Genomic DNA, 461,373 nt, shown 5'->3' on the forward strand with positions numbered 1-461,373 from the left:
AAAACAGGTCAGTGCATTAGCGGGCGGTATTTTCAATGGGTTAGGAAACCTGGCCGGCGCTGCTGCACCGCTGGCAATGGGAGTTCTTATTACCGTCACTCACACTATGGATAGCGGGCTGTTATTTATCGTCGTCATAGGTTTATTCGGCAGCTTATTACTAGTGCCTTTACTGAAAAAATATTAATTCATTTTTTATTGGAGATAACACCATGTCACAACCGCAAATCAAACCACAAGATATTCCAATGGCACAATGGATTGAGTCACGCATTGCTCGCCTTGAAGGACGTAAATATGACTGGAATGCCCTGAAATTCCAAGCGGATTACGACCCTAAATATCGCCGCGCACAAATGCGCTATATCGGCACTGGTGCGACTGGCGTTGCTAATGATGTCAACACCGTTCCCGCAGAGAACTTTACCTTCTCTACCATGGTTCTTCCTGCCAAGTGCGAAGGCCCATTACACCTGCACCCCGATGTTGAAGAAGTGTTCTTTATGTTGAAAGGCACCATCACGTTGTTTGTAAAAGATGGCAATGAGGAATATGAAACGGTTCTCAAAGAGCGTGACCTGATCTCAGTTCCTGCGGGCATTTATCGTGGCTTATTTAACCACGGGGAAGAAGAAGCCTTAATGTGCGTCATGATCGGCACACCAAAACCGGCGATCCCGACATATCCCGAAGATCACCCTTTATCAAAAGTTAAACGTAACTAACAGGAGTCGTCAGTGATGAATTTGCTCAATAAAAAACTCCCAGAACCACAGGTGGCAGACTTTGGGCCATATCGCCTAAGTTGGCGGGAAGCCGGCCAAGGGCACCCTGTCGTATTACTGCATGGTATCAGCTCTGGTTCTGCTTCATGGGTAAGCCAACTGATGAGCCCATCACTGACAGACCATTACCATCTCTATAGCTGGGATGCTCCCGGCTATTTAGAAAGCCGTGATCTAGAGACGACAACACCTACCGCAATTGATTACGCAAATGCATTAAATGCTTTTATTGATAAATTAGTCTTATCACCCATCGTGTTAGTGGGGCACTCCCTTGGCGCCATAATGGCAAGCGCTTTTGCAGCGCAATATCCCAATAAAGTGAAAGGCTTAATATTAGCGAACCCCGCACAAGGTTATGCCACAAAAAGCCCTGACCAACAAAAGCAAGTTTACCAACAGCGGCAAGATATTGTTTTTAGTTCCGGTATTGAGGCATATGCGCAAAACCGTGCCGCTGCTTTGTTATCCGCCAACGCAACCACTGAAAAAGTCAATTGGGTTCAACAGAACATGAAGAAGCTCAACCCCACAGGTTTCTTAGCTGCTGCGTGGATGCTAGCTCATGATGACATCAGCCAATATTTAAATCGCTATGATGGCCCATTGGAAATACTGGTTGGCACAGAAGATACCATTACGCCACCAGCACAAGTAGAACGACTCGCACGACAAAAAAACTGCCCTTACTTTCTGATAAACCAAGCGGGACACGCCAGTTATTTAGATGCGCCAGACGCCTTTAACCACCACTTACAACAATTTTTAGAGACGCTCTATTGCCAAGCCGAATAAAGGAAGACTCATGAATTTACAGTTAAATAACCGTGTTGCTGTCGTGACAGGAGGAAGCTCCGGCATCGGCTTTGCAACCGTCAAACTCTTACTGGATGAAGGCTGTAAAGTGGCATTCTGCGGCCGTGATCAAGACAAACTTCAGCAAGCGCTCACAACATTACAAGAGCTCTACCCCCAAGGACATTTTATCGCACACTCTTGTGATGTTCTTGATAAAACACAAACCGAAGCCTTCGCAAAACAGGTTCATCAGCAATATGGCCAAGTCGATATATTGATTAACAACGCAGGGCAAGGCTATGTCGCAAGCTATGCAGATACCCCTGAAGAAGCGTGGTTACATGAAGCCCAACTCAAACTATTTGGAGTCATTAACCCGGTGAATGCGTTTTTATCATTCTTAGAGCAATCCAATATTGCATCAATTACCTGCGTTAACTCGCTATTAGCATTACAGCCTGAGCCGCATATGGTCGCCACCTCGGCAGCTCGAGCTGCACTATTAAACATGACACTAAACTTGTCGAAAACACTGTTACCTAAAGGGATCCGCGTGAACTCTATTTTACTTGGCATGGTGGAGTCCGACCAATGGCGACGTCGCTTCGAAAATCGCACTGACAAGAATCTCGATTGGGAACAATGGATTGGCGATATCGCTAAAAAAAGAGGCATACCAATGCAACGTTTAGGAAAACCCGAAGAGCCCGCGCGTGCCTTAGTCTTTCTAGCCTCTCCCATGGCGTCGTTTACCTCGGGTGCCGCTTTAGATGTTTCAGGTGGCTTTAGCCATCATATTTAAAGGACTTAATGATGAAAACACTCATGTTGATTGGTTATGGTGCAATGGCGCAAGAAGTGATTACTCGCTTACCTGATGAGATAACACTGCGCTACATTATTGCTCGGCCTCATCACCACCAAGCTATCTTGGAACGCTTTAAAGGGGCTGTCACACCTATCGATAGCCTTGATAATAATATCGTTCCCCCTGATTTAGTGTTGGAGTGCGCGGGGCACCAAGCCGTTAAGCAATATGCACCAACGGTACTAGAAAGAGGCTGGACACTGGCCATTATCTCTACAGGTGCACTTGCAGACACGGACTTTGAACAACACTTGGTCGCCTTAACCCAACGCCACCATAGCCAGTTGATCCCACTGACTGGCGCTGTTGCAGGGCTTGATGGCTTACGTGCGGCAAAAGAAGCCAATATCACTCAGGTGACCTACCAGTCACGTAAAAGCCCCGCAAGTTGGCGCAATGGCGCGGCTGAGCGTTATGTCGATTTGTCACAAGTGACACAGCCTACGGTGTTCTTTAGTGGCAGTGCTCGTGAAGCAGCTCTGAATTTTCCCGCAAATGCCAATGTCGCTGCCACTGTCGCGCTGTGTGGCATTGGGATGGATGCCACACAAGTTCAATTAGTTGTTGACCCAAACACCACACACAATTCACATCGCATTGATGTTACGGGTGATTTTGGCCATTTCTATATTGAACTCAATGGAAATCCTCTCCCTTCCAACCCAAAAACATCGATGTTAGCGGCCTTAAGTGCTGTTGAAATTTGTCGCCGTGTCGCTGGGCAGCAAGCTATTTAATAGGAGCCAAATAATGAACAACATGGATATTTTTGTTGGTGGCCAATGGCAGCAAGGTCGCGGGCCTGAAATGCAGTCGCGTTTTCCGGGAAATAACCAAGTGGTTGCCACCCTCAACAGTGCAAGTTTGGAAGATGTCGAAGACGCCGTGATTGCAGCCGATAAGGCCTGGCGAATGCCTTCTTGGCGCAACCTTCCCGCTCACCAACGGGCGGCTATCTTATACAAGGTTAGTCGCTTAATTGATGAAAACTGCGAAGCATTAACCCAATTACAAACCTTGGATAACGGTAAACCTTGGGCAGAAGCGCGTGGCTTAGTAATGAGCGCAGCAGCAACTGCTCGCTACTTTGCCGCGGTTTGTGAAGTCTCAGGTGGTGAGCTTCCGCCTCGCCGCCAGCCAGAACTGATGACCATAAGTACTTACCAACCCATTGGCGTGATCGCCGCAATCACGCCATGGAACTCCCCGATTGCCAGTGATATGCAAAAAATTGCCCCAGCGATTGCTGCCGGTAACGCAGTCATCTTAAAACCTGCGGAAGCCACACCTCTAATTTCATTAAAATTAGCTGAGCTATTTGAGCAAGCAGGTTTACCCTGCGGCCTATTGAGCGTGCTCCCGGGTAAGGGGTCGATTGTCGGTGATGCATTGGTTCGCCACCCTCTGGTGAAAAAAATCTCCTTTACGGGTGGCACCAATACGGGACGACAACTGGCTCACATTGCGGCAGATAAACTTATCACCACGTCACTCGAACTTGGGGGTAAATCCCCAACTATCGTGTTGTCAGACGCTGACCTTGATATTGCTGCACACGGTGTTTGCTACGGTATCTTTAGTTCGATGGGGCAAGCCTGCATCGCGGGTTCGCGCCTGTTTGTGGCTAAAGATATCTACTCATCTTTTATGGAAAAATTAACGCAACTGACCCGCAACCTGATTATTGGTGACCCAAGGCAAGAGCGCGTTCATTTGGGGCCATTAATCTCCCCTTCGCACCGAGACAGCGTCAGAAACTATGTCGAACAAGCCGTACAACAAGGCGGGAAGATCCGTATTGGTGGAACCGCACCGGCTGACCCTGTACTCCAAGATGGCAACTATTTTTTACCGACGATTATTGAAGGCTTAAATAACCAATCTACTGTTTGCCAAGAAGAAATTTTCGGTCCCGTACTCGTCGTTATGCCATTTGATGATGAAGACGATTTAATTCAACAAGCTAATGATTCTGTTTATGGGCTTGCAGCAGGTATTTGGACAAAAGATTACACTCGGGCGTTTAAGCTCGCCGATGCGCTTGATGTCGGTACCGTTTGGGTTAATACCTATAAAGTTTTTTCTATTTCAACGCCATTTGGCGGCTTTAAAGAAAGTGGCATTGGCCGTGAAAAAGGCCTTGAAAGCCTCAAAGCCTATATGCAACAAAAAAGCCTATTTCTGGCACTTAACCCACAACCAAACCGTTGGTGTGAATAGCAAATCCGTCACCGGATTATGGCAGCATTGAGGAGAATAAAATGTCTGAAATGATTACAGTTGGCGAAGCTATCGCCAGAACACTCGAACAATACCAAGTCACAACGGTTTATGGGGTTATTTCAATTCATAATTTACCCATAGCAGATGCTATCGGGCGCCGAAAAGTGATTGATTTTACGCCAAGTCGTGGGGAGGCAGGAGCCGTTACCATGGCGGATGCACATAGCCGTTTTAGTGGCTTAGGGGTGGCGTTAACCAGTACGGGCGCAGGGGCTGGAAATGCTGTTGGCTCAATGATTGAAGCTATGAATGCATGCTCCCCCATGATCCATATTACTGGGCAAGTTGAAAAAGCTTATCTGGATATGGACGCAGGGTTTATTCATGAAACCCATGACCAACTCGGCTTTTTACGTTCGAGTTCTAAGCAAGCTTTTCGTGTTCATACCCCCGAACAAGCCGTTGCCACTCTACATAAAGCCATTCAGGTTGCTCAAACGATACCTTGCGGCCCTGTCTCTATCGAAATTCCAATTGATATTCAAAGTGCGCAAGTGCCATTATCTGTGCTCAGTGTGCCACTTCCCCCTTCTACGCTGCCTGACTGTTGTACATCGCTAGTCAATGCAATTTGGGATAAACTTCAACACGCTACACAGCCTCTATTATGGGTTGGCGCAGGTGCTCTACAAGCAAAAGATGCTGTCAAACGCCTTGCTGATGCGGGGATTGCCGTCATCAGCAGCACCCATGGGCGAGGTATTTTATCGGATGACCACCCATTCAGCTTACGTGCTTTTCATAATGCAGATTCCATTGATGCATTACTGCGTTCATGTGATTTAACCATCGTCGCTGGCTCGCGTTTACGCAGTAATGAAACCAAAACATGGTCATTACCTTTGCCACATCCCATCATACAAATCGATATAAACCCACTCGCAGCCAATCGCAACTATTTAGCCGACTTAACCGTAACTGGGGATTGCAAAAGTTTACTTGAAGCACTTGCCGATAAAATTGAACAAGCCAAGCGCCCTATCTCTACTCAGTGGAAAAAACAAGTGCAAGAGGCCGTACAGCAGGCAGAAGAGCAACTCAGGCAACAATGTGGCCCTTATAGCCAACTCAGTGATGCCGTGGAGCAAGTCTTACCGAGTAACGGTATTTTTGTCCGAGACATTACGGTATCAGGGAGTTTATGGGGAAGCCGTTTACTCAAAGCGACCCAACCAATGCACAACATTCACTCATTAGCCGGTGCGATTGGTCTAGGACTCGCTATGGCAATTGGCAGTGCCAAAGCAAATCCGAATGTGCCTGTTATTGGCTTAGTGGGTGATGGCGGGTTAATGTTAGGCATAGGTGAATTGGCCACCATGGCACAAGAGCAGCTCCCCATTGTTCTGATTATTATGAATGACCAAGGTTATGGCGTAATGCGAGGTATTCAGGAAAAATATTTTTCAGACCGCCAATACTATAATGAGTTACTCACGCCTTCATTTAGCCAACTCGCTCAATCTATGGGGATTCAGGCATTTACGATAGATAAAGCTACAGATTTCGAATCAACACTACGCCAAGCCGTCGATTTGAAGCAACCTGTTGTCGTTGAAGTGTTAATGAATAGCATTGGCAAAATGAATTTCTCAGGCCCACCACAGAAAAAATTATTTTAACTTTCAAACTAATACGGGTGGCACAAGCCACCCTACTTCATTGATAGATAATGATGCAGTCAAGGCTATAAATTTGGCTTAAAATATTGCGTATAAATAGAAATAGCTTGCTCTTTTAAGACGCCTTTAACCACTTCAGGTTTAAAGGGGCTTTTGGCAAAAATCTCATCGCTACCTAACATAATATTAAAACCTGCAATCTCTGCGAGTTCATCATGAGAAAGGCTATAAACCATCCGACCTAATTGGCTCCATACCATTGCACCGGAACACATACAACATGGCTCACAGCTGGTATACAGCGTATAATCTGATAAATCCATGACTTTATGTTCAGAGCAATACTGGCGTATGAGACCTAACTCCGCATGATAGGTCGGGTCACTTTCAGTATGGATATGATTTTCACCAGTCATAACGACTTGGTTATTTTTAACCAATACCGCACCAAAGGGTTCATTACCATTTTTCGCCGCATCCGTAGCCAAAGCTAAAGCCTGAGTCATAAACTGAATATCCAATTCAAACTGTTGCGCATTGTTTTTCGATTTATTTTCCATATACACTACCTTCATGTGTGGATTTATATAATTTACAAATGGTTTAAATAGATATATCAAGTTTACTGGGCGAGTAAAACATAAAAAATGGCCATTCTCATTAATGCTAAAAAAACTGAGCTATTAGAGAGTCAACGCTAAAGAATGTACCTACTCTAATTTTCAAGTCAGATATTTAGTTTATCACTAACTGCAACTTTATATAAAACAGCTAATTATTGGTAAGAATATGTTAAGCCAATCATTGCATTTGCTGTTCCCGTTTTGAATTCTTCTTCTGGCTTACGTACATAGCCAAAACCCAAGCTAAAACTAATTGGGTTATTTTTTTCAGCGGTACCAGAACGCTGAATATAATATTTCTGTTGGCCTGGAATATTTGGAGCAGAGCCATCTGGGCCAAATTGTAATCGTTGTCCGCTTAAACCTATTACAGCATATCCAACACCTGATGCAGAAGAATCAGCTGTTAGCGTTGAAACCGTAGTTTTATTTGTTGTATCAGATAAATCAACAATTGATACATATACATTTATATTAGGGTCACATTGTAGTGAAAATGATTGTCTTTTTAGGCTTATATTTTCTGATGCGTCTGCCTTTTCAATAATACTTGCTGGAATTTTTTCCATTTCAACAGAGACAATTTTATTTGTTGGTGCACAGCTAGAAACAGTAGCATTAACAGTTATTGGGTTATATTGTACATTAACTATCTCTTGCAGATTTCCAACATCATCATAACACGCATATCGATACATTTTTTGACTTGGAATCACCACACTTCCAATAATTCTATCCGGTCCTTTGTAGATAAAAACACCTATAGTGACTTTAATAGGAGATGCTATTCGTGAATTATTACTTAAACTACCTTCCCAAACGACTGTATTTTTAACCGGTAATGGGACAAAACTTTCGTTAAATCCCCCAATAGGGGAAAATGAAAATCCAGAAATACCAGTTTCAAATAAATAAATCATCGGGTGAGAAGGTGATGCTTGATAAGATTGCCCATTCCAATGAGCTATTGGTTGGTACTCTATTCGACCAAGTGTATAGTTTATACTATTACTATTACATATGCTTATTCCTCTCCGAGAACCAGAGTTTTTAATAATCTCACCAAATGGTATTTGGTCGGCAGGCCCAGTGATCTCTATGTTAGTCATAGAATTAGTATTATACGTGTACTCAGGGATACCAAAAGCTTGACCCGATTGAAATAAAAAAGCAATAAAAAAAAACGTTGTACTACATTGTTTCATATTAATTCCTAATTTTTACTATATGATAAATCCAGTGATTTAATTACGTCATTACTCTCATCATAAAAATTAACCCATATATGGCATGTATTACCTTTACAAATATCGTTTAATTTCACCTTTTCCTCTGGAACTATATTTACTATCCGTTCATTATTATATTGCTTATCTTTTGAAACTGAAATTATAAAAATAAACTTTGATTTATTAATCAAATAAAACTCTTTATTAAAATTGATTAAACTTATTTTATCATAATCACTTTCTCGTATTTTACGATGTCGATAAATAACTTTAAAATGTGAGCGAATCGCTAGAGAAATAGAGTTTTCACCACTATTTAAATCTGACTTTGGAATTGATGTAACAGTTAAGTTAATTAATTCATCTGATATATTATCAATTACTGTTGTTGGTAATATTGTTATAATACTATTACTGTTTCTAGGAAGTAAAAAAAGTGGCGGTGATATGATAAATCTTTTATCACTTAATTCACTTTTTATTAAATAATCACTATTTTCATCATTCATTATTTTTATATTTAATGATTTATTTTCGTTATTAATTAAAAACCGTGTACCAACAAGTGTTGTACCAGAAAATGCATTGGTAATAAAGAAAACAAAAAATATAGCCATTAAAATTCTATTAATCATAAGACAACTCGAAATTTGCAATACAGAGCACTTTACCTGCAGAAGAAGTATTACTTGTTTTAATGTAAGAAGCGTAAAAATTAAAAATATTATTCACTAAGTTATGGTCAATTTTTAAAGTTGTTTTATTATTACTTATATCTATAATTTTTTTATTGTTATCATAAATTCCTATTGCAATATTACTTGCACCAGCATCTGTTTCATCTAAATTTTTTAATAAATTAGTCATTATAGTATCATTTACACCTGTAAATATAATATGAGCAGAATTAATATTTTTAGGGCAATTTTCTAGAACAATTGAAAATGGTGTTTCAGTGAAAGGAATACCGACCAGCTTTCCATTCAAATCGTTAGGATTAAGTCCGACTAGTAAACTAGCTGTATCATTAGAAACAGTGCAGCTACGCTCCATAACATTTGCATTAATGTTAATTTTTATTTGTTCGCTAAAAACAACTCTAGGAAGAAGTAGGAATATTATTAAAAACCCAATAATTTTATTCATAATAAATATCCAAAAAAAGTAAAGATGACGCATCACCTGATCCTATATTTATTTGAGTTGACTTATATCTTAAATAGAAATTCAAATCATAACTTGGGGTTGTGATAACTTCATTCAAAGCATACTTTGTATTTAATGAAATTTTTTTCCGGTATTTATCTAATATTTCAATAGCAAGTCCGGTAGCTATATCACCTTCAAGACTGTTTGCCTTTCCTAATATTTTCAATAAAGTTGGGTCGTTATCATCTTCCTCCCCAGAAAATTTATATGACATATTATTAACTTTACCAGAACAATTCTCGAGATGTATTGAAATAGGTTGCGTAGCACTAGTCGAGCCAATTTGATTAAAATCACTTGGATTTAAATCTAAAAAATTGATATTTTTAATTAAATCCTTACCCGTCACATTACAGCTTTGTGTTAATATTTCACCATTAACATTAACTGTGACATCGACTGCGTACGCAAAAAAACCGATGAAGTATATAACTAAAAAAATAATATTTATTTTCATTATATAGTTCCTATTATTGGCACGCCACATTAACTTTGTTAATATTTTTCATTTTATCATTTTCATCATATTTAATAGAAAACTTACAAAGTTTATCTTTATCTATATTTACTGTATAGCTTGAATTAGGTTTAACACCAGTTAGATAAACTGTACTATCATCATTTACAATAGATATATTTTTTCCAGAATCATTAACTACTACTGTTCCAAATTTAATTGGTTTTTCTTGATACTGAAGTGAAACTAAAAAATTATACCCTTTACGTACATCGAAAATAACTTTACTGATAGCTCCTCGTGTCGGAGCTACTTTTATAACATTACCATCAATATCATAACCTGCCCCTAATGATTCAGGTGATAGACCTATATCATTATAGTGATATGCCGTTGCATAAGGAATTAAAGCGTAACCACTATTATTGATAGTAATATTTTCACCTGTTTTATCCACTTTAGCTCCAGCAGCCCCTTTGGCTTCAACTAAAATTGCAGTATCATTTGCCTCTCTAGCAAAAAGTAAACCACCAGAATGAACAAGGACAGAACCAGTGACTCCATAATCAAGCTCTTTTGAATTATTTGAAAATGATGTTCCTGCACTAAGTTCTGTTACATCTGCTTTATAACGTAGATTTAAATTTGATTTATTATCATTATTATTATTTATAGTTTGATAAATATTATAATTTAATTTTTCATTTAATGCAGTACCATATAGACTTGTCATAGTGTTATACTTTGAGTCATTGAAAGTGGTACTATTTGTAATATACATTCTATTTTTGTCCATCGCATTTGACAATGGGATAGATAATGATAAGTAAAATATATTGTCTGTATTATGGCTATACGTATTTTTATTATAGCTAGCTGATAGTATAATATTATTATACTGAGACAATGTCTTATTCCAGCCTATTTGAATATTTTTAGATTTTAAGTCGCTCCCCCAGTATGAATTAACATTTCCCCATGCATATAATTGTCCATAGTCACCTAAACTTTGAGAAATATTTACTTGAAAGCTGTTCTTTTTCCTTTCATTACTTGAATAAAATAAGTAATCATTTATTTCACCTTTGTAACTATTTCTGTAATTAGCTTCACTAAAAGTATAATAGTCAGATGTTGAGTATCTATATCCTGTCAACTGAATATTTGTACCAATATCACTAAATGATTTCGCATACAATATTCTATATGACCCCCCACTATATTTTTTATCATGTATTTTAGCTTGTGCTTGTATTGTATCAATAGATAAAGCTCCAAATGCACCAATATCTTTACTTAAACCGATTCCAGTAGCTAGATAGCCACTCGCAATTTGATATCCCGTATAAAGAGTTGAATCTAGTGGTAAACCAATTCCAATTGTCCCTTGAGCAAACTTATCTTTTTTGGCTGATGTTATATCTAGCTGACCAAAAGTAAGTGAGTAATTATAACTACCTTTTCGTAGTAAATTCGGTAAAGAAGAATATGGAACGATATACTTTGTTACTACGCCTTCACCTGATGTTAGTTCAACTTCATAGTCACCACTTGTACCAACAGAGTTTAAATTATCAATATTATATGGACCTGGGTTAATATACTCTTGGTACAATATATTTCCATTTTGTTTAATTGTTATCTTTGATCTAGACTCTGCTATACCTTTAATTGTTGGGCTATATCCTTTTTCGCTATCTGGTAGCATTTCATTTGCAGTAGATAATGTGATACCTATATACGGATTTGAGTCAAAAATCATTGAACCTAAAACAGTTTGGCCTGCAATAAGTGTACTTTTAATTGAATTTATATTTCTTAAGATTGAAATATTATTTGACTTCCATTCATGATTTGATTTTGACCCCATTTTATTCTGATTATAGTATAAGTTTGAACTGATGCGCCAAGCACCTAGGTTCAACCTATTATTTAAATTCAAAAACAGAGAAGAATAGTTACTCATTCTATTATTTCTTGAATATGACCCATTTAAATTGTAATTTGTCATTAGTGCAGAAATACCATCATCCCAATCATTCTCGCTTGCCAAGGTTGATCTAATGGAATTAAGATATATTTGTGGTATTGAGAGTGTTAGTGTTAACTTTGACAAGTCAACATTATAGCTAAAATTATTTATGTATTTATCAATATCAATACACTCATTATCATTTATTTTTGATAGATTAATTTTTTCTTGAGTATCCTTATTAAAGGGAATCAAACTCACAATTTCTTTTGTAAAACAAGCTATAACTTTCTTATCATTACTTTGCTTGAACTCAATACTAACATTTCTAATAAATCCATCACCAACATTCAGGTTTAAAAAATATTTCCCAGGTGTAACATTATTGCCTGCCGAAAGATAAGACAAATCATCGATAGAAGAAACATCAGAACCTAAAAATAAAGGATTGAAGTAATCTTGCGAATGTAAGTCATTAGAATGTAAAAATAGACTAATCAAAAAAAATTTTCTTATTATTCGCATAGATATACTTCCAGAATTAAACAAAGTTACACTGTATATTTTTTATCTGAACACCATAGTCATTAATGAAATTGAAAAATAATTTTTTACTCTTATCATTATTATTAATATGGATGAATGTTTTTGGTGCTATCGTTTCTGCTTTTGATACTTCAACACCATTTATAGTCAAAGATACTAAATTCATATAAAATGGAGTTGGGTTATCAATTCTTAATTTATTATTTTCATAACTACATTTTAAATCTTTGTATGACTCAAATGAATTTCCTTTAATTTCACTAGGTCTAACAATAAGCTTTATTTTAGTTGTCGTTGATATTAATAATGCATTATCTATCTTCTGTTCTTGTTCTGTTAAAGATGGAATAACTTTTGAGTTTAGATAATATAACTTCTCTCTGTCTTTAGGTAACTGTTCTTTATCCCCAGTAAAAACAACATTCAATAAGCTATCTGAATTTGATTTAATTACAAATAAAGGCGGTGTTATTACAAAATCAGTACTTTTTTTTTCATGATCATCCGATACCCATGATTGAACAAGGTAATTTCCATCTTTATCACTATTATATATTTTTAATGTTATTTGATTTTTTTCAGTTGGATAAATTAATCGAGTTGCTCCTAGTGAGACTCCGCCAGCATAGACCGATTGGCAAAAGAAAAATAAAGATAATATAACGAATATTTTTTTTAGCATATAAACAAGCTCCATGATTAATGATTGGCCATCACTGGCCAATCATTAATAAAATTAATTGTAGGTAAGCATAAAGTTAGCTACAGATTGAACTTTACCAGCAGTTACTACGGCCCCTATTGATTTATAATCAACAGATAATGGAATAGTAGTTGTATCAGTTAAATCAACTTTTGAACTTAATCCGCCAATTTCTAATGGACTACCATCTGGATTAAACAATTGTAGACCTACGTTTTCCGCAGAGCCTGCACCAGCAGTATTTGCTAATAAACCAGGCTTACCATCAACAGTTTGCCCATTGAATGAAATTTGAACTGATTTACGAGTTGCAGTATCACACTCAACCAAATTAATATTGAATGGCTTAGCTCGCATTGCAAGTTGGTCTGCAGCAGTAAAAGTTGTTGTTTTAACTGTATCTAAAGTAACAATTTTGTCAGTATCTGATCCAGAAATTGCACAAGCTCCAGATGTAATCTCACCATTAAATGTTACTTTACCACCATTAACTGTTAATGCAGGGAGAGGATCATTTTCTGCAGCAAATGTTGAACTACAAATAATTGAAGAAACAACTACAGATAATACAGCAAGTTTATTTTTAATATTCATATATATTCCTAATTTATTTAGTTTGTTTTTATTACCGACAGATAATAATTAAAATATAATTATCGCCTATCTTATTTAATAGCATTAAATTTTAATAAAAAACAATTAAATGCCATTTAATCTTTTAGCATTTTTAATTACTTCATTAGTAAAGTAATTCCAGTCCAAGCCAAATATCTCAAGATATTGATTTACCCGTCCTATGGTCAATTGTGTTTTTCCATTTTCATACCTTGAGACTTGTTGTTGGCTTATTTTTAATAATATGGCTAATTCACCTTCTGTGATACCATTTTGTTTTCTTAATTTTTTTAAAAATGAAGACGCCGCACTATTTAATATGTCATTTTCAACTCTCATTTTTATCACCAGAAAATATAATATTAGAGTAGACAATTTAATATTAGAGATAAAATTTAATTATTTTCCTATATCAAGTATCAAGCTATGGACCTGAATTTAATTTATATTTTTCAAATACACAAATATGAATTATTTTCCATTTACTCTTTACACGTGTTGCACCCCGTTTTGTTCATATTTCTCCATTGAAAAACTTGTTTTTACCAACCTTTAATCATGTTACAAACACATAAAATGAAACAATTAATCACAGACTGAAACACAATACTCAGAGCTTAAGTTAACGTTAACAGTTAGCCGTCTATAGGTTAAATTTTCATCACTCATCCTTATACAGCAGATGATAACGTTAACATTATCATCTGAAAATAAAATAAACATAGTGACTATACCTATGTATATTACTTTATAACTCTAAAAAAGTTAGACAATTTGCTTACAAATTTTACTTTAAAAACACATTAAAACTTACAAAATGATACTGGTAAACATATCTTATCCTATTTGGATAATTTATATTCATACTGAATTGATAAAAAACAAATATAACATTTACACTAAATTACAATACTAATTCCTTATCGTGGAATTTACACATTTATTTTAATACCTAATTGTATGAACTCTACCTAACCCATTAACTGATTTGATATAAATAATATATGTATCTTATTTAATTGGTTATAATTAAATATACGTCCTTTAAAATCTAAAATATTATCCTACTACTCTTAGCACCAAAATTCGCAGAGAAGTACTAGATGCATTAGTATCAAAATGCAATCCTCAGGGAAAAATATTCTACTTACGCGACTATATAAAGAAAAACAAAAAAGATAAGTTTATTCAAATTTGACTACGGGACTACGGACTGAAATGAAAATACCAGCTCTACATGAAATGACTAAAATATATAATTTATGGTTAAACAAGGATAAAGATCCAACCAATGGACTAGATATTATTAAAAAAGAAGAGCAATAACTAACTCAACTTAATAATAACAGATTTTACTTGAGCAATTAATATATGGCTATGTGAATACTTCCAGTGCCTTTTTCCCATAAGAATATTATCTAAAATATTTTTTGTTAGACATTCAGGTAGTAAAGGACATGATAAAAAACCACTGCTAATTAAATTATTTAGCACCAAAAATAATTATATCTTTAGCGAATAAATGAGCCTAAGAATAATAAGCTAATTGAAATACTATACAACATCACGATACTACAACATGATGCAAGAGCAAACCTGATGAATACAGTTGAAAGACTCGAACTTCGAATTCCTTTAAAACAGCAAAAAATTAAATATATCAAAATAAGATCAATAATGACCGTTGTTATAAGCCCAATTATCGGTATCAACACATTTAATCCTAAGTCATTTAAAAGGATTGTTTAATTTTCTTGTTTTACCCATAAACCGCCAGATTTCTGGGGAGTACAACACTAAAGCGATAGAAAAGAACCCAATGACAAAATAGTCATTAAATCCGCTAATTAGCACAGCGACACCTGCAACAATCATTACTGCAGTGCGCCACTTGAACGAGGAGAGGAAATCAATAATTACATCCAGTAAATCCTGCATACAATTCCTTTTAACAGCCTTGAGTGAATAGTAACCATATCTACTTTAGGTAGATACTCATAGGGATAAACTAATTATTGATGGTTTTTAATGGATTCAATTCTTGCCATTTAAACGGTTAGTTTTATCTCACTAACGAGTAACCAAAGTAAAGCAGCAACACGTGACAATGATATGCGACCTATATGAGAAGTTAAAACACATTAACATTTAGCCTACAGCAACAAGCACACAGCCCCCAGAACATCCACAAGCGACTTTGTGACCTTCTAGCGCAACAGGGATACCATTAATTTTCATTAAGCTATCACCTTCAACGATAGTGCCGTTTTTTTTACATGAAGGACAATAAACCGAGTCGCCCACACAGGCGACACCTTGGGTTTGCTTGGCGAGAGAAGAAGCTGTCAGCACCGTACCACCGGTATTCGTCGTATCATTTTTTAAAATGAGTTTTCTGCCGTTCACAAGACTACGCATTGCGTTTTTTCTCCTGATCAAGCTTTGCTAAAAGCTGTTCGACCTGTTGCTCAAAATCAGCAGGAAGGGGGTTTTTACCAAAAAACAAAAAGGGTTTACGAGCTTGGTAATCGACAGACGAAACGGCATCTCGCCCCTCTTGCATATAAGCATTGAGAAACGTGATAAAACGATGGTTTTCACTGTCGGTGCTGGTCAGGAAACTGGAGTAATGTGAGACATTCGGGCGGTAGAGGATCGTTTTCAATTGCCCTGTTTTTTCATCAATGCCATACAGTTTAATCGCCAGCATTTTACCTGCATAGCCGAATTGTGCATCTTCATAGCGCGTTAAACGAACTTTCCCCATCCCATAGCTATACAGTATTCCTCTTTGCCTATCCGCAATAAGGTAAACCGGAGGAGTGAAGAAAGAGAGATAACCCAATAGCCACAAAAAGCCGGGGAAAAAAATTAACCAGCCAATTATCATCAATATCTTAATCTTATCATTTTTATAAATTTTATCAGTATAGTAATCGACCAAATATGTTCCAAGACTGATTTCCTTAGCTTTCATATATGGCAAATATCGCGATAACTCTTTTGGTAACTTATCTACCCCATATTTTTCATTGTAGTAGCTAGACCTATCTTGAAGGGTAAAATAATTTGACTTATGGTTTTCAATAAACCCGAACAGCGTATAAAATGCCATTACTAAGAGCACGATAAAAAAAGGTATCGTGTTGGTGAGCTGGCTATTTCGCTGTGGGGAGTTAATCACACAACGCTGTTCATTGACTGCATCTAAAAACACCAGCTTTTGAGGTTCCAACGGGTCATCGTAGTGATGACTTTGTGCAATTAATGGTGTGGTTTCTAATTGCTCTGGGTGCTTTGTTGCCGTATATAAACTCGTCATTCGGTGCTTTCCTCATCAATACAGCCATAAAGTTTATCATCAGGATCACCATTCCGGTAACGCAATGGCGCAATCTCGCCTTTTAGACGGTCTACCAAGTAATACCAATAAATGGATGGGATAGATTGCCCCAGAGGATCACCTGCAAAAATACCCGCTTCGACTTCAAAGCTCAGCACAAGCTCTCCATCACGCAGTACCGTACAAGCTAACGCATCTTGCAAAGCTGCCTCAAACGCCGCATTAAATTTTATCTGCTGTGAAGCCAAATAATCAATCCCACGATGTTTGACTACCGTATCCCTTTGTTTGGGTAAAGAGGCCACAGGTGTTCCAGCGGGATAAGCAAACAAGGATTTCTTTTCAACCAATTGATATTCAATATCCGAAATACCGCATTGAAAATTATCCTAGTAAAACTAATATTTATCAAAAATAAATTATAAAAGGATTTATTAATCCTCTGCCCAAACATTGATAAAACCTAACCAATTTTTACCGTTGAATTACCAATTAATACGCCACCGCAACTTACTGTATCACCTGTTCTGGCCGCAGGCTTACCATCAATAAATACACTACTTGAACCACCAACGATAGTTCTTGAATGCCCACCGTGGGGCGCTAACGCATCTCCTTGCCGAGCCACTGCCTTGCCATCGACTTTTACCGTTGGTGAACCTGTAATCACATGGGTAGGGCCATGTTTTCCATGGCCTGTATCAGAATCACCAATAAGGATAATGTTTGGCATAATGTTAGCTATATAACGGGAATGAATTTTCCATTTACTAAGGAAAATATAGGAGAATAAAATCCGACAAACGTTCTATTGGTAGTACTATTAATATGACTATATGATATAGGTGAGTAATCAAAATCTTCTTTATAAACTAACCTCACCATTTTTCCATCATTCATAATTAGGGGCTCAAAGTTATCCCAATTAAGCGGGATCATTGTAAATTCTTTTTGCTTAAATTTTTCTGCGAATTCACGGGATTCAAATTGCTTATCGATCGTCCCCCCGGTTGTTTCCACCCAAATTTTTAGTGAAGGAGCCAATATGTGTTTTATTTTTGATAAATCTTTTTGATTAAAAGCAGCCCAGAGTTCTAAATATGCGGCTTGTAACAGTTTGCGTTGTTCTGAGGTATCTTGGTACCTTTCAGCGTTTACCCATTCCCATTCTGGTAACCCCGCCATACTTATTTTTTTATTAAATTGGAATACAGTCATATCGCGTGGGTATTTATTGGGCCGAATATTCTGGCGTATTTTATTCTGATGCACTTTTTCTGTATTGGGGGCTTGAATCAATTTTTTCTCTACGTGTCTGTCCAGACCATCACCTTGATACGCTTCTGGCTCACCTTTTTCATTAATTTTAACCAGTAGCGTTGTTAATGGAATAATATCGCCATTATCCGTTATTTTATTGACCGTAATCTCACATTTTGCATTCGGATTAAATTGATTGAGTTTATCTTTTGGTACCTCTTTAGTTGAAAACCAATTTGGTGATGCCATCTCAATGGTAATAGTATTCTCACCATTACGCATCATTATCATCGAGTTTGTGCTTGTCGTACCAAAGCCTAATCCGCCACTCACAAGACCTGAGCGGTTATTAGTTCCACTTACCCCATTGGTTTTAACATCACAAAATGCGTATTTCATATCGACAGAAGTACGAATAAGAAAGTCATTATCATCGGCATAACTCATAGACATATTTCCTAATATTAAGATTGTCGTCATACACAGTAAGTTGCTTAGTTTCATAATTACCCTTTTTCAAAAGTATTATTTATAGCCGCGCCTGCAATGGATGTCGGTACGGCATTGACTGCTGAAGTAAGTGCGGTTAATTCCGGTCGTTGTCTTTCAGGCACTTTTCTAGCTTGCCCTGTTAAATTAAAACGAATATCCGACTCGGTAAGTGCTAGAGGATCTGCAAACTGATAAATAGTCCATTCAGCTTCAAGAGGTGCACCTTCATAAATGGCGTCATCATCTCCTCCTAAAATAGAAACATCCGCTGTAAATTGAAATTTCAGCACAATACCATCATGACAAAGTACTAAGTCTATTCCATCATCATGGGCATCTAAAGCAAGTGCACCTTTTGTTTCAAATCGTAGATGAAATTCAAAACACGCTTCTAAAAAAAGGACATTGGCTTTGATATAAGCACCCGCATCGGCTTTAAAGCCTACCTCAAACTTATTATCACCATCAAATGCAAACTCTTGTTGCTTGTCAGGAGTTTGAGCCATCCCCACAAAACAGTGAACAGCAAAAGAGAAAGTAATATCAATATTAATACCCGCACTAAATTTATCTTTACCTTTTTTCCTTTCTTCTAAAGCTTCACGTAACTTACTTATACCGCTGCTCAAGGCTTTGCCACCATAAAGCGCAAGTACTTGCAAAACATCAATTTTAAATGACCCGCCCCAAAAAGGCTTCCCTTCTAATGCACAAACTAATCGAGCTGAATCACGCTGAGTCACATTCTCCATAAAGAAGGTTAATCCAATCTCGATATCTGAGAAATCGAAAGAGAAAATAGGATATTTATCGGCGAAAGGGGTCAATTTACCTTTTTGCTGATATAACAATTTTGTTTCGATATCATTAATAATTTGACTGACTTTCAATATACCTGACAAGTCATCAAGAAACGTTTTTGTTTCGCTTATTTGCTTAATGGGCGTTAAATTATAGGGATGCCCTGCTAGCTCATAAAAAAAGCCGACATCAATACCTAGTGAGGTCGTTTTGACAAATGGGATCGGCGCTAATGTCCAGCCTTTATGGTACTTATTCAGCTTCTTCGGTAAAGTATTTTTTCCAGGCCCTCCCTTGAGTCGTTCTGATTTTAATTTACTAATTTGCTTATCTTTTCGCTCTTTATCATTCGCTTCTCGAGTTTGAAAGGAGTAACTAAAATTGACAGAGAACCCAAACTTCACCGAAGGAATAACATCAAAGAACCAATCTTGTTTCGTACCAAGACAATTAGTCGCTGTAATATTGTACCTTCTAGGCGACTTGAACGCGTCAATCGGTGCTAACATATTGACAAAGGTATTGAGTAAATTACTTGCGCTAAAAGTACCCGCATCACGACTTGCATTATAGAAAATCGAAACCGATTGAGAAGAGCCCAAATTCAGTGTTTGTTCATAGTTCTTAGAAGTGAGTATTGCTTCATGCTGAGCATTATTATGTTTCTTATCATTGAGCAGGATTTCTAATGGAACCCCCTTTCCCTCATCAATCACTGTTTCCAGTGATATAACATCCACACCTCGCCACTCTAAAATCACCTTATCCTTTGAGGTGTCTTTGACAAGTAAATCCAGATAACAAGGTTCCGGTATGTCACACGTTTGCGTTGCACACCCTACTTTAGGTGATATTAATTTATCACTCATTGTCCATTTTCCTTTGTTAAGTCTGGCAACATATTTAAGATACGACTAGCCAAACTATGTACCCGATAATTTCCGGAGCCCGTTTCATTAGCTAAAGACACACGCCATTCTTCAGGAACATCTTCAATTCGATAAATTTGGTATAATGCCAGCATATAGGCAATTAACTGATAGGAATGTTTATCATCAATTCTGTGGTGCTGACAAAATGACGACAAATCACTCGCTAATTGCCAATTTTGCCGCCAAGTGGTTTCACCATAACGCTCTTGTATTTTTTGTGCTCTCGGTGCTGGTCGTTCAAACGCACTGACAACCCAATCCTCTAATGAAAAATCCATTTGTGATTGATAACTCATACTTTTGGCGTGAATAAAAAAGTAAATTAACTGGTCTAAAAATTGGCGTTCAAAAACGAGATTTACTGCATCATATTGAATGGGGGTAAAACGCATCAGCTTGCCCCCAAGCTTCGCATTATCCGGAAATCCACGGCGCTCACGCTCAAAGCGGGAAGCCGTTTCCTCTCCCCATAGCAATGTCTTCAGTTTCGTGATAGGACCTAAAAACACATGCAATCGCCAATTATCAAAGGTTCCAAGCACATCCCACACATTGCGAGGGTCATAAAAACGCCAAAAGACCGGCTTTTCTTGTCCCGGTATCATCACCATCAAGTATTTGCGCAGATGCTGACGTAACTCACGCATGGTTGCGTGCGTATAAACATAAATTCCCCAAGGCGTCTCTCGCGTACTTAACCAGCGTTGCACCTCTTCGGTCACTTCCACTAAATAGGGCGCTAATGACACAATTTCAGGTTGAATCGGTTCGCTGTATAGGCAACTCGCCGGCGGTTCGTGCTCGGCGAACAAATTAAAGACATCGGGCTCGGAAGCTGCATCGATAACGGCATAGCACGTTTCAGGTTTAACCATTTTCCGCCTCCTCTTGCCCTTCCTTCATGGGACAATGCGCCACAAAGGCCGCGCCACTGCTCGCAGCGGCTTTAAGTACCGCAGGGTTAGTTGCTTGCAGGATATCCCCAGGGCTTCCCCCTGAATTTAAGTTTATCGCCGGTCCTTTAATATCCACGCCACCGCTGTGAACAACGACAAAGCTTCCGCCCACTTTTAACGTGATTTTACTGCTGCTTTGTAAGGTGATATCCCCTTGTGCATTCACGCTGACCACACCTTGTATTGCCTTAACCAAATCCCCCTCAACCGAAAGGTGGTGGTCTCCTTCCACTTTATCTTGGTAGTTACCGGTTGTTTTGTGCGCTTGATTACCTTCAACCGTCACGGTCCGATTACTGGCAACAACCAGTTCATCGTTATGACCAATACTGGTTGTCCGGTCGTAATTAATCCGTTCACCCCGTGAGTTCAGCACATTGATGGCCAAATTCTTTTGCGCATGCAGATAGATTTCTTCTTGGCCTGCTTCATCTTCAAAACGCAACTCATTAAAGCCATCCCCTTTGTGGGTTTTGGTGCGAAATGTCGTGCGTGTTTTGTGTTTCGGTAAATCAATGGGCGGTCGATTACGGCCATTATAGGTACAGCCTGTAATAATCGGTTTATCTATATCATTGTTAAGATAGGAAATAATCACTTCCTGCCCAATTCTGGGGATGGACATAAACCCAAAGCCATCGCCGTTCCAACCGTGGGCGACTCGCACCCAACAAGACGCGCTATGGTCAGGTTTGCCGCGCCTGTCCCAATGGAAATAGACCGTAACCGCCCCTTGTGAGTTGGTGTAAATTTCTTCACCCGGTGGCCCGACAACGGTAGCCAGCTCATCCCCATCCGCTGTGGGTTTATACCGATAGGGCGGTCGCCACTCTTGGGTGCTGGGGATAAAGGAAAGCTGGTTGCTCAGTTGGGTGCCTTCACCGCCACTGTTATCGGCAAGGGGCTGCACGCCGTGGTGGGATACGCTAATCACTTGCCACGTCGTATTCATTCGAGGGCTAGGATGGTTAGACAAGGTAAAAATACGCCCCGGTGCTAACTCAATGCAGTTCGTCGTAGCCGTTCCTACTTGCCGCTGGTTTTGTGATTGTTCGTAGCGAATTTGGTTAAAAGGTTGCCCCTGCGCATCTTCTTGAAAGCGACCATAGCTTTCAAAGATTTCATGTTGTTGATGCACTTCCCCAGTGACTTGATGACTCAGCGGGTAAGAGGGCCTGAGTTGATTGTAGTCTTTATCCACGCGAATATCGCTGCACAACTGCTCGGCATAGCGCCATGTGGTGGCGGTGCTGTCGGTGATATCCGTTTCAGATTGCGGATTATAGGTGAGCGATATCCCCGCTTTCATGCCTAAATGACGATCACTGTAAAACAGTTGTGGGCCTTCTTCGAACCAGTAATTAATCCCTTCTTCGGCAGCGAGGCGGCACCAGAACTCATACATCGTTTCACGCTTTTGGGTGATATACTCGCGTTTTAGATGCTCTTCAGGGTGGTAAAACTGCTTATCAAATTTGATGTGAGACTCGCTTAATAGCGTCTCAAGAATGTTCGGCACCGTCATATTTTGGAAAATGCGGCTGTCCTGCTTAAGCGTCATCACCCACATTTCGGGGCGTATCACAAAGTGATACCAGGTTTTAACCCCATCGGTATTGCCTTGCTCTGCCCCGGCTAAAATGCCTTGTACCGTGCGAAGAATTTTTCCATCTCGCTTTACAGTCAACGAAGAGGCCACACCCAGTACCGTTTGAAAATCAATCTCGGGTAGCGGGCTGACCGCCTGAATCGACAGTGAAAAGAGCTGGGAAAGCCCTTCTTGTAAATCAAACTGGGTCACTTGAAAGGTATTTTCAGGTAACCCACCAATTGTGCAAGTGAATACCAATCCTGTCCCCATTTCGCCACTCATAATACGCTCTAGCAGTTGCCCATGGGCTTCTTGCAAGGCTTGGTCTTGTGCATAGGTTCTGCCACCCGCATACCCACCACCGTGAATAAGTGGGTTATTTTCGGGGCTGCCAAGTCGTTTGTTTTTATTGGGGTCTGTCCAAGACATGGGAATTTCCTCTACGGAAGAAAAAGCTAAAAACGCAAACGAGCCTCGAAAGGCTCGCTAAATTTGAACTTACGCTTCGAGCGGCGCACGCCAGTCATCAGCACCGGATGTGCCTGCAACGGTGTGTTCCCAATCGATTTTACGGTAAGACAGAGAGACTTCGATTAACTGCGTGAAATCCGCTTTCGCGGGGTCTTGGCAGTGTGGCATTTGGCAATCGATATTCACGATAGTCGCATCCGTTAATGTGGTGGTGAAGAAATGCTCTTGCTTCCCTTCAACCGATGTGCGGTACCATTTCAGTTCCACTTTCGGCAGCATTTCGCCAGACGCTAAGGCGTTATACAGCAGTGGAACGGCTTTATTTAACGCCACGGTGAAACGGAACGGCTTGTGCGCACGTTGGCCTGAAGGCTGGCCGGATTGTGGGTCAGTCGGTACAGTCACAACATGAGAAAATTCTTGCACCAGCATCTGGTCTTCATGACCTTGTACATAGATGTTACCCACTGAATCGGCAGTAAATGCACCGGCAGTGATGTTGCCTTGGGTTTTTCCCTCAATGGAAATATAACATGGAGTTGGCATAGCGATATCCTTTATCCAGAATGACAAATTGGGTTAAGTCGACATAATTATCGATTAATTTCCGTCATCTCAGCCAGTGCGCACGGTAAGATTTACTTGAAGGATAATAAAATCTGATGAATGATATGTAAACCTGAGGGCTGGTTTGTATCTCTCTAGGATAAGTGACTTAGCGTAAACGGGTTGAAATATCGCTATATAATTTCAGAAAAACACCAAAAACGAATCATAACAAAACAATCATCGAGCAAAAAATAGACCAAACTGCGATAAGCCCAGTAAGTTCTAATGTACATAGAAATAAACTATGTAACCAAATATTTCACACAGAAAAAATGAAACAACTCATTGATTAATAAAAATAAAAACACACTATTAGATTAACATTTAATTCCACAGGGATTAACCACTTTGACGGTGCAGTTTAATATTCTTTAAATGCGCATTTAAAGAATATTTTACTCCAACGCTTAGTGATTTATCGAATCAACATATAAAAAACATTTTTTTATGTCCGTTTTCCATTTTTTCAGAATTTTTGTCGCCATTTACGTTATACACTCTTTATTCTTTCCTATTGCGGATAAAATAGGATGGATAAAGGCAGAACACGTTGAACGGCAAAAACAATTTCACTGTTTTCCTAACGATAAGTGTTGAAATTGATTTTTAAAATGTTAAAACCGAAGACTCACAGCCAGTTAGATTGTGAGTTAAACACTCACGATAATGAGGTAAAAACAAAAAGGAGTTAGATGATTAACACCTAACTCCTTGATAAATTTGGTGGCCCCTGCTGGACTTGAACCAGCGACCAATCGATTATGAGTACGTTCCCTACCCTTTATAAATCAATAAATTACATATTTATCAAAAGGATAGAAAACGGTAACTATTGGTTATTCAGGAGGGTTCTGGTTCTCTGCCGCCAGTTTGTCGCCAATTTAAATTAATAGAGATTACTTAAATCTTTTTGGATATCTTTAATTTTGTTTTTAATGTCATTCAAACTAGGTAAAAGAATATTAATATCTTCATCTGGATATAAAACAACCATAATCTCTGAAATTATATTTACAATATCCTCTACAAAGTAAAGTGAGTTACTATAAAGAGTGATATAACCATTTTTAACATCAGGATAATATTCAAAATCAAACTCATTATTTACAGTTTTCATTTTTTTATAAAGCGGCGAGCCTTCACTTAGCCACTTATCGTAATCATTAATTAATGAGCTTTTTTTCTCTATATAAAATATATTTTTTATATTATTCAAATATAAATCAACATCTAGAAACTTCATCTTATCTTTATGTATTAAATTTTGATTTTCATCGTAATCCTCAAGTAAACTAAAAATATCCAGTGTACTAAACCCAGCGGAGAATAGCGTTAGCTGATTAAATTTTATTATATTACTTTCAATTTCATCCGATAAACATTTTGCCATTTTATCTTCATAATTATATGTTTTAAATGCAGATATATGTAACGATGTGAACTTTGTGATTTTTTCATCATTAACAGTTATAATTGAAGATAATTGTTCATTAATAAATTTTCTTTTAGAAAAATAAATATCTATCCTATTTTTCTTTTGTGCTTCTTCTAATTGTTCTTTAGCTGTTTTTATTTGAAGTTCTGTTTGGTAGGAACGATGTGCATACACAACAAAAGCACCCAATATTGGTGATAATGCTAGAATCCCCAATGAAAATTTATTAATTTCTAAAAAATTATTATATCCATCAGCATCATGTTTAAATGGATAGTCAGAGCCTAAACACACCATAAAATATAAACTACTGATAATTGGGAAAATCACAGCTAGCCGAAAGAGCCATTGTTTATGCAAGCTCTCTTCATTTAAAGTGAACTTTCCCTTATGCCTTATCATCCAACGGATAAAAAATCCGACAGCTACAACATATACAATGAAACTCATATCTTTTGCCTTACCAAAGGATTATAAACCAGTGCATCATTAAGATGATCTGGGGCGAAATGGGCATACCGCATTGTCATTTTGATATCGGTATGCCCAAGGATTCTTTGTAATACTAAAATATTTCCACCTGACATCATAAAGTGAGATGCAAAAGTGTGGCGTAAAACATGTGATGATTGCCGTTCGGGTAACTCAATACCTGTGCGCTTTAACGCTGAACGAAACGCAGAATAACAGGATTTAAATAACCGCTTTGAGCCTTTCACTTTCGGTAACTCTGCAATTAATTCTTCGCTGATAGGAATAGAACGGTTGCGCTTCCCTTTTGTCTTGGTAAAAGTCACCGTATTATTTCGAATCTGTATGGCAGTTAAATTCTCAGCTTCCGACCATCTTGCCCCTGTTGCTAAGCAAATTTTAACGACATGAATTAAATCAGCCGATGAGCTATTTTCACACTCAGTCAATAACAGCTTAATTTCATCATCAGTTAAAAATGCCATTTCCTGTTCGTCGGTTTTATAAGAACGAACTTTAGCTAATGGATGTTCTAAGCCCCACTCATCAAGGCGAATCAACTCATTAAACATGGCTCTAAAATACGCCAACTCTAAATTGACAGTACGAGGTGTGACTGTTTTTAAACGTTCAGTACGGGTTATTTCACCGCTTAAGCGCTTTTCACGGTATACCGAAAACATCTTGGCATTAAATTCAGTCGCTAGCGGGTCACCCATTGCATCACAAGCAAAAATCATAAGTGATTGGCGTTTCTCACCATCCCCTAACGTCACACCATGTGCACGATACCAGGTATCCACTAATTCAGTCAGCTTGCGTCTATCCTGCTTCTCGCCCAGCCACGGCTTATCTTCCGTCTGCTCAACGATATGGCGCTCATAGGCGATGGCTTCACCTTTTGTGGTGAATAACTTTCTTATTCGTCTACCTGTTCGCCCGTTAGGATAAAGCTCAACTTGCCAACGTCCGTCAGGTTGTTTTTTTATTGTCATTAATTATTTTGAGGTTAATGTATTAGATACTGATGAGGAAAAAATAATACCAAAAACCAATAAATAATAATCAAGACCATTATTAAATTCAGAGATTGGTATTATAAATAATGAAAATACGGAAAGTAATATCAACATCATTAATAGTTGCGTAACACTTTTCTTTCTTTTAAGTTTAATTATGATACATCTTAAAAATTTATTTTTAACTTTAAAGAATTTATTTGAAACTTCTTTAATTATATAGAACAAGGATGATATAAGAACCCCATACAAAGAACCAGATATCACAGCATAAAAAGAAACTAATTCTTTAAGCTCTAAAGATAATATTTGAGCCAATTCAAAATGTATAAATGTTAAAAAAACAATATAAGAAACACCAAGAAAAACACTTATCAGTCTCATCTCGATACGATCGTCAATCTTCTTTTTTTTATTATCAATAATATATAGCTTCAAAAAAAACACAGTTAATAATAATGAGAAAAATATAAACAATGAAATCTGTTCAATGTATGTAATTCCAATATTCATAGGCTTTTTAATGAAAATAACAAAGTCACTATAATAAAAAATCATAATAGAAACTTCAGAAATAGCCACCATGATAAAAAATAGTATATAGTAGTTTTTTTTACTTTGATAAATCTCATCTAGTTTATTAGTCATATTTAGCCACTTCAATTAACCAATCATGAAAATAATATTTTTTATGGCCTTCACTTGCCATCATCGTTTGAATTTTTCCAACTGCAAAAGTCCTATTTTCATTCCTTACATGGCAATAACCTGCAACATACTCATCGCCATATCCATTCTTTTTATATTGAGTAATATCAACAGTTCTTTTTGTTTTTCCTGAACTTGAAAGATAAGTGAATGTTGTCGGGATAGGAGAAAACTCCGCGATTACATGGATTTCTTTTGCTGCGTATCTGATTTCTTTTGCATACTCAAAAAGCTCATGAAGGTCTAATTTAAATACCTTTCTACAAAGCTCTTTGAAATCATAACGAGATGAGCCAATGGTAACAGCGGTAATAATTTCTTTTTCTTCTATGGTCGATACTTCACCAGTATCTATGTTAGTTAGCTCTAGATTAAACTCGCCATTTTCATAAAGATATAGTCTAGTAAATATGCCATATAACTTACTATCCTCACCTCTAAGACGTAGTGACAACGGCTTGGTTGTTCCTTGCCATATAAGTGATTGCCCATTTTTCATAACATAGGTTGTTACTTCTGGCTCTATGTCATTATTGGTAACCTGTTCTTTTTTGATAATCTCAGGTTCTGCCACTATATCCTGTGATTGCTGAGTAAGTTTTCTATTTGAAAATTCTTTTGCGGCTAATTGCTCTACTTCCATATTTCTTTTAGGTTGCTTGTTGCCCTGATCTTTTTTTATTTTCTTAGGGATAAACCACCACTTGGATAGCCCTATAATCAAAGAGACAACAACGAGTAACATAACGGTAGAAACCGTACGGTTAATTTCTTCGGACGAAAATGTCTGAACTAAGCCAGCTATGAAAAAAAGAACTAAGAAAGAAACTATCAATATTTTTATTATTAATAAAATAGCTCTCATATTAGTAATCCTTGATTTCCTTTATTACCTTTCCAATAATTATTAAATCTTTCAACTCACAATCAAACGCCATACCTACACCAGAAACACGGACACGCTGCATAGGCATTCGGGTTAATTCTCTGATGCTAACCTTGCCATCAATTTGAACTAACCATTTACCATCGTAGACCTCACCGAATTGGCGATCTACGATGTAATAATCTTGGCCATCTTGAACCATAATTGGCTCTTTCGGGAATGGAACACCCTGCTTGAATAAAACTTTATCAAACATGGCCATGCCAGCATTGAATTGCTCGCCATCGATAATTTTAAATTTTGGCAGGCGTAAAACGTCTAATTCTTCTTCATCAAACATTTTGCCTTGGCCTGTTGCCAACCATTCTAGGTTAGCGCCTGTTTCAGCGACACAGCGCACAACTAGATCAGCTGGAAAGTTATCTCTCTTGTATCTACCTGCAAGACTACTTGAAGCCATTTCAAAGTGCTGTGCGAGCATCAGCTTAGAACTAAATCCATAAGCTTCAATGATACGATCAAGAACTGGCGCGCTTTCGCCAAACATCTCTAAATGAAATTTTCCCATAGCCATTCTGTCAAATTCGCTAAAAGCTACAATATATTTGACTTGTAGTTAAATACGAAATAGACTCACCTTAGTTTGTAGTTAAAGACGAATAAAACCGGATGCGACCGGATAAAACACGAATAGGAGATTTTGCCTTATGAGACCTACAATTTCAATTAACATTCCATCCCCTTACCTCACAATTGAGGCATTTAGCCAGCACTCAGGGCTTTCAAAATCAACCATCCGCGACATGATTGCCGATGGTCGTTTGCCTGTCCGTGGCAAATCTGCCGATATGAAACGAGGAAAAGTACTAATTAACCTACTTGCACTTTATACGGATGCATCGAAAGGCTGTGATGTTTCGCTTAATGCGTAACTGATTATTCGCTTTTGGAGAATTTAAACCATGTTTGATTATCAGGTTTCCAAACAAGCGCACTTTGATAATGCCTGTCGGGCATTTGCCACATCCCACAAAGGTGAGCTTGCTCAGATTGCGAATGATATCGGCATGAACCCACAAATGTTACGCAATAAGCTAAACCCTGAACAGCCGCACTTAGTCACCTGTGCAGACCTGTTTAAACTAACCAATGCCACCAAAGACCCATCACTATTAGATGGTGTGTTGGAACAACTGAATTGCCAGCCATCCGTCCCGATGACAGATATTGGTGATAACAATGTGCAAGGTTATCTATTAGGGGCAACTGCAGAGGTCGGTAAGTTAGCCAGCCATATGGTTAATGGAGTACATGTTAACAGCACAAGGTCAGCGGAAATTAAGCAAAGCGTGAACAATGCGATCCGTTGTTTAGCCTTAGTTGGCGTGACTATCTCAGAACGTTTTCATTCAAACCCTGCATTAGTATCGGCAATTGATACGGTGGTAGGTTTTGGCCAATCAATGGTGTGAGGACAATATGACTCAAGCACACAAGCAACAATATAAATACAAAGTTACGGGCGATTCATTTAAAGCAAAATCTAACAATGAGTTAAAAGTGATTATCCCTGTAATTGTTTTTGCCACTATCTATTTACTTGCAAGAATATAGGTGGAAATTATGTATCAGAACCCAATAGAGCTAGAACAACGCGCCCAATATATGCAATTAGACCAGCGTATTAATGGGCTTAATAAAACATCAGAAATTAAATCAAAACACTTTGGTTTAAAAAATGATGAGCTGAAATATTTTATAAAAGAAATGCGCGACCGTTTTAATGAGCATCACGAAGAAAATAAAAAGTTTTTAGGCGTTATTTTCTATATGGCGAATATTGATAAGAGCCGCCATGATTGCCAATTTGAAGATCTCACCACGAAAGAGATTTTTAATATCGTCAAAGCCATTAATCACATAAAAGCGATTAGCGCATTTTTACCGAAAAACTTAGCTTTACCCCTTAATTAAATAACCGACAAAAATTAATGACATTGATTTGTCAGGGTTTTTTACACGCTAAATTTAGGAAAACAGATAAATGAATATACCAGAACCGATGTTTACACCTGTATATGATTTAGGTAATGGCGAAGATACCACGATGCTTGCTGTCATAAAGCAGAACCGTGAAGATGAAAAGAATACACGTTCGATTATTTTCGCTTCTCGCTTACGTCGCCTTTCCAATCAAGTCATGAAAGACAAGCTGGATTATGCGCAAATAGCACAACTGTTAGAAAGTGAAGCCAATCATATCGAACACCAGGCGCAAGAACTGAATTATGTTTGAAGCGCAGGAACACAATAGCGACGTATATATTTCAATACGTCGCCATCAAGAAGCCAATAAGCCAGAGTTGCCGAAATCAGCGACTCTGGCTGAACGCATTATGTGGGATGCTAATAGAGATGATGCAGAGTGGCGTCATGAAATTATTGCGCATGTCCCCGATTTCCTTGCCATCTATTTTGCGACCAAATACGCCAAAATCTTTAAAAAATCAGGTCGTCGTCGTGCCAATGAATTTTTACGCAAAACCGCTAAGAATGTATTGCCACGATTTGAACGTGTGATGAAACAGTATGAATTTAAACACTATGCATCGGGTAACGTGCCATTTCCTTTTATCGAACAACTGGAAAATATCGCTCAGTTAGATAGAACGGTTATCAAATCACTAGCCAGTGATATTGCTGGCTTTATGAGTGAAAACTACCAATCAGCAACAGAGCAATACGCGAACAACGACCAAAAAAATGAATATGAAGCCCGTGAGCGCTTAGACAAAACCTATTCATTTATCGCTAAATTAACGCTTCAATCAGGCACACAACCCCCTTATTGGCAACAATTCACCCATGGCCGCAAGAAACCAACCGACGATCAGCTATGTGCAGCACTGCTACGCATGTTTGATGCTGCGTGGTGGTACCGTCGTTTAAAACGTTTGTGCGATGTAAAACGTGAACACCTCGCGATTGCGATTGGCCAGGTACAAAAATCAGCGTCCCCTTATGTTTCTAAAACGACATTACATCGGTGGGTAGAACAAAAGCGCGCTAACTGGCAATACCTAAAAGATTTTGAGTTAGAAGATGAGGACGGCAACCGTTCTGATTTATCAAAAATGGTATTGGGTAGCGTGGCTAATCCTGCCGTTCGTCGTTGCGAATTGATGGCGCGAATGCGTGGCTTTGAGGATTTAGCTGATGAAATGGGTTGTGTGGGCGAGTTCTATACCATCACTGCACCTTCAAAATATCATTCAGCTTACCAAGCAGGCGGCTTTGTCACTAATTGGATGGGTAATGATCCACGTGCAACACAAAAGTACCTTTGTGGCGTTTGGCAAAAAATTAGAGCGGCCTATGCAAGAGCTGGCATTCGAGTGTTTGGCTTTCGTGTTGTCGAACCTCATCACGATGGCACACCTCATTGGCACATGTTGTTATTTGTTCGCCCTGAACAAGTCGACGAGCTGCGCGATATCTTTTGTTATTACGCTCGGTTGGAAGATTCAGAAGAACTGCAATCTTATAAAGCGCTAAAAGCCCGTTTTCATGTAGAACCAATCGACAAAGAGAAAGGTAGTGCAACAGGCTATATCGCTAAGTACATCAGTAAGAATATTGATGGTTATGCGATGGATGATGAAATTGATGAAGAAACAGGACAAAAAGCCAAAGAAATGGCGCGTTCGGTTTCGGCTTGGGCATCACATCATAAAATTAGACAGTTTCAGCAAATAGGCGGTGCGCCTGTGTCTGTATGGCGCGAATTACGTCGTATGGGTGATGATATCGAAGCATCAACAGGTTTAGATGTTGAGTTTGCCGAAGTCCACAAAGCGGCAGATACAAGCAATTGGAGCGAGTACACGAAATTACAAGGTGGTGCCTTTGTACGTCGTGCTGACCTTATTGCGCGCCTTTGGTATGAGCGTGAGGAAAAGACCAACGCCTACGGTGAGCCCGTCGATTGCATCAAGGGGGTTTACTGTACTTTAGTGGGTAACGACTCCCCAATTATCACACGTATTAAGAACTGGCAGATTGTGCCGAAGTTAGCCGAAGCGACAGCGGAGGCTGGTTTTGATGGCGCGATTAGCGCCCCTTGGAGTTCTGTCAATAACTGTACGGAGGTTCTCGGTACGGTTAAAGATAGAAGTGTGGCCATCAATAATATTGTGGATGCAGCCAAGTCGATTGGGATAATTTTTGACCCAGATAAGGATAAACCAATGTTGTTTTCGTTATGGAAAGGAGCTGTTTATACAGAGAATGGCCAAAGCGTGAGGTTTCACGGGAATGGCCATATTCAAAGGGTTGTGACTATGGAGCAGAAACGGAAATCGCATCAAGGGAGGTATAATCAAGTGCTAAGTAGATCCACTATTATGTGATATTAGATTCATAGTGTTGTTTAATAGGCTCAAATAGTTTTATTACCTCTTCACTTAGTTCATTAGTAATTGAGTAATATTTTTCTGTAACTAATTTTTTTATTTCATTGATGCCATCTGGATCATTTAAATTTATAATGTCTAGTATTTTATCAAGCGTGTTTATGACTACCCAGATGTAAAAAACAATATTTTCAATCATATAAAGCATAGTGTCACTTCTTTGATATGATTTTAGTTCATCAATGAGGTTATTGTTTTTTTTATTAAATTCATCTCTCATTTTCTTTGAGGCGATTAGTTTACCGCTCAATTTTTTAATTAAATATTTTTCGGGTTTATCCTCACCGCATTGTATATGGAAATATTTTAGGAATTCATCGATTAACTCTGATAGATGTTGTACCATTTGAATGAAATTACTGTTTTTGGTAGATTCACTTATACTTATCTTATGTAAGATACTCCCTAATTCAAAATAAATTAAGTCTAAATAACCATTTAAGGAGTTTATGAATTCATTGCTGATATTTTCATTGACACCATTAGAAATATTAGATTTCTTATATATTTTTTTATATAGTGCATTAGGAGATGAAATTGTTAAGACTAAACCTTTATCTATATCTCCATATCTTTCCGAAATGGATTTGAACTCATCAATAATAAATTTATGGTGAGCATAAAAACTATCTGAAATATTTTTCTTCTCAGAAACGGAAATTTGTTTTTCAGTCTGTATTGTTCTATGAATATTAGAAACTATAACTCCAAAGATAGGAGATAGGGCTAGTACACCTAATGGGAGCTTACTTTCATCAAAAAAAGCTTTAAATCCAGCAGAATTGAAACCTATCTCATTAGACAAAAAAACAAAATACTCTAGGTAAAAGAAGATGCCGATAGGTACTATAATTCCTAGCCAGAACAAGTATTGCTTATCTAGACTATCTGATTTTATCTCAAAAGAAACCTCTCTAGTTCCTTTTAAGGATGCATCAGTTACTAAATAAGATATAGCAAAAAGTACTGCTATGGTGATTAACAGCATAATTACTGGCATTTGTTCAATTGGTGATATTCCTATCATATTAATATCCTTTACTTAATGTTATCTGTAACTAAAAAACATTAGTCATTAAAAGTTTTAGATAAATAATAGTTATCTGAAAACTGACTGAAATTTGAATTAAGCCATTCAAACTCATCACTTGATAATATTGAATCTAACTCACTATCTAAACTTGGGTCATAAACACTATCTGTAGTTATTATTTTGTAAATTTCCTCAATTAAATAATTAGTAATTTCAATTAGTTCTGATAACTCAAGATGAATTTTCATAAGTAAAATAGAACTTTCTGCATAGTATTCGTAATCTTTAGAATAATACTCCTGACATTTGTATTTCGTTTCATCTAAGTCTAATGATATAAATGCTTTATTAGTATAAATGAAATTTTTTAATTTTGGAAAATCATAATTAACATCTACCTTCAATAAATAAAATAAATCTTCTAGCTTTGAAACAATAGATTCCAAGTGATTGTAAATACTAAAATCATCATCATTAGAATATAATATAATTAATGGACTTCCACTATTTATATATTTAACTTTTAAATTAAAGTCATTTAAAAGTACAGACATTTTTTTTACTTCAGAATCTAATCTCTTCACAAAAATGTGTTCTAGCTTTATGTCGAAATCTTCATTATTTTTATCTTTGTAGAATATCTCACCATATAGACTTATTTTATTGTCTATTTTAAAACTTATTTTTAAATCACTGTCTAAATATCCAACATATTTTGACCCAACGAGTTCTTTAAAAAATTCCTTTATTTCTTTGTAACTAATGGTCTTTTTTATATTAATCTCACTAATTTTTTCAATTACATATTTATAATGTGAATAGAATAAATCCAGATTATTTTTTTTTCTGGCTATTATAAACTGATCTTTTGCTATTGTTATTTGCTTTTCGGTTTTTTTTATTTGCTCTTCTGTTTGAATAGTTCTATGTATATTGGCAATAATTACCCCTAAAGTTGGTATTAGCGCTGATATATAAATAGCTGCCGAACTGGCTTTAAAAAAATCTTCTATTTTTTCAAATGACAGCAAATCAGGATTTAATATAATAATTTGATATTCAACCCATCCAGCAATTATTAGGGGGGCAGTTATTCCAATCCAAAATATAGGTTGCTTAGCTAAATTGTTATCATTCAAGTTTACAAGCATCTTTAGTGGCTTTAATGCTTTAACCTGATAAAAGAAAAATGAGCCTATTTTAAATTTATAAAAATTATCACTGTTTAGCTTTTCACCATATTCGTGCATAAACCAATCAGAAATGATGCAATATAAAACAAAAAGTATTAGTAACGAATAAATAGTATCCATACCACCCCCTATCAAAATTTGCACAGAATTCTAATCGATCAAAAAATTTTAAACTACCTCTTTCATACCAGGCAAATTTACTGTATAAATAACCAGTAAAGTGATTTTATGTAAGAGGATCATGTAGATGCTAGAGGCGTCAGTGGCGTTGGAACGGATAGAAATCATCGCCAGGTTTGGGAGTTTGGATTTATGTAATGATAAAGAGCGCCAAGTTGTATTAGCGCTGATTATGGAAATCGCAGAGGACACACGCAGAATTGAGAAACATAAAATAAAAAAGTCACTCGAAAGTGACCAACGAAAAATAGCTTTAAACGGGGCTGGACTTTAACAAGTCTAGCGCCATTTGGCGCTGTTCTGGATTTAAATTCTGTATCATAGAGCCAATCATTTTATTACTTTTCGCGCTTGGGCTAATCGTATGGTCAAACGTCAGGCTTAACACATAAGTATGGCCGCATTCGACGTCACTGCATGCACAATAGAGATCTGAAATTTCACGATGCTTTCTATTTGATTTACGAATAATCGCCTTTTCCCCGCATTCAGGGCAGAATATTTTTAATACTCGCATGTTCCAAATCTCCGCTTGATAATGACCCCGTAATTTTACCTTATTTTTGCGCATTTTTCATTTCCCTATGACCGTTAAATTCCGTAAATATCATTAATTCTGCGTTATTCTTAATTCAATTGGTGGCTATCTTCTTGAAAAGTGATCTTTAAATGATCGGGTACCTCATCATCATTATTTATCGCGTTGGCAAACATGCGCTGAACAGGAATAATTTCATCTTGTCGATAGGCTTCACGGGCATTGCGAGGGTCACCTAAGCCGCCAACATTGCCAGGAATAATCCCCGCTAACCCCGCAGGGAAACGGTGTGCGGTTAAAATATCCTGTGCGCTGATGTTTTTCACATTACTAAATTCATCATTGGCCGAAATATCCCCCACAGGAATAAACTTGATGCCGTCCGCATCCCCATTGGGAATATGCACAAACATGGTTTCAAAGTTACCAATCCCTTTGCTTTGCTCTAACTTTTTGGTGATCATCACTTCCACTTCATCGGTGAGCATTGGGTCATTACAAAAAATCATCCCCCCAGTATGTGCCCCGTTATGGTAGTAACGACGGCGAAAGATGGTCGCCTCACTGTTTAACATGGCCGCATGAATGCCCCCGATATAATCAGGGATGCCGTAAACTTGCTGTTGGGGGTCATATTGCTTGATGTAAATCACATCGTCAGGGGTATAAACCATCGGCTCACCTTCTTGCAAAATCACAAAATCATCATTTTTACGACGACGCATAAACAGTGCAGGCAGCACATACAGCCCAACCACTTCTCCGTAATAATTGCGCAGCTTTAAGATGGGCGTATCACCAAACACAATATAATCCAATACACTGGCACGCAGCTCCTGATGCGTGAGGCCACCGCCTTGGTAATCCGATAGCACCATATTGGAACGCGCATGAATAACGCCCCCGTGTTGGCCATTTAAATTCACCAATTGCGCCAAGGCAGTGCGGTCTATGGGCAAGCTGTAATGGTCATAATCATTGTCATACCAAATGTTTTGGTATTCCGTATGGGTGGTTAAAATCGGTTCTGGCTTGCCTAATGTGATGATGTTCATCGATTTTTGGCTCGTAGTTTGTTTCTGTGCAGTTTTCCGTAACTTTTTCTTACTCATCATGCAGCCTTTTGAAATTTATATTTAGATTTACGCTGTCTTTCATTGTTTAGCGGTTCGTTGGCCACGGCGTGTGACGTGGCAAAAAACACGTCTGCGTGACCCGTTTCCTTACTGCGATCCGCGATAAAGGTCATCGAACCCCCTTTACCCGTGGTGGTGTGCCGAATGGCTAAGAAGCTGGCCATAATTTCTTTTTGCTCAACGTCCCAGGCAATGCGCAGCTCATCCACCAAATCAATCATTTTGAGCACCAATTGAGTTTTGGTGTTTTGGCTGTAGTGAATGGCCGTCGTAACACGCGGCGCAAAATCAGCTACCATCTCATACACCCCGTGACCAATCCCCGTGGTATCGATGCCGATATGGGTAAAACGGTATTGGCTGTACAGGTCTTGAATTTGTTTGGCTTGGTGTTTCCAGCTCATGCCCTGCCAATAAAAGGTGGCGAGGATGCGAAAATATTCCCCTGCCACCAAAGGCGGTGCGACTATCACAAAGGTGGACGTATCCCCCGAACGCGCGGGGTCATAACCGCCCCAAACCTCTCTATCACCAAATGGCCGCGGCGCATTAATATCGTGATCATCCCAAACACCAATATCAATGGCACACTTTTCAAGGTCGTTATATTTGAAAACGGATGCGCCACTGTCCACAAATACGCACATATACAGCATGTTAAAGGTGTCTTTGTTATAGCGGTTGCGCAGTTTTTCAATGGATGCCAGGTTAAATCCGTTGCGGACGGCATCTTCAATGGTAATGACATAGCGCCACTGGCCATCGGGGCAATCACGGCCACCGTCTTGCATCTCTTCAAAGCTTGGGAATTCCACATTTTTACGTTTAGCATCACTACCGCGCCACTCGTCACCTGTCCAAAACGGGTAAGCAGGATGGGTTTTGGCGCTGGGCGTCGAAAAATAGGTGGTGCGCCATTTATCGTGGGTTGCCATCGCAGAGGCGACTTCATTCAGGCGTTTAAAATCAGGCACCCAAAAATATTCATCGCAATACAAATGGCCACTGTAGGATTGTGCGGTGTTCTTATTGGTGGATAAAAAGCGCAGCTCTGCACCATTGCTTAAACGGATAGGGTTACCCGTGAGCGTGACCCCGAAGAATTTATCCGCGATATTGACGATATAGGAGCGAAATACCTCGGCTTGTGGTCGTGAAGCGGATAAAAAGATTTGCGGGTCGCCAGTGAGTACTGCATCTTCAAACGCTTCAAAGGCAAAATACCACGTTGCCCCGATTTGGCGTGATTTGAGGATATTGCGAATGGCTTTTTTAATATTAATGCGCAGGTGTTTTTGGTAGCCAAATAGCATTTCATCCGCGAATTTCTGAAAGTCTTCAGGGGTCAGTTCAGAGATATCATTTTTCTTATAACGACGTTTTTTCTTACTTTCGCCATCGTCGCTTGCACTGTATTCCCCGCCAGACTCCGCTTGCGCTTTGATTTCAGCCAGCTTTTCTTTGTGCTTATTGGCCTGCGCCATCAATTTGACGTGATGGGCAATCAGCCTGTCGAGCTCCTCCAGTTCAAGTTCCGTTTTTTTATTGCGCTCCGATAACAGCGCAATGCGCCGGTTAATTGCCTCCAACACGCTCTCATGGTTGAGCATATCCGCCCAGCACCATTTTTGCGCCCAATAGTAGACAATCCGCCTGTTAGGCAGGTTAAGTTCCTCCGCGATTTCAGCAGGGGTATAGCGTCGCAAGTAAAGTGACTTGGCGACCTGTATTTTTGCATCTGAGTGTTTAGCCATAGTGGTGCCATTGTGCAATGTTCAGAAATTGCAGGCATCTACCTGTTTTCGGTAATGGCGGGATAACCGAACTCAACCATTCGCACCGTGAATAAGAATTGGCAATACTGATGGCTCAAAAGGAACGGAATGCAGCTAAGGATTTTGAATGTCGCAATTACGCACAACATGGCTCTGCATTGCCACGGAAGGTGAAACCGTTGATGGTCGGGAAATTCTGCCAGAGGAAATTATCGAAATGGCAGAAACCTATGATACCGATTTGTACACCGCCATGATTTGGCCTCGGCACAATAAGCCAGGCGAAGACCGCGGTGACCCACTGGGAGAGGTCATTGAGTTACAAGCGGATACTGATGAAAGCGATACGTTACGTTTATATGCCGTATTGCGGCCATTTGCTCGTTTGTTGGAAATGAACAGCCAAAACCGTGGGGTGTTTACCTCGGTTGAAATGAATCCCGATTTTCGCAATTCAGGCGTGACATATTTAGAGGGCTTGGCGGTAACGGACACCCCAGCCAGTGTAGGTACGACAAGGCTCGACTTTGGTCGTCAAAAACAAAGGAAACGAAAAATGGCAAAACCCGCAAAGAAAACATGGCGTCAGCACTTTGGCATTGAAGAAGTCAAAGAAGAAAAGCCAACCGAAACCACCGTTGATGATGAGGTGTTATCGGGCATGGCAGCAGATTTGGCGGCAGCACTGACTAAAATCGCTGAATTAGAAACCATGTTGGAACAAGCGCAAAGTGATGTGGAAGTGGTGAAAGAGGTCGTGGACACCGAAGATTTCGCCAAACTGCGCGATAACTTACCTGAAATCACCAAATCATTCAGCAAAGTAGCGACCCCACTCCCAGGGAAAAACCCCGCAGGCCGTAAAGAGTTTGTACACCTCTAATCCGTTGTGATTAGAGCCCATTACTGAATTTTGGAGAGGGATTTCCATGTTTTTAAACAATACGGCTAGAACGTATTTGAAAGGCCATAAATCAGGCCTTGAACGCTCATACAACATTGATGATGCGTCGAAATATTTTGCCATCACCGAACCGAAAGAAATTGCGTTACGTAAAGCGATTATGGAATCCGTTGAGTTTCTTAACTTGATTTACTGCGCTGACGTTGACCAATTGGCTGGCCAAGTGATTTCGGTGGGTAACCCTGGGTTATTCACGGGGCGTAAAAAAGGTGGCCGTTTCATGCGTGAAACGGGGATTGATGGCAATGAGTATAAATTAGCCGAAACTGACTCCGGGGCGTTTTTACCGTGGGATGTGCTGTCCGTTTGGGCAAACTCAGGCGGTGAAAATGAGTTTTACCAACGGATGCAAAATTTCGTTAATGAAAGCTTTGCCCTCGACATGTTGCGCATTGGTTTTAACGGTACCCACGTGGCCGATAGCACAGACGCGAAAAAGTACCCGAACGGGGAAGATGTGAACAAAGGGTGGCACCAAATCGCTAAAGAATGGGACGGGGGTAAACAAGTGATCTCCGAAGCCATCACTTTGGATGAAAAAGGCGATTTCCGTTCGCTCGATGCGATGGCACAAGAAGTGGTAAATACCTGTATTCCTGTGCAATACCGCACCGACCCACGCCTTGTGGTGTTAGTGGGCGCTGACTTGGTAGCCGCTGAACAGCATCGCTTATATCAAGCCGCTGACCGCCCAACGGAGAAAATTGCCGCGCAGTTGCTGGGAACTACCATTGCAGGCCGTGCCGCGTATATCCCACCATTTATGCCAGGGAAACGCTTAGTGGTTACGACGTTATCCAACTTGCACCTGTACACGCAGCGCAATACCCGCCAACGCAAAGCGGAATTTGTGGATGACCGTAAACAGTATGAAAACAATTACCTGCGTAACGAGGGCTATGCGTTGGAATACCCTGAGCTGTACGGGGCAATTGATGAGTCAGCGGTCACTATCGGTGAACTCGTTGAGCCGAAAGACACGGTAGAGACAGAGTAATGCTATCACCTGGTCAACGACACCGTTTAAAGGTGGAAATGCGCCAAAAGCTGGAGCAGCAACAAGCGATTGCCATTGCCGATGGCGAAAGTATGCACTTACAAGCGCGTGCTGTTGACAAGGATGCTGCACGGCTCAAAGGGATGACCAACGCAGAACGCACCGAGATAAAACGGCAGGAATTTTTGCCCAATTATCTGCCGACTGCCCAGCGTTATCTGGACGACGGGAAAATCTATAAAAACCCGATTTTTGCCTACTGTGTCGTGTGGCTGTTTGATGTGGGGGAATTCCAGCAAGGATTGGATTGGGCGGACATCGCCATTGAGCAAGGACAGCTCACCCCGACAGGTTTTAAAAGTGGTTTTCCTGCCTTTGTGGCTGACACCATCTTGCAATGGGCGCAGCTTGAAACGGAAGCAGGTCATGCCATTGAGCCCTATTTTTCACGCACGTTTCACAACGTCACTGAAAAATGGCGCATCCACGAAAAGATTAAGGCCAAGTGGTACAAGTTCGCGGCCTTGGAAATCCTCAAAGGGGATAACAGTGAAGCGAAAGCCAGTGCCATTGATAACGTGGATGATTTAGAAAAAGCCGATGCTTACCTTGCGAGGGCGCATCAGCTTAACCCGAAAAGTGGCGTAAGAACCCATCGCACACGCATTGCTATGCGGCTGCGGGCACTTACTGCCGAATGACTACCGCAAGCCAAGTGGGCGCAGCTGAGGCAATGCAATTGATTGCAATTGGCCGTGGAAGCTGGCCTTGCCCACTTTTTAATTAAGGACAGCCCATGTTTGATGGTAATAGCGGTAATTATCGCCAAGAAATCATTACCAATGACGGTTTTTGGCCAGATGTGGATTTACTGGAGTTTCAAAAAAGCCGTTCGCTACCGACCAGTATCGATACGGATTTTTTGGCCGATGCACTCCTGAACACCATCACGGAAATCAATGGTGAGCTGATAAGTGTGAAAAATCAGCACCACGCCAAAGGGTACCAGCAAGCGGCAAAAGTACCTGGTGTGCAACGTAATGGCCGCAATGCGTTATGTGCGCAGTATTTAAAAGCGGTGTTTGCGCGAGCCAAAGCAGATTTACTGGGGGAATACAGCTCCATTGTGAACCGCGCCCCAAACTCGCAGCAAGAAAGCCCTGAACTGCGTAACCGCCTGTTAGCGGAATCTTCATTAGTGATCCGCAATATGAAAGGCTTAAAACGTGCCACGGTAACCATGATATGAGCAAATTGCAGCAATTAACCGCTTTTTTAAAGGCTAACTTGCCCGATGGTGTGTGCAATGTGGAATTTTCCAGTGTGATGGACAGCATTCAGTTTATCCCTGCGCAGCGCGATTTGGGCAATGACCAATACCGAATGCACATTAAACAATATGACGCGACGATTGCGTGGGGGCGTTTCCCCTATCGCCAAGTAAACCCTGATTATATCGGTATCTTGATTGATGCATGGCTCAATGAAAATGACGATATCGATGATATTCAACTGGATTTAGAACGCCCATCCATGGATGTGGATTTAAACGAAAGCCACCAAGCGGTGGTGATAGTTACGCTGCAATTGGCAGAGAACGTCAACATGCGAGAGGACGAAAACGGCATTGTCCCGATGGATGGTAAGCGCTGGACGCTGTGCGACCCCGATGTGTGGATTGCGCAAGAGGCTGATATTGCAGGTGTTCACGCATGATAAGCGGCCAGTTAAACCAAACCCAATTTAACACGCTACAAGAGGCACTTAAGCGGTTTGATTTAACGCCGAAAAAACGCCAACGCTTGTTATGGCGTATAGCCAAATATGGTGTGATTGCTGCGGCAAAACGCAACGTTCGCAACCAACAAACACCCGAGGGCGAACCGTGGCAACAACGCCAGGGAAACTGGCGCAAAAAGATGCTGCGCAATATGCCTAAAGTGCTGCACATCAAGGAATTGCCCGAAACCGAAAGTGTGCGAATTTACCTCAAAGGGGGCAAATACCGCAACGGGAAAAAACAGATCCCTGCGGGGGTTGTGGGTTACTCACAACAACATGGGATGAATGTGACCGTGAATAAATCCAGCTTTAAATCTGAGCGCGATAAAACACGGCCTGCCACCAAGAAGCAAGCCAAAAAGTTACGGGCGCTGGGGTACAAAGAACGTAAAGGCTGGCGAAAACCACCTGTTAAAGCCATTGAAAGCGGGATGAGCTTTGCTAAAGCAGGTTTATTAATTCGTACCTTAAGCGATGAAACGCCGCAAAATTCATGGGTGATTGATGTGCCAGCCCGTGAGTTTTTGGGCATCAATCAAGATGAATTTGAAAAAGCCCTCGCACGGCAACTGCAAGGGATTGGATTTGGTTAAACAACCATAAAAGAGGGATTTTTTATGACATGGCCATCTGTACAGGTGAACCAAGTAAATCAGTTACAAGGGGAAACCAAAGAGGTTGAACGCACGGTATTGTTTGTGGGTACGGGCAATGCCAACGTGGGCAAAACGGTTTCCGTCAATACGCAAACGGATTTTGATGATGTGTTAGGCCGTGAAGATAGCGACCTGAAACGTAATGTGATGGCCGCCATGAATAATGCGGGGCAAAACTGGTCGGCTTATCTTCATGTGCTAGCTATCGATTCTGAGCCGCTGGGGTTTGTGAATGCAGTGATTGCAGCACAAGACGTGGCCAGTGTAGAGGGTTACGTTTTACTGACCACTGCGAGCAAAGAAGTCATTGATGCGGCTAATACCTTGCGTGAAACCTTAATCGCCAAATATGGCCGCTGGGTATGGTCAATCATTACCGTGGATGCCCCCACCAAAGACGAAAGCTGGCCAGATTATGTCGCACAAGTCATTGCACTACAAAAAGGCATTGCCGCCCCGTCAGTGCAACTGGTACCGCAACTGTGGGGTAAAGAAGCGGGTGTATTAGCAGGCCGTTTATGTACCCGTTCGGTGACCATCGCGGACACGCCAGCACGAGTAAAAACAGGTGCATTAAAAGACATGGGCGCAACGCTCCCCCTTGATGGCACAGGAAAAGAGATTGATTTAGCGACTTTGCAGGCGTTAGAGAAAAATCGCCTCAGTGTGCCGATGTGGTACCCCGACTACGACGGTTTGTACTGGGCAGATGGCCGCACGTTAGATGTAGAAGGCGGTGATTTTCAAAACATCGAAAACCTGCGCATTGTCGATAAAGTGGCGCGAAACGTGCGTATTCGTGCAATTGCCAAAATTGGTGACCGTAGCTTAAACAGTACGCCCAATTCCATTGAAACTCACAAAAGTTATTTTGCTCGTGTGATGCGTGAAATGGCACGCTCTAGCCAAATCAACGGCATTACGTTCCCTGGGGAATGCAAACCGCCACAAGATAGCGATGTAGTGATCACTTGGATGAGTAAAACCAAAGTCGCGGTCTATTTTGTGGTTCGCACCTATGAATGCCCGAAAGGCATTGAAGCGAGTGTGATCTTAGATACCAGCTTGGAGGGTGCAGCATGAGTAAACGGATTTCGGGTCAGTCGTTTGATTTCAACTTAGACGGCTCACTCATTCATGTTGAGAAATCAACGTTAAACCTTACGGATAACACAGGCGTCGCCCAAACTAATGGCGTGCCCGACGGTTGGGTTTCGGGGGATGTGTCTGCCGAGGGTGAGCTGGAATTTAGCACCAAAGCGTTAGCCATTTTAAAAGCCAAAGCCCGTGCAGCAGGCTCATGGCGCAGCATCCCCGAAGTGGATTTGATGTGGTACGCCAAAGCAGGCGGAGAGGAAATGAAAGTGGAAGCCTTTGGCTGCAAATTGCTGTTATCGGACATTTTAGACCATGACCCAAAAGGTGGCACCACGGTCAATTTAAAAGTGAAATTCCTTGTCACCAGCCCTGATTTTGTGCGCTTGGATGGCATTCCTTACCTTGAGTCAGAATTGACAGACAAATTAATCGGTTAAAAGGAAAAGTGTTCATGGAAGAACATGAAAAAACATTTATCACTTTGTTTTTTATGGGGGTGCTTATTGCCGTTGGCAAAATCCTCACCAGTGACGAACAAATTACCGCCCGCTTATTTTTCGGGCGTGTCTTTCTGGGAGCAGCAATTTCAGTCATGGCAGGTGCCGCGCTGATTTGGTTTCCCAATATCTCACCTTTAGCGGTCACGGGGATTGGTACCGCTTTTGGGATTGCAGGTTACCAGTTAGTTGAAATGTGGCTTAAAAAGCGTGGAAAAGCGTTATTACAAGGAAAGTTAAAAGATGACATTAAGTGAGAAACAAGCCTTATTCACCGTAATGATTGGCAGGCTGATTTTATGGGCAGATGAGCACGGTTACCGCCTGACCTTTGGTGAAGCCTTTCGCACCACCGAACAAGCCAGCAATAATGCCAAAACAGGCAAAGGCATCAAAAACAGCTTGCACACCTCACGTTTAGCTGTGGACTTTAATTTATTTATCAACGGCCAATACCGTGAAGATACCCCAAGTTATTTGCCTCTAGGCGAATATTGGGAGTCTATTGGGGGCACTTGGGGCGGCCGTTTTAACGATGGCAACCATTTCAGCTTAGCCCATAACGGGGTGAAGTAATGGCCAAACAACTTGCGCTGGTGTTCGCGCTAGGGATAGCGGCCTTTGGCGCAGGTTGGTGGGTGAACGGGCTTTATCACGACAGCTTACAACTCAATATTGAACGCGCTGCCAAACAAGCAGGCGATAAAGCCCGAGCCGAAGCACAAGCCATTTCCCGTGAATCGGCGCGTCAGCTTGAAAACCAATTGGAGAATATCGCCAATGCGACGCCCAAGGAAATCAGAACCGAAGTTATTAAACCTGTGTTCACTAATGTGTGTGTTAGCCCTGAGTTTGTCAGCTTGTACAACCGCGCCACCGATCGTATCGAGCGAGAGTTATCAGGAAAATCTGTTAACCAAGTGCCCAATCTTGTTGCCGAGACTGAACGGGCAAACGGGCAAGCACATCAGTGAGCCATTAGAGCTGTTTTTAACCTTGTACGGCAATTGTGCCGCACGTCATAACCAGTTAGTGGATGACATTAACCGCAAAAGGAATTGAACCATGAACCAACCAATCACATTAGACATCGCAGGAAAAGATTACCGTTTCGAACCCAACATGACCGCCTATAACGGGTTTATCAATGAAATGGCGATGGACAATAAAATTGCCCCTGCCCACACCTATTTACGCCGCATTGTGGTGAAAGACGACAAAGACGCGCTCGATGAACTGTTAAAACAGCCAGGTGCCGCACTGCAAATCGCTTCATCCATCAATGAGCAATACGCCCCGAAATTGGACATTAGCGTAAAAAACTGAGGGCACGGGTTGAATCTATTGAGCGTAATGAGTTGGAGCAATTTATTGCGCTGCGTCGTCATTACTATCCTCATGATAGTGACGAAATTGATAGTTTGGCTCGTGCTGCATGGCTGAATAACCAACACTGGGAAAATATGCGCATTGCCGTGGCCAACGGCATTGCACTGGCGTTAAAGGGTGATAAATGAACTCATTAGATTTTACCTTAAGCTTAATTGATAACGTGACACAGCCGTTAAAACAGGCACAGTCTGCGTTATCCAATTTTGCCAATGAGAGTCAAAAAGCCTTTACCCAAAGTGCCATTGGCGTGGCAGGGTTAGCCGGTGCGTTATTTTCCTTAAAAGGCCTACTAGACCCCGCGCTGCAAATGAATGAAGCACTACAAACCGCCAGTTTACAAGGTGTGGATGCTAGTGCGATGAAAAACGTCACCCAAGCGGCCATGAAGTTCAGTGCGCAATATGGCAAGTCCTCGGTGGAGTTTACCCAATCTGCGCTCACCATCCGCAAAGCCATTCAAGGCGTAGCTGATAACGAACTGCCTTATTTAACCACGGTGACCAACACCACGGCCACCGCCTTAAAAAGTACCGCAGATGAAACTACTGCCTATATGGGGCAAATGTTTTCGCAGTTTTCCACCTATGCCAACCAAGTCGGCAAAAGCCAATTTGCCGAAGAACTGGCGGGCAAAGCCCTGTATATGTCGCAAACCTTTGGTACCTCAATGGCGGACATTACAGGGTTAATGGAGGGCGCAAGGTCGGCAGGGACTCACTTTGGTGTGGGTATCGATGAACAGTTGGCCGTGTTGGGGGAATTACAGCGCACATTGGGCAGCGAAGCCAGCAGCGCCTATGAGGGCTTTATGACGGGAGCTGCGGATGGCGCTAAAAAACTGGGGCTAAGCTTTGTCGATGCGTCGGGAAAAATGAATTCCTTGCCTGAAATGTTAGGCAAGTTACAGCAAAAATATGGCGCGAATATTGATGGCAGCCTCAAGGCGCAAAAAGAGATTGAGGCCGCGTTTGGGGATTCGGCCATTGTGGTGAAGCAACTCTATGGCGATGTGGATGTGTTACGCAAAAATATCACCGCCCTGGGCGCGAACGATGGCATGAAACGTACCCGTGAAATGGCTGAGCAATTGGCCGACCCGTGGGAACGCTTAATGGCCATTTGGACTAACGTGCGCGTGGCCGTGGGGATGACGCTGTTGCCTGTCATTACCCCATTGGTGAATAAAATCGCGGAGATGGGGCAAACCGTTCAACGTTGGCTCACCTTGTTTCCCAATATCGCTAAGTACGTGGGCTATATCGCTACCAGTATCACTGGCGTGGCCGCTGCGGGAGCGATGGCCAATATCGTGATGGGGATCAGTAAATTTATTTGGGCGGGACTCGTGGTGGTCTGGAAACTGAGCCTTGCGACGTTGAAATTAATCCCTGGTGCCGTTTGGCTGGCCAATAAAGCGATGGTGATTTGGCAGGCCACTTTAAAACTTTTACGCGGTACCTTGTTGGCGCTACGGATAGCGGCCATCACCGCAGACATAGGCTTTAACTTGATGAGTTTGCCCATCATTTTGATTATTGGGGCGATTGCTTTACTTGGTGTGGGTATTTATTACCTGATTAAACACTGGGATGCAGTAAAGGCAGCCATCCAAGACACCACCACATTTAAAGTGTTGGCTGCGGCTGTGATGGCAGTTGGCCAAGTGTTTAGCAATGTTTGGGAATGGATTGGTCAAGGTTGGGAAACTCTGTGCAATTGGTTTGGTGAGTTTTCATTAACGGAAACCTTTGAGCCCGTCGCCAACAGCATCCGCGATATTTTCGGCAATGTGTGGGCATGGGTGAAACAGACCTTTGCCGATATCTATAACTCGTTTGTCGATACCTTAAATTATTTGCCAGGTGTTGAAATTGAACGCATGGAAATCAACACCCCAGCCGCCCAAGCCACCAATAGCGTGCCTGATGTTGAGGGCATGGCTGCGGTCGATATTATTCGCCAGCAACAATTGTTTATGCAGGCACAAGTTGAGCAAGCGGAGCCCATCACCAATACACAAATATTAACGGGCAAACAGCTCAAAGGCATTGATAAAAATGGCATTGGGAAAAATGCCGTGGGTTCAACAACCAGTCATGTCGATAACAGTCGAAATTATGAAAATGTGGTCATTAAAGTTGAAACAATGCCATCACCACAACAATTAACGGAATATGAGATGTTAGCGCATGGATAGCCAATACATTGATTTATTAATCACTCAGCGTGATTTTACGTTGAACTCAGGCAGTGAACCGATTTTGTGCAACAACCGTGTGTCTATTGCTCAAGATTGTGTTCACGCCATTATGGAAAGTGGCTTGGCCACACAATTGGTGGGCGAACGTAGCCCCACCTTACGGGCTGATATCCGTAACCAAATTGAGATGCTTGTGGAAAATGACGAGCGCATTGTCCCAGGGACAATTTCCATTTACGAAGAGTCGCCCGTGAAATTATGGATCACCGCTGACACTTACGATTTTGGCCGCATGGATGTGGGAGTGGATTATGGCGACTAAACCCGACATTGATTATGAAAAAGTCCTGCAAGATAGCGGGATGCCAACCACTGAGGCAGAAATTCACGCGCAATTTAACCAAGTGGTGGCCGATGAGGGGCTAGTGACCAATACCTCACGGATGTCCCCGTTTTGGCGACTGATTACTACTATCGTGACCAAACCCGTGATGTGGTTAAAAGATGCCTTGGTCAATGTGGTGATGCGCAATATGTATTTGGCCACCGCATCAGGGGCATGGCTTGATTTGTTTGCTTGGGGCGTCAACTTAACCCGCAAACCTGCCACCCAAGCCCACGGTGTCATTCGCTTTTATAAAGTGGTAGGCGCTAGCGCGGTCACCGTCCCCAAAGGCACCATCATCCAAACGGAGCGCATCGCGGGGGTGATTTACAGTGTGAGTACCACCCAAGCCGTGGAGATTGCCGCAGGCCAGCAAAGCCAGTTAATCCCTGTGATAGCAGATATGGCAGGCGGTGCGCATAACCTCGCCCCAGGCTATTTTCGTATTTTGCCCGTGGCTGTGGCAGGGATTGAGCAGGTGCAAAGTGAAAATGATTGGTTAACAACGCCTGGTGCAGATGCAGAAAGCGATGATGATTTGCGTGACCGCTGCCGCAACCAATTCAATTTAGTGGGAAACTACCACACGGATGCGGTTTATCGCGGCATGATAGCCAGCCTTGTTGGGCTTAGCATTGACCGTATTTTCTTTTTGCATGATGCGCCCCGTGGTGCGGGTACCGCCAACGCGTATTTGTTATTAGACAGTGGCGTGGCAAGCCAGCCTTTTATCGACCAAGTGAATGATTACGTGATGAAACAAGGCCATCACGGCCACGGCGATAATATGCAGTGCTTTGCCATGCCAGAAACACATCATGCGTTAGTTTTAACCTTATTCGTCGATAACCTCGGCAACTTTAGCGCGGAACAACTGAGCAGCTTAAAAAATGAGGTAAACGATTTGGTGCGCTGCGCCTTTCGTGAAAACAGTTTGTACCAGGTCAAACAGACATGGCCGTATTCACGGTTTTCATTTTCGAACTTGGGGCGCGAGCTGCACCGCCAGTTTAGTGATATTCAGTCACTGCATTTTTCTTTGGGGGATATTACCAGCGAGCTCAATGTCCCCCGCTTAACATCGTTAGTGGTTGAGGTGAAAAATGTCTGACTTTCACGAAAAGCTTAAACGCCTTGCACTGCCAAGTTGGATGGACAAAGGCGAACCCGCCAAGCTACTGGCGGCATTACGTCGCTTCTGGTCATTGATTTACGGCTGGCTAACGTGGCCATTGGCGCAATTAGACGCTGAAACCTGCACAGAGTCATTATTGAACTTGCTGGCCTATCAGCGAGATATTCAGCGCTTTAATGGTGAACCGCTGGACTTATACCGCAAGCGGGTGAAATACGCCTTTATCAATGCCAAAGACAGTGGCAGCGTGGCGGGGTTTATCGCCATTTTTGAACGGTTAGGCATTGGTAACGTACTGATTAAAGAGCGCCAGCCGCACATTGATTGGGACGTGATTATTCTCGTGCTCAATGATGAGCAGCTGTCACGCGCCCCTGATTTGCTGATCAACATCATTTACCAGTATGGGCGTACCTGCCGACGCTATCAGTTTGAAGTGATTAACGATTATCAACTGAATATGCGAGTGGGCAGCCTTGAGGGCGACTACATCAGCTATCACGCGAAATTACCCGTGCCTATTTTGACGCTGCGAGTCGGTGAAATCGCCAGTGATATTCAGATCAGTTATGCGACGCTGCAAGGAAGCAGCGCACCCAATATGACCTATGGGGCATCATTAAAAGGATAGATTATGTCATCAGTCATTACCCTTGAATTTGAGCACTACAAAGCGCAGGAAGCCGCAACGGGTAAGCCCATCATTTTAGATGAGTTTGTGTTTGCCTTAGTGCCAAATCTAGACCCGAAGAAACCCATTGAACGCACTGAACAACTGCCCGATGCCAAACACATCGTGCACCGTCAAGCAATTAATAAAGCGGGGTTAGTCAGTGAAAATGCCGTGGCTTACAGTGTGACATTAGGCACTGAAATCGGTGATTTCGAATTTAACTGGATTGGGTTGTTAAACAAAGCCAGCAATTCCGTGGCGATGATCACCCATGCCCCAACACAAAAGAAACTGCGCACACAAGGTGGCCAACAAGGCAACGTTTTAACCCGCTCATTTTTGCTGGAGTTTGACGGGGCGGCCAAAGATACCGCCATTAATACCACCGCAGAAACGTGGCAAATTGATTTCACCGCACGCTTAACGGGGATCGATGAAGTGCAGCGGCTGATTAATACTGACAGTTACGGTGAGGCGGCTTTCTTTGGCTCTGCCTTTGACGTCACCCGCGATGGTGAACAATTTACCGTGAATAGCGGTTTAGCCTATGTGGGCGGTTTGCGTGGCGAGCTAGCTAAAAGCCAAGTGTTTAATAAACTGCGCGATACCTATATTTATGCGGATTTTAGCTATCAAGGTAACTTACTCAGCCAATGGCAAACGGTGGTTAAACTCACCACGGGCAATCAACTCAAACACTATGTGGACAGCAGCGGTTATGCCCATTTTGTATTTGCCATCGCGGCGATTGATAAAACAGGCGCAATCACCGATTTACGCCCTCAAGGGGCGAAATGGGAACAAAGCATCGCGCAAATCAAGCAGCAATACGCGCTAAAAAGTGAAATGAAATCATGGCGCTATGTCGCCAAAGGAAATGAAACGACCCTCACTCCAAACGAGGTGTTTCATCACTGTTTGCTGTTTATTAATGGCCTTGAGCAATACGCCAATTATTCTTTTGCCGTTGAAAACAACACGATTTATTTAGCCGAGCCGTTGCTAAAAGACGACCACATTGAGGTAGTGATTAATGTGCCGGTAATTAGCCAACGTGCTTTACATACAGGCTCTGACACTGACGTGTTACGCAATGAAGTGGAGGCGCTCAGAACAACGGTGCATAACTTAAAGGGAAAGGATTTTATTAGTGCGGATAGCCGGAATTTAGTCGCTATTGGCACAGATGAAAATATTTTCATTTCAGAAAATGAATTGCAAAAAATTGCATCTATCGATGTTGAAGTTAAAACAAATCAGTGAGGGAACACATGCCAAAACCAAAAACAATTATATTGAATTTTAAAACCAGTGATGGAAAAACATTAAGTGCGGAGTTTGAACTATCAGACGGTGAATCCGCTTTTGAACTTTGGAAAAAGCTCCCAGGGAATGAAGCAAAAAATGAAACGCAATATTTTGCGGAACAAAAAGGTGCGCAGGGGGTAAAGGGAGATAAAGGTGACAAAGGTGACCGAGGGGCTCAAGGGGAAAAAGGCATTACTGGCACCACAGGCGCACAAGGTGCCAGTATCGTCAGCGTTTCAGTTCAAGTTAAAGAAAACCCGTGAGGTGATGCATGGCGAAAGGTCGCACGGTCACATTGACGTTTAAAAACAGTGCTGGCACTAACTTGCCACCTGTTTCTTTCGTCGTCAATGACGGTGAAAAAGGCGATAACGCCCATATTCAAGTGACGTCTATTATTCCGGCGGTCAAGGGTGGCGAGGTTTCCTTTAACATCGGCAACGTGGCGGTGTTATCGGTGCAAATTAATGGCATCACTCAGCCCCAAGGCTATGCGTACACGGTGGAGGGAACCACATTGTATTTGGCCGAAGCCTTGAAAAATGGCGATTTTATTTCTATTGAGGTAACAAAATGAGTAAACCAACAGGGAAGTTGATCCGATTAACCGCAGGGAATGTCGGTGCAGTGCCCGTCGAACGAAAAGTGAATAACAAACCGCTTAGCGCAGATATTTCGTTAAGTGCGGGGGATGTGGGGGCGTATAGCAAAACTGAATCCGATAATAAATATCAGCCTAAAGGTAATTATGCCCCAACAGGCAACTATGCCGTTAGAGGGGAAAGCTACACAAAAACGGAAAGTGACGGGCGTTATCAGCCAAAAGGAAGCTATCAACCGACAGGGAATTATGCGCTTAAAGGCGATAGCTATACAAAAGCAGAGAGTTATAACAGAACTGACATTGATAAAAAAATTGGCGCGGGTAGTGGCTTAGGTTATGGGCAGGATTGGGAAGATGTAAAAAGCCAACGGAAACATGGAGTTGTTTATACAAATACAACGAATAAGCCAATAATGATCAGTGTATTCACAAATGCGGACTCAACATTAACCGTTGATGTCCGTAAAAACTCAACTGCACCATGGGTAATTGTAGGCGCAGACTCAGCTAGAGGCGCAGTTCCAAATAATTTAATTATTCCTTCAAATTACCAATATCGGGTTAACTCTTATTTTGGGTATTGGGCGGAGCTAAAATAAACATGAAATACTTTAAAAATAACCTGCATGAAGTTTTTGCTTATGAATCTGATGGCTCACAAGATGCATTTATTGAAGATAACTTGATTGAAATTACAGAGAAAGAAGCACTAAAAATCACAAACCCACAGTTATCGAAAACACAATTAATAGGGATCGCGGATAGCCAAAAAGCCCATTTTTTAATAGAAGCATCAGATAAAATGGCACCTTATCAAGACGCCGTTGATTTAGGCATCGCAACGGATAAAGAGCTTGCACAATTAAACGCTTGGAAACAGTACCGTGTGGATTTAAATCGTATCGATATTGCAACCGCCCCCGATATCGCATGGCCAGAGAAACCCGAATGACTGAGCAACATTATCAGTGGCGTCAACAAAACATGAAAATGGCGGCAAGTTTGCCGCCGATCATCTGTTCTATTCTGCCCGTGCATCCGTTTATTTATGGTGTTGGGCAAACAAATAGCTCAGGCAGCTACCTCAGTCCCACCAATGCGATTAACCATTTAGCGGACAAGCTTACTGGCGCAGGCCATGTTTCGGTATTAGTACTGATGGTGACAGGGAAGTCATTTGCCGAATTTATGGAACACTTATCCGCTTTTTCGGCTGTCTTTCCGCTGCCTGTTTTTTCCCAAGTTGAGCGAATGGCCAGAACGGCACACACGTTGGCCACCACAAAAATGCAATTGCCAGGGAAAATGGCAGGCGGCTTGCCGTTACCACAATCCTTATCAACGGCAACCAGCCGCATGGCGTTAAACGCACAGTTAATTGAAACGGCAAAAGCAGCGGCAAGCCAGCCTAGCGGGTTGGATAGCATGAAATCAGCACTATCGGATTTCAGTAAACAAAAAGACAATGCCTTAAAACAGATGAGCGATGCCTTAAAGGGACTTTTAGGCCAATCAGCCACTGTTTGGGCGTTTTCAGGTACGGATAATGCCTCCGTTTTGGCCGATAAAATGCGAAAAAACATCCCTGAACCCGATGCAATATTTACCCTCGCCACCTTATTTGTCGGCAATGAAATTCACGCTTTAACAAGGATGTTAAATGACACAGACCATCACCCTTGCCCTGAACGGTGAAGCCATCCCACTAAAAAACTTGGCTGTAACGCCCAGTATGATGTTTCAGGACAAAGATCAATCAGGGCAATCTTCCAGTACAGCCGTGGCAGAGCAAGGCATCAAACCCAAAGAGCTTCGCATCACGGGTATTTTACCTTTTACAGAGCATAAGGCATTTTCGCGCCTTTTTGCTTTAGCGGAAGCCAAAGAAAACGGTAACTTAAAGCGCTATCGTGTGGCGAACTTGACGGCTCAAGCCATAAATTTTCGCATCGGTACATTCACCAATTCTATTGATGCCAGCAAAATTGAAGGGAAACAGGCGTGGCAAATTACCTTTACCTTACGTGAACATTTATCGGTATCAGAAAAACGCGAAGCCCGCGCTAACAGTAAAGTGGCCAGCAAAACACAAGGGGGCAGTGCAATAAAAGGCGGTCAATCAGGGGCACCGGATGAAACCGAGCAATTAACCTGGTTTGAAGAAAAAGTGTTAAAACCCATTAACGATTCGTTGGAGTAAAGGGAATGAAACCCATCAATCGACTGTATTTATCAGGGGATGAAATTCAGGTCACCGATATCAATATTATGTTAGAGCTCTCTGCCGCTGGGCGCGGCTTTGTGACCGTGAAAACCGATGAGGACTACACAGGGAAATTAGTGCGTCTTGATGTCGGTTATCCCGAATTATTATTGCGTTATTTCACTGGTTACGTTGAGCGGTCACAGCCCTCATCCAATGGGTTTCAACGGTTATTCATTCGTGAACTGGTTGGCGTGTTTGAACGTGAGTGGCCATGTTCCTTTCAGCATCCCACTTTGCGCACCATTACCGAACACCTGCAAAAAGAAAGCGGCTTAACTTTTCAATTACCCGATGCGCCTTATGCGGATGAGCCTATTCCTCACTTTACCCACAGTGGTACAGGTTACCAGTTGTTGGCCAACTTAGGGCATGTGTTCAATATTGGTGATTATGTGTGGCAGCAGCTCCCGAATGGTCATGTGTATGTGGGGAATTGGTCACATTCATTATTTGCTAATAACCCCGTAGAAATCCCGAATGAATTTGCCACCTCGCAGGCAGGCGGGAACAGCATGACCATCCCGATGGTGCAATCATTAAGACCAGGCGTGAATGCCAACGGAAAACGCCTGCACAAAGTGAACCTTATTAATGAAGATATGGCGCTTACGTGGGCAATCACCAATAAAATCACAGGGAAACCCGCTAATAAGAGCCCCGTTCAAAATCAAATTGATAATGCTTACCCTGAACTGTCCGCAGGTTTACACCTGCCAAAAACCGCCCGTATTGAAGCCCATAGTGAACCCGTTCGTGCCGGTGATATTTCCGACCCGTATCGCCCACGCTATGCGGTCGATGTACAATTATTGGATGCCAACGGTAAGCCATCCAGCGCACCAATTTACCGTGCCGTACCTTTGCCACTGCCGATGGCAGGGGGTGAAAGTGGCTTATTCCAATATCCCCCTGTGGGTACCGTTGTGGAAATTGCCTTTGAAGGTGGCCGACCTGATAAGCCATTTATTCGCCAAACTCTTAGCCAGGGAAACACGCTGCCCGATATCCAGCCAGGCGAACAATTGCAACAGCAACGCCAAGAGGTTTCCCAGCGCATCACCCAAGATGGCAGCTGGCAACGGCAAACCGACCAGACTATCAGTGAGTCATCCATGCATCGGCAAGTCACCGCAGACACCGAACAGAGCACTTTGGTCACCCGAGACACCACCATTCAAGCCACCGACAAAACGATGGTGCTTGGCACTGCAACATTACTTGCAGGTGCTATCCAACAGATAGCCGATGGAGATTACAGCATTGCATCTAAGGGCAGCTTAGTGGCGAGTATTAATCAGAATGCTAATATTGATATTGCAGAGGATGCCACACTCACCGTTGGCCAAAAGCTGATTGAAAAGGTTGGCGCACTTAAGCAAAGCATCGCGGGTACCAAACAAGAAATCATTGCACCGGTTGTTTGGATTGGCAGCCAAGAAATTAACGTGGCACAGCTAATGATTGATACATTGGATATCGTGAAAGAGTTGGCCGAACTCACCGCCAACCACAGCCACAGCAATACGGGAGCGCCATTGAATACCGATGTCATCAAGGGCACGGCAAATAAATCAGATGGCTTGAAAGAAAAGTATCAGCCAGTTATTGGTTGAGATACTGAACTGAAACCACTACACTTATTTTGTTAGTTGAAGAGTGTTCGATTTAGTTAAAAGGCCTAACCTCACCAGTTAGGTTTTTTAATGCCTCAAATCTACCTACCACAACACTATCCTAAGCGTACCAACAACCAAACCACATCAAGCAACCTTTCATTTGGATCACATCAACAGCATGGCGCAGGCGCAGCGCTACCCCACGAAATAAAGTCTCCCACCACGTAAAATGCACTACACCGCACCCGCCTGCACAATTTGGATCTAAACTTTATTTCAGTTTTGAAATTCTACAAAACATATCGCCAAGCCGCGCCAGCACTAGGGCGTTGACGAAAATCTCAAACTGAAATGTGTGCAAAGAATTTCAGGGGATTTCAGTTTTTGGATCACGGGATGGATCGCAATAAAAACATAACATAATGAAATATATAATTAAACTCTATTTTACGTAGGGTTTAATTGGTTCGAGAAGTTAACAATATAATATTAAAAAACTAATAATTTCACAGAGTTGAGTGGATTGTAAATTTGAAATAAGATAAAGCCATAAATCATAATTTAGGACTATATTGTGAGCAAAATATCAGAAAGGATAAAAGAGCTACAAACTTCCAAGCCGGAAGGATATTGCGTAGTATGCGATAGTTACACTAAGTTAACCTATGATCATGTTCCTCCACAGGGAGCTATTACAGTCACAAAAATAGAACAAAAACATGTAACTGAAATGATAGGTCTAAAAAAAGAATCCTTGAGAGGAGCCCATTCAACAAATGGGAGTAAATTTAGAACTGTATGCAAAGATTGTAATAGCCAAAAAATTGGGCTTTGTGACATGGAAGTAGCTAGAGTTAATAAAATACTTACACAAAAAATATCTGATTTTTTCTATTATAAAAATAATCCAAGTAATATAGTATCCACAAAATTTAATTCTATTGAGTATGCTCGAGCAATGATAGGCCATATTCTAACAGCTACAACGCCAAAAGAATGTGAATCACAAGATGGTACCACTACATACTTTACACCTTTAAAAAACTTTGTTTTAGGTGATAACACAGCAATAAATGAGACTCATGATATTTATTATTGGTTTTACCCAAGAGAGAGGCATGTTAGTGCAAAAATCGTGAACTTCTATAATGAAGGTCATTTTGCATTAATTAGTCTTTTGGCATTTTACCCTATCGCATTTTTAATCACTGAAAAAGGTAAGGGCATATATCCTGCTAATGCACTTAAATATACTTTAGGTATGGATTATTTATCCTTAGACCTATCAACAAATAACCTTGATTTCGTTGATTTTCCTTTCATTAAATTAGAAGATAATAATATGTATTTGCTAAATAGTGCTCAAGCAATTATGAGCTATCCAATAAAAAATAAATAAATAGAGCTTAACTTATAAAATTAAAATTTTAGATAGCCATGTTAATTATAAGTAATTAACTAATATAAAAAACAGCCTCATATAGTGCTTTCAATGGCTGTTTTTATACAAATCAAGAGAGGTCTTACACTTATCTATCCTCAGGCTCATCTCGTTTAGCAACACGAATACTCTCACTCGCCTCGATCAAGCGGATTGCCTCTTCCTCTGAATAACCGCTTAAATCGACAATTTTTTTATCTGCATAAACTTCAATTCTGACATTACGTTTCTGACCAAACATTTTTAATATCCCTATAAATTTTTTCGCCATCTCGCTTTTAGCTACGGTTTCAAATAATACACTTACAACACTTGGCGTATTTTTTGAAAAACACATCACTTCACCAGCATCCACGCCAGCTTGTTTACATTCTAGCAAAAATTCATCTTTGAGGTCAGAAGGTACAGACATGCGAATCGAACTGTATTTAGGGGTTACTTCGGAGTTACTCATATGCATAAGTCCTTAGAATCAATAACAGCAGTGAATCTCTGTCGCCATTTTGTCGCCATTGGCTTTTAGATACAAAAAAGCCACTTCTTTCAAAGTGGCTTAATGTGCTGATTTAACAGCTAAAATTTGGTGGCCCCTACTGGACTTGAACCAGTGACCAATCGATTATGAGTCGACTGCTCTAACCAACTGAGCTAAGGGGCCAAAGTGGAGAGGATTATACGTGTAGTTTTCGCTTAGGTCTAGTGTTTCGAAACCGTATGCTGAAATTGTGTTCAACCCAATAGCTCTTCTTATAATTCAATGCGATAGCATAAGCAATTACTATCATTTGAACGTCGTTTTCTACAATTTTAATCAGTTCTTCGATTTTTTATTTGAATGACTTTTTTGTACTTTATTTATATTTAATGCTTGCCAATATCGAATTAATAATAAAAACAACATCATAATGGCAACTAAATTTATTAAAAATTACTCATTCAAGCACTTGATGTAAAACAATATTTTTACATTACTGTTTTACTGCATAGTTTATAGATAATTCTCATATAGAACAAAAATGATGAAAAAAGTACATGCAGTTCAATATGGTTTTGGAAAAATAAGTAATTTTTGATCCGTTACTTGCAAGAACATGGTGCTGAAGTTGTGGCGGCTTTTGAAATCAATAAAGCGGTTATTGGCAAAAATATAGGCGAAATCACAAGAACGAGGCCAACAGAAGTAAAAGTACAAGCGCTACATAAAGCAGATAAAACCCTCGAAACGTTAAAGCTTGATGTTGGCATCATCGCCCACCTTTCGGTGGGCGACTTACCTACAACTAACCTTAGCGCGGTTTCACCATCTGCCATTCTAAGTGGTGTTTTACTGACGGCCACTCTGACTCGATAATGCTATATACACAGCTATCACGCAGTTCACCCGTTTTAGTTTTCATATGATTACGCAAGATACCATCGAGCTTAGCCCCTAACCGTTCAATGGCTCGACGACTTTGGCTATTTAAAAAATGTGTACGAAACTCCACTGCAACGCAATTTAATTCCTCAAAAGCATGCTTTAAGAGCAAATATTTAGCTTCTGTATTTAATGCGGTGCGTTGTACTTCTATTCCATACCAAGTGGCTCCGATTTCAACCCGCCTTACTGCATGGTCCACACGATTGTAAGAAGTAATACCAACTGGTTTACCGCTTCGTTTATCGATCACCACAAAAGGTAAGCATTCCTTTTTCTGGAAATTTTCCAGGCGCTTTTCCACATCTTGAGAGAAATGCTCAGGCTCAGGAACTAAGGCATACCACAAATTATTCAACCCATCTCGTCGAATGATATCTGCCAATTCGACATCATATTGGTGGGATAGAGGTTCAAGGCGAACGTATTCACCTTCTAAAGTAATAGCTTGGCAAATCTCTTTCATCATGGTTTCCCCTATATCGTTCTTTATGCTGTGTGTCTCTTTTTTTAATCTCTGTTTATGACATAAAAATAAAAAAACACCTATTTTTTTATGACACTCAGCTATTTAACCGAAAACATATGATAAAAATCACAAAATTTTAACATCTTTACCAAATTGCAGCTTCATTACGCTACAGTTAACTCATCTGACCTGTTAATGAAATCCCGAATGGGAGTATAATAATGAGCAATTTTCCACACCTTTTTACCCCACTTGATTTAGGCCATACCATCCTAAAAAACCGTATTTTGATGGGTTCAATGCATACTGGGCTTGAAGAGCACCCGCAAGGCAGCGAGCGGCTAGCGCATTTTTATCGCCTACGCGCTGAAAATGGTGTCAGTCTGATCATTACCGGTGGGATCGCCCCCAATCCAGAAGGGGCGCTTACCGCTCATGGCGCAGTATTAAACGATAAAAACCAGCTTTCATTTCATCAACAAATCACGGATGCCGTCCACCAAGCTGACGGTAAAATCGCCTTACAAATCTTACATGCAGGGCGTTATGGCCTGCATCCTAAATTAGTTGCACCAAGTCCTATTCAAGCAGAGATTATTCCATTCGCCCCCCGAGAACTCTCAACTGATGAAGTTGAAAAAACGATTGATGACTTCGTGACAACAGCCAAGCTAGCTCAACAAGCTGGCTATGATGGTGTCGAAATTATGGGATCCGAAGGTTATTTAATTAACCAATTTATCACCAAACGTACCAACCATAGAACCGATGAATGGGGTGGAAGTTACACAAACCGAATTCGTTTTCCCATTAAAATCGTACGGCGAATACGGGAAGCCGTTGGCGCTAACTTTATTATTATTTACCGGCTTTCCATGCTGGATTTAGTTGAAGATGGCTCAACGTGGGAAGAGGTTGAATTACTTGCCAAACAAATTGAAAACGCGGGTGCGAGTATGATCAACACCGGTATTGGTTGGCACGAAGCTCGAGTACCGACGATAGCAACGCAAGTTCCTCGCAGTGCATTTAGTTGGGTTACGCAAAAATTAATGGGGAAAGTGAATATTCCACTGATAACCACTAACCGCATCAATGACCCTTTTGTTGCAGAACATATTATTGCCAATCACCAAGCGGATATGGTTTCAATGGCTCGGCCGTTTCTGGCTGATGAAGCGTTTGTTCGTAAAGCCGCAGAAAATCGAGCAGATGAAATTAACACTTGCATTGGTTGCAACCAAGCCTGTCTCGACCTGATTTTTAGTGGAAAACTGGCCAGTTGTTTAGTTAACCCACAAGCTGTTAGGGAAATGGATTATCCCAACGAAAAAGCCGCACTGAGTAAATCCGTTGCGATTGTTGGTGCTGGGCCCGCTGGGTTATCTTGTGCAATTTACGCGGCAAAGCGTGGGCATCGTGTCACTTTGTTTGAAAAATCTAACCATATAGGTGGCCAATTTAACCTCGCTAAACAGATACCTGGCAAAGAAGAATTCCATGAAACCATCCGTTACTTTTGCCGCCAATTACAATTATTGAATGTTGATGTACGCCTTGAACAACAAGCCGATGTTGACTGTTTATCGGGGTTTGATGAAGTCATTATTGCAACGGGTGTCATCCCACGAAAAATCCAGCTCGAAGGGGTTGAGCACCATAAAGTCATTTCCTATATCGATGTCATCACCAAACAACGCTCTGTTGGAAAAAGTGTCGCTATTATTGGCGCTGGAGGGATTGGCTTTGATGTTGCTGAATTGCTAACCCAAGAAGGGAAAAGCAGCAGTTTAGATAATTCACTCTTTAATAAAGAGTGGAATATTGATACCACAATTCATTCTAAAGGTGGTGTATTACCCCCACAAAAAGTCCCTATGGCATCAGCTCGTCAATTGTATTTATTACAGCGGAAAAACAGTAAAGTGGGAGCAGGCCTCGGTAAAACAACCGGTTGGGTACATCGTTTATCACTAATGAAACGCGGTGTTCAAATGCTAAATGGCGTGGAATACATGCGAGTTGATGACGAAGGGCTCCATATTCGCTATCAAGATAAAACACAGTGCCTGCCTGTTGATAATGTCATTTTGTGTGCAGGGCAAGAGCCTTACCGCCCATTAAAAACACAACTAGCAGAACACGGGATCAACGCCCATGTGATTGGCGGTGCGGATGTTGCTGCAGAACTGGATGCCCGCCGAGCAATTGAGCAAGGGATGAAAACCGCATATCAGATTTAGCCTCTTCATATCCCCCTAAGATGAGCCTTTTATCTGAGGGGGAACTGCACTCCTTAACCTAACTGATATTTATACCTCTTTTTCTTCACCCTAAACAATTGTTATGTTATAACATAACCACTATTTGTAAGTTAAGAATGGCTGAGGGGTTATGACAGTATCAACTGAATTACGTTGTTCATCTTTACCGGATGCGCAAAAGGAAAATGATATTTATAGCAATATCAAGCTAGACTGGGTCGGTATGACAGGGATTGCTTTACCTATTGAGATAGCGGGTCGTCCAATCAACGCACTTGTTGATGTCGGTACTGATTTACAAGGACAGAAAGGAATACACATGTCCCGGCTGTATCAGACCTTAGATGGACTCACACAGCATGAACTAACCCCCAATTTGATTCAACAGGCTCTAGAGCAGATTTTAATATCCCATAGCCATGTATCATCGAAGTCATCTCTTCGACTTTATGGCGATATTTTATTATCTCGCCCTTCTTTAGTTTCTCACCAGCATGGATGGAAAGCATATCCATTTGAAATAAATGCAAATTTCAACAAATCATTTATTATCTGTTTAAAAGTTGGGGTTCCTTATTCATCGACATGTCCTAGTGCCACGGCACTCAGTACCCAAGTGATTCAACAACAATTTGCTATTGAATTTGAGGACGAGACACAACCATTATATCCCACTCAAGTTTTCAACTGGCTAGCTAAAAATGGGTTACCCGCTACACCACATAGCCAACGCAGCTGGGCATGGGTAACCATAGCGTTGAAAGCTAATCATAAAATATTTCCCATCATTGAATTAATTAATCAAATTGAAAACGTGCTTTCAACACCTGTACAAACTGTTGTTAAACGTAATGATGAACAAGCTTTCGCTATCGCAAATGCCCAAAACCTGATGTTTTGTGAAGATGCAGCGAGAAAACTAGTCATGGCTTTTCGTCATCAATGTCACTATGACGAAGTGAACATTAATATAGAGCATCAAGAAAGTTTACATGCACATAATGCAGTTGTTCACACGCACTGGAAACGGAGTACTCATGCTGCGTAAAAATCCATCAGGACACTCCCCTGTTATTTCAGAAAAAGCCTATATCGACCCTACCGCAATTATTTGTGGCAAAGTCATTGTTGAAGATTACGTGTATATCGGCCCATATGCAGTCATCCGAGCTGATGAACTCAATGAAGAGGGGGATATGTCACCGATAGTAATAGGCCCACATTCAAATATTCAAGATGGTGTTGTTATCCATTCTAAAAGTGGGGCTGGAGTACAAATTGGCTCACATACTTCAATAGCACATCGTGCCATTGTCCATGGCCCTTGTAATATTGCTACACGAGTATTTATTGGTTTTAATAGCGTTCTATTTAATTGCAAAATTGGGGAAAACTGTGTTGTTCGCTATAACGCTGTTGTTGATGGTTTAACGCTACCCCCTGCTTTATATATTCCATCCTGCGTACATGTAAATGCCCACAGTGATTTATCTCAGTTTAAGCAAGTTGACCGCGCCTCTTTGCAATTTTCAGAAGAAGTTGCCGCAACTAATGTGCAGTTAGTCGAAGGTTATCGCCGCTTACGTAATGAGTTTTAACTCAATAACCCACTAAAATAAGGGCAGAGTTCACTTTCGCTGTCTCTGCCCTTTCAAAATATATTTAATTAACAATTAATCACGATGAGATAGCCGCGCTTCAGCGTTAGCCAGTTTCTCATCTTCCGCTAAGCACACCGCTGCAGTAAATAACACGTCAGTTGAAGAGTTAAGCGCCGTTTCTGCTGAATCCTGTAATACGCCAATCATCACACCAACCGCGACCACTTGCATCGCAATTTCATTTGAAATACCGAACATGTTACAAGCTAATGGGATCAGTAATAGTGAACCGCCGGCAACGCCTGATGCGCCACATGCACACACCGCAGCAACCACACTTAATAACAGTGCCGTTGGGATATCAACTGGAATACCTAGAGTATGTACGGCGGCTAACGTCAGTACTGTAATCGTTACCGCTGCACCAGCCATATTAATGGTTGCACCTAATGGGATAGAAACAGAGTAAGTATCTTCATGTAGATTCATGCGGCGACACATCCCCATATTCACAGGGATATTTGCTGCTGAACTACGTGTAAAGAATGCTGTTACCCCGCTTTCACGTAAGCAAGCGAGAACTAATGGGTATGGGTTACGTTTCATTTTCCAGTAAACAATCAATGGGTTAACAATGAAAGCAACAATCAGCATACAGCCAATCAATACTGCGAGAACGTGAATATAGCCTTTTAAGGTTGCAAAGCCTGTCGTTGCGATAGTGGAAGCAACCAAGCCAAAAATCCCTAAAGGCGCTAAACGGATCACAACACGTACTAGTTGTGTTACTGCATTAGAAAAATCATGAACTAAAGTTTTTGTGGTTTCATTTGCATGGCGCAGTGCAATACCCAGCCCGATCGCCCACGCTAAAATACCAATATAATTGCCCTTAATCAGTGCGTCGATAGGGTTCGCAAATATATTGATTAGCAAGCCTTTTAACACTTCAGCAATATTACCCGGTGGATTTAGCTGTGTATCACCTACCGCTAAGACTAAATTTGACGGGAACAGGAAAGAACCAATAACGGCGACAACCGCGGCAAAAAATGTTCCTAAAATATACAACACCAGTATAGGTTTGATATTGGTTTTTTGCCCTTGGCGGTGGTTAGCAATGGATGACATTACTAACACCCAAACCAGTACAGGAGCAACAGCTTTTAACGCACTAACGAATAAATCCCCTAACAACCCGACATTTTTTGCAGCAGATGGCCATAACCATGCAAGCAAAATACCCGCTATCAAGCCAACCAGTATCTGTTTGACTAGACTACCTTGGCTAATAACTCGCCATAACCCTGTTTTATTTGTATCCATAATAGACCTATATTATTTATCTTTATTAGGAATTAAATGTGTTTGCACAGCAAGTATAAGGAATAATAGTCGCCTGAAAAGGCAATTATTCAAAATATACACAATGATTGACTTTGTTTAACAAACATTTTACATAACTGTGATCTCAATAGAGTTTTGTTTCTTATAGTAGAATGGGATAAACAAAATGGTTGAGCGTTTTCAGGGGGTTAAAAAAAATCCCCTGCTTTTTACAGCAGAGGATTTAAAAATAAAAAAGATAAATTAACTTTTTGCTTCGTTGCGTTTATTAACAATTGCATTAATGATTAACGTCACGACTAAAATTGACGCAATCACACCCAACGAAATCGGTGTTGGGATATGGAAAATATCAATCAATAGCATTTTTATACCGATAAAGCTTAAAATTACCGCTAAACCGTATTTTAGCATTGAGAATTTTTCAGCAACCCCTGACAACAAGAAATACATGGCACGTAGGCCTAAAATTGCAAATAAATTCGATGTTAAAACAATGAATGGGTCAGTCGTCACCGCAAAAATAGCGGGTATACTGTCCACCGCAAATATCACGTCACTAATTTCAACTAAAATCAGCACTAAAATAAGTGGGGTCGCAAATAGGACGCCATTACGTTTAATAAAGAATTTTTCACCATGTAATTCATCCGTCATACGTAAATGAGAACGAACCCATTTTACTAGCGGTTTATCCGTTATTGGCGAGTCATCTTCTTTGGCAAAAGCCATTTTCAAACCAGTAAATAGCAAGAACAAGCCGAATACATACAAAATCCAGCTAAATTGTGTGACTAACCAACTACCTGCAAAAATCATAATCGTACGAAGTACGATAGCGCCTAATACTCCATAAACCAACACACGACGCTGTAAAGTTGCAGGAATGGCAAAATAACTAAATAACATCAACCAAACGAATACGTTATCAACAGCTAATGCTTTTTCTAATAAATAACCCGTTAAGAACGCCATGGTTTGGCTATCAGCAAACTCACGCCCTACGTTCTCATTAAGATACCACCAAAAACCCGCTGCAAAGAGAAGCGAAAGCGTTACCCACACGATACTCCAAGCCGCAGCTTGTTTCATCGACATTGCTTGGCCTTTGTGTTTCCCTTGCCAGAACAAATCAATGAGTAACATAAGTAAAATAATAACGGCAAAACTACCCCATAAAATTGGGTTACCAACTGAGTGCATTTTCCTTTCCCTTAAAAAACAAAAAACGGCTGATATCCAGAAGACATCAGCCGCTTAAAATTCGTTAACCACAAGCTATTTCTTTTGGTTGTAAATTATGAGCAAACCCCGCCTTCTGGCAAGGTCTCACTTACAACACAAATAACCTAAAAATAGGGAACTGTGGTGCTCGGCTACCGGGTGTAATGTGTACACCGTAATGACGATAAACCGACAAGAAGAAGTTACTCCCCTTTGCTATGGCGATAAGATACGGTAAATAGTCTTAAAATGCAATAATTAGCCTTTATTGTTTTATCGTTATTTTTTTACATTAAAAGATAAATTAACAAGTATATTTCGCATACTCTCGGTAAAAAGCGGGTTAAACGCCATTTTTAAGCACTTTACATCGTTCCATGCCGCGCAATAAATCGTAAAAATCGGCCAAAACTTAAATGAATTCTAAAAATAAGCTTAAAATTTACTGTTTAGTTATTTTCTGTTTTGTTAAAGTGAGCGTGCTTTACACTAACAGCCTGAGGAAACACTACTTTCACTTTGGCATTCACTTAATCCATTTCTCCCTGCCCAACAACAAGTTTGTTGCTGTTATTGCCGTTTAGGAAACATTAATGGAATTAGTTAAAGAACTTTTTTTCGCCCTTTGGCACCAAGATTATGTCACCCTATCTAACCCATCGTTAGTGTGGTCGATTTACTTCATGCTGTTCGCTATCTTGTTTCTTGAAAACGGGGTGTTGCCTGCAGCGTTTTTACCTGGCGATAGCTTATTGATTTTAGTTGGTGTTCTCATCGCTAAAGGCACATTAAGTTATCCGCTCACTATTGTAATTTTAACCGCTGGCGCCAGTTTAGGCTGTTGGGTTGGTTATATACAAGGGCGATGGCTGGGGAACACACGAATAGTTAAAGGCTGGCTTGAGCACTTACCTGAACACTACCACCAACGCGCTTATGGCTTGTTCCACCGTCATGGCCTCGCAGCCTTGTTAATTGGTCGTTTTTTAGCTTTTGTCAGAACACTACTTCCAACAATAGCAGGGCTAGCTGGCTTGCAAAACGGTCGTTTCCAAGTATTCAATTGGTTAAGTGGCCTACTGTGGGTGTTAATTTTGACTGCAATTGGTTATGGCTTTGGTAAAAGCCCGATTTTCCTACAATATGAACATCATATTATGAACATTTTGATGTTGATCCCTGTAGGGCTACTGATCCTTGGCTTAATTGGTAGCATTGCTGTTGTCGTTAAGAAAAAATTCTCAAATAAAAAAGCGAATTAATTCTCCATGCGGGAACTCTCAGTTCTCGCATTTTCATTTTTACTTAATTTTACGTCTTAGTATCACCACTCCTCGCAATTAAATTAACTAACTGATATTTATAGAATTTTTATAAACACTGTTTTTTACATTTTTTCTTAACCCCTAATTTTTTATTGAATAACTCATTGCACTTAATGCAAAAACAGTTATTGTTAATACAGTGAAGTTTCTTTTCTATTGATAGGAGGTTCTATATGTCATCAAATCATTCATCAGAAGACCTACGCGCAGAACTAAAAGCGTTAGCAGATTCTCTTGAAGCCGTATTGAATGATACAGGCGAGAAGTCGAAAGAAGAGATTGAAAGCTTGAAATCCAAAGCGAAAGATGTACTTTACTCATCTCGCGCTAAACTCGGTCAAACCACCGAAAGGATCACTGAGCAAACTAAAGAAATTGCGGGCCGTGCAGACAACTATGTCAAAGAAAACCCATGGACTGGTATCGGTATCGGTGCTGCTGTTGGTGTGGTTCTTGGCGTACTTCTCGCGAAACGTTAATTGCTTATGGAACAAAATCAACAACGTCAGGGCCCCGGTAAAGGGGTCCTTGAAATACTGCAACGCATTGCCAGTATTACCGTTAATATTGTTGAAACTCGCCTTCAACTCATTGCCGTTGAGCTCGAAGAAGAGAAAGTTAATTTTATCCAGTTGTTGTTATTAGTTGGACTAGCGCTTCTTTTTACTGCTTTTGGCCTAATGTGTTTAATTGGTCTTATTTTTTGGTCTGTTGACCCTGTTTATCGTTATCAAGCACTTGCTATAACAACAGGGTGCTTAGTCCTACTCGCCATTACCTTTGCTATTTGGGCTCTTAAAAAAGCAAAGCAGTCTACCTTATTGAGCTCCACACGGGAGCAATTAAGCCAAGACGCGAATGCATTAGCAGGTAAAGATAATGACCAGAAATAAACGCCAATTACTTGCCGCAAAAAAACAACGGTTACTCAACAGAATTGAGCAGCAACGGAGCGACCTTGCTGCAAGTTCTGAAGATTGGCTACGAGTGACCGCTCCTTATGACCGTACATGGAAAACCTTCGTTACCTTCCGTCCTTTATTTATTGTGGCTACAGGCCTGCTTTCGATTTATTCACTGAAAAAACCCAAACGCATACTTCAATTAGGGAAAAAAGCCTTCACAATGTGGGGTATAGCAAGGACAATTCAAAGTACGATCAATGCAGGAAAGAAGTAATTCCAATTAAAATCAATATGCTAAATTAAGCTTCTTCACTTTAGCTAGCTCCCCTTCATCACCATTCAATTTTTTTGACTATCTTTGTTAATAAGCTTTGCTTTTTATTGAATAAGCAAATGACTATTATAAGCCCATCAAATGTTTTCTTACCTATTTGTGCTGAAAACAACATTACAAAGCGACACATATCGCAAATACTTTATATTTAATGGCTTATTAGTCTGGAGAATCTTAATGAAAAATTTAGAAAATGGTGCGGTATTGTTAGCTCGTATTATGATGCCAATTCTGTTCATTGTTGCTGGGTATGGAAAACTGGGAGATGCATACGCAGGAACACAACAATACATGCAAGCAATGGGTGTTCCAGGCTTTTTATTACCTTTAACCATTTTATTAGAACTTGGTGGCGGTTTAGCCATTCTATTTGGTTTCTTAACACGAACTGTAGCCCTATTTACTGCAGGCTTTACCGTATTAACGGCGCTACTGTTCCATATCGACTTTAGCGTTGCACCAAATAGTTTAATGTTTATGAAGAACTTTACTATCGCAGGCGGTTTCTTACTATTAGCAGTAACCGGCCCAGGGAAATTTAGTATTGACCATTTATTAAATAAAAAATGGTAACTCCGATTTCATTATCACCCTTATTACCTTATTGACTTTATTTGTTTGTCCAACTTATACCTCCCTTGGGAGGTATTTTTTTATTTAAATCTTTTGAATCGCTACCAGCAAACCCTACTCGTAAACTCTAAATAGTTTAAGTTGTAGGTAGGCGACAAATTAGTCGAGCGGTTTTATCTTTTCAGCCACGGTTAACTTCTAAATAATTCGTGCTACAACTGAGCTATGACTGAGATAGTTTTACTCTTTTGAATCGCTACCAGCAAACCTTACTCGTAAACTCTAAATAGTTTGAGTTGTAGGTAGGCGGCAAATTGAGTCATCCCGTGAGCATACATAAGTATGTGACTCGGGTGACTCAATGAAGCCAACACCCCTACGGCTCAAAATATAACGAGTTTACACTCTAAATAATTTGGGGATTTCTCGGAGACACCACGACTTAGCCTCCCCCATACTATCCCGCCGCCACGCCATAATAATATTCGTCTCATGGCTAAACTCTGCGCCAACCACCTTTAAACGCCCTTCGCGAATATCTTGTTCAACCATTGGGTACGGCATCGTTGCAACACCAAGGCCGGCCAACAAGGCTCTGTGTTTATCCTCAATCGTTGACACCGTCAATCGTTGTTGTTTATCCAACAACTGCACCGTGATCACAGGCCGCTCACGAGCGGTATCAGCCACTGCAATTCCACGGTATTTCACTCGAGTCGCATCAGATAACGGCTCAGGTTCTTGGTGAATGGGATGATCCGGGCTCGCTACATAAATATGATTAACGGTATATAACGATTTAGAGTTAATTTCTGAAGAGGATCGAAAATGCATATCAGGAGCAATGACTATATCCGCTTTACCGCTTTCAAGACGTTCCCATGCTCCCGCCAATACTTCAGTAATTAACGATAACTGTGTTTCTGATTTTTCCGCCAATCGTTCCACCAGCGGAAAAAGTGAATGAACAGGAACTAAAGCCTCACACACGATGGTTAAATGCGTTTCCCATCCTTTTGCAAGCGCTTCCGCATCAGATGTTAGCTTATCAGCGGCTTCAAGTAGGATCCTTCCTCTATCAAGTAGCATCCTACCGACATTGGTAAACTTAGTTCTATGCCCTGAACGGTCAAATAAAATGACATCGAGCTCTTCTTCTAATTTTTGCATGGTATAACTCAGCGCAGATGGGACTCGCCCCAACTCTTCAGCGGCTGCAGCAAAACTACCACGGCGGTCGATTGCATCCATAACCCTTAATGACTCAAGCGTTAATGCTCTCTCTTTACTCATGAAGTTTCTCTTTCAGGAAATTTGAACAAAGGAAACAGATTAACTGGCTAACAATTCAACGTCCAGCTATTTATTATAACAATAGATTATTAACTTATTTATTTTCAATGAGGGTTAACCATTATGATGACATTAAGACCCGCTAACCATTGCGGAAAAGCTGATTATGGTTGGCTACAAGCGCGTTATTCCTTTTCATTCGGCCATTATTTTGACCCAGACTTTATGGGTTTTAAAACTCTCAGAGTGCTGAACCAAGAAGTTATCGCGCCACAAAATGCACTACAGCCAAGAACCTATCCACATGTCGATATCTTAAATATCATCCTAAAAGGGCATGCAGAATATCGAGATAGCCTAGGTAACACCATCCAAGCGGATGAAGGTGAGTGTGTGCGTTTTTCACCGCGCCCAGACCTGAGCTACAGCGAACAAAATGTGTGCCCAAAAACACCGTTGACACGTTTACAGCTCTGGCTAAATGCTTGCCCACAGCAAGAATCTTTGCCTTTGCAAAAAATAGCCATTAGTGAAAATGAGAACAAACTTATCGCATCTCCTGACGGGGAAAGTCAAAGCATTCAGTTACGTCAACAAATTTGGATCACCCAAATTCATTTGGCAACTAATGAGTCAACAGCGATCACGCTAAAAGGAAAAAACTCATTCCTTCAGTCTATACATGGTGGAGCGACATTGTGTACACCAAAAGGCGAGCAGTTAGAAATGAATTGCAATGATGGGGCTTTTATCCAAGACGACAATCAAGTCATCATTAGTGTAAATAAACCGTTTAGAGGGCTATTAATCGATCTTGGAGAGCAAAGCTAGCCCTTTTCCTGCTATAGCAGAGTGAATTTTGCGAACGGATTCGCAAATTTTATGATTTACATATCCTACATATTGACATGCTTGTGTTAGAGTCCTGCCATTAGCGAGCAAAAAACAAGTCATTTTCTTGCTCAAATGCTTTTTCGTTTTGATTTTAAAGGTGTTTCCGTGGCTCTATTCACTCAACAGCGACATAATCAAATTTTTGCTCAAATTCTCAATGAGGTAGTGCCTCAAGACGAGTTAGCCAAAAATTTCTCCGTTTCTACTCGAACTATTCGTTCTGATATCAATGAAATCAATGAATTGATACAGCCATATAGTGCTCATATTGTATATGAGCGAGGTCGCGGTTACCGACTAAAAATTGAAGACGAAGCCCTATTTGCTACCTTTACTCAACAAAGTGATGAAGACAATCAGATTCCTCGCACTAGCAAAGAGCGCATTGATGCCCTACTATTAAAACTCTTGATGTTATCACTCCCCGTAAAACTTGATGATATCGCTGAAGAGTGGTTTATCAGCCGTGGCACTTTACAGCAAGATATGGGCGCGGTGAGAGAACAGCTTCATAAATACCAAATTGCATTAGAAAGTATCCCTCATCAAGGCATTCGTTTGAACGGTAGCGAGTGGGCAGTTCGAGCTTGTATGACCGAAACTTTATGGCGCCGCTATTCCGCACAGATAACCCCTGATTTAACCACTTTCCGCCCTGATTGCCTTGATAATTTAGACCTGACATATATCGATAAAGTTTTACATAACAGTATGAATCGCTTTGATATTCGGATTAGCAACGAAGGGCATTTATACCTGGTTTTTAATTGTGCGGTGACTATTTTGCGTATCACTCGTGGTCATGAACTCACCACCTCCGTCAAAAATGATGACAGTGAAGAAGTGATCCGCAAAGCCTGTGATGAAATATCCAAAGGTTTAATCTACTTTCTTGGCAATGACCTTTCAGGGGCAGAACTTAGCTATTTACATGACCAAATTGTTGCCCAACGCATTAGTAACCAAGACTCTAGCACGCAAAAAAGTGGTACTCATAATGAGCTGTGTGAATATATTTTAAATTATATTAATGAGTTATATAATTATGACTTACGGAGCGATGAAAAACTCAAAAAAGATCTCAATACTCATCTTGCATCGCTGATCACCCGTTTGCAGTATCATATTTCCACACCAAACCCGCTATTATCTGATATCAAACAATATTACCCGTTCGCCTATGATGTCACACTGAGCGCGTTAACCAGTGCAAGTAAGCAATTACTCCCCCACCCAATCAGTGAAGATGAACTAGGTTACCTTGCGGTTCATATTGGAGTCAGCCTCGAACGTAACTATGGCGCTGGCTCCATTCGCCAAACAGAAGTACTGGTAGTTACTGATGCAGGGAACTCCACGTTTCGCGTGGTTGAATCTAAAATCATGCGTGAATTTCCACAGCTCAAATTTAGCCGAGGGTTAACGTTACAAGAGTATGAATCCTTGGATGAAGTCTCTGAAGATTTCGTGATTACCACTGTACGAATTTCAGAGAAAAATAAGCCTGTTATTAAAATTGCGCCGTTCCCAACACCCTATCAGCTAGAGCAAGTTGGCCGCCTCGCCATGGTTGATCAAACTCGCCCTTATATTATCGAGCGCTTTTTTGATGAACGGTTCTTCATGGTAATTAATGAAAAAATTAGCCAAGAAGAGCTCTTTCAAATGGTTTGCAATAAATTGCAGCAAGAAGGCTACGTCACACCTGATTTCTACCCTTCACTACAAGAGCGTGAATCAATTGTTTCCACCTTGCTCGGGGAAGGTATCGCATTGCCTCACTCTTTAGGGCTACTTGCCAATAAAACAGTGGTTGCAACCGTTGTCGCCCCGAAAGGCATTGAGTGGAATAAAGAAACCAAAGAAAATGCTTATGTCATTTTCTTATTAGCTATCAGTAAAACAGACTATGAAGAAGCGATGGCTATTTATGACCTTTTCGTTACCTTTGTAAAAGAAAAGACAACACGTCGCTTAGTGAGTGTCAAAAATTTCAATGAGTTCCAAGTAATAGCTAAAGATAGCTTAGCGCGTATCCTCTAACTTGATAGCAATTTCCACTTTGTAGTGGAAAAGTGGAAGTTGCTGACTTTTACGTGATCCTAACCACAACTCTTATAAATACTTTCCTATCCTAAACTGTCTATTTTACGGCCAAAGTGACTAAATGGAAGCGAGTACAACCCACGCAACATCATTTCCATTTATAGCTTCCACTTCCCTTTCCAGTTCCTTTTTTTGTTTCCATTTTTTAATTAAAAAAATAATCAATTGATAAATAACACATTTTATTCAAAGTATTGTTATTTACATCTTATTTAGATAGTTGACTGATGTCAATTTTTCCACTTAATTTCCAAATAGAGCAAAAAACATACCAAAAATACATTTATTAATTTCCAAACAATTTCCACTTATAAGTGGAAATTTCCTGCCTGCAAAAATGAACAAGAACAGACTAAGGTATTAAGCATGAAGGAACAGAGTAGTCTAACTTGCAATATTACTTTGGATTTTAAATAGTTATGAGTGAATCAGTTGTCGTTTTTAAAATGTTAGAACATAACCTTGATATTGATGAGGTGACACAAAAACTGCTAGCAGTGATTACTGACTGGCTCAAGCAGGAGGACTGCTACACCACAGATGTACAACAACAGATGTTGGAGTCTCATTTACGTGCCATGGTCGGTAGAGCAAAAACGGGTGAAGCCTTACCAGAAGTCGATATCAGCTTATTCGATGAAATTTCTGAACATTCGATAGTGCTCGCACAGCGGGTTGTTGACACACTTCCTGGATTAGCACCTGAAGAGACTTATTTACTCTCTGTTCACTTTGAAGTCGCACGTTCAAATGATTAATTACTAATTTGGTAGGATTTGGAGAATATTTTATGAAACAGATAGTTGTTGTTATCGGTGACCGTTTAGGTAAAGGCCAAAAAGTAGCTGCGGGTGTTGAAGCTGCGGGTGGCAAAGCGGTTGTTGTTCCGGGGGTCGCTGCTGATATGAAACTCGGTGATGTCATGAACGCAGAACAAGCCGATTTAGGCATCTCATTTTGTGGTAGTGGTGGCGCTGGCGCAATTACCGCTCAAACTAAATATGGCTATAAAGCTCGCTATGGGATGCGCTCTATTGAAGAGGGAGAAACCGCGATTGCAGACGGTTGCAATGTATTAGGTTTCGGTTTTATGGACAAGGAAGAGTTAGGCGAGCGCTTGGTAAAAGCATTCAATAAAAAATACGGCAACGCTTAATGAAAAAATCTATCGAAACGGTTGTACGGGTTACAGGGCAAGGCGACACTAAGCAAAAAGCAATAGCTGACGCCTTAAATTCAATTCAAAAAACCGTACTGAAGAACAGCACAGATATCATCCTACGGATAGAACCAAAGGATGTTGAAGTGATTAGTGCTCACTCTCATTCGCGGACAGAAAAATTTCTTTTTCTCTTTTTGCCACGCAAACGTGAACATTTTCGTGTTGTACTCGACGTTTCGCTGGATGTCACTTTACTTTCTGTCAACGAAATACCATTTACAGAACAATAATAGCAATCAGGTCTGGAGTTAATTCCATGAGTGAAACTGCATCTTTTTTAGAAATATTGGGCATGTCCCTGATCATCGGTGGGCTCTGCGGCTTTGGCTTAGGCGCAGGGGCTGCGCGTATGTTCCACGCACCAACCGTACAAGGTATGGGGGCATTCCGTACATTGGGTGAGCTGAACGCTTGTGAAGGCGACCCAGCGTCTCATTTTTCTTTCGGCTTAGGGTTCTTCTTTAACGCATGGGCATCGTCAGTTGCTGCTGGGGCATTTACACAAGATGTTGACCACCGCATCATCCCAAACTGGGGCGCGGCCGCACTATTAACCAAAAACCGTAGTGTCGCTGACACACTACATAACCCGAAAAAAATGGCTATCGCTTGTGCCATCATTGGGGCATTAGTTGTCGCCTTCTTAAACACAACCGCTTCCGCAGTTCCGGCTGCACTACAAACGACAGCCATTAACGTACTAGTGCCTGCCGCAAACTTGTTAGTTAATACCGTGATGCCAGTCATCTTCTGGTTAGCCGCCATGGATGCCGGACGCCGTTCAGGTTTCTGGGCAACATTATTTGGTGGTTGTGCTCAGCTAATCATGGGGAATGCTATCCCTGGTTTAGTTTTAGGTATCTTGATTGGTAAAGGCGTTGATGACAACGGCTGGAACCGTATCACTCGTACAATGATGATAACAGTGGTTCTCCTGTTCGTTCTCAGCGGCTTCTTCCGTGAATTCGACCTAAAGATGATCACCTCTTTCAACCTAGATAAACCATTGTGGCTTGAATACGTCCACGGTCTGCTGAGCGGGAAATAATCATGACAACAGAAATTAACAAACAAGATTTTTGGTACGCAGAATGGTCCTTCCCGATTTTTGTTGGGTTGCTTTCCGCAGGGATCTTCGCAGGTACCCACATGTATGTCGTCTACGGTTTTGGGGCATTTAACGAAGTGGCGTTCGTCGCCATGTTACGTGCAGGGTTAGATACCGGGGTTTATGGCGCAGTCGCAGCATTTGGTGCAAGTTTCTTATTTGCTAGGATCATCGAAGGTTCATTGGTCGGTATTTTAGATATCGGTGGTGCACTGCAAACCGGTATTGGCCTCGGTGTTCCCGCCTTATTTTTAGCCGCTGGTTGGGATTTTTTAGTCACTAACTTCTGGATGTCGTTACTAACTGGCTTATTCCTTGGCGTATTAATTGGCTTACTGATTGTATTTGCGCGTAAATTCACGATTGCTCAGGCTAACTCAACCTTTGGTGCTGACGTCATGATGGGTGCGGGTAATACCTCTGGCCGTTTCTTAGGTCCATTAATTATTTTAGCTGCGATGGCCGCATCCATTCCAATCGGAATTGGCTCTTTAATTGGCGCATTGATTTTCTATGTATGGCAAAAACCCGTTGCCGGTGGCGCCATTTTAGGTGCAATGTTGTTCGGTTATTTCTTCCCAATCGTCGCTTAACCAACACTCTCCCGGGGCATATGCTCCGGGTTACTGAATAACATAAGTTAAAAACAGACTCGAAATAGTTCAAAGGGTAGCGAAAGTGCTGCAAGCATGCTCGAAATAATTCAAATTGCAGCTAAGCGGCAAACGACGATATCCCTAGGAGCATACAAAAGTATATGACTAGGGTAGCGGAAGTGCTGCCAACAACGCTGTGGTTGACATCATTTAGAATGCGCACTTAGGCATACTCTAAATAATTCAAATTGCAGCTAGGCGGCAAACGACGATATCCCTAGGAGCATACAAAAGTATGTGACTAGGGTAGCGGAAGTGCTGCCAACAACGCTGCAGTTTGAAGTATGACGAGTATCGAGTATAGAGAGGACAACTATGTACACTTTAATCATCAAACAAGGTAAGCGTATCGATGGCTCGATTATCGACATTCTTATTAAAGATGGAAAAATCGAAGCGGCAGGCCCTGAATTAGCGAATAATCAGCAAGCAGACAAAGTCATTGACCTACAAGGAAAAACTTATGTCAGTGCTGGGTGGATTGACTCTCATGCTCATTGCTTTGTTGAGTCACCTATTTACTTCGATGACCCTGATTTAGCAGGAGCCGCTGGCGGAGTTACCTCACTGGTTGATGCAGGTAGTGTCGGTGCTGATGATATTGATAAATTTTATCAGCTCACCCAGAAATCAAAAACGAATGTCTTTTCTCTGTTAAATATTTCACGTATTGGCATCATTGCGCAAAATGAATTGTCGGATATGAACAACATCAATGAAGCCTGCTTTCAAGACGCTATCGAGCGCCACTCCGGCTTTGTTGTTGGTATGAAAGCCCGTATGAGTAAAAGCGTGGTTGGTGAAAATGGCATTACCCCACTGATTAAAGCTAAAGAAATGCAGAAAAAACACCATCTTCCACTCATGGTGCATATTGGCAACAACCCGCCGGATATTGATGAAGTCGCTGATTTACTGACGCGCGGCGATATCATCACTCACTGCTTTAATGGCAAACCCAATAAGATTTTAGGCGAAGATGGCTACCTAAAACCATCAATTGCTCGCGCACTCGCACGGGGTGTCATATTAGATGTTGGACATGGCGGTGAAAGCTTTAGCTTTAAAGTTGCAGAGCAAGCGATGCGCATTGGCACTTACCCTGACATCATCAGTTCCGATATTTACCACCGCAACCGCGTTAATGGCCCTGTTTATAGCCTCGCTTTTGTGATGACCAAATTTCTGTGTATGGGCTTTAGTGCGGAACAAGTGCTTCGCTGCGTTACCGAAAAAGCCGCCAACTTCTTATCGTTACCCGCAAAAGGCTATTTAAGGCCGGGCTTTGACGCCGACATAACCCTTTTTGACCTTAAAGAAGAGCAAACAGAGCTCACGGATGCAGAAGGCGAACACCGTATAGGCACTCACCGCTTCGTACCATTGGCTGCTATCGTCGGTGGAAAACACATTATTCATGCACAAGGTGAATCAGAACATGCAATCGATTTATGATAAATATCAGTTAAAACACGTTATTAATGCCTCTGGCCGCATGACAATTCTGGGTGTTTCAACGCCAACTCCAGAAGTTGTTGAACGTGTTGCTTATGGATTAAATAATTATTTTGAAATTAAAGACTTAGTTAATAAAACTGGCGAATATATTGCTAATCTATTAAATGTTGAAGCTGCGGTAGTTGTATCTTGTGCCTCTGCTGGTATTGCACAAGCTGTTGCAGCGGTGATTGTACAAGATGATGATGATTTACTGCTCAATTTGCATTCATCCGACAAAGTTGTTCCTCGTGAAATTATTTTACCTAAAGGCCATAACGTTAATTTTGGTGCCCCTGTGGACACAATGGTAAGTTTAGGTGGCGGTAAAGTAGTCGAAGCGGGTTTTGCTAATGAGTGCAGTGCCGCCCAGTTAGCAGCAAAAATCACCCCCAATACAGCCGCTATTTTGTACATCAAATCACACCATACCGTGCAAAAAAGCATGTTAACCGTGGAACAAGCCGCCAAAGTGGCTCATGACCACCAGCTCCCCCTGATCGTTGATGCCGCAGCAGAAGAAGAACTTACCGCTTACTACCAAGCCGGTGGCGATATTGTGATTTACAGCGGAGCAAAAGCAATCGAAGGCCCAACAAGCGGTCTGGTTATCGGTAAAAAACAATATATTGAGTGGGTAAAACGCCAAAGCCAAGGTATTGGCCGTGCGATGAAAGTAGGTAAAGAAGGTATTTTGGGGCTCACACTCGCTATCGAACAGTACCTGACTGCGACCAAAGAAACAGGCGCAGAAATGGTTAATCGAATGAGTCAATTCATCAGTGATTTAAATGCCATTAAAGGTATCTCTGCTCGAATCGTCTGGGATGGTGCAGGACGTGATATTGCCCGTATCGAGATTAGCTTTGATGAAAAAATGATAGGCAAAACCACTTACCAAATCATGGCTGAGCTAAAGCAGGGCGATACCGCGATTTACTTCCGTGAGTACAAAGCCAACGAAGGAAAAGTAGAGGCTGACATTCGTAGTGTTAGCACTGAACAACTTGATGTTATTTCTAAGAATATTCGTTTGTTAGTAGAAGGAATTTAAGATGAAATTGTCACCGAATTTTTATCGTGACCGTGTCTGTTTAAACGTACTGGCAGGCAGCCACCAGAATGCAAAAGATATCTATGCCGCAGCAGAAACCTTTGTTGTTGTTGGTGTTTTATCTAAAAATTACCCTGACTTAGAAAGTGCAATTGCTGATATGCGCATTTATGCACAAGAAACCGATAATGCATTATCAGTTGGTCTCGGCGCTGGCGACCCAAATCAGTCAACCATGGTGTCGTTAATTGCAAAAGAAGTTCAACCACAACACGTTAACCAAGTATTCACTGGTGCACCAATTAGCCGTGCACTATTAGGCCAAAACGAAACCTTCGTGAATGCGCTCATATCACCAACAGGCACGGTAGGTATGGTGAAAATTTCTACAGGCCCACTAAGCTCTCAAGCGCCAGATGGCATTGTTCCGGTTGAAACTGCCATTATGATGCTTAAAGACATGGGTGCTGACTCAGTTAAATTCTTTAATATGAAAGGATTAACATATATTGAAGAATATAAAGCCATTGCCAAAGCTTGCGCTGACTTTGATTTTTCTTTAGAGCCTACAGGCGGCATTGATTTAGATAACTTTGCTGAAATTTTGCAAATTGCCCTTGATGCAGGCGTGAAAAAAATCATTCCTCATATTTATAGTTCCATCATTGATAAAGAAACGGGCAACACTCGCCCAGAAGATGTACGTCAATTATTGCAGATGGTTAAGCAAGCGGTTAATTGATGTGGTAGTAAGCAGTAAGTGAGAAAATAAATATAAGCGAGTAAATAAGTATAAATAAGCAGTACAAAGTCTGTCATCATGACAAAACAACAAGTTGCCCCGCTCATCATTGTATGCAGCGGGGCTTTTTATTGCACATCAATGACCTATCATTCTTGCATTTGGTATAATATGAAACCAATAATTATCAGGTACTGGGCTATCCCAAACGCCAAAATACATAGCAATACCAATAATAATAAATAAAACTGCTAAGGTTAGAATTGCCATCATCCAACCCGATAAGCGAAATTGATGTTTTTTTGTTGGCACTTGCAATGAAAAATCCAACGTTGATGCAACAGGGCAAGATTCAACGCAAGTCATACATCCCGTACATTCCACCGTTCTTACAGTAATTAACTTATCGACAGGTATCCGTGATGGGCAGTTCTTGGCACATTTTCCGCAATCAATACAACTTTCCACATTTCGCCGAATTTTAAATGGCGAAAATAACGAAAAAATGCCTAACAAAGCGCCATAAGGGCACAAATAACGGCACCAAGCATTACGAATAAACAAGCTTGCTATCACTAAAATGACCACAGTAATAAGCGCAAACAAGCTAATATAACGAAAAAAATCCAACATTTTTACGTCAATAATGATCCCATAAGGCGACATCATAAAATATTGGATCATCTGTGCAGACATGGAAAATGCAATATAAAGAAAGAAACCTAATAACAAATATTTTAGGCCCCTTAAAGGGATATCGAGCCATTTAGGTAAGCTAATTTGGTTTTGATAACGAAAGACTTTTTTCCCTAACTTACCAGTGTACTCTGATATTGTGCCAATCGGGCACATCCATGAACAAAATGCTTTTTTGAACAGTAAGCTAATCACAATAAAAGAGACTAATAAAAACATTGAGGCCGCATGAATTGGCGGAAAACTCCCCGTTTCCAAGGTATATTTTAAATTCATTAACCCCGCAATCGGCAGCCAACCTTCAATTCCACCAGGGCGAGGAAGGTGAATTGTCGCCCCTCCAGTTTCGTAATATCGTACCCAGTAATAGAAGGTAACTCCAATATAAATATTGATCGCCAATAGCGTGAACTGTACAAATTTACGCCATGTTGATGCATTTCGCCAATCATTCCAAGGGAGTTTTCCCCCAGTTGTACCTGGGCGACGTTGGTACCTTACACGTGATTTCTTTATCATCTACGCACATCTCTTTAACATGCATTATAAATACCACTATTGTAATTACATATTCACATAGCGTATTGATTTGCATCAGAGCGTGACGATATTGATGATTTCAGAAAAACGAGGTGACAAGATTAGCTTGCGGCAATAAACAGCTCTAAATAGTTCAGCTTGTAGGTAGGCGGCAAGGGAGGATATCTCTAGGAGCATACATAAGTATGTGACTAGAGTAGCTGAGAGCAGCCAACACCCCTACAAGTTGAAATATGACGAGTAATAAAAAAGGCTATAGCAATAAAAGTGCTATAGCCTTTTTTATTTGTCTGTGGAGTTGGCCGATAAGCCGGGTTCTGTCATGGACAACCATTCATCTAGGCCAGCACTTGCGCACTGGCTCCAGCAACCTACCCGAGTTCAATGCGGGCCGCACCATATGAACCCCTATTTGGTCTTGCTCCGGGTGGAGTTTACCGAGCCACGAACTGTTGCCAGTCGCGCGGTGCGCTCTTACCGCACCCTTTCACCCTTACCTGATCCTGTAAACAGGCCATCGGCGGTTTGCTCTCTGTTGCACTAGTCGTAGGCTCGCGCCTCCCAGACGTTATCTGGCACCCTGCCCTATGGAGCCCGGACTTTCCTCCCCTCTACCCGTCTCCCGAAGGGACTACGATAAAGCAGCGGTTGTCTGGCCAACTCCGCGGCGAATTATAGGCACTTTGTTGTTGCTTGTACAGACTCTAGCGTGGGCAATTTACCACTTATATCAATCAAATCGTGGTATTTGCCCAAAAATCATTCATCACTTTGATTATCAAGCATCAACTTATACAACATATTTTTCTTGAGACCATAAATTTCAGCCGTGATTGCAGCCGCCTTTTTAGGGGGTAATTCTTTTTGTAATAAATTTAATGTTCTCACCACTTCAGGGGAAACTGCGGAGTCATCAGCTGGCTTTTTATACCCTTCGACAATCAACACCATTTCGCCACGGTGACGGTTTTCATCTTCTTTTACCCAAGCGAGTAATTCCCCCACTGGGCGGCCTTCAATGGACTCCCACGTTTTCGTAATTTCACGTGCTAAAACAACATGGCGATCCGGTCCCCAGACTTCCACCATATCTGCTAAACTGTCTAACAAACGGTGGGTTGATTCATAGAAAATCAGCGTGCGAGTTTCTTGTTCGAGAGATTGTAAAACATCTTTACGCCCTTTTGTTTTAGCGGGTAAAAAACCTTCATAACAAAAACGGTCTGAGGGTAAACCCGCTGCTGATAACGCGGTAATAGCAGCACAGGCACCCGGTAAAGGTACGACACGAATACCCGCTTCGCGGCAACGATTAACTAGATGATAACCTGGATCATTAATTAAAGGTGTACCCGCATCGGAGACTAATGCGATACTATCACCTTGTTGAAGTCGACTAATTAATTGATCTGCCTTTTGCTGTTCATTATGATCATGCAGAGCAAACAACCGCGCATTTATCGCAAAATTCTGTAATAGAATGCCTGAATGCCGAGTGTCCTCTGCTGCAATAAGGTCAACATGTTTAAGAACATCCAACGCGCGTTGCGTTATATCCCCCATATTACCAATAGGGGTAGGGACAATATACAGCGTGGATGCCATAACCACAGCTTGATTAGGTTGGTTCATTGTTTCATCCGAATAGCCGGTTTAAAATTAAGCAATTGAAAAATACACCATTGGATACAGTATGCGTCCTTCAATTTTTTTGCATTTGAAAAAAGGGTTAATCTGCACAGCAATGCTGTCCACATTTGCACTGTCAGGGTGCCAAATTGTCTCGGAATACTTTCCGTCAACCCAAAAAACGCCTGAGCAAAGCACATCTGATGATGCTAGCCGTTACCAAGCAATCATTGATGCTGCACAAGGTAAGCCTTCAATGGAGGCGATAAGGGCCTACATTAGCCAAGAACCTTTATTAAAAACAGCCGCAGAACGCCAAGCTAATATTGATGGGTTATGGCAGATGTTAACACAGTTAACGCCAGAACAAATTCATGGAATTGGGGCAGATGAAAATATTCTCCAAGGCTGGGTCGATCTTTTAGATATTTATCAAAACAACCGAGACGACACAGATGCTTTACTTGCAGGCTATAACGATTGGAAAATGCGTTACTCGAATAACCCTGGAGTGATGACAACGCCGACTCTTTTGCAACAAGCCATGATACCTCAAGTGGGCAAAAACCCTAAGATTGCATTGTTTTTACCCATGAGTGGGCAAGGACAAGTATTCGGTCAAGCGATTATGCAAGGCTTTATGGATGCACAAAAAGGCCTGCCTCAAGGGCCCGCTACTCAAACAGCCATAACACCGCCACCAAGTAGTGGAAATGATGTGCTTGACCAAATTTATGAACAAGTTGCAGCAACAACAGGTAATGCTCCCACTTCTAGCGATAGCGACGTGGTGACATCAACTTTGCGTATTGATGCCGCCCCTGTGAATACCCAAAGCGTCAAAGTGTTTGATACAACAAACAAGCAAATGCCTGAGCTTATTGAACAAGCGAAAAATGAAGGTTTCAATCTTATTGTTGGGCCATTATTAAAAAGTGACGTTCAAGTTATAACCCAAATGGGAGCGCCTGTTAGTGTGCTCGCCCTCAATGAGCTTGATGCGAACCAATTACAGCCTCGACCTAATCTTTGCTATTTTTCATTATCGCCAGAAGATGAGGCACAAAATGCTGCCGCTTACATGAAAGCTGAAGGTAAGCAAATGCCATTGGTACTAGTTCCCGCTAATGCTTTCGGTGATAGGATAGCCAAAGCCTTTGCACAAGGGTGGCAAGAAAAAGGCGGCGGGACCGTTTTAATGCAAACCTTTGGGTCTGTCCCTTCTTTAAAAGAGTCGATTAATCGCGGCGCAGGTATCCGTATGACAGGAACGCCTGTGAATACCGGAATACAATCGATAGACTCACAATATGTCGATTCAACTGGTGCGATTGACGGCGTTTATATTGTTGCCACTCGTGATGAGCTGACCTTAATCAAGCCAATGATTGAAATGGCAATTAGTTCTCGTTCTCGTCCTTCGCTTTATGCAAGCTCTCGCAGTAACCAAGCTGGATCTGGCGCAGACTACCGCTTTGAAATGGATGGCGTTAAATTTAGCGAAATCCCTTTACTCGCAGGTGCAAACAATAACTTACGTAAACAAGCCCAACAAAAGCTGAACAATGATTACTCTTTATTCCGCTTATATGCCATGGGTATTGACGCATGGTCTTTAGCCAACAATTACGACAAGCTACAGCAATCTGGACAATTTCGTATCAATGGTGCATCAGGAACCTTGAGTACTACACCAAACTGTGTAGTGTTCCGAGAATTACCTTGGTTGCAATTTAAACAAGGCAAAGTGGTTTCCTCACAATAACATCACTGAATACTTCATTTTTTTTCAGACAAGGACGTCATGAAAATTATGCCAAAAGCCATACAATGGTTAACAGGCCGGTACTATGAAAATCAAGTGCTCGCATTCCTGAAACAGCAGGGATTAACATTTGTTGAACGTAATGCAAGGAACCGAGGCGGAGAAATCGACCTCATCATGCGAGATAATACAGGTTGGGTATTTGTTGAAGTTCGGTTTCGCAAGAATTGTGATTACGGAGATGCACTTTTATCAGTAAACTGGCACAAACGTCGAAAACTATTAGCTGCTGCCAAATATTGGCTCTCACAAAGGCAAGAAAGTTTTGAAACCAGTGCATGCCGTTTTGATATCTGCGCCATCACGGGAAACCAATTTGACTGGATACAAAATGCATTCAACGAAAATGATATTTATTAACAAATGATATAATCAGTTTTATACGCTGATCATGCAGTCAACAAAGCTATAATTCAAATATAATGGCAATATACAAAAATAATTTGAATTATATCGAGGCGACAAAGGAAAAACTCGTGCTAGACCGAATAAAAGTTTGCTTCACTGAAAGTATACAAACTCAAATAGCAGCTGCTGAAGCGCTGCCTGATGCCATTTCAAGAGCCGCGATGATGATGGTTCAATCTCTACTCAATGGCAACAAAATTTTATGTTGTGGTAATGGTGCTTCTGCCGCTACTGCACAACGTTTTGCTGCAAGTATGATCCATCGCTTTGAAACCGAACGCCCTAGCTTACCCGCTTTAGCACTTAATACAGATAATGCAGTGTTAACTGCGATTTCGGGTAGTAAGCAGCCTTCTGAAATTTATGCGAAACAAGTTAGAGCATTAGGGCAACATGGTGATGTTTTGATGGCAATTTCAACCCATGGTAATAGTAGCGATATCATTAAGGCAGTTGAAGCAGCCGTGACTAGAGACATGACAATTGTCGCCCTAACAGGTTATGACGGAGGGGAACTCGCAGGTTTACTTGGCCCCCAAGATGTTGAAATTCGTATTCCATCCCAACGAAGTGTTCGAATTCAAGAAGTCCACCTTCTTACTGTAAATTGTCTATGTGACCTCATAGATAATACTCTTTTCCCACATCAGGACGATTAAGGAGATAAAATGCGATTAATTCCGGTTTTTGCCATAGTCATTAGTACTATTCTATTACAAGGTTGTATTGGTGCTGCTGTAGTCGGTTCCGCTGCTGTTGCAACAAAAAGCGCAACTGACCCTCGTACAGTTGGTCAACAAGTTGACGATGGCACCTTAGAAGCTCGAGTTAGTGGGCAACTGAACAAAGATAAAGAAATTACGGGCAAGGCTCGTATCATTGCAACCGCTTATAAAGGAAATGTTCTGCTAACAGGCCAAAGCCCTGATATGGCTTGGGCTGAACGAGCAAAACAAATAGCCTCTAACGTTGATGGCACCATCGCAGTTTATAATGAAGTCCGTAGTGGTGAGCCTGTTGATTTAGGTACAGCCTCAAAAGATACTTGGTTAACAACCAAAGTTAAATCTAAAATCCTCGCGAGTGATAGCGTTAAATCTGGTAGTGTGAAAGTCATTACTGAAAACGGTGAGGTTTTCTTGCTAGGTGTATTAACAAGGCAAGAAGGAGATGCAGCGGCTAAAATCGCTAGTGAAACAGATGGTGTTCGTCGAGTAACGACTGCTTTCACTTATCTTAATTAATCATAAACAATAATATATTGTTATAAAAACAAAAGCCGTGGGTTAAAAACCATGGCTTTTTTCTTATTCATTCATCAACTGGTTTATTTTCAGATAATTCTTACCTCCCAATAAGTGCATTTGGTTCAAGATCCAAGCTTGCCTTTTGAGCACATAAGAAGATGGGTTTTTTACACTATATCTATGAGGATTAGGCAAAACCGCAGCTAATAGTGCAGCCTCGCTCATTGAAAGCTTGCTAGCAGGCTTATTAAAGAATTTATTTGCAGCCTCTTCGACCCCAAAAACACCATCACCAAACTCTACTATATTAAGATAAACGGTCAGTATTCTTTTCTTTGACCATAAAAGCTCCATAAAAGGGGTCATTACTGTCTCTAAGCCTTTTCTTAACCAACTTCTTCCATCCCATAACCACACATTTTTTACTGTCTGCTGTGAGATAGTTGAAGCCCCTCTAATTGTTTGTTTATTACTCAAATTATGTTTGTAAGCTCGCTCAATTGCATCAAGGTCGAACCCCCAATGATGAGGAAAATTTTGATCTTCCGCTGCAATTACTGCTAAATAGATATACGGAGAAATGTGATTTTCATCTACCCATTCAGAATGAGACACATAAGAAAAATTTAAGTTTATCCATGCGCTAACTTGCCGTTCAATCATCACTGCAGAAAAAGGCACTGGTATGTATTTAAATAAAATGACTGAATAAATCCACACCACAAGTAATGAAAATGTGATCTTCTTTAACCAGTGCCATAATCTAGAAACAATAGTTCGCATTCAAATAATCACGCCATTTCCAATACTTTCTTAACAAGCTTATTAATACCCGTATTTGCTTCAGAAATTGATTGAGCTAGCATATAAGCAGGTGTTGTAACAACTCGGTTAACTTCATCAATTACAATATCATCAACAGCACATTTAATATGTTTCCCCCCCATAATTTCTATTTGAGCAATCGTTTCACTATCATCTCCAATAGTTAGTTCTACTGATGTATTTAACATTTTAGGAAGCATCACTGGAGCAATACACATCAGCCCTAGCGGCTTTTTCTGTTGGTGCATTTGGCGTACTAAACTTAATAGTTCTTTATTAATTTCACACTCGCTTCCTTTAACTGCGAAATCACATAAATTTTTTGCCGCCCCAAAACCACCAGGAATAATGAGGGCATCTAGCTTTGAAGCATCAGCTGACGATAAAGGTGATATTTTACCACGTGTAATACGTGAAGACTCTTCCATTTGGTTACGTTTTTCTGTTTTTAATTCTCCATTTATATGATTCATAACAGTAGGTTGCAACTAATCAGGCGCAAAAAAATGAACTTCAGCATTATATTGACTCAAAGCTAGTATAGTTAGCACTGACTCATGAATCTCGCTTCCGTCAAAAACACCGCAGCCACTTAAAATAACCGCAATTGATTTCATATCTTCCTCCATTTGTAGTAAATTATCTCTCAGGCGCTAAGGTGCATAAACATCAATCTTCATCACAGATTTTAATGAATCTTGTAACAGATTCGCTAAATTTTGGTATCTTGATGTTGCCCTTTACAGTGATATACCTAATTTTATGATTTGCAAAAAACAAAAAGCATATGCAAATCAACGATTTCCCTGGTGTTGGCGCAGTATTCGCGCACCCCAACTTCGGTTGGGGTTATTTTTTTGTACGCTCATCAACCCAGTTTCTCAAAGTTTCTATATCTGCTTTCCAATCCTGTTTTAATTCATCGACCCATTCTTGCACATTGTCCCACCATGCAGGTAAATCAGGAGATTGAATCTGTTGTGCAATTTTCTGTAAGTTCTTTAAGCCAACAGAACCTGCTGCGCCTTTGATTTTATGAGCCTCCTCAACAATCCCTTTTTGGTCTTTAGCCACCATATTTGAATCAAGAATAGCTAAGTAACCCGGCAGCATTTTTTCAAAGACATCTAGGCCATCATAAATAAGCTTAGGGCCAACTAACTCAATATACTGTTCTAGCATATCGCAATCGAGCCTAGATTCATCAACACTCGAAGTCTCATGCTCACCCGATATTTCTTCAGGTTGAGTAGATTGTTCCCCCCAAAATTGCTCAATAATTTGGGTCAATGCTGGAACTGATAATGGTTTACTCAATACCCCATCCATACCTGCATCAAAGTATTCTTTTTTATCTTTAAGAACATTTGCCGTTAAAGCAATCAATGGTGGTAAGTCTTGCTTATCATACTGCTGTTTGAGTTGCCGAGAGATATCTAGGCCTGTCATATCAGGTAATTGGATATCCAATAAAACTAAATCATATTCTCCAGGGGCAAACATCTCGAGAGCATCTTTCCCATTCATTGCTACATCAACCGTATTTCCTAAATTTTCTAATACAGAACAAGCAACAACAACATTCAGTTCAATATCTTCTACGAGTAAAATATGTAATGCAGGCAATGGGTAATCGTCTTCACTATCTTGCTGTTCAATAACATGACTTTCAACAACAGGCGCTGTGATAGATAAAGTAAAAGTGGAGCCTTGTCCTATTTCACTTTCAACTTGTATATCGCCTCCCATATTTTGTGCTAAGCGACGAGATACAGAAAGCCCAATACCCGTTCCAGTTGCAGGTTTACCTCCAGCAGAATCTGTTACTTGGTAATACATTGCAAAGATTTTATCTAATTCGCCCTTAGGTATACCTATGCCACTATCCTGAACCCTGAAAAACAGTTTATTTTCAGCTTCTTGCCAAATACTAAGCTTCACTTCACCTTTTTGCGTGAACTTAACTGCGTTACCAATTAAATTCCACAATATTTGCCGCAAACGAGTCCCATCAGTTAACACCGTTTTCGGTAATGCAGGGGCAACATCCATGACAAATTTAAGCCCTTTTGGCTGTACCAATAATCCACTTAAATTCTCTAAATCATTCACAAATTCAGATAATGTGATGGGCTGGTTATCTAACTGAACTTTACGGCGTTCAATTTTATCCATCTCAATAATATCATTGAATATATTACCTAACGTAACGGCACTTACATGAATAGTTTTTAAATAGCTAGATTGTTCCGAAGTTAAATCTGTATCTAATAAAATTCGGCTCAAACCAACAATGCCGTTAAGGGGGGTACGAAGCTCGTGGCTGATTGTAGAAATAAAGGTGGTTTTCTCCCTACTCGCGCTCTCTAACGCCTCCTGATAGCGTTTACGCTCCGTTATATCGCGCCCAAAGCCCATCAGACCATGGCGTTTACCAACGCGATCATAAAAAGGCACTTTACGAAGTTCAAAACAGGCTTTACGACCATCTGGATATACCAACCATTGTTCATAAGTGAGAGAAACATTATGACGAAATACTTTTTCATCGGTTTCCATAACCTTAGAGGCAATTTCAACATCATAAATATCTAATGGAGTTAACCCAACTAAGTGTTTTTCACTTTTTCCAGTCAATAGTTCCATTGCCCGGTTACACCCCGAAAACTCATTATTTTCGTTGCGGTAATAAACTAAATCAGGTGAGGCATCGAGGAATGAACGAAGTAAAACAGATTGCTGCTCAAGTTCAATTTGCGTCTGCTCACGGTACTTCATTTCTTGTTTTAATTGTTCCAGAAGTTCTAAATGAGCACGCTCTGCTTTTTCTCGCTCTAGAATTTCAAGGTTAAGCTGTTCAATATTTCCCTGTAACTGAGTGTTTAAATCAGCATCACGTTTTCGCATAACTTCAAGTTTATCAACCATTCGCGATAAACGCTGCCGAGACTCTTCAAGCTGCTCAACCACCACCGACAAAAAGTAAACAGCTAATGGGGTAATAATTAACCCAAAGAAAATTGACCCCACCATATCGAGGCTATCAACATGCCCTCTTAAAACAATTGTCACTGCCATTTGCATTATCATGGCGAGAACAACAAGTGCAGATGCGAGTAACAGAGAAAATCGCACCAGCCCGAGCTTCATCATTAAATCGACATAGTATTGCGCAAGGCCGCGAAGTACTTTCATAACCACCCCTTAGTTAAATTCTCTTTGAATCATATATCAAACAAGGCAGTTTCGGATGATTATTCACTCGAAATGTCGATCCTGCTCATTCAATAGCCATTTTTTACTATTAATGATAAAAAACAATCAGGTATTTTCTTTGTGTTAGATAAAGTAAAAATTTATTTTGGGTGTTTTTTAATCAAAATCACATAAAAATCAAAACAATAACGCTACTGTTTCTTGTGGAAGGCCGCTAAAATCAAAGTAAAAGCCCAAGCTATCTCAAGTAAAATCAGACAAAATTCAGTAAGGAATGCCATGAGTTCAAATATTTTCGGTCCCCAACGTTGCGAGCCCCCTAAAAAAGCGCTGGAAATCCGTAAAATAGAGTTTACTGAAGCCTATGAATCCAATAATGCCGTCGATGCACAACAGCAAGCCAGCCGCTGTCTCTCTTGCGGTAGCCCTTTTTGTGAATGGAAGTGCCCACTACATAATCCAATATCGAAGTGGCTCAAGCTTGCTGCTGAAGATAAAATTATCGAAGCGGCTGAATTATCTCACCATACCAATAGTTTACCTGAAATCTGTGGGCGCGTTTGCCCACAAGAAAAACTCTGCGAATTAGCATGTGTACTTCATGATACAACAGGTTCTGTGACTATTGGTCATATTGAGCGGTATATTAATGATACTGCTTTTGCGATGGGGTGGCGGCCAAACCTTTCCCATATTAGCTCTGTAAACAAACGTGTCGCCATTATTGGTGCAGGCCCTGCGGGTCTTTCTTGCGCAGATGTGCTTATTCGAAATGGTGTAAATGTCGTCGTTTTTGATAAACACCCTGAAATAGGGGGCCTACTAACCTTTGGTATTCCGTCATTTAAGCTAGAAAAGAAGCTAATGGTCCAAAGACGGGAAATATTTACAGAAATGGGTATTCAGTTTCAATTGAATACTGAAGTAGGGACAGATGTCTCTCTAAACGAGCTTCTTTCCAATTATGACGCTATTTTTATTGGTACTGGTACTTACCAAGCAATTCGAGGTAACTTACCTAAAAAAGCGATTCAGGGCGTTTTTGAAGCACTTCCCTATCTAATCGCAAATACACGCCATTTAATGCAACTTTCCAACCCTAATGGCGAACCCTATATTAATTTACACGCAAAAAGAGTCATTGTATTAGGAGGTGGAGATACTGCAATGGATTGCGTACGTACCGCTATTCGTCAAGGAGCGAAGCAGGTTAGCTGTTTCTATCGTAGAGATGAACAAAGTATGCCAGCCTCACGAAAAGAAGTCGCTAATGCATTAGATGAAGGAGCCCAGTTCCATTTTAATATGCAAGTCACTGAATTTGTGATTAATGAACAGCAACAACTTATGGGAGTTTATACCGCTCGTACGCAAAATGGGGAATTAGAAAATGGCCGTTATCAAGTAGAACTAATTAAAGATTCAACTTTTTTTATCGAAGCCGATGCCATAATTGTGGCTTATGGATTTATTCCTCATAACCAAATTTGGTTAGATAAACCGTTAATCCAGCGCGATAAATATGGTCATATTATAGCAAACCGTAACAGTCCCTTTCCTTATCAAACCTCCCATGAAAAAGTGTTTGCCGGCGGGGATACAATAAGAGGCTCAGATCTTGTTGTGACTGCTATTGCTGATGGGCGCAATGCTGCTGAAGGGATTTTATTATTTTTAGGGGTTTAATGATTCATTTATATAAAAAACAGAGGGTTTATTCCCCTCTGTTCATTCATTAACTGCTAACCCGGCTAATGGATTATTTGACAACCCTTAACGAAGGCCGACCTTTTGGTGGTCGTGGTGGTTCATCCCCTGATGGCTCATGCGAATTTTCATCCACAGATTCAGTTTCATGAACTAAAGAAATGTTGTCTTCAAGCTCTTCGACCTGTTCAAAACCTGCTGATAACTCTGCATCATAAGCAGCTTCAGGCTCAAACATCATTCCAGCCCCATTTTCACGTGCATATACCGCCATAATTGCGGCCATTGGGACATAAACTTGGCGAGGTATCCCACCAAAGCGAGCATTAAAACGCACTTCTTCGTTGGTTATTTCAAAATTACCAACAGCTCTTGGCGCAACATTCAATACAATTTGCCCATCTCGAGCAAATTCCATCGGAACGTTAACCGCTGGAACGGTGACATCAACCACCAAATGCGGAGTCATATCGTTATCAAGCAACCACTCATAGTGGGCACGTAACAAATAAGGGCGACGTGGTGACATTGCTGTCATTTCCATCATTCTTTTAGCCTCTTGTAGACAAACGCATTTCGCGCTCAGATTCAGTCAACGATGCTAAGAATGCGTCACGTGCAAACACACGTTGCATATATAATTGCAGATATTTGCTGCTAGATGGGTTCAATTCAATACCGAGTACAGGTAAACGCCATAACAATGGAGCTAAATAGCAATCTACGAGACTAAACTCTTCACTCATGAAGAATTCCATTTCAGCAAAAACAGGAGAAACCGCAATCAGTTCTTCAGAGAGTTGGCGACGAGCATTTGCTGCCTCTTGCGCACTACCATTCTCTATTTTGCTCATTAATGAATACCAATCATTTTGAATGCGGTGCATCAATTGACGGCTAGTCCCACGTGCAACTGGATAAACAGGCATTAATGGCGGATGAGGAAAACGCTCATCAAGGTATTCCATGATAATGTGTGGGTCATACAGAGTCAGGTCACGATCAACTAATGTTGGAACGCTTTGGTATGGGTTGAGATCAATCAGATCTTGAGGCAGATGACCGGGTTCGACATGTTCAATTTCAACACTTACCCCTTTTTCAGCCAAAACAATCCGTACCTGATGGCTAAAAATGTCAGTAGGGCCAGAGAACAATGTCATTACCGAACGTTTATTAGGAGCGACAGCCATTAAAACCTCCAAAATACAAAATGGACGAAATGTAATTAATTTTTAATTACCCATTACCCATTTTAAAATCCCCTGTGTTTAACTCTCATTTATCCATACTGAAAGCCAACACAACCCTCCCGCACAGTAAAGGCGAGAAATGTGAAATAAAAAAACAGGGGCATATTCTAACAGATTTTGTACAACTTAGGGGGGGCACACCGAAAAAATCACAGATTTATTTCATTTTTAGGCTCAAAAAGATAAAAAATTAGAATTTTCAAACGAAAAAGCAAAGGCAATAAGAATAAAAAACCTAAAGTGAACTCTAGGGTTCGAGTTATATTTAGTAGAATTATCCCAATATTGTTCCACTAATAATTATTTTTGATTTTAGACTAAATTATTATTTTTCTCTTTTATTATATTCATTCTTTTATAAAGAATCATAATTAGACACAGCTATTCTAGCATCAATAATAAAAATGTAAGTAAAACAATAGGCAATAAAAAACCCGCCATTAAGACGGGTTTTTTCATCAATTTTATACCCAAAGGGTAATAAATTAACGTTTGGAGAACTGTGGACGACGACGTGCTTTGCGCAGACCCACTTTTTTACGTTCAACAGAACGCGCATCACGGGTAACGAAACCAGCTTTACGCAGATCAGAACGAAGAGTCTCATCATAAGCCATCAGTGCACGAGTAATACCGTGACGGATTGCGCCTGCCTGACCTGAAATACCACCACCTTTAACAGTGATGTACAGATCCAATTTTTCCAACATTTCAACCAACTCTAACGGCTGACGAACGACCATGCGCGCAGTTTCGCGACCAAAGTATTGTTCCAGTGTACGTTGATTGATTGTGATGTTACCGCTACCCGGCTTAATAAAGACACGAGCAGATGAGCTTTTGCGGCGACCAGTGCCGTAGTATTGATTTTCAGCCATTGCTATAATCCCGATTAAATGTCAAGAACTTGCGGTTGTTGAGCCGCGTGGTTGTGCTCATTACCTGCGTAAACTTTCAGTTTACGGTACATTGCACGACCCAGAGGTCCTTTTGGCAACATGCCTTTAACCGCGATTTCAAGCACACGCTCAGGACTGCGAGCAATCATTTCTTCGAAAGTTGCTTGCTTGATTCCACCTACATGGCCAGTGTGGCGATAGTAGATTTTGTCTTCGCGTTTATTGCCGGTAACAGCAATTTTTTCTGCATTCAGAACGATGATGTAATCACCAGTATCCACGTGCGGAGTATATTCCGCTTTATGCTTACCGCGCAGACGGCTAGCAATTTCAGTTGCAAGACGGCCTAAAGTTTTGCCATCTGCATCAACAACGTACCAGTCGCGTTTTACGGTCTCTGGTTTAGCTGTAAAAGTTTTCATTAAAACTTACCCAATATTGAAGTTACACGTTGGTGAACACTCATGTTCATAAGCTTTCTGAGGTTCACACGACTCTTTGTCCAGTAAACCTACCCCTTCGAGCAGCCTAACTGGCATTAATGCGTTATTTTTTGGGAAATAAAAAACAACGCTGTAACGTGGGGTCGCAAGATTATAGAGAAGTCAGAAACAAAAATCGACCCCAAATGCATTTTTTTTACGTTTGCTCAAATAAACATCGTATACTGTACTTAAATCATGCAATTCAGGTAACTTGTTCGCTAACAACCCTGCTTTGTCGTTTACCTTAAGTTAAATGAGGTATTTTCAGGTACTCTTCACTTTGCATTTCTTGCAATCGAGACAAGCAGCGTTGGTACTCAAAAACCAAAAGTTGCCCTTGATACAGCGACTCCATTGGCACTTCAGCATTAATGACTAATTTAACTTTTCGTTCGTAAAACTCATCAATTAACGCTAAAAAACGACGTGCTGGATTTTCATCTGTTATTCCCATCACGGGGACATTGTACAGCAACACAGTGTGGTAGCAATTTGATAGGTAAATGTAGTCATTTTGGCTACGAGGCTCTTCACACAGAACTTTAAACTCGATGGCTAGCACCCCTTCCGCAGCATGAATGGCTTGCATCTTACGATGATTAACCTCTAAAACGGGATTTTGCTCCCCTTGCTTACCCGCCAATTTAACGAAAACATCATCTAAATGCTGACGATTTTGAGAATTAATTGGGGATAAAAAAAGATGCGCTTGAGTTAAAGTTCTTAAGCGGTAATCAATGCCTGCATCGACATTCATTACATCACAGTATTTTTTAATTTGCTCAATAGCAGGTAAGAAACGAGCTCGCTGCAAACCGTTACGATAGAGATTATCAGGGATGATATTTGAGGTAGCAACCAGTGTGATACCTCGAGCAAATAGCCCTTCGAGTAAAGTGCCAAGGATCATAGCGTCGGTAATATCTGACACAAAAAATTCATCAAAACACAACACATCTGTTTGTTTTTTAAACTCATCCGCAATAATATCCAGCGGGTTCTCTTGCCCTTGTAATGCCATCAAATCTTCTTGTACTTTCTTCATAAAGCGATGAAAATGTAAGCGAATTTTACGGTTACCCGGTAAACTTTCGTAAAACATATCCATCAGCCATGTTTTTCCACGCCCTACTCCGCCCCACATATATAACCCTCTTACTGGGGTAATTGGTGCTGTCGATGCTTTACCAAGAAGGCGGCTAAAGCGTTGCTTTAAACCTGAGGGCTTATCTTGTAAAGTGGAAGAAGTTGTATTAACAAGCTGCTGATATATTTTATCTAAGCGTTCTACAGCGAGCTTTTGTACGTCATCTGGCTGGTAGTTTCCATCAGCCAGCGCTTGTTGATAACGCATTGTAGGGGTCATCGGCGACATTAACTGAATAATCCTTAAAAATTTTTCGGTTTTTTTACCGTTATTTGATATACACTGCCTTTATTATAACCAGATTCAGTTATCATTTAACTTTCGGTTAACGAGCCGCTATAGAGTAAGGAAATTCGATTTAAGATTCCACTCTTAATAAGTTGTTGACTAATTTAACCTACCTACTCAGGGCTTGTAGATTTTGTCATCACTTAACTAGCCAAATTACAATATGTTAAGACGCTTTACTTGACGCTTACATGCAACTTGAATTATTTAAGGTATAGTAACGGTAACAACATTTAATTTCTGCGAACATTGAATCTGTGAACATTGAAGTAATGAAGGAGTCAGCATGACCTGGGAGTATGCATTAATCGGATTGATTGTGGGTTTTATCATCGGTGCATTAGTTGTGCGCTATGGCAACCCAAAGCTTCGCCAACAAAAAACAGCGCAAGCTGAGCTAGACAAAAAAAGTACTGAACTCGAAGAGTACCGTAAAGAACTTGTTAGCCATTTTGCTCGTAGCGCAGAATTATTGGATAAAATGGCGCGCGATTACCGCCAGCTTTACCAACACATGGCACAAAGTTCATCTGAATTAATGCCTGATATGCCAGCACAAGACAACCCATTTAACTATCGTTTAACCGAATCTGAAGCAGATAACGACCAAGCGCCTGTTAAAATGCCACCAAGAGATTACTCAGATGGTGCTTCGGGTCTATTCCGTCCTATTGATGAGAAAGAAAAGTAAATTTTTATCTTTTATCACCAGTAAGCAGTGCTTACTGGTGATTTCCTATAAAACCTACTAAATTTTATCACTTTCCGTGTGTCTTCCATTATTAAATTTTTAGTTAATAATTCTGAACAAGATTTCCATCCAAATATAATTTAATAATTTATTTATCTACTGTATAGAAGTTAAAGTTTCACTTAAGGTACATGTAAATAGATGTAAAAGAGTGGATATTCGCTACCCGTCATGGGAACTTTTGCGCATAATCGGTGGTCATAGTCATCAGTAAAATTGAATCTGATACCAACCAATATTATCTCAACGCATTGTGTTTCTTCTAAAACTGCATTCACAGTGAGTTGATAACTTATTCTTGAGAGAATCGACTGAATTATGAAAAGAAAAAACTTTTTTCTTACCGCAGTAGCAATGAGTTTAGGCTTATCTTTAGCGGCTATTCCTGCGGTTAGTAGCGCAGCATTGCCTGCCACTTTACCTGCAACAGCACAAAGCCAGAACATGCCTAGCTTAGCTCCAATGCTTGAAAAAGTATTGCCAGCTGTAGTGAATATTCATGTGTCTGGTACTCGCGTACAGAACCAACAAATTCCAGAAGAGCTTAAATTCTTTTTTGGCCCGAATATACCACAACAGCAACAAAGCGTACGTCCATTTGAAGGCTTAGGTTCTGGTGTCATTATTGACGCTCAGCAAGGTTATATTTTAACCAACAACCATGTAATTGATGGCGCCGACAAAATACAAATTCAATTAAACGATGGCCGTGAAATTGCCGTTAACTTAATTGGGAAAGACCCACAAACCGATATCGCGTTATTGAAAATAAGCAATGCAAAAGATATCAAAAACTTAACTGCTGTTAGTATTGCAGACTCTGACAAATTGCGTGTAGGTGATTTTGCGGTTGCAGTCGGGAACCCATTTGGTTTAGGGCAAACAGCAACATCTGGCATTATCTCAGCATTAGGTCGTAGCGGCTTAAACCTTGAAGGCCTAGAAAACTTTATCCAAACCGATGCTTCCATTAACCGTGGTAACTCTGGTGGTGCTCTCGTTAACCTAAACGGTGAATTAATCGGTATTAACACGGCGATTTTGGCACCTGGCGGCGGTAATATCGGTATCGGTTTCGCGATCCCAAGTAATATGGCTAAAAACCTTAGCGAGCAGTTAATTAAGCATGGTGAAGTAAAACGCGGGATCTTAGGTATCAAAGGTACTGAAATGAACTCCGATATCGCTAAAGCATTCAATATTGATGCACAGCGTGGCGCTTTCGTGAGCGAAGTTTTACCTAAATCATCCGCAGCTAAAGCAGGCATTAAATCCGGTGACGTTTTAGTCTCTGTTGATGGTAAACGTATTAATAGCTTCGCAGAGTTAAGAGCTAAAATCGGTACTAGCCAAATTGGTAAAGAGATCACTATCGGTTTAATCCGTTCAGGCAAACCGATGGAAGTCAAAGTGGTTCTTGAGAACGATGAAGGCTCAACAACTAAAGCTGAAAAGTTGAGCGAATCCTTATTAGGTGCAACGATTTCTAATGCAACCGTTAGCAATACTAAAGGTGTACAAGTTGATAGCGTGGCACCAAAATCGCCAGCTGCCGCCATTGGCCTCGTAAAAGGCGATTTAATCTTTGGTGTTAATGACGCTCGAGTTGAGACTATTGAACAATTCCGTAAGATTATTGATGCTAAACCTCCTGTATTAGCAATGAAAGTATTACGTGACGGTGAAACCTTATATTTACTGATGAAAAATTAATTCATCAAAAACCATCTGAAAATCAACAAAACAGGTACAGTATCACTCTGCTGTACCTGTTTTTTTATGTTATGCTCTGAACATGTTTAAGCAATAACTAAATATTCTATATCCTATGGTGAAGAAGCTAACCTTATCTGTCATGCTTGGCCTGTTGACTGCATTGATTATTATCGTTGCGGTTCCTTCGTTGCGCCCTCAAGGTTTAGCCGACTTATTATATGGTAAAACAAATAGCGAGCCCGTCAGTTATAATAAAGCAGTACGCCGTGCTGCGCCTGCAGTAGTCTATGTTTACAGTAGCTCAAAAGGTAGTTTTTCCCAGTCAGGGCGTGAATTAAAATCCCTCGGTTCGGGTGTGATCATGAGCCCAAATGGCTACATTATCACGAATAAACACGTCGTTGATAACCCAGACCAAATCTTAGTCGCTTTACAAGATGGTGCTATTTTTGATGCCTTACTGGTTGGCTCGGACCCATTGACTGATCTCGCCGTATTGAAAATTGACGCTGATAACCTACCCGTTATTCCAATTAATACGCAACGGGTCACTCATGTTGGTGATGTCGTACTCGCTATTGGTAACCCTTATAACATAGGCCAAACCGTTACTCAGGGGATTATCAGTGCAACGGGTCGCGTAGGGTTAAGCTCTACCCGTCGGCAAAATTTCCTGCAAACCGATGCCTCAATCAACTCGGGTAACTCTGGCGGGGCATTAATTAATACCGAGGGGGAGTTAGTTGGCATTAACACACTTTCTTTCACAGCAGGCCAAGGCATTAGTTCTGAGGGGTTAAGCTTTGCCATTCCAACCGCCCTTGCCACTAAAATCATGGATAAGCTAATCCGTGATGGCCGAGTGATCCGTGGTTATATTGGTATTACGGCGCGTGAACTGCCTCAAATTAGGTCAAATAACAATAATATTAACCAAATACAAGGCTTGCGGGTTTTCCAAGTTGCCCCAAATGGGCCAGCAGCTAAAGCGGGCATACTACAAGGGGATATTATTTTATCGGTTGATGGCAAACCTGCCATTTCAGCCGCAGAAACTATGGATCTAGTCGCAGAAATTCGCCCTGGAAGCAAGACCGCAGTGCAAATCTTACGAGATGGCGAAATTAAAAATATTGATGTGATTATTGAAGAAATTCCTGATGAGCAGGCAGGATAATCATTGATAAATACTCTTTCGTAAAAAAAGGTTGCTCGATATCGAACAACCTTTTTTGATTCGCTGAATGGAGGAGCCCCATTCACCCTACCAATGCATTAATCATCTGAATGTACGCGTTGAATATCAGCACCTAAGCCACGTAGCTTATCTTCGATGTGCTCATAACCACGGTCAATATGATAAATACGGTCAACTGTCGTTGTCCCTTCAGCAATGCAGCCCGCAATAACTAAACTTGCAGATGCTCGTAAATCTGTTGCCATTACCTGCGCACTAGTTAATTTTTCAACACCGTGACATAACACAGTATTGCTTTCAATTTCAGCATGAGCTCCCATACGGATCAGCTCAGGGATATGCATAAAACGATTTTCAAAAATCGTTTCAGTGATCATCCCCGCCCCATCAGCAACAAGATTAAGTAAGCTAAACTGTGCTTGCATATCAGTTGGGAACCCTGGGTGTGGTGCTGTACGTAATGTCACCGCTTTTGGACGCTTGCCTTCCATATCTAGGCTAATCCAATCATCACCGATTTCAATTTTAGCCCCAGCTTCACGCAATTTAGCTAGCACCGCATCCAGTGTATCTGGGCGAGCATTACGGCAGATGACTTTACCGCGTGAAACCGCAGCAGCAATCAAGAATGTTCCCGTTTCAATACGGTCAGGCAGTACTTTATAAACTCCACCGCCTAAACGTTCAACACCTTCAATTACAATGCGGTCAGTCCCTGCCCCAGTGATTTTTGCACCTAGGGTATTTAGGAAGTTAGCGGTATCTTCAATTTCAGGTTCACGTGCCGCATTTTCAATTATTGTGGTTCCTTCAGCTAAGGTTGCCGCTGTCATAATAGAGACTGTCGCCCCCACACTGACTTTATCCATCACAATGCAAGCACCTTTTAAGCGACCATCAACCGTTGCTTTCACATAACCATCTTCTAAAGCAATCTTTGCGCCTAATTGCTCTAAACCAGAAATATGTAAATCAACAGGGCGAGCACCGATAGCACAACCACCTGGTAAAGAAACTTCACCATGACCAAAACGAGCGACCAATGGCGCTAAAGCCCAGATGGATGCACGCATGGTTTTAACGAGGTCATAAGGCGCGCAGTATGTCGTTACCGTGCTTGCATCGACATATACTGAGCCATTGCGTTTTACTTTAGTACCAAGTTGATTTAATAATTTAATCGTTGTGTCAATATCCCTCAAATGAGGGACATTCTGTATTTCTACTGGCTCTTCAGCCAACAGAGCAGCGAACAGAATTGGTAATGCCGCGTTTTTTGCGCCAGATATCGTGACCTCACCCTCTAAGCGGGTTGGTCCTTTAACTAAAAACTTATCCATTCAAGTATTCTCGTATGTCGAATTTTACAGTCTGTTCGCTTAGGCTTTGAAATCAAAGGCCACTAAGTTTACGATCGCGCTCCCATTGCGCAGGGGTGTACGCTTTAATAGACAAAGCATGAATGCGGTTATCCGCAATATACTCCATTAAAGGTGCATAAATTGCTTGCTGTTGCTTAACACGGCTCATGCCGTCAAACATGTCACCGACAGCAATAACCTGAAAGTGGCTACCATCACCAGTAACAATAGCCTCATTCAGAGACAATTTTTCCATCAATACTTGCTTAATTTCGTTGGTATCCATAATGACTCAATTTATTAATTATTTGTGATTTATAATTTTACTCTAAATAGTGCAAATTGCATGCGTTGCATACAGAAACATCGCAATAAGAACAGCCAGAGCTTAATCCTCTATCCTAAAGGATTAGGCTTAACACTTAAACCAAAGAAAACGCCTCTCATGCCGAAAAGCACATAGAGGCGCTCATTTTTACATAACTTGACCCAATTTAGGATATTTAACCTAATTGAGAATAACCTCTTGAACCCCGTATAGCTCAATCAATGTCTTCAAGTTATCACTGACACCAGTAATATTCAGTGAACGGTTTTTAGCTTGGAATTCACCTTTTAAGCGAACGAGCATCGCCAACCCTGTTGAGTCCACATGTTTAAGACCAGAAACATCTATACTTTCAGTATGTTCTAGCGATGACTCTTTTCTATTCCAAAACGACATAAGCGAATCACGGTCTAATGTCCCGTTGAAATATAGCGTTGTTTCAATGAGTTCCCATGCTAACAACTGACTCATATTACTTATTCTCTTCTAAAGTAATAGGTGCTTTTGCACTGATTTCTAACTGTTTTGTTAAGCCATCAACACCTTGCTTACGTAAAATATCACCCCATTCATTTTGCTTAGTTGTGATCATACTCACACCTTCTGCAATCATGTCGTAAGCTTGCCAGTAGCCAGTTTTACTATTTTTACGCCATTGGAAATCTAAACGTACGGGAGGGCGGCCGTTGGTATCAACAATAGTCACACGAATAGCAACAATGTTTTTATCTCCCAACGGTTGCTCTGGTGCTATTTGATACGTTTGACCATGGTACATGGCCAATGCTTGACCATAAACTTGCTCAAGGTAATCTTCAAACGCTTTGAAATAAGCCTCACGCTGTGCTGGAGTTGCCCCTTTATAATAGGTTCCTAACACCAAAGCCCCTGCATATTTAACTTGTACATAAGGTAATAATTCCTCACGAACAATTGTTCTAAGGTACTCAGGGTCTTGCTTAATTTTAGGTTGCTCTGATTTCAAGCGGTTAAACGTTTTCGCCGCCGCTTCATCCATTAATTTATAAGGGTTGGTTTGGTCTACTGCCATGGCAAATGGCGCAATTGCCAACATAGCAACCATCATTAAACGTTTAAACATAATTCATTCCTTTATTCTTCAAAGGGAGCATCAAATTACTGTGCAGTTGACTCTGGCTCTGCACCTTGGCTATCACCACTTTTATATAAAAACTGGCCAATTAAGTCTTCTAATACCATAGCTGGCTTAGTATCTTCAAGACGCCCGCCATTTTTTAAGATTGCTATACCTAATTCTTCATCATCTGGGCCGATATTCATTGCAATATACTGTTCACCCAACAAACCTGACGTGCGAATTGACAGCGAGCTTGAATCAGGAATATTGTCGTATTCGCTCAATAAATCAATTTTAACTTCAGGAACATAATTCTTTTTATCTAGTGTGATACTGGCAACGCGGCCAACCACCACACCACCAACTTTAATTGGTGAGCCTTCTTTTAAGCCACCAATATTTTCAAAAGAGGCTGAGATTTGATAGGTGGATTGGCTTCCTATCGATTTTAAATCAGCGACTTTTAAACATAAAAAGATAATTGCGGCAATCGCCAGCAACATAAAACAACCAACCCATATTTCACTTTTTTTACTTTGCATGACTTAGTTCCCAAACATCAGTGCGGTAAGTACGAAATCCAGTCCTAAAACAGACAATGACGCATGCACAACTGTTCTTGTTGTAGCTTGGCTTATCCCCTCCGAAGTTGGGATGGCATCATAGCCATTAAATAATGCGATCCAAGTCACTGTGATAGCAAAGACTAAGCTTTTAATCACACAGTTGACTAAATCTAGCCGCCAATCGACGGAAGATTGCATTGAAGCCCAGAAAAAGCCCTCATCAATCCCCTTCCAGTCAACCCCAACTAGTGCGCCACCTAAAATACCGACAGCAACAAAAATAAGAGATAACAACGGCATACTAATAAAACCAGCCCAAAACCGTGGGGCTATCACACGCCTAAGCGGGTCAACTGCCATCATTTCAAGGCTAGAAATTTGTTCAGTCGCTTTCATTAAGCCAATTTCAGCTGTTAATGCAGAACCCGCTCGTCCAGCAAACAACAAGGCGGTCACAACAGGGCCTAATTCACGTAATAGTGAAAGTGCCACCATCATACCTAAGCTAGCTTCAGCACTAAACGTAGTGAGAACCAAATAACCTTGTAACCCTAAAACCATCCCAATAAATAACCCTGAGACAGCGATGATCAGCAATGACTGCACACCAATAGCGTACAATTGCTTCATCAATAATGGCCATTGTTTACGAAACTCTGGTTTGCCGAGTAAGGCGCGAAACAGCATGTAACCTGCTCGACCAAACGCGGAAAATATATCAATCCATCGGCGTCCGAAGGCTGCTATCGCCTTTATTATCATCTTATTTTACCCTAATAAATCAGCTAGATAATCATTGGCGGGAAAACGGAATGGAACAGGCCCATCCGCAATACCATCAAGAAATTGTCGCACACGAGGGTCTTGGTTTTCACGTAATTCCTCGCCTGTTCCCTGAGCAATGACGTGCTGCTGTGCAACAATATAAGCATTATCTGCGATGCTCAATACTTCTGGAACATCATGGGAAACCACGACACAGGTCACACCCAGTGCTTGATTAAGCTCATCAATCAATTTAACCAAAACCCCCATAGTAATCGGGTCTTGACCGACAAAAGGTTCATCAAACATGATTAAATCTGGGTCAAGTGCGATAGCACGCGCTAATGCAGCACGCCGTGCCATACCACCTGACAATTCGGATGGCATTAATTTTGCGGCGCCACGTAAACCAACCGCCTCTAATTTCATCATTACCGTAGTGTGAATCAGCGATTCTGGCAGATTCGTGTGCTCACGTAGAGGGAAAGCCACATTATTGAATACGTTCATATCCGTAAATAGCGCCCCTGATTGAAACAGCATGCTCATCTTTTTACGGGACTGATACAGCTTTGAGCGTGACAGTGTTGGAATATTGTCACCATCAAACCAAATTTCACCTTCGTTTGGCCGTAATTGGCCCCCAATCAAGCGCAGTAATGTGGTTTTACCAATCCCTGACGGCCCCATAATTGCCGTAATTTTTCCACGGGGAACGGTCAGATTAATATTCTCAAATATTTTCCGATTTCCTCGAGTAAAGGACATGTTCCGTACTTCAATTAAGTTGTCTGTCTGTGCTTGCATGTTAAATAACTCGTTATACACCACGCGTAAATGTTTTTATCCGTTCAGATGTTACCGAAAGATAAACTGAAAATCGTCAAATATCACAACAAAATAGAATTTATAGTATTATAGCGTCGAAAATATGACTTTTAGAATTACAACTCTGTTTTTATCAAAAGGAAACAGAGAAAAGACAATATAATTTATTTATAGTCAGCAAAAACTATCACTATTAACAGCAGATAGCTCTTAGAATGTTGTGATTACCTAACTTGAGGATACGCGAATTTGCATATCTATTTTTGGTTCAAGATGCTAATAAAACCATCTTGTACGTATTAAATTCTACATCGAAGCACCCTAAAATACTCATTAAGTATAAAACTAACATTAAAAAGTGCTTAACTGACAAAATACTTACTGATACTAAGTATTCGTTATACAATTTGATTTCGCTAATCCGATTAACTTAAAAGCTACGCATGGAACTAGAAATGTCAAACTTCGATTTTCAGAAAGTAGGTAAAGAAGTTCTCCATATCGAACACGAAGGTTTAAAAAACCTAGAACAATATATCAATACTGACTTTGACAACGCTTGCCAGCTTATTTTTAACTGTGAAGGCAAAGTCGTCGTAATGGGAATGGGGAAATCGGGGCATATTGGCCGTAAAATTGCCGCTACACTAGCAAGTACAGGAACGCCATCATTTTTTGTTCACCCAGGGGAAGCTAGCCACGGTGACCTTGGGATGATTACTCATAAAGATGTTGTGTTAGCTATTTCAAATTCTGGCGAGTCTGGGGAAATTTTAGCCTTACTTCCTGTTTTAAAAAGAATTAAAGTGCCTTTAATCTGTATGACTAACAACCCTGAAAGTAATATGGGAAAATATGCAGATGTCCACTTGTGTATCAAAGTACCTCAAGAAGCCTGTCCTTTGGGGCTAGCACCGACCACGAGTACAACAGCGACACTTGTAATGGGAGATGCATTAGCTATTGCCTTATTAACTGCACGCGGGTTCACGGCGAATGATTTTGCGCTTTCGCATCCAGGTGGCGCACTTGGGCGCAAACTTTTACTCCTCGTTCGTGATTTAATGAATACGGGTGATGAAATCCCCCATATTCCTAAAAGCGCGTCTTTACGTGAGGCTTTAGTGGAAATCACCCGTAAAAAACTGGGGATGACAGTCATTTGTGATGATGACATGAATATTGAAGGTATTTTCACTGATGGGGATTTACGCCGTATCTTTGATATGGGAATCGACCTAAATAACGCTAAGATTGCTGATTTAATGACCCCCGGTGGAATTCGGGTATCACCAACAATGTTAGCGGTTGAAGCACTAAATTTAATGCAATCTCGGCACGTGACTTCGTTATTAGTCGCAAATGATAATAAATTAGTCGGTGTGCTACATATGCATGATCTGCTACAAGCCGGTGTTGTATAACATAAGGAAATACCATGACATCTACCTTTTTGGAAACCTGCTATGGCCCTGTTGCCAATACTGTTTTAAATAAAGCAGAAAAAATCAAATTACTGATCTGTGATGTTGATGGTGTCATGTCAGATGGCTTGGTCTATATGGGGAATAATGGCGAGGAACTCAAAGCTTTTAATGTCCGTGACGGCTATGGGATACGCTGCTTATTAACTTCCGGTATTGAAGTCGCCATCATAACAGGAAGAAAAGCGAAACTTCTTGAAGATAGGGCTCAAACATTAGGCATTACATATCTTTACCAAGGTCAAAGCGATAAGCTTTTGGCGTATTACGAACTGTTAGATACACTACAATTATCAGCTGAAGAAATAGCTTATATTGGAGACGATCTGATTGACTGGCCTGTTATGGCCAAAGTAGGCTTATCCGTCGCCGTCGCTGATGCCCATCCTTTGTTATTACCGAGAGCTGATTACGTGACTCGTATTGGTGGGGGAAAAGGTGCAGTCCGCGAACTTTGTGACCTTATTTTGCTTTCTCAAGACAAACTGGAAGAAGCAAAAGGTTTATCAATATAACGAATAGATTGAATTCATGAGCAATGCGAAGAAGTGGTTAATTGTTATTTTATCCTTAGTAGTATTAGGCCTTATCGGCTGGAATTTAGCGGGTAATGATTCCGACAGTGCAGAGGATAAAGTAATTAATGATGGGCAACCTAATTATCAAACTGATGATTCAGTGACTTTTGTCTATAATCCAACGGGTAATTTAGCGTATAAACTCGTTTCAGAGAAAATAGATAATTATACTGAAGGAAAAATCACGTGGTTTTCGAAACCAGTTCTAACCACTTATAACGAAGCTGGCGAGCCAACCTGGACGGTTAAGGCTTTCAAAGCACGGTTAACGAACGATAGAATTCTCTATTTATATAGCGATGTTCAGGTTGATAGCTTAACCAAAGAGTCGCAGATCCAACGAATTACAACTGAGAGTGCAGTTGTCAATTTGACAACACAAGACGTTTCATCTGATGATAAAGTGACCATTATTGGACATGGTCTCAATTCTACCGGTATGAAAATGAAGGGAAACCTTCGTACAAAAACGGCTGAATTAATCGAAGATGTAAAAACTCATTATGTGTTACAACCAGAAGAGCATTAAAATGAATCAAGTAACTAAGAAACGTTTTATTCAAGGAGCTGTTGCCAGTGCAATTTTGGCTCTTAGCCTACCTGCGATGGCATTAAAGAGTGATACGCAGCAGCCAATGACGATTAATTCGGTCAAACAATCTCTTGATTTAGAAAAAAACGTCACCACCTTTACTGATGATGTTGTTATTAAACAAGGTTCTATTGATATCAGAGCCAATAAAGTGGTTGTAACACGTCCAAGTAGTGACTCGGATAAAATTGTGATTGAGGCCTTTGGGACCCCGGTTACCTTTTACCAATTACAGGATGATGGTAAACCGATTAAAGGCCATGCCAGCAAAGCCCGTTATGAGGTTGATAAACAACTCGTCACATTAACAGGTAATGCCTATCTTGAGCAGTTAGACAGCAATATTCAGGGTGACAAAATTACCTATTTAGTTCCAACGCAACAAATGGAAGCGTTTAGTGATAAAGGTAAACGCGTCACCACCGTGATACTGCCGGCACAGTTGCAAGAAAAAGGCCCTGCGGCAAATAAAAATTCATCAGCAAGTAAGAGTAAATAACTGTTATGGCGACACTAACCGCTGAAAATCTAGCTAAAGCCTATAAAAAACGTAAAGTCGTTGAAGATGTCAGCTTGGAAGTTAAATCAGGTGAAATCGTTGGCTTATTGGGGCCAAATGGTGCCGGTAAAACAACGACCTTTTATATGGTGGTGGGTATTGTTCAGCGGGACGCTGGCAAAATTATGATTGATGGTGAAGATATCAGCCTTTTACCGCTGCATGAACGTGCGCGCCGCGGAATTGGCTATCTTCCTCAAGAAGCCTCAATTTTTCGCCGCCTCAGTGTTTATGATAACTTAATGGCTGTGTTAGAAATTCGCGAAGATTTGAGTTCCCAACAACGTAAAGAACGTGCTGAAGAACTGATGGAAGAATTTAGTATTACTCATCTTCGCGACAGCATGGGGCAGTCGCTATCCGGTGGGGAGCGCCGCCGTGTGGAAATTGCTCGTGCACTTGCTGCTAACCCAAAATTTATTTTATTAGACGAACCTTTTGCGGGTGTTGACCCTATTTCCGTCTTAGATATCAAAAAAATTATTCAGCACTTAAGGGATTACGGCCTCGGTGTGTTAATCACCGACCATAACGTGCGTGAAACCTTAGATGTGTGTGAAAGAGCCTATATTGTCAGCCAAGGGCACTTAATTGCTCATGGGTCACCAACCATGATCTTAGAGAACGAGCAAGTAAAACGTGTATACTTGGGTGAAGGTTTCCGGTTATAAATTATCGTGTTGTCATTTTTTTAGGGAGATTAAAGCAGATTCATGAAGCAAAGTTTGCAGCTTAGAGTCAGTCAACAACTTGCAATGACCCCTCAATTGCAGCAAGCTATCCGCTTGTTGCAGCTGTCTACACTTGAGCTTCAGCAAGAAATTCAACTCGCCTTGGAAACAAACCCACTGCTTGAGCAAGAAGAATTAAATCCCGAGACTGAATCTATTGACTCCCTGAATGAAAATGCGGATACCAGTGAGCTTGATACCAAAGATGCGCTCGAAAACCATGATATGCCGGATGAGCTCCCTTTAGATACTAATTGGGATGAAATATATACGGCAGGAACGCCGTCAGGCACCAGTAATGATTATAATTTTGATGAACTCCCTGTTTATCAAGGTGAAACTACGCAAACATTACAAGATTACCTGACGTGGCAAGCTGAACTGACCCCTTTTACTGACACGGACAGAGCAATAGCTACAGCTATTATTGATTCAATAGATGATTCCGGTTACCTGACAACAGCTATTTCTGATATACATGAAGGGATTGATAACCCAGAGATTAGTATTGAAGAAGTCATTGCTGTCCTAAAACGTATTCAGCATTTCGACCCATTGGGTGTCGCAGCACAAGACTTAAAAGAGTGTTTATTAATCCAATTGTCACTCTACCCTAAGGAAACTGATGGGCTACAAGATGCAAAGCTCATTATCAGTAATCATATTGATTTATTGGCTAACCGTGACTTTCGTCAGTTGGGGAAATTAACTCGTTTAAAAGAAGATGCCCTAAAAACTGCGATAGACTTAATTTTAACGCTGAATCCAAAACCAGGCCAATCCATCAATACTGGGGAGTCGGAATACGTTATTCCAGATGTTTTAGTGAAAAAAATCGCAGGGCACTGGCAAGTTGAATTAAATACAGATAGCATCCCTAAACTAAGTATTAATAACCATTATGCTTCGATGCTAAACAATTCAGCAAATGAAGATGATTCTCAATATATTCGTAGTCATCTACAAGATGCAAAATGGCTGATTAAAAGCCTTGAGAGCCGCCACGAGACACTATTAAAAGTCGCGACTTGTATTGTAGAACAGCAACAAGAATTCTTTGAGCTGGGTGAGGAACACATGAAACCGATGATACTGGCCGATATCGCCTATCAAGTGGACATGCATGAATCAACTATCTCACGAGTGACAACTCAAAAGTTTCTCCATAGCCCACGAGGCATTTTTGAGTTGAAATATTTTTTCTCCAGCCATGTCAATACGGACACAGGTGGCGAAGCCTCCTCAACCGCAATTCGAGCATTGGTGAAAAAACTGGTTGCTGCTGAAAACCCAGCAAAACCATTGAGTGACAGTAAATTGACGAGTATGCTTGCAGAACAAGGCATTCAAGTCGCTCGCAGAACTGTTGCTAAGTATCGAGAATCGTTATCCATTCCGCCCTCTAACCAGCGTAAACAACTGGTTTAATTGATAAAATAAGGAAGATTGTATGGAATTTCAGATTACTGGACACAATATTGAAGTTACTCCTGCATTGCGCGAGACTGTTGAGAAAAAACTCAAAAAATTGGAGCAATTATTTGATCGCATTAATGGTATCCAAGTTGTCTTGAAAGTTGAAAAAGTTCAGCAAATTGCTGAAGCAACCGTGCAAGTTAATGGAGCGGATCTCCACGCATCAGCGGAAGAAAATGATATGTACGCTGCTATAGATGTACTCGTAGACAAGCTGTCGCGCCAATTAACCAAACATAAAGAAAAACTGAGACAACATTAATGCATTGATGCGGCTTATTAATTAGCCGAATAATGTTTCAAACCAGATGGTGGGATACACTATCTGGTTTTGTAGTCCTAAGTGAACAATAAAATGAATAGTGATATAGAAATCCAGTTAAACGTTGTTTTATCATCAGCCTGTACACGTAATAATATTGTGTGCACGAGTAAAAAAAGAGCTTTAGAAATTATTAGTGAGCTGGCTGCCGTTGAATTGGAATTACCTGAAAATACGGTATTTGAAGCGTTATTAACCAGAGAAAAAGTTGGCACAACAGGTATTGGTGGTGGTATTGCCATTCCTCATGGAAAGCTGAATGAAGGTGAAAGTAGCCGTGCTGTCGGCGTCTTTTTACATCTAGAGGAACCCATTGCTTTTGATGCAATTGATAATCAACCTGTTGACTTGCTTTTCGCCTTACTTGTGCCATCTGACCAATGTAAAACGCACCTGCATACGTTGTCGCTTATCGCCAAAAAACTAGCCGATAAAACGCTCTGTAAACGCCTACGCAGTGCACAAAGTGATGAAGAGCTATACAGCATAATTACAGAGTAAGTGATAAATTATGTATCTTGCCATATGCAAATGATATTGTTATGGTTTCTAAATAATATTAATTGGCAAGTACTGCTTTTCAAGAAACTCATTATTAGGAAACAAAAGGGAGCAAGCTCATGGTGCTGATGATAGTCAGCGGCCGTTCCGGTTCGGGGAAATCCGTTGCCTTACGTGCGCTGGAAGATATGGGTTTCTATTGCGTAGATAACCTACCGGTTGTATTACTACCGGAGTTAGCGAATTCACTGGCTGATCGTAACATTTCAGCAGCGGTTAGTATCGACGTGCGTAATATGCCCGATAATCCAGAGATTTTCGAAGAAGCGATTGATAAATTGCCTTCAACCTTCTCTCCTCAATTGTTGTTTCTAGATGCTGACCGCAACACGCTTATTCGCCGTTACAGTGACACTCGTCGGTTGCACCCACTTTCAAGTAAAAATCTTTCACTTGAGAGCGCAATAGATGAAGAAAATGAGTTACTTGAGCCTTTACGCTCTCGTGCTGATTTAGTCATCGATACTTCTGAAATGTCCGTTCATGAATTAGCTGAAATGCTAAGAACACGTTTGATGGGCAAGCGTGAGCGTGAACTGACAATGGTGTTTGAATCCTTTGGTTTCAAACATGGTATTCCTATTGATGCCGATTATGTATTCGATGTACGGTTTTTACCCAACCCACACTGGGACCCGAAATTGCGCCCGATGACAGGCCTTGACCGGCCAGTCGCTGCATTCTTGGATAGGCATACTGAAGTCCATAACTTCATCTATCAAACTCGTAGCTATTTAGAATTATGGCTGCCGATGTTAGAAACCAATAACCGTAGCTACTTAACTGTTGCAATTGGCTGTACGGGAGGTAAACACCGTTCCGTGTATGTCGCAGAGCAACTTGCCGACTATTTCCGTTCCCGTGGTAAAAACGTGCAGTCACGCCACAGAACATTGGAAAAGCGCAAATAACAGCAATGACAGTAAAAGCCACAATAACGCTCAAAAATCGGCTTGGAATGCATGCAAGGCCTGCTATGTTACTCTATGATTTAGTTAAACAATTTAACTCAAGAGTTATTTTGCGTAATAATAATCAAATTGAGGCTGAGGCCGATAGCGTTATTGCGATGTTGATGTTAGACTCAGAACAAGGCAGTAAGATTGATATCGAAGTTAGCGGCCCAGATGAAAACCAGGCCTTGTCCGCAATTATCAACCTATTCGAAAACAGGTTTGATGAAGAATAGCTGATATCGCTGATGAAAAGCAGCTGAGTTTCAAGCTAGCTACTGATAATATCAATCAGTAGATTTTTATCTAGGCAGGCTTAGAGATCGTGATCATGATCTCTTCCCTTTAAAGCGTATAGCGCCTAATATTTTAAACAAACTTATTTCTAGCGACACCCCCTACCTTATGGGTGGGGGGTGTTTGCTTTGTATGTCTCTATTGGAGTGTGGTATGACAAAGCCAACAATTATTATCAATGATTTAGATGCTGAACGTTTAGATGCACTGATGGAACAGCCGGCTTATGCGGGCACACCAGTTGCCGAAGCGCTCAATGATGAACTTGACCGTGCAGATATCTTAAGCCCGCAAGAGATCCCTGCGGATGTGGTCACGATGAACAGTACCGTTCGCTTTTTGGATTTAATCAGCAACGAAGAACGCACACGCACCTTAGTTTACCCTGCGTCCCTGAAAGATAGTGCAGAGCAGCTGTCTGTTATGGCACCGATTGGGGCAGCTTTGTTGGGATTGCATGTAAACGATGAAATCAGCTGGGAACTGCCAAACGGTGTTCAAACGCGTGTTCGCGTACTGGAAATCGTTTATCAGCCAGAAGCGGCTGGTGAGTTCCACCGTTAATAACGATAACGGCTGAATTAAGGAAGGCTTAGCGAAAAAAGTTTTATTTAAAAAACTCAGGTAAGTCCTCTGACATATTCAGGCACTCAATTGAGTGCCTTTTTTGTTGCCTTTAAATGGGCAGAGTAGAAACCTACTCCCCGGCAATACTCATTTCTGGGATCAGTACCGAACCACACTGAATATTACTGCGAGTTTCAATATCATCAGCGATAGTAACCATATTCGCCCACATCTCTTTTAGGTTACCAGCAATGGTAATCTCACTCACAGGATACTGAATTTCACCGTTTTCGACCCAAAAACCTGAAGCCCCACGAGAGTAATCACCAGTGATACCACTAACCCCTTGTCCCATTAATTCAGTAACGACTAGCCCTGTTCCCATTTGTTTCAGCAATGCTTCGAATGAAAGCCCTTGCCCTGCAATACGCCAGTTATGGATGCCTCCAGCATGCCCAGTACTTTGTAAACCCAATTTTCTTGCAGAATAGCTGGTCATTAACCACGTTTGCAAAACGCCATTTTCGACAATATTGCGCTCACAAGTGCGTACGCCTTCGCTATCAAAAGGTGATGACGCCAACCCGCCCATTAAATGGGGTTGCTCATTGATAGTTAGCCAGCTTGGTAAAATTTGCTTTCCTAAGCTATCGAGTAAGAAAGAAGATTTACGGTAAATACTGCTGCCACTAATGGCACCAACTAAGTGACCAAATAGGCCTGTTGCCACTTCTGCAGCAAAAATAACAGGGGCTTTCATTGTCGGTAATTTACGTGGCGATAAACGAGATAAAGTACGACGAGCACACTCCTGCCCAACCCACTCAGGCGACTGTAATGCCCCTAAGCTACGGCCAATCGTATAAGCGTAATCACGCTCCATTTCACCATTTTGCTCAGCAATCACACAACTTGACATCGAATAGCGGCTTGAACAATAGCTTTGCAGCATGCCATGGGAGTTACCAAATACACGAACCCCGTAGTGCCCATTAAAGCTACCGCCTTCCGTATTCACAATGCGGGAGTCTGCATTTAATGCTGACATTTCCGCAATCGACGCTAAGCGGATCGCTTCTTCAGGAGAAAGTTCGCTCGCTTGAAACAAATTGAGGTCTGGTGCTTCAAAAGCCAGCAAAGATTTGTCTGCCGGCCCTGCACACGGGTCTTCTGAGGTATAGTTAGCAATATCAATTGCCGCCTGAACAGTCCGTTCAATAGCTTCAGGGCTTAAATCTGTTGAAGACGCACTGCCTTTACGTTGTTGATAATAAACAGTGATCCCTAGCGCTCCATCACTGTTAAACTCAACATTTTCGACTTCCCCTTGGCGGGTACTTACACTAATCCCAGTGCTTTTGTTTACTGCGACTTCCGCAGCATCACAACGTGTTTTAGCAAATTCTAATGCGTGCGCGACGGCTTCTTCGAGTTTTTTACGTTGTTCGGTGACTTGTTCAGTTACACTCATGCTTTAGTCCAATCAATAATGTGGGGGAAACGTGATTTTCTGCCCTAACAAGCAAATGCTAGGTAGTCATAGAGGGGTTTTCCCAGTTACAATATATAATAGATGAATGTTAACACTCACAACACAGTAAATCATATTAATTACGCGTAATTAAACCACTGTGTTCGGTAAAAAGGAAAATCGATATGGCCAAACAGCCTGATGACTGGCTGGATGATATCCCAGCGCCGCAAGACGAAGAAGACGAGGAAATCATTTGGGTCAGTAAAAGCGAAATTAAACGCGATGCTGAGATCCTCAAAAAGTTAGGGGCTGAGCTCGTTGATTTAAGTAAAAGTGAATTAGAACGCATCCCGTTAGATACTCAATTACTTGAAGCCATTGAACTTGCCCAAAAAATCAAACGTGAAGGCCGTCGCCGCCAATTGCAATTGATTGGTAAGTTATTACGTTCACGTGAGGTTGAGCCCATTACTGAGGCTCTGGACAAGCTTAAAAACCGCCACAACCAGCAAGTGGTAATTTTACATAAACTGGAAGACTTACGTACCCGTTTATTAGATGGCGGTGATGAAGTCATTGAAGACGTGGTTGCCCTGTTCCCACAAACAGACAGGCAACAACTGCGTGCATTAGTCCGTAATGCAAAAAAAGAGCGTGAAGGCAACAAACCGCCGAAAGCTTATCGCCAAATCTTTCAATATTTGAAAGATCTCTCTGAAATGGCTTAATGAATTATCCCCTATGCTACGGTTAGGGGATTTTTCTTTGTAAATTAAGCAATAATCTGAAAAAGCCAGAAGCGTGTTGATAGCGCTGCCGAAACAACCTATCATGCCATTGTTAGACATACTCTGACCCGTATTATCGCGGCTGCTGACCCCCGATAAATAATGAGGAAGATATGGATAATACCCGAAATAGAGCATGGCGCAGAGCCAAAGCTCGAATCAATAAATCCCGTGATCAACTAAATTCACGACTAGTTGACTGCTATACACCTGAAAAAAACTGGAAACAAATGTACGGCCGTAGCGAAAAAATGATCCGTGCAGCCCAATTAGGTATGGCATACCCGCAAGTAAGTAATATACAGCTTGCCCGTATTAGCCTTGAAGAGATACACAACAACTCGTGAATATTTTATTCATTTGCAGTAAAAACCAATGGCGTAGTCCAACCGCTGAACAGATCTGGCGCAACCATGAAAGTTGGGTCACCCGTTCAGCGGGAACGAGCCGCAATGCGAAGCGCCCTGTTAATGCGGATTTAATCCGCTGGGCAGATGTAATTTTTGTGATGGAGCAAAAACATAAAAACCGCTTAAAAGCAGATTTCCCCCGCCTTTTGGAATACAAACCGCTTCATGTTCTGGATATTCCTGATGATTACCCATATATGGACCCAGAGTTGATTGAAATACTCAAAACCAGTGTGCCTAGTATTCTTACCAACCATAACTAGCTAAAATGCGTTTTGATCGTATCAAGTAGTGTTTTGAACTCAGTATAGCCTTCTCTATCAAGGAAATGCCCAGCAGATTCCTCAATAATAACCTGTGTTTTTAAGGCCTCTGCCAATGCTTTCGAAGACCCCGGCGACACAATTTCATCATTGGTTGATATAATCGATATTCGATTATTTGCCACTTTTATGAGTTCGTCATAATTCAATGGTTCAACGGTGTGAGGCTGTAATTCAGGCAATGTAGGCTGTTCTTCGTCAAACCCTGATACCAATACATAACCTGCCACCGATTGCCCTGCATGTTGAAGAAAGCGCAATGCAGTAACGCAACCTAAGCTATGGCCAATCAAAATCGTATTTTCATCAATATCAAAAGGTAAATGCTGCAAGCGCTGCTGCCATCTTTCAGGGTTGGGGGTTAAAGAGTCAGGCATGGTGGGGACGTTAACAAAAGCGCCTAAGGCTTCAAGCTCTGATTTCAACCATGGAAACCAATTTTTTTCAGGGGATGCCGTGTAACCATGAACAATAAGAAATTTTTTTTCTTTTAGTGGAAATGCAGTGCAAGTAACGTTATTCATCCTAAAGACCCCTATCAGCTCAGTTATCTTATTTAGACTTTACCATGAGTGATAGGAATATTAGTTAGAGCTTTTTGTTATATCTAAAGCAAAAATAAACTCTTCTTCCCACATGTCTTGTGCGTCATTCATCACATCAATAACATCTGCGAATTTTATACGCTGTTCCGCGCTCATATGTGAAAACGTGATGGTTACAGGTAACTCAATGCCTGCGGAAACCATATCCCACAAAGCATCAAGATTATGACCAAACCAATCAGGAAGGGAAAATTGTTGAGCAAATTGGTCATAAAAATCATTCAATGAGTTTATTTGCCTAAAATCAAAGCTTACCTGTTTGCTCATCACGGTATTTCCTTTAATTGACTTGTGTAAAGCTCTTATAATGGTCATGAGTCACAAAAATCATCCCATCTGATGAGTATAGCAAACGGTCCGCCCCGCGATGACCACAGCGATAATTAATGTCTGCTTCAAACCATTGGCGTCCTTGTGCAATGGGTAAACTTTTCTCACGGTTAGAAAAACGGTCGCCGCCAATCGCTCTTCCAGGTAACACATCGCAAAGGTTACCTTTTTTCGCATCCCATCCGGCTTCACGGGCTTGTTTTTTCGTCATATAGAAAGCGGGAAGTTTTTGATATTTTTTCATAAAACTAACCACGTTATCTTGTGCAGTTAGCTTATCAATCGGTTGTGGTGTTTCTTTTGGCGTTATCGCTTCACGAGAAGGTGGATTGCTTTGATTAACGGATGGTTCAGATGGTGTTTTATCTCCACCATTAAAATAAAGGCTAATCACAATCAAAATAGCCATCAATACGACGGGTAAAAAACGTTTATTCATAACACCTCAGTTGTTTTGTGCTTTGCAGGCACACAATCGCCCCAGTCACAACATCGACAAGAAGTTGTTACAAGGGCGAGCAGAGCCTAGTTTATATCGCCATGAACGATTATGCGGTACCGCCAACGGTCAGTTTGTCCAGTTTTAATGTAGGTTGGCCTACACCAACAGGGACACTTTGGCCTTCTTTGCCACAAACACCAACGCCTTTATCTAGTGCTAAGTCATTACCGACCATTGAAATCTGCTGCATAGCTTCAACACCCGAGCCAATTAACGTCGCTCCCTTCACAGGAGAAGTAATCTTACCTTTTTCAATCAGGTAAGCTTCTGATGTTGAAAATACAAATTTACCTGAGGTGATATCTACCTGACCACCACCAAAGTTTGGTGCATAAATGCCTTTATCCACACTCGCAATAATTTCTTCTGGCGTTGATGTACCTGCTAACATGTAGGTATTGGTCATACGCGGCATAGGTAAGTGCGCATAAGATTCACGGCGTGCATTACCTGTTGGAGCAACTCCCATCAGGCGTGCATTCAGTTTATCTTGAATATAATTACGTAAAATACCATTTTCTATTAGGACGTTATACTGCCCAGGTACCCCTTCGTCATCAATGGCGAGAGAGCCTCGACGGCCCGCTATCGTGCCATCATCCACCACAGTGCACAGAGGTGATGCCACTTGTTCGCCTATTTGACCTGAAAAAACAGAGGTGCCGCGACGGTTAAAGTCACCTTCTAAACCATGGCCTACCGCTTCATGCAATAGAACCCCTGGCCAACCAGCACCCAGCACAACCGGCATCATTCCAGCAGGCGCTGCGATCGCTGACAAATTCACCAGCGCCATACGCACCGCTTCACGTGCATATTGCTCAGCAACCACTTGCCCTTGGTGAATTTCCAAGAAATATTCGTAACCATAACGGCCACCACCGCCACTTGCACCGCGTTCGCGCTTACCGTCATGTTCCACCAGCACGCTGACTGACAAACGCACTAACGGACGAACATCTGCCGCCAAAGTGCCATCTGTTGCGGCGACTAACACTTGCTCATAAACACCGGTTAAACTGGCATTGACCTCGATAACACGTGGGTCTTCTGCGCGTGCAACTTGGTCAACACGGTGCAGCAAATCAATTTTTTGTTCCCGCGATAAGCTTTGCAGTGGGTCTGCTGCCGAATACAGTTTTTTATATTCAACATTAGTTAAAATTTGTGATTTACCAGAGCCTTGCTCATTCACAATGCTGCGTGCTGCGGTCGCACTTTGTGTCAGCGCATGTAGCGAAATTTGGTCTGCGTAAGCAAAACCGGTTTTTTCACCACTGACTGCTCTCACACCAACACCTTGGTCGATATTGTAAGAGCCATCTTTGATGATCCTATCTTCAAGCACCCATGATTCATGGAAGCTCGATTGAAAGAACAGATCCGCATAATCCAGATGGCGCTCAGATAACAAACCTAAAATGTCATACAGATTTTCTTGCCCAAGGCGGTTGGCGGCCAGCAAATGTTCGCTGACAGAAACTAAACTCATATTCGTTACTCTTTGGTTTCTTTTTTAATCAAGGATGTCAATTGCGGTCTAAAGCGGTTATGTTTCACCACTTTGATTTGCTCTCGCATGACACTCAAGCTGTCCGTTTTAATATTCAGTACCGTAGACGCGACTGCATCCACGTTCTTTTTCATCACTTTACCCCACCCATCAACCGCAAGGCTGTGCCCCCATGTGCGACGTGTGCCGTGCACACCGACTTGAGCAGGCGCTAAAATATAGCATTGGTTTTCTATCGCACGGGCACGTAATAACGGCTCCCAATGTGCTTGCCCGGTGTAACGAGTAAATGCCGCTGGTACAGAGATAATTTCTGCGCCTTGTTCACGTAATGCTTGGAATAAACCAGGAAAACGTAAATCATAGCAAATTGTCATACCAAGACGACCAACGGGTGTATCAACGACAGTAATATGTTCACCGCGTTGATAAATCACAGACTCGTTATAAGTGCCTTGCTCGTCTTCGATATTGACATCAAACATATGAATTTTATCGTAGCGAGCTTTAATATTTCCTTCTGAATCAAATAATAAGCTACTACTTGTAATACGCTCAGGATCTTCACGGCTAATCATTGGCATTGAGCCAATTAAAATCCAAACATGATAACGTTTGGCCATTTCGCTGATCGCACTTTGCAAAGGGCCTTTTCCTTGCTCTTCCGCTTGTTTACGATAAGCCGCCGCATCCGCAAATAACAATGCATTTTCAGGGGTCAGTACTAATTCAACAGTCTCTGGTAACTGTTTGATCTGTTGTTCGATTTGCGCCAAATTGTGTTTAGTATTATTTCCGCTACATAACTGCAAAAGTGCAACGTTGCCATTTTTCATTACTCTTGAGTCTCCTTCAGTTGACGTAATACTTCATCAATTTTCGGCTCGTCCAAACTACCTGTTACTCGGTAACGAATAACGGAAACTTTACTCCATAGTGGACCGAGCACTTTCGTTGCCGCAAATACGGCAGCGCCTGCAAATGGGTTTACTACAAACGCGGTTGCTACTCCTACTGTAGCAGATATTTCCGGTGTAATGACGGCTTCAACATTAATTTGGCGTTTAACGAGGTCAATTTGACCATTAAAAGCGATATCGGCAACTAAACCATCAACATAGGTATTTTTCGAAACCAGTACACCATTTTTAATGGTCGCATCCCCTTTAATGGAGTCAAAATCAAAGTCATCACTAAATGTATCGCTAAAATCAAATCGTAGTTTACGCAACAGGGCATCAAAACTGACTAGACGCAATATTTGCCCTGCACGACCACCGCCCATTTGTGCAATCGCTCCTTTGCCCAATTTTGCAGACATTTTACCATTTAAAGAGGCGATATCTGGTGACCAAGGCAAATTAGCCCAATTTAAATCAAATTCAATAGTATAAGGTGATTGGATAATGGGAACCAATATACCAAAATACGCCGCCGTTTCGTCAAAAGCTTCACCGGTTAATGAACCTGCAATTTGTGTTTTATTGCCTTTTTCGCTGTTCCAAATAGCATCTAACTTTAATTTCGTGACGCTGTTATCTAGCGTGCCATCTGTCAGTTGCAATAAAGTGCCTTTAGGTTGGATATTAGCGCTAATTTCCCCCAATTTCTGCCCAGCGACCCAACACTCTTTACAGTGAAACTGGAACCGCGGCCATTGGCTAAAATCGATTTGTGTCGTAGCAAGGTCATTGATTTGAGTACTAGAGGATTCACTAGGGTTGTAATACAAATAATCAATGGCGACCTGCCAAGGCTGTGAAGCAAAGATTTGTAACGAACCTTTTAAGTTTTCACTATTGATACTGACTAATTGCTCAGCCCGTTGTAAGTCATAGGAAAAATTTACTGCATTCCATTGCTGCCCAGCGAGGTAGATTGATGGAATATTGACCTCAAGCATATCAGGTAAACCAATATTCATCCCCCCTTCGCGGCTATGGGATGACACTAGCAACCCGGCTAATTTCTCCCAGTTCATATCGGTAATAGGTGGCAAATCAACAACAAAAGTTGCATTTTTAGGTAATTCAGGAATACCATCACGCCATTGAGCAACATGGGCTTTTAATAAGCTTAAAGGCTTACTACTCAGCCCCCATTGAGTATTAAAACCAATGCGCTTACCGATATCACCACCAACCACCAACTGTTCTGTTGTTCCTTTAGCCTGAACATTAATTTGCCCAAGTTCGGCTAATAGAGCGTTATCAATAGCAGGTAGCTGGCTTTTCAGCTGTTTTAGCCCTGCGCTAACGTCTATTTGTAAGCCAACAGGTTCTTTTGCTGTATTCGGAATAGTGATCGCAACTTGGCTTTTCCAGTTAGTGGTTCCTGACACCTTTTGCTTAATCTCAGCAGGCAACATTGCCAACTTATTCACCGCCCAGTTTCCGCTAACATTCACATCCACTAAATAATTTTTTGCTTGATCTGTAGTGGTGAAATCAACAGTAATGGGCTGTTCAAACCAATGGCCACGCAGATTGTCACCGCGTAAATCTCCATTGTTAAACTCAAAGCTGCCCGTTAAAGCAGAAATAGTGCTATCAATTGGCTGAATATATAAATCATTTTTATTGAGATTGACCTTTCCTTTGGCAACAACATCCTTACCCGCCACCAATGGAATAGATAACCCTAATTGGCCATTAACAGCCCCCCCAATTTGTAACTCTTCAAGCGTATCGCCAATTGAGTGGTTCATCGGGGTATGCACAAAATATTGCTGGATTTGTTTTCCAGTTCCACTGATATCTGCATTGATATACAGCATTTCTTTAGTGTAATCAGGGATATTGGCATCAAGGTTGGTTGCCGTGGCATCCGCTAATTTCACGCTTGGCGCATGCATATATAACCCTGCACGCCTAAAGTCTAAGTCCATATCTAAGTTCAATAACGCAGGCCATTCACTGTCATATTCGAATGTTGCATCACGCAAAGGGACATAAACTTGGAATTGCCCATCATTGTTATCATAGGGGAAATGAGCAGGGTCGCCTTTATAGACTAAAGTCGCATTATCTACACTACCGGCAATAATCGCTTTCGTCAGGTAATCGGCCACATCTTGGCCCATTAATTTTTGTGGGAAATAACGCCATGCATCCCCTGCATCATCTAAACGGATTCCGGCAAGAATGGCGAGATCGGCATAATTTCCTTTTTTCGCTTTTGCGTAACGAAACTCACCATTTGCCCAAAGAGACTGAGCTTGTAGCTCTAATGATGGGCTCCACAACTTAAATTCACTGGCATTATTGACCCAATGGAACTGACCTGTTGCCGTTTTTATCGAGAAAGGCGCTTTAAATTCATCACGATAGTCAACTTCACTATCTTGTAAGCTAACGGTGGCGCTACCACTTTGCATCCCACCGATTAAAACACCTGAAAAGTGATTAACTGAAGGCAGCTCCTTCCATTTTTTCCAGCTAACATTTTGCCAGTCCATGTTGATTTGTACGTTTTCAGGCATATTTTGCGTGATATCAAGCGCAAATTCACTCACTACACCAGTTGGTTGGCGATGTTGCCAATCCTGTACCATTTCAGGCGTTAAAAAGGAAAAAGTGGGTAAAATTTCACTTAAACGTTCAAGTTCAATATCTTTTGCACGGATGCGCCAATGGTCATTATCTTGGTATTTTTTGCTGGCAGGCAAATACAATACAGAGGCGCTCCCTCGTGGCCAGATAAACTCATTGGTTTTCAAGGTATCAAGCTCAGGAATGTTAAATAACCACCCATTTCCCTGCCTTTTCATTCGCAAAAGCAAATCATTGACTTGCAAGTTTTGCGCTAATTCGCCAGTTCCCCAATTGGCTTCCCCTTGCCGTAATTGAATAAGGCCGCTATCAATCCGGTTATTTTTCAGTGTTACCCAAGAAGACAGGCTAAAATTTGCATCCCGTAATGACGTGTTATCCCGTAGCCAGCGGCTAAGCCATGGCTGCATATCAATATTATCCGCTTGCAAATAAAAAATACCGTCGCTTAACACGCCATTTTTATCTGACACATCAAGCTTTACTTGCAGATAACCATGCTGCTTATTGATGGTTTCAAGACTAACAAAACCTTGAGCGCGATGCCTGTCGTTATCGTTGAGCCAAGAAAGTTCAGGCAAAATCAGCGTCGTTTTTTGTTCTGAAGGTGTGAGGAAGGTTAATTGGCTTTCTTTTAGTACAAAATGGTCAAATTGCCTTAAAAATAGCTCTTCAATACCATCTAAAGACTGCCCTTCCGAGGAATCGCCAAGGCTGAAAGGGACTTTGTGATCAACATTTAACTGGTAAAAGGTTAAGTCACGAAAACGCCAGCGCAGAGAAAATAACGAGCTCCAAATATCTAATTCAACCGTAATAGTATTCGCTGTAATATCGGTAGTTTTATTCTGTAAAACGACATCGGACAACGTCAGTACAGGGCCAAAAGATTGCCAAGCCCCTTCAATTTTACCAATTTGTACCGCTACATCGGTCTTTTTTTCAACGTAATCAATCAGATCTTGCCGATAGTTGTCGATATTTGGCAGAAGAAAACGCAGCCCTGACAGCACTAACGCGCACAGCAATAATATAACCGCAGTCGTCACCAGTGCTACACGTGGCAGTCGTCTCACTCAAATCTCCTTTTACATCATTACGACATCAAAACGTTCCTGACTGTAAAGAGGCTCAGTCTGAACTTTAACTTGCTTTCCAACAAAAATTTCAACTTCTGCAAGGGCGTGTGACTCATCCCCTTTAAGGACATCAACCACCGCTTGGGATGCATAAACTAAGAACCTATCTGCATCGATAGTACGGTGAACACGAACTATTTCACGTAAAATTTCATAACATACCGTTTCTACCGACTTAACGGTTCCGCGCCCTTGGCAAGTCGGGCAATCATCACATAATACGTGTTCTAAGCTTTCTCTTGTACGCTTACGCGTCATTTCGACTAAGCCCAGTTGCGAAAAACCATTAATGGTTGTTTTAACTTTATCTTTACTCAATGCCTGCTCTAATGACGCTAATACACGGCGGCGATGTTCCGGGTCAGCCATATCAATAAAATCAATAATAATAATGCCGCCTAAGTTGCGTAAACGCAGTTGCCTTGCTATCGCTTGGGTTGCTTCGATATTGGTATTAAAGATGGTTTCTTCAAGATTACGGTGCCCAACAAATGCGCCCGTATTAATATCAATGGTCGTCATGGCTTCAGTTTGGTCGATAATCAAATAACCACCTGATTTTAGCTCCACTTTTCGGTCCATTGCTCGCTGAATTTCGTTTTCAACGTCAAACAAGTCAAATATCGGCTGATTCCCTTGATAGAGTTCGAGCTTGGCTGTCATTTCTGGCACATACTCTTCGATAAATTCTTGTAATTGAGTATAAGTCAAACGAGAGTCAACACGAATGCGATCAAGGTGAGCGCCGGCAAAATCACGAATAATGCGGTAAGCAAGTGCTAATTCACCATAAATTTTAGTGCGAGTCACATTGCGTTTTTTTCGTTCAATCACTTTTGCCCACAGGCGTTTTAAGAATGCAGCATCCTGTTTAACTTCCTCTTCCCCGACCCCTTCTGCTGCCGTACGAATGATAAAGCCCCCATTTTCATCACAATACTGTGAAACACACTCTTTTAGGCGTTCTCTTTCATCTTCACTTTCAATACGTTGTGAAACTCCCACATGGGAAGCTCCTGGCATAAAGACCAAATAGCGAGAAGGGAGTGTAATATCCGTAGTTAGGCGAGCACCTTTGGTACCAAGGGGGTCCTTGACGACTTGAACGATTAAATCTTGCCCTTGCTTAACGAGCTCAGCGATGTCCCTGACATGAAAGTTTTTTTGTTCGTCACCCGCAATGCATTCCGTATGGGGCATAATATCCGAAGCGTGCAAAAAGGCCGCTTTATCTAGACCAATATCAACAAAGGCCGCCTGCATCCCCGGTAAGACTCGGCTCACACGGCCTTTGTAAATATTCCCTACTAGCCCTCTTTTTGCTTCTCGTTCAACATGAATTTCTTGTAATATCCCACCATCAATATAAGCAACGCGCGTTTCAGATGGCGTAATGTTTACTAATAGTTCCGCAGTCATGACTTCCCCTTACCATCACTTAACGCTAAAAATCGCTGAATTAGCTCGTCTGTTTCAACCAGTGGTAAACCAACAACCCCATGGTAGCTGCCATTAATTTTACGTATAAAACGCCCACCAATTCCTTGTATTCCATAAGCGCCTGCCTTATCCATTGGCTCACCAGATTGTATATAGTCCCGTATTTCGATTAAAGATAACTCGCGGAATGTCACATCTGTCACAATTAGTGACTGCATTGTCTGTTGACGGTTGGATAAGGCAATAGCCGTCATGACCTGATGGGTTTTTCCTGATAATGCATTTAGCATCTCTTCTGCGTGCTGATTATCTCGCGGTTTTTCTAAAATTTGCCCTGCTAGAACAACGATTGTATCTGCGCCCAAAACCGGTTGATTATCGGGTGCAATCGCAACACCAGCTAAAGATTTATCTCGTGCAAGACGTTGAACATAGTCTTGAGGCAACTCCCCCTCCTGCCACTGTTCTTCTACCTCTGGACGTAAAACCTCAAAGGTATAATTAAGTTGCTGAACAAGTTCACGTCGACGGGGTGAGCCGGACGCAAGATAAATTAAACACATAAACTGTATTCCCAGTCAGACCGACAACTAACACCCTAACATACTGAAAATTGCCGACGTATTTTACGTAAAAGCAAAAATAGCCATGGCCATAGAATACCATTCACTAAGCTATTCCAAAATACTTGCGGGTGGAATAATACTTGTGATGATAGAAATTCAGCCCAAAAAACAGCAAGATCTTGAATGATAGTGAGTAACATAATCACCAGAGCTTGCTGCCACAACGCCATATTACGCAACAATTGGTGTTTATAAGAGACGAGATAGCAAATAATGCTAAAAGAAAGAGCATGCACTCCCAGTGCAGAGCCCTGAATGGAATCTACGATAATCCCTAAAATAAAACTCGTACCAACACTCACTCGGTGTGGTAATGCCATCACCCAATAAGTGAGAATCAACAGAAGCCATGATGGCCGGTAAAAACTGAGTTGTTCCGGCCAAGGCATGACTTGTAAAATCAACGCAATAAAAAACGATAACCAAATGATGGCACGGCCATTTCCGCGATACTCATCCATGCTAATTTACTCTCTTGCCCATAACCATACTGTGTTTCCTCTACTTATGGTTGTGACGTCGGAGCCATTGATGGTGGCAATGGAGGCCCCTGAATTTCATTCGGATTAGGTAACACTTGCGGCAATACTTTCATTAATCGTTCATTTGCTGCACGATAAACTTCCGAAGGCTGTAGTGGCGTTTTAGGGTCGCTATCATTTCCCCATAGTAGCAGAAGGTAGCGTAAACGCTGCAATTCGGCACTCGGCTTCGCGCTGATAATAGTATAAGCACGTTGTGTGTCGTGTTTTACGGCAGAGACCACCCCTACAGGATAACCTTCGGGGAAACGCCCTCCTAACCCTGACGTGACAAGGACATCACCAACACGAATATCGGTATTTTCAGGCAACGGTTCTAATTGGATATCATCAGCACATCCAGAGCCTGCAGCAATAACACGGACATCATTACGTAATACTTGTACTGGCAGTGCATGGGTAGTGTCGCAAATTAACAGGACACGACTATTAAAGTTACTAACCCCAACCACTTGACCAACTACGCCTTTATCACTAATAACGGGCTGCCCTTCATAAACGCCTTCATTGCTGCCCTTGTCTATAACCACTTGGTCACGATATGGCGTATTCGCGCCTGAAATAACTTGCGTGACCATCATGTGTTCATCTTGACGAAGTGGCGAACCAAGTAACTCCCTTAACCGCGCATTTTCCTGCTTAAGTTGTTCTAAAAGCAAGTTGTCCGCTTTTTTCAGTAATAGCTCTTGGCGTAAGGCTTTATTTTCGAATTGCAATTGTTCTCTTGAAGAGAAGCTTTCGGAGATATTATCTAGAAATTGACGTGGGCCATTGGCTAAAAAATAGAATGGGCTAACCGCCGTGTCTAAGTAGTTACGGACTTTATTGAAAGGCTCAAAGCGATGGTCAATCACCACCAGTACAAGTGCAATGATTACCGCAATAAAAATGCGTAGCTGTAGGGATGGACCTCGCCTAAAAATTGGCTTCATGTGTGGCTAAGTTTCACTAATGTCAGAGGAACAAAAAATAGTCAAAACAGTTGGGGACAGCCCCAACTGTTTCTAAAAGGCCATTTAGTCTTCGCTAAACAGGTCGCCACCGTGCATATCAATCATTTCTAACGCTTTACCGCCACCACGAGCGACACAAGTTAGAGGATCTTCAGCAACGATAACTGGGATACCAGTTTCTTCCATCAATAAGCGATCTAAATTACGAAGAAGCGCGCCACCACCGGTTAAGACCATACCGCGCTCTGAGATATCTGAGGCCAATTCAGGAGGACACTGTTCAAGTGCTAGCATGACTGCGCTGACAATTCCTGTAAGCGGTTCTTGCAATGCTTCTAAAATTTCATTGGAGTTCATCTTAAATCCGCGTGGCACACCTTCCGCAAGGTTACGACCGCGAACTTCAATCTCGTAAACTTCATCTGTTGGGAATGCAGAGCCAATTCCATGCTTGATGCGTTCTGCTGTCGCTTCACCTATCAGTGAGCCATAGTTACGACGTACATAGTTAATGATGGACTCATCGAAACGGTCACCACCAATGCGTACAGATGAAGAGTAAACAACGCCATTTAACGAAATAACAGCGACTTCTGTAGTACCACCACCAATATCAACAACCATTGAGCCTGTTGCTTCTGATACAGGTAACCCGGCACCAATTGCTGCGGCCATAGGTTCTTCAATTAAGAAGACTTCCCGTGCGCCCGCACTTAACGCTGACTCACGAATGGCTTTACGTTCAACTTGTGTTGCACCAACAGGGACACAAACAAGGACTCGCGGACTTGGGCGTAAAAAACTGTTGCTATGAACTTGTTTGATGAAGTGTTGCAACATTTTTTCAGTCAGGAAAAAGTCGGCGATAACACCGTCTTTCATTGGCCTGATTGCCGAAATATTACCTGGTGTACGTCCCAGCATCTGCTTCGCTTCACCACCGACAGCAGCAACGCTTTTTGGCGATCCAGAGCGGTCTTGACGAATAGCAACTACAGAGGGTTCATTTAATTTTACGCCTTGTCCTTTGACATAAATAAGGGTATTGGCCGTACCCAAGTCAATAGACAAGTCATTAGAAAACATGCCACGAAATTTTTTAAACATAACGAAAGAGTTATCCTGCAAGCTGGGGACGAATTTAAACCCGTCTACTCTACCAACCACTTGAAGCGGTCTCAAGGCGTTAATGAGCTGCTTCTAAAATATGGTTAATTCATCTATTTTTCACGTACCGTACTGTACATGCTTCTTATCTAAACGAAGCAGATAAAAACCCCAAAAACAGATATTAATTGTATTATTTACCTACAGGATAAAATCACACAAAAAAACACCTATTCTTTGGTTGTTATATACTCCATCTTTTTCTTCCCAGTGTGACAAGTTATTATGGCAACAAGTTCAAATATTATTTAGTTCTTTTTATTATTGCTACACACTGGCTATTTCCAATACAAATTGGGTGAATTCGCTGAGTGTTCGCTCTATTATCTACCAGAAACGCGGCAAATTTATGTCAATATGCAAAATGAATCCGTCAAGATGCGATATTTTGCATGATAAAAGCCTATTTATGCCAGAAAAAAATAAATTTTTACAAATTAATTACAATATTAATAGCTTAAATACTGTTACTACGTCAATGAAATACACTCAAATTTTAGTCATTTTCAAAATACATATTTAATCATTATATAGGAGTGAAAGATGAAAGCTCTCGTCCTACAACAAACTGACGAAAAAATCGTCTCTGGCATTCAACCATTAACTACAGAAATGCTTCCAGCCGGAGATATTATAGTCGATATTTATTGGTCTACACTTAATTATAAAGATGCATTAGCTATTTGTGGAAAAGCGGGCGTTGTTCGCCAATACCCGATGGTACCCGGTATCGATTTTTCAGGTGTGATCCACCACAGTGAAGACCCTCGTTTCCAAGTTGGCCAACATGTACTACTGACTGGATGGGGGGGGGGTGAAACGCATTGGGGCGGGTTAGCCTCTCAAGCAAGAGTCCCCGCAAAGTATTTAACCCCTCTTCCAGAAAATTTGTCCTTAAAACAAGCGATGGTTATTGGCACCGCCGGCTTTACAGCAATGCTTTGCGTAAATGCCCTAGAAGAAGCTGGTGTGACTCCTGATAAAGGCGAAGTCATCGTAAGTGGTGCAAGCGGTGGTGTAGGTAGTACTGCCGTGCAATTACTCTCTTTATTAGGTTATGAGGTTGTCGCGATTTCAGGTCGTGAAGAAAACAGCAGCTACCTGCAAAGTTTAGGTGCCAAGAGAGTATTACCTCGTAGTGATTTCACTCATCCTGCTAAACCATTAGATAAACAGTTGTGGGCGGGTGCGATTGATACAGTAGGTGGTGAATTACTCGCTAATCTTCTTGCGCAAACACACTATAATGGGACTGTTGCCGCCTGCGGCTTAGCGGGTGGCTTCGACTTACCAACCAGTGTCATGCCATTTATTTTACGCAATGTCCGCCTACAAGGTGTAGATTCGGTTTACTATCCTGCCGCAAATCGCCCTAAAGTATGGCAACGACTCGCGGAACTTCTACCTCCGTCTTTCTATGAGCAAGTCAGCAATGAGATTAAATTAGAAGATTCTGTCGAATATGCAAAAAAATTCTTAAAAAATGAAGTGACTGGGCGTACGCTAGTCAACCTGCGAGGTTAGTCACCAATTTATTGCGGTACTTTCGCCTAAATAGGGATTACCGCACATTTTCTAAAATAAATTCGGGTATTTTCTCTGATAAGACCAGTATTTTGCTGCTATATGTCACGAAATAATTATAATGACGAACCTTGTCAGTAGAAAATCCATTTATTTTTATGATAAAAGATGACAAACGCTTAGCATCGCGTTATGTTGTCGGGCTATTGATAATATCGTCGGAGTTAGCAGCATAATGGCAGAAGATATTCACATTTTACTCTTGAATGGGCCAAACCTAAACCTGCTAGGTACACGGGAACCCGATAAATACGGCAACCAAACTCTTGCCGATATCGTATCCAAGCTGGAGTCAGAGGCTAGTCAGTTAGGGGTAAAACTGAGTCATTTTCAGTCAAACGCAGAATTTGAACTAATCGATAAAATTCATGCTGCACGTCATGATGTTGATTTTATTCTCATCAATCCGGCTGCATTCACACATACCAGTGTTGCACTACGTGATGCATTACTCGCGGTGAGTATCCCGTTTATCGAGATCCACTTGTCTAATGTGCACGCTAGGGAATCATTTCGCCAACATTCTTATTTCTCCGATAAAGCAATCGGTGTAATTTGTGGTCTAGGTGCTGATGGTTATAGTTTTGCTTTACAGGCAGCGGTTAACCGTCTGCGCCTAATTAATTCAATCCAAATATAAGAGTACGGAATCATATCCATGGATATTCGTAAAATTAAAAAGCTGATCGAGCTGGTCGAAGAGTCTGGCATTTCTGAACTGGAAATTTCTGAAGGTGAAGAGTCAGTACGTATCAGCCGCGTTTCACCTGCTTCCCAGGTTATGGCTGCACCTCAACAATATTACTCAGCACCGGTTGCACAACAACCTGCTCTGGCTAATGCGGTTGCACCATCTGAAGCTATGGTAGCGCCAGCTGCACCTGCTGCAGTTGCAGGTCACCAGGTTCGCTCACCAATGGTCGGTACTTTCTACCGCGCGCCAAGCCCTGAAGCGAAACCATTCGTTGAGATTGGTCAAACGGTCAGCGTTGGTGACCCACTTTGCATCGTTGAAGCGATGAAAATGATGAACCAAATCGAAGCAGATAAAGCAGGCGTTGTTAAAGCCATTCTGTTGCAAAACGGTGATGCAGTAGAATTTGACGAGCCATTAGTTGTCATCGAATAACGAGGCGTTTCCATGCTGGAAAAAATTGTTATTGCTAACCGCGGAGAAATCGCATTACGTATTTTGCGTGCCTGTAAAGAACTCGGCATCAAAACAGTAGCGGTTCACTCTACGGCAGATAGCGATCTAAAACACGTGTTACTGGCTGATGAAACAATTTGTATCGGCCCAGCAGCATCAGCGAAAAGTTACTTAAATATCCCTGCGATTATTTCCGCAGCGGAAATTTCAGGTGCTCAAGCGATTCACCCAGGATATGGTTTCTTGGCTGAAAACGCAGATTTTGCAGAACAAGTTGAAAACTCTGGTTTTGTTTTTATCGGTCCAAAAGCTGAAACCATCCGCCTAATGGGTGATAAAGTTTCTGCAATTAACGCGATGAAAAAAGCCGGTGTACCTTGTGTTCCGGGTTCTGATGGCCCATTAGGGAACGACACTGAAAAAAATAAAGCCATCGCAAAACGTATCGGCTTCCCTGTCATCATCAAGGCATCTGGTGGTGGTGGTGGTCGTGGTATGCGTGTCGTACGCAATGAGAAAGATTTAGAATCTTCGATCAACCTGACACGTGCTGAAGCGAAATCCGCTTTTAATAATGATATGGTTTACATGGAAAAATTCCTTGAAAACCCACGTCATATTGAAATTCAAGTCATGGCTGATGGCCAAGGCCATGCGGTTTACTTGGCTGAGCGTGACTGTTCAATGCAACGTCGCCACCAAAAAGTGGTTGAAGAAGCACCAGCACCGGGTATTACGCCTGAAATTCGCCGTAATATCGGTGAGCGCTGTGCTAATGCATGTATTGAAATCGGTTATCGCGGTGCAGGTACCTTCGAATTTTTATTCGAAAACGGTGAGTTCTACTTCATTGAAATGAATACCCGTATTCAAGTTGAACACCCAGTAACTGAAATGATCACTGGTGTAGACTTAATTAAAGAGCAACTGCGTGTTGCCTCTGGGTTACCATTATCTGTGAAGCAAGAAGATATCGTGGTGCATGGCCATGCTGTTGAGTGCCGTATCAACGCAGAAGACCCGAATACTTTCATCCCAAGCCCGGGTAAAATCACCCGTTTCCACTCACCTGGTGGTTTTGGCGTACGTTGGGAATCTCATATTTACGCAGGCTACACTGTACCTCCGTATTATGACTCAATGATTGGTAAATTAATTACCTATGGTGAAACTCGTGAAATCGCTATTTCTCGTATGAAAAATGCGTTAAACGAATTAATCGTCGATGGTATTAAAACCAATATTGAATTGCACCAAATGATTATGAACGATGAAAACTTCCAAAAAGGTGGAACTAATATCCACTATTTAGAGAAAAAACTGGGTATTGCTGAATAAGTCAGCGATAACCTGTTTAACTTATCGTCAATCGATACCGTAACGCCCTGCGTTACGGTATTTTTTTGTGTTAAATACGCTTTAGTGCACTTTTCTTCTGGTATTTTTCACACTCAGTCCACAGATTATCGTACAATTGCTGATTATTTTTATGGGAATGAAGGGGAATAACGGGTGGATAAACGTTTTCTTCAATCAAATAAAGAAGCGCGCTGGTCATTTTATTTGACTATCGCCTATCTGGTCGGCTGGGTTATTAGTGCCTACCTACCGGACAACACGCTTGGAATTACAGGGCTACCACTGTGGTTTGAATGGTCTTGTCTCATCTTACCCATCATTTTTATTTTGCTCTGCATTATGATGGTTAAACTGATTTTTAAAGACATCTCTTTGGAGGAGAATGATGCAGATTGAAGTTCTCCTGCCTCTCGTCGGCTACCTAGCTCTCGTCTTTTTGCTATCCATTTATGCATATAAAAAACGAACAAAAGGCGAGTTTTTAAATGAATACTTTTTAGGTAATCGTTCAATGGGCGGCTTTGTCCTTGCGATGACCATCACAGCAACCTATATCAGTGCGAGTTCTTTTATTGGAGGACCAGGAGCTGCCTATAAATATGGCCTAGGTTGGGTGCTATTGGCGATGATCCAACTCCCCGCGATTTGGCTTTCCCTCGGCGTGCTAGGTAAAAAATTTGCTATTTTGGCGCGTCGCTATAATGCCGTTACACTCAACGATATGCTGTATGCACGCTACCAAAGTCGGTTTTTAGTGTGGTTTGCCAGTGTTAGCCTACTCATTGCCTTTTTTGGCGCGATGACAGTGCAATTTATTGGTGGTGCGCGCTTATTAGAAACAGCAGCAGGTATTCCATATACTTACGGGTTAATAATTTTTGGGGTATCTATCGCACTCTATACCGCAATTGGTGGGTTTAGAGCCAGCGTCCTGAATGACGCACTGCAAGGCCTAGTGATGCTTTTAGGTACGGTGATCCTGCTGGTTGCAATTATTTACCATGCAGGTGGTTTACCCGCAGCCATAGAAAAAATGCATACCATAGACCCAAAATTGGTTTCGCCTGAAGGTGCAGATGACATTTTAAGCGGGCCATTTTTAGCTTCGTTTTGGGTTTTAGTCTGTTTTGGGGTGATTGGTTTACCTCATACTGCGGTACGTTGTATTTCATATAAAGACAGTAAAGCAGTTCATCGAGGTATTATTTTGGGAACCATCGTCATGGCGATACTGATGTTTGGTATGCACTTTGCGGGAGCTCTCGGTCGTGCAATTTTACCTGACCTCACAATCCCAGACCAAGTGATCCCTACTTTGATGGTACAAGTTCTACCACCATTTGCAGCGGGAATTTTCTTAGCGGCACCGATGGCCGCAATTATGTCAACGATCAACGCACAACTACTACAGTCCTCGGCAACCATCGTAAAAGATATCTATCTGAATACCATGCCAACACAAATCAAAAATGAAAAGCGTCTTGCACGGATCTCTAGCCTTTCCACTTTGGTCTTAGGTGCATTGCTTTTAGTTGCAGCATGGAACCCGCCTCAGATGATTATCTGGCTGAATTTACTGGCTTTTGGTGGTTTAGAAGCTGTTTTCTTGTGGCCATTAGTCCTCGGGCTCTACTGGGAAAAAGCCAATGGAACAGGTGCTATCAGTGGTATGGTCATCGGAGGCGTCAGTTATGCCGTACTGGCTAGCTTTAAAATTGAGATCATGGGTTTCCATGCCATCGTTCCCTCACTGGTTTTTAGCCTTGTTGCCTTCCTTCTAGGTAATCTTTTTGGCAAAAATCCAGTACAATCACCAGCAAACGAACAGGTAACTAGCACTCACTGATTCCTATCTACTGATAGGTGAATTTGGCGTTACCTAATGTAAATGAACAAATGCAATGCTCTAGATAATTCGCGTCATAGATAGGCGGCAAACGAGCTAATCCCTAGGAGCATACACCAGTATGTGACTAGGGTTAGCAGCCAACAACGCTATGGCGTGAAGAATGACGAGCATTTTAGAAGAGAAAAACAATGCCTTGGATACAAATAAGACTAAACTCAACCGCAAAAGATGCCGAAGCCCTTGGCGATGAGTTAATCGAAAGCGGTGCTGTGTCTGTCACCTTTCAAGACAGCCACGATACTCCTGTTTTTGAGCCGCTTCCGGGGGAAACACGTCTTTGGGGTGACACCGATGTCATCGGTCTATATGACGCAGAAACCGACATGAAATTTATCATCGCTCAACTAGAAAATAGCCCGATATTGAGTCCAGGTTTTATTCATAAAATCGAACAATTAGAAGACAAAGATTGGGAAAGAGAATGGATGGATAACTTTCATCCGATGCGCTTTGGGGAGCGCTTGTGGATCTGCCCAAGTTGGCGCGATGTGCCCGATCCAACGGCAGTCAACGTAATGTTAGATCCTGGCCTCGCTTTTGGTACTGGCACGCATCCAACCACCTCATTGTGCCTCCAATGGTTAGATGGCCTTGATCTAGAAGGTAAAACTGTGATCGATTTTGGTTGCGGATCTGGGATTTTAGCGATCGCCGCATTAAAATTAGGTGCCGCTCATGCGATCGGGATCGACATCGACCCTCAAGCTATCACTGCAAGCCGCGATAATGCGCAACGTAACGGTGTTTCAGAGCGTTTATCCCTATACCTACCAAAAGACCAGCCTAATGACTTACAAGCTGATGTCGTGGTTGCTAACATCCTTGCTGGCCCATTGCGTGAGCTCGCCCCGATGATTAGCGTGCTACCCCGCCCAGGTGGGTTATTAGGTCTTTCTGGCGTGCTCGCCACTCAAGCAGAAGGAGTGGCTGACGCTTATCGTTCAACTTTTGAAATCGACCCTGTTGCTGAAAAAGAAGAATGGTGCAGGATTACGGGTGTCAAGCATTTTTAATGAGTTTTTTTATTAAAATTAGAGAATAATTTCTTTGAAAACAACGCCAGAATAGATTATCTTATAGCTCAAATATTGCTCAATAGCTGGCGATAATCTGTTCTGCACGAGATTTGAACAGCACAACAGTTATTTTAATAAATCGTTATAATACCTACTTAACTATTTGTTAAATATAACTAATTTTATAATTGCAAAGATGCAAGATAAAAAAATTAGTGATAAATAACCGTTTGCTCAAAGTTTGTCCTTTCATATCTCGTAAAAAATGCGTAATATACGCGCCCTTGCAGTCACAGTATGGCCCCCATTTAGTTATGCGAATCGGACAATATCAGTTGAGAAACTGTCTTATTGCTGCCCCCATGGCAGGCATTACAGATAAACCGTTTAGGTCGCTCTGTTATGACATGGGTGCTGGGATGACAGTATCAGAGATGCTTTCTTCTAATCCTCAAGTTTGGAAGACCGACAAATCTAGACTCAGAATGGTTCATCGCGATGAACTTGGGGTTCGTTCCGTGCAAATAGCTGGCAATGATCCCGATGAAATGGCTGCCGCGGCTCAAATCAACGTTGAGAGTGGCGCTCAAATCATCGATATCAACATGGGCTGTCCAGCTAAAAAAGTGAATCGTAAGCTTGCAGGCTCTGCACTACTACGCTATCCAGACATCGTTAAATCGATTCTTGAAGGTGTCGTCAAAGCAGTGGATGTGCCTGTCACCCTTAAGATCCGCACAGGCTGGTCACCTGAAGAGCGAAACTGCATAGAGATTGCCAAATTGGCCGAAGATTGCGGCATTCAAGCTCTCACTATTCATGGCAGAACTAGAGCCTGTCTGTTTAATGGGGAAGCTGAATATGACAATATTCGGGCAGTTAAGCAGACTGTTACCATTCCGGTTATTGCCAATGGCGACATTACTGACCCGCTAAAAGCCAGAGCTGTTTTAGACTACACAGGGGCGGATGCCTTGATGGTAGGCAGAGCGGCTCAGGGAAGACCCTGGATCTTCCGGGAAATCCAGCATTATCTGGACACAGGTGAAATATTGCCACCAATGCCAATGGCAGAGGTAAAGCGTATTATGCTAGCGCATGTACAGGAATTGCACGACTTTTACGGTCAAGGCAAAGGAGCCCGTATAGCGCGCAAACATGTTTCTTGGTACTTAAAAGAACATGCACCTGATGACCAGTTTCGGCGCTCATTCAACACCATTGAGGATGCCAGCGAACAGCTGGAGGTGTTGGAAGCATTTTTTGAAAATTTTTGCGTAAATAAAGATAAGAGCTGACAGAACTATGTTCGAACAACGCGTAAATTCTGACGTACTAACCGTTGCTACTGTAAATTCACAAGATCAAGTAACTCAAAAACCGTTACGTGACTCAGTTAAGCAAGCACTGAAGAACTATTTTGCTCAATTAAATAATCAAGATGTTAATGATTTATATGAGCTGGTATTGGCTGAAGTAGAACAGCCTTTGTTGGACATGGTTATGCAATATACCCGTGGAAACCAGACCCGTGCAGCCCTGATGATGGGTATCAACCGCGGCACTCTGCGTAAGAAACTGAAAAAATACGGCATGAACTAATCCTAGTCGGTTAATGCAGTGTTTTTGTGAGCCCTCACTGTGATGCAGTGAGGGCTTTTTATTTGCAAAAAATAATGTGCTAGACCGTTTGTGTGGATAAATTGAACTGCTGAACCGCTTGTTGTAATTCTTGCGTTTGCCCCGCTAATGAACTAGCTGCAGTTGCCACTTGTTCAACTAAAGAGGCATTTTGCTGTGTAACGCCGTCCATCTGTGTAATCGCGACTCCAACTTGGGCTATTCCTTTGCTCTGCTCTTCTGAAGCCACGGTGATTTGCTCCATAATTGCTGTTACCTCATTAATTCCCTGTAAGATATTCTCCATCGTTTTTCCCATTTCATTCACCAAACCCGTTCCTTTCTGAACGCAAGCTCCTGAATCGGCAATTAGTCGTTCAATTTCCATCGCGGCTTCCGCACTGTGGCTCGCTAACTTGCGCACTTCCGCAGCGACTACCATAAAACCGCGTCCATGCACACCAGCACGAGCCGCTTCGATAGACGCATTGAGCGCTAAGATATTCGTTTGAAAACTAATATCGTTAATCATGTTGATAATATCTGCTATTTTTTGTGAGCTTTGGGAGATTTCAGTCATGGTCACGACAACAGAATCAACAATGCTATTCCCTTTATTAGCGACCACGAACGCTTCGCCTACTAATTGATTAGCTTGGTGTGTGTTTTCCATATTCAGTTGAACTGCAGCGGTAATTTCCTCCATACTCGCAGCCGTCTCTTCTAAAGCGGCGGCCTGCTCTTCTGTTCGAGATGAAAGATCGCTATTACCGTTTGAAATCTCACTTGCCCCCAGATAAATATTTTCACTTCCTTGTCGGATTGTATTGACCGATTCACTTAAATCTTTTCTCATCCCTTCAAGTATTGGAAATAATTTTCCTACACAGCTGTTTCCGAATGGCTGTACAGGATGGCTTAAATCCCCTTTCGCAATTTGAGTAAAATGTTGCCTCAGTAGCCCTAATGGTTTTTGCATCATCTCTGCCATATAGCGATCCGTAAAAATGAGCATGAAGATCCCTAATATTGCAGTGACGATCATGACCACTTGTGTAATATCTATCACGCTATCAACATTCTGCCGAGTATGGCTGATCAATTCATCAGCCGCCTGATTAAATTGCTGAATTGAAGCGCCAAAAGCTCGGCTTAATGCAGGTGTTACATTATGGGCATGCGCTAAATATTTGTCCGAATCGTTGTCCATACTCAATGCGAGTTGAGGCGTGACGCCATCATCTAGCAGTGATTGCCAATTATTGATCACCAAATCTGATACTTCAGGATCCATCGGTCCAGGAGAAATCGACTTCATTTGCTCTAAATATTTCCCCATATTGGACATCGCTTCTTTTACAGGGGCATAATCCACATCTTTCCCTTGGCTTTTACTTTCCATGACTCTAGTTAGTCGTGTGACAAAACGAAAATACTGATCATTTCCTTGACTAAGGACGGTCATTTGTTGCACCAATTGCCTATCAATATCATTTCCATCAGCAATGCGTGATAATGACCAACCACTGTATACATTCGTTCCCCCCAAGATCAAACACAAAATACTTAATAATACGAAGACCACAGTGCGAATTGAGTAATTTCGAAGTTTCTGCATAGAATTTCTCTTTTGGTGGGATAATCTGACAATATTTAACTTTATCGGCGCTATAGAAAAATATTTTAATCCCTAGATTTGATTAACCAGCACTCGATATAGGTAAAAATACTTACATTTCAAGAGGGTTACTATTTGATTTTGGGAATCAGAGAAAATTAAAAATTTGAAATTAATTTGAGTAATTTGAAGTAGATCGCTAAATGAGAGCATCCAACCTGAGTAAATGTCCCCCTATCTCTATTTTCACACCTAACCTCGCGTAAAAGTTACTATCCACTCAGTAAGATATACCGCCTAAGTCAACAATTTATTTCCACTTAAATCAAATAATTAGCCATATTATAAATTGTTTTAAATTAATTGATCTTGAAATCAATAACAATATAATAAGATTGATTATCATTTGCATTATCATTACAAAAGGCAAGCCTACTCCAATGAAAAACATTTCCTCCGTTGGAAACAATATGGTTAAATTTAAGCCAAATTTTATTTGTTTCATTATTTTATCAACACTTTCTTTTACGACTCATGCAACCAATAAAGAGCTTGAATCATCACAGCTTCAAGAAGCTGCTGATGCAATTGAGCTACAAGATAGCTATGCACGACCTGACTATGTTGAAATTGAACGTTTACGAGATACCAAGCAAATTATTGTTATTTCAAAAGAAGATATTCAAGGCAAAGGAAACCGCACAATCTCTGATGTGCTTAAATCTGTTCCTGGTATTAGTGTCGATACCTCTGGGCAGGGCAACATAGACTTGCGGGGGCAAGGGGCTGAAACCTCACAACGTAACCTACAAGTGTTACTCGATGGGGCTCCAATTACCACATTAGCAAATCACCCTTATACCACTAACTACGATATTATTCCCGTTGAACAACTTGAGCGTATTGAAATCATTCCCGGTGGCGGAAGCGTTATTTACGGCTCAGGGACTGCAGGTGGAGTCATTAATATAACGTCAAACCTGAGAAGTATGGCTAATCCCAAAACAAGTGTTTTATCTGAATGGAACTCAGAAGGATATCGCTTAAATGCTAATTTGGGAGCTCGGGTGAGTGATACCTTTTCAATTTTAGGTACTGCCAGTAAACTAAACCGTGATCTTTACTATAAAGATACCTACCGTAATTCAGAATATTATTCACTAGGCGGTAGATGGGATCTGACTCCAGATCAAAGCCTCATGTTGAGAGGAAGTCATCTCACTGAAAGTTCTCAGTACGTAAAAACGCTCACATCACGTAATATCAAAAAGTATGGTAAAGACTACGTTCCACCAGACAAAACCGTCACTGTCGGTATTGATGAGAATGGTAAACTAATTAAAAAAACGATCAGTGGTTATTTGATCGGTGACCGCGAAGTCGATAGCTATAATTTAAGTTACCAAAATGCATTTACGGAAAAACTCAATTTTGCTACAGATGTTTTCTACACTGATGGTTTTTATACTAATAATGCCAACTGGGAACAAAAAGTTAATCAAAAAAGCCACGGAACAAAAATCAAATTAGATATCGGCTATCTCGATGATAGCAATCTACTTTTTGGCATAGATTATGCCAAACAAAAGGCTTCTATTCATTATATTGGGAGCTATAAAAAAGATAGTAAAGGCCGATATTATGGGGTTCCTCATAATTTTGATTATGATAAAACAACAAAGGCAATTTATGCCCTTAACAGTCTTAAATCAGATCAATTTGTATTTACCCAAGGGTTGAGACGTGAATTGTCGGAATGGTCATTTGATAAAAGTGGCACAGTAAATGGGTCTGGCACTTCAGACCGTTGGAATACGGCAGCTGAACTTTCTCTTGCTTACCTTTATCGTGATACTGGCCGAATTTATGGGCGATATGAACGAGGCTACACCCTTCCCGATGGCTTGCAAATCAGCGACCAATCTGTCGTTAATGGTGAGAAAATTTATACTCCGACTAAGGCAGAAGATGAGAAATATGACTTATTTGAGATCGGTTTAAGAGATAAATTAGCATTTAGTACTGTCAATATCACATTCTGGACATCTAATACGAATAACCAGCTAAATCGTATTTATCTCACTAGTGTCAATGATGCGAAGACAATGAATTTGTTGAAAACTCGCCGTTGGGGAGCCGATGTTGACTTCCAACAAACGCTCGGTAATTTCACCTTCCAAGAATCATATTCATGGCTCAGAGGACGTTCTGATTATAACAATCATGGCCGCCAGTTTTTGGAAGAAAACGGCAAAAATACCATTGATTACACGAAAAGTGGTTTAACTAAAGTGCCAGAGCACTCCGTTAAACTAAAAGTAAAATACGATTTTACCGATGATTTATCGGGAGACATTCAGTATACCTATTATGGTTCGTACAATAATTTCCTTTCTGATGCCAATAAAGAAGAAGATGGCGTAGTTAAATCACGTGAACTCATTGACCTCAGTGTTCGTTACGCGCCGATTGAACACATCGAATTATATGGCGGGGTCACTAACTTAATGGACAAAACTTACTACGACTATGTTACCGCAGGTTATGGCTCATTAATTCCTGGAAATGAGCGCTCATTTTTTGCAGGCATTAAAGCTACCTATTGATTAAAACAGGAAATGTTTCAGTGACTATAAACCCGTTTTTTCGTTATAAACTTGCTTTAGCACTGTCACTCGTTATCCATATTATTGCCATTATGTTTATCGCCCTACAAACAGGTAGGGCAGTACCTATAATCGAGGGTGTGGAAACGATAACTCTATCTCTAGGGGGACAAATGGGCTCCTCAGGGGGCACAGGAGAGCAGAGCAATAAAAAACAAGTGCAATCACATGAAGTTATATCAGAATCCCCTTCAAAGGCTGAAGCTGCTTCCCAACAGAAGCAGATGAGCAAGTCTCAACCTAATGAAAGTAAAATACCTTCAAAAACTCAACTTAAAAATTCATTGATTCCTGTGAATATTCCCGTTGATAACACGGTTGAATCGCCTTTACTCACACAAAAAACAAAAGAAAAAACAAAACCGAAAATCAGTCAGTCCGTACAAGGGAAAAAGCCAAAAGAACAAAGTAAGCTACTGAACAATAACACTAAAAATAACACAGAAAATCAACTTATTGCCAATAAGATAAGCCATGAAACGCAGCAAGGCTCACAAGAAGCAGCTAAAGAAATACCACTCCATTCAACTGCTGAAAATCAATCTTCCACAAGCCCATCAGCTTCAGAAAGTGGTCAAAGTGGTAAAGGGAATAATAGATTATCTGGTAATAGCCAATTTGCTGCTAATGGTGATGGCAGCTATACCGCACTCGGTTCGAGTGGTATTTCCTATACAATTTTACAGGATGCGGCTCCTAGGTATCCGAAAGAGGCTCGTTCCTTAGGCTATACAAAAGTTGTTAAAGTGCAAATTCGGTTATTAGTTGGATTAGATGGTCAAATTGAATCCGTTGAAATACTAAATAACAAAATTCCTGATTTAGGTTTTAGAGAAGAAGCGGTTAAAGCAATTAAAAAAATGGCCTTTAAACCCATTATTTATCAAGGTCAAAATATTAAAATGTACTTTAAAAAAACCGTTATATTTCAATATTAGCCTACAATCCGCCATATCGTTGGATAGAAAAAAGGTACAGCGAACCCTCACTGTACCTTTGCAGTTATTTTACAGCTTGTATTTTGAAAAATTAACGGTATATCGGTAACAAATTAAACTGCGCTAACAATTGGCAAATAATGCCGACTACTCCAAAGGCGATAACGGCATAGATTAACCCTTTTCCGCCCCACACTTTGAATCTCGAATCAGGAAAACGCTCTCTTACCTTTAATGCCATAACTGCAGGGCAAATAATCGCCCAGATACATGCAGCCATACCTGCATATGCTATTGCGATTAAAAAACCATTTGGAAATAACATGCAAAGAATAAGAGGAGGCAAGAAGCATAATAATGCAGATTTCATTCTACCTGATGGGTTGTCCTTAAAATTCAACGAAGCAAGAATGTAATCAAATAACCCAATTGCAACACCTAAGAATGAGCAAAATACAGCACTAATAGAGAACCACAGTAAGAATGTCGCAATATTTTTGCTATTCAGTACCGCATATAGTGATTCAATAAAAGCATCTAAATTACCACCTTTATTAATTATTGTTAAAAACTCTGCCCGCGGTAGATTTCCCATTGTCCCCATGATCCAGAGAAAATAGAGCACCAATGCCAATACACAACCGATAATACAACTTTTAACGACCTTTCTTTCATTCTCATGATACAGCTTGTACAAACTACAAACATTCCCATGATAACCAAAAGAAGTAATTGCATAAGGAATAATAATAAAAACAAAAGGTAATAACGCTGTTTGTCCTCCTTCAACGGGGGAAGTTAATAGTAAATCTGTTTTTACGATAAAAAATAAACCGGAGAAAGCTAAAATAAACAGAATTATTTTAATGAATAAAAATAATGATGTTAGACGACTTGCCCCTACACCACTCCACCAGATGCTCGCACCTAGAATTAATGTAAAAATAATAAATATTAATCTTAAATTAATATTGTATCCGTAAATGGCGGCAGCTTCTTTAATAACTGAACCTGCTGCTGATATATAGGCATAAATTAGTATGTAGAGTACAAATATTAATGCCATATTTGCAATATAGCATGCCCATCTGGGTAATAATTCTTTAGAGATAAAAAAGTAATTCGTTCCTGCTCCATATTTCGATATACATTCTAAAATATAAATCCCTGAATGAAACATAAAAAAGCAAACAACTAACAAGATAACTACAGAGTTAATAAACCAAGCTCCAGCCATAATAGTAGGCAAGCTAAACATCCCCGCCCCAATCATGGCACCGCCTAGCACAAAACCCCCTACCATTATGGAGGGTTCTTTTTTGGCTGCCGAATTATTCATGGTGTTTACCTTAAGAATAAGGATGAGGTTCCCGCATTGCACGGGAACCATACGAGCGACCTATTATTTAATTGGTTTTAATCTAGCAGTAAAGTGTCTTAATACTGGCGGTTCATATTCAAAATCCAGCCCTTTGAGGGTTGCAAATTTATCTTTTAAACCAATCAGAGCATCTGCAATGTAATCCATATGGTCATTGGTATAAACACGTCTTGCAATGGTTAACCGCATAAACTCCATATCTGCGTGTTTTTGCTTACCAGTTTCAGGATCACGCCCTAATAAAAATGAACCAATTTCAACCGCACGGACACCTGATTCTAAATAAAGTGCGTTAATCACCGCTTGGGCAGGGAACTGATCACCAGGAATATGAGGAACCAGCTTTTTACAATCGACAAATACGGCATGTCCCCCTGTAGGATATTGAATTGAAATTCCACCTTCACGTAAGCGGTCACCTAAATATTTAACTTGGCCAATACGATAATGTAGATATTCTTCTCCAGCCCCTTCTTCAAGACCTTGTACCATTGCAGCCATATCACGACCCGCTAAACCGCCATAGGTCACGAAGCCTTCCATTGGTACACAACGTTGTCTTGCCAGCGTAAAGATTTTCTCGTCATTTTTAATACAAACCAACCCACCAATATTTAATAATGGGTCTTTTTTCGCTGACATCGTTAATGCATCAGCATATTTATACATATCAAGAATAATTTCTTTAATAGTCGAGTTTTTATATTTAGGGTCGCGCTCTTTAATAAAATACGCATTTTCACAGAAACGTGCAGAATCCATGACAACAAAGATATTATGCTGTTTAGCTATTTCATAAACTTCTTTCAAATTCGCCATTGATACTGGCTGACCGCCTGCACTATTACAAGTTACAGTAGATACAATTGCGACTACGTTTTCTGCACCATGCTCAGCAATATTATCTTTTAATTTTTGGATATCAAAATTGCCTTTCCAGTCATCGTAAGTATCCGAGTCATAGGCTTTTTCGGTAACAATATTAATTGCTTTACAACCGTTTAATTCAACATGAGCTGCTGTTGTATCAAAGTGGAAATTAGAAATAAAGACCGGTTTTTTAGCTCCACCTTGTTCCTGTTTTACTTTTAATAAAACAGGGAATAACATATTTTCAGCACCACGACCTTGGTGAGCAGGAATGACATAATCATAGTCAAACATCTCTTTCACTTTATCTTTTAAATCATAATAGTTACGAGATCCTGCATATGCCTCATCACCGGTGATCATTGCTGCCCATTGGTGGTCACTCATCGCATTGGTGCCTGAGTCAGTTAATAAATCAATATAAACTGCACTACTTGGTAATAAGAATGGGTTATATCCCGCTTCTTTTAACGCCGCTTCACGTTCTTCTCTTGATGGAATACGGATATTTTCTACCATTTTAATACGGAATGGTTCTACAATTCTTTTAGCCATGATAATACCTTTAATTTTTCATTAAATAATAAATATTAGAGATCTAACCTATAGTTAAATAAGTTAAAAAAATTTTAAGAAAGGAAAAGAGAAAGGTTATTTGTTTGGAAAGAAGAAGGCTAAAGAAATATCAATATTGAACCATTTCTTCATATAGAAGAAATACCTTGATATAAGTGATTCGTTTAACAAGAACATACTATGACTCCTATCAACGAGAAATTAGTACAACCGACTATTATTATATATATAACAGTTGGGTTACCAAAGTAATCGCTATTGTCATAATATTGTACCTATATCACACTATTAGTGAGATAGACTAGAACAACTTGATTCAAGTCACAGTATTAACTCATATATTAAATAAGAGTTTAATATTATTATTTTTAGTTTAATCATCCCAATTAAAAAAACGTATAAACAATGTAAAACGATAATTAAATAAGTTAATTTCACTTAAATAATATTTAACTTAAATAAAATGGGCAAAATATTTTATTCTATTTCGCCCATTATTCAATAATTAATAATTACTGAGCATCTTTACCATATTTAGGCGATCTAGGCCCATATAAGATACCATTAGGCTTACCTGCAGATAATAACCTGACACTTGTTATACCTGCAATTGCATAGCTTTTATCTGTCATTGTATCTACGATTTGGTTAACAACAGCAGATACTAACGCCCCAATAATACCATTTGACGAGGAATTATTTTCAGCACTAGATGCAGTCGCTGAGCCACTCCATAATAACGTTCCTGTTCTAGCGTCAACCAATTTCGCATCCGCAGTGACACGAGTATCACTAGAAATAACCTGATAACTTGTACCGTATTCAGTGATATTCAAGTAAAGTACGGCATCATTACCAAAAATTTCGCGCAATTTTGCAGGTGGAACAGCTTGAATGTCACCTGCATTTGTCATCCCATTTTGCTTAAATGTTTCCTCAACAACAGCAACAGGGAAAACATAGTAGCCAGCCTCAGCTAAAGGAAGAGTCGCTTGTGATAATAAACCATGACTTGCTTGTACTTCTGGTGAACTGTTTTGTGGTAATAGCACCAGAATACTTTTAGGCTTACTTTGATTAAATGCCGTGTAATCAACTTTAGTTGGCTGAGCACATCCCGTTAATAACCATGTCATCACCAATCCGCAGACTATAAGTAAATGTTTCATTTTACTTTTCCTTTATTTTTCATGAGAAAATCCATGTAAGCCGCAGATTCTGGATACAATGCTTTTTCCGCAGTAAATTCTTGCATTGCAAGATCAACCGCTCCAGTTGTTGAATACAATAACCCTAAATGCGCATGCAACCCTGGCGGAGTTGCTAAACCTTTTGCTTTGCTCATTTCCAAATTCTTTTTCAAAGCTTGAATTTGTTCTTGAGGGCCAGTTTCTGTTTGTTGGTAATATTGGTAGACCGTTGTTTGATAACCATCCCAGTTATATAGTGGTTTGGGTTCATTAGCGCAGCCATTTAATAAAATTACGCCGGCTACCATAGCCAATAATTTAATTTTCATCGTATTTCCTTATTTAGCTGGCTGCCATGCACCACTTTCTATACCAGAAACTAAGTTATTTACCGCTTCCCTAATTGCTAAATCTAATACTTTACCATTCAATGTTGAGTCATAACTGGCAGTGCCACCAAAACCAATCACTTCTCTATTTGATAATTCATATTCACCAGCACCTTGTGAAGAAAAGACCACTTCAGATGTTTGAACATTAACAACGTTTAAATTGACTTTGGCATACGCTACTTGTGATTTACCACGACCTAAAATACCGAATAACTGGCGATCCCCAACTTCTTTTCGTCCAAATTCAGTAACATCACCAGTAATTAAATAAGTTGCACCTTTTAACTGTTGCGATTGACCTTTAATACCAGCTTCTTCTTTAAGTTCTTGCATATTTGCACGGTCTAATACATTAAAACGACCCGTTTGCTGTAAATGTGTCATCAAAATGGTTTTAGATTGATTACCTAAACGATCAACCCCATCAGAGAAAATACCATTCATATAACTAGAGCGATTATCAAATTTCCCTATTGATATTGGGCTTTTTGGGCCTGAATATTGAGTATTATATGTCGCAACTTTTTCTACGGCTAAAGAACGAGAAGATTCTTTAGCACAACCACTTAATAATGCACTTGCAATAAGAATAGATGCAATGCTGATTTTGGATATATTCATTTAGCTATCTCAATTAAAATAAAATTAGAATTAGAATTAATTTTGCATTGCTATTTTGCATTAAATGAAAAGTAGGGTCTAGTCAATCTTACTTATTTTTTATCTGACATTTAGTTTGTTTTTTAATGACTGCAATACTCATAAAGTAACCAAGGTTTACTAATATTTAATCAAATGGTTGATTAAATATTAATACATCTATAAAGAATAATTAGCTAGTAATCTTTAATGATGATATTGAATATCATCATCTATAGTTAATACTATATATTATTAACTACATTTCTTTTATTTTTATTATATATTTCTAATTATACAACTTACTTCCATATAATGAGTTAAAATCGTTTAATTTTTATCTATTTTTAGTCTATCATTAAAACGTACTCTTCCTCTCCTTAAACTGCAAACTATACCTATTTTAGTATTAGCTTAACCTTTAAATAACAATAACAAAAAAGATAGGGAAAACCCTATCCTTATTGAATGAGAACACACTAAATCATCTTTACGCATCAATGCAATGATTGATAAGAAACTTGTGCTCCTTTAGTCAGCGCACTTTCATTTGAATAAGTACTTTCTATTTCAATCAAGGATTGGTCCGCCATATTGTATATTTTGTTATACAAAGGAAACTGAGGACGATAACGGATCTCTTTCGTGGAAAAATCCATCATTAAATATTGTTGCGAACCTCTAACTATATTCGAAACAATTAAACCTTGATTGCCGACTTCTAAGCTGTTCATGTGGTTATAACCGCTTTCTGCCATCACCTCAAAATTACCATTAGTATGAAATTGCATCAAAGAAAATAAGCGACGTGAGGGCTCTTGAGCAACCACAAAAATATCACCATTACGATTTTGTGCAGCTTCATTAATTCTAACAGGCAACCATTTGCTACTAATAACCTGCTTAGTCGGGATATCCATGATAACTTCTAATGAGCCCATTTGATTACCATAGCTGTACCACATTACGATTTTATCTCGATATGTTGCATAAGAAAAATTTGAATTTCCTTCAATTTCTTCAGGATATAATGACTTGGCTAAATCTCGAACATTCATAAAATGTTCCCATGTCATTCCTTTATCAGCACTGATAAAAATATTTTCATTATCCGCAACAACATAGAAAGGAGAGCTTTTAGATAAGTAGATTTTTCCCATAATCAACGTTGAAAATAGCTTGCCAGTTTTTTTACTCCAAGGTGTAAATTCACTCACTGAAAAATCAGTTAAGTTAATTTTTTGATAGCCATCACTGAACATCATTAAACATTGTTTTCTTTCACAAACTGCATTATAGAAACTTTGATCGCTATAAGTGATAAAATGCACGCCATTATTATCTGCAAATAAAATCTGGTTATCATATTCGCTTGAAGGCATATAAGTATTATAAGAAGAGTAATAATAATTAGAACGGCCACTTTTTTTAGCTACAATTAACATCCCATTTTCAGCTGGAAATGTCGTTGTAAAATCATAGCTTCCAATTGGAGAGCTATTTTCATTATGGTTTTGCCATTGCCAATCTTCCGTGCTACCTCGAGTAAAAATAAAGAAAGTGAAAAATAAACAGAGCACAAAGATAAAAGTTACAATAAGAAACCGCTTACTGAGAAATGGGTTCATGAACGCACCTCCGTCACATAATCTGTTTTACCGTGCTGCCGACGAAGTTGTTTTAATAAATATTGAGATTGATAGTAAGCATTACCACGTTTTGATACTTTAAAATAAATCGCCACACATAAAGCAATAAGGAAACTTATTCCTAATAAAATGGTTCCAGAAAAACTGATATACATGACACCAGTATCAATAATGTTCATCCAGTCCCAATGATCCCAATAACCGCCTTTTTCAAAGGTTTCACTAATAGATAATCCACCTACAACTAGAATGAAAATAGCCAAAATGCAACAAATGAAACCCCATAAACCAGTATAAAACCCTCTTTCTTGTGGTGCTCCTTTGCCAATCAGGCTGTAGGCAAGCCCATCCTGATGGTTATAAATACCAAAAATCACCTGTTCTTTTGAATGCTCTTGAATATTTTTATGGAAAACTTCAAGTTCATCACCTTGAGCAATAAATAGATTATGGTTGTTGAATAAGGGTTCATTTGCTGACACTAGAACATCCATATGGCTTTTATTTATCTGTAAACCGATATGATTGAGTTTTTGCTCTGCATCCCCTCTCGCAACAGTTAAGCTAAGGGTTGATGTAATATTAACCTTCCCACGGGTGACGAGTAATGACGCTTTATCACGATAGTTATCTACTGATTTACGTAATTTATTGGCTTTATTTTTTGAGCTTTTAATTCCTAAAATTTCAATTTGTTGCCCTTGTTCACTCTTTTGATATTGCCCATCAATAACTAAATCCAACGCTTTTAAAATTGATTTTCGTTTTGGACTTAAAATATGTTTAGTTTCGGCCAGTGCAAGAGCAAACAAAACTATTCCACCAAAGGCAGCACAACCTAAAAGTGAGACTAAGATAATCATTAAGAAGCTATCATCTGCATTAATAAAACAGTAATACACTGCAGGTATCAGGGCCATTAAGACTAACGAAATTAAATACTGTTTTCCTAGTGAGCGATTAAAACCAATGGTTCTATCTGGCTCAAGTCGACCATGCTTTTCATGGTAAACCCACTCAGCCCAATAACTACCATCATTCATCTCTTCTGCACAAATAACCAAGGTATCGCCTTGTTGTAAACGTTCTAAAAAAATTTCGCTATTTGAAAAGTCACCTTGATTAAAGAAAAATACCTTTTGGGAGGCAATCAATCTTACCATTCCCATTGGGCTGACATTTTGATAGTCACATTGAGTAAGACTGACATGGAAATATTGAACTCGCATGAATAAATGCCTATTTCGCTAAGTAAATTTAACATTATGATAATAAATAAAGGTATATAGCCCTAGTAAAACTTACCTTATAATTAAATAATTCAGATAAGGACGAGCACCTTAAACAACTATTTAACTCAGGTTAATCATTAGAAATAGGTATCTCCTACTAGCAAAGCCAGTAATTACTGATAAACTTGCATTCAATACAAAGTTTGTGAGTGAAATGTGGCAATAAAACAATGTTACCACTCCTTCCTTTAACAATAATTTTGAATAACAGCGATGACATTACAACCTGCATATAAGCAAATTCAGTCTTACATTTTACGCAGTATTGATTTAGGTATTTTTAAGCCTGAAACACAAATACCGACAGAATTAGAGCTATGTGCTCAATTCAATGTAAGCCGTATGACCGTGAATAAAGCCATTTCAGAGTTAAGTCAAAAAGGGATCCTACATCGTATTGCGGGCAAAGGCACATTTGTCGCCACTCAAAAACATGAGCTCCCCGTAACAAAAGCGTTTGATATTTTTGATGAGATCTCAACAAGTGGTAATAAATATAGCGGCCACCAGATGCAACTAAAAATTATTCCCGCATCAGCAGAAATTGCACTACAGCTCGGGATTAGTGAAGGAAGTGATGTGGGCTATTGTAAAGTACTACATTTTGAAAACGATATTCCTTTAATGTTAGAAGAACGCTATGTTAACCACGCCATTGTGCCCGACTTTGTTAAGCAAAAATATGGTGACACTGAAACTCCTAGCGGTTATTTGCAACGCCATTTTCCTGTCAGTGAAATGGAACATACCATTGAAGCTGCATTGGCCACAAAATCTATTGCTCAATCATTATCAATTAAAGAAAACTCACCTTGCTTACAACTTAGCCGTCGCACTTGGACAGGTAACACTCTAATTAGCTATGTTAATATGATCACAGCTGGCTCGCGTTACAAATTAAAATTACATTCTCGAATTGAGAATTAATGCAAAAATAAAAAAATGGGGCAAAATTGCCCCAAAGCGACTGATAAAACAAAAATATCAAGCACAACTACATCACAATAAATTCGTTTTACATTCCTTGATAAATAGGCCCTTCCCCTCCTTGGGGAGCAGTCCAGGTGATATTTTGTAACGGATCTTTAATGTCACAAGCCTTACAATGCAGGCAGTTTTGCGCATTAATTTGCAGTTTTTCCTCGCTTTTATTCCCTACAATTTCATAAACTCCCGCGGGGCAATAACGCGTCTCGGGCGCAGCATATTTCATTAAATTAACTTGGATAGGGACATTAATATCAGCCAGTTTTAAATGGCAGGGTTGTTCTTCTTCATGGTTAGTATTCGATAAAAATACGGAAGAAGACTTATCAAACGTTAATTTACCATCGGGTTTTGGGTAATCTATCGGTGTAAAACCCTTGGCTTCCTTTATTCCTTCATGATCCGATTGTTTTAATTTCAACGTCCACGGGGTACACCCCTTAAATAACAGTTGTTCTGCACCAAATAGTATTGAACCAACCACTAGCCCTTTTTTCATATAGGGCTTAAAATTGCGTGTTTGATAAAGCTCTTGATATAACCAGCTCTCTTCAAATAGCTGGCGAAATTGCTTTTTAAACTGTAAATAATCAACCATTCCATTCTGGTTAGCACTGAACCAAGCTTCTGCTGCTAATAACCCACTTTTCACCGCACAATGGGTGCCTTTAATTCGGGCTGCATTAAGAAAACCTGCATCATCACCAATTAACACACCTCCGGGAAAGCTTAGTTCAGGTAACGCGGCTAACCCACCCGCCACCATCGTTCTAGCACCATAGCTGATCCGTTCTCCACCCGATAAGAAATCACTAAAAGCAGGATGGGTTTTTAAGCGTTGAAACTCATCAAACGGTGATAAATACGGATTTTCATAATTTAACCCGACCACCAAACCCACTGCGACTAAGTTATCCCCATAATGATAAGCAAAGCCACCACCATAGGTGTGGTTATCTAGCGGCCAGCCAACGGAATGGACAACTAACCCTGCTTGATGTTGCTCTTTTGGAATTTGCCAAATTTCCTTGATCCCCAAACCATAGGTTTGTTTACCGCTCTCTGTGGCTAAATTAAAATGATTTATCAATTGCTTACCTAGCTGACCACGGCACCCTTCCGCAAAAAAGGTCATTTTTGCCAGTAAATTCATACCCGGTTGGTACATCTGTGTTGGGTTGCCTAATTTATCAAGCCCCATATCTCCAGTTGTGACGCCTATCACTTGGTTTTTATCATCAAATAACACCTCTGTGGCAGCAAAACCGGCAAAAACATCAACACCTAATTCTTCTGCCTCCACGGCTAGTGCAGCACTTATCTCCCCTAAGCTACCAATGAAATTACCATTGTTTTTCAAACAGTTTGGCAATAAAGAGAGGGGTAAATGACTCGCTTTATTTTCTTTTAGCCATAAAAAACGGTCATGGCTTACAGGTGTTAAAGAAGCCGAAACCTTTTGCTGCCAATCTGGTAGCAATTCATCGAGAGCACGTGGGTCTATCACTGCACCAGATAAAATATGAGCTCCTATCTGTGCACCTTTATCAATTAAACAAACCGAAATTTCTGTTCCTTTCTTTGCCGCTAGCTGCTTTAAACGTATTGCTGCAGATAACCCCGCGGGCCCACCACCGACAATCAGGACATCGAACTCCATCGATTCCCGCTCGGGAGCCTCATTTATTTTCTCAATATTGTCGATAGCCATGAGCCCCTCCATTACGCCAATGCTTTGTCAAATTCAGGTAAGATCTCAAACAGATCGCCAACAATGCCATAATCCGCAACTTGGAAAATCGGTGCCTCAGGATCACTATTGATAGCAACGATCACTTTGCTTTCTTTCATTCCTGCAACATGCTGAATTGCCCCCGAAATTCCTACAGCTATGTACAAATCAGGTGCGACAATTTTCCCTGTTTGTCCTACTTGGTAGTCATTTGGCACAAAACCAGCGTCTACCGCAGCACGTGAAGCCCCAACCGCAGCCCCTAGCTTGTCAGCTATCGTTTCCAATAACGCAAAATTTTCACCTGAGCTCAAGCCTCTCCCGCCTGAAATAACCACTTTTGCAGAGCTCAATTCCGCACGGCTAACTTGAGTTAACGATTGGCTTTTTAATTGACTACGCAGCGGTATATCGGCAAGGGAAACCTTCTCTATTTCAGCACTATTTTGCGTTTCATATCCCCCTGAAAATGCCGAACTACGCACCGTAATGACCACTTTCTGACCATTGTTTTGTACCGTTGCTAACGCATTCCCTGCATAAATAGGTCTAACAAAAGTTTGTGAATCAATAACTTGAGTAATATCTGAAACTTGTGCGATCCCTAACTTTGCAGCAACCCGTGGGGCAATATTTTTACCAAATGTCGTCGCTGGAAACAGTAAATGAGTATATTCTTCTGCAATATTCACCACCGCATGAGCCATCGGTTCTGCAAGTTGGTTTTTAAGGTTATCTGATTGTATTTCTAGGACTTTACTCACGCCTTTTATACTCGCAGCTAGCTGAGCGACCAATTCTGTCTCACTTCCTGCAACTAATAAGTGCAAATGGCCACCTGTGGTGAGAAGTTGTTTTGCAGCGTTAATACTATGATAAGTAGAGGTTTTTATTGTTTGATTATCATGCTCGACAACCACTAATACAGATATTTGGCTCATAGGTATTTTCCTCGATTAAATCACTTCTTTCGCTTGTAATGCACTGACTAGCTCTGTCGCACTGCTTAGCAATGTACATTGCCCCGCTCGTTTTTTGGGTTCTGAGACACTAAGCGTTTTAATTTGCCCTAATGGAGTAAAATCCATATCAGTAATATCGATAATATCTAACGTTTTTTTCTTCGCTTTCATGATATTAGGTAAAGTTGCATAACGAGGTTCATTGAGCCGTAAGTCTGTTGTGATGACCGCTGGCAATGGCATTTCTAACGTTTCTAAACCACCGTCAATTTCCCTCGTAACTTGCAGTGATTGCCCTTCAAGCTTAACTTGAGAAGCAAATGTCGCTTGCGGGTAATCCAATAATGCGCTGAGCATTTGGCCTATTTGATTGCAATCATCATCAATAGCTTGTTTGCCTAATAAAATAAGATCTGGCTGTTCCCTTTCTACGATTTGTTGAAGTAAACGCGCTATATCCAGTGGCTCTAGTGTTAACTCCCCAGATCTTTGGACTAAAATCCCACGATCAGCGCCAATCGCCATCGCACTACGTAATGTTTCTTGATAACCAATGTCACCGATGGAAACCGCAATCACTTCTGTTGCTTTTCCCGCCTCTTTTAAACGCACAGCTTCTTCGACGGCAATTTCATCAAATGGGTTAATTGCCATTTTGACATTCGCCAATTCAACCCCTGAACCATCGGCTTTTACTCTTATTTTGACGTTATGGTCTATCACTCGCTTCACTGCGACTAAAATTTTCATAGCAACTCCTATCCCAATTCTTCAACGATTGGTGGGTATGGTAATGTTCTAAAACCGTTTTTTAGGTTGAGAGAAACCGTAACAGTGATAGTTTCACTGTTACTGGCTATCTCAATTTTTACGCTTTTTAATGCTAGTTTTTTATGAAATGGTTATTTTGTTGTCGGTAATATCAACCGATCTGCGACTGACATAGGCCATTTTTTAATCGCAACATAGTAAAGAATACTTGTTGCTACTAAGCCAACAATCCATGAAATATCGACACCACCGAGTTTTTCGACTAAAGGCCCGGTATAAAAACCTGTTGATATAAATGGTAATTGTATTAATACACCGGCAATGTAAGTGAATATCCCGACTTTATTCCAACGCCCATAGCGGCCATTTGGGTTTGCAAGTTCGGGAACGTCGTAGCGACCTTTAGTGACCCAATAGTAGTCAACTAAGTTAATTGCACTCCAAGGGGTAAAGAATGCAAGTAAAAACAATAAGAAAGCAGAGAAGAGTTTTAAAAATGAGTGCTGGCCCGCTAACCCAAGTAGTGTTGAAAAACTGACCATTAGAATAATAAAGAACAACCTTTGGCCACGAGAAATTTGGCTTTTCCCACGGAAACCACACCAAATCGCAGCCATAGACATAAAGCTACCATAGGCATTCAATGCAGTTATTGTCACTTTCCCATAGAAAATACTGATGTATAGCAACGCCGCGATTAAACCTGTGCTGCCTAAGCCCACAATATACGAGACTTCATTACCGGCAAACTTATTGCCAGCAAGCGCTGCGGCAAAAACCCCTAAAATCATTGAGGCTTGCGTACCAATTACTGTGCCTGAACCCACAGCCAAGAAGGCTTTAATTGTCGGGGTTTTAGTCGGTAAATAACGAGAATAGTCCGCAACATAAGGCCCAAATGCAATTTGCCAAGAAGCAGACAATGACATCGCTAATAAAAAGTTCGTCCAGCTAAAATGGCGGTTTTCCAGTAATACCGAAACATCATTCATATAAAATAGACGGAAAAATAGATAAAAGAACGTAATCACGCCGATAACGCTCGCTACTTTCCCTAAAATATGGATGATGCGATAACCACAAATTGTAATGCCGATAATCACCACACCAAAAATAATAATTCCAACCCAATCAGTCACATGTAACAACTGACCAACCGCTTGCCCTGCCAGCACGGTACCACTAGCAGAAAACCCGACATACATCATGCAAACTAATAAAATAGGGATGACGGCACCGTATACGCCAAACTGTACACGACTCGAGATCATTTGTGGTAACCCCAATTTCGGCCCTTGCACCGCATGCAAGGCCATCACCGCGCCACCTAATAATTGGCCAATAAACAAGCCAATTAATGACCAGAATACATCTCCGCCAAGCACGACTGCCAAGGCCCCCGTTACAATTGCCGTTATTTGCAAATTAGAACCGAACCAAAGTGTGAATTGGCTCGATAAAGTGCCATGGCGCTCGGACTCTGGAATGTAATCGATGGAACGCGCTTCGATTAAGGGTACATTCTCCTGCCGGTTTTTTTGCCCTGTAGCGATGTCGTTTGAAACTGTCATGGTAACTCCTCTTTAAGCAAGGCTGGCTTAAAGAATGAACCAATTAATCGTAATGGAACCGCAATAACTACAATTGTAAGGTACAGTTATTAAGCATTACGCTGGGTGATGTTTTATCTGTTATTCACCCTGAATAACTAATTGAAATACATTCTTAAACCTGATTGTTGTTGTGTTTTTAATTCCATGATCCTGTTGTCAGGTAGTGCTTCCTATGGTGCTCCATAAACCAGTAAACGCCTGTCCCGCTTACTCGGCTCAATACTTAAAATAACTTAGTGGGCGTCTAAAACGGCACGTGAAATAATAATTTTTTGTATTTCTGATGTCCCTTCAAAAATCCGTAAAATCCGTGCGTCACGCACATAACGTTCAAGAGGGAGGTCACGAATATAGCCGTAGCCGCCATGAAGCTGTAAAGCCGCATCCGTTACAAAACCCGCACACTCAGCAGCAAACAATTTCGCCGTCGCGGATTGCAAACTAAAACGCTCCCCTGAATCACGTAATTCCGCAGCTTGCCAGGTCAACATACGAGCCGCCTCCAATTGCGTGTGCATATCCGCAATACGCCATTGAGTTCCTTGGTATGCAGCTAAGGGTTTTTTACCAATTTGGCGTTCTTTTACCCAGCCTAAAGCACTTTCCATCGCGGCTCGAGCAATACCTAGTGACGTTGCAGCCACTTCAACACGCCCTTTATCTAAAACTTCCATGGCGGTGTGGAACCCTTTATTTTCCTCTCCCAGTAATGCAGATTCAGGTAGCCAACAATTCAATGCTAATTCATAAATGGTGCTACCCCGTAACCCCATGGTTTTTTCAGGTTGAGAAAATGCCACACCTTCAGTGCCTTTAGGGATCATAAATGCACTGATGCCACGAGCTCCCGCTTCAACATCGGTTTTAGCATATAACACTATAAAATCAGCCTCTTTGGCGTTTGTGATATAGTGTTTATTTCCTCGAATACGCCATCCGCCATTTTCACGTACAGCCACAGTACGCATATCCGCAGGGTTAGAGCCCGCAGCCGGCTCAGTTAAGCCGAATGCACCTAATAATTCCCCAGCAGCGGCTTTTGGTAACCAATGATTTTTTTGCTCTTCTGTCCCACCAATTAAAATTGAATCTGTCGCCAAAAAATGTGCCGTTAGAGCCGATGACGTCGATGCACAAGCTGCTGCGACAGCTTCCACGACCTGGCTCATCGCCACACTACCAATACCAAAACCACCATACTGTTCAGGTAAATTAATTCCCCAACAGCCCATTTCCCCTAGCGCTTGTAAACTTTCAGCACAAAAGGTTTCGGTTTCATCGTATCTTTGTGCATTCGGCTGTAAAATGTCATGGCAAACTTTTTCTACCGCATCTACAACCGCTTGTTCCGTTTCATTAATATCAAAACTCATTGCATCGTCTCCGCATTTTTAATTGTTGTTTTCGCTGGTTTATAAACTAAGTTTGCCTCACCTAATTTCGGGGCACGGCGGGTCGAATGAGGTTTATTTCCATTAAAAAAAACCGGTTGAGAAACCAATGGTGTTCCTCCATCATTCAGGTACGTCAGTACTTTCCTCACTTCGGCATGTTCACTTTGTGTGGCTTGGTGCAAATTATGAATGGGTGAAGCAGGAACCCCCGCGTTTAATAATATGTCACATACCTCTTCAACCGTTTTTTGACGTGTCCAACTTTCGATCTCTTTTCTAAGAAAAGCTTGGTGCTGCGTTCGACTCGGGTCATCACGGTACCGCGGATCGTGGCATAACTGCGGTTTTTCCATACATTCGCAAAAGCGTTGAAATAGCTTTTCACTCGCAATCGCAATAACGACTAAACCGTCTTTTGCTTGATAGGTATCGAATGGCGTGGAGACTGGATGGCGGTTCCCCACTAAGCTCGGGGCCTTATCATTTGCAAATAAGTTTGAAAGCCCAGTTAACTGCATGCTGAGTAAGACATCTACCATCGCCACATCAATATACTGTGCCGCTTCACCATGACGCTCTCTCGCAAATAGCGCACTGCTTATCGCCCATGATGCAAACATCCCTGCACACACATCGCCAATTGACTCACCGCTGCGTGTTGGCCCTGTTTCTGGGAAACCAGTGACACTCATTAGGCCTGACATCGCTTGTGCCACAATGTCATAAGCCGGGTAACTGGCTAGTGGGCTGTTTTGTCCAAACCCTGAAATACTGGCGTAAATTAATTTAGGGTTGTGCTGCTTTAAGCTATCAAAATCGATGCCAAGTCGTTGAGTCACACCAGGGCGAAAGTTTTCAACCACCACATCACTTTCTTTGACTAATTGAAATAAAATTGCTCGATCTTCATCCGCTTTAAGGTCTAATTCAATACTGCGTTTACCTCGGTTAATCAAACCGTAATAAACACTTTCACCATCAATAAATGGCCCTAAATGGCGGCTGTCATCACCGTGGTTGGGCACTTCAATTTTGATCACTTCAGCACCAAGATCGGCCATCATACCGGTGCAATAAGGACCTGCTAACACACGGCTTAAATCGATCACTTTGATCCCCGCCAGTGGCCCTTGTCTTTTCTGAGTTAACACAGCATTCATACTGAATTCCTTCTATTCCAGAAAGATGCCGACCGATTAAGCAGCCGGCAAAGGACATTACTTCACCATCGGCAAGTTCAAGCCTTGCTCTTTCGCACAGTTAATGGCGATGTCATAACCTGCATCTGCATGGCGCATAACGCCCGTTGCAGGGTCATTATGTAAAACGCGCGCTAAACGTTTATCAGCAGCGTCCGTTCCATCACATACAATGACGACTCCTGAATGCTGTGAGAAGCCCATGCCAACACCACCACCATGATGTAAACTGACCCATGTTGCACCACCTGCGGTATTTAACAGTGCGTTCAATAAAGGCCAGTCTGATACGGCATCAGAGCCATCTTTCATGGATTCCGTTTCACGGTGTGGACTCGCAACAGAGCCTGAATCTAAGTGATCACGACCAATGACAACAGGGCCTTTTAATTCACCACTTTTCACCATTTCGTTGAAAGCACGGCCTAATCTTTCTCTGTCTTTTAAACCGACCCAGCAAATACGAGCAGGAAGCCCTTGGAATGCGATACGTTCACGTGCCATATCGAGCCAATTATGTAAGTGTTTGTCATCTGGTAATAATTCTTTTACTTTTTGGTCTGTTTTATAGATATCTTCTGGGTCACCTGATAACGCGACCCAACGGAATGGTCCAACACCTTCACAAAATAGCGGGCGAATATAAGCAGGAACAAAACCTGGGAAATCAAAGGCATTGCTAATCCCTTCATCTTTTGCCATTTGGCGAATATTGTTGCCGTAGTCAAAAGCTGCTGAGCCACGTTTTTGCATCGTTAGCATCGCATCTACTTGTACTGCCATGCTTTTTTTCGCAGCTTTGGTCACTTCAGCAGGGGCAGTTTGTTGTTTTTCACGCCATTGGGCGAGTGTCCAGCCCTGTGGTAAGTAGCCATGTACTGGGTCATGAGCACTCGTTTGGTCGGTCACTGAATCAGGGGTGATATTGCGTTTCACCAATTCACTGTAAACATCAGCCGCATTACCTAATAGCCCAACAGAAACGGGTTGGCCATTGGCTTTGGCATCGTCGATATATTGCAATGCTTCATCAAGAGAAGTCGCTTTTTTGTCTACATAACGGGTTCTTAGACGAAAATCGATACGGCTTTCATCGCACTCGACCGCTATCATGCTAAAACCTGCCATAGTTGCTGCTAATGGCTGTGCTCCTCCCATCCCTCCAAGGCCACCGGTTAAGATCCAGCGCCCTGCGGCGTTGCCATTAAAGTGCTGTTTAGCAAGTGAAACAAAGGTTTCATAGGTGCCTTGAACGATCCCTTGAGAACCAATATAGATCCAAGAACCTGCCGTCATTTGGCCATACATCATTAAGCCTTTGCGATCTAACTCATTAAAGTGATCCCAATTCGCCCAGTGAGGAACAATATTTGAGTTCGCGATCAACACACGCGGAGCATCTGGATGGGTAGGGAACACACCAACAGGCTTACCTGATTGCACGAGTAATGTTTGGTCATCTTCCAATGTGGTCAGCACATCTAAAATTTTGTCATAACATTCCCAGTCACGTGCCGCACGGCCGATGCCGCCATAGACCACTAAGCTTTGAGGGTGCTCAGCAACATCTGGGTCTAAATTATTTTGGATCATGCGGTATACCGCTTCTGTCAGCCAGCTTTTACAGGTTTTCTCACTGCCACGTGGTGCGCGGATCACTCGAGTTGAGTCAGTACGATTTAACATGGTTGTATCCCCTATCATCCATTTTTAATTAACTTTAAATTAACAATTTTGTTTGTAATAATCTGCGAGATACCCAGTTAGTGGCGATGCACGTGCGTCTTCAAACTAATTAATTGATTATAAATCAACAGATTATTTTTATATCAACTTGCTCGAGATTATCTATTCATTGAGAGTATTTATCGATGATTTAAATATATATACATTTACTTCACAAAGTATATACATTTAAATTTGAAATTTTGTAGGAAGTGTGAAGGTTGGAATACGAGGGAAGTTATACAACAACAAGTAGCTGTATGTTTCTAGAGGGAAAGTTGTATATACATTTGTTTTTGTGTATAGAAACAAGCAAATAACAAAATTGAGAGTCGCTTCACAGAACGTTGTAACGATGTATAGAAGTAGATGCGCTATTCATTAGCTATTCACGCTTCTTGCAATTATTTCTTCTAAAAACAGGTTATTTTTCCTCCTGTTTAAAATTGGAGAATTTTATGAGCATCGACATTGCTAATTTTTTTAATCGGGTAAGAAATTATTTTATCCCTAACAGCAAGAGAAACCTTGATATCACAAAAATAAATAAAACTCAGTTATCACTTCCTGCTTCAAAATTTAATTCTATACCTAAAGTTATTAATACCGAAGAAGAGGCTATTCAGTTTGCTGAAACTCATTATTTCTTACCTGAAAATTTCATACATAGAAAAGGGTGTGATACCTCACTAAATAATTTAACAACAGATAATCAACGAGTTGAATTAAAAATCAAAAAAGATATAAATTCTTTTTTTAATTCAAAAATTAAAGATCACAGTGAGACATTAACAAAAGTAAACAATAATTTAATTCCCTCTAGTCAACCAACAAAAAAACATTCATCCTTAAATCAAATTGGCCTTGATATACCAAGAATGAATATTTTTGTTAAAAATAAAGATAATAATCCAACTAAACTACAATCCATAATTGATATTAATAAATACCTAGGAAAATTACCGCCTTCACATATATGCCATATTTGTAATATTGCAAATCAAGCCCATTTGGCAGAAGGCACTATTAAAGCCTCGGAAATGATAAGTAAAACCCAATCCGAATTTTTATTTCAAGATCATGGCAAATCATCAATCATGATTAATATTTTAGATAATAATAGCTATCAGGTAAAATCTGAAGGTTACTTTAATTTAATCAATACAAAAACTGGAAAAAAAGTTAATAATTCAGAGGTTATAGCAGAAACGACGACTCATTTTACATTTGATGAACAGGATAAGTTAATTGCTGAAAAACAGGACAAGTTAACACTAAAAATAAAAATTGAAACGAACCCACCACAGCTATAACTCGATAGCATAGCCAATAGCAATTTAATGATTTAATAAATAATTCACGTTGTGGCTAGGCGGCAAAATGAGGATATCTCGGGGAGCATACACAAGTATGCGCCCCAAATAGCTGAATGAAGCCAACAACACCACAGCATGAAGTATGACGAAAATTGGGGAACATACATAAGTATCTGCCCCAACTAACCTAATGAAACCAACAACGCCATAACACGAAGTATGACGAAAATTTTAGCCGCCGAGATACGCGCTTCTAACCGCCTCATTGGCTAAAAGTGCTTTACCGCTGTCTTCTAACACAATATGCCCATTTTCCAACACATAACCACGGTCTGCGAGCTTCAACGCTTGGTTGGCGTTTTGTTCGACAAGGAAAATCGTCATTCCTTCTTCACGTAGTTGTTGGATTGTATCGAAAATTTGCATAATGATAATGGGAGCAAGCCCGAGGGATGGCTCATCAAGCAACAACAACTCTGGCTGGCTCATTAAAGCACGGCCTATCGCTAGCATTTGTTGCTCACCACCTGACATCGTTCCTGAACGTTGGCTTCGGCGCTCATATAGCCTTGGAAACAACTTATAAACCCGCTCAATACGTTCTTGGTACTGTTGGCGATCAGCAAAAAAGCCCCCCATTGCGAGGTTTTCTTCCACAGTCATACGAGAAAATACACGCCGCCCTTCTGGTACTAGAGCAATGTCTTCACGCATAATTTTCGAAGTGGGCAATTGAGTGATATCCACGCCTCGGTAAATGACTTGGCCTTCCGATGCTCGTGGATCGCCACAAAGGGTACTGAGCAACGTTGTTTTCCCAGCGCCATTTGCTCCGATTAAGGTCACAATTTCACCTTTTTGGATATTCAAGCTAATCTCATGTAACGCTTGAATTTTTCCATAATGGGTAGAAACTTTTTTAAACTCTAGCATCAGTAAGCTTCCCCCAAATAGGCTTTTATCACATCTGGATGTTGGCGAATCTCACTCGGTGTGCCATTCGCCAATGGCGTTCCTTGATTCACGACATAAATACGATCTGAAATTCCCATGACTAATTTCATATCATGTTCAATTAATAGAATTGAAACATTATGATGAGTACGCAACTCAGCAATTAAGTCATCCAAGTCATTGGTTTCTTTAGGGTTAAGACCTGCCGCAGGTTCATCCAGCATTAAAATTTCAGGGCGAGTGACCATACAGCGAGCAATTTCTAACCGACGCTGCTGACCATAGGCTAAATTACCCGCTTGGCGATTTGCAAAGGGGAGTAAATCAACACGCTCAAGCCATTTTACCGCATTATCAAGCGCTTCAGACTCTGCTCGACGAAATGCAGGGGTTTTCAATAACCCAGAAAAAATGCCACTTTTTAAATGTTGATGCTGCGCCACAAGTAAATTTTCAATTACCGTCATTTCTTTAAACAACCGCACATGCTGAAATGTTCGGATGACACCAAGGCGTGCAATCGCCTGCCCGGTCAGTCCCTCAAGATGTTTTTCTCGATATAAAATCGTGCCACTGGTCGGCTTATAAAAACCGGTTAAACAGTTAAAAATGGTGGTTTTACCCGCCCCATTTGGGCCAATCAGTGAGACGATTTCCCCTTGATTAATAGTTAACTCAACATTATTGACGGCAAGTAACCCACCAAAACGCATTGTTAAGCCATTCACTTGTAACAAAGGCGTGGTTATATGGCTCATACGCCCTCCCCTTCAGGGGCTTTTTTCACCTGCATTTGACGGCGTTTCATCGGTAATAGGCCTTGTGGTCGCCAGATCATCATCAGCACCATTAGCGCCCCTAATAGCAGCATGCTGTATTGGTTAAGGTCACGCATCATTTCCCGTGATACAACTAAAATAATTGCGGCTAAAATAACGGAGGTTTGTGAACCCATTCCTCCTAAAACGACGATGGCTAACACAAATGCCGATTCCACAAAGGTAAAAGACTCTGGACTGATAAAACCTTGCCGTGCGGCAAATAACGTCCCTGCAAACCCTGCAAAGGCTGCACTGATAGTAAATGCGGTTAATTTTATTCGAGTTGGACTTAACCCTAATGACCGGCAGGCAATTTCATCTTCGCGTAATGCTTCCCACGCACGACCTAATGGCATACGCAGTAACCGATTGATAACAAATAAGGTTAAAACCACTAATAGTAAAGCGACAAAATACAGGAAGATAATTCGGTCACCCGGGCTGTAATCTAAGCCGAAAAAGTTATGGAAGGTGTCCCAACCCTCTTTCGCGGTACGGCTGAATTCCAAGCCAAAAAAAGTCGGTTTCGGTAATTGGCTGATCCCATTTGGCCCACCCGTGATTTCGGTATTATTCAGTAATAAAATACGAACAATCTCCCCAAAGCCAAGCGTCACTATGGCAAGATAGTCACCACGTAACCTTAGCACAGGGAACCCTAGTAAAAAGCCCGCTAACGCAGCGGTTAAACCTGCAATCGGTAAACTTTCCCAGAACCCAAAACCATAATAATGATTTAATAAACCAAAAGTATAAGCACCTATGGCATAAAAACCGGCATACCCAAGAACCAGTAATCCTGATAACCCGACAACTACGTTTAGGCCGAGCCCTAACATCACATAAATCAATGTTAAGGTCGCAATATCCACACTTCCGCGAGAAACAATAAACGGCCAAATAATTGCAGCAATAATAATTATAACCGCAAGAATTTTTTGCTTGGTTGTCGAACCATCAAAATCAGGAATAGCCCATGCCTTCTTAGGAACCCCTTGCCAAACTTTACTCAACGTTGGGCGAACCAATTGATAAACAAAGATCACCACAATGCCAGCAATGATCCAGTTCCAACGCACAGAATCCCCAACTGTCACGATCAGTTTTGTGCCATCGAGCGCAAGTTGCAAGCCCATCATAAACAGCGCCAGCACGAAGAAAGTCGAGGAAGCAACAACGGCATTAATCCAATTTTCTTTTCTCATACTTTTTCGACCTCCGGGCGTCCCAGAATGCCGGTTGGCATGATCAATAACACACCTATCAATAAACCAAATGATACAACATCTTTATATTCTGTACTTAAATATGCAGAGGTCATTGCTTCTGCAACGCCTAAGATTAACCCGCCTAACATAGCACCCGGAATACTCCCAATTCCCCCTAGCACTGCCGCGGTAAATGCTTTCATCCCAGCCATAAAGCCAATATATGGGTTAATCACACCATAAAATTGCCCCAGCAGTACACCAGCTACAGCAGCCATTGCCGCACCAATCACGAAGGTCAATGAAATAACTCGATCGGTATTAATACCTAATAAGCTGGCCATTTTAAGATCTTCCGCACAGGCTCGGCAGGCTCTTCCCATCTTTGAATAGCGAATAAATAGCGTCAAAGCTAACATCGCAAGCACGGTAACCACCCAGATGGTCAATTGCATCTTAGTCACCGTGGCTTCAAAACCATCGCTTTCACCTAGAACCCATTGCCCTGTGATCAAACTGGGTAGAGCTAAATCACGCGAACCTTGTGACAGGCTGACGTAGTTTTGTAGGAAAATAGACATCCCGATCGCAGAGATCAACGCAATCAAACGCTTAGAATGGCGAACTGGCCGATAAGCAACGCGTTCAATACTCCAACCATAGGCGCTAGAGACCACGATTGCCGCAATGAAGGCCGCAGCAACCAAGATCCAGCCGATATCGATCCCAAGCATCATTAGGCCTGCGATCACAATAAAAGAGACATAGCTACCTATCATGTACACTTCGCCGTGGGCAAAGTTAATCATCCCAATGATGCCATATACCATCGTATATCCGATGGCTATCAATGCATAGGTACTACCAAGGGTTAAACCATTCAGAAGTTGCTGAATAAAATAGAGAATTTGATCTGACATAAGACTATCCTTTCGAACTACTTGTCCTATATAGAGAACAGAAGCCGGAAGCAAGTTACTCACTTCCGGTTCTTATTCACTATGCTGGAACACTGCTGAGTACTATTTTACAGAGGTGGATGTCCCATCTTTGTGCCACTCAAATACACCGAACTCAAACCCTTTCAGGTCACCGTTTGGCTGCCAGCTTAACGTTCCCATGACCGTTTCGACCGGGTTTGCTTTCAAGTCTTTCACTAAATCTTCAGGCTCGATGCTGCCAGTACGCTCCATTGCCGTCGTTAAACCTTGGATAGCAGCATAAGTTGTCCAAACAAATGGCCCTGTTGGGTCTTCTTTCTTCGCTTTGATGGCATCAACAATCGGTTGGTTAGTCGCGACCTGGTCATAGCGTTTTGGTAAAGTTACCAGCATGCCTTCCGAAGCATCACCTGCAATATTCGATAATGAAGAGTTACCGACGCCTTCAGGCCCCATAAAGCGAATATTCAAGCCAGCTTGTTTAGCTTGGCGTAAGATTTGCCCCATTTCTGGGTAATATCCCCCAAAGTAAACAAAATCCACATTCTCTTTTTTCAATTTTGCGACTAAAGCAGAGAAGTCTTTGTCACCCGCTGTTACCCCTTCAAACATCACTTCTTTAACGCCGGCGTTATTGAGGCTTTCGCGTACAGAACGTGCTAAACCTTCCCCATATTGTTGTTTGTCATGAACAACAGCAATACGGGTTGGTTTGATCTCTTCCATAATAAATTTAGCGGCTGTTGGTCCTTGGTCTGAATCCAAACCTGTTGTACGCAACACCATCTGGTAACCACGCGTGGTTAAATCCGCATTGGTTGCTGCCGGGGTGATCATAATGACGCCTTCATCTTCATAAATATCGGATGCAGGCTGTGTTGAAGAGGAACATAAATGCCCAATAACATGGCGGATACCATCGTTAATGACTTTGTTTGCTACCGCAACCGCTTGTTTTGGGTCGCAAGCATCATCATATTCGACTGCCACTAATGTGTTTCCATTAATGCCACCTTTAGCATTAATATCTGCAATCGCTTGGCGCGCACCTGTAAATTCCATATCACCATATTGAGCCACAGGCCCTGACATCGCGCCAACAACCGCTATTTTAATTTCCTTTGCCCATCCTGCTGAACTGAATGCCATCGCAATACAGCCCGCTAATAATGCTTTATTCATATTCTTCATTTTATCGTCCCCGTCTTCATGGTTCTGAGTGTTTGTGTTTGATTTGTAGTAGATTATTATGGTTGACAGGTACAATGCCTGATATTTCAAAATACAGCGAATAAGGCTATATATTTCATAACATTAAACAAGATAATTATGCTAAATAGCAAATGGATATGGCAGGTTTTTACATTAGAAGCAGAATAAAAAACTGATGTGTTAAAGTAGGTTTTTTGTAAATACTAGTGTTATATTCGGGTTAAATTTAAATTAATCCGAGTGAAATTCGGAAAATTCAGTATCACCAAATTTTTCTCTCTAAAATCAAAAAATCGGTTGTAGATCACTCTGGCAGGATGAGTGACTGCAACTCTTACAGGGAAACAAACAAAATATCATGAGACTCACTATTATCCCGCTGGTCAATCCTACTGAGCAACAATATCTGGACTTACATAAAATCTGGCCTGACCAGAGCCCTTTTGAGCTAGCCAAAATGTGTAAAGCAGGTGAGCAATTTTATGCAGCTCGCTTTAATGACCGCCTTCTTGGCGCAGCAAAAATTACTGTGGATCATAGCACTGCCACTTTGTGGGATTTTTGTGTGCGAGAGGTCACTCGCCGACGAGGTGTAGGATCATATTTATTAGAAGAAATTTGCCAAACAATCCCTGATATTACACTATGGAAATTTGACATTAGTGAGGTTGCCCTGCAAGAAAAAGAAGCAATGCAGCTCTTCTTGTCGGCAAATGGCTTCAATGCCACCGCACAACCTGATATATGGGAAAAACAGCATGAAGTTAAATAAAATTCATCATGTTGCTATTATCGCATCCAATTTTGACGTCAGTAAGGATTTTTATTGCCGTATTTTGGGCTTAAATTTACTTGAAGAACATTACCGTCCAGCAAATAATTCGTGGAAAGCAGACTTAGCTTTTGGTGAGCATTACCAAATTGAGTTATTCAGTTTTGTTAATCCACCAGCGAGACTAAGTTACCCCGAAGCCACAGGGCTACGTCATTTAGCCTTCGGTGTCGATGATTTAGATAAATGGGTCGCTTATTTAACTGAACAAGGTGTGGCTTGTGAAGCAATACGGGTTGACCCCTACACGCAAAAGCGTTTTACATTTTTCACAGATCCAGATGGCTTACCACTAGAGTTATACAGTGATTAATTGAACAATCAAAAATGTAAAAATAGAAATGATTATCTGCATTTATCCACCTCTTAACAGGCAATAAATGCAGATAATTTTAGTGAGCAACGAATTGGCCAGTAATAAATTACATTTCGCTATCTTCGTCTTCTTCCATCGCCAAACGTAACTTCTTCATGGCGTTCTTTTCAAGCTGACGAACGCGTTCTGCAGAAACGCCGTATTTATCAGCAAGTTCTTGCAACGTTGTTTTGTTGTCATCGTCTAACCAACGAGCTCGGATGATATCCTGACTACGCTCGTCCAAAGAGTCTAGTGCATCTGCTAAGCGATCAGTTGCATGGCTTTCCCAATTATCATCTTCAATTGAGCCAGCAAAGTCTGATGCTTTGTCTTGTAAGTATAAGACTGGGGCTACCGGACCACCAAAATCACTGCTGTCATCGTCATCTGACATATCAAATGCCATATCTTGTGCAGCCATACGTGATTCCATCTCACGCACATCTTTAGTACTTACCCCTAACTCTTGGGCAACCATATCGACTTCGTCCTGGTTAAACCAACCAAGACGTTTTTTATTCTTTCTTAAATTAAAGAATAACTTACGCTGCGATTTTGTCGTCGCGACTTTCACAATACGCCAGTTACGTAAAACGTATTCATGAATTTCAGCTTTGATCCAGTGAACCGCAAAGGAAACAAGGCGAACGCCAACTTCAGGATTGAAACGACGCACCGCTTTCATCAGGCCGATATTACCTTCCTGAATTAAATCAGCTTGCGGTAAACCATACCCTGCATAACTACGAGCAACATGAATAACAAAGCGCAAATGCGATAAGATCAGTTGCTTTGCAGCATCCAGATCACCATGGTAATGCAGCCGTTCAGCAAGTTCCTTTTCTTCCTCAGCGGTAAGCATCGGGTAAGAGTTAGCCGCCCGAACGTAGGCTTCAATACTCCCCTGTGGAACAAGAGCTAATGATTGCATGTCTTTGGTCATTCAGATCCTCAATAAAATAATAGAAAACAGATTAGTTTGTATTGATAACCGCATTGGTTAACCATGAGGCAAACACTTTTAGTCTACCAGTTTAACCGCGTTAAATAAATTATATACAAAATTTGTTAACAGTAGGTCAATGTAGGACAAAACAATTCAGACTAAGTTCATTTTTAACGCAAATTTGCAATGGAATCAAAGAGTCATGATATAATTAAATCATGACTCTTTAATAAAAATGACGAGAAAACAACTCGTTACTCAGGTGTAAAGTGTCGTAAATGTTGAAGTGTTGCCAACCATGCTGCTATCCAACCAACCATAGCGGATAACAATAGAATCAATAAAGACTCTTCCCATAACAACCCTTCAATCTGAAATTGTGTACCAAACACACTGGCTACTTTTGCAACACCGTCTGCTAACTGCCAAACAAGTAAAAAGGTCATAATCAAGGAAATAATGGCACCTAATGCGCCCAAGACAAGGCCACCATTTAAAAATGGCCTCATGATAAACCCATCGGTAGCACCAATTAACTTCATCACATTAATTGTATCACGGCGAGCAAAAATATTGAGCCGTACGCTATTTCCTATCACAAGGAACAGTGACACAATCATTAAAATCCCAATGACAGAAGCAACTTTCCCCACCAAACCTGTTAGTGCGGCTAACCGTGCAAACCAGCTATCATCCATGCGAACTTCTTCAATGCCATCGACTTGGCTAACCCTATCACGCAGTGTTGTTAATACATCAGAACCTTCAAAATCAATTTTAGGCGTAATTATAGCTACCGCAGGCAGTGGGTTCTCCTCTAGCATGTCGAGCGCAGTACTAAAACCAGACCAACTGCGAAACTCACTCATAGCTTGGTCACGTGAAAGATAATTCACATGGTCAACCCCATCAAGCGCTTGCAACTGCGTTACCACATTTTGCCCACCTTGTTCATCAAGAGACTTATCCAAATAAACAGTGAGTTGTGGTGTTGGGTACCATTGCTCCGCGGCTTGCGAAACATTTTTCCACACAATATAGCAAAGGCTCGGTAACGTGAGTGAAATGGCAATAACCATGATAGTCAAAAAGGTGGCTAAAGGCTGTCTAAGCATATCAGCGAGCGCATTCAACCACGAATAACGCCACTGCTCTTTCCAACCGCCTTTTAATGCTTTACTTTTCGATTGCTTGGCTCGTTCCGGCTTACTTTTTCGGACATTCTTAGCCATGTTGACCTCCAAGCATACGGCCTTCACTTAATGTAAGAACACGGTAGTTACGGCGCTCAATCAATGCAATATCATGGGTTGCCATTAAAACAGTCACCCCTACACGGTTGAACTCTTCGAATAAACGCATTATCCCTTCTGACAATTCACCATCAAGGTTACCTGTTGGTTCATCCGCTAATAACATCGTTGGCTTATTCACTACCGCTCGGGCAATACCGACACGCTGTTGCTCCCCACCAGATAACTGAATAGGAAAGTTTTTAGCTTTGTCCAATAACCCGACTTTATCTAATGCCGCAGAAACTCGGCGACGAATATCTTCGGTACTGGCACCAGAAATGATTAGCGGCATTGCGACATTATCATATACCGTTCGATCAAAAAGCAGGTGGTGATCCTGAAAAATCATCCCGATCTGCCGACGCAGAAACGGGATCTCTCGATTTTTCAAGCGGCTGATATCATGACCATTGAATAAAATATGACCCGCACTTGGGCGTTCAATACCACAAATCAGTTTAAGTAATGTACTTTTACCTGCGCCTGAATGGCCTGTTAGAAATGCCATTTCTCCAGGTTGAAGATGAAAATCAACCCCTTGGAGTGCTTGGCGGCCACCGCGATAAGCTTTACTAACGTGTTCAAAGCGAATCATCGAAAATTATTCCTCTCGGGCAAATAGAGCCTCGATAAAGTCATCTGCTTTAAATGGACGTAAATCTTCAATACCCTCACCAATACCAATATAACGAATTGGAATACCAAATTGGTCGGCAATAGAGAAAATTACGCCACCTTTTGCTGTGCCATCGAGTTTAGTCAATGTGATACCTGTTAGACCGACCGCATCATCAAAAAGTTTTGCCTGACTTACCGCATTTTGTCCAGTACTTGCATCTAGCGTTAACATAATTTCATGGGGAGCATTTTCATCGAGTTTTTTCATTACCCGAACAATTTTTTTCAACTCTTCCATCAAGTGCGATTTATTTTGTAAACGTCCAGCGGTATCTGCAATTAAAACATCAACCCCTTTCGCTTGTGCTGATTGAATTGCATCAAAAATAACAGATGCAGGGTCTGCACCAGTATGTTGGGCTACCACAGGGATCTTATTACGCTCACCCCATACTTGAAGTTGCTCAACGGCTGCTGCACGGAAAGTGTCCCCCGCGGCTAACATGACGCTTTTTCCTTCCGACTGATATTGACGTGCTAATTTACCAATTGTAGTCGTTTTCCCGACCCCATTAACACCAACCATAAGAATAACATAGGGTTTTTTATCTTCAATCACGAGTGGTTTATCCACTTTCGCTAAAATATCAGACATTTCCTCACGCAATTTGCCATATAACGCTTCTGCATCCTTGAGTTCTTTACGGCTTGCATGTGCTGTTAAGTTATCAATGATTTTACGAGTGGTATCAACCCCGACATCGGCAATCAATAGCTGTTCTTCTAGCTCTTCAAATAAGTCATCATCAATTTTTTTACCTGAAAACAGCCCAAAAAAACCTGAACCTAAATTCTGGCGAGTTTTTAATAACCCTTTCTTTAGCCTAGCAAAGAAACCTTCTTTTTTAGGTTTTTCTTGCTCTGTTGGTGAATTATTTTTTTCTTCTTCTAAACGTAAGCGCTCAGCTTCAGCTTCTTCCTCTGCAATTCTCGCTTCTTCGGCTGCTTGGCGCTCGCGTTCGGCTTGTTCTTCCGCTAAACGTGCCGCTTCTGCTGCTTGGCGCTCGCGTTCAGCCTGTTCTTCGGCTAAGCGTGCCGCTTCTGCTGCTTGGCGTTCGCGTTCTGCTTGTTCTTCGGCTAAACGTGCCGCTTCTGCTGCTTGGCGTTCACGTTCCGCTTGTTCTTCGGCTAAACGTGCGACTTCTGCTGCTTGGCGCTCACGTTCCGCGTGTTCTTCGGCTGCTTGAATGACAGCTAACTCCGCCTGACGGCGTTGCTCTTCGGCCTCCTCTGCCGCTTGAATCGCAGCTAGCTCAAGTTGACGCTGACGTTCCATTTCTTCTTCAGCAATACGCATTGCTTCAGCTTCTTGACGCTCACGCTCAGCTTTTTCTTCCGCTAGTTTTTTCTCTTGGGCTTCCTGACGCGCTTGTTCTGCTTGCTCTTGGGCGGCTTGGAGTTCTGCTAGTTTCGCTTCTCGCTCACGTTCTGCTTGCTCTGTTGCTGCCTCAATCTCAGCTTGCTGTGCTTCATACTGACGTTCAGCTTCGTCTTCAGCGGCTTTAATCGCGGCTTGCTCTGCTTGATGTTGGCGTTCTACTTCGGCTGTTGCGGCATCTACCGCAGCTTCATGGGTTGATTGTTTTTCAACGTCCTTGACTATATCATTATCATTCTGTTGAGCTTCTTGTTGCTGGGTTTCTTCTTCATTTTTACGCCCAAACCCCAACCATGAGAAAAAACCTTTTTTCTTGTCTTTAGCCATTTGCCACTACACTCCTCGCGGTAAAAATATGGCACTCGATAATCAAATCGCAATAAAATTATATGCAGTCTACCATTTCATCGCTCAGCAACACATATCTGAAAGAAAAATCCTGCCAATTTAATCTGAATTTTCGTGTTAAAACTGTGAAAATGAAGCACTATAATTGAAATACAGCCAATCAGAGATAACAACACTGCAACTTATCGCCTGACAGGTATACAATAGTAACAATCAAATTTAAGTACATAAACCCGTTAAGCAACAATAAACATTATGGCAAAAAAACCACAATCTCCCTCTTTAGGGCAAATTCGTATTATCGGTGGGAAATGGCGCGGAAGAAAGCTGCCAGTTCGTGATAGTGAGGGCTTACGCCCAACCACAGACAGAATTAAAGAAACATTATTTAACTGGTTGATGCCAATTATTCGGGATGCGCGTTGCTTAGATTGCTTCGCAGGCAGTGGTTCTCTGGGCTTTGAAGCACTTTCTCGTTTTGCAGAAACGGTCACCTTTATTGAGCTCGATAAACAAAACGCACAATTACTGGCTGAAAATAAAGCTCGCTTACAAGCCGATAACGCAACCGTAGTGAATCACAATAGCCTAAATTTTTTAAGCCAAGCAGGTATACCTTTTGACGTCGTTTTCATTGACCCACCATTTCGCAAAGGGCTGCTCAATGAAACCATTCAATTGTTAGAAAAAAACCAATGGTTAGCTGAAGAAAGCTGGATATACGTTGAGTCAGAAGCGGAGTCACCACTTACTGACATCCCAGCTAATTGGCAACTTCATCGCGAAAAAATAGCAGGGCAAGTCGCATATCGCCTTTTTATTCGAACTTCACTTTAGGGACAAAAACATGTTTATCAATATTGGACGCCTGCTCATGATTTGCGTTTGGGGCTTTATGGTCTTTAATCTCGTCCACCCATTCCCTAAACCATTGAAATATTTTATGGATATTGCAATGGTTTTTATGATTTTCATGCACGCACTACAAACTATTTTCCTAAAAGCAACGCTGCCAAAAGGAGAGAAAATCTCTGGTTTAGTTCAATTACGCATTTTCTTTTTTGGCGTATTCGAAATGCTAGCCATGCAGAAAAAAAATAAAGCCGATTTAGAAGAAGCAAAGAAAAAACAATCAGGTGAATAACTTATTCTACGCTGGCTCAAAACGAATAAACCGAGTACCTTGCATAATGAGCTTGCCTTCATGGCCAAGCTCAACGCCTTGATACTGTTCTTCCGTTACAATAGTTTTAATAATTTCGCCGCTTGATAGCGTTTTAAAGTGAATCTCATAGCGAAAAGTTTCAGGTGAAACAACATCCCGCTCTCGAGAACGCATGTTAGGATAAGGGTAGTCTTTTTTGCTATCAACCTTTACTAAGTAGCTTACAGGCAAAGCGTTATCATTAAGTTCATTTTGCTTGCGTTGGTCAAAAAAACGCTTAGTGGCGAGCACCGCAATAATCGCTAAAACGATAATCAGTAATATTGGCTTATTCATAATGTGTGCATTTTGCTTAAAAAGTCCGTCATGATAGTTTATCTTATTTAACTAAACAGGACACGTTTCTAAGTTACCGGATCCCTGCCGTGTCATTCATTGAACATATAAGGATGTGTATATGATTAGTTGGCCATTCCTCGCTGTACTCTTTTCCGGTTGGTTATATGTCGATGCCGCCTATCGAGGACCCGGGTGGCAACGTTGGTTATTTCGCCCAATCACACTGCTACTTTTATTACTTTGGGGTTGGAGCTCCGACGACCTTAACCTGCAAAATTATCTTATTCTTGCGGGGCTGCTAGTTTCTCTCGTTGCAGATCTTTCTCGCATGCTTTCAAGTGAGCACTTACTAGCTTCCGTCGCGTTGATGTTCTTGAGTTATTTGATTTATACCATCAGCTTCGGAATGCAATTTAATTTCGGGCTCTATCTACCTTGGCTTGCCGCACCTCTGATTGTCGCTGCCGTTACTTTAGTTTTCATTTGGGGCAAGCTTGAAGGCCTACAAGCTATTGTTTTTGCATCATTAATAATGTGCATGATTATGGCATGGGTTGCTGGTGACCAATATTTTGGTCTCGGTCGTGAATACAACTTCTCAATCATGATTGGCGCATCACTGCTATTTCTTTCTAACTGTATTTGGCTAATTGCTCGATTCCGTATTCCCTTTAAAGCCTCAAAAGCCGTTGTTGCAGCACTATACTTCCTTGGACAGTTTTTCATTGTGCGAGCGATTTACTTATAATCACACCTTTTAGTCATACCATGCCAATTGATAAAAAGTGCTATTTGAGAATTTTATCAATTGGCCGCCCTATTTTTGTTTGACTCTGGAGTAGACTCCAGAGTGTAAACTTATCCACAATGATAGAACACATTGTTTGATAAGGGGGCGCTTATGCACTCACATTCCCATAAAGAAACACATAATCACACAAGTAATTGCTGCTCTAGCAACAGTTGCTGCTCATCTACTGTAGCAGGCAATAGCCAGAAAGTTAGTGATGACTCACATACTCATGAACATAGCAGTTTGAAGAAACATCCTGACGACGATGAAGGTTCTCACCGGCACAGTGGTGAGTGTCATTCAACTCATGATCACACCGCCAATGACCATGACCATTCTGGTCATGATCACAAACATGGCAATAGCTGTGGGTTAACTGCGGATATCAGCAATGAAGTGGAACCAACTCAAGCAGCTAGCCAACGCTTTAGTTGGATAATCCGCGGAATGGATTGCCCCAGCTGCGCAAACAAAATTGAAACTGCAGTTAGGCAAATAAGTGAAGTAAAACAAGCCAAAGTGTTATTTTCTACGGAAAAACTGGTGGTTGATGCTAACACCGATATTAGTGTAGCGGTTCGTTCTACCGTTGAAACTGCGGGTTATGAATTACTTGAAGTCGGTGGCAACAGTGCAGCAGGTATCGCACCACCACAAAGTTTACTCAATGAAGCTAAGCCCGTTATTATATTAGCGATTTTAATGGCGATTAGTTGGGGAATTGAATCACTCAGCCCACAAGTCGGTAAAATTGCCTTTATTTTAACTACCCTATTTGGGTTATACCCGATCGCACGTAAATCATTGCGCTTAATGCGAACGGGTTCGCCTTTTGCTATCGAAACTTTGATGTCAGTTGCCGCAATAGGCGCAATCTTTATTCAAGCAACAGAAGAAGCCGCGATGGTTATCTTACTGTTTATGTTAGGCGAAATGTTGGAATCCTATTCTGCTGGAAGGGCCCGACGAGGGGTTAGCGCCTTAATGGCACTGGTACCAGAAGACGCCGTTTTAATCAAAAATGGGCAAAAAACAACGATTCCTGTTGCGCAATTACGACCAGGAGACATTATTGAGATTGCACCGGGTGGGCGTTTACCTACCGATGCGGTGTTAGTGTCAGGTTTTGCCAGCTTTGATGAAAGTGCACTAACAGGTGAGTCCGTTCCTGTAGAGCGTAATGTCGGTGAAAAGGTGGCAGCAGGCTGCTTATCTGTTGATAGAGCCGTTCAAATGCAGGTGGTATCAGAGCAAGGTCAAAATGCGATTGACCGCATTTTACAGCTAATTGAGGAAGCGGAAGAACGCCGTGCGCCGATAGAACGCTTTATTGACAGCTTTAGCCGAGTTTATACCCCAATCATTATGCTTATTTCGGCACTAGTGATTATTATTCCACCGATATTCTTCAGTGCACCATGGGAGACTTGGATTTACCGAGGTTTAACACTTTTATTAATCGGTTGTCCTTGTGCATTAGTGATTTCAACCCCTGCGGCGATAACGTCTGCGCTGGCAACAGCAACACGCCGAGGCGCATTAATTAAAGGTGGCGCAGCACTTGAACAACTGGGCACTGTCACGACAATTGCTTTAGATAAAACAGGCACACTCACGGAAGGGAAACCTCATGTCACTAATCTTATTCCTGTAGAAGGCATGACCGAAAGTGAATTAGTCCAAATTACCGCCTCCGTTGAAGTGGGTTCACATCATCCTCTGGCAAAAGCAGTGGTGAATAAAGCAGAGGCGTTATCGTTGAGCATTGCTGAAGCACAAGATCGTAAAGCATTAGCAGGAAAAGGGGTTGAGGGTGTACTTGATGGTAAGCGTATACTGGTGAGTGCACCAAACCGCCTTGATATTCCACTCGATAGTGAATGGCAAAATAAGGTCGAGATATTAGAAGCTGAAGGAAAAACGGTTGTTGTCACACTCGAAAATGACCGCGTAATTGGTTTAACCGCACTGCAAGATACATTACGCAGCGATGCAGTAGATACAATGAGCATGCTGAAAGCGCTCAATGTGAATGCTGTGATGCTGACAGGCGATAACCCTCGTGCTGCAAGTGCTATCGCGGGCCAATTAGGCATGGAGTACCGCGCAGGGTTATTACCGGAAGATAAAGTAACAGCAGTTATGGAGCTTAATCGTAACCACAGCACAATGATGGTCGGTGATGGTATTAACGATGCTCCTGCAATGAAAGCGTCTAGTATCGGTGTTGCCATGGGTAGTGGTACTGATGTGGCATTAGAGACCGCCGATGCTGCATTAACCCATAACCGTTTGACTGGACTTGCAGAGATTGTTGCATTATCTCGTGCGACTAGGAAAATTATTCGTGAAAATATAGCGATTGCCTTGGGACTAAAAGGAATATTTCTGGTGACCAGTTTATTGGGAATTACCGGGCTTTGGGTCGCCGTACTTGCTGATTCAGGTGCAACAGCACTCGTCACCGCGAACGCTGTACGTTTACTGCGAGTTAAGTTACCTCAAGTGAAAAAATAATTTATACCAATTGATTTAAACGCCACACTAAGTGGCGTCAGATTGATGACGAACCCCATGTTTTTAGCATGGGGTTTATTGTGTTAGCGACCGAAGGTCGCGATCGCGATATTTTTCTAAAATCCCATCATCAATAACTTTCTCAAGCTATATTCCGTTCTATATGCCTTTAATTGGCTTTGTATTAACTTAAAAAAGTAAAAAAGAAGCGCCAGTAGCGCCATCTTCTTCATATTTTGTGCAACAGCTGCTAATAAGCACTGCATTTGCACTTTATTTAACCCACGGAACCGCGCATAACGGTGACCATGATGTTGTTTGGCATCGGCAAAACTTCTTTCTACCGTCTCTTTTCGTCTTGCGTAGATTTTTTTACCCCACTTGCTTAGCCGTAACGTATTTGACCACTCTTTCGCTTCTTCCCATACATGTCGAGTGATTGTTTTTTGTCCTTTTTGTTTTGAGTACACGATTGTCGATGTTCGCATAATTGGCATTGAGCCATATTGGATTTGTAATGTTTTATAACCATTACGGTCAGTTGTACTGTAGGTTAAAAGCGCTTCGGTTGGACACACATACACATCGCGCTGTGCATCATAGTAAAAATGTTTTTTTTGATACGCATTTTGCCCTTTATTGGGACGTCGATAACCAGGAACAAGAGCGATACTCATTTCTTTCGCGAGATGACAAACGGGGGCGGTGAAGTAACCGGCATCCACGCCTGCGGCAATGGGGTTAAGATTAAAACGTTCAATTTGACGCTGTAATCGGCCAATGTAAGGCTGGCTATCGTGCACATTTCCTGCGGTGACATGGGTGTCCATAATGACCGTGCTTTCCATCAACCGTACGATGGTCAAGATAAAAGAAGCCTTTGGGTTTATTGTCCCGATGCATAAAACCACTTTCAGGGTCAGTGGTACTTACTTTAGTGTTTTTGACGGCGCTGTTTTCGTTGGATTTTTTTGCGTCGGGTAACGGCTTTTTTGCGTGATTTTTCCGGTCTCTTTCGACAGCGACATTGAGTTGTTCAATATATTCACTTGGGGCGATGGGACGCTCTTCATTAATGGCTTTGTGCGGGTTCGCGTTGGCTTTCAAGTGGGTACTGTCAGTATAAAGAACGCGTCCATTCGCCATGCCTCCACTGATGGCTTGTTCAACGACATGGTCAAATATCTGCTGGAAAATATCACTGTCATTAAATCGGCGAATACGATTTTGGCTCAATGTTGAAGCATCGGGCACTTTCTCCGTTAACCCCATGCGTAAAAACCAACGATAAGCCATATTGACTTGGATTTCTTTAACCAGTTTTCGCTCTGATGGGATACCAAACAGATAGCCTAACAGCATCATTTTAATAAGACGAACAGGGTCAATCGCAGGTCGCCCGTTATTGGGACAATAAAGGTGAGCAACGGCATCACGAATAAATTCAAAGTCCATAATCGCATCGACTTTACGAACAAGATGGTCTTCAGGCACCAACTCATCGAGTGTGATAGTTTCGAATTGATATTGCTGAGGAGAAGGTTCTTTTAACATATCGGTTAGCTCATTATTTGTACTAACCTTATTAGATCAAAGTCCTCACTAAAAAGCGAGGACTTTGTCAGCAGTCTGACGCCACACTAAGTGGCGTTTTTATTTACAACTATTCCAATATTTTGTTGTATTACAATATGTTAAATACAACCTTAATTAGAGAATTAGGACTAACTTTTTCTCCATCAGTCTCAATCTTCGCTAAAATACGTTTTGTAAATAGATTATTTCGGCATGACGTTTAGCAGGTACTTGGCATGGTAAAAAATCACAGTTCAACACCACATGATGCTGCATTTAAAGGGTTTATGTCTAAAATTGATAATGCACGTGATTTTTTTGATATCCATTTACCCGGCCATATTAAGCAATTATGTGATTTCAAAACATTAGCGATAACAAACTCTTCTTTCATTGATAACCAGCTACGCACTCGTCTTTCAGATGTTCTCTACACTGTCGAGACACAGCAAGGTGAAGGGTATATTTATATGTTAGTTGAGCACCAATCAACACCAGATAAACTAATGGGTTGGAGAATGATGCATTATGCATTCCTTGCCATGAACCAACATTTACAACAAGGTCATCGTGATCTACCGCTGGTTGTGCCTGTTTTATTTTATCATGGGAAGATAACGCCTTATCCATATGCTAAACCATGGACACACTGTTTCCCATGGCCAGAAATTGCATCAAACTTATATAGTCAGCCATTTCCGCTCGTTGATATTACTGTTATTGATGATAACGAACTCGTAAATCATCGCAAAGTTGCCGTCATGGAACTCGCAATGAAGCACAGAGACTTAAGAGATAACATAGAAAAAGTCACGCAGTTACTAGCTGAAGCGATGAATCAAAATTATCATCATAGTGATGACATCATCACTATTTTCAACTATTTATTTATTACTATGGATTCACCTCATTTTGAGACAGTGGTTAATCAACTTATATACCAATTAGAAAATAACCAAGAGGCTATTATGAACATCGCGCAACGATTAAAAAATCAAGGGTTACAAGAGGGAATTGATATTGGTGTAAATAGAGGCATTGATATTGGCGTAAATAGAGGCATTGATATTGGAGCAAACAAAAAACAACATGAAGTTGCACTTAAAGGTTTGCAACTTGGTACAAGTATTGAACTTATCTGCCAACTTACTGGGTTAAGCTATCAGGAAGTATTAAGCCTACAATAATATCCCTACCTCTTGGCAGGGATTAACATACAAAAAGAAATTAGCTAGTAACAACTAGCTCGATTTTTTACGCAACAAATAACGATATGGTGCGTTGTCAGCCTCTACTGCTAATAAATCATGCTCCATAAAGCGGCAAAAACCTGGGATATCACGTGTGGTTGCTGGGTCATCAGCAATAATTAACAACGTTTCACCATCGGCCATGTTACGAACCGTTTTACGCACTAACATCACAGGCTCAGGGCAACGCAGCCCTAGTGTATCAAGGGTTTTCGTTGGGTTAGCAAATAAATCAGACATTAAAAAACACTTCTAAAAGGGATCAATAGACTGATTATATAATAAAATATCCATTGATAAATGAACAGTTTTGCATTTGTTGCGCAACAAGAGTATGATGCGCTGCTCCCAAGTGTTGGGATGTATTTCATGGGTTCCCTCACCCCATTGTGACTAAAAAGGTACAATATGTTTGATTTTACTGCGCAGCAAAAAGCCACTGCGTTAATTTGGCTTTCGTTATTTCATATTTTAATCATTACTTCTAGTAACTACCTCGTGCAGTTGCCAATTAATATTTTTGGCTTCCATACCACTTGGGGTGCATTTACTTTTCCATTTATTTTCTTAGCTACTGATTTAACCGTTCGTATTTATGGCGCGCCGCTTGCACGCAGAATTATCACTGCAGTTATGCTGCCCGCATTACTGATTTCATACGTTATTTCAGCTTTATATTTCCAAGGTGAATGGCAAGGTTTTACCGCATTATCTGAATTTAACTTATTTGTAGCACGTATTGCCGCAGCGAGTTTTATGGCTTATGTACTGGGTCAAATATTAGATGTCAGTGTTTTCAATCGATTACGCCAAAATGCACGTTGGTATGTAGCACCTGCCTGTGCAATGTTCTTTGGTAACTTGATTGACACTATCGCCTTTTTCTTTATTGCTTTTTTCCGTAGTAGCGATCCATTCATGGCTGCAAATTGGGTAGAGATTGCTTTAGTTGACTATGTCTTTAAGCTACTTATTTGCATGCTATTTTTCTTGCCTGCTTATGGTGTGCTTTTGAACTTTATCTTGAAGTCTTTCTTTGCAAACTCAGATAAAAAACAGTTAGCCAATCAACACTAAAAACAAAAAAAGGAGATAGCTAAATGCTATCTCCAAATAGGTTTAACTGAGCTAAAACAAAAAATAACAACCCTACAATTCGATAAGTAACAGATCACAAAGCTTTTGCTAGAAGTGAAATTGGGTGCTCACACTTCTTACTCGTCGACATCTCAATCTGCCACTTACAAGTTTCGCAGTCTGTAATCACCATGTCCGCACCACTTTCTTCAATTTGACGGAACAGCCCTGCCCCTATTCCTTGAGAAACCTCATAGTTTTCTTTTTTGAAACCATAGGTTCCTGCGATACCACAACATTGTGAATCCAACACAATTAGCTCAACCCCTGGCACACGTTTAATTAACTCTAACGTATAGGAAGTCCACCCCATTTTTTCCATATGGCATGGTGTGTGATAAGCCACTTTTAAAGGCGTATGTTTCAGTTTGAGTTCACGCCCTTCTTCAAGTAAACGATAAATATAACGCGTTGCGAGCTCGATGTTATCCCTCATTGCAGAAGTATCAACATCAAGTACATGCGTATATTCATCACGGATGGTAAACGTACAGGTTGATGAAGTTGCAACAACAGGTACATGTTTTTCAAGGATAGTTTCTTGCAATGACTCTAAATTAACATTGGCTTGGCGCTTAGCCTGTTTCATAAAGCCATTGGCTATTAATGCCACACCACAACATTTTTCACGTTTAAGTAGCTGAACACCAATATTCATGCCGTTAAAGACTTTAATTAAGTCTTTACCTAATTGAGGGTGGTTATAATTCACATAACAACCATGGAAGAACGCAACTTGCTCTTCAAATTTAGCTTGTTCAGCGGCTTGTTTTGCATACCAACGGCGGAAAGTCCCAAACGAATATTTAGGTAATTCACGGCGGTGGTCTATTTTCAATGCTTTATCAAGGATTTGACGTACAGGTTTTAACCCTGTAATAGTATTGACAACTGGTGCAAATGGCGTCGATAACGACCCCATTAAATCCGTATGGCTGAGAATAGCATCACGAATTTTAGGTTTCTGTTGGCTGTAAGTATTACGCGCACGAGCAATAATATCGCCAATCTTCACATCCGATGGACAAGCGACTTCGCAACGCTTGCAGTTAGTACAATATTTCAACGCTTCGTCATACAGCATCGGATCTTTTAAGCGTAAACGCTCACCGTCTGGCCCTGCTTGCTTAGGACCAGGATACAGAGGATTAACCTTTGCAACAGGGCAATAAGTGGTACACACAGTGCATTTAATACAGCTTTCAAAGCTTGCATCTTGAATACTCATTGTGCCACCTCCACCTGCATAGTTTTATTCTTACTCAGTTCATTAATAATTTCATTAGCGGCATATAATGCGCTAATTATCGATACGCCCGCACCACAACCTTGAGTGAGAGGGTCAAAACCGCCTAAAACGGCGCCGGCCACATAAAGATTAGAAATGGCTTTCCCCTCTTTTTGTGCGCGTAGCTTTTCATCGGTTTTCACACCAAAAGCCATATAGGGCTGGGAAGCGAAAAACTCTTTGTTAGTCCATTTTGCACGTTCTGAAATTTCACACAGATCCAATTGCATCAAAGGCTCATAGACACGGTCAAACTCAGCCACCAATCCATTATTAAAAAAGCTCCCCGTCGCCAGAACAAAATGCTTAGCTTTTAAAGAGATATCGCCATGATTACGAGTCTGGACAGATTCAATTCGGCCATCAACACAATTTACCACAGTAACTTTATCACCAGGCATCACAATTCCACCTTGGCGACGGAACTGACGCAGTAACATTTCATGCAAACGAATCCCCAATAGCGAAGGAGGAAGAGTCGGTAGTAAAAATAATGGCTTACCTAAGCTCATTTGTAATTCATGTAAAGGTTCATCACTATCGAGTCCGATACAGGCTGGCATAAAAATCGCCTCTGCATCTGTGACCAACGGAGAAATTTCAGCGACCATTTGTGCCATATTTTCTGGTCTATCAAGCCAACGAGCAACATTAACCGCTCTAAACTCACTCGGGTTTTCTCTTAATCGGTCTAATAATGGTAAATGCACATAATGCGATGTTGCTTGTAACCCCTCACGTTGTAGCTCATCAGCCACCATCTGAGGTTGAAAATCCAAGAAACCTTCGATACCAACCACAGCAATCTTGCTAACATCCATTTTATGGTGCAAACCGACAGTCGGAACAGACTCAGGACTAAGCCAAGTCATCCGTTTATGGCCCAGAGGTGTAATACGATAATGGTTTTCTTCACAAGAGCCTTTTAAATGAACTCCTGCTTGCTGCAATATTGACTGAGACATATGCGCTAGCTCAGTAACTTGTGTTTTTCCGATTAAACTATAAGGGTGTGCTGGCGCCTGTTCCTTTAGCGCATCAAGCATTTCTAATGGTTTTTCAGCCACTTGTCCATTCGGTAAATGGGTTAATAAATCCAAGGAGCCTGATGAAAAATGTAATGCATTTTGCCCTGCACTAACAATTGCACAAGATAGACCAGACTGGGTCAAACGGATACCGCTCATTAATCCAGCTAAACCGCCGCCCATAACCACTACATCATATTTCATTGTCCGCCTCCTTCTGTGCATCCTTGCCAAGTGTCGCTTCATTCATGCCACATAACCCGTGATATACCCAGCTGGTAAATTCACTTTCACGCAATGCGTCACCCCAAGCAATTGGACGTACACCTTTCCAACGTTCATTAAGGAAGTGACTCAGTTGTTGCTCTGTTTCATGAGGCGTTGTGACATTAAAACGATTGAGTAACCCCGCAGCACGGCAAGCACATAATTCACCTTGGCAAGTTCCCATCCCCACACGAGTGCGACGCCTTAAATCAAGTAAATTATTCACCGTTAATGAATTAACGGCATAGCGTACTTCACCAGCAGTAACGGCTTCACACTCACAAACTAAACTTTTATCGAGCCTATCCGTACTGAGAATTGCAGAAGCCCTGTCACCATGACGGTAAACCGCTGAGCCACGAATAGGGGCTGGGATAGAAACAACATTGCGTAAGGCTTCTTCTGCACTATGTTGCGAGCCCGGTAGTGGCGCTTCTGCTGTTGTACACTTGGCACTGTGGCCTAATTTTTCACAAACTTTATCAGTAGCCCACTCAGCCATCAGACGATATGTCATTAACTTACCACCAGTGATAGTGATAAACCCTTCTAAGCCATCGCGTTTAGCATGGTCTAACAGCACAATACCGCGGCTGACATTACGCCCTGATGGGTCATCATCACTGGCAACTAATGGCCGAACACCTGCATATGCACGTAAAATACGTGTTGTTGCAAGTGCTGGCGATAGCATTGAACCTTCACGAATAAGAATATCCACCTCTTCAGGGGTGACATACATATTATCAATTTGGTCATATTCAATATGAGTCGATGTGGTCCCAATCAGGGAAATCGTATCGCCGGGAACTAAAATATCGGCATCTGCAGGTTTGCGGCAACGGTTTATCACCATGTTGTTCAAGCGATGGCCTAAAATTAATAGCGCCCCTTTCGCAGGGAACATTTTAATTTTTAATTCGCCATACTCTGCGATTTTTTGCCCCCAGATCCCGCCTGCATTGACGACAATTTCCGCGTAAATATCATATTGCTTCTTGGCGTGGTGATCATAAACCGTAACGCCACGTACGGTGTCGCCATCACGAATCAAACCAATAACTTCATGATAAGTTAACACTTTCGCGCCATGCTCTCTGGCATCTAACATATTTGCCGCAGTCAAACGGAATGGGTCAACCGTGCCATCAGGAACACGAACCGCACCTATTAGATGTGGGTTAACAGAAGGTTCAAGGCGAATAGCCTCTTTGGGGTCAATTGCAGTCGCATCAATACCCGCAGCTTGGCAAGCCGTAATGAATTGTTGCTGATACTCTAAGCTGTCTTCAGGTAAAGTAATAAACAAACCATCAGTTCGCTCTATACAGTGATGCGCGATACGTTTTAAAATCTTGTTCTCTTCTATACATTCTCTGGCGGATTCACCATCTGTGACTGCATAACGCGCGCCACTATGAAGTAACCCATGGTTACGCCCTGTCGCGCCAGTCGCAATATCATGCCTTTCGAGTAAAACAGTTCTTAGACCTCGGCGAGCGCAGTCACGAGCGACTCCTGCACCTGTTGCGCCACCACCAATAATGATGACATCCGTCTCAGTCACAGATGAGCCATTCATGTCGCATTCCTCACATTAATAAACATTTCTATAATCGATAAGTATAGATTCTATTTTTATAATCTATTATTAAATATAGCCCAGAAACGCGATCAATGTTTGATAAGGAACAAAAACGAAAGAAATTGATGCATATTCAGTGTTCAAAAGAACAAAATCGTGATGAGAATCACAAAATAATTAACATTTCTAGTTCCATTCTATTCACAAATGTCATTTACTATGCAACTTCATAAACAAAATCAATAATTGTGCGTTGGATTACAGATAAATTGTTTTTTAACGACTACAATTTAGAGCAATTAAGAAAATAAAGACTCTTAAATTACTCGATTACTTTCGTTTTTGTTACTTCACCAATAATAAACACTCAATATTTCTCTGAAATAGAGAAATGGAAGTGTAAATAAAAATTAGCATGCCATCGGAGGCGTATATGTTAAGCATTTTTAAACCAGCACCTCATATAGAGAGGCTGCCAGCGGATAAGATAGATCCTGTCTATCGTAAGCTTCGCTGGCAGATCTTCATGGGTATTTTCTTTGGTTACGCAGCGTATTATCTAGTCCGAAAGAACTTTGCGTTAGCGATGCCATATCTTGTTGAACAAGGTTTCTCTAAAGGTGACCTTGGTTTTGCATTATCAGGGATCTCAATTGCTTACGGATTTTCTAAATTTATCATGGGGTCGTTTTCCGACCGTGCAAACCCGCGTTATTTCTTACCAGCAGGTTTGATTCTCGCCTCCGCAGTGATGTTAGTCATGGGCTTCGTACCATGGGCAACATCAAGCATCATGGTAATGTTCGTATTACTGTTCCTTTGTGGTTGGTTCCAAGGTATGGGTTGGCCTCCTTGTGGGCGTACCATGGTTCACTGGTGGTCACAAAAAGAACGTGGCGGTATCGTTTCGGTTTGGAACTGTGCACACAACGTCGGTGGTGGTATCCCTCCATTACTGTTCATGTTAGTTAGGTATGGCATGGTTTAACGACTGGAAAGCTGCGCTGTATATGCCTGCATTGGCTGCTATCCTTGTTGCAATCATTGCATTTGCGTTAATGCGCGACACCCCGCAATCTTGTGGTCTTCCTCCAATTGAAGAGTACAAAAACGACTATCCAACTGACTATAAAGCATCAGATGAGCAAGAGTTAACTGCAAAAGAAATCTTCATGAAGTATGTTTTCCCTAACAAACTATTATGGATGATTGCGATTGCGAACGTGTTCGTTTACTTACTGCGTTATGGTGTTTTGGACTGGTCTCCAACTTACCTGCGTGAAGTTAAACACTTCGCAATGGACAAATCTTCATGGGCTTACTTCTTATATGAATACGCAGGTATCCCAGGTACGTTACTGTGTGGTTGGATGTCGGATAAAGTCTTCCGTGGTAACCGTGGAGCTACTGGTGTGTTCTTCATGGTTCTGGTAACCATTGCAACTATCGTGTTCTGGATGAACCCAGCTGGTAACCCAAATGTTGATATGGCATGTATGTTGATCATCGGTTTCCTAATCTATGGTCCTGTTATGTTGATTGGTTTGCACGCCCTTGAACTTGCACCGAAAAAAGCAGCAGGTACAGCCGCAGGATTCACAGGCTTGTTCGGCTACCTCGGTGGTTCTGTAGCAGCAAGTGCTATCGTTGGTTATACCGTAGACTACTTCGGTTGGGACGGTGGCTTCGCAGTCATGATCGGTGGTTCAGCACTGGCCGTTGTTCTACTGTTTATCGTGATGTTGAGCGAAAGCAAACATAAACGCGAATTAGCAAACTCACAATAAACATTCATCAAATGTTCATTGTTAATCGCTAGACTCGTGGGCTATATCAAAAAATGATGTAGCCCATTTTTTTACCCAAATAAAGTGCCAAGGAGATATAATCATGAGCTTTCCATTAAAAACATTGGTGGCTAGTATGGTTTTAGTGATGTCAGTGTCTGCTGTAGCTCAAGCTTCAAGTAAAGTTGTCATTGCACATCGTGGTGCAAGTGGTTACTTACCGGAACATACCCTACCTGCAAAAGCAATGGCTTACGCACAAGGTGCTGATTTTCTTGAGCAAGATTTAGTTATGACGAAAGATAACGAGCTCGTGGTCTTACATGACCATTATCTCGATCGCGTGACAGATGTTGCTGAACGTTTCCCTGACCGCGCTCGTAAAGATGGCCGTTACTATGCGATTGACTTTACCCTTGATGAAATCAAATCACTCAATTTTACAGAAGGATTTGATATTGTTGATGGTAAAAAAGTGCAAAGCTATCCGAACCGCTTCCCAATGGGCAAATCAGACTTCCGCGTTCATACTTTCCAAGAAGAGATTGAATTTGTTCAGGGATTAAACAAGTCAACGGGTAAGAATATTGGTATCTACCCAGAAATTAAAGCCCCTTGGTTCCACTTACAAGAAGGCAAAGATATCACCAAAAAAACACTCGAAGTCCTTAAAGAGTATGGCTATACCACCAAGGATTCCAACGTTTATCTACAGTCATTTGACCCTAATGACCTAAAACGTATCAAAAATACCTTGATGCCAGAAATGGGAATGGATCTTAAATTAATTCAATTGATTGCTTACACCGATTGGAATGAAACTCAAGAGCAAAAACCTGACGGAACTTGGGTTAATTACAATTATGATTGGATGATGAAACCCGGCGCCATGAAAGAAATTGCGACCTATGCAGATGGTATTGGCCCTGATTATCATATGCTAATTAGTGAAGAATCCACGCCAACTAATATCAAAGTGAATGGCATGGTTAAAGAAGCTCATGATAACAAAATGGCAGTGCATCCGTTCACTATCCGTGTTGATAAGCTGCCAAAATACGCCAAAGATGGGCAACAGCTTTATGACATTATTTATAACCAAGCCGATGTCGATGGCGCCTTCACAGACTTCCCTGACTTAGGGGTTAAGTTCTTAGAACAGCAGAAACAAAAATAGTTTTCTGGGACAAAATAAGAATGCAGCCATTTGGCTGCATTCAGACTGCTGACAAACATATTATGTTTGGCAGCAAGTCTAATCGGTTTTGAAAATAAATTACGCGATAGTGACAGGGAATGCGATCACATCACTGATTTTATCTGCATTTAAAGCAATCATAATCAGCCTATCAACCCCAACAGCGACACCAGAACAATCAGGTAAACCATGCTCTAAAGCCGCGAGCAAGTGCTCATCAATAGGTGCAGTAGGGAGCCCCATTGCCGCACGCTTACGGTTGTCTTGTTCAAATCGCTGGCGTTGTTCGCTTGCATCGGTGAGTTCATGGAAACCATTCGCCAGTTCCATCCCTTTATAATACACCTCAAAACGCTCAGCTACGCGGTGGTCTTCCGTGCTAATCACCGCAAGAGAAGCTTGAGTCGCAGGGAAATGATACACGACTGCAGGCTTTTCTTTACCAATATGAGGCTCAACGCCCATGGTAAATAGCAGTTGAAGTAAGGTATCTTTATCTTCTTCCTGATCCGCGATATTGCTCAAATCTAAACGGGCTGCAACCTCACGTAATTCACTTTTTTCAGCAGATAACGGGTCAATATCCAAATAGCGTAAAAATGCTTGTTGGTATGAAAGTAGCTCTGCACTCTCACATTCTAAAACTTGTTGCAGTAGGTCATCCACTTCATTGATCAAGCGATACATATCAAAATGCGGGCGGTACCACTCTAACATGGTAAATTCAGGGTTATGATGTCGCCCTGCTTCTTCATTTCTAAAGCTACGACCTAACTGATAGATAGGACCACTACCGGCCGCTAATAAACGTTTCATGTGGTATTCAGGGCTAGTCATTAAATATAAATTAATACCTTGCGCTGCACCAGGGCCCACAAAACGCGTTTCAAATGGAACAAGATGAATGTCAGTGACTGTTGCCTGACTCATTGCGGGGGTTTCGACTTCAAGTACACAACGATCAGTAAAAAAACGTCTGATTTCCGCAATTATTTTTGCGCGCTGTAACAGGTTAGCGATGGGGGCGGTTGGCTGCCAATTCGCTATATCACTCATTAAGATGACTCCAAAATAAACTTAGTCGTGCAGTGTACCCACCTCACAGGCAACACACAATGCATTTACACTGATAATGCATATTTATCTGAACGTAAATACTTGCAACTGTCGGCATGATGATGAGTAAGTAGAGATAGCCTGATTATCTCTTGCTTTATACGATTAGGCAAAGCCTTTACTTTTAGCTTTATCCTACAGAGGTGGGAAGAGTAATGAAAGTAGCCAGAAACATGATTAATTCTTATATTATGTGACATATCTGTTACTAAAAAAGCGAAATGATTCGCTTTCTCAATCTATTTTAAAATTTTCTGTTCAAAATTAAATTTATTCTAAATAATAAATAGTGAGACTCCTCGCAAATTAGCATTCAATATGAATTAAACTCTTCAGCTATAATAATAGTATTAATCACTTATTATTGATAAAACCTGAGTAATTCACTTGGTTTTATACACTAAAAGTCTATGTAAATTTAATGATAATCATTTGAAATTCCTTTTTATTCGGTGTTAACAGCCTAGAAAATCCAGTAATGTAAAAACAATTTATAAAAAGAAGATCTATCTCACACTTTATCGCTAAATTTGGCCAAAACACCCCTCTATATCAAATTTATCTTGAGGACTATTCGCTATAATTCACAGCATGATAAGTCATTATTAGCTATTATATTATTTACTATTAAAAAACAGATATTTCGTAGTTTAGCTTTAAGTTGAACTGAAAATGACGTAGCTAATTATCAAAAGTATTTAAAAGAATTTATCAATTTTACACTTGAACAATGGAGAAGCGCAGTGCAAACCTTCAATGCCGATTTAGCGATTATCGGGGCCGGGGGCGCAGGCTTACGTGCAGCAATTGCTGCCGCTGAAGCAAATCCCAATATCAAGATTGCTCTGGTCTCAAAAGTATACCCAATGCGTAGTCACACTGTGGCCGCAGAGGGGGGATCAGCAGCAGTTACTCAGGCTCATGACTCCTATGACTATCATTTTAATGATACTGTAGCTGGTGGGGACTGGCTGTGTGAGCAAGATGTTGTCGACTATTTTGTCGAACACTGCCCAACAGAAATGACCCAGCTAGAGCTATGGGGCTGCCCGTGGAGCCGTAAACCAGATGGTTCAGTTAACGTTCGCCGTTTCGGTGGAATGAAAATTGAGCGTACGTGGTTTGCTGCTGATAAAACTGGCTTCCACATGCTCCATACCCTGTTCCAAACTTCATTAAAATATCCACAAATTCAACGTTTTGACGAACATTTTGTTCTCGATATCATTGTTGATGAAGGCCAAGTCCGTGGTCTTGTCGCGTTAAATATGATGGAAGGAACAAAAGTCCAGATCCGTGCTAATGCCATCGTGATGGCAACTGGCGGTGCTGGACGCGTTTATCGCTACAATACCAATGGCGGTATTGTAACCGGTGATGGTATGGGTATCGCATTCCGCCATGGCGTGCCGCTGCGTGATATGGAATTTGTTCAATATCACCCAACTGGGTTACCGGGTTCTGGTATCTTAATGACCGAAGGTTGTCGTGGTGAGGGCGGGATCCTTGTCAATAAAGACGGCTATCGCTATCTGCAAGACTACGGAATGGGGCCTGAAACTCCACTGGGTAAACCTGAAAATAAATATATGGAACTGGGTCCACGTGACAAAGTTTCCCAAGCGTTCTGGCACGAATGGCGTGCAGGTCGCACCATCAGTACCCACCGCGGTGATGTTGTTTACTTAGATCTTCGCCACCTTGGCGCAGAAAAACTGCATGAGCGTTTACCATTTATTTGTGAATTGGCGAAAGCCTACGTGGGTGTTGACCCAGTAACAGACCCAATTCCTGTTCGCCCAACCGCTCACTACACCATGGGTGGTATCGAAACGGATCAACGCACAGAAACACGCATCAAAGGCCTATTTGCTGTCGGTGAGTGTTCTTCTGTTGGCTTGCACGGTGCAAACCGTTTAGGTTCTAACTCATTAGCTGAATTAGTTGTATTTGGTCGTCTGGCAGGTGAAGAAGCCGCTCGCCATGCTGCTGAAGCAACACCAGCCAATGCAAATGCTATCGAAGCCCGTACTCGTGATATCGAAGCTGACCTCAGCAAGCTCATGAACCAAAAAGGGAAAGAGAGCTGGTCGAAAATACGCGATGAAATGGGTATTTCAATGGAAGAAGGCTGCGGTATCTACCGTACCCCTGAATTAATGCAAAAAACCGTTGATAAAATTGCTGAGCTGAAAGAACGCTTCAAACATGTCGAAATTACCGACCATAGCAGCGTATTTAATACTGACCTACTGTACACCATTGAATTAGGCTTTGGCCTTGATGTGGCGGAATGTATGGCTCACTCTGCAATCAACCGTAAAGAATCACGTGGTGCACACCAACGTCTCGATGAAGGCTGTACTGAGCGTGATGATGTTAATTTCCTTAAACATACTTTGGCATTCTATAACCCAGAGGGCTCCCCTCGTTTAGAATACAGTGACGTGAAAATCACGAAATCTCAGCCAGCTAAACGTGTTTACGGTGCCGAAGCTGAAGCTCAAGATAAGGCGAAGAAGGAGCAAGCTAATGGATGATATGAAACACCTAAAAATGGAGATCATGCGTTACAATCCGGAAACGGATAGTGAGCCCCATTTGGTGACGTATGATGTCCCTTACGACGAGCAAACTTCTTTGTTAGATGCGTTAGGCTATATCAAAGATAATCTCGCTCCAGACCTGTCTTACCGCTGGTCCTGTCGTATGGCGATTTGTGGTTCTTGTGGCATGATGGTGGATAAAGTGCCTAAACTGGCTTGTAAAACATTCCTGCGTGAATACCCGCAAGGCATGAAAGTTGAGCCATTAGGTAACTTCCCAATCGAGCGCGACCTTGTTGTTGATATGACTCACTTTATTGAGCGTTTAGAGGCGATCAAACCGTACATTATCGGTAATGACCGTAAACCTTCTGAAGGCCCAAATAAGCAAACGCCTGCCCAGATGGCGAAATACCATCAATTCTCAGGCTGTATCAACTGTGGTCTGTGCTATGCAGCTTGCCCACAATTTGGACTGAACCCAGAGTTCATCGGTCCAGCCGCGATTACATTGGCAGAGCGCTACAATTTAGATAACCGAGACCATGGTGCGAAAGAACGCATGACCTTGTTAAACGGTGACAATGGTGTCTGGAGTTGTACGTTTGTAGGCTACTGCTCTGAAGTCTGTCCTAAGCATGTCGACCCTGCGGGTGCGATCCAACAAGGTAAAGTTGCCAGTGCGCAAGACTTTGTTATCGCCATGCTGAAGCCACGATAAGGAGAATTGAAGTCATGACAACAAAACGTAAACCCTATGTAAGGGAAATGAAGGGCGATTGGTGGCAAAAGCTAGGTTTTTACCGCTTTTATATCATGCGTGAAAGTACTTCAGTCCTTCAAGTCTGGTTTAGTATCTTAGTCCTATATGGGGTATTTGCACTCAAGAGTGGCCCTGAATCATGGGCTGGCTTTGTTGGGTTCTTAAGTAACCCAATCATTCTTATCATTAACATTATTACTTTGGCAGCAACATTATTGCACACCACCACATGGTTTAATCTTGCACCAAAAGCCGTCAGTATTATTGTGAAAGATAAGAAAATGTCTGATGAGCCTATCGTTAAAGGCTTCTGGGCTCTCACGATTGTTGTTACGGCAGCAATCTTAGCTATCGCATTATTATTTTAATCTAAGGAGAATCTGATGAATCTAACGCCTAAACGTTCCGATGAGCCGATTTTCTGGGGATTATTTGGTGCTGGTGGTATGTGGAGCGCCGTAATTGGCCCTGCAATCATCATTCTGTTAGGGATTTTAATTCCTCTCGGCGTTGCACCAGAAATGCTTAGCTATGAGCGCATTATGGCATTTAGCCAAAGCTTTATCGGCCGCGTATTCTTATTACTGATGATTATTTTGCCAGTTTGGTGTGGTATGCACCGTATCCACCATACGCTGCACGACTTTAAAATCCATGTCCCTGCGACAAAATGGGTTTTCTACGGCGGCTCAGCAATCATTAGCGTTATTGCAATTATTGGTGTATTCACACTGTAATTGCAAAATAAAATAAATCTAAATACCCCATTGTCATTGGCACTGGGGTATTTTTTTATCGAGCAAAACCATTTTATATGACGAATAAATATATCTAATCATTAAATAAAAACAAAAATAACTGTTTTTATTACTCTATTTGGCACATTTAAAACAGTTTAAAGGTGAATATTCGACATACAAAACATATTCAGATTAACCTGAGACTTCACTGATATTGCTCTTGTTATGATTACCTTCGATTAAGAATAAATTATTTCATAAATATCAACATATTAAATTAATTTTTATTGATATTTTTCATGGTAAGAGAAAATTAAAATGAAACTTAAAACCTTTATTTTTTCACTCGTTATGTCTAGCGCTTTTATATTACCCTCTCAAGTAGATTCATTTACGGTTAAGGAAGAACAAGCTAACCAAATACCAACAGAGATGGATTTATATAATGATTGCATAAAATCAAGCAAATATACCTATTTACCAAACCCAGGGGAACCTCAGTCTTCTGTTAACAAAAAGCGGGCGAAAATTAAAGCTGCTACGGAGAAAAAGTGTAAATGTACTGCCCCGCGTGAATATAAACTTCTAAAAGATGTGATAGGCAATGACCTTGAAGCCTTTTCAGCAAGAATGCAATCTGATGAAAAAGCAGCTAGAGCAACGGTCAAAAAATTGACGGAACAGAAACGCCAAATTGAAAAACTGTGTTCTAAATAAAGTGTGTCACTCGCACAACCTATTTTCAGTTGTGCGAATGACCTTCTCTCAAGCCATCAATTGCCGTTCAAAACCTTGAATCAATGACTCCAAGCCAAATAAAAAAGCACCAAAGCCATTATCATGATCCATAATTTGTATCGCCTCTTTAAGTAATGGCGGCATCCCTTCATCCAATGTGGTATCTCGCTCATTTTGAGCGGCTAAATGCTCTTGCTGCTCAAGTACTGAACCCAATGTAAAGTGCCCCACTGCACTCACTGCATAAAGGCCACTTTTTAATGAAAAACCGCTATCAATCATAAATTGTAATTGCTTTTCTACGGTGGCGTATTGTTCTGTACTAGGGCGTGTTCCTAAATGTACCTTTGCTCCATCACGATAACTGAGCAAGGCTCGGCGAAAACTTAATGCGTTATGGCGCAAAAACTCCTGCCACGATTCCCCCTCAACGGGTAATGAATGGTCATGGTGCCGTTTTAGCATTTCAACAGATAATGCATCCAATAATGTCCGCTTGTTCTTCACATGCCAATACAGTGTGGGTTGCTCAACCCCCAATTTTTGGGCCAATTTTCGTGTTGTCAGCCCTTCCATTCCCACTTCATTCAATAAATCTAATGCCGCCGTAATAATGGTTTCTTTATCCAATCGTGCCATCGTTTTCCCCTTAATTTCTATTGACACTCTATCACTGATAGGGATATATTCCAACTCTATCATCGATAGAGAAATGGATAATGAATAAATTTGCGATCACGGCATTAATGATCACAGCCCTTGATGCGATGGGGATCGGTTTGATCATGCCTGTTTTGCCTGCTTTACTGCGTGAATATGTTTCCATAGAACATTTGGCTAATCATTACGGCATACTGCTCGCACTCTATGCCATCATGCAGGTATTTTTTGCTCCAATATTGGGTAAATGGTCCGATAAATTCGGCCGCCGGCCCATTTTGCTTCTTTCCCTTGCCGGAGCAGCGCTGGACTACACTTTGTTGGCTTTATCGAGCTCACTTTGGATGCTGTATTTAGGCCGTTTAATTTCAGGGATCACTGGTGCAACAGGCGCAGTAGCCGCTTCTGTTATTGCAGACAATACACTGCCACAAGAACGAACCAAGTGGTTTGGTCGCTTAGGTGCAGCTTTTGGTATTGGCTTAATCGCAGGGCCTGCAATTGGGGGTTTTGCAGGGCAACTCTATCCTCATCTTCCTTTTGTTATTGCGGCTATTTTGAATGCGTGCTCTTTTGTCGTGATCTGGTTTATTTTTAAAGATCAACGCAAAGTCGCTGAACAGGGTGAGCAGAATGGGGAGCTACCGTCACCCGTTCCCTTCATGCAAGTGGTAAAACCCGTAATTCTGCTACTTTTCGTCTTTTTTATAGCGCAGTTAATTGGTCAAATCCCTGCAACAACTTGGGTGTTGTTTACCGAAAACCGCTTCCAATGGAATAGCATGCAAGTTGGGTTATCCTTAGCAGGCTTAGGCGTTATGCATGCCTTGTTTCAAGCCTTTGTCGCAGGCGCAATAGCCAAAAGATTCAATGAAAAAGTGACAATCATTGTCGGCTTTGTCGTGGATGGAGTCGCATTCATTATGTTGTCATTACTGACAGAAGGCTGGATGATTTACCCAACATTAATCTTACTCGCTGGTGGCAGTATTGCATTGCCAGCGCTACAAGGGTTGATGTCAGCTCAAGTTAATCAAGCTAACCAAGGTAAATTACAAGGGGTTTTAGTCAGTTTAACCAATGCCACTGGGGTTATTGGTCCATTATTATTTAGTTTTATTTTTGGTCAAACACTCGCAACATGGGATGGCTGGGTATGGCTGATTGGTGCGATGATGTATGTTTTATTGATCGCATTTATTTTATCTTTTCATAGAAGTAGCAGCCAGATAGTTAAAATAACGAAACTGCCGGAGAGCTAAGTTTTAGCATGTCAATATCAAGTGCTATGATGGCCTTATCAGATTTGCTTTTGGAACATGACGTTAAGAGATATTTCGATGACAATACAACCTAAAAAGCCGAGAACGAAACCTGCAGAAGAAAGGCTAGATAACCTGATAAACGCATCATCTGAACTTAAATCATGGTATGAAAATAGCGTCAAATACTTTGTCGAAAGGCAAAATATTTATATAGTTAATAAGGTAACTATCTGATTTTTCGTTACTGTAACCCTATGATGTATTGATATTTAATCCCCCTTAAGGGGGATTAAATCATGACTAACACTAAACAGGATTTGGTTTTGGCAACCAAGTAGATATAAAGTAGGAAAGCCCACAAACCGCAACAAATAGCCCAACATAACCTAAGTTAAAGTGACCTAAATAACCGACGACTAAAGGCGTTATCCCCCCGATAGAGGCAGAGGCACCATTGTACCCTACTCCTAGTATTGTTGCTTGCCCATTAGATTTATCCATCAGTACGGCCGATAAATTACACAATATCATCGCTGAATATGTGGACATAACGACTTGAGCGAAAAAGACGAGAAGTAAATTATCTAGCTGCAATGAAAAATAGAGTGGTACTGAAAGCAATACCATCCCAATGACTCCCATATTAAAAACAGATTTAACTGAGCTATATTTATCGGTTAACCAACCACATATCAGCATAAAAATTAACAATAGACTGGACGAAAATATTTCATAAAAACTCTTTATCTCGTCTATCATTAATTTTTCAATAATTAATGAAGTTGATAAATTTTGAGAGTAGAAAGTGACAGTACCAGGAATGGTAAATAAGAAAACCCAAAATACATGGAGCCAAATGAATATTGGTTTTTCATCTAATTCACTTTTATAATCCGGTAATTTTGATCTAAACCAAAAACTAATTAAAATATTAATTAAACCAATTAATAGTGGGAGCCTCCAGCCAATTGACTGCATCGCTTCTTCAGAAAATGTGTTCTTTAACATGAAAACGACAGCTAATGATGCGATTACTCCACATAAAGAACTACCAACAATAATTGATGAAACTCTAGATTGAATATTCCCATCTAAATCCTTAAATAAATAAGTGATTAAAGAAGGAAACTCCCCTGCAAAACTAAAAGAAAGTGCTAATTGTAAAATTAATATTGCTAATGGCGTATAGTTCCCTAATAATTCAATAGGTAACAGTGCCATCATTAATGTTGCCGTACCGGTTATCATACTTGTTAATACTAGAGCTGATTTTTCCCCTACCGTATCAGCATATCGGCCTATAACATACCCACCTAGTGGGCGGATTAAAAAACGTAATGCAAAAATCCCCCATACCATTTCCGTTGCTTGTGTATAACCTAAATTAGTTAATTCCGTACTTAAATAAGTGGATATAGCCGCAAACACAGCAATATCATAATACTTTAAAGCATTACCTGCGACGGCGCCAAACATGAATCTCCATTTCATTATTTATCCCTTTTCTATTAATCAATTTCCTTGTAGAAAAATATTCTCATATTTAAGGGTAACTCACCAAAGATTCCAAACACGCAAGAGTAATGCCATTTTCTTTTAAAGCCTGAAATAAACCACTAGGTGAAGTATAAGAGCAACCTAGTTTTTCTTTAATGCGTAGAATACGTTTATTTTCTGTCGCTTCCGAACAACCTTGAATATAACTAATTTCCTTTACTCGGCAATGTGATAATAATAAACGAATAGTTATCATTTCTTTACGGGTAAAACGAATGTTACCAAAACGCATATAATGATGAAAATCTAAAATATCTCGGTTATTATCTTCAATTTGTTGAGATAAGCTTATATCCGCCCTAAGTGGTAAAATAATATTTTCATTATCTTTCCAGACATGCTGGGAGTAATCAGAAATAACAGCTCTTAATTTATAGAGCTCTAATAACTCATTAGATGAGAATTTCTTTCTTGAATTTATTGATGTAATTTCATATACACCACCATATTGAGTACAAAAATCCACTTTCATTTCTTTCTTATCTGTTTTAGATAATGTTTTTTGAAATGCGGCAGAGTAATTATTCCAATATTGAATACCAGGGATTAATCGCTCCTTTACTTTCTTATCTAGATCATCATCCCAAAACATAAGAACCCAATTGTAATTACTAGAAATGGTCCTTACAGAATGATTAATTACATCTACTCTACTATAATTAACATCTATATCATTCCAATCGAAATACTTTAAAAACTTATCACCAAAACCAGAACAAGAAAGTTCTAGGTGTTTATTTTCTATATTCATATGTCACCCTTACATTTAAATAGTTAATAACCTTTGTTTTTTACTCAATAACAATGAAACAAATAGAGTTAACGAACTCAACGAAACAAAAACACCAACCAAGGAAACATCAATGATGACTAAATAATTGATAATTAAAGGCGTTAACCCGCCTATAATCGTCGATGCAAGATTGTATCCCATACTTAAAGTCGTAACTTGTCCATTGGCTGGTTTTGCCATGGCATAATTCCAATTACATAAAACCATTGCTGAAATAATAATAATTGACGATTGGGAGATAAGTACTAATGATAAAACCTTAGTCGACATTAGGTAATAAATAGGAATTGATAGTATGGCAGCAAGCTTTACCCCTAAGTTAAAAACCCGTTCAGCGTAACTGTATTTATCTGTTAACCAGCCAACTATTGCCATTAAAATCAATAATAAAGTTGATGATATCATTGAATATATACTTTTAAATTCTTCTAGCTCTAACTCCTTAAGCAAAAAAGAAGATGAAAAATTTAAGGTATAAAAAATAACCGAACCAGGAATAACAACCAGTAAAATATTAAATGCCTTAAGCCAATCTATTTTTTGGCACCCATCATACTCAATGGGTTGGTCTGGTAAGCGATAGCGAAACCAAAAACAAATCAGTATATTACCTAGACCTAATAGTAGTGGTATCCTCCACCCCACCCTTTGCATGGTTTCAGGGTCTAATATATTTTCGAGAATTAACACGATTCCTAACGAGCCAATAACACCAACAACCGCACTTCCAGTTAACAACGCCGAAATTCTACCTCGTTCTTGGGGCTTAGAGTCTTTATATAAATAGGTAGACAGTGATGGGCTTTCACCCGCAAAACTAAAAGATAGCAACATTTGAAGAAATAATATGGCTAAAGGCGTATATACCCCTAAGAGTTCAATTGGCAGAAATGCCATACATAATGTTGCACTACCGGTGAGAATACTTACCAAAATCATTGCCGGTTTTTTACCAACTTTATCTGCATAACGGCCAATCACATACCCACCTAGTGGCCGTATAAGAAAGCGTAAAGCAAAAATCCCCCACACAAGTTCCGTTGCTTGCTGATAACCTAGCCGAGTTAATTCTGCACTTAAATATGATGAAATCGCTGCAAAAATTGCAACATCATAAAATTCTAAGGTATGCCCTGCTACAGCGCCAAAACGTAATTTCCATTTCATAAAATGATCCCATATCCCTATATAAAACAAATAGTTAAATTAATTAATAGGTATTAATTTTTCTAAGCTTGCTAATGTAATCCCGTGATCTTTCATTACCGAAAAACATTCCTTTTGAGATACCATTTCACAGTTTAATTTTTTCTTGATATTGTTAACCCTTATATATTCGTCCTCCTCCGAACAGCCTTGAATACGGCTAATTTCATTTATATTTCGGTGGGAAAGCAACAAACGGATGGTTAATACTTCTTTATTTGAAAATGACAACTGCCCAAAACGTATATAATTAGAGATTTCATTACCCCTGCAAATAATAGGTGCGGTTTCGTCTAATTCAATTTTTTGGCGTAATGGTAATGCAACCGTTTTATTTTCAGACCATTTTTCATATGCATATTCAGAAACTATTGAACGCCATCGATACAATGAAAGTAAATGATCATATGGGACTTTATGATTCGCATTGAGTGAAAATATCTCAAATAAATTATTGTATCTATTGCAAAAATCAATTTTTTTATTTCCTTTATCTAATTTGGTTAAAATTTTCTGGTATGCATCTGAATAATTACTCCAATATTGAACACCCGCAAATAACCGTTCTTTTAATGATAAATCCATATCATGGTGCCAATAAATTAATTGCCATTCATAATCACTAGATAATGTGTATATATTTCTTTCATCAACATTAATAACCGTATAATGGATACCAATATCATTCCAATCAAAATAATTATATAGATCTAATTTCATTCTAGCACTTATTTTTTCCATCCTATTGTTTTCTATATCCATAAAAATCACCTTTTAGTTATTTAAATAAAAATAAAGATAATAAAAACGTTGAATCTATATCTTTAACACATAAAAATAAATATTCAAAGGCCAAAATTTAAAGGTATTCAAAATTAAGAATTATTTTTTTATCTTTATATCTCAATTGAATTACAGTTCATTAAAATAATTTAAATTATATTTATATATTAACTATTGGAGATCATATGAAACAAGACTGGCACTCGGCTGATATTATTGCAGCAATAAAGAAAAAAGGTTCTTCTCTTTCACAAATATCACGTTCAGCAGGGTTAAACTCATCAACATTAAATAACGCCCTATCAAGACGCTGGCCAAAAGGAGAGCGCATTATTGCCGAGTTTTTGGGTGTTGCACCATCTGAAATTTGGCCATCGCGTTATAACGAAAAATAACATAAGAATTGTTTTCTCTATGTCCCCAAAAATATCAAAAAAAGCGGGTAACTTTCTCTGTCACCCGCTTATTATTCATTTTTAATTAAAAAATGCTTAATTTGAAAGCTAACTTGATACTTTTAAACCAATTAGCCCTGTAATAATCAAGGCAAGGCTTAATAAGCGAAACATATTCGCTGATTCCCCAAGAAAAATAATCCCAACAATTGCCGTACCTACTGCACCAATACCGGTCCAAATTGCATAAGCCGTGCCGACAGGTAAGTCACGCATTGCGTAAGCTAACAGACCCATACTCGCAATAATCGCAATAATGGTAATGATACTCGGTGTTAAACGTGTAAAACCGTGGGTATATTTTAAGCCAACAGCCCATACAACTTCTAATAAACCCGCAAATAAAAGGACGATCCAAGCCATAGCTGGTTGCTCCCGTTAAATACTCGGGGTCGTCCCCATATTTAAATGACGTTAATTCAGGTCGTCCTGAATACGTATAAAGTGAAAATTCATTATAAACATTCATGTAACAAGACTCAAGCAACGAAAAATAACAAATAAGCGCAAATCAGCAATAATATTTAACCTTTTTATACTGTTTTTTATGATTAAGCATCATAACCATCGCACTCAAAATTATACACAGGTAAAGTAGGTGTCTTATCTGGCAAGTTCATCGAGAAAACAGCATGAGTCTCAGAGACATCTTACTCGCCCTTTGTGTGGTGATTATTTGGGGAGTTAACTTCGTTATCATTAAGCTCGGGGTAACTGCACTTCCACCGTTATTATTAGGTGCCTTACGCTTCATGTTTGTGGCCTTTCCCGCTATTTTTATTTTTAAACGCCCTAAAATTCCATTCAAATTATTACTTCTCTATGGGCTAACGATTAGCTTTGGTCAATTCGCCTTCTTATTTTGTGCTATTCGAGTTGGTATGCCCGCGGGTATAACCTCTGTCATATTGCAATCCCAAGCTTTCTTTACCCTATTACTTGGCGCAATGATTTTAAAGGAATCATTACAGCCAACCCACTTTATTGGTATGTTTATCGCGATTGCAGGGCTGACGGTGTTAGCCAATGGTGCCACTGCCGGTGGGCTTGATGATATCCCATTACTCGGATTAGCATTCACTTTAATTGCTGGATTATCATGGGCTTGTGGTAATATCACTAATAGAATTATTATGAAACAGGAAGGCGCAGAGAAATGCAGCGCCCTATCTTTAGTCAGTTGGAGTGCTCTGATCCCAATTATTCCGTTTTTAATTAGTTCATGGATTTTAGAAGGTGAAGAAGCAATTATTGAAGGGCTATCTGGTTTTAATTGGTCGGTCTTTGGTGTCATTATCTATTTAGCTTATTTATCAACATTTGTTGGTTATGGGATCTGGGGTGTCTTACTTGGTCGCTATGAAGCGTGGCGTGTTGCTCCTTTTTCATTGTTAGTTCCCGTCTTCGGTTTAAGCAGTAGTGCATTATTTCTTGATGAGCACATTAATGGCGTACAAGTTGCTGGCCTTGTTTTAATCATGTTTGGCCTAATTACTACACTTTTTGGCAAAAAAATAATTCAAAAATTAAGACATACCTAGTTAACCAATTAATAATCGGAGGTTTTTTAACTTCCGATTATTTGCCCTACCTTTACCCATCCCCTCATCGGTAAAAACACATCAACAGTCATTAATTTCAAAATAAATAATAAATCAAGATAAAAAACCAATTCAATAGACAACCACTAGTCCAAAACCAAATAAAATCCAATAAATAATCCTAAATTAGTGATACTGGCTACAATTATGAAATTTATCTCAAATTTCAATTGGGTGTATCGGTTTAGCTACTTTTTCTTTGACTTAAGTATGGTTATACCTTTCTCAGTTTTACTTAAACAAATAACAAAAAGTAATCAACTGAACAGATGGGGATGGCTATGGGTAAACAATTAATATGGATTGTGCTCGCATTACTTGGTGCTTTTTCACTGGGTTACATCGCCTTAAATCGAGGTGAACAGATTAATGCCCTGTGGATCGTTGTTGCAGCCGTGTGTATTTATCTGATTGCATACCGATATTATGGGCTTTTTATTGCTAAAAAAGTACTCCAAGTTGATGCAACTCGTATGACACCAGCAATTCGTCATAACGATGGCTTAGACTACGTACCAACAGATAAAAAAGTATTATTTGGCCACCACTTTGCCGCTATCGCAGGTGCTGGCCCACTTGTCGGCCCTGTACTTGCGGCACAGATGGGGTATTTACCAGGCATGCTTTGGCTACTTGCTGGGGTTGTGCTAGCAGGGGCCGTACAAGACTTTATGGTGTTGTTTGTTTCAACACGTCGAGACGGCCGTTCACTGGGTGAATTAGTTAAAGAAGAAATGGGTAATACGGCTGGGGTTCTGGCTTTAATTGCTTGTTTTATGATTATGGTGATTATCTTAGCCGTACTCGCTATGATTGTCGTAAAAGCCCTCACTCATAGCCCATGGGGAACTTACACCGTTGCCTTTACTATTCCATTGGCGATTTTTATGGGTATTTATACCCGTTATATACGCCCAGGACGCATTGGTGAAGTCTCTATTATAGGGTTAGTTTTCCTCGTATTTGCAATTATCTCTGGGGGTTGGGTCGCTGAAAGCGAAACTTGGGCACCTTATTTTGACTATACTGGTGTTCAACTCACTTGGATGCTAGTGGGATATGGCTTTGTTGCCGCTGTACTTCCTGTTTGGCTGCTACTTGCCCCACGAGACTACCTATCAACCTTCTTAAAAATCGGTACTATTATTGGTTTGGCAATTGGTATTTTAATCCTCAATCCAAATCTACAAATGCCATCGCTGACCAAATATATTGATGGTACAGGCCCGGTTTGGGCAGGTGACTTGTTTCCATTCTTATTTATTACCATTGCTTGCGGTGCCGTTTCTGGCTTCCACGCACTGATATCATCGGGCACCACACCCAAAATGTTGGCGAATGAAAACCAAGCTTGCTTTATCGGCTATGGTGGCATGTTGATGGAATCTTTTGTAGCTATCATGGCGTTAGTCGCCGCTTGTGTGATTGACCCAGGTGTTTATTTCGCCATGAATAGCCCCATGGCAATGTTAGCTCCCGCAGGTACACAAGATGTAGTCGCTTCTGCTGCCCAAGTCGTCAGTAGCTGGGGCTTCCAGATCACCCCTGAACAGCTTAACAGCATTGCTAATGATGTGGGTGAAACCAGTATTATTTCACGTGCCGGAGGTGCTCCAACACTGGCTGTTGGGATGGCGTATATTCTCCACGGTGCCCTTGGCGGTCTAATGAATGTCGCCTTCTGGTATCACTTTGCCATCCTATTTGAAGCGTTGTTCATTTTAACCGCGGTGGATGCAGGAACTCGAGCGGCACGCTTTATGCTGCAAGATTTACTGGGTGTGGTTTCTCCATCCTTGAAACGTACCGATTCGTTACCCGCAAACTTGATAGCAACCGCGCTATGTGTGCTGGCTTGGGGTTATTTTCTTCACCAAGGTGTTGTCGACCCACTTGGCGGTATTAACACCTTATGGCCATTGTTTGGTATCGCGAACCAAATGTTAGCGGGTATGGCATTAATGCTGTGTGCTGTGGTACTGTTTAAAATGAAGCGCCAAAGATATGCATGGGTCGCTTTAGTCCCAACTGCATGGTTGTTAATCTGTACGATGACTGCAGGCTGGGAGAAAACGTTCAGTGAAGATGCCCGTGTTGGTTTCTTAGCTGTCGCAAATAAATTCCAAGCAATGATTGATAGCGGTAATATTCCAGTTCAATATACGGAATCTCAATTAACTCAGTTAATTTTCAATAACCGCTTAGATGCAGGATTAACTATTTTCTTTATGATTGTTGTGGTATTGCTGGCTCTATTCTCCATCCGCACTGCGTTGAAGGCATTAAAATCCGACCAACCAACAGCGAATGAAGTACCATACGAAGCCATGCCAGCCAACTATGAAGAAATCGTGGCAAATACACGCCATCATTGATTTTCGCGGAAAAGCTTGTCACTGTTTAGGGCATATACTCTTTCTCCAAAATAATTCACGTTGGAGCAAGGCGGCAAAGAAGATAATCCCTAGGAGCATACTCCAGTATGTGACTAGGGTTAGCGAATAAAGCCAACGCAGCAATAGCGTGAAGTATGAAGGAGAAACTAGGAGCATACATAACAGTATGTGACTTGGGTAGCCGAGAGCAGCCAACACCGCTACAACACAAAGTATGACGAGGATTTATGTTTGGAGAACTGGGAAAAGCAGCCCGCTACCTAGGCCAAGCGGCAAAAATGATGGTCGGCGTCCCCGATTACGACAACTACGTCGCTCATATGCAAAAAACGCACCCTGACCAAACTCCCATGACCTATGAAGAGTTTTTTAAAGAGCGCCAAGATGCACGTTACGGTGGTAAAGGTGGGTTTAAGTGCTGTTAGGCCTTAAAAAATAGACAAAAAAAGCCGTGGCATTCGACCACGGCTTTTTATTTTTAACGATTCAGTATAGGATCAACCGTTATTTTACGCGTGAAACATACTCGCCAGAACGAGTATCAACACGGATCACTTCACCGATCTGAACAAACAGAGGAACCTTAACCACTGCGCCAGTGCTCAGTGTTGCAGGTTTACCACCTGTACCTGCGGTATCACCTTTCAGGCCAGGGTCAGTATCAGTAATTTCTAACTCAACAAAGTTAGGTGGAGTAACCGCGATAGGACGGCCGTCCCACAGTGTTAAAATACATTCTGCTTGGTCAACTAACCATTTCGCGTTATCGCCAACGGTTTTTTCGTCCGCTGCTAACTGTTCGAAAGTTTCGTTGTTCATGAAATGCCAGAACTCACCGTCGTTATACAGGTAAGTTAAGTTCATATCCATGACATCTGCACCTTCAACAGAGTCAGTAGACTTAAATGTTTTTTCCAACAGTTTGTTAGAAATCAGTTTACGGATACGCACACGTGCGAACGCTTGACCTTTACCCGGTTTGACGAATTCACTTTCTAAAACGACACAAGGCTCGCCATCTAACATGATTTTAAGACCTGAGCGGAATTCATTGGTACTATAAGTAGCCATGGTGATCCTCTAATTTATAAACTAAAAATGGCATAGCCAAAAAATGGTCGATATTGTAACTCAAAATACCTCATCCAGAGAAGTCTGGATACAACAACTTGCAGAAGCAATCACTAATCCAGATGAATTGCTGCAAATACTTAACCTAGAAAATCACCTTTTATCAAAAGAAGGCAGTGAGGCACGTAAACTATTTCCTTTACGCGTTCCAATGCCCTTTATTTCCCGTATGAAGAAAGGCGATCCACTAGATCCTCTGTTATTGCAGGTACTAACCGCAAAAGCAGAGTTTGATATACATCCAGGTTTTTCTACTGACCCACTAGAAGAGCAGGATAATGAAATTCCAAGTTTACTGCATAAATACCACAACCGCGCATTACTGCTGGTAAAAGGTGGCTGTGCAGTCAACTGTCGCTACTGTTTTCGCCGGCATTTTCCTTATGAAGACAACAAAGGAAATAAAAATAACTGGTTGATGGCTGTGGATTATATAAAAAACCACACCGAACTCAATGAAATCATCTTCTCAGGTGGTGATCCATTGATGGCAAAAGACCATGAACTCGATTGGCTTATCAGCCAATTAGAGGCGATCCCACATATAAAACGCCTTAGAATTCATACTCGTTTGCCTGTAGTGATACCTGAACGTATCACTGAAACTCTCTGTAAACGCCTTGCTAGCTCAAGGTTACAAGTAATTATGGTGACACACGTTAACCACGCTAACGAAATCGACGAGTCATTCACCAATGCTATGCAAAAACTAAAGTTATCAGGTGTGACATTATTAAACCAAAGCGTATTACTGCGCCAAGTTAATGACAACGTGACAGCTCTGATGAATTTAAGTAATGCTCTGTTTGATACGGGTATTTTACCTTATTACTTACATGTATTAGATAAAGTCCAAGGTGCCGCTCACTTTTTAGTGAGTGATACTGAAGCTAGACAATTAATACAGCAATTATTGAGTAAAGTCTCAGGGTACCTTGTACCTAAGCTCGCTCGGGAAATTGGGGGAGAGCCAAGTAAAACACTGCTTGACCTTAATTTAAGGCAGAACTAGAAAGCAAAACGCCCAAATCATCATTTGGGCGCTATGAATTCATTTTAGGGGCACTTATAAACTTGGCCAACCATTTTGCTATCTAATGGAATGAAGCTAGATAACACAGTTTCACTTGGACTTGATGCACCAAAAATCACGTTACCGCCCATTGCCGCGGCTTTATTACGTAAATCATTTGCTGCGCTGCGCATTGAGCTAGATTCATTATTCACACCACTCAACCAGTTGCTTTGAGTCCCTGCAACCTGACCGAGAAGTTGGCAATCACTTCCTGGTTGATTCTCAACAAAACGAACTTGTGAGCCTGCCGCAGTCAAATTAGTTGTTGTTGAACAACCTGCTAAAAGCAATAATGCAGCAGCACCAAGCAAGACTTTAATTCGCATGTTTTCCCTCATTTTTTCATTGTGTTTTTGCAGCTGGTTTGAAAATCGCTTTAGTTTCAATAATCTATTAATTGAAATATCTAGGAGGTGATTAACATACAGCGCCATAATTGCCGCACATCACCAGCCGAATAGAGTTTACCACAAATTAACCAAGAACCTGCTCTATTCTTTACTAATTCAAACCATTTACCTTACGTTAAATATAACCTGTGAAGCAACATTGACGCAAAAATAAATCGTATAACGCATTAATTGTACATCGTTTCGAGGTATTACATTCATCAATAATTAATGGTTATATATTTATTAAAAACCAATAAAAAAACCGGCACCGCTAGGAACACTAACGATACCGGTTTTGTGGTGGGTAGCCCTAACTGAGTTAGTGACTACTTAAGCTTGATGTCGCCAGCTGGCTTACATCATACCGCCCATTCCACCCATGCCGCCCATACCAGCAGCACCTAAGTCAGGTGCGTCTGATTTTGGCAGTTCAGTGATCATCGCTTCAGTGGTGATCATCAGACCTGCGATAGACGCTGCGAATTGCAGAGCAGAACGCGTTACTTTAGTTGGGTCTAAGATACCCATGTCGATCATGTCGCCGTAAGTATCAGTCGCCGCGTTGTAACCTTCGTTACCTTTTGCTGCTTTCACGTTGTTAACAACAACAGAGGCTTCTTCACCTGCGTTAGTAACGATTTGACGCATTGGCGCTTCCATCGCACGCAGAGCAACACGAATACCTACGTTTTGTTCTTCGTTTTCACCAGTCAGTGCTTCCAGTTTCGCTGCAACGCGAACCAGTGCAGTACCACCACCAGCAACAACACCTTCTTCAACCGCTGCGCGAGTTGCATGCAGAGCATCGTCAACACGAGCACGTTTTTCTTTCATTTCAACTTCAGTTGCTGCGCCCACTTTAATAACAGCAACACCGCCTGCTAATTTAGCAACGCGCTCTTGCAGTTTTTCACGGTCGTAGTCAGAAGAAGATTCTTCGATTTGTTGACGAATTTGTGCAACACGGCCCGCAATCGCAGATTCTTCACCCACACCATCAATGATAGTGGTAGTGTCTTTGTTAATAACAATACGTTTTGCTTGACCTAAATCTTCTAATGTCGCTTTTTCTAACTCCATACCGATCTCTTCAGAGATAACAGTACCGTTAGTCAGAATTGCGATATCTTGCAGCATGGCTTTACGACGGTCACCGAAGCCCGGTGCTTTAACCGCTGCAACTTTAACAATACCACGCATGGTGTTAACAACCAGAGTTGCCAGTGCTTCACCTTCAACATCTTCAGCGATGATTAACAGTGGTTTGCTTGCTTTAGCAACGCCTTCTAATACTGGCAGTAATTCACGGATGTTAGAGACTTTTTTGTCAACTAACAGGATGAATGGGTTTTCTAATTCAACTGCACCTGTTTCTGGTTTGTTGATGAAATAAGGAGACAAGTAACCGCGGTCAAATTGCATACCTTCAACCACATCCAACTCATCTTCCAGACCAGTACCTTCTTCAACCGTGATAACGCCTTCTTTACCGACTTTATCCATAGCTTCTGCAATTAATTTACCCACGGTTTCGTCGGAGTTTGCAGAAATAGTACCAACCTGTGCGATTGATTTAGTGTCTGAACAAGGAACAGACAAGGCTTTCAGTTCTTCAACTGCAGCAACAACTGCTTTATCGATACCGCGTTTCAGGTCCATTGGGTTCATACCCGCAGCAACCGCTTTTAAGCCTTCAGTAATGATAGCTTGAGCCAGTACAGTTGCAGTTGTTGTACCGTCACCTGCAGCGTCGTTAGCTTTAGAAGCAACTTCTTTCACCATTTGAGCGCCCATGTTTTCGAATTTGTCTTCTAATTCGATTTCACGTGCAACTGAAACACCATCTTTGGTGATAACTGGTGAACCAAAAGATTTATCTAAAACTACGTTACGGCCTTTAGGACCTAAAGTAACTTTTACTGCGTCTGCCAGAACATTCACACCACGAAGCATTTTCGTACGTGCATCACTACCAAATTTAACGTCTTTAGCTGCCATTATCTCTTTCCTTCAAATTCTTTTCGTTCGTTGAGAAGTTTTAAGTGAAAATTACGCTTCAACAATTGCCAGAATGTCACTTTCGGACATAATCAGAACTTCTTCATTGTCGATTTTTTCAGCTTTCACGCCATAACCATCGTTAAAAATTACGATATCGCCAACTTTCACATCCAGTGCTTTGATTTCACCATTTTCGAGGATGCGGCCGTTGCCAACAGCAAGAACTTCACCACGAGTTGATTTGCTTGCAGCAGTACCCGTCAGAACGATCCCACCGGCAGATTTTGATTCAACTTCTTTACGCTTAACGATAACACGGTCATGCAATGGACGAATTTTCATTAATAGTTCTCCTATAAATAAAGTCCATACTAGGTAAAAGGACGATACCAGCATGTCTTAAATAAACTAGTACCATGTTTGAGCAGATTGGGGCGAAGAAGAGGGACTTCAAGGGGGGAGATAAAAAATTTTTCATTTTTATCTCCCCATAAATAGGGTGGTTTTATGGTTTAGGGCGTTCGTCTTTATCCGATGAATCTGTTTTATCTGAATTATCGATTGTAAAAGAAGGATCATCTTGCTTACGTTGGAATTCCCCCTCAAAAGTATCGCCACGTTGAAAGCCGCTATTTCCTGTTTGGTTAAAACCTGAACCCGGCTGGTAGAAACAAATATGAGGAATTAAGCGCATTACAATAAGCTTTTGAATTGGCGGAAGTAACAATAGTAAGCCAATAAAATCTGTAAAGAACCCCGGCACAATCAACAAGAAGCCCGCTAAAACCAATGCAACGCTCTTGATCATTTCAGCTGCTGGGCTTTCACCCGATGCTAACTTTTGTTGGATTTGTAGTACATTTTTCATACCTTGATTTTTAACGAGTGACACACCTAAACAGGATGTCAAAACGACCAAAATTAGCGTCATTAAAACACCAACTTCGGATGCAACCCGCACAAAAATCACGGATTCAATGTAAACGAGAATACATATCAGAATGAGTGGTAACCAGCGCACAAGTTCTCCTTTATTTCAATAAGCTATCGATTATTTTACGCCCCTAGGGAAACCTTTGTGAACTGCATCTAAGAGACAACTATCAATATTCGCTTTTTTCTTTAGTATAGCCATAATAATTGGGGCAGAGATAACGCTTTTCAACTCACAGATTTTTTTCATTAATGATACTTATCTGTGATGAATGTCACACAACGTGAAATCTGTTGCATAAATCAAACTATATAGTGATCTAGGTTCAAGGCAATAGATGATTAAAAGCATATCATCTACCCATAAATCAGTAGATCATAATGCTGACAACGTAGTAGACGGTGTTAATTGCTTGTAAAGTTTTACTTTGCAATATTAATCACCTGTGAATTTTGTTTTACGAAGTATAGATTTTTAAAGCGCATAAACGGACAGTAACTGTAATCTAATTAAGAAGGTTCTCATGTCAAACAATACTCGTATCGAAGAAGACCTGTTAGGTAAAAAAGAAGTTCCAGCTGATGCCTATTATGGTGTTCATACTCTGCGTGCGATTGAAAACTTTTATATCAGCGACCGCACTATTAACGATGTCCCAGAATTTATCCGCGGCATGGTTATGGTAAAAAAAGCGGCAGCTTTAGCCAACAAAGAACTGAAAACTATTCCTCGTAATATCGCAGAGACTATTATCAAAGCCTGTGACGTTGTGTTGAATGAAGGCAAATGCATGGATCAGTTCCCTGTTGACGTATTCCAAGGTGGTGCGGGCACATCACTGAACATGAATACCAATGAAGTACTGGCGAATATCGGTTTAGAGCTGATGGGTCACAAAAAAGGGGAATATGAATTCCTCAACCCAAATGATCACCTGAACAAAAGTCAATCCACTAACGATGCTTACCCTACTGGGTTCCGTATCGCAGTGTATAACTCAGTACTGAAGTTAATTGAATCTGTTGAATACCTGAGAAAAGGCTTTGAAGCTAAAGCTGAAGAATACAAAGACATTCTGAAAATGGGCCGTACCCAGTTGCAGGATGCTGTTCCAATGACCGTCGGCCAAGAATTCCATGCTTTCGCTACTCTCTTAAAAGAAGAAGAGAAAAACTTAAAACGCAGCATCGAATTACTGCTCGAAGTTAACTTAGGCGCTACTGCTATCGGTACAGGCTTGAATACTGCACCTGGTTACTCAGAGCTTGCCGTTAAAAAATTAGCTGAAGTGACTGGTTTACCATGCGTTCCTGCAGAAGACTTAATCGAAGCAACCTCTGACTGCGGCGCTTACATCACAGTTCACGCGGGCTTAAAACGTCTGGCAATGAAACTGTCTAAAATTTGTAACGACTTACGTCTGTTATCTTCCGGTCCTCGTGCAGGTCTGAAAGAAATCAATTTACCTGAGTTACAAGCTGGTTCTTCTATCATGCCAGCAAAAGTTAACCCTGTAATTCCTGAAGTTGTTAACCAAGCTTGTTTCAAAGTTATTGGTAACGATATCTGCGTAACAATGGCTGCTGAAGCGGGTCAATTGCAATTAAACGTAATGGAACCAGCGATTGGCCAAGCGATGTTCGAATCCATCTCTTTAATGAGCAACGCATGTCGTAATCTGCAAGAAAAATGCATTAGCGGCATTACAGTAAACAAAGAAATCTGTGAAGCATTTGTATTTAACTCCATCGGTATCGTCACTTACTTAAACCCATTTATTGGCCACCATAATGGTGACATCGTGGGTAAAATTTGTGCTGAAACCGGTAAGAGCGTCCGCGAAGTTGTTTTAGAACGCGGTTTACTGACTGAAGCTGAACTGGATGATATTTTCTCTATTGAGAACTTAAAACACCCAGCTTATAAAGCAAAACGCTTTGATGACTAAAAATTTATGTTTATCATAAATAACACTTAAAAATAAAGGCACGCCTCTCAATAGAAAGCGTGCCTTTTTTGATTGATACACACACAAATAATTAACATAACAGTTTCATAATTTTAATTTTCATTTTGTCGAGGAGTAAACACTATGTTAGCCGTAGAATTTATTATTGTTCTGCTGGCCATCTTTTTGGGGGCCCGTTTAGGTGGGATAGGTATCGGCTTCGCCGGTGGCCTTGGGGTACTGGTACTCGCTGCTATTGGCGTAAAACCAGGAACCATTCCATTTGACGTTATCTCAATCATCATGGCTGTTATTGCCGCTATCTCTGCAATGCAAATTGCTGGAGGTCTGGACTATTTAGTTGCCCAAACCGAAAAATTACTGCGCCGCAATCCTAAATACATCACCATTCTTGCACCCATTGTTACCTACTTCCTGACACTTTTCGCAGGGACAGGTAATATCTCTTTAGCAACACTGCCTGTTATTGCAGAAGTTGCAAAAGAGCAAGGCGTAAAACCGTGCCGTCCATTATCAACTGCGGTTGTTGCTGCTCAGATAGGTATTACAGCATCACCAATTTCTGCTGCAGTGGTTTACATGGCATCCGTCATGGAAAACCCTGCAATGGTTGGTGCAGGTAACACAGTCAGTTACATCTCTCTCTTAAGTGTTCTATTACCTGCGACATTCCTTGCTATCATTTTGATGTCGTTCATCATCTCTTGGACTTTTAACTCTAAATTATCCGATGACCCTATCTACCAAAAACGTTTAGCTGAAGGTTTAGTTGAACTGCGTGGTAGCCAAGTAAAAGAAATCAAAGCCGGTGCTAAGTCTTCTGTACTGCTGTTCTTACTTGGGGTTGTTGGCGTTGTCTGTTATGCCATCATTAACAGCCCAAGCTTAGGGATTGTCGAAACCCCATTAATGAACACCACAAATGCTATTTTGATTATCATGCTGACTGTAGCGACATTAATCACTATTTTCTGTCGTGTTAATACTGATGCAATCTTGAACTCAAGTACCTTTAAAGCAGGTATGAGCGCATGTATTTGTATTTTAGGTGTTGCTTGGTTAGGTGATACTTTCGTACAGCATAACATTGACTGGATCAAAGAAACTGCCGGTGATTTAATCCATGAGCACTCTTGGATGTTAGCGGTAATTTTCTTCTTCTGTTCTGCTTTACTATACTCACAAGCTGCAACAGCAAAAGCATTGATGCCTATGGCATTAGCGCTGAATGTAAGCCCATTAACGGCTATCGCATCATTCTCTGCGGTTTCTGGTCTATTTATTCTGCCTACTTACCCAACACTGGTTGCAGCAGTACAAATGGATGATACAGGGACAACACGTATTGGCCGATTTGTCTTTAACCATCCATTCTTTATTCCAGGTACCATCGCTGTCGCATTAGCTGTTTCATTCGGCTTCTTATTCGGCGGTATGATCCTATAGTTTATATTAGTATCAATTAATATTATAAAGACCCGTGCAAATCGCACGGGTTTTCTATGCCTACATATAACATATTATTTTTGTTATTCTATAAAAAGTCACGGAGGAAATTATAAAAATATAATAATCATTCAGATAAAAAACTAAGCCATTTATTAAAAATATATTTAAAATATATTGAACTCGGTTGTTAATAATTAAATTAAAATCAGAAATAAGTATTTTTCTAACAATATATCTATATTAATACTCTACATATAAGTGTAACAAACAATGACTATAATCATATAATGACAAGCTGCTTCATTCATTTCTTCAAAACCACAAATAGAAATATAAATTCAAAAATAAAGTAAAAATAAATAACTATCAAAATAAATCACTGATAAAACAAAAACAAACAAACAATAACACTAAAAAGCCTCTCATCACACACGAATTGAGAGTACCAAAGATAGAAATCATCTATCAAAAATTTAAAATCAATCCGCCATAAATATTGGTAATAATTAACTGACCCTTGTTTAATAATATCCGAAAAGTCTGATAATTATCTTTTAATCACTCTGAGTGACACAAATTAAACATCACGAAACTTTAATAGAAAAATAACTTATTTGTTCAATATTTATATATTTGGAGGAGTAATGCTAAATACTCAAAGAAATGAAAATACAAATGTAACCGTTTATATTGGAAGCTTTTTAAAACACCGTAGAAAAGTGGTGGGCTTAACTGGCTCACAATTAGCTTCTCGCTTAAAAATTAGCCAACAACAAGTTTCTCGTTATGAAAGAGGTAAAAATGCGATTACGATCCAAGGTCTTTTAGATATTTTACAAGCTCTCGAATTACGAACACATGATATTGATGATTTTATGAAAAAAGTCTTTCAGTTTTATTATATCGATGCTGCATTAGAAGCTAAGTTGATCAACTAAGACCGATATAAATCCATGAAGTTCGTTTCAGGGGGGTTCTTCCCCCTCCTGTTTGCTTTAAACTCCCCCTCTTAATTTCCTATTTGATTTCGTTCTCCTTCGAAAACGACGACTCATAATAGCACTGCAAACCGCTATAATTCACAATTGAACATTGTTATGATGGATAAAAATCAGACATTATTGTGATGGAGTTAACAATGCCTATCCAACGCGAAATTATTTTGAGCCATGCGTTAAATCAATTGGAAATTCAAGGCTTATCCGCATCTACAGAGAATTTACTCAGTGAAATTGAATCTGATTTCTCTACTATTCGCCAGTTCTGGCCAGACGATGAGGCGCTTATTTATGATTGCTTACGCTATCATAGCCAGCAAATCGAAGTATGGCAGCGACAGACTTTGCTAGATGAGTCCCTAAGCCCACAGCAAAAATTAATGGCTCGCTACCAACAATTATCAGAAAAAGTCAGCCAAGGGCGTTTCCCTGGCTGTTTATTTATTTCTGCATGTAATTATTACCCAGATGCAGAGCACCCTATCCACCAATTAAGTCGCTTGCAAAAAGACAATTCGTTTCACTTCACTAAAAACCTATTAGAAGAGCTAGATATTGAAGACTCTGTATTGGTTGCTAACCAAATGGAACTAGTACTTGAAGGCTGTTTAAACCGTTTATTAGTACAAAGAGACATTCAAGATGTCGAGATTGCACAACACCTTTCTGAGGATATCCTAACAATCGCACTATGCCGTAAAAAAGGAGCGTTAAGTTAAAAAAACAACTAACGCATACTAAACACACACATTTTGCTGAAAAAGAAAACACTCAGTAAAAAAAAGTGGTTTTTTATTAAAAATGCATTGACGCAAACGGCTGAATACGGTTTAATGCGCCCCGTTGCCCGGATAGCTCAGTCGGTAGAGCAGGGGATTGAAAATCCCCGTGTCCTTGGTTCGATTCCGAGTCCGGGCACCATCTTTCCTTTCGGAAATGGTGTAACCGTTTCCCTAGCACGGTCGCTGGAAGTGAGATCTCCAACGCTCGGTTAAAACTTGAATTTCAGTTGTAATCACGTTCATGACTTCTCACGTGGTTGACAATGATTTATCAAGTAAGGGTGTTTTCCTAGAACACCCTTCTCAATCAAATCCAGCTTATACACAAAGTTGATAAAATAGTCAACTTTGTGTAAATGTTTTTTATTTATATCACATCCTCTGTCTTTTTGATGCTAGCCTTGTAAGTTCACCACCTAATCCCATTGTTAAAAACTCACCTAACTCATTCTCCAAGATCCTGACTGTACTGTATGCATCCAGAGCAATATATTCCATAGTTGAAGAGAGACTACGGTGTCCTAACATCTGTTTCGTCAATTGCATATTACGTTCAGGATGTTTCATTAATGTCGTCGCCAGTGTATGTCTGAAACGATGGGGACTGACATGAAATCCACATTCCTTTGATAAACGACGGAAAAAAGAACGTATCGTCTGACTGAGTGGAGTTTCAGAGCGGGATAGTCGTTTATGATAAAGACGATGAACATCAAACAAAATATCGTTTTTATCCGCCCCGTGACAACGCATTTCCTCAACCAAGGGCGCCAGTAAACAACGTAGTGGCTGAACAAAAGCAATCTGATATTCCCGGTGATTTTTACTGCTTTCACTGCGCAATGTGATCGTACACTCCTCAAAATCCAGATCGCCAATATGCAGGTTAATCAGCTGGTTAAAACGAATAGCCGTCAGCCTCAGCGTTTCCAGCACAGCAAACCAGAATCGAGTGGGATAAACCGCACATGCCTGAAAGTGAGCCTGATCAGGTGGCAGCATATTTTCCTGTTGCTGAAATTGTTCCAGAATACGATAAATCGTTCTCAGTTGTGATTGTGTATAGACTTTTTTCTGTTTTTCACCCGGTTCAATTTGTGTTTCTGAGAACGGGTTTTCTTTAAGTGAAACAATCCCTTTTTTGATCCAATAATTATACAGAGACTGCATATGCCTGGTTTTTGTGTTCCATGTCCGTTCCCGGACTTTCTGAATATTCAGCTCATTTCTTCGCCATCTCAGCACATGCTCATGTGTCACTTCATCCGGTAGCGGTAACGCATTTTCACAAACTCCGCAATAACGCAGAAAAAGACGTACCATCTTACGGTATGTTTTCTCCGTATCCGGCCGTAATACTTTATTGTAAAAGTAATTACTCAGCATTTGCTCCCATACATCCACTTTCTGCTGATGTTCATCAGAACTGTGATTATCTTTCATAAACACCTCCTGCTTTTAACTTCCGACAATACGAATAAACAATGATTCCTCCGGCATATTCATGCCAAAAATCTGACGTCCTTTAATCATGTAACCATTGATTTTTTTATGGGATAACGTAATTAATGTTTTGTTATCACTCAGCGGATTCAGTTTTTCACCATAAATTCGAGCCCTGAAATGCCCTGTTTGTCGGGTATCATGACGAATAATCCGGTGCAATTTAAGGGATTCAAAAGAAGAAATAATATGGCCGATATCATCCGGATTTTTACCCGCCTCCTGTATGTACTGATAAAAAACAGCCGGACTCTGGCAAAACAAATACTCCATGACACAGTGAACCTTCGCATCCGGCGTATTTATTGCCAGTTTTCCGCCCAATAATCCGGACTTAAACCACGCCCAGAAAGCCTCTCCTTCATTTTTTATACTCAGACAGTTTTCGCGCTGTTCATCCTTCTCATCACGATTGCCCGTCTGAGTATCAGATAAGATTTCCGGCATTAAACCTGATAATTCAAGTGCATATTTCATATCCTCAGATAACGGAGGAGACATATCTGAGACAGTTTTTTCATCAGCAGAATCAAGTGCCCCATGGACAACCGCACCTTCTGCTTCTGCAACTACCATTAGCGGTATATCGCAGTGAATTCCGTTCTCTGTTTTTTCTGAAGTAACAGACTCCGGAGGCAATACAGATGTTACAGACGGAGTTTCAGGTTGTGGCTTTTGCGCCAATTCAGCAGGCGCCAATGACGCGATATCATTCTCCGGCTGCCCTGATAGCACTGAAGACGAAGCATCAGGCGCTGACATAGAAACAACGGAAGAAAATGCCGGCAATGCACCGGCGGGGAACGCAGCCAGAGCCTCATTCAGCACACGCTGTAAATCATTATCACCGTTTACCGGCTCGGTCACCACGTCAGACAACGCCTGAAGCGCCTTTGGTGTACCCGACAACCAGTGGATTACCTTCTCCGGTAATAGCCGGAAAGCCATCATGGCCCCCGTCGTCCGGCGAAAATGCGTCATATCCGGCACCGGCTCATGAAAGCGAAAACGATACGGTACGGTGGGCGCACTCATCCCCGGCTGCCACGCCGACAGGCTGTTCAGTTGTCCCTCAAACTGTGCCGTTAACGGTAACCAGTAAAACAGTCCGGTATAAAAAACACACACATTCCAGGCGCTGAACTGACGGCTCTGCTCTTCCGACGGAAGCCCGCGGGGCAGCATCTCTTTCTGGGACATCCGCATACACCAGGCTGTCGTATTCAGCGTTAAATCCAGCAATCCCCCTTCGCCGGCATATTTCCCGGTTTTTGATGCCGGCACACACTGAAGTCGTTCTGCCAGCGTCTGCAAAGGAGACAGGCAAAGTGCCCGGTACTGGTTATCCGGTAACGCTACCACCCGGCTGATTTGCTGTAACCAGTTTTGCCGCTGCGGTGTGGTCAGCAATACGTCAGCTGCCTGCGGTAAATAAAAGCCGTCACTGTCACGGATAAATAATGGCCTTTCCTGCGTGTTTCCCGGGGAAACACGCAATGTTTTCTCTTCCGCTTTCCGGGAAAGCGATTTACGAAACCACGGTAACATCGGTGTTACTGCCTCTTTAATTCGGTAAAAACAACAACGCAACATTAAATAAAACATAAATTATTTTAATATCAGGATAAGAATAAATAATAAATGCACCTTATTTTCATTACGTTAACTCATCCACAAAAATAATTCCGGCAACAAAACAGAAGATTACATGAATAATGTTTTATTATTCTGTCTCTGTCTGTTTCTGCTGCCAGGCACGGATGGCCTTTTCATACGCGTCCGCATTCACATGCTCCCGGGTCATTCCGCATTGCAGAATATTTTCCCGACCTGACCAGAAGCCCGCATTTCTGTTTCTTTCCACCAACTGACATTCCGTCAGGTAATAACGCCCCCACTCAGCCTGGCGCTGTTCATCCCAGACCAGGAAAACGCCCACAACCAGAATCAGTGGCAACAAAAGTCCGGCTGTGACAAAAAAAGGAAACAGAATTTCATTCCAAAAATCCTGAGCCCACTCCCTCACACCCTGCCCAAATTCACATCTCATCACACTCTCCCCCATCTCATTCAATGACGGCATCACGATAACAATGCGGGAATAAAACAAAAGCCGAAATTAGTTTTCCGAAAAAAATAAAAAAACCCGGTATCACTACCGGGTTTTCAGTCAGTTAAATCAGTACGGAAACCTCACCCTCCGTAATGTGGCAATGAATCAAGAATATAGTCCGGTCCCGTCACATCCTGGAAACCGTCCTCATTCTCTTCATCACTGAACTCAATCTCATCAGATTCATGGTCGGTTAACCGGCCATGGTCATACTCGCTGTATCCGCAGAAACCACAGCCTTCTTCGGCATAGACATGACGGACCTGACAGCGGAAACGCGCAGACAGAGCACACAAAACCGCTGCTGACGGCGGCCCCCACGGAGTATCAAACTCTGCGGATAACTCCGTCGCATACCCGCCATCAATACAGTGAAAACCACTGCCGTTCGGCCATTTCACACCATAACGGCACTGATAAAGGTGATATGTACTGTTACCGGGGGCAAACGCCTGCCAGCGCGCCTGCCGCCAGATGACCTCCGGTGTTTTCCATAAACAGCCGTTAAAACCGTGTAATTCAGCCGCAAGGCTGGTCGGTAACAGAGTCCGCATATCCATCGGTATGGCTTCTCCGGTACTGCGAAGGTACTGAATATCCTCCCAGGCTGTCGCCACCCGGCTCTCATCCTCTCCGGTAAACCGGTTAAGCCAGTCAAAACTGCTTCCCGATAACAACGGGGACAGTCTCGCTTTCTGCGTCGCCGTCAGCGAGTCCCAGGAATGGTACGCCCCGCCTTCAGATAACCACATCTGATACCACTGATGGATTTGCTGACAACATGACGGTGTCAAATCCGGTGCAGTCATCAGCAGGTCAACCCAGTGCGTGAAAGCCGTGTTTCCCGGGGAAACAGGCCCGGTTGCACCGTATGAAGTCAGTTCCGGTAACGGCGGAAAAGACAGCGGTCTGACCGGTTTCAGTATCCCCGCGCAGCCGGCCAGCAACAAATGCAGACTTTGTGCTATCGCCGTCTGCCAGGCGGGTATCCCATCATCCGCATATATCCAGTGTTTAAGAGCCGGCATATCCGCCGCGTTGTGTAAGGTGATGTCAAGTCGGTTCGAGCACCAGTTTGGCATGATGATGTCCTCTTTTCAGAATAAAAAAGAGGGCTTATCCCGTGAGGAACAAGCCCTCACGGGAAAGATGTCAGTCGTTAATCGTTAAGGATTATCCGGCATGACATCCGGGTTAATGGCACCGCTCAGCTGAGCCTGTGCAAGTAAGGCATCGCTGTCACTGACATACGGGGATGCCGGCAGATAACAGGATGCATTCAGTTTATCCAGGTGGTACTTATCCACCAGACGGTTGACCACCGATACCGGCGATATCCCGAGTTCAATCATCCGGGACACCTCAGCATCATCGGACAATCCGGTATCACTCAGCGTAATGCCGTAATGCACTTGCAGTAACTGATGTACCAGTAACTGAAAGCGGATAATGGTCATTTTGTTCATCGCAGTCTCCTACGCGGCCTGTCGGGATGCGGCCACATTCAGTAAAAACTCACAGGCCTGGCGGGCCTGCCCGGCGGCCCGGAACAACGCTTTTTTGTCCGATTTCAGTACCCGCAGCCAGCTGTCAAGATAGCTTTCATGGTTCACTTCTCCCTCGACGCTTAACTGCGCACAAAGAAAAGCGCTGCCCATTTCCGCAACCAGCTCCTCAAAACTGTACAGCGGGTCACCAAACTTCAGGGACGATGAGGTGATGCCTTCACGGGCCAGCCTGGACGGATGACCGGTACTGTGCACCAACTCATGCAGTAAGGTGGCCTGGTAATCGGCATTCCGGTCAAACTGTGACGACAGCGGCATCACAATCCGGTCCTGTGACGGACTGTAATACGCCCGGTTCTGCGCCGCACTGGTCACCTTCACGCCGCTGGCATTCAGGATATCCAGCACCCGGTGCGTGGCCGGCAGGGTTATCCCTGCTGTCTCCTCTCCGGGTAGTCGCCGGTTTTCGTAAAAATGCGCCGGCAGGTCATCACACTGGGCTATGTTAAATAACGGATTCGCCTTTATCATCGGCACCTCCGTCATCACCACCTCACCGTGTTCATCCCGCAGCAGCTCACCGTGACGGTCTTTTGCCGGCACCTTCACCGGTTTGAATATCACAGTATTCGTCGCCATTTCGCCTTTACGGACATGGCCACCCAGTTGCTGTGCCTGACGGTAAGTCAGCCAGATATCGTAACCAAAGCCCTGCTCCGCCGCCGACAACCATAACAGCAGCACATTTATCCCCTGGTAGGAATGACCGGTCAGGGCGTTCACCGGAAAACCGGTGCCTGTCCCTTCCGACGGCCGCCATGGTCGTTTCCACGGACGGGTGCCTTTTTCCAGCGCGGCCACAATACGGTCAGTCACTTCCTGATAAATATCGCGAACCGGCTTATCCGCTGCCGGACGGCGTTTACGGTCAGATTTTTTCATCGGAATACCCTCAATAAAAAAGGTGTATCCCGTCCTGACGGTGAGATACACCATCAGGTGAAAAAACAATATGGTTAATTTTCAACCGGCGTTTCCAGTGGAAACACTGATTAAAATGTGTTCAGTGCTTCCCGGGGAAACACCTTACCTGATTACCACCAGGCCACAAAAAACAGTGACTCTGCGTCAAAGTCAAACGTCTCCGTTATCTCTGACAGCCAGCGTCTGACGCCTTCCACATCAGCCCAGTACGCCTCATCATAAGCCGTTGAACCAAAGAAAAAGCCCTCAGTGGTCGGGAACCGTGTCTGACAGTTTTCCGGTGTCAGTGCCTGCAAGTCCTGCTGTAAAGCCCGCAGATGGGCCTCTGTCACCAGCACCTTTTCACAGTTCTCAAAAGCCCCGATATGGTCATGCACCCACTTAAACAGCGCATTAACCTTACGGAAATACCCGACTTCAATATCGCCGTCGCTGTCCGCTTCTGCGTAACGTGAGGCGGGTATCCGGCTTTTGTCTGTACCACGCTTTTCACTGGCATAAAAGTAAATATCGAGTCCCTTCTGCTCAGCATCTCTGACACACGATAACGCACACGCCAGCGTGTCCCAGTTGATCCCCAGCTCCGCATCAAAATGATGTGCAACATGCGTTAATGTTGCCCGTGTCTCTGCCGGACAAGCCGTTTCATCAACATAGGTAACATCATCGGGGAACCACATCTCACACAAGACGAATGCCTCCGGATTGCAGCGGGATAAATCCGCTATCAGTTCCCGTATCGTACAGGCTCTGGCCATTATCCTGCCTCCGGTAAACCTATCCCTTCCGGTAACGTCAGGATAAGATAAGGAAATACCTGACTGACATAGTCCAGCACCGGCTGCCAGTCCCGGATATCCCCGTCAGAAGAGACCGAAAAATATCCCGGGCACAGGTTGTACAACAACAGTAATGCCGCGACTACAAACACGTCATAGGGTTTGTATGCTGTCTTGCAGAAATCCCAGTAGTCCTCTACGGGGATTTCGCGCTGAACAATAAACGTCTCATGATTCATGTCATCAGCCGCATTACCGTTAAAACAAAGCGCCTCACCGTCGTCGGTGAATAATGAGCCATCATTCAGCCGTTTTTCCTCCAGGCCATCACACAACACAATAGGTTTATCTGGGTATCCGCCGCAAATCTGCTCTGCGGATATGGGATTGGCCAGATAGTGGTGATAGAGCTTGTCCAGATGTTCACGGAAGTTCTGCCACATCAGGGGGTCAACGCTTTGTTTTTGTGTAAAATAATGTGTATATCCCATGTGATAAATCCTCATTCTGATTAAAAAAATGGCGGATTCATCTCCTGACGGAAATCAATCCGCCGGGCGGGGTCATAACAAAAAGTCAATGGTGCTATCAGTACAACAAATCAGCGACACCAGGCATAACGCACCTGTGCCAGCTGGTATGTCAGTGCAAATCCGGCACGGGAGGCCGCTTTTATGGAACAAAATGTCCTGCTGTCCAGCGAGGTTATCAACGAATGAAAGCGGTATTCTTTCGAATGCGCGCCCAGACGTACAGTAATGCGGATCCTGAACTGCCGGGGATTCACTTTCACCACCGTCGCACGGTAAGCGCGCCGGCCGGTTCGGTTACTTATCCACGGTAATTCACCGGGTATCCCTGACGAAACAAACGGTATACGGTCATAAAAACGGTACAGCCGTTGCATGATCAGACTCAGAAATGAAAACGGTTTGTTTTCTGGCAGTAAAACAGACATGTGTGTTTCTCCGGTAAAAAAAGACGGAGAAACGTCCACCTGACGGGGAGTTTCCCCGTCGGGTAGGTAAGTAAAAAAAGAATGAATGCCGGCAAATCAGTCGCTCAGTTCGATACCGACAAGGTATTCATCAGCCATCTCCATTGCCATCCATTCACTGACGGTCTCATCCAAGCCGGCTTCACAGCCTTTCTGCCAGATCACTGCATCAATCCGCTGACCGATATCCGGTAAACGGCGAAGCAGACATGCCGGCCAGGGTCTCATCAGACCATCCGCACGCCACAGTAATAATCTGCCGTAAGCAAATCCGGCATCATAAAGCGTACACTTCATCAGCGAAATGGAATGAGGGCGGTTTTGCTCACCGGCATACCTTTCAGCCAGTTTCAAATCAGCCTCAACATTTCGCAGTGTCCGGGCTTCCTCAACCAGCCACATCAGCCATTCCCAACTCCGGGAATAGCGACAGACGTGATCGGCCACAAAGAACAGTCCGCGGGTAATGCCATAAATCATGGTTATCAAACCTGATCAGTAAATGGAAGCAGCCCCATTTCAGGGTAGCTGACTGACACCTGTGAGTCCGTTAAATCAGTCGGTTACATGCTTTTCATTTTCGTGTTGCAGGCAGCAGCGGTAACCCCAGCGCCAGGCTTCATTCCAGATTTCCGGATCGAGCCGCTCAGCGATGACTGTCAGCCGGTGAAGCAAAAATGCGGGGGCACCGGTTTGCGAGTCCATAGTAAATCAGGGCGCCAAAACGAAATGCCGTTGTATACAAATCAAGCTCAATAAACGGCAGTTCTCTGTAATCTCCGCTCTGATACATCCGTTTTTCGTCCAAACGTATCACCTCCAGTTCTTCTGCGGTGATTTTCAGCATCCGGGCATCATTAGCAACGGCCTTCAGTTGCTGAGAAACACGGGAATGCGGAAATAAATAACTGGCAATACCAGACATTACGTGGGCAACACCATAATTCAATGTAAAAAGAGTCATAAGGGCTATCCTCAGATAAGGGAATACAGCCCTCACGGGATGTTTTCCCGTATGGGTCATAAAATCAGTGAATGTCCGCCGTTAAGCACCAAACATCAGCGCTTCAACCGGATCTTCAAACTGTGCATTTTTGATCGCATCGTTGTAGATACGGCGAAAGTCAGACGCATAAGGCGTTTGCTCAGCCGCTTTCCAGACAGCGCGGACCATTTTCTCAAGATGTGGACGGGTAAAATCAGCCTCCACAGATAACGCGCCCAGTTGCTCTGCAACGGCACTGATTATCCAGAAGTTTGGCGGAAAATTATCTTCGTCCGGGTGCTCGCCAATATCCAGACGGACAAAAGCAAGAACCATGTCGAGCTCACCTGAGAGGTGATGCAGTTGCGTGAGAGAGTGCAGATCGTCAAAAAAAGACGATTCCGGAAATGTAGATACCTTCATTGAATTTCTCCTGAAAAAACGGAGAAATTCCCTGATGACGGGTGATTTCCCCGTCAGCGGGCAGGTTATATGAAGCGTTGCGTAAAAATAATCCTGATGATAACGCTATTCTGTTATCACCCTCCGTCGATTTCAAGGACGAACGGAGTTCTGTCATCGCCCGTAGGCTCCCGTCTCAGATGACCCGAGGATTGGCAGTGGCAATCACCCGTAGGCGTTCCTCTCAGATTGCCGGAACATTGGCATTGTTGTCACCCGTAGGCGCTTCTCTCAGACAACCGAAGCATTGGCAAGTTGCATTACGCAACGAGATAAGCAGATTCATTTTTAGCCGTTTTTTTATCTTTGTCAATCCTGCCCATTCAGGATTTTTACCACTTCTCTGATCACCCGTACTCCCCCTTTACGGGTAATATGTATTCCATCATCAGTTCGTACAGTTTCATTATGAATAACAGATTGCCATTGCGTTCCTAATATATGAGGCTGATTAATATCCAGATAATGAATATTTAATAACATCGCACTGTGTTTAATTATATGCCGGGTATGTATTAAATAACGTTCATGTTCCGGATTTTTTAAATGTGGTGGAGATATCCAGACAATTGTCGCTAACGGATTTTCACTTTGAATTTCAGCAATGAATTGAAATACCAGACTGTAATATTTCAGCCATTCATCCGAACCATATTGAACAAAATCATTTGTTCCGAGACTAATAATCACATTATCAAACTCCCGCAAATCGAAATTATTCACGAAAGCGATCCAATCTTTTTTACTTTTATTTATTAACCCCGAACCGGAAACATATTCTGTTTTTATTTTTTCATCCAAAACATATTTTGCTGACATTTCATAAACAGCCGTTAATGAATCACCTAAAAATAACGTCTTCGCCATTAACGGAAAACAAAAAGCAAAATTAATAAACAAAATAATTAAACAGACTTTCATTTTTATCTTATTCCTCAATATCTCCTTTCTGACTATAAACCCGTTTAATATAATCGCCACGACCGTCACCATGCCCTAAATCCATGGAGGTTAATGCATAGGCTTCCTTTTGACTGAATCCCTGACTGAGATAATATTTTTCAACATCCTGAGCATAGGCATACCGTAAACCATGATTTGATTCTTCGTGAATAAATCCGCCTATCCGTCGCATCACATTAATATAACGATCTTTGGCAGAATGTAATGACGGACGATTAATTAAATAACCGTTATGTTTATCCGCATATTCAATGGCTTTATTAATTAATGTTAATACACGGGCTTTATCCGGCACTAATGCTTCACGGGGTCTGCCTCCTTTTGTCCCAAAAACCACATGAACGCGATCTTTACCGTTTTTAAGCGCCTGTTGCCAGGTCCGTAATGATTTTACTGACTGCACGGCTTCTTCATTTCTCAATCCCAGACTACGGGATAACTGCATAGTTAATGCCACCCCCTGATCATAAGGCTCAATCCGAGCGAGCGCTTCGTGAAAGCGCTCGTCCGATATCGCGGTACGGGTGCCAGCCCTGCTGGCACCTGAAAGCCCCAGCGCCTCATTACTGAGGCGCTCATGTTTAGGGTCAGCCAGTTTATGACGTCCGGCAACACGAAATATCGCCCGGATAGCCGACATTTCGTTTTGACAGCTGCGTAAACTGATATTCTGTTCTCTGCGGGCATGGATATACATTTCAATATAGCGGGATTTCAGTTGCTCAACAGATCGTATCTGAATATTCAACCCGGCCAGCTCTGCCGCAACCCGTTCTGCAATTTTGACCCGGTCTGCAATGGTTTTAAAGCTCCCTCCGGCCTGACGTGCAAGGATATGCATTTCACGGGACAGGGCTTTTGCTCTTCTGGACATTCTCTGATTCTCCGCCTCTTTCGCTCTCAACTGGTTACCTTTTCCCGGCGCGACGGTTTTATATTGCGCATCCTGCGACCTGACAGATACCTGAGCACCGGGGCGATAAAAGGTTGAGTTGTTGAGAGGTATCAAATCAGTTCTCTGAACTGTTTGCGGTCATCAGACCGGCCCCCGTTATCAGGGCACCTCCGTCCGTCAGTTTCCTGACGTCGCCTTGGTATCGTGTCGTTTTTTCTCCTTTTTTCATAATGTTATACGTTTTTATCATCATATAAACGTTGAGCGTTGAAAGACTTTCAGCCGTTCTGAGCAATGCATTACATGTCTGTCAGATTGTCAGTTTTGCTGTAAGACCAGTATTGAAGCGTTCTGAGCGTATGCACTTGCGTGCGTCACTTTGTCTTCGTTTCACTTGACGAAAGTGACGCACGCCCATCATTCTGCTGCTCAATGTATTGCTCCGAAGATGCCGCTTTCCAAAGCTGCGCAATGGAAACGCGTCATACCGGGCATACAAAGGTTGCAGAAAGCAGGACGTATTCGTCAGAACACATCAGAAGAGGCAGATACACGTTATCGCATACTCTGCTTTTTTGTGGATATCCGGGTGACCGGATAGCTGTGACATGGTCACTGAAGTGCAGTTAATCCTGATGATAACGCTATTCTGTTATCACCCTCCGTCGATTTCAAGGACGAACGGAGTTCTGTCATCGCCCGTAGGCCCTCGTCTCAGATGACCCGAGGATTGGCAGTGGCAATCACCCGTAGGCGTTCCTCTCAGATTGCCGGATTGGCATTGTTGTCACCCGTAGGCGCTTCTCTCAGACAACCGAAGCATTGGCAATGTTGCATTAAGCAACGGTGTAACGTGGTAAATTTAATCAAACTTTCTTTTTTCGTCAATACCCGATAAAGAAAAAGGAGAATATTTTACATCCTCCTTTTTCTCTTTATTAAATATCCCCTTGTTGGTTCTTCATCGTATTAATAATCAATGCCATCTTTAATCACGAAAACTCAACAATCAGATATGTTTTTATTTGGATTTATCATAAACATCCCAAACAGGCGGTTTATTTTTCATAGAGTCAACAGAAACACGTAAGAAGGGCATATTAGTTTTAAATGTTAAAATAAAATCCAAGGACATTCTATTACAAACAGAAAAAAAACGTTTTTGTTCTTCATCAGTAAAATTTTTTTGTTTTGGGAATATAAATAAACTCCCTAAACTAACCTGACAATGTATATAACATTTCTCACCAAACCAGCTCACTAACTTATCATGATATTTTTTTCAGTAATCGTAGTCAAATATTCTTTTCTGTAAAATTTAATACCTCTCTCGATCATTAACCAAAAGAAACTTTCTTTATTCTCAGAATAAAAATTATTACAATCCCCATTACCTTCCAAAGCATCATTGTCATTTTTTTTATTATATAAACATCCTTTGTTACCATTTAATGTTGTTTTTCTCCTTGAGTATTGCTTCCTTATTTTACTGAACCAACCCCTCCTCCTCCACAAATATCCCGCCCCTATTAAGACCACAAACCAAAAAATAAAATTCATATTATCATCTCCTATATACAAGGACTCGGATACATATTAAAAACTTACTTAAACTGACATAAAAAATCAAATTCAATAAATCCATCCAGATGAAAGAATAAGATTTTTATATGAAGGCAACAAAAAAGTTATACACATACCCACCGCCACCATCAGGGCCGATGCCCTGTACGCTCCCGTTTACCCGATTGCTTGTTGGCATCGGGTTGCACTGGCTTGGTGACCGTGGATATGTGCATAACTCACAAGATGTAGACAATGATTAAAAATCGACCTAAAATTGTATTAACGATAGACGACAAGCATGAGATAAATCAGACTCACTGATTACCGGAGGGGGAAATGAGTGATAAAACAGCCGCTTCCAGAGGAGAACGCTGGGGCATAAAAGCAGCTTATAAAGCAAAATGGCTAATCAAAAAATTGAAGGCTTTCGATAAGAACTGTGTGGCAAGCGCCAAAAGCAAAAATATGCCGGGTTGGCTGGGGCATATTCCACTGGTATCTATAACTCTCGCAGTCATCGCGTTACTGGCTTATTTCAGTTTGTACATCCTATTTACCTTTGGAGCGTTGGTGATTTTATTTTCTGTAATAGAACACATTGATATTTCTTCAGGAAATAACATTCAATCCACTGATAACAATAATGAATGGCAATCCAATCTCGTTGGCAATAGTGACGACTTTAGAAATGGCAACCAAGGTTTTGGATATTATATGAACGGAATAAATATTGACGAAGATTAGCCAGCCACAAAACTAAATTTTGCAGCTGGCTTCAAAATATTATTAGTTAACTTTTTTAGAAATAGCTTGTTCTGCTAACTGTCCTCCTTTCCCCCCCGCACTATGCGCAGGTGAAGTCGCGTTAGATGTCATATTACCTAGCTCGGACCCAACTTTAGCTCCAGCCCAACCAAATGCTGTCAACCACAACGCCGGCAACACCAAAAACATCGTTCCCATTACCAGGTTCATAATGACATCATCAGACGTGTTCTGAAGCCCGTTCATATTCCACTGACTGTGCGTATCGGAATTATACAGTGCCTCCATCATCCAGCTGTCTATCCAGCGTGCCAGCTCCCACCAGAATGTCAGAAAGTTCAGCGCAAATATCACAAACGTCACCGTTATCGCCGTCTTAAATTCATACGCCGAAAACATCAGCACCATCGGGATCATGATATACACCGCCATTAACATCAGCCCCTGCACCATCGGTAAGGACTGTCGCATCGTATCAAAGGCAGGGAATGCCCCCAGTGACGCCAGCGAAGTCCCGGCTACCCCTCCCATTCTGGCCAGCTCATTCATCACCGTCATATCCGCATTACCCCCGTATCCCCGGTATACCCGGCCGCCGGAGACATCCAGATTCGCCGGACTCACCAGCCGGCGGACGATGGCCTCCTCAAACTCTTTCGAGTTTTTATTAATCAGCTTCATCGCCGCCCGGGCACGCAGCCACATCCCTTCATCGGTCTGCTCTTTGACAAGTTTCAGTAACCCTGCATTCGCATCATTCCACCACTGATAACAGGTCGGGTAACCGTTGCCGTTGACATTCGCATACCCGTCATCCCGGTCGGCATCCCAGGGAAAGCCCGCCCGCGGTGTCCGTGACTGGATCTGATGATATTCCCCTTTCATAAAGGTGGCCGAGCCTATCCAGGTGATATCCTGTAACGTTTTTTCATCCTGTGTTTTTCCCTGATCTTTCGCTTTCCAGTCATACAGGGCACGTGAGTAACAGTCATCCGTAAAATCCTGAAGTGCGGCAGCCAGCGCCGGATTTTTAATGTTGCTGTGCTGCACCTCAAAACGCACCTGACGCAAATCCGGCCGGCACGGAATGCTGGCCACCGCCGCCTGAGTCACCCCTTTCGACAGCTTATGTACCAGCATCCACCACAGCGGGATTTTGGCTGTCTGATTATCCAGTGACGACACCACGCCGCTGTAACCGGATTCCGCCGGCTTCACCGGGGTCCAGGTGCCGCAGGTTTTGGTCCGGCTGGTATCAAATTGCAGGGTACTGACACTCACCTCCATCAACGGCACACAACAAAACAGGATCACCACAAAGGCGCCGTAAAGCGCGTTCTCGATACGCACAATTGCCAGTGAACCTTTGTTACCCTCATCCTCCCCCTCTTCCCGCACTTTCAGCCAGATCCCCAGCACTTTAAAGACCAGCGGCAGCGCAAACAGCCCGGTGCTGGTCAGTACCGACCACAATCCGTTATTCACCACCCAGGCCAGCAGCGTGAGAAAATACTCGAGATAACTGTTTGTCATCATAAGCCGTCACCTCCCGCCCAGACTGACCATTCACTCACCGCCACAAAGGCGGCCATCGCCAGCCCGCTGCGCTTCAGACTGCGCCGGGCCGTCTCACTGACTTTCGGGTGGTGATACAGTTTCCATAATCCAACCGCCACGGCTCCGTACAACACACACCGCCAGACCAGCCAGAACCAGCGGGCACGGTAAAACGCCCGGCGCAGACTGTCCGCCTCACCGTAATAACTCAGCCCCAGCTGAGCCACCGCCAGCAACACCACCATACTGAGCAGGGTCAGCCCGGTTACTTTCAGCACCGGCCATAACCGGCGCCCGGTTTTTCCTTTCGTCATTTAACGTCCTCCGGTGTCACTGTTTTGCTCCAGTCCCTGTACACGCACATCCGTATTATCTGGGGTCTGGGTGGCAGGGTTCACCTGTGTCCGTTGCTGATCACGCTCAATCACCGTCAGCATCGCGTTATTGGCAATGGATTTACGCACTTCCATTTCCGTTTGCAGCATCCCGATTTCGCGATCCAGCTGGTCAACCGACTGGTTACCGATCTCCTGGGCTTTCGGAAAATTACCGGCATTCGGCTCCCCCTGGCCGGTGATCAGCATCCGGCGCATCGTCAGCGCCAGCTCCATCGTGTCCGCCATCGCCAGCTCACCGGCCAGACGCTGTGTTAATGCCGTTTTATCCGGATCCCGGCGCAGCGCTTCAATCACCCCCCGGGAGACCGTCAGGCTGCCGGTTTTCAGTTTCGCCAACTCTGCCGCCCCGACCGCGCCCCGGCTGTTCACCAGTTTATGCAGCTGTTCCAAATTTTCCCGGGTGGTGGTCTCCAGCACCGGTGCCAGCCCGGTTCCTGGCTGGGAACTGCCCGGTTGCTCCGCCTCACCGCCGCTCTGACAATCCGCCGGATTGGTGCAGGTGCGGACCGATTTGCTGCCCAGCACCTGTGTGACCACCTGAGCGGCTTCCTCACTGTTGGCAAAGCGCCTGCAAGCGGCTCCGTTACACTGGCCGGCCGGCACCGGGGCCGTACTGGTTGCCGGCAGACCGTTCATGATATTAAAGCCGGCCTGTGCAAAATCCTGCGCCGGCTGAATCGCAGGCTGACCAACCCCACCGCGCTGTTTCCCGCCTATCCATACAACCCCTTTATCGCCACTGCTTTGCTGAATTTGCTGGTCAGTTTTTACCGCATCCCCGTCACTGTTATTGATGATATTCTTTGCTTCTTCGAGGATCGCCGCCTGCGTCCACTGATTATTTTCTGAAAAGTCCATCATCCGTTTAGCCATGTTCTGACAGTTCAGCTGCGCCTTATCAAACGCCACATTAGCCTGCAACACCCCGTTGGTCAGCATTTCATACAGGCCGGGATTCGCCCGCTGGATAGCCATCGCCGGCAGACTGGCCACCGCCCCGGTGGCATTCTGGATCACCTCACTCATCAGATTCTTAAAGCCGGCCGTCACCCCGTTCAGCTGGTTGCCCACCGTGGTTTTGATATCAAAATTGCCGCACATCAGATCACTGTTCCAGCCCATGCTCATCCCCAGACGTTGCAGATTACTGCGCCCCGGCGGCTGGGATAACACCGTGCCGCCGCCCAGGTTGTAGTACAGTTTGTCGGAGACCGCGCCGGAAACATTTGCGCCGTAGCCGATATCATTCGCACCGGCAGAAAAATCCAGCCCGGCCCGGACAGAAAATGCCGGTACACTGCATAACACCATCAGTGTCAGCGCCGGCGGAAAAAACGTGTGTCGTTTTGCTTTCATCATCTTAAAATCCCTGCTTAAAACGTTGTGCTGTACAGAAATTTTTGCCCCATGCGCTTGCAGCAGCTGTACGGCTGCCACAATGCCCAGGCATAATTACCGTCCTGTGCCTGTGCTCCGCCCTCATCCGGAAACACCGCACAGCTGTTTTTCAGCCCCGGCGACAGGCGCTGCCATTTATGGTTTTTTGTCCCGGTATTCTCCGTCACCGCGTCCGGCGGCCAATAGCCATCCCGGCGGTTGCCTTTCAGGGGCACATAGGTATGCGCCTGCCCGGTGCGGGTCATAATATCTGCCACGCGCTGCGCCACCACAGCCGCCGCTTTATCCCCGTCCTGCTGGTTGACAAAACCGCTGCGCGGATAGAGATTTCCCCACATGTTGCCCCGGCTCTGCCCCCCGATTTCCCGTTTCCCGGGAATTATCGCTTCCGGATACGCCATTTCCGGCACACCGAGCCGCCACGGCACACTGTCGAGCGTGCTCAGGTAATAAGGAAACAGCGGTGTGGCTGCGCTGTCACAGGAATACCCCGGAATACTGCCGCCGATAAGGGTGGTTGCCGGATGACCGATAGCATCCGCATAAAAAAAGTGCAGGGCGGTTTTACGTTTTGCCTCAAACTTCTGTTCACTGTTTCCGCCCCCGGCAGATACCCCGCTCAGCACGCCGGTCACGGCATTTTCAATCCCGCCGGCCGCCCCGCTGACCAGTGACATTTCCCGCCACGGGTTTTCACCCGGGGCATGGTAGGCCGAGACCACCGCCTGCGGAATAAAATGTGACACCCGGACAGATGTCCGGATACGGCAGCCGCCCCAGCCACACTTCAGCCAGTAGCAAATCCCGCTGATACGCCAGCTGATACACGACGGTGAGGCCGCAGAAGCGACCAGAGTGGCGGTACTCAGACTGGCTTCCGCCACCGGCACCAGTGAACAACCGAGTAACAAAGCCCCCGCCAGACGCCGGCGATGTGATTGTCGGGTCATGGTTGACCTCCTCCTTCCTGTTGTTCCCGGTACTGCTGTATCTGCGTCACCGCCTGTGCAATATCGGTGGTGCCGTAAACCACCCACTGCGCATCAACGACGACCGCCGGCAGAGATGACACCCCCAGCTGCCAGGCCTGAACCACGCCCTGATAAGCCTGCCGTAATGCCGTTTCTCTGGCCTGCCAGGCCGGACTTTGTAACAGGGCGGTGATGTGCGGGGCATCCGCTTCACTCAGTTCCGTCCCCGGCTGAAGCAGGGCCTCATCCAGCAGGCGTTCAGGCGCATCCAGATACACCACCTCAAACGGGATGTCCGTCTGCGGCAGAGCGTCATCCTGCGTGGTATACAGCACCACTGCCGCCCCGGCGGTCAACGGCAGGCATGACAGCGACAGCATCAGCAATCCGGAAAGAGATAAAAATCGTTTTTTCATTCGGTCAGTCCTCACAAACGAACGGTGAGAGAAGAAAAGCGCATCAAAACCCGCCGGTGACCGGCGGGTTTTCACCGGTTACCAGCCCACCGCAAACCCGGCGCCGATACTGGTATCGCCGCCGTTATTCCATGACGCATTCAGGCGCACATTGGTATTGGCCGTCGGCTTATACTGCACCCCGGTGGCTATCGCCTGTGCATCACGGTAATGCCCCATCGCCATCCCGAACGAAAAACGCTCACTGTTCACATACGGAATGGAAGATATTGCGGTCACCCCGGCAATCCCCGCATTGGCCCGTTTCTCCACCTGACTGATTTTATTGTCCAGCTGACTGAAACGCTGGTCGGTATACTGCCGGGCATTGTCCAGCACCGTGTGGGTCACCTGCCCGAACGTCTCATCGGTATAGCGGTTTGCGGCCGCCAGGGTCTGTTCCTCCCCCTCAATACGGGCCTGCTGCTCTTCCGTAATCCGCTTGTTTATCTTCGCCTCACTGTACTGAATGCTCACATCGGTGTAGTCCATGGCCTGTTTCAGCGTCTGCTTATCGCCGGCAATACGCGCATCCCGCTCCTCATCCAGTTGCCCTTTGTTGACCGCATCCGTTTTTGCAATGCCGGCCGCCACATGCGTCAGAAAACGTTCCTGACCTTCACGGCCGACGGACACGCTGTTATCCCGGTCAGCCAGGCTGCCGTCCCCCAGTGCCACACTGTTTTTCGCCAGCGCCCGGGCATCCACACTCAGTGCCACGGATTTTTCGCCCAGCGCCAGACTCTTATCCCCGACCGCAACAGCCTGTTTACCCTGACTCAGCGTACTCTGCGCCTCATTCAGGGCTTTATCCGCCGCCTGATATTCCGCCTGTTTCTGCGCCAGTTCGGCTTTCACCTTCTCCAGATCCCGGATGTTTTCCAGCTCGGATTGCGTCGGACGCAAATCAGACAACTTTGTATCCAGCGCGGAGAGATCCTTTTCCAGCCGGGAGAGTTGCGTTTCTGCCTGCTTCAGTGCCTGATCGGTGACGGCTTTTTCCGCCGATAACTGCTGTTTCAGCTGTGTGGCCTGTGACGACATGGCCTGTGTGTGACTGAGCGCATTGTCCTGAAGGTACTGATCCACTTTTTGTTTCAGCGCCTCCGGGTTGGTATTCAGCCCGACGGTGTTATCCCGTGGACGGCTTTCCAGTACCAGCAGTTGCTGTAACTCTTTGGCATAATCCGGGCTGTCCGGCGATAAACTGTTGACCTTATCCAGCTGGATCAGGTAGTTCAGCTGATTCTCATAGCGGGTGAAAATACCGCTGACCATCTGATTAAAGGTGCCTTCATCGATGTTATCCAGATACAGCTCTGACAGGATCTGCTTCCCGGCCTCTGTCACCCCGGTGAGCCCCTGCTCAATTTGCTGCCGGGCATTTTTCTGATAAGCCTGATACAGATTCTTTTTCCCGTCCGCAGAGGTGATCAGGGCGATTTTGGCCAGCTCTTCCTGATAACCGGCAACGCCCTTCAGGGCCGCGGTATTCAGGTGTAAACGGGATAATTGTTTCTTCTGCTCGCTGTCCGTGACCGCATCCGACCACAGCATCGCTTTATCACTGTGGCCGGCACTCAGTACCGGGGACAGGGCCACACCCTGATAGTTGGTCGTAATCTGAGAACCGGTTTTCTCTTTGATGGTTTCATTAACCAGAGCACTTCTGGTTTTCGCTTCAATATAGGCATTAACATAACTGACATAAAACTGCGTGTCATTACTGACCGACGTATCCTGCTCAACCCGTTTTTTCACTTCCTGAGCCAGACGGTCAGCCTGCCCCTGCTGCCACAACGCCACAAAATTCTCATCCACAATCTGTGAAACCGCCCCCAGATTGCGTTCATAAATCTGTGCCATCCGGTCAGCGACCTGCTGTGCCTGTGTCACCTGCTGCTGTTGCGCGGTACGCTGACCCGCCAGGGTCTCCTGTTGCTGCAACAACGGTTTCATCGCTTCCTGACGCTCCAGAATATTGCTGTTCGCCAGCGATTTACTGTCAAACAGGGCCTGCGTCTGCATGTACTGCTCATGCGCCTGCGCCCTGTTCTGCAACAGGGCATTCTGGGCTTTCATCGCCGCCTGCGCCTGTTCCGCCGTCATATTGTTCCCCAGCGCCATACTGCCCTCACCGACAGCCGTACTGTGCTGCCCCGTGGCCACGGCCGTGTCCCCCAGTGACACGTTTTTGGCCTGTAAAGCGCAGGAATAACTGACAACCAGCGACAAAAGCGTTACTTTAACTCCCGTCGTTTTCATGACGTCATGTTTCCTCTTTTTAACATACCCAATGAAGCGGCCGGGTAAGCCGTGCTGCAACACGGTTTACCCACTCCCTGCTCCACCCGTTTCATCATCCCGGCACCCGGGGCGGTAACCCCCGTTTCCGGTCAAGTTCATCTGCCACCCTGAACGCCGCTTCCAGCTCACTGCATCCGTATTGCTCCATCAGCACCCGCCGTTGCTGCTTCTCCTCTTTTTCCGTCATCCCCAGCGCCAGATATAAGCTCGGCTGTACCACCCGGAACAGCGCCTCCACTTTCCGCGCCAGCACCACCCCTTCCGTGTAACAGCCGGAGAGTTTGGCTGCGGACAGCAGCACCTGTTTCTGCTCCTCACTGAGCGTCTTAAAGCGGGCGATTGCCTCCACCTCTTTCTGCGGCATCGTCAGACACACCCACCACTCCGCCATATTGAGCATTTTCTCGGCACAGTCCGGATAGTCATCGAGGTTCTGGGTCGCCAGCCACAGCCAGGCCCCCAGTTTCCGCCACATTTTCACCACTTTGGTCACATAGGGGGATAACAGCGGGTTGACCGTCACGATATGCGCCTCATCCACCACAAAATTAATGTCCCGGGCCCGGTACTGATCCCGCTCGGCAATATTGTTGATGGAGTTGATAAGACTCACCATCGTCAGCGCCATCTGGGCCTCATACCCTTCCCGCGCCAGGTGCCCCAAATCAATCAGGGTCACATCCGCCTCCGGCCACAGCTCCCCCGGCAGATTAAACAGCTCATGCTCAAAACTGCCCGGTTCGGTAAACATCCCCAGGGATTCCGCCATTTCGGCCGCTTTCGCCCGGCGCTGCGGATTTAATGCCCGCCCTTCCTCTTCACCTTCCCCCCGGGAGAGGGCATACAGCGCCTCCTGCAAATCCGCCGGCAGCATCTGCCGGTCGGCGGCATAAGACGCCCGGGCCCCCGCCATCAGCGCCCGGCGGATCATCGCCCGGTCAGCCCGCTTCAGCTCCGCTTCTTCCCGCACATCCCCGCCGGTGATCATCATGCGGGCGGAGATTTCCATTTCCCCCAGAATGTCACGCTGCCCGTCATCATCCTCAGATTCACTGTCCGTCTCTGGCAGTTCATCCGCATTCAGTGCCAGACGCTGTTCATCCATCATCAGCAGCTGATGCGCATCCGCAAACAGCGGCAGACGCACCCCGCTGCCGGGCTTGACACTGACCTTATTGACACTCAGCCCCAGACTGGCGTAATAGTCCGCCAGTAAACCAAAGGAGTTACCGGCCTCCGCAATAAACAGACGCGGACGGCGGACCGCCATCAGCTGCGATAACTGTGCGCATAAGGTGGCGGATTTACCGGCCCCGGTGGGACCGAATAACAGCAGATGCGCATTCTGGGTACGATCCTGTTTATTCTGCGGATCAAAGGTCAGCACCCCGCCGCCCCGGTTAAAGAAACTCCAGCCGGGATGCCCGGTGCCGCTGGTGCGCCCGGTCACCGGCAGTAATCCGGCCAGGTGCTGTACCCAGGTCAGCCGGGTATACCAGTGTTTTTTATCCGTCTGCGGGTCAAAACACATCGGCAGGGCACGCAGATACCCGTTCAGCGGCGCCACATCATATTCCGGCTTCACCGGCTCCAGACCGGCATTCAGCAGCGTGGCCGTCAGATCCACGCGCTTTTTGTTCAGTTCCTCCACCGAGCCGGCACGCAGCAGCAATGACAGGGAGGCCCGGTAAAGCTTATGGCGGTGCCCCAGTAAACCTCTGGCGGTTTCCACGTCCCGGCGGGTACGTTGCGAGTCGGTGTTTTCCCCCACCGAGTTTTTCCCCAGCCGGGTAAATTCCTGCTCCAGCGTATCCTGAGGCTGTGTGACGATGGTCATCGACAGCATCGTCCCTTCCGGAAACAGGTCCATCAGCGCATTGATATTTTTGTCACCGCGCTTCTGCTCCCCGGTCAGGTGCCCCGGCCCCGGGGCTTTACGCAGTTTTTCGATATTCACCACACCGTGCGCCAGGTTATCAAACCACCACACGCCGTTTTCCACATCCGACCGGGGCGGGGTAAACCACAGCGTTTCCGCAAAATCCTTCAGCACCGGCAGGGTGCCCGGGGCTTCCTCCGCCGCCGGCCAGTACGCCCCTTCCCGGTACAGCGTCTCCCGGTCCACCCAGTCAGGGGCCGGATTGAAATGACGCAGCAGCCACTGATGCACCTGCCTCCCGTCCTGGCGGACACACTGCACGCCGGCACTGCCCAGACTGCTGACCAGCCGGTCACACATCTGATTGAGCATCGCCACCGGCGGCATCGGATCGGTATAGCTGTTCCCCAGCCGGCGGTAAACCACCATCCGGGTCCGGCGCTGCTGTCCGCGCCAGGGTTGTCCGGTCACCTCCGTGTCCTTAAACAGCCCTTCCGGACGGGCAATCCCCCGTAAATGACGCGCCATTTCGGTCAGCCAGGCTTCGGTAAACGCGGTGCCCCGGGCCGCCGGCAGGATATAGTCCCGCAATGTGGCCAGTGTGACGCTCACGTCGTCCTCATCCTGACAAAAAAACTGCACCACCCACGGGTTATCATCATGCTCATCCAGACTGTCCTGAAGCGCATCCTCCACCGCATCCCGGATTTCGAGCAGACGGCCGGCAGAGCGCCCTTCCGTCGGCGCCGGCTCAACGGCATACACCGCCCCGACCGACACCCCGTCATCAAGCAGCAGGCATTGCTCCTCATCCAGAAATTCCACCCAGGGCAGGTAATCAATAAAGGACGGATTCGCATGGTAAATCTTCTGCTCATCCGCCCGGGTCATTTTTCCCGGCCGGGAAAGCGGCTGACGGCCTAAACCGGCATTCTCTGCCGGTGTACTGCGGTGTACGGTTTTGTCAGCCTTGTTTTCATCCGTTTTTTCAGCAGAAACCGCCTGCGCTTTCCGGCGTGAGCGGAATAATGAAAATCCCATCACAAGCCCTCCACACGCTCACCCGGCAGGGCATACTGCACTTGATGGTAAAACGGAAACACCGTACTGTATCCCGGCACCGGCAGATTGCCGGCCGAGAGATGCGGGAACACATACATCACCATGTCCGGGTTCGGCAGACGCGGAAACTGCTGATGGATCTCACTGCTTTGTGTCCGGGTATACGCGGTGTCCGCCTGCTGAAGGCGCGCGGCTTCATCATTCGTCAGGGCGCGTCGCAGGGCGCTGCGGGCGGTCTCCGTCACCGTCCGGCTGTCCGCCGCACCGTTCGGATCAGCCTGTCTGCCGGACCAGATGGCCATCATGTCGCTGTTTCCCGCCGGCAGCAGCTCCTCTTTGGAGGTGGCACAGCCGGCCAGCAACAACACCAGTGCGCACAGCACTCTGCTTTTCATCACACATTTCATCATTCTCATGATATGACGCCTCCCGCGCCCTTCAGGATCGCCCCCCGGCAGGTCAGCCGGGCAAACTCACCGTGACAGCTCAGTTCAGATAGTGAAAAAGGCACACATTGCCAGCCGGCTTTATCCGGCGCCTCCCCTTTAAAAACGGTGTACAGCAGGCGATCCCAGTCACTGTCCTGCGGCCACGCCTCATCCCGCGGGGCAAACCGGTAAACGGTAATGTCGTTGTCACTCAGCCCCACCCGGTGACGGCCCACAGACAGAACCGCCCCGGGCGTCTCACCGGCGGTACTCTGCCACGCCAGCTGTATCGTCGCCGGTGACATGCCGGCAATCAGCTGCTGTTGCTCCTCATCAAACACCTGATGACCGGCCACCGTCAGGCAAAAATGACTTCCAGTACAACCGGCCTGTCCGGCACTGAACACAAACACCAGCGGAAACGTCACCGGCGTCACAGCCAGCACCCCCGGCTTCGCAAAATACGTCACTCCAGACCTCCTTCCTCACCCTCTGTCAGTGAAAAACCGTAATTCACCCGGCGTCCCTGCGATTCATAATCCACCGGGATCTGACGGCTGATATGCACCGCGACTTTCTGCCCCGGCGGCACATACACCGCATCAAAGGTCTGCCCGTAGCGGGATTTCACCCAGTCCGCCACATCCTTAAACCCGCCGCCGATGGCACTGCCCAGCGCCGCTTTCCCCGCATCCCCAGAGAGCGAGGAGGTGATACCGTACCCGTTGTTCTGCGCGGTATACTGACTCTGCGACATCGCATCCCCGGCCGAGGCCGCTGCCGTCAGGGCAAACAGGGTCGGCAGATAGGTGCCGGCATTGGTTTTACGTTCACCGCTGATACACGGGATCCCGCTCTCATCTGAAATCCAGCCGAGCGACCCGCCGTTATTACGGGCATTCTGTCCGCTGTTGGCCTGACTGCCGCCGTCCGTCCGGTCAGCCGGCTTCGGCACCGTGCGGATCGTGCCGTCCGTAAAAACAAAGGTGATCGAGGTGATATCCCCGCGCACACAGGACAATGTCCAGTCACCGGTGGCCGAGCCGCTGATCACCGCCCCTTCCACATCCGGTAACTCAATGCCGTTCGCCGTGAGGTTGTCTTTTCCCACCACCACCTTGAACGGATACGGATCGGTCACTTTACCGTCAATGGGCACCCGCCCCAGCAACGCCGTCATCGCCTGGCTGCCCACCAGGGTGGCATTCTCCGGTATCGTGTACGCCGGTTCGGTATGGGCCTCACCGTCCACTGTACCGGAGAGCGTGCGCTGATTTTTGGCCACCCGGTCCAGTTCCGCTTTCTGACGGGTAATGGCGTTATCCTCCAGAAAAGAGGTCGGAAACGCCGGTTTAGCCGGTTGTCCGTTCACCATCCGCCCCGGTTCAGCCGGTTGTGCATCCTGCGGCTCAGCCCACAGCAACCCGTCTTTCACCGTCAGTCCGCTGCCCCCGGTATCCAGCCCCAGTCCCAGCGGAATATCGCCTTGTCCGCTGCCCTGAGCCGGCTGACCACCTGATGCTGTCAGCGTTTCCCCCAGGCTATCCAGACGCCGCATCAGTGTCTGCTGCTCCTGTTGCAGGGCACGCTGCTGACTCTCCGCTTCCTGACGGACGGAAGCCACCGCAGACTGGATCTGCCCCGACACATTCTGCTGCCGGTTACGCAGCTGCGCATTCTCTTCCAGCAATTTCTCATTCTGGGCGATCAATTCCGCCTGACGGTCACGTACCGTTTTCATAGTGCCAATCAGCGTCCTCAGTGTATCGGCCGGGGTATCCCCCTCAATCCCGAGTGACTTCAGCTCCCCTGGGTCAAGGTCATTGATTGACTGAGACAGGTTGTCCTGTCCGCTGCCGGTGACCGGCGTGTCGGGCTGGCAGCTTTTGATACCAATCAGCACCGCCAACGCCAGTGCGGACGGCACCAGAATTTTGACCAGCGTATTGGATTTCACTTTCATCGGGCTTTCCCTCCCGTCCTCCGGACAGGCGGCTCCGCAGGAAACGCCTTATCCGGTTTGCCTTTCATCACCAGATACACTGTGGTGGTATCCTCCGGTGTGCCCTTCGCGTCCAGCCACTGATGCTGGAACGTGGCGCTGACAAACTGCCCCTGCAACTGACGGGGATCCAGCACGACTTTCTGAGCGGACTGATTGGTCAGTTTCACCGCCACCACCCGGTACTCCGCCGCCTGCCAGCCGGCCAGCGGCCGCGCGATCAGTGGTTCAGACGGGTAGAGTGCTGTCAGTGTTTTTGGTAAGGTCAGTGGCAAAGGTTGTACGCCGGACACCGGCTCCACTGTTCTTAACGGTGCATACAGACTCTGGGCGGCATAACGGGTCAGTAAGACCGGTAACGGCGCCGGATAACGGGTTTTCGCTTTGCGGTCCACGCTTTCCGGTACGGCATCGGCTGCTGCCCCCGCAGCCTGCCCGCTGCGTCTGACGCTCTGACTGTCACGCTGCGTACTGACTTCACCGCTGTACACCACCCGCACCGGCTCCAGCTTCCCTTTACCGGCAGTGGCCGTCACATCCAGCAACAGGATTTCCCCGCTTTCCACATCCTGTAACTGAAGGCGGGTCTGCGGGAAGGCGCTTTCCGCCCGCAGGTACACCGCCCCTCCGGTACTCTGGATCCGCAGTTTCTCATTCAGAGACGGTGGAAAACCGACACGCACATTTTTTTCCACAAACACAATGCGCTCTTCCCCCACATGCAGAGAAACCGGTAACGGAATACGCTCCCAGCGGACCAGCTCTACCGCCTGCACCGGCAGCGGCAGAGCGGCCACAGAAAACACCGCCGAAATCCCCAGAGCACAGGCCGTCAGATGACGTTTTATGCTCATTGACTGACCTCCTTATTCTGCTCCGCCGCTTCCAGACGCTGAGGCAGCCCGTCATAGCAGTCCAGGGCCAGACCAAACGGATTACTTTCCGGATCGCCCTCCCAGCGCACCACTTTCACCGGATAACGTACCGTCGCTCGCTTGACCGGCTCCGCGCTAAAATATTCATCCGCTACCAAATCCAGGCGCACGATCCAGTTATCCCGGTCAATCACCCGGACTTTATCCTCACTGAACCCGCGTCCCGGGATCTCATACACCACCCGGGAACGCCCTTTCAGCTCCCCGAGCGTAGTACGGTAAGCGGCCTCTTTCTCAAAATACGCCCGGCAGGACGGCGTCAGATAGGCACTGAGCTGTGCAATCTTTCGCGGATAATCCACCTCGCCGTCTTTCGGCCAGGCATTCAGTTGCTGAAAAATATAAAAGCTGAAAGCGTACACCGTCGGCAGCGGCACTTCCCACCATGCCCGGGTACTGCCGGAGCGCAAATCCGGCGGATTATGGATCGTCAGTTTAGCCGGCGCCCGCATCCAGCCGGCAAAGGCCACAAACAGGCAGAGCACCAGCACCCCGCAGATCATCCGCAGTGTCAGAATGTGCTGGTCCCGGTTTTGCAGGGCATGACGAAATTTACTCATGGCGGCCTCCGGCGATATACCGGCACAGTGACAGCGCCTGCGTCCGGCGTAAAAACCAGCCCTGAGATACGGTGATGAGGGATTTTTCAGTCAGCCGTCCGGTCAGCGGCAATGTGCGGGCAAACCCGGTTTGCAGTTTCCAGGACAATCGGCGGTAGAGATAATTTTCCGGTTTTCCGCGTTTGATACGGGTCAGAAAAGTGCCGCCAAAAAACACCACCAACAGCGGCATTATCAACGCGCCGGTCGGCAGGATCACCCACCCGGCCAGCGGTAACAGCGGGATACTGATAACGCTCCCGCCCACACAACCGACACCGGCGGCGGCAAACATTTCATGGGTGGTAAATCCGCGAAAGACGGTGGGCTCTGCATTTAAGCGATCCGGCATAAAATCGATGGTCTGCATCGTTGCCTCCGCTTAAAAAATAATAGTGGCGGATTTTCCGGCCAGCCAGACGACCGCCACAATCAGGACGACACCGACTACAATAATTGTACCGAATTTACCCCAGCCAGCCTTTTGGTCGCGCACTTCATTGAACGTGGTGACCGCGGCAATGGCCACCACGATAAAAGCCGTCGCAGCCACAACCAGCCCGCCAATCACAATGCCGTCATTAAGATAGCCTTTAATGGTGTCCATCAGTCCGCCGCCGCCACCGGAAGAAGGGGGTTCCACCGAAGGCAGTGCGGCATACGCCGGCATCAGACTGAATAAAGTGAATAACGTCACCACTGACGCACCAATACGACGGACACCACGTCCCCAAAATGATTTCATATCCATAAAATGACCTTTCATTCTGTAAAATAAATTAAACAGCACACTCAACTGGCAAACATCCAGATGCAGACCACCAGTAATATCACTGCCCGGACAGCAAACTGCCCCACCCTTGCAGTACGAACATTTTCATTTGCCCAGCCCCGGTAAACATCAACCAGTCCCCAGGCTGCCCATAAAAACAGCACCGCCAGTAATGCCCCGATACACAACAGATTCAGAACAGCCGGAGACATCCCCGAGCCGGCAGCAGCCTCAAATGCCGCCTGCTGTGACGGATTCATCGCTGCTCCCGGCGGTAATCCCCGCGCAGCGGCTCCGCCACATTAACCGGCATCGTGGGCTGGGCCCGGGAAGGCTCCAGATAGCGGACAATCCCCTGCCGGATAATCTCCACCTCTCTGGAGGCGCGGGAATAATCAAAATAAAAACGGGCGTGATTGTCCTGATTTGCCTGAATACGGGCGCGCTCCAGGCTGGCCTGGATGTGATCGAGCTGCTTTAACGTCAGCGCCAGTTCATCTTTTTCAGCGGCCTGAGCAGGCAATACCCCAAATGCACTGACAACCAACGCAAACAGGGAAATAAGCGGAGAAAATAATCGCATAACGACTCCTTAAAGACGGTTAACGTGGAGTCAGGGTAAAAAAGGCGGACAGAAAAAACAGCAAACAATTAGTTTTCCAAATTTTTTAATTTTATATTGCTTGCTTTTTGCGAAAATAGCTGAAATGAATAAATAAAAGTGAGCCTATGAGTCAGACCATCACCCGAAAAACTGGGCATTTTGCCTGGTGTGCACTGGTTGCCCTGCATCTGGCCCGCAGGGAGGGGCTGGTGCAGTCCGACATGCAGAAAAACCTGTTTTTAATACGCTGGCTGGCAACCGCCAAAAAGCAACGCCGTTTTGACCGTGACGTTACGCCGGATATTGACTGGCTGCTTCAACAGGGACGTACACTGGGGAGCCGGGCCAAACTGCCACAAAAACTGGATTATCTGTACCGCTCCTGTACAGGCGCATTACACGAGCAGAGCGATCTGTTCCGGCTCACTTATGCGCTTGAATCGGCCAAGGAGGCAGGCTTTGCCTATCAGTTATTGAGTGATAAATCGTGGCACAGACGACATGCGGTGAGCCCGGATACGCTCAGCAACACCATCTGTTTATCCAAAAATGCACTGGAGCAGGCTTTTGATACTGACGGTCATCAGACCGCACACCTACCTGTAAAAATCGGAGGTGATATCGCCGCACTAGCTGAACTGCTGACACAATGTGGCTGGCAACTCATCACGACAGACAACCCGCCACTTTATTTACTGCTCACACTCATCAATCCATCAATCAGCGCAGGATAACCCCATCACACCACTGACGCGCGGCCTAGCCGCTTGTCTGCTGACAGAGACACACAAAAACAAGTGTTGTGTGTCTCTGCCCAGCGCCTATAAATATTTTTTAAATGACGCGGTAGCCACTGCCACCGCAAGCCCGAACAACAGAGCCGCCGGTAACAACACCAGATTAGGGTAAATGGCAGACGGCCAGGACAGATAAATCATGCACGGAACAAAAAAGGCCGGCTTAACAAAACGCTTGGCGTGGTGATACACAAAACTGGATTCATACCCGGCACCATAACGCCGCAAATCACGCCGGTTAAAGCCTTCCACCATGCCCACCAACAGCACCATAACAAACAGGGGCATCGACAGCACCAGAATAGTCACCCGGATAAAAAAGGTCAGCGTCACATAAACCGTCGCCAGCAGATAGTCTCTCAGCTCGGACACAAACCAAATCCGCCAGTCATCCAGTTCACGGGCAACTGCATTCCCGCTGACAGGATACACGTTCTGCCAGCTCTCCATCAGCCCGGACTCCACAAACAGCCACCGGTATGCCTGTTCAACGGTATGAGCCAGCCACTGCGCCGGACTGGACATCAGCAGACTACGGGTAAACCCTTCTGACAGATACCCGCTCTCGGTTAACATCACCTGCCGGCTGTGCTCCGCCCCTTCGTCCGCCCAGAAAAACGCAATCCCGACCCACTCAATCAACAGACTGCATACCCAGGAGGCCAGTAATACCCCGATGATGGCCCACGGCCAGTGCCACAACAATTTAGCCGGCAAACCGGGGTCTTTTGCCGGGTGACGCGGGGTTTCCTGACGTACCTCAGCAGTTGCCATCGTTGCCCCCTTCGGTATCCGGTGCCATCTCAGCCACATTCATACCGCCGCTGTCATGCCGCGCATCCGAAAATGATGACGCAGTCCACCAAGTTTCGCCGGTACGGTAATTTTTCTCCATATACTGTGCGATTTTTTGTAAATCCGGTGGCATCAGGGCATCAGCCTCTGCCGCCGGCAGGGGCATCCTGATTTTCCATAACTTCCCGCCTTCCAGCAGCGCAAACGCCTGTCCTTTCGGTAACTGAATAATATCTGCCGGTAACAGCAGCGGTTTAGCCACCATACTGACCCTGTCCTGGGTATTGGAGGTAAAATCACTCCCCTGCCTCGGATTGGAAATATCGGTGATCCCGGATACCAGGGTTTTGGTGTAAATATCCACTTCCGGTAACTGTTCCGTCAGTAATTTCGCGGTCATCAGTTCACGGACACGCAACATCACCAGCGTATTAAAGTTACCGGTGACCTGCGCCGATTTCGCCGCATTCCCCAGCCGGGCTTCAATATCAGACCAGGTCTGTGTGTAGGCCGTCACTTCAATCCCCGCGCCGCCGCTCTTGTTCAGTAACGGAATAAATTCATCCCCCATCAGTTCATTAAATTCATCGCAATGCAGGCTGATCGGTAATTTTCCGGCGTGCTCATCCTCCGGCAGTCCATCCTGAGTCCCGAATTTATAAATATGCCCGGCTACCGAGACCAAATCCGCAAACATGGAATTCCCCACCGCTGCCGCCACTTCCGCATCCGATAACGCATCCAGCCCGACATATACAATCCCTTTTTTCCGAATCACCTGCTGCCAGTCAAAAATCGGACGGGGATCCTGCATATTGGTGTAATCCGGCGACAACAGGGCGGCAGTTTTTCCGGTAGTCAGTTTTTCCAGTAACGGCAGCAGAGAAGCCACTATTTTATCAAAATAGGTCCGGTCATAACGGATCGCACTGCGCAGCCCGTCCAAAATCGGATCATAGATTTTTTTCCCTTTCTCACTACTTAACGCCAGCTCCGTTGCCCAGATAGCCACAGCTTTCGGATCACTTTGCAGATGACGGGGCACATCCTCGACCGTCAGCGCGTTCTGCGCATTCTCGATTTGGGCAAACAAATCAGGTAGTTGTGCTTTAATCACCTGCATCGAATATGTCTGATAGAGTTCCCCGATATTGGTGACATAACGTAAAATTTTGGCATAATCCGGACGCTCCCCCAGAGCAACCAGTGCCCGGGCAATGATATTAACAAACCGCCAGGCAAACTCCCGGAACGCCGCGCTGTTCCCTTCCCCGGATAACTGGCCGGCAACCCGCCCCGCGACTTCCGATACTCGGCCAAAACGCCCGATGGCGTTATAACGGGCACTGATATCAGGCCAGCCCAAGTGAAAAACATAAAACTCCTCACTGCGCCCCGCACGATGCGCTTCCGCCCACATCCGGCGCAATAAATCCGCATCCCCTTTCGGATCAAAAACAATCGTGATATTCCCCCGGCGGATATCCTGAGTGATCAGCACTTCCGCCAGACGGGTTTTGCCGACACGGGTGGTCCCCAGTACCAGCATATGACCAACCCGTTCACGCAAATCCATGGTCACATTCACCTCATCCGGCTCCACACCGTGTAACACCGGATTCCCCCCCACCGGCGTCAGCGGGCGGACCGGATTCAGCCAACTGTCTTTTTGCAAAAGCCGGCAAACCGCCGGAAAACGGGATTCAAAACGGAGTTCAAACTGCCGGGCCAGCCGGTAATGTGCCGGCGGCTGAACATACCGCTCCACTTCCGGACGCTGGGTTTCCAGCAGGCGTTGCGTGTGTTTTTGCTGCCACTGAAACCCTTTTCCCAGAAACAGACGCTGCCGGCTGACCGGCACCTGTGCCGACGTCACCTGATAGCGGGGCAGACGCCGGAGATTCCGGCGGTAACGTAATACCCGGAATCCCTGATGTGCCCGCAATGCGGAAAAACCGGCAAACGCACCGGCGGTGACATAACTCACGGACGGAGACAATGCCACTGCCCAGGGCGCTACCGCACACACAAACGCCGCCCCGCCGGACACCAGAGCACTGTTCAATTCCACGGCCGGTCGCAGCCAGGCCTCTATCACATAACGATCACTCATTCTCTCAAACTCTTTTTTGGTGTTACCCCGGAAAACAGTGTTTAAAAATTCACCGGTGTTTCCAGTGGAAACAGTGTTCAAAAATCATCCAGCGTTTCCACTGGAAACACTGTTTGAAAATTCACCGACACGTCCGGAAAACAATGTGCTCACTGCACTCAACCCCAGGGAGGATCTGACGGATTTTCTTTTTCCGGTACACGCGATTCTTTCCCGTGACAGTGACGATGACGGCGGGCAGGACGGTTTTTTTTCCCCAGGAGTCTCATCACAACAAAGAACACGCACCACATCAGCACGGCCAACCAGAATGCCGGGGAGTCAACCCCATCTGAAGGCCATATCGGCGGTAACATTACTTCACCTGCTGGGTCAACCCGGTTTCCGTGATCAGAACTGGGTAATGTGATAACTGAAGACGGTGAGCTAAATCGGTGCCAGAAGCTGGGGAGAGCAGTCCTCCCTGAGCCAGCGCCTGAAGCGCCTGTAACCCGGTTTCCGATTTCACATTCACCACCATCCCGGCCGCATTCATTGCATTCAGCTGGGCTGCGTGCTGTGTGAGCCATGCCCGGGATAACGGATCATCCCCCACCAGATACAGTGCCCCAATCCCCGGTAAATGCAGGACGCGGTCATCCACCTCCCCCGGCGTCATTTCCGGTGTCTCAACCGGCAACACCATTGACGGGGCCATCACGGACGGCAGAGGGCGGGACGCCGGCTTTGCTGTCCATTCATTCGGGGCATTATTTATCGCGTCATAAAAAGGTGCTGCCGGTTGCCCGCCATAATCCGCCACCACCGTTAATGCCGCCTGACTGCCGCCGGCTGCGCAAAACAGCAGCATCCCCAAGACGGGCAGGGGATAAAAGGCTCGCGTTGTCTTTTCTTCAGGATTATTTCGCATCGGTTTTGTTCTCCGGTTCTATCCACACAAACGATACAGCCCGATCTGTACTGACTGCCGGTAAATGAGCGGGAACGGGTTGTGTACCGCCCGTCAGTGTCGCCAGCTGACGCCGGACACTATTTTTATAGCGTACTGCGGGCTGACCGCCCGCCGGATGGTGATAACAGCCGGCGGCACGGATCCAACTACCCGGTGACGCCTCATAACAGCGGCGCAGGATGCGGGCGGCCACATGCAAATTGGTATAAGGATCAAAGGCCTCCCAGGCGGAACGGAAGTGATGCCCGTTCCAGCCCCAGTTCACCTGTGCAATCCCCACATCAATACGTCTGGGGGATGTCGTCTGTAAAAACGACTGTAAAGCCTGCCAGGCGGCCTGCCGTGTCGGATAACGGTATCCTTTACCAGCCACATTCAGCGTCCACGGCCAGGGATGGATTTCACCGGCCTGCGGGTGATGTGCCGGTAATGTCCAGGATGACTCCGTCAGTGCCAGGGAATACAGGGCTTCTGCTGGTACATTCTCCTGCCGGGCCACCTCACGGTAGCCCGGCGGCACCTCCCGAGCCGGTAACGGCACGGAAAACAGCAGCAGGACAAGAGTGAGCAGGGAATTTTTACGCATCACGCCTCCGGATTAAGGTGTGAGCGGACGCCACCGCCCATCCGGTAACTGTTGCATCACCACCGGTGTGGTGGTCAGTCCGTACTGAAGCGAGAGACCGCCATCATGATTTAACGTAATTTCCCGCTTTCTGACGCGCTCTGCCGGGATATTTTTTTGTCTGGCCCAAGCCCTCAGGCGGTTATCATCCCCCTTTGTCCCCAGCACATAAATATCAAACGGCTGTTTGCCGGCCAGCAGAGTAGCCAGACGGGCATCACACGCGCTACAATTTTCCGCCTGCACAAACAGTGCCTGCCGGCGCTGCGCTGTTCCCTGTTCCATCCTGCCGAATGTTCCCAGACTGACCGGTAATACCTGACCATAGAGCCGCTTCCAGGCAGCATCTACTTCCCGCTGAAACGCCAGCTCTTTTTCTGCCCTGGCAAATTCCTGCTGTACCCACTTTTCAGCCAGCCGGCGGCGCTCTTCGTCTGACCGGGCCTCAATACCCAATGTCGTCAGGGGATCCAGTCCGGGAGACTGAATACCGCGCCGCCCTTTCATCAGCGCCTCAAAACGGGCATACTCCTCCGCACTCAGTCCCCATTCCTGCGCCTCATACTGCAATGACTGTGTCTGACTCTCAGCCGATTTCCCCGCCTCAATCTGAACCGGTCGGGTTGCCCCGGAAACAGACTGTGCAGCTGTCAGCGGTGCGGACATCAGACACCCACCCAGTAAAACCACGCATCTTATGTTTTTCATCACGGCATTCCTTTTATGGCAGGCGCAACGTCACTGTGCGCCCCTGATAACGTAATGTCACACGATCAGTCTGAATGTCGGTCATTTCCCAGCCCTGATAACGTCCGCCTACCGGCAGTAACTGTACCTGCCCCAGCTGACGAATATCCGCAGGAGCCAGTGCGGCAAGAAGACGACCGCCCCGCTGTTCAATCGCGGTTAACTGAAACGGCACGGTCCGGGATGGACGGACAGAAGCCCCGAGACGGGAAGTTTCCGGCGTGGCGGGTTTTGCCCTGACAACCGGGGGATTGACCGTTTTTTGTTCCGGCTGACGCTGTTCCTGCAACTGATGTAACGCCAGTGCCCACTGTGCCTGGCGGGTTTCCAGTTGTGCCAGCCGTTTTTCCAGCCCGTCAGACAGTACGGCGATCTGTTCATCCGGTTTGCCGGCCACCGCCAGCTGTGCTGTCACCGTTCTGAGGGTGTCGCGCTGTGATGCCACATCCTGTTTTAGCGTCGTCAGCCCCTGACGGAGCACGTCCAGTTGCGCATTCATCCGGTCATCCGTGACAGAGTCAGCCATCTTCATCTCAATCGCCTGTAATCGTTGTCCGAGTTGTGACAGAGCCTCTGAGTGTGAACTGATAACATTACTGTGGATAAACAGCGGGATACCGGCCACCAGAGCACAGGCGACCACGCCCGTCACAATCACCCCCCGGTAAATTTTTTTATGTAATGGGGTTACGGACAATTCTTCAGAATGAGTCATTTCAGCCACCCTCCGCGATGAACCTTATTCACATCGGTATGACCAGTGGAAGTGTTAAGCACCGGTGGCACCGGTAATGGCGTACTGCCCGCAGAAAGTGGGGTGACCACAGAGACGGATGAAGCGCCGCTCATTCCTGCATCCGGCGCAGATGGCGTGTATTCCGGACGAAGTCGGTAACACACTTCCCGTTGCACATCATCCACCCACAACTGCCAGGCCGGACCGACAAGGATCTGTAACGCCACATTCAGGCGGATCGATCCCATCTGATAATGAACAGCGGGTAACGGCAAACGATAAAGGTGGTTCGCCTGTCCATCGGACGTGCACAGACGATATCCGGAATCACGCAGGGCATAATGTAGCGCATCCCCGACTGTCGGGGAGACGGAAGCAGGAATACGCAGATGAACAATTTGTTCCAGCGGGTAACGCTGTGCCTGTGAAGGCGAAATATCAACCAGCCGGTAACGGTCATAACGCACCACTTCCGGGGCTGACGGATAAATATCTGGGAGCAGCGGCTGAGCATAACCGACGTTGAGCGGAATCGCGATGTCTGCCGCCGCTTCCGTAGGCTGGGCTGGCTTGTCTGCACAGCCCCCCAACAACAGTGAGGTCAGGGCAAGACATATCGGGAGAGTTTTCATACGCATTTTCTGTCCTGAGTTAACAAAATAAAGTCACAGGCACACTGTGCGCAGAAAAGCAAGCGCTCTCAATAGGAAATTAGTTTTCCGAAAAAAAAGAAAACGGCGGGTGTAAAATACCGCCTCTAAAAGAGGTGGTTTTAAATTGGGCCCCCTATAAGGGGGCTATATTCTTTATTAATCCCCCAACAATTCCATTTGTTGGTCGAGCTCTTGATCAACTTTATCCTGATGCCTTACATAACGCCTAATGATGACTTCATTAACCCCCACCGTATCAGCAAAATATCCCCTAGCCCAAAAATGATTACCCCAAAGTTTCTTACGTATATGTGGAAATCGATTATATAACCTTATCGTACTACGTCCTTTCAGGACTCCCATTAGTGTTGATATTGATAGTTTAGGTGGGATCATTACAACTAAATAAGCATGGTCTGGCTGAACATTTAGCACCAATACTTCACAGTCTTTCATAATGCAGAGAATATAAATTATTCTATAAAGCTCTTTTCCTACTTTATCTTTCAATATATTATAACGATATTTAGGAGTCCAAACTAGATGATATTTGCAACGTCAATACACATGTGATGAACTTCTGTATAAACCCATGTTATTTCCTCTTTACTTGTGGTGAGTAAGAGGTAGTTTTTTAACATGGGTTTCCTTCAGGCTATAGCCTCACAGGGTCAATCATCACCTGCTTAGGTGGTGGTTTAAGGCTGACAATAAAAACCCGCTTTTTGGCGCAGGCGGATTTTACTATACCCTAAAAGTTAATACTTCCCTGAACCCCGATCTCTCTCGGATTACCTAGCTGTGCTTTATTACCAAATGCATACGTTCGATATAAAGCATCACCAATATTTTTCGCATAGATACTAAGTTCATATTGCTTTGTAGGGTGCCATGATATTGATGCATCAACAACAGTATAATGCCCTTGTTCTAAATTATTTTGCTCATTAAAGTAAAATGGTCCATTAAATCTGACTGCAATCCGAGAAGACCACTTTTGCTCCTTGCCATATAAGCCCTCCCATGAAATTAATGAACTATAACTAGGAGTATAAGCAGGTCTTTTATTTTTATGTTCTCCACTGGTAAACTCTGATTGATTGAACATGCCACCCAGTGAAATACTATGATTAGGGGTAAGCTTTGATTTCCAAAGATATTCTATCCCTCGACTTCTTGAATCTCCCATATTAGATAATGCCTGATAACCAATAACACCTACATATCCTTGAACATCTTTACTATCTATTTGATATAAAGTAATTTCGGCCATATGGTTATCATTAACACTGTGCCATTTCCAACCTAATTCCATTTCCGTGGCAATTTCCGATTTATAAGAAGTCAGAGCTAGTTTATCAACCCCATCTTTGTTAAAACCACCAGGTTTAAAACCGCGGCCAACTCCAAACCATATACGATTCTGCTCATTTGGAAGCCAGGCGATACTTGCTCGTGGAATAAAGGCATTAAAAACTGCATTATTATTATAATTAGACTCACCTTTTCCTTTTTCTAAAATAATCATTCGAGTTTTTGCTTTTTCGTGAGAAAAACGAGCCCCTGCACCTAACTCCCAATTGTCATTTATCCTGTATGCACCATCAAAATATCCAGAGTAATTATAAATATCATTATCAGATTTTTTTCCTCCCATTCCGACTTTCCCTACAGATAAATTATCATGTATATAACCCATCTTTTGAAATGATACCCCTATAATTCCACTTAGATCCCCCCCCTCATAATTAGCTCTTGCTTCTGAATACAAAATATCCTGAGAATCATCTTGTAACGTTCCGTCCATAAACAATCTATCTATATCCATATTTTGATAAGAAAGTATCGTTTTAAACTTCCATTCATCATTAAAATCATAACCTGTATTCCAGGAAATATTTTTTAATTTACGTTTAAGATTAGGTGTTTCATATAACCATTCAGTATCAATTTTTGAACGTGAAAGAGGTGAAAAAGGAACAAAATATTCCTCATGAGAATGGTAATTTTCTCCACCTACTTTTAAATTAGACTCAAATAATGTATCAGGGGAAATATAATTAGCAGACAACCATCCAGCTTTTATATCTCTGCTATCAACATTTTTTTTATCCCATGCTGGATTGTTCAAAGAACCATTATTTCTATCGAGACTAACATTCCCCTGAAAAGCCCAGCCGTTTTCCATGTAGCCAGTGCTTCCTCCTGTATTGATTCTTTCCCCTTGACCAAAATATTGCCCCCCTAACCATGCTTCAGCGTGACTACTGGGTTTTTTGGTAATAACACTGATAATCCCTCCCAATGTGCCACGCCCATAAATAACTCCTTGTGGGCCTTTAAGTAGCTCAACTTGCTCAACCCCTTGAAGAGATTGAGCATACGATTGAGAAAGCTGGGGAGCACCATCAACAAACAGTCCCAAACTTGGAGAAAAGAAATCGGCCGAAGATTGGCCCCGAAGAGTCATATTGTTATAAATACGCGAACTTCGGTTTGCAGATAACAACTCAGGAAAAACTGCGCTCAAATCATCAGTTTGATTAACTAAAGATTTTTTTAACTGTTCATCAGTTTGAACATTCACATTACCAATTACATCAAAACTACTTTGAATGCGCTTAGTTGCAGTAACAGTTATTGTATTATCATGCTGTTCTGTGGCAGCTACAGAGCTTACTGTTACCATTGTAGCCACTACAAAAGATATAGATTTAAATAAAGTTCCTTTATTTTCCATATAAACCCCAAAATGTGCAATGGCACTTTACGCCGAAATGTTAATGCGAATTAATATCATTTGCATTGTTATTATTATTTGAGGTTGATCACATTTTGAGCATGAAAATTATATATACTTATGAAAGTGTGCTGAGTAACAGAAAACATGAATATTAAGGTGGGTTAATAGAGTGCAAACCAATGACAAAAAACAAAAGGATCATTGCTGCTATAAATCAATCTGTTATGAGTTATCAGCCAACAGAAGGATCATTATGGCTATAGGTGGGGTTTATATCACCCAAACCCTTATATCAATGATTATCATGCAATCTGTACCAACCTTACTAAGAAGTGAAGGATTTTCTCTCTCTTTAATTGGATTGACTTCACTTTTTATGCTTCCTTGGACACTTAAATTTTTATGGTCTCCATTTATTGAACGCCTGAGATTACCTTTTGGAAAAAAATTTCGCCGTTCACGTAACTTGATTCTTATTGGTCAATCATTGGTTGCTCTTTTAGTTTTTTTACTTATTCTAATAAACCCTAACGATAATATAAGCAAACTGAATAATCTTTGGATTTTTGGAATATTTATCCTATGTGCATTCTTAACATCGACTATTGACATTGCATGTGATGGCATGGCGGTAGAACAGATTAAGGCAAGTAATAGAGGGTGGGGAAATATTGCCCAAGTTGGCGGAGGAGAAATAGGAGCATTATTAGGCACTAGTGGTTTTTTATTAATTTCCAGTTATTTTAGCTTAAATACTGCATTTGCTATATCAGCTCTAACCATCATATTACTTACAATTCCAACACTCTACTTTAAAGAATCAGATAGACTAACCACATCTGAAACTTACCATATACCCAAATTATCATATGCATTTAATCGAAAAGAGGTAAGAATTGGTATTTTATTAGTAGTTTTATTAGAAGGAGGTAACAGAATCACAGATATGATTACCGGACCTCTATTAATAGATATAAATATTACATTAAATAATATTGCACTATTAATAGGAAGCTTCAATTTTTGTGCAAGCCTATTTGGAACACTTTTAGGTGGTATATTAATAAAAGTATTTGGCATATGGAAATCAATTTTCATTACCTATGGTTTACAAGGTTTAATTTTTACTTTCATATCCATGGCTATAGGAATAAAATATATCCCACATGAAATACTTTTTTTACTTATAGGGTTCAAATATATTCTTTTTTCTGCAGGACTAGTTTCTTTTTACACTGGTTTAATGAGCTTATCTTCATTGAAACAAGCTGGTATTGATTTCACTATTTTCCAATGTACAAATGCTTTTACAGCAATCATTGCTACTCTATTAGGCACTTGGACAGCGGAGAACTGGTCTTATCATTTTGTTTTTGCAATATCATCTATTTATACTTTTATCGCAGTACTAATTTCCATTAAATTAATAAAAAAACGCCTTAAACTAAATATTTCATCAAACAATTTTGAGCAATATGTATAATTAGTAGGAAATTGAATAAGGTAATTACAGAATGGATAACTATGAAGATTATTATACTCAGTCTGCTGAAATGTATGATATTTTAAGCGAACCTCATTGGGAAACTCGTAAAGATACATTTATAAAATCCTTGAAGTTTATGGGAGTAAAAACAGGCAACTGGTTAAATATAGGTTCCGGCACTGGCCAAGAATTAAGTATAATTGCGCAAATGTTTCCAGACATACATATTTTTGCAATTGAACCGTCTGCATCTATGCGTATTGGCCTAATGACAAGAATTATGATGTTACCTGAAATACAACACCAAGTAACTGTGATTGCTGATACATTTCAAAATACCATTCTACCAAAATCATTTTCTGCCGCTATTATATGTGGCTGTATAGGATATTTTAATCAGAATGATAGAAAAATATTATGGAATAAGCTTGCAAATGGGCTAGAAAAAAAAGGTGCTATTTTGGTAGATACAATGCCGTTTAATACGCCTTGTAACATTTCTAAGATACTATTAAATAGTAAAAAAATAGGGAACCATATCTATGAAATTTATTTAAGTGGCAAACCTATAGATCAAGAGGCTATTCGTTGGAATATGAATTTTAAAATCATAGAAGACGATAAAGTCATACGAAATTTTAATATAGAAAGAGATTGGTATACTTTTGGAATTGAACAAGTAATTAAGGAGGCATCAAGAGAAGGATTGGTCCATGAAAACATTAGCTCAAGTACTGTACCAATGGCAATCCTCCGCCATAAATAACTCATAATTAAGGTATAGAAATGAAAATATTAAGTGATATTAATAACATAAAAGAATTATGTTCCAAGCAAATAAACATTGACAAAAATAAATTTTCAGATAAGGACAATCTGATAAAATTAGGTCTTGATTCAATTGGATTTATGCAATGTTTATATATTTTCCAAAAAAATGGTTATGCTATAACATTAAAAGATTTGTATTTAAATCCAACAATAAAAGGATGGTATAAAATATTAAAAAAATCAGATATAAATAAAAAAGAAAGAAAAGATAATATATATACACATAAAACAATAAAAAATGCTGGTGAGTTTTCACTTACACCTATACAACATGCCTATTTTGTCGGCCGTTTGAATAAACAAACTCTTGGTGGTGTTGCTTGCCAAATTTATCAAGAATTTGATGGCACCCCTAAATTTACTCCGGAAAGTTTAGAGAAAGCATTAGTATTATTATCAAAACGTCATCCCATGTTGAATATAGTATTTCACCAACAGGGTACACAATTTTGGTCTCCTAACCCAAATAGAAAATATGTTACATATCATGATTTTAGTAAATTACCAAAAGATGAGTATGAGAAAAAACTTTTACAATTACGGGAAAAATTAAGCCATCAGGTACTAAATGTTGAAAGCGGTCAGTTAATTGATTTTCACATGATATCGCTACCTAACAACAGATATCGTTTATGTACTAATATTGATATGTTGATTGCAGATGGTACAAGTTATTCATTACTCTTTACTGAACTTTGTTTATTATTGAGCGGAGAAATACTGCCTCAGTTAGATGAGCACTATGACTTTTACCATTATTTACAAGATAAAAAACAGTATGAAAACAAAGAATCAGCATATCAATATTGGAAAAATAAAATCCCAAACCTACCAGACTCTCCTCTTCTGCCATTATATATGGATCCAGAAAAAATAAATAAAATAAAAATTAAACGCCTTAGCTGGACATTTAGCTCAAAAGAATGGAAAAACTTTAGTAATTTGGCTAAAGAAAATAATATTACACCTTCCATTGCATTAGCAACCTGTTTCTCATCTGTACTTGCAAGATGGACTGGCCAAAATAGCTTATTACTCAACTTTACATTATTTGATAGAAAGCCATTAGCCCCTGCAGTTAATAATATTATAGCTGATTTTACTAATGTCATTCTTTTAGAAATGAAAACAGACAATCGACCATTAATTTCATTATCTAAAGACAATCAAAATACATTTATTGAAGCTTGGCAACATTCTGATTATTCTGGTATTGATATCATTAGAGACCTTCGTAAAAATGGCACCCATCCTTATGGGTGTCCTGTTGTCTTTACTAGCCATATTAATCAACCACTTATTGATAAAAATATAGAATCTGTATTAGGTTCTATAGGATGGGGAATATCACAAACCCCACAAGTTTGGCTTGATCACATGGCAATTAACAAAAGTGGAAATATTGTTTTACAGTGGGATTATAACAATGACTTGTTCCGGAATGATGTTATAACAACAATATTTGATGTTTATATTTCTCGTATACGCCAACTTGCCAACGATCCTAATGCCTGGATTGAAACCCAACCTGATTTAATTCCTAAAAAACAATTAAAAAATAGAATATCAGTTATCAAAAAAGATAATTCACTATTACCACATACACTGCATAAGTCTATTTTCCATAATTATTCAAATTCATCAAAAATTGCTGTCATTGATATCGACTCTCAGGAATGGAGCTACAAAAAATTATTATCTAAAGCAACAATACTCAGTGATCAAATAATACAACAAGGTTATAAACCAGAAGACAGAATTGGTGTATGTATGCCAAAAGGAGTAGGGCAAATCATTAGCGTTCTGGCTATTTTATTAATGGGGGGAACTTATGTTCCGATTGATGTACTACAACCAGAAGAACGTATAAACCGCATTGCTAAAAATGCTCAGCTTTCATTACTCATCGTATCTGATAGCGATCCATCCTATTCAATCTATGCTACATTTTGTAACAGGATTGTTTGGCAAAAAGTTCAACCCTCCGAGAATAAACCACTACACAATATAGATATATCTCCTCATCAAGCAGCTTATGTTATTTATACTTCAGGTTCTACTGGAGAGCCTAAAGGTGTTGTTGTATCCCATGCCAGCGCAATGAATACCTGCCTTGATCTCAATCGGCGATATAACATTTCAGACAAAGATCGGGTACTTGCCATATCAGCACTACATTTTGATCTGTCTGTTTATGATATTTTCGGTGTTTTAAATGCCGGAGGGACTCTTGTATTAGTTAAAGAAGATGAGCGCCGTAATCCTGATGCATGGTTACGACTTATTAACCAACATAAAATAACACTTTGGAACAGCGTACCTGCACTGTTTGATATGTTACTAACCTATGCAGAAGGAATAGGGTCATCCATTCCACAATCGCTGCTATTAATCTATCTCTCTGGAGATTGGATTGGGCTTGATCTCCCGACACGTTACTATAATTTCTGCCCTGATGGACAAATAGTCGCCATGGGAGGTGCCACAGAAGCCGCTATTTGGTCTAACTATTTTAATGTCACAACATTAGACCCATCCTGGAGCTCGATACCTTATGGATATCCTTTATCCAACCAACGTTATCGTATTGTTAATGCTAGAGGAGAAGATTGCCCTGATTGGGTATCAGGAGAACTTTGGATTGGTGGTGCAGGCGTTGCGTTAGGCTACCTAAACGATCCCGAAAAAACAGCACAACAGTTTGTAAAACAAAATGGTGAAAATTGGTATAAAACAGGTGATATGGGAAGATATCTCCCTGGCGGTATACTTGAATTTTTAGGAAGACGTGACCGCCAAGTTAAGATTGGCGGATACCGTATAGAACCAGGGGAAATTGATGCTGCATTCAATAAGCTTCAGGGTGTGCAAAATGCGATTACACTATGCCTTGGTAATGGTAATAAAGAAAAAGCATTACACTCTTTTGTGATACTAAATTCGGGTAATTACCAGGATATTATCAGTTCAAATAGCACCTTTTCTCCCCTCTACTATCTGCGCTCAACCCCAATAAATGTACAACAACAATCCCAAGAAACGGCAATCATAGCTGGATTTTTATATGATTATCTTACTGAACAAAATATTGATTTCGACAACCTCTTGTCAGAAAAAAAATCAGCAGATGACCATAGCATTATCGCTAGCTATCAGTCATTAATGGCTAATTGGCTAAATTTAATAGCACAATATCCACAAACTACACTCAATTCCCCCCCAACTAATAGTACCCAGCGAACGCTAATAGAAAATTTGCAGCGCCACAAAAACAATTTAACAGACATACTCAAAGGTAAAAAATCAGCTCTAACACTATTTGATGATCCCTATTGGTCACCAGAACAAGTCACTATGCGTATTGATGGAATGCACTACTCCTTAGAAAATTTACTACAACAAATAAGAGAACTTCATCATTCACTAAAAAGGCCAATAAAAATCATTCAATTAGGTGCTAGAAGCGGTATTTCAGCAAATTATATTCTGCAACGATTACCCACTAATATGGTTACCCTACTGCTAACTGATGAGTCTCTTTCAATGGTAACGCAAGCTAACCAAAATTTATCAGATTATCAAAATAGTTATGCTGAGCCTCTTACAGAAGTATTTCTTCATAAAAATCGATATAGTGCAGATATCATTTGGATGAACAATTATCTTCATCGATTAGACAGCCCACAAAAAGAGATACAAAAATTCGTTTCACTCTGTGCTCCGAGTGGAATGATTTTTATACAAGAAGTGTTACATGCCCCTGCACAATCACTGATAAGCATCTCTTTATTACAACAAAATGGTAGTGATCCTGCTGATGAATTATTAACAGCAAAAAAATGCAAAGATATCTTTAGCGCTTCTACTGCGACTTATAAAAGTGAAGGAGTTAACGGCGAAATATTGACACAGTTATACCAAGCACCAGAAAAAATTTATTTACCAGATAAAAATAAGCTAGAGCATGATTTGCGCCAATTTTTACCAGACTATATGATCCCAAAACATATTTATTTTCTAACTGAGTTCCCCTTAACCGCAAATGGCAAAATAGATAACCAATCATTAAAATTGTATTGTCAGGAATACCAAGAAGAATACCTAAATCAACAACCTATCAATGGTAAAGAACAGATCATCATAACAATATGGCAAAAGCTCCTTGGCACCAACAAGATACACCGTCACAGTCATTTCTTTCGTGAAGGGGGAGATAGCCTAGTTGCTATTCGATTGATCTCTGATTTAAACCATATTGGCTACCAAGTTGAACTGGAGCATATCTTTGCTTATCCGATCCTTTCTGATTTTGCACAAAATATAAAGCAGAGCGAAGTTTTCGAAAAACAGCCAGCAATTTCACATAACGAGGCGTATAGATACAATCCATTTCCACTCACTGATATTCAGCAAGCTTACTTAGTTGGACGGCAAAATAATTTTACACTTGGGGGTGTTGGTACACATTTTTTTGTCCATTTTATAGCGGAAAATTTAGATGTACCTAAATTAGAACGTACAATTAATCAGTTGATTTCTCGTCATGATATGTTACGTGGTGTCATTATTAATGGACAACAACAAGTACTTAAAAAAGTTCCTTATTATTCCGTTAAAACGCATTATATCCCTACAGAAAAAAGTGACGCTTTTCTAGTATTACGAGCTCAACTTGCTAACATTGTTTATGATCCAGAAATTTGGCCTTTATTTACTATTCAAGTTATCAAGACCAAAGAACAACCAGATCATATTTTTATTAGCCTTGATAACTTATTCCTTGATGGAATGAGTATGCAGATATTTTTCAGTGAGCTAAAAACACTGTATATGGAGCCAAATCACCAATTTATCCCTCTAGATATTACTTTTCGAGATTATATTGATTGTGATGCCTATCCGATTAACACACAAAATGATTGGGAATATTGGTTAACGCGTTTACCACAATTACCACCAGCCCCACAATTGCCACTAATAAAAGATCCAGCACAGATTGTGCAACCTCGCTTCTCGCGTTTACAAACATCATTATCTACTTCTGTTTGGCAAGCACTACAACAAGTTGCTCAGCAAAATAATGTTACGCCAGCAGCACTTTTGATTGCTGCTTATTGCGCCACATTATCCGCATGGAGTAAAAGCCCTGAGTTAACAATTAATTTGACATTATTTAATCGGCATCCTGTACATCCTCAAATAAATGAAGTACTTGGTGATTTTACCTCATTACAATTACTCGATTGGTATACCTGTGATCTTTGGTCAAACAGTATCTCAATGATGCAAAAACGTTTACATAAAGATATGCAACATCGTAGTGTTTCAGCCATCAAAGTAATGCGTGAAATGGCAATTCAACGACAGATGTCTCATATAGAGATACCTGTCGTTTTTACCTGTGCATTGGGCTATAAACATGATGAAGGTTTTCTTTCTCATCATTCATGGCTAAAACCTGTTTGGGGAATATCACAAACACCACAAACATGGCTAGATCATCAAGTATATGAGTCAGACGGTGAATTATATTTAAACTGGGATTTTGTCGAACAATTATTTGACTACACAACCATTTTTTCCATGTTCCAGCAATATGAACATATACTCACTAAACTGGCTACTGAACCACAATCTTGGCAATTGCCACTAAATAAACTTATACCAAGATGCAATAATCTCGTCATCACCCCAGTTTTCAATGCCAAAAATAATCAAAACACACATTATAAACAATCTACTGATACACAAAAAACAGGTCAGACAATACAAAAACTACAACAACTTGTTAAGCAAGTTATTGGAATAACGTTAGCACCTGAAACAAATTTTTTCGAAGCAGGTGCCAGCTCTTTACAATTGGTTCAACTTCATGCAGCACTACAAAAAAATGGCTATAGCCATATTACAATTACTGATCTGTTCGCTAGTCCAAATCTAAGTACATTAGCGCAATTGCTTTGGCAAAACACTTCACCAACATGTGAGCAATATTCCGACCGAGACAAACACAAAAACAAGAGAAAGAAACGGTTACAACTACGAACTCATAGTAGATAAAGGATATTAATCATGCTGAATTTTGAAACTTTCTATGGTAATAGTGAACCTATAGCTGTTATTGGTCTTTCTGGTCGCTTCCCTGATGCACAAAATATTGATCAATTTTGGCATAACATAATTAATAAACACGATAGCTCTCGTCTTTTTTCTGAAGAAGAACTAAAAGCCGCAGGTGTCGCTGAACAAACTTATCATTCACCTGATTTTGTTAATCGTGGCGCGCCGTTAGATGAAGCGGAATATTTTGACGCTACTCTATTTAATTATTCACGCTCAGAAGCTGAACTTATCGATCCCCAGCAAAGAATTTTTTTACAAGGTGCTTGGCATGCTTTAGAGCATGCTGGATATGCCCCTTGCAATATAACCATCAAAACAGGCGTTTTTGCTTCAGCAAGAATGAGCAGCTATCCTGCCCAGCAAGATTTAGCATTGCACAATATTGGCCATGTCCGTGGCATGCAAAAATTATTAGGGAATGATAAAGACTATCTCGCAACACGTATTGCATATAAATTAAATTTAACTGGTCCAGCATTAACTATACAAACCGCTTGTTCTAGCTCCTTAGTTGCCGTACATATGGCTTGTGAAAGTTTACGCTCTGGTGAATGCAGTATGGCTATTGCTGGTGGAATTGGTATCACATTTCCACAAACCGGTGGTTATCTATATCAGAAAGGCATGATCTTCTCACCAGATGGTATTTGTCGTCCTTTTGATGCAGAGGCAAACGGTACTTTTGCTGGTAATGGATTTGGTATTGTAGTGTTACGTCGTCTTGAAGATGCCTTAGTGGATGGAAACACAATTATTGCTGTATTACGTGGTAGTGCCATTAATAATGATGGTCATCAAAAAGCGGGATTCACAGCTCCCTCCGTAGCAGGCCAAGTTTCAGTTATTAGAGAAGCAATACAACTGGCCGATATTAAAAATGAAGATATTGAACTTATTGAAGCACACGCAACAGCTACACCATTAGGTGATCCAATTGAGTTTAGTGCATTATGTCAGGTTTTCGCTGATCGCTCTCTTACTGCTTCTAAATGCGCTATTGGCTCAGTTAAAGGCAATATCGGACATCTGGATACAGCAGCAGGTATCACTGGCCTAATTAAAACGATATTAGCGGTAAATAAAGCACTTATTCCTCCATCTATGCATTTTAATCACCCAAATCCTCAATTACAAATAGAAAAAAGCCCGTTCTACATTCCTAAAAACCCTAAAGCTTGGTCTAGCAGAATACGAACTGCTGGTGTTTCTTCATTTGGTATTGGTGGAACAAACTGTCATATCATTGTGCAATCATTGCCTGACTCATTAGTATCAATCAAACCTGAACAAGAGGTAGACAATAATTTTGAATACTCATTATTGCTTAGTGCCGCCACAAAAGAGAGTCTAAAAAAACTTGCTGGTGATTATGCACCATTAATAAAAATTACCCCAGCAAACATTCTGGCTCATAATGCATTACAGCAAAGACAACTCAACTTACCATGGCGCTTATCTATCCCCTTAACAAGTGAGAGTGATATTTCACTGTTAGCTTTCTCTCAAGGAAGTGCTGATTCTTTAATACAATATGGTCATACATCAACAAATAAGAAAATAGCGTGGCTATTTTCTGGTATGGGATCACAATATCCTGCTATGGGTAAAGTGATGTACCAACATTCAACAACATTTGCCGAAACAATCGATCGTTGTGAGCAAGCATGCCTGCAACACTTAACATTTCCGTTAAAAGAAGTCATGTTTGGCCTACATAGCGATAAACTTGTTAATGCCAGTTATATTCAAGCGGCTATTGTCGCCTATGAAATCGCAATGGCAGCACATTGGCGAGCAATCGGTATTTTACCTGAAATAATTGTAGGTCATTCTTGCGGAGAATATGCCGCAGCCGTTATCGCTGGTTTCTATACAATCGAACAAATGATGCCACTTGCTGTATATAGTGGACAATTAATGGAAAGTCATGTTAATGGTGAAATGATTGCTGTATTTGCAGAATATCAAGATATTCAAATCATTGCTAAACAATGTCATGTTGAATTAGCTGCAATTAATGGCCATAACAACTTATCATTCGCGGGGCAACCCGATGATATGCAAAAGTTTACTCAAATATTGAAAGCAAAGAATATTCGATTTAGAGAAATGAATAACGTGTGTGCTGCTCATACCTCTTATATTGATAATATTCTTGATCAATTGATGGAATTTACTGAGTCATTATCAGCCTCACAAGGAAAAATAGCCTTAGTCTCAGGCTATACAGGGCAATTAATTTCTCAAAAAGAACTTCAACATCCATCATATTGGGCTCAGCAACTACGCAATACAGTTATGTATCAAGATGCAATACAAACGTTAGTCAATCATGGTGTCACCCATGCTATAGAATTAGGACCAACTTCTGTATTAAGTGATCTTGGTGAACGTGAAGGCATTACTGAGATTAGTTGGATACCAACTGCCAGAATGGGAGTTGATGAAATTCAGATGAAACAACAGGCTGCAACAACCCTATTTATTGCAGGCTATGATTTACCATGGCAGTCACTGTTTAAAACTCAAGGAAGTTATATACCATTACCTCTCTATCCCTTTGAAAAACAATATTATTGGTATGAAAAAAAGGATAGTGAAAAATATCAACCACAAAAAAGCGCATTTGATTTACCTATTAGCCAAGGTCGTGAAACGGCATTAAAAGCGCTTACAACACTCGATCTTCCTCGTTTAAACTCATTTAATTCAACACTTACCACTTTACATAATTATTACGTCGATAAAATGATATGCTCGTGTTTAGGCCATGAGTTGAATACCCCCATGTCTGTAATCGATATTATGCGAGCAGGACGCATTTTACCCCGCTATTATCAATTATTAGTACGTTTATTAGAGGCCTGTGTTGAGGATGGATATTATATTTACCAACAGATAAATCAGCACAACTACTATAAAAAAATAAAATCTATTTCTAGTGATAAATTACCATTATTATTCCATCAATTACAATTAGATAGCGAAGGTCTTCAATCTATTCCTGACACCGTCAAGCGAGCAGGAGAGCAACTCTACGATATGATGACAGGCGTGATTGAACCTGTTTCAGTGATCTTTCCTGAAGGTGCATCTCAAGGTGTTGAAGTTCTCTATCAAGATTTTAGTTTTGGTCGTTATTTTAACCAAATTGCTGCCGCGGTACTTAAAGGATTACTTTCTCACTACCAGCCCACTGTGGCTAAGCCTTTGCGAATTATTGAAGTCGGTGGTGGCACGGGAGGAACCACCTCTTGGCTGCTACCTATTTTATCAACCATACAACATGTTGAATACGAATTTACCGATATTTCACCTATCTTCACCCGACGTGCCGCACAAAAATTTAGTCAATATTCATTTGTTAACTATCGAGAGTTCAATTTACAACAATCCCCTGAAATACAAGGTTTTCAATCTGATTATTATGACATTATTATTGCTGCTAATGTTATTCATGCCACTCAACATATTGGAGATACATTAACTGCTCTTCGTACTTTACTGCGTTCCAATGGTCATTTGCTTATGCGCGAAATAACCAAACAAGCTCGCTTATTTGATTTTGTTTTTGGCCCACTGGTGTTACCCCTCCATGATGAAAAGATCCGTAAAGGAAAACTATTTTTATCACCAGAATTATGGCATCAACAGTGTCGCTTAGCAGGATTTCAACATATTCGCTGGTTACCTGATGCATTACCAGAAACCAAAGATATGTGTGAACATATTATTCTCGCCAGTGTTTCGACAGAAAACGATCACTTTGATCAAGAGTTACCTAGTGACACCAAGATACAACAAAGTTCACACTACCAATGGCAATTAACACCTTGTGTGGAACAAGATCTTATCAAGCCAACATTAATATTTAACCATCAACAAACATTGCCTTCTGAAATCACAGCTATTTTATCCGCTATTGGATGTCTTTCTGAACAGGGCGAAAATCAATTAATCGTTGCCAACCTTGCAGATCCTTTAATTATCGCCGAGCAGATCCGCCAAATATTACTGTCATCGTCTGATGGGTTTGTTGTTATCACGCAACAAGCCTGGGCATTAACTGCCATAGAAACGGTTAATCCAGCACAACGTAGTATTCGAAGTTTATTAAAAACTATTCAAAAAGAATATAGCTCAAGGTTAATTGCCATTGTTGATTTAGGTATAAATGCCTCATGGTCTGAATTAGTTCCTGCTTTTATACAAATAGAACAAGGTAATAATGAAATTATTGTTCGTAACCATTGCTGCTACTTACCACAATTAACCCCACTGCCCTCATCTTCTACGATCATAGCGCAGAACATCATGGTATCCCCGCGCTGGCATATTATTACTGGTGGTTTTGGAGGCTTAGGTCGAATTACAGCAAGTTGGTTAGTAAGGCAAGGTGCTAAACGTATCGCTATTTTGGCACCACGAGCTGATAGCAGCGCATTAGATTGGATGAATAACTTACAGAAATCTAACCAGCTAGAAATAAAATGGCTAACATGTGATTGTCGTGATAACGCTCAATGTCATGCAGCACTCACTCAGCTTGAAAATGAAGGTGGCATTGAGGGGCTTATACACAGTGCAGGTATTTTGGATGATGCACTTATGACACAACTCACCCCTAAGCGTATGTCTGACGTATTTTCTGTTAAAGCGATATCTGCCAAGCAATTTTGTGATGCTTTAGAAAAAACAGATGCCAGTTACCTTATTTTATACTCCTCTGCCGCTGCAACTATAGGCTCTGAAGGACAAGCAGCTCATTCCCTCGCTTGTGGATATTTAGATGGATTAGCTGAATATGCACGTCGCAATATCAAGGGATTAACCGTCATTTCTATCGCTTGGGGGGCATGGCAAAGTGTTGGCTTTGTGGCAGAAAAACAACTCCATGATAAATTACAACACAAAGGTATGAGTACGCTTACTACTGAGGAAGGACTGGCACATTTAGATGCTTGTCTGCTAGATAATACCTCTTGTCGCCTTGCAATGCGCTTAGCGACTCCACCTTTAATGACACAAAAAACGCCTTTATTTCATCAGACTAATCATAATGATCATTATGATAACCATGAAATTAATCACACTCGCCAGCTTTGTGAAACCCCAACTCAAACGGATCAAACAGAGCCGGTAAGCCCTAACAGGGTTGATTATCGCGTTGGTGATAACTTAGAACAGTGGCTAACAGCATGCATCAAACAACTGTTGCGTCTTGGTGATGAACATATTGATACTCACATTGAACTATTCCAATTAGGACTAGATTCTCTCTCTTTCCTCGATCTCAGTGCGGAAATTAAGAAACAGTTTGCGGTCAATATTGACGCTGAACAATCTTATGATGATATGACTATTGCTGGTTTAGCCTCAGTTATTCGAACCGCAGCACCTGAGAAATTTACTGTGACAGAAGCACTCCATAATCAAGACAACATTTCCCACACAATGGAGTCAGAACGATATGCCCCATTTCCATTAACACCAATTCAACACGCCTATTGGATCGGACGTAAAAACCTCTTTAACTACGGAGGCGTTGCTTGCCATGCAATTTTTGAATGGGATTGTCAACGCCATATATGGGAGCCGGCCTCACTTGAAAAAGCTTGGAATAAAGTTATTCAGCGTCATGATATGTTGAGAATGATCATAGATGATGATGGACAACAACGTATCTTAAAAGAAGTTCCTTATTTTCATTTTATTCAACATGACCTAACAAATTTAACCCAACAAGAGCAACAAGAGAGCCTAACACAGATAAGGGAAGCCCTTTCTTATCGGGTATTACCGACTGAGTCATGGCCATTATTTGAAGTTGAAATTTCTTGGCTAAATAACGATTGTTACAGATTACATATCAATCTAGATTTACTGCAGTTTGATACCATGAGCTTTAAAATTCTGTTTGATGATCTATTTAACGCCTATTCAGGACAAGAATTAATACCACAAACATTTACCTTCCGCGACTACTGCTTAAAAAATCAAACAAATCGTAACAGTGATGAGTGGAAAATGGCATGGTGTTACTGGCAGGATCTATTATCTGATTTACCTTCTGCCCCATATTTACCGATAAAGAATTCATCCATTACTGAACAACCTCGTTTTACGACTTTCCAACATCATGTTTCTATAGCGCAATGGGACAAATTAAAACAGAGGTGGAAAAAGCATGGTATTACACCATCAGCAGGGCTTTTAACACTTTTTGCTTTAGTTTTAGGTCGCTGGACAAAATACCCAGCCTTTACACTAAACTTAACTTTCTTTAATCGTCAACCATGGCACCCAGATGTTACACAACTTATTGGTGATTTTACCTCTGTACTCCCTATAGATATTTATCTAGATAACGACTGTACATTAAATGAGTCAATGGCAAAAATACAGCGCAGACTTTGGCAACATTTAAGTAAGTCCCAAGTAAATGGTGTAGAGATTTTACGTGAATGGGGACGCTATAAAGGGGATAGTAGCCAATCTCTGTTACCTATTGTATTTACTAGCATGTTAGGTATGACACTAGATGGTGACAATATTGATGAAGCATTAAATCAGCTTTTCGGCCAACCCGTATATAGCTTCGCGCAAACACCTCAAGTTTGGTTAGATCACCAAGTAATGGAAGGAAAAGAGGGGCTAACATTAAATTGGTTCTGCATGGATGACATCTTTGCTGACGGTTTATTAACAATGATGTTCTCTGATTATCAAAGCTTGATCACTCAATTATGCCAAGATGAAGATAATAATCAATCAGTTGATAAGATTATTGCGCAACTTCCTTCATATCAACATTTAGCAATAGATAATCACCTCCAATCACGCTATCAACAACTCGAGCAAACATTGGAAAATCATCCGCAAATCAAACGTGCTCATGCTATGGTAATGGTAAAAGACGATACGAAAGTAGAGCCTCCTCTACAATTACTGTTTGAAGCCTCTTCTGATATTCCACTATCCGTTATTAAACAGCCCAATTGGTTACCTAATTTACTTTCGCCATCAGCTTCACTCAGTGACATTATTGAAAAGAGTTGGCAACGATTTGAGGAACGAGCACGGTATGGCATATGTCACACACTGTATCGAAATGCTCTTTTTACCGAGCTAAACACACCAATCACCCTAGCTGAAATAGTGGCTCGTTTAAAAGCAAAGCCTCAGTATGAGAGGCTACTTAGTCAGTGGCTAGATTTATTATGCCTGCATCACTTATTAACCAAAGAGGGTGATCAGTTTTATGCCACAACACAGTTTATTAACTTATGTTTATCTGCCCCAGTATTTCAACAACCTGTTAATGATTGGGAATATGTACTTTGGGATTACCTTGAACAATCACTAACCCAACATGAATTACTCTTTAGTGGTAAGGTTTCTCCTCTTTCACTACTTTTTAATTCAGATGAAATTACCACAGCACTATACGCCAAACACCCTGCACTAAATTATTTAAATCAATGTGCAAAAGATATTGTTAGTGCAATGGTTGGTGCAACATCTTCACTCAATATTTTAGAAATAGGGGCAGGTACAGGAGCTACCACTCAAGGTATAGTCGCAGTACTTAAGAATACGCATTACTCATACACCTTTACTGATATATCACATTACTTCCTTGATAAAGCGCGAAAAAAATTCACTGCTGTAGGAGAAATGCGCTATCAACTCTTTGATATTAATGCACCAATACAATTTTCTCATCATCCAGATAATGGCTATGATCTGATCATTGCATCTAATGTATTACATGATGCATCACATATCGGCCACGCACTAAAACGGATTAGAAGCCTGTTAAAACCTCAAGGCTATTTATTATTTATCGAAGCAACCGAGTGTCAAAGTGCTATGCAAATGGCGACTGTTGGCTTTATTGAGGGATTAAGTGCATATCAAGATAAGCGTATATTGACGAATAAAGCGATGCTTGATAGTGAAAGTTGGCATGATATTTTAATCAATACTGGTTTTGAAACTATTGGTCAATGGCCCCAAACAGATTCCTCATCTTTGCGACAAACACTCTTTTTAGCCTCTCCCACTCGTGGAGGAAAACCTTATTTAGGTAAATTACGTGATTATTTATCTCATTCTCTTGATCAGAATATCGACTCTTTTGAGTTGTTCCAATGTGAAAATATTGAAGCAACCCTTAATGGCATAGCAACATCATCCGCTCAAGAGCTAAATGAACAGATACAACCTGTTGCAATACCTGATGTACCAACCAATATGATTAATGAAATCATTGCATTATGGTCTGAGTTATTAGGTCGTGAGGTCAATAGTACAAATGATTTCTTCCGTTCTGGAGGAGATAGTTTGATTGCAACCAAAATGATCAGCCAATTACATCAACGGGGATATCCAGCAACATTACAACAGATTTTTACCTATCCATGCTTAGCCGATTTTTGTGCTCATTTAGAGCAGGAAAAGCAATCTCAACGAGAGTACTCCTCTTTGATACCTCTAAGCGCTGTATCTGCTCCAAAACCTTACCACTACTTTATGGTACATGCTTCTGATGGTGATCCCGGTGTTTACCTACCTCTTGCTGAGTCGTTAAATAATACAGTGTGGGGATTAACAGTTACAGATGCTTCAAAACTAACTGATTTGGATACATTGTTATCATTACATTTATCTAGCATAAAAACAGCACAACAGACTGGCCCTTATATTCTTATTGGTTGGTCATATGGTGCTTTTATTGCCAGTTACCTTGCAGAACAACTCTCGCAACAAAATCATTCCGTATTATTAGTATTAATAGATCCCGTCTATCGACATGATTTTATTAAATTTTGTCATGATGACTCAGATAGTTCATCAGATGAAAATAAGCAGCTTGCATGCACTAAAAGACTTATGTCATTCCTACCTGAAAGTGACCTACCATTATCTGATGATATCGCCTGTTTATGGCTGGAAGCCACCAACCACCCAACAGAATGGACATCACCTGAAAAAGAGTGGTACCAACGATTACCGCCACATACCCAACATCACTATTTTTCAGGGGAGCACTGGTCAATACTGCAAGATCGCGCTACCAGCACACATCTGGCCGAAATCATTGATCAGTGGGTGCAACAAAAACTTTCTAATAACGGATATCCATCCGAAGGAGGTAATTAATGAAACCGGCAAAAAAAGTGGTGATTGTAGGCAGTAAATTTGGAGAGGTTTATCTCAATGCATTTATACAACCTCAAGACAAATGGCATCTTATTGGCCTTTTTTCCAAAGGTAGCACTCGTTCTCGAGAATTATCTAAAGCATTCGGTATTCCACTTTTTACTCGATTTGATCAACTACCTGAAAAAATAGATCTAGCTTGTATTGTTGTGCGATCAGCCATTGTTGGTGGCGAAGGTAGCCAACTTGCGCAAGCATTTTTACAACGGGGGATCTCGGTTGTACAGGAACATCCTGTACATCCTGATGAAATTACCAGACTACAATCATTAGCAGAAAAAATGCATTGCCACTATATCGTTAACAGCCTCTATCCACATAATAAAGCAGGACGTTTATGGATAGAAAACACACAGAAGATATATCAGCAAATACAACAACGACCAGTGTGGGGACAAATTATCACAAGCAGGCAATTAATTTATTCCGCCTTAGATATATATTGCCAAGCAATGAAATTACACCCTAATGATATTACAGTCACATTAGAAAAAGATAATACCCCGCTACAATTTCTACGACTATCCAACCCTACTGGTGATTTGCTTTTATGCCTACAAAAACATTTGTCATCTAACGATCCTGATCAGCATAGCCTCGTGATGCATCATATGATATTAGGCTGGCCAGCTGGTTATTTAACTCTCGCTGGAAGTTATGGGCCAGTAGAATGGAATAATGCGCTTTATATTCATCATCACCAAGATAGTAAAAAAGCCATGTATCAATCTCCTGCCACGATGGAGCTTGATGAACCACTGTTTCATTCATTTCATACTCCACCAAATAGTTGGCAGGATGTGATGGAATGTGAAGCACCAGAAGCTATTAATTACTTACTGGCAGAGATAGATAAATGCTGGCAATTACCTAATGATAAAAAACCAATGATTTTACAACCCCATTACCAATTAGCTTTATCTCAATTATGGATAAAAACATTGCAAACAGCAGGTAAAGCCATTGATGGCACAATTGCGCCATTTAAGCGAATGAACTTCACCAAAAGTAGTGGACGGAGAAAATAATGATAAAACAATCTCCCAAATATATTACTCCTTTAAATGAGCAAAATGTAAATAAAGACAATGCTAACCTATTGGTTTGCCCATTTGCTGGTGCCAGTAATAGTGCATTTAACTCGTGGAGATCTACCGATATTTCAGGGTTAAATTGTCAATTAGTTAATTACTCTGGCCATGGTTGCAGATTTAAAGAACCAGCCTTTAATGATATTGGGTTATTAGCCAATGAATTAATAACAATAATAAAGAAATTTTATCCACCACGGCATAATTCATTATTACTTTGCGGTCACAGTATGGGGGCCCAAGTTGCCTTTGAAACTGCTATTCAATTAGAAAAAAATGGCTGGGAATTATCTGGACTAATATTATCAGGCTGCCAAGCTCCTCATATTCAAGCAAGGAGATTACTGAGTGATTTAAATGATGATGACTTTATTCAACAATTAATTGCCATTGGTGGATGTGATGCTGAATTAATCAAGCAGCCACAGTTGTTAAAACAGTTTATGCCATTATTACGTGCTGATTTCCTTGCTACCGAGCGTTATTTTTTTCAAAAAAGCACTAAACGGCTTTTTCATACCCCTGTTTTATTAATGTATGGTAGTCATGATAGTGAAGCTGATAAAAACGAAGTTGAAGCATGGCAAGATTGGATAGATAAGCATTGCACTATTAATTGCATCGCTGGAGATCACTTTTATCCAATTACACGCCCAAATACTTTTTGTCGTTTTATTATTGATTTTTATCACCAATTTATCAATGATTAAATTGATTAGGTAATATATATGAATAAAACAATAGATACTTTGCCACTTAACTTTCGTATTTTAATAAAATTAGCCCCACTCCCTCTGATTAGTGGCATTATTATGGCAATAATCTCAACAATGCTAAGTTTAGCACCATTATGGATCATCTATAAAATCAGCCAGATTTGTTTTTCAACATCACCTAATATTCAACAAATAAATAATCTAGTTTATATCACTGTGATTATTTTAATTTTACGTTGGGGATTAATGGCAATAAGTCATATTGCCGCACATCGGGGTGCTTTTTATATTCAGCATCAATTACAACTCGCAATAGCTAAAAAAATCAGTAAAGTACCATTATCATTTTTTGCTCAATATGGCAGTGGAAATCTGCGACGTATTATCAATGATGATATAAAAAGCTTAGAAGGTTTTTTCGCACATATGCTACCTGATCTCGTCTCAGCCATAGTGACTCCCTTTATCGCTATTATATTACTTTTTTATGTAAATTGGCCTCTTGCCTTATTATCTCTAACCCCATTACCCATTGCTTTTATGGCTCAACTTCTCATGTTGCGTCGAGCCAATAAACAAACCAATGAGTGGATGAATATTCAGAAAAAAATTGCTAATGAAATAGGAGAATATATTAAAGGAATACGAGAAATAAAAGCGTTTAACTTAACCTCCCATACTTTTGGTAAATTATCTCAATCTATCAATTCCTCTGTTAAATGGATAAAAAATAATGTCAAAGCTAGTACAGGCTCTTGGATGGTATTTAGTGGGATATTAACAGCGAATCTCGTTATTATAGCACCAGTAGGTGGGTGGATGTATTTAAATCAAAATATTGATTTATCTACTTATATTTTATTTTTAATGACATCCCCCCTCGTACTTGCGCCGTTATTACGACTAACATTTGTGCTAGGAGAACAAGCTCAACGAAAACAAACCTTAAAACATATCAGTATGATCCTTGAACTTTCAGAGCATAAACAACATGATAAACATTTTACTCTCCCTAAAAATAGCGATATTACTTTTAAAGATGTCTGTTTGGATCATGGTGATAAACCGATATTAGAGAAAATTAGTTTTAATGCCCAAGCGGGTACAACAACTGCAATTGTAGGCCACAGTGGTGCAGGAAAATCCTCATTATTAAAACTAATTCCCCGTTTTTATGATTGTACTTCTGGCCAAATAAAAATAGGTCAATATGATATCAACTACTGGCCAGAAATTGATTTACTTTCTCAAATAAGTGTTGTTTTTCAAGATGTATATCTATTTCATGGAACTATTTTAGAAAATTTACTCATAGCAAATCCTAATGCCTTATTTGAGGATATTATCAAAGCAACTAAAGCAGCCAATATTCATCATGTTATTGAAAAACTCCCAGCAGGATATAATACATTAATTGGTGAACAAGGAAATAAACTTTCAGGTGGAGAGAAACAGCGATTATCAATTGCAAGAGCACTATTAAAAAACTCTCCAATCCTACTTCTCGATGAAATTACTGCCAATGTTGATGCTGAAAATGAAATTTTGATCTATCGCGCATTAAAGAGTCTATGCCAGAATCGGACTGTTATTATGATCACTCATAACCTACATACTATTATTAACGCAGATAAAATTATTGTGCTTGATAATGGAAAGATTATTGATACAGGTACACACACCCATTTATTAAACCAATGCCCAACCTATCAAAAATTATGGAATGATTATAGTCACACTATTCATTGGCAATTAATCCAGGAGAATAATAATGATTAAAGAATTAATTAAATCAGGTTATTTGCTTTCTAATAAAAAAGATAAAGATTTAATGGTGGGTCTATGCCTTGCCGTAGTTGAAGGTCTTTTTGCTACTATTCCGTATATTCTACTCTATTTTTTATTAATTGATCTTTTTGCCAATAAAATCACACTAGCTCAGTTATTTTATTACTTTTTATCAATACTCTTATCTATTGTTCTGCGTATTGTCATTGGTACTTATAGTATGCCAATGATTTTTATTGGTGCTTATAAAATGATGGGACAAGCCCGTCTAAGAATAGCCGATCATTTACGAAAAATCCCGATTGGCTGGTTTTCTTCTCAACGCAGTGGTGATCTTGCATCACGGCTTACTGCTGATTTAGAGATCATTGAAAATATCTGGTCACATTTCTTAGGAATGTTTATCAGTACTTTAGCGATGCCTGTTTTTCTCTCACTATTCTTAGTATGGGTAGATTGGCAACTCACTTTAATTATATTATTTTCTATTCCAATCGCTCTGTTCGCATTATCCATAAGCCATAAAATAATGTTAAAAGCTGCACAACAGGCAGCTGATGCTAATGCCAATGTACAATCCGAATTACTCGATTATATCCAAGGAATTATGGTTATTCGTAGTTTTGGGCGACTTGGTCCTGCATGGAAAAAACTAAAAGCAGCCTTAGAAACACAAAATAAAACCCAAATAGTTCTAGATTCCAAGCCTGCCCCTTGGATTGCACTTTATGGTTTTATTCTTGAATCAGGTTTTATTTTATTAATGATAATAGGAACAAGCCGTTTAATTAGTGGCTCACTTTCTCCTTCTCAATTCGTTTTTTTCCTTGTATTAGCACTCCCCATTTATCGACAATTCTTTGATTTAGGATTATCCAGTATGTTGTTAAATTATGCACAAAAATCATTACAACGCATAGAAGAAGTAATGAAAGTGGTTCCACTTTCTGAGCCTAAATATACTCAATTACCAATAAGAACAGATATCTATTTTAACAATGTAAGCTTTATTTATCCTTATAATAGTCAATTAACATTAGATAATATATCTTGCTGTTTTCCTGAAAAAAGCTTTACTGCTATTGTTGGCCCTAGTGGCTCAGGGAAAAGCACTTTACTACAGCTTATTTCTCGTCTATGGGATGTTAACCAAGGTGAAATATTGCTAGATGATATTAATATTAACCAAATAAATTCCGATAAACTCTGTTCATATGTATCTTCTGTTTATCAAGATGTCGTTTTATTTTCAGGAACAATTAAAGATAATATTTTAATGGGAAAAACAGATGCTCACGATGATGAAATAATAACTGCAGCTAAATTAGCTAATGCACATGAGTTTATTATACAAAAACCACAAAATTATGATACTCCTATTGGTTACGGTGGTATGTTACTCTCAGGTGGAGAACGTCAACGTCTTTCTCTTGCTAGAACTTTATTAAAAAATGCACCAATTTTACTGATCGACGAAGCAACATCGAGTATCGATTGTTCATCAGAAGTATTAATTCAACAAGCTTTATCATTGTTATCAAAAGATAAGACAATCATTATGATTGCCCATCGATTAAATAGCATTAAAAATGCCGATAACATTATCGTAATGGAAAATGGAAAAATAGCAGAACAAGGAAAACATGCTGAGTTACTTGCAAAAAATGGCTTATATGCACATTTATGGTTACAACAGAAAGCGTTATGCTAATAGCCAAATGCAATGAGTAATAGCAACTTGTTTATAGATAATGAGGTGCATATCTGGATTGGTAATCTACAAACGATACCATGTTTAAGTAAAGCTAAATCCAGAATGCACATCTTAAATAACGATGAAATTTCATCGTTATTCGACTACCCTTTTATAAAACAACGAAATATTTTTTTGCTATCAAGAGTCATGTTACGCGATATTTTATCATTTTATTTAAAAATTTCACCAGAAGATGTAAGATTTTCAAAAAATGAGTACGGGAAACCATTTATTTTAAACGAATCAAAGGAAAGCATTTACTTCAATTTATCACATTCAAATAATTGTGTTGCTCTCGCTATTTCAAATACATCATCCGTTGGTATTGATATTGAATATTTCAACCGTGATATAGAAATAAATAGCATTATAGATTATTATTTCTCAAAAAAAGAAAAAAAATACCTATCTTATTTTGACGAGACTCAAAAAAAACATAATTTCTATAAGATGTGGACATTAAAAGAAGCCTATATTAAATCAAGAGGCATTGGATTATCAGAAGAAATCATTAAGAATTTAGATTTTTATATAAAGAGAGATCAATTTGATAAATTATATTTTATAGAACAGCATTACTCTGCTCATCTTTCATATATTACCAAATCAATATTAGATAGCTATAAAATATCCATAATCACATATCACCATCCATTTAACTATAAATTCTTAACATGGGGTGATATAAAAAGCAACCTGCCACATCATTTATTATAGTTATACGACCACAATGAAATTATATATTAACAGTTAGTTTTAAGTATTATTTGACTGACTATAGGTCATATAAAAGATATGACAATTCAATTCATATATTCACACCAAAACACGAATAAATTATAAAAAACCATCAATATATTAGCACTCATATAAATAAGGAAAAATTATGTTTAACAATAAAACAAAAAATACTATTATTAAAAATAAATCCGATTGGTTAACCATACCTGAAGCTGTATACCTAGCCAACCAGAAAAAAACAGAGAAACAATTAACCGACAGCGACGTTTATCGCCATGCGCTATCTTGAAACATTTATTTATCTATATACTTTCAATCTACAATTATATTAAGGAAAGTCACAAAAATTAAGAATAAAATTAAATTGAAAAAAATAGGAAACTCTCTCACAGATCGTTTATGCTATCTTGATACACATTGTTTCATTAAACATATAAATTATACCACACTCACTCAAGATAAATATATTCATTCTAAAAAAATGGGTCATTGATACCACTCTGATCGGGTATGAATTCGTAACAATTCAACACTTACTGGCGCACTCAATCAATATATCACCACCAATCACAGGCAATCAATGTATTAATTATGGCATTTCAGTTTTATTATCAAGAACTCTATTTCAAGCGTTTGAGAAAATAACATGAAAAGAACGAATTAGCCAACAACTAATGTAATTACCTGAAGAACTAAAATCTGAGATTTATAACAACATTAATCGAATGAAACTCATAAATCCAGTGACAAAGAATATTTCCCTATTTATAAATTACCACAAGATTCCTGTTTTGTAATTCGCCTGACTGAACTACAAAAGCTGATGAATGCCTATGTAAATATTAAACACACTCCAACATCGACACGCATATCCAGCCCTTTATCTCGTCTTTTCTGGCTTTCATGTAAACATAATGAAGTCATCAGTCCATTACTAGGAAAACCTTACAAGCTTTTATCCATTTTCGAACAATGGGCATCTACCGAAGGTATTACTGACAAATTCAGCGGCGATACACTGAAAACAGCACTTGAACGCGGTTCTCCCACTTCAGTGCCTTATTGATTTAACTCACCATTATACTGAAATACGTATTAAGAACTCAAAAACTCTTAATACGGGCTTACGTGCTTTCTTCTTCACCTTCGCTTATGCTTTTTTATCTTCTCCAACCCCACTCTACACTGGAGAAAATCATGACATCACATCAGTTATTACGCCTGAAACAGGTCGAAGAAAAAACCGGTCTGAAACGCTCGCAAATCTATCTGTATATGAAAGGGGGCTCTTTTCCTCGTTCAATAATAAAGGTTGGCCCTGCCAGCGTAGCCTGGCTCGAATCTGAAATTGATGAATGGATCAACCTCAAATTAGCCAACCGCTGAAGTGTTTAAGGAAGGTCCGAAATCATGATTCCGTCTCTGAATTACGCCGTATTAACAGATGCCCTGCGTGCGCTGAAAGAAGACAATATTCACCATCGTGAATCTCTGGGACTCACCTTCGACGAAATGAATACCCTCAGGACAACACTGGTGCTTTAATGAAAAAACGAAATTTCAGTGCAGAATTCAGACGTGAATCCGCTCAGTTAGTGGTGGATCAACACTATACGGTTGCAGATGCCGCAAATGCCATGGATGTCGGACTTTCCACTATGACCCGGTGGGTAAAGCAGCTACGAGATGAACGTGCCGGCAAAACACCTAAAGCCTCCCCTATCACGCCGGAGCAAATTGAGATACGTGAGCTGAAGAAAAAACTTCAACGTATTGAAATGGAAAATGAAATATTAAAAAAGGCTACTGCGCTCTTGATGTCAGATTCCCTGAACAACTCTCGATAATCGGGAAACTCAGAGCGCATTATCCTGTGGCCACGCTTTGCCACGTGTTTGGGGTTCACCGCAGCAGCTATAAATACCGGAAAAACCGTCCTGACAAGCCGGATAGCAGGCTAGCTGTATTACGCAGTCAGGTTCAGGAACTACACGGCCTCAGTCATGGCTCCGAGGATGCAAGAAGTATCGCCACAATGGCCACACACAGGGGCTTCCGGATGGAACGATGGCTTGCCGGCCATCTTATGAGGAAGCTGGGGCTGGTGAGTTGTCAGCAGCCTGTTCACCGATATAGACGTGGGGGACACGAACATATTGCTATCCCGAATCACCTCGGACGTCAGTTTGCAGTGACAGTGCCTGACCAGGTATGGTGCGGCGATGTGACGTATATCTGGACAGGTAAACGCCGGACTTACCTTGCTGTGGTACTCGATCTATTTGCACGGAAACCCGTGGGGTGGGCAATGTCGTTCTCTCCGGACAGCAGGCTGACCACCAAAGCACTGAAAATGGCATGGGAAAGACGCGGTAAGCCATCCGGGGTTATGTTCCACAGTGATTAGGGTAGTCACTATACAAGCAGGTAGTTCAGGCAGTTACTGTGGCGATACCGGATCAGGCAAAGTATGAGCAGGCGCGGAAACTGCTGGGATACTCATTCTAATATACTTTCAAATACCGGATCGGACTGACCCGTGCTGGGATTGGCTCAAATGCCTTTGTGTTGACCTGTCGTCCGATTCTGGTATTTCCCGGGCATAACCGGGCCCAGAGTTTGTGACCTGATAGGAGCTTTGTGCTGCATCCCGAGTGTCCTGTCCTGCGATGGGGATGATTGTGCTACCAATATCTGGAGGCAAACCATGCAAAACGACCGCCAATCTTCTGAAACCGTGATTCTGGGTGTCGATACCCATCTTGATATTCATGTCGGCGCTGTTATCAGTCAGGCAGGTAAACTGCTTGGAACTCACATTATTCAAACAAATCAAGCGGGCTATCTGGAACTACTTGATTGGGCACGTTCTTTCGGTAGCCTCGAACGAGCAGGCATCGAAGGAACAGGAACATATGGTGCCGCATTAACACGCTATCTCATCAAGAATAGCATTTATGTTGTTGAAGTTAACCGGCCAGATCGCTCAAAACGCCGCCTTGAAGGGAAGTCAGATCCACTAGATGCAGAAAATGCAGCCCGGACAGTGCTTTCAGGGAGCAGCAAGGCCATACCAAAAATGCAGTCAGGTGCATGTGAGGCTCTCCGGATTATTAGTGTTGCCCGACGTAGTGCAGTAAAAGCCTGTACGCAGGCGATTAATCAGCTTCGTGCACTGCTGGTTAGTGCCCCGCAAGATGTTCGCGACAAACTCTGGAAATCGAAACCACACGAATGCGTAACTGCCTGCATTAACAGCGAAGTGTCAGAGCACTCACCGTTACGTATAGCCTTGTGCAGTACGCTTCGAAGCCTTGCGAAACGATGGATGGCCCTGACTGAAGAGTTGAATGAACTAGACGAATCACTAGATAAACTGACCCGCAAGTATGCCAGTAACCTTCGTAGCCAGTTTGGCGTTGGGCCACAGACGGCTGCAACACTGCTGGCAGTTGCGGGTGATAACCCCGAACGTTTAAAAAATGAAGCGGCCCTGGCATCGCTCTGTGGCGTAAATCCACTGCCAGCATCATCAGGGAAAACAGTAAGGCACAGATTAAACCGTGGTGGCTCACGTGAAGCAAACAATGCCCTGTGGACAATAGCCCTTGTACGTATGCGTAGCGATCCGCGCACGAGAATCTATGTCGACAGACGAACTGGTGAAGGGCTATCGACTAAAGAGATCCTGAGATGCCTAAAACGCTACATCGTCCGTGAGCTCTATCCATTGATTTTATCGGACCTCGCATATGCCAATCGCCGCTCTTGACATAGGAGCGTCAACAGTCCGATGGAGCGCTTTTTCAGGAGTCTGAAAAATGAGTGGATGCCGGTGACAGGCTACACCAGCTTCAGTGAAGCTGCTCAAGCGATAACGGGTTATATCGTCGGGTATTACAGCGAACTCAGGCCGCACGAATATAACGGTGGATTACCACCAAATGAATCGGAAAACCGATACCGAAAAAACTCTAAAACCGTGGCCAGTTTTAGTTGACCACTACAAAAGCTTATTGATGAACGAACTGATGATGTTTTGTATGGTGAACCATGATACAAAAAATGGACGATGGGCCGAATGATCTCATTTAATACATCTTCGCCTTATACCAACGCGAATGGAAGATTAAAAAAGTGGGCAAAAAATAATAACAATTTAAAGTAAGCATCAGCGTCAAATTAATGGCCGAAAAATCGCTCTATGCCCACATCCTTAATCTGACCACGCCGTGGCAGGTTAAATCCCTTGCTCTCAATAAAAATGCAGATTCTGTAACCGGAACAAAGAATTCTTCAAGGTGGCGATAATATTCCATTATGGAAAGCTAAATATGGCTTTCTGAGCCTTATTACCATGACTAAGGAATACCCTATTATCAACAGTATAAAAATGTAGTTTGCAGGATGAGCGGGCTCTTTACCGTCCGCATTCGCAGGGAAATTGAAATCTATGTCACTCTGCCAGATCCAAAAATAAGGTTAAGGCCGCATTCCTTTGCGGCGTCTTATTCCTCTGTTCAGACCTTATCCATCATATAACGATGCGCTTTCGATGCTGCCTGGCGGCTTTAAAAATATAGCGCTTATCGTTTTTCAGTGCTTTCAGCCAAGAAGCAATATAACTTTCGTGCTGAACCTATCCGACAATCCCCAGATCCGCCATCAGGAACACGCTTCCCAGCTCGGCGATCAACTCTTCAAATGCATAATTTTCACTGCTAAATCTTCCTTTCATTTCGCGGTTCAGGCGACTTTTGCCATCGCTCCAGTGAACAATCTCATGCAGATCCGTGGCATAAAAGCTAGCGGCATCGGAAAAAAACGACGTTCAGGTAACAAAACCTCATCTGTTGATGGCATGAAAAAGGCGTTTTGTCCTTTCTCAATGATGTTAGCACCGCTGTTACAGAACAGATTTTCAGCCTGTGGCAACGCGTCAAACGTCGCTTGTGGGGCAACGGTATCTGCCGTCAGTGAGAGGCCATCAATTTGTTCGACATTAAACACGACAAAGGTTTTCAGCATCGGGATATGGTCAATTTCTCCGGTGTCGTTTTCCTTCTCCAGGATGGTATAAAAAATGGCGGTCATGCCGTGCTAGTCCTTACGAACTTGCGCACCTTCTGCCCTAGCCTGTTTGTATGTCATCCAGCAGGAATCACTGAATCCTCATTCTGATTCACTGCACCCGCTGTAGGCTGTGCCAGTAGCGTAGTTGGAAGGCATGCCGGACATACCCGGTACGCGCTGCCACGGACACACTCAGGGTTTAACGCCTACTTCCAGTGTGGTAATGATGAGGTCGGTAACGATCTGATAAATATCGGTTCTGGTTTTGGAAAATTTCGTTTTTGAGGAGCCTGACGGGTCCAGCGGGGATACGCTGGTCGCCGTTGCGGTGTTAGAGGCACTTGTCTGAGTATGCAAGGAAGTGATCATAGTTTTTTCTCCATCAGTAATGTGATTTTCATCTTCGTATCGCCTGACAGTTCGCTTTCTCGGCATCGTTCTGGCCCACAAGGGTGCAGCATGCGTGCACTTCACCCTTACGGGACCGGTTGTGCCGTGAAATGATTAACCGGAAGCTGATACGGGAACAAAAAGCACACAGGAGGAAAAATCGGTCCCTGCATAGCCGAACTTAGCGCCCTTTACTCCGTATTGGTGAAAAGTAGATTTGTGGTAATGAATTGGGGATTGGTACTGATAGAAACATCTTGTTGGCACCGAGATCTCAAAAAATGTCTAGAATTAAAACAGGTGTGCTTACCTTAATGTGATAGAGCCCTAAAACATGCATCTTCAAGTTAATTGTGCATGATTATAAAAAAAAGAGGCACCCATAGAGTACCTCACTTACTTTATATCTTATTAAATCAGAATATATTAAAAATCAATTTTGACATTTATCCCATAATTTCGACCCGGTAATGGGACTAAATATTTCAATTGAGAAGATGCAGGTCTTGCTTCAGTATCGGTGAGATTATTAATAATAAAATCAACCGAAACATCTACCTTATCAAGGTGGTATTTTTTGCCAATCCCCGCATCAACTAACGTATAGGAAGGAAAGGCCATATCTCCACCATACATTAACCCACCGCTTTCTTTTTGTTTTTTATAGTAAGTTGCACTACTAAATGCAGTTAATTCATCATGTTGGTAATAAATACTGATACCATGCTTTTCATTAGGTAAATTTGGCAAATAGTGACCTGCAATAAACAGTTTTCTTTTGCTTTTATTTTCGACAAAATCACCAAATAGTGTAAATGTTAGATTGTGATCATGAGGCATTTCATATAAATATTTAAATTCATATTCTAATCCTTTTGTTTCAAGATCGGTGTCATCCCATTCCATAACAGGACCAGCACCACGACTGATACCCGTTAATCGTCTAAATTTAAAACCACTGTAGTCTGTTTTATACAAATTAAGTTTATTAGAGAAATTGCCAATCTCAATAACAGATGATAATTCAATACTTTTGCTTTTTTCGGTATTAAATTCACTGTTTCCTTGTTCTTCAATTAAATAAGCATAATGAGGGCCATGTGTATAAAGTTCATTAATTTCTGGTGCTCGATAAGAAATATTTTGTTGTAGTTTTAATGTCCATTCATCAATTGGTGTAAAAGATAGAGCGAGTGTATTTGCACTTGTATCAAAATGACGGTTTTGTAAATTAGAACCTTGCCCTCTACCACGATTATAATTCGCTGGAATATTGAGATTATGTTGAGTGTAACCTTTACGATATCCAGCAGTGAGCTCAAAAGGAGATAAATTTAGCGATTCAACCCAATATATTCCGTACTCTTTGGTTAATACACTGGGTAAATAAGCATCATAACCAGACGTTTTCAGATCACGATAATTACCGTTGATCCCAAACGCACCATTAAGTCGATTAAATAGCGGAGTATGTGCAGTTTCTAAAGCTAACTGATGGCTTTTTGTATTAAATACCGATGAAGCAATTTGGCCGACTAACTCTTCATCTTTAGATTCAGAATAAGAATAATAAAAAGCACTGTCTCTTAAAAATGGTGCTAAATGATCATGTTTTCCTTGTATATCTATTCTTCGATTACTATTTGAAACCGAAACAGGTTTATACCTTTCTCGAGTTGTTTTAGTTGTGAGATAAGCATAGCCTGGCACTCCATACGATGTTTGAAAATCAGTGACAGAAAAACCTAAGTAACCGTCATCTCCGATATAAGAGAGTGATGCGTTACCACTTTGGCTTTTTAAAAAGCTATTGGGAATTTCGTTATTATTATTTTCAACATAATGCTTTGGAGGTGTGACATGTTCAATAGATGTGGGGCTACCAGGTTTATATCGTAAGTTAGGTTCATTATCTACATAACCAATACCTGAAAAATAGTCCTTATCTTTAAAGGTATATTTATCATCCTCGCTTAACTCATATTCAACCTGATATTTTTTCCAAAACTCACTAATGTAAGGATACGCTTCAGGGTTACGGCTAGTAAACACTTTCATATCCACTTGGCATTGATCACGTAATGCAGAGTGGTCTTTTAGCTGTTGATAGCTATAGCAAGCACCAACTTTAGAGCGTGTTGGAATTTTATATTTTGAGACTCGTTTAGTAGCACCGGAAAGATTAAAAATCCAGTTTTCTTTATTACTGAATTTAATATTTACTGATCCACCGTTACCATTATTAGTGCTACCATTAAATGTCACGGCACCTGAAATTGCTTTTTCAGGAAACTGTGTCATTATTCGATCATCCCACAAATGAATTGCACCACCACTGCTGCTACCACCATAAAGTAGTGCTTCGGAGCTTTTACTAATTGATATTTCGTTAATTCTATTCATATCAACAGGAATAGGCATATTCCCACTAATAAATGAAACATCATTAATCGGAAGATTATTAACTAAAATCCCGACTCTATTGCCAGAGAGACTTCGAATAACAGGCCTTGCCGCATTTGGGCCAAAACCTTCCGCTTGTACACCAGCAACTTTTGAAACGGTATTACCAATCGTATTTGTTTTTATTTGTTCAAGTTGTTTTCCTTTTATCTCTTCTCGATTATTGAGTAATAAAGAGGAGAATGTCTCTTTGTTTTTTATTGATGTTGCTTTAACAGTAATAACATCGTTTGATGTTTCTTTTTCTTGGCTTTTATCTTGATTATTCTCTTTTCCATATAAAGGAGACGACAAAAGTATAAGTAAAATAATAGAGAGTTTACTTTTTTTCATGATATTCATATTAGAATGTAAGAGTAGCGCCTAAGATAATATTACGACCAGGTAAATACATTTCATCTTTAATATAAGAGGTGCTGTCTTTCCCTTTTACATCAAAGATATTATTAATCTTGGCGTATAAGGTATAATCTGTGTTATCTAAATAACCAATATATTCACTACCTAAACTAACTGTGTTATAAGCCTCTGTGGATGTTTCATAGTCTGCTGTTTTATTCTGTTTTCCAAAATGATCAATGCGAATTTGTCCAATTACGTTTTCTGTAAAACTATGTTTAATATAAGTACTTAAACGATAAGCCGGTATTCTTGGTATATTTCCCTTATTGTGTAGTAAATTTGCTCTAACATAATCACCAGAAATACCAATTAAGCTATCTTGGTTATAGTAATAATCAATATTTCCTTCTATACCTTTAAACTGTGCATCATTTTGAACATATTGTAATGAACGATAGCCATTATTTAATTCAGTCCCCGTAAATTGACCGTAAATATAATTATTAATACGGTTATAATAGGCACTCATATTGAATTGAATATCACCTGTTACTTTAGTTATTCCAATATCAATATTATTTGCAGCCTCTGCGGTTAAATTAGGATCGCCTTTTTCAATAGTTCGACTTGCAGCATGAACACCATTCGCGTAAAGCTCTTCTGCAACAGGTAATCTTTTCGTGTGTGAAAGTGATAAATTTAAAAAATAGTCTTGTGTAAAATTCCATGCTAATCCAGCAGAAATAGAAGATGCACTCTGCTTATTATTTTTTTGAGTTTCTCTATTTAACAGTGATTGCCACTCTTGGCGAAATCCTAATTCATAGCGAAAATCACCTAATTGGTATTCTTCTAATAAAAAGAGTGAGTGATTTTTTGTTTTTGTTGACGGTACATAAGCTTCTTCTCCTTGAGCACTAAAATCACGCTGGTTAAATTGCCCGCCAATAACACCATGCCAACCCCAAATAGGTTGATGTGTAAATGTCAGTCTTAATTCATCGCCTTTGTTTTTAAATGAGGTACTGACTTCATTTCCTTCTTTTTCATCATGATGATAATCGGTTCTGACCGCACTGAAACGTATTGATTCAATACCAGTAAATGGATTGTTTTTTTCACCACGAAGATCCCATCGTTTGCTATCCATAACAATATAAGGAATACCATGTTGATGTTGTTCATCAGGGTATTCATGATTGTGATTATGATGATGATGGCCGATTAAAGGAGGGCGAATTGGGGCGTGATGATGGTGATCATCTTCATGATCATGAAAATGCGTATGACCAGGCAGCCCATATCGACGATGTTGTTCACCATAACCAATCCCTATATAACCGTCATCAAAAAGCCAGGATACACCAATATTTGCCGATTGGTTATCTTGATAAGATCCTGCTAAACGGCTAGTTTCTCCTTGATGTAAAGGTTCTGGTTGTTTGTAATCACTTTGATAACGTTTAGTACCCTCAAGGCGAAGCGCCAAATTATTTTCTCCTAACGTTAATCCTACTGATCCTGTATTTCCTTTAGAAACAGAATCGTATTGATAATGCAATTCACCCTCATAGCCTTTTTCAGGCACTGACATAGGAATCTTGCTATCAATAACATTAATTGCACCGCCTATTGTGCCTCCTCCATAAAGTAATGTTGAAGGGCCTTTTAATACTTCAATGCGTTGACTTAAAAAGGGTTCACTGGTGATTGTATGATCTGCACCAATAGAGGATACGTCCATAAGATCACTACCACTGTGTAATACCTTGACTCGATTGCCTGACATTCCTCGAATAACTGGATGAACTGAGCCTCCACCAAAAAAGCTGGCATGAAAACCTGGTAAGGATGTTAAGGTTTCAGCAATCGAGGCACTACGATTAGCGCGTAGATCTTCTTGTGTCAGAACAGAAACGGGGATCGCCATTTTCTCTTGCGGAGTATGCAAAGGTGTTGAATAGACCTCTAATACCTCATTGTTCCGATTTTCAGTTGATTTTATTGCAGGGCTTGCATTTGCAAATAAGGAATAACTCATTGAAATAAAAAATGTTGTATAATTAAAAATAGATTTTTTCATACTATCCGCCATTTTTTGTTATGTTATAACATATCACATTGTATGTATATATAATTATCATTAGCAAGTGATTATTTAAAAAATAATAAAAATTTGGGCTGTCCTAGATAAGGTTTAAGTTTTAACTATCTGTTTTAGAATACTTAATTGCTTCTTTGCAGCTTGGCGTATTAAACGGGTTATTGTTAAATCTGGTGTATGGCACCATCAGACAATGCTCCGATCTGATGCTTCATCCTCTGCATACTGGGGTTGACGGTGTAAGTATCCCGCATAATTAATTTGCCAACGAAGGAGATCGCTATGCGTAAAGCCTGTTTTACTGAGCATCAGATCATCGCCGTAATTAAGTCGGTTGAAACCGGGCGGACTGTTAAAGTTGATGACTTTAACCGTGAGACATTGTCGATTAAAATCATTCTGAATCTGCCAGATCTGCGAATGATCCGTGTACTCGACAGGATCGCGGCAAACTGCGGCTACCCGATCATGCTGCACATGAATAATGGTCCAGAATTTATCTCACTGATACTGGCTGAATGGGCAGAAAAACATGCAGTAAAACGGGATCTTATCCAGCCAGGTAAGCCGACGCAGGACACTTTCATTGAATACTTTAACCGGACATACCGTACATACGCGATTTTTATATATTCATGATCAGACGTGAGATAAATAACGAATTGGAGTGGGTTTAAACAGGTTATAACGAATAGGTTACTGTAATTAATTTTCAGTATATGTAAGAGAATTTCGAGTCCGTTTACCATGCTGTGTAAACGCCTTTTTCAAAAGTGACCATCCTAGCGGTCGCGGTCACCGAACTCGACAATAAAGCGACTCTATTACTATACGCCAGTTCCTCAGCGGCATTGTCCATTTTTGCGAGGCAATCCGTCAGACAGTGCGGGGTTAGGATTGAAGCCACAGAGCACCGTTATCACTGGATACAATGGTACGTTGGCTCAATCTCAGGCTACGTGGGTATTGTACTATGGACGCTTTTGTCAATCAGTAATGGATTATATAGCCAGACATATCGATCTGTACCTTGCTAAATGGGTTACCCGTAAATACAAGAGGGGACACGGTAGTCTGGTTCAAGCGTATGAATGATTAGACAGGATCCGGAATGTTAAACTCAGTTTGTTTGCACACTGGACTATTTGTACGCGATGTTACCAGTCAACTACAAGAGCCAGATGACGGGATACTGCCACGTCCGGCTCCGTGGGAGTGGAGGGGGAAAGTTCCCCTCCACGACGCGATAACCTCATATAATACTAGAAAATAAAAATCAGATAAATGATAGTGTTCACTACTTTTTAGTGATACACCTTGCAGAATGTACCATTGCAACAAATCCTGCTGCTATCATCATAGTATCTTTCAGAACTAACCTTCCCGCACCGGAAAGATAAGGAAACTCAGTATGAGCATCTGCTCCATGTACCCAGGTTTCAGGTGTAAACACCAAAAATGTTAATGTGACAAATGGCGTAAGAAACACTAAGGCAGAGCCCTTTCCATTTATTATTAAGATAAACATCAGCATAGTACTTTCCTGCTGGAGTTGGATTTCCTTGATTGAAACGATGAATATCTAACGTCGTCTTCCCTTGAGTATGCTGTAAAAAACTGGGATCAAATTCAGCATATTCCATAGCCACTGTGTCCATGGAAAAAACTCCCAGTGAAATAAATATGGCAGGCAGGAATGAATGATGTTCAGTTTAAGTGCAATATTTCATAAATATTATCCTTATTTCAGAGCTGACTCACTTAATTCATGCCCACCATAATCGTTAACAACTGTCCACTTCACTTTTCCATATCCCGACATATTTCCATGTATAGGAAGGCGTATTGAAGAATAAGGAGCAACCATATCTACTGGATTAATTGATTGTGAGTAGTTGCTCTGAATCAAAGTAATATGATTATAAGTAATAAAATAAGGACTTTGATTATCTGCACAAAGAAAGGCCTTTGCTCCTTGTTTTTCAATATGCCATATAACAGAATTATAGGCCTCACTGAGAGAACGTGTGAGTTTTTCTGGACGATAGAATAGCTTTATGCGACTATGGATCGGGAGTTGAAGATAATTTGAGTTTACATTTAAATTATTTTTATTTTCAAATTTAGGTTTAGCTGAAATATCCAGTATATTTAGCCAAAAAATTGATTCACGATCATTAGGCAGTGCTTCACCCGTATACATAATTCGTAATGTTTGCCCTGTGTGAGGTTCTATACGAAATATAAGCGGAGTAATAATAAAGGGAACATTGACTGAGTCTGGAGCAACACTGGCATCACCAGTATCAATCCAGGACTGAATTAAAGATGGAGTAGATTCATCATTATTAATTTTAATATTAATACCTTCCTAGTTTTCAGGATAAATAACTCAGGTACCCAACATTAGCATAACTTGACACAGAAAATAAGCCGGCCATCATGAAAAAGAAAAGTTTTTTCATGGAAACTCCGAACAAAGCAGTGCAGATGAGCTGCCTTGTAAATAATGATAATAAAAACGCACGATTATTATTTATTACTCATAGGCAATAGTGTAATTAACACTAGAAATGACATCCCCTACAATTGCTTTTCCTGTAGCATAATATTGGGCCATATAGCGTAGTGTCGCTTCATCGTCACTATTAATAGCTTCTGAATGGACATCCTGTCCGACAAAGTCTTTCCCTAATTGAATAGCAGTAGTACCATCGTTATTTAATAACTGAATTTGAACATTTTGTGCTCCGTCAGAGCTTGCATTTTTTAGTTTGTTCGTATTAAAGTCAGTATTAGCTCCGGGTTCAAAAAAAGCTTTCACATTACTAGATCCATTTTGTCCAGTAGTGCATCCAGTAAGACTAATTGTACCGTCATATGCCATTGCTGAGTTAAAAATAGCAACAGACAGTACCGTACTTAAAGCAATATTATTTTTAAATTTCATTATTTGGTTACTAACATAAAAATCAATCTATAAACTTCATTGAGGGTATTTATATCCTTAATTTATATATTAAAACTATAAAAAACAGGTGCTACTCTATTAAAATTATTAAATATAAACGCCATTATTTAATAAAAAATTAATAACATTCACCAACATGAAAAATACGGAAGCTTTATTTGAAATTACAAACTTATTATTTATTAAAATGTAACCTCATGTAATTAAAATATAATTAATGGATATAATTTTCTTTCTAAAAATAAATTATGTTAATATGTTATTATTGATCGATAATGTATTTTTTTGATAGATTAAAACCATCAATATAAACATAACAATCGTTTTTAACGATCATTTTTAACAATTTATACTGATTGTAAAACTCATTTATATTGATATAGAAGGGAATAGGTAATACAGAATATATTTCAAAGTATATTTTATTAATCTTAATGACTATATAAGCAAATTTAAAAAACTTTAAAATAATTATTTAGAAAATAAATATATATTAATGCAACCATTAATGATAATAATTTATAATCTTTAATTATAGGAAAGGCACCATAAATACATTGTATTAATATTTATAACATAGACTTGGCGACTATATTAATCACCTATTCTTTTGTTAAAAAGAAAACAACAAATAACAAAAAATAAATATATGAATTAAAGAAAAATCATTCTTTAAATGATATACCTTGATCTGCATCACAGTATAATTCGGATATTTAATTACATATAACTTATAGTTGTTATATATACCTTAACAATTAATGAATGCAAAAATAGAAAATAATAACCGATTTTGACCACATATAAAACTTATTACACATATAATGATGCTTTCACATTTCTCATGTTTTAGTTTTAATCTTTTCAGCGCTCAAAGATAATCTCTCTATTGGCTTCTATCACGTGGTTTGCATATTTTCATCAAATGGATAGTCAATCTCTTTATCATTATATATCACATTTAATGTGGTTATAACGAGCTCTTATTGAACATTCATATCCTTGGTTTTTATGCACAGTAATGTGCAGCTAAACAGCTTTTATTCCTAGTCATTTTGCTAAAAAAAAGATTACTAAAATTATAAAAGCCACCAACCTATAACATTATTTTATATCCGTGATGACATAAATATAAATAAATGAAATATTTTCACTTAATATTTCAGCAAGATTTTTTACCAAAAAGGAATTAAAAATGAAAAATTATAAAGTCGCAGTCAGCTATGATATGTCTGACTCTATTTCAACTCATCGTAAATATGTTAATATTCTACATACTGACTTCTCTTATATTGCCGCAATTATTATTTCACTTGATAATATTCAAGATGGAAGGCTCGATTTTATTGAACAAAATAGCTTTGGACAGCCTGTATTCGCTATTATTAATAAAGATAAAGTTATTCCGACTAATATTATTAATCGATTAACAGGTGTAATTGATTTAAATAAAAAGAATACAGACCGGATTCAGCCGGCTGTTCCCAGACTGACCGATAATATCTGACCATAAAGCCGTTTCTAGGCTGCATCCACTTCCCGCTGAAACGCCAGCTCTTTTTCTGCCCAGGCAAATTCCTGCTGTACCCACTTTTCAGCCAGCCGACAGCGCTCCTCATCTGACCGGGCCTCAATGCCCAGTGTCGTCAGAGGATCCAGGCCGAGAGACTGAATACCGCGCCACCCTTTCATCAGCGCTTCAAAACGGGCATACTCCTCCGCACTCAGTCCCCATTCCTGCGCCTCATACTGCAATGACTGAGTCTGACTCTTAGCCGATTTCCCCGCCTCAATCTGCCAATCTGCCCCCCGGAAACAGACTGTGTGGCTGTCAGCGGCGCTGTCATCAGACACCCGCTCAGTAAAACCACAAATCTTATGTTTTTCATCACGGCATCTCTTTTATGGTAGGCGCAACGTCACCGTACGCCCCTGATAACGTCCGCCCACCGGCAGTAACTGTACCAGCCCCAGCTGATGGATAAAGGTCCGGAAGTACCGGCTGGGCATGACCGGTGTTGACCAGAATCGCGGTATCTATCAGCCACCGGTTCAGCAGGCCGGGAGGGTTTATCTGCACAGCCCCCCAACAGCAGTGAGGTCAGGGCAAGACATATCGGGAGAATTTTCATACGCATTTTCTGTCCTGTGTTAATAAAATAAAGTCACAGGCACACTGTGCGCAGAAAAGCAAGTGCTCTCAATGAGAAATTAGTTTTCCGAAAAAAAAAGAAAACGGCGGGCATAAAAAATGCCGGCAGTCATGCCGGCATTTGAGAGTAAAAACAGAAAAGATTAATGTTTTAATGACTCAATCTTTTCCCGGGTCAGTCCGGTACATTGCATAATAATGTTCAGATCAACCCCCTGTTGTAATAATGAGCGGGCGACTTTTTCAACACCCAGGCCAATACCTTTTTCGATACCTTTTTCGATACCTTTTTCGATACCTTTTTCGATACCTTTTTCGATACCTTTTTGCTCAAGTTGTTCTGCAATCGTTGTCAGCATCGTTTTATACTCCGGTGACAGTGCAATCAATTGGCTGAAAAAGCGGGATTCATCCAGAATATACCCCTGATAGGCAATATATTCTATCACACTCCTCACCTGGTCAACCGTATTGTGTTGCGAGTTAATTATCTGCGCGATTATCGGCAATACCGCCATTAAACCGTCGCGGGTCCGAATATGTTTCTGAACCAGCTCCAGCAGGGCAATACCCTTGTGTGTCAGGATTTCCTCATCACTGAGCACACTCAAATCCACTAACGGAAACGACCGGGTATACAGCTGCTGAGCCAGCGCCGGATCGGCGAACCCGTCCAGCCAGTTCATGCTGTACGGATAAGGACAAACACTGCCCTGATAAAACAGAAACGGCACCACCAACGGCAGGGTCTTATCCGCCGGCGATTTTTTCAGATGATGCGCTATCGCTGACATCGCATAATGCATCAGACGAAAACCCATTAACCGATCCGGTTTTGACTGGTGCTCGATCAGGCAGTAGATATACCCTTCCCCTTCCGTCATCTGCACGGAATACAGCACATCCGAATGCAGCTGACGTAAACGGCGCTCCACAAAACTGGCCGGCTCCAGGCGCAGTGTACTTAAATCGCACAAAGGCAGGATGTTGGCCGGCAAATGCACCGAGAAAAAATCCCGGGCATTCTCAGGATGCGTTAAAAACTGCTTGAATAACGCATCATGTACCGGTTGTTGTGTATTTTTAGTCACAGCAAACTCCTTATTAATGACTAAAAAGAATCAGCCACATACTCTCTGGATACCGGCTGTTCAGTCTCTGGTGGTGTTGACTGGTGTTTCTCGGCTTTATATACCACTTCTTTACCGATTTTAATCCAGTCAATATTCAGCAGCCTGGCTTTCAGGCTGACCCGCTGTTCTCCGGCATGCTCACCTTTTGTCAGGGTGAAAATATCGGAAGCCAGGTTACTTAATGTAAACCCGGTTAGGACTTTTTTGTCCTCATCCACCGCTTTGATACACCGTCTGACCAGTGAGACCGTATTCTCCCCGACAACGGTCGTATCAAAACGAACATACACAGGGTTATCAGCCGGTCCACTGAGTGCATTAATCACTGCGGTTAAAAACTGCCCTTTAGGGCCGTTAACCTGACGGATATTCGATAAATACCCAATCCCGTTCACATGCAGATTAAAGTATTTATTTTCAGATGTTGTATTATTTTTGCTGGTCATGATGTTTCTCCATCGGATAAAAAAGGTAAAAAAATGAGAAACATCGTCTCGGCAGGAACGTGTTTCCCACCGGGGTCAGTAACAGGAACGCTCCCGAACTGACGACTTGCGTTGTATAAGATGATCCTGATGATAACGCTATTCTGTTATCACCCTCCGTCAATTTCAAGGACGAACGGAGTTCTGTCATCGCCCGTAGGCTCCCGTCTCAGATGACCCGAGGATTGGCAGTGGCAATCACCCGTAGGCGTTCCTCTCAGATTGCCGGAACATTGGCATCGTTGTCACCCGTAGGCGCTTCTCTCAGACAACTGAAGCATTGGCAATGTTGCATTAAGCAACGGTATAAGCAGAATAAGGATTAATCTGCTTTTTTTATTTGTCAAGTAAAAAAGCAGTTCAGAGAGAAAAGGATAAACACAGAAGAATAAAATGGATAACAGAAACAAACTGAAAGTCTGGTTACAGCAACATCATCTGACACAAAAAGACCTGGCTCAACTCATTCAGCAGACAACAGGCAGGCCCTGTTCTGTCAGGGCGGTAAAATCCTGGTTATGCCCACCGGAAAAAAACAGCGCCCGGCCCTGCCCGGACTGGGTGATTCAGGTACTCAGTCACATGGATGAATAACTTTTTTGTCAAATAAAAAAGGCGTTACGGTTAATAACGCCTGACAGTGCCGCCCACTCTGTGATGTTAAAAAGAACCTCAGGAGTTCAACCAGCTCCGGCGCGGTTTTCATGAGGTTGATGCGCCTTAAAGTCTGTCCTGCTGACAGACAGACTTTCTCATTGTCGCCACCGCAGTTGTTCCGCTACGGCTTTGCCGCAATGACGGGGGGCTTTTCCCTAGCGTCAGCTATGCTAACGGTAATTATCACTCAGGTAAAGAGTCCTGTTATGCTCTTCTTCACGGCCTTCTTTCTTTTATTCATCCCCCGGGTAACCCCCTGCATTTTTTCCGGTAATGGTACACTCCCTTTACAATCCGGATAACGCTGACAACTCCAGAAACGGCCTTTACTGCTCTCCCGTAAGACCATCTTTCCATGACACGACGGGCAGGATGGCATCGGTGGCAGATCCAGCGCCAGCGGCATTTCCCCGCCTTTTTTAATGAGATGTGCCAACCAGCTGATTTGCTTTTGCATAAACACATCCAGAGACAGATTTCCCTGTGCAACCTGCTCGAGTGATTGTTCCCATAACGCCGTCATTCCCGGATCTGTACAGGCTGCCGGCAGGGCATCAATCAGCTGACAACCGGTGTCTGTCGCCCGGAGTGTTTTTTTCTGCCTGACAATCAATTTCCTGTTTTCCAGCGTGGTGATGATCCCTGCCCGGGTTGCCTCTGTCCCCAGCCCCGCATTCTCTTTCAGGACTTTTTTTAATGTCGGATCGGTAATAAAGGAGGACGCATTCTTCATGGCCGCAATCAATGTACCATCCGTATACGGTTTCGGTGGTGAGGTCGCCAGTTGTACAACCTTTGCCTCCTGTACCACACAGAATTCACCTTCGTGAAGGGACGGCAATGTTTCTGTTCCGGCTTCCAGCCCGGTTTCTGCCTCTTCTTTTACTGGCGGATCGTCTTCATGTTTCACAAATAATACAGACCAGCCCTTCACTCTTTCGACTTTCCCTTTGGCAACAAATTGTTGTCCGCCTATATCTAAAAACACCTCTGTTGCATCCCATTCCTGATCCGGCAAAAACTGCGCCAGATAATGGGCACGGATAAGTTTATAGACATTCAGTTCAGCCTCATTCATGGCGTTCAAATCAGGTGTCTGCCGGGTCGGTATAATCGCATGGTGAGCCGTAATTTTTGCATCATTCCAGACCCGGGAAATTCGCGCCGGCTGCAATTGTGCCAGCACATTCTGTAAGGCCGGATCGCTTTGTGATAATGCATCTAAAACAACCGGTATGTCGGCACGCATGGACACCGGCAGATACCCGCAGTCCGTCCGGGGATACGTGGTGGCCTTATGTTTTTCATACAGACTTTGTGCGATTTCAAGCACTTTATCCGCAGAATACCCCCAACGCCTTGAGGCCGCCTGCTGAAGTGTCCCGAGATCAAACGGCAACGGCGGCAAGGCTTTTCCTTTCGTTTCATTCACTGTACACACCGTCGCTTTCCCTGCCTGCCGGCACAGTTGCTCTACGGCCTGAGCGGCCTGAACGTGAATACAACGATGTTCATCATCACAATACTGCGAGGCAGGTCGCCAGTGAGCCTGAAAAATGATCCCCTGATGCTGCAACGAGGCGGTCACCCGCCAGAAGGGTTTGGAAACAAAGTGCGTAATTTCTCTTTCCCGCCGGACAATCAGGGCCAGTGTCGGCGTCTGGACACGTCCGACCGACAATATCCCACCAAACCCCAGTTCCCGGGCTTTGAGGGTAAACAGACGCGTCATGTTCATACCGATAAGCCAGTCTGCTCTGGCCCGCCCTAATCCCGCTGAATATAAAGAGGCCGTTTTCTCGCCGGGTAACAGGTTATTTAATGCCTGCCTGATACTCGCCTCATCCAGTGCAGACAACCATAAACGTTGTACCTTTTTCCGGTAATGACAGGCCTCCAGTAATTCACGGGCAATCACTTCCCCTTCCCTGTCCGCATCCGTGGCAATCACCACTTCCGTCGCCTGACTGAGCAACTGTTTTATGGTCTGAAACAACGAAACCGCGTCTTTTTTAACCACCATTTTCCACTGTTCAGGAATAACGGGTAAGGCACTCTGCCGCCAGGGGGCCGCAAACTGTGCGCCATAAGCCTCCGGTTCAGCCTGCTCCAGCAGATGACCTCTTGCCCAGGCGACCTGAACGCCATTTCCCTGAAAAAAATTATCCCGCCGCTGATGAGCGCCGATCACCCGGGCAATATCTTTGGCCTGAGACGGCTTTTCGCACAGAAATAATTTCATTACCCTGTTCTACCTCCTTTTTCCGGCTGCAACGTCATTCGCGGTTTTAAATATTTCCTGAACAAACTCCGGAGTCAGGGTATCACTGTACGAAGCGCTGTAAGTGATATACATGTGTGTTCCCGAACCATTTTTTTCCAGTTCGATGACGATATGTGCCGGCGGGTTACGTTTTCCCATATCCGCCCCCATTTTATAATAACTTCCCGGCGTCACTTCCCATTCCCAGCCCCGGCTTTCTTCTGCAATAGCCGTGGCGGCCCATTGATCACTTTCTTTACCTGACTGACACAGAGCACGGATTTTGGCATTCACATCCTCAAAACCATAATAACGGCGCAGACGGGCTGCGGCTGTATCAATATCAACAGGGATAACCACGTCATACTCCCGTTGTTCCCGTTTCTGCATACCACCATTCATGGTATGACTGACCTGATGCCCCAGGTCACTGATTTTCTGATTCCATTCTGCGATTTCCTGTGCAGAGCATCCGGTCAAAAGCCATAAAGAAAAGCATAAGGTAAGCAATCCGCTTTTTTTCATTGCAGCTCCTTATTATTAAATAATTAACCCAATATAAATAACATTCGTTATTTTTTTAAAGACGGTAAAAATGACGCACGTTTTCTTCCTGAAATGATATCCGGATCAATTTCACCTAAATAACGGGAAGCCTGTTGATAAGTTTCACTGTTTAAATCAAGGTTATGACGGGTGAGCTCATATTTCCGGTAGTTTACGGCCATCCCTGTCACATGACGAACCTGATAGCCCGCTAATTTAAGGACCTTGTCACGTTGCTGACGGGAAATAAAACCATAATGCTCTCCCTGCAATACACGCAAAGCAAGTTGATCAACCCCGACGAGTAACCAGACACATTTATAACCAACAGGAGATTTACTGAATATCGCCAGGTCAACAGGAGATGTTGATGAGATATCCGAAATAACCGCAACCGCAGGTAACTGAACTAATTGTTGTTCAACCTCTGAAAGTAATTTCTGAATAGTCCGAGTCCCTTGCTCCAGTGCCTGCTCAAGCTGATACAGCCACATTTCTGCATATAAGTATCCCTTCTTTGCATCATCAGTAATATGACCCGCCCGGGAAATAAACATCGGAAGACTGGGGATCATCCATTTACGCTTTTTTTCGTCACCGTCATTCTGAGAGTTGGGTACAACCCGCCCTTCCCATAGCCGGATTGCATAACTGGTATGGAGTTTCAGTGTTAATGTTGACTTTAAAGGGCCAGCCTGAAGTAACTGTTGAGAATGTTTATTTTGTTCCATAACAATACCCTTGCTTTGAGAAATTGACATACCGTACAAATGTCAACCCCCTATGCCAACGATAAATTCAAATTGAAAAAAATAATTTATTATAAAAACGTAGCGTTACTCGTCATCCTACTGAAATGCAGGTTAACCTTTGAGCATTGTTTCCACCGGAAACATCAGTAAATAGTTAAGGGTCTTCCTCTGTTGTAAGGGGAGTAGTACAGTACCTAATTGATTTATAAACACCATACAATGCATTTATGGTGTCTTATTTTAAATAAGAGGAAATTCTTCATGAGTGTGCCACAAACAAAAGCTGAGCTGCTTTTAGCTATTGATAAAAGTTTTAGTAAATTAATTAGTTACCTCAACGCAATCCCGCCAGAAATGACTTCAGATAACTCAATGGATGGACACGCCAAAGGAACGAAGATAAGTGTTCATGACCTTGTTTCATATCTGCTTGGATGGAATGCTCTTGTTGTAAAGTGGATCACTTTTGATGCTAAAGGTCTGCCTGTCGATTTTCCGGAAACTGGCTATAAATGGAATCAACTTAGTCTTCTTGCTCAAAAATTTTACTCAGATTACAGTGAGTTAAGTTATGAATTGTTAGTAGCTGAACTTCAGGCTGTAAAAAATGAAGTTGTGAAACTTATTGATGAGCGTACCGATGATATTTTGTATGGAAGACTATGGTACACAAAATGGACGATGGGGAGAATGATCTCATTTAACACATCTTCGCCTTACGCCAACGCTAATGGAAGATTAAGAAAGTGGGCAAAAAACAATAAGATCAGTTTAAAGTAAATATCAGAGTGAAATTATATGTACGAAAATATCTCTATGCCCATATCGTTAACCAGACTGCTCCATAGCTTGTTAAATTCTTTACTCTCGATGATGCAGATTTCGTTACGGAAAGCGAAATATCGCGTTCCGGACCTTCCTACCCGGATAAGAAAAACCCAATTTTTAAACACTGTTTCCAGTGGAAACACCGGTTAAGTTTTGAGCACTGTTTCCAGTGGAAACACCGGTTAAGTTTTGAGCACTGTTTCCAGTGGAAACACGGGTGATTTATTGAATACGCCTTCATTGCTCATTGGATATCCCTATGAGCGTACGGCGAAAACGCTGAAGGTACTGACGTGCAATATCAGGGGCACCCATCCCCCCCTGAGACGCCTTACTTCTCTCCGTTCTCTCCGGTTTGGTTTGCGTGTGCTGTGATACATCCGGAGTACCTGACATTTTCTGTAAAGACGCACTTTTCATCCCCGTTTCTGCTGGGGAAACGGAGTGATATCGCCCTTCACGGGCTGCCTTTAATAGCTGCAAGGCATACCCCACCGGATTACGTACACTTCCTGTCCTCACCCCCTGTGTCAGTTGCTGCACAATCGATATTGCGGCTTCTTCCGGCAACGCCTGTAACTGTTTTTCCAGCATCTGCCGATCATTCTCATCAATCCACTGATGCAGCCCCTGCACCTGAGTACCCGATAAATATTGCTCTCCCTGATCTACGTACGTATTTTTTACACTCTGTGTAAAAGTATTACGTACGTAACAGTTCGATTTTCGTACCCCTGAATCAGACTGGGTTTGTGTACTCAGTTCGATTTTCGTACCCGGTTTTTTTTCATCATTTTTTTCCCTGAGTTCGATTTTCAAATCCGGTGTTTTACACTGGGCTCGATTTTTTTTATGTTTACCCGGATGAAGTTGTGCCGTCTGCCCATTGAGTATCCGGCGTTGCCTGTCTGCCAGCGCTTCCGGTGTCTGAAGACTTTCAAGCCGCTGCTCAATGAGTTGCATTCTGGTATGCTGATGTCGCATTGACGGCTCGGTTTTCAGGGCAGTCAGCGCAGCGCGGGCCACGCACCGCACACTCTTATTTTTGTGATAACAACTTTTTTCCAGTACATCCATCCAGCGTGGATCTAATGTCTCTGCATCAAATGCATTCACCGGCTCATCATGTAACATATAGATATTTCCTCTGATACGCCCCCGTTTATCCCTGACCCGATGGCATAAACTGAGCCAGCCCGTCAGCCTCAGCATTAACAGTGCCCTGCTGACCGTTTCCCGCGAGGCTTTATCGCTGTGGGGTGTGGCTAACTGGAGTTGTAAGTCATCATAGGTCGGAAATACGGCCCCCTCATTTTGCTGAGCATGAAGGCGGATCATCATCCAGGTCAGTTTATCAACCGGGAAAGTCGGGATTCCAGCAATAATTGCCGGGGGATTGCATCATGAACATTGCCGGCGTAAATCAATCCACTGCGCAGTGCCGTGCCGGGCTGGCTGTGTTGCCGGTGATGCAGTTGCTGCCGCATTTTTTCTAATGAAAACTGAATAATACTGTCCGGAGGAAATTGCATCTTATGCCCCACACAAAAATAATTTCATGCCTGAATACACTTATAGCTGCCTCCTCCGGTGAAAATACCGCACCGTAAAGAGGCAGTCTCAATATACTGAGGATCATGATGTTGAATATTCTGCCCTTACCGGCTAATCATCTTGTTATAACGTTCATGGCTCATCAGCTTCCAGCTTTGCCCCTGGTCCATACTGAGCAGACGCCAGAATGCACCAATATCAATTTTCAATACCGGGTAAACACCGCCCTTTTTTCCACCGCATTTCACTTTTTTACAAAGTCGTTCTCCCGAAAAATAACGTAGCAATAACCCGTTTGCCTTCCGCTGAATATGCTCCGGAACAGGCGTGACACATTCCGGAAATATCCGGGCGGATTGATGATGACTGATATTCCTGTTATCCGGCATGATATTTCCCCCTGTCAGCTGAATTCAGTATGCCGTCCCGGTGCCATTCCTGAACCGAATTCCATACCGTGGTCAGAGAGACATTCATTTTTTCGGCACAGGACACCATGATCTGAAGACAATCCGGATCATCCGGCTCCGGCATGCCCTCCTCTTTCCAGCGATACCATAATTCCGTTTGCTGCACATCTGACAGCCGCTGTGAACGGCCAGCATTTCCCCGGATCCCGGACAAACGCCGACGGGCTGACACCTCCAGTGACGTCATGCCAAAATACTGATTCAGCAAATCGATGGATGCCCCCAGTCTCAGACAGCGTTCAATCATCTGATTTTGACGGTGAACTTCTTTTGCCCGGGTCAGTAATAACCGTAAATTCTCCCGGTGGATCTGGCAGGTAATAATGGAGACCGGACTTTGAGAAAGATAATGCAGATCTTCAATGGTTAAACTGTTCAGTAACCGGATCTCATTGTCCGTCAGTCCCAGCGCCTCACAACGCCGCAGATTTCCGCTTTTTATTTCCATCACCAGTTCTGTCAGCAGATGATTCCCTGCCTGTGCTAATTGAGTCGCCATTACAGCCTCCTGTATTATTGAAAGCCTGCCAGAGTGTAAGTATCCACTGTAACACGTAATTCCGGTGCCATAACTCACGGGCTTTATTTGAAAGCAATACTTCTGCCCCTGCTTTTTGTCTCATGGTGCGCATATATTTTCGCCACGCCCGGCGCCGGCTCTGATAATACCGGGACCATATAAATCCCAGTAATTCCGCAGACAATTCAGCCTGCCGGCCTTTACCGGTAAAACACACCTCAATATAAGGTTCTCCGGCGGTCCCGGTTTTCCGCAGTGCATAACGGCAACGGCAAATTTCCGCACTGAACAACACCAACCGCCACCAGTCCGCATCCTGATTTTCCGGTGGACGGACAGAAAACCGGAAAACCTTATCATGCTCATATTTCCGGCTCCCGGCCCGGAATAACCGGCAGATATCCATCAGGCGCTGTATCACTTCCTGCTCATAACCGGTCTTTGCCCGCCCCCGGTTCAGGGGCAGATAACACGCCAGCGCCTCCGGCGATAAGGCGGTGCTTTTATTCCCATTCCTCTTCATCATTCACATCCGGATCAACATCTCTTTGTTTGGCATACAAACAACGCAACAAGTACATCAGTTTCATCCATGTCATAAACTGGGTATCATTCAATACCGGCGACATACCGGGCTGATATCCCCCCGTCAGCAGGGCTCTGAGGGCATCCGGAATATCATCATGGGACTCATCAGGTTCTGAGAAAACCGTCATCACACGCCCCAGCACCGAATGTGCTGACAACGTAATAAATCCCGGAGAATGCACCCCGGAAGCCGCCATAAAGGCGGAAGATAAATCCAGCTCATTCCCTAATTCAAACAAAGTACGGTAAATTTGCGTCTGAAGATGTTCAATATCATCCAGATGTGATGCCACCGGCCAGAGATCCTGACACGTCAGTGCCGTCACCGCATGACCGGAGACGGGCGCCTCCACCGGTGTGACATGCTCCGGGTTATTCGTGACAAACAGACTTCCGCCATCGACAGGCTCAATATCCGCCTCGTCGGTATCCCCGCTCAGCACAGGTGCCCCGCCGTATAAATCCGTCTGGATCTCCACAACCGGACGGGATTTTTTCTTTTCAACGACAGGAGATACTGAAGCCTCCTGACCTGAACCAGAAGATAGGGGCTCCGTTAACAAATCCTCTGCCGAAAAACCGGAGGTCATACCGGTAGGTACGGTTTCTGAATGCGCGGTTGTTGTATCACCCTCACTCTCCACCGGCGCAGGCAATTCCGGCTTTGTGCTGCGTCTGCCTTTATTGACCTTCAATTCAAATACCCAACGTTCATAATCCACACCGGCAACAGAACACTCCCTCAGTAGCCGGCCAATCAGTTCATCCAGAAACACGTCATAATCAAAAACATCATGGTTATCTATTTCTGTGCATGTCCTTTCAAAACATCCCAGAAAATCACAGGCTGGATCCGGCCCGTCATACTGAAAAAGAAACGAATCCGCTACCCGTTTTAATGTCGAACGCACGGACAATAATTGCTCAATTTGGGGTCTTCCCAGCCCGTTTTCCAGTAAACGGGGCATATAAGGTAATAAAACAGAAACAGTATCTTCCATCTTACTGATGTGTGAAATGCTGACAGGTAATCCGTCCGCCGTCATGCGCTGAGCGAATGCCCGGAGTGATAATTTTTTCCCCAGCGTTTCCTCATACAGAGAACGCGCCACACAAATCCCTTGTGCTTTTTCCAGAAACGTTAACTCCCCTCTGACTTCATTCTCCGCCAGATGGCCAATCAAACACTGCAAACGCCCCGGCCAGGGTTTAAATAACACATGAAGGCGGAAGAAACGCTCATCCTGTGTCTCCTGCCACAACTCAGAGAGGATCTGATAGCGCGTATTTCCGCCGTCACTGAAGATATAAAACTCACTCCCCGGTGCTTTGGTGACTTTAGGGACACTGTCCAGTCCGCGTGCCCGAATGGAACTCTTGATTTCCTCATAACGCGGGTTTCTGCCCTGACGTGGGTTATCCGGATTTGGCTGAAGTTGCTCAAGTGTTAATATCATCGGCATTTCAGACACCGGATTGACGTGGGCATTATCGGATAACGGGGAACTGACAGGATTTCCTCTGAGAAGCGCCTGACTGAGTTTATGCTGTAAATCTGTTTTCATTCTTCGCCTCTCCCTTAAAAATAATATCCCTGAGGAAAATCACTGAACCGGGTATACATCCCGTTAAACTGCACTTTCACCGTCCCCAGCGGTCCCTGTCGTTGCTTACCGATGATAATTTCTGCCACACCTTTGTCCGGTGAGTGTTCGTGATACACCTCATCGCGGTACAAAAATAAAATCAAATCCGCATCCTGTTCCAGCGAGCCGGAATCCCGTAAATCCCCGTTTGTCGGGCGCTTATCTGCACGTTGCTCCAGTTGCCGGTTTAGCTGGGAAAGGGCCACCACCGGACACCCGAGTTCTTTCGCCAGTGCTTTCAGACTACGGGAAATTTCACTGATTTCCTGCGTCCGGTTTTCCTGTTCAGGACTGCGCATCAGTTGAAGGTAATCCACAATAATCAGTCCCGGCGTACCCACTTTACGGCGGTAACGCCGTGCCCGGGCACGTAACAGGGAAGGTGTCATATTACTGGTATCATCAATCACCAGACGCTCCCCCCATTCGGCAATCTGTGACATGGCACCACCAAGACACTCCCAGTCATTTTCTTCCAGAGACGCACTGCGGATAGCCGTCAGTGAGACATTGCCCAAATCACTGAGTAAGCGCTGCATGATTTGTTCCGCCGGCATTTCCAGACTGAAAAAAAAGACCGGTTTTTCTGCCAGACGCAGGGCATTCTGTGCAACGGTCAGCGCCAGTGCCGTTTTCCCCATCGATGGCCGTGCGCCCAGTAACACCAAATCGCCTGCCTGCAAACCACAGGTTTTTTCATCCAGCTCACTGAACCCCGTTGGCGTACCGGTTATCCCTTTTGCACTTAATGCCTCCTCCAGATGCTGAACAACATTATTTAAAATATCGAGCAACGACGGGGAATAAGCGGGCAGCCCTTTTTCTGACAGCTGAAACAGCCGCTGTTCAGCCTGCTCACATAACGCCGGTATATTTGCCTGAGCCGCCACACTCTGGGTGGCCAGCAGATTCCCGAGCATCATCAGACCACGGGCACGGCTGCGATCCACGACAATCTCCGCATAGCGGACAATATTGGCCGCACTGGGGGTGTTTTTGGATAATTCCGCCAGATAAGCAAAGCCCCCCACCCGCTCAAGCACGCCGTCTTTTTCCAGTACATCACTGAGGGTGATTAAATCTATCGGGCTGTTTATCTGACACAGGGCGGCCATTTTCTTCCAGATTTCCTGATGCGCTCTGGAACAAAAATCCTCCGCCTGTAATAACGGCGCCACTTCATCCCAGCGGTCATTATCCAGCATCAGCCCGCCCAGCACGCTCTGCTCCGCCTCCGGTGAGTACAGATTATTTCAGGTAATACAGCTTTTTATGCATTGAAAAGCCCTCCGTTAATCCGAAATGCCCTGTTCCCACCGTGTAAATAAATTATTTTTTTTGGAATATGAATTGTTGGTGTCGGACGAACAGTCGTCAGAGATAAGCTCCCTGTGACTGCCCGACTATTTTCGGACCGGTAAGTTTGGCGACCCCGGTCTGAACGTACAGGCAGCCTATTTTTATCCATAACACACCTAAAGGAACATTTATGAATACAAACTATCAACTGCCGTCCGACATTGATTACATTGGCATTTTTGACAACAACACCGATACGGGCGAAGCCCGTTTTGACTTGTATGTCAAAACCTTCCGGAGTATGACCATGAAAATGACTGAAGAAAGCAATTCCCGCCAGAGTCTGTTCCGCCTGCAATGGCTGGGTGACTGGCTGGCTGAAATGTATGGCTGGAAAATGCTGAATCCCGATATCACTCCCCTGAATGCTATTCACAGCTATCTTATTCTTCGCGATAACCTGCCGGCAGCTCAGGTGGCAGGCATGACAACAGAACAGATACATCTGGCGCTGACTGAAGAGTGGGGCACATTCAAAGCTCGTAGAGGGGCAAAAGACTTTTTGCGCAGAGTCGAAAAACGCCCGGACTCTCTTGACGATCCTTTCCGGGAAATACATTAATTCTGATCGGGCTGGCAGTATCTGCTGCCAGTCCACGGTTAGACTGAACGGGAAAAAACAGGAGAATACCTTGATATTCATGGACGCACCTCCCGTTTCAGCACATCATCAAAACGGGTTTTCCATTCCGGAAACAGCTCTGAAACAAGATGATGCATAATGACTGCGGCTGCCGGTGTTTTACGCTGAGTCCGGTATTCCAGACGATGCACCGGTTGTCCCTGTGCATGACCATTTTTAAATATTTCCAGTTTGGGAACAGCGGTTTTCAGTAACGAAAGAGAAATCGACTCCGCAAAGGGGTACGCTTTTTGGTCAATAATCTGAGTTAATTCAGTCAGTGTTGCACGATCTAACACCGTATCTTCAACACAATTAGCAAGAATACGTATTGCCGGCAGGGGAATTCCGTAAGCCGTCAGCGGCACCAGCCCGCCGATTAATCCCAGTGTTCCCCGTAAAAATTCACGCGTATCCGGCAAAATAGGTTTGATTATCCCGACAGCATAATCGGTGGCAGCTAACAAAATGGTTTCCAGCATCACCGAAGCCGCGCCTTTTGAATCAATGATAATAACATCGTAAGAAGCGAATAACGGATGTTGCAGAATATTACGCAGACGCATTCTGCCGTCAGGTGCATGCAATATAGCCGCAGGGAGACGATCATGCGGATCGTTAGAAATGATGATATCCAGATTAGGGATAACGGAGCGTGATATGATGGTATCCGGCCGGGAAAGATCGGTCAGTTGCATTAACAACTCAAACAAGCCGTTTGGTGCTTCATATTCAAGTTTAAACAGACTGCTGGCTGTCGGCTGGGAATGATCGCCGTCGATCAACAGGGTTTTTAACCCTGCATCAGCACAAAAACCCGCAATATTGCTGGCTTTGGTTGACTTTCCGGCTCCGCCTTTTGTTGATATAATTGGAACAATTCTGGTCATTTTCTCACTCAGCATACTCTGGGTGAGAAGTCAAAAAAAATAATTACATTAGTGAATTACATCAAGCTTTTTAACTAGGGGATTGAAAATCCCCGTGTCCTTGGTTCGATTCCGAGTCCGGGCACCACTTATTTAAAGAACCCGCCCAAAAGGCGGTTTTTTGCTTTTCTAGCTACGGTAGATTTCAGGTCGTTGCAACACGTTATTTATTTACTGGATTTCATGCCATTTTTGCAGATGTTCTTTGCTGTAAAAGACACCTATACCCCCTCATAAACCTATCTCTTATTTTCTTGTGTAAGTATTCCATAAAAACAAATCATTAACTTTAACAGATATGTCAATTTCAGCTTTTCATTCACACTAGGCTATCAGATTGAATTGTGTTCTATCTACGAAACCTGTCAGCTTAAATCTGAGCTGATACAGTCATGCTACGCTTTAATGTGTCTGGCAGATATACATAAAATAATATGTGTAGCAATATGCTGCGCTATTTAATGAGTTTTATCCGAAATATGGAAAGAAACCCGGAGCGGCATATTCAACTATGTCGGGATGTTTTATAGCAGTAAGCGTTAGCATGGCTTGCGTGTTCTTATATCACCAACGTAATATAAATATCAATATTATCAATTAGTAACACATGTTTACATAGCTCGTATTAATTCAAAATTAAATTAAGACTAACCTTCAGGTAAGGAAAAAATATAGAGTTTAAAAAGATAACTTGACCATCTTCACATTTTATAAAACATTAATTTGAAGTTACACTTCATTTGATGTTTTATATTGGAGTTTAATTCTAAATAGAAATCTCACTTATAACCACTACAAGAGTGAACGCGTATGAAAATAATAAAGAAAATATCTTATCTCTTTTTCACCATAATACTGTCTTCACCAATATTCTCATCGACCAGTTTTGCTGAGAAACTCCCCGCCCTTCCTGTGACATTAAAAAATGGAACCGGAGTAATTAACCAAAATATTATTTACATAGGTTTAGGTAGTACAGGAAACTCATGGTATAAACTTGATCTTAATGAAAATAAAAAAAAATGGGAAAAAATAGCTGATTTTCCGGGTACGCCAAGAGACCAAGCTATAGCAATTAAGTTAAATAATAATATTTATATATTCGGCGGAGCGGGAAAAGAAAATATTGATAGTGAAACAATAAGCTCATTAACAGATGTTTATCGTTATTCACCAAGTGAAGACAAATGGGAAAAAATAGATACTAGTTCACCTTATGGCTTGGTTGGTCATGCAGGAGTTAGTATCAGCACCAATAAAGCTATCATTCTTGGAGGAGTAAACAAGCAAATATTTGATAAATATTTCATTAATTTAAATAATGCTAAAAACAATTCATCTATTAAAAATAAAGTTATTAATGATTACTTTAATAAACCCATAGAAGGCTATTTTTTTAATCGAATCATACTAACTTATAATGCAGATAATAATCAATGGGGTTCATTAGGCACTATTCCTTTTAATGGAACTGCGGGTTCTTCATTAGTAAATGATAACAATTCAATAACCTTGATTAACGGTGAATTAAAGCCTGGATTACGTACTAGTGAAATACAAACGGCTATATTAGAAAATAATCAACTACAGTGGAATACTACTGTACAGAAACTTCCTCCACCATCACCTGAGCAGCAGCAAGATGGCTTGGCTGGTGCATTTGCAGGTTATAGTGCTCATACCTTACTTGTTGCTGGGGGAGCTAACTTCCCTGGGTCTCAGGCTAAGTATTCACAGAAACATTATTTTGCACATCAGGATTTAGACAAAAAATGGCATAAAGAAATTTATGGGTTGATTGATAATCAATGGAAAGTAATTGGTGAATTACCGATCCCTCTTGGTTATGGAATCACTATTGAGCATGGTAATTCACTATATTTAATCGGAGGTGAAACTACAAAAGGTGAGGCAGTTAATTCTGTAATCACTTTAACATTAAAAGATAAAGAGCTAATTATTAACTAAACCAGTCAAACTTATAAATTATAATAACCAACCAAGAACTCCATATTAAATTTATGGAGTCTTATCCACTCAGGTAAAAACTATGTTTAATAATAAAACTTTATTGGCATTTTGTACTTTTTTTATATCATTTCAATTAAATGCGACTACACTAGACTTTCGTCATGAATATTCAGATTCATCCAGAATAAATAAAGATCGTATTGCCTTTATTCATTCATTTTCAAATGGCATCGGATTTTATATTGATGCCAGTATAAAATCAGGTGGTGTTGACGGAGAAAAAGATAAAGTATTTAGTGATGTTGTTAATAATGCTATCGAAATGGGGCTAAGTTACAACCATAAGATAAATAATAATATAACGTTACAACCGGGATTAATCTTTGAAACAGTTACAGACACATCAATTTATAAACCTTATTTAAAGGCGCAATATAATTTTGATAGCGGTTTATATATTGCAGGCCGTTATCGTTTTGATTATGCCAGAAAAACAAAAAAAGCTGTTGATGACGAAAAAACAAATCGCTTTGATGCGTTTATTGGCTATAAATATAATAAATACAAAGTTGAATATGACTACACACAAATGTATAGCGATGGCATAAAATATGATAATAAGAAACGTAATTATGAACATAATGTCTCTTTCTCTTACCAATTGAGTGACACATTCACTCCTTATATTGAAGTTGGAAATGTTGCGGTAAGCCCGACCAGTGACGCCCGTCAAACTAGGTATCGTTTAGGATTACAATTCCACTTTTAAATCTTATGTAAAAAGATGCCAAAAATTATAGTGAGTAATTACTCCATTACTCACTATATTATTTTTTCATATTTATCAATAAATTAAGAAAAATATTTTATTATTTGATCTTCTTCACAAATTACGACTTTCGTAATTGAGGAATTTAGCTTCATAAAATAACATTAATTGGAGTTATACTTCAAAATAAAATGGTGAGTTCAAAATGGCATTGATTGAAAAGATGACTACGGATATTCAACAAAAAGGAGGGCTGATCGTTTCTTGCCAGCCTGTCGATAATAGCCCTATGGATAAGCCAGAAATTGTTGCTGCAATGGCTCAAGCTGCAGTTAATGCAGGTGCAGTAGCAGTACGAATTGAGGGAATAGATAATTTAAAAGCAACTCGCCCTCTTATTGATGTGCCAATTATTGGTATTGTCAAACGCGATTTACTGGATAGTCCTGTCAGGATCACACCTTGGTTAAGTGATGTAGAAGCACTAGCAACAGAAGGTGCCGATATTATCGCTTTTGATGGTACGGATCGTGTACGCCCAGTTCCAGTCAATGAGTTATTGGCTTGCATACACCACTTCAATAGGTTGGCAATGGCAGATTGTTCCACATTTAATGAGGGAATGTATTGCCAGGAATTAGGAACAGAATTTATTGGTTCAACTATGTCTGGCTATACCGGTGGTGAAATACCAAAATTACCTGATTTACAATTAGTGGCAGCACTCGCTGAAAATGGATGCCGTGTAATAGCCGAAGGCCGCTATAACACACCTATGATTGCAGCAAGAGCTATACAAGCTGGAGCTTGGGCTGTCACAGTTGGTTCCGCATTAACCCGACTTGAACATGTCTGTGATTGGTTTACCCATGCCCTCAAGTTACAGCAGGAATTAGTTAAATGAATATATTAGCAATTGATATTGGAGGAACAAAGATTTCGGCTGCATTAATCAGTCGAGACAATCAACTTACGCACCATACTCAAATTAAAACCCCTGCAAGTGCATCACCAACTCAACTCTATGAAGCTTTGGTGGCGATAACTACACCACTAAAAGCGTATGCAGATGGTGTCGCCGTAGCCTCTACAGGGATTATCTGTGATGGTGTATTAACTGCATTAAATCCTAATAATTTGGGAGGATTAAAAAATTTCCCGTTAAAAAAAACACTTTCTACAATAACCGGTTTGCCTTGCTGGTTACTCAATGATGCTCAAGCTGCTGCATGGGCTGAATATGATTACCGCCATGAAAATATCTCTGATATGGCATTTATTACAGTATCGACAGGGGTTGGGGGCGGCCTAATTCAACAAGGACAATTACAGCTAGGAAAACGAGGTATTGCAGGCCATCTAGGCCACACTATAGCTGATCCTCATGGCCCTCTTTGCGGCTGTGGTCGTTACGGATGTGTCGAAGCTATCGCTTCCGGCCGTGCCATTGCTTCACAAGCTGTAAATGAACTTGCAGGTAAAGATGCTAAAGCTATTTTTACTGCCTATCACCAGGGAAGCCTTCAAGCGAAAACAATAATTGAAAACTCAGCAAGTACTATAGCTAATTTAGTTGCTGATATTAAAGCAATAATAGATGCCGACTGTGTTGTTCTTGGTGGAAGTGTTGGATTAGCAAATGGATATATCGAGCTTGTTCAAGCAGCTATCAGACAACAGCCCGAGGCGTTACAAGTCCCTATTTTAGCTGCTCACTATCATCATAATGCTGGACTTTGGGGAGCCGTTCTTTGGGCTAGGAAACACTAAAAAACTGTCGTACTTCTTACCTTTTACCTTACATATGGCAGGACTAAAAAAATGCAATTACATGATTTTGGTTTCGTTAATTATGCAGTGCTATTTGGATATTTAGCCGCAATGTTACTCGTTGGTGTTTATTTCTCTAAACGCCAAAAAACAGCGGATGATTATTTTCGTGCCGGGGGGCGGGTTCCCGGTTGGGCTGCCGGCGTTTCTGTCTTTGCAACAACATTAAGCTCAATTACCTTTATGTCAATTCCAGCGAAAGCTTATACTTCTGATTGGACTTTTATTATTGGCCAATATTTAGCGATCGCCATTTTGCCATTAGTATTTTATTTCTATATTCCTTTCTTTAGAAAATTAAAAATCACTTCAGCCTATGAGTATTTAGAAGCCCGTTTTGATATACGAAGTCGTTTATTTGCCAGCCTGTCATTTATGTTATTTCATATTGGTCGTATTGCAATTATCACTTATTTGACCGTACTCGCACTACGTCCTTTCATAGGGATAGACCCTATTATATTAGTTGTACTGATTAGTCTATTATGTATTATTTATACATGGATGGGAGGGATTGAAGGCGTTATTTGGACAGATGTTATTCAGGGATTGTTACTTTCAGGTGGTGCTGTTTTAATCTTTATCATGATTTGTTTTAAAGTTGATGGAGGTATTAGTGAGATTTTTACCACAACAGCACAGGCTGATAAATTTTTCCCGGATGCACAGTTACGCTGGAGTTGGACTGACAGTACTATTCCTGTATTAATGATTGGTTTTTTATTTGCCAATATTCAACAATTTACTGCAAGCCAAGATGTTGTCCAGCGCTACATTGTGACTGATTCTATCGAACAAACTAAACGTACTTTAATCACAAATGCTAAATTAGTTGCCATTATTCCTATTTTCTTTTTTGCCATTGGTTCAGCCCTATTTGTGTATTACAAACAAAATCCAAGTTTGTTACCTGAAGGTTTTAATACCGGAGGTATCTTACCCTTATTTATTGTTACAGAAATGCCAGTGGGTATTTCTGGGCTAATCATTGCAGCTATCTTTGCCGCTGCTCAATCGAGCATATCTAGTAGCTTAAATAGTATTTCTAGTTGCTTTAATTCTGATATCTATATTCGCTTAAGTAAAGTTGAACGGTGCTCAGAACAAAAAATGAAAGTCGCCAGATTAGTTATAATTATTGCTGGAGTATTCAGCAGTTTAGCAACAATTTGGCTAGTTTTATCTGACGAGTCTGAAATATGGGATGCTTTTAACAGTTTAATCGGTTTAATGGGTGGCCCTATGACCGGACTATTTATGTTAGGTATTTTTGTTAAACGTGCTAATGCAGGTAGTGCGGTCGCAGGCATTATAGTAAGTATCATTGCTGTATTAGCAGCCCGTTATGGCAGTGACCTTAACTTTTTCTTCTATGGTGTAATAGGTGCTATGTCAGTAGTCATTATTGGTACAATTACTGCGCCATTTTTCTCGGCAGCAAAACAAATTTCATTGGATGATAGTGAAATATCAAGGAACTCATAGGAGGTATCTATGTTATTTGGTCATATATCTGACGCGGCAGTAATGCCTGAAATGAATTTGGTATTACGTAATATAATTAAAAAGGCAATCGCACTCGACCCATTCTCTTTAGAACCGGGAAGCTACCCTATTGATGATAATGATGTATTCATGAATGTGATGTCATTTGAAACACAATCTCGAGAACAAAAATGTGCAGAATTACATCATCGCTATATTGATATACAAATTTTACTATCCGGTGAGGAAGTTATAGATTACGGCGTTCGAAATTCGGCTAAAAATGCCACTGTTTACAGTGAAGCGGATGACTACCAACTCACAGATGTCATTGAAAATTGTCAAACATTGTCATTAACACCCTCTATGTTTGCTATTTTTATGCCTTATGAACCCCATAAACCAGGTATAGCAGCAGAGAAAGGAAACAGTATATTAAAAAAAGCAGTAATTAAGGTAAACCTTAATTTGCTGACTAGTTAATTTTCATCAGTTCCAATTAAACGCTTTATTTCTAATGCATCAATAAATTGTATATTGATGCAAATGGAATAAAGCGTTTTGTTATTATCACATAATTATAAGAGCAAGGCTTTTTTTAACCCGCCAGAATTGATACTCTTGTTAGCAGAATTCCATTCCCTTTGAACTTCGGCAAACAAGGATAATTTTCATGACAAAACAGTCAGTTACCAGACTGAAGCCAGGTAAAATACTCGACACACTAGGGGCAATGAAAAATAGCCTGACGCGAGTATCACAGCGTATTGCTGAATATATCCTGTTTCATCCTGTTGAAGTCACTCAGCTTTCCATCGCACAACTTTCCCAAGCGACTAAGGCGGGTGAGGCAACTGTAGTGCGTTTTTGCCGCACTTTAGGCTATAAGGGCTTTCAAGACTTTAAAATGGATTTAGCCATTGAAATGGCGACATCGGATAGTGAAGAATCACCAATCCTTGATGCTGAAGTTAGCCATCAGGATGATATCCATACTATAGGTTTAAAATTACAAGCAACCATCAATAATGTGTTATCAGAAACATTAAATTTACTTGATATGACGCAAGTTCAAGATGCTGTAAATGCGTTGCTATCATCGAATTATGTTTTTATCTGCGGTGTGGGTTCCTCAGGGATCACAGCAGAGGATCTAAAAAATAAACTGATGCGTATTGGATATCGAGTGGATGCTGTTACCAATAACCATTTTATGTATATGCAGGCTTCCTTATTGAAACCGGGTGATATCGCGATTGGTATCAGCCATTCCGGAAACTCACCGGAAACAGTTCATGCACTGAAACTTGCAAAAGAAGCAGGGGCTACCACAATTGCGCTAACGCATAATTTAGGTTCACACATTATGGAATATGCCAATTATTATCTGATTAATGGTAATCGACAGGGGAAATTACAAGGTGATTCTATTGGTACAAAAACAGCACAACTGTTCGTTTTAGACTTACTATATACCCTACTTGTCCAAGCTCAACCTGAAATGGTCAAAGAGCAAAAACTGCGTACACTAAATGCATTAAAAAATACCAATTCAGCATGAGTTTATAATCAGTGTTATGTGGTCTTGAACAAAAACCAGCTAAAGATCACACTTTCATTTTTCTCTTTCTTTAACGCTAATTTCATTATTGCGTTCTGAACGATTGAGCCTTAATATAGAGTAAAACTCCATATTATAATAAATAAAGAAATCAACCTCCAAAAAGGAATGATAATGAAAAAACTCTCTGGATTAATCGCTGCACCTCATACACCTTTTGCTGCCGATGGAAGTATTAATTACCCTGTCATTGATAAAATTGCAGAACATCTTATTGCAAGTGGTGTCACTGGTGCTTACGTATTAGGAACAACAGGAGAAGGTATCCATTGTTCTGTCGAAGAACGCAAAAAAGTCGCTGAATGCTGGGCTGCTGCCAGTCAAGGACAACTAGATATCATTGTTCATACAGGTGCACTCAGTATTGCAGACACTATAGAGCTATCCCGTCATGCTGAAACGTTAGATATTCTAGCTACATCAGTAATTGGTCCTTGTTTCTTTAAACCAAGCAATGTAGATGACTTAGTTGAATATTGTCGTTTAGCAGCGATGAATTCGCCTTCTAAAGGCTTTTATTACTACCACTCTACTATGTCAGGTCTAAACATTGACATGGAAAAATTTTTACAAGCGGCAGGAAAAACAATTCCGAATTTATCCGGAATGAAATTTAATTCTCCTGATATGTATGAATTTCAACGTTGTTTACGTGTTGATGGCTGTAAATACGACATTCCATTTGGTGTAGATGAATTTATACCGGCAGGGTTAGCTTGTGGGGCGTTAAGCGCTGTAGGAAGCACCTATAACTATGCGGCTCCTTTATATCTTGAAATAATTGAGAAATTTAACACTGGTGATTACGATGGTATCGCTGCATGTATGGATAAAGTAATTGCAATTATTCGTGTGCTGGTAGAATACGGTGGTGTTGCTGCAGGTAAAGTTGCAATGCAATTACATGGTATTGATGTTGGTGACCCCCGCCGTCCACTACGCCCATTAACTGCAGCACAAAAAACGGATGCATTAGCAAAATTTAAAGCGGCCGGTTTTCTATAATTAACTTTACTCTTGTTGAGTATTAACAACACAAGCTTATTTTTTTACATCTCCCCCATTTGATGATGACAGTGGCCTTCGAAGTGAAAGCCACTCTTTATTTCTTAAAATATTCCCCCAATCAGTTATCCGATTAAGCTGAATAACATCATGTGTAAAATCAAAAAAAGAATATATTATCACCTATATAAGCAAATCATTTTTTATTACAGATAATTATATTTTACTACACTTGATTTTTTTATTTTTAGCAGTGAATAATGCAACCGCCCCCTGAATATTAACAGAAACATCTTCAAACAAAGAAGCAAGTGTCGTTTCAAGTGAATCCGCAGAGTCATAAACATTGCTAAAAATTCCTTTTTTATTATAGACTGACATTAGCTTACTTCCAAAACGATTATGCTTAACCCCCTTTCCAAGAATAGTCGCACCATATAAAGTGCCATCATCCTTAAGTGTTTCACTGATATTTATTATCGCTTGTTTCTTATCACTCATTTTCCCTGGCAAGCAATGTAATAAATAAAATATGGATACTGAATCAAATGCCCCTCTCAACTCACCAGTAAATCTGTTAAAAATATCATGACAGAAACAAGAGTTTAATTTCTCATCATAAATATATTTTTTAGCATATTCTAAACTGTGAATATTAAGATCGGAAAGTGATATTTTATTAATTTCATCTGCAGCTTTTTTTAAATAAAAACCAGTCCCAACACCAATATCCATATGGTTGTTACCAAGATGAGATTTAAAGTGAGGAATTAAAAATTCATCAGTATTACAACGCCATGCATAGTTATTAGATATATTTAGTACCCACCAATCATATAGAGCCAAAGAGAGAGGTGTATATACTTTAGAACCATCATTTGTGTTCAATGACATAAAATCTCCATAATGGAAAAAATATATATTATTTTTTTATTATTTATTTTAATAGTCGAAAATAATGAGTGATAAGTCAGGTTATCATATGCTATAAGTGTAGGATTATATACTTGGTATTATTCAGAGTTATTTATATCACATCTTTAATCGGAAAAAACTCTGACAATTTCACACATGCGCCATAAAATCATCTAAAGCTATATCTCCATCTATTCGCCCCATTCACACCATAGCCTAACAAAACAAATCAAAAAACCAATAAATATGCATATCATCTTTGGTATGCTTCATCTGTGATAACCATAAACCATATGTCTTTCTAAATAATTTATCAGAAACCATTTACACAGATACTGGATAAAACCCACAAGATCATGAAATACAAAATAACGAGATGTAATCATAACGATTAAAACGGACATAATTCACGCAAGTAAATTAACAAGTTATATTTTTATTGTCAGTTTACCTCTTTCGAAGTATTTTCATTGAGCTAACGCTGTGTGGAAAATTATCTGCATTTCCCTTTCCTGAAGAGCGGGTATAATAGTTACCCTGAAAGTTTTTTTGAAAAACCGCATTGCCCATCCATCCGGAATATCAAGCGACATGATCTTGTTATCAAAATTATATGTACTAAAATCATCAATACTTTCATTTACCAGCAAATACTGACCTGTTTGATCAAATCCATGAAATAATGCAATGGCAGAGAGCCTCTGGTGACAACTATCTCCATTACTCAGTGTCACAGTTGCTGTAATCTTTTGGTGTACAAAAATACTCTTACTGCCCTCTTTATTTTGACAAGATTGACTGGCATTGAATTGTGCTTGTATTTTTTACATCAACACTGGCATACATCTCGTTAAATGGGGTTAATACACGCCCGATTATCAGGGTAAGAGTACATAGAGGAATTCACCGTCACGTGAATATTATCAGCTATTGCAACCAAAGGTAGTCCTATCAATAAAAACAAACCTATAACTCGTTTTTTCATATTAAATTCCAAATCTATTTTCACCTCTGCGGATCAAGGGGACCTGTATCTGGGCTATACCGAATCAAATGTCTTCCCCATATGCTTTACAGCTTTCAATTGATCATCATTCTGAATTAATCTGCCCTTTTTCAGATAGTTAATTTTTCAGCCATCAATTGTGCTTCATCTTCGCTGTGAGTCACTAACAGTGCTGTTTGCCTGAGAGGGTAGATTTCATAGACCACCCCACCCGAGCTGAATTATTTACCGTGGTGGGGTGTCAGCTCAGAACATGGCAATCAATGTAGAAAAAAGGGGCATATTATGGGTCTTGACAAAAAGATAAAATAGATTTACTTTGAAAATCAATTCATTAAATAGTTTAATGTTCCCGAGTCTGGGCACCACATATTTAAAGAACCCGCCCCAAAAGGCGGTTTTTTGCTTTTATATTTCTAAGCTCAAGTTGAGTACTCGGCTAAAGAATCTGAAATCTATAATCTTTTTTTTATCTAACCTAAACACTTATTTCTATACCCTTTCGGTCTACTAGACATGGTTAGTCCGCCACTATACAGAATATTGATATACAATCAGCTATAATATAAAGTCAATTAACTTGACTTATACCAAATAACCAGGAATTACCTAAAAAAAACCAAACACTAAAGTTTATAATTAGATTATTATTCTCGCCCTTTTCTCATTTCATCCATTAGACAGCCAAGCTTAACTCATATTACGTGTTTTTATTAGCCTATTGTCTTATCTAAGAACCTAAAAATAAGTTTTTATATTAATAGTTATGAAAATAAATCATTAAAAAACCACAATATCATTTTTTATTCCTAGCTATTGAGCTAAAAAAATAATCAAATACAATATTAATCAATAAGTGCTAATAATAATTTGTAATAAAAAGGTAACTAAGCCTTAATGTAATAAAACCTACTCAACCTTACCGAACAACTCACAATTTCTGCTTAACATGTTGTTAAGTAATAAAAATAGCCCCATAAAACAAAGTGCAAATAACTATAATGTTTAGAATAAGACTCTGCATATGAACCTAAAATAAATGACTTAATCTTATTTAAAACTTTCAATTAAGGAATACCTTATATTCTAAAATTTTCTTTTCGTCATAATTTACTCTTAGCTATAAAAATAGTTTTATGAATCAATGATACTAGGGTCAAGTTTCCTCATGAAAAAGAAAAAAGATACAACTTATTATATCAGCCAACTAGTTGGTAAATGCTTACAAGAATACCGGCAAGAATTAGGAATTAGTGGTGAGAACATTGCGAAAGAGTTAGGCATTAGCCAACAGCAATTATCGCGCTATGAACGAGGAGAGAATGCGTTAACCGTAGATGTATTGTTTAAATTTATTCTTATACTCGGTATTAATTTCCCAGATTTTTACCATAGGCTATTCTATGTCGTGAGTCATCATCCTAAACTTTCACACTATATCACTAATTTAAATGGTTTTGGCTGGGAATTAGATGATTTGAAAGACTACTATAATTCAGCAATTGTATAACCTTTAGCGTAAAGAAATATTGTTTAATTTGTTTATTTTATATTATTATGAAAATCATGGAGTTTGCCTATAATCGATGAGAACAGCGCTATGCCTACCCCTTCTCCGACTGCATTTTCAAGGATAACTCGCACATCAGGACGCACGAATAGCATACTTACCATTGCTTTTCCTTTGTTATTTATTCTAATAACAACATTGATTTGGAGTGCAGAGCGAATTGTTCAACAAGAAACTAAACGCCTAGAAGTCGATTTTAGGTCACTAATAGGCTATATCAATGAACAAGAAAAGTTTTTACGATCTTTAAATAAGCAAAATCAAGATTTAATAGAGTTAGTTGAAAGCCGAACCTATGCAATACAAGAACAGTTCTTACCAACAAGGTCGCCATTATATCTACTCGAAGGTAAAGAATCTTTAGTTGCAATGCCATTTACCCTAGCTTGTGACAAGAGTTTAGAGTGTTCCAACGTTCCCAGTATATTATTTTCTTTAGGGGCCTATTTAGCTGATTACTATTCTACTTTTTGGGGAGGCTCATATTTTCCAGCTGCTGCAGTATTTTTTGTCAACGAACACGACCAAATTAGTATCAGCGTTCCTTCCGTTGGAACAGTTTTAGGAAATGAATCTATTTCTCCAAATTTGTATTACTCCGTCATTGATAGTATTAGAAAAAATTTACCTACTATTCATGCTCAATTTTTAGAATCACAAGAAAGCGATTCAAAAGACATTATCTGGTTACGTCCTGAGCCATTTGATCATATTCTCATTGGGATCATCCCTGCTGGTTTTGATGAACATTTATGGCAGAATGCTCACATTTCTCCTAAAAATATTTATGCAGTCAGTATGTTAAGCCAAGCAAGGCTTAGCGTGCTGGAGCGAATGTTAAACCCCACACTCACACATCAATTTTGGCTGATTCATGCAAAATATGGTCAGCTACTTGGAACAACCCAAGCACCTGAAGAAGAAGCATTAGAAGGTATTTTCTATACCAGAGATGGCCTAGTTCTTAAACTTTCATCTAAAACTGATGAATGGACTGGATATTATAGAATTAGTTATGCGGCTTTTTTTGAAGACAACCTGTGGCTTCCTATCAGTTTAGTTATTGCACTTTTCTTTAGTTTATTTTGTGGATGGGGATATCACCGCTGGTACCAACGAAAAATATTACAACCCGCAATAGACTCCCAGCAAGCTATCTTAGAAAATGAATCTTTTAACCAAACACTTATTGCGACAACCCCTATCGGCTTATGTGTAATAGATAAAGAAACCCAGCAGTTACGCTTTGCGAATGAGTTAGCTCGTTATTGGCTAAAAATAACCAATATATCTACTCCCCACGACTCAAATGAATATAATGAATTACTTATCAAGGTTCTTTCTGACACAGAACAGGTTAAAACTAATTTAAAGTCTGGGGAACATGTTCTTTATGTCGTAAGCACAGCAACTTATTACCAGCAGCGCCCTGTTATTTTATGCGCATTTACTGATATTACGATCCAAGCAGAAACTGAAAAACAACTTGATGATGCTAAGCGACTTGCAGAAGAAGCCAACCGAGCTAAATCCACATTTTTAGCAACAATGAGCCATGAAATACGAACCCCACTTTATGGTCTAATAGGTACATTAGAATTACTGGCAAATACCTCTCTTTCATCTCAACAAGCTCACTTTATTGATCGAATATCAACAACATCCCAATTACTTATGCAGTTAATTGGTGATATTTTAGATATTAGCAAAATAGAAGCTAATCAAATTCAAATTCATAATCAACCATTTGATTTATTAGAATTAGTGCAACAAACTGTTCAGTTATATCAAGGAATTGCTCAGCAAAAAGGGTTGCTCCTATTTGCTATTATTGACCCAAATGTACAAGCAAATAGAGTTGGTGACTCTGCCCGACTGCAACAAATTTTAGGTAATTTACTCAGTAATGCGATTAAATTTACCCACAGAGGTACTGTTACTATTGAACTTAAAAGAAGTAATAAAAATAATATATTACTACGTGTCAGTGATACAGGTGTTGGAATTAGCCCTGAACAACAAATAAAATTATTTGAGCCATTTTATCAAGCTCATTCAGAAATTCATGCTTATGGTGGTACTGGCTTAGGCCTATTTATTTGCTCTAAGCTTATCAAATTGATGGATGGGCAAATAAGCTTACAAAGCGAAACTGGAGTTGGTAGCTCGTTTCTCGTGACACTACCTTTAGCACTCGATATACAGCAAACACACTGGCTATCACTCAAAAACACCAATATTTGGTTGCAAACCCCAAACCCATTATTGACTGAAAATATAACGCAATGGCTAAAACGTTGGGGGGCCAATGTATATTTCACAGAAAATAGCCTCCCCATAGATACCTCATCCGTTATTGCCGTCGGCATCTTAATTCCATCGTTTCCTCTGCCAACTAATTGGGATGGGCAACTATGGGTAAGCACTGAAATGAATTTCAGACTATCCGAGTTAAATCAGCAGTTATTCTTACTACAAAATAATAAAGAACCGATACCCCTTATTTGTCCAACATCTCGTATACAAACTCATATGCATAAATACCCGCTTCGCGTTTTAATTGCTGAAGATAACCCCATTAACCAAGTTGTTCTACAAGAGCAACTTGAACTACTTGGTTGTAAGGTATTTATTGCCAATGATGGTGAAGAAGCGTTGGTGATCTGGGATAACGAAATTGTTGATATCATCCTTACAGACGTTAATATGCCTTATCGTAATGGTTATGAGCTTGCACAGCAGCTGCGCAGTGAAGGCGAAACATGCCCGATTGTTGGTGTTACTGCTAATGGATTAAAAGAAGAAGAAGAGCGATGCCTAGAATCTGGAATGGATTCATGGCTTGTAAAACCTATAGAGCTAGAAACCTTAGTTCAATTGTTCAACCGTTTATTCCCGATTTACTCCTCCTCAGCTTCAGAAATGGGGCCAATAAAAGTGATTAACCCGCTAAATGGGGAAGATAGAGAAAAAATTATTCGTCATTTTGTGAGCGATATTACTCGATTTTGCCAAGCGGTTGAAAATAACAACACAGAAGAATTAAAACAGTTATCCCATCGTATCCGTGGTGCATTAATTAGTGTTGAACAACGTGAGTTAGCTAATCAGCTTCGTGAGTTTGAAACAGCATTAGATTCACGGACATCAACATACATTGATACCCAGATTAGTCAGAATATCTGCAACCAATTAGCTAATTGGATAAAAAAAATTAGTCAAACAAATGATGTGTGAGGCAATAACTAATTAACGCTTGATTATTATCAACACCCAATTTACGCATTGCAGCATTTTTCTGTAGGCTGATAGTTTTATCACTGCGGTTTAATTGCTTAGCAATATCAACAATAGGCTTACCTTGAACAAAAAGGCGCAGTACCTCAAGTTCACGAGGTGATAATGTCTTTACCCTATCATTTAATGTTACTGCATTACGGCTTTTTAATGTCGTTGTCATATCTGCAACAGGAACACGATATTGGCGACCTTGCCCCGCTAATGTGATAGCTTTCATCAGGTCACCTAATGGTGCCTCTTTTGACACCACCGCACTCACCCCAGAATCATATAACATTTGTACAATCATTGGGTTAGAAACCATCGTTAATACAATCACTGCAATATTTGGATATTGGCGACGTAAAAATTGAATATAATTCTGTCCATCGCTAGATTGGGTATTATTAGGCATCATATAATCAGTTACGATCACATCAACCTCATTTTTTTTCAAAAAAGCAAATAGTTCAGCATCCTGAGTGTAAGCACCTAAAATGTCTAAATTCATTGATTGAGAAAGTGTATCTTTCAAACCTGAAAGCACAATGGGATGATCATCAACTAATACTAATTTGAGTTTTTTCATTTAATAATACTCAGCATCAGAATATGTATATTCAATATAACACCATAGAAAAAATGTCAATTAACACTCTTAATATGAAACAACAACTCGAACTGTTTTAGAAAACGGACCAGAAGCGATAGTGCTGCCCGCTATCTTGCTTAATGTCGCAGTAAAAGGGACATTAATCGGTGATTGTGGCATGATTTCACCAATACTGTAGCTTTCATTATAGTTAATATCAGTTGAATTACGGGTTAATAGTGTTTGTAACCCATTGCCCATATCAAGATATTTTCCACCTAGCACCGTATTATTATTGGGTTCAAAACGTACTGATATATTTAGCCCTGTTTCGCAGTCTTGTGGCACTGACATACCTAAATTAAAAGTTCGGCTAACCACTTCTCCCGCATTCATTTGTTTAGGTGAAATTGAGTCAAAGTTTACACTTCCCCCATTAGAAGCCGTGATATTCACCGCAGGTGCAGGGCAGAGCAAGGTTAAGTTACCTTTAATGCGCACATAAGTTGGCCCGCCTAAATCCTTACCTAAATAATCCACATGGGTTCCTAATAAAAATAGCCCTGTATCAAAAGGTTTAAGAGCGTTTGCCCCCTTATAAACATAAAAGTTATACATGAAAGCGATATTGCGTGTAATTCCTGTTTCTGGTTGACTCCAATACCCCAAATAAATATTTGGAACAGTTGGGTTGGTTATCGTTACTGGACTAGGAGATGAAATTGCATTTTGTTGCGTCACACTGACACCACTATTAATCAATAATGTTTTAATTGCAGTTGGCATTGTATTTTTAAAGTAAACGGCATTAGTTGTACTTGATGAGCCAGTAAACTCACATCTCACTGATATATATGAGCTCAATGCTGATGTCAATAAGGTACCATTTGGAATTGAAGTACTACTATTTGTAATATCAAAGGTTAATTCTTGTTCTATAGTTGTAGCTCCTGAACTCGGTATACAATTATTAACCGCAGCTACTGATTGAAAACTTAGCAAAAATAAAAATAATATAGCAAATGAATTTATTTTATTAAAAATTAACATAATTTATCTCTTATCCTTTTCATTTGATAAGGAGCAAGTTGTATTACATGTATATTTCAATAAGTTTGGTGTTCCATAATCATCAATATAAGTAATAACCATTTTCGGCGATTTCACTTGTTTATCTGATAGAAAATATGTTGAATTGCTATTTGGCTTTATGACAATTTCTTTAAAATCAGGAACTTTAGATTCATTATCATTAACATTAATCACAACAATGTGATAGGGTGTCTGGTTAGTTAATTTTAACGAGTTTCCCATTTTTTCCACTTTCAATTCTTTCTGCCAGTCATTGTTAGGGTATTTTTTCAATTCACTTGGACGATAAAATAATTTAAAGCGTGATTGAATAACAATTTCAACAGCATTTTCTAGTTTAGTTTTCGGTGGAATACCCAAGACATTAAAGTAAAATAAAGACTCTTGGTTGTTCGGTATTTTCACGTCATTTTTTGATAAACTAATTCTAACCTGTTTCTTTTGATTCGCTTCAACACGTTGCAGTAAAGGCAAAGCAATTAGTGGCTCTGAAATTTTTTCACCATTTTCATTCTCGACCCATGACTGAACTAAATAAGGGTCTTTTTTATCAATATTCTCAATCACAACGCTAACACCTTTACTTGCTTCATCATAAATAACGCGAGTACGGTCAACAGAAATTGATGCATGTGTGTATGTGCTAATCAAGATTAAAGCACTTATTATTAATTTAAATTTTTTCATGATTTTCTATTCTTTATTACAGGTTATATTCTTACTGGCTAAATGGCTTTGTTTTCCTAACATAATTCGACATGACTGGTCACCACTCCATTTAACCGTTAATTTTTGATCTGGTTGGAAGCCCGTTAAATAAACTTGCCCTTCCTCTGCAATCATTCCCAATACACTATTATTATCAGAGCCATAAACTAAAGCACCAAATGGGGGCGTATTTCCGTCAGGGAATTTAATTGTAACTAACGCTTTTTCCCCCACTAATGTATTGAGTTTTGAATAACCAACCGCACCATCAGTTAAATTTGATTCAATCACGCTGTCATCAATGCTGACATTGTCTGGTACATTATTAAGGTCTACATACTGGGTCGACCTATAATAGGTTGGAACATTACTAATTGCGGCTAAACCAAACCCATTCGTAACTGATTCATTTTTATTAATTGATACCCCTTTCGCTTTATCTGTATCAATAACCATACGAGCTTGGTTATCATAAACTCGTCGGTGTAAGACTGGGCCTTGGTTGGTAATCGTCAAGGAGCCATCTAGTGACCCACTTAATGTATGGTAATCTTCACCATACGATCCCGTTAGTTGTGCAGTACCATATTGCGTATCACGATAAACGGATGCATTCATTGCCGTATTTTCAAAAAGGTCTTTACTTGATAAACCTAAGCTAACATTATTGTCATTAATTTTAGAATTGTAATTAATATTACTATTATATTTTTTATCAATATCATTATAAGAACTAAAGTATTGAATCCGTGAGTTTCTTTCACCACCAAATGGTATACTTAACGAAAGATATGCTTGCTTAGAGCGTTTACCTTTTACGTAGCTACTTTCACCAATTGATAATGATAAAATCGCATTATTTATAAAACTTGTATTTATGGTTTTATTAAACGATAAATTGAGAGTATTGTTATTTTTTGATTCTTTCCAATAACTTTCCCGTGAGTAACTTAAACTTATATCTGCCTGTAAATCAGGGAGTTGTTGTGTAAAAGAAGTCGTAAATACATTTTTCTGCCGATAATGTGGCGTTAACGGAGTTTCTTTTAAGCTAATATAATCATTCACTGACATAAAGCCTTCATTAGAAAACTGGTACCCTGTTAAATCCAATCGACTTGAATTCGAAAAACGTTTTGCATAATTAATACGGTAACTTTCACCAGTACGTAAAGCGGTATCCTGTAGTTGATTCTTCGACTGTGTAATATCAAAAGATATTGCACCAAAGCGTTCCATATTTACCCCAACACCTGCATTATAGGCATGATATTCATCATTAGAGGTTGCAAAAATACCACCAAAAATAGATAAATTGTTGAGGATCCCCCAAGAAGCTTCAGTTGATATAAAGTCATCATTGATGTTTTTATACCCCATTGGGTCTAACCGGCCTGCATTCAGTTTATATTGCACCATGCCTGGGCGTGTTAAAAAAGGAATATTGGTCGAGGAAACTTGGTACTCACGTATAGAGCCATCTTCTTCTGTAATTTTAACATCAAGAGTCCCTGATAAAGAGGAACTCAAATTATCAATTGAAAAAGGCCCTGGTGCCACTTTCATTTGATTCAAGATACGTCCATTTTGTGAGATAGTGACTGTCGCATTACTTGTCGCGGTTCCTGTGACACTCGGTGCATACCCCCTTAGAGAAGCCGGTAGCATGTTCTCATCCGTAAAGACACTAACGCCGCTAAAGCGTACAGAATCAAATACATTACTTACTGTATAATACTTACCCGCAAAAAATTTTGCGGATAAACTAGGTAAATCTGTAAATAAATAAGTTTGCACCCATTTAAAATTATCATTTTTATTATCATTAAAATCTTTTTGATATTGATAATTACTGCGAACACGCCAACGCCCTACATTCGCACCAATAGAACCGAATGAGCTAAAATTATTAATATCTCGAGTATTCTTATACTTAATATAGTTTTCAACAAAGTTGTAATCCAATACGAGTGCATTAACTCCAACTTCCCGCTGCATGGGCGGAACCCAATTGTCATCAGAATACTGAAAATAAGCTTGGGGTATTGAAAGCATTAACTCTTGCTTTTCATCATCGAATCTTGCCTGAATATTTTTATCCTGTGATGCAAGATCATAACACTGACCATTTTCCCATGTTGGTACTTCTTTAATAAATTCTTCTTTTAACCCAATAACTTCTACTAAGTTTCTAGAAATACAAGGTTGTATATTTTCGTCTTTATTTAAAAAATTTATTTGATCAAAATAATTGATTCTTCGACCATTTACCGATACATTAGAAAAATAAGAACCTTCACTAATTTTATTTTTCTCAAATGCACTTAAATCTATATTAGTATTACCCAAAATAGATAATGCGTCTTCATTAAATTGAACAGAATCCGCATTAACATAGTAAGTGTAAAATAATAAACTAGATACTAAACTAGTCACTATGTTTTTATTAAAATTGTTCTTTTTCATTAGCCGCAATATTCTATAATGGATTTATTGAATGAACTCATATAACTGAAAATGCTGTGAAGCAATTGCTATACACAGCATAATCAGCAAATATAAGATTTATTATTTTTTTAATGTTTTTATATTAATACTTATTGGTAATCTAAAACGTAAGCGACTGTAGATTTAACAGAACCGGCTGTAGCTGCACCTAATGCCTGCATACGAGCAGATAAATTAATAACATTTGTCCCTGCGTTTAAGCTTTGCTCAACAGTATCATTTGTTTTTAAATTTGTTCCACTTGCATTTTGGAATAACACACCAACATTGGTAGCAGTACCAGTACTTGCCCATAAGGTGCCAGCTGCATCCATTTGGCCCGTAAATTTAACTGTTACTTTAGAATAATCAGTACCACTTGCGGTAGGGTCCAAAATACAATCCGTTAATTCTAATGTGAAATCAACATTTGGACCTTGTGAACCAGCTGTTTGTAATGATGCCGCTGGAACAGAACCTAATTGAACTTCTTTGTTAACAGAAGAAGGAGCAATGGTACAAGCACCAGTATTCACAGTACCATTGAATTCAATAGTACCGCTTCCTACATCCGCAGCAAATGAAGTTGATGCAGCAGTGAATGTTAATGCGATAATTGAAGATGCTAATAGCGTCTTTTTCATTTTAAACCCTTATTTCATGATATTATTAATATATACTAAGGCAATACCTTAGTTGGTACACAGCCATATCAATAGTTTTATTGATATAACTAGAATTTAGTTAACTTTATTCTTATCATTATTTTAATGACTTGAGATGTTCGATAACATGTGAAGTAATATAACCACTAATATGAACCGTAAATATAAGGAGATCCTTAAAACAAATACTAACCTTCATTTTTTTTATTGTTTGAATAAAAACCATGACTTAATAATGAGTTATATTCAGAGGTCCAGCTATTTGATTGTTCTAAATCTATATCTTCAAGGAAATAATGAACACTGACTTTAAGGAAGTCTGCAATCATAACTAAAGAATCAATATCTATTCTGTTAATACCTCGTTCATAGCGAGAAAACTGCTGTTGACTAACATTCAAAGCCATTGCCACTTCAGTTCCTGTTAATCCATACTCCCTTCTAAGCTTCTTTATTCTGCTCCCTACTATTTTGGCAATAGGATATCTAGCTGCCATTTTTATTTCCTTTCTGAAAAATACAAAGTAGATACTGAATAACGTAAGAATAACTAACTGCGAGCAATACTAATTAAATAAAATAAAAATAACAAACTCACATACGAGTAATAAATAAAACCAAACATTAATTTTATTTATTGAAAATGCTGATTATTAACTATTAATATCTGGTTACCCTTAATATAAGTAAGGTTTATGAAACAATGTCTAACGAACTCGTCATTTTTCGGGTAAACACCATCACTAAATATAGTTACTTATCTCATATATTTAAAAAAAACAGTTTTTTTATCCAACAAGTCTTAAACGTCACATGTCATTAATTAACAAAATGTTAACATTTTCTTTTTAATGGAATTTTATATCACCAAAACTTGGCTATACCCGTACCTAAAAAAATAATAAACTTTAAGACTATAAACCTTCTTGAGGCTTTATTAAGCCCTTAACTAAATGCCCTACCTATTGAAGTTATTAAGATTATTCATTCCTACATTCTTTAAATATTTCGTTATTATCCATATCATTTTTATTAGTTAACTATAATAGAATAAAAAAATGGAATAAAAACAATATTCTCAAGAATCGTAGAAATGTTTTAAATTCTTAAACATGGTGCGCCAAGTACACCTGAATTTAAGGCAGCACTAAAAGCAGAGTCTTTTGGTCGGCGCCTCCTAGTTAGTATGAATTTTTTACCTTCGTTTTTGGCATCTTCAACTAATTTTCTCACTAGCTCTAGATTACTCGGTTTTATCAGAAAGTACTCCATTTTCAATATTCCATTAATTCGTTCCGCTAAAGCATTTTGGCAACAATCGTAGCTATCTATTATAGAATATTGAATATTATGTTCTTTATGTATTTCCTGATACTCCGAAGAACAAGATTGTATCCCCCGACCTTAATGATGGATCAGCTTTCTTTCGCTCCTCAATCCTATCCAGTATTTTGTAATAGGCCTGTCGACTGATTTGCATAAAGTGACAAGCTATTGTTACGTTGAGGTTGTAATCCTTTTTTCTTTAATAATAGAAAACCCACATTTTCATCCCATATTCGCCCTAGAAATGCATGGGATAAATAAGACCATAATAGATTTAGAAGACATAACAAATACTAACCAATTGTTTTGTAATGAATTTTGTTTTATCTACTTTACCGGATAAAAATAAGTGAAAAATAACTGAATATCACCTTCATTTAATCCCATCAAAAATAACATTAAAAAACAAATGATTAGACTTGTTTTTTATGCGAATGAATTAATCTAACGCGATAAAGTCATTTCAAACTCATAAACGGATGTAAATAAATATCTCAATAACTCGGTTTTTGATTATTTAAGATATATTTCACTGCCCAAATACTCTTGTAATGCGTTTATTTGTTTTTATGGGTTATGTTGGCGTTTAATGCTTATGGTGAGTTGTTTTTTGGCTTAAAGATCTGCATTCAACGCCTTAACGCGATGCTAGTGATAATGTTAATAAATATTTCGTTTTTTATTTTCTTTTAATTTCAATGCGTTAATTTAATATATTTCGTTACATTCTACCGGCGAAATACATACTTTAGCGATATCTGATTACTCATTTTATGGATATTATTTGTTTCGTTCTTCACAACAGATAAAAATTTTTAATTAAATGACTTAATATAAGGTAGATAACATGAATAAAACTTTAATTGCATTATGCTTAGCGTTAACGACAACTTCTATTTCTGCAATGGCTGCGGATGCCGGTTCTGGTAAAATTACGTTTAAAGGCACAATTAATAGCGGTGCATGTACAATTGCACCGACTGATGTGAATAAAGAAGTTCAATTAGGTAATATTGCCGCGGTTAATTTAGATGCTGCTGGTAAAAAAGGCCCACTCAATTCATTTGAATTAAAATTACAAGATTGCCAATTAGACCCAAGTGCTTCAGGTACTCCTTATTCTAAAGTAAAAATTACGTTTAATGGCCAACCTGATGCCACAAACGCATCTTTATGGTCAAGCACGGGTAGCGCAAATAACGTTGCAGTTTCATTCTTAGACAATGCAGGTAAAGCCATTAAACCCGGTGATACTTTAGAGCAAACACTGAAAGCGTCTGACACCACAATTATTTTGTCTGCTCAAGCAGAAGCAACCGGTGCCGCCACTTCAGGTAGCATCAACTCTATCGCAAACTACGTATTAAGCTACGAATAAGATAGCCATCATGCCTAAGCAAAAGCTTTACGCTAATTAGCGTAAAGCTTTGTATTCCCACTATCGATTATCATAAGAGTGCCAACATGTATTTTAAGAAAAAAAATATAGGTTATATTATCTCACTCATTATGTGTGGTGGGTATACAAATGCGGAAACTTTTAATATCAATGCCCTTAATTTGTCTGCAGACGACAATATTGACCTAAGCTATTTTGAAAAAAATAGTTTAAGTGAAGGTTTATATGAATCGGATATTATTTTAAATGATAAAAAAATTATCCGCGGCGAAAAAATTAAGTTTATTAATCATGACGGAACGATTGAGCCGTGTATTACGGCACAATTAATAAAACGTTTTCCCTTAAATGAAGAAGCGAAAGAAATATTACTTTCGTCTCAAGAAAACGAATGTATTAATTTATTCTCTCTCGATAAAAACGTGGCTATCGATTTTAATGATAGCGAACAAGTCCTGAGTATTTCGATACCTCAGAAATATATGGCATCGACTTATTCTTCGTGGGTGAGCCCTGAAATGCGCGATTATGGGATTGCGGGGTTAATTTTAGATTATACGATTAGCGATAATCACTTAATCCGTAAAAACGAAGAAACACGTAACCAACTCTATGCCTTCGGGAATGTGGGCGCTAACTTCGCGCAATGGCGTTTACGGGCAAATTACCAATATGAGAATAAATTGGCGGGCGAAGATGGACGGGGTAGCAAGAAACGCAACTTAGATTGGGACCAAGTCTACGCTTTTAGGGACATTGCCAGCTTATCGGCGAAGTTGTTTGCCGGGGAAATTTTCATTAAATCAGACTTGTTTGATAGCGTGCGTTTCAAAGGCGTGAGCATGTTTACCGATGAAAGCATGATGCCACCGAACCTCAGAGGGTATGCCCCTCAAATTACTGGGGTTGCCGCCTCAAACGCAACGGTCACCTTATCACAAAATGGCCGTATCATCAGCCAAGTGAAAGTGCCGGCGGGCCCTTTTGTGATTAAGGATTTAAGTCAATCCATCATGGGCACCATTGATGTGACCGTGGCAGAGGATAACGGTAAAGAAACGAAATTCCAGTTTACGACAACCAATATTCCGTTTTTAACCCGTAAGGGGCAAGCGCGCTACACCTTGAATTTAGGTCAGCTATCCCCGAAAAATGGCACCCATACTAACGACAATTTTATGACTGTCGAAAGCTCTGTTGGGGTGTTTAACCATACCTCTGTTTTTGGCGGAATCGTGGCGACATCAGGGAATAAATATAAAGCCATTAACCTCGGCATTGGCCAAAATATCGGCTTTTTAGGGGCTTTTTCGGTGGATATCACCCAATCTTACGCCGACACCTTATTGGGGCGTGAGAAAGGCAAAAGCTACCGTATTAACTATGCCAAAGATTTACCGAGTATTGATGGGCAGTTGACATTAACCGGGTACCGTTTTGCCGACAGAACCTTTAACTCTTTATCCAATTTTGTTGAGCAAAACTTTGTCGACAGACAAGATATCGATACCAATAAAGACAAACATGTTTTTTCATTGTCTTACGCTCAGCAATTACGTGGAATGAATGCGAGTGCGAATATCACCGCATCACGTAAAACCTATTGGAATGGTAAGCAAAATAACTATTTCAGTGTGGGGCTCAATAAATTCTTCGATGAAGGCGTCATGAAAGGTGGGAATATCTCCCTGTCTTTAAACCAAGTTCGTGGGGCGAATAATAAAACGGATAACCAAGTGTATTTATCCGTCAGCAAACCATTAAGTACTGAAAACCAAAATGCATCAATATCGTATTTCGCCTCTTACAGTGACAGCAACAAGCGCTATGCAAATAACGTGAATTACAGTCGTCATGTTGATAGCAACACGAACTATAATTTAACCGCATCGACCCAAGATGGGTTATCGGAAGGGATGGTGAGCACCTATGTGTCACACAGCGCGGATGCCGGCCAAGTCCAAGTGACGGGGTCATTATCGGATTCCATGACGTCACTAAGTATGACCATGAGTGGCTCGGTGACTGCGACACAGCACGGTATTTCCGCGCACCGTTTAACCTATCGTGACCAATCTCGCTTAGTGGTTGATGTGCCAAATGCGCAAGGCGTGATGATTGAAAATGGCCATGCGACGACGAATAGCCGCGGGTTAGCCACCATCAGTAACGTTCCGACCTACTATAATATGGAATACAAGGTGGATGTGAACAACCTGCCAGACACGGTAAACATTGATGATAATGTTTTAGCGTCTACACTCACTGATGGGGCAATCGGTTATGCTAAAATGGATGCAGATATTGGTAAGTCACTGATAACACGAATTAAGCTGGCTAATGGTCAATACCCACCATTAGGCTCAGTGGTGAAAAATAACGTAACGGGTAAAGTTTCAGGCATTATTGCTGAATCCGGTATCGTCTACTTAACCGGGTTGAACATGGGCGACCAACTTAGCGTTAACTGGGGAGATGCACAAGCGTGTACGTTCTTAGCGGACAGTCTCCTGGCTAAAAGTAGCGATTCAATTGCTTGTCGTCACTAATGTGATTTCAATGGGTGAAAAAATGACATTATTTAAAAAAGTACTTTCCGTTGTTTTACTCTCAAGCGTCATGAGCCAAGCGTATGCCGTTCTTGGGTTAGATAGAACCCGTGTTATTTTTAATGAAGCCGATGGCGGAACCAGTATCGTTGTTGAAAACCAAGATACCGCCTCTTCGTTTTTAGCGCAGACATGGATAGAAAACCAAAAAGGTGAAAAGCTGACTAACTCACTAGTGGCGTTACCTTTTTTACAAAAAATTGGCCCTAAACAGAAAAAACAAATCAAAATTGCGTATATGGATGGGCAAAATACCTTACCCACGGACAGGGAGAGTCTGTTGTATTTCAATGTATTAGGTATTCCACCGCAAGGTAAAGAAGCGAATGCGGTTCAGTTTACTATCCAATCACGCTTAAAACTGTTTTATCGCCCAAAAGGTATTGACTACACAGTCTCTGCCGAGAAAGATTTTCAGCGCGATTTAAAAGTCACAAAACAAGGTGGACAGATTACGTTGTCGAATCCAACCCCGTTTAATATTGTGATCACCAATATCAATGTTGACCAAAGTAAAGATAAAAATTTCCCTGAAGTGCTTGTCGCCCCGTTCAGTGATTCGACCGTGACATTGAAAAACCCGGCATGGAACAGTTTTGAAGTCGCTTATATTGATGACTTCGGTGGTCTGAAATTTAATAAATACCAGTGTGCCGCAGCACAGCCTTGCCAATTATTGCCACAGGCGAAATAAAAAATACAAATGTGGGAGCTTACTGAAATGAAATTTAAAAAACGGTCATGGCAAAGTGGCGTGTTCTTTCTCCTTCTGATGTCAACTTCTGCCGCGTATGCCGGAGTGACATGCCGACCGGGTAATAGTGTACCCGGCTCGACGGGAAATGCGTGGAACCCACTCCCTGAAGTCTATATTGATATGAATACAACCCCCGGCACCGTTGCTCCCGGCACGCTATTGGGCTCTGCCAGTAGTGGTTTCTTTTCATGGGCTTGTGTGTTTTCAGGCTCAAAGGCGGAGCGGACAATTTGGTTTAACAACCAAACGCCAACAACCATAAAAAATACACTTAAAAACAGCGGTGTTAGGCTTTATCAGGACAGTATGTATAGTGGCTCTGTTGAAATAACTGCGGCCAACACCCCGCAGTTAGAAGTGGGCGTCTGGGAAGCGGGCCCTAAAAATGTGCTATTTGGTTACACGTATCGAGTGGTCAGAGGTACGGGAGAGTTAAAATCTTTTGATACCGGTGTTTTTAATGTTGGTTATCACAGTGATTACCAGAGAAAAAGTTTAGGGGATATCTATCAGGCGAGGATTATCGGGAAATTGGTGAACTATTGCCCAACACCGATTGTCCGCATGAGCGATAAAGTGGTTGATTTTAAAGAGCTCACGGCTGAAAATTTTGAAGGTGGTCAAACAGTTAGAGAAAACTTTTCATTAGATTTAGTGCCCGATTCAACGTGTGATGCGGCATTAGAAGTCAGTGTTGCGTTCCAAAGCAACAGTGGCGTGATAAATAAAAAGTACATCGTCTTTAACAATGGCCTACAAGCTGCAATTACAGACAGAACCAATAACCAACAGGTTGCGTTTGATCAGTATTATTATAAAGGGAGTATCAGTAAACAACAGCCCGGCTATTTCCCTTACAGTATCGAGTTATCCAAGAAAGATGCTGAAGCCATTAAATCAGGGCAGTTCAGTAATACCGTGAATGTTTTATTTACTTACCGTTAGTAAGTTTCAGGTTTGTATTAAGTCAATATCACTTCTATGCGGTGGTATTGGCTTAGCCTAAAATGGCGGAGAGATAATGAGGTTTTTCTGGTTTAAAATTACACAGGCATTTTGTGTTGTTTTTGATGGAATTATTTAATTTAGGGTAGTATTCAATAATTCCCTAATGACTATTTAGGGTCAGCAGTTTGAGATACTAAAGGCGTCTTTTTTTATGTTTTAAATCACAATGTTATAAGAAATCTTCTACTTTTCCGTTAATACATTTCAATCCAACTCATCCTACATCAAGTATCTGTTATTGGTATCTCTTGATTCAATTAAAGCCGTAGAGAATCTGTACCCTTTTATGTTGTGGCTCGCTTACAACAACGTGTGATCGTTATTATACGCTATGTGCTACAGAGACGGTGTTCTTAGATAGAGTGGCTTTTATGTATCCAGGGTCACATTTTGTACATTTACTTGGTGAACTCTTGAAAATATCGCCAATAACGCGTGATTACTTGGTCATAATTTCAAGGCGATTTTGGATGAGATCAATAGAATAGGGATATAAGGGTATTTACGATAATCCCACGAACGATAAATAAACCATGGTCAGTTTTACGGGCGAGAAGTGTTTATTAGGAGATCTTTCATGAAATTATATAGCGAAGATTTTTTTATCACACCGCAGCAGCACATTACAGTTGAGCCAAGGGTACCTCAGCCTATTTTTCCTGAACATACACATGATTTTAGTGAGATCTTTTTGGTAACTCAGGGTATTGGCCTACATGTACTTAATGGGAGGCCTTATACATTATGTCCTGGGATGGTGTGCTATATAAAATCCTGTGATTATCACTTATTTGATAATGTTTCCAACCTAAATTTAACCAATGTACTTTATCGCTCAGACTCCAGTTTTACCTATTTAAATAATATCAGTCATTTTTTTCCGACAGATGCTGAAAGAAACATTTCACATTGGCTCTTAAATAAAGAGCATTACAATAAAGCACAACAAATTATTGATAAACTTAACGAAAGCGATGGCTCTGATCTTGCTTATACTGAAAGCCTTTTTTTGCAGTTAATTGTTAATTTACAAGATGGCCGTTATAACCATATTGGTGAAGGGAATAATGAACAACGTATTATCCAGATGTTACGCTGGCTAAATATGAATTTTACCGAAGATGTCGATTGGGGGCATTTAACCACTCAATTTTCAGTGTCATTACGGACCTTTCATCGTTATATGAAAAATAATTTAGGCATATCACCACAAAATTACTTAATAAAGTTGAGGCTATCAGAAGCTTATTACCAAATTCGTTTTTCAGATAAAACCATTACGGATATTGCATTGGAAAGTGGCTTTAATGATAGTGCATATTTTTCGACGTGTTTTAAAAGTGAGTATAATTTCACACCCCGTGACCTGCGTCATTGCAGTAATTAAAAAAGATCGTAATGATCATCCCTACACTTTTTTGAGGTGATCATGATACAAAGCATTCTTTCGATCAACAGCAGTGATTATTTTATTAGGCCTGAAAATACCGTGACGATAGAAATGCGGGATTCTCAGGAAGATTTTATTGTTCATAGCCATAATTTTAATGAGTTTGTGATTGTTTTTTCAGGAAATGGTTTACACCATTGGAATGGTATTGATTATCCAATTACTTGTGGAGATCTGTTTTATATTAATGCGGAAGATTGTCATGGCTATCACTCAGTAAATAATTTAAAACTGGTTAATGTATTATATAAACCTAATGAGTTTCTCATTAAAAAATCTATTGAAAAGTATGTTCCATTAAGTTATCAGCCGATAACATCTAGGCACTGGAAATTGCCGCCTTCCAGCTTATCAACGTTGACGCCCATTATTGAGAAAATGGCATTAGAATGCCAAAAACCGGATATTCCATCTATTCATCTTTGCGAAGGCCTATTTTTACAGTTAGCTATTTATATTTATCGTTTACGTTATCAGCCAGATCAAGCTCCAATAAGTTTATTACACCAAATGGATCAGCTAATAAACTGTTTAAATTTAAGTATCAATACGCCATTTTCATTAGAAAAATTTGCTCAGGAGCATCAGATGTCTGCGCGTTCATTGCAGCGTTTATTTAAGTCGAAAACAGGAATGACGGTAATGGAATATCTGCAACAATTACGTTTGTGCCAAGCGGCGTTATTATTGCGTAGTACCTCGTTGTCGATTAGTGAAGTCGCTGGGCAATGTGGTTATGAAGACAGTAATTATTTTTCGAGTGTCTTCCATAAAAAAATGAAAATGACAGCAAGTGCATATCGCCGTTGTTTTTTACAAAAAGATAAATTGAGGTAAGTGCTAGCCAATAGACTAGCACTGCCTAGGGGGAGATTAGTCTAAATAAAATACCGACCTTAACTCATCACTGATTGGGCTATTGTCAGGGTTTGATGGCATAATATCCGACATATATTTCCACCATTTTTGGCACACTTCCGTTTGTGCAACGCTATCCCAGCGTTCCTGTGATTCAATTTCCACGTAGCCGAATAATAAATTTCGTTTGTTATCTAAGAAAATAGAATAGTGATGTGCGCCATGTTCTTTGAGTGTCAGCACTAATTCAGGCCAAATTTCATCATGTCGGCGCTGATATTCTTGGTGGGCGTCAGGAGCAATTTGCATCACAAATGCTTTTTTTATCATGATATCACCCTCTAATAAATCGCTTGATATAATTCAGTGATGTCTTCTAATGTGGTGTCACGTGGATTACCTCCAGTACACACATCATCAAAGGCGGCTTGAGCAAGGGATGGAATATCTTCCAGTTTCATGCCGATCTCACGCAGTTTTTCAGGAATACCAACGTCCTTGTTTAGCGCAAAAACAGCAGCAATGGCGGTATTTCTGGCTTCTTGAAGTGAAAAGGCATCGATATTTTTTACACCCATAGCACGAGCGATATCTCGATATTTTTCCCCAGTATAATCAGCGTTATACGACATAACATGAGGTAATAAAATGGCGTTAGCGACACCGTGTGGAGTATTGTAAAATGCTCCAAGGGGATGAGCCATACCATGAACTAACCCCAAGCCAACGTTAGAAAAGCCCATTCCTGCCATGTATTGTGCTAGTGCCATCGTTTCAACACCTTGCGGGTCGCCCTTAACGGATTGCCGTAACGAATTGCTGATCAACTCAATGGATTTAAGGTGTAGAGCATCGGTAAGTGCCCAAGCCCCTTTCGTGATATAGCCTTCAATAGCATGGGTGAGAGCATCAACGCCAGTTGCAGCCTTTAAGCTTGCAGGCATGGATGCCATCATTGATGGATCAATAATGGCAACAATCGGAATACTATGGGGGTCAACGCACACAAATTTACGGCACAGATTGTTATCTGTGATGACATAGTTAATCGTGACTTCAGCTGCAGTTCCTGCGGTAGTTGGGATTGCGATAATAGGAACTGCTGGGTTTTGGGTTGGAGCGACACCTTCTAAGCTCACCACATCTTCGTATTGTGGGTTATTGATAATAATCCCAATCGCTTTAGCGGTGTCTTGTGGAGAACCTCCTCCGATAGCGATAAGACAATCTGCATTAGATTGTTTGAAGTGTTTTAGCCCTTGTTGGACGGTATCAATGGTTGGGTTAGGAATAACACCATCATAAATGGCGTAGTCCAACTTAGCGTCATCTAATAATTGGGTGACTTTACTGACTACATTATATTTAACCAGATCCGCATCCGTGACAATCAGTGCTTTGTTAAATTGGCGTTTTTGAATTTCCTCGACAAGGTGGTTAATTGCCCCTTCGCCAAAGTATGAGGTTTCATTAAGTATCATTCTATGGGTCATCGCTGACCTCCCAATCAATTAAAATAAAAAACTGTTACATTAGGCGGCCATTCCTAAGCCAACAATATTTGCCGCTAAGATAATCACTAAACAGCCTAAACATAAAATTCGAACGGGTTTCCTGCCGGTGCCTTTCCATTCTTTTAGCGCTAACCCCACGATACCACCACACAGAACATAGAAGCTCATATGTAGCATCCAGCTCATAAAGCCGTATTGTGACGGGATATTTGCATGTCCCCATGCGTAGAAGAAAAATTGGAAGTACCACATAGCGCCACCCAAAATGGCAAATAAAATATTGCTGACCAGTAGGGCTTTGGGGACAGAGATATCTGATTTGAAAGAGATATCTTTACGATAAATAAGTCTAATAAAACAATAGCCTAAATTGATTAATGCACCGCCACCCATGATGATGACGTAACTTGGTAATGCCACATAAAGAGAAGAAACACCAAGGGCAGCGGAAGCTTCGTGCATAGGGACAGCTGCACTCATTGCGAATGACATACCGGCTGAGAAAATACCGCACATGACTGCTAGTAATAAGCCTTTTTTCAGGTTGAACTCTTCGGCTTGCACTCCGGTCGCTTTTTCTTTCAGTAACCCAGCATAGGAAACGATGGCAACCCCAAGAACAGCCACGAGAACGCCAAGAATTGTTAATTTTCCGCCCGTAGAGGCAATCAATTCGCCAAATGTGCCTTGAATAATTGGGGTCATTAAGGTACCAACAATGAGCGTAATACCAATGGCAATTCCGATGCCCATTGACATACCTAAATAGCGCATAGTCAGACCATAGCCAATATTACCCACCCCCCACATAGCACCAAATAAAAAAACGGGGATCAGAATATTTGCACTAAAAGAGCTGTAGTAGGCCCAAAAGTCAGGAAGTAAAATATAACTGATGGTCCAAGGTAAAATAATCCAAGAAAAAATCCCGGCAATGGACCACATAGTTTCCCATGACCAGTTTTTAACTTTTTTTAATGGTGCGTAGAAGCAAGCCGCCGAAGCTGCGCCGACAAAATGCCAAAAAATACCGAGTAAAATTCCACTGCCCATGAACTATTCCTCACTGTTTATTATCGTTTTAATTTCTCTGTGGAAGGGAAGGCCTATCCACAGAGAAACAGGCTTTATTTCAATGCATCAGACATTGGTGTGACATTGAATCGCTTGGCAAGCGCAATCAGATTCTCTGTTGAAATAGTTTGTTTTTTACCGCCCATCGAGAGAACTTTGACAAGTATCTCAGCGGATTTTTCTGCGGTATCAATTAAACCAAAAGCGTCATCTAAGGTTGGGCCGGAACCAAAAATTCCATGGAATGGCCAAAGTACTAAGCCATGTTGTTTCATTTGTTCCGCTGTTTCTAAGCCGATGCCATCTGTGCCAGGCACCATCCATGGCAACACACCGATACCATCAGGGAAAACAACCAAACATTCGGTACTCATTTCCCATAAATGACGCGTGATGGATGCACTATCGAGCGGTAAAACATAGCTTAGCGCAATGATATTGGTTGCATGGCAGTGCATGATGACGCGGTTAGCGCCATTAGTGGCTTGCATACGTGTGATATGTGATTGAAAGTGAGCAGCAAATTCCGAGGTTGGTATTGCACCATTCACAAAGCCCCAAACAATATGGTAACCCTGACCTTCATTATCGATACGAACTAGACCCAAGTTATCTGCAGGGTCTAAGGCAACATTACGGAAAAATTTACCAGAACCTGTGACAATAAAATATTGGTTTGCTAGCTCTTTAACCGGTTCAGTTGTTTCGATATAACGCGGGTCAGCGTGAAAAGTGTGTTTAAATGGAGCAACATCGTCTTCAGTTAGTCGTAAGCTCACATTACCGCCATTACGTTCATCCCAGCCTTTGAGCCACATATCGCTGGTGGCTTTTATCATCCCTTGGACAAACCAAGATGTCAGAATATCTTGCATACAATTCACCTTAACGTGTTAATAATGTTGATTTTTCGTATTGTTTAACTTCATCTAACCATTTTTCGCCTACAGGAACATTGTTGCGTTCGCAGTATTCATCCCAAACAGCTTGCCATGGCAGGCATTTTTGTTCTTCTAATAGCGCGAGGCGAGCTGTGAAGTCCCCTTCTGCTTCGAGTTGACGCAGTCTTGCGGTGGGTTCAAGTAAGGCGCGTAGTAACGCTTTTTTCATATTGCGAGTTCCAATGACCCACGCAGCAATGCGGTTAATCGATGCGTCAAAGAAATCGAGACCAATGTGCACACGGTTTTTTAAGTTATGGCGAATGATTTCATTGGCAATCGCTTGAGTTTCATCATCAAGTAAAATGACGTGGTCACTGTCCCAACGCACAGGACGGCTGACGTGCAATAATAGGCGTTCAACATAAGGAATGACGGCTGAAATTTTGTCTGAAATAACCTCGGTTGGATGGAAGTGGCCGGCATCTAAACATAATGCGGTTTTACGTGTGATGGCATAGCCCAAATAAAACTCACTGGAGCCTGCGGTGTAAGATTCAGCACCAATACCGAATAACTTACTTTCGACGGCATCGATATGATATTTGATATCAATTTTTTCCCGGATAATTTCATCCAATGACTCGACTAACCGTTGGCGTGGCGCATAGCGGTCGACGGGGAGATCTTTCATGCCGTCAGGGATCCAAATATTCATTACGGAAGCACTATTTAATGACTCGCCAAAATACGCAGAAATACGGCGACAAGCTTGTCCATGACCAATCCAATAGTCTCTAATTTCCTTATTACTGTGAGTTAGCGTCGCTTCGCTACTGAGTGGATGGGAAAAATAAGAAGGGTTAAAATCGAGTGCGATATGGTTTTTTTTCGCCCAATCAACCCAATTGGCAAAATGGCGAGGTTCAATTTCATTACGTTCGACGGCGGTATCAGCTTCGAGATAAAGAGCGTGCAGGTTAACGCGTTTAGGGCCAGGAATTAAGCTCATTGCTTTATCCATGTCTGCGCGTAATTCAATCGCATTGGTCGCTTTGCCGGGGTAATTACCTGTAGCTTGAATACCACCGCTTAAAGCGGTTGCAGATTTTTCAAAGCCAGCTACGTCATCTCCCTGCCAGCAATGCATCGATACAGGCAAGTCAGCCATGGCTTGCATCGCCAGTTCAGTATCGATACCAAGGTCAGCAAAACGTTGTTTGGCAATAAGATAACTTTCTTTGTAATTAGACATGAAATTTTCCTTATAACTTATCGATATACGGTTAATAACCTGAGTTAGGCCGTAATGGTTTTAAATCGTTTCCATGGTTCATCCAGCGCGATGCTTTGAGGTTGAAACCAACAAAGCTCAGTATTTTCTGCAATAATGGTGCGCAGGGTTGGTACATCTGGAATGGTGTTTAGGGCAATCAACTGATACCCAATGTTTCCTAAGGTGGACGCTTCAATCGGGCCTGTGCTTACAGGAACTCCGCAAGTGTTGGCGCAGAGTTGGTTAAGTAGGGCATTTTGGCTACCACCACCGACGATATGCAGCTGTTGTAATGGGGCATGGTTTATTTGCTGTAATTCAAGAAACACTTGACGATAAAGCAGTGCTAAGCTGTCGAAAACACAGCGAGCTAGCTCAGCGATAGTATTTGGGACGGGTTGTTGGTTTTCCTGACAAGCCTCTTTAATGGCCTGGCTCATCGACTCAGGGTTTAAGAAGCGGTTATCATTGGGGTTAATAAGATAAGTGAAGGCAGGGATAGCTTCTGCTGATGCAATTAGGCTGCAAATATCTTGCACGTCATGTTCAAGACAAATGCGTTGGAATAACCATAGCCCCATAATATTCTTTAGGACACGGTAGTGGCCATTTACTCCACCTTCATTGGTAATATTGGCAGCAAATGCGTATTCACAAGTACAAGGAGTAGTACGTTCGAGGCCCATTAATGACCAAGTTCCTGAGCTTAAATAGGCACTATGGCTATCGGCTATCGGCGCCGCAATAACAGCGCTAGCCGTATCATGGCTTGCTACGGCAATCACCGGAATTTTTTTACCTTTGGGCGTTTGCCAGTGGCCAATGATATTACCTGGTTGCTTGATTTCACCTAATAAACGGCGTGGTATTTGTAGATACTCGACTAACTCATCATCCCAATCACTTGTTTCCAGGTTAACCATTTGGCTGGTGGAAATATTGGTATATTCATGGTTGATTTGCCCAGTCAAACGGTATGCGAAATAATCAGGGATCAATAATAAATGGTGTGCTTGTTCCAGCCATTGAGGGTGTGATTGTTGCAAGGACTTCAATTGATATAAGGTATTGAAAGGGAGAAATTGGATCCCTGTTTTTTGGTAGATATTTTGAACACCAAGGTCGGTTTGGACTTGCTCCATGACACCTTGGGTGCGGTTATCACGGTAAGAGAAATTGCGACCGACGGTGGCACCATCACGGTCAAGTAGAACATAATCAACGCCCCAAGTGTCGATGCCAATGCTGTCAATATGGATGCCAGATTGCTCTACATGGTGTAAGCCAATCCGTATTTGAGCCTCAAGATCATCCAGATCCCAATAACAATGATCACCTTCAGTGATCAAATGGTTTGTAAAACGATGAATTTCATCTAATGATAATTTTTTAGTATGCACATCATAGCAAGCCAACATGACACGACCGCTAGATGCGCCTAAATCAATAGCAACAACATGGCGAATATTCATGACTTTTTAATCTCTATTACTTAACTTATAGTCATATACTAGAGATAGTGAATAGTGAGCGCGTTTAATAGAGCGTCACTAAAAAGGAAAAATGGCAATATATTTAAAGTCGTAGTGATCTTATTCACAGACTTGAAATCTCTCAGTGTTTTTACCAGAACCATTTAATCAGGAGCGAATAATGAAAGACCCTCACCATATAGCCGAATGGGCTAAAGTTAGAGAAACCTCAATTGAAATTGCTCAAGCTATTTTTGAATTAGCGAATAATGATGAAGTATTAGCGGAACAAATTTGGGAAGAAGGTTCTGATGAAGTTTTACCTCTGGCCTTCTCGAAGACCACCGCGGATAGGCTATATTGGGGGGAAGAAACCATCGAAAGGAAAAATGTATAATTCGTTTTGTGTTCTTCTGAAGAGATAAAAACCTCGCGTTGGCGAGGTTTTTATTGGCGATCATAAGGTGTTAATTTATCTTACTTGCCATTAAAAGATGAGATATTTTGAGAAGGGCGTAAAAACAAAAGTAAGATAGCCATCACAAAATGACCATTCGCTTTGTGACTATTTGTATAGCAGTAACAGTTGGTTGGATTATTAGTAATAAGTACGATAAGTCAGGCACTGAGAGAAATATTAGTGCCTAGATATGAAGGTCAGCTGGAAATATCGTATTTTTTTAATCGGCGATACAGTGTCGCAATACTTAAACCTAATATTTGTGCCGCTTCTTTCTTTCCTCCCATGGAGTAACCCGTTTTTTCAAGTACGTGTTGTATGGTTTCTTTCTCATAATGGTGTACAGGCAGCGCAGCGGTTTTTGTAATGGAATGTATTGATTCTGTTGATGAATTTGTTTCTGTAATATACTCAGGTAAATGGCTATGGTTCATTTCAGGCAGATCGCCTTGCATTACATAAATATACTCGATGACATTACGCAGTTCACGTATGTTACCCGGCCAATGATAGCCATATAAATAATTCATTACTGTATCAGGGATCTTTTGCTTTTCTCTATCATATTGCATTGAAAATTGGTCAGAAAAATATTTCGCTAAATCAGCAATATCCTCACGATGCTCCCGTAATGCAGGAACAGGGATCGGCACAACATTTAATCGGTAATATAGGTCTTCTCGAAACGTTTTGTGTTCGACCATCTCTAATAAATTTTTGTTTGTGGCTGCAATAATGCGGACATCGGTAGGTATTTGGTTATTTGAACCAACTCGGGTGATGGTTTTATCTTGTAAAACACGCAGTAGCTTAGCCTGTAATAACAAAGGCATATCACCAATTTCATCGAGAAATAGGCTACCTCCATGGGCTAATTCAAACTTACCTATACGCCCTTTAGGATCTGCTCCGGTGAATGCGCCTCTGATATAGCCAAAGAGCTCGCTTTCAAGGAGTTGCTCTGGTATTGCCGCACAGTTTATGGTGACAAAGGGCTGAGCATGTCGAGCACTTTGTGTATGTAGAGCATAAGCGACGACCTCTTTTCCTGAGCCACTTTCCCCCGTGATCAGTACATTTGCATGACTGACAGCGACCTTCTTGATGGTTTGTTTGAGGTTCATCATAGTCAATGAATTACCGATTAACTGTGAAGGGGCTTCGCTGATTTCAACGGATGATTGATTGACATGAGTAATATAATCACGGGCGTCCTGAAAAATGATCATGGTTAACGTATCATTTTCCAGTGAAGTAAAAGTAACATTACGGCAGAGTACATGATAGCGCTGGCCTTCTAATTCTAACCATGCTTCTTCATCGCCATATAAAATATCCCCTGTAAGTTCAAAGGACAGTGATAGGCCTATAATATCTTTATTAAAAAAGCGGGATGCAGAGCGGTTGGTATGCCAAATTTTTTGTTGGCTATCGATGGCTATTACGCCTCTATCCATAGCATCAATTAATCGCCGAAATGCATGTAAAGATTCTTGGGCTCTCAAGCGTTCAAGACACTCAAATACCTTACTCGATATCATTTCGGCTATTTGTTCGATGAATGTGATGAATTTATTGAGTTGCTGAAGTAATACGGCTCGCTGTTGTTTGGTCGAGCAAATAATGCCAATGACACCAATGACTTTACCATTTAAAAAAATCGGTGCGTTAAGGTCTAATTCTTCCGTACAGGTTTCTCTATTCTCACATAGATGGCAGAGGTTATTTTCCCCAGGATCTTTAATTAATACGGTTTCTTGTACTCGTAAAACATGACGATAAATATAGCCGTTACGTGAAACGTTTTGATTAAGCATGTGTTTGTAATAACCCGTTCCTGCAATACGGATCAGATATTCATCAATAATTTCGACATCTGTTCCGGTCACGCCAGAAATAGCTTCTGCGTAATGGCAAATTTCATTTTGGATAGTACTCAGAATGGATGTCATTTTTTCCCTTGTTATCAAAATTGATAAATATTAATAAATTTAATTAAGGTGATAATTATAATTTTATTTTTAAATCAATATATTAAATTATTTATATATCGCCATCACACTATTTATCATATTTGATAATTTATCAATGAGGTAAATCAATGATATCGAATTTAGTAAAAGCAATTCTATATGGTTTATTTTAAATTTTGTTTTATATCAACTGGCTACATTATTTTCTCATTATAATTATACGTAAATGCCGATCTTGGCATGTGTATTGCTACCTAAGCTGTAAACCTATTTTTTATTAAGACTTAATTGTCTTGTTTATTAATAATAAGTTCATGAGGTTTTCCATGCAGGAGCAATTAAAGTACTACATTAATCACAGCCGTTTTAAGCAGAAACCTACGGCGAACCTTGCCTCTTTTTCGCAAGCTGAATTACATAAAGCGTGGCAATTTCACCGCTCAATTCCTGAGTATGCACCAACACCGCTCTATCATTTACCTGCACTCGCCAAGTCATTAAATGTCGGACAGATTTACTTAAAAGATGAGTCTCAACGCTTTGGCCTCAAGGCATTTAAGGCATTAGGTGGCGCCTATGCAATGGCCTGCCATATCGCCGAAGAGTTGGGGAAAGATATCTCTGAGCTTCCTTATAACGTAATGGTCAGCAATGAGGTTAGAGAACAATTAAATGGCATTACTTTTGCCACCACGACGGATGGCAATCATGGGCGAGGAGTGGCGTGGATGGCACGTCAACTTAAACAAAAATCAGTAGTTTATATGCCTAAAGGTTCTTCCCATGAACGCTTAGATGCCATCTTGAATGAAGGTGCGACCGCAGAAATTGTAGATATGAATTATGACGATGCGGTACGTATGACAGCCGAAATGGCAAGAAAATATGGCTGGGTGGTGGTGCAAGATACCGCTTGGGCTGGCTATGAAAAGATCCCGCAGTGGATTATGCAAGGCTACAGCACGTTAATGTTTGAAGCTTTGTCACAGTTACATGAAGTGAAACCGACTCACGTTTTTGTTCAAGCTGGTGTTGGCTCATTTGCTGGCATGGTGCAGGGGATGTTAACGGCGCTTTATGGAGAGGATAGACCGAAAGTGATTATTGCTGAAGCTCAAATTGCGGATTGCCTTTACCGTTCAGCGGTTGCTGAAAATGAAGAAGCGACCTCTGTTGGAGGCGATCTACAAACAGTTATGGCTGGGCTGGCATGTGGTGAAGCCAATATTGCAGGTTGGCAATTATTACGAGACTACGCCGATGCTTTCTTTTCTTGCCCTGACTTTGTCGCAACGCGAGGGATGCGGATATTAGGTAACCCATTACCGACTGACCCTCCGATTGTTTCGGGTGAATCTGGTGCTGTCACTACAGGGTTACTTTCTATTTTAATGCAGTCCCAAAATTATGCTGATGTGCGCAACAGGCTGGAACTGAATGAAAATTCACGCATTTTGCTTATCAGTACTGAGGGCGACACGGATATTCAACGTTATCGGGATATTGTTTGGGATGGTGAGTTCCCAAGCTTTGGCCAATTTTAATCGGGGTGAAAAATATGTTTTCAGAAAATCGTCTTAACGAAGTCATCAAGAATTGTCAGGCTTTAGTTCGTGAAAAAAGTTACTCCGGTGAAGAGGGCAATGTTGTCCGTGTTATTAAATCCATGATGGAAGATTATGAATTTGATGATATTCATGTTGATAGATACGGCAATATCATTGGTGGAATTGTAGGGAAATACCCTGGAAAAACGCTGGTTTTTGATGGACACATCGATACGGTTCCAGTCGATGAAAGCCAATGGACGCAAGACCCATTTGGCGGAGAAATTAATGACGGCAAAATTTATGGCCGTGGTACGACCGATATGAAAGGTGCAGTTGCTGCCATGATTTCAGCCATTGGTTTTTTTGGTCAAGACAATCTGCGTGAGTTTGCTGGGAGAGTTTATGTTTCCTGCATCGTACATGAGGAATGTTTTGAAGGTGTAGCGGCACGCCTAGTCACTGAAAAGTATCATCCTGATTATGTGGTTATCGGCGAGGCTTCTGAGCTTAACCTGAAAATTGGCCAACGTGGTCGCGCAGAGGTGGTGGTAGAAACATTTGGTAAGCCAGCCCACTCCGCAAACCCGCAAGCGGGTATTAACGCGGTTTATAAAATGGCGGCATTGGTTGAAAAAATTAGAACATTAACTCCGCCTGTTCACCCCGTTCTTGGTTTAGGGATCCTTGAATTAACGGATATTAAATCTTCACCATATCCCGGCGCATCGGTTGTCCCTGAATATTGCCGAGCGACTTATGACCGTAGGTTATTGGTTGGTGAAAGCAAAGATAGCGTAATTGAACCTATCCAAAAAGTGTTGGAAGAAATGATTCAGTTGGACCCCGAATTTAAAGCGCGGGTGTCTTATGCCTATGGTACGGAATCTTGCTATACCGGTAGTACCATTGAAGGAGAGCGTTTCTTTCCCGGTTGGGTGTTAGATGAATCGGATGAATTTGTGCAGTGTGTTTTATCGGGACTCAAAAAAGTCGGTATTAACCCAACCATTACCCAATATTCATTTTGTACCAACGGTAGCCACTATGCGGGGGAAGCCAATATTCCTACGATTGGCTTTGGGCCTTCCAGAGAAAATCTGGCTCACACCATTGATGAATATATCGAAATTGGACAATTAACAGGCTCAGTCAAAGGCTACTACAGCATAATTTCTAGTATTTACAATAATAACAAATAGTTATCTTTTGATGCCTTAGTGACTACTAAGGCATTGATAAAGGAAGAGAACAATGAAAACACTATTTAAAAATGCCACCATCATTGACGGTACAGGAGAAAGTCAGTATCACAGCGACTTACTTGTTAATGAAGGTAAAATTATTCAAATCGGCGATATTAGCGCCAACACTCAGGACCAGGTTATTGATGCAACCGGTAAAATCATTTGTCCCGGTTTTATTGATACGCACACTCACTCTGATTTATCGGTGTTATTAAACCCCGCAGTTTCCGCAAAAATTCGCCAAGGGATCACGACTGAGTTGTTGGGGCAAGACGGCGTTGCATTGGCACCTTTGCCTGAACAATATATTTTCGCGTGGCGTAAAAATATTGCTGGCCTCGATGGTGACTCTGATGAGATTGACTGGCACTTCAAAAATACAGCGGGATATCTCAACATGTTAGAGGCGCGAGGAAGCGCTACGAACCTCGCTTATCTTGTTCCCCACGGTAATATCCGTATGGAAGCCATGGGATTAGATGGTAAGGCATCGACGCAGGAAGATGTCGCCAAAATGTGCCAGATTCTTGAGCGAGAGTTACAAGCAGGGGCCTATGGGCTATCTACAGGCCTTATCTATATGCCTTGTGCTTTTGGCGATACCGCTGAGATCACCGAACTTTGCAAAGTGACAGCCAAATATAATGGGATTTTTGTGGTTCATCAGCGCAGTGAAGCGGATGACATCATTCAGTCGACTCAAGAACTTATTGATATTGCTCATGCATCCGGAGTTTGGCTACATATTTCTCATATGAAGGTCTGTGGTAAGAAAAACTGGTCACTGATCGATGAAATGCTATCGATGCTTGAACAAGCACAGCAAGAAGGAATACGCATCTCTTTCGACCAATATCCTTATGTTGCTGGTAGCACCATGTTAGGGGTGATTTTACCGCCGTGGGTGCATGCAGGTGGTACGGAAAAGCTACTCGAACGCCTGAAATCTTCTGAATTACGCCAACGTATGATTGACGATATCGAAAAAGGGATCCCTGGGTGGGATAACTTCATTGATTTCGCTGGGTTAGATCAAATCTTCATTACCAGTGTGAAGCAACAGAAAAACCAAGATGCAGTAGGTTTAAACTTAGTTCAACTTGGAGAGTTACGTGGTAAAGACCCTTATAACGCCACTTTTGACCTGTTATATGAGGAAGATAATGCCGTTGGAATGGTGGATTTTTATGGGACAGAAGAGCACGTGATTAAATTTTTGTGCCGCCCAGAGCAGAATGTTTGTACGGATGGCTTAATGGGGGCAGGTAAGCCTCATCCCCGTGTTTTTGGAGCATTTCCTCGAGTACTTGGGAAGTATGTACGCGAAGAAGCTTGTTTAACTTGGGAAGCAGCGATTCGCAAAATGACCGGCAAACCAGCAGAGGTTTTGGGATTAACCAATAGGGGATTACTTAAAGAGGGTTACCAAGCCGATATCGTAATGTTAGACCCACATACCATTATAGACAAAGGTACTTTTGTTGAACCAAATCAATACCCTGAAGGTATCGAGCTTGTGATGGTTAATGGTCGAATTGCGCTGTTTAATCACATTGAAAGTTATGCCTGCAGTGGACAAGTTTTACGGAAAGGAACGCTGAGTTGATCAATCAATAATAGCTGCAACACAGTCTCTTTTTCGCTGTGTTGTGACATAAAAATCGTTGGAGATAGTTATGTTTGACACAATTATTAGAAATGGGCATTTAGTTCTTGAAGAGGGTACGGTTCGCGCCGATTTGGCAATTAAAAAAGGCAAAATTGCTGCTTTACTTGGCCCTGATGAGCCCGCTGAATGCCAAAAAGAAATTGATGCGCAAGGCCGATTAGTTCTACCGGGTTTAATTGATGCGCATATGCACACACAGGCTCCATTTCAAGGGATTTCCCCGCAACTTACCTTTTATCAGCAAAGTATTTGCGCCGCATTTGCGGGTGTCACAACCTATATGGATTTTACCAATACTTGGAAAGGCTCAAGTGTTCTTCAGGCGCTAGATGACCGTATTGAGGAAATGACTGAGTCTGCGATTGATTTTAGTGTACATGGCAAATTTGTTGAAGCTAACGAGCAGCTATTAGATGAAATTCCACTTCTTGCGGCAAAAGGGTGCCCAACATTTAAATTATTTATGACTTACCGTAAAGAAGGTGTGATGGCAGATGATATGACTCTGATGCAGGTCTTTAAACGTGCAAAAGAAAATAACTGTATGCCATTGATCCATGCGGAAAGTAATGCGATAGCAGAAACCGCGGTGGATGAGTGCATCAAAAATAACACCCTAACTTGGCGTGACTTTGCCAATAGTAAGCCCGTTATTTGTGAAACAGAAGCCTTTGGCCGCGTGGCTAAACTCGCTGAATCAGTTGGTGTTCCTCTTCTGATTGTTCATACCACAAATGGTTCTTGTCTAAACATTGCACAACAAGCACAAGAGCGAGGCCAAAAACTGTATATTGAAACGGGCCCTCACTATTTAACGCTGTTCGATGAACTCTATGATGATATTGAAAATGGGCATCTGGCCATTTGTTCGCCTCCACTGCGCACTCGTAAAGAGCGGGATGAACTTTGGGATGGCATTAAGAACGGTACGATCACCTTGATTGGTTCCGATGATTGCACTTTCACTCGTGAGGAAAAGGAAAAGGCTTTACAGCGCGATGCCAATGGCAAAATTATCCCCGATTTTACTAAGGTGGTGAATGGGTTATCTGGCCTCGAAATCCGTTTTAATTTGATGGTAACCGAAGGTGTAGAGAGCGGAAAAATCACTATGAACCAAGCGGTTGCACTATGTAGCACTAACATTGCGAAAACCATGGGATGTTATCCACAAAAAGGGACGCTATTACCTGGAGCTGATGCTGACATTGTCATTTTTGATCCGAATGAGGAATGGGTTATTTCAGCCAATAACTTACACAGTGGTGCTGGCTATAGCCTACATGAAGGATATAAAGCGAAAGGAAAAGTTAAAACAACCCTTTTACGTGGCGAAATCATTATGGATAACAACACCTTTATGGGAAGTAAAGGCCAAGGGAAATTTATTAAACGTACTTTGAAATTAAACTAAAACGACAATAAATATGAGGCTAGACTCATGAATAATGGACAAAATATTTCACAGGAATTGCTTGCTAAAGCCAATCAGGAATTGCTACCTACACAGGAAAAAGACAGAACGTTAAAGACGCGCGACTTGCTGGTGCTTTGTTCATCGATGGTGATCAACGTTGTGGGGTTGGTGATCCCCGCTCAAGTACTTTTAAGAGGAGGATATTCCCCTATTGAAGTGTTAATTGCTTGTTTTTTCGGTTTTTTATTAGTCACCGTGTTAATTACGTTAACTGGTGATATCGGTACACGTTACGGTGTTCCTTTCACCATTTTTATTCGCGACTGCTTAGGAAAACAAGGGGCGAAAATTGGTGCGATATGTCGAGCTATCGTCTGTTTAACATGGTGCGGTGTGATTTTATTTTTAGGGACACAGGCGATTAATGCGATTATCGAAATTGTCACTGGGGTTTCCATGTTTTGGGTGATATTCATCACTTATGCATCCTTACAGCTATTCAATGCAAGCCGTAACGTAGACAGTATGAGTAAGTTTGGCACATTGGCAGTCCCCATTCTGGCATGCGGATTGGTGTCATTGGTTGCTTGGTTATTACAAGAACACCAAATTTCTTTACCCGATATTGTGACGGCTTCTCCATTAGAAGGAACCGGGTTCAGCTTTATTACTGTTATTGCTATCTTTAGTGGAGGATGGTTATCTGAAGCTCTAAATGGCAGTGACTTAACCAGAAAGCTAAAATTACCTGAAAACAGTGCATCAAGTAGCTTCTTTGCTCGTAATAAACGCACTATCTTTTGTTTTGGGCTTGGGTTTGTTGGTACAGGCTTATTGCTCACTCTTGCAGGGTTGATTAGTGCTTATCTGACGAAAAGCGATAACCCTATTGGGATGCTACAAATTGCTTTCGCTGATAACGCAACCATATTAATTATTAGCTGTATTATCATTGTATTTGCACAATGGACCGTCAATACCTGTGCGAATATTTTTCCCGCAACATTAATTATGCTTAATTTCTTCCCTAAATTAACTTTCGCAAAAGCGACATGGCTAGTTGGGTTGATTAGTATTTTAATGATGCCATGGTTATTATTAAGCTACCTTGATTATGTGCAAATGATTTTCTCTGCAATACTCGCTCCCATATTGGCGATTATGCTAGTACATTATTACCTTATTCGTAAATGTCATCTTAATTTAGAAAACCTGTACAGCGATGATATTCCTAACTGGCGAAAACCGGGTATTACTGCGCTAGTGATTGGGTTGGTATCAGGTATGATAGGTTATAATTTTGCATTCTTTATTGCATTTCCGATTACAGCAATTATTTATTATCTACTAGCAAAGAAAGCCAATATTTAAAAATAGTAATAAAATAAAGCCAAATTTTAATTATTCAAATATTAGCCATTTAACTAAGTGGGGCACTAACGCTATCTGAATATTGATTATCTATATAATAAATTTAAACTTGTTTTTATAATTTATTTATTATCCTAGAAATAAGTATGATGAATGCTAAAAAGGCGTCTATATTTTAGACGCCTTTAACAATGAAGATATTTAATTAACGTTGGCTATCAAAGTAATTCGATATTTGTTTAAGATTGGCACCAGTTGCAAGGGCGAGTTGTAAGAGAATGCGAGACTTTTGTGGGTTTAAAAAGCCAGACCCGATAGCAAATGATTTACTACTCACATAGCCAGAGCCTGTTCGGGTTGCCATTACAACAGGAATACCTTTGTCACTGAGCTGCTTAATTGCCTCCTCCATGTTACTTGAGACATTTCCATTACCACTGCCCGCAACAATAATCCCTTTGGCTCCGTTATTGATAGCGGCATGAAGCATAGCTGGGGTCTGGTCTTGGTAGGCATAAATAATTTCAACATTAGGGAGTTTATCTACCTTACTAACATCGAAAAAAGTACGGTCAACAGGCTGTGCAGGGGTATAGTAGAATTTGGGTTTTCCACTGACAAAGACTCCAAGATAGCCAGGTTCATAAGATTTAAATGCATCAGGAGTGGTTGAGTTTGCTTTGGTGGTATAAAAAGCAGAACCAATGCGGTCGTTTAAAACTACCATGACTCCGCGATTTTCAGCTTTCTTATCCGCAGCAAGTACGACGCTTTCAAGCAGATTCATTGGGCCATCTGCACTGATAGCGGTTGCTGGTCTCATGGCTCCGACAATAACGATAGGCTGTTTATTTTGGGTGGTTAACTCTAAGAAGAACGCTGTTTCTTCAATTGTATCCGTCCCATGGGTGATAACGACGCCTTGTTGTTTTCCTTCATTCAGTAAATGATTAACACGTTTACTGAGATTTAATAGGATCTCGCTGCTAATATTGCCGCTGATGGTGTTAGAAATCTGTTCTCCTTTGACGATAGCAACATCGTTGATTTCTGGCACGGCATTGATTAACACATTAATACCCAGTGAGCCCGCTTTATATTCGGTGGTATCAAGGTTGGATTTGGAGCTTCCTGCGATGGTCCCCCCAGTGGCTAAAATAGTTACGTTGGGTTTAATGGCATCAGCTGCGAGTGAAACAGAGGTATATAAGATCAGGCTAGAAAGTAGTGTATTTAATAATGTCTTTTTCATCATATTTCCTTAAAAAAACCTTATAACATCATCAGCTATAAGGTTTCATAATTGGCTTATATTGATTTGCTGTTTTTATACGGATAAACGTTGTAGTAACCCTGTAAAGATTGAAAAACCAGTGAATAGCTGTTCTTCATCGATATCAAATTTGGCTTGATGGTGGCCAGCTTTGATATCAGATCCAATCACAAAATAAGCGGCCTTTCCGCCATGAGCTTGTACGCGTTTAATCAACAGTGTGGCATCATCACTGCCATTAAAATTCATGGTGCGCTGTACTTTTTTTACGGCTGGAATGGTTTGGGCTACTTCGGTGATATAGTCAGTCATTTCATCGTCAGGAATGAAATCAACGGCTTCCCCCATGACCTCAGTTTCGAGTTCAACATCAAAGCTGAGTGCTACACCACGTGCACGTCTTAAGGCTTCTTCGGTCATGTAATTGTTAATTTTTTCATTTTCGCCACGTACTTCAATTTGCATTTGTGCGTATGAAGGGATCACATTACGGCCTTCTCCTGCATTTAATACCCCGACATTAGCGCGGGTCATTCCTTCACCGTGGGTAGGTAGACTTAAAATCTGGATAGTCGCGTTACAAGCGGCGAGTAATGCATTTTTTCCGGCATGTGGCTCCATACCTGCGTGCGCGGCTTTACCTTTAAAACGTAGATCCATTTTTAATGTTGAAAGGTAACGTTCCGGTGCAGCTACAATCACTCCACTTGGGATATCACAGCCAAGATGCCCGCAAGCAAAGTAATCAACATCATCTAGAATGCCACTTTCGGCGATAGGCTTTGCTCCGCGTACACCTTCTTCAGCTGGCTGGAAAATGAGTTTAATAACACCTTTTAGTGAACTATTTTTATTTTCCATCAACCATTTTGCGACACCGAGGCCGATAGCCATGTGCCCATCATGGCCACAAGCATGCATATAGCCTTGATTAGTAGAGTTAAATCCTTCTTGATTTGGAATGTGCTCTGCCGTATCGGTTTCTTGTACATTGACACAATCAATATCAAAACGAAATGCGATAGTGGGCCCCGGCCGTCCGGTATCAAAGATTGCTGCACATCCTGTGTAGTCGCCGATCCTTTCGAGTAGCGCATCATCGACTCCACGTTCTTTGGCTGCGTGCTTGGCTTTTTCAACAATGGATGGATTGCGCCCACGAATAAAATCAGGGTTGATGATCTGCTCCCCTGTTAATACGTGGTGCCCCATTTCTTCAAGTATTTTAATTAAGGTCGCCGTGGTATAAAACTCCCCCCAACCCGTTTCTGGGTAACGGTGGAATTGACGTCGCCACGTAACTAATGAGGCATTATCTATTGTAGTCATTTTTATTTTCCTTTTAATAACCCATTCTACGCATACAGAAAATATGCATAAATTAACGTTGCTATCGTGCCTACCGCTAAAGGTACAGAGGTTCTTTTCACTACTTCAACAGGACTCACTTTGATTACCGATGCGACAATAATGACGACAGCTGAGACTGGAGAGATTGCTCGAACTAAGTTAGACGTAAATTGCATTGGAAGAGCAACCATAATTGGATCAACATGGGCTTGATTAGCTATAGATGGAATTAATTCAATGAAAGAATAAAATACCGCATTACCACTACCGCTAATAAAGGTGATTAATGCTGTTAAGCCGGAGAAAATAAACATTAATCCAACGCCTGCATTATTCACGTTTTTGACCACGCCCGAAATCATATCGATGATGCCAATAGCATTAAGGCCAGCAACAAGCGTACCTGCGGCAACAATCAGAACAACAACTTGAGAAAAGCCTTCACCCATGCCTTTAAAAAAGAGCCCAGCTTGAACCATTTGTTCTTTTGGATTGCCTTTACGGATAAGTTCAGTGGCAAATGCAAGAATAAAAGAGAAGAGTGTGATTTCAACAAGCCCCACTTTAATTTCTCGAAAACAGAGTCCTAAAACGATAATTAGAATAAGTGGAACGAGCGGAAATAAGGCGTAGTAGGCAGGGGGTAGTTCTTTATTACCTTCGAGTTTACTTTCATCAACTTCAGTAAATGCGGATGCACCTTGGCGCTTATCCATATACTTTTGCCAAAAATAGTGTGCAAATCCCATTAATAATAAAACAGGAAGTGAGACAACAGCATGGTGTAACGTGACGTAGTCGACAACATGTTCAAAACCCAGTAATCGAGCCGCAACAACATTATCACCCCCTAGTGGTGTTGGCATAATTGTCGCCGTAGTTGCAATAATCCCTGCCGCTGTCATTGATGACATTTTGGCAGCTCTTAATATTGGATATAAGGTCGCCATTAAAATAACGGCTAATGAAGCTGCGCTGGGGATCACTAATGATAGTAAGTTTCCTAACCAAAAAACGATTGGGACTAGGATATAAGGAGAACGAATTTTTGAAATAGGTTTTGCGACTAAATGAACGGCTGCATCGTTTGCACCAATGCGTGACATATAAGAAGAAAAACCAAATAGGACCATGATTATGATCCCTGCGCCACCAAACTGTTTTATAAACCCTAGCTGTATTTGTTTTAGTGGATCAAGCCAAATATTCCCTGTACTTTGTTTTATATCTAAAATGGGCATCCCTAACATTGCTGCGCTGAGCATCAGCGCAATACCAGCAGTGAACAATACAATCTTTGCTTCGTAGTTCTTCGCAATTGCATAACCCGCCAGTATCAACACTATTACACTGATAAATATAACAGTCATAGCTGCCTCTCATTATTATTTCTTTATTGGAAGTATCTTCACAAGAAGATATATCAATATTAGTAATTCGCTTTTTAATATCAATCAAAAAACGTACTATAATTGATTTTTATCATGAACAATTACTTTTCTTTCACCTTGAATCTAATCCAACTTGTATCTTCTTGTGAAGTATCTTAGTGTGAAGATATATTTTTATTGAAATGGTGGTAAAAGTTCAATGACGATGAGAAAAGTATCTTTAGTGGGTATCACACTAGCGCTAAGTGCCGCTTTTTTATGGGGTACTGCGGGGACGGCTCAAAGCTTTGTACAGGGTGCAACAGCACCTTACTGGATTGGTGCATTTAGATTACTTGTTGCGTGTTTATTCTTCCATTTGTTGTTTTTTTATCGTGGTGCAAGCCGCCAATCACTAAAAATAAATGAGCGACAGCAAAGCGAAAATTCTTCGAATAGGTCAAGGATATATTGGCGATATATTACTATCGCAGGTATTTGTATGGGGTTATATAACTTAACGTTTTTTGCAGGTATAAAGGCGACAGGGATTGCCATTGGTACAGCAACAACTATTGGTAGCGCACCTATTTGGGCCGGCTTAATGCAGGCGATTCTTCTCAAGAAATCCCCATCTTTACTTTGGTGGCTTGGAACTTTTTGTGCGACAGCTGGAGGGACATGGATGGTTCTTTCTCAAAGTAGCAGTTGGCAAATCAATACGGGGGGCTTACTTATTTGTTTAAGTGCTGGCTTTTGCTATGCACTTTATACGTTGATGAGTAAGAAATTGGTTAGCATTGATTCTCCATTAACCATTACTAAGCATACATTCAGTATTGCTATATTTATCGCGGTTCCAATTGCTTGGATACTAGCGGGAACGCCAACTGTCAGTTGGGTGAGCATTGCAGTCATATTTTATCTTGGATTATTAACAACTGGAGTGGCTTATCTTTTATATACTCAAGCTTTGAAACATATTAGTGCTCCAACAGGAGTGGCATTGGGTTTAATTGAACCAATTGTGGCATTTTTCCTGGCGATCGTTGTTGCCCATGAAAATGTTAATATGTTTGCTATAGTAGGGCTATGTTTGATTTTGGCTGGGTTATGGTTAGTTTTAAAGTCTGAGGGACGGGTCAGTAAAAAACCTAACTAAAGTGATTAAGGCAAAATGAAGACAGCTCAATGTGAGCTGCACCCTGAGGTTTATTCCAACTTTGGGGTTTTTTATTAAGCCCCATTTTTTTCGTTGAGCTCAGATTTTTGTGATTGAATAAGTTTTTTCAGTAGCATTGCGAGTTGATCTTTATTTTCGTCATCTAATCCTTGAACTAATGATTTTTCAATCGCGACGTGAGTTTCCACAGCTTCAAGGGTTAGCTTTCGTCCCTCTGGTGTTATTTTTACAATCACACCACGTCTATCCGCAGGATCTGGAATTCTAACAATAAATTTCTTTTCTTCTAATCGATTAATTCGGTTAGATAACCCACCGGAGGAAATAAGGATTTTTTTTTGAAGTTCTTTTGGTGAAAGCTGACGATCAGGATTCCTAGCAAGTGCTGCTAGTACCTCAAACTCACCCACATTTAGATTATAACGAGCGAGATTGGCATCAATAAATTGAGAAATATAATGGCTCATGCGTACTATGCGGGCGATAATAGGCAAACCACTCAAGTCTAATGTAGGGACGGTTTCCAGCCACTCTTGTATTAGTGTATCAACAAAGTCTTTATCTGACATTTTTTTGATTTCTTTCATGACTAAAATCCAGTATTGAGCTTATTTGTATACTAAGTCTGAATCAACCTAACTCTTTATATTTTCAATATAAGTTTATCATGAAAAAGGAGCATTTCACACACTTACCCCTATTCAGAGTATTGAACTAATCGGAGTGTCAGTAGAAACTCAATTTTTACATTTGACTTAATATAAGATTTTTCGATTGCATGTTCTTTTTATAATTTAGCATTGGTAGCTATGTATTGTCACATTTGAATCGGTAATACATACCTATGATTGGCTTTTTATTACATTAGGGGGTACCGTCCGGTTCAGGCGAGTTTATATCGTTAGGACTTTTAATGCTAAACTCAAATTATATCATGTGGTTGCTGGTTTTTTCGCTAAATTTGCCAAATGGTTTAGCTTGCAGATATACCTTTGGTGAAGTGAGAGTGCCACATCGAGTACCAGCAATGCACTGGTTATTTACTTTGCGGTGCTAGTGGGTTTCAAGTTTTCTATCGGGTTAGAAATATTATTGAAATGAAAAGGTTACAGCTTATTAATATTCATAAAAGCAGCGTATTCTATTTAAAAATACGCTGCTAAACTACCAAGTTAGTGAATTGGGTTCGAAGGCTTTGATTAACTAATTAAATGCAATAATGACGACTGCATTTCCTGTGTAATATCCAGGCGTTACCGTTCCTGATGCATGCAATTCAGAAGTGAATGTAAATGAATTCGCCGCATTGTTTCCAGAAATATTCATGTTCGCGCCATTCCAGCCATTTTGATTATTAATTAATGGATTTGAATAAAAGTTAGAAGTCGAATTTAAATATACATAACGCTCACCCGTGGTTGAACGAGCAAATAAATTGATATTTGTCGCCTGTGTACAAGTGATATTGCCAGAAACTGAGTTTGTTTTACCATTTAAACTCGTGTTACTGAGCGCCCCGTGATTAACAAAAGAAGGCAAAGAAATACTACATGTTTGATTTGTAGGTGGAATTTTACCACAAACGCTACCTGGCCATTGGATTGCATTCCTAACTCCCGGGGTTGGTTTATGGTTGACATAAAATAACCCAATACAAGTTGCATTTGGGCTATCAATGACAAACGATGCACGATAAGGAATTCCTTTTGCATTACGAAACGCCGCAGCGACTTCTTCCGCTGTTCGATACTGGTTAATTCGAATGCAGTTACCATAATCTAAGCAAGAGCCACTCAACGACGGCGCACCAGATGCATACAGAACATCAGGGCCTACCCAGCATTCTGTTGACCCATAACAAGGGTTAGTGACACCACTTGCTTCACTCCAAGAAAGAATGTCCATCTCAACACGAGGCCAGGCTCCAGAGGTCATACTCACAGGCATTACATACGCAATCGCATTGGCTGGGCGAGAAGGAAATAGAGACGCTAATGCGATGATTAATAATAAAATACTCAAACGGCTTGTATTTAACATTCCGTATATTTTTGCTTTTTTCGCATACATAATGATTTACTCATAATCTAATTTGAACGTGGCACTCGCAGCCCATGAACCGAGCACAATTGATTTATTTTGCAATGCAACTGGCTCAGCTCTCACATACGCTTGAAATCTTAGGTCATTATTATTTCCGGTATATAACCCTTGGGTATAACTGCCACTATTAATTTTGATTGCCGCACCGGAAATACTTTCAATACCAACAGCCACGCCAGTTGCTTGGCTTCCTGCATCTAATGCCAATAAACCAGGTAAAGCTGAATTTTCTGCGCCAATAAATGTGACTTTTACTTCATGGCCTAATGCTAAATCGCAATTGATTAAGCGAATGGTAAAAGGTTGGCTATTTGTTTGAGTATTTAGATACAGGTATTTATCCACTATCGTACCGAAATCTAATTCAATCGATTCGTCGCCCGGATAAACGTCACAAGCATCTTCAATTAGCGTGCCATCAAACTCCACATTTGCAGAAAAAGCCGCAGTGGCACCCAAAAACCATAAGCTAAAGGCAAAGCTCATATTACGTTTAATATTCATAGTTATGACTGCCGCCTCCTATTCAAAAATAATGGTTAACGTGCCTGATGCAGTAAAATTATCCCCTACAAGTTCGCTTCCTGAACGCATGACAGGAACGGCTGAAAGGGATGGTAATGAAGCCGCATTAATCAAAAAGGCTTCATTCAATGGTTGAGGTTGGCCATTTTTTTGAATTTGAATTCCTAATTTGCCATTATTCAACGGTGTCACTGTTCTTAATGTCGCATTATCAAATCCACTTCCTGCAGGTGTTCCTCCGAATATCAAGCTGATATCCCACGGTTGTGTCATATCGCCAACACAATTTAATTGAAAAGGAATAGATTGCTTGAAGGCGGTACCGTTGATTTTTCGTACACCCACTTTACCGAATGATACTTTTATTGGGTCGTCATGGCTTAATTGGCAAACAGGAGGAATAATTAACGTGCCATCAAATGCCCAATTTGCTTGCGCTGAAGATATGGACATCACCATTATAAATCCTGCCATCCAATGCTTAATTTGATTGTTATTCCACATAATCATTCTCACTGATACTCAATTTTCAGTGTTGCCAGTGCTGTAAAAAATCCGCCATCGGTATTTGTAAAATTGGCATTACTGTTTTTTACTGGGGCAACCTCTAAGGCTGGCAGCGCTGTATATAACACATTGAAAGGCTGGTTAATAACTTGCTTAGCATTGTTCACATAAAAAGAAAGACCGAGTTTTGGGTTACTCGTTTTCAATGCGCCATTGCTATTAAATGATGTTCCATCGCCGACAAGCGTGAGCTTTATAGCGTTTTTCGCTAGATTTGTGCAACTGAGTCTCATCGGTACAGCACGCTTGTATTGAACTCCATCAATACGTGGAAGCAATATATCGCCAAAATGTATAGTTTCTTGTTGGTTGTTATTCAAAATGCACTCGGGCGGTGTCACCAATAATCGACCTTTTAGCTGGATACCAAGTGTTGCTGCTTGGCTTTGGCTAAACAGGCTAAGCATCATGCAGACCGAGAGAAGATAACGGAATAATTTCATTGATATCATCCTATTGGTAATCCAATACCATCGTGAGATTGCCCGTAAAATCCCCACCTGATGTTAAGTTTACCCCTGTAGGTTTAACGGGGACGGCATACAAAGCAGGCGAATTCCCATAATTAAAATTGAGTGTTGCGCCATTGCTGAGTCGGGTTCCATCACGGTAAATGGCAATACCTAAATTCGGGAGATTGGTCGTCACGGATGACTCACCATTAATTTGCCTATCAGTCCATCTCAGCGTCATCTTTAATGTATTCTTATATAAGCCATTACATATCAAGTTGTAATTGATAGGTGAGCGCCCATAAGCACCGTCAATCTTTGCCTGATGTATATCGCCAAAATCTACAGAAGTCGTTGTTGCACCGCCAAGGGTACATTCCGGCTCACCGTATACCGTCACACGAATTTGGATATTAGTGCTGAGATTCGCAGCGATAGCTTTGTAAGAAAAGCTGAGTGAAATCAGAGCACCAAAGAGAATTACCCCAACTAGGACAAGTGCTTTAAAGCATATCGTAAGAAAATAAGCTCCTCTCATCTCCATGCCCCTATTCATAACTTACCTGGAATCTAATTAACGCCTGATAAGCTCCAGCATTTAGTTGAGCGGAGGTACGTACCGGCGTTACATAGTAAGTTAATTGGTTTTGTCCAGGTGAAACCAACTGTGGTGTACTGTACTCACCTAAGTTAATTGGTGAACGCGCTGCATCACTTAATTGCAGGCCAATCCCCTGAACACCGATAACAGCTGCCAAGCGCGGGTCTTGAGTATCTATAGGAGCCAAAAAGCGGATCTTCATTGAAGGCATTTGTTGGCTCCACAAAAGATTCCCCTGTGCAGTACGGCTGCGGCTTTCACCACTTAGACAATCTTCTAAACGCAGTTCAATCGCAACAGGGTTACCTGTTTGCCCGACATGCTGAAGCTGTCCGGTTCCCACAGTACCTAAATTAATAGTTTGATATGCTGATGACATTGCTAAACGACAAGCACTTTCCGTCAAGGCCCCATGGACATATAGCGTGCCATGTGAACCATCTACATCCCAGCTATCAACTTTATTTAGAGCTGTTCCCATCGCCATGTTACTGAATAAATTCAGCGCTAAACTTCCTAAGCCCACATAACGGAGCATCCTGCTTGTGTTTGCCATGATATTCTCCTGCTATCTCATCGCGCATTTCAAATCAGTCTATTTTTTTTCAGGTACCACATGGCAGCTATTTCCCTGACATGTAAACGACAGTGTTGGACGACCACCGTAATCATTGATATAGGTCAGCACAGGTTTATTGCCTAATGCGTCTGCACTGACGTTCAGTGCTTTGCTGCTTTTGGGGGCAACCATTACGGGCTCAAACCCTGCGACTGTCTGTCCATTTTTGTTGGGGACTGCATCGACAAAAGAAACGTAATAGGCAGTTGGGTTATTAATCGTATACTGGTTACCCTGACGCGTAAGAGTCACTTTTTCCTGCCATGGGTTATCCATTTGTTCACGTGTTGGAATGATTGATTTTGGTCGATAAAACAATTTAATACGTGTCTGTAATGCCAGTTGCAGCGTATTGGGTTTATCACTTTTCGGTGGGATCTCACGCAAATTAAAGTAATACACGGATTCTCTGTCTTGCGGCAGAGAAGCGGCACTTGGCAGAGCTTGGATTTTGATTTGGCTTTTTGCCCCCGGCTCAACACGTTGCACCGGTGGCAATACCGTAAATGGGTCGCTTATTTTTTCACCTTTCTCATTTTCCACCCAACCTTGAGCGAGATAAGGTAATTGTTTGTTTTCGTTGCTGATGTTTAAACTGATCGATTTTTCGTCTCCCGTAATAATCGCTCGAGTTCTATCTAATGCAACTGCCGCTTGAGCAGAAGATAGCGTTGTTGAAGTCAACACAACGCCAGCCAATGCGAATACTGCTCTATGGGCATTTTTTTTGTTCATCAATTTGTTTTTCATCATGTTATTCATCATATTGTTATCTTCTATGGTTAAGGAGCACTCATCGCTCTTTGCGTACCACCATTTTTATTATTTTTGTAACCAGCGACTTGGTTCCTTTGGCACCGTTCTTTCAACTACAGGCACAACAAGTTCTGCTGCTTTCGGCATTGCTTCTAATGCACGACTCGCTGATTGTGTCTTTATGGTCGCTGGCGATGCGGCTTTTGCTCCCGGTTTGTGGCACGGTAGTAACCAGCTTGCCTGTAAATATTCATCTTCTGGCAAGGTATTAGGGAGTGTGATTTCACACTGCACTTGGTCATCCCAACGAACTTGCAAGGTATCTTTTGCATTTAAACCAGTGAGATAGGTATTTCCATCATCACCCACCATACCGACTTGCTGACCACGACCATTTAAGACAATTGCCCCGAAAGGTGGTGTGCTATTGTCCGACAGCCTTAACAACGCCATCGCACTGTTTCCTGCGACAACATCAAATTGACGGTAGCCAATTGCCCCTTCCGTTAAAGTGCCTTGCTTTATAGATTGAGACACTTGCGCTTCATCTGGTAATGCATTCAAATCAACGCTAATTTGGTTACGGTAATAGCTATTCACGTCACTAATAACGGCTTGTCCAAAGCGGTTAGTGCGCACAATCGAGCCGTAACCACGTAATGGGATATTAGGTACTCCATCGGTATCAACAAATATGCGAGTACCACCAATTTGGCTACCACGATGCAGTACGGCACCTTTCTCCGTTGCGGTGAAACCACCTTGTAAAGAGAACCCCGCAGATCGATAACGGTCTTGTTGGTAAGTTGCATTCGCGTTGAGCTGTGCTAAGTCTCCCTGATGAGTGTAATAGCCGCTCACAAGTGCACCTGAACGTGCCCATCCGGTACTTAACTGATAGTTATTTCTTTCATCGATGGTGCTGTAGTAACTCACGCGCTGTGAGTTATCATTTTTATCCCAGCTACTGTTATAACTAATGGAACTTTTTTCACCCCAAGGCACTGTGAGTGATGCGTATACGCCATCATCATTGTTTTCACGATAACGATTTCGATATGCCGTCAAGTTGAGGCTAAGATTCTTCCATTTACCAATATCAAAATAGCGAGCTAACGAAATACTATAGCGGTCGTTATCCGGTTGATCCCAATAGGTTTGATGGTAATAATTGATGAATGCACTTAGCCCTAACTCTGAAAATTGTTGGTTATAAGAGATGGTATACATTTCTTTGCTGTTGTATTGGCGTGCACCTGTTTCCTGCGCATCCAAATACTCAGACATACTCATAAAACCTTGCTCAGAGAATCGATATCCTGCAAATGTCACTTGGCTGTTATAGGTATCAAAACGTTTAGAGTAACTTAAACGATACGAGCTCCCGCGATACGTTTTATTGCCAATATCACCTAAGTTGGTTAAATGTGCCCGAGCATGAGTAATATCGAATGACAATGCGCCGAATACCATTAAGTCACGACCAATCCCTATAGCCGCGGATGCATAGTTTTCTGCACCAATTCCACCACCATACAGTGACCAGCCGTTGTTAACCCCCCAAGAGAATTCGCCACTTGCAAAGGTATCGCCACTAACATGATGGCGCCAATTTGTTGGGCGCCCTGCGGCTAATTTGTAACGCAGTTGCCCCGGGCGTGTTAAATACGGAACACTTGCAGTATTTACAGTGAAAGTCTGTGTTGAGCCGTCTTGTTCTTTAACTTCAACATCGATTTGCCCAGCCAATGCATCATTTAGGTCTTGGATACGGAATGGGCCCGCAGCGACTTGAGTTTGATAAATAATGCGTCCTTGTTGGCTCACGATGACGGTTGCATTACTTTTTGCTACCCCAGTAATTTCTGGTGCGTATCCACGTAGATTAGGTGGTAGCATATTGGTATCGGTAATCAGGCTAAGCCCTGTAAATCTGAAACTATCAAAAATATCAGAGGTTAAATAATCTTCACCTAAGGTGAGTTTTGCGCCTAAGGATTTGATTGCTCGGTAGACATAATAACGAGTCCAATCTAGTGATGTGGTCGTGCTTTGACCTTGCTGCTTATCAATACGCATTTGCCAGTCAGCACGAACTCGCCAAGCACCCAAGTTAACGCCAGCAACCCCATTACCGCTGGTACTGTAGTTGGTTTGTTGTCCTGAGCGGGTTTGTTGGCCCACTTGTGCATTTAAGTTGTAATCAAACAATGCGCCGGGTAACCCTTCTTCCCAGCGTGCAGGAGGATCCCAATTCTCAGCGGTATATTCGAGGTAGGCTTGCGGCAAACTAATATACATAGCCGAAGTTGCAAGGTCGGCTTTAACTTCAGTTCCGGGTAAACTTTCAAGCGATAAACATTGTCCTTCGTGCCACCACTTTAACGTCGACATCAATTCAGGTTTGATACCGAATTTTTCAACTAAAGCAGGGCTCAGGCAAGGGAGGCTTTCATTCGACTCACCTTCAGGTGCATAGTAAAAGACAGTTTCTTCCGGCATGCTTTGCTTGTTTAAGAAAACCGTAAAACTGTATTCACCAGGCATGAGATAGCCTGGACGCGCAAATTGGCTTAGATCAATGTTGTTACGATCATTGACGTCTAGCATATCCATATTAAATTTAATATCGGATGCGTGACCACCAAAGCTAATAGCCAACGCGACTAAAAGCCCTAATCTGCAAGGCCGAGTTATCTGTAACACAGGCGTGTGAATGAAATTCAGGGTCATCATCTCGACCTTCTTTTGCGTTCTTTTATCCGTAATGTCATTTCGCTCACGAAGCTCATCCTACAAAGGGGAGTTTCATTTATAAGAGGAACCGACTATTCATAATCCAGTTTGAAACGTAATTGACTGTAGTATTGGCCTGATGCCAATGGGCGGTTATTCGCCACCAACCGTAGCCGATAGGTGAGATCTTTTGTTCCAGCTGTTAGGGAGCTCACTGACATTCCTTGGCCAGGTATGGCAATTTCACCATCTCCCTCACGTTGAATTTGTAATCCAACACCTTGAGCTTGTCCGTTCACACCAAATAACCCCCTGTCATGGGAGCCATCGAATGTTACGCGAAAGTATTGCCAATTCGGTTTGTCAGGATTTTGGCGTTCAAGAACACAATTCACTAATCGGATAACAAAAGGGCGAGCAGGTCCTTGCCCATCACGGCGAATTTGAGTCAGCGCAATACTTCCCATATCAATAGTTTGATCACGGCTGCCGACATCAATTGCACATGCTGTTTCAATAATGCTTCCATTCATACTCACTGAGCCTTGAGCATATGCAGTTGATACCGCAGTCAACGTGCCTATACTTAAGATCAATGAAAACACTCCACTGGTTATCGAATTATTCATTGCTCCCTCTCTTACACCCAATTCAGTCGGAATGAGCCAACAAATTAATTTGTTGGCTCAAGATGAATTACTCGTAAGACAGAGTGAAATCCGCTACTGAGCTAAAGTCACCGGCAGTGATAGTGTCGATATCGCCACCATTACCTTTTAAGTAAGCAGCGAAATTCAGTGTGTTGTTACCATTTTGAATTTGTTGGAATGGTGCTGCTGTTCCTAAAGTCACCACATTGCCGCTACCATTAGTGATCTGAACACCAGCGCCTGCGCCAGTACCAACAATACCCAGTGTTTTATTGGTATTGTCGAAAGATGCAGCAGCACCACTAAAGGTTAATTGAACACCTTTAGTCAGTTTAGTGATATCACAGTTCTCTAAAGTGATTTCGAATGGACGTGGAGTTGATTTACCGCCATCAACTAATGCCATGTTAGAAATTTGACCTAATTCAACTGTTTGGTCGATTGAGCTAGGAGAGATTGAGCATGGAGCATCGATAATAGCGCCTTTGAACGTTACTTTACCGTGGCCTTGATCTGCTGCGTTTGCTGCAGAAGCTAATCCCAGAGCCATAAAAGTTGCCATTGCAATAGATTTCATTTTCATGAATATAAAGTCCTATGTTTATTGTTAAGTAAAGAATGAGTGTCAGTTTTCATTGCTCATTGCAGACACTCTATTTGCAATGAACTGGAAAAAAGCAAAGCACTAGTATTTGATTTAAAAATCAAATACTAAAAATGAAATTGAATTGTTAATAATTAAAAAATATATTTAGTCTTCTATTAAAAAAACTTGAATTGGTACTTTAAATAACTCAGATAATTGAGATAAAAAATCAATGTTAATATGGTTAACTCCTGATTCATAACGGGAAATTTGCTGTTGGCTTACGCCAATATATCTCCCTAGTTCCTCAGCAGTTAATTTCATTTCTTTTCTGTGTTTTTTTATTTTTTTTCCTACAATAATATTAAATGTTGGTTTTATTATATTTTCTGACATAAGGTTAAACCTATTTCATAAATTGACTAGATCCAGAAAACCATCCTTCAGCTTTAAAATAACATTCCATATTATGGATATAATTTACTGAGTTATTTTGAAATCCAACACCATCTAATAAACAATTAATATCAATATCAAGCGAGTTCGCAATTTGCTTAATCTGCTCTAGGTGTAGTCGAATAACTCCGCGCTCAATACGTGAAACATGTTGCTGAGAGCATAAAAGTAAATCAGCTAACTCAGAGCCACTTAATCCTTTTGCTCGGCGGGCTTTATATATATTACCCCCGACAATTTCTTTAGGAGATAAGTTAGATTGCATAAAATCTTCCTCACGAAACTGAATGATTTACTAATTTAGCTGTTGTCAAAATGCACCAAATTGACAATAGTTGTATATTGTTAGTTAAATATTTCATTAATGAATGAATAATTTTAATTTTGTATTTTATTTTTAAAATTATTAGTTAATTATTCCAAATAAAGCATTTCAGAATATTACAATGTGTAAGTTTGAAGTGGCATGGAGAGTTTGAATGTGTGAAAAAATTAATAAATTCAATGATCTTTTAATAATGGAATGTACTTATTTTTAGTAATGTATACATAGCGTTATTTACACGCTACGTATTTGACGTGTATTTTCATTTAACTTAAGATGCACCTAATTCATTACGTTTGTCAATTTGGTGCATTTTGACAACTCTTTTAGCGCCTTTATCCCACCATATAGCACCTTTCTTACCACACTCCCCGAAATCTTGCAGGGTTACTTGCTGTGTATCGTACGGTATGTTGTATATTCGTATGCCCCAAATAATCCTGAATTAAACGCGTATCGGCACCTCTATCCGCTAATGCATAACCACATGCATGTCGTAACATGTGGGGATGAATACCTAGGGTCAGCTCAGCTAGCTCGCCAAGTCGTGAAAAAAGTTGATAAAAGCGCTGGCGAGTCATGGCAGTCCCTCTTTCAGATAAGAATAACCACTGGCTTTCTTTCCCTTTCCATGTATTTCTAATTTTTAGCCAAGCTTTAATGAGTGGGATCTCTTCATCAATCAGTGGGTGATTAACTGAAAAACCATTCTTTAAACGGTGTACATAAAGTTCATTACTTTCTAAGTTAAGATCAGATAATTTTAGCGATAGGGCTTCGCTTGCCCTTAGACCATGTATAAAGCACATATAAATTAAGCAAGAATTACGTTCGGGATGTCGCGACAAATGACAAGCAGCTAAAAGTCGAGATATTTCCTGTTGAGTTAAATACTTACGAGTGGACATGAACGTTTCCCTATTTAGTCAAAAAAGGTCAATCATATCTAAATTAATCGACCTAACATATTAATTTTTTTAGATAAATATAATGCCTTTATTCTATGAGTGAAATAAAAAATTATTTATTATCCGCCAAGTCGGTAATTGAAGACTAATTAACTAAAGTTTTATATTTGGTTAATCAATTTTTATTCTGTGTTATAAATGCGAGGGAAAAGGGATTATTTGCCTACGAAACAATACTTACTCGTCGATGAAAGCAGCTAATTTCCATTTTTCGTGCCGGCCCACTCACCATTCTACGAGTTGCTTTTAATGGCCCCATGTTGTTTTTTCCCGCTGTCTTTCTCCGAGTATTTTATGGTTAAATTCCTACCCGTTTCTTTAAAGGGAAAATTTCTTTAAGATGAAATGGAGTTAAGTCAAATAAAGTCACTATTAGGTTCCCATGAGAATACTATTAATTGAAGATCACCTAAAAACCCAAGTGTGGGTCAAAAATGGGTTAGAAGAAGCGGGTTTTCTCGTTGATGTGACTAATGATGGTCGCGATGGTCTCTATTTTGCCTTAGAAAACAGTTATCAATTGGTGATCCTCGATATCATGCTGCCTGGTATGAATGGCTGGGAAATTTTAAAAATCTTACGCACAGCTAAAAACATACCGGTGATTTGCCTCACTGCGCGGGATGCCGTTGATGACAGAATTAAAGGTTTAGAGCTTGGTGCCAATGACTATCTCGTGAAGCCGTTTTCGTTTTCTGAATTATTAGCTAGGGTTAAAAACCAATTAAAAATTAACCAGCCAGCCTCAACCACCATAACTATTGCGGATTTAAAAATCGACTTAACTCGCCACGATGTTGAGCGGGCTGGAAAGAAAATCACCTTAACTCGGCAAGAGTTTTCCTTATTGCTGTTCTTCGTTCTACATTGCGATGAAATTTTACCTAGAACCTTAATTGCTAGCGAAGTTTGGGGCATCGATTTTGAAAGTGACACGAATATTATTGATGTGGCTATCCGTCGATTGAGAAAAAAAATCGATGATGAATTTGACGTTAAACTCATCGAAACCATTCGAGGGATGGGATACCGTTTAAATAGGCCAATAGAATGAAAAAGAAATCACTTCGATTCAAACTTATTTCTCTGTTTATCATTCTTATGGTTACTAATGCTGGAGTGGTGACATGGATTTTGTATCATTCACTCAAAAATGAACTATCTCAACAAGATAATAATTTACTGGTTAACCGTGCGGAGCAGCTTGCCAAACTCATCGCTGGTGGCATTGATATCAAAACACTTCCCATGTATTTCCAAAGCATGATGGACATGCGCCAAGACTTGATCCAAATCTCTGATGCAGCAGGGCAAATATTGGTCACAACCAATCGCGAGTTATTGGGCTCCCAACCTCTTCAGTTAGTCAATCTTGAGCAGCTAAATATCAATGCCATTAACCATTGGCAAACTGCTCAAGGCATCCCTATTTCTGCGGTCTATTTTTCGATGAATTCTCCAATAGGGCCGCTCCATGTGGTACTTGGTAAAGTTTCTGTCGACCGTAGTGGCGTGTTGGCTCAATATCTCACCCAAAGCGTGGTGATTTCTGTCCTCTCAATTTTGCTGATGGGGCTACTTAGCTTATGGCTGTTGAAAAAAGGGTTATCCGACATTCAAGCATTGAGCCAGATAACGGTCAAAACAGACGTTCATGCATTAAATGATCCAATCGATATTGATCAGCTACCACAAGAGCTAAAAGAGCTGGGCGAATCAATGAATACGATGCGCCAGCGGTTAAAGCATGATTTTGTCAAACTTACTCAATTTGCTGATGACTTGGCGCATGAGTTGAGAACCCCAATTAATGCGATTCGGGTACAAAATGAAATTACACTTCAGCGCTCGCGCAGTGTTAGCGAATATGAAGGGATGATAGTCAGTAATATTGAAGAGCTCGATAAACTGTCACAAATGATCCAAAGTACTTTGTTTATTGCCCGTGCGGAAAATAAAAATATTACCTTAAATCGAGAAAAACTTTCTTTATATACGTTAGTTAACGATGTTTACGAACTCTTTTCTGCCTATGCAGAAGAAAAACAGATTGAGCTGTATTGTGAGCCCTCATCCCTGACTCTGGATGCTGACCCAGTATTACTCAGCCGAGTTTTAGTGAATATTGTCTCCAACGCGATTAAATATTCTCACCCAGGCACTCGCGTCGTTACCCAAATTATTGCGCTGCCGCAACAGCGAGAAATTAAAATTACTAACCAAGGTGAACCTCTACAAAATAGTGATGAAATTTTCACCCGTTTTTGGCGCGGGGATAATGCTCGAACGACAGAGGGAACAGGACTCGGGTTAGCGATTGTGAAAGCGATAGTCGAATTACATGGCGGATCAGCGAGTTTTGAACACCATGCAGGAACTAGTACCATTACCCTGAAATTTCCTACAATTAAGTAAGATGACAAATTTGTCATCTTACTGTCAGCCACTTTTGTCGTACTTTCGGTATAACTAATTTCATATCCTTTTTGCTATGGAGCGCATGATGAAAAAGTTACCTAAAATTCCCGCATCTCAAATCACGGATGAAACCCTCTTTTTTATGAAACGCCGTCAGCTACTTAAGGCTTTAGGTATTGGAGCTGCAGGTTTAACCGTTGCGACGACGGCTAATGCAGGGCTGTTTTCTTGGTTCAATGACGATACGCCAACACCTCCGATGACGCCAAGAAAACCTCTGACATTTATTCAACCTGAAGAGTTTCAGCCATCTTTAACCCTCACCCCTGAAGATAAAGTGATTGGTTATAATAATTTTTATGAATTTGGGCTCGGTAAATCCGATCCTGCCGAGAATGCCCATACTTTAGTCACGGATGAGTGGACGGTGACAATAGATGGCGAAGTGAATCGTCCCCTGACGCTTAATTTAGATGACATAAACACTAAGTTTCCCTTAGAGGAGCGCATCTATCGCATGCGCTGTGTTGAGGCTTGGTCGATGGTCATTCCATGGGTTGGCTTTCCTTTAGCGAAATTATTGGCTTTAGTCGAACCTACTAGCAAAGCTAAATATGTGGCTTTTGAAACACGCTACGCACCAGAACAAATGCCAGGACAAAAAAGTCGTTATATTGGTGGTGGTTTATCGTACCCCTATGTTGAAGGGCTACGCTTAGACGAAGCTATGAATCCACTGACTTTGCTGGCGACCGGCGTTTATGGAAAAACATTACCCAACCAAAACGGAGCACCGATCCGGTTGGTCGTACCATGGAAATATGGCTTTAAAGGGATTAAATCTATCGTCAAAATTCGCCTTACTGAGCAAATGCCTGACACGACATGGAACTTATCAGCGCCGAGCGAATATGGCTTTTTTGCCAATGTGAATCCAGATGTAAGCCATCCTCGTTGGTCACAAGCCACCGAACGTTTTATTGGTGCTGGGGGCTTAGGCCAAGTGACCCGCCAGCCAACATTGTTGTTTAATGGATATGGCGAACAAGTGGCAAGTTTGTATCAAGGAATGGATTTGCGGAGATATTATTGATGCCCCAAGACAATAAGTTCATTGTTGGATTAACCAAAGGGAGCTTTCATCTTATTGCTTTGCTCCCTTTGGTATGGCTGATTTTTTTAGTCGATACCCAACGGCTTGGAGCCGACCCTGCCAAAGATATCCAACATTTTACAGGAATAGCGGCTTTACGTTTGCTCGTTATTATTGTACTGATCCCACTGGTTGCGAAATTATTGCGATTTACCGCATTGTTTCAGACGCGAAAATTACTGGGGTTATGGTGTTTTTTCTGGGCTGTGCTGCATTTAAGTAGCTATCTATTACTGGAAATTGGCGTAAATAATTTGGCGCTATTTTTCGAAGAGATTTTTTCGCGGCTCTATTTAGTGATTGGCGCGATAGCTTGGTTGTGTTTATTGTTGATGGCAGTCAGTTCATTCAACCGTATACGCCTTTATTTGGGCGTATGGTGGAAAAGAATTCATATGCTGCTTTACCCTACGCTCATATTGGCGCTTTGCCACTATACTTTGTCATTAAAAACCTTAACACCTGAACCATTTATCTATTTAGCCATCGTGGGAAGTGCGTTTGCTTATCGCATGCGGAGCCAGCAAACACAACGAATAAAATCTTAATAAAGGTTGACGTGCTTTAATTGTATTCCTACCTGATATTATCAAATGCCGGTACTGAAGTTTCTCAGTATTAGGCATTCACTTTATCAAAGCACAAAATTACATGTGTGAAATATAATCTCTTAATACTCATTATTAGTGTAATAAATCCCCTGATTTTTAGACTGTGTTGGAATTTATTGGGTGCTAGTGATGATTTCTGTGGTATATAATTTCGATTATAAATTTTACGGTAATTTATAATTAATTTGTTGGTGTTTGTAAATAACAAGGTTAAGATAAATCTTAAAAAAATCTCATATAATTTACAAACACAAAATCTGAGTAAATCTACTTTTTTAAGTTGTATTTCGTGGTTGAAATTTAACCATAAAATACATCTCATTAGTAAAAAATATGTTTTAATATTTTTAAGTGTATCAAAATGTAATTTTTGGGGTGGTAAGCTTTGGTTTTTAATCTATAACATACTGTTATTTATATTATTAATTTAAGTGTGATTTTTTTTTGTTACATTTCTCCTATATTAATAGAGCGATAAATGTTTTTAATAGTAATCAATTTGCTCTATCGATTATACAAAATAAATAATCAGACATATAATAATCAAAAATTTTAGGACGGTATCTATGGTTCAGATTGGTGCCTATAATTAATTTTTAATATAAAGGTTAAATTAAATGACTTATTTTTCTAATGAGATAAATAAAGAAATAGGGCAGTATCTGAGAGGAATTAGAAAAGAGCGAAACTTAACAGGGGAAGAGTTGGCAAAAAGATTGAATATTAGTCAACAGCAGATATCTCGATATGAAACGGGAAAAACAAAACTGACATTTGAAATGATGGACACAATCCTTTTGATATTCAATAAGTCATGGAGAGACCTTTTTAATCATGTAATAGATAGGTACGATAATGAAAGATTACAATGTATTATAAAAAATGAAAATAATTATTTTGCTATCTTAGATAAAGACACTAAAAAAATGTGGCGTTAATTCAGTTAATAAAAATCTAACCTATTTTACAAAGTGTAATCAATAAATATAACTTGTATATATGATAACTTTATTAAAAATAATCATTAATTTAATTAAAAATAATGATTATTTTTATCTAAAGTTGTTATTAACAACTATTTGGCGAAACATACATTATACGAGTATTATACAGGATTAAATAATCATGAAATTGAATAAATTTGTAATGGGTGCTGTATTTGCATCAGGCTTTGCTTCGTTCGCAGCAATGGCTGCTTATACTGGTACACCTACTAACGGTACTATCGAATTTTCAGGTGAATTAGTGAATTCTGCTTGTGGTTTAAGTGAAGAATCAAGTCCTGTAAAAGTAAACTTTTATCAGATCCCTGTTTCTAATTTAAAAAATGGTGAGCGTGCAGGTAATATCAAGAAAGATATCGTTCTGCAAGGGTGTGATACTACCGTTGCACAAACTGCAACTGTAACTTATACACCATCAACTATTAACCCTAATGATAATACATTAGCGGCGTTCACTTCAGGTACTGCAAGTGGTGCTGGTATCGGTTTAAGAGACAATGGAAATAAAGATGTTGTTTGGGGACAAGCTTCTACAGCAGTTAATTTAACTGATGGTAAAACTGCAATTCCATTCGTTGCTTATTTAAAATCTGATAATGCATCTAATGCAGTAACTCCAGGTAGCTTTGATTCAACCATCAATTTTAAAATTGATTACCAATAATTTGTAATTGATTTTATACCAAGATGCGGAGTGTTAAATACTCCGCATTAATAAAATCTACCAATAACTAAATGGTATTATCCATGACTATTCGGGTTGCAAAAATAGCACTAGGCTCTAGTTTGCTATGGCCTCTATTAAGTTGGGGAATGATCGCCAATAACACCCCTGGTGATATTGTAATGCAAGGTGAATTAATAGAAGCCTCATGTACGATTGATCCTGAAAGCCGAGAACTTTGGGTTAATTTTGGTGAAATCAGTGCCCGAGAGATCACTCCTGAAGTCAATATGCTGGTGAGTAAGAATTTTGCTATAAAGCTCGTTGGATGTACGTTGCCTTCTAATGATAAAGGTAGTGCATCACGCGCGCAAATAACCATGATGGGAACATCTGTTAATGATGATCAACTTTTACAAGTAAGCGGCGATTCAGAGGGGTTTGGAATTCAGTTTAGAGACTCTCACGGCGAAATACTTAAACTTAATAGAAAAATGCCGGATTACACATTATTAGAAGGGCGCAATAGATTAGATTTTACTGCAATTTTAGTTGCTTATCAAAAGCATATTAAGGCAGGTGATTTCGCTGGAGTTCTAAGGTTTAGAATGGATTATTTCTAAAGCTAATAATAATTACATATAAAAGAGAATTGAGCTAAATCTCTAGCCTAATGAGTGAATACTGAGTAACTAAAATGATTATTTTAAATGGAAATATAAATAATATAAAAAAACTATTTGCAATATATATTGCAGTACTTTGCTATTCACCAAATATGTCTGCAAATGATCTTGTTGAGTTTAATGTTGACGTATTAGATGTTGGTGACCGTAACAATATTGATTTAACTCGATTCTCTAAAGATAATTTCGTATTTCCTGGGACATATTTATTAGATCTCTATATTAATGGACAATCATTGTCTCAGCAGAAGGTCACTTATATTACCGATCCTCACGATAGTGAAAAATCATTAGTTTGTTTTACCCCTAAGCAAATTGAAATGTTAGCGCTCAAAGAAGATGCGTTAAAAAAAATCCAAGCCATATCCCCTGAATGTTCAAATATTTTACCTATTTCAGGCGTTAAAATTAATAATCATGAAGGCAAACTGGATATCACTATTCCACAGGCATGGATGAAATATTCCGATCCTAGTTGGGTGCCGCCTGAGCGTTGGGATTCTGGGGTTTCAGGCCTTATATTTGATTATAACCTGACCGGGTCAGTTTCTCGTTCTTTGACGACACATACAAATAAACACTCATTATCAGCATATGGCCAAACGGGATTTAACTTGGGAGCATGGCGTTTTAGAGCTGATTATCAAGCTAATTATAACGAGCGTGGCGATAGAAAATTCGATTGGAACCAGTTTTATGCATATCGTCCTCTGATCCACATGGCGGCTAAGCTGACACTGGGTGAAATTTATCTAAGTTCTCAGGTTTTTGACACGATTCGCTTCACTGGTTTTAACCTTGCCAGTGATGAACGTATGTTACCGCCGAATCTACGAGGATATGCACCACAGATTAATGGTATCGCGAAAAGCAATTCAAAAATTGTTGTGACTCAAGCTGGGCGTGTCGTTTATGAAACGACGGTACCTGCGGGGCCATTCAGTATTCAAGATTTGCAAAGCTCAATCCGTGGAACCTTGGATGTCAAAGTTGAAGGTGATGACGGCGAGGTATCGACTTTTCAAGTTGATACGGCAAATATCCCTTATTTAACTCGCCCGGGTTATGTGCGTTACAACGCTTCGGTCGGTAAGCCATCTCGATTTAATCACAAGCCTGAGGGGCCAATGTTTGCCACGGGAGATTTCTCTTGGGGGCTGAGCAATAACTGGTCACTCATTGGAGGCCTACTTTTTGCGGGTAGGGATTACACCGCAATATCTGCTGGGTTAGGGCGCGATTTATCTATATTTGGTGCACTTTCTGCAGATATCACACAATCCATTAGCCGAATGCCGGGTGATAACACACAAACGGGTTCTTCTTATCGTCTGAGTTATTCAAAGTCATTTGATGAACTTAACAGTACGATTACTTTTGCGGGTTACCGCTTCTCGCAGGATAAGTTTAGAACGCTGTCGCAATATTTAGATGAGCGTGAAAACAAATATCTGGGTATTGGCCGTCAAAAAGAGATGTATACCGTTACAGGGAATAAAACTTTTTGGGCGGATGATCCTGATTGGAGAACGACAGTATTCTTAACTTATACCCATCAGACCTTTTGGGACCAAACATCTCAAGATAGATATGGCTTATCCGTGGGGCGAACATTTCGTCTAATGGGCATCAATGGTGTCTCAACCAATATTGCGGCTTACCGTTCTGACTATCGAGGTCGACGTGACGATAGCATTTCACTTTCGGTTTCAGTGCCTGTTGGTGATAGCCGTTGGGCTGGATACGACTTGCAAAATAGTGGTAGTAAGACCAGCCATATGCTGTCTTACAGTGATAACAGGGATACGAATAATTTATGGCGAGTTAGAGCCGGCCGAAGCAGCGATGATCGCGTCCGGTTTGATGGATATTATCAAAAACGGACGCAACTTGCTGAAGTTAATACCAATGTGAGCTATCAAGAAAGACAAACGGCATCGATCAACGGGACATTGCGCGGTGGCTTCACTGCTACTAAGCATGGTGCTGCATTGCATAACAGCACCGGTACAACGGATACAGCAAGAATTATGGTCGATACCAACGGTGTTGGTGGCGTGCCGTTTAACCATGAAAAAACGCGAACTAACTGGGCTGGTATTTCTGTTGTGCCTGATATTGTCAGCTATTACAGCTTCGACACACGTATTGATGTCGATAAGTTAAAAAATAACGTTGATACCAATAAGGCGATCGCAACCTCGACATTAACAGAAGGGGCAATCGGTTATCAGCGATTTGATGTTGCACAAGGTGAAAAGCTCATTGCCACCATTCGTTATAACGATACGGTACCTCCGTTTGGTGCTGATGTGACAAACGCGGATGGAATTAACATTGCCATGTTAATGGAAAATGGGTTGGCGTACTTGATGGCAGTAAATCCTAAAGAAACGTTAACAGTATCTTGGGGTGGAAAAGCGCAATGTAAAATTCAACTGCCTGAAAAAATAAATTCGGGCATGTCAGTTTTGCTGCCTTGCCAATAATGTAATGACAGTTTGAAAAAGTATTCTATAAGGTAGAGAAAATGGCGATTCGTATAAATAAATGGGTAGGTGGTTTGCTAGTTATGATGGTTGGCGTAGGGCAATCATATGCAGGTATTTCACTGGATAGAACGCGACTGATTATTACAGGCGATGAAAATTCTGCGAGTGCTAATTTATCAAACACCAGCTCAAGTATTCCTTTTCTTGCTCAGTCATGGGTTGAAGATGCCAATGGAAAAAAAATTACATCGCCATTAGTTGTATTGCCCCCATTACAGCGCATTAATGGGGGGCAAAAAGGGGTTGCTCGTGTTTCAAAAACAGCCGAGATAGATAAGTTACCTCAAGATCGTGAAAGTCTATTTTATTTAAATGTGCGCGAAGTTCCGCCAAAACCCGATAAACCGAATGTTTTACAGTTAGCGATGCAATCGCGTATTAAATTATTTTATCGGCCGACAGCCATTATTCCTAAATCTAGAAGTGCGGTTTGGCAAGACCAAGTCATATTTTATAAACAGGGAAATAACTGGCGTGCTGAAAACCCAACACCTTATTTTGTAACCATTATTAGCCTTAATAATAAACCAGTGGCAGAAGGTGGAAAAAAACTAACCGATTTTCCAGGAGTGATGATTGCCCCTAAATCGCATCTCGATATTAAGGTCAATAGTTCAGGCGAGAGTTTCACCATGATGTATGTGAATGATTATGGTGGTCATCCAGAACTTAAATACAGTTGTAGCGGAAATACGTGTAAAGCGTTACCACCAGAGCAACAGATTCGCTAGGAGTATTGATATGAACATTAGGTGCTTAGGGATCGTGTTATTGGGATTAGGAAGTTTCTCCGCAGTTGCAGAAATTGCGGATGAAAAGCTGTCTCGCCAAACATTGCTAGACGTACATAGTACTGTGCATTTGACAGGAAGCGTTTATGCATCACCTTGTGTTCTTGAATTAGAAACACAAGAGCAGTATGTCGATTTAGGTGACATCAATGCCAGAGAATTTCACCGCATTGGCGATAGAAGTACTCCTGTTGCATTTAATATTCGGCTCAAAGATTGCCAACGCGGGGCATCCAAGTCATTTGTGAATGCTGCTGGAGAGGCAACTCAAAATGCTCAGCGTTATTACTTGACGGGAGAAAGCGCAGTTTCATTGAGTATTGCGGGAGATACGGATTTTTTTAACCCTGAACTTGTGCGAGTTACAGGCGATGTTCGAGGCGCAGGATTACGTATTTCCAGTAAAGATCATCAAAACTTAATGGTCAATCAGCCAACAAGTTCATGGGTGATCAAACCTGGTGATAACAACATTACACTTAATGCCTCATTGGAATCTACAGCACAGTCTGTTTCAGCGGGAACTTTTAGCGGATTAGTTAGGCTAAAACTGGAGTATTTATAACCATGTTTGTATCCAACAACAAAAAACTAAAAGATATGACTATTGTGGCCGGTCTACTCACAATAGGGTTAATGCCGTTATCTGCTTTAGGCTTTCCTCACGGCTCCGCTATACCTGATGGGGGGACTTACACATTCGAAGCGACAATGAATAATCAGCTACTGGTCAATGAGAAAGATGCTGAAACAGTATTCAATTTTGATGTGGGTAACTGGCCTTTTTTCGATATTTACTGCCAAAGTTATATGAAGCCAGGAGGTCCTGGAAATTCAGATCCTGATTCAGGAATGACATTTGATTTAATGTCAACCATTCCTACATCAATGCAAAACCCAGGGTACCTGAACCTTAATGAATATTTTGATGTAAAAGTTGAAATTCAAATAGGGGGAAGGGTTGGTCAGAAAGTTACTGTCCCAGTGAAGGATATGTGGAATGGGGGATCTGACCCAATAGAGTGTACACCACCGAGTGTTAATAGCCGTGACTATGGCGTCGAGCTACGGACAGGGTCGAGTGGGACAATCACGTTTAGGCTGAAAAAACCGATTATTAATGGCATTACCATCAACCAAGCTGAGCTGGTACAGGTTTTTGCCAAAAAAGGCAGCCCAGCGAATGGCAGTACAGCTTATGCGCCAATCCCTTCAACTCGGGTTGTTTTAGGAGCAGGGATCATCACGGTTGCTGATGAGTGTACGATTAATGAAGGTAACCCAATTAATATTGATTTTCTTGATGTAGCAAATACGAGTGAACAGTTAAATGGAATTAATTATGCTCAGCCCTTTAAGATCCCAGTCAAATGTACTGGTGGAAGTTTTACGACAGGTGATTTAAATATCAAGCTGTCACTCTTACCGGGGGCGTCAGGCAGTGCGGATTTTAACCCTGATTATTTCGGTACGTTAAAAAACGGCGTGAAACGCACAAATCTTGGCATTGTGGTGACTGATAATGTGGCGGGTACATTGGTAAAACCGAATCAAGCATACCAAGTGCCTGACTTTATTAATAACCAAGGTACCTGGAACTTAACGGCTGCGCCAATAGCTGCGCCTGGTAGTAGTGTGGAAGAAGGTGAATTTACAAGTACCGGGACAATCCTTGCTGAATTCCAATGAGGCCGATCATGCGAAATAATAATCAGATAAAGCGTACAAAATATTTATTGTCGATTGGCTTATATTTATTAGTCTCGGGGCCGATGAGTGCGAGTGTGATCCCAACTAATATGGGAAGCTATTCATTCAGAGGCATGGTTATTGCTACGCCATGTCAGATAGCGCCTGGAAGTGAGAAGGTCCCTGTTGATTTTCAACAAATCTCGGTCAAAGATCTTTATAAAGAAGGCAAATCGAAACCTTTAAATTTCTCAATTCATTTAACGAATTGTAATACGACTATATTTAAATCGGTGACAGTGACTTTTAATGGAATTGAAAATAAGAATCTTCCTGACCATCTTGCGATTAGTGACCAAAGTGAAGCTAGCGGAATCGGTATTGGGTTATTAAACTTAAATGAAACACCCATAGAATTGAATACGCCATCATTAGCACAAAATCTGGCAACAAATAATACGGAAATTCAATTTAAGGCTTATGTCGAGGCTGAGCCTGAAGCGAGAATTAACCAAACGATTACCTATGGGAATTTTTATAGTACTGCGTACTATACATTAAATTATCAATAACGAATGAAAACATGATGTTTGCAATCAAAATTAAAGGTAATAAAAAAGAACGTTATCCATGGGTTCTTTTAAGTTTTGTCGTTATATTTTTTGGCATTATATTGCATATTTATCTGCCGAATATGGGCGGAACAGGTTTGTCATTACCATTCAATATAATTAGTAGTTTTTTTATTGCTTTTTTTATTGTAGTGGTTAGTTTTACACAAATTAAAAATTCAAGCTTATATTACTCTAAGTCGAGTAATTATATTACGATTGGATTGGTCTTATTATTAGGCTTGTGTTTTTTTGCGCCTAAAGATTACCAGTTTAATGCATACTTGACAGCATATTGGTTATTGGGCGCGTTATTTTTTTATCAAGCTTTACTGCAAATAAATATTTCAGAAACTGTATTGAAAATAATTGTTTGCAGTATATTATTTTCTGCTATTGTTGAGAGCCTATTTTCAATAGCACAAATTTTTAATTTTTTTCCGATATCAGGGGATAGGCCATATGGCGTATTCCAACAAGTTAATGTTCTCTCTAGTTTTATTTGTGTTGGCATTGCCAGTGCAATAGGTATGTTTATTTTAATGAGAACTGTCACATGGTATACGTCAGCCATTATCATTGTGAGTCTCGTTTTAATGAGCGTGGTATTGCCATTGTCTCAATCATTAACTGGATATTTAAATTTATTATTAATTGTTATTGTTTTTTATTTTTTTGCAAAGTATCATCGTAAATATATTTTTTATTCTTTAATATCGATTGTTATCGGTCTTATTATTGGCTATGGAATAAAAATTGGTTTTAATATTTCTGACTTTTCTGAAAGTAAATTACAGACATCGCACATTAGATGGGTGTTATGGCAGCATAGTTTATATTTATTTAGTGAAAATATTTTATTTGGTACGGGTGTTGGTAGTTTTGAATCTGTATTTTTAGAGCGCTTTGGTGGTGGGTTACTTGGAACCAGTGAAAGGGTCATATCACATCCACATAATGAGATATTACGTTGGATGGTTGAAGGTGGGGTAGTTGGCATTGCTGCGATATTGTTAGTTATTATTGGTAGTGGGTATCTACTTTATTCTTCATTAAAAAATAAAAATAATAATTATGTTTTTTTAGTTATTGCGTTACCAATTGTTTTTCATATGATGACAGAGTTTCCATTGTGGCTATCAATACCTCATGGGGTGGTATTGATACTACTAATACGTTGTGCCGATATTCCAACTAAAAAATATCATTTAAATAAAATTGTAGGGTATTGTTCGAAAACAATTATTGCGTTAGGTGGTTTGTTATCCATGGGGTTGCTGTATTTTACTTTGCAAACGCAGCAATATTTAACGTATATCGAAAAAACAGGGCAACAGTTTCTTCTTTCTATGAATGAGCCCGATTATAGTGAGTGGAAATATTACTTAATCAATGATCGTTATAAATTGGATCTCAATATGGGGCATTTGTTACGCTATAACGAGACACAGAACCCCTATTACTTGAATTTATTTTCGTCTTGGGCAGAAAACTATTCTCGTTCTTGCCCAGATATTAATGTTTATTTTTCTTGGATCCTTGTTTTAAATGAATTAGGTGAGAAAGAGAAAGCAAAAAGCGTCAAAGGAAAAGCGATTTTTTTATTTGATAATAATGAGAAATTAGAAGGGTTGAATTTTTAATTATTCACGTGGTAATTCGTGTGTTAATTAAAAATCTAAAGGATTTATTGGTGTTAATTATCAATAAATAGGGCGTTTTATTAATTAAAATCTATATTAAAGGAAATAACATGAAAAAGTTAAATGCTATCGAAGCTGCTGCTGTAGTTGGTGGAACAAAACAAGTTTGTACTGATTCTTACGAGAGCATCACTGTTGGTGGTGTTAAATCTTGCCAATTAGTAACGACTTGTACTGATAAGCACGGTAACAAAACATACAAAGCGAAAGCTGTTGGTGCATCAAACTGTGATGTAACAGCTCCATAGTATTAAATTTAATTTTTATTAATTGATACATGGGGAGTTATCCCCATGTATTTTTCGTACCTGAATGGAATTAACTGTTATGAATACTCGTTTTAAACCAATAACTATCACACTTTATACTCTATTTGTTATTATCGCTTCTTCACTCATGACGGTTTTGTTCTATCATATTTTTGTTTTTAATACTTTCTCAAATGATGATGCACAAGGCTCTTCTTTTATTGAATTTAATAGTGGACAAGTTCTGTTGAGTCCAATAAAAGAAAATAATAGCATCATAGAAGTCCTTTCTTATGGTTGCCATTATTGTGCAGTAAATCATGACAATGTCAGCCAATTCGAAAAAGCACTCCCTGAGAATGTCAACTTTAAAGTCGTTCATTTAGCCATGGATAATAATATGGGGCTGGCTGCCTATGCGCCTATTTTTGCGACATTGGAAGAGATGGGGGTGGAATCTCAATTACGTCAGGATCTTTATACTGCCGTTATCAACGATAAGCTTGATTTAGCTAATAAAGATGTCTTAAACCAATGGTTAAAACGGCACAATATTGATTCAATCCAATACCTAAAAACCAGTGAAAGCCAAGCCGTTCAAGAACGTCTAAAAAATATGCTTGAAATTAGCAAATTTTATCAAATTACTGGAACACCTGCCTTTATTATCAATAAACGCTATGTTGTTTACCAAGACCGTGATTTTGCAGACTTTACTGCCTATATGCTTGAGTTATTAGATAAAAGTAATAAGGAGTTACGGTGATCCGGTTTTTCATTGTCTGGACGGTATTTACAGCGAAAAACTGTTTGATGCCGTTTAAAAAAGGATATCAAAAACTCAATCATAGTGGACTTGCCTTTTTACGGTTGTTATTGCGCCGAGGCTATATCACATCGGTATTATTTGTTTCTAATTTATTATGTCGTGTAGGTTTATTAGGTCGTCAATATCGTAATCGGAATAAAGTCGCCACGGAAAACTTTCGTAGTTTAATGGAAACGAAAGGGCATATTAATATGGGCTGGATAACCGTTCGACGCTTCATTTTGGAAGAGGCAGCCACATGGGGACAAAACCAAAAAATCATGGCGCAAGTTCGAGTTTGTACACTTGAACTTGATAGCGTCGTTGCGCCCTTACACCAACAAAATAAACCCGTTGTACTTGCTCCGTTGCATATGGTTTCTGATGTTTTAGCCACCATGGTTGGGGCGGGGGTGACTCCTGGGAATGCGACGGTGGTGGTTTCGTCGAGCGCAGAGCAGCAAAAGTATAACGCTTCGGCACGTGAGTTAGGCCAGGTGAATTTATCTTATTGTTCTATTCATCAGGGAAATAAAGTATTAGCTAGCCAATTAATGACTGCGATGACAGAAACGGCGGCAGGGCAAAAAAATATGATTGTTTTCCCTGATATTACCCCTGATTACACGGTTCAAACAGAGGAAGGGGCGTCGAGCAAATTATCGTGCCATTTATTTAACCGTGCAGCAAAGCTACACAATGGTGTCGTGCGTTTGTCTAGTGCGATTTCGGCACAGGTAGTTTTTTATCATCTGTACTACCAAAACGGTTTACAAATCAAAGTTTATCCGCCTGTTGCAGCAAAAGACGTTGCAACTCAAATGCCAGCCATCATTGAAAATGCGGTTCGTCATTATCCCAATGATTGGCTTTTATGGCATAGCCATTCACTTTATTTTATTAGCCATTAAATAATAATGAAAAATATTATTCCAAATTTTGTTTCTCAAGAAGAAACCAATGAATGTGGCTTAGCATGTATTGCGATGTTAGCACAAACCCAAGGTCTCAACGTTTCTCTTGAAACTCTGCGAGAGGTCTATCCAGCATCGGATCATGGAACTTCTTTGATTGACCTTTCGTCCATTTTAGCCAATTACGGTATTGCGACGACACCGGTGTTATTTGAGCACCAAGAGCTCAATAGTTTACCACTTCCCGCTATTTTACATTACGGAGCAAGCCATTTTGTGCTGCTTGCTTATCGCAAGGGAAATAACGTGTGTGTGATGAACCCTGCAATTGGGCAGCAGTGGCTACCTTTCTCTGCATTAAAAGCGGAAATCAGCGGTTATGCATTAATTTTAGAACCGGATACCGCGCTGGAAAAAATTGAATCATTAGCACCGGAAGACAAAAATGATGGGGCAGGGAAAAAAGCCCCTCATGCAATGAGCCTGAAAGAAACCTCAGAGATTCGCGGTGTTTATTGGTTGATGATATTCGCTTTTTTGGTTTCTTTAACGCTATTTTTAATGCCAGCCATGGTGAGCAATGCAATCAACCAAGCCTTTTCCGACGCCAAAAATGCCATTTTCCCTTATGGCTGGTTTATTGTTGCCTTTGTGGCTGCAACACTATTAGCCCTTGGTGTGAGAATGCTGAGTGAGAGATTCGTAAAACACTTTGTGTTGATTAAAAGTGGGGTTGGTTTCTCTCGTTTATTGAGTAATCCATTGCGATTTTTTGAAAAACGCGCACCCGGGGATGTTTTTAGCCGTTTTGTCGCTTGGCAGGGGGCATTAACCGAAAAAATTGAGCTGGATAACGGGCTAAGAACGGATTGGGTTATTTGTGCGATAGCATTAGGTACCATGTTTTGGATTGCACCCGTATTAGCGGCTATTTCAGCTGCGGGTGTTACCGTGATGGGCTTAATTAGCGTATGGGCGATTATTCGTGATCGGTGGTATACCCAGCAGTTACAGCTAAAATCGGCAGAATTAAATGACTTTTTTATGGAGACGCTGCAAGGCATTCTGACCATAAAAACAGCAGGGATAGAAAATCAGCGTAAGGCGCAATTTGCATGGCTAAGCCGTGAATTGTTTACCTGTATACAACGCAGAAATGTGTATCAACAAATTAAAGATGGCATCTATCAATTAACTGGTAGTTTGGAGATGGTCATTTTTATGTTGGTGGTTTTACCCATGGTGGCCAATGAGTTAATTTCGTTGGGGGATTTCTTTGCTTATAGTTTCTTGCGTCAAATTTTTACCAATTATGTGACGCGTATTTTTTATGCGATTATACATAAGTCGCAACTGCATATTATTGATACACGCGCCCATTCTTTATTCCCTAAGAAAAGCGAGCAGGACACCGCACCATTCCACGAAAAACAAACCTCAGTACAAGGAAAAGCACCACACTTATCTTTCAAGGGGATCCATTTCAGTTATGACCCTGCAAAACCGATTTTAAATAATGTGTCATTAGACTTACCTTCAGGCACGCAGGTTGCCATTGTTGGGGAGTCAGGGGCAGGAAAAAGCACGTTATTACGTACCATTGCGGGTTTATTCAGCCCACAGCAAGGAGTATGCGAATCCAATGGTGAAGCCGTCAGTGTGCAGCAGCTTACGCAATTGGTTTGCTTGCAAAGCCAAGAAGATATTTTATTTAATGCGACCGTCTTAGATAACATTACGCTATTTGACCCTAACTTCCGCGAAAAAGATAAAAAAAGAGTCGAAGTGCTGCTTGATAAATTGGCACTCGGCGCAGTGATTACTCAATTACCTGGTGGGGTTAATGCGTTAATAAGAGAAAGCCATGCGGCGCTGTCACTTGGGCAACGTCAACGTTTGTTATTGGCTCGTTCGTTGTACAGTGCCCGCCCTATTTTGTTATTGGATGAGCCCACCGCCAATTTGGATGAAGAAACGGCGAAAATAGTCATGGCAACCATTCAGTCACATTGCCAGAAAACAGGTAAAACATTGATTGTTGTCACTCACAGTGAAGAGTTGGCGGCTAATTTCGATGCACTTTACCGAATCGTGGATGGGGAATTAAGTCTTGAGAACAGCACCAATAAAGCCCCTTGTGTCACAGCAGGCACGCCTCAATCTGAACCTTCTTTGTTAGCGACAATGGAAGGAACTTCCTTATGACCTCCCGCCACGTAGCACCAAAATTGGGTTTAACGACCCAACGATTACGCACTTTAGGTGGGTTAGTGGCATTGCTTGTGCTGGTCGTGGTGATCGGCCGTTTTGTGTGGCAATCACCCGCCCCAGCATTGCATGAAAACGTAATTTTATCGGTGGAACGTGGCGATATTGAAAAAGTCGTCATGGTAACGGGGACATTAAAGCCCTCAATGCAAGTTAACGTAGGTGCTCAGGTTAACGGGCAAATCAGAAAATTATATGTAAAACAAGGCGACAAAGTGGTTAAAGGGGAGTTGTTAGCAGAAATCGACCCAACTATCCAGCAGTCTGAGCTCAAAAATGCAACCGCCCGGTTATCCAGTGCTCAGGCGCAAAAACGGGCTGCGGAAGCAACTTTAATACAGTACATCAAAGCCTATCGGCGTCAGGTAGTGATGCAGCGAGATGGTTCTGGTATTCGCAGTGAATATGAACAAGCGCAAGCACAATATGAGGCGCAATTACAGCAGGTTAATGTCAATGAGGCGTTAATCACACAATCAGAAATGGATGTACAAACTGCACAAGCTAACCTCAATTTTACACGAATCATCGCGCCGATTAGTGGCGAAGTACTGGGTATTGTGGCGAACGAAGGGCAAACCATCGTTTCTTCACAGACGGCACCGACCATTTTAGTGTTGGCGAACCTAGATAAAATGCAGGTTCAGACACGAATCTCGGAAGCAGATATTCAAAAAATCCACCCAGGCCAACCCCTCACATTCTATGTGATTGCGGACCCTGAAACGCACTACGAAAGTACGATGGGATATGTTCAACCCATTCCCCCCGAAGCACTTGATGAAAGTAATAATAATTCTGGGGGGCAACAGAACAGTGCAATTTATTACAACGGAACGTTCGAGGTTGATAACGCCGATCGTGCATTAAAGACATCAATGACAGCGCAAGTATTTATTCGTGTTGCACAAGCGAAAGATGCTTTACGACTCCCCGTTAGTGCTCTGGGGCGAGCTGTAGGTGCAAATCAATATGAAGTGACCGTGATCAACAATGAAAAACCGGAAACTCGCACCATCAAAGTGGGGATTAATGATCGCCATTTCGTCGAAGTACTTGAGGGCATTAGCGAGGGCGAACAAGTTGTTATTCAATCAGATAATGTGGCGAGTTAATGATGGCGACGACACGAAATGTATCTTTTACCCGTCCTCTGATTGAACTTCATCATGTTTACCGTGAGTTTTCAGCCGGTACGCAAACTATTCCTGTTTTGAATGATATTTCGCTATCAATTAACCAAGGGGAAATGGTCGCTATTATTGGCGCATCAGGTTCAGGTAAGTCGACTCTGATGAACATCATTGGTTGTTTAGATAAGCCTTCTCAAGGAGAAGTGTTGATCAATGGGATTGCGGTTCATGAGGTGAATAGCGATCAGTTGGCAGAATTACGTAGCCAATATCTTGGGTTTATTTTTCAGCGTTATCACCTAATGCCCTACCTGACTGCAGAAGAAAATATTGCGATCCCAGCTTTATATACGGCGATGCCAGAAGATGAGCGGAGCGCTCGAGTTGCTTTATTAGCAGAAAAGTTAGGGTTACAAACGCGCTTGGATCACAAACCTTATCAATTATCTGGTGGGCAACAGCAGCGTGTCAGTGTCTGTCGCGCCTTGGTTAATGGTGCGCAAATCATTCTTGCGGATGAACCTACAGGGGCATTAGATAGCGCTAGTGGCCACGCATTGATGGATATTTTACACCAACTTCATCTCGATGGTCACACTGTTGTGATTGTGACCCACGATAAAAATATCGCTCAGCAAACTCAGCGAATTATTGAAATTAGTGATGGAAAAATTGTTTCTGATAAGCAGAACCAAGCTCAGACAGACACAAAACAACGGAACCAGCTTCCTTCTGTTGAAGATAATGGCCGTGCATCGGTGTGGCGCAATATTATTGAGTCTATTCGTATGGCATGGCGGGCCTTACTCGGTCATCGCATGCGTGCATTTTTGTCGATGTTGGGAATTATCATCGGTATTTCTTCTGTGGTGTCATCAATGGCCGTGGGGGAAGGGGCAAGACGCTCCATCATGGATGAAATTGGGAAGCTTGGCAGCACGACTCTGGAAATTCGCCCTGGTACTGGGTGGGGGGCTAAGCGGCCTGATATGGAGCGTGCATTATCGTTAAATGATGTTAAAAGTCTAAAGCAGTTGCCATGGATTGAGTCTGTTTCCCCCGTCGCGAGCAGCATGACGATGGTCGTTAATAAAGGCTTGGATAACTCCATCATGCTTAATGGCGTTTCAGAAGAGTATTTTGCGGCACAAGGGTTTCAGCTTTTACATGGCAGTTTCTTCAGTACGCTCGATATGGCAGACAGCGAGCCCGTTATTGTGTTGGATGAAGGAAGTCGAGAGGTACTTTTTCAGCCAGAAGAAGAGCCGTTAGGGCAAATTGTGCAGATTGGTCATTCACCATGGCGAATTATTGGTATTGCCCGTAAACCGGGGCCCAAAATGTCGAGTGGCTTTGTTATGGGGTGGGTTCCTTACTCATCGTTACAGCAACGTGTGGTCGGGGACAAACCCATTGAATTTATTTCGTTGCGCTTCCCTGAAAACTTAACTTCTCAACAAGCTGAATTACAGGTTGAGCGTTTGTTATTACGCGAACATGGTAAAAAGGACTTTTTTATTGAGTCGGATGACCAGCTCGCAAATGCATTACAAAAAACATCCGACTCAATGTCATTACTGATCACTTCGATTGCCGCTATTTCCTTATTGGTTGGGGGCGTTGGGGTGATGAATATCATGTTGGTTTCTGTGACGGAACGAACTCATGAAATCGGGATCCGCCTTTCCGTCGGAGCGCGTCCTCAAGATATTATGAACCAATTTTTGATAGAAGCCGTGATGATTTGTTCGCTTGGCGGGTTAATTGGTATTGTCGGTGCATGGTTAGCGGGGTGGGTTTTCTCTTATTTTACCACTGAATTTACGATGGTATTTACCCTGTTCCCCGTTTTATTAGCGTGCGGTTTCTCCGCTCTAATTGGTTTGGTTTTTGGTTATTTTCCTGCTCGTCGGGCTGCCAAACTCAACCCAACGGAGGCATTGGCACGCGAATGAATATCAAATCACTTTATATTATTTCTGCTTTATTTTTGCTAAATGGTTGCGGCAGTTTTACGCGTACGGAATACCAACGCCCTGAGCTCACTTTGCCACAGCAGTGGGATGATAAAATACGCCAATCCGGTGCAAATGACGTGATGACATCAGTTCAGGCATTGAACCTAACTGAAAATTGGTGGGATAACTTTAAAGATCCTCTGTTATCCCAACTGATCAATCAGGTATTAGAAAATAATAATGATTTAGCCACAGCGGCAATTAAATTAAAGCTGGCGCGAAGTACGGCCGGGTTAGCAAATACCAATATAACCCCAGATTTCTCCCTTGGGGGCTCAGCAAGTAATACAAAATCTATACGTCATGGAACCTCCCCCCAAGAGAGTTATAGCTCAAATCTAACTTTAAATTATGAAATCGATTTATGGGGAAAACTGGCACGTATTCGTGAAAAGAATGAGTGGGAAGCAATAGCAACCGAACAGGATTACCATGCAACAGCATTAGTGGTTATTAATACGACTGCACAATTATATTGGAATATTGCACTGTTAAATCAACAGATTGATAACCTGATTGCGAGCCAAAAGATTGCAGAAAAAAGCCAGCAGCAAATTAAGTCATGGTATTTAGCAGGAAAAGTTAGCCAGCTGGATTTCTTACAATCACAGCAAACTGTGATTAGTCGAAAAAATGAATTACGACGGCTCATTAAAGAACGTGACAGCTCCCGTAATGCATTAGCGCTATTGTTAAACCGCCCTGCAGAACAACATGTGCGTGAGCTCACCGCACTTAATCGAAATCAACGGATTGAAATTCTTAACGCGACACCGTTGGCCGTATTAGCACAGCGGCCGGATATTCAAGCCGCCGAGTCACGTTTACGTTCCGCGCTTGCTGATTCTGACGCTGCTAAATTGAGCTTCTACCCGACACTGTCTTTGCAAGGTGCGCTTAATGCGGGTAGCCAGCTGTTTTCTCAATGGTTTAGTGACCCGACACGGGTTGTTGGGGGTTCGATTTCTTTGCCATTTATTCAGTGGAATACGGTGAAATTGACCATTGAACAATCCGACTTACAAGTGCAACAAGCGGCGGTGGCATTTCGTAGTGCGGCTTATACCGCCTTGTCAGAAGTCGATAATGCGATGGAAGCCCGTTTTGCTGCGGATGAAATTCGTCAGCAATTACAACAGTCATTATCACTTAGCCAGCAGCGGCTAAAGCTAACCAGCAGCCGTTACCGAGCAGGTGCCGTGGATTATCAAACACTGCTTAATGCGCAAGATGACCTTTTAACTATTGAAAATTCATTAGCTCAAAATCAATACGATTATCTTTATGCAACGCTACAGCTTTGGTTAGCACAAGGTGGCGGTAGCGCCCAACAGGAGGACAACCCATTATGAACCAAAAATCTCACTTTAAGCGCGTTGTTGTCACAGGTTATGGGGCTGTCACTCCTTTGGGGGATACGGCTTCAGCATGTTGGCAAGCGATTATGGATAAAAAGCTCGGTTATCGTTACGTTGATAAAACTGCACAAAATATCCACAGCCATTTTTTAGGGCTTATTGATAATGAACCCAGCTTAAAAGGGGTTCCTGCGGCTATTCGTCGTCGTTTACCACGCCATACGCGTTTAGCCTTGGGGGCAGCGCGAGAAGCCATGGATATGGCCTTCGCAGGCACGCTATTAACTGATTTTTATGACCCACTGATGTGCGGTGTCATTATGGGAACAGGATGGGCAGGGCTTGATGAAAGTTATATGTCAGTCAGTGAATTCGAAGCGACAGGGATGACCTCGCCTTTCAACTGTTTTTATGCAATGCCAAATGTGACAACGGCGGCTTGCAGCCAGTTTTGGAACTTGCGTGGATATCAAAACACGACCATCGCGGCTTGTGCGACAGGCACTATTGCGATTGGTGATGCTTTTGAAGCGATTCGTCATGGACGAGCCGATATGATGCTAGCTGGTGCAGGAGAGTCCTTGCGGACAGATTGTGCTGTATGGAATATCGATGTTCTTGGTGCTTTAACACGTGAAGCGGAAGACCCGACTCGTGCCAGTTGCCCATTTAGCGCAGACCGTAGTGGTTTTGTCCTTTCTGAAGGTGCGGCCGTGTTGTGTTTAGAAGAGCGTGAGAGCGCTATTTCTCGTGGGGCCACCATTTTGGGCGAGATTACGGGGTATGCAAATTTTTCTGATGCCTTTGATTTTACATCACCAGCAGAAGATTGTGTTGCTCGGGTGAAAACTATTGAAATGGCTTTACAACAAGCGGGAGCCGCTCCTGAATCTCTCGATTATATCAATGCCCATGGGACCTCAACAGCTCTTAATGACTTAAATGAAACAGAATCATTGAAAAAGGCATTAGGTGCGGCAGCTTATCAAATCCCAATATCTAGCACCAAATCCTATACCGGACATTTAATTGCCGCTGCTGGTAGCTTTGAAACCATTATTTGCTTGCAAGCGATGGCACATGGCGTGATGCCCGCAACCGCTAATTTACATCACTCGGACCCGCAATGTGACCTCGATTATATCCCTAACGAACACCGTATTGGTGAAGTTAAGCGTACACTAAACCTGAGTTTTGGCTTCGGTGGGGCAAACGCGGCACTGATTTTAGAGAAAGCGTTATGAGAACGTTACGTTATACCCTTGAGGATGCAAAACAGTGGGCATCATTTTCTGGTGATGATAACCCGATTCATTTCGACCTTGAATGGGTCAAAGCGAAGGGTGGAGATCAACTGAGTGTGCATGGCATGCGTGCACTACTCGATGTGAAACAATTCGCGAGTGAGTCATTAAATCACCCATTATTGGCTTCACAAGAGGTTGTCGACTCTGAGTTTATCAAATGTGTTGTACGGTTACGCAATCCGCTATGGAACGATAAAGATTATCAATTAGTTGCACGAAATAAAGCGGGATCGGTGGCTTTACTCTCTTCTGATGAGCAACAAAACTGTTTAACTTGCCAATTGTCGCTCACCCCTCCACCGGTATTACATGAAATCGCGAATGAAATAATGATTTCGACCGCAGAGATGGTGAAATTGCAGTCAATATTTTCTCAGTTTTCCAACGAAATGTATGAATGGCAGTTTATTGACGCAGTTTTGTTCTGGTACTTAATTCATGATAGCTCGTTATTTGAACAACAAGAGATCGCACAATGGCTGCCGGTCGGCTCAACATTGAAAGATATTTTTTGCCGTTATCCTATCGTACAAACCCACCAAGAGGTGGTGTTTGACCGTGAACTTCTAACGAAATGGGCTCCTATCACCTCTCCTGAGCCTATTTACCTACGTATTTTGCCGGCCTTAGTGATCGCGGATAGTGAGAGTGGTCGATTAGTGAGTATTAGTATCGCTGCCCGCTACAGAGAAAAAATAATAAATAATTCAATAACATTGAAAGTTAATTCAATAACTCAATAAGAATGCAAGGATAAAACAAATGAGCCAATATCAAGAAATTTATATCAAAATTAGTGACATGATCTGTGATGCAAAAGATTTAGAAGCAGAAGAGTTGAATGCGGAGATGACTTTAGTCCAGTTAGAGTTCGATAGCTTAGATTATGTTGAACTTATGGTGCTTGTTAAACGTGACTTTAATGTTGCTTTAGATGCGGAATTTTTCCTAGAACATCCAGAAATTTCGGTGAAAGCGCTGTGTGAACATATTGATAAGGAGTCGAAATCTTAAAATGGCAAATAATCAATGGATACTCGTGACGGGAGGAAGCCGGGGAATTGGGCTCGCACTAGTTAGTGAATTGCGACGCCACTGGAATGTGGTTTTTACTGGGCGTAGCGTTGATGGCGTTAATGAAACACAAGCGAATCTTGAAAACCCCAATTTAGATACATGGGTGAAAGGATCCCCGTGTGATGGTAAGAATGAAGTACAAGTTGACGCGCTTTCTAGCTCGTTATTGGAACAATTTGGGGCTCCTACGGCTATTATTCATAATGCAGGTATCACTAGGGACGCCTTACATATTCATCAAGATGCTGAAATCTGGCGAGATGTGCTAGAGAATAACGTCATTTCCGTGATGAATTGGCACCGTAAATTATTACCTGCAATGTTGATGGCGGGGAGCGGCTCAATCGTATTGATGTCATCAATTACTGGGTTAAAAGGCAATATTGGCCAAACAGCTTATGCGGCGAGTAAATCAGCGATGATGGGGTTGACGCGTTCATTGGCTCATGAAGTTGGGCGTTTTGGGTTACGTGTGAATTGTATTGCTCCGGGGCTTATTGATAGTGATATGACCCGTGCAATGCCTGAGGCTAAATTAAAAGCTATGTGCCAAAACATCCCGTTACGCCGCTTAGGGCAACCCCAAGAAGTGGCAGAGCTAGTTGAATTTTTGATTGGCAATAGCAGCCAGTACCTAACAGGTCAAACATTGGTCTTAGATGGTGGATTAACGGCGTAATTGCCCGTTTTAAGTGCTGTTAGCAGAACAAATATTCACTCGATAATTCATATTTTATATTTCCCCTTAAACGTTTTAGTCGATTTTCGTTTAAGGGGATTTTTATGAATTGAGACTCGGAAATAAATGAAAAACAGTAAACTCAAGTTAAAGAAGAATGGAATTATATTTATTTCAATTTAATTCATTATTAAACATTAAAAATAATTATATTAATTTTAATCTGGCTTGAATGACTCGATATAACGCATTAAAACCACACAATTTGTATTGGATTATTGATCGTGCACAATACCTCACGGTGCCTCGGTTATAGAATGGTAATTGGAAGTCGATAAATAAATTAAAGATAAAAATAAATTTCAAAAAAGCCATTTTAAAACTTTGAAGCAATGTTAAGTGAGGCAGATATGAGTAAAGCATTATCTGAGGGAGTACTCCAATCGGAGATCAGCCGCAGGAAGCTAATGCAAACCAGTACCGTCGGGGGACTCGCTCTTGCAAGTGGAGCGCTAAGTTTACCTTTTAATAGTATTGCTGATACCAGTGAAATCACACCCAAAACAGCCATACCTGAAGAAAAAATAGTTTGGAGCGCATGTACCGTTAACTGTGGGAGTCGCTGCCCACTGCGTATGCATATTGTTGATGGTGAAATAAAATATGTCGAAACCGACAACACCGGCGATGATGTTTACGGAAATAAGCATCAAGTTAAGGCCTGTCTACGTGGGCGCTCAATGCGCCGTCGTGTCTATAACCCTGACCGCTTGAAATACCCGATGTTGCGCGTTGGGGCACGTGGTGAAGGTAAATTCAAACAAATTAGTTGGGATGAAGCCTACGATTTAATCAGCGATAATCTAAAACGGATTATTGCCGATTATGGCAATGAAGCGGTGTATTTGAACTATGGAACTGGCACATTAGGTGGCACAGTCGCACGTTCATGGCCGCCAGCGAATTCACCTATCGCCCGTTTGATGAACTGCATGGGCGGCTATTTAAACCATTACGGTACCTATAGTACAGCACAAATCAGCTGTGCGATGCCTTATACCTATGGTAGTGGGGCAGGTAATAGCGTTTCCGATATCGAAAACTCCAAGTTGGTGGTTCTGTTCGGAAACAACCCTGCCGAAACCCGTATGAGCGGTGGTGGGATCACTTATCAATTAGAGCAAGCGCGCGAGCGTTCTAATGCAAGAATGATAGTGATCGACCCGCGTTATACCGATACTGCTGCTGGACGAGAAGATGAGTGGATCCCGATCCGCCCCGGAACAGATGCTGCATTAGTGGCAGGGATCGCCCATGTGTTGATCACTGAAAATATGGTTGATCAACCCTTCTTAGACCAATATTGCGTGGGTTATGATGAGAAAACGCTACCCGCAGATGCTCCGAAAAATAGCCACTACAAGGCATATATTTTAGGGCAAGGGGATGACGGTGTAGAAAAAACACCACAATGGGCTGCACAAATCACCGGTATTCCTGCTGATAAAATCATCAAATTAGCACGTGAAGTTGGTTCCGCAAAACCTGCTTATATTAGCCAAGGTTGGGGGCCACAACGCCATTCGAACGGCGAGCAAACCGCACGTGCGATTGCGATGTTACCGATTTTAACCGGTAATGTTGGTATAAATGGGGGAAATACGGGGGCTCGTGAAGGGAACTATGATATTCCATTTGAGCGGATGCCAACATTAGAAAATCCAGTCAAAGCAAGTATTTCCGTATTTTTATGGACTGATGCGATAGAGCGCGGCCCTGAAATGACTGCAACTCATGATGGGGTAAGAGGTAAAGATAAACTGGATGTTCCGATTAAGTTTATTTGGAACTACGCCAGCAACAGTTTAATCAATCAACACTCTGATATTAATAAAACGCATGACATTCTTCAGGATGATAAAAAATGCGAAATGATAGTAGTGATTGATAACCATATGACGGCTTCAGCGAAATATGCGGATTTAGTCCTGCCAGATTGTACCGCGTCTGAACAGATGGATTTTTGCTTGGATGGTGCCGCTAGTAATATGGGCTATGTGATTTTCGCTAGCCAAGCCATTGAACCACGTTTTGAGAGCAAAACGGTGTATGAAATGTGTACACAAATCGCACGCCGTATGGGGGTTGAAGAGAAATTTACCGAAGGGCGAACCCAAGAAGAGTGGCTACGCCATTTGTATGAAATTTCACGACAAAAGTTACCTGAGCTACCTGATTTTGAGACATTCCAGCAGCAAGGGATTTACAAAAAAATGAACCCACAAGGGCATGTCGTGGCACACAAAGCTTTCCGCGAAGACCCAATTGCGAACCCATTAAATACCCCGTCAGGAAAGATTGAGATCTATTCATCACAATTAGCGGATATCGCGAAAACATGGACGCTAGCGGAAGGTGATTTGATATCAGCACTCCCAATGTATTCCCCAGGCTTTGAAAGCCATGATGATAAGCTCACCGAAAAATATCCACTGCAATTGAGTGGCTTCCACTATAAATCGCGCGTTCACTCCACTTACGGCAACATTGATGTGCTTAAGGCTGCTTGTTTACAAGAGATGTGGATCAACCCTATTGATGCAAAACGTCGCAATATTAAAGATGGTGACATAGTGCGTATTTACAACGATAGAGGGGAAGTGCAGATCGCTGCCAAAGTGACTCCACGCATCATCCCAGGGGTTGTTGCAATGGGGGAAGGGGCTTGGTACGCGCCTGATGAAAACAAGGTGGACCATGGTGGTAGCCTAAACGTCCTGACGACTCAACGCCCGTCACCGTTAGCGAAAGGTAATCCGCAACACAGTAATTTGGTTGAAGTGGCAAGGGTATAGGGAGATAAATCATGACAACACAATATGGTTTTTATATTGATTCTGCACGGTGCACGGGATGTAAAACGTGTGAATTAGCGTGTAAGGACTACAAAAATTTATCTCCTGCGGTGAATTTTAGGCGCATTTATGAATATGCGGGGGGAGATTGGCAAGAAGATAACGGTGTGTGGCATCAAAACGTATTTAGTTATTATTTGTCGATTTCATGTAACCACTGTGAAGACCCTGCTTGTGTGAAAGTGTGTCCAAGTGGCGCGATGCACAAACGTGAAGATGGCTTTGTCGTTGTGGATGAAAGTATGTGTATTGGCTGCCGCTATTGCCATATGGCCTGCCCATACGGTGCGCCGCAATTTGATAGCGAAAAAGGGCATATGACCAAGTGCGATGGTTGCTATGAACGTGTTGCCGTCGGTAAAAAACCGATTTGTGCCGAGTCTTGTCCACTGCGTGCATTAGACTTTGGTCCTATTGATGAGTTACGTGAGAAACATGGCAATTTGGCAGAGATTGCGCCACTACCAGAAGCGCACTATACCAAGCCCAATATTGTCATTAAACCCAATGCCAATAGTCGCCCTGTCAATGATACGACAGGCCATTTAGCCAATCCTCGGGAGGTATAACATGGGCAATGGATTACACGAATGGCCGCTGATTTTATTTACGGTATTAGGCCAAAGTATTGCAGGTGGCGTGATTGTGACAGGGCTTGCTTGGTTATCGACAGATGATAAATCCCAAAAACAGCGCATTGTGAACGCAATGTTCGCGTTATGGGTATTGATGGGCTTAGGATTTTTGGCATCGATGATGCATATGGGCTCACCGATGCGTGCATTTAACTCGATGAACCGTGTGTTTGCGTCATCATTAAGTAACGAAGTGTTGTTTGGCTCCATTTTCTTTGCTTTGGGCGGCTTATGGTGGCTGTTATCTGCAATGAAAAAGATGCCAACAGGGTTAGATAAAGTGTGGTTAATCATCACCATGTTGATGGGGCTGTTATTTGTTTGGGCAATGACACGAGTTTATATGATAAGCACGGTGCCAACATGGAACACACCACATACCACTATCGGCTTCTTTATGACCCTGTTTGTTGTCGGACCAATTTTAGGCACTTTGCTATTACGAGTGGCTAAATTTCCGTTTAATAGTGGTAAATTAGCGGCGATTAGTATCGTGGCTTATATTGTGACTATCGCGTCGGTACTACTGCAAAGCGGAGAAATTGCGCTAATTGCCACTTCTGTACAAAAAGCAGTGGATTTAGTCCCTGATTTTGGTGTTTTACAAGTGATACGTTTAGTGGTGACCAGTCTCGGGTTGCTGCTATGGATTTTGCCTGTTGTGCGACAAAATCAGCCTTCGGTATTGAGTTTACTTCTTGGTACCGTGCTGGTACTGATTGGTGAATTTATCGGTCGTGGGCTATTCTATGGTTTACACATGACAGTCGGCATGGCTGTGGCTTAATTGGTAAACCTTTCAGCGCAGGAGATGGTTTCCCTGCGCTGATAACTTCAGAGACAATCAAATATGCAAGAAGCACGCTTTCTTGAACACGTCGCAGTGACAGGGCGAGTTCTGGGGTCTTTATTTTATTTCTCACCAGAAAATGAAAACAACGCAGAGATTATTTCGATTTTACAAGAGCCAACTTGGCATGAAGAATGGCCATTTTCCTTACCTTCTTTAGCGAAAATTAGCCAGCTTTTGCAATCCAGTGCTCAGGAGAATGAACCCCTCAGTGAAGCATGGCAGCGCTTGTTTATCGGGCTCTATGCTTTACCCGCTCCCCCTTGGGGGTCAGTCTGGCTAGACAAAGAAAGAATTGTTTTTGGTGATTCAACCGTTGAGCTGCGCCAATGGATGCGAGCCAAAGGTGTTGAACCCGTAACGACACAAAAAGAGCCAGAAGACCACTTTGGGCTGGTCTTGATGTTAGCGGCTTGGCTCGCTGAGCAAAATCGCAGAGCAGATTTAGAAGAGTTGCTTGCTTGGCATCTATTACCTTGGTCGGCATGTTTTCTCGAAGTATTGATAGATTCGGCTAACAGCGATTTTTACCGTGCATTAGCAATATTGGCAAAAGAAACATTGGATGGATATCAACAACAATTAACTTTACCTGTATCAGAGAAAGTGGTGTTTTACAAAGATACATTGTAAATAAAAATAGCACCCCCAAGTAGGGTGGTGCTATTAGTTTTTTATATCAATCAGCTATTGATATTTACTGTTGTGACTCACTTTGTTGCACATAGGGTGTATATACCCCTGTTAAACTCTTAAGGAAGGCAACAATATCATCGACATCTTTTTGTGGCAGTTCTTTACCCACTTGATAACGCAGCATCAGTTTCACTGCTTCATCTAAGGTTGCTACATCGCCGCGGTGGAAATACGGTGCGGTTAGCTCGACATTACGTAGTGTTGGGACTTTTTGGCGTAACTTATCGCGCTCATCAGAGGTGACATTCATACGACCAATATCTTGAGCAGTGATTTCACCGAACTCATAGTCTTTTTTCAGACCCAGAGGTTCGAAGGAACGACCACCTAAGATCACGCCACCATGGCAGGTTGCACATTTGTTCTCTTTAAATAACTGGTAACCATGGAGCTGCTGTGCGGTTAATGCAGTTTTGTCACCTCTTAACCAATTATCAAACGGAGAGTCTGGAGTGATTAAGGTTTTTTCGAACTCTGCAATCGCATCGGTGATGGTGTCACCCGTGAAACCTTCTGGGTAAACCGCATTAAAATCTTGTTTTAAGACAGGGTCTTTATCCAATTTTTCAATGATTTCATCCCATGACTTTGATGCCATTTCGATAGGATTTAATGGTGGGCCACCGGCTTGGGCTTGTAAATCAGGTGCTCTACCATCCCAAAATTGCTCGACATTAAATACAGAGTTAAACACCGTTGGCGCATTGATTGGGCCTACTGCGCCACCAACACCAATTGATGTTTTACGGCCATCAACACCACCTGCATTGAGTGCGTGGCAGTGTGCACAAGAAATTGTGCTATCCCCTGACAGGCGTGCATCATGATACAAGCGGAAACCTAATGCGACTTTTGCATCATCAACATCCAGTGATTTTGGAATTGGTTGAATTGGTTCGTTGCGATGTTCAGCGGCGGTATCTTGGCTGGCATAGTGCTCTTCCCGCTGTTTAGCTATCCAATTCAATAGGTTATTACGTTCTTCATCACTGACACTACTGGCCCAATGAAGTGCAACATAACGTGTTGGAGGCATGGTGTGGTTCTGCATAACCCACTCAATTTTATTTAATTCACTTTGTGGTACAGGTTCTCCTGCGATGAGTGCAGCGCGAGCAGCCTCAAGGTTGAATGACTTATAACCTAGCTGAATATCGTATTCCATCAGTTGCTTAGCAATGGGGAATGATGCGTAGGCAGGTAAATCAGTTGACGGTGTGTGACAGTAATCGCATCCCTTTTCGGCAAAGAATTGGAGGACTTGATTATTTTCTGCAATTTTAGATGTCTGAATGTCATTATTTTCTCTTCGTTGATTATCGTGATACCACACATATCCAGATAACCCAAAATAACCGAGTAAAAGCAAAAATATGACAGCGACCGTAATGCGAGTAAGTTTTTTCATTACACTATCCTTGAAAGATTGCGGTCAAATATATTTAAATATTTTTTAATTAATATAATTCTACAGCCGGACTATGATGGATAAATAAGTCCGAGAGGTTCTTGATTTTTATCAATGATGGCCATCGGTTTAAGCGATTGTTTAAATAAGATTTACCTATCAATGAAATGATAGTTAAAAAAATAAGCTGATGATTAAATTTTATTAGATTGAATTTAAAGGATATTGTTTCAAATTAATCTTGCTGTAATAGGTTTTTAGTTCAATTTAATAGGTGGGTATTTATAAATGAATAATTCTTGATTATTAAAATAAATTAAGTAAAACTAATCGAAAAGTTTAGTTTTTACCTTTTTAATTGTTGTGGACTAAATGCATATTACAAAATAAGTAAAATATAAATTATTTAAGAAAGCAACATTCCTGGAAATTATTGATTTTAGATAACCATAATATTGGCAAATCAAAAGTAATGATCTACATCATCATTTTTGTACTTTCACCATTTTGTCATAAAATAAACATATTGTTGTTATGAATCTGACTTAAGTTCGTCGTAACTCAGTTAGGAGATAGCATTATGTTTAGTGTCGATACCCTGCTGCACGATATTTTTCCTCATCAAACACCAGGCAAATGGAAACGTCGCTTATTAAAAAAGCTTTTGTTTGAACAGGAATTTCACCAATTTGCTCAAGATTATCCGCACTTAAAGGGCTTGGATCTTATTGAACAAATCATGGAGTTCTTTGATATTTCTAGTGAAATGGTTGAGGGTGACTTAGAAAATATTCCGACTCAAGGACCTGTTGTCTTAGTTGCTAACCATCCGATAGGTTCACTCGATGGCCTTGCATTATTACGTGTGGTTGCTGCCGTTCGTCCTGATGTAAAAATAGTGGCAAATCAGTTTCTCAATTATATAGAACCACTAAAAAGCTTATTTATTTCAGTGGATAATATGAATAACCGAACTAGTCGACAACAAGTTGAAGCCATGCAACAGCATTTGGATAAACAAGGGGCATTAATTGTGTTTCCTGCGGGGGAAGTCTCTCGATTTGGTCGCAAAGGGGTTTGTGATGGCCACTGGCGTACAGGTTTTTTGCGTTTAGCCGCAAAGGCTAGAGCGCCTATCGTCCCCATCCATATTCAAGGGCGTAATAGCCATTTATTCTATTTAACTTCGTTAGTTTGCAAGCCGTTATCTACTTTAATGTTAGTCAGGGAAATGTTTAAACAGCGAGGAAAAAGGCTAAAAATTCGTATTGGTGGCAGTATCCCATTTATTCATTGGCATGATGGTCATACGGCGGCTCATGAGCTAGCAGGGCGCTTTCGTCGCCATGTCTATTTGTTGGGTAAAGGTAAGGAAGGGCTATTTACCAGTGAATCGCCAATTGCTTTACCGGAAGACAGAATTGAATTAAAAAAAGCGTTACTGGCCTGTGAGCAGCTAGGAACTTCTCCTGATGGGAAAGCGATTTACCTTTATCACCGAAACCAAGAGGTAAGGTCGCCGATCTTACGAGAAATTGGCCGATTACGCGAAATTGCATTTCGTGCGGTAGGGGAAGGTTCAGGCAAGCGCCGTGATTTAGACAGCTATGATGACGATTATTATCATCTGGTATTATGGGATGAAAGTGAACTTGATATTGTCGGAGCTTATCGGTTTATACCGACTAAAAAGCAAATTGAGACCAAAGGCCTTGAGGGTATTTATAGCTCTAGCTTATTTCACTATGACCAAGCCATGATGCCAATATTAGCGCAAGGTATTGAGCTTGGTCGGAGTTTTATTCAGCCCAAATATTGGGGAAAACGGGGTTTAGATTACTTATGGTTAGGTATTGGCGCGTATTTGGCAAAATATCCACACTATCGTTATCTTTTTGGTCCTGTATCTATTTCTGGCTCAATGCCAATTGCGGCACGTGATTTACTGATTACTTTTTATCGGCTCTATTTTTCAGCGCCACACAGCATTGCACAGTCACATCAGCCGTACCCAGCTTCTTTGCCACAGGTATTAGCCCAATTTTCAGGGGGCAATTACCATGAAGATTTGGTTAAATTGAAAAGCTTACTCAATAACATTGGCTGCTCGATCCCAACGCTTTATAAGCAATATACCGAATTATGCGAACCTGGCGGCGTACAGTTTATGGATTTCGGTACAGACCCCGCGTTTAACGATTGCATCGACGGGTTGGTGCTGGTGGATTTAACCAAATTAAAGCCAGCACGTTATCAGCGATATATAAGGGTACATTTGGTTTCACAAGAAGAGTATAAAGGGCAAGTGTAAGAGGGGGGACTAGCCCTCTTACACTATTGGGGCATTACGGTATAGGAACTGCTCCGCTTTTATAGGTAACTATCAGTTAATAAAGTTATTATTAGCGATTCTTACTGTACTTTATTTATTTAACATTCATATTAGTAATGTGTTTGCTAATTGAAAGAAAACAAAATAACTGCATTAGCGTTAAACTTGCCTGCTGATGTGAACTTACCTGCTGTGGCTGCCTTAAAATTAAGTGACGCCATTTGCCCTCGAGCAACCAGTTTATTATTACTATCTAGAGTAGTTTGGTTTACTGAAATATCAACCGGAAGATTACTTAAATAGGGAGTAGCTAGTAAACTAGCCCTTACATCAACAATATCAGTGCAGGTAAAAGCGCCTGTAGCCTCTCCAGACCAAGAGCCATTTTGGCCACTGACAGAGGAACCCAGATCAATACTAGTAGGGAAGCTAAAATTACAAGAAGTGTTTGATGGAGGTACTACCCCACAGCCTGCATTAGGTAATAAAGTGCCATAAGATGTTCCCCAGGTTGATATTTGAAAAACTTGGAATCCATAACAAACTGAAGCGAAATCTGTATTTGGATAATTTCCCCACATTGTAGCAAGAGTTTGTGTATTAGCCGTTCCATATTGTAGCCTCCAAGCATTAAAAGCATCAATTGCTGTCCCATTATTGCGGATGATGACTTTTTGCTGCATGCCATAGGGTAGATTTATACCACCAAACGTTTTTGAGTCTGCACTAGAACCTCGATAATCATAGGGACCAACCGTTACAATACAACCGGAGGGATTATAACAAATGATACTATTGCTATCTTCATTCTGCCATCCCCACTGAATAGTGACATCATTACCATTTCTTTGGATAAATGACCCCCAACTTATAGAATATGCATTCATGTTGTAAATGAAGGTTAATATAGTAATAAAAAATACCTTTATTACTATGGCGTTATAATTGCTACTTAATACTAAAATTTTCATTTTCGAATACCTATAATTCAATGCAGATTTTATATATTCAGTTGTATTCTAGAAAGAATGTTAACGTTGATATAAAGGTTCCATATGAAATTGTTTTATTTGTCAATGCAGAAGGCTCTCCTTGAATAAAGGCTTTAAGTCTTATTTCGTTATTACCAGCTGACAATTTCTGTGTGTGATCTTTTGTGTTTATATCGATTTTTTCTCCGGTATCTGTTTCTAAACCAATTGCAATACCATTAGCGTGGCTTACTGGGTCTAATGCAAGATAACCAGATAAAAACGAGTTTTCATTTCCATTAAATGAAGCATTAATTTCGCGACCTAAAGATAAATCGCAATTAATTAATCGAATACTAAATGATTCACTTAAAGTACGGCTATTCAAATAAAGATATTTATCTGCAATTGTCCCAAAGTCTAATGTAATTAGTTCATCTCCGGGGTATAAATCGCAAGCATCTTCGACAAAGATACCATCAAAATTAATTGTTTCGGCTATCGATGGTAACGAATGACATATAAACACGGTTAAAAATAACAAGATATAAAATTTTATTATCGAGAACATTATTATTCCTATTGAAATGAAACGGTTAATGTCGCAATAGCATTGAATGTATCTCCAACCAGTTTAGTTCCTGCTTTTTTGACAATAACAGCGGATAAAGTGGGTAATGTCTCTTGATCAATTACAAATGCTTTATTTAAAGCGATAGGTTGCCCATCTTTTTGAATCTGGATGCCTACATTATTTCCATTTTGATCAGATTTAACTTGCAGTGTTGCATCATCAAAGCCTGTCCCTGCGGTTGCGCCAGATAATGTTAAAGATATATTCCAAGGTTGTGTTAGATCGCCATCGCAAATAAGTTCATAAGGAATTTTTTTCTTATAGTGTATTCCATCAACCTTATTAACACCGACTTTACCAAATGAAACTTTGATAGGATCGCTGTGACTTAATCGGCATTTTGGCGGTATAATTAACGAACCATCAAATCCCCAATTAGCATAAGCTATATTTGCTAAGAATATCAAAATAAAACAACATATCTGATACTGAACTTTATTATTGGTTGAGTTTTTTTTCATTATTGATAATCCACATTAAGTGTTGCAAGTGCAGTGAAATCTCCACCATCAGTATCATCAAAACTTGAGTTTGTATTTTTTACTGGAGAAACTTCTAATGATGGTAACTCTAAATAGTTAAAATTTATTTTTTTATTAATATCTTGTTTTATGCCATTAATATAGAAGCTTAATCCTAGCTTTGGATTACTGGTCTTAAGAATGCCATTATTAAAGTTACTAGGATCACCTTGAATACTTAACGCTAGGTTATTCATGGCTAAATTAGTACAAGTTAACTCAAAAGTTAATGTATGCTTATAATTTACTCCATCAATCCTGCTTAATAAAATATCGCCAAAATGAACCATTGACTTTTGACTGTTATTTAAAATACACTCAGGAGGTGTGGAAATTAGATTCCCATTAAACCCTACAGTTAGTGAGGCGGAATAAGAAAAAGTACTAAAAACTAGTAATGTATATAAAAATTTAATTTTCATATTGGCTCTTAATTTATTGATATTCAATTTTCATAATCATTTCGGCACTGAAATTCCCTGCATCGCTCAACATTGAACCATTAGGTTTTATGGGGACGGCATAAATAGATGGCATGGCACCATATATAAAATGAATATTTGAATTGTTGGATACTATATTATTATCTTGATAAATGGCGATACCAAGGTTATCTCTATTCGTTTTTATTGCATCAACACCATTAACTCTAAAGTTATTCCAACTCAATTTCATTTTTAATAAATTAGTAGATAAATTTGTGCATTGTAAATTGTAGTTAATATTCGTTTTTTTATATGATGACCCATCGATTAAATCTTGCTGGACATCACCAAAATCAATATTTAATGTACTTCCTTCTACAAAACTACAATTAGGGGGTTCTATGACCGTAATCGTTAGGCCAATAGAAGCCATTGAAGCACTGGCTGTATTAAAACATATTAATATGGAAATAATGCTAATAAAAACCTGCGATTTAAATAATAAGTATTGATATGATGGTTTCATATTTTAATCCTAGTCATAGACTAATTGGAATCTTATATTTGCTTGATAGCTACCCGCATTAAAATGACTATTGATTCTCACCGGAGTAATGTAATAGGTTAATTTATTACTGCCCATTGATAATAGTTTTGATCTCGTAAAAAAACCCGGTTTAATTTTTTTAAAATTTTCATCATTTAACTCAAGAGCAATGCCTTCAGCACCATTTACTTTTATTAATTTGCTATCCGTATTATCTGATACAGCAAGAAAACGAATTCTTACGGCAGGCATGTCAGAGCTCCAAGTTATGTTACCTTGTTGATCGTGATTGCGGCTTTCACTCCTTAAACAATCTTCTAATTGAATATTGAAAGGAATAGGAGTGCCTTTATGCCCTAGAAATTTAAATGCTGAAGAACTATTTGTGCCCAAATCTACTGTTTGGAATGCAGATTGCATGGCTAACCTACATGCACTTTCGGTAAGCATCCCCTTAACCTGTAAAACACCATTGGCACCATCAACATCCCAATTATCAACTTTGCCAATATCAGTAGCTAATGTCTGAAAGGCAAGTGTACTGAAAATAATCCCTATTAAAGGAGCTCTATAACTCACTTTTTTACTCATTCCTTCCTCTATTACTATTTAATAAATAGATTATTTATTACTTGGAGATACCTTGCATTCATTTGCTTGGCAGTTAAAACTAAGATTAGGGCGGCCACCATAGTCATTGATATATGTTAGTACTGGGGTATTGCCTAATGTAGCAACATCGACACCTAATGGCTGGCTATTTTTAGGAGTGATCATAATCGGCTCGAAGCCTTTTACCGTATCCCCTTTAATTTTTGTTGCCGCATCAATAATGGTTATATAATAAGGCGTTGGATTAAATGCAATATATTTACCCCCTTGCTGTTTTAAAACTAATTTTTCTTGCCATGGATTATCGATATCATTCTTAGTTGGAATGATAGATGTTGGTCTATAAAAAAGCTTTATTCGCGTTTGTAATGCAAGTTGTAAAGTATTTGCTTTATCACTTCTCGGTGGAATCTCACGTAAATTAAAATAATATACTGATTCAATATCTTGTGGTAATTTTGCTACGTTAGCTAATGGTTGAATTCTTATTTGGCTTTTATCACCAGGTTCAACACGTTGAACCGGAGGTAATACGGTGAATGGCTCATTAATTTTTTCACCCTGTACATTTTCAATCCAGCCTTGAGCAAGATAAGGTAATGTTTTATTTTCATTACTAATATTTAAGCTAATAGATTTATCATTGCCATTAATGATTGCTCGAGTACGATCTAATGAAATAGCTGCATTTGCTGTTGACATATTCATTAAAAAAACTGTTGCTAATATAATTTTAGAACTATTAACCAATTTTGGGGTAGGATAGGTATCCTTTTTACTTACATTTAACTTATTCATAAACGATATAATCTCTTTAAGTTTAACTTGATGATGTTCATCATTTTTTTTTGATTTAAATAATTAATATTAATAATTTTCTAAAAATATTAGTAAAGTGTTATTTCACACATGGTAGCAGTAATGTGTTTGCTAGATTTATTTCTGATGAAACGCTATCTGGCAATGTTATATTGCACTGTATTTCATCATCCCAAAAAACACTCAATTTTTCTTTAGGATTTAAGCCTGACAAATAAACACTGCCTTCATCACTAATTATTCCAACTTGCTGTTTACGTGTATTTAATACAATGGCACCAAATGGAGGTGCATTATTATCCGATAAGCGGATATTTGCCATTGCACTACTACCCGCTATAACATCAAATTGGCGATAACCAATAGCACCCTCTGTTAATGTTCCTTGCTTTACAGAATGGGTAACCTCTGCGTTACTAGGCAAAAGATTCAAATCCACATTGATATTACTACGGTAATAACTATTAACATCAGCAACAACAGCCTTACCAAAATAATTTGACCGTGTCACAATTCCATTACCACGCAAAGGAATATTCGCTACACCATTGGTATCAACAAAAACGCGCGAAGCGCCGAGTTGGTTACTTCTATGGAGTACAACCCCATGTTGCGTTGCCGTCAATCCACCTTGCAATGATAGTCCGGCAGAACGGTAACGATTCTGTTGGTATGTTGCATTTGCATTAAACTGAGCCATATCGCCTTGATGTGTATAGTACCCACCAAGAATTGCTCCCGACTGTGTGATCCCAGTATTAATTTGGTAGTTGCTACGCTCATTAATACGGTCATAATAATTTACATTCTGTGTTGTATTACTTTTATCCCAGTTACTGTTAAAGCTCACTGTAGAGGTTTCACCCCAAGGCATAGATAACGCAATATAAACCCCATCATCATTTATATTTCGATAGTTATTACGGAATGCGGTTAAGTTAACACTTAAGTTTTTAAATTTTCCGAGATCTAAATACTTTGCTAATGATAAACTATAGCGATTATTGTCAGGTTGATTCCAATATGTCTGATGGTAAAAATTTAAATATGTGCTTAGTCCACTGCCGCTAAACTGCTGGTTATAAGAAATGGTATACATTTCTTTGCTATTATATTGTCGAACGCCACTTATTTTGGCATCGAGATATTCAGACATACTCATAAAATCTTTTTCTGAAAAACGATAGCCAGCAAAGGTAATTTGGCTATTATAATCTTCAAAACGTTTTGAATAGCTCAATCTATAAGAATTACCTTTATAATTAGTTTCATTATTTGAAGTGATTTCTTTAATTTTTGCATGTGTTCTTGTCACATCAAATGAAAGAGCCCCAAACCGCATTAGATCGCGACCAATTCCCAAAGTCGTTGAGAGATATTTTTGTGAAGCAATCATACCGCCATATAGGGACCAACCATTATTAATCCCCCATGAATACTCACCACTAGCGAAACTATCACCATTAACACGATGATTGGAATCACTAGGCCGTCCTGCTGCAAATTTATAACGAACTTGCCCTGGGCGAGTAAGATAGGGAATACTTGAGGTGTTCACTGTAAAAGTTTGCGTTTTACCATTTTGTTCCTCTACCCTTACATCTAATTCACCCGATAAAGCATCATTAAGGTCTTGAATGCGAAAAGGGCCAGCAGCGACTTGAGTTTGGTAAATAGTACGACCTTGCTGACTAATAATGACGGTTGCATTACTATTTGCCACCCCAGTAACTTCAGGTGCATATCCCCTCAAATTGGGTGGTAACATATTAATATCAGTAATTAAACTGAGTCCTGTGAATCTAAAGCTATCGAAAATATCGGAGGCTAAGTAAGATTCACCGAATGTTAGTTTGGCACCTAATGATTTAATATCTCGAAAAATGTAAAAACGATTCCAATCAAAAGAATGGGTTGACTCAGAAGATGGGTGCTTCTCAAATCGTGATTGCCAATCAGCTCTGAATCTCCATGCACCTAAATTCATTCCTACCACACCGTTACCATTGGTGGTATAGCTCGTACTTTGGTGGCTACGTATTTGTTGATTTACTTGCGCGTTCAGATTGTAGTCAAATAGAGCACCCGATATACCATCTTCCCAACGAGTAGGCGGATCCCAATTATCTGCCGTATATTCTAAATAGGCTTGAGGAATATTAATATAGAGTGTTGATGTCGATAAATCGGCTTTTGTAGTTGCTCCAGATAAGCTGTTTAAATCTAAACAGGAGTCATTATGCCACCAGACCAGCGATGATATTATTTTGGGCTTTAGTCCAAATTTCTCAACTAAGCTTGGATCTAAACATACTTTACTGTCATCAATATCTTCATCTGAGTTATAATAAAAAACACTTTGTTCAGATAATATATTTTTGTTTACATGAATGCTAAAAGTGTATTCCCCTGGCATGAAATAACCAGTTTTAGAGAAACGGCTTAGATCAATATTAGCGCGATCATTTATATCTAAAATATCCGTATTAAATTCTATGTTAGCAGCGGCAAATCCGGTATTACAGATAATAGTTATCATGCTAGCTAATATATATAATCGACTAACTGATGATAATTTAATATGGATTTTATGATGCGCCATAATACTTGACCTTATTCAAACTCATTTATAATAAGAGAAAGTATCTCCTATTTAGAAAAATGTTCATGTGGATAGAGTTGTTTTTTATATCACTCATAATCTAATTTGTATTTTATTAGACCAAAATAATTGCCTGATTTTAAAGATTTATTATTTCTTTTTATTCGTAGTTTGTAATTTAAATTACGAGTGCCATCAGTTAATTCTTGTGATGACATTGCCTTTCCTGGATATACTACTTCACCACTAGTACTGCTAATTTCAATACCAATCCCTTCAGCTTGCCCATTGGTAGTAAACAAACTACCATTATGAACTCCATCAAATGTTATTGTAAAATATTGCCAGTTTGGTTTTTTTGATTCAGGTCTCTCAAGTACGCAGTTAATTAATTTAATTGAAAAAGTTCTTGCATTGCTTTGACCATCTCGAGTAATTTGAGATATAGATAAGCTTCCCATTTCAATGGTTTGATCTTTGCTGTTTATATCAATAGAACAGGCAGTTTCAATAATACTTCCATTCATTGTGATTAATGATTCAGCCGAACAATATGATGACAAACTAGTTTCTAATAATAGAATGAATGTCAACCATGAAAATTTATATAGCATATATTCGCTCTATTATTATATTTAATGAACCTAAAAACCTATCCGTGTGTTTTTAGGTTGAAATTAGAAGGTTGCTAATTTTACTCGTATGATAAAGTGAAATCTGCTACAGAACTGAATTCACCCGCAGTGATAGTTGAAACATCACCACCATTACCTTTTAAATATGCAGAGAATTGTAATGTATTGCTACCATCTTGAATTTGTTGGAATGGTGTAGCTGTGTTAATAGTAACAATTTCGCCATTACCACTAGTAATTTGAACTCCAGCACCACTACCTGTACCAACGATACCTAAGGTTTTACTATCTTCATCAAATGATGCGGATGCACCAGTAAAGGTTAATTGAACACCTTTAGTTAAGCTGCTAACGTTACAGTTTTGCAGTGCGATATCAAATGTTTTAGGTGATGATTTTCCGCCATCGGCTAAAGCCATATTAGAGATTTGGCCTAATTCAATCGTTTGGTCAATACTTTCTGGTGCAATTGAACATGGTGCTTCAATAATAGCACCTTTAAACGTGACTTTACCGTGGCCTTGGTCAGCGGCATTCGCAGCAGAAGCACCACCTAAAACTAATAAAGTTGCCATTGCAATACTTTTAATTTTCATCAATCTTTTCCTTTACGGTTAAATATATAAATATGATTATTGTTAATCTCATTATGTTAATTTCATAGTGAGATTAATTAATAACAATCAGAGTTAATTGTTATTAATTAATAACAGTGTTATCTGCCATTAAAGATTAAAATAATTCTCTTGAGTCATTGATATATAAACTTCTTTTTTTTCAATTTCTGATTTTAATTTAGATAAATCCAGATCAAGATAAATTGTTAATTCGATTAATTTTTCAAAACTTAGTTTTGTTGCTCCTCGTTCATATCTTGATACTTGTTGTTGACTTACATTTAGTTTTTTTGCTAATTCAGCTCCACTAATTCCTTTTTTCTTTCTTAATTTTTTTATTAAATAGCCTAATTTTATATTTACATTTTCTTCATCATTCATTCGCACTACCTTAATATGAGAGATAAAAATATAATGAGTTAATCTTTTTTAAAGAAATAACAAACATCTACTTTAAAATATACGGATATCAACATGATTTTAGATGTTGATATGTCACTAAGACCATTTTCGTAACGTGATAATTGTTGTTGAGATATACCTATAATTCTGGCTAAATCAGACCCACTTAAGCGATATTCTGATCTTAGCAGTTTAATTTTTTTACCAATGTTCTTGGCAACTATGTTTGTAATGTTTTTTTTGTTTTCTAAAACAGTTAAGCAAGTAAAAATAGAGTCCTTCATTTATTAGGATACCGATTTAAGTTTCAATTTTTGGATAGCTGTTTAATTTGTGAGTATAGGCTACACTTGATAGGGGTATTTTCTAAATATAAATAATCAGTATGTTAAATCGATAAAATCGATTAATTACAATATATGTATCTAATTACAAGCTAAATAAGTAGTACTCTAATAATGACTTGTTTAATGGCTTGAATCTTAAATAAAAATAAGAAACATTATTAATTGAATGGTTATTTTTATAACATATTGTTAATATAATTTTATTTGAAATAAAATATCAATATAAGATTATTCTCACTAAAGTAGTCGCGAAATTTGTATTTATTAAGATATTTTTGTCCATTTTGGAATGTTTATTTTGGTGGTGTACTAATAGAATTAGTGCTAATTGTATAAATAAGACGGTCTAAATATGATTTTTTACTTTTGTATTTAGATATTTTAATTTTAATGGGGATATTTTATTTAAGCAGTTGTGACCTTAACCAAGGATGTTTGATTTTAGGGGAATACTGAGACTTAAAACCGATCAATCTCAGTATTAATAAAGGTAATAAACTTATGACTTAACTTATATCACTCGAATCGTGGCGTTCGCGTACTTGCTGTGCGGGGTCACCTTGTAGGCGATTAACACGGCGGCCGCGCTGTACCGCTGGGCGTGCATAGATTTCATCAGCCCAACGAATAACATTTTTATATTCATGGACAGATAAAAATTCTGCAGCATCATAAAGCCAACCTTTCACTAAAGCGCCATACCATGGCCAGATAGCGATATCTGCAATACTATAGTTCTCGCCTGCGACATATTTGTGTTCTGCTAAACGCTTGTCTAATACATCTAATTGACGTTTAGTTTCCATCGCAAAGCGGTTAATAGGGTATTCAAATTTTTCAGGGGCGTAGGCATAAAAATGCCCAAAACCGCCACCTGCAAAAGGTGCTGAACCCATTTGCCAGAATAGCCATGATAAGGTTTCAGCACGTTCTGGTTGAGTTGTGGGTAAAAAAGCAGAAAATTTTTCAGCTAAATAGGTCAGAATGGAACCCGATTCAAATACTCGGATAGGCTCTTTACCGCTTCTGTCGACTAACGCCGGGATTTTTGAGTTAGGGTTAATTTCAACAAAACCCGAACTAAATTGGTCGCCTTCACCAATATTAATTAACCAAGCGTCGTATTCAGCCTCTTTAATGCCAAGGGCTAATAGCTCCTCTAACATGATAGTGACTTTTTGTCCGTTGGGAGTTCCTAATGAATATACCTGTAGTGGGTGCTTACCTATAGGTAAAGATTTTTCGTGAGTTGCACCAGAAATTGGGCGATTAATATTGGCGAACTTTCCGCCATTACCTTGCTCCCATTGCCAGACTCTCGGGGGAATATAGGGGGTGTTTGCCATGAGTTATCTCCTTAACCATTTTCAAAGGTGGCGATTATTTTCTCATCAATTCTTTAATTATAAAGGCCCCCCACTGTAGCAATCTGTCGTGAATTCTCCACTGTTTTTATCATATTTGCTTTGGTGGGTAGGATAAATAGCACAGAGTGCAAGAACACATAGGGGATAAACGAAAGAGTTAATTATTAGTTCTAAACTATTTTTGGGTTTATGAGTAATTGTATATACGCACAATGATGACCGAGCTATTCATAGGAATTTATATGTTTTTTGGGATGGCTTGATAATAACAAAAGGTAAATATGTTCATTTGCAATAAAAACCAGAGCTTAAAATGAGACTTAAGTTAAAAATTTGTTAACAAGCGAATTGTGCAGATCACTAATTCAAATAAAAAAAGGGTGTGAATAATTTGTGAAGATTGGCACTAATTTATCGGAGTGTATTTTATACATTGATAGCATATCAGTCATATTCAGGTGTATCGGAGTGTGTCCATGCTTGCGCCAAATTCAAACATCTACCAAAGCTTATTACAGAGAGCAAAAGTGCAGCCAGACGCTGTTGCGATTGTATTTGAAGAGCAAAGTTGGAGTTATCACCAATTACTTGAAAAAGTAAATAAAACAATGTATTGGTTAACTACTGCAGTGCAGTTGAAAAAAGGCGATCGAATTGTACTTGGCTGGGGAAATACGATTGAGTTTTGCCAATTATTTTATGCCGCGGTAGGTCTGGGTATTCAGGTAATTCCTTTGAGTACCAAAATGAAAGAGTTTGAAGGTAAAGAGCATTTGTCTTGTATTAATGCAGATGCTGTTTTTTGGGATGATACATATCAACCATGGTTAGCACAGCTCAGTGCAAAAGGGATGAGTCTTTCTCAGTGGCGTAATGTAATATTCACTGATGAAATTAATTTTATTAACCAAGTTAATGAAGAAGACCCTGCTGTTATAATATTTACCTCGGGTACAACAGGGGCGCCAAAAGGTGCGGTGATCACGCATAAAAATATATTGTCTGCAGTATATGCCTATCAGGAAACATTAAAGTTATCTGAACACGATAAAACAATTTTAGCAGTGCCGATTTATCATATTACTGGCCTCTCTGCTATTTTGGCGTTATTTATCCATATTGGTGGGACGATTTATCTTCATAAAAAATTCAATGCAAAAGATATTATTTCAACAATTGCAAAAGAAAAAATAACATTTTTACATGGTTCTCCAACAGTATTTATATTGTTAATTCAGAAAATAAAAGAAAATAAGAGCATTAACCTAGAAAGATTTAATTCATTAAAAATGATTGCTTGTGGTGCAGGGCATTTAAATGAAGGTACGATTAAAGAGCTTTCTTATATATTTGCTAAAACATCCATTCATTCTATTTATGGTTTGACTGAAACCTCTTCACCAGCAACTGTATTTCGTGAAGATATTCGTTATAGCGATAAGAAGTCTAGCTCTGGTACACCAGTCCCTGGGTTACAGGTGACCATACGTAATGATAAAGGTGAAAATCTTCCCGCGAACTGCACAGGTAATATTTGGGTTAAGGGGGATGTTGTTATCCAACGTTATTGGCCGGATAGTCCTGCGAATACCACATCATTTAATGATGGTTGGTTTTTCACAGGGGATATTGGCTATATGGATAATGATGGTTTTCTTTATATTCAAGATAGAATTAAAGATATGATTAACCGTGGTGGTGAAAAAATATATTCTATTGAAGTCGAGGATTTAATTTCTAATTATCCAGGAGTTAATGAGGTCGCTGTTATTCCAATTGAAAGCACAATTTATGGTGAAGAACCCATTGCATTTATTATTCCTGAGAATCAAGTGTGTTTAACCAGTAAAGAAATTATTGAGTGGTTAAAAGATAGGGTGCCAACGTATAAAGTTCCAGTAAGAATTATGTTTACGCGTAATTTCCCTAGAACTTGGAATGGAAAAATAAGCAAGAAAGATTTGAAATTACGATATTACTCTTTAAATAACTAAAATATAAATTAGTTTTTAATTAATCAAAAAGGGGCTATGAAATATTAGCCTTCAGGTAGGTTTTATCATGAATAATAAATTTATTTCTAAACAAGATGCCGCTAAATTAATTAATAATGGCGATACGATTTGTACTGTGGGAATGACATTAACCAGTGCTGCTGAATCTATTTTATCAGCAATTGAGCAACGCTTTTTATCCGAGGGTACACCAAATCAATTAACACTGGTTCACGCAGCTGGGCAATGTAACCGTATTCGAGGGAATCAACACTTTGCCCATGAAGGGATGGTGAAACGGATTATTGGTTCCCATTGGGGGCTAGCACCTCGATGGATGCAAATGATTAATGACAACCAAGTTGAAGCATATTGCCTCCCTCAAGGGCAAATGGTGCATTTATATGGTGCAATGGCCGCAGGCTTACCGGGGCGCTTATCCAAAGTAGGGTTAGGAACATTTATCGACCCTGACCTTGAAGGCGGTAGGATGAACGCTAAAACGTTGGTACTTTCCCCTTTGGTTGAAAAAGTGAATTTCAAAGGGGAAGAATGGTTATGGTATCCAGAAATTCCCTTAGATGTGGTGGTGATCAGAGGAACTCACGCTGATAGTAAAGGCAACCTCACCACCGATGAAGAGGCCATGGCCCTAGAGGTCTTGCATGCGGTACTGGCGGCTAAACGCTTTGGTGCCAAAGTGATTGCACAAGTGAAATATTGCGTTGAAGAAGGGACTTTACATCCCAAGCGTGTCACTGTTCCCGCGAGCTTTATTGACCATATTGTCGTGTGTGATAACCCTGAAGAAGACCATCGCCAGTCTTCGAGCTGGTTTTTTGACCCAACGCTATGCGGTGATATTCGCACGCCTATCCAACAAACTACGCCATTACCTTTAGACATTCGCAAATTGATTGGGCGAATTGCATGTCGTTATCTATACGAAAACTGCGTGATTAACTTAGGAACGGGTATTCCAAACGATGTTATTGGCTCAATTATTCAGGAAGAAAATGCAACCAAGCGCGTCGATATCACCGTGGAGTCAGGGATTTGGGGGGGCGTCCAAGCAGGCGGTATTGATTTTGGTATAGGTCGTAACTTGTCAGCGATGATTAGTCACCAAGACCAAATGTTGTACTACAACGGTGCAGGCGTTGATATCACGTATATGGGCGCAGGGGAAATGGATGCCAGTGGCCATGTCAATGCGACGTTGTTAGGCAATATTTGCCCTGGTGCAGGTGGGTTTATTGATATCACCCAAAATGCTCGACACGTGGTGTTTTGCTCAACGTTCACAGCAAAAGGGTTAGATATTCGTTGTGAAAATGGGCAATTAAATATTGTGCGGGAAGGGGATATTAGAAAGTTAGTTAACCAAGTACGGCAAATTTCATGGAATGCGGATGTCGCGCGAAATATTAACCAAACCATGCATTTTGTCACGGAACGTGCGGTGTTCACTTTAGGGGGAAAAACCCCGGTGCTGGTTGAAATTGCCCCCGGTATTGACCTAGAGCGTGACATTCTTGCCCATATGGACTTCGTACCTGAAATTTCTCCTGATTTGAAAGTGATGTCTTCCTCACTATTTGAAGAAGCACCTTTTGGACTGGTTTCGTATTTGTAGTTTCAATATTAAAGAGGAATTTATCCATGTTAGTAAAAGATAAAGTCGCTATTGTGACGGGTTCTGCAAGAGGTATTGGTTTTGCGATTGCTCAGGTACTTGCGGAAGAAGGGGCAAAAGTCGTTATTTCTGATTTAGCCATGTCATCAGGTGAAGAAAGTGCAAAACAGCTACAAGAGCAAGGTCATCAAGCCATTTTCATTCCTTGTGACATTGCCAAACGTGAAGAGGTAAATGCCTTATTTTCTAACGCATTAGCGCATTTTGGGGCGATTGATGTACTGGTGAATAATGCGGGGATCAACCGAGATGGCATGCTGCATAAGTTAACGGAAGATGATTGGGACAAAGTGATTGATATCAATCTGAAAGGGACATTTAACTGCATGCAAGAGGCGGCAAAGCTAATGCGTGAACAAGGAAATGGCCGAATTGTCAATATTTCCTCGGCAAGTTGGCTTGGGAATGTTGGGCAAGCCAACTATGCCGCATCCAAAGCTGGGGTTATTGGCCTGACTAAAACGGCTTGTCGTGAACTCGCCCGTAAAGGGGTCACAGTCAATGCGATTTGCCCAGGGTTTATTGATACGGATATGACCCGTGGTGTGCCTGAAAAAGTGTGGGACATCATGATCAGCAAGATACCTGCGGGTTTTGCAGGAGATCCGCGCGATGTTGGCCAATGTGTTGCATTTTTAGCCTCTGATAAAGCGCGTTATATCAATGGCGAAGTAATCAATGTTGGCGGCGGAATGGTGTTATAGGGGGAAATAATGAAACAAGCGAATGATATTGTCATTGTGAGTGGTGTGAGAACGGCAATTGGCACGATGGGGGGAAGTTTTGCAAATACGCATCAACATGACCTCGGGGCGGTGGTTATCCGTGAAGCCGTGAAAAGAGCTGGAATTGCTCCCGAAGATGTTGATGAAGTCATTGTGGGTAATGTTGGGCAAATCGCAGAAAGTGGTTTTATCGCTCGTATTTGCCAACTGCGAGCAGGGTTACCAAAAGAAACCACCGCTTATTCTGTTAACCGCCAATGTGGTTCAGGGCTACAAGCGTTAGCCGATGGCATGATGTTGTTGCAGACCGGCCAATCAGATGTTGTGGTGGCGTGTGGTACTGAAAATATGACAATGCTGCCGTACTACTTACGCAAAGCGCGCTATGGCTACCGCATGGGAAATGATGTACTGGAAGATGGATTAACGTCCATCCTAACTTGGCCAGAAGGCCCTTACCACAACGGAATGACGGCAGAAAATGTTGCAGAGCAGTTCAATATTACCCGTGAAGAAATAGATGATTTTGCATGGGATAGCCAGCAAAAAGCGTTAAAAGCGATTCAAGCCGGTTATTTTTCTGACCAAATATTACCAGTAGAAATACCCGAAGGCCGTAAAGGTACACGTATTTTTGATACCGATGAACATCCGCGTGATACACCACGTGAAAAATTAGCAAAATTGCGCCCTGCATTTAAAGCTGATGGTGTGATTACGGCAGCAAACTCTTCAGGTATCAATGATGGTGCTGCGGCATTAGTGATGATGCGTCGTGAAGAAGCGGAAAAACGTGGTCTGAAGCCAAGAATGAAAGTGGTTGATTGGGCTGTAGCAGGTTGTGAAGCGGCCATTATGGGCTTTGGACCCGCGCCAGCAACCCGTCGATTAATGGAAAAGCTCAAAATGGATGTAAAAGACATTGATTTAATTGAGCTAAATGAAGCATTTGCTGCACAAGCCATTGCAGTTATGAATGATTTGCCTCTTGATAGCACTAAAGTGAATGTGAATGGTGGGGCAATTGCTCTGGGTCATCCAGTGGGTGCCAGTGGGGCTATTTTACCTGTGAAGTTAATGTATGAAATGGAACGCCGTCAGGTTACTACCGGGTTAGTGACTATGTGTATCGGTGGTGGTCAAGGGATATCAATGTTGTTCGAAAGAGAATAAGAAAAGCTGCAAGCAGAAAGCCCGACGTGGGGCGTCGGGCTGTTGCTGAAGTAAAACAACAGGTATGTCACTTATTGCCAAGAGCCGTACCTGTTTCACTACAACATGAGGATCTTATCTATGTTTTCTACAAATGCAAAGTTAGATTATGTGGCTCAGGGGAAAAAAACCAACGCAAAGATATACCGTAACCTGATGCCGTTGTTGATTTTAGCGTACATTATTAGCTTTATTGACCGAACAAATATTGGCATGGCAAAAAATGCGATGTCGATTGATTTAGGATTATCTGCAACCGCGTTTGGTATTGGTGCGGGGCTTTTTTTCTTAACCTACTCGATTCTTGAGATCCCAAGTAATTTGATAATGGAGAAAGTAGGCGCGCGTTTTTGGATCACGCGGATCATGATCACTTGGGGGTTATTATCTGCGGCGATGGCGTTTGTGACGGGGCCGACTTCTTTTTATATCTTGCGGTTATTACTGGGAGCGGCTGAAGCGGGCTTATATCCTGGGGTTATTCTATATATGACATATTGGTTTAGCCAAGAAGAACGGGCTAAAGCAACAGGGTTATTTTTACTTGGGGTTTGTCTTGCAAATATTATTGGGGCGCCGCTGAGTGGTTTATTGCTGAGTATGGATGGCTTATTAGGCTTCCATGGTTGGCAATGGATGTTTGTTATTGAAGGCTTGCCAGCAGTTATCCTAGCATTTGTTGTGTGGTTCGTGTTGCCGAATAAACCAGAAGATGCAAAATGGTTAGATGAAGATGATCGGAATTATATTAAATATAAACATGATCAAGACAAAAACAGTATTAGTGTGAGTAACAGTAAATTCTCACTCAAGGCGGCATTTAAGAATAAAGCCTTTATGATGATTGTTGCTATCTATTTTACTCACCAGTTCTCGGTCTATGGTTTAAGTTATTTTTTACCGACTATTATCGGTGAATATGGCAAATTAACACCTATTCAAATCGGCTTATTAACAGCGATTCCATGGATTTCAGCCGCAATTGGTGGCATTTTTGTCGCGAGAAAAGCTAATACACCGCGTCGTTCATCACGTATTTTAATTTCAGGTTATGCAGTAATGGCCGTAGGGTTAGTGATTGGTGCACTGGGTGGCCCAGTTGTCGGTTTAATTGGCTTTTGCTTAACGGCATTTATGTTTTTTGTGGTTCAATCGATTATTTTCTCGCTTCCTCCGACTTATATGAGTGGCAGCATGTTAGCGGGAAGTTTGGCACTATTGAACTGCTTAGGGCTGTTTGGCGGCTTCCTTGGCCCGTTCATTCTTGGCTTTTTTGAAGATTATACAGGAACAGCCACTTCTGGATTATGGTTTGGTGTCGGTTTGCTAGTTATCGGAACGATTATTGCGTCACGAGTGAATACTAACGGTATGAGCGAAGCTGAGCCATTACAAGTATCGACTTCAGTGGAAAGCAAATAATTCAACATCGCCATTTACAATAGGAAAGTCTGCATGAAAATTGTTATCGCACTTGATTCCTTTAAAGGAAGTTGTTCTGCAAGGTTAGCATGTCAAGCCGTTGCTGAGGGTTTCAAGCGTGTATCCTCTGAGTTAGATATGACGTTATTACCCATATCTGATGGCGGAGAAGGTTTGTTGGAGTCACTGGAGAATAGCCCCGCGCTTTCTGGTGTAACACCTTACATTTTTAGCTGTACTGGGCCTTATGGTAGTAAGGTTGATGCAGGGTTATTAGTATTGGAGGGAAAAACCGCTTTTATCGAGATGGCGCAATGTTGTGGGCTGGAACTCGTTCAACGTGAGCATCGTCGAGTTGAAAATGCCTCAACTTATGGCTTGGGTGAAATGGTCAAGCATGCACTCGATATGGGTTGTTCTCGTATTGTTATCGGGATAGGAGGAAGTGCAACTAATGATGGTGGTGCAGGGTTTGCTCAAGCATTGGGTGCTCAGTTTTACGATAAAAGTTCTCAGCTTATTGAGACGCCAATTTGCGGAAAAGACCTCATTAATATTGCAAAGATTGATTTTGATAAATTTGACTCGCGAGCCGCTAAGGTTGAATTTAATGTCTCTTGCGATGTTGAAAACCCTTTATTAGGCAAAAATGGTGCGACTTATGTTTATGGTCCCCAAAAGGGGGCCGACCAAGCCACACTTGACCAGCTTGAAATTGGGATGGCTCACTATGCGAAATTAATGTCAGCAATAACGGGAAAAGATATTTCACTGGAGGCTGGCAGTGGTGCAGCGGGTGGATTAGGTGCGGGGCTTCGTTGGTTTGTTTCGGCAAAGCTTGAAAAAGGAATCGATCTCGTTTTGGGGCTCCTTGGCGCAAAATCTTATATTCAACAAGCGGATTTAGTCATTGTAGGAGAGGGGCGGCTTGACAGTCAAAGTGCGAATGGTAAGGCTCCTGTGGGAGTGGCTCGTATGGCCAGTCATTATGGTGTGCCTGTCATTGCGCTTTGTGGGGGGTATAGTGAAGATAGCCGTATCCTATACCAACATGGCATTACCGCAATGTGGTCGCTTTGTCCGGGGCCAGTTTCCCTTGAGCAAGCCATGACAAATGGTGAACGTTATTTGGCAGATACAGCAGAAAATTTGCTGCGTACCGTACTCGCAAATCCGAATATGCAAATAAAACCCTAAAGTGAGGCGGTAATATGCTACTGACTGAAAAACTAGCCAATGATATTGTCACGCGTGCAATGGGAATTATCCATCACAACGTCAATGTGATTAATAGTCAGGGCGTGATTATCGCTTCAGGTGAAAAAAAGCGTATTGGTGAAACCCATGAAGCCGCAGTGGAAGTGATCCGCTGCGGCAAACGGATCACCATCTACAATGAAAATGAAGCACGAGCTTATTCGAATGTGGCACCGGGGATAAACCATCCGATTGTTGTGGCTGATAAAGTGGAATTAGTGATTGGCGTGAGTGGTGACCCTGTTGTGATCCAGCGTTATGCCGAGCTCGCTATACTGACGGCTGAGCTGCTAATTCAACAAGAAATTGAGCGGCGTAGTATTAACTGGCAGCATCGTTTGCGTGACATGCTATTTGTTCAGTTTATAGAAAGCACAACGCCAGCACAGGGGCGCAGTGCATTACTAAAATTACATAATTCCGGTTTTGCGTTCACTTTACCGACTATTCCTGTGATTATTAATATTGAAGCTATTCAGTACCGCCCAGAAATACTCGATACGATCATTACTGAATTATCAGCTATGGAAAAAAGTGATGTGTTATTACTCAATAGCCGCGAAATTTTGATGCTATTCCCATCAACGCATTATCAAAATGAATCGTTTATTTCTAATCTTCATTTCATTCTAGATAGCCAACTTAGCCAATATTATATTGGTGTTGGTGTTCAGGCAGATACGCAAGAACATGTGAGGGATGCAGTACATTTTGCACGTTCAGTTATTGAAGTTGGACGGCTAACGGTTCCCGATAAACAAGTCTTTTTATTTAAAGAAATGGCATCTTTATGCCTCTTTAATGAATTGGAAAATAGCTATCTATTTAATTTCTTTTTAGATATTTGCCATAAAATATTGTTGCATGATTCGGGCGATATTTTGCTTGAAACCCTTGAGCTGTTTTTATCGCAAAATGGCGAAATAGGTAGCACCGCGCAGCAATTAGGCATTCACAGAAATACATTAAGTTATCGGTTACAACAAATTAAAAAGCAAACCAGTTTGGACCCGACAAGGTTTACGGACCTCATTCAGTTATCTGTTGCGATGCATGGCTACCGTCGACGTTACCCAAAACAACAGCCATGGCTCGATGCATTAAGTTAAGGAGCCATATCATTACTTTTGTTGTAAAACCCAAATAGCGGCTTCAACGCGCGATTTTAAATTAAGTTTCTTTAGTAAGTGTTTGACATGGACTTTGACGGTGCTCTCTGTGATTTGTAATTTATTCGCAATCATCTTATTTGATAGCCCCTGTGAGATTAAATCTAAGATATGGGTTTCTCTTGGGGTTAGTGCTGATAGATTATGCTCTGTAGGGGCTCGGTTATCTCTTAAAGATTCAGCTAAAATGGAAGCGAGCGTTGGGCTAACGACCATTTTACCACTTGCGGCTTCTTTTAATGCAATAATTAATTTTTCAGGCTCCATGTCTTTGAGTAAATAGCCATCAGCACCTCGTTTTAACGCATTAATTAAGTCTTCGCCATAATTGGACACCGTAAATAAGATAATACGGCCCGAAAGTTCGCGGTTACGTAAATTATCGAGTACTTCAAAGCCATTCATACTAGGCATATTGAGATCTAATAGGATTAAATCTGGGTCTTGTTCTTCCGCAATTTTAATACCCGTTATTCCATCGTCTGCTTCACCAATTACCTTTAATGTGGGTTCTAAACTAATTAATTGTTTAACACCATTACGTAGCATCGGGTGGTCATCAATCAGTAAAATGGTAGATTGCCCAGTCAGTTTATTTTCATTTTTCATTAATGAGTTACTCCAATTTAATTAAGCCACAGTCAGTGGAAATACGACATTAACAATAGTGCCACCCTGAACTCTTGGGGAAATTTGATATTTCCCATTTAGGCTTAGCGCTCTTTCTCTCATAATAATCAATCCATAATGGTTATTTTTTGTTGGCTGAGGCTGAATACCTTCCCCATTATCTTCTATTGCCATGGTGATTAATCCGTTATTTTCGATTAATGAGACTTGTGACCAGTTTGCATTAGCATGTTTGAGAATATTGCTTAAAGCTTCTCGGATTATCTGGATAATATGAATAGATTGATGTGGAGAGAGGCTTTTGGCTGGAATTTGGTAATTTAATCCAATTTGAAAACCAAGGCGCTGACTGAATTCTTGGATTGTGCTTTCTAAGGCAGGGAATAGGCCTGGTTCAGTTAATTTTAGTCTGAAGGTTGTTAAAAGCTCACGTAATTGACTATAAGCGGAATTTATTTCATTACGCATTTCGTTTAATAGTTCTTGGTGCTTAGTTGGCAATGTTTTAGGTTGCATTTGCAGATAACTAATTTGCATTTTGAGGCAAGATAATGATTGTGCGATGGAATCATGCAATTCTCTCGCAATCGCCGATCGTTCATCCATAATCAGTAACTGCTGTTGTTGCTCTAATTGGTGCTCCATCGCTAGCATTCCAGCGATTTGTTTAACTAGCATCAGCACTAAATTATTTTGTTCTTCAGATAATGGCTGATTTATATCCATTTCAGCTAAAATCATGCCATAACGCTGTAAATTATCAGAAATCTCCCATGATATTACTTTAAGGTGTTCAGCCATCTTGGGTGACTTGAGAGAGTGCTCCTCGTTTTCTGGGCAATGAATTTCATGAAAGCAGGCATCATTGTTTTCTTCGTATAGCCTCAATCTAATATTTTGCAGTGGGATTAAGCTTTTAAGCTCAAATAACACTTTTTCTAACCTTATTGATAGTGGCCCAATGGCATGTAGGGTTCGATTAGATTGGTATAAATAGAGTAATACTTTATTTTTCTTTTGCAGATCGGCGGTTTTTTCGATAACTCGAGATTCTAATTGATGGTAACTCTGTGCGAGCTCATCCGACATTTGATTTAACGTATGGCCCAGTGAATTTAGCTCATCTTGTTTTTTGCCTACAGGAAAGCGCTGACTAAAGTCTTGGTGACTAATCGCGTTCACCATATGAAGTAACTTAAGCCAAGGTGTATAAATTTTCTTTCTAAAATGGCAGATAGCAAAAATAAGTAGCAATGAAACGAGGCCAATAAATACCATTTGAGTGATTGCTACATAGGTTATTTTTCGTTCTGTTTTTTCATCAATATTACGAACTAATGCATCGAGTTTATTAACAAAGGTAACGACCGCGAGACGTGCATCATTAGGAGAAACTGCATGGTTAAGAGCAGGTTTTAATTCTGTAACCCAATATTGATAAAGCTCAGCAAATTGCGGATTTAAATCTTCTATATCGACAACTTGTGTTAGTTCATTGCTTAATAAATTTTTTTCAAGCTCACTAACATATACGTCAGAATATTGGTTGAGTGGCACTAATGAAAGTAAATGATAACTTTGCATCCGCAATGAGCCTGATTTATTTATTGCATGTGCATTTCCTTGCACACTAATAATCATACTATTTGAAATTGTCATGCCAATAATACCGAGTACGGCAATCAATAGCATTAAACCAATAACTTGGTTAATGATTGAAAATCGGTGATAAGCAATAGACATAAATGATCCTTTCTACTCTATACGTTTATTTATTATTTTTGATAACGTAGATATTGTTTCTCTATTATATAAAATTGAATATGCCACTTCGGTATTACTCCTTAATATCCCATTGAATTATTCGCTTTAAATTTCAACAAATAAAATTACCAAGCAATGATTTTTTTTGTTTTAATTCAATCAATTATTGTTTTGTACTCCTAATACTACTCTGGTGGTTAACGAGAAAAATCACGCATATTTCATTTAAATCTCTCTTGATTTAGATCAGCTTCACGGTGGTCTATTCGCCACACACTGCGAGCAGAAATTGTATTTATCGGGGTGATTTATGTCTCAACGAGATAATGTTAATAGTGTAGCTGCACAGTCAAATAATGGTGTTATACAGGATTGGCGTCCTGAAGATACTCGGTTTTGGCAGCAAACAGGGCAGCGTATTGCCAATCGTAATTTATGGATTTCTATTCCATGTTTATTGCTCGCATTTTGCGTATGGATGTTATTTAGTGCAGTTGCGGTTAATTTAAATAAAGTGGGTTTTAATTTTACGACAGACCAATTATTTTTATTAACCGCATTACCTTCCGTTTCAGGTGCTTTATTAAGAGTCCCTTATTCATTCGTTATTCCTATTTTTGGTGGGCGCCGTTGGACTGCTATTAGTACGCTGTTTTTAGTGATCCCATGTATTTGGCTAGGTTATGCGATTCAAAACCCTGCCACGCCTTATCAAGTCTTTGTCATTATTTCCCTACTTTGTGGTTTTGCCGGCGCTAACTTTGCATCCAGCATGGCCAATATCAGCTTCTTTTTCCCTAAAGCTCGCCAAGGCGGTGCACTTGGCCTAAATGGTGGGCTAGGAAATTTAGGGGTCAGTGTCATGCAATTGGTGGCGCCTTTTATCGTTGGTGTTGGTGTATTTACTTTCGTTGGTGGGACTGGAGCGGCTCAGCCTGATGGCTCAATGTTGTGGTTAGAAAATGCCGCTTGGATTTGGGTGCCATTTCTACTGCTTTTTACGGTGATGGCTTGGTTTGGCATGAATGACTTAGCGGCTAATAAGGCATCTCTTAAAGCACAATTACCAGTTTTGAAACGTGGCCATCTATGGGTATTAAGCCTGTTATATCTGGCGACATTCGGCTCGTTTATCGGTTTTTCTGCTGGTTTCGCAATGTTATCGAAAACCCAGTTTCCAGACGTCATTATCTTGAAGTTTGCCTTTTTTGGTCCTTTCCTCGGTGCGTTAGCTCGCCCAGTCGGTGGCATGTTATCTGACCGTTTTGGTGGTGTGAAAGTCACATTACTGAACTTTGTGGTCATGGCTGTTTTCTCCGGCTTGCTGTTTTTTACGTTACCAGAAAACGGTCAAGGAGGCTCTTTCGGGGCGTTTTATGGCGTATTTATGGTGCTGTTTTTAACGGCAGGGCTAGGCAGTGGCTCAACCTTCCAAATGATTGCTGTTGTTTTTCGTAAATTAACCATGGACAAAGCCATCTTAAGAGGAGCTTCAGAGCAAGAAGCCCAAAAAGAGGCGGTAACAGAAAGTGCTGCAGCTTTAGGGTTTATCTCTGCTATTGGTGCAATAGGTGGCTTCTTTATTCCAAAAGCGTTCGGTACATCATTAACACTGACGGGTTCACCGGCAGATGCAATGAAAGTGTTTTTTATATTTTATCTTTCCTGTGTGTTTATCACATGGCTGGTATACGGCCGTAAACACAAATAATAACAAGTCATAAAAATCAATTTTAGCAATGTACGGCGCCGGTCGCCGTCTCTTTGGAGGCAATCCGATGAGCAAGTTTTTAGATAGATTTCGGTATTTTAAGCAGTTGGGCGAAACCTTTTCAGGTGATCACGGGCAAGAGTTAAATGTAAACCGTGATTGGGAAGATGGTTATCGTAGCCGCTGGCAGCATGACAAAGTCGTGCGTTCCACCCATGGTGTCAATTGTACGGGCTCTTGTAGCTGGAAGATTTATGTCAAAAATGGGTTAGTGACTTGGGAAACTCAACAGACGGATTACCCACGAACTCGCCCAGATTTACCTGATCATGAGCCGAGAGGATGCCCTCGTGGTGCGAGTTACTCTTGGTATTTATATAGCGCAAACCGTGTTAAATACCCAATGATGCGTAAGCGCTTACTTAAACTATGGCGTGAAGCAAAAGCGGAGCAGCAAGACCCTGTTGCAGCGTGGCTATCTATTATCAATGACCCACAGAAGGCACAAAGCTATAAACAAGCTCGTGGTCGTGGCGGTTTTGTTCGCTCAAGCTGGCAGGAGGTGAATGAACTGATTGCGGCAGCGAACGTCGCGACGATTAAAGAATTTGGTCCTGACCGCATTGTTGGCTTTTCACCAATTCCCGCGATGTCGATGGTTTCCTACGCCTCGGGTGCTCGCTATTTATCGTTAATTGGTGGCTCATGCTTAAGTTTTTATGACTGGTATTGTGACTTGCCACCTGCGTCACCCATGACGTGGGGCGAACAAACTGACGTACCTGAATCAGCGGATTGGTACAACTCGTCTTATATTATTGCTTGGGGTTCTAACGTACCGCAAACGCGTACGCCAGACGCACACTTTTTTGCAGAAGTGCGTTATAAAGGGACGAAAACGGTCGCGGTGACGCCAGACTACGCGGAAATTGCCAAATTATGTGACCATTGGTTGAACCCGAAACAAGGAACGGATAGCGCCATGGCAATGGCGATGGGGCATGTGATCCTCAATGAATTCCATGTAAAACGTGAAGCGGAATACTTCCGTGAATATGTGCGCACTTATACCGATATGCCGATGCTTGTTATGCTAGATAAGCGTGAAGATGGTTCTTATGCCGCAGGCCGCATGCTACGGGCATCTGATTTACATAATTCATTAGGCGAAGAAAAAAATGCCGAATGGAAAACTATTGCGATTGATGAAGAGACAGGTGAATTATGTGCTCCACAAGGTTCAATGGGATTCCGTTGGGATGGCGGCCAAAAATGGAATTTAGAACCGCGTGCTGGGCAAGATGCACATAACATTAAAATGAAACTCAGCTTGGCAGATAGCCATGATGAATTTGTCGATGTTGGTTTTCCTTACTTTGGTGGATTAGAAAGTGAGCACTTCCAGCATGTTGAACTTAAAGATGTTTTATTACATAAACTGCCCGCTAAACGTATTCAGTTAGCTGATGGTAGCGAATCATTGGTTACTAGTGTTTATGATTTAATGCTAGCGAACTACGGTATTGACCGTGGTTTTGGTGATGAAAACTGTGCGGTTGATTACGATGATATGAAAGCGTATTCACCTGCGTGGGCGGAAAAAGTCACAGGGGTTAGCCGCCAAAATATTATTCGCATAGCGCGTGAGTTTGCCGATACCGCAGAGAAAACCCATGGCCGTTCTATGGTGATTGTTGGCGCAGGGATTAACCATTGGTATCACATGGATATGACCTATCGTGCGATTATCAATATGTTGATTTTCTGTGGTTGCGTTGGGCAAAGCGGCGGTGGCTGGTCTCATTATGTTGGGCAAGAGAAATTACGGCCACAAACGGGTTGGTTACCTTTAGCCTTTGGTTTGGACTGGCAGCGCCCACCTCGCCATATGAATAGCACATCTTTCTTTTATAACCATTCAAGCCAATGGCGTTATGAAACAGTCGCAACAGAAGAGTTGTTATCGCCTCTAGCCGATAAGCAAGCCTTTAGCGGCAGTTTGGTTGATATGAATGTACGTGCAGAACGCATGGGGTGGCTGCCGTCAGCACCACAATTAAATGTCAACCCATTAAATATTGCGAAGAATGCACAAAGTGAAGGAATGTCACCCACTGATTATACTGTTAAACAGTTGAAAGAAGGGAATATTCGCTTTGCTTCAGAGCAACCTGATGACCCTCAAAATTTCCCACGAAATCTGTTTATTTGGCGTTCAAATTTATTGGGTTCCGCAGGGAAAGGCCATGAATACTTACTGAAATACTTATTAGGAACTGAAAATGGTATTCAAGGCAAAGACTTAGGTCAACAAGGCGGCGTCAAACCAGAAGAAGTGGAATGGCAAGATAAAGCGGCAGAAGGGAAAGTTGACTTAGTGGTGACTCTCGACTTCAGAATGTCGAGCACCTGCCTGTTCTCGGACGTTATTTTACCGACTGCTACTTGGTATGAAAAAGACGATATGAATACCTCGGATATGCATCCATTTATTCACCCATTATCAGCTGCAGTCGACCCAGCTTGGGAATCCAAAAGCGATTGGGAAATTTATAAGGGGATTGCCAAAGCATTTTCTGAGGTCAGCGTTGGGCACTTAGGCAAAGAAACGGATGTGGTGACGCTGCCGATTCAACATGATAGTGCAGCCGAGATGGCACAGCCTTTTGATGTTAGAGATTGGAAAAAAGGGCAATGCGAGCTTATTCCAGGGAAAACAGCGCCGCATATTATCTGTGTTGAGCGTGACTACCCAAATACTTATGCACGTTTTACCTCTCTTGGCCCATTGATGGATAAATTGGGTAATGGTGGTAAAGGGATCAATTGGAATACACAAGATGAAATTGATTTCTTGAAAAAACTCAATAAAACCCAGCCTGACGGTACCAATGCTGGGCGGCCAAAAATTGAAACGGCAATTGATGCCGCGGAAGTCATTTTAACACTTGCACCTGAAACCAATGGGCAAGTGGCAGTAAAAGCATGGGATGCATTAAGCAAAGTAACGGGCCGCGACCATACTCATCTTGCTCGTTATAAAGAAGACGAAAAAATCCGTTTTCGCGATATTGTTGCGCAGCCGCGTAAAATTATCTCAAGCCCTACATGGTCAGGGCTGGAAGATGAACATGTTTCCTACAATGCCTGTTACACCAACGTGCATGAAATGATCCCATGGCGGACGCTCAGTGGTCGTCAGCAATTATATCAAGATCACGAATGGATGCGCGCCTTTGGGGAAAGCCTTGTGGTGTATCGCCCACCAATTGACACTCGAGCGGCTCAGCCACTTGTGGGGAAAAAATCCAATGGATTCCCAGAAAAAGCACTGAACTTTTTAACACCGCACCAAAAATGGGGGATCCACTCTACTTACAGTGACAACTTATTAATGTTGACGTTAGGCCGCGGTGGTCCAGTTGTTTGGCTTAGCGAAGAAGATGCCCGCGAACTGGGTGTTGAAGATAACGATTGGGTTGAAGCTTTTAACAGTAATGGTGCATTAACCGCTAAAGCGATCGTTAGCCAACGTATTCCTGATGGCATGATCATGATGTACCACGCCCAAGAACGACTGATCAACTTACCAGGCTCTGAAATTACGGCTCAACGTGGCGGAATTCATAATTCTGTCACGCGTGTTTGCCCGAAACCTACGCATATGATCGGTGGCTATGCGCACCTTGCCTATAGCTTCAATTATTACGGAACAGTAGGTTCTAATCGTGATGAATTTGTGGTTGTTCGCAAAATGAAACAGGTTGACTGGCTGGATGGTGAAGGTGATGCCTACCAGCAGACCTTGAGCGGAAAGGAGAAAGCATAATGAAAATTCGTTCTCAAGTCGGCATGGTGCTAAACCTTGATAAATGTATTGGTTGTCACACTTGCTCAGTGACCTGTAAAAACGTGTGGACTAGCCGCGAAGGGGTAGAATACGCATGGTTTAATAACGTCGAAACCAAACCAGGTATTGGTTACCCCCATAATTGGGAAGACCAAGAAAAATGGAAAGGAGGCTGGATCCGCACCATTAAGGGTAAATTGGTTCCACGTATGGGGAACAAAGTTGGCGTTTTATCAAAAATCTTCGCTAACCCAGATGTACCTGCTTTGGATGATTATTATGAGCCGTTTAATTATGACTACGGCCATTTAAAAAATGCTAAAGAAGATAAGCACGTACCGACAGCACGCCCTCGTTCATTAATTACTGGTGAGCGAATGAGTAACGTGAAAATGGGACCAAACTGGGAAGATGATTTAGGCGGTGAATTCGCCAAACGAGCCCAAGATAAAAACTTTGAACATATTCAGAAAGAGATGTATGGGCAGTTTGAAAATACGTTCATGATGTATTTGCCACGCCTGTGTGAACATTGTTTAAACCCAGCTTGCGTCGCGACCTGCCCAAGTGGTGCAATTTATAAGCGCTCAGAAGACGGTATTGTGTTGATTGACCAAGACAAATGCCGTGGCTGGCGTATGTGCTTAACTGGTTGCCCGTATAAAAAAATCTATTTCAATTGGAAAAGCGGTAAATCAGAAAAATGTATTTTCTGTTACCCACGTATTGAGTCAGGCATGCCAACGGTTTGCTCTGAAACCTGTGTTGGTCGTATCCGCTATTTAGGGGTATTGCTGTATGACGCCGATAAAATTGAGTCAGCTGCCAGTGTCGAAAAGGAAACCGACCTTTACCAGAGCCAACTTGATGTTTTCCTTGATCCCCATGATCCAAAAGTGATTGAAGAAGCGCAAAAACAAGGGATCCCATTAAGTGTGATCGATGCGGCACAGAAATCCCCAGTGTACAAAATGGCGATGGAATGGCGCTTAGCTCTGCCATTACACCCTGAATACCGCACGTTACCAATGGTGTGGTATGTACCACCTTTGTCACCGATCCAGTCAGTGGCGGATTCAGGGCTATTAGCTAATAAAGGTGTATTGCCGGATGTCGAAAGTTTACGCATTCCAGTGCAATACCTTGCGAATTTGTTAACCGCAGGAGATACCGAACCGGTGTTATTGGCGTTAAAACGTATGTTAGCGATGCGCCATTTCAAACGGGCAGAAACAGTGGAAAACCAATGTGATACCAGTGCATTAGAGCAAGTCGGCTTAACACAAGCTCAGGCACAAGAAATGTACCGCTATTTAGCCATTGCTAACTATGAAGACCGTTTTGTCATTCCATCCAGTCATCGAGAATTGGCGCGTGAAGCATTCCCTGAAGCGAAAGCTTGTGGCTTTAGTTTTGGTGATGGTTGCCATGGCAGCGATAGCAAAGCGAATTTATTTAATAGCAGGCGCATTGACGCCATTGATATCACACCAAAAAATAATCAGGAGAAAGCACTATGATGACACTAAAAGTGATTTCTCGGTTATTGGAATACCCTTCGGAAGCGCTTTGGTTACATCGTGATGAGCTCATTGAAGCGCTAGAACAGGCTGATGAGCTGCCTGTCACACGGGCTGTTCAACTGATGGTGTTTGTGCGTGAGTATCTCAACGAAGACTTACTTGATATGCAGGCGCAATATTGTGAACTGTTTGATAGAGGGCGCGCGACATCATTATTGCTATTTGAGCATGTACATGGCGAATCCCGAGACCGAGGGCAAGCGATGGTTGATTTAATGGCTCAATATCAGCAACAGGGTTTGCAAATTGATTGCCGTGAATTACCCGATCATTTGCCCATTTATTTGGAATACCTCACGGCATTACCGACCGATGAAACTATCGAGGGGCTACAGGATATTGCGCTAATTTTAGCGCTGTTAGGGGAAAGGTTGAAACAGCGAGAAAGCCGTTTCTCTGTTTTATTTGATTTTTTACTTGAGCTTTCCCATAGCGACATTGCTGCGGAGCAATTAAGCAAACAAGTAGCAACCGAAGTACGGGATGATACCCCAGAGGCGCTAGATGCAGTTTGGGAAGAGGAGCAAGTGAAATTTTTTGCCGATGAAAAAACATGTGGTAGCGAAGTTGCAGCGCATCAACATCGCTTCGCCAATGCGGTGGTACCACAGTATTTGGATCTCAGTGTGGGCAGCCATGTAGGAGTTCAAAAATGAATTTTATCAATCAATTTTTCTTCGATATTTACCCCTATATCGCTGGGACGGTATTTATTGTCGGTAGTTGGTTACGTTACGATTACGGGCAATACACGTGGCGAGCGGGTTCCAGCCAAATGTTGGATAAAAAGAACATGCGTTTGGCATCAAACTTATTCCATTTGGGGATTATTGGGATTTTTGTCGGGCACTTTTTAGGTATGTTAACGCCTCATTGGATGTATGAATCTTTTCTGCCAATGCACATTAAGCAGTTAATGGCGATGATAGGTGGGGGATCAGCAGGTGTGATGATGTTAATTGGTGGCGCGATGCTATTGAAGCGCCGCCTGACAAACCCACGAGTGAGAGCAACTTCATCCTTTGGTGACATCATGATCTTAACCTTGCTGGTGGTGCAAGTTTGCTTAGGATTACTCACCATTCCCTTCTCAGCACAACATATGGATGGTAGCGAAATGTTGAAATTAGTGGGATGGGCACAGTCTATTGTGACATTCCATTGGGGGGCATCCAATTACCTTGAAGGGGTTGGCATTGTTTTTAAACTGCATATTGTGTTGGGGATGACGATATTTTTACTCTTCCCATTCTGCCGTTTAGTGCACATTTGGAGTGCACCTATCGAATACCTGACTCGTCGGTATCAATTGGTGAGAAATCGCCATTAGGTTTGGGTTCCACAAGGAGGTGGGCCAATACATTGCTTTTGTACAACTTGTTCTTGTGTAAACAACAAATATTGCTATTTTGGCGCCCCATCTCATAGGAGATGGGGTTTTTTGTTTTATTTAGTGTTGGTTGGCTCAATATAGCCAAGGCGGCGGGAAATCAGTAAGCAAACGTGGGCAAGTTCTTCATTAACACGGTCTATTTTGGAAACCATTCTGTGAGTCGGCCCAGCGACACTAATCGCGCCGATAATATTACCGGTATAATTAAATATCGGCCTTGCCACACAGGTGAGCCCTTCTTCATTTTCTTCATCATCTAAAGAAAAGCCTTTTAAACGAATATCAGCCAAAACTTCATACAATTTCATGCGGTCGATAACTGTTTTTTCAGTGTATTTGGTTAATGGTTTATCCAGTACTGCATCAATTTCTTCTAACGGTTGGAAGGCTAATAAAGCTTTCCCTATACCAGTACAATAAGCGGGTAGTCGAGCACCCAGTTTTGCGGAGGTTTGAATGGATAGCGTTCCTTCACTTTTATAGAGGTAGACCACATGGCCACTGTTATAAACCCCTAAAAAGCAAGTTTCAAACGTTGAACTCGACAACGTTTTTAAATAAGGGATTGAAACTTCAACTAAATTAACATTCATTAAGCCTTTAATGCCTAATTCGAGGCTTTTTAAGTCAAGGTTATAGCGTTCTGTAAGATGGTCTAAGCTGACATATTGACGCTCTTTTAGTGTTTCTAATACGCGAAAAGCCGTGGTTTTTGGAATCTCCGTATTTTTGACCAATTCGGCCAAAGAAATTCCGTCAGAATGGTTACTAATCTCTTCAAGTATGGTCAGTACTCTGTCGATATTCGACGAGTTTGCTTGACTTTCTTTCGTCATCGTAGGTTCCTCACTCACGCTAAGCCCTCTCATTGTACTCATTTTTTAAACGTCGTTCCATTTTTACCTCGATGTTACCTTTTTCTCTGAAAAAACATGCAGTACGTAATGTATTGATCTTCATTGAGTTTGACTTTTTGATTGTGATCGCTGTCGTTATTCTTACAAAAACGGAACGACATTCCTAATTTTTGATGTATGTTATTAAAAGAGGAACGATGTTCCGTTATTTTAAAGGGATAAACATGTTGATAGTGACCATTGATACAGGGACAACGAATACCCGAGTTAGAGCATGGAAAAATAACACGGTTGTTCGTGAACAAAGTGTTGAAGTTGGTATTAGGGATTGTGCAAAAAATGGCGATAAAACGCTGTTAATTCAATCGATAAAAACAGTACTAGATAAGCTGTTGTCAGGGGTGAGTGCCGAAGAAAGAGAAAATTATCAGCTCGTTGCATCAGGTATGATTACATCCGAAATTGGGCTGTGTCACTTACCTCACCAAGTGACCCCCGTTTCAATGCAGCAACTTGCTAAAGCCACAATGCCTTGTGTTATCAAAGAGATCAGTGAAAAACCGATTATTTTTATACCAGGCGTTAAAAATAACGTGGCAAATATGACGTTTGATTCAATTGAAAGTATAGATGTAATGCGCGGTGAAGAAGTTGAAGTTTTTGGCATTTTAACACAGCAACCGGATCTTGGCCCTGCCTTAGTCATTTTACCTGGGTCACATTCTAAGTTTGTACGTCTTGATGAAAAAAATAATGTGGTTGCATTGGCAACAACGATGGCAGGGGAAATTTTCGATACATTAACGCACCAGACTATCTTAGCCAGTTCTTTAGAACACCAGTTTGTTCAATATTTAGATAAAGAATATTTACGCAGAGGTGCTGAACTTAGTCTACAAGTGGGGATTGCGAGAAGTTGTTTTTCGGTGAGGCTACTAGACCTTTTTACGGAAGCGACACTTGACCAACGCTCAAGTTTTTTATTGGGAGCTATTTTGGCGTCAGATTTACTCGCAATAAAACATAGCCAAGCTCTTAATATTACTAGCGATATAAAAATCGTTATTAGTGGAAAACCTATTTTAGCAGATGCACTTAAAGAATTAATTAAAAATGATAGTTATTTCACTGGGGAAATACGCCTATTAGACGATAAAAAGGAACAACCTTTTTCTGGATTGGGTGCAATTTCAATATTAAAAGAAATGCAATACAAATAAATACTATTAATGGTTTTTTATTAGGTGATTGTTATGAATTCTAAAAATGAAATACCACTTATTGCAATATTACGGGGAATAAAACCTGACGAAGTTTTAGAACATATCGCTATCCTTGCAGATGAAGGTTTTAATTATATAGAAATTCCTCTTAACTCTCCCGAGTGGGAAAAAAGTATTCCATTAGCGATTGAAAACTATGGAGATAAATTGAAAATTGGTGCCGGTACTGTACTCAATAAAAGTAATGTTGAAAAGTTGGCAATAATGAACGCTAAAATTATTGTCACTCCCAATATTAATGTTTCTGTGATCACTACTGCTCTTGAAAATAAGATGGAAATATTTCCAGGTTGTGCAACAGCAACAGAAGCTTTTACCGCGATTGACGCCGGTGCTGTTAATTTAAAAATTTTCCCTACAGCGCCTTTTGGGGTTAATTATGTGAAATCGCTGATGTCAGTGCTCCCAAAAAATATTGCTATTTATGCGGTAGGAGGCATAACTCCGAATAATCTGCATGAATACCTAGATATTGGCTGCCATGGTGCAGGACTGGGAAATGATCTTTACCAAATAGGCCAAACACCAGAGAAAACCAGAGAAAAAGCGAAAGCATTTATATCTGCATATATCGCATTTAAAAATCAAACTAATTAATCCTAAAGAGATATTAAAATGAAATACGATTATGTTTTTAAAAATGCCACTGTAATAGATGGTAGTGGTAAAAGCGAGTTTGTCAGTGATATTGCAGTTAAAGATGAACGGATTATTAAAATATCAAAAAATATAAGTGAAGATACTGAAAAAATAATTGACTGCTCAGGCTTGATTTTATCACCTGGATTTATTGATGTGCATACTCATGACGATTTAATTGTGATTGATAAGCCTGAATATATTGAAAAAACATCACAAGGTGTAACGACAATTATTGTTGGTAATTGTGGTATCAGTGCAGCGTGTGCAACATTAAAGGATGAAGTTCCTGACCCAATTAATTTATTAGGTGAGTTAAACGAATTTCAATTTGCTGATTTAGCCAGTTATAAACAAAAAATTAATAATGTGATGCCAACCGTTAATGTTGCGACGTTAATAGGGCATACAACCTTAAGAAATAATTGTGTGACAGACTTATTAAAACCCGCGACACCAGACAATATCGCTCATATGAAGCAAGTATTGGCCTGTGCGTTAGATGAAGGGGCTTTAGGATTAAGCACTGGTTTATCTTACGGTAACGCAATTAATTCTTCGACTGAAGAAATTTGTGAGTTGGCTGAATTATTAGCAGAGCATCAGGGTATTTATACCACTCATATGCGAACTGAATATGACGGTATCATTGATGCGATGCATGAAGCCTTCCATATCGGCCGTCATGCAAAAGTTCCTGTGCAAATTTCCCACCATAAGTGCGCTGGTGCAAAAAACTGGGGACGTACAAAAGAAACGCTTGCCCTCATTGAAAAATACCAAGCCATGCAGGATATCAATTGTGATTGTTACCCATATCGTGCGGGTTCATCAAACTTAGATATCACACAAGTTACTGAAGACTATGACATCCTAATAACTTGGTCGACACCATTCCCTGACGTTGCGGGTAAGACATTAAAAGAAATAGCCGCTATGTGGAGTAGCGATGTTTTCCAAGTTGCTGAAAAAATTGTTCCTGCGGGAGCGATTTATTTCCAAATGCACGAAGATGATGTTCGTCGTGTGTTACAGCATCCAAGCAGTATGGTGGGTTCTGATGGCTTACCACGTGACCCTAATCCACATCCACGCCTTTGGGGAACTTTCCCACGAGTTATTAGCCACTATAGCCGTGATGAGCAGCTTTTCCCAATGACCACCGCGATTTACAAAATGACAGGCATGTCAGCACAACGTTTTTCTTTAAAGGATAGAGGCCTTATCCAAGAAAATTATTTCGCAGATATCGTTGTATTTGACCCTAAAAAAATTAATGAAACAGCCACGTTCCAAGACCCAAAACAAAAAGCGGATGGTATTGAATATGTGTTTGTTAATGGTGTTCTGACCTATACCAAAAAAGAAATGACAGGGAATAGAGCAGGTAAATTCTTAGAAAGAAATAAATAAAAGAGAGATAAAAATGATTAAAAGATTCGGAATTGAAGGCTCAAAAGGTACTGGCGGGCAATCTTTGCCTTTTGCTAAGGCCGTGTTAGCTGACGGATGGCTGTATGTTTCAGGGCAAACACCCATGATTGACGGGGAAGTGATTGATGGCGGAATTATCGCTCAATCTAAATTGGCTATCGAGAATTGTTTAAACATTATGAAAGATGTGGGATTTGCGACGCAAGATATTGTGCATATGAAAGTGGTATTAAGTGATGCGCGCTATTTCCAATCTTTTAATAAAGTATTTCAGCAATTCTTTGCAGATAATCCACCTGCACGGGTGTGCTTTGTCGCTGACCTTGTCGTCGATTGTATGGTTGAAGTGGATATTACCTGCTTCAACAGCAAATTCAAATCTTAATTGCTAAGGCGATGAGAGGCTACTATGGAACATAATAATTTCTTAATGTGGTTTTTGTTATATGCATTTGTGATGATGTTTGTGGGTTGGTATGTCACAAGGCATCAAAAAACGGGTGAAGATTTCATTCTTGGTGGAAGAAAGCTCCCGATGCTACTCACTCTCGGTTCAACCGTCGGGACGATGGTGGGAACGGGCTCGAGTATCGGTGCAGTCAGTTTTGGCTATTCCAATGGTTGGGCGGGAATGTTGTATGGGATTGGTGGGGCGACGGGGATCTTACTAACGGCTTGGCTATTTGCACCAGTAAGAAATTATCGCTTTATGACCATGAGTGAAGAGATCTGCTATTACACAGGCGGCAGCCGTTTAGTGAAAAACTTGGTTGCGCTATTAATATTCTTGGCATCGATAGGCTGGCTCGGCGCTCATATTCTTGGAGGCGGCTTATATCTAGCATGGGCGGCAGATATTGATATTACTGTTGCGAAGATCATTATCGCGGTTGGCTTTGTTTTTTACGTGGGGATTGGTGGCTATAAAGCGGTTTCATGGATTGATACACTGCAATCAATTGTTTTATTCCTCGGATTTATCATTCTAGCGGTTGCTTCGGTAAGTTATGTTGGTGGTTGGGATGTTGTTGTTAAGAGTACAGACCCTGACGCCTTTACTTTATTTGGTATTGGTAAATTAGGCATTTTACCTGCGATATCATTGGCTGTGGTCATTGGTATTGGTGTGTTAGCGACACCGTCATATCGCCAACGTATTTATTCAGCGGCATCCACTAAAGCTATCCGTCAGTCCTTTATTATTACAGGTTTACTGTATATGGGCTTTTCGTTCCTACCAGCGATTATCGGCATGGCAACTCATGTGATGGAACCGAATTTAGAAAACAGCAGCTTTGCTTTCTTATATGCAACTAACGCTTTACCGCACGTATTAGCAATGGTGGTATTGATTGCAGGTATGTCTGCCAATATGTCATCAGGTAGCTCAGATGCTATCGCGGGTGTTTCTATTATCCTACGTGATATCTATACGATGGTAACTGGTAAGATGCCACCACCTGAGAAAGCGATCAATTTATCTCGTATCTTCTTACTTGGCGTCATCTTGTTAGCACTTGTCTTTGCATTAACTTCAAATGACATTATCGGCTACATTACAAAAATGATTTCAATGATTATGTCAGGCCTGTGTGTGACCGTGTTATTGGGTAAATTTTGGCATCGTTTTAACTGGCAAGGTTGTATTGCTGCATTGGTTGCGGGGAGTTCAACATCATTAGCGATCATTTTGACGCCAGAATGGTCTGCAAAATTAGGCAACCCAGTAATCCCTGCATTAGTCATCAGTTTGGTCTGTGCGGTTGTTGTGACATTGATAACACCAAAGAATAAACTCAGTCGTGAAGAAGTACTAGAAAACATTACTCACGAAAGAGAAAACACAGCCAAAAGTCAGTAACCAGCAAGTTGAGGGAAGATAATGACGAAACTGAATGCATTGGCGGGCGTAGTTCATAAGTCAGCCATATTAAATCAGGATGGTATTTCGGTGAATGTCCTACATGAGGATGTGTGTTTACCAGCGGTGGTAGTAAAGCGTAATGAATTGGAGAATAACATTGCATGGATGCAGCATTATTCGAATGTGGCGAATGTTTCGTTGTCTCCACACGGTAAGACCACCATGACGCCTGCCATTTTTAAACGACAAATTGCTCAAGGTGCATGGGGGCTAAGTGTAGGAACAGCTTATCAAGCCAAGGTGGCAGTGGAGTCAGGTGTTAAGAATATCATTATTGCTAATCAAGTCGTGGGTAAAAGCAATATTCGATTACTTGCGGAACTAGTGCAATTAAATCAAGCCAATATTTATTGTTGTGTTGATAATGTGATTCATGCAAAACAGCTGGCTGCCATTTTTTCATCATTAGATTTAACCATAAATGTTCTGATTGAGTTAGGGGTTAATGGTGGACGCTGTGGATGTCGAAGTGAAGAAGAAGCCATCACATTGGCAAATGAGTTAACCAAACTTCCTTCTTTAATGATTGCTGGCATTGAATTCTACGAAGGCGTTATTCATAGCGATGATGCCCAAAAGGATATTGAAGAGATACAGCAATTTTTACAGCGAGTGTTAACCACCAGTCAAAAACTGGATAACTTAGGTGTATTTGCACGCTATTCAGGGGAGTTATTAATAACTGGGGCAGGTTCAGTTTGGTATGATCTGGTCAGTAAAAAGATGGCAGAGTTTCATCTTTCTAAACCTATTCGGTTTGTGATCCGCCCTGGATGCTATATTACACATGACCACGGTATTTATGATGAAGCCCAGAACGCATTGAAAATGCGGGATAGTGTGGCCTGCCAGTTAGATGGCGATTTAATGCCAGCGATGGAAATCGTGGCATTAATTCAGTCTGTGCCTGAGAAAGGACGAGCGATTGTTAATTTTGGTAAAAGGGATGTCGCCTTTGATGCAGGTTTGCCTCAGCCTTTAATGCAATATCGAGAGGATAAGCCAGTCTGTTTTCAAACTAATAGTGCAAAAACAGTCGGTTTAATGGACCAACATGCCATTTTATCTTTTGATGAAAATTGTGATTTCCAAGTTGGCGATATACTAATATTTGGGACATCTCACCCCTGTATTACATTTGATAAATGGAAAGTGATTTATCTTGTTGATGATAAATATGATGTTATAGAGGAAATGCCGACCTTTTTCTAATGTTGTATTATTAACTCACTTTATTTTATATCGGTCACTTGTTTTAAGTGGCCGATTTTTTTATTCATCACATTCTTGTGATCGAATTCATAACAAATTGTGCATTTGCACAATTATATTCAATTTTTCACGTTAAAAACTAGTCATTCTTACAATGCCTTCCTGATAAGCGAATTATATAATTTTATTAAATCAAAAAGTCTAATTGACATTCATTTTGTTGATTAATTGGGGGGTAATAAAAATGACAGTTAAAATCGTGTTTCTCGATCATGGCACTTTCCCTGAAGGAATAAATATTAAGAAAATAAATAAAGAATATAGTTTAGAACTATATGGGAAAACATCGGAAGATGAAATCATTGAGCGAGTGAAAAATGCAGACATTATTATTACCAATAAAGTAAAAATCACTAAAAAAATTATTGAATCTGCAAAGCAACTCAAATTCATTTCTGTCGCTGCAACAGGAACGGATGTGATTGATATTGGTGCTTGTAATGAGCGTAATATATTAGTTTCTAACATCAGAAATTATGCAATAAATACAGTGCCTGAGCATACGTTTACCTTGATTTTAGCCTTACGTCGTAGCTTATTAGCCTATGCACAATCAGTACGAAATGGTCGTTGGCAAGAATCAGGCCAGTTTTGTTATTTTGATTATAAAATTAATAATTTAGCTGGGTCGACGCTTGGTATTATTGGTGATGGTGTCTTAGGTAAGGCAGTTGCTGATATCGCAAAAGCTTTTGGTATGAAGGTGTTATTTTCCACATACAAAGGCACGAATAATATGGGCCCACTATATACACCATTTGAGGATGTTATTGCGAAAAGTGATATTATTTCTATTCATTGTCCATTACTCAAATCCACCAAGGATTTAATTAGCTTTTCAGAATTCGAACAGATGAAACCGTCTTGTATTTTAATTAATACAGCACGAGGTGGGATCGTTAATGAAGAAGCATTATATGGCGCTCTAATAAATAATAAAATATTAGGTGCAGGGTTTGATGTTTGTATTTCAGAACCACCCGAAAAAGAAAGCTATATGATGAAATTAACTCAGTTATCAAATTTTATTCTTACCCCTCATATTTCATGGGCTAGTTTTGAAGCCATACAAACCTTATCAGACATGATGATGGACAATATCGAAGCCTTTTTATCTGGCCATCCTCAAAATTTAGTTAATTAATTCACTCATTGATTTAAAGAGGTCATTAATATGTTTTTAGGAAAAGAAATTCGTTTAAAAAGATTATTAAATAAAAAATCTGGCCGCCTTCTTGCGATTACTATGGATCATCCGATTACACGTGGTGTATTACCGGGAATTGGTGATATTAAATCTGTCATGAAACAGGTTGTTGCGGGTGCACCTGATGCCATTACGATGCATAAAGGTATTATTGAAAAGGTTTATCCTCCGTATGTTGCTTCCGATGTTTCTATCATCATGAAAGCGACAAGTTATTCCATACCTTACCATGAAGCTTATGACACACCCGTTGCTGACGTTGAAGAAGCGATTCGTTTAGGAGCAGATGCAATTTCAGTCGGTTGTATTATGGGCGGACCTGAACAAGCACAGCAATTGACATTTTTAGGTCAAGTATCAAAAGCCGCTGCTTCCGCGGGACTGCCTTTAGTCGCGCATATTTATCCAAAAGGTCCAATGATTGAAGATAGTTTTGATGCGAAAAATCTCGCTTACTGTGTTCGCGCAGGCGCTGAGCTAGGTGTCGATATCATCAAAACACTTTGGTCAGGTTCCCCTGAGACATTTAAATCAGTCGTTGATAGCTGCCCAGCAATGGTTGCTTTAGCTGGCGGTGATATGGGGAGTGATCTTGTTAGCTTCCTAACAAATACACGTAAAGCATTAGATATTGGTGTTGGTGGTGTGACATACGGGCGCTTCGTATGGCAGCACGAAAACCCAACAGCAGTCATTAAGGCTCTGAATGCATTAATTAATGATGATTGTTCGGTTGACCAAGCTATCGCGGAATATAAGCAAGCTGGTGGCAAATAACTAACGTTCATAGCTGTTATGCATAGGGGAGGAAAAAATGAAAGCAGCGGTATTGTATGCGCCTAATGAACTTAGAGTGGCAGACGTTAAATATCCACAAGTTGGTAAAGGCGATGTGGTTATTAAAGTCAAAGCAGCCGCGATTTGTGGAACTGACGGACGGATTATTTCAGGTAAAAAAACTAAAGGTGTGCGTTACCCTTCTGTAATAGGACATGAATTTTCAGGGGAAATTGTCGAAGTCGGTGAAAATGTGACTGACCTAAAAGTCGGTGACGCAATCGCTGTTGATCCTGTCGTGCCATGCCGTTCTTGTGTTTATTGTCGTATCGGTAAAGAAAATGTCTGTTTAAACCGCCAAGCAATCGGTTATGAATTTGATGGCGCTTTTGCGGAATATGTTCGAATACCAGAGGTTGCTTTGTCATCGGGTAATGTCTTTAAGATACCGCAAGGGATGTCTTTTGAAGCCGCAGCGTTAGCTGAGCCGTTAGCTTGCTGTATCAATGGACAAAAAAATGTGGGTATTGAGCTCGGTGATACGGTGGTCATTATTGGTGCGGGGCCTATCGGGTTAATGCACGTGCAACTTGCACGTTTCTCAGGTGCGACAAATATTATTGTGAGTGAACTCAATGAACAGCGCCAACAGGCTGCGTTAAATTGCGGTGCAACACGCGTCGTTAATAGCCAGCAAGAAAACTTACTGGATGTCGTAAAAGGCTTGACGGAAGGTGTGGGGGCAGATGTTGTGATTATTGCCATTGGCATCCCTGGATTAGTTAATCCTGCGTTGGAACTCGCTAGAAAAGGCGGGCGAGTTAACTTGTTCGCTGGTTTTTCAAAAGATGATATGGCGCAAATTGATGTCAATATTATTCACTACAACGAGCTTATTCTTACGGGAGCCAGTGCGTTAAGCCGGGAAGGATACCAACAAGCTTTGACACTGATTTCTTCTGGCTTAATTGATATTGAGAAATTAGTGACTCACCGATTTGTTTTAGATGAGATCAACGAGGCCATGGCAACCGCTCAAAAAGGTGACGCGATTAAAATTATTATACATAACAATTAAAAGCAGGCGTTGGAGGCAGCATGATGGACAGTGTCTATTTGGGAATTGATGCAGGTAGCAGTAGTGTGAAAGTTTGTGCGTTTAATTTCCATGGAGAATTATTGGCAAAGGCTTCACGTGATACCAATATTATTTCCAAATCTCCCAAAAATCATGAAATTGACTTAAATGATTTTTGGAGAAAGACCGCAGATGCAGTTAAAGAAGTGACTTCTCAAGTAAAGAATATCGTATCTGTGAGTTTCTCTGTTGCTTGCCCAACGCTGGTTTTATTGGATAAACATAATAAACCTGTCGCAAATGGGATTACTTACCTCGATGGGCGTTCCGAAGGCTTCATACAGCAAACACTCGGGGAAAATATAACGCATGTTCGGGCGCTTTCTTGTAATAGCCCAAGTCCGTCTGCATGTTGGGTAGGAACGTTAGGATGGCTACAAGAACAACAGCCGGAATTAATGCAAAAAGTTCATAAAGTCGTGCTACTTAATAGTTTTTTATCTTTAAAGTTAGGGAGCCAAAAAGCCGCCATTGACCCGACCCAAGCCGCGTATTCTGGCGCAGTGGTTTTGGCGAAAGCTCCTAAGTGGTCAAAAGAATTATTAAGGTATTGGAAGTTTAATCACGATATTTTGCCGCCGATTTACCAATGCACCTCTGTGGTTGGTAAAGTGAGTAAAGAAGCTGCTCAAGAAACGGGATTAAAAGAAAATACGCCAATTATTTTAGGGTCGGCAGATACCGCCGCTGCAGCATTCGCGGTTGGGTTACTTGACCCTGAAACGGCTTTTGAATCAACAGGAACATCGGGAGTCATTACGTTTTGCTTAGAAGAGCCAAATTTTGACCCTCGTTTTATGAACCGGTACCACATCGTCCCCAATCAATGGTTGGCCCATGGTGCGATGTCGACAACAGGGGGAACATTCAGTTGGTTAAATCAGGCTATTTGGCCGGAAGTTAATGACCATGAACAGTTGGAAATATTTTCAAAATCATCAGTACCTGGTGCCAATGGCTTAATTTATCTGCCTTATTTAGCTGGAGAACGTAGCCCTATTTGGGATGTTAATGCATCGGGAGCGTGGATAGGCTTACGTCTAAATCATACTCGCGATGATATGGTCAGGGCGGCATTTGAAGGTACAGCATATGGTTTAAAACAGATTTTAAATATTGCTAATGAAAAATGGGGAGTGATATTAGATGAATTACTCAGCGTAGGGGGAGGATCACGTAATACGTTATGGACTCAAATTAAAGCGGATATTCTTCAGGTTGAATATAATATTGCCCAAACAGCAGACGCAGCGGCTTTTGGCGCCGCAATGGTTGGTGCGACAGGAGCTGGTTTTTTCTGTGGCATTAATGACCCTGATTTACCGATTATAAAAACAGAAGATATCACATTCACACCAAATCAAGATAAAAAAACGCAAGATACTTATGACAAGCAGTTTAATATTTACAATGGGCTGTATCCTTTATTAAAAGAAACAATGCATAGCTTGTCGAGTAAATAAAATTATTTGAAGTAAGTTTAAATTAAATAACGTTCCTAAATGTTAATTTTAATGAATTAGCAGGGATCGTTTCATTCTTAAAAAAGCAGGTAATAAAACGTGTATTAAATAATAAACTGCTCTGGAGCGAAAATAATGATAAATTCAAATCCGATTAAGCCAAAGACGAATTATCGTTGGGTGGTATTAGCCCTGATTTTTATCGTCTATGCTGTAAATTATGCAGACAGAAGTAATATTGGTGCGGTTCTACCTTTTATTACTGATGAGTTTAAATTAACTAATTTAGAAGCGGGTTCTCTCGCGAGTATGTTTTTCCTCGGTTATGCTTTATGCCAAATACCCGCGGGCTTTTGGATGGCAAAACGTGGGATCAGAGGAATGGTGTCATTATCCATTCTCGGTTTCTCTGCCATGACTTGGTTTATTGGTTTAGCCCAATCTGCCTTTGCAATTAAGTGGTTGCGTCTCGGCCTAGGTATGGCAGAGGCGCCAACCCCTGTCGGGCTAACGTCGACAATTAATAACTGGTTTCCAGCAAAAGAAAAAGCAACTGCCACTGGGGTTTATATTGCCTCAACGATGTTTGCACCTATTATTGTTCCACCATTAGTCGTTTGGATTGCATTAACTTATGGATGGCGCTGGGTCTTTATTCTGTTTGCTATTCCCGGTATTTTTCTCGCTATTATTTGGTACTTATTTGTTAGAACAAAACCAGAGGAAAGTCGCTTTGTTTCACAAAGTGAATTAGATTATATTCGTGCCGATAATTCAGAAATTGCAGAAAAGAAAATAGAAGGCAATATTGTTCTGAGTCCTAAATTTAATACGCTAGATAAATTTATTCGTGTTAAATCAGTCACGCCATTAAGTTCAGCTTCCCAAATATTTAAATCTAAAAATATTTGGTGTAATACCATTTCTTATTTCATGATGGTCAGTATTTTATATGGAATATTAACCTGGATACCTTCTTATCTGGTGAATGAAAAAGGCTTTTCATTTATGAAGATGGGCTTTGTTGCATCAATGCCATTTGTTGGCGGGTTTATCGGTTCGATTTTTGGTGGCTGGATTTCTGATAAAGTTTTTGGTCGTCGTCGTAAACCTACGATGCTATTTACCGCAGTAGCGACGATTGCCATGATGTTAGTGATGTTGAATGTTCCTGAAAGTACGACTGCAGTTGCGCTTGCCCTTTTCTCGGTTGGTTTATTCTTAAATATTGGCTGGCCTGCATTTACTGCTTATCCAATGGGAGTTGCTGATAATAATAACTACCCAATTGCGATATCTGTTGTGAATAGTGGAGGAAACTTAGGTGGCTTCGTTTCACCTATGATGGCAGGGCTATTGTTAGATATGACTGGTAAGTTTGATGCTGTTTTCTCTTACTTTGGTATCTGTGCGGTGATTGGCTTAATTATGATCCTGTTACTTGATGAACCGAAATAATAAAAAGTCGTATCAGGTGGGGCAATACCCACCTGAATTTTTAACTTATTGATAATAAAAATTTCTAAAGGATTATTTTTATGAAAATAGTCATTGCACCTGACTCATTTAAAGAGAGTTTATCTGCATTGAAAGTCGCAACGGTTATTGAGAACGGGTTCAAAGAGGTATTTCCACATGCAACTTATGTAAAGTGTCCTATTGCGGATGGAGGTGAAGGCACTGTTGTGACGATGGTTGAGGCTACCCATGGCGAAATCTATCACCTTGATGTTATTGGTCCTTTAGGCACGAGTGTTCAAGCATTCTATGGTTTATCTCAAAATAAGCAGCAAGCATTTATAGAAATGGCTGCGGCAAGTGGGCTAGAGCTAGTCCCTGTTGAATTAAGAAACCCGTTACTTACGACATCATATGGAACAGGAGAATTGATAAAAGCCTGCCTAGATACTGGGGTAAAGCAGATTATTATTGGTATAGGCGGGAGTGCAACTAATGATGGCGGAGCAGGAATGTTGCAAGCACTTGGGGCCAAATTATTAGATTCACATGGGCAACAAATTAAATTAGGAGGACAAGCACTTGCCGACTTAGCGTGTATTGATGTCAGTACAATAGACCCTAGGATAAAAGCTTGTCAATTTAGTATTGCTTGCGATGTTTCGAACCCATTGATTGGTAAAAATGGTGCATCTGTAATATTTGGCCCCCAAAAGGGTGCGACAAATGAACATATTGAAATGTTAGACAAAAATTTAGAACATTTCGCAGATATCATTAAGCGAGATTTGCATGTTGAAGTTCATTATATTGCAGGAGCCGGTGCAGCAGGAGGGATGGGAGCGGCTTTACTTGCTTTCCTAAAAGCGGAACTTAAGCCTGGCTTTGATATTATTGCACAAACCTTGAACCTTGAATCACATATGGTAGGGGCGAGTTTAGTCATTACAGGGGAAGGGCGATTAGATAGCCAAAGTTTGAATGGCAAAGTGCCTTTCGGTGTCGCTCAGTTAGCTAGAAAACATAAAATACCCGTTATTGCCATTGTTGGAAGCCTTGGTGATGACCTCAGTCATTTACAACAATATGGTATTGATTCAGCGTTTAGTATTTTGCATAAAATCAGTTCACTAAAAGAAGCACTGAATAACGCTGAAAGTAATTTATTTAATTGTACTAAAAATATAGCGAATACGTTGAATATTAAAATTGACAACAAGAATTGAAGTAATAATTTGAAAATTTAGCTTTGTTTGCTTTATTTTGAATTGAATTTATTTTTCTTGATTTTTTCAATGAATATTGAATACTGGAACCAATTAAATTAATAATAAACATTATTAAAACTTATAGTTTAAAATCTTGTTTCTATTTTACAGCACCAGTAAAAGAGGTTGAAATATGTATGATTATTGTCTTACCTCCAAATTAGCGCAAGAAATCGTTGATAGAACCATGAAGATTATTGATTGCAATATTAATGTTATGGATGAAACTGGATGTATTATAGGAAGTGGAGATAGTAATAGATTAGGAGAATTTCATGAAGGCGCTTTGCTTGCAATAAAGCAAAAGCGAACGGTTGTTATTGATGACGCCACTGCAAATCATTTACATGGGGTTAAACCAGGTGTTAATTTACCTCTTTATTTGAATAGTAAAATTATAGGTGTAATAGGATTAACAGGAGAACCAACCCAAATTAAACAATTTGGGGAGTTGGTTTCAATGACAGCCGTAATGATGCTAGAGCAGGCAGAGATTTATAACCATTTGAATTTAAACGATCGTTTTAAAGAAGAAATTATTCTAACTTATATCGAAAATGGAACAATTCCCGATAATATAACTGAATGGTCTAAAAAGCTTAATATTAATTTTTCTATTCCACGAGTTGCTATAATTATTGAATTAGATAGTGGCCAATTAGGTGTGAATAGTGCATTTAGTGAATTGCAAGAAATTAAAAAGCTAATTGAATATAAGAATCCTGATAACTTAGTCGCTATTCAATCTTTGACGGAAATTGTTTGTTTAACCCCTGCACTAAATAAGTTCAATCGATGGGATATTGATAATGAAAAAAAGAAAATTATAAAATTAGAATCAGATATTCAGAAGTTATTTAAATTACAAGTGAAAATATCATTAGGTAATTTTTTTTTAGAGCCCGCAGAGGAATCGATTAAAAAATCATACGAGACGGCTAAAATTACCATGCAAGTAGGGAAAGCTAAGAAACCCCAGTTAAAAATTTACTGTTACCAAGATATTATGCTACCGGTTTTATTATACGGTTTAAATTTTAAATGGTCTTCAGAAGAACTATTAAAACCATTGAATACATTATTACATGAAGATTCTAATGGTGTGCTAATTAAAACATTAACAGTCTGGTTTAAAAATAATTTATTATCTCGTGAAACAGCTAACGAGTTGTTTATTCATAGAAATACATTAGATTATCGTTTAAAAAGGATATCTGAGATAACAAAATTAGATCTATTAACGATTGAAAGTAAGGTACTGTTGTATGTTGCTCTACAGCTGAAAAACTAATCTGATAACACTATTGAGGGGCAGTTTTCATAGAGTAATAGAAGAAAATGCCATCCTTGTAGGGAATCGCCTCAAACTCTGATGCAACGAAACGTCAGTAAATTTTTAACTTCTTATCTCATACCCTGGTTAGTTAGCGGCTATTTGTCGACTCGCAAGTGCTTCGAGCATGATAAGGCTTTTTACCTACATCACATGACCACCCAATGAGTAGCCTATCAGGAAAACAAAAACGTATTAACATCAAACTAAGCTAGCACAGATTGTTTTTAATCTGCTAGAGATCAATCTATCTTCTATTTTGCTCAATAACGTCTAATTTAATCATATTTTAATTCCAATATTTTTTATTGGTATTTTTACTTAAATGTATAGCCTCTATATTTTAACTATCACCATTAGGTCAGTGATGTAATTATCGAGAATAACTTAAGGTGTTCTGTTTATTCATGGTGGGTTTTCTAGAAACTGACTTTATCCAACGTATATTAATTTAGTTAGTTAATCTTAAAAAATAACCTAATTGTAATTATAGGAGCCAATTTTTGGGTTTTTTGAGGCTTAAAGATAAGATTTATATAATTATAGATTTATTGAAAATTACTTTTTATTACCATTTGAAATATTTTGCAATGAAATTTTTTTCTAGTAGATACTTATTTAATTCGTTTGTTCTTAATTGTTTCTATTTTCATTTCAATTTAAAAAAATGTTTTATTATATTATTGTTTTCTAGGTGCTATTCATATAAAAAACACAAAAAAATTAATGTATCTATATGATATTTATTGTTTTATGTTTATTTTTCTTTTTGGCTTAAATGTAACAATCAGTGAATTAAGAAACATTATGAAAATATTTAATTGTTTTTTTTGAGATATTTCTGATTAATTATTTTTCAGTAAACTTTTCGTTTTAATGATTTTATCTAATTCTAGTTTTATTATTATCTTCCACCTCATTTTTTTTCACTAATAAGAACCCGTTTTATGAGTATAAAAAACTTTATTAGTAATGATTGGGTTTATTTTGTGGTTTTTTATTAAAAAAAGGTCGATTTAATTAGATGTACATCACTCGTTTATCCAGTAACGGAGTATTTAAAATAGAGTATTCTCAGGATATTATATATATATCACTAACTTACAATGTGAGTAGTTAATTAATCTTCAGATTTGACATAACTAGAATGAGATATAATAATGGCACCGCATTGATGCATTGTTTAATTATTTTATTTATTAATGGAGTTTGATAAATAGGAATAGTTATTAGTGTCAATCCTTAATATTTACTAATCGAATATATTTTAAGAAAAAATTAAAATAATCAGATTGATAATAACTCATTATTTTAATTTGTGTCGTCTTTTTTATCTAATGGAAATGTATAAAATGAAATTAAATAAACTTGCTTTAGTATTAGGTTTAGGTCTGGCAGTAGTTGCTGGTTCTGCTTCTGCAAACCAAGGTGGCGGTCAAGTCACTTTTAAAGGTTCAATTATTGATGCTCCTTGCTCAATTCCACCAGGTTCTCAAGCATTTGAAGTACAAATGGGTGCTATCGCGACGTCTGCATTAAACGGTGGCGGTAAAAGTATTGCTCGTGACTTCAATATCCAATTAGAGCAGTGTGACATCACAACTCTGAAAACTGTTCAAACTACATTTACTGGTATTCCAAGTACTTCGGTAACTGATGGTTTAGCTATTGCTGGTACTGCGAAAAACGCGGGTATCGTGATCACTGATTACAACGGAACTAAAATTGCTTTAGGTGCTAAATCACCATCTCAAACTTTATTAACTGGTGCGAACACATTGCGTTTCCAAGCTTATTTGCAAGGCGATGATGATGCAGCAAACAAACCAGCTGTACCAGGTGAATTTGATGCAATTGCAACATTTGCTCTGAGCTACCAGTAATTGGTATAGCCCGTACAAGGATGTATGGGCACTAATTTTAATGCATTGAAATTGGTTATTAAGTTGAAATGGAGTCGCTATGAATCACTTTGGCATCATTGTCATGGTGCTTTCAGGAATGATATTTGCCCCGATAGTTAGTGCGCAAAATCAAAATTCTCGGGCACAAAGTCAGTTCAAAGGAACTGTTACCATGGGCGGTTCAATCATTGAGAGCCCTTGTGCAATAGATGCAGATAGCCGAGATCAATCAGTTAACATAACGACTGTACCGGTTAGCCAGATAATTCACGACAGAGAAAGTCCTACAAGTGATTTCTCTATACGCCTTATCAATTGTGTTTTAACACCGGTAACTCCTGGAACTCCTAATTGGCAAACTTTCAATATTACATTCGATGGTCCAACAGATGGCCGTAACTTCGATGTTTTTGGGCATGCAAATGGATTGTCAGTAAAAATTTCTGATACAGCTGGAAATGTAGCTATACCTGGTAGAGCAATGCCTGATTTACCCATTAGCGCAGGCAATACAACTCTGCATTATAAGGTGCGGGTAGTATCTAATAATAAACGTTTAAAACCAGGGAATTATCAGACAACTATCCGTTTTAAAATGGATTATTACTGAGTTATTACTAAGGGACTATTATGGCTCTGCAATTAAAAAGTAAAAATAAAGTATTTAATAACTCAGTAAGTTATTTTTTAACGCCTGTTGCTACCATGGTGTTTCTTGCTATTGCTCATATAAATTTAGCTAATGCAAATAATGATAGTATTGAGTTTAATACAGATGTTTTAGATCTTCAGGATAAAAAAAATATTTCCTTAAACGAGTTCTCTCGTGCGGGCTATGTTATGCCAGGGAAATATCCATTTAAAATTAATTTAAATAATCGCGACTTAGCTGACATTTTTGATATTGAATATATCGAGGATCCTAATGATCCAAGTATGACGGAGCCTTGTTTAACGCCAGATGTTGTTGAACATATTGCTTTGCGCGATGAATGGAAGAAAAAGGTTGAGTTTGCTAAAAATGGCCAATGTTTAATTCCAGAAACGATCCCTGGAATGACAGTAAGCGGTTCTTTAGCCAAAGAAACAGTCACAATTACTGTACCTCAGGCTTATATCGAATTTACTTCTGATAACTGGGATCCGCCATCTCGTTGGGATGAAGGTGTACCCGCCCTAATTTTTGACTATAACTTGAATGCTAACTTAACAAGGCCTGCGGATTCAGCCAATACCCAGTCAGTTACTGGTAACGGTACAACTGGCTTTAACCTTGGTGCGTGGCGTTTTAGGGCAGATTGGCAAGCAAGTTATAATCGCACTAATGGGCAATCGACCGACCGTAAATGGGATTGGAGCCAATATTATGCCTATAGAGCAGTAAAAGAGCTAAATGCAAAGCTCACGATGGGTGAGCAATTTTTACGTTCAGGACTATTTGACTCATTCCGTTATATGGGGGCCAGCCTGATCTCTGACGAAAGAATGCTACCACCAAACCTACGTGGCTATGCACCGGAGGTGACTGGCGTTGCAAGAACCAATGCAAAAGTGATCGTGACTCAGCAAGGACGTGTTATTTATGAAACACAAGTTGCTCCGGGGCCTTTTCGTATTCAAGATTTAAGTGATGCGGTTAGCGGTAAATTAGATGTACGCGTCGAAGAGCAGGATGGCTCGGTACAAGAATTCCAAATGAATACCGCCTCCATTCCTTATTTAACTCGTCCAGGCTCAGTTCTGTTTAAGATTGCAGGTGGCCGACCGAATAATATGGAACATGAAACAGAAGGGCAAGGGTTTGTTACGGGGGAATTTAGCTGGGGGGTCTCCAACGGTTGGTCATTATTCGGCGGTGCAATAGCAGCAGGTGACTATAACGCGTTATCACTCGGTGTTGGTCGAGATTTACTCGCCTTTGGTGCAATTTCATTCGATGTCACCGAGTCACGCGCGAAACTGAAAACAGATAACAAAATCTATACGGGGGCATCGTATCGCTTAAGTTATTCAAAACGTTTTGAAGACTATGATAGCCAAGTCACTTTCGCAGGATACCGATTCTCTGAACGTGACTTTATGAGTATGAACCAGTACCTCGATCGTCGTTATAGAGGTGTGGAATTCGATAATAGTAAAGAGCTGTATACGATTACATTTAATAAGTATTTCACCAGTGCAGATCTGACAGCGTATCTGAACTATAACCACGAAACCTATTGGAATAAACCAGCGGCAAAACGTTATAACCTTTCTATTGCGAAATATTTTGATATTGGCCGTTTTAAAAATATCAACTTAAGTTTAACGGCATTCCGTAACAAATTTGATAATAGAAATAATGACGACGGGCTATATATGAATCTTTCTTTGCCTTGGGCAGATAGAGCGTCAATTAGCTACAACAATATGGTGACAAGAGATGGTAACTCACACACCGTCAGTTATTTTGATTCCATTGATGATAAGACGAACTATCGTGTGGGTACTGGGGTGAGTAACCGAGGCCGTGGAACTATTGATGGTTTCTATACACGTTACGCTGATTTAGCAACACTTACTGCAAGTACCAGCTATATCAATGGCGATACTACCTCAGCTGCATTTTCTTTACAAGGTGGTGCTACAGTCACAGGGCATGGTGCTGCATTGCACCGCATTAATACCCCAGGTGGAAGCCGTGTGATGGTGGGAACTGAGGGGGTGAAAAATGTGCCTATTCAAGGTTTTGGGCCGACCACTGAAACCAATATTTTTGGTAAAGCGGTAGTTGCTGATATCAGTGATTACTATCGTACCAGTACATCCATTGATGTGACTCAATTGCCTGACAACGTAGAAGCCATCCGGACATCTCAGCCAATTACGCTGACTGAAGGGGCTGTAGGTTACCGCGAGTTTGAAGTGTTATCGGGTATTAAAACCATGGTGAGATTGGCATTGGCAGATGGAAGTTATCCGCCATTCGGTGCCACCGTGAGAAATGAGAAGAATAGAGAGCTCGGTATCGTAACTGATAATGGGTCTGTGTATATCTCAGGTATCAACCCAAATGAAGTTTTAGATGTGTATTGGGATGGAAGTGTGCAATGCAAAATTCAGGTTCCAGAAAATATTACCACGGCTGAATTTAACTCACTGTTATTACCGTGTACAAACAGCCCAAGTGTTGAACCTGGGTATATGCCAGCAAAAGCCGTTCCTGTTGGGCAGTCTGCTCCAGTTTACAAGCCTGCGCCGATTAAACAGGGCGTAGCGCCGAGTCAGCGTTGGTTATTAAAACCACCGGATATTGCTTACAGCACAGATTATACAGAGTAACCCAAGTTGCTTGATTTTATAAATAGTTGGTACTTATGAATATTAAAAAAATTGCATTTTTTACTACAACAATCACGTTATCTGCGGTGCTATGTGGGCAGGCTCTGGCTGCTATTGCACTTGATAGAACACGCGTTATTTATAATGGGACTGAAAAAACCATTAGCTTGAATATTAAGAATGAAAACACAGAATTACCTTATCTTGCGCAGGGTTGGATTGAAGACGCTAATGGTAACAAAATTGAAAGCCCACTCACGGTTTTACCACCAGTTCAACGTGTAGAACCAGGTGAAGGTAGTCAGGTTAAAATTCAATCTCTTCCTGATATCGCTACATTACCTCAAGACAGAGAAAGTGTTTATTACTTTAACTTACGTGAGATTCCACCACGTAGTAAAGAAGCTAACGTTTTACAGATTGCATTACAGACGCGTATTAAATTGTTTTATCGACCAAAAGCGTTATACGCCACTCGTACGGATTTAGAAAATCCATGGCAGGAAAAAATTACGTTAACGCGTAAAGGAGATGCCTACGAAATCACAAATCCAACTGCTTACTTTGTCACGATTGTGGATGCAAGTTCAAGAGTGGGAGGAGATACGGTGAAGCAATTTGAGCCTGTGATGATCTCACCAAAAAGTAACGGAATGCTTAAGGGTAGCGCAAGTGCCATGGGGGCAAAACCAGTTCTAACTTATATCAATGATTATGGTGGAAGGCCTAAATTGACGTTTGGTTGCGCCGGTACAACTTGCAAAGTTGAATCTTCGACGGACAGATAACGGAGAATAATGTATGAAAAGGACTCTCCAGTTCAGCACTATCTTATTTGGCTTAGTTCCAGTGTTTACCTTTGGAATAAATAGCTGGGATATTGATGGATTACACGGAACATTGACAGTAAATGGCATGATGACCGAGGCACCTTGTACGATGGATGTGACCAATTCAAAGCGCCAAGAAGTGTCTCTAGGGGAGATCCCTTCTTATTCACTCCGTAAACCTGGTGATAGAGCTGAGCCAGTGTCATTCGAATTAGAATTTAGGCACTGCATTCGTACGGAAAGTCGAATGAAAGACACTCGAACGGGTCGTGCACTATGGGATGCAATGCAACCGGTGATAACGGTTTCTTTTGTTGCCGTATCGGATAAGCATTTTCCAGAAATGTTAAGTGTCAAAGGTGTCTCTGGCGTGGCGTTAGAAGTGACGGATGCACAACGAGAAGATATCAGGCTAGGAAGTCGTGGTCGTCCACAATTTCTCGATGCACCGCAAGGCACACTTCAATATTTTGTAACGCCAGTGAGAACTCCCGAAAAACTGACGGAAGGAAGTTTCAGCGCCGTAATGGACTTTAAGGTGGATTATGAGTGATTTAAATAAGCAGCGGTACCTGCTGGCATCATGTCTCGCTGGAATATTTTTTACATCGGTTTCCTATGCAGGATTACCCGATTCGCGTATTAGCCCATCAGGAAGTACAAGGGCGACAATTACGCCAGGTATGATAACCGTACCGATTAAAGGGGTTGTTTTGGCACCACCACCTTGCAAAATTAATGGCGGAAATATAATCAAAGTTAATTTTGACGAAATCATGAGTACACGGATTGACGGTAACGCCTATGCAAAATCGATAAATTACAATATTGATTGTGAAAAAAGACCGACATCACAAATGAAAATGACGTTGGTTGGTATTCCTGCCTCCTTTGATAGTGGTGCGATTGAAACAGACATTCAAGGTTTAGGGATCGCTTTTCGTTATAACGGAAGCAAACTTCGATTAAACCAAGAAATTAAGTTTGTGTATCCAAATGCCCCTCAATTTGAAGCCATACCTGTTCGTGATTTATCCACAACATTAACAAAGGGTGGGGTTTTTCATGCGGGCGTCACTATCAAACTTGATTATCAGTGAGGGGAAAATAATGAAAAAAATAATGAAAAGACTTCCTCTGATAATGAGTTTGTTAGTTATACCTGTTAGCGCTGCGATGGCAAACGATGTGGAATTTACTGGAACCTTGTTACTTCCACCGCCTTGCACTGTTTTTGAAGATAAAGTTCACGTCATCGAATACAAAGACATTGGTTTACATAAGGTTGATGGCGTTAACTTTGCGAAACCGATTAATTACGCATTGAAGTGTGAAGAAAACTTAAAAGGTTGGGACTTAATGCTAACTATCAAAGGGACAGCAACAGATTTTGATAAGTCGGCACTGGAAACTAATGTTCGAGATCTTGGCATGCGTATTACCCAAAATGGCCTCGGTTTTGAAATTAATAAACCGTTAAAGATTAGCTATGGGCAACCACCTGTTTTAGAGGTTGTTCCTGTGAAAAGATTGGGAGTTACGTTGCCTGAAGGAGGCTTTGCCGCAACAGGGACATTGCTAGCGGAGTACCAATAATGAAAAAACTAATTCAATGTGCAGTAGCTAGTGCCTTACTTATCAACGTTAGCACTGCTTTCGCTGTGCCTGATAATTTAAGGATTATCGGTAATTTAGTGGAGGAACCCTGCACTATTTTACCGGGTGATGAAAACATCCTGATGGAATTTTTTGATACACCAGAAAAAAACTTTTACGCCTATGGTGAAACTCCGCCTAAAGAGTTTGCGATTAAACTGGCCGACTGTGACACAACGATAGGCAAATTTGTGGAAGTGACGTTTTCAGGAACACCTAATCTCGCACTTCCTGGTTTTATTGCATTATCAACAGGTAGTGTTGCATCTGGTTTCGCAGTGGGGTTACAAAACTCAGATAAAACACCACTGGCTATTGACCAGAAAGGCTCGAAGTTAACGTTACAAGATGGTGCTAACCAATTGAGGTTCTATGCCTATTTAAAAGGTGAACCGGATGCTATTGCAAATAAGACAATAAAAGTAGGCCCTTACAGTGCTGTAGCAACATTTAAATTAGATTATGAATAATAAGGCTGTGAACTAATATGAAAGTATTTTTATCGCTATTAATTGGTGCAGTCATGTTTTCATCTACTGCATCAGCCTCTGTTTTTTCCTATATCACTGAATCAAAGCCCGGTAATA

Annotated in this window: 437 protein-coding genes, 2 tRNA genes, 1 other RNA gene and 11 pseudogenes (2 of these 451 cut by a window edge); 231 read left to right on the forward strand and 220 right to left on the reverse strand. The window is 41.1% G+C overall.

What is annotated here, in order from left to right:
• The 7 genes in view from P3L40_RS17630 to P3L40_RS17660 are tightly spaced (at most 41 nt apart) and all read left to right on the forward strand, a layout consistent with a single transcriptional unit that may run on beyond the window.
• Nucleotides 1–187: the end of an MFS transporter gene (locus tag P3L40_RS17630; RefSeq protein WP_004257987.1), read on the forward strand. Its footprint begins 1,094 nt before the window's first position; the window shows 187 of its 1,281 coding nt (coding positions 1,095–1,281); its start codon lies beyond the left edge, outside the window; its stop codon occupies nt 185–187.
• Nucleotides 188–212: 25 nt separating this feature from the next.
• Entirely contained in the window at nt 213–725 is a 513-nt protein-coding gene (locus P3L40_RS17635) for a cupin domain-containing protein (RefSeq protein ID WP_004257990.1), read from the forward strand.
• Nucleotides 726–740: 15 nt separating this feature from the next.
• The gene (locus P3L40_RS17640; RefSeq protein WP_096864026.1) at nt 741–1,580 is read left to right on the forward strand and encodes an alpha/beta fold hydrolase; all 840 of its coding nucleotides are present in this window, start codon (nt 741–743) and stop codon (nt 1,578–1,580) included.
• Between the two features lie 10 nt (nt 1,581–1,590).
• Nucleotides 1,591–2,385, forward strand: a complete 795-nt coding sequence (locus P3L40_RS17645) for an SDR family oxidoreductase (protein WP_096864025.1) — start codon at nt 1,591–1,593, stop codon at nt 2,383–2,385.
• An 11-nt stretch (nt 2,386–2,396) separates the two neighbouring features.
• Nucleotides 2,397–3,188 (forward strand): aspartate dehydrogenase, encoded by a 792-nt coding sequence (locus tag P3L40_RS17650; RefSeq protein WP_168697694.1) that lies wholly within the window; start codon nt 2,397–2,399, stop codon nt 3,186–3,188.
• Nucleotides 3,189–3,201: 13 nt separating this feature from the next.
• Nucleotides 3,202–4,671, forward strand: a complete 1,470-nt coding sequence (locus tag P3L40_RS17655) for an aldehyde dehydrogenase (protein WP_136135494.1) — start codon at nt 3,202–3,204, stop codon at nt 4,669–4,671.
• 41 nt (nt 4,672–4,712) lie between these two features.
• Complete coding sequence (locus P3L40_RS17660) at nt 4,713–6,356, forward strand: thiamine pyrophosphate-binding protein (RefSeq protein ID WP_196732446.1); 1,644 nt, start codon at nt 4,713–4,715, stop codon at nt 6,354–6,356.
• A gap of 65 nt (nt 6,357–6,421) precedes the next feature.
• Here the strand turns inward: P3L40_RS17660 and P3L40_RS17665 are convergent, their stop codons facing one another.
• The 24 genes from P3L40_RS17665 to P3L40_RS17780 all read right to left on the reverse strand — a co-directional run bounded on the left by P3L40_RS17665 (nt 6,422) and on the right by P3L40_RS17780 (nt 29,252).
• Nucleotides 6,422–6,916, reverse strand: coding sequence for a nucleoside deaminase (locus P3L40_RS17665; RefSeq protein ID WP_050763755.1), 495 nt, complete (start codon nt 6,914–6,916; stop codon nt 6,422–6,424).
• Between the two features lie 215 nt (nt 6,917–7,131).
• Nucleotides 7,132–8,184 carry a fimbrial protein gene (locus tag P3L40_RS17670; protein ID WP_094961051.1) on the reverse strand — a complete coding sequence of 351 codons (1,053 nt, stop codon included), beginning with the start codon at nt 8,182–8,184 and terminating at the stop codon, nt 7,132–7,134.
• Between the two features lie 8 nt (nt 8,185–8,192).
• Entirely contained in the window at nt 8,193–8,825 is a 633-nt protein-coding gene (locus tag P3L40_RS17675; protein WP_228677439.1) for a molecular chaperone, read from the reverse strand.
• A gap of 10 nt (nt 8,826–8,835) precedes the next feature.
• Nucleotides 8,836–9,354 (reverse strand): fimbrial protein, encoded by a 519-nt coding sequence (locus P3L40_RS17680; RefSeq protein WP_004258018.1) that lies wholly within the window; start codon nt 9,352–9,354, stop codon nt 8,836–8,838.
• Complete coding sequence (locus tag P3L40_RS17685) at nt 9,347–9,874, reverse strand: fimbrial protein (RefSeq protein WP_036958016.1); 528 nt, start codon at nt 9,872–9,874, stop codon at nt 9,347–9,349. Before P3L40_RS17685 ends, P3L40_RS17680 begins: the two co-directional genes overlap by 8 nt.
• Before the next feature lie 13 nt (nt 9,875–9,887).
• Nucleotides 9,888–12,371 carry a fimbria/pilus outer membrane usher protein gene (locus P3L40_RS17690; RefSeq protein WP_180312117.1) on the reverse strand — a complete coding sequence of 828 codons (2,484 nt, stop codon included), beginning with the start codon at nt 12,369–12,371 and terminating at the stop codon, nt 9,888–9,890.
• 16 nt (nt 12,372–12,387) lie between these two features.
• Complete coding sequence (locus P3L40_RS17695; protein WP_036958017.1) at nt 12,388–13,074, reverse strand: molecular chaperone; 687 nt, start codon at nt 13,072–13,074, stop codon at nt 12,388–12,390.
• A 54-nt stretch (nt 13,075–13,128) separates the two neighbouring features.
• Nucleotides 13,129–13,689, reverse strand: coding sequence for a fimbrial protein (locus P3L40_RS17700; RefSeq protein ID WP_210853175.1), 561 nt, complete (start codon nt 13,687–13,689; stop codon nt 13,129–13,131).
• A gap of 105 nt (nt 13,690–13,794) precedes the next feature.
• Nucleotides 13,795–14,049 (reverse strand): helix-turn-helix domain-containing protein, encoded by a 255-nt coding sequence (locus P3L40_RS17705; RefSeq protein WP_004258030.1) that lies wholly within the window; start codon nt 14,047–14,049, stop codon nt 13,795–13,797.
• Between the two features lie 1,389 nt (nt 14,050–15,438).
• Nucleotides 15,439–15,648 (reverse strand): hypothetical protein, encoded by a 210-nt coding sequence (locus P3L40_RS17710; RefSeq protein WP_094961046.1) that lies wholly within the window; start codon nt 15,646–15,648, stop codon nt 15,439–15,441.
• Nucleotides 15,649–15,858: 210 nt separating this feature from the next.
• Complete coding sequence (locus P3L40_RS17715) at nt 15,859–16,128, reverse strand: PAAR domain-containing protein (RefSeq protein WP_112307762.1); 270 nt, start codon at nt 16,126–16,128, stop codon at nt 15,859–15,861.
• Nucleotides 16,121–17,032 carry a hypothetical protein gene (locus tag P3L40_RS17720; protein ID WP_136135586.1) on the reverse strand — a complete coding sequence of 304 codons (912 nt, stop codon included), beginning with the start codon at nt 17,030–17,032 and terminating at the stop codon, nt 16,121–16,123. The genes P3L40_RS17715 and P3L40_RS17720 overlap by 8 nt, the downstream gene beginning before the upstream one ends.
• On the reverse strand, nt 17,029–17,403 hold the full coding sequence (locus tag P3L40_RS17725) for a hypothetical protein (protein WP_228677441.1): 375 nt from the start codon (nt 17,401–17,403) through the stop codon (nt 17,029–17,031). Before P3L40_RS17725 ends, P3L40_RS17720 begins: the two co-directional genes overlap by 4 nt.
• A gap of 113 nt (nt 17,404–17,516) precedes the next feature.
• Entirely contained in the window at nt 17,517–17,786 is a 270-nt protein-coding gene (locus tag P3L40_RS17730) for a type VI secretion system PAAR protein (RefSeq protein ID WP_004256880.1), read from the reverse strand.
• An 8-nt stretch (nt 17,787–17,794) separates the two neighbouring features.
• Nucleotides 17,795–18,760, reverse strand: coding sequence for a nuclear transport factor 2 family protein (locus P3L40_RS17735; RefSeq protein ID WP_136135585.1), 966 nt, complete (start codon nt 18,758–18,760; stop codon nt 17,795–17,797).
• Between the two features lie 59 nt (nt 18,761–18,819).
• Nucleotides 18,820–20,475, reverse strand: a complete 1,656-nt coding sequence (locus P3L40_RS17740; protein ID WP_136135584.1) for a hypothetical protein — start codon at nt 20,473–20,475, stop codon at nt 18,820–18,822.
• Nucleotides 20,472–21,413: a DUF4123 domain-containing protein gene (locus tag P3L40_RS17745; RefSeq protein WP_316927984.1), complete on the reverse strand. Its 942-nt coding sequence runs from the start codon at nt 21,411–21,413 to the stop codon at nt 20,472–20,474. Before P3L40_RS17745 ends, P3L40_RS17740 begins: the two co-directional genes overlap by 4 nt.
• Entirely contained in the window at nt 21,406–23,514 is a 2,109-nt protein-coding gene (locus P3L40_RS17750) for a type VI secretion system Vgr family protein (RefSeq protein WP_316927981.1), read from the reverse strand. Before P3L40_RS17750 ends, P3L40_RS17745 begins: the two co-directional genes overlap by 8 nt.
• 69 nt (nt 23,515–23,583) lie before the next feature.
• Nucleotides 23,584–24,102, reverse strand: a complete 519-nt coding sequence (locus P3L40_RS17755) for an Hcp family type VI secretion system effector (RefSeq protein ID WP_004246976.1) — start codon at nt 24,100–24,102, stop codon at nt 23,584–23,586.
• A gap of 949 nt (nt 24,103–25,051) precedes the next feature.
• The gene (locus P3L40_RS17760) at nt 25,052–26,050 is read right to left on the reverse strand and encodes a hypothetical protein (RefSeq protein WP_210853353.1); all 999 of its coding nucleotides are present in this window, start codon (nt 26,048–26,050) and stop codon (nt 25,052–25,054) included.
• Nucleotides 26,047–27,066, reverse strand: coding sequence for a tyrosine-type recombinase/integrase (locus P3L40_RS17765; protein ID WP_210853351.1), 1,020 nt, complete (start codon nt 27,064–27,066; stop codon nt 26,047–26,049). Before P3L40_RS17765 ends, P3L40_RS17760 begins: the two co-directional genes overlap by 4 nt.
• A gap of 3 nt (nt 27,067–27,069) precedes the next feature.
• Nucleotides 27,070–27,738, reverse strand: a complete 669-nt coding sequence (locus P3L40_RS17770; RefSeq protein ID WP_196718200.1) for a hypothetical protein — start codon at nt 27,736–27,738, stop codon at nt 27,070–27,072.
• The gene (locus P3L40_RS17775; protein ID WP_210853349.1) at nt 27,731–28,663 is read right to left on the reverse strand and encodes a hypothetical protein; all 933 of its coding nucleotides are present in this window, start codon (nt 28,661–28,663) and stop codon (nt 27,731–27,733) included. Before P3L40_RS17775 ends, P3L40_RS17770 begins: the two co-directional genes overlap by 8 nt.
• Before the next feature lies 1 nt (nt 28,664).
• A complete protein-coding gene (locus P3L40_RS17780) occupies nt 28,665–29,252 on the reverse strand; it encodes a phage repressor protein CI (RefSeq protein WP_210853357.1) in 588 nt (195 codons plus the stop codon).
• A 139-nt stretch (nt 29,253–29,391) separates the two neighbouring features.
• Between P3L40_RS17780 and P3L40_RS17785 the strand changes: the two genes are divergently transcribed.
• From P3L40_RS17785 to P3L40_RS17810, 6 genes are all read left to right on the forward strand, one after another.
• On the forward strand, nt 29,392–29,616 hold the full coding sequence (locus P3L40_RS17785; RefSeq protein ID WP_072502806.1) for a regulator: 225 nt from the start codon (nt 29,392–29,394) through the stop codon (nt 29,614–29,616).
• 30 nt (nt 29,617–29,646) lie between these two features.
• A complete protein-coding gene (locus P3L40_RS17790; RefSeq protein WP_210853347.1) occupies nt 29,647–30,156 on the forward strand; it encodes a phage regulatory CII family protein in 510 nt (169 codons plus the stop codon).
• A 7-nt stretch (nt 30,157–30,163) separates the two neighbouring features.
• On the forward strand, nt 30,164–30,298 hold the full coding sequence (locus tag P3L40_RS17795) for a hypothetical protein (RefSeq protein ID WP_272693285.1): 135 nt from the start codon (nt 30,164–30,166) through the stop codon (nt 30,296–30,298).
• A 9-nt stretch (nt 30,299–30,307) separates the two neighbouring features.
• A complete protein-coding gene (locus tag P3L40_RS17800; protein WP_109911412.1) occupies nt 30,308–30,658 on the forward strand; it encodes a DUF5347 family protein in 351 nt (116 codons plus the stop codon).
• 70 nt (nt 30,659–30,728) lie between these two features.
• Entirely contained in the window at nt 30,729–30,980 is a 252-nt protein-coding gene (locus P3L40_RS17805; protein WP_239465976.1) for a DUF2732 family protein, read from the forward strand.
• Nucleotides 30,973–33,093: a replication endonuclease gene (locus tag P3L40_RS17810; RefSeq protein ID WP_210853345.1), complete on the forward strand. Its 2,121-nt coding sequence runs from the start codon at nt 30,973–30,975 to the stop codon at nt 33,091–33,093. The genes P3L40_RS17805 and P3L40_RS17810 overlap by 8 nt, the downstream gene beginning before the upstream one ends.
• Here P3L40_RS17810 and P3L40_RS17815 read toward each other — a convergent pair.
• The gene (locus P3L40_RS17815) at nt 33,086–34,183 is read right to left on the reverse strand and encodes a hypothetical protein (RefSeq protein WP_210853343.1); all 1,098 of its coding nucleotides are present in this window, start codon (nt 34,181–34,183) and stop codon (nt 33,086–33,088) included. The two genes, P3L40_RS17810 and P3L40_RS17815, sit on opposite strands and share 8 nt — an antisense overlap.
• A gap of 41 nt (nt 34,184–34,224) precedes the next feature.
• Nucleotides 34,225–35,502, reverse strand: a complete 1,278-nt coding sequence (locus tag P3L40_RS17820; protein WP_210853341.1) for a hypothetical protein — start codon at nt 35,500–35,502, stop codon at nt 34,225–34,227.
• Nucleotides 35,503–35,629: 127 nt separating this feature from the next.
• Here P3L40_RS17820 and P3L40_RS17825 point away from each other — a divergent pair, with 127 nt between their 5' ends.
• On the forward strand, nt 35,630–35,836 hold the full coding sequence (locus P3L40_RS17825) for a hypothetical protein (RefSeq protein WP_072502799.1): 207 nt from the start codon (nt 35,630–35,632) through the stop codon (nt 35,834–35,836).
• On the opposite strand, the gene P3L40_RS17830 is transcribed toward P3L40_RS17825, so the two are convergent.
• Genes P3L40_RS17830 through P3L40_RS17840 form a run of 3 tightly spaced genes read right to left on the reverse strand, consistent with a single transcriptional unit; the run spans nt 35,816 to nt 38,990 of the window.
• Complete coding sequence (locus tag P3L40_RS17830) at nt 35,816–36,133, reverse strand: ogr/Delta-like zinc finger family protein (RefSeq protein ID WP_162617359.1); 318 nt, start codon at nt 36,131–36,133, stop codon at nt 35,816–35,818. The genes P3L40_RS17825 and P3L40_RS17830 overlap by 21 nt on opposite strands.
• Before the next feature lie 56 nt (nt 36,134–36,189).
• Nucleotides 36,190–37,212 (reverse strand): phage portal protein, encoded by a 1,023-nt coding sequence (locus tag P3L40_RS17835; RefSeq protein ID WP_210853338.1) that lies wholly within the window; start codon nt 37,210–37,212, stop codon nt 36,190–36,192.
• Complete coding sequence (locus P3L40_RS17840) at nt 37,212–38,990, reverse strand: terminase large subunit domain-containing protein (RefSeq protein WP_210853336.1); 1,779 nt, start codon at nt 38,988–38,990, stop codon at nt 37,212–37,214. The genes P3L40_RS17835 and P3L40_RS17840 overlap by 1 nt, the downstream gene beginning before the upstream one ends.
• Before the next feature lie 148 nt (nt 38,991–39,138).
• Here P3L40_RS17840 and P3L40_RS17845 point away from each other — a divergent pair, with 148 nt between their 5' ends.
• The 26 genes from P3L40_RS17845 to P3L40_RS17970 all read left to right on the forward strand — a co-directional run bounded on the left by P3L40_RS17845 (nt 39,139) and on the right by P3L40_RS17970 (nt 57,983).
• Nucleotides 39,139–39,894, forward strand: a complete 756-nt coding sequence (locus P3L40_RS17845; protein ID WP_210853334.1) for a GPO family capsid scaffolding protein — start codon at nt 39,139–39,141, stop codon at nt 39,892–39,894.
• 46 nt (nt 39,895–39,940) lie between these two features.
• Complete coding sequence (locus P3L40_RS17850) at nt 39,941–40,972, forward strand: phage major capsid protein, P2 family (RefSeq protein ID WP_210853332.1); 1,032 nt, start codon at nt 39,941–39,943, stop codon at nt 40,970–40,972.
• A 38-nt stretch (nt 40,973–41,010) separates the two neighbouring features.
• Nucleotides 41,011–41,673, forward strand: coding sequence for a phage terminase small subunit (gene gpM, locus P3L40_RS17855; RefSeq protein WP_316927986.1), 663 nt, complete (start codon nt 41,011–41,013; stop codon nt 41,671–41,673).
• 95 nt (nt 41,674–41,768) lie between these two features.
• On the forward strand, nt 41,769–42,221 hold the full coding sequence (locus P3L40_RS17860) for a head completion/stabilization protein (protein WP_210853328.1): 453 nt from the start codon (nt 41,769–41,771) through the stop codon (nt 42,219–42,221).
• A complete protein-coding gene (locus P3L40_RS17865) occupies nt 42,218–42,688 on the forward strand; it encodes a phage tail protein (RefSeq protein WP_210853326.1) in 471 nt (156 codons plus the stop codon). The genes P3L40_RS17860 and P3L40_RS17865 overlap by 4 nt, the downstream gene beginning before the upstream one ends.
• Nucleotides 42,685–43,347 carry a hypothetical protein gene (locus tag P3L40_RS17870; protein WP_210853324.1) on the forward strand — a complete coding sequence of 221 codons (663 nt, stop codon included), beginning with the start codon at nt 42,685–42,687 and terminating at the stop codon, nt 43,345–43,347. Before P3L40_RS17865 ends, P3L40_RS17870 begins: the two co-directional genes overlap by 4 nt.
• A gap of 24 nt (nt 43,348–43,371) precedes the next feature.
• Nucleotides 43,372–44,493 (forward strand): DUF2586 domain-containing protein, encoded by a 1,122-nt coding sequence (locus P3L40_RS17875; protein ID WP_210853322.1) that lies wholly within the window; start codon nt 43,372–43,374, stop codon nt 44,491–44,493.
• Nucleotides 44,490–44,945, forward strand: a complete 456-nt coding sequence (locus tag P3L40_RS17880; protein ID WP_110731690.1) for a phage protein — start codon at nt 44,490–44,492, stop codon at nt 44,943–44,945. The genes P3L40_RS17875 and P3L40_RS17880 overlap by 4 nt, the downstream gene beginning before the upstream one ends.
• Before the next feature lie 14 nt (nt 44,946–44,959).
• Nucleotides 44,960–45,262 carry a phage holin family protein gene (locus P3L40_RS17885; RefSeq protein WP_109911427.1) on the forward strand — a complete coding sequence of 101 codons (303 nt, stop codon included), beginning with the start codon at nt 44,960–44,962 and terminating at the stop codon, nt 45,260–45,262.
• Nucleotides 45,249–45,581, forward strand: coding sequence for a M15 family metallopeptidase (locus tag P3L40_RS17890; RefSeq protein ID WP_131680165.1), 333 nt, complete (start codon nt 45,249–45,251; stop codon nt 45,579–45,581). The genes P3L40_RS17885 and P3L40_RS17890 overlap by 14 nt, the downstream gene beginning before the upstream one ends.
• Complete coding sequence (locus tag P3L40_RS17895) at nt 45,581–45,979, forward strand: hypothetical protein (protein WP_247605838.1); 399 nt, start codon at nt 45,581–45,583, stop codon at nt 45,977–45,979. The genes P3L40_RS17890 and P3L40_RS17895 overlap by 1 nt, the downstream gene beginning before the upstream one ends.
• A 91-nt stretch (nt 45,980–46,070) precedes the next feature.
• Nucleotides 46,071–46,331 carry a putative phage tail assembly chaperone gene (locus P3L40_RS17900; protein ID WP_210853320.1) on the forward strand — a complete coding sequence of 87 codons (261 nt, stop codon included), beginning with the start codon at nt 46,071–46,073 and terminating at the stop codon, nt 46,329–46,331.
• A gap of 32 nt (nt 46,332–46,363) precedes the next feature.
• Nucleotides 46,364–46,522: a DUF6890 family protein gene (locus P3L40_RS17905; RefSeq protein WP_196718330.1), complete on the forward strand. Its 159-nt coding sequence runs from the start codon at nt 46,364–46,366 to the stop codon at nt 46,520–46,522.
• On the forward strand, nt 46,519–48,594 hold the full coding sequence (locus P3L40_RS17910; protein WP_210853318.1) for a phage tail tape measure protein: 2,076 nt from the start codon (nt 46,519–46,521) through the stop codon (nt 48,592–48,594). The genes P3L40_RS17905 and P3L40_RS17910 overlap by 4 nt, the downstream gene beginning before the upstream one ends.
• On the forward strand, nt 48,587–48,919 hold the full coding sequence (locus P3L40_RS17915) for a DUF2590 family protein (RefSeq protein ID WP_210853316.1): 333 nt from the start codon (nt 48,587–48,589) through the stop codon (nt 48,917–48,919). The genes P3L40_RS17910 and P3L40_RS17915 overlap by 8 nt, the downstream gene beginning before the upstream one ends.
• Nucleotides 48,909–50,093 (forward strand): baseplate J/gp47 family protein, encoded by a 1,185-nt coding sequence (locus P3L40_RS17920; protein ID WP_210853315.1) that lies wholly within the window; start codon nt 48,909–48,911, stop codon nt 50,091–50,093. Before P3L40_RS17915 ends, P3L40_RS17920 begins: the two co-directional genes overlap by 11 nt.
• Nucleotides 50,086–50,748 carry a phage tail protein gene (locus tag P3L40_RS17925; RefSeq protein WP_210853314.1) on the forward strand — a complete coding sequence of 221 codons (663 nt, stop codon included), beginning with the start codon at nt 50,086–50,088 and terminating at the stop codon, nt 50,746–50,748. The genes P3L40_RS17920 and P3L40_RS17925 overlap by 8 nt, the downstream gene beginning before the upstream one ends.
• Before the next feature lie 3 nt (nt 50,749–50,751).
• The gene (locus P3L40_RS17930) at nt 50,752–52,053 is read left to right on the forward strand and encodes a phage tail protein (protein ID WP_210853313.1); all 1,302 of its coding nucleotides are present in this window, start codon (nt 50,752–50,754) and stop codon (nt 52,051–52,053) included.
• A gap of 8 nt (nt 52,054–52,061) precedes the next feature.
• Entirely contained in the window at nt 52,062–52,361 is a 300-nt protein-coding gene (locus P3L40_RS17935) for a collagen-like protein (protein WP_210853312.1), read from the forward strand.
• An 8-nt stretch (nt 52,362–52,369) separates the two neighbouring features.
• A complete protein-coding gene (locus P3L40_RS17940) occupies nt 52,370–52,675 on the forward strand; it encodes a hypothetical protein (protein WP_210853311.1) in 306 nt (101 codons plus the stop codon).
• Nucleotides 52,672–53,301: a hypothetical protein gene (locus P3L40_RS25160; protein WP_410482064.1), complete on the forward strand. Its 630-nt coding sequence runs from the start codon at nt 52,672–52,674 to the stop codon at nt 53,299–53,301. Before P3L40_RS17940 ends, P3L40_RS25160 begins: the two co-directional genes overlap by 4 nt.
• 2 nt (nt 53,302–53,303) lie before the next feature.
• The gene (locus tag P3L40_RS17950) at nt 53,304–53,654 is read left to right on the forward strand and encodes a tail fiber assembly protein (RefSeq protein WP_210853308.1); all 351 of its coding nucleotides are present in this window, start codon (nt 53,304–53,306) and stop codon (nt 53,652–53,654) included.
• Nucleotides 53,651–54,397 (forward strand): hypothetical protein, encoded by a 747-nt coding sequence (locus P3L40_RS17955; RefSeq protein ID WP_210853306.1) that lies wholly within the window; start codon nt 53,651–53,653, stop codon nt 54,395–54,397. Before P3L40_RS17950 ends, P3L40_RS17955 begins: the two co-directional genes overlap by 4 nt.
• Complete coding sequence (locus P3L40_RS17960; protein ID WP_210853304.1) at nt 54,363–54,902, forward strand: hypothetical protein; 540 nt, start codon at nt 54,363–54,365, stop codon at nt 54,900–54,902. The genes P3L40_RS17955 and P3L40_RS17960 overlap by 35 nt, the downstream gene beginning before the upstream one ends.
• Before the next feature lie 5 nt (nt 54,903–54,907).
• On the forward strand, nt 54,908–56,581 hold the full coding sequence (locus P3L40_RS17965) for a hypothetical protein (RefSeq protein WP_210853302.1): 1,674 nt from the start codon (nt 54,908–54,910) through the stop codon (nt 56,579–56,581).
• A gap of 577 nt (nt 56,582–57,158) precedes the next feature.
• Nucleotides 57,159–57,983 (forward strand): metal-binding protein, encoded by an 825-nt coding sequence (locus P3L40_RS17970; RefSeq protein WP_210853300.1) that lies wholly within the window; start codon nt 57,159–57,161, stop codon nt 57,981–57,983.
• Between the two features lie 130 nt (nt 57,984–58,113).
• Here the strand turns inward: P3L40_RS17970 and P3L40_RS17975 are convergent, their stop codons facing one another.
• Nucleotides 58,114–58,479 (reverse strand): hypothetical protein, encoded by a 366-nt coding sequence (locus P3L40_RS17975; RefSeq protein WP_210853298.1) that lies wholly within the window; start codon nt 58,477–58,479, stop codon nt 58,114–58,116.
• A gap of 127 nt (nt 58,480–58,606) precedes the next feature.
• Nucleotides 58,607–58,683 (reverse strand) — tRNA-Ile (locus P3L40_RS17980).
• A 411-nt stretch (nt 58,684–59,094) separates the two neighbouring features.
• Between P3L40_RS17980 and P3L40_RS17985 the strand changes: the two genes are divergently transcribed.
• Nucleotides 59,095–59,376 carry a hypothetical protein gene (locus P3L40_RS17985; protein ID WP_228677460.1) on the forward strand — a complete coding sequence of 94 codons (282 nt, stop codon included), beginning with the start codon at nt 59,095–59,097 and terminating at the stop codon, nt 59,374–59,376.
• Here the strand turns inward: P3L40_RS17985 and P3L40_RS17990 are convergent.
• Nucleotides 59,312–59,908, reverse strand: a complete 597-nt coding sequence (locus P3L40_RS17990; protein ID WP_110592561.1) for a GNAT family N-acetyltransferase — start codon at nt 59,906–59,908, stop codon at nt 59,312–59,314. The two genes, P3L40_RS17985 and P3L40_RS17990, sit on opposite strands and share 65 nt — an antisense overlap.
• 224 nt (nt 59,909–60,132) lie before the next feature.
• Here P3L40_RS17990 and P3L40_RS17995 point away from each other — a divergent pair, with 224 nt between their 5' ends.
• From P3L40_RS17995 to P3L40_RS18005, 3 genes are all read left to right on the forward strand, one after another.
• The gene (locus tag P3L40_RS17995) at nt 60,133–62,154 is read left to right on the forward strand and encodes an NADPH-dependent 2,4-dienoyl-CoA reductase (protein ID WP_210853272.1); all 2,022 of its coding nucleotides are present in this window, start codon (nt 60,133–60,135) and stop codon (nt 62,152–62,154) included.
• A gap of 151 nt (nt 62,155–62,305) precedes the next feature.
• Entirely contained in the window at nt 62,306–63,223 is a 918-nt protein-coding gene (folE2, locus tag P3L40_RS18000; protein ID WP_004258092.1) for a GTP cyclohydrolase FolE2, read from the forward strand.
• Nucleotides 63,213–63,773, forward strand: a complete 561-nt coding sequence (locus P3L40_RS18005) for a carbonate dehydratase (protein WP_004258097.1) — start codon at nt 63,213–63,215, stop codon at nt 63,771–63,773. Before folE2 ends, P3L40_RS18005 begins: the two co-directional genes overlap by 11 nt.
• A 75-nt stretch (nt 63,774–63,848) precedes the next feature.
• Here P3L40_RS18005 and sstT read toward each other — a convergent pair whose 3' ends face one another.
• Nucleotides 63,849–65,102, reverse strand: a complete 1,254-nt coding sequence (gene sstT / locus P3L40_RS18010; protein WP_004258100.1) for a serine/threonine transporter SstT — start codon at nt 65,100–65,102, stop codon at nt 63,849–63,851.
• Between the two features lie 264 nt (nt 65,103–65,366).
• The gene (locus P3L40_RS18015; RefSeq protein ID WP_004258103.1) at nt 65,367–66,326 is read right to left on the reverse strand and encodes a TerC family protein; all 960 of its coding nucleotides are present in this window, start codon (nt 66,324–66,326) and stop codon (nt 65,367–65,369) included.
• 614 nt (nt 66,327–66,940) lie between these two features.
• On the opposite strand from P3L40_RS18015, the gene P3L40_RS18020 reads away from it, so the two are divergent.
• The 5 genes from P3L40_RS18020 (at nt 66,941) to P3L40_RS18040 (ending at nt 69,484) form a co-directional block, all read left to right on the forward strand.
• On the forward strand, nt 66,941–67,609 hold the full coding sequence (locus P3L40_RS18020) for a DedA family protein (protein WP_004258110.1): 669 nt from the start codon (nt 66,941–66,943) through the stop codon (nt 67,607–67,609).
• A gap of 236 nt (nt 67,610–67,845) precedes the next feature.
• Nucleotides 67,846–68,151, forward strand: coding sequence for a YqjD family protein (locus P3L40_RS18025; RefSeq protein WP_004258145.1), 306 nt, complete (start codon nt 67,846–67,848; stop codon nt 68,149–68,151).
• A gap of 6 nt (nt 68,152–68,157) precedes the next feature.
• The gene (locus P3L40_RS18030) at nt 68,158–68,565 is read left to right on the forward strand and encodes a phage holin family protein (protein WP_004258148.1); all 408 of its coding nucleotides are present in this window, start codon (nt 68,158–68,160) and stop codon (nt 68,563–68,565) included.
• On the forward strand, nt 68,552–68,851 hold the full coding sequence (locus P3L40_RS18035; protein ID WP_210853270.1) for a YqjK-like family protein: 300 nt from the start codon (nt 68,552–68,554) through the stop codon (nt 68,849–68,851). The genes P3L40_RS18030 and P3L40_RS18035 overlap by 14 nt, the downstream gene beginning before the upstream one ends.
• A 237-nt stretch (nt 68,852–69,088) precedes the next feature.
• The gene (locus P3L40_RS18040) at nt 69,089–69,484 is read left to right on the forward strand and encodes a DoxX family protein (protein WP_004258158.1); all 396 of its coding nucleotides are present in this window, start codon (nt 69,089–69,091) and stop codon (nt 69,482–69,484) included.
• 399 nt (nt 69,485–69,883) lie between these two features.
• On the opposite strand, the gene P3L40_RS18045 is transcribed toward P3L40_RS18040, so the two are convergent.
• The gene (locus P3L40_RS18045) at nt 69,884–70,777 is read right to left on the reverse strand and encodes a LysR family transcriptional regulator (RefSeq protein ID WP_004258161.1); all 894 of its coding nucleotides are present in this window, start codon (nt 70,775–70,777) and stop codon (nt 69,884–69,886) included.
• A 123-nt stretch (nt 70,778–70,900) separates the two neighbouring features.
• Between P3L40_RS18045 and P3L40_RS18050 the strand changes: the two genes are divergently transcribed.
• The 10 genes from P3L40_RS18050 (at nt 70,901) to dagF (ending at nt 80,056) form a co-directional block, all read left to right on the forward strand.
• Nucleotides 70,901–71,608 (forward strand): pirin family protein, encoded by a 708-nt coding sequence (locus P3L40_RS18050; protein WP_210853268.1) that lies wholly within the window; start codon nt 70,901–70,903, stop codon nt 71,606–71,608.
• Between the two features lie 135 nt (nt 71,609–71,743).
• Nucleotides 71,744–73,714 (forward strand): BglG family transcription antiterminator, encoded by a 1,971-nt coding sequence (locus P3L40_RS18055; RefSeq protein WP_004258168.1) that lies wholly within the window; start codon nt 71,744–71,746, stop codon nt 73,712–73,714.
• Nucleotides 73,715–74,196: 482 nt separating this feature from the next.
• Nucleotides 74,197–74,535 (forward strand): transcriptional antiterminator, encoded by a 339-nt coding sequence (locus P3L40_RS18060; protein ID WP_004258172.1) that lies wholly within the window; start codon nt 74,197–74,199, stop codon nt 74,533–74,535.
• Between the two features lie 32 nt (nt 74,536–74,567).
• Nucleotides 74,568–74,933, forward strand: a complete 366-nt coding sequence (locus P3L40_RS18065) for an SFCGS family glycine-rich protein (protein ID WP_004258177.1) — start codon at nt 74,568–74,570, stop codon at nt 74,931–74,933.
• Entirely contained in the window at nt 74,933–75,229 is a 297-nt protein-coding gene (locus P3L40_RS18070; RefSeq protein ID WP_004258180.1) for a DUF4312 family protein, read from the forward strand. The genes P3L40_RS18065 and P3L40_RS18070 overlap by 1 nt, the downstream gene beginning before the upstream one ends.
• A 26-nt stretch (nt 75,230–75,255) precedes the next feature.
• Nucleotides 75,256–76,047: a DUF4311 domain-containing protein gene (locus tag P3L40_RS18075; RefSeq protein ID WP_004258184.1), complete on the forward strand. Its 792-nt coding sequence runs from the start codon at nt 75,256–75,258 to the stop codon at nt 76,045–76,047.
• 2 nt (nt 76,048–76,049) lie between these two features.
• On the forward strand, nt 76,050–76,700 hold the full coding sequence (locus tag P3L40_RS18080; protein WP_004258187.1) for a DUF4310 family protein: 651 nt from the start codon (nt 76,050–76,052) through the stop codon (nt 76,698–76,700).
• Nucleotides 76,701–77,078: 378 nt separating this feature from the next.
• Nucleotides 77,079–78,218 (forward strand): amidohydrolase/deacetylase family metallohydrolase, encoded by a 1,140-nt coding sequence (locus P3L40_RS18085; RefSeq protein ID WP_004258190.1) that lies wholly within the window; start codon nt 77,079–77,081, stop codon nt 78,216–78,218.
• Complete coding sequence (locus P3L40_RS18090) at nt 78,202–79,314, forward strand: DgaE family pyridoxal phosphate-dependent ammonia lyase (protein ID WP_210853266.1); 1,113 nt, start codon at nt 78,202–78,204, stop codon at nt 79,312–79,314. The genes P3L40_RS18085 and P3L40_RS18090 overlap by 17 nt, the downstream gene beginning before the upstream one ends.
• A 1-nt stretch (nt 79,315) precedes the next feature.
• A complete protein-coding gene (gene dagF / locus P3L40_RS18095; RefSeq protein WP_004258199.1) occupies nt 79,316–80,056 on the forward strand; it encodes a 2-dehydro-3-deoxy-phosphogluconate aldolase in 741 nt (246 codons plus the stop codon).
• Between the two features lie 138 nt (nt 80,057–80,194).
• Here dagF and P3L40_RS18100 read toward each other — a convergent pair whose 3' ends face one another.
• The 3 genes from P3L40_RS18100 to rsmI all read right to left on the reverse strand — a co-directional run bounded on the left by P3L40_RS18100 (nt 80,195) and on the right by rsmI (nt 82,924).
• Nucleotides 80,195–81,271: a 4Fe-4S binding protein gene (locus P3L40_RS18100; protein ID WP_136134910.1), complete on the reverse strand. Its 1,077-nt coding sequence runs from the start codon at nt 81,269–81,271 to the stop codon at nt 80,195–80,197.
• A gap of 311 nt (nt 81,272–81,582) precedes the next feature.
• Nucleotides 81,583–81,956: RNase P RNA component class A (gene rnpB / locus P3L40_RS18105), an RNA gene on the reverse strand.
• Between the two features lie 95 nt (nt 81,957–82,051).
• Complete coding sequence (gene rsmI, locus P3L40_RS18110) at nt 82,052–82,924, reverse strand: 16S rRNA (cytidine(1402)-2'-O)-methyltransferase (RefSeq protein WP_004258206.1); 873 nt, start codon at nt 82,922–82,924, stop codon at nt 82,052–82,054.
• Between the two features lie 61 nt (nt 82,925–82,985).
• On the opposite strand from rsmI, the gene P3L40_RS18115 reads away from it, so the two are divergent.
• The 4 genes from P3L40_RS18115 (at nt 82,986) to dolP (ending at nt 86,398) form a co-directional block, all read left to right on the forward strand.
• Nucleotides 82,986–84,686, forward strand: a complete 1,701-nt coding sequence (locus P3L40_RS18115; RefSeq protein ID WP_004258209.1) for a penicillin-binding protein activator — start codon at nt 82,986–82,988, stop codon at nt 84,684–84,686.
• 39 nt (nt 84,687–84,725) lie between these two features.
• Nucleotides 84,726–85,106 carry a YraN family protein gene (locus P3L40_RS18120; protein WP_004258211.1) on the forward strand — a complete coding sequence of 127 codons (381 nt, stop codon included), beginning with the start codon at nt 84,726–84,728 and terminating at the stop codon, nt 85,104–85,106.
• A gap of 116 nt (nt 85,107–85,222) precedes the next feature.
• Nucleotides 85,223–85,813: a DnaA initiator-associating protein DiaA gene (diaA, locus tag P3L40_RS18125; protein WP_004908326.1), complete on the forward strand. Its 591-nt coding sequence runs from the start codon at nt 85,223–85,225 to the stop codon at nt 85,811–85,813.
• A 9-nt stretch (nt 85,814–85,822) separates the two neighbouring features.
• A complete protein-coding gene (gene dolP / locus P3L40_RS18130) occupies nt 85,823–86,398 on the forward strand; it encodes a division/outer membrane stress-associated lipid-binding lipoprotein (protein ID WP_004258215.1) in 576 nt (191 codons plus the stop codon).
• A gap of 63 nt (nt 86,399–86,461) precedes the next feature.
• Here the strand turns inward: dolP and mtgA are convergent, their stop codons facing one another.
• From mtgA to arcB, 3 genes and pseudogenes are all read right to left on the reverse strand, one after another.
• Entirely contained in the window at nt 86,462–87,184 is a 723-nt protein-coding gene (mtgA, locus tag P3L40_RS18135; RefSeq protein ID WP_210853264.1) for a monofunctional biosynthetic peptidoglycan transglycosylase, read from the reverse strand.
• A gap of 8 nt (nt 87,185–87,192) precedes the next feature.
• A pseudogene (gene elbB, locus P3L40_RS18140) lies at nt 87,193–87,843 on the reverse strand (isoprenoid biosynthesis glyoxalase ElbB).
• A 232-nt stretch (nt 87,844–88,075) separates the two neighbouring features.
• Nucleotides 88,076–90,421 carry an aerobic respiration two-component sensor histidine kinase ArcB gene (arcB, locus tag P3L40_RS18145; protein ID WP_004258220.1) on the reverse strand — a complete coding sequence of 782 codons (2,346 nt, stop codon included), beginning with the start codon at nt 90,419–90,421 and terminating at the stop codon, nt 88,076–88,078.
• A 300-nt stretch (nt 90,422–90,721) separates the two neighbouring features.
• Between arcB and P3L40_RS18150 the strand changes: the two genes are divergently transcribed.
• Complete coding sequence (locus P3L40_RS18150; RefSeq protein WP_210853260.1) at nt 90,722–92,128, forward strand: FAD-dependent oxidoreductase; 1,407 nt, start codon at nt 90,722–90,724, stop codon at nt 92,126–92,128.
• A 73-nt stretch (nt 92,129–92,201) separates the two neighbouring features.
• Here P3L40_RS18150 and sspB read toward each other — a convergent pair whose 3' ends face one another.
• The 5 genes from sspB to zapE form a co-directional block, all read right to left on the reverse strand.
• Nucleotides 92,202–92,693, reverse strand: a complete 492-nt coding sequence (gene sspB, locus P3L40_RS18155) for a ClpXP protease specificity-enhancing factor (protein ID WP_172412237.1) — start codon at nt 92,691–92,693, stop codon at nt 92,202–92,204.
• Nucleotides 92,694–92,700: 7 nt separating this feature from the next.
• Nucleotides 92,701–93,342, reverse strand: coding sequence for a stringent starvation protein SspA (sspA, locus tag P3L40_RS18160; protein ID WP_004258227.1), 642 nt, complete (start codon nt 93,340–93,342; stop codon nt 92,701–92,703).
• Nucleotides 93,343–93,887: 545 nt separating this feature from the next.
• The gene (rpsI, locus tag P3L40_RS18165) at nt 93,888–94,280 is read right to left on the reverse strand and encodes a 30S ribosomal protein S9 (protein ID WP_004258235.1); all 393 of its coding nucleotides are present in this window, start codon (nt 94,278–94,280) and stop codon (nt 93,888–93,890) included.
• Nucleotides 94,281–94,294: 14 nt separating this feature from the next.
• Nucleotides 94,295–94,723: a 50S ribosomal protein L13 gene (gene rplM / locus P3L40_RS18170; RefSeq protein ID WP_004258237.1), complete on the reverse strand. Its 429-nt coding sequence runs from the start codon at nt 94,721–94,723 to the stop codon at nt 94,295–94,297.
• A 307-nt stretch (nt 94,724–95,030) separates the two neighbouring features.
• On the reverse strand, nt 95,031–96,161 hold the full coding sequence (zapE, locus tag P3L40_RS18175) for a cell division protein ZapE (RefSeq protein WP_136134914.1): 1,131 nt from the start codon (nt 96,159–96,161) through the stop codon (nt 95,031–95,033).
• A gap of 346 nt (nt 96,162–96,507) precedes the next feature.
• Between zapE and zapG the strand changes: the two genes are divergently transcribed.
• From zapG to degS, 3 genes are all read left to right on the forward strand, one after another.
• The gene (gene zapG, locus P3L40_RS18180) at nt 96,508–96,912 is read left to right on the forward strand and encodes a Z-ring associated protein ZapG (protein WP_004258244.1); all 405 of its coding nucleotides are present in this window, start codon (nt 96,508–96,510) and stop codon (nt 96,910–96,912) included.
• Nucleotides 96,913–97,290: 378 nt separating this feature from the next.
• Complete coding sequence (locus P3L40_RS18185) at nt 97,291–98,685, forward strand: Do family serine endopeptidase (protein WP_036958026.1); 1,395 nt, start codon at nt 97,291–97,293, stop codon at nt 98,683–98,685.
• Nucleotides 98,686–98,800: 115 nt separating this feature from the next.
• Nucleotides 98,801–99,865: an outer membrane-stress sensor serine endopeptidase DegS gene (gene degS, locus P3L40_RS18190; protein ID WP_004258255.1), complete on the forward strand. Its 1,065-nt coding sequence runs from the start codon at nt 98,801–98,803 to the stop codon at nt 99,863–99,865.
• Nucleotides 99,866–99,963: 98 nt separating this feature from the next.
• Here the strand turns inward: degS and murA are convergent, their stop codons facing one another.
• The 7 genes from murA to mlaF all read right to left on the reverse strand — a co-directional run bounded on the left by murA (nt 99,964) and on the right by mlaF (nt 104,812).
• Nucleotides 99,964–101,226 (reverse strand): UDP-N-acetylglucosamine 1-carboxyvinyltransferase, encoded by a 1,263-nt coding sequence (gene murA, locus P3L40_RS18195; RefSeq protein ID WP_004258258.1) that lies wholly within the window; start codon nt 101,224–101,226, stop codon nt 99,964–99,966.
• 52 nt (nt 101,227–101,278) lie between these two features.
• Nucleotides 101,279–101,533, reverse strand: coding sequence for a BolA family iron metabolism protein IbaG (gene ibaG, locus P3L40_RS18200; protein ID WP_004258269.1), 255 nt, complete (start codon nt 101,531–101,533; stop codon nt 101,279–101,281).
• Nucleotides 101,534–101,755: 222 nt separating this feature from the next.
• Nucleotides 101,756–102,046 carry a lipid asymmetry maintenance protein MlaB gene (mlaB, locus tag P3L40_RS18205; protein WP_094961515.1) on the reverse strand — a complete coding sequence of 97 codons (291 nt, stop codon included), beginning with the start codon at nt 102,044–102,046 and terminating at the stop codon, nt 101,756–101,758.
• Between the two features lies 1 nt (nt 102,047).
• A complete protein-coding gene (mlaC, locus tag P3L40_RS18210) occupies nt 102,048–102,677 on the reverse strand; it encodes a phospholipid-binding protein MlaC (protein ID WP_004258271.1) in 630 nt (209 codons plus the stop codon).
• A gap of 35 nt (nt 102,678–102,712) precedes the next feature.
• The gene (gene mlaD / locus P3L40_RS18215) at nt 102,713–103,216 is read right to left on the reverse strand and encodes an outer membrane lipid asymmetry maintenance protein MlaD (RefSeq protein ID WP_004258272.1); all 504 of its coding nucleotides are present in this window, start codon (nt 103,214–103,216) and stop codon (nt 102,713–102,715) included.
• 3 nt (nt 103,217–103,219) lie between these two features.
• Nucleotides 103,220–104,002: a lipid asymmetry maintenance ABC transporter permease subunit MlaE gene (gene mlaE, locus P3L40_RS18220; RefSeq protein ID WP_004258277.1), complete on the reverse strand. Its 783-nt coding sequence runs from the start codon at nt 104,000–104,002 to the stop codon at nt 103,220–103,222.
• Nucleotides 104,003–104,008: 6 nt separating this feature from the next.
• Complete coding sequence (mlaF, locus tag P3L40_RS18225; RefSeq protein WP_004258281.1) at nt 104,009–104,812, reverse strand: phospholipid ABC transporter ATP-binding protein MlaF; 804 nt, start codon at nt 104,810–104,812, stop codon at nt 104,009–104,011.
• 476 nt (nt 104,813–105,288) lie between these two features.
• Between mlaF and kdsD the strand changes: the two genes are divergently transcribed.
• The 11 genes from kdsD to rnk all read left to right on the forward strand — a co-directional run bounded on the left by kdsD (nt 105,289) and on the right by rnk (nt 112,950).
• On the forward strand, nt 105,289–106,257 hold the full coding sequence (gene kdsD / locus P3L40_RS18230) for an arabinose-5-phosphate isomerase KdsD (RefSeq protein WP_036958027.1): 969 nt from the start codon (nt 105,289–105,291) through the stop codon (nt 106,255–106,257).
• A 14-nt stretch (nt 106,258–106,271) separates the two neighbouring features.
• Nucleotides 106,272–106,832 (forward strand): 3-deoxy-manno-octulosonate-8-phosphatase KdsC, encoded by a 561-nt coding sequence (gene kdsC / locus P3L40_RS18235; RefSeq protein ID WP_004258291.1) that lies wholly within the window; start codon nt 106,272–106,274, stop codon nt 106,830–106,832.
• Between the two features lie 16 nt (nt 106,833–106,848).
• A complete protein-coding gene (lptC, locus tag P3L40_RS18240) occupies nt 106,849–107,424 on the forward strand; it encodes an LPS export ABC transporter periplasmic protein LptC (protein WP_004258294.1) in 576 nt (191 codons plus the stop codon).
• 1 nt (nt 107,425) lies between these two features.
• The gene (gene lptA / locus P3L40_RS18245; protein WP_004908264.1) at nt 107,426–107,986 is read left to right on the forward strand and encodes a lipopolysaccharide ABC transporter substrate-binding protein LptA; all 561 of its coding nucleotides are present in this window, start codon (nt 107,426–107,428) and stop codon (nt 107,984–107,986) included.
• A 5-nt stretch (nt 107,987–107,991) separates the two neighbouring features.
• Nucleotides 107,992–108,717, forward strand: coding sequence for an LPS export ABC transporter ATP-binding protein (lptB, locus tag P3L40_RS18250; RefSeq protein WP_004908261.1), 726 nt, complete (start codon nt 107,992–107,994; stop codon nt 108,715–108,717).
• Nucleotides 108,718–108,759: 42 nt separating this feature from the next.
• Nucleotides 108,760–110,205, forward strand: coding sequence for an RNA polymerase factor sigma-54 (rpoN, locus tag P3L40_RS18255; RefSeq protein WP_004258305.1), 1,446 nt, complete (start codon nt 108,760–108,762; stop codon nt 110,203–110,205).
• Between the two features lie 22 nt (nt 110,206–110,227).
• On the forward strand, nt 110,228–110,515 hold the full coding sequence (hpf, locus tag P3L40_RS18260; protein WP_136134916.1) for a ribosome hibernation promoting factor: 288 nt from the start codon (nt 110,228–110,230) through the stop codon (nt 110,513–110,515).
• 93 nt (nt 110,516–110,608) lie between these two features.
• Nucleotides 110,609–111,076, forward strand: coding sequence for a PTS IIA-like nitrogen regulatory protein PtsN (ptsN, locus tag P3L40_RS18265; protein WP_004258311.1), 468 nt, complete (start codon nt 110,609–110,611; stop codon nt 111,074–111,076).
• 119 nt (nt 111,077–111,195) lie between these two features.
• The gene (rapZ, locus tag P3L40_RS18270) at nt 111,196–112,047 is read left to right on the forward strand and encodes an RNase adapter RapZ (protein ID WP_004258318.1); all 852 of its coding nucleotides are present in this window, start codon (nt 111,196–111,198) and stop codon (nt 112,045–112,047) included.
• Nucleotides 112,048–112,052: 5 nt separating this feature from the next.
• A complete protein-coding gene (gene npr, locus P3L40_RS18275) occupies nt 112,053–112,325 on the forward strand; it encodes a PTS phosphocarrier protein NPr (RefSeq protein ID WP_004258320.1) in 273 nt (90 codons plus the stop codon).
• 214 nt (nt 112,326–112,539) lie between these two features.
• Nucleotides 112,540–112,950 (forward strand): nucleoside diphosphate kinase regulator, encoded by a 411-nt coding sequence (gene rnk, locus P3L40_RS18280; protein ID WP_004908251.1) that lies wholly within the window; start codon nt 112,540–112,542, stop codon nt 112,948–112,950.
• Between the two features lie 133 nt (nt 112,951–113,083).
• Here rnk and pmbA read toward each other — a convergent pair whose 3' ends face one another.
• Entirely contained in the window at nt 113,084–114,424 is a 1,341-nt protein-coding gene (gene pmbA, locus P3L40_RS18285) for a metalloprotease PmbA (protein WP_004258326.1), read from the reverse strand.
• A 185-nt stretch (nt 114,425–114,609) separates the two neighbouring features.
• Between pmbA and yjgA the strand changes: the two genes are divergently transcribed.
• The 3 genes from yjgA to P3L40_RS18300 all read left to right on the forward strand — a co-directional run bounded on the left by yjgA (nt 114,610) and on the right by P3L40_RS18300 (nt 115,888).
• Nucleotides 114,610–115,155, forward strand: a complete 546-nt coding sequence (gene yjgA, locus P3L40_RS18290) for a ribosome biogenesis factor YjgA (protein WP_004258329.1) — start codon at nt 114,610–114,612, stop codon at nt 115,153–115,155.
• A 173-nt stretch (nt 115,156–115,328) separates the two neighbouring features.
• Nucleotides 115,329–115,562 (forward strand): hypothetical protein, encoded by a 234-nt coding sequence (locus P3L40_RS18295; protein WP_094961512.1) that lies wholly within the window; start codon nt 115,329–115,331, stop codon nt 115,560–115,562.
• Nucleotides 115,559–115,888 (forward strand): low molecular weight protein tyrosine phosphatase family protein, encoded by a 330-nt coding sequence (locus tag P3L40_RS18300; protein ID WP_004258336.1) that lies wholly within the window; start codon nt 115,559–115,561, stop codon nt 115,886–115,888. Before P3L40_RS18295 ends, P3L40_RS18300 begins: the two co-directional genes overlap by 4 nt.
• Here the strand turns inward: P3L40_RS18300 and P3L40_RS18305 are convergent.
• The 11 genes from P3L40_RS18305 to P3L40_RS18355 form a co-directional block, all read right to left on the reverse strand.
• Nucleotides 115,885–116,472: an RBBP9/YdeN family alpha/beta hydrolase gene (locus tag P3L40_RS18305; RefSeq protein ID WP_196725313.1), complete on the reverse strand. Its 588-nt coding sequence runs from the start codon at nt 116,470–116,472 to the stop codon at nt 115,885–115,887. The genes P3L40_RS18300 and P3L40_RS18305 overlap by 4 nt on opposite strands.
• Before the next feature lie 60 nt (nt 116,473–116,532).
• Entirely contained in the window at nt 116,533–116,820 is a 288-nt protein-coding gene (locus P3L40_RS18310) for a barstar family protein (RefSeq protein ID WP_004258345.1), read from the reverse strand.
• A 13-nt stretch (nt 116,821–116,833) separates the two neighbouring features.
• Nucleotides 116,834–117,322, reverse strand: coding sequence for a ribonuclease domain-containing protein (locus P3L40_RS18315; RefSeq protein ID WP_094961510.1), 489 nt, complete (start codon nt 117,320–117,322; stop codon nt 116,834–116,836).
• A 109-nt stretch (nt 117,323–117,431) separates the two neighbouring features.
• Nucleotides 117,432–118,877, reverse strand: a complete 1,446-nt coding sequence (tldD, locus tag P3L40_RS18320; RefSeq protein ID WP_110591211.1) for a metalloprotease TldD — start codon at nt 118,875–118,877, stop codon at nt 117,432–117,434.
• Between the two features lie 5 nt (nt 118,878–118,882).
• Nucleotides 118,883–119,734: a deaminated glutathione amidase gene (gene nit1 / locus P3L40_RS18325; RefSeq protein WP_210853258.1), complete on the reverse strand. Its 852-nt coding sequence runs from the start codon at nt 119,732–119,734 to the stop codon at nt 118,883–118,885.
• Nucleotides 119,734–123,525: an AsmA2 domain-containing protein YhdP gene (gene yhdP / locus P3L40_RS18330; RefSeq protein ID WP_210853256.1), complete on the reverse strand. Its 3,792-nt coding sequence runs from the start codon at nt 123,523–123,525 to the stop codon at nt 119,734–119,736. The genes nit1 and yhdP overlap by 1 nt, the downstream gene beginning before the upstream one ends.
• A 12-nt stretch (nt 123,526–123,537) precedes the next feature.
• Complete coding sequence (gene rng, locus P3L40_RS18335; protein WP_004258373.1) at nt 123,538–125,007, reverse strand: ribonuclease G; 1,470 nt, start codon at nt 125,005–125,007, stop codon at nt 123,538–123,540.
• A complete protein-coding gene (locus P3L40_RS18340; RefSeq protein ID WP_210853253.1) occupies nt 125,004–125,591 on the reverse strand; it encodes a Maf family protein in 588 nt (195 codons plus the stop codon). Before P3L40_RS18340 ends, rng begins: the two co-directional genes overlap by 4 nt.
• Nucleotides 125,592–125,626: 35 nt before the next feature.
• A complete protein-coding gene (mreD, locus tag P3L40_RS18345) occupies nt 125,627–126,115 on the reverse strand; it encodes a rod shape-determining protein MreD (protein ID WP_004258382.1) in 489 nt (162 codons plus the stop codon).
• 44 nt (nt 126,116–126,159) lie between these two features.
• Nucleotides 126,160–127,128: a rod shape-determining protein MreC gene (gene mreC, locus P3L40_RS18350; RefSeq protein ID WP_004258388.1), complete on the reverse strand. Its 969-nt coding sequence runs from the start codon at nt 127,126–127,128 to the stop codon at nt 126,160–126,162.
• A gap of 84 nt (nt 127,129–127,212) precedes the next feature.
• Nucleotides 127,213–128,256 (reverse strand): rod shape-determining protein, encoded by a 1,044-nt coding sequence (locus P3L40_RS18355; protein WP_004908213.1) that lies wholly within the window; start codon nt 128,254–128,256, stop codon nt 127,213–127,215.
• Nucleotides 128,257–128,859: 603 nt separating this feature from the next.
• On the opposite strand from P3L40_RS18355, the gene P3L40_RS18360 reads away from it, so the two are divergent.
• The 9 genes from P3L40_RS18360 to fis all read left to right on the forward strand — a co-directional run bounded on the left by P3L40_RS18360 (nt 128,860) and on the right by fis (nt 136,936).
• Complete coding sequence (locus P3L40_RS18360) at nt 128,860–129,840, forward strand: oxidoreductase (RefSeq protein ID WP_228677454.1); 981 nt, start codon at nt 128,860–128,862, stop codon at nt 129,838–129,840.
• 235 nt (nt 129,841–130,075) lie between these two features.
• Nucleotides 130,076–130,540: a type II 3-dehydroquinate dehydratase gene (gene aroQ, locus P3L40_RS18365; protein ID WP_004258402.1), complete on the forward strand. Its 465-nt coding sequence runs from the start codon at nt 130,076–130,078 to the stop codon at nt 130,538–130,540.
• 18 nt (nt 130,541–130,558) lie between these two features.
• On the forward strand, nt 130,559–131,029 hold the full coding sequence (gene accB, locus P3L40_RS18370) for an acetyl-CoA carboxylase biotin carboxyl carrier protein (protein ID WP_004258405.1): 471 nt from the start codon (nt 130,559–130,561) through the stop codon (nt 131,027–131,029).
• Nucleotides 131,030–131,041: 12 nt separating this feature from the next.
• Nucleotides 131,042–132,388: an acetyl-CoA carboxylase biotin carboxylase subunit gene (gene accC / locus P3L40_RS18375; RefSeq protein WP_004258411.1), complete on the forward strand. Its 1,347-nt coding sequence runs from the start codon at nt 131,042–131,044 to the stop codon at nt 132,386–132,388.
• A gap of 174 nt (nt 132,389–132,562) precedes the next feature.
• Nucleotides 132,563–132,805, forward strand: a complete 243-nt coding sequence (locus P3L40_RS18380; RefSeq protein ID WP_004258419.1) for a DUF997 family protein — start codon at nt 132,563–132,565, stop codon at nt 132,803–132,805.
• The gene (panF, locus tag P3L40_RS18385) at nt 132,795–134,255 is read left to right on the forward strand and encodes a sodium/pantothenate symporter (RefSeq protein ID WP_136134923.1); all 1,461 of its coding nucleotides are present in this window, start codon (nt 132,795–132,797) and stop codon (nt 134,253–134,255) included. The genes P3L40_RS18380 and panF overlap by 11 nt, the downstream gene beginning before the upstream one ends.
• 191 nt (nt 134,256–134,446) lie before the next feature.
• The gene (gene prmA, locus P3L40_RS18390; protein WP_196732135.1) at nt 134,447–135,331 is read left to right on the forward strand and encodes a 50S ribosomal protein L11 methyltransferase; all 885 of its coding nucleotides are present in this window, start codon (nt 134,447–134,449) and stop codon (nt 135,329–135,331) included.
• Nucleotides 135,332–135,648: 317 nt separating this feature from the next.
• Nucleotides 135,649–136,632: a tRNA dihydrouridine synthase DusB gene (dusB, locus tag P3L40_RS18395; protein WP_004258432.1), complete on the forward strand. Its 984-nt coding sequence runs from the start codon at nt 135,649–135,651 to the stop codon at nt 136,630–136,632.
• 7 nt (nt 136,633–136,639) lie between these two features.
• Nucleotides 136,640–136,936, forward strand: coding sequence for a DNA-binding transcriptional regulator Fis (gene fis / locus P3L40_RS18400; protein ID WP_004258438.1), 297 nt, complete (start codon nt 136,640–136,642; stop codon nt 136,934–136,936).
• Nucleotides 136,937–137,015: 79 nt separating this feature from the next.
• Here fis and P3L40_RS18405 read toward each other — a convergent pair whose 3' ends face one another.
• Nucleotides 137,016–138,572, reverse strand: coding sequence for a methyl-accepting chemotaxis protein (locus P3L40_RS18405; RefSeq protein WP_196732138.1), 1,557 nt, complete (start codon nt 138,570–138,572; stop codon nt 137,016–137,018).
• Nucleotides 138,573–139,042: 470 nt separating this feature from the next.
• On the opposite strand from P3L40_RS18405, the gene P3L40_RS18410 reads away from it, so the two are divergent.
• On the forward strand, nt 139,043–141,178 hold the full coding sequence (locus P3L40_RS18410) for a TonB-dependent receptor (protein ID WP_247605842.1): 2,136 nt from the start codon (nt 139,043–139,045) through the stop codon (nt 141,176–141,178).
• 20 nt (nt 141,179–141,198) lie between these two features.
• The gene (locus tag P3L40_RS18415) at nt 141,199–142,176 is read left to right on the forward strand and encodes an energy transducer TonB (RefSeq protein WP_272693286.1); all 978 of its coding nucleotides are present in this window, start codon (nt 141,199–141,201) and stop codon (nt 142,174–142,176) included.
• A 91-nt stretch (nt 142,177–142,267) separates the two neighbouring features.
• Here the strand turns inward: P3L40_RS18415 and P3L40_RS18420 are convergent, their stop codons facing one another.
• The 7 genes from P3L40_RS18420 to P3L40_RS18450 form a co-directional block, all read right to left on the reverse strand.
• Complete coding sequence (locus tag P3L40_RS18420) at nt 142,268–143,515, reverse strand: aromatic amino acid transporter (protein ID WP_136135043.1); 1,248 nt, start codon at nt 143,513–143,515, stop codon at nt 142,268–142,270.
• Nucleotides 143,516–143,578: 63 nt separating this feature from the next.
• A complete protein-coding gene (locus tag P3L40_RS18425; protein WP_004908186.1) occupies nt 143,579–144,982 on the reverse strand; it encodes a tryptophanase in 1,404 nt (467 codons plus the stop codon).
• Between the two features lie 533 nt (nt 144,983–145,515).
• Nucleotides 145,516–146,172 carry a DUF799 domain-containing protein gene (locus tag P3L40_RS18430; RefSeq protein ID WP_094961484.1) on the reverse strand — a complete coding sequence of 219 codons (657 nt, stop codon included), beginning with the start codon at nt 146,170–146,172 and terminating at the stop codon, nt 145,516–145,518.
• A complete protein-coding gene (locus tag P3L40_RS18435; protein WP_094961483.1) occupies nt 146,169–146,522 on the reverse strand; it encodes a DUF4810 domain-containing protein in 354 nt (117 codons plus the stop codon). The genes P3L40_RS18430 and P3L40_RS18435 overlap by 4 nt, the downstream gene beginning before the upstream one ends.
• Nucleotides 146,523–146,531: 9 nt before the next feature.
• Nucleotides 146,532–147,206 carry a CsgG/HfaB family protein gene (locus P3L40_RS18440; RefSeq protein WP_136135044.1) on the reverse strand — a complete coding sequence of 225 codons (675 nt, stop codon included), beginning with the start codon at nt 147,204–147,206 and terminating at the stop codon, nt 146,532–146,534.
• Nucleotides 147,207–147,721: 515 nt separating this feature from the next.
• Complete coding sequence (locus P3L40_RS18445) at nt 147,722–148,852, reverse strand: hypothetical protein (protein ID WP_136135045.1); 1,131 nt, start codon at nt 148,850–148,852, stop codon at nt 147,722–147,724.
• Nucleotides 148,849–150,102: a hypothetical protein gene (locus P3L40_RS18450; RefSeq protein WP_228677452.1), complete on the reverse strand. Its 1,254-nt coding sequence runs from the start codon at nt 150,100–150,102 to the stop codon at nt 148,849–148,851. The genes P3L40_RS18445 and P3L40_RS18450 overlap by 4 nt, the downstream gene beginning before the upstream one ends.
• A gap of 276 nt (nt 150,103–150,378) precedes the next feature.
• Between P3L40_RS18450 and P3L40_RS18455 the strand changes: the two genes are divergently transcribed.
• A complete protein-coding gene (locus P3L40_RS18455; protein WP_196725319.1) occupies nt 150,379–151,092 on the forward strand; it encodes a UTRA domain-containing protein in 714 nt (237 codons plus the stop codon).
• 88 nt (nt 151,093–151,180) lie between these two features.
• Here P3L40_RS18455 and P3L40_RS18460 read toward each other — a convergent pair whose 3' ends face one another.
• From P3L40_RS18460 to hutU, 7 genes are all read right to left on the reverse strand, one after another.
• Nucleotides 151,181–152,863: an electron transfer flavoprotein-ubiquinone oxidoreductase gene (locus P3L40_RS18460; RefSeq protein WP_196725320.1), complete on the reverse strand. Its 1,683-nt coding sequence runs from the start codon at nt 152,861–152,863 to the stop codon at nt 151,181–151,183.
• Nucleotides 152,864–152,874: 11 nt separating this feature from the next.
• The gene (locus P3L40_RS18465; protein WP_210853463.1) at nt 152,875–153,825 is read right to left on the reverse strand and encodes an electron transfer flavoprotein subunit alpha/FixB family protein; all 951 of its coding nucleotides are present in this window, start codon (nt 153,823–153,825) and stop codon (nt 152,875–152,877) included.
• A 15-nt stretch (nt 153,826–153,840) separates the two neighbouring features.
• Nucleotides 153,841–154,596 (reverse strand): electron transfer flavoprotein subunit beta/FixA family protein, encoded by a 756-nt coding sequence (locus P3L40_RS18470; RefSeq protein WP_094961478.1) that lies wholly within the window; start codon nt 154,594–154,596, stop codon nt 153,841–153,843.
• Nucleotides 154,597–154,748: 152 nt separating this feature from the next.
• Nucleotides 154,749–156,188, reverse strand: a complete 1,440-nt coding sequence (locus P3L40_RS18475; protein ID WP_096864389.1) for a purine-cytosine permease family protein — start codon at nt 156,186–156,188, stop codon at nt 154,749–154,751.
• A 275-nt stretch (nt 156,189–156,463) separates the two neighbouring features.
• The gene (locus P3L40_RS18480; RefSeq protein WP_094961476.1) at nt 156,464–157,603 is read right to left on the reverse strand and encodes an acyl-CoA dehydrogenase family protein; all 1,140 of its coding nucleotides are present in this window, start codon (nt 157,601–157,603) and stop codon (nt 156,464–156,466) included.
• Nucleotides 157,600–158,784 carry a CaiB/BaiF CoA transferase family protein gene (locus P3L40_RS18485; protein ID WP_210853461.1) on the reverse strand — a complete coding sequence of 395 codons (1,185 nt, stop codon included), beginning with the start codon at nt 158,782–158,784 and terminating at the stop codon, nt 157,600–157,602. The genes P3L40_RS18480 and P3L40_RS18485 overlap by 4 nt, the downstream gene beginning before the upstream one ends.
• Before the next feature lie 57 nt (nt 158,785–158,841).
• Entirely contained in the window at nt 158,842–160,509 is a 1,668-nt protein-coding gene (gene hutU, locus P3L40_RS18490; RefSeq protein WP_112307611.1) for a urocanate hydratase, read from the reverse strand.
• 497 nt (nt 160,510–161,006) lie between these two features.
• Between hutU and P3L40_RS18495 the strand changes: the two genes are divergently transcribed.
• On the forward strand, nt 161,007–161,861 hold the full coding sequence (locus P3L40_RS18495) for a hypothetical protein (protein WP_136135050.1): 855 nt from the start codon (nt 161,007–161,009) through the stop codon (nt 161,859–161,861).
• A 234-nt stretch (nt 161,862–162,095) separates the two neighbouring features.
• Here P3L40_RS18495 and livF read toward each other — a convergent pair whose 3' ends face one another.
• From livF to P3L40_RS18520, 5 genes are all read right to left on the reverse strand, one after another.
• On the reverse strand, nt 162,096–162,797 hold the full coding sequence (livF, locus tag P3L40_RS18500) for a high-affinity branched-chain amino acid ABC transporter ATP-binding protein LivF (protein WP_004258508.1): 702 nt from the start codon (nt 162,795–162,797) through the stop codon (nt 162,096–162,098).
• A complete protein-coding gene (livG, locus tag P3L40_RS18505) occupies nt 162,797–163,576 on the reverse strand; it encodes a high-affinity branched-chain amino acid ABC transporter ATP-binding protein LivG (RefSeq protein ID WP_004258513.1) in 780 nt (259 codons plus the stop codon). Before livG ends, livF begins: the two co-directional genes overlap by 1 nt.
• The gene (locus P3L40_RS18510; RefSeq protein ID WP_136135051.1) at nt 163,573–164,844 is read right to left on the reverse strand and encodes a high-affinity branched-chain amino acid ABC transporter permease LivM; all 1,272 of its coding nucleotides are present in this window, start codon (nt 164,842–164,844) and stop codon (nt 163,573–163,575) included. Before P3L40_RS18510 ends, livG begins: the two co-directional genes overlap by 4 nt.
• Complete coding sequence (livH, locus tag P3L40_RS18515) at nt 164,841–165,767, reverse strand: high-affinity branched-chain amino acid ABC transporter permease LivH (protein ID WP_004258523.1); 927 nt, start codon at nt 165,765–165,767, stop codon at nt 164,841–164,843. Before livH ends, P3L40_RS18510 begins: the two co-directional genes overlap by 4 nt.
• Before the next feature lie 102 nt (nt 165,768–165,869).
• On the reverse strand, nt 165,870–166,979 hold the full coding sequence (locus P3L40_RS18520) for a branched-chain amino acid ABC transporter substrate-binding protein (protein ID WP_004258526.1): 1,110 nt from the start codon (nt 166,977–166,979) through the stop codon (nt 165,870–165,872).
• 379 nt (nt 166,980–167,358) lie between these two features.
• Here P3L40_RS18520 and panM point away from each other — a divergent pair, with 379 nt between their 5' ends.
• Entirely contained in the window at nt 167,359–167,772 is a 414-nt protein-coding gene (gene panM / locus P3L40_RS18525; protein WP_136135052.1) for an aspartate 1-decarboxylase autocleavage activator PanM, read from the forward strand.
• Nucleotides 167,759–168,145: a VOC family protein gene (locus tag P3L40_RS18530; protein ID WP_004258531.1), complete on the forward strand. Its 387-nt coding sequence runs from the start codon at nt 167,759–167,761 to the stop codon at nt 168,143–168,145. Before panM ends, P3L40_RS18530 begins: the two co-directional genes overlap by 14 nt.
• 109 nt (nt 168,146–168,254) lie before the next feature.
• Here the strand turns inward: P3L40_RS18530 and rpoH are convergent, their stop codons facing one another.
• From rpoH to ftsY, 4 genes are all read right to left on the reverse strand, one after another.
• On the reverse strand, nt 168,255–169,133 hold the full coding sequence (gene rpoH, locus P3L40_RS18535) for an RNA polymerase sigma factor RpoH (protein ID WP_004258535.1): 879 nt from the start codon (nt 169,131–169,133) through the stop codon (nt 168,255–168,257).
• A gap of 257 nt (nt 169,134–169,390) precedes the next feature.
• The gene (gene ftsX, locus P3L40_RS18540) at nt 169,391–170,368 is read right to left on the reverse strand and encodes a permease-like cell division protein FtsX (RefSeq protein WP_004258540.1); all 978 of its coding nucleotides are present in this window, start codon (nt 170,366–170,368) and stop codon (nt 169,391–169,393) included.
• On the reverse strand, nt 170,361–171,026 hold the full coding sequence (gene ftsE / locus P3L40_RS18545) for a cell division ATP-binding protein FtsE (RefSeq protein WP_004258545.1): 666 nt from the start codon (nt 171,024–171,026) through the stop codon (nt 170,361–170,363). The genes ftsX and ftsE overlap by 8 nt, the downstream gene beginning before the upstream one ends.
• Nucleotides 171,027–171,032: 6 nt before the next feature.
• Nucleotides 171,033–172,814 carry a signal recognition particle-docking protein FtsY gene (ftsY, locus tag P3L40_RS18550; RefSeq protein WP_210853459.1) on the reverse strand — a complete coding sequence of 594 codons (1,782 nt, stop codon included), beginning with the start codon at nt 172,812–172,814 and terminating at the stop codon, nt 171,033–171,035.
• Nucleotides 172,815–173,090: 276 nt separating this feature from the next.
• On the opposite strand from ftsY, the gene rsmD reads away from it, so the two are divergent.
• Nucleotides 173,091–173,672 carry a 16S rRNA (guanine(966)-N(2))-methyltransferase gene (gene rsmD, locus P3L40_RS18555; protein ID WP_004258577.1) on the forward strand — a complete coding sequence of 194 codons (582 nt, stop codon included), beginning with the start codon at nt 173,091–173,093 and terminating at the stop codon, nt 173,670–173,672.
• A 10-nt stretch (nt 173,673–173,682) separates the two neighbouring features.
• Nucleotides 173,683–173,979: a DUF1145 family protein gene (locus tag P3L40_RS18560; protein WP_004258582.1), complete on the forward strand. Its 297-nt coding sequence runs from the start codon at nt 173,683–173,685 to the stop codon at nt 173,977–173,979.
• A gap of 6 nt (nt 173,980–173,985) precedes the next feature.
• Here P3L40_RS18560 and P3L40_RS18565 read toward each other — a convergent pair whose 3' ends face one another.
• On the reverse strand, nt 173,986–174,336 hold the full coding sequence (locus tag P3L40_RS18565) for a DUF2500 family protein (protein WP_004258585.1): 351 nt from the start codon (nt 174,334–174,336) through the stop codon (nt 173,986–173,988).
• Nucleotides 174,337–174,457: 121 nt separating this feature from the next.
• Between P3L40_RS18565 and P3L40_RS18570 the strand changes: the two genes are divergently transcribed.
• Together P3L40_RS18570 and P3L40_RS18575 are read left to right on the forward strand one after the other, a co-directional pair.
• Nucleotides 174,458–175,087, forward strand: a complete 630-nt coding sequence (locus P3L40_RS18570; protein WP_004258589.1) for a lysoplasmalogenase — start codon at nt 174,458–174,460, stop codon at nt 175,085–175,087.
• Between the two features lie 153 nt (nt 175,088–175,240).
• Complete coding sequence (locus tag P3L40_RS18575; RefSeq protein ID WP_210853457.1) at nt 175,241–177,649, forward strand: zinc/cadmium/mercury/lead-transporting ATPase; 2,409 nt, start codon at nt 175,241–175,243, stop codon at nt 177,647–177,649.
• A gap of 116 nt (nt 177,650–177,765) precedes the next feature.
• On the opposite strand, the gene P3L40_RS18580 is transcribed toward P3L40_RS18575, so the two are convergent.
• Both P3L40_RS18580 and P3L40_RS18585 read right to left on the reverse strand, forming a co-directional pair.
• Complete coding sequence (locus tag P3L40_RS18580; protein ID WP_316927989.1) at nt 177,766–178,479, reverse strand: transposase; 714 nt, start codon at nt 178,477–178,479, stop codon at nt 177,766–177,768.
• Nucleotides 178,442–179,203: an IS1182 family transposase gene (locus tag P3L40_RS18585; protein WP_316927990.1), complete on the reverse strand. Its 762-nt coding sequence runs from the start codon at nt 179,201–179,203 to the stop codon at nt 178,442–178,444. Before P3L40_RS18585 ends, P3L40_RS18580 begins: the two co-directional genes overlap by 38 nt.
• 257 nt (nt 179,204–179,460) lie before the next feature.
• Between P3L40_RS18585 and P3L40_RS18590 the strand changes: the two genes are divergently transcribed.
• Complete coding sequence (locus tag P3L40_RS18590) at nt 179,461–180,411, forward strand: Rpn family recombination-promoting nuclease/putative transposase (protein WP_136135055.1); 951 nt, start codon at nt 179,461–179,463, stop codon at nt 180,409–180,411.
• A gap of 54 nt (nt 180,412–180,465) precedes the next feature.
• Here the strand turns inward: P3L40_RS18590 and tusA are convergent, their stop codons facing one another.
• Nucleotides 180,466–180,714: a sulfurtransferase TusA gene (tusA, locus tag P3L40_RS18595; protein WP_004258596.1), complete on the reverse strand. Its 249-nt coding sequence runs from the start codon at nt 180,712–180,714 to the stop codon at nt 180,466–180,468.
• 168 nt (nt 180,715–180,882) lie between these two features.
• On the opposite strand from tusA, the gene P3L40_RS18600 reads away from it, so the two are divergent.
• Nucleotides 180,883–181,551, forward strand: coding sequence for a 7-cyano-7-deazaguanine/7-aminomethyl-7-deazaguanine transporter (locus P3L40_RS18600; protein ID WP_004258598.1), 669 nt, complete (start codon nt 180,883–180,885; stop codon nt 181,549–181,551).
• Nucleotides 181,552–181,645: 94 nt separating this feature from the next.
• Here P3L40_RS18600 and glpC read toward each other — a convergent pair whose 3' ends face one another.
• The 3 genes from glpC to glpA are packed head-to-tail and all read right to left on the reverse strand — an operon-like array spanning nt 181,646 to nt 185,776.
• Nucleotides 181,646–182,839 (reverse strand): anaerobic glycerol-3-phosphate dehydrogenase subunit GlpC, encoded by a 1,194-nt coding sequence (gene glpC, locus P3L40_RS18605; RefSeq protein ID WP_004258601.1) that lies wholly within the window; start codon nt 182,837–182,839, stop codon nt 181,646–181,648.
• Complete coding sequence (gene glpB / locus P3L40_RS18610; RefSeq protein ID WP_136135057.1) at nt 182,836–184,131, reverse strand: glycerol-3-phosphate dehydrogenase subunit GlpB; 1,296 nt, start codon at nt 184,129–184,131, stop codon at nt 182,836–182,838. Before glpB ends, glpC begins: the two co-directional genes overlap by 4 nt.
• Entirely contained in the window at nt 184,121–185,776 is a 1,656-nt protein-coding gene (glpA, locus tag P3L40_RS18615) for an anaerobic glycerol-3-phosphate dehydrogenase subunit A (RefSeq protein ID WP_004258606.1), read from the reverse strand. The genes glpB and glpA overlap by 11 nt, the downstream gene beginning before the upstream one ends.
• Before the next feature lie 436 nt (nt 185,777–186,212).
• Between glpA and glpT the strand changes: the two are divergent.
• Nucleotides 186,213–187,566 (forward strand): annotated as a pseudogene (gene glpT / locus P3L40_RS18620) (glycerol-3-phosphate transporter).
• Nucleotides 187,567–187,669: 103 nt separating this feature from the next.
• Nucleotides 187,670–188,743 (forward strand): glycerophosphodiester phosphodiesterase, encoded by a 1,074-nt coding sequence (glpQ, locus tag P3L40_RS18625; RefSeq protein WP_004258611.1) that lies wholly within the window; start codon nt 187,670–187,672, stop codon nt 188,741–188,743.
• Between the two features lie 99 nt (nt 188,744–188,842).
• Here the strand turns inward: glpQ and epmA are convergent, their stop codons facing one another.
• Nucleotides 188,843–189,820, reverse strand: a complete 978-nt coding sequence (gene epmA / locus P3L40_RS18630) for an elongation factor P--(R)-beta-lysine ligase (protein ID WP_004908119.1) — start codon at nt 189,818–189,820, stop codon at nt 188,843–188,845.
• A gap of 803 nt (nt 189,821–190,623) precedes the next feature.
• On the opposite strand from epmA, the gene frdA reads away from it, so the two are divergent.
• The 5 genes from frdA (at nt 190,624) to P3L40_RS18655 (ending at nt 194,646) form a co-directional block, all read left to right on the forward strand.
• The gene (frdA, locus tag P3L40_RS18635) at nt 190,624–192,420 is read left to right on the forward strand and encodes a fumarate reductase (quinol) flavoprotein subunit (RefSeq protein WP_004258614.1); all 1,797 of its coding nucleotides are present in this window, start codon (nt 190,624–190,626) and stop codon (nt 192,418–192,420) included.
• Nucleotides 192,413–193,147 carry a succinate dehydrogenase/fumarate reductase iron-sulfur subunit gene (locus P3L40_RS18640; protein ID WP_004258616.1) on the forward strand — a complete coding sequence of 245 codons (735 nt, stop codon included), beginning with the start codon at nt 192,413–192,415 and terminating at the stop codon, nt 193,145–193,147. The genes frdA and P3L40_RS18640 overlap by 8 nt, the downstream gene beginning before the upstream one ends.
• 14 nt (nt 193,148–193,161) lie before the next feature.
• Nucleotides 193,162–193,557: a fumarate reductase subunit FrdC gene (frdC, locus tag P3L40_RS18645; RefSeq protein ID WP_004258617.1), complete on the forward strand. Its 396-nt coding sequence runs from the start codon at nt 193,162–193,164 to the stop codon at nt 193,555–193,557.
• Between the two features lie 15 nt (nt 193,558–193,572).
• Nucleotides 193,573–193,926 (forward strand): fumarate reductase subunit FrdD, encoded by a 354-nt coding sequence (gene frdD, locus P3L40_RS18650; RefSeq protein WP_004258620.1) that lies wholly within the window; start codon nt 193,573–193,575, stop codon nt 193,924–193,926.
• 321 nt (nt 193,927–194,247) lie between these two features.
• Complete coding sequence (locus P3L40_RS18655; protein ID WP_210853455.1) at nt 194,248–194,646, forward strand: hypothetical protein; 399 nt, start codon at nt 194,248–194,250, stop codon at nt 194,644–194,646.
• A 48-nt stretch (nt 194,647–194,694) separates the two neighbouring features.
• Here P3L40_RS18655 and tetR read toward each other — a convergent pair whose 3' ends face one another.
• A complete protein-coding gene (gene tetR / locus P3L40_RS18660) occupies nt 194,695–195,306 on the reverse strand; it encodes a tetracycline resistance transcriptional repressor TetR (protein WP_110591186.1) in 612 nt (203 codons plus the stop codon).
• A gap of 80 nt (nt 195,307–195,386) precedes the next feature.
• Between tetR and tet the strand changes: the two genes are divergently transcribed.
• Nucleotides 195,387–196,589 carry a Tet(A)/Tet(B)/Tet(C) family tetracycline efflux MFS transporter gene (gene tet / locus P3L40_RS18665; RefSeq protein WP_210853453.1) on the forward strand — a complete coding sequence of 401 codons (1,203 nt, stop codon included), beginning with the start codon at nt 195,387–195,389 and terminating at the stop codon, nt 196,587–196,589.
• A gap of 309 nt (nt 196,590–196,898) precedes the next feature.
• On the opposite strand, the gene P3L40_RS18670 is transcribed toward tet, so the two are convergent.
• Genes P3L40_RS18670 through P3L40_RS18685 form a run of 4 tightly spaced genes read right to left on the reverse strand, consistent with a single transcriptional unit; the run spans nt 196,899 to nt 200,910 of the window.
• Nucleotides 196,899–198,083: an MFS transporter gene (locus tag P3L40_RS18670; RefSeq protein ID WP_210853451.1), complete on the reverse strand. Its 1,185-nt coding sequence runs from the start codon at nt 198,081–198,083 to the stop codon at nt 196,899–196,901.
• A 52-nt stretch (nt 198,084–198,135) separates the two neighbouring features.
• Nucleotides 198,136–198,900: a helix-turn-helix transcriptional regulator gene (locus P3L40_RS18675; protein WP_136135060.1), complete on the reverse strand. Its 765-nt coding sequence runs from the start codon at nt 198,898–198,900 to the stop codon at nt 198,136–198,138.
• Nucleotides 198,901–198,915: 15 nt separating this feature from the next.
• Nucleotides 198,916–200,109, reverse strand: a complete 1,194-nt coding sequence (locus P3L40_RS18680) for an MFS transporter (protein ID WP_096864378.1) — start codon at nt 200,107–200,109, stop codon at nt 198,916–198,918.
• A gap of 39 nt (nt 200,110–200,148) precedes the next feature.
• Complete coding sequence (locus P3L40_RS18685) at nt 200,149–200,910, reverse strand: hypothetical protein (protein ID WP_136135062.1); 762 nt, start codon at nt 200,908–200,910, stop codon at nt 200,149–200,151.
• A 206-nt stretch (nt 200,911–201,116) separates the two neighbouring features.
• On the opposite strand from P3L40_RS18685, the gene P3L40_RS18690 reads away from it, so the two are divergent.
• Nucleotides 201,117–201,326 (forward strand): helix-turn-helix domain-containing protein, encoded by a 210-nt coding sequence (locus tag P3L40_RS18690; protein WP_004908101.1) that lies wholly within the window; start codon nt 201,117–201,119, stop codon nt 201,324–201,326.
• Nucleotides 201,327–201,434: 108 nt separating this feature from the next.
• On the opposite strand, the gene sugE is transcribed toward P3L40_RS18690, so the two are convergent.
• Entirely contained in the window at nt 201,435–201,749 is a 315-nt protein-coding gene (sugE, locus tag P3L40_RS18695) for a quaternary ammonium compound efflux SMR transporter SugE (protein WP_004258648.1), read from the reverse strand.
• 269 nt (nt 201,750–202,018) lie between these two features.
• Here sugE and P3L40_RS18700 point away from each other — a divergent pair, with 269 nt between their 5' ends.
• From P3L40_RS18700 to P3L40_RS18710, 3 genes are all read left to right on the forward strand, one after another.
• Nucleotides 202,019–202,927, forward strand: coding sequence for an EamA family transporter (locus P3L40_RS18700; RefSeq protein WP_136135362.1), 909 nt, complete (start codon nt 202,019–202,021; stop codon nt 202,925–202,927).
• Nucleotides 202,928–203,268: 341 nt separating this feature from the next.
• Nucleotides 203,269–205,362, forward strand: a complete 2,094-nt coding sequence (gene cstA / locus P3L40_RS18705; protein WP_094961461.1) for a pyruvate/proton symporter CstA — start codon at nt 203,269–203,271, stop codon at nt 205,360–205,362.
• 248 nt (nt 205,363–205,610) lie between these two features.
• A complete protein-coding gene (locus P3L40_RS18710) occupies nt 205,611–205,808 on the forward strand; it encodes a YbdD/YjiX family protein (protein ID WP_004258665.1) in 198 nt (65 codons plus the stop codon).
• 79 nt (nt 205,809–205,887) lie between these two features.
• On the opposite strand, the gene efp is transcribed toward P3L40_RS18710, so the two are convergent.
• On the reverse strand, nt 205,888–206,454 hold the full coding sequence (gene efp / locus P3L40_RS18715) for an elongation factor P (protein ID WP_004258667.1): 567 nt from the start codon (nt 206,452–206,454) through the stop codon (nt 205,888–205,890).
• Nucleotides 206,455–206,497: 43 nt separating this feature from the next.
• Here efp and epmB point away from each other — a divergent pair, with 43 nt between their 5' ends.
• A complete protein-coding gene (epmB, locus tag P3L40_RS18720; RefSeq protein ID WP_196725458.1) occupies nt 206,498–207,526 on the forward strand; it encodes an EF-P beta-lysylation protein EpmB in 1,029 nt (342 codons plus the stop codon).
• Between the two features lie 44 nt (nt 207,527–207,570).
• Here the strand turns inward: epmB and P3L40_RS18725 are convergent, their stop codons facing one another.
• From P3L40_RS18725 to P3L40_RS18740, 4 genes are all read right to left on the reverse strand, one after another.
• Nucleotides 207,571–207,915: a DUF4156 domain-containing protein gene (locus P3L40_RS18725; RefSeq protein WP_004908089.1), complete on the reverse strand. Its 345-nt coding sequence runs from the start codon at nt 207,913–207,915 to the stop codon at nt 207,571–207,573.
• 420 nt (nt 207,916–208,335) lie between these two features.
• Nucleotides 208,336–209,979 (reverse strand): chaperonin GroEL, encoded by a 1,644-nt coding sequence (gene groL / locus P3L40_RS18730; protein ID WP_004258673.1) that lies wholly within the window; start codon nt 209,977–209,979, stop codon nt 208,336–208,338.
• Between the two features lie 51 nt (nt 209,980–210,030).
• Nucleotides 210,031–210,324: a co-chaperone GroES gene (locus P3L40_RS18735; RefSeq protein WP_004908085.1), complete on the reverse strand. Its 294-nt coding sequence runs from the start codon at nt 210,322–210,324 to the stop codon at nt 210,031–210,033.
• A gap of 163 nt (nt 210,325–210,487) precedes the next feature.
• Entirely contained in the window at nt 210,488–211,003 is a 516-nt protein-coding gene (locus P3L40_RS18740; RefSeq protein ID WP_210853449.1) for an FxsA family protein, read from the reverse strand.
• 436 nt (nt 211,004–211,439) lie between these two features.
• On the opposite strand from P3L40_RS18740, the gene aspA reads away from it, so the two are divergent.
• The 5 genes from aspA (at nt 211,440) to P3L40_RS18765 (ending at nt 216,253) form a co-directional block, all read left to right on the forward strand.
• Nucleotides 211,440–212,864 (forward strand): aspartate ammonia-lyase, encoded by a 1,425-nt coding sequence (gene aspA / locus P3L40_RS18745; RefSeq protein WP_004258700.1) that lies wholly within the window; start codon nt 211,440–211,442, stop codon nt 212,862–212,864.
• Nucleotides 212,865–213,008: 144 nt separating this feature from the next.
• Nucleotides 213,009–214,331: an anaerobic C4-dicarboxylate transporter gene (locus tag P3L40_RS18750; RefSeq protein WP_004258703.1), complete on the forward strand. Its 1,323-nt coding sequence runs from the start codon at nt 213,009–213,011 to the stop codon at nt 214,329–214,331.
• A gap of 647 nt (nt 214,332–214,978) precedes the next feature.
• Nucleotides 214,979–215,272, forward strand: coding sequence for a helix-turn-helix domain-containing protein (locus P3L40_RS18755; RefSeq protein ID WP_004258707.1), 294 nt, complete (start codon nt 214,979–214,981; stop codon nt 215,270–215,272).
• Between the two features lie 206 nt (nt 215,273–215,478).
• Nucleotides 215,479–216,051, forward strand: a complete 573-nt coding sequence (gene dicD, locus P3L40_RS18760; protein ID WP_409201109.1) for a division control transcriptional repressor DicD — start codon at nt 215,479–215,481, stop codon at nt 216,049–216,051.
• A gap of 126 nt (nt 216,052–216,177) precedes the next feature.
• Nucleotides 216,178–216,253: transfer RNA gene (locus tag P3L40_RS18765), tRNA-Phe, on the forward strand.
• A 233-nt stretch (nt 216,254–216,486) separates the two neighbouring features.
• Here P3L40_RS18765 and P3L40_RS18770 read toward each other — a convergent pair.
• The 16 genes from P3L40_RS18770 to P3L40_RS18845 all read right to left on the reverse strand — a co-directional run bounded on the left by P3L40_RS18770 (nt 216,487) and on the right by P3L40_RS18845 (nt 228,863).
• Nucleotides 216,487–217,557: a tyrosine-type recombinase/integrase gene (locus P3L40_RS18770; protein WP_000654298.1), complete on the reverse strand. Its 1,071-nt coding sequence runs from the start codon at nt 217,555–217,557 to the stop codon at nt 216,487–216,489.
• Between the two features lie 15 nt (nt 217,558–217,572).
• Nucleotides 217,573–219,165: a TraI domain-containing protein gene (locus P3L40_RS18775; protein WP_000938200.1), complete on the reverse strand. Its 1,593-nt coding sequence runs from the start codon at nt 219,163–219,165 to the stop codon at nt 217,573–217,575.
• Between the two features lie 175 nt (nt 219,166–219,340).
• Complete coding sequence (locus tag P3L40_RS18780) at nt 219,341–219,667, reverse strand: hypothetical protein (protein ID WP_012368427.1); 327 nt, start codon at nt 219,665–219,667, stop codon at nt 219,341–219,343.
• 143 nt (nt 219,668–219,810) lie between these two features.
• Entirely contained in the window at nt 219,811–220,812 is a 1,002-nt protein-coding gene (locus P3L40_RS18785) for a DUF1281 domain-containing protein (RefSeq protein ID WP_004245726.1), read from the reverse strand.
• 84 nt (nt 220,813–220,896) lie between these two features.
• Nucleotides 220,897–221,196, reverse strand: a complete 300-nt coding sequence (locus P3L40_RS18790; protein ID WP_001038587.1) for a TA system toxin CbtA family protein — start codon at nt 221,194–221,196, stop codon at nt 220,897–220,899.
• Between the two features lie 9 nt (nt 221,197–221,205).
• On the reverse strand, nt 221,206–222,180 hold the full coding sequence (locus tag P3L40_RS18795) for an ArdC family protein (RefSeq protein WP_012368428.1): 975 nt from the start codon (nt 222,178–222,180) through the stop codon (nt 221,206–221,208).
• Between the two features lie 152 nt (nt 222,181–222,332).
• Nucleotides 222,333–222,980, reverse strand: a complete 648-nt coding sequence (locus P3L40_RS18800) for a hypothetical protein (RefSeq protein ID WP_004239680.1) — start codon at nt 222,978–222,980, stop codon at nt 222,333–222,335.
• Nucleotides 222,980–223,492 (reverse strand): hypothetical protein, encoded by a 513-nt coding sequence (locus tag P3L40_RS18805; protein WP_000542402.1) that lies wholly within the window; start codon nt 223,490–223,492, stop codon nt 222,980–222,982. The genes P3L40_RS18800 and P3L40_RS18805 overlap by 1 nt, the downstream gene beginning before the upstream one ends.
• A gap of 110 nt (nt 223,493–223,602) precedes the next feature.
• On the reverse strand, nt 223,603–223,959 hold the full coding sequence (locus tag P3L40_RS18810) for a hypothetical protein (RefSeq protein WP_004239684.1): 357 nt from the start codon (nt 223,957–223,959) through the stop codon (nt 223,603–223,605).
• A 96-nt stretch (nt 223,960–224,055) separates the two neighbouring features.
• Nucleotides 224,056–224,226 carry a hypothetical protein gene (locus P3L40_RS18815; protein ID WP_223302951.1) on the reverse strand — a complete coding sequence of 57 codons (171 nt, stop codon included), beginning with the start codon at nt 224,224–224,226 and terminating at the stop codon, nt 224,056–224,058.
• A gap of 418 nt (nt 224,227–224,644) precedes the next feature.
• Complete coding sequence (locus P3L40_RS18820) at nt 224,645–224,962, reverse strand: hypothetical protein (RefSeq protein WP_000171971.1); 318 nt, start codon at nt 224,960–224,962, stop codon at nt 224,645–224,647.
• 81 nt (nt 224,963–225,043) lie between these two features.
• A complete protein-coding gene (locus P3L40_RS18825; RefSeq protein ID WP_004245735.1) occupies nt 225,044–225,406 on the reverse strand; it encodes a hypothetical protein in 363 nt (120 codons plus the stop codon).
• Nucleotides 225,407–225,754: 348 nt separating this feature from the next.
• Complete coding sequence (locus P3L40_RS18830) at nt 225,755–226,366, reverse strand: SGNH/GDSL hydrolase family protein (protein ID WP_000861660.1); 612 nt, start codon at nt 226,364–226,366, stop codon at nt 225,755–225,757.
• 7 nt (nt 226,367–226,373) lie between these two features.
• On the reverse strand, nt 226,374–227,282 hold the full coding sequence (locus P3L40_RS18835; RefSeq protein ID WP_004239692.1) for an integrase domain-containing protein: 909 nt from the start codon (nt 227,280–227,282) through the stop codon (nt 226,374–226,376).
• 1,042 nt (nt 227,283–228,324) lie between these two features.
• A complete protein-coding gene (locus P3L40_RS18840) occupies nt 228,325–228,564 on the reverse strand; it encodes a hypothetical protein (protein ID WP_004245739.1) in 240 nt (79 codons plus the stop codon).
• Nucleotides 228,564–228,863, reverse strand: coding sequence for a hypothetical protein (locus P3L40_RS18845; RefSeq protein ID WP_004245740.1), 300 nt, complete (start codon nt 228,861–228,863; stop codon nt 228,564–228,566). Before P3L40_RS18845 ends, P3L40_RS18840 begins: the two co-directional genes overlap by 1 nt.
• A 342-nt stretch (nt 228,864–229,205) precedes the next feature.
• On the opposite strand from P3L40_RS18845, the gene P3L40_RS18850 reads away from it, so the two are divergent.
• Nucleotides 229,206–229,613 carry a DUF3742 family protein gene (locus P3L40_RS18850; RefSeq protein ID WP_004239694.1) on the forward strand — a complete coding sequence of 136 codons (408 nt, stop codon included), beginning with the start codon at nt 229,206–229,208 and terminating at the stop codon, nt 229,611–229,613.
• Nucleotides 229,614–229,655: 42 nt separating this feature from the next.
• On the opposite strand, the gene P3L40_RS18855 is transcribed toward P3L40_RS18850, so the two are convergent.
• The 16 genes from P3L40_RS18855 to P3L40_RS18930 all read right to left on the reverse strand — a co-directional run bounded on the left by P3L40_RS18855 (nt 229,656) and on the right by P3L40_RS18930 (nt 244,980).
• Nucleotides 229,656–231,170 carry a conjugal transfer protein TraG N-terminal domain-containing protein gene (locus P3L40_RS18855; RefSeq protein ID WP_000988923.1) on the reverse strand — a complete coding sequence of 505 codons (1,515 nt, stop codon included), beginning with the start codon at nt 231,168–231,170 and terminating at the stop codon, nt 229,656–229,658.
• Nucleotides 231,167–231,505 (reverse strand): hypothetical protein, encoded by a 339-nt coding sequence (locus P3L40_RS18860; protein ID WP_000160224.1) that lies wholly within the window; start codon nt 231,503–231,505, stop codon nt 231,167–231,169. Before P3L40_RS18860 ends, P3L40_RS18855 begins: the two co-directional genes overlap by 4 nt.
• Nucleotides 231,506–232,948 carry an integrating conjugative element protein gene (locus P3L40_RS18865; protein ID WP_004239696.1) on the reverse strand — a complete coding sequence of 481 codons (1,443 nt, stop codon included), beginning with the start codon at nt 232,946–232,948 and terminating at the stop codon, nt 231,506–231,508. It lies immediately after the preceding gene.
• 14 nt (nt 232,949–232,962) lie between these two features.
• Nucleotides 232,963–233,937 (reverse strand): TIGR03756 family integrating conjugative element protein, encoded by a 975-nt coding sequence (locus tag P3L40_RS18870; RefSeq protein WP_012368435.1) that lies wholly within the window; start codon nt 233,935–233,937, stop codon nt 232,963–232,965.
• A complete protein-coding gene (locus P3L40_RS18875; RefSeq protein WP_004239699.1) occupies nt 233,934–234,374 on the reverse strand; it encodes a TIGR03757 family integrating conjugative element protein in 441 nt (146 codons plus the stop codon). Before P3L40_RS18875 ends, P3L40_RS18870 begins: the two co-directional genes overlap by 4 nt.
• Nucleotides 234,375–234,452: 78 nt before the next feature.
• Nucleotides 234,453–236,678, reverse strand: a complete 2,226-nt coding sequence (gene taaP / locus P3L40_RS18880) for a trimeric autotransporter adhesin TaaP (protein WP_004239700.1) — start codon at nt 236,676–236,678, stop codon at nt 234,453–234,455.
• 94 nt (nt 236,679–236,772) lie between these two features.
• Nucleotides 236,773–239,640 carry a conjugative transfer ATPase gene (locus P3L40_RS18885; protein ID WP_004239701.1) on the reverse strand — a complete coding sequence of 956 codons (2,868 nt, stop codon included), beginning with the start codon at nt 239,638–239,640 and terminating at the stop codon, nt 236,773–236,775.
• Nucleotides 239,640–240,077 (reverse strand): TIGR03751 family conjugal transfer lipoprotein, encoded by a 438-nt coding sequence (locus P3L40_RS18890; RefSeq protein ID WP_004245744.1) that lies wholly within the window; start codon nt 240,075–240,077, stop codon nt 239,640–239,642. The genes P3L40_RS18885 and P3L40_RS18890 overlap by 1 nt, the downstream gene beginning before the upstream one ends.
• The gene (locus P3L40_RS18895; protein WP_004239705.1) at nt 240,074–240,559 is read right to left on the reverse strand and encodes a hypothetical protein; all 486 of its coding nucleotides are present in this window, start codon (nt 240,557–240,559) and stop codon (nt 240,074–240,076) included. Before P3L40_RS18895 ends, P3L40_RS18890 begins: the two co-directional genes overlap by 4 nt.
• Nucleotides 240,556–242,052: a TIGR03752 family integrating conjugative element protein gene (locus P3L40_RS18900; RefSeq protein WP_004239706.1), complete on the reverse strand. Its 1,497-nt coding sequence runs from the start codon at nt 242,050–242,052 to the stop codon at nt 240,556–240,558. Before P3L40_RS18900 ends, P3L40_RS18895 begins: the two co-directional genes overlap by 4 nt.
• Nucleotides 242,049–242,945 (reverse strand): TIGR03749 family integrating conjugative element protein, encoded by an 897-nt coding sequence (locus P3L40_RS18905; protein ID WP_000023746.1) that lies wholly within the window; start codon nt 242,943–242,945, stop codon nt 242,049–242,051. Before P3L40_RS18905 ends, P3L40_RS18900 begins: the two co-directional genes overlap by 4 nt.
• Nucleotides 242,942–243,586, reverse strand: coding sequence for a PFL_4703 family integrating conjugative element protein (locus P3L40_RS18910; RefSeq protein WP_000033152.1), 645 nt, complete (start codon nt 243,584–243,586; stop codon nt 242,942–242,944). The genes P3L40_RS18905 and P3L40_RS18910 overlap by 4 nt, the downstream gene beginning before the upstream one ends.
• Nucleotides 243,579–243,995: a TIGR03750 family conjugal transfer protein gene (locus tag P3L40_RS18915; RefSeq protein WP_004239708.1), complete on the reverse strand. Its 417-nt coding sequence runs from the start codon at nt 243,993–243,995 to the stop codon at nt 243,579–243,581. The genes P3L40_RS18910 and P3L40_RS18915 overlap by 8 nt, the downstream gene beginning before the upstream one ends.
• 12 nt (nt 243,996–244,007) lie before the next feature.
• Entirely contained in the window at nt 244,008–244,370 is a 363-nt protein-coding gene (locus P3L40_RS18920) for a TIGR03745 family integrating conjugative element membrane protein (RefSeq protein WP_073557142.1), read from the reverse strand.
• A gap of 47 nt (nt 244,371–244,417) precedes the next feature.
• Entirely contained in the window at nt 244,418–244,657 is a 240-nt protein-coding gene (locus P3L40_RS18925) for a TIGR03758 family integrating conjugative element protein (protein WP_001070025.1), read from the reverse strand.
• Entirely contained in the window at nt 244,654–244,980 is a 327-nt protein-coding gene (locus P3L40_RS18930) for an RAQPRD family integrative conjugative element protein (RefSeq protein ID WP_004239712.1), read from the reverse strand. Before P3L40_RS18930 ends, P3L40_RS18925 begins: the two co-directional genes overlap by 4 nt.
• A 146-nt stretch (nt 244,981–245,126) precedes the next feature.
• Here P3L40_RS18930 and P3L40_RS18935 point away from each other — a divergent pair, with 146 nt between their 5' ends.
• The gene (locus P3L40_RS18935) at nt 245,127–245,735 is read left to right on the forward strand and encodes a DUF2913 family protein (RefSeq protein ID WP_004239713.1); all 609 of its coding nucleotides are present in this window, start codon (nt 245,127–245,129) and stop codon (nt 245,733–245,735) included.
• A gap of 87 nt (nt 245,736–245,822) precedes the next feature.
• On the opposite strand, the gene P3L40_RS18940 is transcribed toward P3L40_RS18935, so the two are convergent.
• The 9 genes and pseudogenes from P3L40_RS18940 to P3L40_RS18980 all read right to left on the reverse strand — a co-directional run bounded on the left by P3L40_RS18940 (nt 245,823) and on the right by P3L40_RS18980 (nt 255,159).
• Complete coding sequence (locus P3L40_RS18940) at nt 245,823–246,572, reverse strand: TIGR03747 family integrating conjugative element membrane protein (protein ID WP_000179437.1); 750 nt, start codon at nt 246,570–246,572, stop codon at nt 245,823–245,825.
• Nucleotides 246,559–248,706: a type IV conjugative transfer system coupling protein TraD gene (gene traD / locus P3L40_RS18945; protein WP_012368437.1), complete on the reverse strand. Its 2,148-nt coding sequence runs from the start codon at nt 248,704–248,706 to the stop codon at nt 246,559–246,561. Before traD ends, P3L40_RS18940 begins: the two co-directional genes overlap by 14 nt.
• A 355-nt stretch (nt 248,707–249,061) precedes the next feature.
• Nucleotides 249,062–249,616: an integrating conjugative element protein gene (locus P3L40_RS18950; protein ID WP_004245750.1), complete on the reverse strand. Its 555-nt coding sequence runs from the start codon at nt 249,614–249,616 to the stop codon at nt 249,062–249,064.
• Nucleotides 249,606–250,244 (reverse strand): transglycosylase SLT domain-containing protein, encoded by a 639-nt coding sequence (locus P3L40_RS18955; RefSeq protein ID WP_004239718.1) that lies wholly within the window; start codon nt 250,242–250,244, stop codon nt 249,606–249,608. Before P3L40_RS18955 ends, P3L40_RS18950 begins: the two co-directional genes overlap by 11 nt.
• A gap of 12 nt (nt 250,245–250,256) precedes the next feature.
• Nucleotides 250,257–250,991, reverse strand: a complete 735-nt coding sequence (locus tag P3L40_RS18960; RefSeq protein ID WP_000790124.1) for a TIGR03759 family integrating conjugative element protein — start codon at nt 250,989–250,991, stop codon at nt 250,257–250,259.
• 13 nt (nt 250,992–251,004) lie between these two features.
• Nucleotides 251,005–251,745, reverse strand: a complete 741-nt coding sequence (locus P3L40_RS18965) for a hypothetical protein (protein WP_000149725.1) — start codon at nt 251,743–251,745, stop codon at nt 251,005–251,007.
• A complete protein-coding gene (locus tag P3L40_RS18970; RefSeq protein WP_004239720.1) occupies nt 251,742–252,404 on the reverse strand; it encodes a PilL N-terminal domain-containing protein in 663 nt (220 codons plus the stop codon). The genes P3L40_RS18965 and P3L40_RS18970 overlap by 4 nt, the downstream gene beginning before the upstream one ends.
• A gap of 171 nt (nt 252,405–252,575) precedes the next feature.
• Nucleotides 252,576–253,013: pseudogene (gene tnpA, locus P3L40_RS18975) on the reverse strand (IS200/IS605 family transposase).
• A gap of 157 nt (nt 253,014–253,170) precedes the next feature.
• Nucleotides 253,171–255,159 carry a TonB-dependent receptor gene (locus P3L40_RS18980; RefSeq protein WP_272693287.1) on the reverse strand — a complete coding sequence of 663 codons (1,989 nt, stop codon included), beginning with the start codon at nt 255,157–255,159 and terminating at the stop codon, nt 253,171–253,173.
• A gap of 172 nt (nt 255,160–255,331) precedes the next feature.
• Here P3L40_RS18980 and P3L40_RS18985 point away from each other — a divergent pair, with 172 nt between their 5' ends.
• The 17 genes and pseudogenes from P3L40_RS18985 to P3L40_RS19065 all read left to right on the forward strand — a co-directional run.
• On the forward strand, nt 255,332–256,645 hold the full coding sequence (locus P3L40_RS18985; RefSeq protein WP_001351065.1) for an MFS transporter: 1,314 nt from the start codon (nt 255,332–255,334) through the stop codon (nt 256,643–256,645).
• Between the two features lie 31 nt (nt 256,646–256,676).
• The gene (locus tag P3L40_RS18990; protein WP_000371013.1) at nt 256,677–257,414 is read left to right on the forward strand and encodes a class I SAM-dependent methyltransferase; all 738 of its coding nucleotides are present in this window, start codon (nt 256,677–256,679) and stop codon (nt 257,412–257,414) included.
• 20 nt (nt 257,415–257,434) lie between these two features.
• A complete protein-coding gene (locus tag P3L40_RS18995; protein ID WP_004239721.1) occupies nt 257,435–263,539 on the forward strand; it encodes a non-ribosomal peptide synthetase in 6,105 nt (2,034 codons plus the stop codon).
• A 12-nt stretch (nt 263,540–263,551) separates the two neighbouring features.
• A complete protein-coding gene (locus P3L40_RS19000) occupies nt 263,552–272,767 on the forward strand; it encodes a type I polyketide synthase (RefSeq protein WP_004239722.1) in 9,216 nt (3,071 codons plus the stop codon).
• A complete protein-coding gene (locus tag P3L40_RS19005; protein ID WP_000801189.1) occupies nt 272,767–273,855 on the forward strand; it encodes a Gfo/Idh/MocA family oxidoreductase in 1,089 nt (362 codons plus the stop codon). The genes P3L40_RS19000 and P3L40_RS19005 overlap by 1 nt, the downstream gene beginning before the upstream one ends.
• Nucleotides 273,855–274,628: a thioesterase II family protein gene (locus P3L40_RS19010; RefSeq protein WP_004239723.1), complete on the forward strand. Its 774-nt coding sequence runs from the start codon at nt 273,855–273,857 to the stop codon at nt 274,626–274,628. The genes P3L40_RS19005 and P3L40_RS19010 overlap by 1 nt, the downstream gene beginning before the upstream one ends.
• An 18-nt stretch (nt 274,629–274,646) precedes the next feature.
• A complete protein-coding gene (locus P3L40_RS19015; protein WP_001044024.1) occupies nt 274,647–276,413 on the forward strand; it encodes an ABC transporter ATP-binding protein in 1,767 nt (588 codons plus the stop codon).
• Entirely contained in the window at nt 276,406–278,133 is a 1,728-nt protein-coding gene (locus P3L40_RS19020; protein ID WP_000588838.1) for an ABC transporter ATP-binding protein, read from the forward strand. Before P3L40_RS19015 ends, P3L40_RS19020 begins: the two co-directional genes overlap by 8 nt.
• Nucleotides 278,134–278,145: 12 nt before the next feature.
• Entirely contained in the window at nt 278,146–278,895 is a 750-nt protein-coding gene (locus P3L40_RS19025) for a 4'-phosphopantetheinyl transferase family protein (RefSeq protein ID WP_000071884.1), read from the forward strand.
• Between the two features lie 169 nt (nt 278,896–279,064).
• Entirely contained in the window at nt 279,065–279,208 is a 144-nt protein-coding gene (locus tag P3L40_RS19030) for a hypothetical protein (protein WP_000482925.1), read from the forward strand.
• A gap of 534 nt (nt 279,209–279,742) precedes the next feature.
• Nucleotides 279,743–279,985, forward strand: coding sequence for a hypothetical protein (locus tag P3L40_RS19035; RefSeq protein ID WP_017827829.1), 243 nt, complete (start codon nt 279,743–279,745; stop codon nt 279,983–279,985).
• A 131-nt stretch (nt 279,986–280,116) separates the two neighbouring features.
• Complete coding sequence (locus P3L40_RS19040) at nt 280,117–280,305, forward strand: AlpA family transcriptional regulator (RefSeq protein WP_000200567.1); 189 nt, start codon at nt 280,117–280,119, stop codon at nt 280,303–280,305.
• 24 nt (nt 280,306–280,329) lie between these two features.
• Nucleotides 280,330–280,443: pseudogene (locus tag P3L40_RS19045) on the forward strand (DUF2857 domain-containing protein); the annotation flags it as partial.
• 20 nt (nt 280,444–280,463) lie between these two features.
• Nucleotides 280,464–281,416 (forward strand): annotated as a pseudogene (locus P3L40_RS19050) (IS3 family transposase); the annotation flags it as partial.
• Nucleotides 281,417–281,626: 210 nt separating this feature from the next.
• Complete coding sequence (locus P3L40_RS19055; RefSeq protein ID WP_004239726.1) at nt 281,627–282,691, forward strand: IS110 family transposase; 1,065 nt, start codon at nt 281,627–281,629, stop codon at nt 282,689–282,691.
• A gap of 12 nt (nt 282,692–282,703) precedes the next feature.
• Nucleotides 282,704–282,919 (forward strand): annotated as a pseudogene (locus P3L40_RS19060) (integrase core domain-containing protein); the annotation flags it as partial.
• A 12-nt stretch (nt 282,920–282,931) separates the two neighbouring features.
• Nucleotides 282,932–283,087, forward strand: a pseudogene (locus P3L40_RS19065) (ClbS/DfsB family four-helix bundle protein); the annotation flags it as partial.
• Nucleotides 283,088–283,439: 352 nt separating this feature from the next.
• On the opposite strand, the pseudogene P3L40_RS19070 reads toward P3L40_RS19065, so the two are convergent.
• From P3L40_RS19070 to P3L40_RS19080, 3 genes and pseudogenes are all read right to left on the reverse strand, one after another.
• Nucleotides 283,440–284,361, reverse strand: a pseudogene (locus P3L40_RS19070) (ArdC family protein).
• Between the two features lie 447 nt (nt 284,362–284,808).
• Complete coding sequence (locus P3L40_RS19075; protein WP_004239729.1) at nt 284,809–287,178, reverse strand: TonB-dependent receptor plug domain-containing protein; 2,370 nt, start codon at nt 287,176–287,178, stop codon at nt 284,809–284,811.
• Nucleotides 287,179–287,188: 10 nt separating this feature from the next.
• Nucleotides 287,189–289,270 carry a TonB-dependent receptor gene (locus tag P3L40_RS19080; protein ID WP_001351060.1) on the reverse strand — a complete coding sequence of 694 codons (2,082 nt, stop codon included), beginning with the start codon at nt 289,268–289,270 and terminating at the stop codon, nt 287,189–287,191.
• Nucleotides 289,271–289,648: 378 nt separating this feature from the next.
• On the opposite strand from P3L40_RS19080, the pseudogene P3L40_RS19085 reads away from it, so the two are divergent.
• A pseudogene (locus P3L40_RS19085) lies at nt 289,649–289,924 on the forward strand (DDE-type integrase/transposase/recombinase); the annotation flags it as partial.
• A 664-nt stretch (nt 289,925–290,588) separates the two neighbouring features.
• Here the strand turns inward: P3L40_RS19085 and P3L40_RS19090 are convergent.
• The 4 genes and pseudogenes from P3L40_RS19090 to P3L40_RS19105 form a co-directional block, all read right to left on the reverse strand.
• Nucleotides 290,589–290,792, reverse strand: a pseudogene (locus P3L40_RS19090) (DUF417 family protein); the annotation flags it as partial.
• Nucleotides 290,731–290,949, reverse strand: a complete 219-nt coding sequence (locus P3L40_RS19095; RefSeq protein WP_071550302.1) for a FimD/PapC N-terminal domain-containing protein — start codon at nt 290,947–290,949, stop codon at nt 290,731–290,733. The gene P3L40_RS19095 and the pseudogene P3L40_RS19090, both read right to left, overlap by 62 nt.
• An 83-nt stretch (nt 290,950–291,032) precedes the next feature.
• Complete coding sequence (locus P3L40_RS19100) at nt 291,033–291,656, reverse strand: molecular chaperone (protein WP_081355108.1); 624 nt, start codon at nt 291,654–291,656, stop codon at nt 291,033–291,035.
• Nucleotides 291,657–291,830: 174 nt separating this feature from the next.
• Nucleotides 291,831–292,241, reverse strand: coding sequence for a fimbrial protein (locus P3L40_RS19105; protein WP_000669584.1), 411 nt, complete (start codon nt 292,239–292,241; stop codon nt 291,831–291,833).
• An 848-nt stretch (nt 292,242–293,089) separates the two neighbouring features.
• On the opposite strand from P3L40_RS19105, the gene P3L40_RS25165 reads away from it, so the two are divergent.
• Both P3L40_RS25165 and P3L40_RS19110 read left to right on the forward strand, forming a co-directional pair.
• Nucleotides 293,090–293,143, forward strand: a complete 54-nt coding sequence (locus P3L40_RS25165) for a hypothetical protein (protein WP_231316088.1) — start codon at nt 293,090–293,092, stop codon at nt 293,141–293,143.
• Between the two features lie 314 nt (nt 293,144–293,457).
• Entirely contained in the window at nt 293,458–293,769 is a 312-nt protein-coding gene (locus tag P3L40_RS19110) for an Orn/Lys/Arg decarboxylase N-terminal domain-containing protein (protein WP_004239731.1), read from the forward strand.
• 14 nt (nt 293,770–293,783) lie between these two features.
• Here the strand turns inward: P3L40_RS19110 and P3L40_RS19115 are convergent, their stop codons facing one another.
• The 3 genes from P3L40_RS19115 to P3L40_RS19125 form a co-directional block, all read right to left on the reverse strand.
• Entirely contained in the window at nt 293,784–294,116 is a 333-nt protein-coding gene (locus tag P3L40_RS19115; RefSeq protein ID WP_004239732.1) for an exported protein, read from the reverse strand.
• A 441-nt stretch (nt 294,117–294,557) separates the two neighbouring features.
• Nucleotides 294,558–295,505 (reverse strand): Rpn family recombination-promoting nuclease/putative transposase, encoded by a 948-nt coding sequence (locus P3L40_RS19120; RefSeq protein WP_004239733.1) that lies wholly within the window; start codon nt 295,503–295,505, stop codon nt 294,558–294,560.
• Between the two features lie 20 nt (nt 295,506–295,525).
• Entirely contained in the window at nt 295,526–295,993 is a 468-nt protein-coding gene (locus P3L40_RS19125) for an STY4534 family ICE replication protein (protein ID WP_000202155.1), read from the reverse strand.
• Between the two features lie 432 nt (nt 295,994–296,425).
• Here P3L40_RS19125 and P3L40_RS19130 point away from each other — a divergent pair, with 432 nt between their 5' ends.
• On the forward strand, nt 296,426–296,626 hold the full coding sequence (locus P3L40_RS19130; RefSeq protein WP_000370330.1) for a hypothetical protein: 201 nt from the start codon (nt 296,426–296,428) through the stop codon (nt 296,624–296,626).
• Between the two features lie 250 nt (nt 296,627–296,876).
• Here the strand turns inward: P3L40_RS19130 and P3L40_RS19135 are convergent, their stop codons facing one another.
• The 3 genes from P3L40_RS19135 to P3L40_RS19145 form a co-directional block, all read right to left on the reverse strand.
• Nucleotides 296,877–298,931 (reverse strand): DNA topoisomerase III, encoded by a 2,055-nt coding sequence (locus tag P3L40_RS19135; protein WP_004239734.1) that lies wholly within the window; start codon nt 298,929–298,931, stop codon nt 296,877–296,879.
• A 9-nt stretch (nt 298,932–298,940) separates the two neighbouring features.
• Entirely contained in the window at nt 298,941–299,342 is a 402-nt protein-coding gene (locus P3L40_RS19140) for a hypothetical protein (RefSeq protein WP_239637694.1), read from the reverse strand.
• A gap of 182 nt (nt 299,343–299,524) precedes the next feature.
• Nucleotides 299,525–300,229 (reverse strand): PFL_4669 family integrating conjugative element protein, encoded by a 705-nt coding sequence (locus tag P3L40_RS19145; RefSeq protein WP_000437242.1) that lies wholly within the window; start codon nt 300,227–300,229, stop codon nt 299,525–299,527.
• Nucleotides 300,230–300,511: 282 nt separating this feature from the next.
• Here P3L40_RS19145 and P3L40_RS19150 point away from each other — a divergent pair, with 282 nt between their 5' ends.
• Nucleotides 300,512–301,030, forward strand: a complete 519-nt coding sequence (locus P3L40_RS19150) for a ClbS/DfsB family four-helix bundle protein (RefSeq protein ID WP_000115888.1) — start codon at nt 300,512–300,514, stop codon at nt 301,028–301,030.
• Nucleotides 301,031–301,315: 285 nt separating this feature from the next.
• Here P3L40_RS19150 and P3L40_RS19155 read toward each other — a convergent pair whose 3' ends face one another.
• The 7 genes from P3L40_RS19155 to dnaB-PI form a co-directional block, all read right to left on the reverse strand.
• Nucleotides 301,316–302,419, reverse strand: a complete 1,104-nt coding sequence (locus tag P3L40_RS19155; RefSeq protein WP_316927991.1) for an STY4528 family pathogenicity island replication protein — start codon at nt 302,417–302,419, stop codon at nt 301,316–301,318.
• A gap of 5 nt (nt 302,420–302,424) precedes the next feature.
• Nucleotides 302,425–302,610: a hypothetical protein gene (locus P3L40_RS19160; protein WP_316927992.1), complete on the reverse strand. Its 186-nt coding sequence runs from the start codon at nt 302,608–302,610 to the stop codon at nt 302,425–302,427.
• Nucleotides 302,611–302,736: 126 nt separating this feature from the next.
• Complete coding sequence (locus P3L40_RS19165; RefSeq protein ID WP_004239737.1) at nt 302,737–303,021, reverse strand: hypothetical protein; 285 nt, start codon at nt 303,019–303,021, stop codon at nt 302,737–302,739.
• On the reverse strand, nt 303,011–303,601 hold the full coding sequence (locus tag P3L40_RS19170) for a DUF2857 domain-containing protein (RefSeq protein ID WP_000235333.1): 591 nt from the start codon (nt 303,599–303,601) through the stop codon (nt 303,011–303,013). The genes P3L40_RS19165 and P3L40_RS19170 overlap by 11 nt, the downstream gene beginning before the upstream one ends.
• Nucleotides 303,516–304,043, reverse strand: coding sequence for a hypothetical protein (locus P3L40_RS19175; protein WP_316927993.1), 528 nt, complete (start codon nt 304,041–304,043; stop codon nt 303,516–303,518). The genes P3L40_RS19170 and P3L40_RS19175 overlap by 86 nt, the downstream gene beginning before the upstream one ends.
• Before the next feature lie 82 nt (nt 304,044–304,125).
• Nucleotides 304,126–305,775, reverse strand: a complete 1,650-nt coding sequence (locus P3L40_RS19180; protein ID WP_000845359.1) for a ParB family protein — start codon at nt 305,773–305,775, stop codon at nt 304,126–304,128.
• A 14-nt stretch (nt 305,776–305,789) separates the two neighbouring features.
• Nucleotides 305,790–307,061: an SPI-7-type island replicative DNA helicase gene (dnaB-PI, locus tag P3L40_RS19185; protein ID WP_316927994.1), complete on the reverse strand. Its 1,272-nt coding sequence runs from the start codon at nt 307,059–307,061 to the stop codon at nt 305,790–305,792.
• Between the two features lie 284 nt (nt 307,062–307,345).
• Between dnaB-PI and P3L40_RS19190 the strand changes: the two genes are divergently transcribed.
• Nucleotides 307,346–307,777 (forward strand): hypothetical protein, encoded by a 432-nt coding sequence (locus P3L40_RS19190; protein WP_001095747.1) that lies wholly within the window; start codon nt 307,346–307,348, stop codon nt 307,775–307,777.
• Between the two features lie 77 nt (nt 307,778–307,854).
• Here the strand turns inward: P3L40_RS19190 and P3L40_RS19195 are convergent, their stop codons facing one another.
• Nucleotides 307,855–308,727 (reverse strand): ParA family protein, encoded by an 873-nt coding sequence (locus P3L40_RS19195; protein ID WP_000196965.1) that lies wholly within the window; start codon nt 308,725–308,727, stop codon nt 307,855–307,857.
• An 849-nt stretch (nt 308,728–309,576) separates the two neighbouring features.
• Here P3L40_RS19195 and P3L40_RS19200 point away from each other — a divergent pair.
• From P3L40_RS19200 to P3L40_RS19235, 8 genes are all read left to right on the forward strand, one after another.
• The gene (locus P3L40_RS19200; RefSeq protein ID WP_210853447.1) at nt 309,577–310,734 is read left to right on the forward strand and encodes an N-acetylneuraminate epimerase; all 1,158 of its coding nucleotides are present in this window, start codon (nt 309,577–309,579) and stop codon (nt 310,732–310,734) included.
• An 82-nt stretch (nt 310,735–310,816) separates the two neighbouring features.
• On the forward strand, nt 310,817–311,506 hold the full coding sequence (locus tag P3L40_RS19205; RefSeq protein ID WP_272693343.1) for an oligogalacturonate-specific porin KdgM family protein: 690 nt from the start codon (nt 310,817–310,819) through the stop codon (nt 311,504–311,506).
• A 205-nt stretch (nt 311,507–311,711) separates the two neighbouring features.
• Nucleotides 311,712–312,410 carry an N-acetylmannosamine-6-phosphate 2-epimerase gene (locus tag P3L40_RS19210; protein ID WP_004258889.1) on the forward strand — a complete coding sequence of 233 codons (699 nt, stop codon included), beginning with the start codon at nt 311,712–311,714 and terminating at the stop codon, nt 312,408–312,410.
• Nucleotides 312,407–313,276 (forward strand): N-acetylmannosamine kinase, encoded by an 870-nt coding sequence (nanK, locus tag P3L40_RS19215; RefSeq protein ID WP_228677447.1) that lies wholly within the window; start codon nt 312,407–312,409, stop codon nt 313,274–313,276. The genes P3L40_RS19210 and nanK overlap by 4 nt, the downstream gene beginning before the upstream one ends.
• A gap of 51 nt (nt 313,277–313,327) precedes the next feature.
• Nucleotides 313,328–314,821, forward strand: a complete 1,494-nt coding sequence (locus tag P3L40_RS19220; protein ID WP_136135357.1) for a sodium:solute symporter — start codon at nt 313,328–313,330, stop codon at nt 314,819–314,821.
• Nucleotides 314,822–314,830: 9 nt separating this feature from the next.
• Nucleotides 314,831–315,304 carry an N-acetylneuraminate anomerase gene (gene nanQ / locus P3L40_RS19225; RefSeq protein WP_136135356.1) on the forward strand — a complete coding sequence of 158 codons (474 nt, stop codon included), beginning with the start codon at nt 314,831–314,833 and terminating at the stop codon, nt 315,302–315,304.
• Between the two features lie 190 nt (nt 315,305–315,494).
• Nucleotides 315,495–316,382 (forward strand): MurR/RpiR family transcriptional regulator, encoded by an 888-nt coding sequence (locus tag P3L40_RS19230; RefSeq protein ID WP_004258907.1) that lies wholly within the window; start codon nt 315,495–315,497, stop codon nt 316,380–316,382.
• Nucleotides 316,383–316,556: 174 nt separating this feature from the next.
• Entirely contained in the window at nt 316,557–317,447 is an 891-nt protein-coding gene (locus P3L40_RS19235) for a dihydrodipicolinate synthase family protein (protein WP_210853440.1), read from the forward strand.
• Between the two features lie 216 nt (nt 317,448–317,663).
• On the opposite strand, the gene P3L40_RS19240 is transcribed toward P3L40_RS19235, so the two are convergent.
• Both P3L40_RS19240 and P3L40_RS19245 read right to left on the reverse strand, forming a co-directional pair.
• Entirely contained in the window at nt 317,664–318,341 is a 678-nt protein-coding gene (locus P3L40_RS19240) for a class I SAM-dependent methyltransferase (protein ID WP_164456057.1), read from the reverse strand.
• 488 nt (nt 318,342–318,829) lie between these two features.
• A complete protein-coding gene (locus P3L40_RS19245) occupies nt 318,830–319,096 on the reverse strand; it encodes a hypothetical protein (protein WP_210853438.1) in 267 nt (88 codons plus the stop codon).
• Between the two features lie 1,440 nt (nt 319,097–320,536).
• On the opposite strand from P3L40_RS19245, the gene P3L40_RS19250 reads away from it, so the two are divergent.
• Both P3L40_RS19250 and P3L40_RS19255 read left to right on the forward strand, forming a co-directional pair.
• Entirely contained in the window at nt 320,537–320,878 is a 342-nt protein-coding gene (locus P3L40_RS19250; RefSeq protein WP_036958050.1) for a helix-turn-helix domain-containing protein, read from the forward strand.
• Between the two features lie 90 nt (nt 320,879–320,968).
• Complete coding sequence (locus P3L40_RS19255; RefSeq protein ID WP_228677446.1) at nt 320,969–324,175, forward strand: ATP-binding protein; 3,207 nt, start codon at nt 320,969–320,971, stop codon at nt 324,173–324,175.
• Here P3L40_RS19255 and P3L40_RS19260 read toward each other — a convergent pair.
• The 7 genes and pseudogenes from P3L40_RS19260 to P3L40_RS25170 form a co-directional block, all read right to left on the reverse strand.
• Nucleotides 324,153–324,806, reverse strand: coding sequence for a response regulator transcription factor (locus P3L40_RS19260; RefSeq protein ID WP_004258940.1), 654 nt, complete (start codon nt 324,804–324,806; stop codon nt 324,153–324,155). The genes P3L40_RS19255 and P3L40_RS19260 overlap by 23 nt on opposite strands.
• Before the next feature lie 69 nt (nt 324,807–324,875).
• Nucleotides 324,876–325,859: a fimbrial protein gene (locus tag P3L40_RS19265; protein WP_096864370.1), complete on the reverse strand. Its 984-nt coding sequence runs from the start codon at nt 325,857–325,859 to the stop codon at nt 324,876–324,878.
• A gap of 3 nt (nt 325,860–325,862) precedes the next feature.
• On the reverse strand, nt 325,863–326,588 hold the full coding sequence (locus P3L40_RS19270; RefSeq protein ID WP_164565540.1) for a molecular chaperone: 726 nt from the start codon (nt 326,586–326,588) through the stop codon (nt 325,863–325,865).
• A gap of 6 nt (nt 326,589–326,594) precedes the next feature.
• Nucleotides 326,595–329,075, reverse strand: coding sequence for a fimbria/pilus outer membrane usher protein (locus tag P3L40_RS19275; protein ID WP_210853435.1), 2,481 nt, complete (start codon nt 329,073–329,075; stop codon nt 326,595–326,597).
• 131 nt (nt 329,076–329,206) lie between these two features.
• Nucleotides 329,207–329,740 carry a fimbrial protein gene (locus tag P3L40_RS19280; protein ID WP_004258955.1) on the reverse strand — a complete coding sequence of 178 codons (534 nt, stop codon included), beginning with the start codon at nt 329,738–329,740 and terminating at the stop codon, nt 329,207–329,209.
• A 209-nt stretch (nt 329,741–329,949) separates the two neighbouring features.
• Nucleotides 329,950–330,258, reverse strand: coding sequence for a helix-turn-helix domain-containing protein (locus P3L40_RS19285; RefSeq protein WP_004258958.1), 309 nt, complete (start codon nt 330,256–330,258; stop codon nt 329,950–329,952).
• A 712-nt stretch (nt 330,259–330,970) separates the two neighbouring features.
• A pseudogene (locus tag P3L40_RS25170) lies at nt 330,971–331,162 on the reverse strand (IS3 family transposase); the annotation flags it as partial.
• A 772-nt stretch (nt 331,163–331,934) separates the two neighbouring features.
• On the opposite strand from P3L40_RS25170, the gene P3L40_RS19290 reads away from it, so the two are divergent.
• The 6 genes from P3L40_RS19290 to P3L40_RS19315 all read left to right on the forward strand — a co-directional run bounded on the left by P3L40_RS19290 (nt 331,935) and on the right by P3L40_RS19315 (nt 339,147).
• A complete protein-coding gene (locus tag P3L40_RS19290) occupies nt 331,935–332,465 on the forward strand; it encodes a fimbrial protein (RefSeq protein WP_144396090.1) in 531 nt (176 codons plus the stop codon).
• Nucleotides 332,466–332,551: 86 nt separating this feature from the next.
• Nucleotides 332,552–335,035 carry a fimbria/pilus outer membrane usher protein gene (locus P3L40_RS19295; protein WP_210853031.1) on the forward strand — a complete coding sequence of 828 codons (2,484 nt, stop codon included), beginning with the start codon at nt 332,552–332,554 and terminating at the stop codon, nt 335,033–335,035.
• Nucleotides 335,036–335,057: 22 nt separating this feature from the next.
• Nucleotides 335,058–335,789 carry a molecular chaperone gene (locus tag P3L40_RS19300; protein WP_272518013.1) on the forward strand — a complete coding sequence of 244 codons (732 nt, stop codon included), beginning with the start codon at nt 335,058–335,060 and terminating at the stop codon, nt 335,787–335,789.
• A 27-nt stretch (nt 335,790–335,816) separates the two neighbouring features.
• Nucleotides 335,817–336,797: a hypothetical protein gene (locus tag P3L40_RS19305; RefSeq protein ID WP_175427131.1), complete on the forward strand. Its 981-nt coding sequence runs from the start codon at nt 335,817–335,819 to the stop codon at nt 336,795–336,797.
• A 640-nt stretch (nt 336,798–337,437) separates the two neighbouring features.
• Nucleotides 337,438–338,247 carry an HTH-type transcriptional activator RhaS gene (rhaS, locus tag P3L40_RS19310; protein ID WP_136135316.1) on the forward strand — a complete coding sequence of 270 codons (810 nt, stop codon included), beginning with the start codon at nt 337,438–337,440 and terminating at the stop codon, nt 338,245–338,247.
• Nucleotides 338,248–338,289: 42 nt separating this feature from the next.
• Nucleotides 338,290–339,147 carry a helix-turn-helix domain-containing protein gene (locus P3L40_RS19315; protein WP_210853035.1) on the forward strand — a complete coding sequence of 286 codons (858 nt, stop codon included), beginning with the start codon at nt 338,290–338,292 and terminating at the stop codon, nt 339,145–339,147.
• 36 nt (nt 339,148–339,183) lie between these two features.
• Here the strand turns inward: P3L40_RS19315 and rhaM are convergent, their stop codons facing one another.
• The 6 genes from rhaM to rhaB all read right to left on the reverse strand — a co-directional run bounded on the left by rhaM (nt 339,184) and on the right by rhaB (nt 345,385).
• Nucleotides 339,184–339,498: an L-rhamnose mutarotase gene (gene rhaM, locus P3L40_RS19320; RefSeq protein ID WP_096865089.1), complete on the reverse strand. Its 315-nt coding sequence runs from the start codon at nt 339,496–339,498 to the stop codon at nt 339,184–339,186.
• 11 nt (nt 339,499–339,509) lie between these two features.
• Nucleotides 339,510–340,661, reverse strand: coding sequence for a lactaldehyde reductase (fucO, locus tag P3L40_RS19325; protein ID WP_196731946.1), 1,152 nt, complete (start codon nt 340,659–340,661; stop codon nt 339,510–339,512).
• 39 nt (nt 340,662–340,700) lie between these two features.
• Entirely contained in the window at nt 340,701–341,735 is a 1,035-nt protein-coding gene (gene rhaT, locus P3L40_RS19330; protein ID WP_004259701.1) for an L-rhamnose/proton symporter RhaT, read from the reverse strand.
• A gap of 74 nt (nt 341,736–341,809) precedes the next feature.
• Nucleotides 341,810–342,631 carry a rhamnulose-1-phosphate aldolase gene (gene rhaD / locus P3L40_RS19335; protein ID WP_004259698.1) on the reverse strand — a complete coding sequence of 274 codons (822 nt, stop codon included), beginning with the start codon at nt 342,629–342,631 and terminating at the stop codon, nt 341,810–341,812.
• 10 nt (nt 342,632–342,641) lie between these two features.
• Entirely contained in the window at nt 342,642–343,892 is a 1,251-nt protein-coding gene (locus P3L40_RS19340) for an L-rhamnose isomerase (protein ID WP_136135313.1), read from the reverse strand.
• Between the two features lie 44 nt (nt 343,893–343,936).
• A complete protein-coding gene (gene rhaB, locus P3L40_RS19345) occupies nt 343,937–345,385 on the reverse strand; it encodes a rhamnulokinase (RefSeq protein WP_210853036.1) in 1,449 nt (482 codons plus the stop codon).
• 181 nt (nt 345,386–345,566) lie between these two features.
• Here rhaB and P3L40_RS19350 point away from each other — a divergent pair, with 181 nt between their 5' ends.
• Nucleotides 345,567–345,782 (forward strand): YccJ family protein, encoded by a 216-nt coding sequence (locus P3L40_RS19350; RefSeq protein ID WP_047756975.1) that lies wholly within the window; start codon nt 345,567–345,569, stop codon nt 345,780–345,782.
• A 260-nt stretch (nt 345,783–346,042) separates the two neighbouring features.
• Here the strand turns inward: P3L40_RS19350 and P3L40_RS19355 are convergent, their stop codons facing one another.
• Entirely contained in the window at nt 346,043–347,797 is a 1,755-nt protein-coding gene (locus tag P3L40_RS19355; protein ID WP_004259685.1) for a sigma-54-dependent Fis family transcriptional regulator, read from the reverse strand.
• A 347-nt stretch (nt 347,798–348,144) separates the two neighbouring features.
• Here P3L40_RS19355 and dpaL point away from each other — a divergent pair, with 347 nt between their 5' ends.
• From dpaL to P3L40_RS19380, 5 genes are all read left to right on the forward strand, one after another.
• The gene (gene dpaL, locus P3L40_RS19360; RefSeq protein ID WP_196731948.1) at nt 348,145–349,362 is read left to right on the forward strand and encodes a diaminopropionate ammonia-lyase; all 1,218 of its coding nucleotides are present in this window, start codon (nt 348,145–348,147) and stop codon (nt 349,360–349,362) included.
• A 14-nt stretch (nt 349,363–349,376) separates the two neighbouring features.
• A complete protein-coding gene (locus tag P3L40_RS19365) occupies nt 349,377–350,567 on the forward strand; it encodes a YgeY family selenium metabolism-linked hydrolase (protein WP_004259679.1) in 1,191 nt (396 codons plus the stop codon).
• Between the two features lie 52 nt (nt 350,568–350,619).
• Nucleotides 350,620–352,218, forward strand: a complete 1,599-nt coding sequence (locus P3L40_RS19370) for an N-acyl-D-amino-acid deacylase family protein (RefSeq protein ID WP_164565590.1) — start codon at nt 350,620–350,622, stop codon at nt 352,216–352,218.
• 70 nt (nt 352,219–352,288) lie between these two features.
• A complete protein-coding gene (gene hydA, locus P3L40_RS19375) occupies nt 352,289–353,695 on the forward strand; it encodes a dihydropyrimidinase (protein WP_210853037.1) in 1,407 nt (468 codons plus the stop codon).
• Between the two features lie 27 nt (nt 353,696–353,722).
• Nucleotides 353,723–355,069: a cytosine permease gene (locus P3L40_RS19380; protein WP_004259669.1), complete on the forward strand. Its 1,347-nt coding sequence runs from the start codon at nt 353,723–353,725 to the stop codon at nt 355,067–355,069.
• Between the two features lie 205 nt (nt 355,070–355,274).
• On the opposite strand, the gene P3L40_RS19385 is transcribed toward P3L40_RS19380, so the two are convergent.
• The 3 genes from P3L40_RS19385 to dcuC form a co-directional block, all read right to left on the reverse strand.
• Complete coding sequence (locus P3L40_RS19385; protein WP_210853038.1) at nt 355,275–356,324, reverse strand: asparaginase; 1,050 nt, start codon at nt 356,322–356,324, stop codon at nt 355,275–355,277.
• Between the two features lie 72 nt (nt 356,325–356,396).
• Nucleotides 356,397–357,671, reverse strand: a complete 1,275-nt coding sequence (locus P3L40_RS19390) for an amidohydrolase (RefSeq protein WP_004259661.1) — start codon at nt 357,669–357,671, stop codon at nt 356,397–356,399.
• A gap of 26 nt (nt 357,672–357,697) precedes the next feature.
• Nucleotides 357,698–359,062 carry a C4-dicarboxylate transporter DcuC gene (dcuC, locus tag P3L40_RS19395; protein ID WP_004259659.1) on the reverse strand — a complete coding sequence of 455 codons (1,365 nt, stop codon included), beginning with the start codon at nt 359,060–359,062 and terminating at the stop codon, nt 357,698–357,700.
• A gap of 220 nt (nt 359,063–359,282) precedes the next feature.
• Between dcuC and P3L40_RS19400 the strand changes: the two genes are divergently transcribed.
• Entirely contained in the window at nt 359,283–360,224 is a 942-nt protein-coding gene (locus P3L40_RS19400) for a DMT family transporter (protein ID WP_210853039.1), read from the forward strand.
• Nucleotides 360,225–360,298: 74 nt separating this feature from the next.
• Here P3L40_RS19400 and P3L40_RS19405 read toward each other — a convergent pair whose 3' ends face one another.
• The 14 genes from P3L40_RS19405 to P3L40_RS19470 form a co-directional block, all read right to left on the reverse strand.
• Nucleotides 360,299–360,832: a MarR family winged helix-turn-helix transcriptional regulator gene (locus P3L40_RS19405; RefSeq protein WP_004259653.1), complete on the reverse strand. Its 534-nt coding sequence runs from the start codon at nt 360,830–360,832 to the stop codon at nt 360,299–360,301.
• A 616-nt stretch (nt 360,833–361,448) separates the two neighbouring features.
• Complete coding sequence (locus P3L40_RS19410; protein WP_136135308.1) at nt 361,449–362,315, reverse strand: hypothetical protein; 867 nt, start codon at nt 362,313–362,315, stop codon at nt 361,449–361,451.
• A gap of 6 nt (nt 362,316–362,321) precedes the next feature.
• Nucleotides 362,322–362,852 (reverse strand): fimbrial protein, encoded by a 531-nt coding sequence (locus P3L40_RS19415; RefSeq protein WP_004259646.1) that lies wholly within the window; start codon nt 362,850–362,852, stop codon nt 362,322–362,324.
• A gap of 18 nt (nt 362,853–362,870) precedes the next feature.
• Nucleotides 362,871–363,383, reverse strand: coding sequence for a fimbrial protein (locus P3L40_RS19420; RefSeq protein ID WP_004259643.1), 513 nt, complete (start codon nt 363,381–363,383; stop codon nt 362,871–362,873).
• 2 nt (nt 363,384–363,385) lie between these two features.
• Nucleotides 363,386–363,883 (reverse strand): fimbrial protein, encoded by a 498-nt coding sequence (locus tag P3L40_RS19425; RefSeq protein ID WP_228677415.1) that lies wholly within the window; start codon nt 363,881–363,883, stop codon nt 363,386–363,388.
• Between the two features lie 10 nt (nt 363,884–363,893).
• Nucleotides 363,894–364,430, reverse strand: a complete 537-nt coding sequence (locus P3L40_RS19430; RefSeq protein ID WP_228677414.1) for a fimbrial protein — start codon at nt 364,428–364,430, stop codon at nt 363,894–363,896.
• 10 nt (nt 364,431–364,440) lie between these two features.
• Nucleotides 364,441–365,049: a fimbrial protein gene (locus P3L40_RS19435; protein ID WP_004907596.1), complete on the reverse strand. Its 609-nt coding sequence runs from the start codon at nt 365,047–365,049 to the stop codon at nt 364,441–364,443.
• Between the two features lie 39 nt (nt 365,050–365,088).
• Nucleotides 365,089–365,862 carry a fimbria/pilus periplasmic chaperone gene (locus tag P3L40_RS19440; protein WP_410482071.1) on the reverse strand — a complete coding sequence of 258 codons (774 nt, stop codon included), beginning with the start codon at nt 365,860–365,862 and terminating at the stop codon, nt 365,089–365,091.
• Between the two features lie 72 nt (nt 365,863–365,934).
• Nucleotides 365,935–368,604: an outer membrane usher protein gene (locus P3L40_RS19445; RefSeq protein ID WP_136135306.1), complete on the reverse strand. Its 2,670-nt coding sequence runs from the start codon at nt 368,602–368,604 to the stop codon at nt 365,935–365,937.
• A 92-nt stretch (nt 368,605–368,696) separates the two neighbouring features.
• The gene (locus tag P3L40_RS19450) at nt 368,697–369,233 is read right to left on the reverse strand and encodes a fimbrial protein (RefSeq protein ID WP_004259625.1); all 537 of its coding nucleotides are present in this window, start codon (nt 369,231–369,233) and stop codon (nt 368,697–368,699) included.
• 67 nt (nt 369,234–369,300) lie between these two features.
• Nucleotides 369,301–369,837 carry a fimbrial protein gene (locus P3L40_RS19455; protein WP_004259621.1) on the reverse strand — a complete coding sequence of 179 codons (537 nt, stop codon included), beginning with the start codon at nt 369,835–369,837 and terminating at the stop codon, nt 369,301–369,303.
• Nucleotides 369,838–370,005: 168 nt separating this feature from the next.
• Nucleotides 370,006–370,236 (reverse strand): helix-turn-helix domain-containing protein, encoded by a 231-nt coding sequence (locus P3L40_RS19460; RefSeq protein ID WP_110591112.1) that lies wholly within the window; start codon nt 370,234–370,236, stop codon nt 370,006–370,008.
• Between the two features lie 10 nt (nt 370,237–370,246).
• Nucleotides 370,247–370,561, reverse strand: a complete 315-nt coding sequence (locus P3L40_RS19465) for a helix-turn-helix domain-containing protein (protein ID WP_004259612.1) — start codon at nt 370,559–370,561, stop codon at nt 370,247–370,249.
• 419 nt (nt 370,562–370,980) lie between these two features.
• Nucleotides 370,981–371,529, reverse strand: a complete 549-nt coding sequence (locus P3L40_RS19470) for a tyrosine-type DNA invertase (RefSeq protein WP_014657972.1) — start codon at nt 371,527–371,529, stop codon at nt 370,981–370,983.
• 442 nt (nt 371,530–371,971) lie between these two features.
• On the opposite strand from P3L40_RS19470, the gene P3L40_RS19475 reads away from it, so the two are divergent.
• The 28 genes from P3L40_RS19475 to dmsD all read left to right on the forward strand — a co-directional run bounded on the left by P3L40_RS19475 (nt 371,972) and on the right by dmsD (nt 402,314).
• Complete coding sequence (locus P3L40_RS19475; RefSeq protein ID WP_004259607.1) at nt 371,972–372,643, forward strand: heavy metal response regulator transcription factor; 672 nt, start codon at nt 371,972–371,974, stop codon at nt 372,641–372,643.
• On the forward strand, nt 372,640–374,004 hold the full coding sequence (locus P3L40_RS19480) for a heavy metal sensor histidine kinase (RefSeq protein ID WP_136135305.1): 1,365 nt from the start codon (nt 372,640–372,642) through the stop codon (nt 374,002–374,004). The genes P3L40_RS19475 and P3L40_RS19480 overlap by 4 nt, the downstream gene beginning before the upstream one ends.
• A gap of 88 nt (nt 374,005–374,092) precedes the next feature.
• Nucleotides 374,093–375,100 (forward strand): protein-methionine-sulfoxide reductase catalytic subunit MsrP, encoded by a 1,008-nt coding sequence (msrP, locus tag P3L40_RS19485; protein WP_036958075.1) that lies wholly within the window; start codon nt 374,093–374,095, stop codon nt 375,098–375,100.
• Entirely contained in the window at nt 375,100–375,708 is a 609-nt protein-coding gene (locus P3L40_RS19490) for a sulfite oxidase heme-binding subunit YedZ (RefSeq protein ID WP_094962363.1), read from the forward strand. Before msrP ends, P3L40_RS19490 begins: the two co-directional genes overlap by 1 nt.
• Before the next feature lie 680 nt (nt 375,709–376,388).
• The gene (locus P3L40_RS19495; RefSeq protein WP_004259596.1) at nt 376,389–376,709 is read left to right on the forward strand and encodes a helix-turn-helix domain-containing protein; all 321 of its coding nucleotides are present in this window, start codon (nt 376,389–376,391) and stop codon (nt 376,707–376,709) included.
• Nucleotides 376,710–376,896: 187 nt separating this feature from the next.
• Complete coding sequence (locus P3L40_RS19500; RefSeq protein WP_004259591.1) at nt 376,897–377,439, forward strand: fimbrial protein; 543 nt, start codon at nt 376,897–376,899, stop codon at nt 377,437–377,439.
• 83 nt (nt 377,440–377,522) lie between these two features.
• A complete protein-coding gene (locus P3L40_RS19505; protein ID WP_168697638.1) occupies nt 377,523–378,062 on the forward strand; it encodes a fimbrial protein in 540 nt (179 codons plus the stop codon).
• A gap of 74 nt (nt 378,063–378,136) precedes the next feature.
• Nucleotides 378,137–380,614: a fimbria/pilus outer membrane usher protein gene (locus P3L40_RS19510; protein WP_094962364.1), complete on the forward strand. Its 2,478-nt coding sequence runs from the start codon at nt 378,137–378,139 to the stop codon at nt 380,612–380,614.
• A 41-nt stretch (nt 380,615–380,655) separates the two neighbouring features.
• Entirely contained in the window at nt 380,656–381,408 is a 753-nt protein-coding gene (locus P3L40_RS19515) for a molecular chaperone (protein WP_004259578.1), read from the forward strand.
• Nucleotides 381,409–381,418: 10 nt separating this feature from the next.
• Nucleotides 381,419–382,033 carry a fimbrial protein gene (locus P3L40_RS19520; RefSeq protein ID WP_181488749.1) on the forward strand — a complete coding sequence of 205 codons (615 nt, stop codon included), beginning with the start codon at nt 381,419–381,421 and terminating at the stop codon, nt 382,031–382,033.
• 2 nt (nt 382,034–382,035) lie between these two features.
• Nucleotides 382,036–383,157 (forward strand): fimbrial protein, encoded by a 1,122-nt coding sequence (locus tag P3L40_RS19525; protein WP_004259569.1) that lies wholly within the window; start codon nt 382,036–382,038, stop codon nt 383,155–383,157.
• 8 nt (nt 383,158–383,165) lie between these two features.
• A complete protein-coding gene (locus tag P3L40_RS19530; RefSeq protein ID WP_071585866.1) occupies nt 383,166–383,729 on the forward strand; it encodes a fimbrial protein in 564 nt (187 codons plus the stop codon).
• A gap of 11 nt (nt 383,730–383,740) precedes the next feature.
• Nucleotides 383,741–385,411: an O-antigen ligase family protein gene (locus P3L40_RS19535; protein WP_210853042.1), complete on the forward strand. Its 1,671-nt coding sequence runs from the start codon at nt 383,741–383,743 to the stop codon at nt 385,409–385,411.
• 110 nt (nt 385,412–385,521) lie between these two features.
• Nucleotides 385,522–385,719 carry a DUF4762 family protein gene (locus tag P3L40_RS19540; protein WP_004259555.1) on the forward strand — a complete coding sequence of 66 codons (198 nt, stop codon included), beginning with the start codon at nt 385,522–385,524 and terminating at the stop codon, nt 385,717–385,719.
• A gap of 79 nt (nt 385,720–385,798) precedes the next feature.
• Entirely contained in the window at nt 385,799–386,485 is a 687-nt protein-coding gene (locus P3L40_RS19545; protein ID WP_228677409.1) for a thiol:disulfide interchange protein DsbA/DsbL, read from the forward strand.
• The gene (locus P3L40_RS19550; protein WP_096865076.1) at nt 386,482–387,438 is read left to right on the forward strand and encodes an ABC transporter; all 957 of its coding nucleotides are present in this window, start codon (nt 386,482–386,484) and stop codon (nt 387,436–387,438) included. The genes P3L40_RS19545 and P3L40_RS19550 overlap by 4 nt, the downstream gene beginning before the upstream one ends.
• Nucleotides 387,439–387,444: 6 nt before the next feature.
• Nucleotides 387,445–389,646 (forward strand): peptidase domain-containing ABC transporter, encoded by a 2,202-nt coding sequence (locus P3L40_RS19555; RefSeq protein WP_210853044.1) that lies wholly within the window; start codon nt 387,445–387,447, stop codon nt 389,644–389,646.
• The gene (locus P3L40_RS19560; RefSeq protein ID WP_004259542.1) at nt 389,643–390,824 is read left to right on the forward strand and encodes an efflux RND transporter periplasmic adaptor subunit; all 1,182 of its coding nucleotides are present in this window, start codon (nt 389,643–389,645) and stop codon (nt 390,822–390,824) included. Before P3L40_RS19555 ends, P3L40_RS19560 begins: the two co-directional genes overlap by 4 nt.
• Entirely contained in the window at nt 390,824–392,797 is a 1,974-nt protein-coding gene (locus P3L40_RS19565; protein ID WP_094962370.1) for an ABC transporter permease, read from the forward strand. The genes P3L40_RS19560 and P3L40_RS19565 overlap by 1 nt, the downstream gene beginning before the upstream one ends.
• A gap of 2 nt (nt 392,798–392,799) precedes the next feature.
• Nucleotides 392,800–394,212 (forward strand): efflux transporter outer membrane subunit, encoded by a 1,413-nt coding sequence (locus tag P3L40_RS19570; RefSeq protein WP_036958244.1) that lies wholly within the window; start codon nt 392,800–392,802, stop codon nt 394,210–394,212.
• Nucleotides 394,209–395,462, forward strand: coding sequence for a beta-ketoacyl-[acyl-carrier-protein] synthase family protein (locus tag P3L40_RS19575; protein ID WP_210853046.1), 1,254 nt, complete (start codon nt 394,209–394,211; stop codon nt 395,460–395,462). The genes P3L40_RS19570 and P3L40_RS19575 overlap by 4 nt, the downstream gene beginning before the upstream one ends.
• Nucleotides 395,459–396,268, forward strand: coding sequence for a MaoC family dehydratase (locus P3L40_RS19580; RefSeq protein WP_210853048.1), 810 nt, complete (start codon nt 395,459–395,461; stop codon nt 396,266–396,268). Before P3L40_RS19575 ends, P3L40_RS19580 begins: the two co-directional genes overlap by 4 nt.
• A gap of 19 nt (nt 396,269–396,287) precedes the next feature.
• The gene (locus P3L40_RS19585; protein ID WP_004259523.1) at nt 396,288–396,539 is read left to right on the forward strand and encodes an acyl carrier protein; all 252 of its coding nucleotides are present in this window, start codon (nt 396,288–396,290) and stop codon (nt 396,537–396,539) included.
• A gap of 1 nt (nt 396,540) precedes the next feature.
• Nucleotides 396,541–397,281, forward strand: coding sequence for an SDR family NAD(P)-dependent oxidoreductase (locus P3L40_RS19590; RefSeq protein WP_136134254.1), 741 nt, complete (start codon nt 396,541–396,543; stop codon nt 397,279–397,281).
• A gap of 410 nt (nt 397,282–397,691) precedes the next feature.
• Nucleotides 397,692–400,136 carry a DMSO/selenate family reductase complex A subunit gene (locus P3L40_RS19595; RefSeq protein WP_210853050.1) on the forward strand — a complete coding sequence of 815 codons (2,445 nt, stop codon included), beginning with the start codon at nt 397,692–397,694 and terminating at the stop codon, nt 400,134–400,136.
• A gap of 11 nt (nt 400,137–400,147) precedes the next feature.
• Nucleotides 400,148–400,765, forward strand: a complete 618-nt coding sequence (locus P3L40_RS19600; RefSeq protein ID WP_210853053.1) for a DMSO/selenate family reductase complex B subunit — start codon at nt 400,148–400,150, stop codon at nt 400,763–400,765.
• Nucleotide 400,766: 1 nt separating this feature from the next.
• A complete protein-coding gene (locus tag P3L40_RS19605) occupies nt 400,767–401,618 on the forward strand; it encodes a DmsC/YnfH family molybdoenzyme membrane anchor subunit (RefSeq protein ID WP_210853055.1) in 852 nt (283 codons plus the stop codon).
• A gap of 63 nt (nt 401,619–401,681) precedes the next feature.
• The gene (gene dmsD / locus P3L40_RS19610) at nt 401,682–402,314 is read left to right on the forward strand and encodes a Tat proofreading chaperone DmsD (RefSeq protein WP_210853057.1); all 633 of its coding nucleotides are present in this window, start codon (nt 401,682–401,684) and stop codon (nt 402,312–402,314) included.
• Nucleotides 402,315–402,378: 64 nt separating this feature from the next.
• Here dmsD and P3L40_RS19615 read toward each other — a convergent pair whose 3' ends face one another.
• Nucleotides 402,379–403,785, reverse strand: a complete 1,407-nt coding sequence (locus P3L40_RS19615) for a cytochrome-c peroxidase (protein ID WP_004259445.1) — start codon at nt 403,783–403,785, stop codon at nt 402,379–402,381.
• Nucleotides 403,786–404,365: 580 nt separating this feature from the next.
• Between P3L40_RS19615 and P3L40_RS19620 the strand changes: the two genes are divergently transcribed.
• Nucleotides 404,366–406,096, forward strand: coding sequence for a lysophospholipid acyltransferase family protein (locus P3L40_RS19620; RefSeq protein ID WP_210853059.1), 1,731 nt, complete (start codon nt 404,366–404,368; stop codon nt 406,094–406,096).
• 146 nt (nt 406,097–406,242) lie between these two features.
• Here the strand turns inward: P3L40_RS19620 and P3L40_RS19625 are convergent, their stop codons facing one another.
• The 13 genes from P3L40_RS19625 to yghU all read right to left on the reverse strand — a co-directional run bounded on the left by P3L40_RS19625 (nt 406,243) and on the right by yghU (nt 416,595).
• Complete coding sequence (locus tag P3L40_RS19625) at nt 406,243–407,088, reverse strand: hypothetical protein (protein WP_136134258.1); 846 nt, start codon at nt 407,086–407,088, stop codon at nt 406,243–406,245.
• A gap of 37 nt (nt 407,089–407,125) precedes the next feature.
• Nucleotides 407,126–407,659, reverse strand: a complete 534-nt coding sequence (locus P3L40_RS19630) for a fimbrial protein (protein WP_136134259.1) — start codon at nt 407,657–407,659, stop codon at nt 407,126–407,128.
• 8 nt (nt 407,660–407,667) lie between these two features.
• A complete protein-coding gene (locus tag P3L40_RS19635; RefSeq protein ID WP_136134260.1) occupies nt 407,668–408,183 on the reverse strand; it encodes a fimbrial protein in 516 nt (171 codons plus the stop codon).
• Nucleotides 408,183–408,665 carry a fimbrial protein gene (locus P3L40_RS19640; RefSeq protein ID WP_036958070.1) on the reverse strand — a complete coding sequence of 161 codons (483 nt, stop codon included), beginning with the start codon at nt 408,663–408,665 and terminating at the stop codon, nt 408,183–408,185. Before P3L40_RS19640 ends, P3L40_RS19635 begins: the two co-directional genes overlap by 1 nt.
• A gap of 13 nt (nt 408,666–408,678) precedes the next feature.
• Nucleotides 408,679–409,194, reverse strand: a complete 516-nt coding sequence (locus P3L40_RS19645; RefSeq protein ID WP_036958069.1) for a fimbrial protein — start codon at nt 409,192–409,194, stop codon at nt 408,679–408,681.
• 9 nt (nt 409,195–409,203) lie between these two features.
• Nucleotides 409,204–409,806 carry a fimbrial protein gene (locus tag P3L40_RS19650; RefSeq protein WP_004259415.1) on the reverse strand — a complete coding sequence of 201 codons (603 nt, stop codon included), beginning with the start codon at nt 409,804–409,806 and terminating at the stop codon, nt 409,204–409,206.
• Nucleotides 409,807–409,836: 30 nt separating this feature from the next.
• Nucleotides 409,837–410,625, reverse strand: coding sequence for a fimbria/pilus periplasmic chaperone (locus P3L40_RS19655; protein ID WP_136134262.1), 789 nt, complete (start codon nt 410,623–410,625; stop codon nt 409,837–409,839).
• A gap of 100 nt (nt 410,626–410,725) precedes the next feature.
• Nucleotides 410,726–413,248 (reverse strand): outer membrane usher protein, encoded by a 2,523-nt coding sequence (locus P3L40_RS19660; RefSeq protein ID WP_136134263.1) that lies wholly within the window; start codon nt 413,246–413,248, stop codon nt 410,726–410,728.
• 89 nt (nt 413,249–413,337) lie between these two features.
• Nucleotides 413,338–413,775 (reverse strand): fimbrial protein, encoded by a 438-nt coding sequence (locus P3L40_RS19665; protein WP_004259404.1) that lies wholly within the window; start codon nt 413,773–413,775, stop codon nt 413,338–413,340.
• A 167-nt stretch (nt 413,776–413,942) separates the two neighbouring features.
• Nucleotides 413,943–414,479: a fimbrial protein gene (locus P3L40_RS19670; RefSeq protein ID WP_004259399.1), complete on the reverse strand. Its 537-nt coding sequence runs from the start codon at nt 414,477–414,479 to the stop codon at nt 413,943–413,945.
• Between the two features lie 129 nt (nt 414,480–414,608).
• Nucleotides 414,609–414,881, reverse strand: a complete 273-nt coding sequence (locus P3L40_RS19675) for a helix-turn-helix domain-containing protein (RefSeq protein ID WP_004259395.1) — start codon at nt 414,879–414,881, stop codon at nt 414,609–414,611.
• Between the two features lie 38 nt (nt 414,882–414,919).
• On the reverse strand, nt 414,920–415,186 hold the full coding sequence (locus P3L40_RS19680) for a helix-turn-helix domain-containing protein (protein ID WP_004259392.1): 267 nt from the start codon (nt 415,184–415,186) through the stop codon (nt 414,920–414,922).
• Between the two features lie 569 nt (nt 415,187–415,755).
• Entirely contained in the window at nt 415,756–416,595 is an 840-nt protein-coding gene (gene yghU, locus P3L40_RS19685) for a glutathione-dependent disulfide-bond oxidoreductase (RefSeq protein WP_136134264.1), read from the reverse strand.
• 497 nt (nt 416,596–417,092) lie between these two features.
• Here yghU and P3L40_RS19690 point away from each other — a divergent pair, with 497 nt between their 5' ends.
• From P3L40_RS19690 to P3L40_RS19720, 7 genes are all read left to right on the forward strand, one after another.
• Nucleotides 417,093–418,610: a class I adenylate-forming enzyme family protein gene (locus P3L40_RS19690; RefSeq protein ID WP_094962383.1), complete on the forward strand. Its 1,518-nt coding sequence runs from the start codon at nt 417,093–417,095 to the stop codon at nt 418,608–418,610.
• A 67-nt stretch (nt 418,611–418,677) separates the two neighbouring features.
• Entirely contained in the window at nt 418,678–420,246 is a 1,569-nt protein-coding gene (locus tag P3L40_RS19695) for an acyl CoA:acetate/3-ketoacid CoA transferase (RefSeq protein WP_136134265.1), read from the forward strand.
• A 26-nt stretch (nt 420,247–420,272) separates the two neighbouring features.
• Entirely contained in the window at nt 420,273–421,010 is a 738-nt protein-coding gene (gene fabG, locus P3L40_RS19700) for a 3-oxoacyl-ACP reductase FabG (RefSeq protein ID WP_096864443.1), read from the forward strand.
• 9 nt (nt 421,011–421,019) lie between these two features.
• The gene (locus P3L40_RS19705; protein WP_210853061.1) at nt 421,020–422,204 is read left to right on the forward strand and encodes a thiolase family protein; all 1,185 of its coding nucleotides are present in this window, start codon (nt 421,020–421,022) and stop codon (nt 422,202–422,204) included.
• Between the two features lie 120 nt (nt 422,205–422,324).
• Nucleotides 422,325–423,665: an MFS transporter gene (locus P3L40_RS19710; protein ID WP_004259371.1), complete on the forward strand. Its 1,341-nt coding sequence runs from the start codon at nt 422,325–422,327 to the stop codon at nt 423,663–423,665.
• Nucleotides 423,666–423,698: 33 nt separating this feature from the next.
• On the forward strand, nt 423,699–424,862 hold the full coding sequence (locus P3L40_RS19715) for a glycerate kinase (protein WP_196731958.1): 1,164 nt from the start codon (nt 423,699–423,701) through the stop codon (nt 424,860–424,862).
• A 14-nt stretch (nt 424,863–424,876) separates the two neighbouring features.
• The gene (locus P3L40_RS19720) at nt 424,877–426,031 is read left to right on the forward strand and encodes a CdaR family transcriptional regulator (protein WP_004259365.1); all 1,155 of its coding nucleotides are present in this window, start codon (nt 424,877–424,879) and stop codon (nt 426,029–426,031) included.
• A 12-nt stretch (nt 426,032–426,043) separates the two neighbouring features.
• Here P3L40_RS19720 and narL read toward each other — a convergent pair whose 3' ends face one another.
• Both narL and narX read right to left on the reverse strand, forming a co-directional pair.
• Nucleotides 426,044–426,700 (reverse strand): two-component system response regulator NarL, encoded by a 657-nt coding sequence (gene narL, locus P3L40_RS19725; protein ID WP_004259360.1) that lies wholly within the window; start codon nt 426,698–426,700, stop codon nt 426,044–426,046.
• Between the two features lie 21 nt (nt 426,701–426,721).
• Nucleotides 426,722–428,464, reverse strand: coding sequence for a nitrate/nitrite two-component system sensor histidine kinase NarX (gene narX, locus P3L40_RS19730; protein WP_164565572.1), 1,743 nt, complete (start codon nt 428,462–428,464; stop codon nt 426,722–426,724).
• A gap of 331 nt (nt 428,465–428,795) precedes the next feature.
• On the opposite strand from narX, the gene P3L40_RS19735 reads away from it, so the two are divergent.
• The 5 genes from P3L40_RS19735 to narI all read left to right on the forward strand — a co-directional run bounded on the left by P3L40_RS19735 (nt 428,796) and on the right by narI (nt 436,959).
• Nucleotides 428,796–430,196 carry a NarK family nitrate/nitrite MFS transporter gene (locus tag P3L40_RS19735; RefSeq protein ID WP_004259355.1) on the forward strand — a complete coding sequence of 467 codons (1,401 nt, stop codon included), beginning with the start codon at nt 428,796–428,798 and terminating at the stop codon, nt 430,194–430,196.
• A gap of 67 nt (nt 430,197–430,263) precedes the next feature.
• The gene (locus tag P3L40_RS19740) at nt 430,264–434,025 is read left to right on the forward strand and encodes a nitrate reductase subunit alpha (protein ID WP_136134270.1); all 3,762 of its coding nucleotides are present in this window, start codon (nt 430,264–430,266) and stop codon (nt 434,023–434,025) included.
• A complete protein-coding gene (narH, locus tag P3L40_RS19745; RefSeq protein WP_094962391.1) occupies nt 434,025–435,566 on the forward strand; it encodes a nitrate reductase subunit beta in 1,542 nt (513 codons plus the stop codon). Before P3L40_RS19740 ends, narH begins: the two co-directional genes overlap by 1 nt.
• Nucleotides 435,563–436,285: a nitrate reductase molybdenum cofactor assembly chaperone gene (gene narJ, locus P3L40_RS19750; protein ID WP_136134272.1), complete on the forward strand. Its 723-nt coding sequence runs from the start codon at nt 435,563–435,565 to the stop codon at nt 436,283–436,285. The genes narH and narJ overlap by 4 nt, the downstream gene beginning before the upstream one ends.
• A complete protein-coding gene (gene narI / locus P3L40_RS19755) occupies nt 436,282–436,959 on the forward strand; it encodes a respiratory nitrate reductase subunit gamma (RefSeq protein WP_004259342.1) in 678 nt (225 codons plus the stop codon). Before narJ ends, narI begins: the two co-directional genes overlap by 4 nt.
• A 116-nt stretch (nt 436,960–437,075) precedes the next feature.
• Here narI and P3L40_RS19760 read toward each other — a convergent pair whose 3' ends face one another.
• Entirely contained in the window at nt 437,076–437,858 is a 783-nt protein-coding gene (locus P3L40_RS19760; protein WP_228677404.1) for an IclR family transcriptional regulator, read from the reverse strand.
• A 245-nt stretch (nt 437,859–438,103) separates the two neighbouring features.
• Here P3L40_RS19760 and P3L40_RS19765 point away from each other — a divergent pair, with 245 nt between their 5' ends.
• The 22 genes from P3L40_RS19765 to P3L40_RS19870 all read left to right on the forward strand — a co-directional run.
• Nucleotides 438,104–439,099 carry a 2-dehydro-3-deoxygalactonokinase gene (locus tag P3L40_RS19765; protein WP_196731961.1) on the forward strand — a complete coding sequence of 332 codons (996 nt, stop codon included), beginning with the start codon at nt 438,104–438,106 and terminating at the stop codon, nt 439,097–439,099.
• Nucleotides 439,100–439,132: 33 nt separating this feature from the next.
• Nucleotides 439,133–439,759: a 2-dehydro-3-deoxy-6-phosphogalactonate aldolase gene (locus tag P3L40_RS19770; protein ID WP_136134274.1), complete on the forward strand. Its 627-nt coding sequence runs from the start codon at nt 439,133–439,135 to the stop codon at nt 439,757–439,759.
• A gap of 18 nt (nt 439,760–439,777) precedes the next feature.
• A complete protein-coding gene (locus P3L40_RS19775; RefSeq protein ID WP_196731962.1) occupies nt 439,778–441,214 on the forward strand; it encodes an N-acyl-D-amino-acid deacylase family protein in 1,437 nt (478 codons plus the stop codon).
• Nucleotides 441,215–441,227: 13 nt separating this feature from the next.
• Complete coding sequence (locus P3L40_RS19780; RefSeq protein ID WP_136134276.1) at nt 441,228–441,620, forward strand: RidA family protein; 393 nt, start codon at nt 441,228–441,230, stop codon at nt 441,618–441,620.
• 24 nt (nt 441,621–441,644) lie between these two features.
• Nucleotides 441,645–443,096 carry a sodium:solute symporter family protein gene (locus P3L40_RS19785; protein ID WP_004259327.1) on the forward strand — a complete coding sequence of 484 codons (1,452 nt, stop codon included), beginning with the start codon at nt 441,645–441,647 and terminating at the stop codon, nt 443,094–443,096.
• A 21-nt stretch (nt 443,097–443,117) separates the two neighbouring features.
• A complete protein-coding gene (locus P3L40_RS19790) occupies nt 443,118–444,371 on the forward strand; it encodes an amino acid deaminase (RefSeq protein ID WP_094961608.1) in 1,254 nt (417 codons plus the stop codon).
• 244 nt (nt 444,372–444,615) lie between these two features.
• Complete coding sequence (locus P3L40_RS19795; protein ID WP_136134278.1) at nt 444,616–445,575, forward strand: D-2-hydroxyacid dehydrogenase; 960 nt, start codon at nt 444,616–444,618, stop codon at nt 445,573–445,575.
• 30 nt (nt 445,576–445,605) lie between these two features.
• On the forward strand, nt 445,606–446,415 hold the full coding sequence (locus P3L40_RS19800; RefSeq protein ID WP_004259316.1) for a class I fructose-bisphosphate aldolase: 810 nt from the start codon (nt 445,606–445,608) through the stop codon (nt 446,413–446,415).
• A 37-nt stretch (nt 446,416–446,452) separates the two neighbouring features.
• Nucleotides 446,453–447,493, forward strand: coding sequence for a zinc-dependent dehydrogenase (locus tag P3L40_RS19805; RefSeq protein WP_036958064.1), 1,041 nt, complete (start codon nt 446,453–446,455; stop codon nt 447,491–447,493).
• Nucleotides 447,494–447,513: 20 nt separating this feature from the next.
• Entirely contained in the window at nt 447,514–449,016 is a 1,503-nt protein-coding gene (locus P3L40_RS19810) for a xylulokinase (RefSeq protein ID WP_096864455.1), read from the forward strand.
• A gap of 135 nt (nt 449,017–449,151) precedes the next feature.
• Nucleotides 449,152–450,474, forward strand: a complete 1,323-nt coding sequence (locus P3L40_RS19815; RefSeq protein WP_004259309.1) for an MFS transporter — start codon at nt 449,152–449,154, stop codon at nt 450,472–450,474.
• 80 nt (nt 450,475–450,554) lie between these two features.
• Entirely contained in the window at nt 450,555–451,700 is a 1,146-nt protein-coding gene (locus P3L40_RS19820) for a glycerate kinase (protein ID WP_004259307.1), read from the forward strand.
• 175 nt (nt 451,701–451,875) lie between these two features.
• Nucleotides 451,876–453,033, forward strand: coding sequence for a sugar diacid recognition domain-containing protein (locus P3L40_RS19825; protein ID WP_004259303.1), 1,158 nt, complete (start codon nt 451,876–451,878; stop codon nt 453,031–453,033).
• 1,394 nt (nt 453,034–454,427) lie between these two features.
• Complete coding sequence (locus P3L40_RS19830; protein WP_036958062.1) at nt 454,428–454,958, forward strand: fimbrial protein; 531 nt, start codon at nt 454,428–454,430, stop codon at nt 454,956–454,958.
• A gap of 79 nt (nt 454,959–455,037) precedes the next feature.
• Nucleotides 455,038–455,589 carry a fimbrial protein gene (locus tag P3L40_RS19835; protein ID WP_004259299.1) on the forward strand — a complete coding sequence of 184 codons (552 nt, stop codon included), beginning with the start codon at nt 455,038–455,040 and terminating at the stop codon, nt 455,587–455,589.
• Between the two features lie 20 nt (nt 455,590–455,609).
• Nucleotides 455,610–458,300, forward strand: coding sequence for an outer membrane usher protein (locus tag P3L40_RS19840; protein WP_004259298.1), 2,691 nt, complete (start codon nt 455,610–455,612; stop codon nt 458,298–458,300).
• Between the two features lie 35 nt (nt 458,301–458,335).
• The gene (locus tag P3L40_RS19845) at nt 458,336–459,088 is read left to right on the forward strand and encodes a fimbria/pilus periplasmic chaperone (protein ID WP_004259296.1); all 753 of its coding nucleotides are present in this window, start codon (nt 458,336–458,338) and stop codon (nt 459,086–459,088) included.
• A gap of 13 nt (nt 459,089–459,101) precedes the next feature.
• Nucleotides 459,102–459,683 carry a fimbrial protein gene (locus P3L40_RS19850; protein ID WP_096864457.1) on the forward strand — a complete coding sequence of 194 codons (582 nt, stop codon included), beginning with the start codon at nt 459,102–459,104 and terminating at the stop codon, nt 459,681–459,683.
• Nucleotides 459,676–460,230 (forward strand): fimbrial protein, encoded by a 555-nt coding sequence (locus P3L40_RS19855; RefSeq protein WP_004259293.1) that lies wholly within the window; start codon nt 459,676–459,678, stop codon nt 460,228–460,230. Before P3L40_RS19850 ends, P3L40_RS19855 begins: the two co-directional genes overlap by 8 nt.
• Nucleotides 460,231–460,240: 10 nt before the next feature.
• Nucleotides 460,241–460,726 carry a fimbrial protein gene (locus P3L40_RS19860; protein ID WP_036958061.1) on the forward strand — a complete coding sequence of 162 codons (486 nt, stop codon included), beginning with the start codon at nt 460,241–460,243 and terminating at the stop codon, nt 460,724–460,726.
• Complete coding sequence (locus P3L40_RS19865; RefSeq protein ID WP_136134280.1) at nt 460,726–461,256, forward strand: fimbrial protein; 531 nt, start codon at nt 460,726–460,728, stop codon at nt 461,254–461,256. Before P3L40_RS19860 ends, P3L40_RS19865 begins: the two co-directional genes overlap by 1 nt.
• Nucleotides 461,257–461,273: 17 nt before the next feature.
• Nucleotides 461,274–461,373, forward strand: partial view of a fimbrial protein gene (locus tag P3L40_RS19870; protein ID WP_096864459.1) — the beginning only. It continues 743 nt past the right edge of the window; the window shows 100 of its 843 coding nt (coding positions 1–100); its start codon is at nt 461,274–461,276; its stop codon lies beyond the right edge, outside the window.

The organism is Providencia sp. PROV040 (assembly GCF_032706145.1).
Lineage (GTDB): Bacteria > Pseudomonadota > Gammaproteobacteria > Enterobacterales > Enterobacteriaceae > Providencia > Providencia hangzhouensis.

Coding starts and splice junctions, on each gene's coding strand:
- P3L40_RS19770 (WP_136134274.1), top strand. CDS start 439,133: ATGAATTCTAAAAATGAAATACCACTTATTGCAATATTACGGGGAATA.
- P3L40_RS19695 (WP_136134265.1), top strand. CDS start 418,678: ATGAATAATAAATTTATTTCTAAACAAGATGCCGCTAAATTAATTAAT.
- dnaB-PI (WP_316927994.1), bottom strand. CDS start 307,061: ATGCTGGATAATGACCGCTGGGATGAAGTGGCGCCGTTATTACAGGCG.
- P3L40_RS18035 (WP_210853270.1), top strand. CDS start 68,552: ATGACCAGAAATAAACGCCAATTACTTGCCGCAAAAAAACAACGGTTA.
- P3L40_RS19170 (WP_000235333.1), bottom strand. CDS start 303,601: ATGGCGACTCAATTAGCACAGGCAGGGAATCATCTGCTGACAGAACTG.
- npr (WP_004258320.1), top strand. CDS start 112,053: ATGACAGTAAAAGCCACAATAACGCTCAAAAATCGGCTTGGAATGCAT.
- rpoH (WP_004258535.1), bottom strand. CDS start 169,133: ATGACCAAAGACATGCAATCATTAGCTCTTGTTCCACAGGGGAGTATT.
- epmB (WP_196725458.1), top strand. CDS start 206,498: ATGGTCGATATTGTAACTCAAAATACCTCATCCAGAGAAGTCTGGATA.
- P3L40_RS18455 (WP_196725319.1), top strand. CDS start 150,379: ATGACATTACAACCTGCATATAAGCAAATTCAGTCTTACATTTTACGC.
- P3L40_RS19265 (WP_096864370.1), bottom strand. CDS start 325,859: ATGTTAATTTTTAATAAAATAAATTCATTTGCTATATTATTTTTATTT.
- P3L40_RS18810 (WP_004239684.1), bottom strand. CDS start 223,959: ATGTCTGTTTTACTGCCAGAAAACAAACCGTTTTCATTTCTGAGTCTG.
- P3L40_RS19865 (WP_136134280.1), top strand. CDS start 460,726: ATGAAAAAACTAATTCAATGTGCAGTAGCTAGTGCCTTACTTATCAAC.
- P3L40_RS18585 (WP_316927990.1), bottom strand. CDS start 179,203: ATGTTAAAAGAACCTTCTCCTCAGCAATATCAATTCGAAACTATCACA.
- P3L40_RS19795 (WP_136134278.1), top strand. CDS start 444,616: ATGACAGTTAAAATCGTGTTTCTCGATCATGGCACTTTCCCTGAAGGA.
- P3L40_RS18980 (WP_272693287.1), bottom strand. CDS start 255,159: ATGGAAAATAAAGGAACTTTATTTAAATCTATATCTTTTGTAGTGGCT.
- ftsE (WP_004258545.1), bottom strand. CDS start 171,026: ATGATTCGCTTTGAACACGTTAGTAAAGCTTATCGCGGTGGCCGCCAA.
- hydA (WP_210853037.1), top strand. CDS start 352,289: ATGTTTGACACAATTATTAGAAATGGGCATTTAGTTCTTGAAGAGGGT.
- P3L40_RS18480 (WP_094961476.1), bottom strand. CDS start 157,603: ATGAGTTTTGATATTAATGAAACGGAACAAGCGGTTGTAGATGCGGTA.
- P3L40_RS19010 (WP_004239723.1), top strand. CDS start 273,855: ATGATAAAACAATCTCCCAAATATATTACTCCTTTAAATGAGCAAAAT.
- P3L40_RS19490 (WP_094962363.1), top strand. CDS start 375,100: ATGCCCCAAGACAATAAGTTCATTGTTGGATTAACCAAAGGGAGCTTT.
- P3L40_RS18040 (WP_004258158.1), top strand. CDS start 69,089: ATGAAAAATTTAGAAAATGGTGCGGTATTGTTAGCTCGTATTATGATG.
- P3L40_RS19515 (WP_004259578.1), top strand. CDS start 380,656: ATGGCGATTCGTATAAATAAATGGGTAGGTGGTTTGCTAGTTATGATG.
- pmbA (WP_004258326.1), bottom strand. CDS start 114,424: ATGAGTGTAACTGAACAAGTCACCGAACAACGTAAAAAACTCGAAGAA.
- P3L40_RS19140 (WP_239637694.1), bottom strand. CDS start 299,342: ATGCAGAAACGGGAACAACGGGAGTATGACGTGGTTATCCCTGTTGAT.
- P3L40_RS18420 (WP_136135043.1), bottom strand. CDS start 143,515: ATGAATAATTCGGCAGCCAAAAAAGAACCCTCCATAATGGTAGGGGGT.
- P3L40_RS18900 (WP_004239706.1), bottom strand. CDS start 242,052: ATGAAAGTGAAATCCAATACGCTGGTCAAAATTCTGGTGCCGTCCGCA.
- P3L40_RS19820 (WP_004259307.1), top strand. CDS start 450,555: ATGAAAATAGTCATTGCACCTGACTCATTTAAAGAGAGTTTATCTGCA.
- P3L40_RS18775 (WP_000938200.1), bottom strand. CDS start 219,165: ATGTTACCGTGGTTTCGTAAATCGCTTTCCCGGAAAGCGGAAGAGAAA.
- P3L40_RS18410 (WP_247605842.1), top strand. CDS start 139,043: ATGGTTAAATTTAAGCCAAATTTTATTTGTTTCATTATTTTATCAACA.
- yjgA (WP_004258329.1), top strand. CDS start 114,610: ATGGCCAAACAGCCTGATGACTGGCTGGATGATATCCCAGCGCCGCAA.
- P3L40_RS19575 (WP_210853046.1), top strand. CDS start 394,209: ATGAACCAAAAATCTCACTTTAAGCGCGTTGTTGTCACAGGTTATGGG.
- P3L40_RS18995 (WP_004239721.1), top strand. CDS start 257,435: ATGAAAATATTAAGTGATATTAATAACATAAAAGAATTATGTTCCAAG.
- P3L40_RS19450 (WP_004259625.1), bottom strand. CDS start 369,233: ATGAATAATTCGATAACCAGTGGAGTGTTTTCATTGATCTTAAGTATA.
- P3L40_RS19825 (WP_004259303.1), top strand. CDS start 451,876: ATGTATGATTATTGTCTTACCTCCAAATTAGCGCAAGAAATCGTTGAT.
- P3L40_RS19030 (WP_000482925.1), top strand. CDS start 279,065: ATGTTTAACAATAAAACAAAAAATACTATTATTAAAAATAAATCCGAT.
- P3L40_RS19365 (WP_004259679.1), top strand. CDS start 349,377: ATGTTTTCAGAAAATCGTCTTAACGAAGTCATCAAGAATTGTCAGGCT.
- P3L40_RS18565 (WP_004258585.1), bottom strand. CDS start 174,336: ATGAATAAGCCAATATTACTGATTATCGTTTTAGCGATTATTGCGGTG.
- rhaD (WP_004259698.1), bottom strand. CDS start 342,631: ATGCAAGATATTCTGACATCTTGGTTTGTCCAAGGGATGATAAAAGCC.
- P3L40_RS19765 (WP_196731961.1), top strand. CDS start 438,104: ATGTTGATAGTGACCATTGATACAGGGACAACGAATACCCGAGTTAGA.
- P3L40_RS18100 (WP_136134910.1), bottom strand. CDS start 81,271: ATGATAAAGAAATCACGTGTAAGGTACCAACGTCGCCCAGGTACAACT.
- P3L40_RS17925 (WP_210853314.1), top strand. CDS start 50,086: ATGTCTGACTTTCACGAAAAGCTTAAACGCCTTGCACTGCCAAGTTGG.
- P3L40_RS19475 (WP_004259607.1), top strand. CDS start 371,972: ATGAGAATACTATTAATTGAAGATCACCTAAAAACCCAAGTGTGGGTC.
- P3L40_RS19415 (WP_004259646.1), bottom strand. CDS start 362,852: ATGAATATTAAACGTAATATGAGCTTTGCCTTTAGCTTATGGTTTTTG.
- P3L40_RS17910 (WP_210853318.1), top strand. CDS start 46,519: ATGAACTCATTAGATTTTACCTTAAGCTTAATTGATAACGTGACACAG.
- nanK (WP_228677447.1), top strand. CDS start 312,407: ATGAATATATTAGCAATTGATATTGGAGGAACAAAGATTTCGGCTGCA.
- P3L40_RS18475 (WP_096864389.1), bottom strand. CDS start 156,188: ATGACAGTTTCAAACGACATCGCTACAGGGCAAAAAAACCGGCAGGAG.
- P3L40_RS17890 (WP_131680165.1), top strand. CDS start 45,249: ATGACATTAAGTGAGAAACAAGCCTTATTCACCGTAATGATTGGCAGG.
- P3L40_RS17875 (WP_210853322.1), top strand. CDS start 43,372: ATGACATGGCCATCTGTACAGGTGAACCAAGTAAATCAGTTACAAGGG.
- P3L40_RS17835 (WP_210853338.1), bottom strand. CDS start 37,212: ATGAGTAAGAAAAAGTTACGGAAAACTGCACAGAAACAAACTACGAGC.
- P3L40_RS19425 (WP_228677415.1), bottom strand. CDS start 363,883: ATGAAATTATTCCGTTATCTTCTCTCGGTCTGCATGATGCTTAGCCTG.
- P3L40_RS19000 (WP_004239722.1), top strand. CDS start 263,552: ATGCTGAATTTTGAAACTTTCTATGGTAATAGTGAACCTATAGCTGTT.
- P3L40_RS19125 (WP_000202155.1), bottom strand. CDS start 295,993: ATGACCAGCAAAAATAATACAACATCTGAAAATAAATACTTTAATCTG.
- P3L40_RS18870 (WP_012368435.1), bottom strand. CDS start 233,937: ATGACCCGACAATCACATCGCCGGCGTCTGGCGGGGGCTTTGTTACTC.
- P3L40_RS18440 (WP_136135044.1), bottom strand. CDS start 147,206: ATGAATATATCCAAAATCAGCATTGCATCTATTCTTATTGCAAGTGCA.
- P3L40_RS18940 (WP_000179437.1), bottom strand. CDS start 246,572: ATGGCAACTGCTGAGGTACGTCAGGAAACCCCGCGTCACCCGGCAAAA.
- P3L40_RS19255 (WP_228677446.1), top strand. CDS start 320,969: ATGCCTACCCCTTCTCCGACTGCATTTTCAAGGATAACTCGCACATCA.
- mlaD (WP_004258272.1), bottom strand. CDS start 103,216: ATGCAAAGTAAAAAAAGTGAAATATGGGTTGGTTGTTTTATGTTGCTG.
- P3L40_RS19435 (WP_004907596.1), bottom strand. CDS start 365,049: ATGGCAAACACAAGCAGGATGCTCCGTTATGTGGGCTTAGGAAGTTTA.
- P3L40_RS17635 (WP_004257990.1), top strand. CDS start 213: ATGTCACAACCGCAAATCAAACCACAAGATATTCCAATGGCACAATGG.
- dcuC (WP_004259659.1), bottom strand. CDS start 359,062: ATGACTGTTATATTTATCAGTGTAATAGTGTTGATACTGGCGGGTTAT.
- P3L40_RS19110 (WP_004239731.1), top strand. CDS start 293,458: ATGAAAAATTATAAAGTCGCAGTCAGCTATGATATGTCTGACTCTATT.
- P3L40_RS19810 (WP_096864455.1), top strand. CDS start 447,514: ATGATGGACAGTGTCTATTTGGGAATTGATGCAGGTAGCAGTAGTGTG.
- P3L40_RS18445 (WP_136135045.1), bottom strand. CDS start 148,852: ATGAACCCATTTCTCAGTAAGCGGTTTCTTATTGTAACTTTTATCTTT.
- P3L40_RS17715 (WP_112307762.1), bottom strand. CDS start 16,128: ATGCGTAGTCTTGTGAACGGCAGAAAACTCATTTTAAAAAATGATACG.
- P3L40_RS18785 (WP_004245726.1), bottom strand. CDS start 220,812: ATGCCAAACTGGTGCTCGAACCGACTTGACATCACCTTACACAACGCG.
- P3L40_RS19145 (WP_000437242.1), bottom strand. CDS start 300,229: ATGGAACAAAATAAACATTCTCAACAGTTACTTCAGGCTGGCCCTTTA.
- degS (WP_004258255.1), top strand. CDS start 98,801: ATGGTGAAGAAGCTAACCTTATCTGTCATGCTTGGCCTGTTGACTGCA.
- P3L40_RS17915 (WP_210853316.1), top strand. CDS start 48,587: ATGGATAGCCAATACATTGATTTATTAATCACTCAGCGTGATTTTACG.
- P3L40_RS18520 (WP_004258526.1), bottom strand. CDS start 166,979: ATGAAGAATATGAATAAAGCATTATTAGCGGGCTGTATTGCGATGGCA.
- P3L40_RS19680 (WP_004259392.1), bottom strand. CDS start 415,186: ATGAAGGACTCTATTTTTACTTGCTTAACTGTTTTAGAAAACAAAAAA.
- P3L40_RS17730 (WP_004256880.1), bottom strand. CDS start 17,786: ATGCCAAACATTATCCTTATTGGTGATTCTGATACAGGCCATGGAAAA.
- P3L40_RS19495 (WP_004259596.1), top strand. CDS start 376,389: ATGACTTATTTTTCTAATGAGATAAATAAAGAAATAGGGCAGTATCTG.
- P3L40_RS18150 (WP_210853260.1), top strand. CDS start 90,722: ATGAGTTCAAATATTTTCGGTCCCCAACGTTGCGAGCCCCCTAAAAAA.
- P3L40_RS17700 (WP_210853175.1), bottom strand. CDS start 13,689: ATGAATATTAAAAATAAACTTGCTGTATTATCTGTAGTTGTTTCTTCA.
- P3L40_RS19595 (WP_210853050.1), top strand. CDS start 397,692: ATGAGTAAAGCATTATCTGAGGGAGTACTCCAATCGGAGATCAGCCGC.
- P3L40_RS19105 (WP_000669584.1), bottom strand. CDS start 292,241: ATGAAATTTAAAAATAATATTGCTTTAAGTACGGTACTGTCTGTTGCT.
- P3L40_RS18850 (WP_004239694.1), top strand. CDS start 229,206: ATGAGTGATAAAACAGCCGCTTCCAGAGGAGAACGCTGGGGCATAAAA.
- P3L40_RS18050 (WP_210853268.1), top strand. CDS start 70,901: ATGATGACATTAAGACCCGCTAACCATTGCGGAAAAGCTGATTATGGT.
- P3L40_RS19600 (WP_210853053.1), top strand. CDS start 400,148: ATGACAACACAATATGGTTTTTATATTGATTCTGCACGGTGCACGGGA.
- ibaG (WP_004258269.1), bottom strand. CDS start 101,533: ATGGATACCAACGAAATTAAGCAAGTATTGATGGAAAAATTGTCTCTG.
- dmsD (WP_210853057.1), top strand. CDS start 401,682: ATGCAAGAAGCACGCTTTCTTGAACACGTCGCAGTGACAGGGCGAGTT.
- P3L40_RS17825 (WP_072502799.1), top strand. CDS start 35,630: ATGCTAGAGGCGTCAGTGGCGTTGGAACGGATAGAAATCATCGCCAGG.
- P3L40_RS18755 (WP_004258707.1), top strand. CDS start 214,979: ATGCTAAATACTCAAAGAAATGAAAATACAAATGTAACCGTTTATATT.
- kdsD (WP_036958027.1), top strand. CDS start 105,289: ATGTCAAACTTCGATTTTCAGAAAGTAGGTAAAGAAGTTCTCCATATC.
- zapE (WP_136134914.1), bottom strand. CDS start 96,161: ATGTCGCCGATGACCCCTACAATGCGTTATCAACAAGCGCTGGCTGAT.
- P3L40_RS17660 (WP_196732446.1), top strand. CDS start 4,713: ATGTCTGAAATGATTACAGTTGGCGAAGCTATCGCCAGAACACTCGAA.
- P3L40_RS19675 (WP_004259395.1), bottom strand. CDS start 414,881: ATGAATGATGAAGAAAATGTAAATATAAAATTAGGCTATTTAATAAAA.
- P3L40_RS18560 (WP_004258582.1), top strand. CDS start 173,683: ATGTTTATCAATATTGGACGCCTGCTCATGATTTGCGTTTGGGGCTTT.
- P3L40_RS19560 (WP_004259542.1), top strand. CDS start 389,643: ATGACCTCCCGCCACGTAGCACCAAAATTGGGTTTAACGACCCAACGA.
- P3L40_RS18030 (WP_004258148.1), top strand. CDS start 68,158: ATGGAACAAAATCAACAACGTCAGGGCCCCGGTAAAGGGGTCCTTGAA.
- P3L40_RS17680 (WP_004258018.1), bottom strand. CDS start 9,354: ATGAATAAAATTATTGGGTTTTTAATAATATTCCTACTTCTTCCTAGA.
- narI (WP_004259342.1), top strand. CDS start 436,282: ATGAATTTTATCAATCAATTTTTCTTCGATATTTACCCCTATATCGCT.
- P3L40_RS19785 (WP_004259327.1), top strand. CDS start 441,645: ATGGAACATAATAATTTCTTAATGTGGTTTTTGTTATATGCATTTGTG.
- traD (WP_012368437.1), bottom strand. CDS start 248,706: ATGAGTGATCGTTATGTGATAGAGGCCTGGCTGCGACCGGCCGTGGAA.
- P3L40_RS18825 (WP_004245735.1), bottom strand. CDS start 225,406: ATGAAGGTATCTACATTTCCGGAATCGTCTTTTTTTGACGATCTGCAC.
- P3L40_RS18075 (WP_004258184.1), top strand. CDS start 75,256: ATGAGTGAAACTGCATCTTTTTTAGAAATATTGGGCATGTCCCTGATC.
- P3L40_RS19855 (WP_004259293.1), top strand. CDS start 459,676: ATGAGTGATTTAAATAAGCAGCGGTACCTGCTGGCATCATGTCTCGCT.
- P3L40_RS19240 (WP_164456057.1), bottom strand. CDS start 318,341: ATGTCATTGAACACAAATGATGGTTCTAAAGTATATACACCTCTCTCT.
- sspB (WP_172412237.1), bottom strand. CDS start 92,693: ATGGAAATGACAGCAATGTCACCACGTCGCCCTTATTTGTTACGTGCC.
- P3L40_RS19155 (WP_316927991.1), bottom strand. CDS start 302,419: ATGATGATCCGCCTTCATGCTCAGCAAAATGAGGGGGCCGTATTTCCG.
- P3L40_RS19705 (WP_210853061.1), top strand. CDS start 421,020: ATGAAACAAGCGAATGATATTGTCATTGTGAGTGGTGTGAGAACGGCA.
- P3L40_RS17650 (WP_168697694.1), top strand. CDS start 2,397: ATGAAAACACTCATGTTGATTGGTTATGGTGCAATGGCGCAAGAAGTG.
- P3L40_RS19280 (WP_004258955.1), bottom strand. CDS start 329,740: ATGAAAAAGACGCTATTAGCATCTTCAATTATCGCATTAACATTCACT.
- P3L40_RS19035 (WP_017827829.1), top strand. CDS start 279,743: ATGAATGCCTATGTAAATATTAAACACACTCCAACATCGACACGCATA.
- P3L40_RS18435 (WP_094961483.1), bottom strand. CDS start 146,522: ATGAAAATTAAATTATTGGCTATGGTAGCCGGCGTAATTTTATTAAAT.
- P3L40_RS19095 (WP_071550302.1), bottom strand. CDS start 290,949: ATGGACACAGTGGCTATGGAATATGCTGAATTTGATCCCAGTTTTTTA.
- P3L40_RS17750 (WP_316927981.1), bottom strand. CDS start 23,514: ATGTCTTGGACAGACCCCAATAAAAACAAACGACTTGGCAGCCCCGAA.
- P3L40_RS18805 (WP_000542402.1), bottom strand. CDS start 223,492: ATGGGATATACACATTATTTTACACAAAAACAAAGCGTTGACCCCCTG.
- P3L40_RS19735 (WP_004259355.1), top strand. CDS start 428,796: ATGTCTCAACGAGATAATGTTAATAGTGTAGCTGCACAGTCAAATAAT.
- P3L40_RS19780 (WP_136134276.1), top strand. CDS start 441,228: ATGATTAAAAGATTCGGAATTGAAGGCTCAAAAGGTACTGGCGGGCAA.
- P3L40_RS18915 (WP_004239708.1), bottom strand. CDS start 243,995: ATGCAGACCATCGATTTTATGCCGGATCGCTTAAATGCAGAGCCCACC.
- P3L40_RS18800 (WP_004239680.1), bottom strand. CDS start 222,980: ATGGCCAGAGCCTGTACGATACGGGAACTGATAGCGGATTTATCCCGC.
- panM (WP_136135052.1), top strand. CDS start 167,359: ATGAGACTCACTATTATCCCGCTGGTCAATCCTACTGAGCAACAATAT.
- P3L40_RS17800 (WP_109911412.1), top strand. CDS start 30,308: ATGTATCAGAACCCAATAGAGCTAGAACAACGCGCCCAATATATGCAA.
- P3L40_RS17765 (WP_210853351.1), bottom strand. CDS start 27,066: ATGACAATAAAAAAACAACCTGACGGACGTTGGCAAGTTGAGCTTTAT.
- P3L40_RS19565 (WP_094962370.1), top strand. CDS start 390,824: ATGATGGCGACGACACGAAATGTATCTTTTACCCGTCCTCTGATTGAA.
- P3L40_RS19190 (WP_001095747.1), top strand. CDS start 307,346: ATGAATACAAACTATCAACTGCCGTCCGACATTGATTACATTGGCATT.
- P3L40_RS19195 (WP_000196965.1), bottom strand. CDS start 308,727: ATGACCAGAATTGTTCCAATTATATCAACAAAAGGCGGAGCCGGAAAG.
- P3L40_RS17775 (WP_210853349.1), bottom strand. CDS start 28,663: ATGAGAGCTATTTTATTAATAATAAAAATATTGATAGTTTCTTTCTTA.
- P3L40_RS18340 (WP_210853253.1), bottom strand. CDS start 125,591: ATGTGTTTAATTTATCTTGCGTCCGGCTCACCCCGTCGACGTGAACTT.
- P3L40_RS19860 (WP_036958061.1), top strand. CDS start 460,241: ATGAAAAAAATAATGAAAAGACTTCCTCTGATAATGAGTTTGTTAGTT.
- P3L40_RS17840 (WP_210853336.1), bottom strand. CDS start 38,990: ATGGCTAAACACTCAGATGCAAAAATACAGGTCGCCAAGTCACTTTAC.
- P3L40_RS18655 (WP_210853455.1), top strand. CDS start 194,248: ATGAAACTTAAAACCTTTATTTTTTCACTCGTTATGTCTAGCGCTTTT.
- P3L40_RS17720 (WP_136135586.1), bottom strand. CDS start 17,032: ATGACGAGTTTATATACGGCAACAAAGCACCCAGAGCAATTAGAAACC.
- P3L40_RS17990 (WP_110592561.1), bottom strand. CDS start 59,908: ATGAAAGAGATTTGCCAAGCTATTACTTTAGAAGGTGAATACGTTCGC.
- P3L40_RS19400 (WP_210853039.1), top strand. CDS start 359,283: ATGACGATGAGAAAAGTATCTTTAGTGGGTATCACACTAGCGCTAAGT.
- glpC (WP_004258601.1), bottom strand. CDS start 182,839: ATGAGTATTCAAGATGCAAGCTTTGAAAGCTGTATTAAATGCACTGTG.
- ftsY (WP_210853459.1), bottom strand. CDS start 172,814: ATGGCTAAAGACAAGAAAAAAGGTTTTTTCTCATGGTTGGGGTTTGGG.
- P3L40_RS18580 (WP_316927989.1), bottom strand. CDS start 178,479: ATGGACACCCATGTCACCGCAGGAAATGTGCACGATAGCCAGCCTTAC.
- P3L40_RS19635 (WP_136134260.1), bottom strand. CDS start 408,183: ATGAAAAAAAACTCAACCAATAATAAAGTTCAGTATCAGATATGTTGT.
- panF (WP_136134923.1), top strand. CDS start 132,795: ATGCAGATTGAAGTTCTCCTGCCTCTCGTCGGCTACCTAGCTCTCGTC.
- taaP (WP_004239700.1), bottom strand. CDS start 236,678: ATGAAAACGACGGGAGTTAAAGTAACGCTTTTGTCGCTGGTTGTCAGT.
- P3L40_RS19660 (WP_136134263.1), bottom strand. CDS start 413,248: ATGGCGCATCATAAAATCCATATTAAATTATCATCAGTTAGTCGATTA.
- P3L40_RS17930 (WP_210853313.1), top strand. CDS start 50,752: ATGTCATCAGTCATTACCCTTGAATTTGAGCACTACAAAGCGCAGGAA.
- gpM (WP_316927986.1), top strand. CDS start 41,011: ATGCGCCAAAAGCTGGAGCAGCAACAAGCGATTGCCATTGCCGATGGC.
- livH (WP_004258523.1), bottom strand. CDS start 165,767: ATGTCAGATCAAATTCTCTATTTTATTCAGCAACTTCTGAATGGTTTA.
- tldD (WP_110591211.1), bottom strand. CDS start 118,877: ATGAGTTTAGTTTCTGTCAGCGAACATTTGCTGGCCGCCAACCGCCTT.
- P3L40_RS18710 (WP_004258665.1), top strand. CDS start 205,611: ATGTTTGGAGAACTGGGAAAAGCAGCCCGCTACCTAGGCCAAGCGGCA.
- P3L40_RS18465 (WP_210853463.1), bottom strand. CDS start 153,825: ATGAGCCAAATATCTGTATTAGTGGTTGTCGAGCATGATAATCAAACA.
- P3L40_RS18675 (WP_136135060.1), bottom strand. CDS start 198,900: ATGAATATAGAAAATAAACACCTAGAACTTTCTTGTTCTGGTTTTGGT.
- tet (WP_210853453.1), top strand. CDS start 195,387: ATGAATAAATTTGCGATCACGGCATTAATGATCACAGCCCTTGATGCG.
- efp (WP_004258667.1), bottom strand. CDS start 206,454: ATGGCTACTTATAGTACCAATGAATTCCGCTCAGGTCTTAAAATCATG.
- P3L40_RS17760 (WP_210853353.1), bottom strand. CDS start 26,050: ATGAGTTTCATTGTATATGTTGTAGCTGTCGGATTTTTTATCCGTTGG.
- P3L40_RS18815 (WP_223302951.1), bottom strand. CDS start 224,226: ATGAGACCCTGGCCGGCATGTCTGCTTCGCCGTTTACCGGATATCGGT.
- P3L40_RS19630 (WP_136134259.1), bottom strand. CDS start 407,659: ATGTTCTCGATAATAAAATTTTATATCTTGTTATTTTTAACCGTGTTT.
- P3L40_RS19530 (WP_071585866.1), top strand. CDS start 383,166: ATGCGAAATAATAATCAGATAAAGCGTACAAAATATTTATTGTCGATT.
- P3L40_RS18405 (WP_196732138.1), bottom strand. CDS start 138,572: ATGCAGAAACTTCGAAATTACTCAATTCGCACTGTGGTCTTCGTATTA.
- P3L40_RS18920 (WP_073557142.1), bottom strand. CDS start 244,370: ATGAAATCATTTTGGGGACGTGGTGTCCGTCGTATTGGTGCGTCAGTG.
- P3L40_RS19300 (WP_272518013.1), top strand. CDS start 335,058: ATGACATTATTTAAAAAAGTACTTTCCGTTGTTTTACTCTCAAGCGTC.
- P3L40_RS19830 (WP_036958062.1), top strand. CDS start 454,428: ATGAAATTAAATAAACTTGCTTTAGTATTAGGTTTAGGTCTGGCAGTA.
- P3L40_RS19305 (WP_175427131.1), top strand. CDS start 335,817: ATGAAATTTAAAAAACGGTCATGGCAAAGTGGCGTGTTCTTTCTCCTT.
- fabG (WP_096864443.1), top strand. CDS start 420,273: ATGTTAGTAAAAGATAAAGTCGCTATTGTGACGGGTTCTGCAAGAGGT.
- P3L40_RS18575 (WP_210853457.1), top strand. CDS start 175,241: ATGCACTCACATTCCCATAAAGAAACACATAATCACACAAGTAATTGC.
- nanQ (WP_136135356.1), top strand. CDS start 314,831: ATGTTATTTGGTCATATATCTGACGCGGCAGTAATGCCTGAAATGAAT.
- P3L40_RS19455 (WP_004259621.1), bottom strand. CDS start 369,837: ATGAAAATGAAATCTATTGCAATGGCAACTTTTATGGCTCTGGGATTA.
- P3L40_RS19275 (WP_210853435.1), bottom strand. CDS start 329,075: ATGAAAAAGAACAATTTTAATAAAAACATAGTGACTAGTTTAGTATCT.
- P3L40_RS19160 (WP_316927992.1), bottom strand. CDS start 302,610: ATGCAATTTCCTCCGGACAGTATTATTCAGTTTTCATTAGAAAAAATG.
- P3L40_RS17820 (WP_210853341.1), bottom strand. CDS start 35,502: ATGGATACTATTTATTCGTTACTAATACTTTTTGTTTTATATTGCATC.
- P3L40_RS17865 (WP_210853326.1), top strand. CDS start 42,218: ATGAGCAAATTGCAGCAATTAACCGCTTTTTTAAAGGCTAACTTGCCC.
- P3L40_RS18935 (WP_004239713.1), top strand. CDS start 245,127: ATGAGTCAGACCATCACCCGAAAAACTGGGCATTTTGCCTGGTGTGCA.
- rsmD (WP_004258577.1), top strand. CDS start 173,091: ATGGCAAAAAAACCACAATCTCCCTCTTTAGGGCAAATTCGTATTATC.
- P3L40_RS17885 (WP_109911427.1), top strand. CDS start 44,960: ATGGAAGAACATGAAAAAACATTTATCACTTTGTTTTTTATGGGGGTG.
- rng (WP_004258373.1), bottom strand. CDS start 125,007: ATGACTGCGGAACTATTAGTAAACATTACGCCATCTGAAACGCGCGTT.
- P3L40_RS19505 (WP_168697638.1), top strand. CDS start 377,523: ATGACTATTCGGGTTGCAAAAATAGCACTAGGCTCTAGTTTGCTATGG.
- P3L40_RS19290 (WP_144396090.1), top strand. CDS start 331,935: ATGAATAAAACTTTAATTGCATTATGCTTAGCGTTAACGACAACTTCT.
- P3L40_RS17785 (WP_072502806.1), top strand. CDS start 29,392: ATGAGACCTACAATTTCAATTAACATTCCATCCCCTTACCTCACAATT.
- arcB (WP_004258220.1), bottom strand. CDS start 90,421: ATGAAAGTACTTCGCGGCCTTGCGCAATACTATGTCGATTTAATGATG.
- P3L40_RS18820 (WP_000171971.1), bottom strand. CDS start 224,962: ATGACTCTTTTTACATTGAATTATGGTGTTGCCCACGTAATGTCTGGT.
- P3L40_RS19420 (WP_004259643.1), bottom strand. CDS start 363,383: ATGATTATGTGGAATAACAATCAAATTAAGCATTGGATGGCAGGATTT.
- P3L40_RS19130 (WP_000370330.1), top strand. CDS start 296,426: ATGGATAACAGAAACAAACTGAAAGTCTGGTTACAGCAACATCATCTG.
- P3L40_RS19295 (WP_210853031.1), top strand. CDS start 332,552: ATGTATTTTAAGAAAAAAAATATAGGTTATATTATCTCACTCATTATG.
- rplM (WP_004258237.1), bottom strand. CDS start 94,723: ATGAAAACTTTTACAGCTAAACCAGAGACCGTAAAACGCGACTGGTAC.
- P3L40_RS17895 (WP_247605838.1), top strand. CDS start 45,581: ATGGCCAAACAACTTGCGCTGGTGTTCGCGCTAGGGATAGCGGCCTTT.
- rhaS (WP_136135316.1), top strand. CDS start 337,438: ATGAAATTATATAGCGAAGATTTTTTTATCACACCGCAGCAGCACATT.
- P3L40_RS17975 (WP_210853298.1), bottom strand. CDS start 58,479: ATGAGTAACTCCGAAGTAACCCCTAAATACAGTTCGATTCGCATGTCT.
- ptsN (WP_004258311.1), top strand. CDS start 110,609: ATGAATAGTGATATAGAAATCCAGTTAAACGTTGTTTTATCATCAGCC.
- P3L40_RS19775 (WP_196731962.1), top strand. CDS start 439,778: ATGAAATACGATTATGTTTTTAAAAATGCCACTGTAATAGATGGTAGT.
- P3L40_RS19815 (WP_004259309.1), top strand. CDS start 449,152: ATGATAAATTCAAATCCGATTAAGCCAAAGACGAATTATCGTTGGGTG.
- P3L40_RS18960 (WP_000790124.1), bottom strand. CDS start 250,991: ATGAAAAACATAAGATGCGTGGTTTTACTGGGTGGGTGTCTGATGTCC.
- P3L40_RS19670 (WP_004259399.1), bottom strand. CDS start 414,479: ATGAAAATTAAAAGTATTGCAATGGCAACTTTATTAGTTTTAGGTGGT.
- P3L40_RS18470 (WP_094961478.1), bottom strand. CDS start 154,596: ATGAAAATTTTAGTCGCAGTGAAGCGAGTGATAGACCATAACGTCAAA.
- aroQ (WP_004258402.1), top strand. CDS start 130,076: ATGGCAGAAGATATTCACATTTTACTCTTGAATGGGCCAAACCTAAAC.
- rhaB (WP_210853036.1), bottom strand. CDS start 345,385: ATGAATATTCGCCATGTTGTTGCTATTGATTTAGGCGCATCTAGCGGT.
- P3L40_RS19080 (WP_001351060.1), bottom strand. CDS start 289,270: ATGAAAAAATCTATTTTTAATTATACAACATTTTTTATTTCAATGAGT.
- P3L40_RS19210 (WP_004258889.1), top strand. CDS start 311,712: ATGGCATTGATTGAAAAGATGACTACGGATATTCAACAAAAAGGAGGG.
- P3L40_RS17745 (WP_316927984.1), bottom strand. CDS start 21,413: ATGGTTAAACCTGAAACGTGCTATGCCGTTATCGATGCAGCTTCCGAG.
- P3L40_RS19340 (WP_136135313.1), bottom strand. CDS start 343,892: ATGTCTAATTACAAAGAAAGTTATCTTATTGCCAAACAACGTTTTGCT.
- rhaM (WP_096865089.1), bottom strand. CDS start 339,498: ATGATAAAAAAAGCATTTGTGATGCAAATTGCTCCTGACGCCCACCAA.
- P3L40_RS17860 (WP_210853328.1), top strand. CDS start 41,769: ATGTTTGATGGTAATAGCGGTAATTATCGCCAAGAAATCATTACCAAT.
- rpoN (WP_004258305.1), top strand. CDS start 108,760: ATGAAGCAAAGTTTGCAGCTTAGAGTCAGTCAACAACTTGCAATGACC.
- P3L40_RS18430 (WP_094961484.1), bottom strand. CDS start 146,172: ATGAAACATTTACTTATAGTCTGCGGATTGGTGATGACATGGTTATTA.
- P3L40_RS17940 (WP_210853311.1), top strand. CDS start 52,370: ATGGCGAAAGGTCGCACGGTCACATTGACGTTTAAAAACAGTGCTGGC.
- tusA (WP_004258596.1), bottom strand. CDS start 180,714: ATGTCTGATTTATTTGCTAACCCAACGAAAACCCTTGATACACTAGGG.
- rapZ (WP_004258318.1), top strand. CDS start 111,196: ATGGTGCTGATGATAGTCAGCGGCCGTTCCGGTTCGGGGAAATCCGTT.
- P3L40_RS17870 (WP_210853324.1), top strand. CDS start 42,685: ATGATAAGCGGCCAGTTAAACCAAACCCAATTTAACACGCTACAAGAG.
- P3L40_RS17695 (WP_036958017.1), bottom strand. CDS start 13,074: ATGCTAAAAAAAATATTCGTTATATTATCTTTATTTTTCTTTTGCCAA.
- P3L40_RS19075 (WP_004239729.1), bottom strand. CDS start 287,178: ATGAAAAAAAGTAAACTCTCTATTATTTTACTTATACTTTTGTCGTCT.
- P3L40_RS17955 (WP_210853306.1), top strand. CDS start 53,651: ATGACTGAGCAACATTATCAGTGGCGTCAACAAAACATGAAAATGGCG.
- epmA (WP_004908119.1), bottom strand. CDS start 189,820: ATGAGTGATATAGCGAATTGGCAGCCAACCGCCCCCATCGCTAACCTG.
- P3L40_RS18305 (WP_196725313.1), bottom strand. CDS start 116,472: ATGAATAACGTTACTTGCACTGCATTTCCACTAAAAGAAAAAAAATTT.
- P3L40_RS19710 (WP_004259371.1), top strand. CDS start 422,325: ATGTTTTCTACAAATGCAAAGTTAGATTATGTGGCTCAGGGGAAAAAA.
- P3L40_RS19055 (WP_004239726.1), top strand. CDS start 281,627: ATGCAAAACGACCGCCAATCTTCTGAAACCGTGATTCTGGGTGTCGAT.
- P3L40_RS18795 (WP_012368428.1), bottom strand. CDS start 222,180: ATGAAAAAATCTGACCGTAAACGCCGTCCGGCAGCGGATAAGCCGGTT.
- P3L40_RS19465 (WP_004259612.1), bottom strand. CDS start 370,561: ATGCAATCTAACTTATCTCCTAAAGAAATTGTCGGGGGTAATATATAT.
- P3L40_RS18950 (WP_004245750.1), bottom strand. CDS start 249,616: ATGCGAAATAATCCTGAAGAAAAGACAACGCGAGCCTTTTATCCCCTG.
- mlaC (WP_004258271.1), bottom strand. CDS start 102,677: ATGTTTAAACGTTTAATGATGGTTGCTATGTTGGCAATTGCGCCATTT.
- P3L40_RS19760 (WP_228677404.1), bottom strand. CDS start 437,858: ATGACGAAAGAAAGTCAAGCAAACTCGTCGAATATCGACAGAGTACTG.
- P3L40_RS17810 (WP_210853345.1), top strand. CDS start 30,973: ATGTTTGAAGCGCAGGAACACAATAGCGACGTATATATTTCAATACGT.
- rnk (WP_004908251.1), top strand. CDS start 112,540: ATGACAAAGCCAACAATTATTATCAATGATTTAGATGCTGAACGTTTA.
- cstA (WP_094961461.1), top strand. CDS start 203,269: ATGGGTAAACAATTAATATGGATTGTGCTCGCATTACTTGGTGCTTTT.
- P3L40_RS18360 (WP_228677454.1), top strand. CDS start 128,860: ATGAAAGCTCTCGTCCTACAACAAACTGACGAAAAAATCGTCTCTGGC.
- P3L40_RS19555 (WP_210853044.1), top strand. CDS start 387,445: ATGAAAAATATTATTCCAAATTTTGTTTCTCAAGAAGAAACCAATGAA.
- P3L40_RS19835 (WP_004259299.1), top strand. CDS start 455,038: ATGAATCACTTTGGCATCATTGTCATGGTGCTTTCAGGAATGATATTT.
- P3L40_RS19845 (WP_004259296.1), top strand. CDS start 458,336: ATGAATATTAAAAAAATTGCATTTTTTACTACAACAATCACGTTATCT.
- P3L40_RS19025 (WP_000071884.1), top strand. CDS start 278,146: ATGAGTAATAGCAACTTGTTTATAGATAATGAGGTGCATATCTGGATT.
- P3L40_RS18310 (WP_004258345.1), bottom strand. CDS start 116,820: ATGAGCAAACAGGTAAGCTTTGATTTTAGGCAAATAAACTCATTGAAT.
- P3L40_RS17755 (WP_004246976.1), bottom strand. CDS start 24,102: ATGCCAACTCCATGTTATATTTCCATTGAGGGAAAAACCCAAGGCAAC.
- P3L40_RS17705 (WP_004258030.1), bottom strand. CDS start 14,049: ATGAGAGTTGAAAATGACATATTAAATAGTGCGGCGTCTTCATTTTTA.
- P3L40_RS19525 (WP_004259569.1), top strand. CDS start 382,036: ATGTTTGTATCCAACAACAAAAAACTAAAAGATATGACTATTGTGGCC.
- P3L40_RS17675 (WP_228677439.1), bottom strand. CDS start 8,825: ATGGCTATATTTTTTGTTTTCTTTATTACCAATGCATTTTCTGGTACA.
- P3L40_RS19445 (WP_136135306.1), bottom strand. CDS start 368,604: ATGATGACCCTGAATTTCATTCACACGCCTGTGTTACAGATAACTCGG.
- fucO (WP_196731946.1), bottom strand. CDS start 340,661: ATGACCCATAGAATGATACTTAATGAAACCTCATACTTTGGCGAAGGG.
- rpsI (WP_004258235.1), bottom strand. CDS start 94,280: ATGGCTGAAAATCAATACTACGGCACTGGTCGCCGCAAAAGCTCATCT.
- P3L40_RS18750 (WP_004258703.1), top strand. CDS start 213,009: ATGTTAGCCGTAGAATTTATTATTGTTCTGCTGGCCATCTTTTTGGGG.
- P3L40_RS17805 (WP_239465976.1), top strand. CDS start 30,729: ATGAATATACCAGAACCGATGTTTACACCTGTATATGATTTAGGTAAT.
- P3L40_RS19380 (WP_004259669.1), top strand. CDS start 353,723: ATGAATAATGGACAAAATATTTCACAGGAATTGCTTGCTAAAGCCAAT.
- nit1 (WP_210853258.1), bottom strand. CDS start 119,734: ATGAAAAATGGCAACGTTGCACTTTTGCAGTTATGTAGCGGAAATAAT.
- P3L40_RS19715 (WP_196731958.1), top strand. CDS start 423,699: ATGAAAATTGTTATCGCACTTGATTCCTTTAAAGGAAGTTGTTCTGCA.
- P3L40_RS25160 (WP_410482064.1), top strand. CDS start 52,672: ATGAGTAAACCAACAGGGAAGTTGATCCGATTAACCGCAGGGAATGTC.
- P3L40_RS19545 (WP_228677409.1), top strand. CDS start 385,799: ATGAATACTCGTTTTAAACCAATAACTATCACACTTTATACTCTATTT.
- P3L40_RS17900 (WP_210853320.1), top strand. CDS start 46,071: ATGAACCAACCAATCACATTAGACATCGCAGGAAAAGATTACCGTTTC.
- P3L40_RS19790 (WP_094961608.1), top strand. CDS start 443,118: ATGACGAAACTGAATGCATTGGCGGGCGTAGTTCATAAGTCAGCCATA.
- P3L40_RS18355 (WP_004908213.1), bottom strand. CDS start 128,256: ATGTTTAAAAAATTTCGTGGCATGTTTTCTAATGACTTGTCTATTGAC.
- tetR (WP_110591186.1), bottom strand. CDS start 195,306: ATGGCACGATTGGATAAAGAAACCATTATTACGGCGGCATTAGATTTA.
- P3L40_RS18570 (WP_004258589.1), top strand. CDS start 174,458: ATGATTAGTTGGCCATTCCTCGCTGTACTCTTTTCCGGTTGGTTATAT.
- P3L40_RS18025 (WP_004258145.1), top strand. CDS start 67,846: ATGTCATCAAATCATTCATCAGAAGACCTACGCGCAGAACTAAAAGCG.
- P3L40_RS18860 (WP_000160224.1), bottom strand. CDS start 231,505: ATGACGAAAGGAAAAACCGGGCGCCGGTTATGGCCGGTGCTGAAAGTA.
- P3L40_RS19480 (WP_136135305.1), top strand. CDS start 372,640: ATGAAAAAGAAATCACTTCGATTCAAACTTATTTCTCTGTTTATCATT.
- P3L40_RS17655 (WP_136135494.1), top strand. CDS start 3,202: ATGAACAACATGGATATTTTTGTTGGTGGCCAATGGCAGCAAGGTCGC.
- P3L40_RS19230 (WP_004258907.1), top strand. CDS start 315,495: ATGACAAAACAGTCAGTTACCAGACTGAAGCCAGGTAAAATACTCGAC.
- P3L40_RS18780 (WP_012368427.1), bottom strand. CDS start 219,667: ATGAGATGTGAATTTGGGCAGGGTGTGAGGGAGTGGGCTCAGGATTTT.
- P3L40_RS19655 (WP_136134262.1), bottom strand. CDS start 410,625: ATGAATAAGTTAAATGTAAGTAAAAAGGATACCTATCCTACCCCAAAA.
- sstT (WP_004258100.1), bottom strand. CDS start 65,102: ATGGATACAAATAAAACAGGGTTATGGCGAGTTATTAGCCAAGGTAGT.
- hpf (WP_136134916.1), top strand. CDS start 110,228: ATGGAATTTCAGATTACTGGACACAATATTGAAGTTACTCCTGCATTG.
- P3L40_RS18885 (WP_004239701.1), bottom strand. CDS start 239,640: ATGGGATTTTCATTATTCCGCTCACGCCGGAAAGCGCAGGCGGTTTCT.
- P3L40_RS18065 (WP_004258177.1), top strand. CDS start 74,568: ATGAAACAGATAGTTGTTGTTATCGGTGACCGTTTAGGTAAAGGCCAA.
- P3L40_RS19460 (WP_110591112.1), bottom strand. CDS start 370,236: ATGTCAGAAAATATAATAAAACCAACATTTAATATTATTGTAGGAAAA.
- P3L40_RS19625 (WP_136134258.1), bottom strand. CDS start 407,088: ATGAAAATTTTAGTATTAAGTAGCAATTATAACGCCATAGTAATAAAG.
- P3L40_RS19285 (WP_004258958.1), bottom strand. CDS start 330,258: ATGGCAGCTAGATATCCTATTGCCAAAATAGTAGGGAGCAGAATAAAG.
- P3L40_RS19535 (WP_210853042.1), top strand. CDS start 383,741: ATGATGTTTGCAATCAAAATTAAAGGTAATAAAAAAGAACGTTATCCA.
- P3L40_RS18115 (WP_004258209.1), top strand. CDS start 82,986: ATGCGTCCTTCAATTTTTTTGCATTTGAAAAAAGGGTTAATCTGCACA.
- P3L40_RS17850 (WP_210853332.1), top strand. CDS start 39,941: ATGTTTTTAAACAATACGGCTAGAACGTATTTGAAAGGCCATAAATCA.
- P3L40_RS19250 (WP_036958050.1), top strand. CDS start 320,537: ATGAAAAAGAAAAAAGATACAACTTATTATATCAGCCAACTAGTTGGT.
- P3L40_RS19615 (WP_004259445.1), bottom strand. CDS start 403,785: ATGAAAAAACTTACTCGCATTACGGTCGCTGTCATATTTTTGCTTTTA.
- P3L40_RS18680 (WP_096864378.1), bottom strand. CDS start 200,109: ATGAAATGGAAATTACGTTTTGGCGCTGTAGCAGGGCATACCTTAGAA.
- P3L40_RS19690 (WP_094962383.1), top strand. CDS start 417,093: ATGCTTGCGCCAAATTCAAACATCTACCAAAGCTTATTACAGAGAGCA.
- P3L40_RS19150 (WP_000115888.1), top strand. CDS start 300,512: ATGAGTGTGCCACAAACAAAAGCTGAGCTGCTTTTAGCTATTGATAAA.
- P3L40_RS19800 (WP_004259316.1), top strand. CDS start 445,606: ATGTTTTTAGGAAAAGAAATTCGTTTAAAAAGATTATTAAATAAAAAA.
- P3L40_RS18875 (WP_004239699.1), bottom strand. CDS start 234,374: ATGAAAAAACGATTTTTATCTCTTTCCGGATTGCTGATGCTGTCGCTG.
- P3L40_RS19585 (WP_004259523.1), top strand. CDS start 396,288: ATGAGCCAATATCAAGAAATTTATATCAAAATTAGTGACATGATCTGT.
- P3L40_RS18965 (WP_000149725.1), bottom strand. CDS start 251,745: ATGACTCATTCTGAAGAATTGTCCGTAACCCCATTACATAAAAAAATT.
- P3L40_RS18865 (WP_004239696.1), bottom strand. CDS start 232,948: ATGATGAAAGCAAAACGACACACGTTTTTTCCGCCGGCGCTGACACTG.
- mlaB (WP_094961515.1), bottom strand. CDS start 102,046: ATGAGTCAGTTGTTAGCATGGGAACTCATTGAAACAACGCTATATTTC.
- yghU (WP_136134264.1), bottom strand. CDS start 416,595: ATGGCAAACACCCCCTATATTCCCCCGAGAGTCTGGCAATGGGAGCAA.
- P3L40_RS17685 (WP_036958016.1), bottom strand. CDS start 9,874: ATGAAAATAAATATTATTTTTTTAGTTATATACTTCATCGGTTTTTTT.
- P3L40_RS18685 (WP_136135062.1), bottom strand. CDS start 200,910: ATGGATATAGAAAACAATAGGATGGAAAAAATAAGTGCTAGAATGAAA.
- P3L40_RS17740 (WP_136135584.1), bottom strand. CDS start 20,475: ATGAGTGATAAATTAATATCACCTAAAGTAGGGTGTGCAACGCAAACG.
- P3L40_RS18080 (WP_004258187.1), top strand. CDS start 76,050: ATGACAACAGAAATTAACAAACAAGATTTTTGGTACGCAGAATGGTCC.
- mlaF (WP_004258281.1), bottom strand. CDS start 104,812: ATGCAAGCACAGACAGACAACTTAATTGAAGTACGGAACATGTCCTTT.
- P3L40_RS18990 (WP_000371013.1), top strand. CDS start 256,677: ATGGATAACTATGAAGATTATTATACTCAGTCTGCTGAAATGTATGAT.
- narX (WP_164565572.1), bottom strand. CDS start 428,464: ATGTCTATTGCTTATCACCGATTTTCAATCATTAACCAAGTTATTGGT.
- P3L40_RS19350 (WP_047756975.1), top strand. CDS start 345,567: ATGAAAGACCCTCACCATATAGCCGAATGGGCTAAAGTTAGAGAAACC.
- P3L40_RS18085 (WP_004258190.1), top strand. CDS start 77,079: ATGTACACTTTAATCATCAAACAAGGTAAGCGTATCGATGGCTCGATT.
- accB (WP_004258405.1), top strand. CDS start 130,559: ATGGATATTCGTAAAATTAAAAAGCTGATCGAGCTGGTCGAAGAGTCT.
- P3L40_RS18835 (WP_004239692.1), bottom strand. CDS start 227,282: ATGTCCAGAAGAGCAAAAGCCCTGTCCCGTGAAATGCATATCCTTGCA.
- P3L40_RS19740 (WP_136134270.1), top strand. CDS start 430,264: ATGAGCAAGTTTTTAGATAGATTTCGGTATTTTAAGCAGTTGGGCGAA.
- aspA (WP_004258700.1), top strand. CDS start 211,440: ATGTCAAACAATACTCGTATCGAAGAAGACCTGTTAGGTAAAAAAGAA.
- P3L40_RS18495 (WP_136135050.1), top strand. CDS start 161,007: ATGAGCATCGACATTGCTAATTTTTTTAATCGGGTAAGAAATTATTTT.
- P3L40_RS19840 (WP_004259298.1), top strand. CDS start 455,610: ATGGCTCTGCAATTAAAAAGTAAAAATAAAGTATTTAATAACTCAGTA.
- P3L40_RS17645 (WP_096864025.1), top strand. CDS start 1,591: ATGAATTTACAGTTAAATAACCGTGTTGCTGTCGTGACAGGAGGAAGC.
- P3L40_RS19405 (WP_004259653.1), bottom strand. CDS start 360,832: ATGAAAGAAATCAAAAAAATGTCAGATAAAGACTTTGTTGATACACTA.
- mreC (WP_004258388.1), bottom strand. CDS start 127,128: ATGAAGCCAATTTTTAGGCGAGGTCCATCCCTACAGCTACGCATTTTT.
- P3L40_RS19645 (WP_036958069.1), bottom strand. CDS start 409,194: ATGAAACCATCATATCAATACTTATTATTTAAATCGCAGGTTTTTATT.
- P3L40_RS18185 (WP_036958026.1), top strand. CDS start 97,291: ATGAAAAGAAAAAACTTTTTTCTTACCGCAGTAGCAATGAGTTTAGGC.
- P3L40_RS19510 (WP_094962364.1), top strand. CDS start 378,137: ATGATTATTTTAAATGGAAATATAAATAATATAAAAAAACTATTTGCA.
- P3L40_RS18015 (WP_004258103.1), bottom strand. CDS start 66,326: ATGCACTCAGTTGGTAACCCAATTTTATGGGGTAGTTTTGCCGTTATT.
- mtgA (WP_210853264.1), bottom strand. CDS start 87,184: ATGCGAACTATTGTTTCTAGATTATGGCACTGGTTAAAGAAGATCACA.
- P3L40_RS19200 (WP_210853447.1), top strand. CDS start 309,577: ATGAAAATAATAAAGAAAATATCTTATCTCTTTTTCACCATAATACTG.
- P3L40_RS19235 (WP_210853440.1), top strand. CDS start 316,557: ATGAAAAAACTCTCTGGATTAATCGCTGCACCTCATACACCTTTTGCT.
- P3L40_RS19135 (WP_004239734.1), bottom strand. CDS start 298,931: ATGAAATTATTTCTGTGCGAAAAGCCGTCTCAGGCCAAAGATATTGCC.
- P3L40_RS18925 (WP_001070025.1), bottom strand. CDS start 244,657: ATGAATCCGTCACAGCAGGCGGCATTTGAGGCTGCTGCCGGCTCGGGG.
- P3L40_RS18070 (WP_004258180.1), top strand. CDS start 74,933: ATGAAAAAATCTATCGAAACGGTTGTACGGGTTACAGGGCAAGGCGAC.
- msrP (WP_036958075.1), top strand. CDS start 374,093: ATGAAAAAGTTACCTAAAATTCCCGCATCTCAAATCACGGATGAAACC.
- P3L40_RS18845 (WP_004245740.1), bottom strand. CDS start 228,863: ATGAATTTTATTTTTTGGTTTGTGGTCTTAATAGGGGCGGGATATTTG.
- P3L40_RS19180 (WP_000845359.1), bottom strand. CDS start 305,775: ATGAAAACAGATTTACAGCATAAACTCAGTCAGGCGCTTCTCAGAGGA.
- mlaE (WP_004258277.1), bottom strand. CDS start 104,002: ATGATAATAAAGGCGATAGCAGCCTTCGGACGCCGATGGATTGATATA.
- P3L40_RS17845 (WP_210853334.1), top strand. CDS start 39,139: ATGTCGCAATTACGCACAACATGGCTCTGCATTGCCACGGAAGGTGAA.
- P3L40_RS17770 (WP_196718200.1), bottom strand. CDS start 27,738: ATGACTAATAAACTAGATGAGATTTATCAAAGTAAAAAAAACTACTAT.
- rsmI (WP_004258206.1), bottom strand. CDS start 82,924: ATGAACCAACCTAATCAAGCTGTGGTTATGGCATCCACGCTGTATATT.
- P3L40_RS18060 (WP_004258172.1), top strand. CDS start 74,197: ATGAGTGAATCAGTTGTCGTTTTTAAAATGTTAGAACATAACCTTGAT.
- P3L40_RS19315 (WP_210853035.1), top strand. CDS start 338,290: ATGATACAAAGCATTCTTTCGATCAACAGCAGTGATTATTTTATTAGG.
- livF (WP_004258508.1), bottom strand. CDS start 162,797: ATGCTAGAGTTTAAAAAAGTTTCTACCCATTATGGAAAAATTCAAGCG.
- dagF (WP_004258199.1), top strand. CDS start 79,316: ATGAAATTGTCACCGAATTTTTATCGTGACCGTGTCTGTTTAAACGTA.
- P3L40_RS19005 (WP_000801189.1), top strand. CDS start 272,767: ATGAAACCGGCAAAAAAAGTGGTGATTGTAGGCAGTAAATTTGGAGAG.
- frdD (WP_004258620.1), top strand. CDS start 193,573: ATGAATCTAACGCCTAAACGTTCCGATGAGCCGATTTTCTGGGGATTA.
- P3L40_RS17830 (WP_162617359.1), bottom strand. CDS start 36,133: ATGCGCAAAAATAAGGTAAAATTACGGGGTCATTATCAAGCGGAGATT.
- P3L40_RS18425 (WP_004908186.1), bottom strand. CDS start 144,982: ATGGCTAAAAGAATTGTAGAACCATTCCGTATTAAAATGGTAGAAAAT.
- P3L40_RS18770 (WP_000654298.1), bottom strand. CDS start 217,557: ATGAAAGATAATCACAGTTCTGATGAACATCAGCAGAAAGTGGATGTA.
- P3L40_RS17690 (WP_180312117.1), bottom strand. CDS start 12,371: ATGCGAATAATAAGAAAATTTTTTTTGATTAGTCTATTTTTACATTCT.
- P3L40_RS17995 (WP_210853272.1), top strand. CDS start 60,133: ATGAGCAATTTTCCACACCTTTTTACCCCACTTGATTTAGGCCATACC.
- P3L40_RS19520 (WP_181488749.1), top strand. CDS start 381,419: ATGAACATTAGGTGCTTAGGGATCGTGTTATTGGGATTAGGAAGTTTC.
- zapG (WP_004258244.1), top strand. CDS start 96,508: ATGACCTGGGAGTATGCATTAATCGGATTGATTGTGGGTTTTATCATC.
- P3L40_RS17640 (WP_096864026.1), top strand. CDS start 741: ATGAATTTGCTCAATAAAAAACTCCCAGAACCACAGGTGGCAGACTTT.
- P3L40_RS18530 (WP_004258531.1), top strand. CDS start 167,759: ATGAAGTTAAATAAAATTCATCATGTTGCTATTATCGCATCCAATTTT.
- P3L40_RS18485 (WP_210853461.1), bottom strand. CDS start 158,784: ATGAATGCTGTGTTAACTCAGAAAAGACAAGGGCCACTGGCGGGGATC.
- P3L40_RS19650 (WP_004259415.1), bottom strand. CDS start 409,806: ATGAGTAAAAAAGTGAGTTATAGAGCTCCTTTAATAGGGATTATTTTC.
- P3L40_RS18045 (WP_004258161.1), bottom strand. CDS start 70,777: ATGAGTAAAGAGAGAGCATTAACGCTTGAGTCATTAAGGGTTATGGAT.
- P3L40_RS17815 (WP_210853343.1), bottom strand. CDS start 34,183: ATGATAGGAATATCACCAATTGAACAAATGCCAGTAATTATGCTGTTA.
- sspA (WP_004258227.1), bottom strand. CDS start 93,342: ATGGCTGTCGCTCCTAATAAACGTTCGGTAATGACATTGTTCTCTGGC.
- P3L40_RS17790 (WP_210853347.1), top strand. CDS start 29,647: ATGTTTGATTATCAGGTTTCCAAACAAGCGCACTTTGATAATGCCTGT.
- hutU (WP_112307611.1), bottom strand. CDS start 160,509: ATGTTAAATCGTACTGACTCAACTCGAGTGATCCGCGCACCACGTGGC.
- P3L40_RS18955 (WP_004239718.1), bottom strand. CDS start 250,244: ATGCGTAAAAATTCCCTGCTCACTCTTGTCCTGCTGCTGTTTTCCGTG.
- glpA (WP_004258606.1), bottom strand. CDS start 185,776: ATGAATGGCTCATCTGTGACTGAGACGGATGTCATCATTATTGGTGGT.
- P3L40_RS17795 (WP_272693285.1), top strand. CDS start 30,164: ATGACTCAAGCACACAAGCAACAATATAAATACAAAGTTACGGGCGAT.
- P3L40_RS18905 (WP_000023746.1), bottom strand. CDS start 242,945: ATGAGCATAAAACGTCATCTGACGGCCTGTGCTCTGGGGATTTCGGCG.
- P3L40_RS18890 (WP_004245744.1), bottom strand. CDS start 240,077: ATGAGAATGATGAAATGTGTGATGAAAAGCAGAGTGCTGTGCGCACTG.
- lptC (WP_004258294.1), top strand. CDS start 106,849: ATGAGCAATGCGAAGAAGTGGTTAATTGTTATTTTATCCTTAGTAGTA.
- livG (WP_004258513.1), bottom strand. CDS start 163,576: ATGAGCCATATAACCACGCCTTTGTTACAAGTGAATGGCTTAACAATG.
- narJ (WP_136134272.1), top strand. CDS start 435,563: ATGATGACACTAAAAGTGATTTCTCGGTTATTGGAATACCCTTCGGAA.
- P3L40_RS19500 (WP_004259591.1), top strand. CDS start 376,897: ATGAAATTGAATAAATTTGTAATGGGTGCTGTATTTGCATCAGGCTTT.
- P3L40_RS18735 (WP_004908085.1), bottom strand. CDS start 210,324: ATGAAAATTCGTCCATTGCATGACCGTGTTATCGTTAAGCGTAAAGAA.
- narH (WP_094962391.1), top strand. CDS start 434,025: ATGAAAATTCGTTCTCAAGTCGGCATGGTGCTAAACCTTGATAAATGT.
- P3L40_RS17880 (WP_110731690.1), top strand. CDS start 44,490: ATGAGTAAACGGATTTCGGGTCAGTCGTTTGATTTCAACTTAGACGGC.
- P3L40_RS17670 (WP_094961051.1), bottom strand. CDS start 8,184: ATGAAACAATGTAGTACAACGTTTTTTTTTATTGCTTTTTTATTTCAA.
- P3L40_RS19390 (WP_004259661.1), bottom strand. CDS start 357,671: ATGACTACAATAGATAATGCCTCATTAGTTACGTGGCGACGTCAATTC.
- P3L40_RS18640 (WP_004258616.1), top strand. CDS start 192,413: ATGGATGATATGAAACACCTAAAAATGGAGATCATGCGTTACAATCCG.
- P3L40_RS19440 (WP_410482071.1), bottom strand. CDS start 365,862: ATGAAAAACAAATTGATGAACAAAAAAAATGCCCATAGAGCAGTATTC.
- P3L40_RS18670 (WP_210853451.1), bottom strand. CDS start 198,083: ATGAAATGGAGATTCATGTTTGGCGCCGTCGCAGGTAATGCTTTAAAG.
- P3L40_RS18790 (WP_001038587.1), bottom strand. CDS start 221,196: ATGAACAAAATGACCATTATCCGCTTTCAGTTACTGGTACATCAGTTA.
- accC (WP_004258411.1), top strand. CDS start 131,042: ATGCTGGAAAAAATTGTTATTGCTAACCGCGGAGAAATCGCATTACGT.
- P3L40_RS19385 (WP_210853038.1), bottom strand. CDS start 356,324: ATGATGAAAAAGACATTATTAAATACACTACTTTCTAGCCTGATCTTA.
- fis (WP_004258438.1), top strand. CDS start 136,640: ATGTTCGAACAACGCGTAAATTCTGACGTACTAACCGTTGCTACTGTA.
- P3L40_RS19665 (WP_004259404.1), bottom strand. CDS start 413,775: ATGAATGGAAGTATTATTGAAACTGCCTGTTCTATTGATATAAACAGC.
- P3L40_RS17920 (WP_210853315.1), top strand. CDS start 48,909: ATGGCGACTAAACCCGACATTGATTATGAAAAAGTCCTGCAAGATAGC.
- P3L40_RS19355 (WP_004259685.1), bottom strand. CDS start 347,797: ATGACATCCATTCTGAGTACTATCCAAAATGAAATTTGCCATTACGCA.
- P3L40_RS19260 (WP_004258940.1), bottom strand. CDS start 324,806: ATGAAAAAACTCAAATTAGTATTAGTTGATGATCATCCCATTGTGCTT.
- frdC (WP_004258617.1), top strand. CDS start 193,162: ATGACAACAAAACGTAAACCCTATGTAAGGGAAATGAAGGGCGATTGG.
- P3L40_RS18120 (WP_004258211.1), top strand. CDS start 84,726: ATGAAAATTATGCCAAAAGCCATACAATGGTTAACAGGCCGGTACTAT.
- P3L40_RS19430 (WP_228677414.1), bottom strand. CDS start 364,430: ATGAGAGGAGCTTATTTTCTTACGATATGCTTTAAAGCACTTGTCCTA.
- dpaL (WP_196731948.1), top strand. CDS start 348,145: ATGCAGGAGCAATTAAAGTACTACATTAATCACAGCCGTTTTAAGCAG.
- P3L40_RS19015 (WP_001044024.1), top strand. CDS start 274,647: ATGAATAAAACAATAGATACTTTGCCACTTAACTTTCGTATTTTAATA.
- P3L40_RS19205 (WP_272693343.1), top strand. CDS start 310,817: ATGTTTAATAATAAAACTTTATTGGCATTTTGTACTTTTTTTATATCA.
- P3L40_RS17950 (WP_210853308.1), top strand. CDS start 53,304: ATGAAATACTTTAAAAATAACCTGCATGAAGTTTTTGCTTATGAATCT.
- P3L40_RS18830 (WP_000861660.1), bottom strand. CDS start 226,366: ATGAAAGTCTGTTTAATTATTTTGTTTATTAATTTTGCTTTTTGTTTT.
- prmA (WP_196732135.1), top strand. CDS start 134,447: ATGCCTTGGATACAAATAAGACTAAACTCAACCGCAAAAGATGCCGAA.
- P3L40_RS19470 (WP_014657972.1), bottom strand. CDS start 371,529: ATGTCCACTCGTAAGTATTTAACTCAACAGGAAATATCTCGACTTTTA.
- P3L40_RS17965 (WP_210853302.1), top strand. CDS start 54,908: ATGAAACCCATCAATCGACTGTATTTATCAGGGGATGAAATTCAGGTC.
- dolP (WP_004258215.1), top strand. CDS start 85,823: ATGCGATTAATTCCGGTTTTTGCCATAGTCATTAGTACTATTCTATTA.
- P3L40_RS18855 (WP_000988923.1), bottom strand. CDS start 231,170: ATGATGACAAACAGTTATCTCGAGTATTTTCTCACGCTGCTGGCCTGG.
- glpQ (WP_004258611.1), top strand. CDS start 187,670: ATGAGCTTTCCATTAAAAACATTGGTGGCTAGTATGGTTTTAGTGATG.
- P3L40_RS17735 (WP_136135585.1), bottom strand. CDS start 18,760: ATGAGTTATGCCGATGATAATGACTTTCTTATTCGTACTTCTGTCGAT.
- ftsX (WP_004258540.1), bottom strand. CDS start 170,368: ATGGCTAAGAATGTCCGAAAAAGTAAGCCGGAACGAGCCAAGCAATCG.
- P3L40_RS19720 (WP_004259365.1), top strand. CDS start 424,877: ATGCTACTGACTGAAAAACTAGCCAATGATATTGTCACGCGTGCAATG.
- P3L40_RS17960 (WP_210853304.1), top strand. CDS start 54,363: ATGACACAGACCATCACCCTTGCCCTGAACGGTGAAGCCATCCCACTA.
- P3L40_RS19270 (WP_164565540.1), bottom strand. CDS start 326,588: ATGAAAAAATTTAAATTAATAATAAGTGCTTTAATCTTGATTAGCACA.
- dusB (WP_004258432.1), top strand. CDS start 135,649: ATGCGAATCGGACAATATCAGTTGAGAAACTGTCTTATTGCTGCCCCC.
- P3L40_RS18690 (WP_004908101.1), top strand. CDS start 201,117: ATGAAACAAGACTGGCACTCGGCTGATATTATTGCAGCAATAAAGAAA.
- P3L40_RS18020 (WP_004258110.1), top strand. CDS start 66,941: ATGGAATTAGTTAAAGAACTTTTTTTCGCCCTTTGGCACCAAGATTAT.
- P3L40_RS19020 (WP_000588838.1), top strand. CDS start 276,406: ATGATTAAAGAATTAATTAAATCAGGTTATTTGCTTTCTAATAAAAAA.
- narL (WP_004259360.1), bottom strand. CDS start 426,700: ATGAAAAATGAAAATAAACTGACTGGGCAATCTACCATTTTACTGATT.
- P3L40_RS18460 (WP_196725320.1), bottom strand. CDS start 152,863: ATGGCTATCGACAATATTGAGAAAATAAATGAGGCTCCCGAGCGGGAA.
- P3L40_RS19220 (WP_136135357.1), top strand. CDS start 313,328: ATGCAATTACATGATTTTGGTTTCGTTAATTATGCAGTGCTATTTGGA.
- P3L40_RS18930 (WP_004239712.1), bottom strand. CDS start 244,980: ATGCGATTATTTTCTCCGCTTATTTCCCTGTTTGCGTTGGTTGTCAGT.
- P3L40_RS18005 (WP_004258097.1), top strand. CDS start 63,213: ATGCTGCGTAAAAATCCATCAGGACACTCCCCTGTTATTTCAGAAAAA.
- P3L40_RS19620 (WP_210853059.1), top strand. CDS start 404,366: ATGTTTAGTGTCGATACCCTGCTGCACGATATTTTTCCTCATCAAACA.
- P3L40_RS18700 (WP_136135362.1), top strand. CDS start 202,019: ATGAGTCTCAGAGACATCTTACTCGCCCTTTGTGTGGTGATTATTTGG.
- P3L40_RS17935 (WP_210853312.1), top strand. CDS start 52,062: ATGCCAAAACCAAAAACAATTATATTGAATTTTAAAACCAGTGATGGA.
- rhaT (WP_004259701.1), bottom strand. CDS start 341,735: ATGGGCAGTGGAATTTTACTCGGTATTTTTTGGCATTTTGTCGGCGCA.
- P3L40_RS19805 (WP_036958064.1), top strand. CDS start 446,453: ATGAAAGCAGCGGTATTGTATGCGCCTAATGAACTTAGAGTGGCAGAC.
- lptB (WP_004908261.1), top strand. CDS start 107,992: ATGGCGACACTAACCGCTGAAAATCTAGCTAAAGCCTATAAAAAACGT.
- glpB (WP_136135057.1), bottom strand. CDS start 184,131: ATGAAATATGATGTAGTGGTTATGGGCGGCGGTTTAGCTGGATTAATG.
- P3L40_RS17780 (WP_210853357.1), bottom strand. CDS start 29,252: ATGGGAAAATTTCATTTAGAGATGTTTGGCGAAAGCGCGCCAGTTCTT.
- P3L40_RS19040 (WP_000200567.1), top strand. CDS start 280,117: ATGACATCACATCAGTTATTACGCCTGAAACAGGTCGAAGAAAAAACC.
- P3L40_RS18315 (WP_094961510.1), bottom strand. CDS start 117,322: ATGAATAAACGTTTTTTACCCGTCGTATTGATGGCTATTTTGATTGTG.
- mreD (WP_004258382.1), bottom strand. CDS start 126,115: ATGGATGAGTATCGCGGAAATGGCCGTGCCATCATTTGGTTATCGTTT.
- P3L40_RS19580 (WP_210853048.1), top strand. CDS start 395,459: ATGAGAACGTTACGTTATACCCTTGAGGATGCAAAACAGTGGGCATCA.
- P3L40_RS18450 (WP_228677452.1), bottom strand. CDS start 150,102: ATGCGAGTTCAATATTTCCATGTCAGTCTTACTCAATGTGACTATCAA.
- sugE (WP_004258648.1), bottom strand. CDS start 201,749: ATGGCTTGGATCGTCCTTTTATTTGCGGGTTTATTAGAAGTTGTATGG.
- P3L40_RS19850 (WP_096864457.1), top strand. CDS start 459,102: ATGAAAAGGACTCTCCAGTTCAGCACTATCTTATTTGGCTTAGTTCCA.
- P3L40_RS18510 (WP_136135051.1), bottom strand. CDS start 164,844: ATGAGAAAAGAAAATTGGATTAATGCCGTTGTTGCTTCCTCGACTTTC.
- P3L40_RS18295 (WP_094961512.1), top strand. CDS start 115,329: ATGGATAATACCCGAAATAGAGCATGGCGCAGAGCCAAAGCTCGAATC.
- P3L40_RS18055 (WP_004258168.1), top strand. CDS start 71,744: ATGCTTTTTCGTTTTGATTTTAAAGGTGTTTCCGTGGCTCTATTCACT.
- P3L40_RS18910 (WP_000033152.1), bottom strand. CDS start 243,586: ATGAGTAAATTTCGTCATGCCCTGCAAAACCGGGACCAGCACATTCTG.
- P3L40_RS19410 (WP_136135308.1), bottom strand. CDS start 362,315: ATGTATGCGAAAAAAGCAAAAATATACGGAATGTTAAATACAAGCCGT.
- lptA (WP_004908264.1), top strand. CDS start 107,426: ATGAATCAAGTAACTAAGAAACGTTTTATTCAAGGAGCTGTTGCCAGT.
- P3L40_RS18590 (WP_136135055.1), top strand. CDS start 179,461: ATGGTAAAAAATCACAGTTCAACACCACATGATGCTGCATTTAAAGGG.
- P3L40_RS18600 (WP_004258598.1), top strand. CDS start 180,883: ATGTTTGATTTTACTGCGCAGCAAAAAGCCACTGCGTTAATTTGGCTT.
- folE2 (WP_004258092.1), top strand. CDS start 62,306: ATGACAGTATCAACTGAATTACGTTGTTCATCTTTACCGGATGCGCAA.
- P3L40_RS17710 (WP_094961046.1), bottom strand. CDS start 15,648: ATGCAGGATTTACTGGATGTAATTATTGATTTCCTCTCCTCGTTCAAG.
- P3L40_RS19605 (WP_210853055.1), top strand. CDS start 400,767: ATGGGCAATGGATTACACGAATGGCCGCTGATTTTATTTACGGTATTA.
- murA (WP_004258258.1), bottom strand. CDS start 101,226: ATGGATAAGTTTTTAGTTAAAGGACCAACCCGCTTAGAGGGTGAGGTC.
- P3L40_RS17665 (WP_050763755.1), bottom strand. CDS start 6,916: ATGGAAAATAAATCGAAAAACAATGCGCAACAGTTTGAATTGGATATT.
- groL (WP_004258673.1), bottom strand. CDS start 209,979: ATGGCAGCTAAAGACGTTAAATTTGGTAGTGATGCACGTACGAAAATG.
- P3L40_RS19590 (WP_136134254.1), top strand. CDS start 396,541: ATGGCAAATAATCAATGGATACTCGTGACGGGAGGAAGCCGGGGAATT.
- P3L40_RS18090 (WP_210853266.1), top strand. CDS start 78,202: ATGCAATCGATTTATGATAAATATCAGTTAAAACACGTTATTAATGCC.
- kdsC (WP_004258291.1), top strand. CDS start 106,272: ATGACATCTACCTTTTTGGAAACCTGCTATGGCCCTGTTGCCAATACT.
- P3L40_RS19165 (WP_004239737.1), bottom strand. CDS start 303,021: ATGCCGGATAACAGGAATATCAGTCATCATCAATCCGCCCGGATATTT.
- P3L40_RS18970 (WP_004239720.1), bottom strand. CDS start 252,404: ATGCGTATGAAAACTCTCCCGATATGTCTTGCCCTGACCTCACTGTTG.
- P3L40_RS18725 (WP_004908089.1), bottom strand. CDS start 207,915: ATGCGAATTAAAGTCTTGCTTGGTGCTGCTGCATTATTGCTTTTAGCA.
- P3L40_RS19640 (WP_036958070.1), bottom strand. CDS start 408,665: ATGAAAATTAAATTTTTATATACATTACTAGTTTTTAGTACTTTTTCT.
- P3L40_RS19540 (WP_004259555.1), top strand. CDS start 385,522: ATGAAAAAGTTAAATGCTATCGAAGCTGCTGCTGTAGTTGGTGGAACA.
- P3L40_RS19370 (WP_164565590.1), top strand. CDS start 350,620: ATGAAAACACTATTTAAAAATGCCACCATCATTGACGGTACAGGAGAA.